This is a genomic window from Haladaptatus marinus (assembly GCF_051194195.1).
The window spans coordinates 54,774-492,693 of the sequence record NZ_JBLZNK010000003.1; the positions used below are offsets into that span (position 1 = coordinate 54,774).

497 protein-coding genes, 9 tRNA genes and 6 pseudogenes (2 of these 512 only partly in view) are annotated in these 437,920 nt (G+C 58.9%); 255 read left to right on the forward strand and 257 right to left on the reverse strand.

Going from position 1 to position 437,920, the window contains the following annotated elements:
- Positions 1-105: the 3' portion of an enoyl-CoA hydratase/isomerase family protein gene (locus ACN2TU_RS05800; RefSeq protein ID WP_435153754.1), read on the forward strand. 735 nt of this gene lie to the left of the window's left edge; the window shows 105 of its 840 coding nt (coding positions 736-840); its start codon lies off the left edge, out of view; it ends in the stop codon at positions 103-105.
- Position 106: 1 nt separating this feature from the next.
- Here ACN2TU_RS05800 and ACN2TU_RS05805 read toward each other — a convergent pair whose 3' ends face one another.
- Positions 107-892 (reverse strand): helix-turn-helix transcriptional regulator, encoded by a 786-nt coding sequence (locus ACN2TU_RS05805; protein ID WP_435153755.1) that lies wholly within the window; start codon positions 890-892, stop codon positions 107-109.
- A gap of 252 nt (positions 893-1,144) precedes the next feature.
- Between ACN2TU_RS05805 and ACN2TU_RS05810 the strand changes: the two genes are divergently transcribed.
- The gene (locus ACN2TU_RS05810) at positions 1,145-1,492 is read left to right on the forward strand and encodes a DUF7344 domain-containing protein (protein WP_435153756.1); all 348 of its coding nucleotides are present in this window, start codon (positions 1,145-1,147) and stop codon (positions 1,490-1,492) included.
- Between the two features lie 238 nt (positions 1,493-1,730).
- Entirely contained in the window at positions 1,731-2,567 is an 837-nt protein-coding gene (locus ACN2TU_RS05815) for an MBL fold metallo-hydrolase (protein WP_435153758.1), read from the forward strand.
- Between the two features lie 46 nt (positions 2,568-2,613).
- Here the strand turns inward: ACN2TU_RS05815 and ACN2TU_RS05820 are convergent, their stop codons facing one another.
- Together ACN2TU_RS05820 and trxB are read right to left on the reverse strand one after the other, a co-directional pair.
- Positions 2,614-2,913 (reverse strand): DUF7545 family protein, encoded by a 300-nt coding sequence (locus tag ACN2TU_RS05820; RefSeq protein ID WP_435153760.1) that lies wholly within the window; start codon positions 2,911-2,913, stop codon positions 2,614-2,616.
- Between the two features lie 145 nt (positions 2,914-3,058).
- The gene (trxB, locus tag ACN2TU_RS05825) at positions 3,059-4,384 is read right to left on the reverse strand and encodes a thioredoxin-disulfide reductase (RefSeq protein WP_435153762.1); all 1,326 of its coding nucleotides are present in this window, start codon (positions 4,382-4,384) and stop codon (positions 3,059-3,061) included.
- Positions 4,385-4,552: 168 nt separating this feature from the next.
- Here trxB and ACN2TU_RS05830 point away from each other — a divergent pair, with 168 nt between their 5' ends.
- From ACN2TU_RS05830 to ACN2TU_RS05850, 5 genes and pseudogenes are all read left to right on the forward strand, one after another.
- Positions 4,553-4,837, forward strand: a complete 285-nt coding sequence (locus tag ACN2TU_RS05830; RefSeq protein WP_435153764.1) for a DUF357 domain-containing protein — start codon at positions 4,553-4,555, stop codon at positions 4,835-4,837.
- 44 nt (positions 4,838-4,881) lie between these two features.
- Positions 4,882-5,157 carry an ArsR/SmtB family transcription factor gene (locus tag ACN2TU_RS05835; protein ID WP_435156127.1) on the forward strand — a complete coding sequence of 92 codons (276 nt, stop codon included), beginning with the start codon at positions 4,882-4,884 and terminating at the stop codon, positions 5,155-5,157.
- A gap of 56 nt (positions 5,158-5,213) precedes the next feature.
- On the forward strand, positions 5,214-5,519 hold the full coding sequence (locus tag ACN2TU_RS05840; RefSeq protein ID WP_435153766.1) for a DUF8036 family membrane protein: 306 nt from the start codon (positions 5,214-5,216) through the stop codon (positions 5,517-5,519).
- Between the two features lie 134 nt (positions 5,520-5,653).
- Positions 5,654-5,932: pseudogene (locus tag ACN2TU_RS05845) on the forward strand (winged helix-turn-helix domain-containing protein).
- A 125-nt stretch (positions 5,933-6,057) separates the two neighbouring features.
- Positions 6,058-6,789, forward strand: a complete 732-nt coding sequence (locus ACN2TU_RS05850) for a ferritin-like domain-containing protein (protein WP_435153767.1) — start codon at positions 6,058-6,060, stop codon at positions 6,787-6,789.
- A gap of 34 nt (positions 6,790-6,823) precedes the next feature.
- Here the strand turns inward: ACN2TU_RS05850 and ACN2TU_RS05855 are convergent, their stop codons facing one another.
- Positions 6,824-8,026 carry a putative manganese transporter gene (locus ACN2TU_RS05855; protein WP_435153769.1) on the reverse strand — a complete coding sequence of 401 codons (1,203 nt, stop codon included), beginning with the start codon at positions 8,024-8,026 and terminating at the stop codon, positions 6,824-6,826.
- A 196-nt stretch (positions 8,027-8,222) separates the two neighbouring features.
- Between ACN2TU_RS05855 and ACN2TU_RS05860 the strand changes: the two genes are divergently transcribed.
- The 4 genes from ACN2TU_RS05860 (at position 8,223) to ACN2TU_RS05875 (ending at position 9,872) form a co-directional block, all read left to right on the forward strand.
- On the forward strand, positions 8,223-8,417 hold the full coding sequence (locus tag ACN2TU_RS05860; RefSeq protein WP_049970639.1) for a cold-shock protein: 195 nt from the start codon (positions 8,223-8,225) through the stop codon (positions 8,415-8,417).
- Between the two features lie 94 nt (positions 8,418-8,511).
- Entirely contained in the window at positions 8,512-8,691 is a 180-nt protein-coding gene (locus tag ACN2TU_RS05865) for a DUF7836 family putative zinc-binding protein (protein WP_266077174.1), read from the forward strand.
- A gap of 298 nt (positions 8,692-8,989) precedes the next feature.
- Positions 8,990-9,226 (forward strand): UPF0058 family protein, encoded by a 237-nt coding sequence (locus tag ACN2TU_RS05870; protein WP_435153770.1) that lies wholly within the window; start codon positions 8,990-8,992, stop codon positions 9,224-9,226.
- 220 nt (positions 9,227-9,446) lie between these two features.
- A complete protein-coding gene (locus ACN2TU_RS05875) occupies positions 9,447-9,872 on the forward strand; it encodes an archaellin/type IV pilin N-terminal domain-containing protein (protein WP_435156128.1) in 426 nt (141 codons plus the stop codon).
- 189 nt (positions 9,873-10,061) lie between these two features.
- On the opposite strand, the gene ACN2TU_RS05880 is transcribed toward ACN2TU_RS05875, so the two are convergent.
- The 4 genes from ACN2TU_RS05880 to ACN2TU_RS05895 form a co-directional block, all read right to left on the reverse strand.
- On the reverse strand, positions 10,062-10,862 hold the full coding sequence (locus tag ACN2TU_RS05880; protein ID WP_435153772.1) for a carbon-nitrogen family hydrolase: 801 nt from the start codon (positions 10,860-10,862) through the stop codon (positions 10,062-10,064).
- Positions 10,859-11,287, reverse strand: a complete 429-nt coding sequence (locus tag ACN2TU_RS05885) for an SRPBCC family protein (protein WP_435153774.1) — start codon at positions 11,285-11,287, stop codon at positions 10,859-10,861. The genes ACN2TU_RS05880 and ACN2TU_RS05885 overlap by 4 nt, the downstream gene beginning before the upstream one ends.
- Before the next feature lie 38 nt (positions 11,288-11,325).
- On the reverse strand, positions 11,326-11,550 hold the full coding sequence (locus ACN2TU_RS05890) for a DUF7123 family protein (protein WP_435153776.1): 225 nt from the start codon (positions 11,548-11,550) through the stop codon (positions 11,326-11,328).
- Between the two features lie 67 nt (positions 11,551-11,617).
- The gene (locus tag ACN2TU_RS05895; RefSeq protein WP_435153778.1) at positions 11,618-11,806 is read right to left on the reverse strand and encodes a DUF7525 family protein; all 189 of its coding nucleotides are present in this window, start codon (positions 11,804-11,806) and stop codon (positions 11,618-11,620) included.
- A gap of 111 nt (positions 11,807-11,917) precedes the next feature.
- Here ACN2TU_RS05895 and ACN2TU_RS05900 point away from each other — a divergent pair, with 111 nt between their 5' ends.
- Positions 11,918-13,135, forward strand: coding sequence for an LEA/WHy family protein (locus ACN2TU_RS05900; RefSeq protein ID WP_435153780.1), 1,218 nt, complete (start codon positions 11,918-11,920; stop codon positions 13,133-13,135).
- Between the two features lie 24 nt (positions 13,136-13,159).
- Here ACN2TU_RS05900 and ACN2TU_RS05905 read toward each other — a convergent pair whose 3' ends face one another.
- Complete coding sequence (locus tag ACN2TU_RS05905) at positions 13,160-13,360, reverse strand: hypothetical protein (RefSeq protein WP_435153781.1); 201 nt, start codon at positions 13,358-13,360, stop codon at positions 13,160-13,162.
- On the opposite strand from ACN2TU_RS05905, the gene ACN2TU_RS05910 reads away from it, so the two are divergent.
- The gene (locus tag ACN2TU_RS05910; protein WP_435156130.1) at positions 13,274-13,684 is read left to right on the forward strand and encodes a DUF7528 family protein; all 411 of its coding nucleotides are present in this window, start codon (positions 13,274-13,276) and stop codon (positions 13,682-13,684) included. The two genes, ACN2TU_RS05905 and ACN2TU_RS05910, sit on opposite strands and share 87 nt — an antisense overlap.
- A gap of 166 nt (positions 13,685-13,850) precedes the next feature.
- Here the strand turns inward: ACN2TU_RS05910 and ACN2TU_RS05915 are convergent, their stop codons facing one another.
- The 6 genes from ACN2TU_RS05915 to tfe all read right to left on the reverse strand — a co-directional run bounded on the left by ACN2TU_RS05915 (position 13,851) and on the right by tfe (position 19,037).
- Positions 13,851-14,879 carry a PhoU domain-containing protein gene (locus tag ACN2TU_RS05915; RefSeq protein WP_435153782.1) on the reverse strand — a complete coding sequence of 343 codons (1,029 nt, stop codon included), beginning with the start codon at positions 14,877-14,879 and terminating at the stop codon, positions 13,851-13,853.
- Positions 14,880-14,968: 89 nt separating this feature from the next.
- Positions 14,969-16,033, reverse strand: a complete 1,065-nt coding sequence (locus ACN2TU_RS05920) for an ATP-NAD kinase family protein (protein WP_435153784.1) — start codon at positions 16,031-16,033, stop codon at positions 14,969-14,971.
- A 284-nt stretch (positions 16,034-16,317) separates the two neighbouring features.
- Positions 16,318-17,007, reverse strand: a complete 690-nt coding sequence (locus ACN2TU_RS05925) for a competence/damage-inducible protein A (protein WP_435153786.1) — start codon at positions 17,005-17,007, stop codon at positions 16,318-16,320.
- Positions 17,008-17,071: 64 nt separating this feature from the next.
- Positions 17,072-17,842: a DUF5803 family protein gene (locus ACN2TU_RS05930; RefSeq protein ID WP_435153788.1), complete on the reverse strand. Its 771-nt coding sequence runs from the start codon at positions 17,840-17,842 to the stop codon at positions 17,072-17,074.
- On the reverse strand, positions 17,839-18,510 hold the full coding sequence (locus tag ACN2TU_RS05935) for a DUF2110 family protein (RefSeq protein ID WP_435153789.1): 672 nt from the start codon (positions 18,508-18,510) through the stop codon (positions 17,839-17,841). The genes ACN2TU_RS05930 and ACN2TU_RS05935 overlap by 4 nt, the downstream gene beginning before the upstream one ends.
- Positions 18,510-19,037: a transcription factor E gene (gene tfe, locus ACN2TU_RS05940; protein ID WP_435153790.1), complete on the reverse strand. Its 528-nt coding sequence runs from the start codon at positions 19,035-19,037 to the stop codon at positions 18,510-18,512. The genes ACN2TU_RS05935 and tfe overlap by 1 nt, the downstream gene beginning before the upstream one ends.
- Positions 19,038-19,135: 98 nt before the next feature.
- Between tfe and ACN2TU_RS05945 the strand changes: the two genes are divergently transcribed.
- Positions 19,136-19,852 (forward strand): 5'-nucleotidase C-terminal domain-containing protein, encoded by a 717-nt coding sequence (locus tag ACN2TU_RS05945; RefSeq protein ID WP_435153792.1) that lies wholly within the window; start codon positions 19,136-19,138, stop codon positions 19,850-19,852.
- On the opposite strand, the gene ACN2TU_RS05950 is transcribed toward ACN2TU_RS05945, so the two are convergent.
- Both ACN2TU_RS05950 and ACN2TU_RS05955 read right to left on the reverse strand, forming a co-directional pair.
- Complete coding sequence (locus ACN2TU_RS05950; RefSeq protein WP_435153794.1) at positions 19,853-20,395, reverse strand: tRNA (cytidine(56)-2'-O)-methyltransferase; 543 nt, start codon at positions 20,393-20,395, stop codon at positions 19,853-19,855.
- A 61-nt stretch (positions 20,396-20,456) separates the two neighbouring features.
- On the reverse strand, positions 20,457-22,025 hold the full coding sequence (locus tag ACN2TU_RS05955; RefSeq protein ID WP_435153795.1) for a Na+/H+ antiporter NhaC family protein: 1,569 nt from the start codon (positions 22,023-22,025) through the stop codon (positions 20,457-20,459).
- Between the two features lie 163 nt (positions 22,026-22,188).
- Here ACN2TU_RS05955 and ACN2TU_RS05960 point away from each other — a divergent pair, with 163 nt between their 5' ends.
- Positions 22,189-23,121 (forward strand): NAD-dependent epimerase/dehydratase family protein, encoded by a 933-nt coding sequence (locus ACN2TU_RS05960; protein WP_435153797.1) that lies wholly within the window; start codon positions 22,189-22,191, stop codon positions 23,119-23,121.
- A gap of 3 nt (positions 23,122-23,124) precedes the next feature.
- Here the strand turns inward: ACN2TU_RS05960 and ACN2TU_RS05965 are convergent, their stop codons facing one another.
- The 5 genes from ACN2TU_RS05965 to ACN2TU_RS05985 all read right to left on the reverse strand — a co-directional run bounded on the left by ACN2TU_RS05965 (position 23,125) and on the right by ACN2TU_RS05985 (position 27,640).
- A complete protein-coding gene (locus ACN2TU_RS05965) occupies positions 23,125-23,457 on the reverse strand; it encodes a BsuPI-related putative proteinase inhibitor (protein WP_435153799.1) in 333 nt (110 codons plus the stop codon).
- A 67-nt stretch (positions 23,458-23,524) separates the two neighbouring features.
- On the reverse strand, positions 23,525-24,646 hold the full coding sequence (locus ACN2TU_RS05970) for a S8 family peptidase (RefSeq protein ID WP_435153801.1): 1,122 nt from the start codon (positions 24,644-24,646) through the stop codon (positions 23,525-23,527).
- Positions 24,647-24,809: 163 nt separating this feature from the next.
- Positions 24,810-26,000 (reverse strand): S8 family peptidase, encoded by a 1,191-nt coding sequence (locus ACN2TU_RS05975; RefSeq protein WP_435153803.1) that lies wholly within the window; start codon positions 25,998-26,000, stop codon positions 24,810-24,812.
- Between the two features lie 137 nt (positions 26,001-26,137).
- Positions 26,138-27,298: a S8 family peptidase gene (locus ACN2TU_RS05980; protein ID WP_435153804.1), complete on the reverse strand. Its 1,161-nt coding sequence runs from the start codon at positions 27,296-27,298 to the stop codon at positions 26,138-26,140.
- A 105-nt stretch (positions 27,299-27,403) separates the two neighbouring features.
- A complete protein-coding gene (locus ACN2TU_RS05985) occupies positions 27,404-27,640 on the reverse strand; it encodes a hypothetical protein (RefSeq protein WP_435153806.1) in 237 nt (78 codons plus the stop codon).
- Positions 27,641-27,803: 163 nt separating this feature from the next.
- Between ACN2TU_RS05985 and ACN2TU_RS05990 the strand changes: the two genes are divergently transcribed.
- Together ACN2TU_RS05990 and ACN2TU_RS05995 are read left to right on the forward strand one after the other, a co-directional pair.
- Positions 27,804-28,562, forward strand: a complete 759-nt coding sequence (locus tag ACN2TU_RS05990; protein ID WP_435153808.1) for a DUF2797 domain-containing protein — start codon at positions 27,804-27,806, stop codon at positions 28,560-28,562.
- A gap of 23 nt (positions 28,563-28,585) precedes the next feature.
- Positions 28,586-29,923: a DEAD/DEAH box helicase family protein gene (locus ACN2TU_RS05995; protein WP_435153810.1), complete on the forward strand. Its 1,338-nt coding sequence runs from the start codon at positions 28,586-28,588 to the stop codon at positions 29,921-29,923.
- Between the two features lie 295 nt (positions 29,924-30,218).
- On the opposite strand, the gene ACN2TU_RS06000 is transcribed toward ACN2TU_RS05995, so the two are convergent.
- Entirely contained in the window at positions 30,219-30,608 is a 390-nt protein-coding gene (locus tag ACN2TU_RS06000) for a hypothetical protein (protein ID WP_435153812.1), read from the reverse strand.
- A 78-nt stretch (positions 30,609-30,686) separates the two neighbouring features.
- Between ACN2TU_RS06000 and ACN2TU_RS06005 the strand changes: the two genes are divergently transcribed.
- Positions 30,687-32,186: a DUF790 family protein gene (locus tag ACN2TU_RS06005; protein ID WP_435153813.1), complete on the forward strand. Its 1,500-nt coding sequence runs from the start codon at positions 30,687-30,689 to the stop codon at positions 32,184-32,186.
- A 16-nt stretch (positions 32,187-32,202) separates the two neighbouring features.
- Here ACN2TU_RS06005 and ACN2TU_RS06010 read toward each other — a convergent pair whose 3' ends face one another.
- Entirely contained in the window at positions 32,203-32,727 is a 525-nt protein-coding gene (locus ACN2TU_RS06010) for a DUF7122 family protein (RefSeq protein ID WP_435153815.1), read from the reverse strand.
- Positions 32,724-33,629, reverse strand: a complete 906-nt coding sequence (locus tag ACN2TU_RS06015; RefSeq protein ID WP_435153817.1) for an RsmB/NOP family class I SAM-dependent RNA methyltransferase — start codon at positions 33,627-33,629, stop codon at positions 32,724-32,726. Before ACN2TU_RS06015 ends, ACN2TU_RS06010 begins: the two co-directional genes overlap by 4 nt.
- A gap of 106 nt (positions 33,630-33,735) precedes the next feature.
- Between ACN2TU_RS06015 and ACN2TU_RS06020 the strand changes: the two genes are divergently transcribed.
- Positions 33,736-34,482, forward strand: coding sequence for a proteasome assembly chaperone family protein (locus ACN2TU_RS06020; RefSeq protein WP_435153819.1), 747 nt, complete (start codon positions 33,736-33,738; stop codon positions 34,480-34,482).
- Positions 34,483-34,714: 232 nt separating this feature from the next.
- Here the strand turns inward: ACN2TU_RS06020 and ACN2TU_RS06025 are convergent, their stop codons facing one another.
- Positions 34,715-34,924 carry a hypothetical protein gene (locus ACN2TU_RS06025; RefSeq protein WP_435153821.1) on the reverse strand — a complete coding sequence of 70 codons (210 nt, stop codon included), beginning with the start codon at positions 34,922-34,924 and terminating at the stop codon, positions 34,715-34,717.
- A 97-nt stretch (positions 34,925-35,021) separates the two neighbouring features.
- Positions 35,022-35,774: a peptidoglycan DD-metalloendopeptidase family protein gene (locus ACN2TU_RS06030; RefSeq protein WP_435153823.1), complete on the reverse strand. Its 753-nt coding sequence runs from the start codon at positions 35,772-35,774 to the stop codon at positions 35,022-35,024.
- 148 nt (positions 35,775-35,922) lie between these two features.
- On the opposite strand from ACN2TU_RS06030, the gene ACN2TU_RS06035 reads away from it, so the two are divergent.
- The 6 genes from ACN2TU_RS06035 (at position 35,923) to ACN2TU_RS06060 (ending at position 40,205) form a co-directional block, all read left to right on the forward strand.
- Complete coding sequence (locus ACN2TU_RS06035; protein ID WP_435153825.1) at positions 35,923-36,072, forward strand: hypothetical protein; 150 nt, start codon at positions 35,923-35,925, stop codon at positions 36,070-36,072.
- Positions 36,073-36,116: 44 nt separating this feature from the next.
- Complete coding sequence (locus ACN2TU_RS06040) at positions 36,117-37,238, forward strand: pyridoxal phosphate-dependent aminotransferase (protein WP_435153827.1); 1,122 nt, start codon at positions 36,117-36,119, stop codon at positions 37,236-37,238.
- A gap of 265 nt (positions 37,239-37,503) precedes the next feature.
- Positions 37,504-37,962 carry a hypothetical protein gene (locus tag ACN2TU_RS06045; RefSeq protein WP_435153828.1) on the forward strand — a complete coding sequence of 153 codons (459 nt, stop codon included), beginning with the start codon at positions 37,504-37,506 and terminating at the stop codon, positions 37,960-37,962.
- An 85-nt stretch (positions 37,963-38,047) separates the two neighbouring features.
- Entirely contained in the window at positions 38,048-38,899 is an 852-nt protein-coding gene (locus ACN2TU_RS06050) for a UbiA family prenyltransferase (protein WP_435153830.1), read from the forward strand.
- Between the two features lie 31 nt (positions 38,900-38,930).
- Positions 38,931-39,710 carry a class I SAM-dependent methyltransferase gene (locus tag ACN2TU_RS06055; RefSeq protein ID WP_435153832.1) on the forward strand — a complete coding sequence of 260 codons (780 nt, stop codon included), beginning with the start codon at positions 38,931-38,933 and terminating at the stop codon, positions 39,708-39,710.
- Positions 39,711-39,773: 63 nt separating this feature from the next.
- Entirely contained in the window at positions 39,774-40,205 is a 432-nt protein-coding gene (locus ACN2TU_RS06060; protein ID WP_435153834.1) for an NUDIX hydrolase, read from the forward strand.
- A 6-nt stretch (positions 40,206-40,211) separates the two neighbouring features.
- Here ACN2TU_RS06060 and ACN2TU_RS06065 read toward each other — a convergent pair whose 3' ends face one another.
- Positions 40,212-40,583 carry a histone acetyltransferase gene (locus ACN2TU_RS06065; protein WP_435153836.1) on the reverse strand — a complete coding sequence of 124 codons (372 nt, stop codon included), beginning with the start codon at positions 40,581-40,583 and terminating at the stop codon, positions 40,212-40,214.
- Between the two features lie 45 nt (positions 40,584-40,628).
- Between ACN2TU_RS06065 and ACN2TU_RS06070 the strand changes: the two genes are divergently transcribed.
- Both ACN2TU_RS06070 and ACN2TU_RS06075 read left to right on the forward strand, forming a co-directional pair.
- On the forward strand, positions 40,629-41,540 hold the full coding sequence (locus ACN2TU_RS06070; RefSeq protein ID WP_435153838.1) for an alpha/beta fold hydrolase: 912 nt from the start codon (positions 40,629-40,631) through the stop codon (positions 41,538-41,540).
- A gap of 32 nt (positions 41,541-41,572) precedes the next feature.
- On the forward strand, positions 41,573-42,223 hold the full coding sequence (locus ACN2TU_RS06075) for a type 1 glutamine amidotransferase (RefSeq protein WP_435153840.1): 651 nt from the start codon (positions 41,573-41,575) through the stop codon (positions 42,221-42,223).
- A 6-nt stretch (positions 42,224-42,229) separates the two neighbouring features.
- Here ACN2TU_RS06075 and ACN2TU_RS06080 read toward each other — a convergent pair whose 3' ends face one another.
- Positions 42,230-43,411, reverse strand: coding sequence for a redox-regulated ATPase YchF (locus ACN2TU_RS06080; RefSeq protein ID WP_435153842.1), 1,182 nt, complete (start codon positions 43,409-43,411; stop codon positions 42,230-42,232).
- A 559-nt stretch (positions 43,412-43,970) separates the two neighbouring features.
- Between ACN2TU_RS06080 and ACN2TU_RS06085 the strand changes: the two genes are divergently transcribed.
- Positions 43,971-44,180: a dodecin family protein gene (locus ACN2TU_RS06085; RefSeq protein WP_435153844.1), complete on the forward strand. Its 210-nt coding sequence runs from the start codon at positions 43,971-43,973 to the stop codon at positions 44,178-44,180.
- Positions 44,181-44,184: 4 nt separating this feature from the next.
- Here ACN2TU_RS06085 and ACN2TU_RS06090 read toward each other — a convergent pair whose 3' ends face one another.
- On the reverse strand, positions 44,185-45,159 hold the full coding sequence (locus ACN2TU_RS06090) for a deoxyhypusine synthase (RefSeq protein ID WP_435153845.1): 975 nt from the start codon (positions 45,157-45,159) through the stop codon (positions 44,185-44,187).
- A 280-nt stretch (positions 45,160-45,439) separates the two neighbouring features.
- On the opposite strand from ACN2TU_RS06090, the gene ACN2TU_RS06095 reads away from it, so the two are divergent.
- Complete coding sequence (locus tag ACN2TU_RS06095) at positions 45,440-45,835, forward strand: hypothetical protein (RefSeq protein ID WP_435153847.1); 396 nt, start codon at positions 45,440-45,442, stop codon at positions 45,833-45,835.
- Positions 45,836-45,890: 55 nt separating this feature from the next.
- On the opposite strand, the gene ACN2TU_RS06100 is transcribed toward ACN2TU_RS06095, so the two are convergent.
- The 6 genes from ACN2TU_RS06100 to ACN2TU_RS06125 form a co-directional block, all read right to left on the reverse strand.
- On the reverse strand, positions 45,891-46,622 hold the full coding sequence (locus ACN2TU_RS06100) for a GNAT family N-acetyltransferase (protein ID WP_435153849.1): 732 nt from the start codon (positions 46,620-46,622) through the stop codon (positions 45,891-45,893).
- Between the two features lie 288 nt (positions 46,623-46,910).
- A complete protein-coding gene (locus tag ACN2TU_RS06105) occupies positions 46,911-47,291 on the reverse strand; it encodes a DUF8055 family protein (protein ID WP_435153851.1) in 381 nt (126 codons plus the stop codon).
- Positions 47,292-47,304: 13 nt separating this feature from the next.
- Positions 47,305-48,978: an FAD-dependent monooxygenase gene (locus ACN2TU_RS06110; protein WP_435153852.1), complete on the reverse strand. Its 1,674-nt coding sequence runs from the start codon at positions 48,976-48,978 to the stop codon at positions 47,305-47,307.
- A 6-nt stretch (positions 48,979-48,984) separates the two neighbouring features.
- The gene (locus ACN2TU_RS06115) at positions 48,985-50,520 is read right to left on the reverse strand and encodes an electron transfer flavoprotein subunit alpha/FixB family protein (protein ID WP_435153854.1); all 1,536 of its coding nucleotides are present in this window, start codon (positions 50,518-50,520) and stop codon (positions 48,985-48,987) included.
- Positions 50,521-50,522: 2 nt separating this feature from the next.
- Positions 50,523-51,371 carry an electron transfer flavoprotein subunit beta/FixA family protein gene (locus ACN2TU_RS06120; protein WP_435153856.1) on the reverse strand — a complete coding sequence of 283 codons (849 nt, stop codon included), beginning with the start codon at positions 51,369-51,371 and terminating at the stop codon, positions 50,523-50,525.
- A gap of 171 nt (positions 51,372-51,542) precedes the next feature.
- Positions 51,543-52,484, reverse strand: coding sequence for a polymer-forming cytoskeletal protein (locus tag ACN2TU_RS06125; RefSeq protein ID WP_435153858.1), 942 nt, complete (start codon positions 52,482-52,484; stop codon positions 51,543-51,545).
- 141 nt (positions 52,485-52,625) lie between these two features.
- Here ACN2TU_RS06125 and ACN2TU_RS06130 point away from each other — a divergent pair, with 141 nt between their 5' ends.
- The gene (locus ACN2TU_RS06130; protein ID WP_435153860.1) at positions 52,626-52,823 is read left to right on the forward strand and encodes a DUF5800 family protein; all 198 of its coding nucleotides are present in this window, start codon (positions 52,626-52,628) and stop codon (positions 52,821-52,823) included.
- 60 nt (positions 52,824-52,883) lie between these two features.
- Positions 52,884-53,018, forward strand: a complete 135-nt coding sequence (locus ACN2TU_RS06135) for a hypothetical protein (RefSeq protein WP_435153861.1) — start codon at positions 52,884-52,886, stop codon at positions 53,016-53,018.
- A gap of 203 nt (positions 53,019-53,221) precedes the next feature.
- Here the strand turns inward: ACN2TU_RS06135 and pan1 are convergent, their stop codons facing one another.
- Positions 53,222-54,436, reverse strand: coding sequence for a proteasome-activating nucleotidase Pan1 (gene pan1, locus ACN2TU_RS06140; RefSeq protein WP_435153862.1), 1,215 nt, complete (start codon positions 54,434-54,436; stop codon positions 53,222-53,224).
- Between the two features lie 141 nt (positions 54,437-54,577).
- On the opposite strand from pan1, the gene ACN2TU_RS06145 reads away from it, so the two are divergent.
- A complete protein-coding gene (locus ACN2TU_RS06145) occupies positions 54,578-54,853 on the forward strand; it encodes a MarR family transcriptional regulator (protein WP_435153864.1) in 276 nt (91 codons plus the stop codon).
- Between the two features lie 191 nt (positions 54,854-55,044).
- Here ACN2TU_RS06145 and ACN2TU_RS06150 read toward each other — a convergent pair whose 3' ends face one another.
- The 3 genes and pseudogenes from ACN2TU_RS06150 to ACN2TU_RS06160 all read right to left on the reverse strand — a co-directional run bounded on the left by ACN2TU_RS06150 (position 55,045) and on the right by ACN2TU_RS06160 (position 56,099).
- Positions 55,045-55,584: an aldehyde dehydrogenase family protein gene (locus ACN2TU_RS06150; RefSeq protein WP_435156132.1), complete on the reverse strand. Its 540-nt coding sequence runs from the start codon at positions 55,582-55,584 to the stop codon at positions 55,045-55,047.
- A gap of 84 nt (positions 55,585-55,668) precedes the next feature.
- Positions 55,669-55,872 (reverse strand): annotated as a pseudogene (gene gabD2, locus ACN2TU_RS06155) (succinic semialdehyde dehydrogenase); the annotation flags it as partial.
- Positions 55,873-55,931: 59 nt separating this feature from the next.
- Positions 55,932-56,099, reverse strand: a complete 168-nt coding sequence (locus tag ACN2TU_RS06160) for a hypothetical protein (RefSeq protein ID WP_435153865.1) — start codon at positions 56,097-56,099, stop codon at positions 55,932-55,934.
- A 62-nt stretch (positions 56,100-56,161) separates the two neighbouring features.
- Between ACN2TU_RS06160 and mre11 the strand changes: the two genes are divergently transcribed.
- Together mre11 and rad50 are read left to right on the forward strand one after the other, a co-directional pair.
- Entirely contained in the window at positions 56,162-57,574 is a 1,413-nt protein-coding gene (mre11, locus tag ACN2TU_RS06165) for a DNA double-strand break repair protein Mre11 (RefSeq protein ID WP_435153867.1), read from the forward strand.
- Positions 57,571-60,237 carry a DNA double-strand break repair ATPase Rad50 gene (gene rad50, locus ACN2TU_RS06170; RefSeq protein ID WP_435153869.1) on the forward strand — a complete coding sequence of 889 codons (2,667 nt, stop codon included), beginning with the start codon at positions 57,571-57,573 and terminating at the stop codon, positions 60,235-60,237. Before mre11 ends, rad50 begins: the two co-directional genes overlap by 4 nt.
- Here rad50 and ACN2TU_RS06175 read toward each other — a convergent pair.
- The 3 genes from ACN2TU_RS06175 to ACN2TU_RS06185 all read right to left on the reverse strand — a co-directional run bounded on the left by ACN2TU_RS06175 (position 60,214) and on the right by ACN2TU_RS06185 (position 61,267).
- On the reverse strand, positions 60,214-60,648 hold the full coding sequence (locus ACN2TU_RS06175; protein ID WP_435153871.1) for a DUF7346 family protein: 435 nt from the start codon (positions 60,646-60,648) through the stop codon (positions 60,214-60,216). The two genes, rad50 and ACN2TU_RS06175, sit on opposite strands and share 24 nt — an antisense overlap.
- 25 nt (positions 60,649-60,673) lie before the next feature.
- On the reverse strand, positions 60,674-61,006 hold the full coding sequence (locus ACN2TU_RS06180; protein ID WP_435153872.1) for a DUF7322 domain-containing protein: 333 nt from the start codon (positions 61,004-61,006) through the stop codon (positions 60,674-60,676).
- A gap of 75 nt (positions 61,007-61,081) precedes the next feature.
- Positions 61,082-61,267, reverse strand: a complete 186-nt coding sequence (locus tag ACN2TU_RS06185; protein WP_435153874.1) for a DUF7331 family protein — start codon at positions 61,265-61,267, stop codon at positions 61,082-61,084.
- A gap of 107 nt (positions 61,268-61,374) precedes the next feature.
- On the opposite strand from ACN2TU_RS06185, the gene ACN2TU_RS06190 reads away from it, so the two are divergent.
- The 7 genes from ACN2TU_RS06190 to ACN2TU_RS06220 all read left to right on the forward strand — a co-directional run bounded on the left by ACN2TU_RS06190 (position 61,375) and on the right by ACN2TU_RS06220 (position 69,088).
- Positions 61,375-64,056 carry a DNA-directed DNA polymerase gene (locus ACN2TU_RS06190; RefSeq protein ID WP_435153876.1) on the forward strand — a complete coding sequence of 894 codons (2,682 nt, stop codon included), beginning with the start codon at positions 61,375-61,377 and terminating at the stop codon, positions 64,054-64,056.
- Positions 64,057-64,205: 149 nt separating this feature from the next.
- Positions 64,206-65,111: an ABC transporter ATP-binding protein gene (locus ACN2TU_RS06195; RefSeq protein WP_435153877.1), complete on the forward strand. Its 906-nt coding sequence runs from the start codon at positions 64,206-64,208 to the stop codon at positions 65,109-65,111.
- A 9-nt stretch (positions 65,112-65,120) separates the two neighbouring features.
- A complete protein-coding gene (gene sufB / locus ACN2TU_RS06200) occupies positions 65,121-66,551 on the forward strand; it encodes a Fe-S cluster assembly protein SufB (protein ID WP_435153878.1) in 1,431 nt (476 codons plus the stop codon).
- The gene (gene sufD, locus ACN2TU_RS06205; RefSeq protein ID WP_435153880.1) at positions 66,548-67,756 is read left to right on the forward strand and encodes a Fe-S cluster assembly protein SufD; all 1,209 of its coding nucleotides are present in this window, start codon (positions 66,548-66,550) and stop codon (positions 67,754-67,756) included. The genes sufB and sufD overlap by 4 nt, the downstream gene beginning before the upstream one ends.
- An 87-nt stretch (positions 67,757-67,843) precedes the next feature.
- Entirely contained in the window at positions 67,844-68,344 is a 501-nt protein-coding gene (locus tag ACN2TU_RS06210; protein ID WP_435153881.1) for a ferritin-like domain-containing protein, read from the forward strand.
- Entirely contained in the window at positions 68,341-68,769 is a 429-nt protein-coding gene (locus ACN2TU_RS06215) for a metal-dependent transcriptional regulator (protein WP_435153882.1), read from the forward strand. Before ACN2TU_RS06210 ends, ACN2TU_RS06215 begins: the two co-directional genes overlap by 4 nt.
- A 246-nt stretch (positions 68,770-69,015) precedes the next feature.
- Positions 69,016-69,088 (forward strand) — tRNA-Gln (locus tag ACN2TU_RS06220).
- A gap of 188 nt (positions 69,089-69,276) precedes the next feature.
- Here ACN2TU_RS06220 and ACN2TU_RS06225 read toward each other — a convergent pair.
- On the reverse strand, positions 69,277-69,900 hold the full coding sequence (locus ACN2TU_RS06225; RefSeq protein WP_435153884.1) for a hypothetical protein: 624 nt from the start codon (positions 69,898-69,900) through the stop codon (positions 69,277-69,279).
- 412 nt (positions 69,901-70,312) lie between these two features.
- Between ACN2TU_RS06225 and ACN2TU_RS06230 the strand changes: the two genes are divergently transcribed.
- Positions 70,313-70,498, forward strand: a complete 186-nt coding sequence (locus ACN2TU_RS06230) for a hypothetical protein (protein WP_435153885.1) — start codon at positions 70,313-70,315, stop codon at positions 70,496-70,498.
- Positions 70,499-70,653: 155 nt separating this feature from the next.
- Here ACN2TU_RS06230 and ACN2TU_RS06235 read toward each other — a convergent pair whose 3' ends face one another.
- A complete protein-coding gene (locus tag ACN2TU_RS06235; RefSeq protein WP_435153887.1) occupies positions 70,654-71,082 on the reverse strand; it encodes a hypothetical protein in 429 nt (142 codons plus the stop codon).
- Positions 71,083-71,263: 181 nt separating this feature from the next.
- Here ACN2TU_RS06235 and ACN2TU_RS06240 point away from each other — a divergent pair, with 181 nt between their 5' ends.
- Positions 71,264-72,283 carry a metallophosphoesterase family protein gene (locus ACN2TU_RS06240; RefSeq protein ID WP_435153889.1) on the forward strand — a complete coding sequence of 340 codons (1,020 nt, stop codon included), beginning with the start codon at positions 71,264-71,266 and terminating at the stop codon, positions 72,281-72,283.
- Here ACN2TU_RS06240 and ACN2TU_RS06245 read toward each other — a convergent pair.
- Positions 72,280-72,984, reverse strand: a complete 705-nt coding sequence (locus ACN2TU_RS06245) for an alanine--tRNA ligase-related protein (RefSeq protein WP_435153890.1) — start codon at positions 72,982-72,984, stop codon at positions 72,280-72,282. The two genes, ACN2TU_RS06240 and ACN2TU_RS06245, sit on opposite strands and share 4 nt — an antisense overlap.
- Before the next feature lie 110 nt (positions 72,985-73,094).
- Between ACN2TU_RS06245 and ACN2TU_RS06250 the strand changes: the two genes are divergently transcribed.
- Positions 73,095-73,802, forward strand: a complete 708-nt coding sequence (locus tag ACN2TU_RS06250) for an HD domain-containing protein (protein WP_435153891.1) — start codon at positions 73,095-73,097, stop codon at positions 73,800-73,802.
- Positions 73,803-73,908: 106 nt separating this feature from the next.
- On the opposite strand, the gene ACN2TU_RS06255 is transcribed toward ACN2TU_RS06250, so the two are convergent.
- The 5 genes from ACN2TU_RS06255 to ACN2TU_RS06275 form a co-directional block, all read right to left on the reverse strand.
- On the reverse strand, positions 73,909-74,565 hold the full coding sequence (locus ACN2TU_RS06255; RefSeq protein ID WP_435153894.1) for a LysE family translocator: 657 nt from the start codon (positions 74,563-74,565) through the stop codon (positions 73,909-73,911).
- 54 nt (positions 74,566-74,619) lie between these two features.
- Positions 74,620-75,318, reverse strand: a complete 699-nt coding sequence (locus tag ACN2TU_RS06260) for a TMEM165/GDT1 family protein (protein WP_435153896.1) — start codon at positions 75,316-75,318, stop codon at positions 74,620-74,622.
- 1 nt (position 75,319) lies between these two features.
- A complete protein-coding gene (locus tag ACN2TU_RS06265) occupies positions 75,320-75,985 on the reverse strand; it encodes a metal-dependent transcriptional regulator (RefSeq protein WP_435153898.1) in 666 nt (221 codons plus the stop codon).
- Positions 75,986-76,495: 510 nt separating this feature from the next.
- Positions 76,496-76,927 carry an FAD synthase family protein gene (locus tag ACN2TU_RS06270; protein ID WP_435153900.1) on the reverse strand — a complete coding sequence of 144 codons (432 nt, stop codon included), beginning with the start codon at positions 76,925-76,927 and terminating at the stop codon, positions 76,496-76,498.
- Positions 76,924-77,412 (reverse strand): Mov34/MPN/PAD-1 family protein, encoded by a 489-nt coding sequence (locus tag ACN2TU_RS06275; protein WP_435153902.1) that lies wholly within the window; start codon positions 77,410-77,412, stop codon positions 76,924-76,926. The genes ACN2TU_RS06270 and ACN2TU_RS06275 overlap by 4 nt, the downstream gene beginning before the upstream one ends.
- A gap of 135 nt (positions 77,413-77,547) precedes the next feature.
- Here ACN2TU_RS06275 and ACN2TU_RS06280 point away from each other — a divergent pair, with 135 nt between their 5' ends.
- Positions 77,548-79,458: a DHH family phosphoesterase gene (locus ACN2TU_RS06280; RefSeq protein WP_435153904.1), complete on the forward strand. Its 1,911-nt coding sequence runs from the start codon at positions 77,548-77,550 to the stop codon at positions 79,456-79,458.
- Here ACN2TU_RS06280 and ACN2TU_RS06285 read toward each other — a convergent pair.
- Both ACN2TU_RS06285 and ACN2TU_RS06290 read right to left on the reverse strand, forming a co-directional pair.
- A complete protein-coding gene (locus ACN2TU_RS06285; protein WP_435153906.1) occupies positions 79,443-80,000 on the reverse strand; it encodes a phospholipase D-like domain-containing protein in 558 nt (185 codons plus the stop codon). The genes ACN2TU_RS06280 and ACN2TU_RS06285 overlap by 16 nt on opposite strands.
- Before the next feature lie 100 nt (positions 80,001-80,100).
- Positions 80,101-80,427 carry a hypothetical protein gene (locus ACN2TU_RS06290; protein ID WP_435153908.1) on the reverse strand — a complete coding sequence of 109 codons (327 nt, stop codon included), beginning with the start codon at positions 80,425-80,427 and terminating at the stop codon, positions 80,101-80,103.
- Between the two features lie 76 nt (positions 80,428-80,503).
- On the opposite strand from ACN2TU_RS06290, the gene ACN2TU_RS06295 reads away from it, so the two are divergent.
- Positions 80,504-80,749 (forward strand): hypothetical protein, encoded by a 246-nt coding sequence (locus ACN2TU_RS06295; RefSeq protein WP_435153910.1) that lies wholly within the window; start codon positions 80,504-80,506, stop codon positions 80,747-80,749.
- Here ACN2TU_RS06295 and ACN2TU_RS06300 read toward each other — a convergent pair.
- The 3 genes from ACN2TU_RS06300 to ACN2TU_RS06310 form a co-directional block, all read right to left on the reverse strand.
- Positions 80,743-80,895, reverse strand: a complete 153-nt coding sequence (locus ACN2TU_RS06300; RefSeq protein WP_435153912.1) for a DUF7837 family putative zinc-binding protein — start codon at positions 80,893-80,895, stop codon at positions 80,743-80,745. The genes ACN2TU_RS06295 and ACN2TU_RS06300 overlap by 7 nt on opposite strands.
- A gap of 83 nt (positions 80,896-80,978) precedes the next feature.
- Positions 80,979-82,229, reverse strand: coding sequence for a HEAT repeat domain-containing protein (locus ACN2TU_RS06305; protein WP_435153914.1), 1,251 nt, complete (start codon positions 82,227-82,229; stop codon positions 80,979-80,981).
- Between the two features lie 57 nt (positions 82,230-82,286).
- The gene (locus ACN2TU_RS06310) at positions 82,287-83,003 is read right to left on the reverse strand and encodes a protein sorting system archaetidylserine synthase (protein ID WP_435153915.1); all 717 of its coding nucleotides are present in this window, start codon (positions 83,001-83,003) and stop codon (positions 82,287-82,289) included.
- 179 nt (positions 83,004-83,182) lie between these two features.
- Between ACN2TU_RS06310 and ACN2TU_RS06315 the strand changes: the two genes are divergently transcribed.
- A complete protein-coding gene (locus ACN2TU_RS06315; protein ID WP_435153918.1) occupies positions 83,183-83,593 on the forward strand; it encodes a hypothetical protein in 411 nt (136 codons plus the stop codon).
- A 57-nt stretch (positions 83,594-83,650) separates the two neighbouring features.
- Here ACN2TU_RS06315 and ACN2TU_RS06320 read toward each other — a convergent pair whose 3' ends face one another.
- The 4 genes from ACN2TU_RS06320 to cofD are packed head-to-tail and all read right to left on the reverse strand — an operon-like array spanning position 83,651 to position 86,803.
- Positions 83,651-84,229, reverse strand: coding sequence for a DUF447 domain-containing protein (locus tag ACN2TU_RS06320; RefSeq protein ID WP_435153920.1), 579 nt, complete (start codon positions 84,227-84,229; stop codon positions 83,651-83,653).
- Positions 84,226-85,071 carry a triphosphoribosyl-dephospho-CoA synthase gene (locus tag ACN2TU_RS06325; RefSeq protein WP_435153923.1) on the reverse strand — a complete coding sequence of 282 codons (846 nt, stop codon included), beginning with the start codon at positions 85,069-85,071 and terminating at the stop codon, positions 84,226-84,228. Before ACN2TU_RS06325 ends, ACN2TU_RS06320 begins: the two co-directional genes overlap by 4 nt.
- On the reverse strand, positions 85,068-85,811 hold the full coding sequence (locus tag ACN2TU_RS06330) for a tRNA-dihydrouridine synthase (RefSeq protein ID WP_435153926.1): 744 nt from the start codon (positions 85,809-85,811) through the stop codon (positions 85,068-85,070). Before ACN2TU_RS06330 ends, ACN2TU_RS06325 begins: the two co-directional genes overlap by 4 nt.
- Entirely contained in the window at positions 85,811-86,803 is a 993-nt protein-coding gene (gene cofD / locus ACN2TU_RS06335; RefSeq protein ID WP_435153928.1) for a 2-phospho-L-lactate transferase, read from the reverse strand. Before cofD ends, ACN2TU_RS06330 begins: the two co-directional genes overlap by 1 nt.
- 132 nt (positions 86,804-86,935) lie before the next feature.
- Between cofD and ACN2TU_RS06340 the strand changes: the two genes are divergently transcribed.
- From ACN2TU_RS06340 to ACN2TU_RS06350, 3 genes are all read left to right on the forward strand, one after another.
- Positions 86,936-88,159 (forward strand): HD domain-containing protein, encoded by a 1,224-nt coding sequence (locus tag ACN2TU_RS06340; RefSeq protein WP_435153931.1) that lies wholly within the window; start codon positions 86,936-86,938, stop codon positions 88,157-88,159.
- 73 nt (positions 88,160-88,232) lie between these two features.
- Positions 88,233-89,246 carry an amidohydrolase family protein gene (locus ACN2TU_RS06345; protein ID WP_435153934.1) on the forward strand — a complete coding sequence of 338 codons (1,014 nt, stop codon included), beginning with the start codon at positions 88,233-88,235 and terminating at the stop codon, positions 89,244-89,246.
- 90 nt (positions 89,247-89,336) lie between these two features.
- Complete coding sequence (locus tag ACN2TU_RS06350; RefSeq protein ID WP_435153937.1) at positions 89,337-89,822, forward strand: universal stress protein; 486 nt, start codon at positions 89,337-89,339, stop codon at positions 89,820-89,822.
- On the opposite strand, the gene ACN2TU_RS06355 is transcribed toward ACN2TU_RS06350, so the two are convergent.
- The 3 genes from ACN2TU_RS06355 to ACN2TU_RS06365 all read right to left on the reverse strand — a co-directional run bounded on the left by ACN2TU_RS06355 (position 89,823) and on the right by ACN2TU_RS06365 (position 93,429).
- Positions 89,823-90,797 (reverse strand): biotin--[acetyl-CoA-carboxylase] ligase, encoded by a 975-nt coding sequence (locus ACN2TU_RS06355; RefSeq protein ID WP_435153940.1) that lies wholly within the window; start codon positions 90,795-90,797, stop codon positions 89,823-89,825.
- 39 nt (positions 90,798-90,836) lie between these two features.
- Positions 90,837-91,430 carry a DUF6663 family protein gene (locus tag ACN2TU_RS06360; RefSeq protein WP_435153942.1) on the reverse strand — a complete coding sequence of 198 codons (594 nt, stop codon included), beginning with the start codon at positions 91,428-91,430 and terminating at the stop codon, positions 90,837-90,839.
- A gap of 211 nt (positions 91,431-91,641) precedes the next feature.
- Positions 91,642-93,429 (reverse strand): acetyl-CoA carboxylase biotin carboxylase subunit, encoded by a 1,788-nt coding sequence (locus tag ACN2TU_RS06365; RefSeq protein ID WP_435153944.1) that lies wholly within the window; start codon positions 93,427-93,429, stop codon positions 91,642-91,644.
- A gap of 668 nt (positions 93,430-94,097) precedes the next feature.
- Between ACN2TU_RS06365 and ACN2TU_RS06370 the strand changes: the two genes are divergently transcribed.
- From ACN2TU_RS06370 to ACN2TU_RS06405, 8 genes are all read left to right on the forward strand, one after another.
- Positions 94,098-95,270: a M24 family metallopeptidase gene (locus ACN2TU_RS06370; RefSeq protein ID WP_435153946.1), complete on the forward strand. Its 1,173-nt coding sequence runs from the start codon at positions 94,098-94,100 to the stop codon at positions 95,268-95,270.
- Positions 95,271-95,726: 456 nt separating this feature from the next.
- Positions 95,727-96,521 (forward strand): aldo/keto reductase, encoded by a 795-nt coding sequence (locus ACN2TU_RS06375; protein ID WP_435156133.1) that lies wholly within the window; start codon positions 95,727-95,729, stop codon positions 96,519-96,521.
- A 145-nt stretch (positions 96,522-96,666) separates the two neighbouring features.
- The gene (locus ACN2TU_RS06380) at positions 96,667-97,899 is read left to right on the forward strand and encodes a carboxylate--amine ligase (RefSeq protein ID WP_435153948.1); all 1,233 of its coding nucleotides are present in this window, start codon (positions 96,667-96,669) and stop codon (positions 97,897-97,899) included.
- A 642-nt stretch (positions 97,900-98,541) separates the two neighbouring features.
- Positions 98,542-99,894: an LLM class flavin-dependent oxidoreductase gene (locus ACN2TU_RS06385; RefSeq protein ID WP_435153950.1), complete on the forward strand. Its 1,353-nt coding sequence runs from the start codon at positions 98,542-98,544 to the stop codon at positions 99,892-99,894.
- Between the two features lie 228 nt (positions 99,895-100,122).
- Positions 100,123-100,569 carry an ester cyclase gene (locus ACN2TU_RS06390; protein WP_435153952.1) on the forward strand — a complete coding sequence of 149 codons (447 nt, stop codon included), beginning with the start codon at positions 100,123-100,125 and terminating at the stop codon, positions 100,567-100,569.
- 297 nt (positions 100,570-100,866) lie between these two features.
- Positions 100,867-101,304, forward strand: coding sequence for an ester cyclase (locus tag ACN2TU_RS06395; RefSeq protein ID WP_435153954.1), 438 nt, complete (start codon positions 100,867-100,869; stop codon positions 101,302-101,304).
- 67 nt (positions 101,305-101,371) lie between these two features.
- Entirely contained in the window at positions 101,372-102,148 is a 777-nt protein-coding gene (locus ACN2TU_RS06400; RefSeq protein WP_435153956.1) for a prephenate dehydrogenase/arogenate dehydrogenase family protein, read from the forward strand.
- A complete protein-coding gene (locus ACN2TU_RS06405; RefSeq protein ID WP_435153958.1) occupies positions 102,145-103,572 on the forward strand; it encodes a small ribosomal subunit Rsm22 family protein in 1,428 nt (475 codons plus the stop codon). The genes ACN2TU_RS06400 and ACN2TU_RS06405 overlap by 4 nt, the downstream gene beginning before the upstream one ends.
- A 1-nt stretch (position 103,573) precedes the next feature.
- Here the strand turns inward: ACN2TU_RS06405 and ACN2TU_RS06410 are convergent, their stop codons facing one another.
- Positions 103,574-103,786 carry a hypothetical protein gene (locus tag ACN2TU_RS06410; protein ID WP_435153960.1) on the reverse strand — a complete coding sequence of 71 codons (213 nt, stop codon included), beginning with the start codon at positions 103,784-103,786 and terminating at the stop codon, positions 103,574-103,576.
- Positions 103,787-104,269: 483 nt separating this feature from the next.
- On the opposite strand from ACN2TU_RS06410, the gene surE reads away from it, so the two are divergent.
- The 5 genes from surE (at position 104,270) to ACN2TU_RS06435 (ending at position 108,171) form a co-directional block, all read left to right on the forward strand.
- A complete protein-coding gene (gene surE / locus ACN2TU_RS06415) occupies positions 104,270-105,046 on the forward strand; it encodes a 5'/3'-nucleotidase SurE (RefSeq protein WP_435153963.1) in 777 nt (258 codons plus the stop codon).
- Positions 105,047-105,132: 86 nt separating this feature from the next.
- Positions 105,133-107,490: a bacterio-opsin activator domain-containing protein gene (locus tag ACN2TU_RS06420; protein WP_435153966.1), complete on the forward strand. Its 2,358-nt coding sequence runs from the start codon at positions 105,133-105,135 to the stop codon at positions 107,488-107,490.
- Positions 107,491-107,567: 77 nt separating this feature from the next.
- Positions 107,568-107,828, forward strand: coding sequence for a HalOD1 output domain-containing protein (locus tag ACN2TU_RS06425; protein WP_435153967.1), 261 nt, complete (start codon positions 107,568-107,570; stop codon positions 107,826-107,828).
- Between the two features lie 2 nt (positions 107,829-107,830).
- Entirely contained in the window at positions 107,831-108,040 is a 210-nt protein-coding gene (locus ACN2TU_RS06430; RefSeq protein WP_435153969.1) for a DUF7576 family protein, read from the forward strand.
- Entirely contained in the window at positions 108,037-108,171 is a 135-nt protein-coding gene (locus ACN2TU_RS06435; RefSeq protein ID WP_435153971.1) for a DUF7331 family protein, read from the forward strand. Before ACN2TU_RS06430 ends, ACN2TU_RS06435 begins: the two co-directional genes overlap by 4 nt.
- A 181-nt stretch (positions 108,172-108,352) precedes the next feature.
- Here ACN2TU_RS06435 and ACN2TU_RS06440 read toward each other — a convergent pair whose 3' ends face one another.
- A complete protein-coding gene (locus ACN2TU_RS06440) occupies positions 108,353-108,577 on the reverse strand; it encodes a hypothetical protein (protein ID WP_435153972.1) in 225 nt (74 codons plus the stop codon).
- 103 nt (positions 108,578-108,680) lie between these two features.
- Here ACN2TU_RS06440 and ACN2TU_RS06445 point away from each other — a divergent pair, with 103 nt between their 5' ends.
- The 4 genes from ACN2TU_RS06445 (at position 108,681) to ACN2TU_RS06460 (ending at position 110,940) form a co-directional block, all read left to right on the forward strand.
- On the forward strand, positions 108,681-109,097 hold the full coding sequence (locus ACN2TU_RS06445) for an O-methyltransferase (RefSeq protein ID WP_435153974.1): 417 nt from the start codon (positions 108,681-108,683) through the stop codon (positions 109,095-109,097).
- An 82-nt stretch (positions 109,098-109,179) separates the two neighbouring features.
- A complete protein-coding gene (locus ACN2TU_RS06450) occupies positions 109,180-109,860 on the forward strand; it encodes a carbonic anhydrase (RefSeq protein WP_435153976.1) in 681 nt (226 codons plus the stop codon).
- Positions 109,861-109,964: 104 nt separating this feature from the next.
- Entirely contained in the window at positions 109,965-110,588 is a 624-nt protein-coding gene (locus tag ACN2TU_RS06455) for a GNAT family N-acetyltransferase (RefSeq protein ID WP_435153977.1), read from the forward strand.
- 43 nt (positions 110,589-110,631) lie between these two features.
- Positions 110,632-110,940 carry a hypothetical protein gene (locus tag ACN2TU_RS06460; RefSeq protein WP_435153979.1) on the forward strand — a complete coding sequence of 103 codons (309 nt, stop codon included), beginning with the start codon at positions 110,632-110,634 and terminating at the stop codon, positions 110,938-110,940.
- A gap of 622 nt (positions 110,941-111,562) precedes the next feature.
- Here the strand turns inward: ACN2TU_RS06460 and ACN2TU_RS06465 are convergent.
- The 3 genes from ACN2TU_RS06465 to ACN2TU_RS06475 are packed head-to-tail and all read right to left on the reverse strand — an operon-like array spanning position 111,563 to position 113,823.
- Entirely contained in the window at positions 111,563-111,829 is a 267-nt protein-coding gene (locus ACN2TU_RS06465) for a chorismate mutase (protein ID WP_435156135.1), read from the reverse strand.
- The gene (locus ACN2TU_RS06470; protein WP_435153981.1) at positions 111,826-112,695 is read right to left on the reverse strand and encodes a shikimate kinase; all 870 of its coding nucleotides are present in this window, start codon (positions 112,693-112,695) and stop codon (positions 111,826-111,828) included. The genes ACN2TU_RS06465 and ACN2TU_RS06470 overlap by 4 nt, the downstream gene beginning before the upstream one ends.
- A 57-nt stretch (positions 112,696-112,752) precedes the next feature.
- On the reverse strand, positions 112,753-113,823 hold the full coding sequence (locus ACN2TU_RS06475) for a CNNM domain-containing protein (protein WP_435153984.1): 1,071 nt from the start codon (positions 113,821-113,823) through the stop codon (positions 112,753-112,755).
- Positions 113,824-114,030: 207 nt separating this feature from the next.
- Between ACN2TU_RS06475 and ACN2TU_RS06480 the strand changes: the two genes are divergently transcribed.
- Positions 114,031-114,459: a DUF5796 family protein gene (locus ACN2TU_RS06480; RefSeq protein WP_435153987.1), complete on the forward strand. Its 429-nt coding sequence runs from the start codon at positions 114,031-114,033 to the stop codon at positions 114,457-114,459.
- A gap of 6 nt (positions 114,460-114,465) precedes the next feature.
- Positions 114,466-114,714: a DUF7508 domain-containing protein gene (locus tag ACN2TU_RS06485; RefSeq protein WP_435153989.1), complete on the forward strand. Its 249-nt coding sequence runs from the start codon at positions 114,466-114,468 to the stop codon at positions 114,712-114,714.
- Here ACN2TU_RS06485 and ACN2TU_RS06490 read toward each other — a convergent pair.
- Positions 114,706-114,882 carry a hypothetical protein gene (locus ACN2TU_RS06490; protein WP_435153992.1) on the reverse strand — a complete coding sequence of 59 codons (177 nt, stop codon included), beginning with the start codon at positions 114,880-114,882 and terminating at the stop codon, positions 114,706-114,708. The two genes, ACN2TU_RS06485 and ACN2TU_RS06490, sit on opposite strands and share 9 nt — an antisense overlap.
- A 91-nt stretch (positions 114,883-114,973) precedes the next feature.
- Here ACN2TU_RS06490 and ACN2TU_RS06495 point away from each other — a divergent pair, with 91 nt between their 5' ends.
- Both ACN2TU_RS06495 and ACN2TU_RS06500 read left to right on the forward strand, forming a co-directional pair.
- Complete coding sequence (locus ACN2TU_RS06495; protein ID WP_435153993.1) at positions 114,974-115,210, forward strand: hypothetical protein; 237 nt, start codon at positions 114,974-114,976, stop codon at positions 115,208-115,210.
- A gap of 84 nt (positions 115,211-115,294) precedes the next feature.
- Positions 115,295-115,636 (forward strand): DUF8070 family membrane protein, encoded by a 342-nt coding sequence (locus tag ACN2TU_RS06500; RefSeq protein WP_435153995.1) that lies wholly within the window; start codon positions 115,295-115,297, stop codon positions 115,634-115,636.
- Positions 115,637-115,660: 24 nt separating this feature from the next.
- Here the strand turns inward: ACN2TU_RS06500 and ACN2TU_RS06505 are convergent, their stop codons facing one another.
- From ACN2TU_RS06505 to ACN2TU_RS06515, 3 genes are all read right to left on the reverse strand, one after another.
- Positions 115,661-116,575, reverse strand: a complete 915-nt coding sequence (locus ACN2TU_RS06505) for a cation diffusion facilitator family transporter (RefSeq protein ID WP_435153997.1) — start codon at positions 116,573-116,575, stop codon at positions 115,661-115,663.
- Between the two features lie 153 nt (positions 116,576-116,728).
- On the reverse strand, positions 116,729-116,875 hold the full coding sequence (locus ACN2TU_RS06510) for a hypothetical protein (RefSeq protein ID WP_435153999.1): 147 nt from the start codon (positions 116,873-116,875) through the stop codon (positions 116,729-116,731).
- Positions 116,876-116,948: 73 nt separating this feature from the next.
- The gene (locus ACN2TU_RS06515) at positions 116,949-117,083 is read right to left on the reverse strand and encodes a DUF7128 family protein (RefSeq protein ID WP_435154001.1); all 135 of its coding nucleotides are present in this window, start codon (positions 117,081-117,083) and stop codon (positions 116,949-116,951) included.
- 77 nt (positions 117,084-117,160) lie between these two features.
- Here ACN2TU_RS06515 and ACN2TU_RS06520 point away from each other — a divergent pair, with 77 nt between their 5' ends.
- A complete protein-coding gene (locus ACN2TU_RS06520; protein ID WP_435154003.1) occupies positions 117,161-119,317 on the forward strand; it encodes a CDC48 family AAA ATPase in 2,157 nt (718 codons plus the stop codon).
- Between the two features lie 34 nt (positions 119,318-119,351).
- On the opposite strand, the gene ACN2TU_RS06525 is transcribed toward ACN2TU_RS06520, so the two are convergent.
- The 4 genes from ACN2TU_RS06525 to ACN2TU_RS06540 all read right to left on the reverse strand — a co-directional run bounded on the left by ACN2TU_RS06525 (position 119,352) and on the right by ACN2TU_RS06540 (position 121,128).
- The gene (locus ACN2TU_RS06525) at positions 119,352-120,011 is read right to left on the reverse strand and encodes a hypothetical protein (protein ID WP_435154005.1); all 660 of its coding nucleotides are present in this window, start codon (positions 120,009-120,011) and stop codon (positions 119,352-119,354) included.
- The gene (locus tag ACN2TU_RS06530) at positions 119,990-120,421 is read right to left on the reverse strand and encodes a hypothetical protein (protein ID WP_435154008.1); all 432 of its coding nucleotides are present in this window, start codon (positions 120,419-120,421) and stop codon (positions 119,990-119,992) included. The genes ACN2TU_RS06525 and ACN2TU_RS06530 overlap by 22 nt, the downstream gene beginning before the upstream one ends.
- A complete protein-coding gene (locus tag ACN2TU_RS06535) occupies positions 120,345-120,818 on the reverse strand; it encodes a hypothetical protein (RefSeq protein ID WP_435154009.1) in 474 nt (157 codons plus the stop codon). The genes ACN2TU_RS06530 and ACN2TU_RS06535 overlap by 77 nt, the downstream gene beginning before the upstream one ends.
- Positions 120,819-120,996: 178 nt before the next feature.
- Complete coding sequence (locus ACN2TU_RS06540; protein WP_435154012.1) at positions 120,997-121,128, reverse strand: hypothetical protein; 132 nt, start codon at positions 121,126-121,128, stop codon at positions 120,997-120,999.
- 10 nt (positions 121,129-121,138) lie between these two features.
- Here ACN2TU_RS06540 and ACN2TU_RS06545 point away from each other — a divergent pair, with 10 nt between their 5' ends.
- Complete coding sequence (locus tag ACN2TU_RS06545; protein WP_435154014.1) at positions 121,139-121,984, forward strand: DMT family transporter; 846 nt, start codon at positions 121,139-121,141, stop codon at positions 121,982-121,984.
- Positions 121,985-122,162: 178 nt separating this feature from the next.
- Here the strand turns inward: ACN2TU_RS06545 and ACN2TU_RS06550 are convergent, their stop codons facing one another.
- The 6 genes from ACN2TU_RS06550 to ACN2TU_RS06575 form a co-directional block, all read right to left on the reverse strand.
- Positions 122,163-122,807 carry a pyroglutamyl-peptidase I gene (locus ACN2TU_RS06550; RefSeq protein ID WP_435154016.1) on the reverse strand — a complete coding sequence of 215 codons (645 nt, stop codon included), beginning with the start codon at positions 122,805-122,807 and terminating at the stop codon, positions 122,163-122,165.
- 506 nt (positions 122,808-123,313) lie between these two features.
- The gene (locus ACN2TU_RS06555; RefSeq protein ID WP_435154018.1) at positions 123,314-126,151 is read right to left on the reverse strand and encodes a DEAD/DEAH box helicase; all 2,838 of its coding nucleotides are present in this window, start codon (positions 126,149-126,151) and stop codon (positions 123,314-123,316) included.
- A 564-nt stretch (positions 126,152-126,715) separates the two neighbouring features.
- Positions 126,716-127,456 (reverse strand): metallophosphoesterase, encoded by a 741-nt coding sequence (locus ACN2TU_RS06560; protein ID WP_435154021.1) that lies wholly within the window; start codon positions 127,454-127,456, stop codon positions 126,716-126,718.
- The gene (locus ACN2TU_RS06565; protein ID WP_435154024.1) at positions 127,456-129,180 is read right to left on the reverse strand and encodes an RPA family protein; all 1,725 of its coding nucleotides are present in this window, start codon (positions 129,178-129,180) and stop codon (positions 127,456-127,458) included. Before ACN2TU_RS06565 ends, ACN2TU_RS06560 begins: the two co-directional genes overlap by 1 nt.
- Positions 129,177-130,448, reverse strand: coding sequence for a Single-stranded DNA binding protein (locus ACN2TU_RS06570; RefSeq protein ID WP_435154026.1), 1,272 nt, complete (start codon positions 130,446-130,448; stop codon positions 129,177-129,179). The genes ACN2TU_RS06565 and ACN2TU_RS06570 overlap by 4 nt, the downstream gene beginning before the upstream one ends.
- A gap of 24 nt (positions 130,449-130,472) precedes the next feature.
- Entirely contained in the window at positions 130,473-131,843 is a 1,371-nt protein-coding gene (locus ACN2TU_RS06575; RefSeq protein ID WP_435154029.1) for an arylsulfotransferase family protein, read from the reverse strand.
- A gap of 82 nt (positions 131,844-131,925) precedes the next feature.
- On the opposite strand from ACN2TU_RS06575, the gene ACN2TU_RS06580 reads away from it, so the two are divergent.
- Entirely contained in the window at positions 131,926-132,558 is a 633-nt protein-coding gene (locus ACN2TU_RS06580; protein WP_435154031.1) for a 2,5-diamino-6-(ribosylamino)-4(3H)-pyrimidinone 5'-phosphate reductase, read from the forward strand.
- A gap of 285 nt (positions 132,559-132,843) precedes the next feature.
- Here ACN2TU_RS06580 and asd read toward each other — a convergent pair whose 3' ends face one another.
- The 5 genes from asd to ACN2TU_RS06605 form a co-directional block, all read right to left on the reverse strand.
- A complete protein-coding gene (gene asd / locus ACN2TU_RS06585; protein ID WP_435154033.1) occupies positions 132,844-133,878 on the reverse strand; it encodes an aspartate-semialdehyde dehydrogenase in 1,035 nt (344 codons plus the stop codon).
- A 67-nt stretch (positions 133,879-133,945) separates the two neighbouring features.
- Positions 133,946-134,122, reverse strand: a complete 177-nt coding sequence (locus ACN2TU_RS06590) for a 30S ribosomal protein S17e (RefSeq protein WP_435154035.1) — start codon at positions 134,120-134,122, stop codon at positions 133,946-133,948.
- Positions 134,123-134,217: 95 nt separating this feature from the next.
- Positions 134,218-134,496: an acylphosphatase gene (locus ACN2TU_RS06595; protein WP_435154036.1), complete on the reverse strand. Its 279-nt coding sequence runs from the start codon at positions 134,494-134,496 to the stop codon at positions 134,218-134,220.
- 269 nt (positions 134,497-134,765) lie between these two features.
- Complete coding sequence (locus ACN2TU_RS06600; RefSeq protein WP_435154039.1) at positions 134,766-135,647, reverse strand: DNA-3-methyladenine glycosylase family protein; 882 nt, start codon at positions 135,645-135,647, stop codon at positions 134,766-134,768.
- 58 nt (positions 135,648-135,705) lie between these two features.
- Positions 135,706-136,743, reverse strand: a complete 1,038-nt coding sequence (locus ACN2TU_RS06605; RefSeq protein WP_435154042.1) for a dipeptidase — start codon at positions 136,741-136,743, stop codon at positions 135,706-135,708.
- 105 nt (positions 136,744-136,848) lie between these two features.
- On the opposite strand from ACN2TU_RS06605, the gene ACN2TU_RS06610 reads away from it, so the two are divergent.
- Together ACN2TU_RS06610 and ACN2TU_RS06615 are read left to right on the forward strand one after the other, a co-directional pair.
- A complete protein-coding gene (locus ACN2TU_RS06610) occupies positions 136,849-137,307 on the forward strand; it encodes a DUF555 domain-containing protein (protein ID WP_435154044.1) in 459 nt (152 codons plus the stop codon).
- A 239-nt stretch (positions 137,308-137,546) separates the two neighbouring features.
- On the forward strand, positions 137,547-137,756 hold the full coding sequence (locus tag ACN2TU_RS06615) for a ribbon-helix-helix domain-containing protein (RefSeq protein ID WP_266077424.1): 210 nt from the start codon (positions 137,547-137,549) through the stop codon (positions 137,754-137,756).
- On the opposite strand, the gene ACN2TU_RS06620 is transcribed toward ACN2TU_RS06615, so the two are convergent.
- Positions 137,748-138,158 (reverse strand): JAB/MPN domain protein-containing protein, encoded by a 411-nt coding sequence (locus tag ACN2TU_RS06620; protein ID WP_435154047.1) that lies wholly within the window; start codon positions 138,156-138,158, stop codon positions 137,748-137,750. The genes ACN2TU_RS06615 and ACN2TU_RS06620 overlap by 9 nt on opposite strands.
- A 253-nt stretch (positions 138,159-138,411) precedes the next feature.
- On the opposite strand from ACN2TU_RS06620, the gene ACN2TU_RS06625 reads away from it, so the two are divergent.
- Complete coding sequence (locus ACN2TU_RS06625; protein WP_435156136.1) at positions 138,412-138,468, forward strand: hypothetical protein; 57 nt, start codon at positions 138,412-138,414, stop codon at positions 138,466-138,468.
- Between the two features lie 2 nt (positions 138,469-138,470).
- Here ACN2TU_RS06625 and ACN2TU_RS06630 read toward each other — a convergent pair whose 3' ends face one another.
- From ACN2TU_RS06630 to ACN2TU_RS06640, 3 genes are all read right to left on the reverse strand, one after another.
- On the reverse strand, positions 138,471-139,472 hold the full coding sequence (locus tag ACN2TU_RS06630) for a CHAT domain-containing protein (protein WP_435154050.1): 1,002 nt from the start codon (positions 139,470-139,472) through the stop codon (positions 138,471-138,473).
- Positions 139,473-139,762: 290 nt separating this feature from the next.
- A complete protein-coding gene (locus tag ACN2TU_RS06635) occupies positions 139,763-140,413 on the reverse strand; it encodes a hypothetical protein (protein WP_435154051.1) in 651 nt (216 codons plus the stop codon).
- A gap of 224 nt (positions 140,414-140,637) precedes the next feature.
- A complete protein-coding gene (locus tag ACN2TU_RS06640; RefSeq protein WP_435154053.1) occupies positions 140,638-141,312 on the reverse strand; it encodes a hypothetical protein in 675 nt (224 codons plus the stop codon).
- Between the two features lie 132 nt (positions 141,313-141,444).
- Between ACN2TU_RS06640 and ACN2TU_RS06645 the strand changes: the two genes are divergently transcribed.
- Positions 141,445-142,137, forward strand: a complete 693-nt coding sequence (locus tag ACN2TU_RS06645) for a VOC family protein (protein ID WP_435154055.1) — start codon at positions 141,445-141,447, stop codon at positions 142,135-142,137.
- Here the strand turns inward: ACN2TU_RS06645 and ACN2TU_RS06650 are convergent.
- The 3 genes from ACN2TU_RS06650 to ACN2TU_RS06660 all read right to left on the reverse strand — a co-directional run bounded on the left by ACN2TU_RS06650 (position 142,104) and on the right by ACN2TU_RS06660 (position 143,941).
- Positions 142,104-142,901: a helix-turn-helix transcriptional regulator gene (locus ACN2TU_RS06650; protein WP_435154057.1), complete on the reverse strand. Its 798-nt coding sequence runs from the start codon at positions 142,899-142,901 to the stop codon at positions 142,104-142,106. The two genes, ACN2TU_RS06645 and ACN2TU_RS06650, sit on opposite strands and share 34 nt — an antisense overlap.
- A gap of 258 nt (positions 142,902-143,159) precedes the next feature.
- Complete coding sequence (locus tag ACN2TU_RS06655) at positions 143,160-143,450, reverse strand: DUF5779 family protein (RefSeq protein ID WP_435154059.1); 291 nt, start codon at positions 143,448-143,450, stop codon at positions 143,160-143,162.
- Positions 143,451-143,488: 38 nt separating this feature from the next.
- The gene (locus ACN2TU_RS06660) at positions 143,489-143,941 is read right to left on the reverse strand and encodes a ferritin-like domain-containing protein (protein WP_435154062.1); all 453 of its coding nucleotides are present in this window, start codon (positions 143,939-143,941) and stop codon (positions 143,489-143,491) included.
- A 286-nt stretch (positions 143,942-144,227) separates the two neighbouring features.
- Between ACN2TU_RS06660 and ACN2TU_RS06665 the strand changes: the two genes are divergently transcribed.
- The gene (locus ACN2TU_RS06665; RefSeq protein ID WP_435154065.1) at positions 144,228-144,437 is read left to right on the forward strand and encodes a DUF7989 family protein; all 210 of its coding nucleotides are present in this window, start codon (positions 144,228-144,230) and stop codon (positions 144,435-144,437) included.
- Between the two features lie 69 nt (positions 144,438-144,506).
- On the opposite strand, the gene ACN2TU_RS06670 is transcribed toward ACN2TU_RS06665, so the two are convergent.
- Entirely contained in the window at positions 144,507-144,740 is a 234-nt protein-coding gene (locus tag ACN2TU_RS06670; RefSeq protein WP_435154067.1) for a DUF7563 family protein, read from the reverse strand.
- A gap of 227 nt (positions 144,741-144,967) precedes the next feature.
- Here ACN2TU_RS06670 and ACN2TU_RS06675 point away from each other — a divergent pair, with 227 nt between their 5' ends.
- Positions 144,968-145,123 (forward strand): DUF7557 family protein, encoded by a 156-nt coding sequence (locus ACN2TU_RS06675; protein WP_435154070.1) that lies wholly within the window; start codon positions 144,968-144,970, stop codon positions 145,121-145,123.
- On the opposite strand, the gene ACN2TU_RS06680 is transcribed toward ACN2TU_RS06675, so the two are convergent.
- From ACN2TU_RS06680 to ACN2TU_RS06690, 3 genes are all read right to left on the reverse strand, one after another.
- On the reverse strand, positions 145,120-145,752 hold the full coding sequence (locus ACN2TU_RS06680; protein ID WP_435156138.1) for a protein sorting system archaetidylserine decarboxylase: 633 nt from the start codon (positions 145,750-145,752) through the stop codon (positions 145,120-145,122). The genes ACN2TU_RS06675 and ACN2TU_RS06680 overlap by 4 nt on opposite strands.
- A complete protein-coding gene (locus ACN2TU_RS06685; RefSeq protein WP_435154072.1) occupies positions 145,752-146,198 on the reverse strand; it encodes a DUF5799 family protein in 447 nt (148 codons plus the stop codon). Before ACN2TU_RS06685 ends, ACN2TU_RS06680 begins: the two co-directional genes overlap by 1 nt.
- Before the next feature lie 300 nt (positions 146,199-146,498).
- The gene (locus tag ACN2TU_RS06690; RefSeq protein WP_435154075.1) at positions 146,499-146,774 is read right to left on the reverse strand and encodes a ribonuclease P protein component 4; all 276 of its coding nucleotides are present in this window, start codon (positions 146,772-146,774) and stop codon (positions 146,499-146,501) included.
- A 161-nt stretch (positions 146,775-146,935) separates the two neighbouring features.
- Here ACN2TU_RS06690 and ACN2TU_RS06695 point away from each other — a divergent pair, with 161 nt between their 5' ends.
- A complete protein-coding gene (locus tag ACN2TU_RS06695) occupies positions 146,936-147,982 on the forward strand; it encodes a glycosyltransferase family 4 protein (RefSeq protein ID WP_435156140.1) in 1,047 nt (348 codons plus the stop codon).
- 42 nt (positions 147,983-148,024) lie between these two features.
- Complete coding sequence (locus ACN2TU_RS06700; protein ID WP_435154078.1) at positions 148,025-149,137, forward strand: glycosyltransferase; 1,113 nt, start codon at positions 148,025-148,027, stop codon at positions 149,135-149,137.
- On the opposite strand, the gene ACN2TU_RS06705 is transcribed toward ACN2TU_RS06700, so the two are convergent.
- Entirely contained in the window at positions 149,134-149,955 is an 822-nt protein-coding gene (locus ACN2TU_RS06705) for an HD domain-containing protein (RefSeq protein WP_435154081.1), read from the reverse strand. The genes ACN2TU_RS06700 and ACN2TU_RS06705 overlap by 4 nt on opposite strands.
- 138 nt (positions 149,956-150,093) lie before the next feature.
- On the opposite strand from ACN2TU_RS06705, the gene ACN2TU_RS06710 reads away from it, so the two are divergent.
- Positions 150,094-150,375, forward strand: coding sequence for a twin-arginine translocase TatA/TatE family subunit (locus tag ACN2TU_RS06710; protein ID WP_435154082.1), 282 nt, complete (start codon positions 150,094-150,096; stop codon positions 150,373-150,375).
- A 33-nt stretch (positions 150,376-150,408) separates the two neighbouring features.
- Positions 150,409-150,481: transfer RNA gene (locus ACN2TU_RS06715), tRNA-Arg, on the forward strand.
- A 161-nt stretch (positions 150,482-150,642) separates the two neighbouring features.
- Here the strand turns inward: ACN2TU_RS06715 and ACN2TU_RS06720 are convergent.
- Together ACN2TU_RS06720 and ACN2TU_RS06725 are read right to left on the reverse strand one after the other, a co-directional pair.
- On the reverse strand, positions 150,643-151,302 hold the full coding sequence (locus ACN2TU_RS06720) for a hypothetical protein (RefSeq protein WP_435154085.1): 660 nt from the start codon (positions 151,300-151,302) through the stop codon (positions 150,643-150,645).
- A gap of 105 nt (positions 151,303-151,407) precedes the next feature.
- Positions 151,408-152,142, reverse strand: coding sequence for a DUF7289 family protein (locus ACN2TU_RS06725; protein ID WP_435154087.1), 735 nt, complete (start codon positions 152,140-152,142; stop codon positions 151,408-151,410).
- A 188-nt stretch (positions 152,143-152,330) separates the two neighbouring features.
- Between ACN2TU_RS06725 and ACN2TU_RS06730 the strand changes: the two genes are divergently transcribed.
- From ACN2TU_RS06730 to ACN2TU_RS06740, 3 genes are all read left to right on the forward strand, one after another.
- Positions 152,331-152,462, forward strand: coding sequence for a transporter (locus ACN2TU_RS06730; protein ID WP_435154089.1), 132 nt, complete (start codon positions 152,331-152,333; stop codon positions 152,460-152,462).
- Between the two features lie 43 nt (positions 152,463-152,505).
- Positions 152,506-152,655: a hypothetical protein gene (locus ACN2TU_RS06735; protein ID WP_435154092.1), complete on the forward strand. Its 150-nt coding sequence runs from the start codon at positions 152,506-152,508 to the stop codon at positions 152,653-152,655.
- 84 nt (positions 152,656-152,739) lie between these two features.
- A complete protein-coding gene (locus tag ACN2TU_RS06740; RefSeq protein ID WP_435154094.1) occupies positions 152,740-153,111 on the forward strand; it encodes a DUF7522 family protein in 372 nt (123 codons plus the stop codon).
- Positions 153,112-153,119: 8 nt separating this feature from the next.
- Here the strand turns inward: ACN2TU_RS06740 and ACN2TU_RS06745 are convergent, their stop codons facing one another.
- Positions 153,120-153,602: a hypothetical protein gene (locus ACN2TU_RS06745; RefSeq protein ID WP_435154096.1), complete on the reverse strand. Its 483-nt coding sequence runs from the start codon at positions 153,600-153,602 to the stop codon at positions 153,120-153,122.
- A 308-nt stretch (positions 153,603-153,910) separates the two neighbouring features.
- Here ACN2TU_RS06745 and ACN2TU_RS06750 point away from each other — a divergent pair, with 308 nt between their 5' ends.
- Positions 153,911-154,261: a hypothetical protein gene (locus tag ACN2TU_RS06750; RefSeq protein WP_435154099.1), complete on the forward strand. Its 351-nt coding sequence runs from the start codon at positions 153,911-153,913 to the stop codon at positions 154,259-154,261.
- Positions 154,262-154,329: 68 nt separating this feature from the next.
- On the opposite strand, the gene ACN2TU_RS06755 is transcribed toward ACN2TU_RS06750, so the two are convergent.
- Positions 154,330-154,401, reverse strand: a tRNA-Ala gene (locus tag ACN2TU_RS06755).
- Positions 154,402-154,715: 314 nt separating this feature from the next.
- Here ACN2TU_RS06755 and ACN2TU_RS06760 point away from each other — a divergent pair.
- From ACN2TU_RS06760 to ACN2TU_RS06775, 4 genes are read left to right on the forward strand one after another with little or no spacing between them, the layout of a single operon-like run.
- Positions 154,716-155,177, forward strand: a complete 462-nt coding sequence (locus ACN2TU_RS06760) for a 30S ribosomal protein S15 (protein WP_435154102.1) — start codon at positions 154,716-154,718, stop codon at positions 155,175-155,177.
- Positions 155,178-156,338, forward strand: coding sequence for an exonuclease RecJ (locus ACN2TU_RS06765; protein ID WP_435154104.1), 1,161 nt, complete (start codon positions 155,178-155,180; stop codon positions 156,336-156,338).
- Complete coding sequence (locus ACN2TU_RS06770) at positions 156,335-156,574, forward strand: KEOPS complex subunit Pcc1 (RefSeq protein ID WP_435154106.1); 240 nt, start codon at positions 156,335-156,337, stop codon at positions 156,572-156,574. The genes ACN2TU_RS06765 and ACN2TU_RS06770 overlap by 4 nt, the downstream gene beginning before the upstream one ends.
- Positions 156,567-157,202: a 30S ribosomal protein S3ae gene (locus ACN2TU_RS06775; RefSeq protein ID WP_435154108.1), complete on the forward strand. Its 636-nt coding sequence runs from the start codon at positions 156,567-156,569 to the stop codon at positions 157,200-157,202. The genes ACN2TU_RS06770 and ACN2TU_RS06775 overlap by 8 nt, the downstream gene beginning before the upstream one ends.
- Positions 157,203-157,280: 78 nt before the next feature.
- On the opposite strand, the gene ACN2TU_RS06780 is transcribed toward ACN2TU_RS06775, so the two are convergent.
- The 4 genes from ACN2TU_RS06780 to ACN2TU_RS06795 all read right to left on the reverse strand — a co-directional run bounded on the left by ACN2TU_RS06780 (position 157,281) and on the right by ACN2TU_RS06795 (position 160,609).
- Positions 157,281-157,715, reverse strand: coding sequence for a plastocyanin/azurin family copper-binding protein (locus ACN2TU_RS06780; protein ID WP_435154110.1), 435 nt, complete (start codon positions 157,713-157,715; stop codon positions 157,281-157,283).
- Between the two features lie 285 nt (positions 157,716-158,000).
- The gene (locus tag ACN2TU_RS06785) at positions 158,001-158,339 is read right to left on the reverse strand and encodes a hypothetical protein (protein ID WP_435154111.1); all 339 of its coding nucleotides are present in this window, start codon (positions 158,337-158,339) and stop codon (positions 158,001-158,003) included.
- A gap of 84 nt (positions 158,340-158,423) precedes the next feature.
- Positions 158,424-159,680, reverse strand: coding sequence for a Glu/Leu/Phe/Val family dehydrogenase (locus tag ACN2TU_RS06790; protein WP_435154114.1), 1,257 nt, complete (start codon positions 159,678-159,680; stop codon positions 158,424-158,426).
- Positions 159,681-159,751: 71 nt separating this feature from the next.
- The gene (locus ACN2TU_RS06795) at positions 159,752-160,609 is read right to left on the reverse strand and encodes an HpcH/HpaI aldolase/citrate lyase family protein (protein ID WP_435154117.1); all 858 of its coding nucleotides are present in this window, start codon (positions 160,607-160,609) and stop codon (positions 159,752-159,754) included.
- A 72-nt stretch (positions 160,610-160,681) separates the two neighbouring features.
- Between ACN2TU_RS06795 and ACN2TU_RS06800 the strand changes: the two genes are divergently transcribed.
- Both ACN2TU_RS06800 and ACN2TU_RS06805 read left to right on the forward strand, forming a co-directional pair.
- A complete protein-coding gene (locus ACN2TU_RS06800; RefSeq protein WP_435154119.1) occupies positions 160,682-160,882 on the forward strand; it encodes a glycine zipper domain-containing protein in 201 nt (66 codons plus the stop codon).
- A 63-nt stretch (positions 160,883-160,945) separates the two neighbouring features.
- On the forward strand, positions 160,946-161,146 hold the full coding sequence (locus ACN2TU_RS06805; RefSeq protein ID WP_435154122.1) for a glycine zipper domain-containing protein: 201 nt from the start codon (positions 160,946-160,948) through the stop codon (positions 161,144-161,146).
- Between the two features lie 85 nt (positions 161,147-161,231).
- Here ACN2TU_RS06805 and gdhB read toward each other — a convergent pair whose 3' ends face one another.
- The 4 genes and pseudogenes from gdhB to ACN2TU_RS06825 all read right to left on the reverse strand — a co-directional run bounded on the left by gdhB (position 161,232) and on the right by ACN2TU_RS06825 (position 163,954).
- A complete protein-coding gene (gdhB, locus tag ACN2TU_RS06810) occupies positions 161,232-162,506 on the reverse strand; it encodes a glutamate dehydrogenase GdhB (RefSeq protein ID WP_435154124.1) in 1,275 nt (424 codons plus the stop codon).
- 172 nt (positions 162,507-162,678) lie between these two features.
- Positions 162,679-162,906, reverse strand: a complete 228-nt coding sequence (locus ACN2TU_RS06815; RefSeq protein WP_435156142.1) for an outer membrane protein assembly factor BamB family protein — start codon at positions 162,904-162,906, stop codon at positions 162,679-162,681.
- Positions 162,885-163,514 (reverse strand): annotated as a pseudogene (locus ACN2TU_RS06820) (outer membrane protein assembly factor BamB family protein); the annotation flags it as partial. The gene ACN2TU_RS06815 and the pseudogene ACN2TU_RS06820, both read right to left, overlap by 22 nt.
- Entirely contained in the window at positions 163,511-163,954 is a 444-nt protein-coding gene (locus ACN2TU_RS06825; RefSeq protein WP_435154127.1) for a PQQ-binding-like beta-propeller repeat protein, read from the reverse strand. The gene ACN2TU_RS06825 and the pseudogene ACN2TU_RS06820, both read right to left, overlap by 4 nt.
- 303 nt (positions 163,955-164,257) lie before the next feature.
- On the opposite strand from ACN2TU_RS06825, the gene ACN2TU_RS06830 reads away from it, so the two are divergent.
- Positions 164,258-164,707 carry a MaoC family dehydratase gene (locus ACN2TU_RS06830; protein ID WP_435154130.1) on the forward strand — a complete coding sequence of 150 codons (450 nt, stop codon included), beginning with the start codon at positions 164,258-164,260 and terminating at the stop codon, positions 164,705-164,707.
- Between the two features lie 9 nt (positions 164,708-164,716).
- Here ACN2TU_RS06830 and ACN2TU_RS06835 read toward each other — a convergent pair whose 3' ends face one another.
- From ACN2TU_RS06835 to ACN2TU_RS06845, 3 genes are all read right to left on the reverse strand, one after another.
- Positions 164,717-165,070 carry a DUF5658 family protein gene (locus tag ACN2TU_RS06835; protein WP_435154133.1) on the reverse strand — a complete coding sequence of 118 codons (354 nt, stop codon included), beginning with the start codon at positions 165,068-165,070 and terminating at the stop codon, positions 164,717-164,719.
- Positions 165,071-165,247: 177 nt separating this feature from the next.
- The gene (locus ACN2TU_RS06840; RefSeq protein WP_435154136.1) at positions 165,248-166,954 is read right to left on the reverse strand and encodes an acyl-CoA carboxylase subunit beta; all 1,707 of its coding nucleotides are present in this window, start codon (positions 166,952-166,954) and stop codon (positions 165,248-165,250) included.
- Between the two features lie 152 nt (positions 166,955-167,106).
- Entirely contained in the window at positions 167,107-167,529 is a 423-nt protein-coding gene (locus ACN2TU_RS06845) for a DUF7344 domain-containing protein (RefSeq protein ID WP_435154138.1), read from the reverse strand.
- Between the two features lie 324 nt (positions 167,530-167,853).
- Between ACN2TU_RS06845 and ACN2TU_RS06850 the strand changes: the two genes are divergently transcribed.
- Positions 167,854-170,325 (forward strand): hypothetical protein, encoded by a 2,472-nt coding sequence (locus tag ACN2TU_RS06850; RefSeq protein ID WP_435154139.1) that lies wholly within the window; start codon positions 167,854-167,856, stop codon positions 170,323-170,325.
- 51 nt (positions 170,326-170,376) lie between these two features.
- Here the strand turns inward: ACN2TU_RS06850 and ACN2TU_RS06855 are convergent, their stop codons facing one another.
- The 3 genes from ACN2TU_RS06855 to ACN2TU_RS06865 form a co-directional block, all read right to left on the reverse strand.
- On the reverse strand, positions 170,377-171,213 hold the full coding sequence (locus ACN2TU_RS06855; RefSeq protein WP_435154141.1) for a class 1 fructose-bisphosphatase: 837 nt from the start codon (positions 171,211-171,213) through the stop codon (positions 170,377-170,379).
- On the reverse strand, positions 171,213-172,004 hold the full coding sequence (locus ACN2TU_RS06860; RefSeq protein ID WP_435154142.1) for a class I fructose-bisphosphate aldolase: 792 nt from the start codon (positions 172,002-172,004) through the stop codon (positions 171,213-171,215). The genes ACN2TU_RS06855 and ACN2TU_RS06860 overlap by 1 nt, the downstream gene beginning before the upstream one ends.
- A gap of 119 nt (positions 172,005-172,123) precedes the next feature.
- The gene (locus ACN2TU_RS06865; RefSeq protein ID WP_435154144.1) at positions 172,124-172,708 is read right to left on the reverse strand and encodes a DUF7409 domain-containing protein; all 585 of its coding nucleotides are present in this window, start codon (positions 172,706-172,708) and stop codon (positions 172,124-172,126) included.
- A 177-nt stretch (positions 172,709-172,885) separates the two neighbouring features.
- Between ACN2TU_RS06865 and ACN2TU_RS06870 the strand changes: the two genes are divergently transcribed.
- A complete protein-coding gene (locus tag ACN2TU_RS06870) occupies positions 172,886-173,743 on the forward strand; it encodes a 3-hydroxyacyl-CoA dehydrogenase family protein (RefSeq protein ID WP_435154146.1) in 858 nt (285 codons plus the stop codon).
- A 211-nt stretch (positions 173,744-173,954) separates the two neighbouring features.
- Here ACN2TU_RS06870 and ACN2TU_RS06875 read toward each other — a convergent pair whose 3' ends face one another.
- The gene (locus ACN2TU_RS06875) at positions 173,955-175,019 is read right to left on the reverse strand and encodes a phytoene/squalene synthase family protein (RefSeq protein WP_435154148.1); all 1,065 of its coding nucleotides are present in this window, start codon (positions 175,017-175,019) and stop codon (positions 173,955-173,957) included.
- 173 nt (positions 175,020-175,192) lie between these two features.
- Between ACN2TU_RS06875 and ACN2TU_RS06880 the strand changes: the two genes are divergently transcribed.
- The 6 genes from ACN2TU_RS06880 (at position 175,193) to ACN2TU_RS06905 (ending at position 179,047) form a co-directional block, all read left to right on the forward strand.
- Positions 175,193-175,897, forward strand: a complete 705-nt coding sequence (locus tag ACN2TU_RS06880) for an RNase P subunit p30 family protein (RefSeq protein WP_435154150.1) — start codon at positions 175,193-175,195, stop codon at positions 175,895-175,897.
- Positions 175,881-176,495, forward strand: a complete 615-nt coding sequence (locus ACN2TU_RS06885) for a class I SAM-dependent methyltransferase (RefSeq protein ID WP_435154152.1) — start codon at positions 175,881-175,883, stop codon at positions 176,493-176,495. Before ACN2TU_RS06880 ends, ACN2TU_RS06885 begins: the two co-directional genes overlap by 17 nt.
- A 122-nt stretch (positions 176,496-176,617) precedes the next feature.
- The gene (locus ACN2TU_RS06890; protein WP_435154154.1) at positions 176,618-177,028 is read left to right on the forward strand and encodes a hypothetical protein; all 411 of its coding nucleotides are present in this window, start codon (positions 176,618-176,620) and stop codon (positions 177,026-177,028) included.
- Complete coding sequence (locus ACN2TU_RS06895; RefSeq protein WP_435154156.1) at positions 177,025-177,504, forward strand: Rpp14/Pop5 family protein; 480 nt, start codon at positions 177,025-177,027, stop codon at positions 177,502-177,504. Before ACN2TU_RS06890 ends, ACN2TU_RS06895 begins: the two co-directional genes overlap by 4 nt.
- A 4-nt stretch (positions 177,505-177,508) precedes the next feature.
- Entirely contained in the window at positions 177,509-178,267 is a 759-nt protein-coding gene (gene psmA, locus ACN2TU_RS06900; RefSeq protein WP_435154158.1) for an archaeal proteasome endopeptidase complex subunit alpha, read from the forward strand.
- 54 nt (positions 178,268-178,321) lie between these two features.
- Positions 178,322-179,047, forward strand: coding sequence for a ribosome assembly factor SBDS (locus ACN2TU_RS06905; protein WP_435154161.1), 726 nt, complete (start codon positions 178,322-178,324; stop codon positions 179,045-179,047).
- Between the two features lie 7 nt (positions 179,048-179,054).
- On the opposite strand, the gene ACN2TU_RS06910 is transcribed toward ACN2TU_RS06905, so the two are convergent.
- Positions 179,055-180,017 carry a DUF7972 family membrane protein gene (locus tag ACN2TU_RS06910; protein WP_435154164.1) on the reverse strand — a complete coding sequence of 321 codons (963 nt, stop codon included), beginning with the start codon at positions 180,015-180,017 and terminating at the stop codon, positions 179,055-179,057.
- A 270-nt stretch (positions 180,018-180,287) separates the two neighbouring features.
- Between ACN2TU_RS06910 and ACN2TU_RS06915 the strand changes: the two genes are divergently transcribed.
- Positions 180,288-180,527, forward strand: a complete 240-nt coding sequence (locus ACN2TU_RS06915; RefSeq protein WP_435154167.1) for a hypothetical protein — start codon at positions 180,288-180,290, stop codon at positions 180,525-180,527.
- Here ACN2TU_RS06915 and ACN2TU_RS06920 read toward each other — a convergent pair.
- The 10 genes from ACN2TU_RS06920 to ACN2TU_RS06965 all read right to left on the reverse strand — a co-directional run bounded on the left by ACN2TU_RS06920 (position 180,524) and on the right by ACN2TU_RS06965 (position 185,051).
- Positions 180,524-180,763 carry a PRC-barrel domain containing protein gene (locus ACN2TU_RS06920; protein WP_435154169.1) on the reverse strand — a complete coding sequence of 80 codons (240 nt, stop codon included), beginning with the start codon at positions 180,761-180,763 and terminating at the stop codon, positions 180,524-180,526. The two genes, ACN2TU_RS06915 and ACN2TU_RS06920, sit on opposite strands and share 4 nt — an antisense overlap.
- A 103-nt stretch (positions 180,764-180,866) precedes the next feature.
- On the reverse strand, positions 180,867-181,244 hold the full coding sequence (locus tag ACN2TU_RS06925; protein WP_435154172.1) for a VOC family protein: 378 nt from the start codon (positions 181,242-181,244) through the stop codon (positions 180,867-180,869).
- 50 nt (positions 181,245-181,294) lie between these two features.
- A complete protein-coding gene (gene gvpM / locus ACN2TU_RS06930) occupies positions 181,295-181,543 on the reverse strand; it encodes a gas vesicle protein GvpM (RefSeq protein ID WP_435154175.1) in 249 nt (82 codons plus the stop codon).
- Complete coding sequence (gene gvpL / locus ACN2TU_RS06935) at positions 181,540-182,334, reverse strand: gas vesicle protein GvpL (RefSeq protein ID WP_435154177.1); 795 nt, start codon at positions 182,332-182,334, stop codon at positions 181,540-181,542. Before gvpL ends, gvpM begins: the two co-directional genes overlap by 4 nt.
- The gene (locus ACN2TU_RS06940; RefSeq protein ID WP_435154178.1) at positions 182,327-182,644 is read right to left on the reverse strand and encodes a gas vesicle protein K; all 318 of its coding nucleotides are present in this window, start codon (positions 182,642-182,644) and stop codon (positions 182,327-182,329) included. Before ACN2TU_RS06940 ends, gvpL begins: the two co-directional genes overlap by 8 nt.
- The gene (gene gvpJ, locus ACN2TU_RS06945) at positions 182,631-183,014 is read right to left on the reverse strand and encodes a gas vesicle protein GvpJ (protein WP_435154180.1); all 384 of its coding nucleotides are present in this window, start codon (positions 183,012-183,014) and stop codon (positions 182,631-182,633) included. The genes ACN2TU_RS06940 and gvpJ overlap by 14 nt, the downstream gene beginning before the upstream one ends.
- Positions 183,007-183,774 (reverse strand): hypothetical protein, encoded by a 768-nt coding sequence (locus tag ACN2TU_RS06950; protein WP_435154182.1) that lies wholly within the window; start codon positions 183,772-183,774, stop codon positions 183,007-183,009. Before ACN2TU_RS06950 ends, gvpJ begins: the two co-directional genes overlap by 8 nt.
- Position 183,775: 1 nt before the next feature.
- Positions 183,776-184,174, reverse strand: a complete 399-nt coding sequence (gvpH, locus tag ACN2TU_RS06955; RefSeq protein WP_435154185.1) for a gas vesicle protein GvpH — start codon at positions 184,172-184,174, stop codon at positions 183,776-183,778.
- Positions 184,174-184,428 carry a gas vesicle protein GvpG gene (gene gvpG, locus ACN2TU_RS06960; protein ID WP_435154187.1) on the reverse strand — a complete coding sequence of 85 codons (255 nt, stop codon included), beginning with the start codon at positions 184,426-184,428 and terminating at the stop codon, positions 184,174-184,176. The genes gvpH and gvpG overlap by 1 nt, the downstream gene beginning before the upstream one ends.
- Positions 184,425-185,051 carry a GvpL/GvpF family gas vesicle protein gene (locus ACN2TU_RS06965; protein ID WP_435154190.1) on the reverse strand — a complete coding sequence of 209 codons (627 nt, stop codon included), beginning with the start codon at positions 185,049-185,051 and terminating at the stop codon, positions 184,425-184,427. Before ACN2TU_RS06965 ends, gvpG begins: the two co-directional genes overlap by 4 nt.
- A 185-nt stretch (positions 185,052-185,236) precedes the next feature.
- Here ACN2TU_RS06965 and gvpA (ACN2TU_RS06970) point away from each other — a divergent pair, with 185 nt between their 5' ends.
- The gene (gvpA, locus tag ACN2TU_RS06970; RefSeq protein WP_435154193.1) at positions 185,237-185,482 is read left to right on the forward strand and encodes a gas vesicle protein GvpA; all 246 of its coding nucleotides are present in this window, start codon (positions 185,237-185,239) and stop codon (positions 185,480-185,482) included.
- A 15-nt stretch (positions 185,483-185,497) separates the two neighbouring features.
- Here the strand turns inward: gvpA (ACN2TU_RS06970) and ACN2TU_RS06975 are convergent, their stop codons facing one another.
- Both ACN2TU_RS06975 and gvpO (ACN2TU_RS06980) read right to left on the reverse strand, forming a co-directional pair.
- The gene (locus tag ACN2TU_RS06975) at positions 185,498-186,085 is read right to left on the reverse strand and encodes a hypothetical protein (protein WP_435154196.1); all 588 of its coding nucleotides are present in this window, start codon (positions 186,083-186,085) and stop codon (positions 185,498-185,500) included.
- Positions 186,086-186,098: 13 nt separating this feature from the next.
- Positions 186,099-186,530 (reverse strand): gas vesicle protein GvpO, encoded by a 432-nt coding sequence (gene gvpO, locus ACN2TU_RS06980; protein WP_435154199.1) that lies wholly within the window; start codon positions 186,528-186,530, stop codon positions 186,099-186,101.
- A gap of 249 nt (positions 186,531-186,779) precedes the next feature.
- Between gvpO (ACN2TU_RS06980) and gvpA (ACN2TU_RS06985) the strand changes: the two genes are divergently transcribed.
- Together gvpA (ACN2TU_RS06985) and gvpO (ACN2TU_RS06990) are read left to right on the forward strand one after the other, a co-directional pair.
- Positions 186,780-187,028 carry a gas vesicle protein GvpA gene (gvpA, locus tag ACN2TU_RS06985; protein ID WP_435154202.1) on the forward strand — a complete coding sequence of 83 codons (249 nt, stop codon included), beginning with the start codon at positions 186,780-186,782 and terminating at the stop codon, positions 187,026-187,028.
- A 13-nt stretch (positions 187,029-187,041) separates the two neighbouring features.
- Complete coding sequence (gvpO, locus tag ACN2TU_RS06990; RefSeq protein WP_435154205.1) at positions 187,042-187,545, forward strand: gas vesicle protein GvpO, halophile-type; 504 nt, start codon at positions 187,042-187,044, stop codon at positions 187,543-187,545.
- Between the two features lies 1 nt (position 187,546).
- Here the strand turns inward: gvpO (ACN2TU_RS06990) and ACN2TU_RS06995 are convergent, their stop codons facing one another.
- Positions 187,547-187,867 carry an FUN14 domain-containing protein gene (locus ACN2TU_RS06995; protein WP_435154207.1) on the reverse strand — a complete coding sequence of 107 codons (321 nt, stop codon included), beginning with the start codon at positions 187,865-187,867 and terminating at the stop codon, positions 187,547-187,549.
- A gap of 284 nt (positions 187,868-188,151) precedes the next feature.
- On the opposite strand from ACN2TU_RS06995, the gene ACN2TU_RS07000 reads away from it, so the two are divergent.
- On the forward strand, positions 188,152-188,508 hold the full coding sequence (locus tag ACN2TU_RS07000; protein WP_435156143.1) for a DUF2209 family protein: 357 nt from the start codon (positions 188,152-188,154) through the stop codon (positions 188,506-188,508).
- Positions 188,505-189,800 (forward strand): GTPase HflX, encoded by a 1,296-nt coding sequence (hflX, locus tag ACN2TU_RS07005; RefSeq protein WP_435154210.1) that lies wholly within the window; start codon positions 188,505-188,507, stop codon positions 189,798-189,800. Before ACN2TU_RS07000 ends, hflX begins: the two co-directional genes overlap by 4 nt.
- Here hflX and ACN2TU_RS07010 read toward each other — a convergent pair.
- Positions 189,797-189,961, reverse strand: coding sequence for a DUF7331 family protein (locus ACN2TU_RS07010; RefSeq protein ID WP_435154213.1), 165 nt, complete (start codon positions 189,959-189,961; stop codon positions 189,797-189,799). The genes hflX and ACN2TU_RS07010 overlap by 4 nt on opposite strands.
- A 290-nt stretch (positions 189,962-190,251) precedes the next feature.
- Here ACN2TU_RS07010 and ACN2TU_RS07015 point away from each other — a divergent pair, with 290 nt between their 5' ends.
- Positions 190,252-190,626, forward strand: coding sequence for a winged helix-turn-helix transcriptional regulator (locus ACN2TU_RS07015; protein WP_435154215.1), 375 nt, complete (start codon positions 190,252-190,254; stop codon positions 190,624-190,626).
- On the opposite strand, the gene moaC is transcribed toward ACN2TU_RS07015, so the two are convergent.
- The gene (gene moaC / locus ACN2TU_RS07020) at positions 190,616-191,155 is read right to left on the reverse strand and encodes a cyclic pyranopterin monophosphate synthase MoaC (protein WP_435154217.1); all 540 of its coding nucleotides are present in this window, start codon (positions 191,153-191,155) and stop codon (positions 190,616-190,618) included. The two genes, ACN2TU_RS07015 and moaC, sit on opposite strands and share 11 nt — an antisense overlap.
- Positions 191,148-192,572: an NAD(P)H-hydrate dehydratase gene (locus tag ACN2TU_RS07025; RefSeq protein ID WP_435154218.1), complete on the reverse strand. Its 1,425-nt coding sequence runs from the start codon at positions 192,570-192,572 to the stop codon at positions 191,148-191,150. The genes moaC and ACN2TU_RS07025 overlap by 8 nt, the downstream gene beginning before the upstream one ends.
- A 150-nt stretch (positions 192,573-192,722) precedes the next feature.
- Between ACN2TU_RS07025 and ACN2TU_RS07030 the strand changes: the two genes are divergently transcribed.
- From ACN2TU_RS07030 to ACN2TU_RS07070, 9 genes are all read left to right on the forward strand, one after another.
- On the forward strand, positions 192,723-193,652 hold the full coding sequence (locus tag ACN2TU_RS07030; protein WP_435156145.1) for a complex I NDUFA9 subunit family protein: 930 nt from the start codon (positions 192,723-192,725) through the stop codon (positions 193,650-193,652).
- Between the two features lie 246 nt (positions 193,653-193,898).
- Complete coding sequence (locus ACN2TU_RS07035) at positions 193,899-194,939, forward strand: hypothetical protein (protein WP_435154221.1); 1,041 nt, start codon at positions 193,899-193,901, stop codon at positions 194,937-194,939.
- Between the two features lie 92 nt (positions 194,940-195,031).
- Entirely contained in the window at positions 195,032-195,577 is a 546-nt protein-coding gene (gene cyaB / locus ACN2TU_RS07040) for a class IV adenylate cyclase (protein WP_435154224.1), read from the forward strand.
- A gap of 59 nt (positions 195,578-195,636) precedes the next feature.
- The gene (locus tag ACN2TU_RS07045; protein WP_435154227.1) at positions 195,637-196,836 is read left to right on the forward strand and encodes a methionine adenosyltransferase; all 1,200 of its coding nucleotides are present in this window, start codon (positions 195,637-195,639) and stop codon (positions 196,834-196,836) included.
- A gap of 44 nt (positions 196,837-196,880) precedes the next feature.
- On the forward strand, positions 196,881-198,050 hold the full coding sequence (locus ACN2TU_RS07050) for a tRNA sulfurtransferase (protein WP_435154230.1): 1,170 nt from the start codon (positions 196,881-196,883) through the stop codon (positions 198,048-198,050).
- 82 nt (positions 198,051-198,132) lie between these two features.
- Positions 198,133-198,507: a CBS domain-containing protein gene (locus tag ACN2TU_RS07055; RefSeq protein WP_435154232.1), complete on the forward strand. Its 375-nt coding sequence runs from the start codon at positions 198,133-198,135 to the stop codon at positions 198,505-198,507.
- Positions 198,508-198,588: 81 nt separating this feature from the next.
- The gene (locus ACN2TU_RS07060; protein WP_435154234.1) at positions 198,589-199,053 is read left to right on the forward strand and encodes a DUF5804 family protein; all 465 of its coding nucleotides are present in this window, start codon (positions 198,589-198,591) and stop codon (positions 199,051-199,053) included.
- An 830-nt stretch (positions 199,054-199,883) separates the two neighbouring features.
- Positions 199,884-200,186 carry a hypothetical protein gene (locus ACN2TU_RS07065; RefSeq protein WP_435154236.1) on the forward strand — a complete coding sequence of 101 codons (303 nt, stop codon included), beginning with the start codon at positions 199,884-199,886 and terminating at the stop codon, positions 200,184-200,186.
- A gap of 47 nt (positions 200,187-200,233) precedes the next feature.
- Positions 200,234-201,067 carry an alpha/beta fold hydrolase gene (locus tag ACN2TU_RS07070; protein ID WP_435154238.1) on the forward strand — a complete coding sequence of 278 codons (834 nt, stop codon included), beginning with the start codon at positions 200,234-200,236 and terminating at the stop codon, positions 201,065-201,067.
- On the opposite strand, the gene ACN2TU_RS07075 is transcribed toward ACN2TU_RS07070, so the two are convergent.
- The gene (locus tag ACN2TU_RS07075; RefSeq protein ID WP_435154240.1) at positions 201,064-202,074 is read right to left on the reverse strand and encodes a PLP-dependent cysteine synthase family protein; all 1,011 of its coding nucleotides are present in this window, start codon (positions 202,072-202,074) and stop codon (positions 201,064-201,066) included. The two genes, ACN2TU_RS07070 and ACN2TU_RS07075, sit on opposite strands and share 4 nt — an antisense overlap.
- Before the next feature lie 100 nt (positions 202,075-202,174).
- On the opposite strand from ACN2TU_RS07075, the gene ACN2TU_RS07080 reads away from it, so the two are divergent.
- Positions 202,175-202,546, forward strand: a complete 372-nt coding sequence (locus tag ACN2TU_RS07080; protein ID WP_435154242.1) for a thioredoxin family protein — start codon at positions 202,175-202,177, stop codon at positions 202,544-202,546.
- Between the two features lie 7 nt (positions 202,547-202,553).
- Here the strand turns inward: ACN2TU_RS07080 and ACN2TU_RS07085 are convergent, their stop codons facing one another.
- Positions 202,554-204,671 (reverse strand): thioredoxin domain-containing protein, encoded by a 2,118-nt coding sequence (locus tag ACN2TU_RS07085; protein WP_435154244.1) that lies wholly within the window; start codon positions 204,669-204,671, stop codon positions 202,554-202,556.
- An 80-nt stretch (positions 204,672-204,751) separates the two neighbouring features.
- On the opposite strand from ACN2TU_RS07085, the gene ACN2TU_RS07090 reads away from it, so the two are divergent.
- From ACN2TU_RS07090 to ACN2TU_RS07105, 4 genes are all read left to right on the forward strand, one after another.
- Complete coding sequence (locus ACN2TU_RS07090) at positions 204,752-205,177, forward strand: DUF7522 family protein (RefSeq protein WP_435154246.1); 426 nt, start codon at positions 204,752-204,754, stop codon at positions 205,175-205,177.
- A gap of 314 nt (positions 205,178-205,491) precedes the next feature.
- Complete coding sequence (gene purD / locus ACN2TU_RS07095) at positions 205,492-206,781, forward strand: phosphoribosylamine--glycine ligase (RefSeq protein ID WP_435154249.1); 1,290 nt, start codon at positions 205,492-205,494, stop codon at positions 206,779-206,781.
- 69 nt (positions 206,782-206,850) lie between these two features.
- A complete protein-coding gene (locus ACN2TU_RS07100) occupies positions 206,851-207,147 on the forward strand; it encodes a DUF7344 domain-containing protein (protein WP_435154252.1) in 297 nt (98 codons plus the stop codon).
- Between the two features lie 31 nt (positions 207,148-207,178).
- On the forward strand, positions 207,179-207,706 hold the full coding sequence (locus ACN2TU_RS07105; protein WP_435154256.1) for an acyltransferase: 528 nt from the start codon (positions 207,179-207,181) through the stop codon (positions 207,704-207,706).
- A gap of 19 nt (positions 207,707-207,725) precedes the next feature.
- Here ACN2TU_RS07105 and ACN2TU_RS07110 read toward each other — a convergent pair whose 3' ends face one another.
- From ACN2TU_RS07110 to ACN2TU_RS07130, 5 genes are all read right to left on the reverse strand, one after another.
- Positions 207,726-208,634, reverse strand: a complete 909-nt coding sequence (locus tag ACN2TU_RS07110; protein ID WP_435154259.1) for a PAS domain-containing sensor histidine kinase — start codon at positions 208,632-208,634, stop codon at positions 207,726-207,728.
- The gene (locus tag ACN2TU_RS07115) at positions 208,631-209,185 is read right to left on the reverse strand and encodes a PAS domain-containing protein (protein ID WP_435154262.1); all 555 of its coding nucleotides are present in this window, start codon (positions 209,183-209,185) and stop codon (positions 208,631-208,633) included. Before ACN2TU_RS07115 ends, ACN2TU_RS07110 begins: the two co-directional genes overlap by 4 nt.
- Positions 209,186-209,358: 173 nt before the next feature.
- Positions 209,359-210,135 carry a mechanosensitive ion channel family protein gene (locus tag ACN2TU_RS07120; protein ID WP_435154265.1) on the reverse strand — a complete coding sequence of 259 codons (777 nt, stop codon included), beginning with the start codon at positions 210,133-210,135 and terminating at the stop codon, positions 209,359-209,361.
- Entirely contained in the window at positions 210,136-210,948 is an 813-nt protein-coding gene (dacZ, locus tag ACN2TU_RS07125; RefSeq protein WP_435154268.1) for a diadenylate cyclase DacZ, read from the reverse strand. It abuts the gene before it with no gap.
- Between the two features lie 133 nt (positions 210,949-211,081).
- Positions 211,082-211,351 carry a DUF7111 family protein gene (locus ACN2TU_RS07130; protein WP_435154271.1) on the reverse strand — a complete coding sequence of 90 codons (270 nt, stop codon included), beginning with the start codon at positions 211,349-211,351 and terminating at the stop codon, positions 211,082-211,084.
- A gap of 122 nt (positions 211,352-211,473) precedes the next feature.
- Here ACN2TU_RS07130 and ACN2TU_RS07135 point away from each other — a divergent pair, with 122 nt between their 5' ends.
- Entirely contained in the window at positions 211,474-211,764 is a 291-nt protein-coding gene (locus ACN2TU_RS07135; RefSeq protein WP_435154273.1) for a helix-turn-helix transcriptional regulator, read from the forward strand.
- Positions 211,765-212,261: 497 nt separating this feature from the next.
- Here ACN2TU_RS07135 and ACN2TU_RS07140 read toward each other — a convergent pair whose 3' ends face one another.
- Together ACN2TU_RS07140 and ACN2TU_RS07145 are read right to left on the reverse strand one after the other, a co-directional pair.
- Complete coding sequence (locus ACN2TU_RS07140) at positions 212,262-213,404, reverse strand: acyl-CoA dehydrogenase (RefSeq protein WP_435154275.1); 1,143 nt, start codon at positions 213,402-213,404, stop codon at positions 212,262-212,264.
- A gap of 72 nt (positions 213,405-213,476) precedes the next feature.
- Positions 213,477-213,734: a hypothetical protein gene (locus ACN2TU_RS07145; RefSeq protein ID WP_435154277.1), complete on the reverse strand. Its 258-nt coding sequence runs from the start codon at positions 213,732-213,734 to the stop codon at positions 213,477-213,479.
- Positions 213,735-213,864: 130 nt separating this feature from the next.
- Here ACN2TU_RS07145 and ACN2TU_RS07150 point away from each other — a divergent pair, with 130 nt between their 5' ends.
- A complete protein-coding gene (locus tag ACN2TU_RS07150) occupies positions 213,865-214,689 on the forward strand; it encodes a hypothetical protein (RefSeq protein ID WP_435156147.1) in 825 nt (274 codons plus the stop codon).
- 23 nt (positions 214,690-214,712) lie between these two features.
- On the opposite strand, the gene ACN2TU_RS07155 is transcribed toward ACN2TU_RS07150, so the two are convergent.
- Positions 214,713-215,267 (reverse strand): NUDIX hydrolase, encoded by a 555-nt coding sequence (locus tag ACN2TU_RS07155; RefSeq protein WP_435156148.1) that lies wholly within the window; start codon positions 215,265-215,267, stop codon positions 214,713-214,715.
- Positions 215,268-215,445: 178 nt separating this feature from the next.
- On the opposite strand from ACN2TU_RS07155, the gene ACN2TU_RS07160 reads away from it, so the two are divergent.
- A complete protein-coding gene (locus tag ACN2TU_RS07160) occupies positions 215,446-215,634 on the forward strand; it encodes a DUF1918 domain-containing protein (RefSeq protein ID WP_435154278.1) in 189 nt (62 codons plus the stop codon).
- Positions 215,635-215,663: 29 nt separating this feature from the next.
- Positions 215,664-216,083 carry an RNA-binding protein gene (locus ACN2TU_RS07165; protein WP_435154279.1) on the forward strand — a complete coding sequence of 140 codons (420 nt, stop codon included), beginning with the start codon at positions 215,664-215,666 and terminating at the stop codon, positions 216,081-216,083.
- A gap of 451 nt (positions 216,084-216,534) precedes the next feature.
- Here the strand turns inward: ACN2TU_RS07165 and ACN2TU_RS07170 are convergent.
- A tRNA-Leu gene (locus ACN2TU_RS07170) sits at positions 216,535-216,619 on the reverse strand.
- Between the two features lie 86 nt (positions 216,620-216,705).
- Here ACN2TU_RS07170 and ACN2TU_RS07175 point away from each other — a divergent pair.
- On the forward strand, positions 216,706-217,026 hold the full coding sequence (locus ACN2TU_RS07175; protein WP_435154280.1) for a transcription initiation factor IIB family protein: 321 nt from the start codon (positions 216,706-216,708) through the stop codon (positions 217,024-217,026).
- 35 nt (positions 217,027-217,061) lie between these two features.
- On the opposite strand, the gene ACN2TU_RS07180 is transcribed toward ACN2TU_RS07175, so the two are convergent.
- Positions 217,062-217,541, reverse strand: a complete 480-nt coding sequence (locus ACN2TU_RS07180) for a phosphopantetheine adenylyltransferase (RefSeq protein WP_435154282.1) — start codon at positions 217,539-217,541, stop codon at positions 217,062-217,064.
- Positions 217,542-217,591: 50 nt separating this feature from the next.
- Positions 217,592-218,356, reverse strand: a complete 765-nt coding sequence (locus ACN2TU_RS07185; protein WP_435154283.1) for a helix-turn-helix transcriptional regulator — start codon at positions 218,354-218,356, stop codon at positions 217,592-217,594.
- A 105-nt stretch (positions 218,357-218,461) separates the two neighbouring features.
- On the opposite strand from ACN2TU_RS07185, the gene ACN2TU_RS07190 reads away from it, so the two are divergent.
- Together ACN2TU_RS07190 and ACN2TU_RS07195 are read left to right on the forward strand one after the other, a co-directional pair.
- On the forward strand, positions 218,462-219,376 hold the full coding sequence (locus ACN2TU_RS07190) for an FKBP-type peptidyl-prolyl cis-trans isomerase (protein ID WP_435154284.1): 915 nt from the start codon (positions 218,462-218,464) through the stop codon (positions 219,374-219,376).
- 46 nt (positions 219,377-219,422) lie between these two features.
- On the forward strand, positions 219,423-220,037 hold the full coding sequence (locus ACN2TU_RS07195; protein WP_435154285.1) for a VOC family protein: 615 nt from the start codon (positions 219,423-219,425) through the stop codon (positions 220,035-220,037).
- Positions 220,038-220,058: 21 nt separating this feature from the next.
- Here ACN2TU_RS07195 and ACN2TU_RS07200 read toward each other — a convergent pair whose 3' ends face one another.
- From ACN2TU_RS07200 to pyrB, 3 genes are all read right to left on the reverse strand, one after another.
- Entirely contained in the window at positions 220,059-220,784 is a 726-nt protein-coding gene (locus tag ACN2TU_RS07200; protein WP_435154286.1) for a hypothetical protein, read from the reverse strand.
- A 76-nt stretch (positions 220,785-220,860) separates the two neighbouring features.
- Entirely contained in the window at positions 220,861-221,322 is a 462-nt protein-coding gene (gene pyrI / locus ACN2TU_RS07205; protein ID WP_435154287.1) for an aspartate carbamoyltransferase regulatory subunit, read from the reverse strand.
- Positions 221,319-222,230, reverse strand: coding sequence for an aspartate carbamoyltransferase (gene pyrB / locus ACN2TU_RS07210; RefSeq protein WP_435154288.1), 912 nt, complete (start codon positions 222,228-222,230; stop codon positions 221,319-221,321). Before pyrB ends, pyrI begins: the two co-directional genes overlap by 4 nt.
- 82 nt (positions 222,231-222,312) lie before the next feature.
- On the opposite strand from pyrB, the gene ACN2TU_RS07215 reads away from it, so the two are divergent.
- A complete protein-coding gene (locus tag ACN2TU_RS07215) occupies positions 222,313-222,978 on the forward strand; it encodes a MinD/ParA family ATP-binding protein (RefSeq protein ID WP_435154289.1) in 666 nt (221 codons plus the stop codon).
- Complete coding sequence (locus ACN2TU_RS07220) at positions 222,972-223,595, forward strand: RAD55 family ATPase (RefSeq protein WP_435154290.1); 624 nt, start codon at positions 222,972-222,974, stop codon at positions 223,593-223,595. The genes ACN2TU_RS07215 and ACN2TU_RS07220 overlap by 7 nt, the downstream gene beginning before the upstream one ends.
- Before the next feature lie 20 nt (positions 223,596-223,615).
- Here ACN2TU_RS07220 and aglJ read toward each other — a convergent pair whose 3' ends face one another.
- A complete protein-coding gene (gene aglJ, locus ACN2TU_RS07225) occupies positions 223,616-224,527 on the reverse strand; it encodes an S-layer glycoprotein N-glycosyltransferase AglJ (protein WP_435154292.1) in 912 nt (303 codons plus the stop codon).
- 105 nt (positions 224,528-224,632) lie between these two features.
- Here aglJ and ACN2TU_RS07230 point away from each other — a divergent pair, with 105 nt between their 5' ends.
- The 9 genes from ACN2TU_RS07230 to ACN2TU_RS07270 all read left to right on the forward strand — a co-directional run bounded on the left by ACN2TU_RS07230 (position 224,633) and on the right by ACN2TU_RS07270 (position 235,861).
- Complete coding sequence (locus tag ACN2TU_RS07230; RefSeq protein ID WP_435154294.1) at positions 224,633-225,775, forward strand: glycosyltransferase; 1,143 nt, start codon at positions 224,633-224,635, stop codon at positions 225,773-225,775.
- Between the two features lie 93 nt (positions 225,776-225,868).
- Positions 225,869-226,990: a glycosyltransferase gene (locus ACN2TU_RS07235; protein WP_435154296.1), complete on the forward strand. Its 1,122-nt coding sequence runs from the start codon at positions 225,869-225,871 to the stop codon at positions 226,988-226,990.
- 3 nt (positions 226,991-226,993) lie between these two features.
- Entirely contained in the window at positions 226,994-227,671 is a 678-nt protein-coding gene (locus ACN2TU_RS07240) for a glycosyltransferase family 2 protein (RefSeq protein WP_435154297.1), read from the forward strand.
- A gap of 3 nt (positions 227,672-227,674) precedes the next feature.
- Positions 227,675-229,000, forward strand: a complete 1,326-nt coding sequence (locus tag ACN2TU_RS07245; RefSeq protein ID WP_435154298.1) for a sulfatase-like hydrolase/transferase — start codon at positions 227,675-227,677, stop codon at positions 228,998-229,000.
- Positions 228,993-229,937: a glycosyltransferase family 2 protein gene (locus ACN2TU_RS07250; RefSeq protein ID WP_435154299.1), complete on the forward strand. Its 945-nt coding sequence runs from the start codon at positions 228,993-228,995 to the stop codon at positions 229,935-229,937. Before ACN2TU_RS07245 ends, ACN2TU_RS07250 begins: the two co-directional genes overlap by 8 nt.
- Positions 229,938-229,983: 46 nt before the next feature.
- Positions 229,984-231,459 carry an oligosaccharide flippase family protein gene (locus ACN2TU_RS07255; protein ID WP_435154301.1) on the forward strand — a complete coding sequence of 492 codons (1,476 nt, stop codon included), beginning with the start codon at positions 229,984-229,986 and terminating at the stop codon, positions 231,457-231,459.
- 53 nt (positions 231,460-231,512) lie between these two features.
- Positions 231,513-234,581: an oligosaccharyl transferase, archaeosortase A system-associated gene (locus ACN2TU_RS07260; protein ID WP_435154302.1), complete on the forward strand. Its 3,069-nt coding sequence runs from the start codon at positions 231,513-231,515 to the stop codon at positions 234,579-234,581.
- A gap of 138 nt (positions 234,582-234,719) precedes the next feature.
- Positions 234,720-235,652 (forward strand): DUF368 domain-containing protein, encoded by a 933-nt coding sequence (locus ACN2TU_RS07265; protein WP_435156149.1) that lies wholly within the window; start codon positions 234,720-234,722, stop codon positions 235,650-235,652.
- 92 nt (positions 235,653-235,744) lie between these two features.
- Positions 235,745-235,861, forward strand: a complete 117-nt coding sequence (locus ACN2TU_RS07270) for a rubrerythrin-like domain-containing protein (RefSeq protein ID WP_435154304.1) — start codon at positions 235,745-235,747, stop codon at positions 235,859-235,861.
- Here the strand turns inward: ACN2TU_RS07270 and ACN2TU_RS07275 are convergent.
- The 4 genes from ACN2TU_RS07275 to glpA all read right to left on the reverse strand — a co-directional run bounded on the left by ACN2TU_RS07275 (position 235,842) and on the right by glpA (position 240,593).
- Complete coding sequence (locus ACN2TU_RS07275) at positions 235,842-236,201, reverse strand: hypothetical protein (RefSeq protein ID WP_435154306.1); 360 nt, start codon at positions 236,199-236,201, stop codon at positions 235,842-235,844. The two genes, ACN2TU_RS07270 and ACN2TU_RS07275, sit on opposite strands and share 20 nt — an antisense overlap.
- Before the next feature lie 102 nt (positions 236,202-236,303).
- Positions 236,304-237,641 carry an anaerobic glycerol-3-phosphate dehydrogenase subunit C gene (locus ACN2TU_RS07280; protein ID WP_435154307.1) on the reverse strand — a complete coding sequence of 446 codons (1,338 nt, stop codon included), beginning with the start codon at positions 237,639-237,641 and terminating at the stop codon, positions 236,304-236,306.
- Complete coding sequence (gene glpB, locus ACN2TU_RS07285; RefSeq protein WP_435154309.1) at positions 237,638-238,930, reverse strand: glycerol-3-phosphate dehydrogenase subunit GlpB; 1,293 nt, start codon at positions 238,928-238,930, stop codon at positions 237,638-237,640. Before glpB ends, ACN2TU_RS07280 begins: the two co-directional genes overlap by 4 nt.
- Positions 238,920-240,593 carry an anaerobic glycerol-3-phosphate dehydrogenase subunit GlpA gene (gene glpA, locus ACN2TU_RS07290; RefSeq protein WP_435154310.1) on the reverse strand — a complete coding sequence of 558 codons (1,674 nt, stop codon included), beginning with the start codon at positions 240,591-240,593 and terminating at the stop codon, positions 238,920-238,922. Before glpA ends, glpB begins: the two co-directional genes overlap by 11 nt.
- A 187-nt stretch (positions 240,594-240,780) precedes the next feature.
- On the opposite strand from glpA, the gene ACN2TU_RS07295 reads away from it, so the two are divergent.
- From ACN2TU_RS07295 to ACN2TU_RS07310, 4 genes are all read left to right on the forward strand, one after another.
- On the forward strand, positions 240,781-241,923 hold the full coding sequence (locus ACN2TU_RS07295; RefSeq protein ID WP_435154311.1) for a Cdc6/Cdc18 family protein: 1,143 nt from the start codon (positions 240,781-240,783) through the stop codon (positions 241,921-241,923).
- A 308-nt stretch (positions 241,924-242,231) separates the two neighbouring features.
- Complete coding sequence (glpK, locus tag ACN2TU_RS07300) at positions 242,232-243,782, forward strand: glycerol kinase GlpK (protein ID WP_435154313.1); 1,551 nt, start codon at positions 242,232-242,234, stop codon at positions 243,780-243,782.
- Position 243,783: 1 nt separating this feature from the next.
- Positions 243,784-244,860 (forward strand): DUF7973 family transport facilitator, encoded by a 1,077-nt coding sequence (locus ACN2TU_RS07305; protein ID WP_435154315.1) that lies wholly within the window; start codon positions 243,784-243,786, stop codon positions 244,858-244,860.
- 59 nt (positions 244,861-244,919) lie between these two features.
- Positions 244,920-245,600 carry a phosphoglycolate phosphatase gene (locus tag ACN2TU_RS07310; RefSeq protein WP_435154317.1) on the forward strand — a complete coding sequence of 227 codons (681 nt, stop codon included), beginning with the start codon at positions 244,920-244,922 and terminating at the stop codon, positions 245,598-245,600.
- Positions 245,601-245,696: 96 nt separating this feature from the next.
- Here the strand turns inward: ACN2TU_RS07310 and ACN2TU_RS07315 are convergent, their stop codons facing one another.
- Complete coding sequence (locus tag ACN2TU_RS07315; protein WP_435154318.1) at positions 245,697-245,840, reverse strand: hypothetical protein; 144 nt, start codon at positions 245,838-245,840, stop codon at positions 245,697-245,699.
- Positions 245,840-246,010: an HEWD family protein gene (locus ACN2TU_RS07320; protein ID WP_435154320.1), complete on the reverse strand. Its 171-nt coding sequence runs from the start codon at positions 246,008-246,010 to the stop codon at positions 245,840-245,842. The genes ACN2TU_RS07315 and ACN2TU_RS07320 overlap by 1 nt, the downstream gene beginning before the upstream one ends.
- A 78-nt stretch (positions 246,011-246,088) precedes the next feature.
- Here ACN2TU_RS07320 and ACN2TU_RS07325 point away from each other — a divergent pair, with 78 nt between their 5' ends.
- The 5 genes from ACN2TU_RS07325 to ACN2TU_RS07345 all read left to right on the forward strand — a co-directional run bounded on the left by ACN2TU_RS07325 (position 246,089) and on the right by ACN2TU_RS07345 (position 249,507).
- Positions 246,089-246,700, forward strand: a complete 612-nt coding sequence (locus tag ACN2TU_RS07325; protein ID WP_435154322.1) for a YbhB/YbcL family Raf kinase inhibitor-like protein — start codon at positions 246,089-246,091, stop codon at positions 246,698-246,700.
- A 333-nt stretch (positions 246,701-247,033) separates the two neighbouring features.
- The gene (locus tag ACN2TU_RS07330; RefSeq protein WP_435154324.1) at positions 247,034-247,549 is read left to right on the forward strand and encodes a GNAT family N-acetyltransferase; all 516 of its coding nucleotides are present in this window, start codon (positions 247,034-247,036) and stop codon (positions 247,547-247,549) included.
- A 65-nt stretch (positions 247,550-247,614) separates the two neighbouring features.
- Complete coding sequence (locus tag ACN2TU_RS07335) at positions 247,615-247,938, forward strand: EthD family reductase (protein ID WP_435154326.1); 324 nt, start codon at positions 247,615-247,617, stop codon at positions 247,936-247,938.
- Between the two features lie 50 nt (positions 247,939-247,988).
- Positions 247,989-248,474, forward strand: a complete 486-nt coding sequence (locus tag ACN2TU_RS07340; RefSeq protein ID WP_435154328.1) for a TspO/MBR family protein — start codon at positions 247,989-247,991, stop codon at positions 248,472-248,474.
- A 61-nt stretch (positions 248,475-248,535) separates the two neighbouring features.
- Positions 248,536-249,507: a Gfo/Idh/MocA family protein gene (locus ACN2TU_RS07345; RefSeq protein WP_435154330.1), complete on the forward strand. Its 972-nt coding sequence runs from the start codon at positions 248,536-248,538 to the stop codon at positions 249,505-249,507.
- A 60-nt stretch (positions 249,508-249,567) separates the two neighbouring features.
- Here ACN2TU_RS07345 and ACN2TU_RS07350 read toward each other — a convergent pair whose 3' ends face one another.
- Positions 249,568-249,969, reverse strand: a complete 402-nt coding sequence (locus tag ACN2TU_RS07350; RefSeq protein ID WP_435154331.1) for a YlbF/YmcA family competence regulator — start codon at positions 249,967-249,969, stop codon at positions 249,568-249,570.
- A gap of 176 nt (positions 249,970-250,145) precedes the next feature.
- Complete coding sequence (locus tag ACN2TU_RS07355) at positions 250,146-251,171, reverse strand: zinc-dependent alcohol dehydrogenase family protein (protein WP_435154333.1); 1,026 nt, start codon at positions 251,169-251,171, stop codon at positions 250,146-250,148.
- Between the two features lie 304 nt (positions 251,172-251,475).
- Here ACN2TU_RS07355 and dph2 point away from each other — a divergent pair, with 304 nt between their 5' ends.
- Entirely contained in the window at positions 251,476-252,513 is a 1,038-nt protein-coding gene (gene dph2, locus ACN2TU_RS07360) for a diphthamide biosynthesis enzyme Dph2 (protein ID WP_435154334.1), read from the forward strand.
- Positions 252,514-252,674: 161 nt separating this feature from the next.
- Here dph2 and ACN2TU_RS07365 read toward each other — a convergent pair whose 3' ends face one another.
- The 5 genes from ACN2TU_RS07365 to ACN2TU_RS07385 form a co-directional block, all read right to left on the reverse strand.
- A complete protein-coding gene (locus tag ACN2TU_RS07365; RefSeq protein WP_435154336.1) occupies positions 252,675-253,067 on the reverse strand; it encodes a MaoC/PaaZ C-terminal domain-containing protein in 393 nt (130 codons plus the stop codon).
- Positions 253,068-253,286: 219 nt separating this feature from the next.
- Positions 253,287-253,487, reverse strand: a complete 201-nt coding sequence (locus ACN2TU_RS07370) for a hypothetical protein (protein ID WP_435154338.1) — start codon at positions 253,485-253,487, stop codon at positions 253,287-253,289.
- Positions 253,488-253,644: 157 nt separating this feature from the next.
- Positions 253,645-254,553 carry an esterase/lipase family protein gene (locus ACN2TU_RS07375; protein WP_435154340.1) on the reverse strand — a complete coding sequence of 303 codons (909 nt, stop codon included), beginning with the start codon at positions 254,551-254,553 and terminating at the stop codon, positions 253,645-253,647.
- Positions 254,554-254,604: 51 nt separating this feature from the next.
- Positions 254,605-255,264 carry a hypothetical protein gene (locus ACN2TU_RS07380; protein ID WP_435154341.1) on the reverse strand — a complete coding sequence of 220 codons (660 nt, stop codon included), beginning with the start codon at positions 255,262-255,264 and terminating at the stop codon, positions 254,605-254,607.
- Between the two features lie 15 nt (positions 255,265-255,279).
- The gene (locus ACN2TU_RS07385; protein ID WP_435154342.1) at positions 255,280-255,561 is read right to left on the reverse strand and encodes a hypothetical protein; all 282 of its coding nucleotides are present in this window, start codon (positions 255,559-255,561) and stop codon (positions 255,280-255,282) included.
- Between the two features lie 122 nt (positions 255,562-255,683).
- Here ACN2TU_RS07385 and ACN2TU_RS07390 point away from each other — a divergent pair, with 122 nt between their 5' ends.
- Positions 255,684-256,082, forward strand: coding sequence for a DUF7961 family protein (locus ACN2TU_RS07390; protein ID WP_435154343.1), 399 nt, complete (start codon positions 255,684-255,686; stop codon positions 256,080-256,082).
- Between the two features lie 52 nt (positions 256,083-256,134).
- Positions 256,135-256,785 (forward strand): METTL5 family protein, encoded by a 651-nt coding sequence (locus ACN2TU_RS07395; protein ID WP_435154344.1) that lies wholly within the window; start codon positions 256,135-256,137, stop codon positions 256,783-256,785.
- Here ACN2TU_RS07395 and ACN2TU_RS07400 read toward each other — a convergent pair.
- The gene (locus ACN2TU_RS07400) at positions 256,782-258,419 is read right to left on the reverse strand and encodes a rhomboid family intramembrane serine protease (RefSeq protein WP_435154345.1); all 1,638 of its coding nucleotides are present in this window, start codon (positions 258,417-258,419) and stop codon (positions 256,782-256,784) included. The genes ACN2TU_RS07395 and ACN2TU_RS07400 overlap by 4 nt on opposite strands.
- Positions 258,420-258,555: 136 nt before the next feature.
- On the opposite strand from ACN2TU_RS07400, the gene ACN2TU_RS07405 reads away from it, so the two are divergent.
- Positions 258,556-259,362 carry an extracellular solute-binding protein gene (locus ACN2TU_RS07405; protein ID WP_435154346.1) on the forward strand — a complete coding sequence of 269 codons (807 nt, stop codon included), beginning with the start codon at positions 258,556-258,558 and terminating at the stop codon, positions 259,360-259,362.
- Between the two features lie 24 nt (positions 259,363-259,386).
- Positions 259,387-259,767, forward strand: a complete 381-nt coding sequence (locus ACN2TU_RS07410) for an FAS1-like dehydratase domain-containing protein (RefSeq protein ID WP_435154347.1) — start codon at positions 259,387-259,389, stop codon at positions 259,765-259,767.
- On the opposite strand, the gene ACN2TU_RS07415 is transcribed toward ACN2TU_RS07410, so the two are convergent.
- A complete protein-coding gene (locus tag ACN2TU_RS07415; protein WP_435154348.1) occupies positions 259,768-260,235 on the reverse strand; it encodes a DUF7992 family protein in 468 nt (155 codons plus the stop codon).
- Between the two features lie 240 nt (positions 260,236-260,475).
- Between ACN2TU_RS07415 and ACN2TU_RS07420 the strand changes: the two genes are divergently transcribed.
- A complete protein-coding gene (locus ACN2TU_RS07420; RefSeq protein WP_435154349.1) occupies positions 260,476-262,308 on the forward strand; it encodes a DUF4397 domain-containing protein in 1,833 nt (610 codons plus the stop codon).
- A gap of 38 nt (positions 262,309-262,346) precedes the next feature.
- Complete coding sequence (locus ACN2TU_RS07425; protein WP_435154351.1) at positions 262,347-262,838, forward strand: NUDIX hydrolase; 492 nt, start codon at positions 262,347-262,349, stop codon at positions 262,836-262,838.
- 6 nt (positions 262,839-262,844) lie between these two features.
- Here ACN2TU_RS07425 and ACN2TU_RS07430 read toward each other — a convergent pair whose 3' ends face one another.
- Positions 262,845-263,324: an acyl-CoA thioesterase gene (locus ACN2TU_RS07430; protein ID WP_435154352.1), complete on the reverse strand. Its 480-nt coding sequence runs from the start codon at positions 263,322-263,324 to the stop codon at positions 262,845-262,847.
- Between the two features lie 88 nt (positions 263,325-263,412).
- Between ACN2TU_RS07430 and ACN2TU_RS07435 the strand changes: the two genes are divergently transcribed.
- The 6 genes from ACN2TU_RS07435 to purM all read left to right on the forward strand — a co-directional run bounded on the left by ACN2TU_RS07435 (position 263,413) and on the right by purM (position 269,435).
- Positions 263,413-265,017, forward strand: coding sequence for a bacterio-opsin activator domain-containing protein (locus tag ACN2TU_RS07435; RefSeq protein WP_435154353.1), 1,605 nt, complete (start codon positions 263,413-263,415; stop codon positions 265,015-265,017).
- 46 nt (positions 265,018-265,063) lie between these two features.
- Positions 265,064-265,408 (forward strand): DUF7344 domain-containing protein, encoded by a 345-nt coding sequence (locus ACN2TU_RS07440; RefSeq protein WP_435154355.1) that lies wholly within the window; start codon positions 265,064-265,066, stop codon positions 265,406-265,408.
- A gap of 102 nt (positions 265,409-265,510) precedes the next feature.
- Positions 265,511-265,798: a HalOD1 output domain-containing protein gene (locus ACN2TU_RS07445; protein WP_435154356.1), complete on the forward strand. Its 288-nt coding sequence runs from the start codon at positions 265,511-265,513 to the stop codon at positions 265,796-265,798.
- A 200-nt stretch (positions 265,799-265,998) separates the two neighbouring features.
- Positions 265,999-267,732 (forward strand): TraB/GumN family protein, encoded by a 1,734-nt coding sequence (locus ACN2TU_RS07450; RefSeq protein WP_435156151.1) that lies wholly within the window; start codon positions 265,999-266,001, stop codon positions 267,730-267,732.
- Complete coding sequence (locus ACN2TU_RS07455) at positions 267,729-268,367, forward strand: zinc metalloprotease (RefSeq protein WP_435154357.1); 639 nt, start codon at positions 267,729-267,731, stop codon at positions 268,365-268,367. Before ACN2TU_RS07450 ends, ACN2TU_RS07455 begins: the two co-directional genes overlap by 4 nt.
- A 93-nt stretch (positions 268,368-268,460) precedes the next feature.
- The gene (gene purM, locus ACN2TU_RS07460) at positions 268,461-269,435 is read left to right on the forward strand and encodes a phosphoribosylformylglycinamidine cyclo-ligase (RefSeq protein WP_435154358.1); all 975 of its coding nucleotides are present in this window, start codon (positions 268,461-268,463) and stop codon (positions 269,433-269,435) included.
- Positions 269,436-269,925: 490 nt separating this feature from the next.
- Here the strand turns inward: purM and ACN2TU_RS07465 are convergent, their stop codons facing one another.
- The 7 genes from ACN2TU_RS07465 to ACN2TU_RS07495 form a co-directional block, all read right to left on the reverse strand.
- A complete protein-coding gene (locus ACN2TU_RS07465) occupies positions 269,926-271,086 on the reverse strand; it encodes a low temperature requirement protein A (protein ID WP_435154360.1) in 1,161 nt (386 codons plus the stop codon).
- A 153-nt stretch (positions 271,087-271,239) separates the two neighbouring features.
- Positions 271,240-271,779 (reverse strand): CBS domain-containing protein, encoded by a 540-nt coding sequence (locus ACN2TU_RS07470; protein WP_435154361.1) that lies wholly within the window; start codon positions 271,777-271,779, stop codon positions 271,240-271,242.
- A 42-nt stretch (positions 271,780-271,821) separates the two neighbouring features.
- Positions 271,822-272,199: a DUF555 domain-containing protein gene (locus ACN2TU_RS07475; RefSeq protein WP_435154362.1), complete on the reverse strand. Its 378-nt coding sequence runs from the start codon at positions 272,197-272,199 to the stop codon at positions 271,822-271,824.
- A gap of 78 nt (positions 272,200-272,277) precedes the next feature.
- Positions 272,278-272,754, reverse strand: a complete 477-nt coding sequence (locus ACN2TU_RS07480) for a GNAT family N-acetyltransferase (protein ID WP_435154364.1) — start codon at positions 272,752-272,754, stop codon at positions 272,278-272,280.
- Between the two features lie 76 nt (positions 272,755-272,830).
- Positions 272,831-273,091, reverse strand: a complete 261-nt coding sequence (locus tag ACN2TU_RS07485) for a C2H2-type zinc finger protein (RefSeq protein WP_435154366.1) — start codon at positions 273,089-273,091, stop codon at positions 272,831-272,833.
- Positions 273,088-274,482, reverse strand: a complete 1,395-nt coding sequence (locus ACN2TU_RS07490) for a hypothetical protein (protein WP_435154368.1) — start codon at positions 274,480-274,482, stop codon at positions 273,088-273,090. The genes ACN2TU_RS07485 and ACN2TU_RS07490 overlap by 4 nt, the downstream gene beginning before the upstream one ends.
- Positions 274,483-274,579: 97 nt before the next feature.
- Positions 274,580-275,113 carry an Rrf2 family transcriptional regulator gene (locus tag ACN2TU_RS07495; RefSeq protein WP_435154370.1) on the reverse strand — a complete coding sequence of 178 codons (534 nt, stop codon included), beginning with the start codon at positions 275,111-275,113 and terminating at the stop codon, positions 274,580-274,582.
- Positions 275,114-275,263: 150 nt separating this feature from the next.
- On the opposite strand from ACN2TU_RS07495, the gene rocF reads away from it, so the two are divergent.
- Together rocF and ACN2TU_RS07505 are read left to right on the forward strand one after the other, a co-directional pair.
- A complete protein-coding gene (rocF, locus tag ACN2TU_RS07500; RefSeq protein WP_435154371.1) occupies positions 275,264-276,184 on the forward strand; it encodes an arginase in 921 nt (306 codons plus the stop codon).
- 154 nt (positions 276,185-276,338) lie between these two features.
- Positions 276,339-276,719: a DUF7522 family protein gene (locus ACN2TU_RS07505; protein WP_435154372.1), complete on the forward strand. Its 381-nt coding sequence runs from the start codon at positions 276,339-276,341 to the stop codon at positions 276,717-276,719.
- Positions 276,720-276,815: 96 nt separating this feature from the next.
- Here the strand turns inward: ACN2TU_RS07505 and gyrA are convergent, their stop codons facing one another.
- Positions 276,816-279,338, reverse strand: coding sequence for a DNA gyrase subunit A (gyrA, locus tag ACN2TU_RS07510; RefSeq protein WP_435154373.1), 2,523 nt, complete (start codon positions 279,336-279,338; stop codon positions 276,816-276,818).
- Positions 279,335-281,251, reverse strand: a complete 1,917-nt coding sequence (gene gyrB / locus ACN2TU_RS07515; protein WP_435154374.1) for a DNA topoisomerase (ATP-hydrolyzing) subunit B — start codon at positions 281,249-281,251, stop codon at positions 279,335-279,337. The genes gyrA and gyrB overlap by 4 nt, the downstream gene beginning before the upstream one ends.
- Positions 281,252-282,047: 796 nt before the next feature.
- Between gyrB and ACN2TU_RS07520 the strand changes: the two genes are divergently transcribed.
- From ACN2TU_RS07520 to ACN2TU_RS07530, 3 genes are all read left to right on the forward strand, one after another.
- The gene (locus ACN2TU_RS07520) at positions 282,048-284,465 is read left to right on the forward strand and encodes a DNA topoisomerase VI subunit B (RefSeq protein WP_435154376.1); all 2,418 of its coding nucleotides are present in this window, start codon (positions 282,048-282,050) and stop codon (positions 284,463-284,465) included.
- The gene (locus ACN2TU_RS07525; protein WP_435154378.1) at positions 284,462-285,550 is read left to right on the forward strand and encodes a DNA topoisomerase IV subunit A; all 1,089 of its coding nucleotides are present in this window, start codon (positions 284,462-284,464) and stop codon (positions 285,548-285,550) included. Before ACN2TU_RS07520 ends, ACN2TU_RS07525 begins: the two co-directional genes overlap by 4 nt.
- 112 nt (positions 285,551-285,662) lie before the next feature.
- Positions 285,663-285,836, forward strand: a complete 174-nt coding sequence (locus ACN2TU_RS07530) for a hypothetical protein (RefSeq protein WP_435154379.1) — start codon at positions 285,663-285,665, stop codon at positions 285,834-285,836.
- A gap of 3 nt (positions 285,837-285,839) precedes the next feature.
- On the opposite strand, the gene ACN2TU_RS07535 is transcribed toward ACN2TU_RS07530, so the two are convergent.
- From ACN2TU_RS07535 to ligA, 3 genes are all read right to left on the reverse strand, one after another.
- Positions 285,840-286,700, reverse strand: coding sequence for a zinc ribbon domain-containing protein (locus tag ACN2TU_RS07535; protein WP_435154380.1), 861 nt, complete (start codon positions 286,698-286,700; stop codon positions 285,840-285,842).
- 93 nt (positions 286,701-286,793) lie between these two features.
- Positions 286,794-287,540: an MBL fold metallo-hydrolase gene (locus tag ACN2TU_RS07540; RefSeq protein ID WP_435154381.1), complete on the reverse strand. Its 747-nt coding sequence runs from the start codon at positions 287,538-287,540 to the stop codon at positions 286,794-286,796.
- Positions 287,541-288,139: 599 nt separating this feature from the next.
- On the reverse strand, positions 288,140-289,786 hold the full coding sequence (gene ligA, locus ACN2TU_RS07545; protein WP_435154382.1) for an ATP-dependent DNA ligase LigA: 1,647 nt from the start codon (positions 289,784-289,786) through the stop codon (positions 288,140-288,142).
- A gap of 174 nt (positions 289,787-289,960) precedes the next feature.
- On the opposite strand from ligA, the gene ACN2TU_RS07550 reads away from it, so the two are divergent.
- Complete coding sequence (locus ACN2TU_RS07550; RefSeq protein ID WP_435154384.1) at positions 289,961-291,484, forward strand: glutamate-cysteine ligase family protein; 1,524 nt, start codon at positions 289,961-289,963, stop codon at positions 291,482-291,484.
- A 107-nt stretch (positions 291,485-291,591) separates the two neighbouring features.
- Here the strand turns inward: ACN2TU_RS07550 and psmB are convergent, their stop codons facing one another.
- Both psmB and ACN2TU_RS07560 read right to left on the reverse strand, forming a co-directional pair.
- Positions 291,592-292,326, reverse strand: a complete 735-nt coding sequence (psmB, locus tag ACN2TU_RS07555) for an archaeal proteasome endopeptidase complex subunit beta (RefSeq protein ID WP_435154385.1) — start codon at positions 292,324-292,326, stop codon at positions 291,592-291,594.
- A 93-nt stretch (positions 292,327-292,419) separates the two neighbouring features.
- Positions 292,420-292,599 (reverse strand): hypothetical protein, encoded by a 180-nt coding sequence (locus tag ACN2TU_RS07560; protein ID WP_435154387.1) that lies wholly within the window; start codon positions 292,597-292,599, stop codon positions 292,420-292,422.
- A gap of 281 nt (positions 292,600-292,880) precedes the next feature.
- On the opposite strand from ACN2TU_RS07560, the gene ACN2TU_RS07565 reads away from it, so the two are divergent.
- The 3 genes from ACN2TU_RS07565 to ACN2TU_RS07575 all read left to right on the forward strand — a co-directional run bounded on the left by ACN2TU_RS07565 (position 292,881) and on the right by ACN2TU_RS07575 (position 294,202).
- On the forward strand, positions 292,881-293,549 hold the full coding sequence (locus ACN2TU_RS07565; RefSeq protein ID WP_435154389.1) for a helix-turn-helix domain-containing protein: 669 nt from the start codon (positions 292,881-292,883) through the stop codon (positions 293,547-293,549).
- A 108-nt stretch (positions 293,550-293,657) separates the two neighbouring features.
- On the forward strand, positions 293,658-293,963 hold the full coding sequence (locus ACN2TU_RS07570; protein ID WP_435154390.1) for a HalOD1 output domain-containing protein: 306 nt from the start codon (positions 293,658-293,660) through the stop codon (positions 293,961-293,963).
- Between the two features lie 41 nt (positions 293,964-294,004).
- On the forward strand, positions 294,005-294,202 hold the full coding sequence (locus ACN2TU_RS07575) for a hypothetical protein (RefSeq protein ID WP_435154391.1): 198 nt from the start codon (positions 294,005-294,007) through the stop codon (positions 294,200-294,202).
- Here the strand turns inward: ACN2TU_RS07575 and ACN2TU_RS07580 are convergent, their stop codons facing one another.
- A complete protein-coding gene (locus ACN2TU_RS07580; RefSeq protein WP_435154393.1) occupies positions 294,203-295,912 on the reverse strand; it encodes an adenine deaminase C-terminal domain-containing protein in 1,710 nt (569 codons plus the stop codon). It lies immediately after the preceding gene.
- Complete coding sequence (locus tag ACN2TU_RS07585; RefSeq protein WP_435154394.1) at positions 295,909-296,862, reverse strand: MBL fold metallo-hydrolase; 954 nt, start codon at positions 296,860-296,862, stop codon at positions 295,909-295,911. Before ACN2TU_RS07585 ends, ACN2TU_RS07580 begins: the two co-directional genes overlap by 4 nt.
- A 111-nt stretch (positions 296,863-296,973) precedes the next feature.
- On the opposite strand from ACN2TU_RS07585, the gene ACN2TU_RS07590 reads away from it, so the two are divergent.
- Positions 296,974-297,225 (forward strand): DUF7553 family protein, encoded by a 252-nt coding sequence (locus tag ACN2TU_RS07590; RefSeq protein WP_435154395.1) that lies wholly within the window; start codon positions 296,974-296,976, stop codon positions 297,223-297,225.
- Here the strand turns inward: ACN2TU_RS07590 and ACN2TU_RS07595 are convergent.
- On the reverse strand, positions 297,222-298,502 hold the full coding sequence (locus ACN2TU_RS07595) for a hypothetical protein (RefSeq protein WP_435154396.1): 1,281 nt from the start codon (positions 298,500-298,502) through the stop codon (positions 297,222-297,224). The two genes, ACN2TU_RS07590 and ACN2TU_RS07595, sit on opposite strands and share 4 nt — an antisense overlap.
- A gap of 118 nt (positions 298,503-298,620) precedes the next feature.
- On the opposite strand from ACN2TU_RS07595, the gene ACN2TU_RS07600 reads away from it, so the two are divergent.
- Positions 298,621-298,695 (forward strand) — tRNA-Val (locus ACN2TU_RS07600).
- A 260-nt stretch (positions 298,696-298,955) separates the two neighbouring features.
- Entirely contained in the window at positions 298,956-299,294 is a 339-nt protein-coding gene (locus tag ACN2TU_RS07605; protein WP_435154398.1) for a DUF7344 domain-containing protein, read from the forward strand.
- Between the two features lie 82 nt (positions 299,295-299,376).
- Here ACN2TU_RS07605 and sucD read toward each other — a convergent pair whose 3' ends face one another.
- Positions 299,377-300,246, reverse strand: coding sequence for a succinate--CoA ligase subunit alpha (sucD, locus tag ACN2TU_RS07610; protein ID WP_435154399.1), 870 nt, complete (start codon positions 300,244-300,246; stop codon positions 299,377-299,379).
- Positions 300,243-301,385 carry an ADP-forming succinate--CoA ligase subunit beta gene (sucC, locus tag ACN2TU_RS07615; protein WP_435154401.1) on the reverse strand — a complete coding sequence of 381 codons (1,143 nt, stop codon included), beginning with the start codon at positions 301,383-301,385 and terminating at the stop codon, positions 300,243-300,245. Before sucC ends, sucD begins: the two co-directional genes overlap by 4 nt.
- A 109-nt stretch (positions 301,386-301,494) precedes the next feature.
- Between sucC and ACN2TU_RS07620 the strand changes: the two genes are divergently transcribed.
- The 4 genes from ACN2TU_RS07620 (at position 301,495) to ACN2TU_RS07635 (ending at position 306,284) form a co-directional block, all read left to right on the forward strand.
- Positions 301,495-302,754 carry a CDP-glycerol glycerophosphotransferase family protein gene (locus ACN2TU_RS07620; protein ID WP_435154402.1) on the forward strand — a complete coding sequence of 420 codons (1,260 nt, stop codon included), beginning with the start codon at positions 301,495-301,497 and terminating at the stop codon, positions 302,752-302,754.
- Positions 302,755-302,904: 150 nt separating this feature from the next.
- Positions 302,905-303,834, forward strand: a complete 930-nt coding sequence (locus ACN2TU_RS07625) for a glycerophosphodiester phosphodiesterase (protein WP_435154404.1) — start codon at positions 302,905-302,907, stop codon at positions 303,832-303,834.
- Positions 303,835-303,927: 93 nt separating this feature from the next.
- Complete coding sequence (locus ACN2TU_RS07630; RefSeq protein WP_435154406.1) at positions 303,928-305,487, forward strand: HAD-IIA family hydrolase; 1,560 nt, start codon at positions 303,928-303,930, stop codon at positions 305,485-305,487.
- Positions 305,484-306,284, forward strand: a complete 801-nt coding sequence (locus ACN2TU_RS07635; RefSeq protein ID WP_435154408.1) for a sugar phosphate isomerase/epimerase family protein — start codon at positions 305,484-305,486, stop codon at positions 306,282-306,284. Before ACN2TU_RS07630 ends, ACN2TU_RS07635 begins: the two co-directional genes overlap by 4 nt.
- Here ACN2TU_RS07635 and ACN2TU_RS07640 read toward each other — a convergent pair.
- Complete coding sequence (locus tag ACN2TU_RS07640; protein WP_435154409.1) at positions 306,281-306,430, reverse strand: hypothetical protein; 150 nt, start codon at positions 306,428-306,430, stop codon at positions 306,281-306,283. The genes ACN2TU_RS07635 and ACN2TU_RS07640 overlap by 4 nt on opposite strands.
- Positions 306,431-306,513: 83 nt before the next feature.
- Here ACN2TU_RS07640 and ACN2TU_RS07645 point away from each other — a divergent pair, with 83 nt between their 5' ends.
- From ACN2TU_RS07645 to ACN2TU_RS07670, 6 genes are all read left to right on the forward strand, one after another.
- The gene (locus tag ACN2TU_RS07645) at positions 306,514-307,470 is read left to right on the forward strand and encodes an NADPH:quinone reductase (protein WP_435154411.1); all 957 of its coding nucleotides are present in this window, start codon (positions 306,514-306,516) and stop codon (positions 307,468-307,470) included.
- 766 nt (positions 307,471-308,236) lie between these two features.
- Positions 308,237-308,941 (forward strand): SDR family oxidoreductase, encoded by a 705-nt coding sequence (locus ACN2TU_RS07650; RefSeq protein ID WP_435154412.1) that lies wholly within the window; start codon positions 308,237-308,239, stop codon positions 308,939-308,941.
- Positions 308,942-309,154: 213 nt separating this feature from the next.
- On the forward strand, positions 309,155-310,459 hold the full coding sequence (locus tag ACN2TU_RS07655) for a sodium-dependent transporter (RefSeq protein WP_435154413.1): 1,305 nt from the start codon (positions 309,155-309,157) through the stop codon (positions 310,457-310,459).
- Between the two features lie 272 nt (positions 310,460-310,731).
- Complete coding sequence (locus ACN2TU_RS07660) at positions 310,732-312,054, forward strand: sodium-dependent transporter (RefSeq protein WP_435154414.1); 1,323 nt, start codon at positions 310,732-310,734, stop codon at positions 312,052-312,054.
- Positions 312,055-312,168: 114 nt separating this feature from the next.
- Positions 312,169-313,713 (forward strand): acyl-CoA carboxylase subunit beta, encoded by a 1,545-nt coding sequence (locus ACN2TU_RS07665; protein ID WP_435156152.1) that lies wholly within the window; start codon positions 312,169-312,171, stop codon positions 313,711-313,713.
- On the forward strand, positions 313,694-313,957 hold the full coding sequence (locus ACN2TU_RS07670; protein WP_435154415.1) for a DUF8022 family protein: 264 nt from the start codon (positions 313,694-313,696) through the stop codon (positions 313,955-313,957). Before ACN2TU_RS07665 ends, ACN2TU_RS07670 begins: the two co-directional genes overlap by 20 nt.
- 20 nt (positions 313,958-313,977) lie before the next feature.
- On the opposite strand, the gene ACN2TU_RS07675 is transcribed toward ACN2TU_RS07670, so the two are convergent.
- Together ACN2TU_RS07675 and ACN2TU_RS07680 are read right to left on the reverse strand one after the other, a co-directional pair.
- Complete coding sequence (locus ACN2TU_RS07675) at positions 313,978-314,715, reverse strand: class I SAM-dependent methyltransferase (RefSeq protein ID WP_435154416.1); 738 nt, start codon at positions 314,713-314,715, stop codon at positions 313,978-313,980.
- A 291-nt stretch (positions 314,716-315,006) separates the two neighbouring features.
- On the reverse strand, positions 315,007-315,405 hold the full coding sequence (locus tag ACN2TU_RS07680) for a hypothetical protein (protein WP_435154417.1): 399 nt from the start codon (positions 315,403-315,405) through the stop codon (positions 315,007-315,009).
- Positions 315,406-315,565: 160 nt separating this feature from the next.
- Here ACN2TU_RS07680 and ACN2TU_RS07685 point away from each other — a divergent pair, with 160 nt between their 5' ends.
- Together ACN2TU_RS07685 and aroA are read left to right on the forward strand one after the other, a co-directional pair.
- Positions 315,566-316,018 (forward strand): universal stress protein, encoded by a 453-nt coding sequence (locus tag ACN2TU_RS07685; protein ID WP_435154418.1) that lies wholly within the window; start codon positions 315,566-315,568, stop codon positions 316,016-316,018.
- Positions 316,019-316,147: 129 nt separating this feature from the next.
- Complete coding sequence (aroA, locus tag ACN2TU_RS07690; RefSeq protein ID WP_435154419.1) at positions 316,148-317,437, forward strand: 3-phosphoshikimate 1-carboxyvinyltransferase; 1,290 nt, start codon at positions 316,148-316,150, stop codon at positions 317,435-317,437.
- An 87-nt stretch (positions 317,438-317,524) separates the two neighbouring features.
- On the opposite strand, the gene ACN2TU_RS07695 is transcribed toward aroA, so the two are convergent.
- Complete coding sequence (locus tag ACN2TU_RS07695) at positions 317,525-317,917, reverse strand: Ig-like domain-containing protein (protein WP_435154421.1); 393 nt, start codon at positions 317,915-317,917, stop codon at positions 317,525-317,527.
- Between the two features lie 104 nt (positions 317,918-318,021).
- Here ACN2TU_RS07695 and aroC point away from each other — a divergent pair, with 104 nt between their 5' ends.
- The 3 genes from aroC to ACN2TU_RS07710 all read left to right on the forward strand — a co-directional run bounded on the left by aroC (position 318,022) and on the right by ACN2TU_RS07710 (position 321,740).
- A complete protein-coding gene (gene aroC, locus ACN2TU_RS07700; RefSeq protein ID WP_435154423.1) occupies positions 318,022-319,170 on the forward strand; it encodes a chorismate synthase in 1,149 nt (382 codons plus the stop codon).
- Between the two features lie 67 nt (positions 319,171-319,237).
- The gene (locus tag ACN2TU_RS07705; RefSeq protein WP_435154425.1) at positions 319,238-319,543 is read left to right on the forward strand and encodes a HalOD1 output domain-containing protein; all 306 of its coding nucleotides are present in this window, start codon (positions 319,238-319,240) and stop codon (positions 319,541-319,543) included.
- Positions 319,544-319,703: 160 nt separating this feature from the next.
- Positions 319,704-321,740, forward strand: coding sequence for a hypothetical protein (locus tag ACN2TU_RS07710; RefSeq protein ID WP_435154427.1), 2,037 nt, complete (start codon positions 319,704-319,706; stop codon positions 321,738-321,740).
- Positions 321,741-321,811: 71 nt separating this feature from the next.
- On the opposite strand, the gene ACN2TU_RS07715 is transcribed toward ACN2TU_RS07710, so the two are convergent.
- Positions 321,812-321,949, reverse strand: a complete 138-nt coding sequence (locus ACN2TU_RS07715) for a DUF7503 family protein (RefSeq protein WP_435154429.1) — start codon at positions 321,947-321,949, stop codon at positions 321,812-321,814.
- A gap of 199 nt (positions 321,950-322,148) precedes the next feature.
- Between ACN2TU_RS07715 and ACN2TU_RS07720 the strand changes: the two genes are divergently transcribed.
- The 3 genes from ACN2TU_RS07720 to ACN2TU_RS07730 all read left to right on the forward strand — a co-directional run bounded on the left by ACN2TU_RS07720 (position 322,149) and on the right by ACN2TU_RS07730 (position 324,133).
- Positions 322,149-322,490 carry a HalOD1 output domain-containing protein gene (locus ACN2TU_RS07720; RefSeq protein WP_435154430.1) on the forward strand — a complete coding sequence of 114 codons (342 nt, stop codon included), beginning with the start codon at positions 322,149-322,151 and terminating at the stop codon, positions 322,488-322,490.
- A 72-nt stretch (positions 322,491-322,562) separates the two neighbouring features.
- Positions 322,563-323,471 carry a DUF7504 family protein gene (locus ACN2TU_RS07725; RefSeq protein WP_435154432.1) on the forward strand — a complete coding sequence of 303 codons (909 nt, stop codon included), beginning with the start codon at positions 322,563-322,565 and terminating at the stop codon, positions 323,469-323,471.
- A gap of 32 nt (positions 323,472-323,503) precedes the next feature.
- Positions 323,504-324,133 (forward strand): uracil-DNA glycosylase, encoded by a 630-nt coding sequence (locus ACN2TU_RS07730; protein WP_435154434.1) that lies wholly within the window; start codon positions 323,504-323,506, stop codon positions 324,131-324,133.
- An 11-nt stretch (positions 324,134-324,144) separates the two neighbouring features.
- On the opposite strand, the gene ACN2TU_RS07735 is transcribed toward ACN2TU_RS07730, so the two are convergent.
- Positions 324,145-324,345, reverse strand: coding sequence for a hypothetical protein (locus ACN2TU_RS07735; protein WP_435154436.1), 201 nt, complete (start codon positions 324,343-324,345; stop codon positions 324,145-324,147).
- A gap of 68 nt (positions 324,346-324,413) precedes the next feature.
- Between ACN2TU_RS07735 and ACN2TU_RS07740 the strand changes: the two genes are divergently transcribed.
- Positions 324,414-325,181 (forward strand): TIGR04282 family arsenosugar biosynthesis glycosyltransferase, encoded by a 768-nt coding sequence (locus ACN2TU_RS07740; protein WP_435154438.1) that lies wholly within the window; start codon positions 324,414-324,416, stop codon positions 325,179-325,181.
- 24 nt (positions 325,182-325,205) lie between these two features.
- On the opposite strand, the gene arcD is transcribed toward ACN2TU_RS07740, so the two are convergent.
- Positions 325,206-326,651 (reverse strand): arginine/ornithine antiporter ArcD, encoded by a 1,446-nt coding sequence (arcD, locus tag ACN2TU_RS07745; protein ID WP_435154440.1) that lies wholly within the window; start codon positions 326,649-326,651, stop codon positions 325,206-325,208.
- Between the two features lie 147 nt (positions 326,652-326,798).
- On the opposite strand from arcD, the gene ACN2TU_RS07750 reads away from it, so the two are divergent.
- Positions 326,799-326,881, forward strand: a tRNA-Ser gene (locus tag ACN2TU_RS07750).
- 190 nt (positions 326,882-327,071) lie between these two features.
- Here ACN2TU_RS07750 and ACN2TU_RS07755 read toward each other — a convergent pair.
- Entirely contained in the window at positions 327,072-328,127 is a 1,056-nt protein-coding gene (locus ACN2TU_RS07755; protein WP_435154441.1) for a malectin domain-containing carbohydrate-binding protein, read from the reverse strand.
- A 181-nt stretch (positions 328,128-328,308) separates the two neighbouring features.
- Between ACN2TU_RS07755 and ACN2TU_RS07760 the strand changes: the two genes are divergently transcribed.
- A complete protein-coding gene (locus ACN2TU_RS07760; protein ID WP_435154442.1) occupies positions 328,309-328,968 on the forward strand; it encodes a helix-turn-helix domain-containing protein in 660 nt (219 codons plus the stop codon).
- Between the two features lie 48 nt (positions 328,969-329,016).
- Positions 329,017-329,337 carry a DUF5785 family protein gene (locus ACN2TU_RS07765; protein ID WP_435154443.1) on the forward strand — a complete coding sequence of 107 codons (321 nt, stop codon included), beginning with the start codon at positions 329,017-329,019 and terminating at the stop codon, positions 329,335-329,337.
- 24 nt (positions 329,338-329,361) lie between these two features.
- Here the strand turns inward: ACN2TU_RS07765 and udk are convergent, their stop codons facing one another.
- A complete protein-coding gene (udk, locus tag ACN2TU_RS07770; RefSeq protein ID WP_435154445.1) occupies positions 329,362-330,087 on the reverse strand; it encodes a uridine kinase in 726 nt (241 codons plus the stop codon).
- Between the two features lie 192 nt (positions 330,088-330,279).
- On the opposite strand from udk, the gene ACN2TU_RS07775 reads away from it, so the two are divergent.
- The 4 genes from ACN2TU_RS07775 (at position 330,280) to ACN2TU_RS07790 (ending at position 334,538) form a co-directional block, all read left to right on the forward strand.
- Complete coding sequence (locus tag ACN2TU_RS07775) at positions 330,280-331,038, forward strand: GTP cyclohydrolase III (RefSeq protein WP_435154446.1); 759 nt, start codon at positions 330,280-330,282, stop codon at positions 331,036-331,038.
- A 79-nt stretch (positions 331,039-331,117) separates the two neighbouring features.
- Positions 331,118-331,681: a CBS domain-containing protein gene (locus ACN2TU_RS07780; RefSeq protein WP_435154448.1), complete on the forward strand. Its 564-nt coding sequence runs from the start codon at positions 331,118-331,120 to the stop codon at positions 331,679-331,681.
- 101 nt (positions 331,682-331,782) lie between these two features.
- Positions 331,783-333,099: an ABC transporter substrate-binding protein gene (locus ACN2TU_RS07785; RefSeq protein ID WP_435154450.1), complete on the forward strand. Its 1,317-nt coding sequence runs from the start codon at positions 331,783-331,785 to the stop codon at positions 333,097-333,099.
- A gap of 149 nt (positions 333,100-333,248) precedes the next feature.
- Positions 333,249-334,538, forward strand: a complete 1,290-nt coding sequence (locus ACN2TU_RS07790; protein ID WP_435154452.1) for an ABC transporter substrate-binding protein — start codon at positions 333,249-333,251, stop codon at positions 334,536-334,538.
- On the opposite strand, the gene ACN2TU_RS07795 is transcribed toward ACN2TU_RS07790, so the two are convergent.
- The 5 genes from ACN2TU_RS07795 to ACN2TU_RS07815 are packed head-to-tail and all read right to left on the reverse strand — an operon-like array spanning position 334,520 to position 339,433.
- The gene (locus tag ACN2TU_RS07795; protein WP_435154454.1) at positions 334,520-335,401 is read right to left on the reverse strand and encodes a NosD domain-containing protein; all 882 of its coding nucleotides are present in this window, start codon (positions 335,399-335,401) and stop codon (positions 334,520-334,522) included. The genes ACN2TU_RS07790 and ACN2TU_RS07795 overlap by 19 nt on opposite strands.
- A 57-nt stretch (positions 335,402-335,458) precedes the next feature.
- Positions 335,459-336,166, reverse strand: a complete 708-nt coding sequence (locus ACN2TU_RS07800; RefSeq protein WP_435154456.1) for an ABC transporter ATP-binding protein — start codon at positions 336,164-336,166, stop codon at positions 335,459-335,461.
- Positions 336,166-336,999: an ABC transporter ATP-binding protein gene (locus tag ACN2TU_RS07805; RefSeq protein WP_435154458.1), complete on the reverse strand. Its 834-nt coding sequence runs from the start codon at positions 336,997-336,999 to the stop codon at positions 336,166-336,168. The genes ACN2TU_RS07800 and ACN2TU_RS07805 overlap by 1 nt, the downstream gene beginning before the upstream one ends.
- Positions 336,996-338,321 (reverse strand): branched-chain amino acid ABC transporter permease, encoded by a 1,326-nt coding sequence (locus ACN2TU_RS07810; protein WP_435154459.1) that lies wholly within the window; start codon positions 338,319-338,321, stop codon positions 336,996-336,998. The genes ACN2TU_RS07805 and ACN2TU_RS07810 overlap by 4 nt, the downstream gene beginning before the upstream one ends.
- Positions 338,318-339,433: a branched-chain amino acid ABC transporter permease gene (locus ACN2TU_RS07815; RefSeq protein WP_435154460.1), complete on the reverse strand. Its 1,116-nt coding sequence runs from the start codon at positions 339,431-339,433 to the stop codon at positions 338,318-338,320. The genes ACN2TU_RS07810 and ACN2TU_RS07815 overlap by 4 nt, the downstream gene beginning before the upstream one ends.
- A 210-nt stretch (positions 339,434-339,643) precedes the next feature.
- Between ACN2TU_RS07815 and ACN2TU_RS07820 the strand changes: the two genes are divergently transcribed.
- The 6 genes from ACN2TU_RS07820 to ACN2TU_RS07845 all read left to right on the forward strand — a co-directional run bounded on the left by ACN2TU_RS07820 (position 339,644) and on the right by ACN2TU_RS07845 (position 342,929).
- Complete coding sequence (locus ACN2TU_RS07820) at positions 339,644-340,843, forward strand: phosphoglycerate kinase (protein WP_435154461.1); 1,200 nt, start codon at positions 339,644-339,646, stop codon at positions 340,841-340,843.
- Positions 340,844-341,320, forward strand: a complete 477-nt coding sequence (locus ACN2TU_RS07825) for a GNAT family N-acetyltransferase (protein WP_435154463.1) — start codon at positions 340,844-340,846, stop codon at positions 341,318-341,320.
- A 17-nt stretch (positions 341,321-341,337) separates the two neighbouring features.
- Positions 341,338-341,411, forward strand: a tRNA-Thr gene (locus ACN2TU_RS07830).
- Positions 341,412-341,671: 260 nt separating this feature from the next.
- On the forward strand, positions 341,672-341,935 hold the full coding sequence (locus ACN2TU_RS07835) for a hypothetical protein (protein ID WP_435154464.1): 264 nt from the start codon (positions 341,672-341,674) through the stop codon (positions 341,933-341,935).
- 211 nt (positions 341,936-342,146) lie between these two features.
- Positions 342,147-342,539, forward strand: coding sequence for a hypothetical protein (locus ACN2TU_RS07840; protein ID WP_435154466.1), 393 nt, complete (start codon positions 342,147-342,149; stop codon positions 342,537-342,539).
- A 102-nt stretch (positions 342,540-342,641) separates the two neighbouring features.
- Positions 342,642-342,929 carry a heavy metal-binding domain-containing protein gene (locus ACN2TU_RS07845; protein ID WP_435154467.1) on the forward strand — a complete coding sequence of 96 codons (288 nt, stop codon included), beginning with the start codon at positions 342,642-342,644 and terminating at the stop codon, positions 342,927-342,929.
- A 41-nt stretch (positions 342,930-342,970) separates the two neighbouring features.
- Here the strand turns inward: ACN2TU_RS07845 and ACN2TU_RS07850 are convergent, their stop codons facing one another.
- The 4 genes from ACN2TU_RS07850 to ACN2TU_RS07865 are packed head-to-tail and all read right to left on the reverse strand — an operon-like array spanning position 342,971 to position 344,218.
- Complete coding sequence (locus ACN2TU_RS07850; protein WP_435154469.1) at positions 342,971-343,264, reverse strand: hypothetical protein; 294 nt, start codon at positions 343,262-343,264, stop codon at positions 342,971-342,973.
- A complete protein-coding gene (gene bcp / locus ACN2TU_RS07855) occupies positions 343,261-343,713 on the reverse strand; it encodes a thioredoxin-dependent thiol peroxidase (RefSeq protein ID WP_435154471.1) in 453 nt (150 codons plus the stop codon). The genes ACN2TU_RS07850 and bcp overlap by 4 nt, the downstream gene beginning before the upstream one ends.
- 40 nt (positions 343,714-343,753) lie before the next feature.
- Positions 343,754-343,924, reverse strand: coding sequence for a hypothetical protein (locus ACN2TU_RS07860; RefSeq protein ID WP_435154472.1), 171 nt, complete (start codon positions 343,922-343,924; stop codon positions 343,754-343,756).
- A gap of 36 nt (positions 343,925-343,960) precedes the next feature.
- Complete coding sequence (locus ACN2TU_RS07865) at positions 343,961-344,218, reverse strand: hypothetical protein (RefSeq protein ID WP_435154473.1); 258 nt, start codon at positions 344,216-344,218, stop codon at positions 343,961-343,963.
- 135 nt (positions 344,219-344,353) lie between these two features.
- Between ACN2TU_RS07865 and ACN2TU_RS07870 the strand changes: the two genes are divergently transcribed.
- Positions 344,354-344,971 carry a hypothetical protein gene (locus ACN2TU_RS07870; RefSeq protein ID WP_435154474.1) on the forward strand — a complete coding sequence of 206 codons (618 nt, stop codon included), beginning with the start codon at positions 344,354-344,356 and terminating at the stop codon, positions 344,969-344,971.
- Positions 344,972-345,143: 172 nt separating this feature from the next.
- Here the strand turns inward: ACN2TU_RS07870 and ACN2TU_RS07875 are convergent, their stop codons facing one another.
- Complete coding sequence (locus ACN2TU_RS07875) at positions 345,144-345,365, reverse strand: TrmB family transcriptional regulator (protein ID WP_435154475.1); 222 nt, start codon at positions 345,363-345,365, stop codon at positions 345,144-345,146.
- A 148-nt stretch (positions 345,366-345,513) separates the two neighbouring features.
- On the opposite strand from ACN2TU_RS07875, the gene ACN2TU_RS07880 reads away from it, so the two are divergent.
- Both ACN2TU_RS07880 and ACN2TU_RS07885 read left to right on the forward strand, forming a co-directional pair.
- Positions 345,514-346,155 carry a DUF7500 family protein gene (locus tag ACN2TU_RS07880; RefSeq protein WP_435154476.1) on the forward strand — a complete coding sequence of 214 codons (642 nt, stop codon included), beginning with the start codon at positions 345,514-345,516 and terminating at the stop codon, positions 346,153-346,155.
- A gap of 66 nt (positions 346,156-346,221) precedes the next feature.
- Entirely contained in the window at positions 346,222-346,536 is a 315-nt protein-coding gene (locus ACN2TU_RS07885) for a chemotaxis protein CheW (RefSeq protein WP_435154477.1), read from the forward strand.
- A 208-nt stretch (positions 346,537-346,744) separates the two neighbouring features.
- Here the strand turns inward: ACN2TU_RS07885 and ACN2TU_RS07890 are convergent, their stop codons facing one another.
- Positions 346,745-347,086, reverse strand: a complete 342-nt coding sequence (locus ACN2TU_RS07890; RefSeq protein WP_435154478.1) for an ArsR/SmtB family transcription factor — start codon at positions 347,084-347,086, stop codon at positions 346,745-346,747.
- Between the two features lie 225 nt (positions 347,087-347,311).
- Here ACN2TU_RS07890 and ACN2TU_RS07895 point away from each other — a divergent pair.
- The 3 genes and pseudogenes from ACN2TU_RS07895 to ACN2TU_RS07905 all read left to right on the forward strand — a co-directional run.
- Positions 347,312-347,662, forward strand: a pseudogene (locus tag ACN2TU_RS07895) (chemotaxis protein CheW); the annotation flags it as partial.
- 544 nt (positions 347,663-348,206) lie between these two features.
- Positions 348,207-350,027, forward strand: coding sequence for a glutamine--fructose-6-phosphate transaminase (isomerizing) (gene glmS / locus ACN2TU_RS07900; RefSeq protein ID WP_435154480.1), 1,821 nt, complete (start codon positions 348,207-348,209; stop codon positions 350,025-350,027).
- 88 nt (positions 350,028-350,115) lie between these two features.
- Positions 350,116-351,075 carry a polysaccharide deacetylase family protein gene (locus ACN2TU_RS07905; RefSeq protein WP_435154482.1) on the forward strand — a complete coding sequence of 320 codons (960 nt, stop codon included), beginning with the start codon at positions 350,116-350,118 and terminating at the stop codon, positions 351,073-351,075.
- Positions 351,076-351,612: 537 nt separating this feature from the next.
- Here ACN2TU_RS07905 and ACN2TU_RS07910 read toward each other — a convergent pair.
- The 15 genes from ACN2TU_RS07910 to ACN2TU_RS07980 all read right to left on the reverse strand — a co-directional run bounded on the left by ACN2TU_RS07910 (position 351,613) and on the right by ACN2TU_RS07980 (position 367,770).
- Positions 351,613-351,697: transfer RNA gene (locus ACN2TU_RS07910), tRNA-OTHER, on the reverse strand.
- 104 nt (positions 351,698-351,801) lie between these two features.
- Positions 351,802-352,755, reverse strand: coding sequence for an NAD-dependent epimerase/dehydratase family protein (locus ACN2TU_RS07915; protein ID WP_435154484.1), 954 nt, complete (start codon positions 352,753-352,755; stop codon positions 351,802-351,804).
- The gene (locus ACN2TU_RS07920; RefSeq protein WP_435154486.1) at positions 352,752-354,338 is read right to left on the reverse strand and encodes an alkaline phosphatase family protein; all 1,587 of its coding nucleotides are present in this window, start codon (positions 354,336-354,338) and stop codon (positions 352,752-352,754) included. The genes ACN2TU_RS07915 and ACN2TU_RS07920 overlap by 4 nt, the downstream gene beginning before the upstream one ends.
- A gap of 281 nt (positions 354,339-354,619) precedes the next feature.
- Positions 354,620-356,431, reverse strand: coding sequence for a hypothetical protein (locus tag ACN2TU_RS07925; protein ID WP_435154488.1), 1,812 nt, complete (start codon positions 356,429-356,431; stop codon positions 354,620-354,622).
- Between the two features lie 25 nt (positions 356,432-356,456).
- Positions 356,457-357,509, reverse strand: coding sequence for a DUF354 domain-containing protein (locus tag ACN2TU_RS07930; protein WP_435154489.1), 1,053 nt, complete (start codon positions 357,507-357,509; stop codon positions 356,457-356,459).
- Entirely contained in the window at positions 357,509-358,450 is a 942-nt protein-coding gene (locus ACN2TU_RS07935; protein WP_435154490.1) for a glycosyltransferase, read from the reverse strand. Before ACN2TU_RS07935 ends, ACN2TU_RS07930 begins: the two co-directional genes overlap by 1 nt.
- A gap of 134 nt (positions 358,451-358,584) precedes the next feature.
- Positions 358,585-359,658: a DUF354 domain-containing protein gene (locus tag ACN2TU_RS07940; protein ID WP_435154491.1), complete on the reverse strand. Its 1,074-nt coding sequence runs from the start codon at positions 359,656-359,658 to the stop codon at positions 358,585-358,587.
- Positions 359,655-360,728 carry a GNAT family N-acetyltransferase gene (locus ACN2TU_RS07945; protein WP_435154492.1) on the reverse strand — a complete coding sequence of 358 codons (1,074 nt, stop codon included), beginning with the start codon at positions 360,726-360,728 and terminating at the stop codon, positions 359,655-359,657. Before ACN2TU_RS07945 ends, ACN2TU_RS07940 begins: the two co-directional genes overlap by 4 nt.
- Positions 360,729-360,817: 89 nt before the next feature.
- The gene (locus ACN2TU_RS07950; RefSeq protein ID WP_435154493.1) at positions 360,818-361,711 is read right to left on the reverse strand and encodes a polysaccharide deacetylase family protein; all 894 of its coding nucleotides are present in this window, start codon (positions 361,709-361,711) and stop codon (positions 360,818-360,820) included.
- Positions 361,695-362,756 carry a non-hydrolyzing UDP-N-acetylglucosamine 2-epimerase gene (wecB, locus tag ACN2TU_RS07955; protein WP_435154494.1) on the reverse strand — a complete coding sequence of 354 codons (1,062 nt, stop codon included), beginning with the start codon at positions 362,754-362,756 and terminating at the stop codon, positions 361,695-361,697. The genes ACN2TU_RS07950 and wecB overlap by 17 nt, the downstream gene beginning before the upstream one ends.
- Entirely contained in the window at positions 362,753-363,784 is a 1,032-nt protein-coding gene (locus ACN2TU_RS07960; protein WP_435154495.1) for a glycosyltransferase family 2 protein, read from the reverse strand. Before ACN2TU_RS07960 ends, wecB begins: the two co-directional genes overlap by 4 nt.
- Positions 363,785-365,140 carry a nucleotide sugar dehydrogenase gene (locus ACN2TU_RS07965; RefSeq protein WP_435154496.1) on the reverse strand — a complete coding sequence of 452 codons (1,356 nt, stop codon included), beginning with the start codon at positions 365,138-365,140 and terminating at the stop codon, positions 363,785-363,787.
- Positions 365,137-366,114 (reverse strand): Gfo/Idh/MocA family oxidoreductase, encoded by a 978-nt coding sequence (locus tag ACN2TU_RS07970; protein ID WP_435154497.1) that lies wholly within the window; start codon positions 366,112-366,114, stop codon positions 365,137-365,139. The genes ACN2TU_RS07965 and ACN2TU_RS07970 overlap by 4 nt, the downstream gene beginning before the upstream one ends.
- Complete coding sequence (locus tag ACN2TU_RS07975) at positions 366,107-367,195, reverse strand: DegT/DnrJ/EryC1/StrS family aminotransferase (protein ID WP_435154498.1); 1,089 nt, start codon at positions 367,193-367,195, stop codon at positions 366,107-366,109. Before ACN2TU_RS07975 ends, ACN2TU_RS07970 begins: the two co-directional genes overlap by 8 nt.
- Positions 367,192-367,770, reverse strand: a complete 579-nt coding sequence (locus ACN2TU_RS07980; RefSeq protein WP_435154499.1) for an acyltransferase — start codon at positions 367,768-367,770, stop codon at positions 367,192-367,194. Before ACN2TU_RS07980 ends, ACN2TU_RS07975 begins: the two co-directional genes overlap by 4 nt.
- Before the next feature lie 416 nt (positions 367,771-368,186).
- Between ACN2TU_RS07980 and ACN2TU_RS07985 the strand changes: the two genes are divergently transcribed.
- Positions 368,187-368,738 (forward strand): DUF7344 domain-containing protein, encoded by a 552-nt coding sequence (locus ACN2TU_RS07985; RefSeq protein ID WP_435154500.1) that lies wholly within the window; start codon positions 368,187-368,189, stop codon positions 368,736-368,738.
- Positions 368,739-368,892: 154 nt separating this feature from the next.
- On the opposite strand, the gene ACN2TU_RS07990 is transcribed toward ACN2TU_RS07985, so the two are convergent.
- Both ACN2TU_RS07990 and ACN2TU_RS07995 read right to left on the reverse strand, forming a co-directional pair.
- Positions 368,893-369,102, reverse strand: coding sequence for a hypothetical protein (locus ACN2TU_RS07990; RefSeq protein WP_435154501.1), 210 nt, complete (start codon positions 369,100-369,102; stop codon positions 368,893-368,895).
- Positions 369,099-370,532 (reverse strand): hypothetical protein, encoded by a 1,434-nt coding sequence (locus ACN2TU_RS07995; protein ID WP_435154502.1) that lies wholly within the window; start codon positions 370,530-370,532, stop codon positions 369,099-369,101. The genes ACN2TU_RS07990 and ACN2TU_RS07995 overlap by 4 nt, the downstream gene beginning before the upstream one ends.
- Positions 370,533-371,097: 565 nt before the next feature.
- Between ACN2TU_RS07995 and ACN2TU_RS08000 the strand changes: the two genes are divergently transcribed.
- The 3 genes from ACN2TU_RS08000 to ACN2TU_RS08010 are packed head-to-tail and all read left to right on the forward strand — an operon-like array spanning position 371,098 to position 373,990.
- Positions 371,098-372,699: an alkaline phosphatase family protein gene (locus ACN2TU_RS08000; RefSeq protein ID WP_435154503.1), complete on the forward strand. Its 1,602-nt coding sequence runs from the start codon at positions 371,098-371,100 to the stop codon at positions 372,697-372,699.
- On the forward strand, positions 372,696-373,712 hold the full coding sequence (locus ACN2TU_RS08005) for a lipid II:glycine glycyltransferase FemX (RefSeq protein WP_435154504.1): 1,017 nt from the start codon (positions 372,696-372,698) through the stop codon (positions 373,710-373,712). The genes ACN2TU_RS08000 and ACN2TU_RS08005 overlap by 4 nt, the downstream gene beginning before the upstream one ends.
- Positions 373,713-373,753: 41 nt before the next feature.
- Complete coding sequence (locus ACN2TU_RS08010) at positions 373,754-373,990, forward strand: zinc ribbon domain-containing protein (RefSeq protein WP_435154506.1); 237 nt, start codon at positions 373,754-373,756, stop codon at positions 373,988-373,990.
- Positions 373,991-374,017: 27 nt separating this feature from the next.
- Here ACN2TU_RS08010 and ACN2TU_RS08015 read toward each other — a convergent pair whose 3' ends face one another.
- Positions 374,018-374,599, reverse strand: coding sequence for a metal-dependent hydrolase (locus ACN2TU_RS08015; protein ID WP_435154507.1), 582 nt, complete (start codon positions 374,597-374,599; stop codon positions 374,018-374,020).
- A complete protein-coding gene (locus tag ACN2TU_RS08020; RefSeq protein WP_435154508.1) occupies positions 374,599-375,633 on the reverse strand; it encodes a DUF1616 domain-containing protein in 1,035 nt (344 codons plus the stop codon). Before ACN2TU_RS08020 ends, ACN2TU_RS08015 begins: the two co-directional genes overlap by 1 nt.
- A gap of 290 nt (positions 375,634-375,923) precedes the next feature.
- Here ACN2TU_RS08020 and ACN2TU_RS08025 point away from each other — a divergent pair, with 290 nt between their 5' ends.
- Positions 375,924-376,103 (forward strand): DUF7556 family protein, encoded by a 180-nt coding sequence (locus tag ACN2TU_RS08025; protein ID WP_435156153.1) that lies wholly within the window; start codon positions 375,924-375,926, stop codon positions 376,101-376,103.
- A gap of 59 nt (positions 376,104-376,162) precedes the next feature.
- Positions 376,163-376,363: a XapX domain-containing protein gene (locus ACN2TU_RS08030; RefSeq protein WP_435154509.1), complete on the forward strand. Its 201-nt coding sequence runs from the start codon at positions 376,163-376,165 to the stop codon at positions 376,361-376,363.
- Between the two features lie 186 nt (positions 376,364-376,549).
- On the opposite strand, the gene ACN2TU_RS08035 is transcribed toward ACN2TU_RS08030, so the two are convergent.
- Genes ACN2TU_RS08035 through sdhC form a run of 4 tightly spaced genes read right to left on the reverse strand, consistent with a single transcriptional unit; the run spans position 376,550 to position 380,030 of the window.
- A complete protein-coding gene (locus ACN2TU_RS08035) occupies positions 376,550-378,382 on the reverse strand; it encodes an FAD-binding protein (protein WP_435154510.1) in 1,833 nt (610 codons plus the stop codon).
- 16 nt (positions 378,383-378,398) lie between these two features.
- Positions 378,399-379,271, reverse strand: a complete 873-nt coding sequence (locus ACN2TU_RS08040) for a succinate dehydrogenase/fumarate reductase iron-sulfur subunit (protein ID WP_435154512.1) — start codon at positions 379,269-379,271, stop codon at positions 378,399-378,401.
- 1 nt (position 379,272) lies between these two features.
- Positions 379,273-379,638, reverse strand: coding sequence for a succinate dehydrogenase/fumarate reductase transmembrane subunit (locus tag ACN2TU_RS08045; RefSeq protein ID WP_435154513.1), 366 nt, complete (start codon positions 379,636-379,638; stop codon positions 379,273-379,275).
- Entirely contained in the window at positions 379,638-380,030 is a 393-nt protein-coding gene (gene sdhC / locus ACN2TU_RS08050; protein ID WP_266077846.1) for a succinate dehydrogenase, cytochrome b556 subunit, read from the reverse strand. The genes ACN2TU_RS08045 and sdhC overlap by 1 nt, the downstream gene beginning before the upstream one ends.
- 262 nt (positions 380,031-380,292) lie before the next feature.
- Between sdhC and ACN2TU_RS08055 the strand changes: the two genes are divergently transcribed.
- Complete coding sequence (locus tag ACN2TU_RS08055; RefSeq protein WP_435154514.1) at positions 380,293-381,654, forward strand: DNA cytosine methyltransferase; 1,362 nt, start codon at positions 380,293-380,295, stop codon at positions 381,652-381,654.
- Between the two features lie 27 nt (positions 381,655-381,681).
- Here ACN2TU_RS08055 and ACN2TU_RS08060 read toward each other — a convergent pair whose 3' ends face one another.
- Positions 381,682-382,758 carry a succinylglutamate desuccinylase/aspartoacylase family protein gene (locus ACN2TU_RS08060; RefSeq protein ID WP_435154516.1) on the reverse strand — a complete coding sequence of 359 codons (1,077 nt, stop codon included), beginning with the start codon at positions 382,756-382,758 and terminating at the stop codon, positions 381,682-381,684.
- Positions 382,759-382,893: 135 nt separating this feature from the next.
- Between ACN2TU_RS08060 and ACN2TU_RS08065 the strand changes: the two genes are divergently transcribed.
- Positions 382,894-384,252: an ATP-grasp domain-containing protein gene (locus tag ACN2TU_RS08065; protein WP_435154518.1), complete on the forward strand. Its 1,359-nt coding sequence runs from the start codon at positions 382,894-382,896 to the stop codon at positions 384,250-384,252.
- Positions 384,253-384,307: 55 nt separating this feature from the next.
- A complete protein-coding gene (locus tag ACN2TU_RS08070; protein WP_435154519.1) occupies positions 384,308-384,898 on the forward strand; it encodes a DNA-3-methyladenine glycosylase family protein in 591 nt (196 codons plus the stop codon).
- Between the two features lie 10 nt (positions 384,899-384,908).
- Here the strand turns inward: ACN2TU_RS08070 and ACN2TU_RS08075 are convergent, their stop codons facing one another.
- Entirely contained in the window at positions 384,909-386,159 is a 1,251-nt protein-coding gene (locus tag ACN2TU_RS08075) for an MFS transporter (protein WP_435154521.1), read from the reverse strand.
- 188 nt (positions 386,160-386,347) lie between these two features.
- Here ACN2TU_RS08075 and ACN2TU_RS08080 point away from each other — a divergent pair, with 188 nt between their 5' ends.
- Positions 386,348-387,028 (forward strand): DUF4336 domain-containing protein, encoded by a 681-nt coding sequence (locus ACN2TU_RS08080; protein ID WP_435154522.1) that lies wholly within the window; start codon positions 386,348-386,350, stop codon positions 387,026-387,028.
- 30 nt (positions 387,029-387,058) lie between these two features.
- Here ACN2TU_RS08080 and ACN2TU_RS08085 read toward each other — a convergent pair whose 3' ends face one another.
- The 3 genes from ACN2TU_RS08085 to ACN2TU_RS08095 all read right to left on the reverse strand — a co-directional run bounded on the left by ACN2TU_RS08085 (position 387,059) and on the right by ACN2TU_RS08095 (position 390,199).
- On the reverse strand, positions 387,059-388,408 hold the full coding sequence (locus ACN2TU_RS08085) for a S8 family peptidase (protein WP_435154523.1): 1,350 nt from the start codon (positions 388,406-388,408) through the stop codon (positions 387,059-387,061).
- A gap of 200 nt (positions 388,409-388,608) precedes the next feature.
- Positions 388,609-388,974, reverse strand: coding sequence for a DUF7344 domain-containing protein (locus tag ACN2TU_RS08090; RefSeq protein ID WP_435154524.1), 366 nt, complete (start codon positions 388,972-388,974; stop codon positions 388,609-388,611).
- A 70-nt stretch (positions 388,975-389,044) separates the two neighbouring features.
- Complete coding sequence (locus ACN2TU_RS08095; protein WP_435154526.1) at positions 389,045-390,199, reverse strand: acyl-CoA dehydrogenase family protein; 1,155 nt, start codon at positions 390,197-390,199, stop codon at positions 389,045-389,047.
- Between the two features lie 115 nt (positions 390,200-390,314).
- Here ACN2TU_RS08095 and ACN2TU_RS08100 point away from each other — a divergent pair, with 115 nt between their 5' ends.
- From ACN2TU_RS08100 to ACN2TU_RS08130, 7 genes and pseudogenes are all read left to right on the forward strand, one after another.
- Entirely contained in the window at positions 390,315-392,279 is a 1,965-nt protein-coding gene (locus ACN2TU_RS08100) for a 3-hydroxyacyl-CoA dehydrogenase/enoyl-CoA hydratase family protein (RefSeq protein ID WP_435154528.1), read from the forward strand.
- Between the two features lie 120 nt (positions 392,280-392,399).
- Positions 392,400-392,474: transfer RNA gene (locus tag ACN2TU_RS08105), tRNA-Glu, on the forward strand.
- Between the two features lie 112 nt (positions 392,475-392,586).
- Positions 392,587-392,907 (forward strand): hypothetical protein, encoded by a 321-nt coding sequence (locus ACN2TU_RS08110; RefSeq protein WP_435154530.1) that lies wholly within the window; start codon positions 392,587-392,589, stop codon positions 392,905-392,907.
- Between the two features lie 89 nt (positions 392,908-392,996).
- Complete coding sequence (locus tag ACN2TU_RS08115) at positions 392,997-393,170, forward strand: hypothetical protein (protein ID WP_435154532.1); 174 nt, start codon at positions 392,997-392,999, stop codon at positions 393,168-393,170.
- Between the two features lie 219 nt (positions 393,171-393,389).
- Positions 393,390-393,878 (forward strand): annotated as a pseudogene (locus ACN2TU_RS08120) (DUF7504 family protein); the annotation flags it as partial.
- A 28-nt stretch (positions 393,879-393,906) separates the two neighbouring features.
- Positions 393,907-394,149: pseudogene (locus tag ACN2TU_RS08125) on the forward strand (DUF7344 domain-containing protein); the annotation flags it as partial.
- 216 nt (positions 394,150-394,365) lie between these two features.
- The gene (locus tag ACN2TU_RS08130) at positions 394,366-394,596 is read left to right on the forward strand and encodes a HalOD1 output domain-containing protein (protein ID WP_435156155.1); all 231 of its coding nucleotides are present in this window, start codon (positions 394,366-394,368) and stop codon (positions 394,594-394,596) included.
- Positions 394,597-394,600: 4 nt separating this feature from the next.
- Here the strand turns inward: ACN2TU_RS08130 and ACN2TU_RS08135 are convergent, their stop codons facing one another.
- The 4 genes from ACN2TU_RS08135 to ACN2TU_RS08150 are packed head-to-tail and all read right to left on the reverse strand — an operon-like array spanning position 394,601 to position 402,242.
- The gene (locus ACN2TU_RS08135) at positions 394,601-396,586 is read right to left on the reverse strand and encodes a SpoVR family protein (RefSeq protein WP_435154533.1); all 1,986 of its coding nucleotides are present in this window, start codon (positions 396,584-396,586) and stop codon (positions 394,601-394,603) included.
- On the reverse strand, positions 396,583-397,890 hold the full coding sequence (locus tag ACN2TU_RS08140; RefSeq protein WP_435154535.1) for a YeaH/YhbH family protein: 1,308 nt from the start codon (positions 397,888-397,890) through the stop codon (positions 396,583-396,585). The genes ACN2TU_RS08135 and ACN2TU_RS08140 overlap by 4 nt, the downstream gene beginning before the upstream one ends.
- Positions 397,881-400,166, reverse strand: a complete 2,286-nt coding sequence (locus ACN2TU_RS08145) for a PrkA family serine protein kinase (protein ID WP_435154536.1) — start codon at positions 400,164-400,166, stop codon at positions 397,881-397,883. Before ACN2TU_RS08145 ends, ACN2TU_RS08140 begins: the two co-directional genes overlap by 10 nt.
- 3 nt (positions 400,167-400,169) lie before the next feature.
- A complete protein-coding gene (locus ACN2TU_RS08150) occupies positions 400,170-402,242 on the reverse strand; it encodes a PrkA family serine protein kinase (RefSeq protein ID WP_435154538.1) in 2,073 nt (690 codons plus the stop codon).
- A 530-nt stretch (positions 402,243-402,772) separates the two neighbouring features.
- On the opposite strand from ACN2TU_RS08150, the gene ACN2TU_RS08155 reads away from it, so the two are divergent.
- Positions 402,773-403,159, forward strand: a complete 387-nt coding sequence (locus tag ACN2TU_RS08155; protein ID WP_435154540.1) for a DUF5820 family protein — start codon at positions 402,773-402,775, stop codon at positions 403,157-403,159.
- 25 nt (positions 403,160-403,184) lie between these two features.
- Positions 403,185-403,634, forward strand: a complete 450-nt coding sequence (locus ACN2TU_RS08160; RefSeq protein ID WP_435154542.1) for a UPF0179 family protein — start codon at positions 403,185-403,187, stop codon at positions 403,632-403,634.
- Here the strand turns inward: ACN2TU_RS08160 and ACN2TU_RS08165 are convergent, their stop codons facing one another.
- The 7 genes from ACN2TU_RS08165 to ACN2TU_RS08195 all read right to left on the reverse strand — a co-directional run bounded on the left by ACN2TU_RS08165 (position 403,635) and on the right by ACN2TU_RS08195 (position 407,784).
- Positions 403,635-404,441, reverse strand: a complete 807-nt coding sequence (locus tag ACN2TU_RS08165) for a M14 family metallopeptidase (RefSeq protein ID WP_435154544.1) — start codon at positions 404,439-404,441, stop codon at positions 403,635-403,637.
- Positions 404,442-404,545: 104 nt separating this feature from the next.
- Positions 404,546-405,034, reverse strand: a complete 489-nt coding sequence (locus tag ACN2TU_RS08170; RefSeq protein ID WP_435154546.1) for a DUF2092 domain-containing protein — start codon at positions 405,032-405,034, stop codon at positions 404,546-404,548.
- Between the two features lie 51 nt (positions 405,035-405,085).
- Entirely contained in the window at positions 405,086-405,298 is a 213-nt protein-coding gene (locus ACN2TU_RS08175) for a LolA family protein (RefSeq protein WP_435154547.1), read from the reverse strand.
- Positions 405,299-405,881: 583 nt separating this feature from the next.
- Positions 405,882-406,370: a DUF309 domain-containing protein gene (locus ACN2TU_RS08180; RefSeq protein WP_435154549.1), complete on the reverse strand. Its 489-nt coding sequence runs from the start codon at positions 406,368-406,370 to the stop codon at positions 405,882-405,884.
- Between the two features lie 130 nt (positions 406,371-406,500).
- A complete protein-coding gene (locus ACN2TU_RS08185; protein ID WP_435154551.1) occupies positions 406,501-406,818 on the reverse strand; it encodes a DUF7116 family protein in 318 nt (105 codons plus the stop codon).
- A gap of 147 nt (positions 406,819-406,965) precedes the next feature.
- Positions 406,966-407,502, reverse strand: coding sequence for a hypothetical protein (locus ACN2TU_RS08190; protein WP_435154552.1), 537 nt, complete (start codon positions 407,500-407,502; stop codon positions 406,966-406,968).
- A gap of 42 nt (positions 407,503-407,544) precedes the next feature.
- Positions 407,545-407,784 (reverse strand): DUF5816 domain-containing protein, encoded by a 240-nt coding sequence (locus ACN2TU_RS08195; RefSeq protein WP_435154554.1) that lies wholly within the window; start codon positions 407,782-407,784, stop codon positions 407,545-407,547.
- A gap of 50 nt (positions 407,785-407,834) precedes the next feature.
- Between ACN2TU_RS08195 and ACN2TU_RS08200 the strand changes: the two genes are divergently transcribed.
- The 3 genes from ACN2TU_RS08200 (at position 407,835) to ACN2TU_RS08210 (ending at position 410,265) form a co-directional block, all read left to right on the forward strand.
- Positions 407,835-409,217, forward strand: a complete 1,383-nt coding sequence (locus tag ACN2TU_RS08200) for a bifunctional metallophosphatase/5'-nucleotidase (protein WP_435154556.1) — start codon at positions 407,835-407,837, stop codon at positions 409,215-409,217.
- A 65-nt stretch (positions 409,218-409,282) separates the two neighbouring features.
- Positions 409,283-409,831: a GNAT family N-acetyltransferase gene (locus ACN2TU_RS08205; RefSeq protein ID WP_435154558.1), complete on the forward strand. Its 549-nt coding sequence runs from the start codon at positions 409,283-409,285 to the stop codon at positions 409,829-409,831.
- A 35-nt stretch (positions 409,832-409,866) separates the two neighbouring features.
- Positions 409,867-410,265: a universal stress protein gene (locus tag ACN2TU_RS08210; protein ID WP_435154559.1), complete on the forward strand. Its 399-nt coding sequence runs from the start codon at positions 409,867-409,869 to the stop codon at positions 410,263-410,265.
- An 18-nt stretch (positions 410,266-410,283) separates the two neighbouring features.
- Here the strand turns inward: ACN2TU_RS08210 and ACN2TU_RS08215 are convergent, their stop codons facing one another.
- Positions 410,284-411,273, reverse strand: a complete 990-nt coding sequence (locus ACN2TU_RS08215; protein WP_435154561.1) for a mechanosensitive ion channel family protein — start codon at positions 411,271-411,273, stop codon at positions 410,284-410,286.
- A gap of 130 nt (positions 411,274-411,403) precedes the next feature.
- On the opposite strand from ACN2TU_RS08215, the gene ACN2TU_RS08220 reads away from it, so the two are divergent.
- Positions 411,404-412,150 carry a proteasome assembly chaperone family protein gene (locus ACN2TU_RS08220; RefSeq protein ID WP_435154563.1) on the forward strand — a complete coding sequence of 249 codons (747 nt, stop codon included), beginning with the start codon at positions 411,404-411,406 and terminating at the stop codon, positions 412,148-412,150.
- Positions 412,151-412,615: 465 nt separating this feature from the next.
- Complete coding sequence (trmB, locus tag ACN2TU_RS08225) at positions 412,616-413,677, forward strand: HTH-type sugar sensing transcriptional regulator TrmB (RefSeq protein ID WP_435154564.1); 1,062 nt, start codon at positions 412,616-412,618, stop codon at positions 413,675-413,677.
- Between the two features lie 19 nt (positions 413,678-413,696).
- On the opposite strand, the gene ACN2TU_RS08230 is transcribed toward trmB, so the two are convergent.
- Positions 413,697-414,494 carry a DUF8054 domain-containing protein gene (locus tag ACN2TU_RS08230; protein ID WP_435154566.1) on the reverse strand — a complete coding sequence of 266 codons (798 nt, stop codon included), beginning with the start codon at positions 414,492-414,494 and terminating at the stop codon, positions 413,697-413,699.
- A 372-nt stretch (positions 414,495-414,866) separates the two neighbouring features.
- On the opposite strand from ACN2TU_RS08230, the gene ACN2TU_RS08235 reads away from it, so the two are divergent.
- The 7 genes from ACN2TU_RS08235 to ACN2TU_RS08265 all read left to right on the forward strand — a co-directional run bounded on the left by ACN2TU_RS08235 (position 414,867) and on the right by ACN2TU_RS08265 (position 422,093).
- Entirely contained in the window at positions 414,867-415,853 is a 987-nt protein-coding gene (locus ACN2TU_RS08235; RefSeq protein ID WP_435154567.1) for an aldo/keto reductase, read from the forward strand.
- Positions 415,854-416,087: 234 nt separating this feature from the next.
- Positions 416,088-417,554, forward strand: coding sequence for an extracellular solute-binding protein (locus tag ACN2TU_RS08240; RefSeq protein ID WP_435154568.1), 1,467 nt, complete (start codon positions 416,088-416,090; stop codon positions 417,552-417,554).
- 12 nt (positions 417,555-417,566) lie between these two features.
- Entirely contained in the window at positions 417,567-418,550 is a 984-nt protein-coding gene (locus tag ACN2TU_RS08245; RefSeq protein WP_435154570.1) for a carbohydrate ABC transporter permease, read from the forward strand.
- The gene (locus ACN2TU_RS08250) at positions 418,551-419,498 is read left to right on the forward strand and encodes a carbohydrate ABC transporter permease (protein ID WP_435154571.1); all 948 of its coding nucleotides are present in this window, start codon (positions 418,551-418,553) and stop codon (positions 419,496-419,498) included.
- Positions 419,499-419,504: 6 nt separating this feature from the next.
- Positions 419,505-420,692 carry an ABC transporter ATP-binding protein gene (locus ACN2TU_RS08255; RefSeq protein WP_435154572.1) on the forward strand — a complete coding sequence of 396 codons (1,188 nt, stop codon included), beginning with the start codon at positions 419,505-419,507 and terminating at the stop codon, positions 420,690-420,692.
- A 1-nt stretch (position 420,693) separates the two neighbouring features.
- A complete protein-coding gene (locus ACN2TU_RS08260) occupies positions 420,694-420,897 on the forward strand; it encodes a DUF8005 family protein (RefSeq protein ID WP_435154573.1) in 204 nt (67 codons plus the stop codon).
- 128 nt (positions 420,898-421,025) lie between these two features.
- The gene (locus tag ACN2TU_RS08265; RefSeq protein WP_435154575.1) at positions 421,026-422,093 is read left to right on the forward strand and encodes a Gfo/Idh/MocA family protein; all 1,068 of its coding nucleotides are present in this window, start codon (positions 421,026-421,028) and stop codon (positions 422,091-422,093) included.
- A gap of 1 nt (position 422,094) precedes the next feature.
- On the opposite strand, the gene ACN2TU_RS08270 is transcribed toward ACN2TU_RS08265, so the two are convergent.
- On the reverse strand, positions 422,095-423,105 hold the full coding sequence (locus ACN2TU_RS08270; RefSeq protein ID WP_435154577.1) for a DUF2332 domain-containing protein: 1,011 nt from the start codon (positions 423,103-423,105) through the stop codon (positions 422,095-422,097).
- A gap of 76 nt (positions 423,106-423,181) precedes the next feature.
- Here ACN2TU_RS08270 and ACN2TU_RS08275 point away from each other — a divergent pair, with 76 nt between their 5' ends.
- Complete coding sequence (locus tag ACN2TU_RS08275; protein ID WP_435154579.1) at positions 423,182-424,153, forward strand: sugar phosphate isomerase/epimerase family protein; 972 nt, start codon at positions 423,182-423,184, stop codon at positions 424,151-424,153.
- Positions 424,154-424,157: 4 nt separating this feature from the next.
- Here the strand turns inward: ACN2TU_RS08275 and ACN2TU_RS08280 are convergent, their stop codons facing one another.
- Positions 424,158-424,589, reverse strand: a complete 432-nt coding sequence (locus ACN2TU_RS08280) for an NUDIX hydrolase (protein ID WP_435154580.1) — start codon at positions 424,587-424,589, stop codon at positions 424,158-424,160.
- Between the two features lie 143 nt (positions 424,590-424,732).
- Here ACN2TU_RS08280 and ACN2TU_RS08285 point away from each other — a divergent pair, with 143 nt between their 5' ends.
- On the forward strand, positions 424,733-425,833 hold the full coding sequence (locus tag ACN2TU_RS08285; RefSeq protein ID WP_435154581.1) for a Gfo/Idh/MocA family protein: 1,101 nt from the start codon (positions 424,733-424,735) through the stop codon (positions 425,831-425,833).
- A gap of 13 nt (positions 425,834-425,846) precedes the next feature.
- Here ACN2TU_RS08285 and ACN2TU_RS08290 read toward each other — a convergent pair whose 3' ends face one another.
- Positions 425,847-426,698 (reverse strand): eIF2B alpha/beta/delta subunit family protein, encoded by an 852-nt coding sequence (locus tag ACN2TU_RS08290; protein WP_435154582.1) that lies wholly within the window; start codon positions 426,696-426,698, stop codon positions 425,847-425,849.
- Positions 426,699-426,800: 102 nt separating this feature from the next.
- Here ACN2TU_RS08290 and ACN2TU_RS08295 point away from each other — a divergent pair, with 102 nt between their 5' ends.
- A complete protein-coding gene (locus ACN2TU_RS08295) occupies positions 426,801-427,106 on the forward strand; it encodes a DUF7969 family protein (protein WP_435154583.1) in 306 nt (101 codons plus the stop codon).
- Positions 427,107-427,278: 172 nt separating this feature from the next.
- Here ACN2TU_RS08295 and ACN2TU_RS08300 read toward each other — a convergent pair whose 3' ends face one another.
- Genes ACN2TU_RS08300 through ACN2TU_RS08310 form a run of 3 tightly spaced genes read right to left on the reverse strand, consistent with a single transcriptional unit; the run spans position 427,279 to position 429,633 of the window.
- Positions 427,279-427,650 (reverse strand): hypothetical protein, encoded by a 372-nt coding sequence (locus ACN2TU_RS08300; RefSeq protein WP_435154585.1) that lies wholly within the window; start codon positions 427,648-427,650, stop codon positions 427,279-427,281.
- A gap of 59 nt (positions 427,651-427,709) precedes the next feature.
- Positions 427,710-429,167 carry an RtcB family protein gene (locus ACN2TU_RS08305; RefSeq protein ID WP_435154587.1) on the reverse strand — a complete coding sequence of 486 codons (1,458 nt, stop codon included), beginning with the start codon at positions 429,165-429,167 and terminating at the stop codon, positions 427,710-427,712.
- A 55-nt stretch (positions 429,168-429,222) separates the two neighbouring features.
- Positions 429,223-429,633, reverse strand: a complete 411-nt coding sequence (locus tag ACN2TU_RS08310) for an archease (RefSeq protein WP_435154589.1) — start codon at positions 429,631-429,633, stop codon at positions 429,223-429,225.
- Positions 429,634-429,737: 104 nt separating this feature from the next.
- Between ACN2TU_RS08310 and ACN2TU_RS08315 the strand changes: the two genes are divergently transcribed.
- The 4 genes from ACN2TU_RS08315 (at position 429,738) to ACN2TU_RS08330 (ending at position 433,111) form a co-directional block, all read left to right on the forward strand.
- Entirely contained in the window at positions 429,738-430,226 is a 489-nt protein-coding gene (locus ACN2TU_RS08315) for a GNAT family N-acetyltransferase (protein WP_435154591.1), read from the forward strand.
- A 236-nt stretch (positions 430,227-430,462) separates the two neighbouring features.
- Positions 430,463-431,635, forward strand: coding sequence for a DNA primase small subunit PriS (priS, locus tag ACN2TU_RS08320; RefSeq protein WP_435154592.1), 1,173 nt, complete (start codon positions 430,463-430,465; stop codon positions 431,633-431,635).
- The gene (locus tag ACN2TU_RS08325; protein ID WP_435154593.1) at positions 431,632-432,462 is read left to right on the forward strand and encodes a DNA replication complex subunit Gins51; all 831 of its coding nucleotides are present in this window, start codon (positions 431,632-431,634) and stop codon (positions 432,460-432,462) included. Before priS ends, ACN2TU_RS08325 begins: the two co-directional genes overlap by 4 nt.
- Positions 432,463-432,601: 139 nt before the next feature.
- Positions 432,602-433,111, forward strand: coding sequence for a sodium:calcium antiporter (locus ACN2TU_RS08330; protein WP_435154594.1), 510 nt, complete (start codon positions 432,602-432,604; stop codon positions 433,109-433,111).
- 239 nt (positions 433,112-433,350) lie between these two features.
- Here ACN2TU_RS08330 and ACN2TU_RS08335 read toward each other — a convergent pair whose 3' ends face one another.
- Together ACN2TU_RS08335 and ACN2TU_RS08340 are read right to left on the reverse strand one after the other, a co-directional pair.
- On the reverse strand, positions 433,351-435,612 hold the full coding sequence (locus ACN2TU_RS08335; protein WP_435154595.1) for a CDC48 family AAA ATPase: 2,262 nt from the start codon (positions 435,610-435,612) through the stop codon (positions 433,351-433,353).
- A complete protein-coding gene (locus ACN2TU_RS08340; RefSeq protein WP_435154597.1) occupies positions 435,609-435,851 on the reverse strand; it encodes a DUF7127 family protein in 243 nt (80 codons plus the stop codon). Before ACN2TU_RS08340 ends, ACN2TU_RS08335 begins: the two co-directional genes overlap by 4 nt.
- 173 nt (positions 435,852-436,024) lie before the next feature.
- Here ACN2TU_RS08340 and ACN2TU_RS08345 point away from each other — a divergent pair, with 173 nt between their 5' ends.
- Positions 436,025-436,801 carry an alpha/beta fold hydrolase gene (locus ACN2TU_RS08345; protein WP_435154598.1) on the forward strand — a complete coding sequence of 259 codons (777 nt, stop codon included), beginning with the start codon at positions 436,025-436,027 and terminating at the stop codon, positions 436,799-436,801.
- A gap of 8 nt (positions 436,802-436,809) precedes the next feature.
- Here the strand turns inward: ACN2TU_RS08345 and panB are convergent, their stop codons facing one another.
- Positions 436,810-437,619: a 3-methyl-2-oxobutanoate hydroxymethyltransferase gene (panB, locus tag ACN2TU_RS08350; RefSeq protein WP_435154600.1), complete on the reverse strand. Its 810-nt coding sequence runs from the start codon at positions 437,617-437,619 to the stop codon at positions 436,810-436,812.
- 104 nt (positions 437,620-437,723) lie between these two features.
- Between panB and ACN2TU_RS08355 the strand changes: the two genes are divergently transcribed.
- Positions 437,724-437,920, forward strand: partial view of a DUF5822 domain-containing protein gene (locus ACN2TU_RS08355; RefSeq protein ID WP_435154602.1) — the 5' portion only. 46 nt of this gene lie beyond the right edge of the window; only the first 197 of its 243 coding nucleotides appear in the window; the start codon lies at positions 437,724-437,726; its stop codon lies beyond the right edge, outside the window.

A 437,920-nucleotide genomic window follows, 5' to 3' on the forward strand; every position in this document is an offset into this window, starting at 1 on the left:
GAGTACGAGGCCGAACTGTTCGCGTTGTTGTTCGCCTCCGAGGACAAAAACGAGGGAATCGACGCGTTCCTCGAAGACCGAGACCCGGAGTGGAAGAGTCAGTAATTCATTCGCTGCCGACGAGGGTCGCGTCGTCTCGGCACCGTTCGAACGTCTCCCGGCCCCATGCCACTGCTTGCGGCGTGTTGTTGGTGATGAGCCCCCGAAGTTCGCCCCGCTTGTCGTAGACGACGACGCCGACGCTATCGTGGGTTCCTTCGACGACGATGAGACCGAACGGAAGCGTCACCTCCGTCTCCCAAACCGACAGTCCTCCTGCCTCCAACGCTTCTTGCAACTGGTCGCTGTAGTCCGTCACGAGATATTCGACGACCGGACGTTCGAGCACCAAGTCCGCATCCATCCCCTCAGAGACGGAGCGTTCATAGAACAAATCGACGTACTGCGGTAGGGCGACCGGCGAGAGCCCTCGCACATATTCGGCTTCTAAAACCATTTTTTCGAAGCTTTGAACCGGATGATTCGGTGCGTGACGCTCCGCGAGAACTACCTCTGCCTCTTCGATGAGGTCAATCGGTATTTCACAGTCCGTCGGGAGAATCGAAAGGAGATGGCGGGTACGACAGACATCCGCAACGTGGTCGTGGAAGGAATTGTATTCCGCTTCGAGTATCCGACCGGCGAGTGTCAGCGTGAGTCCATTCTCCGTTCGATCGACGAGGTCGTACTCCTGAAGTTCCCGCACTGCTTTATACACCGTCGAACGAGAGAGGTTTAGCTCGTCCCGAAGGTTGCGTTTCCGTACCGGCCCGGACGAGAGTGCGGAGAGAAACTCCGCTCGTTTTGCTACCGTCGTGATAAGTTCGTCCGGGGTTGCACCCGCCTCGTTCATACAGTACGCAGTCGTTATGCTGGAATCGATATAAACGTAATTTAAAGACTAGCAACAGTTATTACTATCGTCCGAGTCATCGACACACTTTTTCAGTTGGTAACTCGCGTTCCAAACGTAAACGCAGTTTGACGAAATAAAGTAATCAGGCTCTGTTCTCATCCATAGGATGCCCGGGTTCGCAGTTCGAACTCGGTCTCCGCTACGCCATTGGCCCGACTTTCCACAGGCCGCGCCCGAGGTACGATTCCAATGAATGAAAAACGATTCGTCCCATCGAACACGGACGACACGCTGTCATCCACTCCCTCCGCCGTGTTCGATGCCCTCCACCATCCCCTCCGTCGAGAAGTAGTCCGATATTTCTTGAACCACGAGTGCCCGGTTTCGCTCTCCGAACTCGTCGAGTTCGGTTCGACACGCGAAACGGTTTCGGACGAAAATCAGCGGCGACTCGCTATCGAACTCCATCACAATCATTTACCGAAACTCACGGATTACGGGTTTATCGTGTACGACGCACAGGAGAACACCGTCGAACGGACGCTTGACTCATCCGCCTTGGAAACGTCACTCAACCTCGTTAGTCGGCACTCATAATCACGGTGAATGTGAGGTGCGGTCGATACCGACCGACCTGTCAGAGACACATTGCAGTACCGACTGCCTGCGACAGTGATAGTACTATCATCAGGCGTTTCTGAAATTTGAATGACAGAATATATCTTCGGTTAATAATTAAAAACAGTCGATTAATCTGACATCAGAAAGAATATTACGTCTCAGCAAGCGGTTGGCGAACGCAACCTTTAGGCGCGCTTACCGGGCAGTAGTTCGTATGCCGATTCACAGCGACTGGGGAGACTGGCTTCCGCAGGCAGTAGAAAATGCAACGCCGGATGGCATCGCTATCTGGTATCTGGGATGTAACGGATTCATCCTGAAAGGGACAGCGGGAACGACGATATTTATCGACCCGTACCTCGGGACGGGTGACCCGCCACGAACCGTCCGAATGGTTCCGGTGCCGTTCGACCCGGAAGACGTGACGGCCGCCGACACAGTGTTGGCGACGCACGAGCACACCGATCACGTTCACGGCCCGAGTCAGGCACCCATCCTCGAATCCACCGATGCGACCTTCTACGCACCCGACGACAGTCTCGCCGTCGCACAGGACGACGAACGTTGGACGGACGAATGGGACGTTTCGGACGACCAACTCGAAGCAATTTCGGAGGGCGACAGCTTCGAAGTCGGCGAGTTCACGATTCACGTCGAACCGGCCAACGACCCCGATTCCACCCACCCCGTTTCCTACGTCATCGAACACGAAGCGGGAACCTTCTTCCACGGCGGCGATACGAAACCGGGCGATGAACTCGAACCCATCGGCCGGAAATACGACATCGACCTCGGCGTACTCGCGTTCGGGTCGGTCGGACTGATTCCCGACAAGCAGACCCGCGAACCGAAGCGAACGAAGTGGTACAGCGACGAGAACGAAACCGTGGCCGCCGCGAACGCCCTTCAACTCGACCGCCTGCTCCCGAGTCACTGGGACATGTGGAAGGGGCTCACCGCAGACCCCACCGCGCTGTACGACCACACCCGGAGTTATGACTATCCAGTGTCGCTCGAAATCGTCGAAATCGGAGACCGAATCGACCTGTAGCTGGGCTACACACTGAACGGCGAAAAATCGGAGACCGAATCGACCGTTAGTGAGAGTGGCCGGTCGCCTGCTCGAAGGTGATACCGAGTCGCTCCTCGAACAGGTCGCGTGCCTTCTCCTCGATGGCGACGACTTCCTCGTTCGGTTCGCCCTGCGTGTGGTGAACCGCGGCGTGGGCCTGCTGAACGAACGACACGAGCGCCATGTCGCCGACGACCGTTTCGCGCGTCTCGTCTTCCTCGCGGAGCAGGTCGATGAGTCCCGGTGGAAGTTCGAGCTCGTCGCTGTCGCCGTCCGGTCCTTCGATGGTGTACGTTGCCGTCTCGACGTCGTCTACGTCTACCATACTGTCGCTTCGTCATCGAGCGTTAAGGGTCTGTGGTTACCGTCCGTACCGACGGCTTCCACAGATTTCGGGGAGTTCGAGTAGTTAACGACGAAAACAGGGTACAATAGATAGCGAACACCAATCCGCGGCTTAGGCGGCGGAGTTAGTCGTCCGAGGCTGCAGCACCTTCCTGCGCAGCGGTTGCCTCGCCGAGGTCGGCTGTTTCGAGGTAGTCGTCGGCGTCGAGGGCGGCCTTACAGCCCATTCCAGCCGCGGTTACGGCCTGTTGGTAGTGGAAATCCACTACGTCGCCCGCGCCGAAGATACCGGCCACGTCCGTTTTCGTCTGGCCGCCCCCTTTACCACCGACGGTACGGATGTAGCCCTCTTCGTCCAGTTCGACGCCCGTGTCTTCGAGATAGTCCGTGTTCGGCGTGTGACCGATAGCGAGGAACACCGCGCCAGCGTCGAACTCGAACTCCTCGGTTTCCGGCTCATCGAGTTTCTGGGAGGGTTTCCCCTCTGGGTTGGTAACCATCGTGACGTAGTCGACACCGTCCTCGGGCGTGCCGTGAATCTCGGTCACTTCGGTGTTTTTCATGATCTCGATTTCGCCCGCATCGACCTTCTCCTGCACGCGGTCTTGCCAATATTTCTCGGCGCGGAACTCCTCGCGTCGGTGGACGAGATAGACCTTCTTCGCGAACTTCGTGAGGAAGGAGGCCTCTTCGAATGCGGCGTCGCCGCCGCCGATGACGACCATCTCTTCGTCGCGGAAGAACGCACCGTCGCAGGTCGCACAGGTCGAGACACCGTATCCCATTAGGTCGTCTTCGCCCGGAATCGAGAGGGTTCGGGCGCTCGCGCCGCTGGCCGCAATGAACGCGTCGGTGGTGTACACGTCGCCGTTCGAGAGTTCGACGCGGAACGGACGGGATGAGTCATCGACATCCTCGATGATACCCATCTTCACTTCGGCACCGAATCGCTCGGCCTGTTCCTGCATGTTGTTGATGAGTTCGGGACCGCTGATACCGTCCGGGAACCCGGGATAGTTCTCCACGTCGGTCGTGAGCGTCAGTTGGCCACCCGGCTCGTCACCTTGCAGGATGAGTGGGTCGTTGTTCCCACGTGCGGCGTAGATTGCCGCAGTCAGTCCTGCGATTCCGCTGCCGGAGATGATGAGTTTGCGGTGTTCTGGGTTGTCCCCACCATCCGCCGCCGCGATGCAGAGCTTTTCGTCCAGTTCTCCCGTTTCCTCCAATGCGCTCGTTTCGTCCCATCCGCCGATGAGTTCATCGTCGATGAACACTTCCGGCGCTGTTTTCCGCCCGTCGGCACGTTCGACCATTTCCTCGAACAGGTCATCGTCGCCGGTCACGTTGTACGTCTCGTACTCGATTCCTTTCTCGTCGAAGAGGTCTTTTGCTTTCTCACAATAGGGGCAGTTTTCTTTGGTGTAAATCTCGACGTGGGGATGTTCGCTCATGGTGCAATATCACAGTTCGCGCTGTATTTAGCTTGCGCTGTCTTCCGTCATTTCCGGTTTCGACAGTTGCACAAATGTCTGTACACGAGGACGAATCGACGGGCTTCGGAATGGACATTCACACGCCCTCTCGAAGGTATTACCTTTGTTCTCTTCCACCGGTCGTTCATGGGCACAGACATCGTCGAGAAGACGGATCGATACGAGCGCCTCCTTTCGGAGGCGCTCGATGCCGCCGAAATCGCTCCCGCGACCGACACGCCGATGGGCGAGGCCGCTGCTGACTGCCGGGAGATGGCGAAGTCGTATCTCGAAGATGGACGACATTTCCGCGAGAATGACGACCTCGTAAACGCACTCGCATCGTTTTCCTATGGGCATGCGTGGCTGGACGCCGGAGCGCGAATCGGCCTCTTCGACGTGCCCAGAGACGGACACCTCTTTACGATGTAGTTGGGCGATGCTCTTACGTGTCCGGGGTGTGTCGATTGGCGATAATGGAGGGCGTTCTCTGGTACGTACTTACCGGAACTCGCGGCGGAGCCAACCGTGTCCGCCTCATTCGCGCCCTGGAGGAGCGTCCGCGAAACGCCAACCAACTGGCTGAGGAGCTAGATCTCGATTACAAGACGGTTCGCCACCATCTCGATGTGTTGATGGACAACGATATGATCGAAAACAGTGGGGACGACTACGGGGCAGTGTATCTGCTCACGGACGGAACACAGCGGCATTGGGAAACCGTCGAAGATATCATGGAAAAGGTGGAGTAAAGTATGGTTGAATCTGGGAAAGGATATAACCGTCACCGATTACAAGGGAGGAACAGATGGGTCTCTGGATAGACGTAGCACGCGCTTCTACGGCGTTGAACATCCTGTTGCTTCTCGGGTTAAGCTACGTTTGGCTTCGGAACTACATGCAGTTTCGCTCGAAGCACACGCTGGGCCTCTCGGTATTTGCAGTCCTTTTGCTCGCGGAAAACGCGCTGGCACTCTACGTCTACTCGTGGGATAAAATCCTCTCCGTCTGGTTCGCTACGAAGGTCCCACCGATTGCATGGAAAGCAATGCTCGCGCTCCACGTGCTGGAATTTTTCGCCCTGTCGTTTCTCCTGTGGGCGACGTGGGACTGATTTTCGCCGGTTACTATCCATATCTGAAACACTTATTTCCGGGTTAGCTGACCACTAATGACGGTCTATCACTCCGTACGTCGGGTGTGAAACGACAGGGTTCGAATCCGACTCCGTCCGGCGAGGGGAAATCATTGGACGGAACACTTTGGTACGTGCTCTCCGGAAGTCGGGGTGATGCGAGTCGCGCTCGACTGCTTCAGGAGTTGAGGAACCGCCCGCAAAATGCGAATCGACTATAGACGACGCTCGACCTCGACTATTCCACGATTCGCCACCACCTCGATGTACTCGCAAAACACGACATCGTCGAACAGCACGGCGGCGGATACGGTTCCGTGTACGCCCCGAGTTCTGCGGTCGAACACGAGTGGCAGACGGTCGAAGAGATAATTCAGAAACTGCCCCGATAGCTTTTCTCGAGAAGATTCACGACGAAGCATGGTCGAAATCCGAATGAATTTGGGTGAGAGTCCGGAAAATTTTCTTTTATACTTTTGTCCTCGTTCGTGCTGTGCGCCACAGCGCACGTCCAACCATGCCAGATGATACTCAGGACGCAGTCGGTGATCTCGGAGAAACGACGCGGAAACAGCTCACGTCCCGTCGTGGCTTCCTCGCAGGTTCGGCTGCTGTCGGAGCTGTGGGATTGACGGGAGCGGGAATTAGCGTCGTTGGTGCGGACGACCACAACGACGACAGTAGTGACAGTGGTTCCGGAGACGATGGAAGTGGAAACATGGAAGACGACACGACAGACCTCGACATTCTGAATTACGCGCTGACGCTCGAACACCTCGAAGCGACCTTTTACGCGAAGGGATTGGAGGACTTCAGCGACGACGAACTCATGCATGCAGACCTCGGGTGTGACATCTGTGACGAACAGCGTGCGAAGATTCCAGAGCAAGTGAAAGTCGTCGGCGAGCACGAGGCGGCCCACGTTGACCAGATTACAAAGGTCATCGAGCAACTTGGCGGCGAACCGGTCGAACAGGCTGAGTACGACTTCGGCTACGAGACGCCTGCCCAGTTCCTCAAGGTCGCCAAGGCGCTCGAAAACACGGGTGTCGCGGCGTACGCCGGTGCGGCTCCGTCCATCAAGAACGAAAAAATCCTCGCGGCGGCCGTCTCGATTCACAGCGTCGAAGCGCGTCACGCGGCGTCGTTCAACGCGCTCAACGGTGTTTCGCCGTACCCGAACGCCTTCGACGAGGCGAAGACGATGGAAGAAGTCACGGAAATCGCCGGACAGTTCATTGTTCAGTAAGCCGATTCGGTTCGACCCGGCCGCTTTTTTCGCGCTATCCCAACACGCCGAACCCAGTTGCTGAACCGAAGTCGAACAGCACGTGGAGTGCGACACCGACGATGAGTGCGGGTATCGTCGTGTAGATCGACGCGACGATTGCGGCCTTCTTGTCGATAGCGATGAGCGGGAACAACGCGTCTCCGTCCTGGCTGATGGCGTTGGCGGTGAGTGCCGAGAACGGAATCGCACCCTCGGCGTACACGCTCGCCAGCACGATTTGTGGGCCACAGCCCGGAATCAGTCCGATGAGCGCGCCAATGACGGGCGCAAGCAGACCTACGGCGGCGGCGATTTCACCGATGTTGATGTTCAGCAGGACGACGGTGTACTCGTAGAGTAGATACGCCGTAAGCACCCACACCGTAACGAAACTCGTCTCCTGCGCCGCGTGCAGGAGAGTTTCGTAGAGGTTGGCAAACGAGTCGCGGGCGCGACCGACGTGACCGTCGCCCAGGTAGTGTCGTCCGACGAAGTAGATGTAGAACGACGCCGCGGTACCCGTTATGCCGACAACCGTGAACGCGCCTGCGTAGGAGGGCGCGAGCGTCAGCGGAACTTCGGGTGCGCCAGCAAGGAGATACATCACGCCCAACACGAGTGCGATGCCTGCGGATACCCACCAAATAGCGTGGACTGCATGGCTGAGTGGGGTCAAAACCGACGATTCTCGTGCGGCATGCGTTTCACAGCATGCGTCGCCATCGTACTCGTGCGTCGGGTTGCCGCCTCGACTTGTGACCACACCACCGTCGGTCGCCGTATTGCTGATGGTAGCCACGGCGTCGTCGATTCGACCAACACCCATGCCGAAGCGGTCGATGGCATATCCGGAGACGATGGCAGTAGCGAATGCGATACTGTATGCGTACAGCGCGGCCTCCGGTGCGAGCGCGAGGATGACAAACGCGGAGTCACCGGCCGTTGCGATGAGCGTGGCGACGACAGTGCCGAAACTGACCGTTCCGCGGACGTACAGCGGCATCATCACGATTGCGCCACCACATCCGGGAGTAAGTCCCATAAACGCGCCGAACAGTGGTTGTAGCCTGTCGTTTTCCGATAGTTGTTCAACCAGTGCACCGCTCGTTCGATATTGAACGAGACCGAACAGAAGCACAGTGAGCGCGACGAATGCACTCACCTGCACATAGCCATCACGAACCGATGCGAGAAATACTTCCAATAGCTCGTTCATCGCTTATACGCCCCCCTGCGTGGAGACGGCGATAGTTTAGACATCTCTAAAATAGAGTTTCGCAGTATAGAACTTATATGTTTCGGCAGAACAATCCAGGTGAGAATGTTTTACGAGCCGATTCGACGGACAGCGAACTAATCGCAGAAAAATAGCCGCAATTCTTATCTTCATCACCCCGCTCTGTTCACATGTAATGGCGCAAGGTACGGTCACCTTCTTCAACGATACCGGTGGTTACGGTTTTATCGAGACTGACGACGCAGACGACGACGTATTCTTCCACATGGAAGATATCGGTGGCCCCGATTTAGAGGAGGGACAAGAAGTCGAGTTCGACATCGAACAGGCAGATAAAGGTCCGCGTGCGACGAACCTCCAGCGACTCTGAAGGGAACTGGGTGGAGTAGCCAGACGGGTAGCGACCGCTCTGTTTCACTCCATCGCCAACAAGATTTTTCTCCCCACCACTCGATATCCGAGGTATGGTGGAAACGTACGTTCGATTGCTGTGTCCGGAGTGCGGAAAACATTGGGAGTCGAGTCCTGACGACTTACCGACCCCCGACAAGCAGTTCCATTGTCCGAACTGTCATGCCACACGACGAACGTCGGAGTTTACGCGAACGGAGCGCGATTTAGAAACGCTAAAACAGTTGCAGTAGCGCAACGCCGGTCGCATTTAGAACGAAGACACCTGTTTTTCCCGATTCGGTGATTCCCTGCCCTTAAACCAGCGCGGAGCGCGACCAGTTTTACGCGTTCGATGGCAGAAATGCGGTATTTCTCCTGCTTCGCGGTCGGGACGTTCGCCGTAATCGGCCATAGAACTGCGACCCATCCATCCGGATTTTACTGTTCGGGTATGAAACCGAGGAGAAACCTACGAAAGTTTGACTATATGGCGTGCTAACGGCACTCAAGATAATAATATAACCCTGCAACTGTTATTCACGTACGCTTATGAAGAAGCAGGAGCTCATCCACCTTCACGGCCTGCTTGCAGAGGTTGGCAATCATTTCGAGGAGAAAAACGGGAAACCGATTACACTGGACGAATACGATTCCCTAGGGGTACGACCAACGTCCATTCATAAATCGAAAACCGACCACAAAGCGGCTGTTTTTGCACTGTCCAACGCGATAACGACTGAGATGCGTGTGACCGAACGCGAAGCGGTTGCACCCCAAGCTGACTAAGCGACGGTTCCGCGGTTCTCGACATTACTACATCGACAAGTGGCGACGCTGTTTTCTGTTGCATGTTCTCACGAAAAATATAATTTATTGTACTGTAGACGGTTCCCAGACATGATAACCGTCTGTAGGATTTAATACGCAATCTTCCCTACTGTATGCTACTGAACTGGTGAAAAACCATCCAAAATAGGCAGAAATCAAATATGAAAACAAAGACACAATCGACCGGCGTTCGAACCGAGGTCAAGTCGGTATTGGAACGCTCATCGTGTTCATCGTGATGGTGCTGGTCGCCGCAATCGCGGCGGGCGTACTCATCAACACGGCGGGCTTTCTCCAATCGAAAGCCGAACAGACCGGTCACGAGAGTAGCGCACAAGTAACTGACCACGTCCACGTCGTCAGTACGATGGGGAATGTCACCTACGATGGAGGTAGTGGCACTCACGAAGTTGACTACGTCAACATCACCGTCATGAAAGGCGCCGATGCAGGAGACATCAATCTGTCACGGGCTACCATCGAATGGCTCGGGCCGGACGGTGCACAAATCATGACGATGTCAAGTGGTGCGGCGAGCGACACCCAGTTTGGTCTCGAACCGATTCGAGATGAGGAAGGCTCCCTTCCAGTGCTCGTCAGTTAGAAGGACTGATTCCGCGTCGTTCTCGATACAGAGAAGATAACTGGCGGCCTGCAGGAGCGTGAGGAGTTCACGACCAAAATCGTCACGTCGGCAGGTGCGATGACCTACCACCACAGCGTTCCCGAAACGCTCTCTGACGGTCACGCAATCGCGCTATAATCCCAACCACTTGTTATTTATTTCACTCGGCTAGCGACGCCTATCGTGCCACGCCGGGAACGATTCCCGAACCTGCTCCACGCGCGTCGGGTCGATTTCTCGAACGACGATATCCGGTTCGTCACCCGTGCTCGCGAGCAGGGTTCCCCACGGGTCGTACACCGTGGAGCGACCAATGAGCGTCGCGTCTTCGTACGACCCGGAGCCATTGATGGTCGCGAGGAAACACTGGTTTTCGATGGCTCGTGCCCGAGAGAGCACTTGCCAATGTTCGACGCGGGGATACGGCCACGCACTCGGGACGAGTACGAGCGTCGCACCCGCTTCCGCGATTTCCCGGTAGAGTTCCGGAAATCGCAGGTCGTAACAGGTCGTCATACCGACCGTCACGTCCTCGAACTCGACAATGCCGAGCGATTCGCCGGGTACGAGCATTTCCGCTTCGGCGGATTCGTAGCCGAAGAGATGGTGTTTCCGATACACAGCTCGTCTCTCTCCGTCACGGTCGAAAAAGGCCGACGTGTTGGCGAGACCTTTGTCAGCGGGTGTCTCGCCGTCCGTCAGCGAAAGATCTTCCACGATGCTTCCCGCGAGAACCGCGATGTCGTTTTCGTCCGCGAGGTCGCTCATCTGCGTGAGCGTCGGTCCATCGAGCGCTTCCGCGTTCCGTTGGTAGGTGTCGAACGCGAAGTAGCCGACGTTGAAGATTTCGGGGAGGGCAACGAGATCTGCGCCACGATCTGCCGCCGATTCGATGGCCGCGGCGGCACGCTTCCGATTCGACCCGACATCCCCACCCTCGATGGCGATTTGTGCGAGCGCGATTTTCATGTGGCGACGCCGACCTCCTCGTGAAGGGCGTCCCCCAGGTTGGACAGTTCGTCGTCCAAATGCTTCTTGAAATAGCGTTCGATACCCGGTACGCGCCCTTCGACTACAAAGCGGTTGACGAGCCGACACCCGTCCTCAGTCGGTTGGATTTCGTGTTCACCCGTGACGCGCAACGCCGACGAGCGTCCGATGAACTTCACGTATCGCGGTTCCTCGCGGTTTACATCTTCCGTCTCCACTGGAATCGTTCTATTGACGAACGGTATCGGGAGTTTGATGTGCCACGTCGCTCGATGGCCCTCGCGAGCGTCGTAATCCGCAACGACGCTGATAGCGCTGGCTCGACGCTTAGGGTCGGCGATGAACTCCCAAACCTCCTCGGGTGGAACTGGAAGTTCGAACGTCCGCTCTACCCGGACAGTCATAGGTTAGAATTGGGCTGTGATGGTAAAAAGCCAGCCACTTAGCTCGGGCTGACTCTCCACGTCGTCGAACGGGCGCGCCCCCACTTTTCGATATCTACGTCGTCGGCCGTCTCGGCGAGTTTGGGGAGCCGAGACCCCACCTGTTTGGAGGAGAGACCGAGGTGTTTGGCGATGTTCTTCGCGCGGAAATAGCGCTCACCACCAGACACGCTGTCGCGTAGGAATTCGAGGATACGCCGTTCCTCGTCGCTGAACTCTGTCATCCTCACTCCTCATACGTGCCAGACGACCTTAACCATTATCCCATCCAGAACAAGTGCTGATTTCGCGTCAGTTCGGATAGACGTGGTTCGCGGAGACCGCGAGGATGCCACCGATGACGGCGATGGCAAAACCCCACGCGGCGGTTTCAGTTCCGGGTGTGACAAACGTTAGTCCAGCACCTGCGACTGCGACGAGCGTGAACAGCACGGAGAGACCAACCCCCATATCCGTCGAGACTACCTGATTTCCTGCCATGTGTCCCCTTTACGGGAGGGCTGACTTAGTTCATTCTACTCGAATACGATCCTTTGACTGACAGATATCCGAGTCGGGAGTTTTTTGCCATCACTCCGCAGGAACCCGGTTATGAGCGGAGAAAAACTCAAGACGATGTTACCGGTCGGAAAGCGAGGATTTCTCGCCGTGATACTGGTCGTCGCGTTGGTCGGGGCTGGCGTGCTCTCCGGTGTCCTCGGTGCACCACGGGTCTCCGGCATCGACAATGAGTTCGGCGACGTGACGAACGAGCAGACGGAAATACGAACGGCGCTCGTCGTGGACAACCCGAACCCCTTCGGCGTTCGGGTCGGCAACACCTCGGTTAACTACTCCGTCGAAATGAACGACGTGGCGATGGCAAGCGGCGAGCGGTCGAACCTCGCGCTCGACCGCGGCAACACGACGTTGGCTTTTTCGACGCGAATGCAGAACGAGAAGATCCCGGAGTGGTGGGTAACCCACATCCGGAACGACGAGCAGACGACGCTTCGAATCCAGTCGAAGGTTCGTTCGTCACTCGTCGGGCGCTCCGTGCGCGTGCCGTACAGCCAAGAAATCGAGACCGACATTATCAGCCAGTTCAACTCGACGAAGACGCGCCCCGTGAATGCGAACGCACCATTCGTTTCCGACCCGGTGCTCTACGTAAACGAGACGAGTGCGAACTGGGGGTCAGTGACGCGTACGGAGACTCCGATTCGGATGCAAATGCGGGTGTACAATCCCAAATCGCTTCCGTATACGATTTCGGAAATCGGCTACGAGATGACGATGAACGGAATCGCAGCCGGTAACGGGACGACTGAGCGATCATACACGATTCCGTCGAAATCGGAGAAAACGCTCAAGATGCGGACGGTTATCCGGAACCAGCAGCTCGACGAATGGTGGGTGAGCCACCTCGAAAACGACCAAGCGACCGACCTGAAAATCACGTTCTACGCCAACATCGAACTGCCATCGGGTGATACGGTTCGCGTGCCACTCCGGCAACTCACCTACGAGAAACGAATCGAGACGCAGATCTTCGAAAACGATTCGGCAGAAGGCGCATTGGAGGATGCGAACATCACTACGTCACCCGGAACCACGACGGAGAGTGCGGGCGAAGGAACAACCGGTGACACGACCTCCTCGTCGGATGAGACGACACCGAGCGGAACGACCTCCGGCGGCACGACGCCCGACGGAACAACGTCCAGCGAAACCACATCCCTCACGGAAGCTGACGACGGGACGACGACCACGGACGACGGCGGCCTTCTCGGTAGCCTGCTCGCCGCCGATGCGTTCGTCCGTCGCTGAATATTCCCGCCACCGATAGAGTTTTTATTTTGGCCCAACCATGTCCGGGTATGCCACGGAGTACTCACTCTCCTGGTCGAGTTCTTCTCGGGCGATGAGAGTGCCGTAACGGCAACGAGAGACGGTGAATCGATTGTACTGGCTATCGACGGACAGGATTACGAGCTGTCGCGCGAGGCGGCGACGGAACTGCAAGACGCCGTCGGCGACGCCCTGACCCAGCACCGAGAGTTTTTCCGCACCGCCGGAACCTTCCGCGAGGACGGAAGCTACGAAGTGTCCCGCCGAGGTGCCGATTCGTCAGGAAACGCCAAGGTGTTCCGGACGTTCGATGCGATGGTCAGGTTGTTCGACCGACTGCCCGACGAGTTTTCCGCGGAGGAGATGGGCCGGACCGGCATCACGGGGTCACGACGACACCTGCTGGTTCGCCACTTCGCGGAGCATCCCGACTTTCCGTGTCGGATTTCCTCGCGAAATCCATTGACAGCGGAAAAGGAGTCCGGAGTCGTAGGGTCTGACAGAACTTCGGAGGTCGGTGCGGACTAGCAGGCGATACGGTTTCGCGAACCGTTGTGTCTCGCGTGAGTCATTGCTGTAGCCGACGTGTTTGTCGGCGCTACGCGCAAGTGATTCGCATACGGCAGCGAATGGGTATGTCTTTCTGACGCTTGTATATGAAAATCGGTGATGAATATCTCGTTTCGTCGTCGATTCAGTTGATAGTCGTATGTTCGCTCTCTTCGTTCAGGGCCAGGTTGGCCGCGATTTCCGCGTTTCGCATGGCGTATTGGGCGGTCTGCTGAAGGCTAACGAGTACGTCCCGAACTTGGAGCAGGTCGTCGTTGGACATTTCGGGTAAATCCGAGAGGATATCCGTTTCCCGGTCGCCGAGTTCGTGGAACTTCCGTCTGACTTCGAGGGTCAGGTCGTAATCGCGCTCGACTGCTGCCTTGACCGCCAATGCGGTCATCTCGTCCACCTTGTCGGTGAATTCCCGAATTCGGCGCATGGTTGCGCTGTCCACTTCGAGCGTGTGACCGTTCGCTTCGAGGACGATGTCGGCGATATCCTCCGCGTTGTCGGCCGTCAATTCGAGGTTCTTCGCGATCGAGCGATATCCGATGAGTGGAAATCCCGTGTCCAGTCCGACCGCGCGGGCGAGCGTCGGGTTTTCGTGTGCCGTGAAGATGAGGCGCAGGAGGAGGACGAAAATCTTGTTCGCCTGTCGCTCGCGGTTCAGTGCTCGTTGTGCGAGGTCGGGATTGCCGTGTGCCAACGCTTTCACCGCTTCGCCGCGCATGGTGCTTCCCGTGTTCTCCAGTCGCTCCAACAGGTTGTCCAAATCGAAATCCTCCGGGTCGACGGAACACCGAATGGCGATGCTGTCTGGCGTTTCCTCGATGACACCCAGGCCCATCAGTTGCGTTTCGGCCTTGTAGACCGCATTGATATGGCTGCTCTCCAAGGTGTCTTCGCTGACGACGTGAATAACACGTCGTCCGAGAACGTACTGGGCAACGATAGCGCGCTCAACCGCTCCCGCATCCAGTTGCTCGGTATGAATCGTCGCCTCCGACTCGTCATCGTGGGCCGACTCGGGGAGAACGGTGAGCGACCCCTTCCCACTGATTCGGAGGGAGACCTCGTCGCCTTTCTCGACCCCGTGATTCTGTGCCCACTCCGCGGGCAGGGTCATCGCCAGCGTTGATGGTCCCAATCGCTGAACCTTCCGTGTTTCCATATCCTTTTATTTCTCTGCGAACCCTTAAATGTCGCCATATGCCAATAGATGTCTTGGTACGGAAAGTTCACCCGCTCGAATAATATCCATCACTCCACTTTCAGCATTCTACGCTCGAATCGTCCGACGCGAACCTTTCGCCAGCCGCGAAGTGAGTTATCGACTTCGTCGTCGCCGGTATCGACGTGGAGGACGCCGATTCCGTCGAGTTTCGTCTTCGAGGCGACGACCTCCACCTCGGACTGTTGGATCACGTCGGGTGAAATCTGGTGGTTCCCACGCCCGAAAATGAACCCTTGTCCGCCGATCGGCGAGACAATGATGACGTTTCGCTCCCCGAGCATGGAGAGGATTTCCGCTTCGCTCGCGTCGCGCGCCAGCATTTCGCCGTCGCGCCACACGTCCACACCGAGCGGCGACCCATCGAACCCGAGTCGGGATTTTATCGCGCCGACGGTGCTTCCGGGGCCGAGGATGTAGGTTACACCCGCTTCCACGTCGTCAGCGACGCCGGCAGCGAGACTTTCGACCGTTCCTCCGCCGAGTTGCTTGCTCGATTGGAGCGACTCGGCCACGGGGACACGAGCGACGGCCCTCAGTTCGGCGCGAACATCACCCTCGCGGTAGGCGTCCTCGTCGATATCGTTCACCTCACGCTCTTCGACCCGGTCGAATCTCGCGGCGACCCGACCCGCCGCTTCCGGCGTCACCGCGAACACTGACGAGTAGATTTTCACCCCGGCGGGCACGCCCAGCATCGGGATTTTCGCGTCCATTTCTTCCAGTGTTTCGGCGACATCGACGGCAGTTCCGTCCCCGCCGACGAACAGAATCAGATCGACGCTCGCCGCCACTAGCTGGCAAACTGCGTTCCGGGTATCTTCCGCGCTCGTTTCGTTTCCATCCGGTTCGCCGACGATGTCCGGGTCGAATCCGGCACTCCGCGCTTCGTCGGCACCCATCTCGCCGCCGTAGGTGAAAATCTCCGCGTCGGGTGCGCGCTCTCCGAGGGCGGATAGGGCCGCGACCGCTCTGTCCGGTGCGCGCGGTTCCGCCCCGCGCTCCCGTGCCTCAGCGACTTTTCCGTCCGTTCCCTTCAGGCCGACTCGCCCACCCATGCCGGCGATTGGGTTGACGACCACGCCGATTCGCATGGTTGTGGATTCGGTGGCACGAATAAAAGTCGTGTGGGCACTGGCGAACGAGTCATCGTCACCCCTCACTTTCTCGTTCAGACTCCCTCGAACCACGGCTACAGTTCTCAAACCTTAAGAGATAGCGCCGATAACCGCCGCACATGATTCCAGTCGCAGACCTCGCGCCACTCGCAACGTTTCCCACGGAAGCCGTCAGCATCGCCGTTCTCATCGCCGGAATCGGGTCAGTCGCGGCGTGGCTGGCGTACTTCTACCGCTGAAAGCGCCGCGTTCGAACTCGTTTACTGAGGCGCATCGACTCGCTCGCGGAACCAATCGGCGGCACGCTGAACGGTGCTTTCATCCGACCCTTCGATTTTTACGCGGACGTGGTCGCCCGGATAGCTCCCGACTTTCACGTCGAACCGCTCTCTGAGTACGTCGAATCTATCGATGAGCGCACTCTCGGGTTCACCCGCCGGAACGACCTCCTGGAAATGTGGCCCACCGTCGAACTCGTCGGCCACGTGCTCGAACATCGCTTTCATCTCATCAGGCACGCCCGGGAGGACGTAGACGCTCTCGATTTCCGCGCCGGGTGCCACGCCGAGTTCGTTCGGGAGCATCCGCGACCCTTTCGGGAGATGCGTCGTCCCCGAGACGAGATCCGCGTTCGAGTAGTCGGAATGTTCCTCTATCCATTCGACCGCCTCTGTGTGTTCTTCGACCGGGACGCCAACTGCGGCGGCCACGGCGTCCATCGTCAAATCGTCGTGTGTCGGGCCGAGTCCTCCCGTGACGATGACGGCGTCGTATTCGGCCAGCGACTCGTTTACGACACGAGCGATGTCGGCGACGCGGTCGGGTACGACGAGCACTCGTTCGACCGAAACCCCGCGTTCAGTCAGTTGCTCGCCCAACCACGCCGCGTTCGTGTTGACCGTGTCGCCGGAGAGAATCTCGTCCCCGACAGTAATCAGCGCGATTTGCATACACAATGGTGGTGTGCGACGAAGAAAAGCCCTATCGTATCGTGACCGTCCCAGATTTTCAGCGCTACCGCATCCCCGGTGGTGGGCCGCCACCGAAGTCGTCGTCCGTGATATCTCGGTTCAGACCCATCTCCTCGCGCTTGCGTTCGAGTTCCCGAATCTGGAGGCGGAAATACGCGAGTCCGATGAGACCGACCACCAGCGCGACGCCGACGACGCCACCGAAGATGAACTTGTCCCTCCCGAGGTAGTAGCGAACGGAGATGCTGTCCTGTGAGACTGGTTCGTCCCACGTGACGTGGACTCGTCCGTCTTGCGTCTCGGTCGTGTACCCACCGGGTCGCACGTCACTCAGCAGGAACATATCGACGCGCATGCCGCGAGGGATGATGACCTCGTAGGTCTGGTCGTTCAGATACGTCGGGACGTAGAACGTCTTCCCCTGTCGTGGGGCGGTGTACGCCAACTGTCCCTTGCCCTGCGGTGGCGTGATGATGGTCTGTTCTTTCGTTTTCTTCACTCGAATCGCTTCGTGTCCGACGACCGTCCCGTTGGGATACTTGAACTGCACCGCCGAAATCTCGATGGGCGCGTGCTCGCCAAAGGATTCCTCCTGATGGATTTCAAGCGTCGTCTTCCCGTCCATCTCGTAGATGGCCTGATACTGATCGCTGGAAACGTTGTAGGTGACGTTCTGTTCCGTGTTCCAGTCGTAGGTCGCCTCCTTTCCGAGTCGTTCATCGCTGATACTTCCGGATCCAAAAATCGACGTACAGCCCGCGCTGACGGCGAGCACAGCGAGCAGACCGAACGCGAGGGCGAGCCGTCGATTCATGGAATTACACAACGAATCTCGGCGGGGATGTAACCGCCGATGCTGGAGAGCAGTCCCGGCGGGTCGGTGTTTTCCGTACAGATGATACTCTGTTCCAGCACACCGAGCCGTTCGACAGTCACGATGTCTTGGGCGTGTCCGGCGCGGTTGACCGTCGCACGGACCTCGCCGCGGGTTGCGCTGTTGACGTTCACACGACCGTTGCCGCGCGTCCAGTCGAACAGGCGGTCACGCTCCTCATCGGCGAGGTGGGACGGTTCGTCGCCACCGTAGACGAACCGCATCGGGAGGTGTTGCACCAGTCCGAATCGTTCGACGATCTGTTCAGGCTTGCCGGGGCCGAGTCCGAGCTCCGACGCCGGAATCCGAACGTCCTGTCCGGCGTCGAGAACGAACCCGTCGTCGTCCCACGATTCGAGCGTTCCGATGTACGTTTCCCCGTCGCGGAGGTTCGGGGTAACTTCTCCCCATTCATCGGCGAGGACGTTTCGGGCGACGACTTCGTCATCGCCCTCCACGGTCACCGAAACGAAATCGTCGTGCCGGACGCCGATGTCGTAGTCCACGTCCAAATCGCTGAGGGCGTTCCCGACGAGCGATTCGAGTCCGTCGAGCGCGCGATTCTTCGCATCACCGCTCACGTACACCTTGGTTGCGAGGACGACCATTATGGACCGAGTACCTCGATGTTGAGTTCGCTTTCGAGTTCCTCGATGCGCTCCTCCATCGATTCGACGAGCATGGAGTTTTCCATGGATTCGAGCGGGGAGCCACATTCGGGACACTCGAAACCGAAGTCCATGGCCTCGCCGAACTCGAATCGCAGAGAGCAGATTTCACACAGATAGAACTCGTGATTTCGCTCGTACTCCTGGCGTTGTTCCAGCGCGTCGAGCAGGCGGTACATCTCCTCTTCAAGGTTCTCCGGAATCTTGTCGTACTCGAACGTCCACAGGTACGTCAGCCATCCCGAATCCTCGTCTCTGAGTCGGCGATAGGTCGCGAGGTCGTTCTCGTAGAGGATGAACAGCGCCCTGCGAACGTCGTTGAGTTCGAGGTCGAGTTCCTCCGCGAGTTCCTCGTCCGTGACCTCACCGTCTGGCGGCGCGGCGGCAACAGGCATGCCCTTCGGCCCAACCAGTTCGTGGAGGTACTTCTGAATCACCGGGTCGCTCAGCAGGTCCTCGAAAGCCATTGATATGTTATATCGGGTCGTTCATCTGTTTAAAACCATCGGGAGCGACCTCAACGCTCGGCAGAAGGTATTTGGCGGAAAGTCGAGAAATACAGGCGATGGCTCCCCGTCTTATCTACTATTCGGACATCGAGAACGCCTACGACTATCCTGACCGGATCGGTCGCCTCGCTGGAACTATCGGTTCGCTTCGAGGAGAGGATGAAATAGTCGTCGGCACGGGCGACAACACCGCGCCCGGTGTGTTGGCGGAGCAGTACGACGGGAGGCAAGCGCTCGATTTCTTTCGAGCGGTGGAACCAGCGGCCGAAACGTTCGGTAACCACAATTTCAATTTCGGTCTCGCCGCCACCCGCGAACTCGTCGCCGATTCGCCACAGCCGTGGATCTGTGCGAACGTGTACGACGATGACAACCGATTTGCGGGCGTTTCGCCGTTCGCGGGTGACCTCTGTATCGCGTCGCTGGACGGCGGCGAACTATACGAAATGGTGGACGGTGTCCTCTCTCCCATCGACGCGACACACGACCGCATCTGGCGGGGGCAGTTCAGCGGAATGCGCGTCGTCTACGACCCGAACCGGCGACAGATACAGTCCGTAACCGTCGAGGGAAAGACGCTCGACTCGAACGCGGAGTACACGGTTGCAACGAATAGATACGTCGCCGTCAGCGGATCGGATCTCACGCCGATAACCACCGACCACATCTCGGAAACGTGGGGGGTTCAGTACGATGCAATCCTCGAGTACGCGAGGGAAACGCCCCTCGACGTGAGTCTCGACGGGCTAATCGAATCGACAACCGACGACTGATTACTCCTCGTCGACCGGTTCCACTCGCTTCCCGGTTTCTTTCGGAATCACCAGTTGGTCTGCATCCTCCCACTCCCTGTCGAGTTCCCGACCCTCGAACAACCTGTCCAGAAAGACGGCCAGTCCGGCGACCTCGGAGTGTGGTTGGTTCGTCACGCCGACGTTCCAATCCGCGGCCTCGTACACGTCGAACGAAACTTTCTCCGCACCGACGACGACGAGCAGTGGTGCGTCCCGCTGTGCGTCGCGAATCTCTCCCTCGACATCCTGAACGCGCTCCCCGTACATCGTCAGGTGAACGACCGACCCCTCCCAATTCCGGATGAGTGCCTTCTGGCTGTCCAAGCATTCGACATCGAACGGGCCGCCGAATCGGTCGGTAATATCCGCGATGGTGTCGCGCGACTGCCCCGCGTTGTCGGGGAGGACGACGCTGTCTGCTCCCAACGCTCGGGCCGTAAGTCCGACGTGGGTCGTCATTCGCTCGTCGCGGCCGGGGCGATGACCAAGACGGACGACGGTTACCTCGGTTTCGTTTTGCATGGCCGGAAAAATGCGCGGGACGAGTTAGGGGGTTTCGAATCTTGGTCGATGTTCGGGGTTCTCACTCGAACACTTGCGCGACGCCCACCTCGCTGGTGACGCCGACGAACTCCGAGAGGACGTAAGTCACGCCGACAAGCAATGCGAGTCCGACCGTGAGCGTCAGGCCGACCGGGAGACCAGTGTAACCGCTGACGAGGAACGCCAGCGTTGCGATTCCGGCCGCCAGCACCGCGTAGGGAATCTGCGTGTTCACGTGATCGACGTGGTCGCTAGCAGCGAACATGCTCGACATGACGGTCGTGTCGCTGATGGGCGAGCAGTGGTCGCCGAACAGCGACCCCGTCAGGATGGCTCCGATTGCCATCGCCATCGGGGTTCCGAGAGTGTACGCCAGCGGGACCGCGACTGGGAACAGGATACCCATCGTACCCCACGAGGTACCGATACAGAAGCTGATGATGGCGGCGCTCAGGAACACGACTGCGGGGAGGAGCTCGGGGGTGATGACGCCCTTCGAGACGCTGACGACGTAGGGGCCGACGCCTAATGCTTGGCTGACCGACCCGATGCTCCACGCCAGCGAAAGGATTGCGACCGGGAACATCACCATCTTGAATCCCTCGAAGATGGAATCGCTGACCCTGTCCAGTTCGATTCGAGCGTGTCCGACGAGGATGGCCAGAACCGTCGCACAGCCCGCCATCGCTGCCCAGAGGATGGCATCGGCCGTGCTGGCTTCTTTCAGCGCCGCACTGAAAGACTTTCCACTCATCCCGCCCCCGGTAAACCACAGGCTGAAGATGGTGACGGCGACGAGCACGAGAATGGGCGAGACGAAGTACCACCAGCGAGGGGTAACGTGGTCGGGCGTCTCGATGTCGCTCGTCTGCGTTTCCATCAGCGGGTTGGCGTCGTCACGAAGCACCTTTCCTTGCTGGCGAGCGCGGCGCTCGGCGGCCTGCATCGGGCCGAAATCCCAGTCGGTGAGGACGATGACGAACACCAGCGCGAGCGCGAACAGGCTATAGAAGCGAAACGGGATGGACTGGATGAACACCACGAAGGCGCTTTTCTGGATGCCAAGATTGTCGAACTGCTGTTGGATGAGTCCCACCTCGTAGCCGAGCCACGTCGAAACCACGGCGATGCTGGCGGTGGGTGCAGTCGTCGAGTCGAGGATATAGGCCAGTTTCTCCCGGCTCACGTCGAATCGGTCGGTGACGGGGCGCATCACTGACCCCGAAATCATCGTGCTCGCGTAGGAGTCGAAGAAGATGAGCATGCCCAGAATCGAGGTGCCGAGTTGGGCCTGCCGACTCGTTTTCACGCGTTTGACGATTGCGTCCGCCACCGAGCGCATCCCGCCGGAGAGGAATATCATCCCCAGCATCGCACCGATGAGGAACGTGAACAGCAACAGCTTGATGTTGAAACCGTCGGTAAGGTTGGTCACGACGAACTGGAGTCCGCGGGCGGCACCCGCAACGGGATTCCAGCCGACGAGGATAGTTGCCCCGATCCAGATTCCGGCGAACAGCGACAGCAACGCCTGCCGTGTCGCCAGCGTCAGTACGATCGCGAGCAGTGCCGGTAACAGACTGATGAGTCCGTAGGTCTCTGATGGCATAGTGATACCCACTCTCTATTACAGAAATAAACATTATTGGCGTAGTTTGAAATAATAGATTAAAATTTGTTTAAAAGATTTTATAATCTGCTTGCATCAGCGGAACGCAGCGCGTCTCCGAAAAACCGGAACAAACTTGCGGGTAACCTGCACAGGATCGTGCATGCAACTCACCGGTAAACGAGTGCTCGTAACCGGCGGTGCCGGACTCGTCGGTTCGCAGATGGTCGAAGACCTCGTTGCGGAGAACGACGTGGTCGTCGCGGATGATCTCTCCAACGGGATTCGTTCGTCCATCCCTGACGATGCGGAGTTCGTGCAGGCGGATTTGACTGACGAAGAGACGGTCGCCGACGTCATCACGGGCGATTTGGATGCCGTTTTCCACTTCGCCGCCGCGGACAAGTACGTCAACACGGACGACCCGCGTCCGCAGTTCGAGGAGAACGGCGAGATGACGTACAACATCCTCGAACGCATGGACGAGGTGGGCGTGACGAACTTCGTCTTTACGTCCTCTTCGACGGTCTACGGCGAGGCTCCGCGACCGACGCCCGAGGATTACGCTCCGCTCGAACCGATTAGCATCTACGGGTCGGCAAAACTCTCCGAGGAGGCGCTCCTCTCGACATTCGCCCACTCCTACGATTTCACCGTGTGGAACTTCCGCTTCGCGAACATCGTCGGCCCGCGGTTCGGCGCTGGCGTGGTTCCCGATTTCGTCGAGAAGTTGGACGAGAACCCGGACGTACTCACAATTCTCGGGAACGGACTACAGGAGAAGTCGTACATGCACGTCACCGAATGTACCGAGGCGATTCGCTACGTCGTGGAGAACGCGGACGACGAAATGAACACCTACAATCTTGGCACGAAGACGACCACATCGGTCAACGCCATTGCTGACATCGTGGCGGACGTGATGGGCCTCGACCCCGACTACGAGTACACCGGCGGTGACCGCGGGTGGACCGGCGACGTGCCGAAGATGCGCCTCTCCATCGAGAAACTGTCCGCACTCGGCTGGCAACCCGCCCAGAGTAGCGACGAAGCAGTCCGACGGGCGGCAGAACAGTTGTACGAAAAACTGGAGTAAGAGCTACACTGAAAAGTCGGTTCGCGCTTCCACGTCTTCGTCCATGATTTCGAGCGTCGCAACGACCGTGTAGTAGCCCGGGGTCGGGTCGGCCCACCCGCCCGAAAACGTCCGCTCCTCTCCCGGGTCGAACGTCTCCGACTGAAGCGCCTGCGTGAACATCCGGCCGTCGCTCGCCCGCCAGATTTCGTTGTCGTCTTCGAGCACGGCGAAATCCGCTTTGAGTCCGCTCCGGAAGGTAACCTCCACTGTGTCGTCCCCGGGATTTCGAACCGTCAGTTCGAATTCGACGTTGCCATCGCCGGGTGTCGCCGTCACATCGCTTTCGAGCGTCATTGGTTCATCGTTTGATGGGCTGATTCGAAAAGGTTGCCCCCGCACTGATCAGATTCGGACAGTAAAATTACGTGCTGTCCGAGGAGTCGAGTCCAAGTGCGGCAGCCACATCGACGAGACCGTCCCCTTGTTCGTCACTCGAAAGTCCGAGGTCTTCGGCGGTATTCCGAAGTCGCTGGCGCGCGTCCGTATTCGAATACCCCAGAGCGGCCACTTGTGCCGCCGCACCCGAGACGTGTGCCGTCGCCATCGATGTGCCAGAAAGCGTCTGATACGTGTTGTCGTAGTACGTCGAGTAGATGTTCGTTCCGGGGCCTGCGAGTTCGATTTCCGGGCCGGTCGAGGAGAAACTCGCGCGATTGTCGTTCTCGTTTGTGGCACCGACCGCTATGACCTCCGGTTCTGCCGCGGGGTAGCCGACACAGTCACCGCACGGTCCGGAACCTCCTCCAGCGCCGACGAGAAGCGACCCTAGTCCGTATGCGTATTCGGCCGTGCTTTCGACCGTCGAAGATTTGCTGCCGCCGATACTCAAGTTGATAACGTCGTGACCCTGATTCGCGGCCCATTCGATACCCGCGGCGATGTCGGAGTACGAACCACTTCCGGAGCTGTTCAGAGCTTTCACTGCGTGCAGGTTTGCACCGGGTGCGATGCTTCCCACGCCGGAGTAGTCGTTCACTGCGGCAGTCGTCCCCGCAACGTGGGTACCGTGGCCGTTTTCGTCCGACCACGAACTCCCGTGATACGTTTTCCCGGTTCCGAGGTTCGCTTGCAGGTCGGGGTGGTCTGCACCGATGCCCGTATCCACGACTGCCACGTCCGCGCCTGCGCCAGTGTAACCGTTCGTTTGTGCTACATCGGCGTCGATTCGGTCAACGCCCCATGGCAAGGTTTCTGCGAGGGCGTGCATTCGACCGTTTTCCTCGACGTAGCGCACGTCAGGTGCGCTTTCGAGCGCGGTAATCGCCTGTTCGGGGACGCGAATCGTCACCGCGTTAATCGAATCGAACTCGCGAACGACCTCGTTCGACGCTTCGAGCGCGAACCGTCGCGCTGACTCGGTCTCGAATCCGACGTTTACCTCGCGGAGTTCCTCGTGTCCGGCCGAAACCCTAGTACCACCCAGCGCGATGACCGATGCTCCCGCCGCCTTCAGTACGTTCCGTCGTGTTTTAGTTTGTTTCATTATTAAATGTGCATATATTATCGCACATCATATTATTTTCTATTTTGTAATAAAAAATTTAATCGGCGGATGGGGGATTTCACTCCGTGAACACGGATTCTCGTGTCGAAATCGGAAAACGGGTTCCATCGAACCGATGGAAAGGCGAAAAGGGAACGACCGATCAGTTGTCGCTGGAGTCGTACCCGAGTGCTGCGGCCACGTCGAGCAGCCCTTGACCCTGTTCGTTCGCTGGCAGACCGAGGTCTTTCGCCGTGCTCAGGATTTGGCTCTCCGCATCGCGGGCCGAGTAGCCCTGTGCCATAAGCTGTCCGACAGCACCAGCGACGTGCGGGGTCGCCATCGACGTGCCGGAGTACGTGTCGTAGCCACCCGGTACCGACGAGTAGATGTCCGTACCGGGTGCGATGATGTCCACTTCCGGCCCCTGGCTGGAGAATGAGGACTGACCGTCGCTATCGTTCGAGGATGCGACTGCGATAGTTTCCGGGTACGCAGCCGGGTAGCCAACACAGTCGGTACACTGGCCATCGTTACCGGCCGCGGCGACGATCGAGACGCCGTTGTCGTGTGCGTACTGGATCGCATCGTGAAGTGCGGCGGAGCCCGAGGAGCCACCGAGGCTCATGCTGGCAACGTCCCAGCCCTGGTCGGCGACGTACTCGACACCGGCGGCGATGTCGGAGAACGAACCGCTACCGGCACAATCCAGCACCTTGACTGCGTGGAGCGTTGCGTTCGGTGAGACACCGACGACACCCTCTGTGTTGTCGTCGCCTGCCGCGATACCGGCACAGTGGGTACCGTGGTTGTTGTCGTCCGACCACGTGTTGTTACAGGCGTTGCTGTTTCCAGAGAACGCACAGTTTCCGAAGTAGCCGCCGTTGCCACAGGAAACGAAGGCTTCCCCGGAACCGAGATGGTCTTGCAGGTCTGGGTGGTCGTCGTCGATGCCCGTGTCGACGATAGCGATGTCCGCACCTGCACCGAGGTCGCTGTTTGCATGGGCAACCTCCGCGTCAACGCGGTCAACGCCCCACGGGAGCGTCTCTGCGAGGGCTTCCATCATGCCGTTTGCCTCGACGTAGCGCACGTTCGGGTTCTTTTCGAGTGCGGTTGCCGTCTGTTTCGGCACTTGGATGGTCATCGCCTTGATCGAGTTGAACTCTCGGACGACTTCATCCGCACTGCTTCGGGCCATTGCCCGACCGCGTTCGCTGCTGAAACCGACGTTGACTTCCACCTTGTCAGTCGGAGCTGCGGACGCGAGACCAGTTGCACCAGCCGTCGCCAGTGAACCGCCTGTGAGTTTGAGTACATTCCGCCGCGAAACGTCATTGGCTTTCCTTGCCATACGACTTGTTACAACATATCATAGATTAAAAATTTTTTATTTTAATTTAATAAAAATCTATAAATATTTTTAATTCTTAATATTATAATAAAATATATGAATAAAAGACGTGCGTAGTCGGTAGTTCAGCCGAGCGACTAGTTATCGCTGGAGTCGTATCCGAGCGCAGCAGCAACGTCAAGCAGACCGGAACCGGACTCGTTGCTTGCCAGACCGATATCCTCCGCCGTGCTGTTGAGCGTGTCGCGTGCCTGCGTGTTCGAAGCGCCGTTTGCCATCAGCTGGCCTGCGGCACCGGCGACGTGTGGTGTTGCCATCGACGTCCCCGAGAACGTATCGTAGCTTCCACCGGGAACGGACGAGTAAATGCTCGAACCTGGTGCGGCGATTTCGACCTCCGGCCCGGTCGAGGAGAACGACGACAGACCGTCGCTGGAGTTCGTCGAACCGACTGCCATGACTTCGGGATAGGCGGCTGGGTAACCGACACAGTCCGAACACGGACCGGAGTTCCCTGCCGCGGCGACGAGGAAGACGCCGTTGTTCACGGCATACTGGCATGCGTCGCGAAGTGCGGCGGAGCCCGACGATGCACCGAGGCTCATACTGCCAACGTCCCAACCCTGGTCTGCGACGTATTCGATACCTGCCGCGATGTCGGAGAACGAGCCGCTTCCGCGTTTGCCAAGAACCTTGACCGCGTGGAGCGTTGCTTCCGTGGAGACACCGATGACACCTTGGCTGTTGTCCACAGCGTCGGCGATACCGGCACAGTGGGTACCATGGTCGTTATCGTCGTCCCAGTCGTTCGGGCAACTGTTTGGACCACCCTTACACTTAGTGAACGCTCGTCCTGCGCCGATATTTGCTTGCAGGTCTGGGTGGTCGGAGTCGATACCTGTGTCGAGAATCGCGATGTCGGCACCTGCGCCCGTTTCACCGTTTGCGTGTGCAACGTCTGCATCGACGCGCTCGATGCCCCACGGTTCGGTTTCCGCGAGGGCGTGCATCTGACCGTTTTCTTCGACATATCGGACGTTCGGATTGTTCTGAAGGCCTTTGATAGCCTGCTTTGCAACACGAATCGTCACAACATCGATGGAGTTGAAATCACGAACTACGTCGCTCGCGGCACTGAGTGCCGCCGAGCGACCGCGTCCGCTCTTGAAACCGATGTTGACTTCTACTGTGTCGTTCGGTTTCGCCGCCGCGAGACCGGTCGTGCTCGCCATCGCCAGTGAACCGCCTGTAAGTTTGAGTACATTCCGCCGCGAAACGTCATTGACTTTCCTTGCCATACGACTTGTTACAACATACCATTGATTTAAAAAAGTTTCCTTTTGCTTTATTAAATTAAATAAAAAGATGATTCTACTAAACCCTTTTCCGGACGAAGTTGGGTTTTAGCCGTCCAAAGCTCCTGTCTGACCGTTCTCCTCGATGTATCGAATTTTTGGGTGGTCGTTCAGTTCAGTCCACTTTTCCTGTGGAATGTGGACGGTCACGACATCAAGCGATTCAAACTCACGTACCACCGAGAGGGAGGCCTCTATCGTCACTTCTTTCCCCTCTTTACCGTCGAATCCGACGTTAACCTCCACCGGATCCTGACCGGAATCCCCTGTGCCACTCTCCGTCACGGTATGTCAATACAACTCACGGGTTATTAAAACGTTCTGTCTCCGTTCAAATATTTTAATACTAACCGATTTTAACCATGATAACTAACAACTCAAATGAAATATACTTCATGGGCGCCAGCGAACGACACGACTTTTACTCGGTCGGAACGAATCTCTTCTCGTGCAAATCGTCGGGTACGATACCGGTGCATCGGGAGATGGCGCGCCTACCCTGTTGGTGAGCGACGGCGATTCTCTAGTGCGTGAAGAATTGGTTCAGGGTTCTACACTCGAATACACGCTCGGCCAGCGACACTGCGCCGGGGCGTTCGACGGTTCGGTACACGTTCCCTGCACTCGTCCCGGCGCGCCGTACTGCGATGCCCACACCTCGACGTGGATTTGCGCTCGCTGTACCGGCACGTGTCTCAAAGACGAGATGGACTGTCACGAAGAACACGCCATCTATCTCGCGGCGTTCGCTCCCGCCACGTTCAAAGTCGGCGTCACTCGCGACTGGCGACTCGACACCCGTCTTCGGGAGCAGGGTGCAGACCGCGCCGCACACCTCCAAACCGTGAAGGACGGGCGAATCGCCCGCCAACTCGAGGCCGAAATCGCGACGGATTTCACCGACCGTGTACGGGTTCCGACTAAAATTCGAGATCTCAACCGAGCCGTCGATGAGACGGCGTGGCAAAACGCATTGGCGTCGTTCGACCCGGTCGAGACGTTTTCCTTCGATTACGGCTTCGAACTGGACTCCGCTCCAGTCCACGAAACGCTCGCTAGCGGAACCGTCGTGGGTACGCAAGGCCGTATTCTCGTCCTCGAACGCGGCGGAACGGCCTACGCCACCGACATGCGCGACCTCGTCGGCTACGAACTTGAACCGGGTATCCCCGACCGAAGCCTGCAAGCCAGCCTCGGCACCTTTTAGACCGCAGGCTCCCCACTTCCAGTGTGGCCGACGTGACCATCTCGTTCGAGGGCGGAACGCTCCGGGTCGAAACCGAACGCGATCTGCCGTTTACCGAATCCGACCCTCGCTCGAAAACCCGGCGTGCTCCCGCGTTTCGCTACGCCCCTCTTCTCGATTATCTCGATTCACAGGACATCACGACCAATGATTCCGTCCTCGACCTGCCGGAGCTTCCACCGCTCTATTCGGCGTACGAACTCCGGGAGTATCAGGCAGCCGCCCTCGATTCGTGGGAGGACACAAATCGTCGAGGCGTGCTAGAACTTCCGACGGGAAGCGGAAAGACGGTTATCGGCGTCAAAGCCATCGAGCGATGTCAAACACCGACGCTCGTCGTCGTTCCGACCATCGACTTGCTCGAACAGTGGCGCGGTATCCTCGAAACCGAGTTCGACGTGCCCATCGGCCAACTCGGCGGCGGGGAACAGCGACTGGAAGCCCTCACGGGTTCGACCTACGACTCGGCATATCTTCGAGCGGACGACATCGGTGACCGATTCGGCCTCGTGATTTTCGACGAGGTGCACCACCTCGGAGGTGAGGGCTACCGCGAAATCGCTCGTCTTCTCGCCGCCCCTGCACGAATGGGTTTGACGGCGACGTTCGAGCGATCCGACGGCGCACACGAAGTCGTCTCCGACCTCGTCGGACAGAAAGTGTTCGACATCGCTGTAGACGAACTCGCAGGCGAATACCTCGCTCCGTACGACGTAAAGCGCCTGACGGTCGAACTCACGACCGACGAGCGGGAGCGATACGAGCGAGAACAGGGCGTTTTCACCGACTATCTTGCTCAGTCAAATATCCAGATGCGGAGCGGAAGCGATTACCAGGAACTCGTCAAACGATCCGGAAACGACCCGAAAGCACGCAAAGCCCTCCTTTCGAAGCAGCGTGCGCGGGATATCATGATGAACAGCGAGGGGAAGGTGACTGCACTCGCGGAAATTTTAGCGCAACATTGCGACGACCGCATTATCGTTTTCACCGCGCACAACGACCTCGTGTATCGACTTTCGGAACGGTTTCTTATCCCGGCCATTACACATCAAACACCGACCGCGGAACGAAAGACCGTCCTCGACCGATTCCGCTCCGGCGAGTATTCTCGTGTCATCACGTCGAACGTACTGGACGAGGGTGTAGACGTTCCCGACGCGAACGTCGCAGTCGTTCTGTCGGGGAGTGGAAGCGAGCGTGAATTCACACAGCGACTCGGACGAATCCTCCGGTCGAAAGCGGACGGCGGCCGCGCGATTCTCTACGAAGTCGTGACGGAGGAAACCGCCGAAGTTCGGGTTGCGAATCGCCGGCGGTAGCGACGCTGTGTTCTTCGTTCGTGGGGTAGAGTTCAGATTGTAAACACTGTATCTATACTATCGACTGTATATATTGTTATAACACTACTTTGGGAGTACTCAATATCCGACTCCTCGTCCGAAACAAATGGGGGCGACCCCTCTCCCCTCTGACATGGCTTTCGGGGAACCCCCCTCCCAAGCTATTTTACGCGGGAGACGACTCGGTCAACAGCGTCACTACAAACTTGCTGACCGACAGTGTGGGTATTCTGGTCGGAGAAGAGTAAATTCGCACGCGCCGTATAGTTTGTCGTTACTGTAGGTCGAGGCTGATGCTCGTCCGCGATGCTTCCTCGTACTTCGCGTACTTGACTTCGAACGGAATTTTCACTTCTTTCGTTTTGCCGGCGGGAACGGTCACCTTCGGGGATTTTTCGTGCACTGTATCGTCGATCTCTGCGGACACTTTGAGCGTCGCGGATTCCTTGCTGTCCCCGGTGTTTTTGATACTGACGGAGACGACGAGGTTCCCCTCGTCGCCTTCAGTGACGCCGTTTATCCCAACAGTTTCCAAACTTCCTGACACTTTCCTGTCGCCATCGTTGGGTGTCTGATTGCCGCCACCGAGAATCGCGGCACAACCGCCGGTCGAGGCAATCGCGGCGACCAGACCAAACTGCTGGAGGGCTTCTCGTCTGCGCATACTCCACACCCATTGGGTCATTCGGAATGAATCTTCTCATTCCGACGCCTTTTGTACGCCGCTCGTGTATGTCGGACTGTGCTTACGAAAGACCTGCTCCGGGTGTCTCGCGCCGGGGGAGGCTATCATCCGCAGTTCGCCGACCGAACACACCGGCCACTCTCCGCTCGCGTCCTCGGAACGTACCAGGGTCACGTCGACAAACCGCGTTCGGAACTTCAGTCCGCCCTCGCCGATCTCGAAACAGACGCACCGGATTTCAAACTCGTCCGCGGGTTCGCCAAACTCCTCGAACGCGAAGCGACCTTCGAGCCACGGGCACCCGTTCTCCCCGAACGGGCGCGCAAGGTAGCCTTCGAAGAAGCCGAGGCGGTCGGCGTCGCATGCGACGCCGACCGCGAAACCGCACTGGTGCGCGCTGGTGAGCGACTCGACGCGACACCTGCGGACATCGAACGATCGCTGTACGCCGACTTGGAGGAGCGCCAGCTTCTCGTCAGCTTCGACTCGCGCTGGACTCCCGACGAACTAATCGCCCAATATAACCTCTCGCTCGCACAAACCGCGCTGTTCGACGCGACGGAACTCCGAGTTCGGAGTTCCGACCCGAAGGCGCTCGTCTCGGCTGTCAAGCGATTGCGATTGATGTACGAAATCCGTAAAACCGACGACGGGAGAGAAGTCGTCGTCACCGGCCCGGACGCACTGATTCGTGCCACGCGGCGATACGGAACGCGATTCGCCCGCCTCCTCAGAACCGTCGTGAAAGCAGACGAGTGGCACCTCACCGCGACCATCGACGACTACGGAACCGAGCGCGACCTCGACCTCTCGGATTCCGACCCCCTGCGTCCGCCGGGAACCGACCCCGTGAGCGAGGTTTCGTTCGACAGCGAGGTTGAACGCGAGTTTGCTACCCGGTTCGATGCGCTCGGGTTGGACTGGAACCTCGTTCGCGAACCGGAACCGCTAGAAGCGGGTGCGAGCGTGATGATTCCGGACTTCGCGTTCGAGTATCGACACGCGGATTTCCGCACCTTCTTCGAAATCATGGGCTTTTGGACGCCGGAATACGTCGAGAAGAAACTGTCACAGCTCGATATCGTGGACGACGAACTGCTCGTCGCAGTGGACGAATCGCTCGGCGTCGGCGAAGAAATCGCGACCCGCGACCACCGTGCGATTCCATACTCAGGCCGGATTCGTGTCAAGGACGTTCGAGACGCACTCCGCCGCTACGAGACTGAACTCGTCGCCGAGAGCGCGGCGTCACTTCCGGACGAAATCGTTCCGGAGGCGACCGTCATCTCGTTGGCAGACCTCGCGGCCAGCCACGGCGTCAGCGAGGACGCGATAGCGGACGCGACGTTTCCGGAACACGAGCGAGTCGGGCGGACGTTGATTCGCCCCACCATTCTCGATGAACTGGCCGAGGAAGTGAGCGACGGGATGACGTTCTCCGAAGTAGAGACCGTGCTCGCCGACTTCGGAATCGAGGATGCCAGCACGGTGCTCTCGAAACTCGGCTACTCCGTCGAATGGGACGGACTGAGCGGTGGCGTCATCAAAAAGCAGTAGGCGGTGCTGGTCGCCGTCAGAGGTTGCGCTGTCGTCCCTTCGGAACGAGGGATTGGAGTTCGCCATGGAGGAACAATCCGACACCGAGCGGTTCCCGGTCGCCAGCGATATCGTGGCTCACGACGAGATAGCCCCAGTCGCCAGCCCACTCGAGTTCCTGATCTTCACCACGGACGAACCTACGGGCTTGCTCATCGTCGAGTCCGATGACGTTTTTCGTCGCCAGGCCACCGAATCGCTGTACTGCGTTCGTCGTCGGTTTCCAATGTCGCTGTCGCGTGCGGAGGAACGTCATGCCTAGCGCTTCGATATGGACTGGTGAGTCCAAATCGCCGCGAAGAATCCAGATTTTCCCTTTCCCTTTCTCCCAGAACGAGTAACCCTCGAAGGTCTCGGGTTCGATTCCGAATCGCTCCTCCCACCAGTCCAGTATCTCCTGTCTGCTCGCTCGCCCGGAAACCTCACGCTCCGCAGTGGTCGCGGGAAGGCGGTCGAACCGTTGGCCATCGTTCGATACGTCGGCACTCGATTTGTCGCTCATGCACCCACCTCCAGTTTCGCACAGAAGAACCCGCCAGTGTCGTTGTGGTGCGGGTAGAACCGCTTTGCCTTTCGAATGCTGTCGTCGTATTGGTCACCCTGCCATTCCGTGAGACCGGGTTCGGACTGGAGACCGATGTCGTACTCGACTAGTTGACAGTCTTCGCGCGCGAGAGCGTAATCGAGGACGGCTTCGTTCTCCTCGGGAGCAAAGGTGCAGGTGGAGTAGACGATGGTTCCGCCCTCTCGCGTGGCCTGAATCGCCCGACGAAGGATTCCTTTCTGCACGCCTGCGACGCCCTCGATGTGGTCGAGACTCCAATCGTCCAGCGCGGTTGGATTCTTTCGAATCGTCCCCTCACAGGAGCAGGGCACATCCACTAGCGCGGCGTCGAACGCCGAGAAGTCGAAGGGTTTGAGCGAGAAGTTGCGGGCGTCCTGATTCGTCACGGCGGCGCACGTGACGCCGAGGCGTTCGGTGTTGAACCGAAGTGCAGAGAGCCGACCGAGGTTGCTGTCGTTGGCGACGATGAGTCCGTCGTCGTCCATCAGCGCGGCGAGTTGCGTCGTCTTGCTTCCGGGTGCAGCACAGGAATCGAGGACGCGTTCTTCCGGTTCCGGGTCGAGGACGAACGCCGAAATGGAGGAAACCTCCTCCTGTCCGTGCGTCCAGCCGTGAAACGAGGGCCACGTGTTACCCGGTTTGCCCTCGATTTTTAGCACCTTCTCGTTCCACTCACGCGGTTCCCACTCGACACCCTCGGCGTCGAACGCATCGGTTACTCGCTCGCGGGTCGCTTTGATACCGTTCACCCGAACGACCGACGGGAGCGGCCGCTCACAGGCGGCACGAAACGCTTCGAAGTCGTCGAGGATGGGTTCGTATCGCTCCAGTGCGTCCATTACTCGTCAGTGAGAGCGAGGCGGTTTGTGGGTTTCGGAGCGACGCGACGCGTTCGAAATCTGAACGCTCCCTCCTTTTTAAGTTGAAGCCAACCAACGATGATGTATGAGCAACATTACCGTGGTTGCAGAGGACATCGAACTCGATGCGCCGACGTTGGTCGAAGGGCTTCCGGGACTCGGACTGGTCGGAAAAATAGCCACGGACCATCTCGTTGAGAAGTTCGACATGACCTACTACGCCGGTATCGACTGTGGAGGAATTCCGGAAATCGCCGTGTACGAAGGCAACGACCGCAAACTCCTGCCGCCGGTTCGACTGTACGCCGACGAGGCGCGGAATCTGGTCGCGCTCAAAAGCGACGTGCCGGTCTCCGCGGAGGGTTCTCCGCAGTTCGCCCATTGCGTCACCTCGTGGGTCGAATCGCACGACGTGACACCGCTCTACTTGAGCGGCCTCCCCCATCAGAAACAGGCCGGTGAAATTCCCAAACTGTACGGTGTCGCTACCGGCGAGGCGACCCATCTGTTGGACGACCACGACATCGATTACCCAACCGAGACCGGTGCAGTCAGCGGGCCGACGGGAGCGCTCCTTCATCACGCCGGAAGGGTAGACCTCGACAGCATCGGTCTCATCGTTCAATCCGACCCGCAGTTCCCCGACCCCGAGGCGGCGAGAATCCTCATCAAGGACGGTATCGCCCCGATAGCCGATATCGAAGTTCCCACCGACGACCTCGTGGAGCATGCGGAGGACATCCGGCAACAGAAAGAACAGTTCGCCCAGCGGATGCAGGACGCAGAACAGGAAGAGAGTTCACAGGCGAAGCCGCTTCGGATGTTCCAATAGCACCTTTTGCTGCGTTCGCGCGGTACCACCGCGCTCACTGGCAAAATCTGCACCAAAAGCCCATCGTCATCCCCTCAGTCGTGCTTCCAGCAGACGCGAAGCGTCTGATTCCGGCATTCCTTCGAGGATTCCTCGGCCCGGAAAATCGAAGATTTTCCGGTAAACTACTGGTCGCTACCGGTTGTGTCGATGGCGACGTCTGGCGGCTGTCTCACCTGTACCAGACACAGGTTTACTCCTCTACGCCGATTTCGAAGCGCCACCGTAACCATCGCTTTGGCTCGTCTTCGCTAATCAAGTAATCCACGACAACGGAGTAGACATCCGGCACGAGGCCGTGGGTTGGCTCCGAATTGTCCGGTTTTACGTACCGCTCCATTGGGAGAGCGAGAACTGCGTACTCACTGCTGACCGACCCGTCCGGAGGTATCGACTTTTGCATCCCACACTTTCCCAATTGCTGACTCGGGCACTCGTACGCTGGCCGCTTTCGACGGGGAAAACAAGAGCTCAGTTTCGATTACCCCGTCGCTACGAGTTCAGATTCCGGAGTAGTCTTTCGGAATCTTGGTACCAGCCGTGATGTTCTCACCGTCGGCACCGGGGATCGAGAGATGCGTTCCGTTCTGTTCGATGGTGAAGTGGAGGTGCGGACCGGTCGAGTTGCCGGTATTACCCATGCCACCGATTTTCTGCCCGCGCGAGACGCTCTCGCCCTGCACCACGTCGAAGCTGTTCAAGTGGCAGTACATCGTCTGGTAGCCGTTTCCGTGGCCGAGTTTGAGATAGTTTCCACAGCCGCCGGATTCGTAGCTTCGGATGTCCACGACGCCGTCGTGCGCCGCGTAAATCGGCTCGCCAATGTTGCCGTTGGCTCCGATGTCCACCGCGTAGTGACCGGCGCGGGCACCGTAAGGCGACGTGATGTAGCCGGTAATCGGCCAGTCGAAGTCCGAACCGCCACCGCCGCCGCCACTCGTGGACTGAAGGTATCGCTCGACGGACCAACCCCACACGTTCCGGTCGAGCCAGTGGACGCCCCACCACGTGTAGCCGTCTTCCGTCGTCGGGCCGTTCATGATTTCGCCGACTTCGCCGTTGTTCAGCGTGGCGACGATGGGTGATTCGGTGCCGGGCCGTTCTCGGGTGTTCAGCGCGCTTGCCGTAACTTCGACGCGCTCGCCGTCCGTAAACGCACTTGCCGATCCGCTCATCGCCGCAGGAACCGTAATCGCCGCCGCAGCAGTCCCGATTGATTTTATCAGTGATCGCCGATTGAATTTTCTTGACATCGCATGTGTAAAACGCTTCTGGCCAGTATTAAATTTTACTATGGCAAGTATATAATTTAATCTAGAATAGACATTTGTCACCGTTTTGAACTACCACACCGACCGAGCAAGCAGGACGTTTTTGGGTTCCAACCCCTTTCGGTCAACCATGAGCGATACCGAAGGCGTAGATCTCGAACAGTTCTTTCGCGACGTGGACAAAGTGTATTCGGAGTACGAAAACGGCTACATGGACGCCGACGCGGCACTATCAGTGCTCGACGACCATCTCGAATCGCTTCGAGCACAGATCGAGTAGCCGAGGAGAAGAATTATCGCCCCCCGCCCCGTGGTTTCGGGCGTATGACCGGCTTTTCGGACAGGGTCGAACACGTATCAATAAGCGGTATTCGGGAAGTGTTCGAGGCCGCAGGTGAGGATGCGATCAACCTCGGCATCGGCCAACCCGACTTTCCAACACCGAAGCACGCACGACAGGCCGCCCTCGACGCCATCGAATCGGGCGAAACGGACGCCTACACGACGAACAAGGGCATCCCGGAACTTCGGGACGCCATTAGCGCGAAACACGAACGCGACAACGACCTCCACATTCCGCCGGAGAACATCATCGCTACGGCGGGCGGGAGCGAAGCCCTCCACCTCGTCATGGAGGCCCACGTGAGCGCGGGTGAGGAAGTCATTTACCCCGACCCCGGATTCGTCGCCTACGAAGCGCTGACCCATATCGCTGGCGGGACGCCGAAACCGGTACCGGTTCGCGACGATTTGACCATCGACCCCGAGACGGTCGAAGAAGCGATTACGGAGGACACGGCCGCCTTCGTCATCAACAGTCCCGGTAACCCGACCGGCGCAGTGTCGAGCGAGGAGGACATCCGCGAGTTCGCCCGCATCGCGGACGAACACGACGTGCTCTGCATCACCGACGAGGTGTACGAACACATCGTCTTCGACGGTGACCACCATTCGCCGATGGCGTTCGCCGAATCGGACAACGTCGTCATCGTCAACGCCTGCTCGAAGACCTACTCGATGACCGGATGGCGACTCGGGTGGGTCGCAGGAAGCGAACGCCGAATCGAGCGCATGCTCCGGGTTCACCAGTACGTTCAAGCTTGCGCGAGCGCCCCGGCGCAGTTCGCCGCGAAGGGTGCACTCTCCGGGTCGCAAGACCCAGTTGACGAAATGGTCGCCTCGTTCCAAGAGCGCCGGGACGTGCTCCTTGACGGACTCTCGGATATCGGTCTCGAAACGCCGACTCCCTCCGGTGCTTTCTACGCGATGCCGAAAGTTCCCGAGGGATGGGTGGACGAAGTTCTCTCCCGCGGGGTTATCGTCGTTCCTGGCGAGGCCTTCGGCGAAAACGGTGCTGGCTACGCCCGCATCTCCTACGCGACGGGTATCGAGGAAATCAAGGAATCGCTCGAAGTGATGGGTGAAGCGGCCGACGCAGTTCGGTAATCGTCACTGAACGAAACCCCGCCCATCGAAACGTGTCGTACACGAGACCATCGCGGATTTTCGCCCGAAGAAACGCAGTAGCGACGGTAACCACGGAGCCCGGCTCGGAACAGTAATCCACGATGGAGTTGATGGTTCCGAAGTACGGTTCGTATTCGACGAAAGAAATCACACCGCGAACGGATAATTGTGCAGTTCACGTTCGATAAACGGAAAAAACGACTATTGCTACTGACGTTCGTCACGGTCTATTTTCCACCGACCCATGACACAGTCATCACCAGCAGTGGTCACCCTCGTCGTGGTCGTTGCCGCCGGATTCGTGCTAAGCGCGGTGGGAGTACCCATCTTCCCGCTTTCTGCAGGTGTTCACGCGAATCAAGACACGTCGAACCCGTGCCCGACGGTCGGAACGACGGACGGCCGGCAAACTGACGACAACAGAACCACGTTCAGTACAAACGAGACGGACATTACCGAGAGAAACCGGACGACCGGGACGACAGATGGGGGGGTCTTCGATACCGAAACGAGAGACGAGAGGGCTACTACTGAAACGCAGAATGGCAGATTCACCACTGAAACCCAGGACGGTCAGTTTACGACCGAAACCCGGAATGATACGTTCACGACTGGCACCGAAGAAGGACGGTTCACGACCGAGACGGACGACAATATGACGGGAACGACGACGCAGTGTCCAACCGTCGAGACACGCAACTGAGGATCGATTTTATCTATTTCGCTGTTTCGACATCGTCCTCCTCTGGCCTGAGATTTTATTTCCCTAGGCCTCGTGGTTCGATAACATGCCAATCTCGCGCCACGGTACCGGCGCAGTTCCTGCCCTTCGTGCCGTCATCTCGCAGATACATCCGGTGTTCATGCTTCCACCCATCGCGGCATCGTGGTTCGGGAGCATGCTCGCCGGAGAGTTCTTGCTCGTGACGGGCGCACTCCACATGACCGCCATCTTCGCCGGGGTCTATACGGCCCACGTCAAAGACGGCTACATCGATTTTCACATCCGAGGTGAGGACGACGACCATCCACTCACCCAGCGGGGCTGTAAACTTCTCCTCGCCGCCGCGTCGGCGGTCTTTTTCACCTGCCTCGCCGGTCTCTGGGTCGTCGTCGGAATCGGTGCCGCACTCATCACACTTCCGGGGTGGGTCATCGGCTATCTCCACGCACCGCAACTCGACATGCATCCGATTTCCGCGACAGGTGGGTATCCGCTCGGCATCGCCCTCGCCATCCTCGGCGGCTACTACACACAAACCGAGACGCTCACCCCGATTGCACTCGCATTCGCTGGCGTCTTCCTCGCCCTCCTTTCGGGCGTAAAAGTCATCGACGACGCACAGGATTACGAGTACGACCGCTCCATCTCGAAGCGCACCGTTGCCGTCGTTCTCGGCAAGGAGCGCGCCCGAACGGTGGCGTTCGCGCTCATGGCGTTCTCCCTGCTCTGTGTTCTCGGTTTCGCCGTCGCGCAGGTGTTCCCGCCGAGTACAGTCCTCGCGGTGCTGGTGTTCGCAGGTATTGCAACCGCCGCCCATCGAGCAGGGCCGGAACTCGCCACGATGCTCCTGATTCGAGGGTCGTATGTCTTCCTCGCGCTCTTGCTCGCGGCGGTTTGGTTTCGACCGCTCTCGTAGTGTTTTTAGTTCGACACCACGCAGCAGAACCATGGGAGATTGGCTGGATTCGTCGGATGCAGTCGCCGAACAGTACGCCGACGCCGAAAACCTGAACGCTCGAATTACCCTTCATGAAGCGTACAGCACAGCAGACCGTGATTTTCGGTCGTGGCAGTTCGACCAGTTCGATTGCGACTCCGACGCGCGACTGCTCGCGGTGGGGTGCGGCCCGGCGGAGTTGTGGGAAGCCAACGCCGACCGTGTTCCGGAAAACTGCTCGGTCACGTTGACGGACTTTTCGCCGGGAATGGTCGAGGAAGCCCGCGAAAACGTCCCGTCACAGTCGGCGACGTTTTCGTTCCGAGTCGCCGACGCGAGTGACCTCCCCTTCGAGGATGATTCGTTCGACGTAATGACAGCAAACCACATGCTGTATCACGTCCCGAACCGTGCGGCCGCCATCCGGGAACTCCGCCGAGTGCTGAAACCCGACGGAGTCCTGTACGCAACGACGAACGGCGACCACCATCTGGGCGAACTGTTCGACGTTATCGAAACGGTGCTGGACGTTCCGACCTCGCATTCGACGGGGTTCACGCTGGAAAACGGACGCGAACAACTCGAACGACAGTTTTCCGATGTCGAAATTCGGAACTACGACGATTCGCTCGCGGTCACTGCCGTCGAACCACTGGTCGCCTACGCTCTCTCGCGCAACGACGTTGACGACTCTGCCGTGGACGAACTACACGAAGCGTTCCAAAAACGGTTCGAAGATGGCGTCTTCCACGTCTCGAAAAATACCGGACTGTTCGTAGCAAGCGGATGACTCCGGACGAACGACTCTGACCGGGACACTTACAGCGTCCCCCTTCATCTAACGAATATACTCGTGACCGAATCAACGCTTACCGAGGAGAAAGCCTACGCCTACGTCACCCGCGACATGGGAGGGCCACGCGAACTGCTCGTTTTCGAGCACCCCGACCCGGAGGGTGGGGTGCAGGTTCCGAAAGGCGGTATCGAAGATGGAGAAGCGCCGCGCGATGCAGTCGTTCGCGAAGTGCGAGAGGAGAGCGGATTGACCGAGTTCGAGTCGATACGTCCCCTAGTGACCGACGTGTGGCACCATCACGAGAAACCGAAAGCCTACCGTCGTCACTTCTTCCATCTCGTCGCGGAGGAACGCCGCGACGAGTGGTGTCACACGGTCACCGGCGATGGTGAGGACGAAGGCGTCGTCTACGACTATTTTTGGGTTCATCCCGGTTCGATTCCGCTTGCACGAGAGATGGACGACCACATCGAACACGTGCTGGAGTAGCGACGATTAGAGCGACTGACACCGTTCTACCCACTCCTCCTCGAACGTCGCATTCGTCACGACGCGCCCCGCGAAGTCTTCGATTTCGGTGACGCCTTCGTTCTCACACCACGCGACACATTGCTCGTAGACGGGGATGGAGATGTCATCAGTGTCACCAACGACCCTGAGTTGCTCTGCCCTGGAGAGATACGCGACGAACGCCCGGGTGTGGCCCTCCGTCAGCGTCCATCGGCCATCGAGTTTTCGAACCGGAAGCGGGTCGTAGTTCGGCGACTCGAAATTGAACCAGTCGATGACGAATCTGAGCTTCGACTCGTCGAGATACACCTGACTCGGTCGAACTGCCTCCATCGAAACGAGAAACGACTCCGGCACGAACACACGTCAACGCTTAACCACGAAAATCCCATCGGTAGGATCGTGCCCGAACTGATTCACGGCGGAGCGATAATCAACGGCGTTCGACTCCATTACGCCGAAGCCGGGGACGGCCCGCTCGTCGTCCTGCTGCATGGTTTTCCGGAGTTTTGGTACTCGTGGCGCGAACAGATTCCGACGCTCGTCGAGGCGGGATACCGTGTCGTCGCGCCGGATTTGCGCGGCTACAACAGCTCCGAGAAACCGAACGGGGTCGAACAGTACAGTCTCGACAAACTGGTCGGCGACGTTGTCGGACTGATCGACCACTTCGGCGAGGAGAGAGCGCACATCGTTGGTCACGACTGGGGTGGCGTCATCACGTGGGAAGTCGCCATTCGCCATCCGGAACGGGTCAAAAAACTCGCGGTGCTGAACGCGCCGCATCCCGGTCGATTTCGGGAGGCAGTCCGTACACCCGACCAATTGCGGCGTTCGTGGTATGCGCTCTTTTTCCAACTGCCGTGGCTCCCCGAACGCCTCCTTTCAGTCCGCGACTACACCCCGATACGGGAGTTGTTCCGAAACGCCCCCGAAACCCCGGACGCCTTCAGCGAGTCGGACGTTCGACGTTACGTTGAGGCCGCGGCACAACCAGGTGCGCTGAAAGGTGCCATCAACTACTACCGGGCGCTCTTTCGGGACGGTGTCGCGCGGGAACTCAGGACACTGTTCGACGGGTCAACGCAGGACTTCGACGTGGAGGTGCCGACACTGCTCATTTGGGGCGATGAGGATTCCGCGCTGGGAACCGAACTGACGGAGGGAGTAGAACGCTGGGTTCCCGACATTCGCATCGAACGACTCCCGGATGCGAGCCACTGGGTACAAAACGACGCGCCGGAGCGAGTGAACGACCTGTTGGTCGAGTATTTCGAAGCAAACCGATTCCATCCCGAGAATGGCCGGGAATAGATTTTTGTCCGGTTCCGACCGATAGTCGTTCGATGTTGCTCGTACTGGAAAACGAGGTCGATCCCGAGTTTCGCTACTTCGGTCGCGAGATGCAGTCGTATCTCCCGGAACACACGGTCTACGACTACGCGAACGAGGGTGGCGAACCATCCCTTTCCGGCGTGGACGGCGTCGTCGTCTCCGGAAGCACTGCGGGAGTATACGAGCGTGAGGAGTACCCATGGATGGACGAGGAAATAGAGTTCGTCCGCGAACTGGTCGAGCGCGAGATACCAACCCTCGGCGTCTGCTTCGGCCACCAAATCATCAATCACGCGCTCGGCGGGTCGGTCGAACATTGCGGATTGACGAACGAACTCGTCCGCGCTGACCTTGCGGACGACCCGATTTTCGATGGGATTTCAGAGGTGCTTCCGGCGGTTCACGGCGACCACGTCGTCCAAATCGGCGATGGAATGGAAACGATTGCCTCGACGGAACACAACGCACATTTCGCCACCCGGCATCGAGACCTGCCGCTGTGGACGACGCAGTTTCACCCTGAGCTCACCGATTCGTTGCTCCCCCGAGTCACGGCGGATTTCGGTTGGCAGGAAAACAGCCTCTCCTTCGCTGACGTAAATGGACAACAGGTGCTTGCGAACTTCGCTCGATTGGTGAATGAGGGCGACAGAACCGCGTGAGCGTGCCTATTTCGCCGTGCTAACGATTTTTATCACGTCGCCTTCCTCCAACTCGTACGAATCGCTGATATCGCGGTTCGTCTTCGCGTTCACGGCGTGCAGGTAGCCGTTACCGATGTCGCTGTGAACCGCATACGCGAGGTCGGGTGGGGTCGAACCGCTCGGAAGCAAGAACGCATCGGGAAGGACGTTGCCTTGGCCGTCGGTCCACTTCGATTCGTTCTGTACCGGGTACGCCGTGATTCGGTCGAGCAGGTCGTACACTGCGGTGTCGAGGGCCTCCTGCACGCCGGTTCCGCCCCAGTCCTGCATGACATCCCTAATTCGTTCGAGTCCGGCCTGTTGTTGGTCGCTCAAATCGCCGAAGACGGCGAAATCGTCGTCGCCGGAGTCGTAATCGACGATGCCCGCTTCGACGCCCTTCTGCAGTGCGAGTTCGCCTTCCGCCGTCGCGGGAATAACTGGCTTGCCGGTTTCGCGGAGTCGTTCGATGTTTTCCTCGGGAGCGATGTCGGCCTTGTTCGCCACGAGGATGATGGGCTTGGTTCGGGCGCGAATGTCGCGTGCGAGCGTTTCGCGGTGGTCGTCGGTCCACTCTCCCGGATTGGGTGGATACTCGAGTTCGCGGAGGCTGGCCGCCACGTCGTACTCCGTCGCGCCGAATCCCGTCAGCATCTCCGAGAGTGCCTCGTCGATGTCGAATCCGGGTGAGCGGGACTGTCGCTCCACGGTTTCCCAGTTGCGGTCGATGATGCCCGCGAGCCACTGATCCATCTCCTCCTCGATGAAATCGACCTCTTCGACCGGGTCGTACGTGCCGACTTCGACGGGTTCACCCTCCTCGTTCGTCCCGCCCGAGGCGTCCACGACGTTGATGATGGCGTCGGCGTTCGTCAGTTCGTCCAGGAATTGGTTGCCCAGTCCTCTGCCCTCGTGCGCGCCGGGCACGAGCCCGGCCACGTCGAGGAGTTCGATGGGCACGTAGCGTTTGCCGTCGTGGCAGTGTTCGTTGCCGCATCGCTCGTCGCGTTCGAGACAGGGACAATCGGTGCGGACGTGGCTCACCCCGCGGTTCGCGTCGATGGTCGTGAAGGGGTAGTTCGCCACGTCCACCTCCGCCAGCGTGGCGGATTTGTAAAAGGTGGACTTCCCGGCGTTGGGTTTACCCGCGAGCGCGATGGAAATCATGTCCGTCGGTAACAGGGATACCGGGAACTGCCTTTCGGTTTCTCAGAACGGAATGGCAAGAGACGCGACGCAATCACTTCGGCGCGTGCTGGTGTAGAGCCGAGGACTGCACGTCCGAGGCTCTGCACTGAAGCCGCGTGAGGGATGAGCATCGGAGCGAAGCGAGAAGCGCAGTCGGTTGGGGAGGGTGTGGCTGAGGCGGTTCCTCGGTGGATGAAGGGCGAGGGAGCAACGCGACCGAGGGCTTCGTTTGTAGTCGTGATTTGCTCCTCCCTTTTGATATTATTTTGTTTCGGCAAATCACGGCTACAAATGACCGCCACCGCAACTGCAACCACCACATACCTCCCCGACCGGCAACCACCACTTACCTCCCCAACCGAATCCTTCGCTCACGTTTTTTCGCTCAGTCATCCCTCGCGTGATAACTAGCGGGTCTTCGGACATATCCTCAGACCCGCCAACGCACGCGCCACAGTGGTTTCCCAAATATCTCAAAACCACCTCTCCGAACGGTGGCCAAAAAATGCTACCTTACGGCTGGCGTAGGGCGTATGCCATGACGGCAGTAAAAATCATCAAAGTGCTCGGAACCTCGGAGGAGTCGTGGGAAGACGCCGCCCGAGAAGCGGTCGAACAGGCGAGTCAGACCATCGACGACATACACGGTATCGAAGTCGAAGACTGGACGGCAAACGTCGAAGACGGCCGAATTACGGATTACAAAGCCACCGTCGAAGTCGCGTTCCCGGTTCACGGCGAGCAGTGAACGGTTACACTTCGGCAAACGCGCCAGCGACCAACAGGGGGACGACCAGGGTTGCCTCGGCTTCGACCTGCACGTGATTTTTCGAGTCCTGCTTGATTTTTCCCCACGAGACGGCTTCGTTCGGCGGCGCACCGGAGAGCGAGCCATCACCTTCCATACCGGTCGAAACGTACACCGCGTAATCCGCGCCGCCGCGGAACAGGTTGGTCATGATGGCGTGGTGCTTGGGAACGCCACCGCCGAGGACGATGAGACCGGTTTTGTCCGCGAGTAACCCTTCCTCGATGAGGGTATCGTAGTCGTCTACGATTTCGATGCCGACATCCGAGTCGTACCCCTGTCGATAGTAGTAGAGGAAGTTGCCGACTTCCGCGTCGGTGAGCGCGGGACAGAAGATGGGGATGTCGTTTTTCGCCGCGTTGGAGAGAATCGAGTTCTCATCGTCCAGCGTCTCGCCAAGTTCACGCGCAAACGCGGTCGGTGTCCGAATCTTCTCCTCGGCGAAGAAGTCCGGGAAGAAGTCGTTTAGATACTGTTCCAACCAAACGTACCGGTCGGATGGGACGAAGATGTTCCCGAGGCGGTTGATTCCCCGTTTGCGCATCTCGAACTCGTCTACGTTCCACTCGCCCATCTTGAACGGTTTTTCCGTCTTGATAACGTCCTCGGTTATCGACCCGGATGTCGTTATCATCACGTCCACGAGGTCTTCGCGAGCGAGGTATGCGAGCACCTCTCGAAGTCCCGATGAAACGATATTCGACGTAAACGTCAGGTAGATCTTCGCGTCCGCCTCGCGCATTTTCCGAGCGAGTTCGATTGCTTCGTACAGGTGCGTTGCTTGGAACCCGGTCGTCTCGTACGACGACAGCATCTCGAAAAAGTCGAACTCGCCGTCGAAATCGTACCCTGCTACGTCAGGGGTGTCAATTTCTTCTTCGCTTCCCGGAATTACGTGTTCACGACTTTCGTCACTCATTTCCCGAACGTTATCGTCAGCCGAAAAAGGGTGTTCTATCTCCCGTCAGGTATGCCGTTTGGTATCATCCCAACCGACCGAGTGCGATGTATCGGTTCACCGAATTGGAAACTTCCCGTCATTGGAGTGCCTGTATCACGTGTCGAACGGATCATTCCCACACTGGCAGTTTCATTCGGTCCATTCGCTCCGTAATACGCCGCTATCTTGAATTCGAAGCGGCTCAAATCCCTGCAGGAGTAAGTCATACTACAGCTCGACGGCTAACTGAACACGATCCATGAGCACGACACCGTACCAACAGGGCGTTTGTAATATCAGTCGAGAACAGCAGCGCCAGCGGTATGTCGTTGCCACCGTCGGGTTCGTCCTTGCAGGGATATATCTTCTCGTCTGGCATCTCTTGTCTCTGCCCGCCGTGGCGCTGTTCGGCCTGTTCATCCCGCTCGCTATCGGTATCGAGTGGTTCATTCAGGGATGGTTTCGGTTCTGTGTCTGGCTCGCGATGAAAAATCGCTACGATTTCACCCCATCCGGTGAGCAGGGTCAGGTGTCGAATCCGTCGAATCAGCAAGCGGATGAAATCTACGCCGCGAAGATTACCGTGGCTGCACTCGGCACTGCCGCAGCTCTCACCGGGTTTTCCGTCGGTTTCGCCGCTTGGCTCGGGCTCTGAGCGCAGTCGGATTCGTGAGTCGAACGAGCACCGATACAGTTTCGAAAATGGAGCGCTACAACTTCACCGCCATCATCACTTCGTCCACGTACTCACCGTTGATTTTGTAGTGGTCTTTGCGCACAGCTTCAGTCTCCCAGCCGTGGGCTTTGAGGAACTCGATAGCGTTTTGATTGGTGGACGGAGCGCTCTGGTACACCTTTTCATAGTTGTTCGACCCCGCCCACTCCAGTCCACGCTTGAGCAGGTGGCTTCCGATTCCGTGCCCGGTATACTCGTCCAGAACACCGACCGTCAACTCGGCGGTGTGGCTGAGTTTGTCGAGTTCCGGGGCGTGGAGGTGTACCCACCCAACCACGTCGTCGTTCACCGTGGCGACGAAGAACATCCGTGACTCGAGTTCGTTGTGCCGGAGGAGGGCCTCCTGATGGTCGATTTCGTCGGCGACGGTTTCGGCGACGATGTAGGTGCCCTCCTCGGCGACTTGTCGAATAGCACCGACGATACCGGTGAGGTCTTCCTGTCGGGCGGGGCGAATGACGAACTCCACGTCTTCGTCGATGAACTCCTCTTCCGCACCCGTTTCCAGCGAGACGGTGAGGACACCGTCGTCTTCCGAGAGGTAGCCATCCCGCCGGAGGATGGCGACGTGGTGGCGGAATCCACCCGGGTCAATGCGGAGCGATTGCTGTACCTCGTCCGCGTCGGCCGTCCCGTGCCGTTCCACGTATTCGTAGATGCGCTTGCGGTCTTCGTGGCCGAACTCCAGTTTCTCGGAAAACTCCATGCACACTGTTACCACTTATTCCTACTTATTTTTACCGACGAATTCGATAGCGGGGTGGAAAATCGTATTTCTGGTCGTGTTGGGTTCTGTGAGTGGATTTTAGTTGGTGACTCCAAGCATATGTCGAAAGGTAACTACTACTACTACTACTATTGAGTTTCACGCGCAAAGTGCTATGTCGCTCGTCGCCTGAGTCGTTTCGGAAAAGGACTTTCGACGGATTCGCTGACGGTTGCCGGACGAGTACGATCCGCTCTTCGAACTCGTCGGAAAGAAAGGAGCGTTCGACTAGACTCGTGTTCGTCGAACCTCAGGAGTCGGAACGTGAGTTAGCAACTGTACGGTGTCGTGAATATCGTGCGTCTTGATGACGAGTTCCGCGACTTCCCGAACCGTGAATTCGGTCTCTATTTCGTAGCCGTAACACCGCGCGTACAGTGCCAACCAGTCGTTCAGTGCCTGTTCAAGTTGTTCCATCTCCCACTCGTCGAACCGCGCGAACTCGCCGGTTCGGCCCTCGACGTACACCCCAATGACTTCGCCGACACCCGACCGCAGGATGGAGAGCGCTCGCTCCTCGTCCGGCGGGTTTTCGGGCGGGTCGAACGCTTTTCGGTCGGCCTGTGCCCGACTTGCGAGGTCGTCGATTCGGTCGCGGTGTTCGGTCATCTTCAACTCCCGTTCATCCCTGTTTGAACTCGACGCCCTTGTTGCCGCGCGGATGTTCCCACTCCGTTTCGGCGACGACGGCGCAGGTGCCACATTCGACACAGGGTTGCGTGTCGAGACTCACGATTTTCTCCTCGTGGCCGTTCATCTGCACCGTCTCCTCGCGGTAACAGCCACCGCCGAAGTCTTTCGCGCTGACGGGGCACGCAGACACCGCAGCACCGCTTGCTTCGTAGGAGTCGTTTCGCAGGCGGATGTGCGGGTTGCCCACGTCGGTATCGTAGGTCAGGTCGCCGATTCGGTCGGCGAGGCTCTTCGGTTCGACTTCGTTTTCGTCCTCGATTTCGGTGCCCAGTTCCTCCGCGATAACGGTCGGAAGCGTGACGTAGGGCGTCTTCGTGTCCGGAATCATCGAGGAGAGGAACGGCGAACTGTACAGTCGTTCGAGCTGTGACTCCATCGCCCCCGAACGGAGCACTGCCCGTCCGATCGGCGACGAGAGGACGCTGTCCGTAAGGCTCGCTATCTGTTCGTTCTCTCCGAGTTTTCCAAGGGTACTGTACTGCTTTGGGCGAAGTTTACCCATTACACCTTCGTCTTTCAACTTGTTTTCATAGAGCTTCCCCGCCTCCGTGGAGTCGCCGCGCATTCGCGCCTCCGCAAAGGCTTCTGCGGCGAGCGCACCCGCACTGACGGCGTGGTTCATCCCCTTGATAATCGGCCCCTGAGCCTGCATCTGCCCGCCAGCATCACCGACGAGGACGAGTCGTCCACGATGCGGGGCGGGATGGGCCGCCTTTTTCGAATCGGGGACGAGTTTCGCGCTGTACTCGACTTCGTCGTAGTGGCCGTTCAACCACTGGGCGAGCAACGGGTGTGTGAGCAGATTGTCGAGCAGTTCGTGTGGTTCGGCTTCCTCCGCCACCAAACTGTCGAGGTGGAAGACGGTACCAATCGAGAGCGAATCCTGATTGGTGTAGAGGAAGCCGCCGCCCCGAACGTTATCGAACAGGTTGCCCGAGAAGAGGTGTGCTTCGCCCGTATCCGGGCCGACGTCGAAACGCTCCGCGATGACGTCTTCGGGCATGTCGATGACGGCTTTCACACCCTGGAACCACTCATCCGGTTCGTCCCAGTTCATCAGTCCGGCATCGCGGGCGAGTTCGCTGTTCACGCCGTCCGCCGCGACAATGAAGTCGGCTTTGATGGGGTCGAGTTCGTCGCAGGTGACGCCGACGATTTCCCCGTTCTCGCGGAGCAGGCCGTTTACTCGGACGCCGGTCAGCAGACCGCCGCCCGTTTCGCTCGTCATCTCGTGAACCCGGTCAGCCAGCCACGAATCCATCTTGCGCCGCAGCACCGCATCCGACCACTCAGTATCGTGTTCGTGGAGGCGGGTGATGTCGAACGATTTCACCTTCTCGTCAGCCACGTTGTGGATATTATAGCTCGTTATCGGGCGTTCTGCGGCCTCCTTTCGGAAGTCGGGGAACAGCGAGTCGATGGTGTATGGGGCCGACTCCTCGGCGTAGATGAGGCCGCCGGAGACGTTTTTCGACCCGGCCTCGACACCGCGTTCGAGGACGAGCGTTTCGATTCCGTTTCGTGCAAGTGTCGCGGCCGCCGCGGCCCCACCGGGACCGGCACCGACTACGACTGCTTCGTAATGTTCGTATTCCTCTGTCATTGGCTATCAGTCATCGTCTTCCGCCACGACTGCACCTAGTTCGCCCGCCTTGACTGCCTCGGTGAGGCGGGGAAGCACATCGAAGAGGTCGCCCTCGATGAAATAATCGCTGAAGTCCCGAATGTCCGCGTCCGTGTCCGTGTTGATCGAAACGATGGTCTCGGACTCGTCCATACCGACCTTGTGCTGAATCGCGCCGCTGATGCCTGCCGCGATGTAGAGCGGAGGTTGAACGATCTGTCCGGTTTCACCGATTTGGCGCTCCTCGCTGACGTACTGCTCGACATGGCCGTCCACGCTGTAGGATGCCGTGACGACACCACGTGACAATCCGAGGTCGGCGTCGTCGAAGGCATCCACGAGGTCTAAGGCGAGTTCGATTCCTTCGGTCGGGTCGTCTCCGATGCCACGACCGATTGCGACGATAACCTCGCGTCCGGTCAAATCGACACCCGTATCGAGGGTGTCCCAGTCGGAGACCTCGACGCGGTACCATTCGTCCGGCGTGTCGATGTCGTGCGAGACGACTTCACCGACCCGCTCGGGGTCGGGATCCATCGCGTCGAAACTGCCCGGAATCACGGAACAGCCTTGCGGGTGAAACTCCCGGTCGGGATTGTCGATACAGAGGATGGTCGAATACTCGAACCCGGAGAAGTCCGGGCGCTTCATGTGTAAGATTCGCTCGAAATCGACCTTCTCGCCGGGTGTCCCCGTCTTCACTGGGTTCGAGATGAGTTCGTTCGTGATCGTCAACCCCGAACAGTCGCTCGCGAGTCCGGAGTCGAGTTCACCCTGCACCTGCGCGGAAAGGTCGCGCCCGTTGTTCGTGGCGGGGAAGAGGAAGTAGCGTGGTTTGTCGTACTCCTTCCACTCTGCCTCGGTTCGTGCCATATCCGCCACGATTTCGGTGTAGGGTTTGTGTCGGAATCGTTCCAGTCGCTCGTCGTCGTGGTACACTGCAACGTCCGCCCCGAGGGTGATACACTCCTCGGCGAGGTCGCGCATGTCGTCGCCGACGAGTACGGCGACGACTCGTTCGTCACCGCCGTACTCGTCTTCGTACCCGTCCATCAACTCGCGGGCTTTGCCGAGCATCTCCTTCGACACGTCGAGGAGTTCGCCGCCCTGCGTTTCGCAGTACACCCACATGTCGCGGTAGACGCCGTTTTCCAGCGCACGGACGTGTTTTTTGTCCGCTGTGGGCTGGGTGAGTCCGTCGTCTTCCTCCGCTTCGTCCTCGTCCGTCTCTTCCGCTTCGGAATCGGATTTTTCCGTTTCCTCGGCCTCGTCGGGGTCTTCTACGTCCTCCGCCGTCTCCTCGTACTCGCCTTCGGTTTCGGTATCCTCGGTGGCTTCGCCACCTTCCGTCTCATCTTCCAGTTCGTCGATTCGGGCTTGGATGACCTCCTTTGCCGTCGTCCTGTCTTTGTCGTTCGCCTCCGCACTGAGCATGTCATCCAGGGCGCCGGGGTCTTCGACGGTCTGTACGTCCTCTTCCAATTCTTCGACGGTTCGGTCGCCGGGATTTACGTCCGTCATGGTCAGTCCCCCGCAGCGAACGGTCGCATCGTTTCGAGCACTTCGGCCATCGCATCCTCGTCACCGGGCGTAACCATCGTGGCATCCCGTTCTGCCGGAGCCTTCGGAATCGGGTCAACCGACGACACGATGGTCGGCGACCCATCTAGTCCAATGTACTCCGGGTCGAGATTGAGATCCGCGTGGTCCCACGTCGAGAGGTACTCCTCGTACTCCTCGGCCCGTTCATTAGTCTCGGCTTTCAGCTGTTTTTTCCGGAGTCGATGGGCCGCCTTCCGGTACGACGGTTCGTACTCGGGGTCGGTGACGATGAATGCCGGAAGCGGTGCGGTGACGGTTTCGATTTCGTCCACGTCTCCCTCAACGAGACGCTTTGCGCGCACCTGTCGTTCGTCTTCGTCTACTTCCATCGCAATGACGTGCGTGATGATTGGATAATCCAAACACCACGCGGTTTGTGGTCCAGTCTGTCCGGTCTCACCGTCGGCGGTTTTGAAGCCCGCGAAGACGAGGTCGGGGTCACCGATCTTCTCGATACCTGCCGAGAGCGTAATCGCCGTCGCCCATGTATCTGCCGCGGCCATCTCGCGGTCGGAGAGGAGATAGCAGTCGTCGGCGTACACCGTCATCGCCTCGCGGAGCACGTCGGCGTACCCCGGCGGACCCATACTCATCGCGCTCACCTGCCCGCCGTGTTTCACCTTTGTCTGGAGGGCGGCTTGGAGTGCGAACTCGTCGTTCGGGTTCATCACCGTCGGCGTTCGCCCGCGTTCAAGATGGCCATCCTCGTCGAACGACACCTGTCCCTCACGGAAATCAGGAACGCCCTTGGTCAACACGACCGAGTGCATCGATACCCCCCACCATGAGTGTGTTTAGTTTGCATACGTCACTCAGTACCAAATCCCCCAGACATTATTATACTGTCGGAGAACCAACAAAAATCTGACATTCAGTCGCGACACCACTCGCTGGTGATGTCTGTCACTCTCGTGAAATAATTGCCAAAACGTGTCAACGAGTCAGGCTTGTGGGGCCGGACCGTCGGATGTATTTCGCTCCCGCTGGTGAGACGCATCGGCCGTGTCAACCGTATCTCTGTCGGCTTCAACTTTGTCAGACGATTTTCGCTTCTCGCTTCGGATCATCGTCATCTCGCCGCGGGCACGCATCGTCCCGTCGGCCGTGGCGTTCTCGTGGAACTCGAGGTCGGTGCAGGAAACGTCGCCGAGGATTTCCGCCTCGTCTTCGAGGACGACGGTTCCGCTTCGAGTCGTCACGTCCCCGTGAATACGTGTCCCCGACTCGACGACGATGTCGCCGCGAGCGCGAAGGCTTCCGAACACTTCGTTGTTCTCGCCGACGACGATTTCCTCCGCCCGGATGTTCCCGTGGAGGCGGCAATCATCGCCGATGGTCGCGGGCGTGGAGACGCGCCACGCATCGTCGCTGACGTGGGCACTTCGGGGAATCACCGCCGGATCGGCGTCGCTCCCTTCCAGCATCTCGTCAATGACGTTCTGGGCGGCCTCTTCCTCGCCAAGTCGGAGCAGCTGTGAGAGATAGACGAAGAGGAACACGACGGTCGGCATCGGGTTTCGGATGACGATCCACCCGTTCGCTTCGAATCCGTCGTCGATGTGGACGTCATCGCCGATGTCGAGGTCACCACTGACCATCAGTCGTCCGGCGACGTGAACGCGCTCGCCCAAATAGGCATCTTGTCCGACGAGCACGTCGCCTTCGACTTCCGACCAGAGGTCGAGGCGACAGTCTGCCTCGGCTTCGATATGACCGCCGAAGGTCGTTCGCTCCCCCGCGATGACGTGATTTCCGCGCACGCCGAACTCGACAGTGCTCTGTGCGCCGACGATGATGTCGCCGTCAGTTACGAGGTCGTGTTCCTCGACGGTCGTTCCGTCGGGAATCGATAGTTCATCCAGTGGGTCGGAGCGAAGCGGCACACATCCTACCAACGAGTCCCGCGTAATAAATCCTCCCGAGACGTCTGACGCATGTCTGCCGACATCCACCGGCGTTCCAACCCCGCCGAAGCGGAGTGTCGATTTGTAGCTTTTTTATCGGACGAGGGCGAACGCCGGGGTATGACTACGCTTTCATTCGACGACGAGGGTGTCGATGTGGTTCACGAAGGTACCGAGTTCCGGATGTCGAAAGACCTCATCGAGGAGGCAACCCAGAAATCCTACTTCGACGTGACCGACCACGAGGTGCTTCGCCTCGTGGAGAAAAACCCCGCGCTCGGCGGACAGGCGCGACGAATCGGCGACATCATCCGGTAGCGCATCCGGAAACCGAACCCCATCCGATAGGATTTAGGTATTCCCGCCGAAGGATCGAACATGAACCTTCCAGCCGATTTCGACCATCCCGCATGGCTGACCGCGGCGAGCACGATTGCATCCTATCTGCTCATTCTTGTCGTTATGACCGTTCTGCTGTTCGGGGTTCCGTACCTGATTTTCACTGCGTTGTAAGTCGGGCGTATCGTTGTGGTCGATTTTCAGAGGTTTGCTGTGATGGCTACTGCCGCCGTCGCGCAAAGGGAACCAGCCACAGAGCGTCGAACGAGTGACTTGCATCTGCTGCATTCCCGACAAATAAGGTATATCACCAGTCGTCACCCACAACCTGGAAAAACAGCAAAATAACGGACGCGAAAAGACCGATTGTGTGGGACTTATGCGAACGTCTTGGAGACTTCGTCGTCCTCGTCTTCTTCCTCGATCTTGTTCTTGGCGTCGAGGAAGTCCTGCATCCTGATTTCGGTGCGGTCATCGCGGATGGCGAACATTCCAGCCTCCGTACAGATGGCCTTGATGTCGGCACCGCTGGCGTCACCCGTCTCGACGGCGAGCTTCACGTAATCCACGTCGTCCGCGACGTTCATGTCACGGGTGTGGATGCGGAAGATCTGCTCGCGGCCTTCGTCGTTCGGGTTCGGCACTTCGATGAGGCGGTCGAAACGACCGGGGCGGAGAATCGCGCGGTCGAGCATGTCGAAGCGGTTGGTGGCCGCGATGATGCGGATTTCGCCGCGGTCTTCGAAGCCGTCCATCTCCGAAAGCAGTTGCATCATCGTTCGCTGCACCTCGGCGTCACCCGACGTCTTCGAGTCGGTGCGCTTCGATGCGATGGCGTCGATTTCGTCGATGAAGATGACTGCCGGTTCGTGGTCGCGGGCGACCTGGAACAGGTCGCGGACGAGTTTGGCACCCTCACCGATGAATTTGTGGACGAGTTCCGACCCGGCCATCTTGATGAAGGTGGCGTCGGTCTGGTTGGCGACTGCCTTCGCCAGCATCGTCTTCCCGGTTCCTGGCGGACCGTAGAGGAGAACACCGGACGGCGGTTCGATGCCGACCTTCGTGAACATCTCGGGACTCTCCAACGGCATCTCGACCGTCTCCCGAACCTCGTTCATCTGTTCTTTCAGTCCGCCGATATCCTCATACGTCACTTCCGGACTCTTGGTAACCTGCATCACGCGGGCGCGAACGTCGGTTTCGTCGTCCAGCGTCTTGACGATAGAGAGTGAGTTATTGACTGCGACGCGGGAGTCCGGTTCGAGTTCGGTGTGCATCTCGTCGGTCACTTCGGTAACAGCTTCCTGATTGTTACCGTGCTGTTTGATGATAACCCCTTCGTCCGTAATCTCCTGCACGGTGGCGACGAACAACGGGGACTGCTTCAGTTTCTTGTTCTCGTGCGTGAGTCGTTCGAGCTTCTGCTGGTATTTGTTATTCTCCGCGTTCGCATCGAGGAGTTTGTCCCGCATCTCCTCGTTCTGGGATTCGAGGACTTCGAGGCGTTCTTGGAGTGCCTCTATTTTCTCCTGTCTGGACGTACTCTCCTCGTCGTAGGGGAGATCTACGTCATCCACAGTATCGGTCATCAGTTCCGGGTAAGTGCCTGTCTCTTAAGAGGCTTCGGGTGACAGACCTTTTCGCGCGATTCCGACACCAACAGTATGATTCTTGAGAGTAATAAATGAGAAAGGGAAATATTATTACCCTGTATCCGAAATGGGTGATTGATGAGTGTCCCAGAGCTATCCCAATCGAACAACAGTCGGTTACAGGACGCGGATTCGACCAAAGCTGTCCGCGACCTGCCACCAAGTGCAAAACTCGTCGCAAAGGTGCTGGAATACAACGAGACGATGTCCCAGAGCGAACTCGCGGACGAAACGCTGCTCCCACCACGGACGGTCCGCTACGCGTTGAATCGTCTCGAAGACGAAAATCTCGTGGACTCGCGATTTTCGTTCTCGGACGCCCGAAAACGCCTCTACTCGCTCGACATCGAGTAGACCGAACGGTTATCCTACAGAACGCGACCGACAATAGTCGTCCTTTCAGAACCCGTCTCCTTGCTTTCGCCATTTTCCCCTCTGACAACAGAACTCCAACCGCTACACCATCGCGTCCGGCGAAATCTCAGGATGGTCGCGCACGAACGAGACCAAATTCGGCGCATACGAACCGACTGATTCGGTACGACTCAGGTGGTCACGTACTGAAATCGTTCGAGGTTCGGACAGCCATTCGCGAAGTCGAGCACGTTTCGCGTACCCTCCACGTTGACCGCCATTCCGACATCTCGACTGACGGCAAGGTCGTACACGGCGGCCAGGTGGAACATTTCTCGAGTGTCGTTTTGCAACGACTCGCCGTCCTCCCGGATTCCGAGATACCTTCGGGTAATATCGCCCATGACCAGTTCGATACTTCCGCCGTTTCCACTCGTCGTGCCCCCGGCGATGACCGTCGCACCCTTTTCGACCGCGTCCTCGACGTGCCTTTTCACCTTCTCGAACTGCGCTTCGGAGACGAGCGACCCGATTTCGTTGTCGGAGGTAGGCGACGGTGCCATCGAGAGGGTTCGAGTTCGCTCCGTGAACTGTCGAAGGAACTGGTCGTACACTCCCGCTTGCACGTACAGCCGTTCGAAGGAAAGACAGAGCTGTCCCGCGTTCGTGAAACAGCCGCGAACCGCGCCCTCGACGGCGCGATTCATCTCCGCATCGTCGAACACGAGCATCGGGTTCTTGCCACCCAGTTCGAGCGAGTAGTTCCACGGCGAGATAATTCCGCCGACGCCGACCGGATGGCGGTGTTCCTCGGTCTTCGTCAGCAGTGGAATCGCACCGTCACGGCGACGTGGTTCGAGAAACTCGCCCGCCCGATTCGCGTAATATCGCGCGTTCGTCGCCACGTCGAGCACCTCCTCGAAGGCATCTCGTCGTGCCTTCACGCTCTCGATTCCAACCAGGTCGAGCAGTGTCTGCTGACGATTCAGAACGAGGTCGTGAAATCGGGAGAACACTGCCGAACGGCGGTCGAGCGACCACTCCGACCAGTTTCGCCGTGCCTCGCGCGCGTGAGAGACTAACTAACCACCTCGACATCCGACTCGGTGCAAGCCGGAACGCTCCCGATCCGTTCGCCGGTGAACGGGGCCGAAACGGGTATCGCGTCGCCATCGCTGCTCGCCGTCGTCCGCCGGGCGAGATGGGAGAGCGTGTCAGGGCGCACGCGATCTGTCCAGAGAGTCATCGACCCCCTCAACGCGGTGCTCACGGAAATCATTTAACAGCAGGAAGCCAACGAACGAATCAATGACACGGGTGATTCACACGGGCGACACCCATATCGGGTATCGACAGTATCATTCGCCCGAACGACGGGACGATTTCCTTACCGCGTTCGACCGCGTCGTGGACGACGCAATCGAAGACGATTTCGACGCCGTCATCCACGCTGGCGACTTGTTTCACGACCGTCGCCCGGGACTCTCCGACCTCCACGGAATGATTTCCGTCCTCCGAAAACTCGAGCGTGCAGGGATTCCGTTTCTCGCTATCGTCGGCAATCACGAGAGCACGCGCGGCGAACAGTGGCTCGACCTTCTCGAAACCCTCGGTCTCGCCACGCGACTCGGTGCGTCGCCGGTCATCGTCGGCGACACCGCCTTTTACGGGTTAGACCACGTCCCCGAATCGAAGCGCGACGACCTCGAATACGAGTTCGAATCTCACGAACAGGAACACTCCGCGCTCGTCGCACACGGACTGTTCACGCCCTTCGACTTCGGCAACTGGGACTCCGAAGTCGTGCTGACCGAAGCATCGGTGGATTTCGACGCGATGTTGCTCGGCGACAATCACAAACCCGGAAAGGAACGGGTCGAGGAAACCTGGGTCACCTACTGTGGTTCGACCGAACGCGCGAGCGCCAGCGAGCGCGACGACCGAGGGTACAACATCGTCACGTTCGACGGCGACGTTTCGATTACTCGCCGGGGAATCGCGACTCGCGATTTCGAATTCATCTCGGTCGAACTCGACGGTGAGGAAGGTATCGACCGCGTCCGCGAGGTCGTGCGAGAGTACGACCTCGACGGTTCCGTCGCGCTGATCACCATCGACGGCGACGGCGGGGATGTCACGCACGCACGGGTCGAGGAGTTCGCCTCGGACGAAGGCGCGCTCGTCGCTCGGGTCAACGACCGGCGAGAACTCGAAGCGGAGGGAAGTGACCTGTCGGTTTCGTTTGCCGACCCGGACGACGCCGTCAGAAAACGGGTTCGTGGAATGGGCCTGAGCGAGACTGCCCACGACGTGGACGAAATCGTTCGCGCGAGCAAAGTCGCTGACTCGAACGTCCGAACGGCGGTCGAAGAACACGTCGCAGACCGCATCTCGCAAGACATCGATGCGTTCGAACCGGCACCCGAAAACGCCGACGAGAATGTGGATGACGGAAGCGACGAATCCACGAAGTCGGGTGAGAGCATGGGAGAAACCCCGGTCAGTGACTCATCAGACACGGCGAAATCGGTTGCCGAGATGGCCGACGAATCGGAACCTGTCAAATCGACATCCGACGAATCCATCGACGACACGCCTGCGACCGCAGACGGTGGAGAATCCGCCGATAGCACCGAGACGACAGATACCAACACGGACGTCACGGACACCGCGGACAGCGGTTCCATCGACGACCAAGTGTCCATGGAGGATTACCTGTGAGATTCGACCGGATTCGCCTCTCGAATTTCAAATGCTACGAGGACGCCGACTTGCGTCTCGACGCTGGCGTCACCATCATCCACGGTCTCAACGGCAGTGGCAAATCGTCGCTGCTCGAAGCGTGCTTTTTCGCCCTCTACGGTGCGCGCGCACTCGACCGAACCCTGGAGGATGTCGTTACCATCGGGGCGGAGGACGCGGAAGTCGAACTCTGGTTCGAACACGCGGGCGGGGATTACCACATTCATCGCCGAATTCGCGCGACTGGTGACTCCGCCCAAACCGCGAAATGCGTCCTCGAAACTCCCGACGGAAGTTTCGACGGTGCACGAGACGTACGCAACCACATCGCCTCCCTGTTTCGGATGGACGCCGAGGCGTTCGTCAACTGCGCCTACGTCCGACAGGGCGAGGTGAACAAACTCATCAACGCGACTCCCGCCCAAAGACAGGATATGATAGACGACCTCCTCCAACTCGGAAAGTTGGAGGTGTACCGCGAGCGCGCCAGCGACGCCCGCCTCGGCGTGAAAAGCGTCCTCGACGACCGCCACGGAAGCCTTTCCGAACTCGAATCACAGATCGAGGCGAAGGAGGAAAAGAACCTCCACGGACTGCTCAACGACCTCGAATCGAAACGAAGCGAAACGGAGTCGAACGTCGAACGGTACGAAAAACAGCGCAAAAACGCCCAAGGAACGCTCGACGAGGCGAAAAACGTACTCGAAACGTACGACGAAAAGCGCGACGAGTTGGCGTCGGTCGAAGACGATATCGAAACGCTCCAGGCCGAAATCACCGAGACGGAGCAGAAGCGCGAAACCCTTCGAAGTCGGGCGAGCGAAATCCGCGAGCGCAGTTCGGAGTTGGAATCGAACGTCGATACCGCACTGAACCAGACCGAACTCGATACTGCGACGGAGGACGCCATCGATTCCCGAATCGCCGAGCTAGACGGAGCAGACGATGACGTGGGAGAGCAGTTAGAAGACGCTCGGATGAAAGCCCAGATGTTCGACAACCAGGCGTCGAACCTCGCAGAACGCGCGAACGACCTCAAAAACCGCGCAGAGGAGAAGCAAAATCGCGCCGAACAACTCGTTCAGGAAGTCGAAAACGCAACCACCGAACTCGAAAACCGCAGGGAGAAACTGACCGAACTCGACGCCGAAATCGAGTTGCAGCGCGAGGTGTTCGAGGACGCTCCGGTCGAATTCGGCGCGGCGACTGACCACCGCGACTCGCTTCGGTCGAAGGTGGCCGATTGCCGGGAGGAAGTTACGGAATGCCGGACGAAACTCCGAACCGCGAAGGAACAGGTGGAAGAAGCGGAAGAACTACTGGATGCCGGAAAATGCCCGGAGTGTGGACAACGCGTTGAGGAGTCACCGCACGTCGATACGATAGCCGAAGACCGGGAACGAGTCGAGAAACTGGAAACCCGACTCGACGAACTTCGTGAGAGGCAAACGACGCTCGAATCGAAAATCGACGCCGCCGAATCGTTGGTCAGCGCGGAAAATCGGGTGAACGAACTGCAAAACAACCGACAGAACGTCGAGCAGTTGGTCGAAAACCGAGAGACGGCAATCGAGGAAAAACGCGAGCAGGTCGAAACGCTCCGCGAGGAGGCCGACGAACTGGCTTCCGACGCCGAGGATCGAAGCAAGGATGCGGCGGAACTCGAATCGAAGGCCGAAACGCACCGAGAAACGGTCGAACGACTCGAACGCGAGGAGAGGGACATTGCCGAGTCGCGGGAACGAATCGAGCGAATCCAATCATTGCGCGAGCGAATCGAGGATGCGGAGGACGAACTCGACAGCCTTCGTGAGAAGCGAACTCACCTCGAAGAGCTAAACGACCAGCGACGAAACCGCCTCGACGAGAAGCGGTCGCGCCGGACAGAACTCCAGGAACTGTACGACGAATCTCGGGTCGAGGAGGCGCGAGAAAACAAGGAACGAGCGGAGACGTATCTCGAAAAGGTGGACGAGGAGTTGGCGACGCTCAAAGAACGACGGGACGACCTCATCGACCGAATCGGCGGTATCCGAGGGGAAATCGAGGCGCTCGAAAACCTACGCGACCGGCGTGACGACATCGAATCGCGGGTATCCGCGCTCGAATCGCTGTACGACGAAGCCGCCGACCTGCAGGCGATGTACGGCGACCTTCGGACGGAACTCAGACAGCGAAACGTCGAAAGTTTGGAGCGAATGCTGAACGAGGTGTTCGACCTCGTCTATCAGAACGATTCGTACGCGCGAATCGCGCTCGACGGCGAATACCGACTAACCATCTACCAGAAGGATGGCGAGCCGCTTGACCCCGAACAGCTATCCGGTGGCGAGCGAGCGCTGTTCAACCTCAGTTTGCGCTGTGCCATCTACCGTCTCCTCGCGGAGGGAATCGAAGGAAGCGCGCCGATGCCGCCCTTGATTCTGGACGAACCGACGGTGTTCCTCGATTCCGGGCACGTCTCGCAGTTAGTCGAACTGGTGGAGTCGATGCGTGAACTTGGCGTCGAACAGATAATCGTCGTCAGTCACGACGAGGAACTGATCGGGGCCGCAGACGACCTCGTGCAGGTCGAGAAGGATGCGACGACGAACCGGTCACACGTTGAACACGGCGATTCACTGGTCGAACTTCTGGGTTAGGTGTTTTAGGCCCTCGATTGCCGTGTCGGTCAGTTCGTAGCCACGTTCGCCAGCGGTCGTACACTCTCGGATGAGTCCGGCGGCGCGAAACTCGGCGAACAGTCCGTGGAGGTCGCTTTCACAGAGGTCGTACGCGGAAAGGAGTTCCCGAACGGGAGCCGCCTCTCGATCTCCGAGTTCGATCAGCAGTCCAAGTGCGCGCTCGTTCGGAACTGCGGTGAGGATTCGACGAGACGGGGATGGAACTCGGCGGGCGGCAGTTTCTAGCGGTGATTCTCCTTCGACGGGAGCAAGTCGGTCGTTTTCGAGATACGTCTCGTCTCCCGTTTGCGGATCTCGGACGAGGCTCGATTCGCTGGACTGTTTGACGAGGAGATACCGGCGACCCGAATCGTCGCGCACGGTTCGCATACCGTTGGGTAGTAGAAGAAGACGGTTAGTCCTTCTGGACGGAGCGATATCGTTTGTAGCCGCGTGCGAACGTCACGACGCCAACGACGATGAGGAGGCCGCCGAACTTCCATCGTCGTTCGAATCCGACGAGCATGAGACCGAGGCTGAGTGTGAACAGCGAGATGTTGAAGAGGAGGACTTGCACCCAAAACTCCTTCAGTATTTCCGGATCTGCATCACTCTCACTCAGGTCGGGCACCGCTGGCGGATCTATTTCGAACCGGTCAGATGGGTCACGAACCTTCGGCGCGAGATCTGGTTCTTGAACGTTCCCCGGATCGTCCGACTCCTCGTCGTCGCCGAATATATCGAACACCAATTTGATGCATCGCGTGTGAAAAGAAAAGCGTTCGGAGTCAATTCACTCGGCTCCGATTCGTTCGGCGTCGGATTAGACTTGTTTTTTCAATGTGACCGCACTCGACGACTTAAGCCACCCGAGGGGATTCTCGGCGTCGTAAAATACAACACCGTCCTCCGTCTCATAGGCCTCTATCGAACTCATCGGCTCGTCGGGAGCCGGTAGCTCGGTTTCTGCGCGGTCCAGCGTTCCGTCCTCAGTTGCACGGTCAGACATTGGCTTGACCTCAAGCTATGCTATGCGTTAGCATATTAAGTCTCTTTCCCTTCGATGACTGTTTCAAACGGGAGGGTTTTTACCGGGAAGCGCCAAAAACAACCGACATGACTCAATCTGGGCTTGGTGACTTCGCGGGTGGAGACGACCGCCCCGCGGCAGAAGCCCACGCCGTTGCAGGAAACGAGGACTCGACGGCAACCGTCGTCGATGCCGATACGGACTGGCTTCCGGACTCGCAGGGTGACATCGAACTGGCAGTGACGCAAGTCGATTACACCATCGAGGGATACGGCGACGACGAAACGCCGATAATCCACGTCTTCGGGCGCACCCCGGACGACGAACACGAGCACGTTCGCGTCGTCGGATTTCGGCCGTACTTCTATGCCCCGACCGAGACGCTCACCGAAGAGAAACTGAACGACGACCGTCTCACGGGTTCCGAGGACGGCTACGAAAGTATCCGCGGCGAGAAACTAACGAAGATATTCGGTCGGACTCCGCGCGACGTGGGTAACATCCGCGACCAGTTCGAGCATTACGAGGCGGATATTCTCTTCCCGAACAGGTTCCTCATCGACAAGGACATCAAGAGCGGAATTCGCATTCCGGAACGCCGCCAAGAGGATGGTGGCCTCGTCGTCCAAGCGGACGAAGTCGAAGCGGCCGACGTGCAGGCCAATCTGCGCGTTCACACCTTCGACATCGAGGTGGACGACCGCTCCGGATTCCCGGAGGACGGCGAAGAGCCAATAATCTGTCTCACGAGCCACGACTCCTATCGAGACGAATATATCGCGTGGCTGTTCGACGCACCCGAGGGAGATGCCGAGTTGCCGGACGACCTGCCGGACTACGAACCGCTTCGCGATGGCCCCGAAATCGACGTTCGAACGTTCGAGGAAGAAGAAGCAATGCTGGCGGCGTTCCTCGACTACATCGACGAAACCGACCCTGACGTTCTCACCGGCTGGAACTTCGACGATTTCGACGCGCCGTATCTCTTGGATCGCTTGGAACGACTGGAAGGCCAGCACCACGACTACGACCTCGATTACGAACGGCTCTCTCGCGTGAACGAGGTCTGGCGGAGCGACTGGGGCGGCCCGACGGTGAAAGGACGGGTCGTCTTCGACCTGCTGTACGCTTACAAAAGAACCCAGTTCACGGAACTCGATTCGTACCGACTCGACGCTGTCGGTGAGACGGAACTCGGCGTCGGTAAGGAACGCTACGCAGGCGACATCGGCGACCTCTGGGAACAGAATCCGACGCGACTGCTCGAGTACAACGTTCGGGACGTGGAACTCTGCGTCGAACTCGACAAAAAGCAAGACATCGTCACCTTCTGGCGAGAGGTTGCGTCGTTCGTCGGCTGTAAACTCGAAGACGCGACGACGCCCGGCGACGCGGTGGACGTGTATGTCCTTCACAAGGCACATGGCCAGTTCGCGCTCCCCTCGAAGGGCCAGTTCGAGGCCGAGGATTACGAGGGTGGTGCGGTGTTCGACCCGATTACCGGGGTCAAGGAGAACGTCACTGTGCTCGACCTGAAGTCGCTGTACCCGATGTGTATGGTGACACTCAACCTGTCGCCGGAAACGTCGGTGAATCCCAAGGCGTACGACGGCGACACCTACGTCGCGCCGAACGGGAGCCACTTCCGAAAAGAACCGGACGGAATTGTCCGAGAGATTATCAACGAGACGCTCAGCGAGCGCGAGGAGAAAAAGGCGCTCCGGAACGAACACAGTCCCGACAGCGCGGAGTACGAAATCTTCGACCGCCAACAGGCCGCGGTGAAAGTTATCATGAACTCGCTCTATGGCGTGCTGGGGTGGGAGAAGTTCCGCCTCTACGACAAGGAGATGGGTGCAGCCATCACCGCGACCGGCCGGGAAGTCATCGAATTCACCGAAACTGCGGCGAACGAAATCGACTACAATGTGGCGTACGGTGACACCGACTCCGTGATGCTCGAACTCGGCGGCGATATCGGGAAAGACGCCGCCTTAGACCAATCGTTCGAAATCGAGGAACACATCAACGCTCGATACGACGAGTTCGCGAGCGAGGAACTGAACGCCGAGGAACATCGCTTCCAAATCGAGTTCGAGAAACTCTATCGACGATTCTTCCAGGCGGGCAAGAAGAAGCGATACGCAGGCTACATCGTCTGGAAGGAGGGGAAGGACGTAGACGACATCGACATCACCGGGTTCGAGTACAAACGCTCGGACATCGCACCCATCACGAAGGAGGTTCAGCGGCAGGTCATCGAGATGATCGTCACCGGAGAGGATTTGGATGACGTGGAAACCTACGTTCACGACGTCATCGAGGACTTTCTCGGTGGAAACGTCGAGTTGGACGAAATCGCCATTCCCGGCGGAATCGGCAAGCGACTCGACAACTACGACACCGACACTGCGCAGGTTCGGGGTGCGAAGTACGCCAATCTCCTGCTCGGCACCAACTTCCAGCGCGGGAGCAAGCCGAAACGACTCTATCTGAAAAAAGTCCATCCCTCGTACTTCGAACGAATCGAGCAGGAGAAAGATTTAGACGCTCGTCCGGACACGCTGTACGGCGAGTTCAAACACGAACAGGACGTCATCTGTTTCGAGTATGCAGACCAGATTCCCGATGAGTTCGAGGTCGATTGGGACAAGATGCTCGACAAAACACTCAAGGGGCCGATTTCGCGTGTGCTCGAAGCCCTCGACATCTCGTGGGAAGAGGTCAAAACGGGGCAGCAACAGACCGGACTGAGCAGTTTCATGTAGCCGCCGAAAATGGTAGAACCATGAATAGAGAATGGCGGCATTTCTAATGCGACAAAATATTTTTTTCTTTCCGAAAACCGATTGCATACGAATGCGAAACCGTTATGAGACGATGTACCCTTGCTTCACACGTCTTAGGTGAACCTAACATGGCAACGCTTGAACTAAAAAATGTCCACGCAGAGGTCGTGGAAGAAGGTGAAAAAATCCTCAACGGCGTCGATCTCGAAGTCGAATCCGGCGAGATTCACGCCCTGATGGGACCGAACGGAAGCGGAAAATCGACGACATCGAAAATCGTCGCAGGACACCCCGCCTACGAAGTAACGGACGGTGAGGTGCTTCTCCACCTCGACGAAGACGAGTTCGAGGACATCGAGATTCCGGACGACATGCGCATCTGGAATCTTCTCGAACTGGAACCGAACGAGCGCGCAGCGCTCGGTGTCTTCCTCGCGTTCCAGTACCCCGCCGAAATCGAGGGTGTCACGATGTCGAACTTCCTCCGTACCGCACTCAACGCAAAACTCGAAGAGCGCGAAGAGCTCTTCGAGGAGGACGACGGCGAGGAAGAAGAGGAGGAAGAGTCCGGCTACGATACCAGTCCGATGGAAGGCCCCGCCGACGAGGGCGAGGTCGGCGTCGCCGAGTTCCAGGAACTCCTCAAGGAGAAGATGGAACTGCTCGACATGGACGAGAAGTTCGCGATGCGCTATCTGAACGCAGGCTTCTCCGGGGGAGAGAAAAAGCAGAACGAGGTCTTGCAGGCCGCAATCCTCGAACCGTCCATCGCCGTGCTCGACGAAATCGACTCCGGACTGGACATCGACCGCTTGCAGGACGTATCGAATGGAATCAACGCACTGCGCGAAGAGCAGGGTACTGGTATCCTCCAGATTACCCACTACCAGCGTATCCTCGACTACGTCGAGCCTGACACGGTTCACATCATGCTCGACGGGGAAATCGTCATGGAAGGGGGACCGGAACTCGCCGAAGAACTCGAAGACAAGGGATACGACTGGGTTCGCGACGAAGTCTACCAGACCGCGTAAGGTGATACTATGAGCTCAGAACAGAACCACTTGAAAGAGACAGATACCGAAGAACGGTTCGAGTTCAAGAAAGAACAGCGGGCCGCGGTCAAATCCGATAAGGGTCTGACCGAAGAGGTCGTCCGCCTCATCAGCGAGGACAAGGACGAACCCGAATGGATGCTCCAACGACGCCTCCGTGCACTGGAACATTACCAGAACATGCCCCTGCCGACGGACTGGCCCGGCCAGCCCGACCTGACGGAACTCGACGTAGAAGAAATCGTCCCCTACATCCGCCCCGACGTGGACAAGCGCGAGGGTGCAGATAGCTGGGACGACCTCCCGGACGACATCAAGGACACCTTCGAAAAGCTGGGTATTCCGGAAGCCGAGCGCAAAGCGCTCTCCGGCGTCGGTGCCCAGTATGAGTCCGAGGTCGTCTACCAGAACATGCAGGAGCAGTGGGAGGAGAAAGGCGTCGTGTTCTGCAACATGGACGAAGCCGTCCAGGAGCACGAAGACCTCGTCAAGGAGTACTTCATGACGAAGTGCGTGCCGCCAAGCGACAACAAGTTCGCGGCACTCCACGGTGCGGTCTGGTCCGGTGGGTCGTTCGTCTACGTCCCCGAGGACGTGACGGTTCAGATGCCCGTCCAGGCGTACTTCCGCATGAACTCCGAAGGGATGGGGCAGTTCGAGCACACGCTCATCATCGCCGAGAAAGGCTCCGAAGTCCACTACATCGAAGGTTGTTCCGCGCCGAAATACGGCAGCCACAACCTCCACTCCGGCGGCGTCGAAGTGTTCGTGGATGAGGACGCTCACGTGCAGTACTCGACCGTGCAGAACTGGTCGAAGAACACCTTCAACCTGAACACCAAGCGCGCCATCGTCGAAGCCGGTGGCCGAATGGAGTGGGTGTCGGGGAGCATGGGGTCGAAGGCAACGATGCTGTACCCGTGTTCCATCCTGAAGGGTCGCGGCGCGAGCGCGAACCAGATTTCCATCGCCTTCGCCGGCAAAGGCCAGAACATCGACACCGGCGCGAAGGTGTACCACAACGCGCCACAGACGAACTCGACCATCGAGTCGAAGTCCATCAGCAAGGATGGTGGCCGAACCAACTACCGTGGTCTCGTCCACATCAGCGACGGTGCGGTGGACTCGTCCACGTCGGTCGAATGTGACGCGCTGATGTTCGACAACGAATCCACGTCGGACACCATGCCGTACATGGAAATCAACGAAGACCGTGTCGACGTTGCCCACGAGGCAACGGTCGGTAAAATCGGCGATGAGGACGTGTTCTACCTCCAGAGTCGCGGATTGGACGACGACGACGCGAAACAGATGATCGTGAGCGGGTTCATCGAACCCATCACGGAAGAACTCCCGATCGAGTACGCAGTCGAACTCAACCGCCTCATCGAACTCGAAATGGAGGGGAGCCTCGGATGAGCACGCAGGTACACAGCACGTTCTCGGAGGAGACCGTTCGCGAGATTTCGAGCGACCTCGGCGAACCCGAGTGGCTGCTCGAAACCCGTCTCGAAGCCCTCGATTCGCTTTCCGACATCGACATGCCGGACGTTATCCGGACGCCGGGACGCGACTGGACAAACCTCGACGCGCTCGACTACGAGAGCTTCGTCGACCCGCTCGCCGCTGACGAGGAAAAGGAGCGAATCGAACCCGAGGGCGTCTCGGTGCTCTCGATGGCGGACGCGCTGGACGAACACGAAGATCTCGTCAAGGAGTACTTCGGGTCGGTTATCGAACCACAGGAGAACTACCTGACGGCGCTTTCGACCGCGCTGTTCACGACTGGCACGCTCATCTACGTCCCGAAGGGCGTCGATGCGGAAGACGTGAAAATCCGGACGACGATGCAGAGTCAGTCGCTGTTCAACTATACGCTCGTCGTCACCGAGGAGTCGAGTTCGGTGACGATTTTGGAGCGACAGGACAGCGAAGAACGCTCCGGCGAGCGCTACTACAGCGGACTGGTCGAAATCGTGGCTGGCGAAAACAGTCACGTCCAGTACGGCTCACTGCAGGACTTGGACGAGGAGACGTACAACTACACGCTGAAGCGCGGGAACACGGCGGACTACGCCACCCTCAACTGGGTCGAGGGGAACCTCGGTTCGCGTCTCACGAAGTCCTCCGTCGAGACCAACCTCGATGGGGAAGGCTCAGAGACGAAAACCGTCGGTGCGTTCTTCGGTCACGACGACCAGCACTTCGATATCGCGGCTCGCGTCTGGCACAACACGGCGCACACGACCGCAGACCTCGTAACCCGCGGCGTGCTCGACGACGAAGCACGCTCGGTCTACGAAGGTGTGCAGGACGTTGGCACCGAAGCGTGGGACACGAGTTCCTACCAGCGTGAAAACACGCTCATGCTTTCGGACGGGAGTGAAGCCGACGCCTCGCCGAAACTCATCATCAACAACCACGACACCGAAGCGAGTCACTCCGCGACGGTCGGACAGATCGACAAGGAAGACCTGTTCTACATGACCTCGCGCGGTGTCCCTGACCAGTTGGCAAAAGACATGCTCGTCGAAGGATTCTTCGTCCCCGTTTTGGACGAAGTCGAAGTCGAAGAACTTCGCGACGACCTCGATTCGGGTATCGTCGAACGTCTCGGTCACTAAGGCATCTCTCCGTTTTTTGACTCTGCTTTCTTTTTGTGCGAAGTTGCATCAGGGAGTGTTAAGTTTCCTCGTCCCTACTCCCGAGATATGAGTGTGGGTCAGCGCGTCTCATCGGACCGCCAACTCGCGCGCTTGCTCCAAATCGGCGTGGTGTTGGAAGAACTCGTCGAGGCACGAGCGGCGCGCCATTTCGAGTCGCTTCCCCCCAGTGAACAGGACGAACTCCACGAGGACGTGCGCGAACTACTTTCCGAGGCCGGTGAAGAGTCAGCAGAACACCGAGAACGTCTCGAATCGCTCATCGACGAACTCAATGCCGAGACGATTCCGTTTGAGGAAATAGAAATATTGGTTGGAGAACAATACTCCCAGACCGCCCCTGACGATTTCGATGGTATCCTCTACGATCAACTACACGGTGAAGAGACGGCGTACAAATTCTACGACGACCTCATTGCAGCTATCGAGGCGAGTGACACGACGTTCGCACTCGACCGGAAACGACTGCTCGAAACGCTTACCGCGATTCGAGCGGAGGAAGCCGAGGGTGTCGAGGAAGTGGCGGAACTAATGGGAGCCAGAGAATGAACACCGCAGACCAGTATCTCAAAGCGATTTATCTCGTTCAGCGCATCGAAGACGGCCCGGCAGCAACCGGCGTCCTCGCCAACCAGCTCGGTGTGAGTCCCGCGAGCGTCAACGAAATGGTCGGTAAACTCCAAGAGCGCGGGTTGGTCGAACACGAAAAATATCGCGGTGCAACCCTCACCGAAGACGGCGAGAAACGTGCCAGTGACGCCCTCCAGACCTACTGTATCCTCGAACGATTCCTCGCAAACGTCCTCGAAGTCGATGAGTTCCGTATGGAGGCAAAACAACTCGAAAGTGTCATCGACGAGACGGTTGCGGAGAGACTGGACACGATCATCGACCGCGAACCGCAGTGTCCAGACTGCTTCCACGCTGAGGAGGACATGTGTGCGTATCTGGTCGAAGAGGGTGGAGCGGACTGAACCACACGGGAAATCAAACCGGAGTGTTGCGGTTTCCTCTCCAACTGTTTGCGTTACGTTCAAGTATCCCCCCGAATTACGTGACGGTGAAGCCTCGTATCTACTGCGGAGTCCCGTGGTGGTGAGCAGTTTCGTAGAAACTGCGAACCTCACGGGGCTTTGCGAGTATCACGAGCAATGTCCCGTGATGGTGAGCAGTTCTGAAAGAACTGCGAAGTATATGGGACGAGCGAATGAAATGAGCGAAGTCCCGTGGTGTAGCGGCCAATCATAATGGCCTTTGGAGCCATTGACGGCGGTTCGAATCCGCCCGGGACTATTTAAAATATTCTACTATTTATAGATATTTTTGAATTATTTTTACAAAAAGTATCACTCATGTGCGATTACTGTTTCTCCGGATTCGTGACTCATACCCTGTTTTGACTACGTACCGACGACTACACGTTCTACCCGTTCTAGCAAAACAAAATCAGAAACGTAGGTGACTTTTCGTGAAGGCCGCTTCTATTCGGAACTATACTGAACAGTGCCGGTCCATCTTCCGTACATGTCATCAGTTTCCTTGTCCTTGTCCAGCATGAGCACCTCGACTTCTAGCGTGCCGGAGTCGAACTGCTGGAATGCACCTTTGTCGATATCGACAGTGTAGGTTCCCTCGTCGTGCTGGAATCGGACGCCGCCGCGTGCGACGCGCTCACCGTTGATTCTGACGAGGAAGTATGGATCGCCGTCCACGAGTGGTTCAGGGTCTACACCTGGGAGACTCGTGTTGGCGACGATTTCGACGTCGAAGTTGGAGACACCATTTCCGTTTTTCGCCTGAACTTTGTTGGTGAGCGTGACCCTCTTGATGCGGTTGTTGTCACCTATCTTGTCGTCAATTGGGGTGTTCGGGCCTTTTGGCGGCTGCCACTCCTCGACGGTCGTGGTGGTGGTGGTTGTCGTCGAGGTTGTCGTCGTCGAGTCTGTCGATGTCGAAGAACTCGTCGATGTAGAACTCATTTGGGTCGAAGTGCTAGTTGGCGCATCAGTTGTCGTCGTTGGGTTGTCCGACCCGCCGATACCGCTGCAGCCAGCGAGCATAATGGCGAGTACGAGAACGATTACAGTCGAACGGTGGCGATTCATATGTCGTAAGTAAATAATAGAGATATACGCCTAAATATTCTTCTGCCAGTTACAATCACTCGTTTCGTAATATTCATGCTATCGTTACCGACGGTAATGCAAGCACACTCTCAGAGGGAACTGTTCGGTGGTATGGCGAACAGATGGTTATTCGACACCGATTTGTTCTCGTTCGACAGTCGATGTTTCTTGAATCGAACGTGGGATGGAAATGGCATATTATATAAAATTATTTATGGATTAGCACCGTCCTGTGGTTGATAGCTACTGCTTACTCACGACGGGAGGAGGGGGGCGTTTTGTTACACTATAGTGACAAATAGAAACAAAGCATATATCCCTCGACTCCATCTGTAATATCTACTTTCAAATGGATAACATTATTAAGTGTTAACAAAGTGATCGCTACGAGATGACCGTTGCAGAGGCGAAATATGAGGACGACGGCTCATTGCAACTCTCGCTGACGTTCGATCCGTGTGAAACACCGCCGCTGGATGAACTGCTTACCACCGGCTATGTGATACTCAGCGTGTACGATAGAAGTGATTTCGTAGAAAACGGGACGCTGACGCTGTATGACTGCCACCACTGTTAAACCGGACGTCGTTAAAAATCAGTCGTAAATGGACGAGCACCGAAGTGATGTATCCACTGCTTAGAGTGTCGAACACCAAGCATGATATGCCATGATATGCCGGTTTAGCTACAAAGGAGGAAGGGAAACCGCCTCCGAATATCCGTTGTTTGCCCTCAGAGTCGGTCGCGTCCGTTACGGCGCGAAGTGAAGCTAAGGATGTCGATTTCTTTAATTTTCTCCGCAACAGCTTGCATATAGCGACGAACGTCGAAATCAGTTCGGCGTTTCGTCGTTCCTCGCTGAGTACGTTTCTTGCGCGCTGTCTTGGGTTTCGTTCGACTCACGAACTGTCGAACCGTTGCTTGCAACTGCGGTGAGATGAGGGGATTGTCGGGCGAAATCGCACGCGATAGCGTCAGACAGATGGCGGCGATGACGACGAAGTAGTAGCCAAACGTCGTAAAGACGTTATCTGAGAAAAACGCAACGTAGATGCCGTTTATGAAGAAAAATAGCCCTGCGAGCTGTAACACCTTGTTGAGATAGTAAAACGACGAATCGTTCGTCGATGTTTCGATTTTATTGAAGCTTCTCGTGCTCATTCCCAGTTACACTTTCGACGTGCGACGTAATCAAAGTCAGTCAGACGCACGTTCCACATGTATAAAGAAATTGACCTGAACTGAAGCTAACTACTTCGGAATTTACTATATAGAATATGTAGAAAATAAATATTTACTGCGGTAGAATTATATCTTTGCCGGTGCTCTATCCGATTACGCTATGCCCGAACACGGAATGGGAACCGACCCTACCAGCGGTGTCCGTCACCAATCCGATATCGCCATCGAGTCATCCACTGAACACACCGACGCTGGCCCAGTTTTTGCTCGTTTTACTCGCCCCCGAAGCGACGTTCCCACGACTCTCGCAGTCGTTTCCGACATGCACGTCTCGACCGAAAAACAGGGTACCTGGAAGGTGTTTCACCGAACCCAATCGCGCCTCCGAACTGTTCTTGCTGACGCAAATGCGCGCGACGTAGATGCTGTCGTGTTTGCGGGAGACCTAACCGAAGACGGTGCGACACAAGATTTCGAAACGCTCGACTCCATCCTTTCTACGCTCGAAGTACCGTTTTTCGCTGTCCCCGGCAACCACGACGTCCCGAAATCGTTCGACGCGCACGAAACACCTGCCCTCTCGTCGTTCGAATCCGATTTCGCTCACGGCGGCCTTCCGTTCCACGAGCGTATCGGTGGCGTCGATATTCTCGGCTTGAACAGCGCGGAGACACCGGACGGCTCGCTCGCTGACAGCCATGACGGTGAAATCTCGGCGGATCAACTCGCGTGGTTGGACGATAATGTTCCGAACATTGACACACCCATCGTCGTCATGCATCACAACCTTTCCGGTCTTTCCTGTGAGGAAGGAGTCCATTCGTGGCGTTCTTCGTTTCCGACTCGGAACGCCGACGAACTGGTTGACCTGCTCGCCCGACACGACGTGCCACTCCACGTCTCGGGACACCTACACGTCCCGTCGGTAACCGAAACGAACGGTATCCGCGAAATCGTCGTCCCGTCGCTATGTTCGTTTCCGCAAGCGTACCTCCTGTTCGAGATCGGCCCGGCCGGAACGACAGTTCGATTCGTCCCGACTGCCGACCCGGAAGAAACTAAAGAGGCGTACGTTCACGCAAAACGAGGTTCAGCGCGAAGCGATGCGGTCGCCGAAATGACGCTTGACCGACTTTCCGCGCTTCCGCTGGCGGATGAATGGCCATCCACTGTAAACTAGCCGAGATCGAACTTCAGTCGCTCCTCATCGCTTCCTTTCGTCTCCCGTCCTGTAATCCGGAATTCGCCGATCTCGTCGGTGTTCTCCACGTGCGTTCCGGCACAGGCAGTTCGGTCGTAGCCGTCGATTTCGACGATGCGAATCTCTCGAATGCTGTCCGGAAGGAGGTGAATCCGCGTGCGTTCCGGGTCGAGCGTCGCTTCGGCCTCCTCGCGGTTCATCTCGTACCATGTGACCGCCAATCCTTCCTGGATGCGTTCGTTCATCACCGATTCGATGTGGGCGAACTCGTCCTCAGAGAACCGTTCGTACGCACAGTCGATTCGGGCGCGGTTCGTGTACAGTTGATTGCCCGTCGTCTGAGCGTCGTACTCGTCCAACAGCACGGCCGACAGGAGGTGTTGTGCAGCATGATACCGCATGTGTGCATAGCGTCGCTCCCAGTCGATCCGTCCCGAGACGATCGTCCCTTCTTCGGGTGGTGTTCCGTCGACCGTGTGGTAGATGGTATCCTTTTTCCGTACTTCGGTGACCGGCCACGTTTCTCCGTCCGCTTTGAGGACGCCGATATCGCAGGGCTGGCCGCCGCCTTCCGGGTAGAACAGCGTCCGGTCGAGAACGACTCGGTCGTCTGCGACCCGCTCTACCGTGGCGTCGAACTCTCGGTCGGACGTGGCGTCGAGATACAGCGTCTCGGTCATATGCGGGGGGACGAAGAGACGTCACTTAATGTTCTCGTCGTAACGCTAAAGAGCGAATCGTGCGTTTGTATCAGTAATGAGTACGTATTGTAGCCAACGGAGGAGTTTCTATGGGTGTCGAAATTAAGGGGTCACCCGTTTCTGACGAGGAATTCGAGGAGATGAAAGCGTTCGTGTACGAGTATCTCTCGGCAAGCGTGAAGAACGAGGAGGGTGGCGGTCGAATGCGCTGGTATCCGTGGCACTCCGCGGACTACCGGTTCAACCACATCCTCAACGTCGTCAATCTCGCCGAAACGATTGCCGAACGGGAGGGTGCCGACGTGGATGTCGCTCGCGTCGCCGCGCTGTTTCACGACATCGCCAAACTCGACGCTGATCAGGAAGTCCACGCCGAAGAGGGTGCGCGAGTCGCGCGCGAGTACCTCGAGTCGCGCGGCGAGTTCCCCGAGTCGTTCGTCGACCAAGTGTGCAAAGCAGTCGAAGACCACTCGTTTCAGGGAGACCTCTCGCGGCTTTCGAAGGAGGCGCAGTGTCTCATCGAAGCGGACATGCTCGATAAAGTCGGCGCGAACGGGACGGCCCTGATGCTCCTGCGAATGGGGTACGAAGCACGCACGCACATGGCCGCCGCGGAGATGGTCGATAGAGTGCTCGAACGCGGGAAGGATGCCGCCTCCCGAGTGCAGAGCGAAACTGCAAACGACATCGCCCATCGAAGACTCAAGCGCGTGAAATGGTTCCGCGAATGGTTGGAGGAGGAAGTGCCGGAGATGGACGCCGAAACGACGAGTTCACCGCGCGGACGCGGGCCGTAGGGAACGGTCGGACGCGGATTCGAACGGGAGTTCCGGAGAAACTCCCCTAGTAGCGAGCAAACCGATTTCGAACAGCGGCGGGTTCCTTGATTTGCCGGCGAACGGGTTACGTTAGCGTCGTCGCTGCCTCGTACATGAACGAGACGCCTGCGAGTGCGAGCACGCCCGCGCTCAGGTACGCGACGGCGGGCGCGAAGGAATCGACGCGTTTTCCCGTCGCCACCAGTGCCGCTGGAAAACCGATTATCCAGAGCGCGATTCCGGTGAAAAAGCCGACGATGATGACTGGTCCCCCGGTCGTCACCGTGAGGGTTCCGGGAACGCCGGAAAGCGCGTCGAATCGTCCCGGGTCGAGTAAACCGACGCCCGCCGTCAGCCACCAGATGATCTGATAGGGATTCGTAATTGCAAGTGCGAACGCTTTTCTGAATCCCTTCGCATCCGCATCGCCGCCCTCGCCGGTGAACGTCCCGCTCGCGTCTTTCGCCGCGCCGTAGGCGAAATACAACATGAGAAGCCCCCCGACTCCAACCATGATACCACGGACGAGTGGTGCCTCTTTGACGACGGCGATGACGCCAGCGAGCGCGAGGACGAAAAAGCAGGCATCTGCAGTCATCGCGCCCAACCCAGCGGAAAATCCCGACCGCCATCCTCGGAGGACGCTCTCTTCGGCGATGACCGCGTTCATGGGTCCCGGCGGGGCCGCGAGCGACAGGCCGAGAACCACGCCTGCGAGTGCAGAAACGAGCGTCTCTATCATCGTCTGCAATTTCGCTTCTGCCGAAATAAAACGTCGCGGTTCGCGGTACTCCGGTTATCCCACGAGGACGAACGCGCTAAAGAGAAGGAACACGAGTGCCGCGGCGAGTTCCATCCATTTCGTCGGCACCCACCGCTCGAACCGTTCGCCGATGAGAGCGTCGATACCAGTTCTGAGTCCGAGCGCCACCACAACGCCGATAAACACCGACATTGGTGCATTCGGAAACGTCGCGGCGAGGTCGATGGTCAGTAGTTGCGTTTTGTCGCCGAATTCGGCGACCATGATGAAGACGAAAGTGGTCAAGACGCCACCGTAAGCACCCATTCGAGCGAGCACGCCGTCGGGGAGATATCGACCACTTACTCCGATATCGAGCCCGCCAGCGGTCACGACTGGCTGTTCGTTCGATTCGGCGCGGAAGTTCCGGTAGGCGCTCCGAAGCGTCCACAGGCCGAAGACGAAAAAGAGAAATCCGGCGAAGAGGGTGACGAATCTCTCCGGAAGAACGGTCACTATCCACTGACCGAACGCGACTTCGATAAGACTCCATAGCGAGAAGGCGGACATCGCGCCGAGAAACACCTTCTTGGCGTCGTAGCGCGAGGCCAACGTGACGACGACGAGTTGGCCCTTATCGCCGAACGTCGCGAGCATGTTGGCGAGGAACGACGCTAACAGTGGGCCATAACCACTGTATCGTTGAATCACTGCTTGAAGACCCGTCGCAAGTGGTGTCGGTGACCCGACCATCTTATCCTTCGACGACTGCCCGGACGCGAATCGACCGGGCGACGGTTTCTGGGAGGCTCTGTTCGGTATCTTCGATCGCGACGGTCACCATTCCGAACGGCGCAACATCGACGATTTCGAGTTCCGTTCCGGGAGTTATTCCGGCGTCGGAGAGGTAGCGCAGTTCCTCTTCGTCGCGGTCGCTGACGCGCGCCACGACGACCGTTTCGCCGGATTCGTGTTCGCTGAGGGGTGTCGTGTTGTCCTCGGCGATGGGCGAGAGGTCGGCGTCCGGAATCGGATCGCCGTGCGGGTCGACCGTCGGGTTGCCGAGGGCGTCGGCGACTCGGCGCTCGAACTCCTCGCTGATGTGGTGTTCGAGTCGATCCGCCTCCTCGTGGACTTCGCTCCACGAATAGTCTAGATGTTCGGTCAAATACGACTCCAGCAGTCGGTGGTGACGAAGCACTTCGAGCGCAACCGTCTCTCCCTCCTCGGTGAGTTCGACTCCCTTGTACTTCTCCCGATAGAGGAGGCCGCGGTCGGCCAGTTTCTCAACCATGCTGGTAACTGTCGGCGGCGTCACGCCGAGATAATCCGCGATTGCGGAGGTGGCTACCGGCTCCTCGTTTTCCTTCTGGAGCGTGTAGATGGCTTTCAAGTAGTCCTCCATCACGTCGCTCAACATCACTGGTCGAGATTAGATGGTTCTAAACCTTCAATTTGTCGTGTGCTAAGTGCGGTTTGGGTTGGTTATTTGTGCGATTCGGGTGTTTGGAGTGGAGTGGATTGCTGGTCTTGTTCTGGAGATTGGCAACGACAAAACGAATCTTGGAACTTTTCGAGGGGTTAGTAATAATGTTGTTTCTACTAATTCTGGTTCAAACGAAGCCACCGGAAGAGCTTCTCTCTTCCGAGGTGCCTGAAAACCGTTGGTTTTCCGTAGCTCGCAAACCCAAAGCGTTTGCTCACCCGTGGAAATCTCCGATTTCCCCCGGCCCTCGCTCCCTATGTCGCTCGCCCTTCATCCACCAGGACAGCCACAGCAACAGCATCGAACGCAGGCGAGTGCGCCGAACCGGGCGCACTCGCCTGCTTGGCCCACAGCCCTCCCCGCATGGGTTCGTGTTTCGTGCGCAAGGCACTCAGCACAAACCCGGCGCGACCTATCGGCTGGTCGGCCTGCCGTCGAAAATCGTTAATCGCACCGCTCCTTACAAATCCGATCGATAATTCTCCCCGTCGAAAGCAGTTCTTCGGCTGCTTCGGGGTCAAGCGGTGAGGCGCGCCGAACCACGCAGTCGATTCCGCGTCGGCGGAGTTCCGCCTCGATTGCAGCGTCGTCGTGATGTTGGTCGTAGCCGAGCGCGATGATGTCCGGGTCAAGCTCCTCGATGGGTACGAAAATGTCCTCGGGATGACCGACACGTGCGTGGTCAACCATCTCCAGTGCGCTAATCATCTCCCGACGCTGCTGATTCGGCAGGATCGGTTTCTGCTTGTGCGTGACGTTCTCCCGACGGGCGATGATTACCGACAATCGGTCACCCATCTCCGCCGAGTCGCGGAGATAATGAACGTGGCCGGGATGGAGAATGTCGAATGTTCCTTGTGCGAGTACGTGTGTCACTGCTCTCTCAACTCCTCATCGATGTCCGCCTGCGTGAAGTCGAAAAACGATTCCGGATCCGGTAACTCGACATCCAACACGTCAAGCACTCGCGGGTCGCCGTCCCGGTTGAACGCCCGCCAACTATCCCGGTCGTAGGGGGCGCCGATGATGATGTGGAGGTCACCCTGTCCGAACGTGGCCAGATCCGCGTCGCTCGGCTGGATCACGCCGTTCGGATGCGAATGAACCGACCCGATGGCATTGAGATCGTTGGGAACAGTGCTCGATTTCACCGTCGCACTGACGCTGTTCGACTCGGTGCCGGGCATGACGAGCACGTCGGTAATGACGACGCCCTTGCGGTCGAGTCCGAGTTTGGACGCGGACTCGCCGCGAAGGAAGCCCATGTACTCGTTCGGGTGGGTGTCGCGAGACGCTTCGAGCGCGAACACCAGCGCGTCTTCCGCGATTCCCAGGATTTCGTTCGAGCGGAACAGCCGCATGTGCCATACTCCGATGGCCCGCGTTCTAAACGTTGCGAACGGTGGCTTGCGATTGCCACCGGTTTTCGTACCGTCCAGGCGCGCGACCCCGAGTTGCAAAGCGTTAAAAATAGCGGCACCGAAGGGACGGACAAGATGACTACAGCTGATTCCGGTCCCGATGACGGACCAGACGAACCCGTCGTGTACGAACTCGCGGCGGACTGCACGCTCTCAGACATTTCCGAGGGCGAACGGTACCATGCCGTCGTAAACGGCGTCGTTGACTACGGCATATTCGTCGATCTTTCCGACTCCGTCTCCGGTCTCATTCACGAATCGAACCTTTCCAAGACGTATGATGTCGGCGACGACCTCGTCGTCGAACTCCTCGAAGTGAGAGAAAACGGCGACCTGAGTTTCGTCCCCGCGGATTCCGACGACTCCGAAACCGTCGCAGTCGCCCACGAATACGAAGTCGCGGAAACGGGCGCACTCGGCGACCAAGTCGGCGACACCGTTCACCTCGAAGGCGAAGTCGTCCAGATAAAACAGACGGGTGGCCCCACCATCTTCCACGTCAGCGATGATACGGGCGTCGTTCCCTGTGCTGCATTCGAGGACGCTGGTGTGCGCGCACACCCCGAAATCGATATCGGCGACATCGTCCACCTCGTCGGCGTAGTCGAAGAGCGCGACGGTGCTCTTCAGGTCGAAGTAAACTCGCTCGATGCACTCGAAGGCAACGAAGAGAGCGTCGTCCGCGAACGACTCGAAGCCGCTCTCGACGAACGCGCCGAACCCCACGAAACCGAACCGCTCGTGGAGTGGCCTGCGCTCGAACAGTTGTTCCCCGACCTGCGTGATATCGCAAAACAACTCCGACGAACGGTGCTCGAAAGCCGTCCGATTCGCGTCCGCCACCACGCCGACGGTGACGGAATGTGCGCTAGCCTCCCGGTCGAACTCGCGCTGAAGCGATTCATCGAGGAGACTCACCAAGACCCCGACGCGAAACGCCACCTGTTCAAGCGCCTCCCGAGCAAGGCACCGTTCTACGAGATGGAGGACGTGACCCGCGACCTGAACTTCGCGCTCGAAGACCAGGCGCGACACGGTCAGAAACTCCCACTCCTGCTCATGCTGGACAACGGGAGTACGGAGGAGGACGTGCCCGCCTACGAGAATCTTGCGCACTACGACATCCCGATTCTCGTCGTTGACCACCACCATCCCGACCCGGAGGCGGTCGAACCGTACACCGACGGCCACGTCAATCCGTATCTCCACGACGAGGATTATCGCATCACGACGGGCATGATGTGCGTCGAACTCGCGCGAATGATCTGCCCCGACATTACGGACGAACTCCGCCACGTCCCCGCCGTCGCTGGTATTTCCGACCGCTCGAAAGCCAACGCGATGACGGACTACGTCGAGCTCGCCGAATCCGAGGGTTACAGCGAGGAATTCCTTACGGACATGGGCGAAGCACTCGACTACGAGGCGTTCTGGCTGAAATACGACCCCGGACGGAATCTCATCAACGACGTGCTCAACGTCGGGTGTGACGACGAAGAACGCCACCGCGAACTCGTCTCGTTCCTCGCCGAACGCGCACGCTCGGATACGGAACAGCAACTCGACGCCGCGATGCCACACGTCAAACACGAGCGACTGGCGAGCGAAGCCCACCTCTACCGAATAGACGTGGAAAACCATGCCTACCGGTTCACCTACCCACCACCAGGCAAGACGACCGGCGAAATCCACGATCGGAAGGTACAGGAGACGGGTGAACCCGTCATCACAATCGGATACGGCCCTGATTTCGCCGTCCTCCGCAGTGACGGCGTCCGACTCGACATACCGGAGATGGTCTCGGAACTGAACGAGGAAATCGTCGGCGGCGGCGTCAGCGGTGGCGGCCACCTCGTCGTCGGAAGCATCAAGTTCGTCAAGGGGATGCGTGAGCAGGTACTCGACGCCCTCGTCGAAAAGATGGCGGATGCGGAGCTCGACGAAGCGCTCCAGAGTACGTCGGTTGGGCATCAGAACGACGACTGAGCGAATTTCATTTCCTTCTTCGCGAGCCAAACCGCACCAGCGATGCCTACCGTGACGACCACACCGAGACCGACCGGAAATCGGTCGTCTCGTTCGCCCCAATCGGCTTCGAACACGTCCGTGTAGTAGTTGCCCGATTGGTTTCCGTGAAGGACGACGGCGACTTCACGGTTCTCTCGCGCCGAGTGATTGTTCCAGTTGAGACTGCCGCCGACGACGAGGTGCCGTTCGTCCACAATGACGCCCTTCGCGTGAATTTTCTCATAGCCGTTCGGTTCCGCGAGTTTCGCTTCGAGCGGAAGCCCTTCTACGTCGGCGCGTTCGTTCAACCAGCGCACGAGTTGCCCGTTATCCTCGCGAATGTACCATGCACTACTGAGCAGAACCCAGACTTCGATCCCACGTCGGGCCGCGGCCAGCGTCGCCCGAACGAACGGTTGCTGTCGCCCGCCGATTGCCATCTGCTGGATGGCAATCGACCGGTTCGCGGAGCGAAGAAGCGAGAGGACACCCTCCTCCGCGTTGTCCGGAGCGGTCAGCACGGTGACGGACTCGACTGGAACGGTTTTCGGGTCGAATCGACCGTCGTCCGTTTTTGCGACGAAACCGTTCTCCGAAGAGTGACCGTCTCACCGCCGTTCGCTAGCGAGAGATTTCGAATCGGAAGCGAACGGAAGTCAGTGTAATTCTCCGTGGCGTTCGGGGCGGTAGAGAACGCAACTCGGCCGGAACGGTTCCGTTTGGAAGTCGAACGACGTTCTCACCATCCGACAGCGACCACGTCGAAATATTGGTCGGTCGCGGGAACGAAACGACGACGAATTCCCCCACGTCTTCATCCGTGACTGGATTCGGGTACACAGCAGCGATTTCCGGTGACGCTGCCGTTGCTTTCGAACGGATGATGAACGGGGTACCGGTCGCGGAGGCGGCCACGAGACAGACGACGAGGACAATCCTGACAAACACGGAACGGGATGGTCTCGTCTTTAGCTATAAACATTCGTAACGGTAAATTTTTGTCAGAGACGTTCGCGTTGTCGGTATGGTCGAAATTCCGTTTGCACTCGAATTGGCTGGGCACGGGCTCGGTGCTCTCGGGGCCGTTCTCATCTTTTTCGAGTTCTTCCAACTACCGGATTACATCGAGTACGACCCAGATTACAACGATTTCACCATCGACATTTCACCGATGGAAGTAAGAGAATACACCTCGATCGGTCGTGTCGGCGCGTTTCTTCTCGCGCTCGGGTTCGCGCTCCAGTTCCTCGCGACCCTGCTCGCTCACTGACCGGGGTGTACGATATCCCGACAGTCGGGACACTCGGCGAAACGCTCCACGCCGTTCTCGGTTTCGTACTCGATAAGAAGATAGCCGCAGGTAATACTACCGTCGCAGTTCGGACACACGCCGAGCCGGGCGGATTCGGTCGCCATAGAGCCTCTCGAAGTTGAGGTTGGCGAGCGATACGCTTTGTTATTGACCGATTATAAAACGGTAAGGAGTCGTTACTACCCGACTATAGGGCTTTCTCGGCCTCGCTCTGGACGAGGAACGACCGGTCGTCGGAATAGTCACGCACTTTATCGAGCGCGTCTTTCGTCCCAATCTGGTTCAGTGCCCACGCGGCGCTTGCACGGACGGAATCAGAGTCGTCGTCGGAAAGCGTGTCGGTGAGTGGGTCGATGGCGCGCGTGTCGCCGATGCGACCGAGGGCACGTGCGGCGTGACTACGAACGTCCTCGTCGTCCGCCGCGAGTTGGTTTGCGACTTCCTGCGTCGTTTCGTCACTGCCGATTTCGCCGAGCGCCTTGATGACGGTTTTCGCCATCCCCGGGTCGGCATCAACGTAGTCGATGATCGTGTCGATGGCTTCGTCGCTGCCAATTTTACCGAGGATGCTGATAGCATCCTTGTCGCGCCGGTTTGCGCGTTGAAGCATCGGTTCGACGGCTTCCTCGTTGCCCATCCGTTCGAGTGATTCGAGGCAGTGGCGCTCCATGAAGTTCGACTGGAGCGAATCAAGCGCGAGCAAGACCATGTCTGCTCGGTCCTTTTTCTCCCATACCTTCAGGGCGTGCCATTCCGGCGGATAGTCCTTGCGGTGGTCGAGCACGTCGTAGAAGCCTTCGGCTTCGAGTTGTTCGCGCGTTTCGAGGTCGCTCCACTCCTCCGCGTCCTCGATGCCCTGCTTCAGCTCTTCCGTCACGTCCACGAGCGACTCGATGGTGTCCGCATCCTCGTCCGGGTCAAGGTCGGCGTCGCCGACCGCGATCGCTGCGTTTTCGAGAACTTCCGCGAGGTCGTCCGAGTTACGGGACAGCGTGACGCCGAAATCCGTGTCGAGGATATCTTGTACGCTCTCGGCGAACGCTTCGACGGTATTGACGAGTTCGCCACTCCCGTCGTCGGTCCACCGAGTGTCTCTGATAGTCGAGGCAGTGTCCTCGATATCGTTGATAACGTCTTCGGCGTACGGGCCGCGCTTTTCTTCGAGTTCGTCGCGGAGGTCGGAGAGGCGTCCTTCCAGTTCCTCGCGCGGATCGTCCTCGTCCTCGTCGTCCGGTTCCGGAATGTCTGCGCTTTCGAGCAGACCCTCCGTTTTGTCGAGTTGGGCTTCGACCACGTCGAGGTCGGCTTCCGTTTCGGCGCTTTCGAGTTCTGCTTCCGCCTGGTCGAGTTGCTCCTCGATGGTTTCCGCATCGGCGGCTTCCACCTCGGATTCTTCTGACTCCGCGTCCTGCGTCTCTTCGGTGTCTTCGTCGCTCATGCGTCCACCCCCGGCTGAGCCGTTACTCTCATATGCGGAAAAATCGGGCCGTAGTCATCAAGAGCGTTTCCCTTCTGTCGCCCCCGCTGTTTTCCCGGTCGTCGCGCGCCAGTAGAAATGCGGCGACAGGACGAGGTAGGCGAGCGCAAGCGTCAACAGCGCGTAGGGGAACGCACGCCCCTGAAAATCGGGGACGAGCACTGCGAGCGAGTGAACGACGCCCATGATGAGCGCGTCACGGGCCAGCAGGTCGGGATATGTAACGGTCGAGACCATCAACCCCGCGAGGAGGAACATGAGCGCGACGAGCACCAGCGGTTCGGTGAACCCGGCGAGCACGCCTGCGGCGAGGATAACCGACGCGAGGGTCGTCGGAACGCCCTCCGTCACGTCGTCATCGGTGTCGTAGACGGTGTACAGACCGAGTCTAACGATTGCCATGCCGACGAAGAGCGCACCGCCAGCGAGTGCAACGCCGACGCGAAGTGTATCGAAAGCCCACGTCTGGCGAACCATGGCGACGACCAACAGCGCGGGTGCGACCGCGAACGATGCAACGTCGGCCAGCGAATCGAGGTAGGGCCCTGCCGCCGAACTGCCGACGTGTCGCGCGAGCACGCCATCCAACCCGTCGGCAACTGCCGCCAACAGAACGAGGCGCGCGGCCAGTTCCGGGTTCGTGGTCGCGACCGAAATCGCCAGAAAGCCGAGCGCACCGTTCGAAACGGTCACCGCGTCGGCCAGCGACAGTCGTCCGACGAACCGAGGTTGCATACCCGGCGGGTAGTGCGAGCGGGCTTGATACGTCTTTTGAATCGCGGGCTGGTTGTGAGAAGAACCCTCCATTTTTGAGTTCGTGAACTGGTATCGGTAACGAGAAAAGCACCACGGAGCATAGAATTGCCAATAATCAATCTGTTCAGTACAGTATGGTATCTCTCGGAAGGTTTCTGTTGTCGAAACGGGGAAAACGAGCCATCGCAATCAGTGCTGGTATCAGTATCCTTTACTCCGGCATCGTGTTCAGATATAGTGTCTATCTGTCGTCGAACATCTCGATTTCCGGCCCTGCTTGGCAGGGATTTGCATTGTATTCGGTACTGGCGTTCGGCACCGTCGGAATTCCTCTCCTGCTTTGGATACGATACGAGATTCGAAGTCCAGGTGTCCTCTTGGCGCTCATCCTGCTATTCTGGCACGTACTGGTCGAATTCCCGCCAATTCGGGATGGGCAGGGTGATTCACCCGGCTTTCTCTTCGTCTTTATCTGGGTACCGTTCTATCTCGTCGCATGCGGTGTTTTCGCCGCTGCAGAGTACTGGCTCCGCGGGCGCGATTTCTCCGTCTCACTCCCGAGCGAATGACGTGCGGGAAAGAGAGGGACGAAACACCCCCTCTTGCGAACAGCACCGAGCGTCTCTTCACCACTCTGCGAGTTCTCGAATCCGGTCGAACGCCTCGCGTTCTCGCTTGCCACCGCACGTCCGAGCCACCTCCTCGAAATACGCCAGTCGGTTCCTGAGCTCCGCGGTGTCGTAGGCGTCCACGTCGAGACGCGACACGGCGACGGTCGCTTCCACGACTGCCGAAAAACCTCGATTGGTGGTTGGAACACACTCGCTGACGATGTCGCTATCGACGGGCGTCAACTCCCACTGTTCCCAGTTCGTTCCACCCGATTCCCCCGTCCCGACGTGCTCAGCTTCGACCTCGACCCATGCGTCCGCGGAGGCGAGCACGGCACCCGCTTCTTCCCGAATCGAGAGCGTAGCATCCACGAAATCGACGGGATCGCGAGTGAACTGGACAACGCCGCCGCCCTGCCGGTGGAAGTTCCGTCGGGTTCGAGTGTTTCCCCACGTTTTCGCGGTTACGGGAGTCCCCGCATGAAGGCCGAGCGCAGCCACGTTCCACAACTCGTTCGGGCCGAGCGTCGCGACGACCGACTCGGTCACACCCCGGAGTTCGACTGGCCAGTCGGTTTTCGTGGAACTGTTCACGGTTGTACCCCTCGCTCCAGTGCGACGAACAACCCGCCCGCGACGATATCGGCGGTCGTTCCGGGATTGATTTCGCTTTCGACCAGCGACCTCGCGAACGCGTGAACCAATTCGGAATCGCCTTGCTGCACCTCCTGTAATGCCTCTTGTGCTCGCACGCGGACACTTTCGGCGACCTTCCGTCCGTGTTGTTTCGCCACGAAGGAGTCCGGTTCGTGTGAAAGCAGTTCGAGATACACTCGCGCTCCGCGCCCGGAGAGCGACCCGTTCAGTTCCATGATTCGTTCGCCCGCTTTGAAGGTTCGTTCGAGCTCGTTCGTCCATTCGTGGGCGATACCATCCTCGTCCGCTCCGAGTTCCATCACGTCGTACAGCGTGAGTCCCGCGTCTCGAATGGCGGGAATCGCGTCACTTCCCCGCCGCACGTCGAACTCGTCCGCCCCTTCGGGCGGGTCGTCCACGAACACGTCCACGTGCTCGAATGCACGATAGAAGCCTTCAGCGTCCTCGACGGTCGTATCCTCGACTATTTTCGTTACTGCTTCGGGCGAGCACGTGTCGGATGCGGCCGCTTTGACCAGCGGAACCAACAGACACAGCGCCCCGAACTGCGTGTTGCCACCGCTCTGCTGACTCATTCCGGAAATCGCTTCTTCGAACGCCTCGCCGACCGATGCACCAGTTTCGGCGGAGCGCAATCCCGCTCCGGAACCGACTGCACCGGCGAGGAAATGCTCGAACCGCAAATCGGGGAAATCCCTGTCGCGATCCACGTTTCCGGGTTTCGGCGTTCCGGCGACTTCCAGTAGCAAGGCGAGTTGCGCGTGTTCCGCCGGCGTCATGCGACCACCTCCGTGAACCACTCAGCAGTTGCACTCCGAACGCGGGAGAGAACCTCTGGGCGGTCGCTCGGCCGACCGATGCTCACCGCGTCCGCGCCGTATTCGAGATACTCAGTGACCGTCACTTCGTCACGAACGCCGTTGTTCGCGATGAGGAAGCAGTCTGTGGCCGCTGCGATGTCCCCGATTACGTGCTCCGAATCCATCGCATCCACGTGGAGCACGTCTGCTCCCGCATCGACGATCCGACGGGAGAGTTCCGGTAGATCGGTGCCGAACACCTCGGTTCGGGCCTTGACGCCGACTGTCGCGCCCGTTTCTGCGGCTACCCGAACCTGTTCGCAGAGTCGGTCGGGGTTCCGAAGGAGTGACTGTCCCGCACCGGTCGAACACATCTCCTCCTGACGGCAGTGGGCGTTTATCTCCAGTATCGCGTCGTGGTTTCGACAGACCTCCGCAACCGTTCGAACCGGCGAGAGCGTCGTGGAGCGTACGTTGATGCCCGGTCGAATCGGTGCGTCGGAGAGCATCGCGAGTTGCTCGTCCACGAAGTCGATTGGGTCGTCGGGGAGAAACTCGGTTCGGTCGCGGGAAACCAACTTTCGGGCCGCAGTTCGTGTCCGTTCGTCCAGCGCGATACCGCCCAAAAACGCCGCACCAGCGTATTCCGACCCTCCAATCGCCCACTCCGCATCAGATTCGCCCGAAAGGCTCGCCATTGCCACACGAGGCGTGAACATCAGGCCACCTCCAGTGCCTGCGATACTGCGTGAGCGACGCGCTCGGAATCGTCCGTGTCGTTCATTTTCGTATCGGTTCTGACCACTGGACGGTCGAGGTCGGTATCATCGTCGTCGTCTAATACAAAGGCATCCGCGAATGGGTACGCTTCCGCCACGCCAGCAGTGCTCGGGTCGTAGCCGACCGCCGCCATCAGTTTCCCCGCCGGACCGGAGAAGACACGGTCTTCCACGAACGGCGAAACGGCCACCACGGTCGCGGATTCCAGCGCCGTTCGAACGCCGTCGAGTGCCAACATCGGGCCGATGCTCGTCACCGGGTTCGACGGACCGATGACGACCGGGTCGTCGGTCAGCGCCGAAAGTGCGGCGGATGACGGCTCCGCATCATCCCCGCCACGAAACTCCACGTCAACGATGTCGGGGTCGCCACCGTGGGCGACCCAAAACTCCTGAAAGTGCATTTCCCGTTCAGGGGTTCGAACGATGCTTGCGACCGGGTCGTCGCTCATGGGGACGATATCGACCGGTGAATCGAACGCGTCGGCCAAAATTCGGGTCGTTTCGGTTAGGGTGTAGCCTTCGTCCAGCAGTCCCGTCCGCGTAACGTGGACTGCTCGGTCACGGTCACCGAGGTGCATGAACTCCGCGACGCCGGAAAATCGCCGCCAGCGCGCGATTTTCCGGCCCGCAGTTTGGCGTTCGTCGGGAAGATAGCGAGGACCATCTGCCAGCCCCGCCGACTCGGCGAGTCGCTGTAGTTCGTCGTGCGTTTCGGCCGTGTCGTCAGCGATTCCCCACCACGTCTCGCGGTTCAACACGCCTCCTTGCTGGAAAAGCACGGTGTCGATGTCGGGACAGACCAACAGGCCACCCAACTCCACGTCGTCACCCGTGTTTCCGACGACGGTCGTCTCGGCGGGCGAGAAGACCGAGAGCGCACCATCCAGAAGTTTGGGAGTTCCTGTCCCCCCGGAGAGAAACGTTACCATGGTGTGGCATTTGTGATTCGTGACGTTAAGTTTTCGTCGCTCCTGTCGTTTTTTGTAGGGAACGTCAGTCCGCGTTTCTACTATCCCGTTCGTCCTTCAGTCTTTATAGGATGACGGGCCAACCGCTACATAATGAAGACAATCAAGGACAGCGTTCACGACCACATCGACGTCGTGGGGGTGGCCCACGACCTGTTGGACACACCCGCAGTCCAGCGACTTCGGCATATCACGCAGCTCGGAACTGCTCGTCTCGTCTACCCGTCCGCGAACCACACTCGATTCGAACACAGTCTCGGCGTCTATCATCTCGCGTGCGAAGCGCTCACGAATCTCGGTATCGAGGGAATACAGGCGGAACGAGTTCGTGCCGCGGCCCTCCTCCACGATATCGGACACTCTCCCTACAGCCACACCATCGAAGAACTCATCCACCGACGGACGGGGAAATACCACGACGACGTCCACGACCTGCTCACGGAATCCGAGGTCGGAGACGTACTTCGGTCATATGACTTACAGCCAGATACCATCGCCGACCTCATCGCGGGCGAGGGTGAACTCGGACAAGTCGTCTCCGGCGAACTCGACGTTGACAGGATGGATTACCTCGTTCGAGATGCGCATCACACGGGCGTTCCGTATGGAACCATCGACCATCAGCGTCTCACCCGCGAACTGACGTTTCTCGACGGGAAACTCGTCCTCGCGGAGGGAAACGTCCAGACCACAGAAAGTCTCCTCGTCGCTCGCGCGTTGATGAACCCGACGGTGTACAACCATCACGTCACACGAATCAGTAAGTCGATGCTCCAGCGGGCGAGCGAGCGACTGCTTTCGGAACCGGACATCGACGCCGAGCAGTTGCGACGAATGGACGACCACGACCTGCTCGTCGCGCTTCGTGCGACGCCGAACACTGCCGAACTCGCGCGACGACTCTCCCACCGCGACCTCTACAAACGTTCGGTCTGGGCGGAGATGGCGGACGTTCCGGACGAAATCATCGATGCCGACCACGAGACCATCCGCGAATACGAAACTGACATCGCCGAGAGCGCGGATGTCGAACCCGAATCCGTCATTCTCGACGTTCCCGGCCGGCCGCGGATGACCGAGTCCTCGTCGCGTGTCATCGTCAACGGTGACGTCCGACCGCTCGGCGAGCAGTCCACGCTGGTTCGAGCACTGCAACGAGTACAACGCGACCAGTGGCGACTCGGCGTGTACACGCCCGCTGAAGAAACCGAGGGAGTCGGACTCGCGACCGAGCGCGTCCTCGGATTGGACACCGACGGAACGTTGGTCAGCGACGTTCGAACCGGTATCAGAACGACACTGGACGATTTCGAGTGACCACGTCTCGTATCGAAATCACGTTCGGCGAACGACGAAGGTGTTTAAGACCCGGTACAGACAATCGCCACGTATGCTCGTGGAGGGTACGATACTGCGCGGCCCCAACTTCGACCCAGTCGAGGGACGTGTGGTCGTTGAGGACGGAACGATTACGGCTATCGAAGAGACATCCGTCTCGTCGTCGGACATTGTTCTGCCCGCATTTATCAACGCGCACACGCACATCGGCGACTCGATAGCGAAGGAAGCTGGCGGCGGTTTATCGCTCGAAGAACTCGTCGCACCGCCGGACGGTCTCAAACATCGGCTCCTTCGGGAAACGTCTCGAAGCGAGAAAGTCGAAGCAATGCGGCGGTCGGTACAGTTCATGCAATCAACGGGAACCGCGTCGTTCCTCGAATTTCGTGAAGGTAGCGTCGAAGGCGTGTTCGCGCTTCAGGAGGCCGTGGAAGGATTGGACATCGACCCATTCATCCTGGGACGCGAAACGGTCGCTGCAATGGAGGCCGCGGACGGGTTCGGCGCGAGTGGAGCGAACGACGACACCTTCGGCCGAGAACGTCGCGCAACGAGAAAGGCCGGAAAACTGTTCGGCATCCACGCGGGCGAAGCGGATGCCAGCGACATCAATCCGGCACTCGACCTGTCGCCGGATTTTCTCGTTCACGTCGTCCATCCGGAACCGATTCATCTCGACCGAATCGAGGACAGCGAGATTCCAATCGCGGTTTGCCCGCGGTCGAATCTCGTCACGGGAGTCGGACTACCGCCGATGCGGAAACTACTGGATAGAACGACCGTTGCACTCGGAACGGACAACGTAATGTTGAACAGTCCGTCGATGTTTCGGGAGATGGAATTCACCGCAAAGCTGACCGACCTCTCTTCCCGAGAAGTACTTCGCATGGCGACCCAAAACGGGGCACGAATCGCGGGATTAAATTGCGGTGTTGTGAAACCGGGTCGGGATGCGAAACTGCTCGTCCTTGACGGCGATTCGGACAACCTTACAGGTAACAGAGATGTAACTCGATCGATCGTTCGACGAGCAGGAGCAAGCGACGTCAAAAACGTAATTTTATAGAAGACGGTTCGGCGTTCGGGTTTCGATTCGAAGGTCGCAGATACCAAACAAGTTAAGACGCCCCCGACCGTGTCATTCGCTAACGCATCTATGTACGACCGAATACTCGTGCCAACCGATGGTTCGGCGGAGACGGAGCGGGTAGTCGAACACGCTGCAGAACTGGCGGAGGCGCACGGGGCGGAACTGCACGCGGTGTACGTCATTAACTCCGCGACGTTCGCCAGCCTTCCGATGGAAACGTCGTGGGAGGGTATCAGCGACATGTTACAGGAGGAAGGCGAATCAGCACTCGAAGACGTTCGTCGCGTCGCAGGCCGGTACGATGTGGACCTGACGACACACCTCGTGGAGGGGCCGCCGAACAAGGAAATCGTCCGTCATGCGGAACGTGAGGGGTTCGACCTGATCGTGATGGGAACGCACGGACGCGGCGGTATCGACCGACTCTTGCTCGGAAGCGTCGCAGAACGTGTCGTCCGCGCTTCGACGGTTCCCGTGCTCACAGTACGAGTCGAAAAGACCGAGACGACAGCGAAAGCCGAGACGGTCGAGGAAGTGAAAGGAAGTAGCTAACTACGCTGGTCGCAAGTGTTCACAGTCACCGGCGTGAACCCGCACCGTCCCCTCGTCGGTCTCCACGACGAGCACCCCCGGTGATTCGATGTCGACTGCTGTTCCAACCACGGTTCCAGTTCGTGTTTCTACTCGGACTCGCTGGCCGAGCGTTGCCGCGTGGTCGCGCCACGCGGGAAGTATTTTTTCGGGGGCTGCACGCAGCGTGTCGAACTCCTCCAACAGTCGTTGGGTGAAGACCCTGCGATTTATTGTTCCGACGGATTCCTGCACGCTGGTCGCGCCGTCCGGCAACTCGTCTGCGTCGATGTTGACGTTTACCCCGATTCCGACGACGACCCACGAGACGCGGTCTGCCTCGCCTTCCATCTCCGTGAGGATGCCCGAGAGTTTCTCGGGTTGAACTGGAATTTCGTCAGCGCCTTGCTCTGATTCCCTCTCGTTCGCTTCGCCGTCGGTCAAGAGAACGTCGTTCGGCCACTTGATTTCTGCCGGAACGCCCGCCTCTCGCGCAGCTCGCGTCACGGCCACAGCGGCGGCGAGCGTCAGCAATGGCGCGTGCGATGGCGGAATTTCGGGGCGGAGTACGAGGCTCGACCAGACACCACCGGACGGGCCGACCCATTCACGTTCGAGGCGACCCCTGCCACCGACCTGCTGATCAGTTAGTACAACGACGTCCTTCGCCCCCTCTCCTGCCAGTTCACGCGCTCGGTCGTTCGTACTCCCGATGGAGTCGTGATACTCGATTGCGAACGGGGCTTCGAGCCCGTATTCGACTGCCGGGCCGAACTCCGGAATCTCGCCCAGTCGGTAGCCATCGCTGGTGCTCTCGATTTCGAACCCCGACTTGCGCAGTGCTTCGACGTGTTTCCACACGGCGTTTCGGGAGACATCGAGGGCGTCCGCGAGTTCCGGACCGGACATCGGGCCGTCGGCGAGGGCGTCCAAGACCGCCCGGCGGGTGTCGTTCATATCGTCGGATAGGGTGACTCTCGACAAGAATGATTTCGTTTACGCGAGCGGTTCGGATGGCCGAGGACAGTCGTAAGTCTCCCGGAGTGTCTCCGCGAACTGTCCACCTTTTTTGAGCGCGATGGTGACGATGACGAACTCCTCGTTTGCGGGTCGAAGAACGAACACCTCCCGAGGGGCGTCACCTTCCTGTTCGTTGACCTTGTCTACCAGCGGGTCGAGCGGGCGAGAGCCATTGCGGAACAACTCGAACACCTCGCCTTCGTCGTCCTCGGCAAACACGTAGAGTACGCCGTTGACCTCGTTGTCCGTATTGCGGGTTACGCGACTGTTCATCGAATCACCCGCCGCACGTGCGTTTTGCCAGGCCTGCTGTGCGGCTTCGAAAACTGGTTCGATGTGGTCAACGAAGGTGTACAGCGTTTCCCGAAGAACCGACAGCGTGCGAACCGTCGGTTCGGTCGTTGACCAGTCGAGGTCGGCGTCGATGCAGTAGCCGGGATGCAGGTCGGCAATCGGTGCGTCGTGGCCATCGCTTGCGGTAACGATCTGTTCGTGTGTTTCTCGGTCAAGCAGACGAAGTTCTTGGTCGCTCAGTGTCGCGAGCACACGATAGCTCTGGCCGTCTTCCATGGTTCGTGTAGGAGACGGATTTGAAAAAAGGCCTCGCATCCGCGTTTCGCTATCGGTCAGCGGCGGCGAATCTCCGTCCCGCGGAGTCTATCGAAATGCGGGTTCGGAAATCGTAGGCCGGTTTCATTACCGGATTTCTTCGAGGGGACACCGATCGTCTGCAATCGGTAGACGATTGACGTAGAGACGCTAGAAAACTCGACTTTTCCGCTCAGTCCACGACGACAAGAACGTCGTCCATATCGACGCTCTCGCCTTCGCTTACTGCGACTTGGGTGACGGTGCCGCCGCGGGAGGCGACCACGTCGTTTTCCATCTTCATCGCTTCGAGGACGCAGACCACGTCGCCGGACTGAATCTCGTCGCCCTCTTCGACTTTCACGTCAAGAATCGTGCCCTGCATCTCGGCAGTGACAGTCTCGCCTTCGGCGTCGATGACGGTTTCACTGCCGCCACTGCTGCCGCCCGATGGCTTTGGCTTTTGGCCGCCGGAGTTGCCGTTTGCGGGGACTGCCGCGATTTCACCCCGCTGTTCCAGATTGACCTCGAACCGTTTGCCGTTGACTTCGACCGTGAACTCGCGCTCGACGACCTCCTCGTCGTCGCCTGCGGATTCGGACGACCCCCATTTTTCTTGGGCTTCGGCGACCTTCTCGTCGTCCAGTTCCTCGTCCAAATACTTCGTCGTGTGTTCGCCGGCGACGAATTTCTCGTCTTCGAGCATGACGCGATGGAACGGGATGATGGTGACGACGCCTTCGATATCGTACTCAGCGAGTGCGCGGCGACCCCGAGCGAGACATTCCTCGCGGTCGGAACCGTGAACGATGAGTTTCGCAATCATCGAGTCGTAATCCGTCACGAGGTCGTCGCCCTGCCGGAGCGAATCGTCCAGACGGACGCCGATTCCTCCTGGCGGGTCGTACACGTCGAGCGAACCGCTTCGGGCGGGTGCGAAGTCCTGGGCGGCGTTTTCGGCGTTGATGCGGAACTCCATCGCGTGGCCTTCGAGTTCAACGTCGTCCTGCGCGAAGTCGAGTTCGTCGCCCGCCGCGACGCGGAGTTGCCATTTCACGATGTCGATGCCCGTCAGCTCCTCCGTAACGCAGTGTTCGACCTGAATCCGGGTGTTCACTTCGAGGAAGAAGAACTCGCCGTCCTCCACGAGGAATTCCACGGTTCCGGCGTTGACGTAGTCGGAGGCTTTGACACCCTGTCGGGCCGCCTCGCCGATTTCCTCACGGAGCGCGTCCGAGAGAGCGGGCGATGGTCCTTCCTCGATGACCTTCTGGTGACGGCGCTGGAGCGAACAGTCGCGCTCGCCGAGGTGGCGGACGTTGCCATGCTGGTCGGCAATGATCTGTACCTCGATGTGTCGTGGCTGTTCGAGGTAGCGTTCGAGGTAGACCGAATCGTTGTCGAAGTACGCCTCACCTTCACGCTGGGCTGATTCGAGTTGGTCTTCGACCTCGTCCTCGGTTCGAACGACTTTCATCCCGCGGCCACCGCCGCCACCTTCCGCCTTGATGGCGATTGGGTAGCCGTGTTCCTCGCCGAACGCTTTCACGTCTTCGGGATCCGTGACGGGGTCGGTGGTTCCGGGAACAATCGGCACGTCCGCGTCCTGCATCACTTTTCGGGCCTTCGTCTTCTCGCCCAGTTGCTCCATCGAGTGGCTGGTCGGACCAACCCACGTCACGCTCTCGGTTTCTTCGACTTTCGCGGCGAAATCGGCGTTCTCCGCGAGGAAGCCGTAGCCGGGATGGATGGCGTCCGCGCCGGCCTTTTCGGCGGCGTCGATGACTGCCTCGTGGTCGAGATAGGAATCGGCCGCTCGCGCCGGGCCGATGTTGTACGCTTCGTCGGCGTAGCGGACGTGACCCGCATTTCGGTCGGCGTCGCTGTAGACAGCGACGGTGTCGATTCCCAGTTCCTCGCAGGCGCGCATGACGCGAACCGCGATTTCTCCACGGTTGGCGACTAGAACCTTGTCGAACATTCTTGCGGAACTCTATTCGGGTGGGTTACCTCATTCTGTCGATTTTTCTTTCGCGGATTTCTCGTTTGTGTTCGTCAACGATGATTGTGTGTCGTGGTTGACGATATTTACGGGTGGTTTTTGTCGAATGGTCGGATTGTGGGGTTTTCGAGTCGTTTCCGGGAAATGTCATTCTTTTCGAATATTTTCGTTAGGTGATCCCGACAACACATACCACCACCGCATCGGCCACACCCTCCCCAACCGATTCCTTCGTTCGCTCCACTCACTCAGTCATCCCTCGCGTGATAACCAGCAGGCCCTTGGACGCCCTCAGGCCTGCTGGCGCACGTGCCACAGAATTCGCACCATTCGAAATCCCATCCAACCGCTATGGCGCGCGCTGGAACGAGCCTGAAAATTTCACGTCCGAAGGCTCGTTCTGAAGCCGCGCGAGGGACGATTGCGCGAACGAATGTGAGCGTAAAAGTCGGTTGAGGGGGCATGTGGCTTGCGGTTGCGGTGGCGGTATGTGTTGACGGCAACAGCAAACTGCATATCGACGCCGATGCTCGAAGCCTACTGCCGAAGGCCAAACGAGATGATTCGAGAGACGACTTGAAAACAGATACCACATCGTACTCCCTGTCTCCGACATCGTTTTACTGCTCGCCTCTGTCGCGGGATACATGGAAAAGGACTTCTCGGCACTGGATTCCGCGCTCGACACGATGGGCGTTGACGGATTCCTCATCGATGCAGCATCGACCGACTCCGACCAGTTGTATCTCTCTGGATTCGACGCGCCGGACGCGTTCACGACGCTCTACGCGGATGGTGTTCACCTGCTCGTCTCCAGCCTCGAATACGGACGAGCGAAAAAGGAAAGCGACGCGGAAACGGTCGCGCGAAAGGTCGATTACGACTACTACGAGAAAATCGCCGAACATGGCCAGAAAGAAGCGGAAAATCGCGTGTTGGCCGAGTTCATCGCCGATCACGGAGTCGAATCGGTGGCAGTGCCCGAACGCTTCCCGGTCGGCACTGCGGACGGCCTCCGCGACGTTGGCGTCACCGTTTCGCCGGAAAATACTGCCGTCATCACCGGAATTCGCGCGACGAAAGCGGACGAAGAAATCGAGCACGTGCGCGTCGCACAGAAAGCCAACGAGGCGGCCATGCACGCTGCGGAAGACTTGCTTTCTTCGGCGACGGTCGAGGACGGTCTCCTCTACCACGATGGCGAGGTGCTAACCAGCGAACGCGTAAAAGAGGAAATCGAAGTGACGCTCCTGCGCCACGGAGCCGCGCTGGACGAAACCATCGTCGCCTGCGGGTCGGCCGCGGCAGACCCCCACGACCGTGGAAGCGGGCCGCTTTCGGCGGACGAAGCGATTATCATCGACATCTTCCCGCGCGACAAAGCGAGCAAGTACCACGCCGACATGACCCGAACGTTCGTCAAGGGCGAACCGTCCGACGAAATCCGTGCTCGATACGACCTTACGCACGAGGCTTTCGACGCGGCGCTGGATGCAGTCGAACCGGGCGCAACGGGGGAAGAAATCCACGATGCAGTGTGTGACGTGTACGAAAACGCTGGCTACGAAACCCTTCGGAGTGATGCGAGTACCGAAACCGGATTCATCCACAGTACTGGCCACGGCGTCGGATTGGACGTTCACGAACTCCCGAAAATCAGCCCCGATGGAGGTGAACTGAAATCGGGCCATGTCATCACCATCGAACCCGGTTTGTACGATCCCGATGTTGGTGGCGTTCGTATCGAAGACCTCGTGGTCGTCACGGAGGATGGCTACGAGAACCTGACCGACTATCCGATAGAACTCGTTTTGGACTGAGGGTTCGCTCGAATCGTCGTCCTGTTCGAATCGCCGCATCCGAATTTTAAGACTGAATCCGCCACAATTCAAAAGTAGCCCTCCGGCGACTGCGCATTTATGGCCGAGGAAACGACGGACACCGAAGAATCGAACGCGAAACAAACAGGAGGAATCGCGAGCGTCTTCTGGCGCGCATTTCCGGTCGGGGTGGGGTTCGCCCTCGGATACCTGTTCGGAAAGCGGTCGGAGGGCGCACCCGCATTGAGCGAAATGGGAATGAAGCCCTCGGAAGTGGAGACTCCGGACGCAGTAAAGCGGGCGATAGAGCCCGAAAGCGAGCAGGACGAGCAAAATGAACTGGGAGAGGAAGGTGACCAAACCGAGCAAGAAAGCCAGACCGAACAGGATAGCCGAGCCGAATCAACTGATTCGAAGCCGGAAGTGACCGCCTTCTCCGCACCCGAATCTCACGGAATGCCGATGCTCGGATTCGGAACCTACGAGCTGGACGAATACGACGAATGCGTCGAGAGCGTCAAAACAGCCATCGAAACCGGCTATCGACACATCGACACCGCCGAGGGGTACGACAACGAATCCGCGGTGGGCGACGCTATCGCCGAATCGGACGTCTCCCGCGAGGAACTGTTCGTGGCGACGAAAGTCAGCCCCGAAAACCTCGATTACGACCAAGTCCTCACGAGTGCCGAAGAGAGCCTCGACCGATTGGGACTCGACTACGTCGATTTGCTCTACGTTCATTGGCCGACCGACGAGTACGAAGCGGACGATACCCTCGAAGCTTTCGCGGAACTCCGTGAGGAAGGGTTGATACGAGAAATCGGCGTGAGCAACTTCACGGTAGACCTCCTGAGAGAGGCGGTCGAAGAGGCCGAAGAGCCGATTTTCGCCAATCAGGTCGAGATGCATCCCTTGCTCCAGCAGGACGACCTCAGGGAGTTTTGCGCGGGGGAGGATGTCGATGTAGAACTCGTCGCGTACTCGCCCATCGCTCGCGGCGACGTGGCGGATATCCCCGAACTTCGGGCGGTCGCGGAAAAGTACGACGCTACTCCGGCACAGCTCAGCCTCGCGTGGTGTCGCGAAAAAGGCGTCACCGCTATCCCGAAGGCGTCCGGGCAGGAATACATTCAGGAGAACTGGCGCAGTTTGGGCGTCGAACTCGACGAGGAAGACGTGGAGAAGATAGATGATATCGACCGGGAAGAGCGACTCATCGACCCCGACAGGGCTCCGTGGAACCAGTGAGTGAAAAGCTGCTGGTTTAACTGAATCAAATCTCGTTTTCGTCACCGGAAAAGGGATACCCGACACGGATTTTCCTGCCTCCGAGATACCGGAGAACCTCGCCCAGTCGAATATGCTTTAGCGCGTGCTCCGAAAATCCCACTCCATGGCTGAGGAATTTCGCTCGTTCGACGGTCTCTGTGAAGCGCTGGCGGGGACGACGTTCGAGAGGCCGCCAGCAATCGTCTGCAACGCACACGTAACTGGGTTGAGCGTCGCGCGCGCGCTCTCTGACCATGACGTTCCGGTCATCGCAATCGATAGAAACGGAAAGGGTGTCGCGCCGTACTCCGACGCCGTCGATTTCGCGGGACAGGTGACCTACCCGCTCGATGACCGCGACGGGTTCCGCGAGGACGTGGAAGTCCTCGCCGCCGAACTGGAACACGAACCGGTCGCGTTCCCGTGCATGGACGAATGGGTGCACGCCTTCGCCGGAACCGAACCCGAGGGTGTGCGTCTCCCGTTCGCTGGGCGGGAGACCATCGATGCCGTGCTGAACAAAGAATCGCTGTACGAGAAGGCCGAGGAACTCGGTGTTCCCTACCCCGAAACGTACCGTATGGCCGACACCGACCCGGAGAAAGCCATCGAGAACCTCGATTTTCCCTTCGTCGTCAAACCAGCGCTCAAGCGTGAGTTCGAGGAAGCGGTCGGAACGAACGTCATCGAAGTCGCCGACGAGGCGGAGTTTTTGGATGTCGTGGCGATGGCCGATGACACCGGAATCAACGTCATGGCACAGGAGAAGGTGGACATCGCAACCGGGCGTGACTGCTCGCTGGCCTCCTACGTTTCCCAAGAGGGCGACCCGGTCACCTTCGTCGGAAACGCTCGCGTTCGCTACCCACAGGAGTTCGGCACCTCCTGTCTCGTTCGACGGGTCGACCAACCGGAAATCGAGGAGCGCGCGCTCTCGATTCTCGAAGCAACCGGCTACTACGGCATCAGTGAATCCGAATTCGTTTACGACGAATCGCGAGAGGAGTACGTCCTGTTGGACATCAACACCCGTCCGTGGAAGTGGATCAGTCTCCCAGTACAGGCCGGGGCCGACTTGCTGGGGGCGGCCTATGCCGAAGCGGTCGGCGAGGAGTTCGAAGTCGGCGAGACCCACGACGCGACGTGGGTCTATCTGGCGGATTATCTGAAGCTGCTCGCAAACGATGCCGGTTTCTCGGACGTTCTCGGGGAAACGCAGTGGTATGAGTTGTTCTCAGGCGAGTTCGAACACGTGGATACCCTGACGACCGGCGTGTACCGACCCAGCGACGTTGGCCCGGCGTACAGGCTGATGAAAACCGAGTTCGGAACCGGCGATTACTACTGCTCCTGCTAGCGCGAGTTTGTGGATTCTTGTGGGTCGCCCTTGAGTAGATTGCTGACTCCGTGTCTATTTTGGTGTTTTCTGCAAACCCCGAATTGTGAGTGTTCGAACCGGGAAGCGACTCTGTTTTTACGTCTATTGTAGTGTTTTCCGCAAATCACGTCTCCAAATAACCGCCACCGCATTGTCACCGCAGTCTCCCCACCCCTCCCCGCCAGTGCGGGAGTGCGCTCGGTGTTCGCTTCGCTCACGCCTCGCGCAAATCGCGCTGGCGCACCCTTGCGGCCTGGATACTCAAGCTATGTGGCGCGTGCTGGCAGGCCTTCGAGGACTGAGCGGTTTCGGAAAAACCGCGAAAGCGAGCGGTGCAACCGCGAGCCATCGTCTGAGAAGGCCCGCTGAAGCCACGCGAGGGAATCAATTGGGGAAGGTGTGGCCTGCGGTTGCGGTGGCGGTCATGTATTGTCGTGACTTGCAGGGAATACAGGAACAGGGAGTAAATCACGACGAAGACATGAATATAGTCCAACTACTCCAAAACCAGAAGCACACTAAAATACTCCAACAAACCGCTTTTTAGTCGTAACAGTTGGCGGAGAACGTCGCCGCCTTCCCCCCTGATTTGCGCTGACCAAACGAACCAGAGACCAACGAATGACCGACGAGAACATCCACTTCAACCTGTTCACGATGAACGCGGTGGAACACGTCACGGCGGGCAACTGGCGCACGCCCGGTGACCAATCACACCGCTACACCGACATGGACTACTGGCAGGAGGTCGCTCGACTTGCGGAACGCGGCGGGTTCGACGCCGTCTTCTTCGCCGACGTGCGGGGTATCTACGACGTACACGGCGGAAATCGGGACACGGCAATCGAGAAAGCCATCCAAACGCCAGCGAACGACCCGGAACTGCTGATACCGGCGATGGCGAGTGTGACTGATGACCTCGGCTTCGCGGTGACGCGCTCCACGACGTACGTCCATCCGTACCAACTGGCCCGCGAATTTTCCACCCTTGACCACATCACCGACGGACGAGTGGCGTTCAACATCGTCACGTCCTACCTCGAAAGCGCGGCGGAAAACCTCGGGCTGGACAAGCGAATGGAACACGATACGCGCTACGACCGCGCCGAGGAGTTCATGCAGGTCTGTTACCGACTATGGGAGGACAGTTGGGAGGACGACGCAGTGGTTAGGGATGTCGAGGCAGCGCAGTACACCGACCCCGAGAAAGTCCACGCCATCGACTACGACGGCGAGCATTTCTCGGTTCCCGGCCCGCATAGCTGCGAACCGTCGCCACAGCGAACCCCGGTTCTCTACCAAGCCGGGTCGTCAGAGCGCGGGCGGAACTTCGCGGCGACCAACGCGGAAGCGCTGTTCGTCAGCCAACCGACGAAGAAAGCCGTCAAAAGCTACGTTGAGGACTTGCGCGAGCGCGCAAACGAGGCCGGACGAAACGGAGACGAACTCGCCTTTTTCGCCGGAATCGCACCAGTCGTCGGGGAAACGGAGGAAATCGCGCAAGCGAAGTACGAGAAGTACTGCGAAAACGTCGACACCGTGGCGACCCTGACGCTACTCGGCGGATTCATGGATTTGGATTTCTCGGAACTCGCGCCCGACCAACCGGTCGAGCATATCGAAACCGAGGCGATTCAGGGCGCGGTCAACGCGCTAACCAAACACGCCCCACAACGCGACTGGACGGTGCGCGATGTGGCGGAGTTCTGCGGCCTCGGTTCGACCTCGCCCGTCGTCGTCGGGTCGCCGGAGCAGGTCGCCGACGAACTCGAACGATGGCACGAAGAAACCGGAATCACTGGGTTCAACCTCAAGGAAATCGTCCGACCCGGAACGGTTCGGGACTTCGTTGATTTGGTCGTCCCCGAACTCCGAGAACGCGGCCTGATGCGCGAGGAGTACGAGGGTGGCACGCTTCGAGAGAATCTGGTCGGGCGGCGGTATCTTGCGGACGACCATCCTGCGAAGCGCTAAGTTTTGACCGATTTCGGAGAGATGGGATTTTTCTCACAGGAAACGTTCGGTGGAACCTTGTTTCCACCGAGCATTCGATTTTCTACTGACTACCAGCGCTACCACTACAATCGACACCCTCCCCTGCGCCATCTCGTGTTTCCTTTCGGCCTGCATCCGTTTCTTGCTGAACGGTCTGTCTCGTTTATCGACTTGCTCGATGTATTTTTTCCGTGGAGGGAGAACACAATGAGCGTCAGAACAGCGAACAACGAGGCGGTCGTAATTCGGGAAATAGAGGAGGTATGGAACAGCGACGGTGACCTCGATGTCATCGATGACCTCGTCGCGAAGGATGTCGTCTATCACTCCCCGATGATGGATATGGAGGGTCGAGATGAGTACCGAGAAGCGGCCAAGGAAGCCCGAACCATCTTCACCGATCTCGAAATGAGTGTTGAGGACGTGGTGCCAACAGACGAGAAAGTGGCGGTTCGCTACATCGTACGGGGAACCCACAGCGGTGAGATGATGGGCATCGAACCGACGGACGAACGAATCGAGATGACGGGCATCCTCATCGACCGAATCGAAGACGGAAAGATACAGGAACGCTACGACAACGCCGACGAACTGGGAATGTTCGTCCAACTCGGTGTCGTCGAGTTACCGGAGATGGAGGAGTTCGAACAGTAACCCACTAAACGGGCTGGGTAAATCTCGCCAGGGAAGGCCGAGTAATCGCATTTGTCGTCGTCGGAATGGCGACAATTCGATGAAAGGGTACCAGTGCATCCAGACAGCGACATTCGGAGACTCTCTTTTCCACACTGTTAATGTAAATTTTCATAAATAAAAAACACCCCGTCGGAACCAATAGCCCGTGTCGAACCATCGTCCGTTACCTGCCGTCCTTCATCCATTTCCATTTGAACGATAGGTTTCGTTTATCGCCTCATCCCGAGTACCCTGTCCACGTGGGGGAGAACAACCATGAGCACCAAAGCACCAGACAACGAAGCGGTCGCCCTTCGAGAAATCACAGAGGTATGGAACAGCGGCGGAAACCTCGACGTGATTCCCGACCTCGTCACAGACGATTTTACCTACCACAACCCGATGGTCAGCGAACCGGTTCGTGGCCCCGATGGATACCGTAAACTGGCCCAAAGGTTCCGGGACGCCTTTTCGGACATCGACATGGACATCAAAGAGTTGCTCGTTCTGGACGACACGGTAACGATTCGATACACGACGCGAGCGATTCACACCGGCGAATTCATGGGTGTTGAACCGACACAGGAGAAAATAGAGATAACGGGTATCCTCATTAATCACCTGGAAGACGGGAAAATCAAAGACGTTTACGTCAACGACGACGCACTGGGTCTCTTCAAGCAAATCGGTGTCGTCGAACCGCCGGAAAGATAGATGCTTTCGGACTGACGCATCCGACCAAACGAACCTCTTTTGGGCGAACCACGCCAATCCAGATGCAATGAACGTACTTGTCGTCGGAGCCGGCGCGATGGGTCGCTGGTTCGCGGAGGCGATGAACTGCGACCTCGCGTTTACCGACGCAAATCCGGCAGTCGCGGAACACGCCGCGGAGGAACTCGGCGGGAACGCAGTCGCGCTGGACACGACGGAAACCTTCGACGCGGTCTGTATCGCGGTTCCCCTCCCCGCAGTCGAGGGTGCAATCGAAGAACACGCATCGAAAGCCGAGCGAGCAGTGCTCGACCTCACTGGCGCGATGGCAGCGCCGGTGTCGGCGATGGCAGCGCACGCACCCGACAAAGAACGTGTCAGTCTCCATCCGCTGTTCAGCCCCGAAAACGCGCCGGGGAACGTGGCAGTCGTTGCGGACGAACCGGGAACGGTGACCGACGACCTCCTTTCGGCGCTCGAATCGCGCGGTAACACGCTCGTCGAGACGACGCCGGACGAACACGACGAGGCGATGGAAACCGTGCAGGCTGGTGCACACACTGCGATTCTCGCATTCGCGCTCTCGGCGAATTCGGTTCCGGAGGGACTTCGAACGCCCATCTACGACGGCCTTGCCGACCTCACGGCGCAAGTTACGGGCGGCGATTCGCGCGTGTACGCCGACATCCAGGCGGCGTTCGACGGTTCGGACGGTGTCGCAACCGCGGCTACGGAACTCGCAGCGGCCGACCCGAAGGAGTTCGAGCGCCTGTATCAGGAAGCGAGAGCGACGCAGAATGCAACACTGAATCAGGGCGAACACGAACCGGAGGACGAACGATGAACGAAGACCAACGCGAGCAGGTGCGCTCGAACGCGCTGTACCTCCGCGATGTGCGTCCCATCGACCCGGACGAAATTGCGGAGTACATCGAGGGACAACCACATCCTGCGGTCGTTCGACAGGTGCTTCGCGAGCAGTCGCTCAATCTCGGTCTCGTCGAACGCGACGACGGCACCTTCGAACCGGTCTCCGAGGACCCTGTATCACCCGATTTCCCCGGCGTCGAATCGTTCCCAGAACCCTACGGCAGAAAACTCGAAGACCTGCTCGTCGGGGAGTTCGGTCTGGGATGGCCCGACGGCGAATCGGGCGACGAACTTCGTGGGACGATTCGCCGCCTCAAGGAGGACTATTTCGCGCAGAATCCGGTGGCGTACGATTACCGAGTTGCGCTTGCTTACGCTATCTACCATCTGCCGGATTACTACGCCGTGGCTCAGTACGTACTCTCGGAACTCGTGGAGCGTGGCCTTCTGTCACGAAAGCTGCGAGTGCTAGACGTTGGCGCTGGCGTCGGCGGCCCCGCACTCGGACTGCACGACTTTTACCCGGACGACAGTTTGGTGGAGTATCATGCCGTCGAACCCAGTGATGCCGTGGACGTATTCGCTTCGATGATGGAAGAAACACGGGAGAACTTCCATACGACGACACACCGAGCGACGGCGGAGGAGTTCTCTCCCGACAGCGAGTACGACCTCGTTCTGTTCGCCAACGTGTTGAGTGAGGTGGACGACCCGGAAACGATCGTCCGGAAATATCTCGATTATCTCGCCGACGACGGGGCGATGGTTGCCATCGCCCCGGCGGACAAAAACGCCAGTATCGGCCTTCGAGAGGTCGAACGACGCGTCGCCGACCGGACGACGGTTTACTCGCCGACGCTTCGACTCTGGCCGGACGCGGAACCAAGCGACCGTGGATGGTCGTTCGACGTGAAACCGGATTTCGAGATACCCGCGTTCCAGCGGCGACTGGACGAGAGTGACGGAAGGGATGAGAGCGACGACGGTGGCGCGGACGAACGAGGCGACGGCGAGTTCGTCAACGTCGATGTGCAGTACTCACACGTGATTTTGCGAACCGATAGAACCAGACGACGGGAATTCACCGCCGAGCGCTCTCGCTCGGCGAAGATGGCGGAAATGGAGCGACACGTCACGGAGCGCGTAAACCTCGTCGCGGTGAAGCTCAGCCATTCTCTGTCGGACGGCGGGAGAAACGAGGTGTTCAAAGTCGGTGACGGGAGCGAGGAGGTCAGTCACTTCGCGGTACTGACGAAGGAAACGGCGCTCAACCGCGCGCTCCGTGAGGCAGAGTATGGGGGTCTCCTCTCGTTCGAAGAGGTGCTGGTACTCTGGAACGAGGATGAAAACGCGTACAATCTCGTAGTCGATGAAAAGACGGTCGTCGACCGTCTCTAACTCAGTTCGCTTCCACGACCTCTCGGACGTAGTTGTAGTAGGAACCGAACCTCCCCTGGTCGTTCGGTGATAGCGGGATGTTGTTTTCTGCCAGCAGTTCAACCGTTTTTCGTGGCTTACACTCAAACCAGATGGACAGCACGTCTACGTTACGCTGGGCGTATTCGTAGTTGAGTTCGAGTGTCCGCGCGTCAGTGACGTTTCCCTCCGCCATAGCCACCTAGACAGAGCGAGTGTCAGGATATAAATCCATGTGATTCGTTAATTATCAATGCTGAATTATAACACTGTGATGGGGCACTGCCACCAATCCGATATTCTAGTGAGACGAATCTATAAGCGATGGGGGTCAAAACGATTGGGGTTTTTTCTCCTTCTCGCCGTCATCGTATTACTAGCCGGTCTCGCCGCCCTCGTCTTGGGAATGCTTTTCGTCGCAACAACCGTCATAAGCTTCCTCACCGCTGTTTTGACGGTTCCAGTGCTGATGCTCACATCCCCCGCGACCATTCCGGCTGGCCGTAACTGGCCGACTCCGGCGATATACAGCCGGAATCACCGAAACGCGACTTCTTGCTCCGTATTTCGTCGTTGGTCGCGCCTCTGCTAATGATTTCAGCCGCTCAGGACGTACTCTGCTGTCGTAACCTACCGTTCGAACGGAGCATTTTTGCGCTCCCGCTCCGACCCCCTGTTCATGGGCGACTCTCCGGAAATTCTTCTGACGAACGACGACGGTATCGACAGCCCCGGTATCCACGCGCTATACGACGCGCTTCAGGAGGTCGGCAACGTCACCACCGTCGCGCCCGCAACCGACCAGAGCGCCGTCGGGCGGGCGATGTCCTCCGAAGTAGAGGTCGAAGACCACGAAATCGGCTACGCCATCGCGGGAACCCCCACCGACTGCGTCGTCGCGGGATTGACCGAACTCGGGCCATACCCGGATATCGTCGTCTCGGGCTGTAACAACGGTGCGAATCTCGGGGCCTACGTCTTGGGTCGGTCTGGAACCGTCAGCGCCGCCGTCGAAGCGGCCTTTTTCGACGTTCCCGCGATCGCCGTCTCGCTCCACGTTCCGAATCACATGTGGCCACACGATACGACGACGGACGAGTACGAAGAGGCAGCACGGGCCGCGACGTATCTCACCGAGCACTCGCTCGACGCGGGAGTGTTCGAACAGGCCGAATACCTGAACGTCAACGCGCCGATGCCGAGTGACGAACCTGCACCGATGGAAGTCACGCGTCCGTCGCACGTGTACGACATGAACGCGACGACCGACGGCGGCGTCGTCACCCTGCACGATTTGACGTGGGAGCAGATGGACAACGACACGCTTCCCGACCCGGACGGAACCGACCGCAGGGCCGTGTTCGAAGGTCGAGTGAGCGTCTCGCCACTGACTGCACCGCACACCACCAAACACCACGAATCGCTGGACGAACTGGTCACTGCCTACCACGAGTAATCTCTCGAGCAGCGAGCGTCGGCACTATCGTTTTATCCGTCGGTGACTAACCCTTCTCCACGAAAATGCGGGATGGGGGAGACACAGTGAGTCACACTGACATCGACCGACTCGCGCTCGATACGCTTCCGGTGAACGTTGCCGTTCTTGATGACCGCAGCGTCGTGGTGGCGACGAACAGGGCGTGGGAGGAGTTCGGCCGGGAAAACGGTCTTTCGGCGACTACGATCGGTAGTAGTTACCTCGACGTGTGCGACGCTGCTGACGACCCGATCGCGGAGAAAGCCGCGACGGGCATTCGGGAAGTGCTTGCTGGAGAACGGACGGAGTTCGCGCTCGAATATCCGTGTCACTCGCCGACCGAACGGCGCTGGTTCGTGATGTATGCGGTCGGAGCCACGACCAGTGACACCTCCTACGTCATCGTCGCACACCAAAACATTACGGACCGCAAAGAACGCGAGTTCCAAGTCGAACGCTATCAAACCATCGTTCACAACGTCCCGCTCGTCCTTTTCGTTCTCGACGCCGACGGCACGTTCACACTCTCGGAAGGTCGCGGATTGGATGCGCTCGGACTCGCCGACGGCGAAGTCGTCGGTGAGTCGGTGTTCGACCGCTACGGGGAGTTTCCCGAAATCGTGGCTGACTGCAATCGCGCGCTCTCCGGCGAACGAGTCCGCTCAAGGACGGAACTCGGTGACCTCGTCTTCGAAGTCGTCTATCAACCCGTGCTGGATGATCCGGGAGACGTAGACCGCGTCGTCGGCGTCGCGATAGACGTGACGAAACGAGAACGACACGAACAGGTTCTCGCCGCCCTGTCCGACCTCACACGGGTGTTGCTGGAAGCGGAAACGGCCGACGAAGTGTGCACACTCGCCGTCGAAGGGGCGGAGGACATGCTCGACCTCCCTGAGACGTTCATCGCGCTGTACGATGAGTCCACGCAAGCGCTCCGGATTCGCGCAGGAGAGGTTCGTGACGGGACGTATCCGAACGAGCTGTTGGACACCCAAAGTGACGACGCTATCGCGTGGCAATCGTTCACGGCAAACGAACCTCGATTTAGTGACGGATTTGCGGTTTTACCGCTCGGTAATCACGGTGTTTTCGTCACAAAACCAGTCGATGAAGCAGCACTCGACATCGCAGAACTCTGTTCTGCAGGAGTCGAATCCGCGCTCGGTCGGGCAGATCGGGAGCGAACGTTGCGAGAACACGAGGCCACGCTTCGTCGGCAGAACGCAGCGCTCGAACGACTCAACGAGTTGAACGATGGTATCCGGCGCATCGACCGAGCACTCGTGGAGGCGCGGAGTCGGGACGAAATCGAGCGAGCGGTCTGTACCCGACTGGCGAGTGGCGGCCCGTACCGGTTCGCATGGATTGGCGAGAACGATCCCGGGACCAAACGGGTGATTCCCCGCGAATCGGCGGGCGTCGGTCGTGGCTTCCTCGACGCGGTTACCGTTACTCCTGACGACGTGGGGTCAACCAACCCGACGGGAATCGCACTGCGAACGGGACGGGCGCAGGTCGTTCAGGACGTTCTGCGTGACCCGCCGTCGGAACCGTGGCGCCGTGAGGCGCTCAAGCGTGGCTATCGCTCGGTAATTGCACTCCCCCTTCGCTATGAGGACGCCGTTTATGGTGTCCTCACAGTTTGCTCGGACAGACAGGGGACGTTCGACGAGTTGGAACGTGCAGTGCTGGACGACGTGAGCCAGACGGTCGCCTATGCCATCAACGCCGTCGAGAGCAAGAAGGCACTCACGGGTGGCGAAGTGGTCGAACTCAAATTCGACGTGGTAGACCCAGCTATCGTTTTCGTGTCCATCGCACGCGAAACGGGTGGGCGTGTCGAGTTTATGGGCGTCGTATCAGAGCCCGATGGAACGCCGAAAACCTTTTTTACGGTCCGTGATGTTGCCGTCGAAGACGTGCTGGAGGTAGCTTCTCATTCACTCGAAATTATAAACATAGAGCACGTCAGCAACCGATACGATACTGCGTTGTTTTCGATGACGCTGACCGATTCGAGTTTCGTCGGGACGCTTCTCGACCACGGTGCTGTTCCGGAGTCACTCGTCGTGGACGACCTTCCCGGGCGGGCCGTCGTCCGACTGCCGGCGAACGCCGACATTCGAACGTTCGTTGAAGTGCTTCAGCGGCGGTTTCCCGAAATCGAACTTCGAAGCCGTCGACAGCGAGATCGTGCCTTCGTCTCCAGCGATTTCGGCGTTACAGTCGGCGAAACCCTCACTGAAAGACAGCGAGAGACGCTGGAAACCGCCTACTACAGCGGCTTTTTCGACTCGCCACGTAAAACTACCGGCGAGGAGGTCGGGCGGTCGCTCGGTATTTCACAGCCGACGTTCCAGAACCATCTTCGCGCCGCGGAGCGAAAACTACTCTCTCGACTGCTGGAAGGCAATACCTAGATAGATAGATGTAGTGTTTTGCGAGGGCGTTCAATCTAGCTGAAAGGGACTTTGCCAGACATTCCCTTGAACTAACTATGAGAACAGACGTACGACGACAACGACCCGATGGACAGAGAAGCGACCGACCGAGTCTCACCGTCCTGTCCGCCGTGATGGAGCAAGCGGGATACGAGGATGCGACCGAGTTCGATACCTGTTTGTACGACGTTATCGACCCGGATGCGCTCGATGCACTCTTCCATCGGGGAACGAGAAACGCTCACGTCGAGTTCTCGCTTGACGGATACAAGATTCACGTCCACAGCAACGGAACGGTCGAACTCTTCGACGAGTAACGATGGATAGGCAACGCATGGACGGAAATAGCTCGGATTTCCCCGATGACGAGCAAGTCTGTGCGAACTGTGGCGACTCCATCGAAATCGGGTCGTGGCACCCTGTTCTCGCCGAAACGGATGCCAGTGGCGTGTTCCATCTGCATCCGTTCTGCAGTCCCTATTGCCGGGACGTGTGGCATCGGACACAAACAACCCAAAACCAAGAATGAGCGAACGACAACCAGACAATATCGAATACAGCGAATACGAAGACGAATACGGTGTCGTAGCGATGTTTTACGACCCCGATAACCAGCGGGCGTGGATTCGCGCCAGCACAACGGTGGCAGTACGACGGTAAAGGGGGTTGGGGTTCGTTCAAACCGCAATTGGCTGTCTTTTCTCTCAAACACCGCTTAAAGCGTGTCGCGTTCGAACCGCTGCTCCGCCACGAATGCTGACGCTCGCATTGGTAGGGCACATCGACTTGGAGGAACTAGCCAGCAGAGCCATCCAGAATATCTGCCGTGATGGCTTGAACTTCATCTATTCTGCAACGTTGATGAATTGTAGAACGCCGTGCCGAACCGTTTATTCGAGGAGTCGCCGTCGCGTAGTCCATGCCACCACTCCATTCGGAGGCTGTTGGACGACTGGTCGAGCGGGGCGGTTCTTCGGCCGATGACGTGCTGACAGGCATGGAAGAACGCGCGCGGAACGAACGGACTTTCCGACGGTTGGCCCGGAAGTCGGCCGGATGCTCGCACTCTGTACTCGCCTGACGGGCGCTCGGTCGGTGCTCGAATTGGGTTCCGGGTTCGGCTACTCGGCGTATTGGATTGCCGCGCTCTCCCACCCGACGGCTCGGTAGTGCTGACCGAACGCGATTCCGACCTGCTCGACGACGCTCGCTCGTATTTCGAGCGTGGTGGGATAACCGACCGGGCCCTCTTCGAGCAGGGCGACGCCCTCGAACTCGCCGAGTCCTGTGAGGACTCGTTCGACATCGTCGTCCTCGACAATGATACGGCGGACTACATCCGTGGATTCGATGCCGTCCGCGAGCTGGTTGCACCAGGAGGAGCTATCGTTACGGACAACGTCGCCATCTACGAGGACATCCTCACCCCGGGCGGGTTGCTCGCTACACTCGATGGCGAGACCGCTCCCAACGACCGAACGCGAGTCGTCGCGGATTTCTACGAACGCGTCCACGCAGACCCCGATTTCGAGACGTACGTTCTTCCGGTGGACGAGGGGCTGGCGATATCCTACCGCATCGAGTAGTGAAAGCAACCGAGTCGAATTACGTTCTTACCTATCCCGGCAGAACCAAGCAGTATTCGTATGGGAGCGTTTTTATCCAACCATGCATCCCACGTTGCTCGAACTACTGGCACGCAATTCGGAACACGCAGCGGAAATTCAATCCCGATTTGACGACGTACAGGACTCACAACACCCGGATGTGGTCACCGTCTGCTGTTCGGACTCCCGGGTTCTGCAAGACCACATGTGGGGGAACGACCAGCCCGGTCACATTTTCACGTGTGGCAACATCGGAAATCGCGTCGTTCAGCGAACCGAGTCCGGTGACGTGGTGTCTGGAGACGTGCTCTACCCGATCGAACATACGGGAACGGATACCATCGTCATCGTGGGGCACACGGGCTGTGGGGCTGTCACGGCGACGTACGACGACTTGACCGATGGTATCTCCGAGCCCGACGGTATCGAGCACTGCCTTGACCTGCTGAAGCCACGGCTCGAATCGGGCGTCGAATCGCTTCCCGCGAACCTGAATCGAACGGAAGCCATCAATCGACTCGTCGAGTACAACGTCGATAGGCAGGTCGAGTTCCTCATCGAGAGTGACGAAATCCCCACGGACGTCGATGTAATCGGCGTCGTGTACGACTTTCAGGACGTGTACTCGGGAAGTCGGGGAGAAGTCCACGTCATCAATCTCAACGGCGAAACTGCCGTTGAGGCCCTGCGAGAGGCACACCCGGACATCGCCTCGCGAATCGAACGACTTTGGGAATACTGAACAGCGCTGTTTTACCTCGTTCCGATTCCGACCCGAGGCGGTATGCGTCCAAACCGAATCGGACTTTACCACTCATACGAACCCTTTGTCAATTAGTGAATACCATGACGAACCATCTCTTTCCCTCGCATATCGAAAGTGAACGGCTTCGATACGACCCGTTACACGAATCGGTCGATATCCTCGAATTGTACGAGTATCACCGCTCCGGTGAGATGGATGCCGTGATGCGCCCTCTCGGGGAGAAGCCACACGCGACACCGAAGGAATCGATGGACGAAGCGACCAACGCTAGAGAAGCATGGGAATCCGCTGAGCGGGCGACCTACGCTATCACCGTGCAATCCGAGGACGAGTTCGTCGGTGTCGCTGAACTGTGGCTCGAATGGGAAAAGCGTCTGACCACGTTTGGAACGTGGATTCGAGAACCGTTTTGGGGACGTGGCTACTCGGGCGAACGTGCCGGGGTGATGTCGTATATCGCCTTTGAACTCCTCGACCTCGACCTCGTGAGCGTCGGACACGAGCCTGAAAACGAACAGTCGAAGCGCGCTATCGAAAAGTACATCGATGCTTACGGCGGCCAGAACGATGGTATACTCCGAAATTGGCTCCCTCCCGGAGAGTTCGGCGACCCACGGGACTTACACGCGTACAGCATCTTGCAGGAACAGTGGCGTGAGAACGTTTCCGAGGAAGAACTCGCAACCATACAGGTCTCCGACTGATTGTACAGCCAATGCTTTTGCCCTCATAAGGGGTAACTCTGTTATGATTGGCCGGATGTGGCACGGGAGAACGCCTGCGGAGAAAGCGGATGCGTACTTCGAATTCCAGAAGGAACGAGCAATTCCCGATTACGAATCAACCGACGATAACCTCGGTGCGTACGTGCTCCCCCGTATCGAAGGAGATGAAGCCCACTTTGTAACGCTCTCGTTTTGGGAGTCGAGAGATTCGATCGGAAAATTCGTCGGCGAGGACATCGAATCAGCGAAATATTACCCCGAAGATAAGGACTTCCTATTGGAATTCGAGCCAACCGTGACCCATTACGAGGTGTATCCACGACACGGCTGATTCGTGGAGTGTTGCTGTTTGCTACCGGATTTTGCGATGTCCGACCTTATTCATGTCTCGAATTAATATTACAAAAATTTCCCATACAGACATTTTCTTTTTTCGTGGCACAGGATAGACAGATAAGTCAGCAGTCGCTGATCATAGAGCATGAACCCAGTCTCGTGGGTAAAATCGAAAAGCTTGGTATACGCCGGAATGGAAGTCGAGGCGACCACTTGCGTTGTCCTCTTGCTCGCCATGACTGTGATGAGAATCTCCAGCGCCATCTACGAACCTGGTGTTGACACGACACTCGTTGCCGTTGTCAGTATTTTCCTTGCCATCATTAGAAATTAATTTGACAGGTAAAAAATCTAGTACTATGCATAGCCTCGGAAAGTTTGCGGGTCGAGGACGCTGATTCTTGTAGCGCATCGTCCAGGAAGCGATACCCGGCGACGAACTCGTGAGCGAATGTCCGCGAATATTTCGTCAGTTGCTGCAAGGTCACTCTCCTACAGTGCGCGAGGTAACAATGGGGCTGTGTTCTCGTTCACTGGCCGAGAACCGAAAGAGCAACTGCCGGAAGAATAATCTGCTAACCGACCGGCGATAAAAGCCCTGAAACACCCGAGTTTGGCTACCGACTTTCTCGCTGCTCCACTTTGTTCAACTCGATAAGCAACCTGAAAACCGCCTTCACCAGGTTCGAATCCACGTCAAATCGTTCGGCATTCTCCCCGGCCCTGTCCATCACTTTCTGTTCTTGCCCTTCGTCCGTCGTCGGGATGTCCTCAATGGATTTCACTCGCGCCACCGTTTCCGCGACGTAGGTTCTCCGGGCGATGAGTTCCACTATTTCACGGTCGATGGATTCTATCTCTTCGCGGAGTTCCGCGAGGGTCATATCGTTCGGGTCCCGTCTGTTTGCGTCGTCGTTAGCCACGTGGTGCCCTCCAGTGATTTCCACCTTTCTTGTACAGCCTCTAAAACCCCGCGCCCGCCGACGGCGACGAAACTCGGCCCGGTGCCGGAGAGCGAAACCCCATCCACATCCGGTAGGGCGGAGAGTAGTGGGTCGGTCGGGAAGCCGAGCGCGCCACAGAACGCGAATCCGTTGACGGTCATCGCTCGGCCGTAGTCGCCGTCGAGGGCGAGGTCTGCTACCAGGTCAGCTATCGGTGCGACTCGTTGACACCGCGATACGTCGGCGTCCGCCGAAAAGGCTTGCTCCGGCGGCGTCCAAACCAGCACGTCCCACGAAACCTCATCCCGAGCGAGCAACTCGTCGCGGCCGTTGTCGGTAACCGTAACGCCGCCGAGCATGCTCGCGCTCGCGTCGTCGAACGCCCCCGTCGCCGTCACGCCGACTTCGCGGGCCGCCTGCACACCGAGTCGGCAGGCGTCTTCCCGTTCCATTTCAGTGTCGAGCGCGGACAACGTTGCCAGCACGGTGGCGTTTGCGGCGGCGCTCGAACTCTTCAGGCCGGACGCCATCGGCACGTCGCTTTCGGTACGAACCGTTGCACCGAGCGACGAAGGTTCGTCGGCCGACGAACCTTCGTCGGCAGATTCGAGAACGACTTCGACACAGCGCTCGATGAGACGGGTGTCGGCGTCCGGTACGCCCTCGATTTTGCCGCGAACGTTCCCGGTGTCGTCCAGCGAGACGTCGGCGGTGGTGTAGGCGTCGATGGCGAACGCCGACCCGACGCCGGTGGCGAGTGCGTTGAGCACCGTCCCGGCGGCGGGTGCTTTGGCGCGTCCGTTCATGGCCGCGCTTCGCAGGGTGTGTTCTTCAGGGTGGCGGTAGTCGCAATTCGTGACGGCCTACGCGGCGGTCGCCGATTCGGAAGATTCGTCGGTCGGGTCGCTGAGCTCGCCAATGACTTCCTCTAAGGCATCGGTTGCAGTGACGAGGCCGACGACTTCGCCGTCTTCCATTACCAGCGCGAGTTCCTGATTTTCGACCTGAAACAGGTCGAGTGCGTCGCTGATAGAGGTGTCTGCCGCGATGGACATCTGCGGGTGTGCGACTTCCTTAAGCGTCGTTTCACCCGACTCGAGCGAACTGTCGGCGCGATACAGTGCAGGCATGTAGACGTTACCGTGATAGTCGGAAAGCGATTCACCGACCAAGGGGAATCGCGTGTGCGTGCTGTCTTTGACCCGTTTTATGTTCGCTTCGAGACTGTCCGTCGTCGAGAGCGAAACAATGTCCTCGCTCGGAATCATGATGTCCCGAATCGGAATTTCTCCGATTTTCAGTGCGTTCATGACTTCTTGGTAGCGTTCGTCGGCCAAATCTCCCTGTTCGAGTACATCGCCGAGTTTGTTTCGAAGGTCTGCACGGGATTCAATAGCGTCGGTTTCGGCGTCTTTCCACGCACCCGTAATCTCCACGCCGAACAGTCGAAGCGTCCACTTCGCGACACCGTCACCGAGCGTAATTATCGGGGCGATTGCGCGGTAGAACCAGTACAGCGGGGTCGCTCCGTACCGGCAAACGAACTTCGTTCGCTCGACGCCGAGATACGTCGGCGTCTGCTCCCCGTGCGTCAGGTGAACGAGATTGATAATGAGAAAACCGAGCAGTGCACCGGCACCGACCGATGCAAGCCCCGTATCCGCGAATATCGGCTCGAAAATTGCCGCCAGCGCCGGTTCAGCGACGATACCCACCGCGATGCTAGACGCGGTAATGCCGACCTGACAGCTGGTGAGATACAGTTCGAGGTTTTCCGTCATCTCCCACGCCCGCCGCAAACCGGGGGTGTCGAACTCCGACTCCGGATATTGGCGAACGCGGGTGAGTGCGAATTCGATGGCGACGAAATAGCCGTTCGCCAGAATCAATACCAGTCCGGCGACCAGTCGCATCGCTATTACAACGGATTCCATTATTCGGGAATGGGTGTTCCAGATATTTGATTCCCGTGGCCTATTTCGATTTTGAATGTGAATACCTCTGCTAAAATATTTCATTTTTCATCTATTCTCGGAGAAATAGCCGGATTGGGTGATTCTGGGTTGGGATGGTCGTTTCGTGGTGAGACGAACCTGCCACGGAACGCGGGCCTTTTCCCCATCCCCGGCCAAACACGGACTATGAGCGTCCGGAGCGATATTTCCCCCGATACACTCGGCGTGGAACTCACGGAAGACGGCATCGTCGTTGAGTACACCGACGGCAGAGAAGCGTTCTACAACGGAATTCCGACGAAAGTACAGGACTCCCTCCGAACCCAACCAGGTAAACTCATCCAGGTGCTCGTCACCGACCCGACCGAGACAGAAGGCGTGATGACCTACGTCAACGACCGGGATACGCACGACGAAATCCTCGAATCGACTGGAGTCGGGCGAATCATTCTCAAACCGGGCGAGGAGGAGGAGTTGTTCCCCGGCGTAACTGTTCGTTCCGAAGGATACGCCGTCCAGGTGGAAGCTGACCCAGAAATCGCCCGTGGTCGCGTGTTCGTCTTCGAGGAGGACGAAATCGGGGAACGTTCGTTCGAATTCGTGAACGAGGAGTAAGACGGAATGCCGCTCACGAAACGCTGGCAATCACTCGACAGGGGAACGGTCGGACAAGCCCCGGAGCGCTGGGGGATGTACGAACTCGGCATCGACGGCGAGATAGAAAAAATCGACAGCGGTGTCCTGCGCGACGAACTGAAAACCGAACTGGCATACAGCGGGGCCGAACAGGTTCGTTGGGAGACGTGCCAGTCACGGGAACACGCCGAAAAGGTGGCAGAAAAACACCGCGAGCGAGCAGGGTTAAGCTGACCGTCGTTCCGTATCGACTATCAGGAAGACGACGAAGAGCAGAATAACCGTGAACGATGTCGCGAGCATCGCAGTTTCTCCAAGTGTGACGACCACGCCGACGAGTAGTGCGGCGATGAACGCAAGAAGGACGACGATTGCGGTGAGGTAGGTTTCGGTTGGCGGCATTCGTCCGAATTTCCGCAATCTGTGCATATAATCATTTATCTGGATTGATCGCTGTTGAAAACTATTTTCGCACGTCATCAAACTATCTAACATGAAAGAGACGCTGAATCAGTTACTGCTCGGAAACGGGGCAATCGTGCTTGGCTTGGTCGGAGTGACATCCGCAAATTGGAGTGTACTTCGCTACGTTCTCGATAGTCCGTCGCTTCTCTTCCGATGGGGATTTTTGATACTCGTCCTGCTCTTTTTCTTCGGTATCGTCTCCATCGCGCTCGGCGCGGTGCTGCTGGGCCGCACCGCATACCAAACACTGCCTACATTCGCCTAACGGCACTGGTTCGGTAGTACAACCGGATTGTCATCGTCTTCTGTTACGGAGAAATCATATATCGTTCAAGATTCGAAAGTGTGTATGGATTGGAGGTTCCTCGCCAAGTATGGCGGGCTATACACGATTCTGTTCGGCGGTGGCACCGTCACAGTTGCATACGCCCTTCCACCGTCAATCCGTGGATACGCCCTCTTGGGTGCCGTCGCAATCGGGCTGCTCGTGCTCGGACGTGTAGCAAGCGGTGGAGACAACCCGGGGCCGATTAGCGGCGGTGACCCAACAAGTGCGGCAGCCGCTCTCGGAAATCGAGGGTCGAACGACGTGTTCGATGTTACGAATCGCCATCATACCGGTGCAGGGCTCGTGTTCTACGGCGTCGGACTCCTACTGTTCGGCGTCGCTGCACTCCTCGTACTCCTCTGAAATTCTCCGGACGCCGTCGCGAACTCAGTTCACGGACGACGACGCCCGGTTCTCGTCTGCCTCTTTCCACTCGCCCATCCCTGCCGGATCCAGGTGAATGTGTACGTCTCCGACTTCCTCGCGCGCCATGAGCGCGTCTCGGAGGTCGGTCTCGATGTCGTGGGCCTCGATAAAGCTATGATCAGCCGAAACCTCGGCGTGGAACTCGACTTCGTAGACGGTTCCGGCGTAGTAGGCCGTAAAGTCGTGAACACCGTGAACGTCGTCGTGGGAACGGATTTCCCCTTTCAGTACCTCGCAGACGTGTTCCGGGGCGGCGGAGTCGATGAGGTAATCGACGTTCTCTCGCGAAACTTCGATTCCTTGGTGGATGACGAGCAGGCTGACCAATCCACCTGCGAGCGGGTCGAGGAGCGGGAATCCACCCGCCATTCCCGCCACGCCGATAACCGCCGCAAACGTCGTGTAGAGGTCGTTCTTGCTGTCGGCGACGAGTGCGGCCAGTCCGGGCGACTGCACGGTGCGGTTGATGCGTTTCGTGTACCAGTAACAGAAATAGCGGTCGACGAACGCGAACCCGAGGGCCGCCACGAGGTAGATGCTGTAATGCGCTTTGGGTGTGGACTGAATCGAGCGCCACGCGTCGAAAAGCAGTTTCAATCCGAGGAGAACCAGCGTTCCGCCGACGAACAGGGCGGTGAGGGGTTCGACACGTTCGTGTCCGTGGGGATGGTTTTTGTCCGGTTCTTCGAACGAGAGGCGGCCCCAGACCAGCACCACCGCGCTGGCCAACAAGTCGGCGACGGAGTGGGCGGCGTCGGCGACGAGCGCCAAGCTTCCGAACGCCAGTCCGAGTCCGCCCTCCACCACGATTTTGAGGACGTTCGTGATGACGTTGACCCACGACGCTTTGAGAAATTCAGTGCGGTGGTCGGCCATTCGTTTTCTAGAGGTTCGGGCACGATTATGAATATATTCATTAGAGTTAACAAATATGGGTTTTAGAGCGAGTCTAAAACTATATTTCGTCCGGATAAAGCGGGTTGCAGCCTCCGTTTGGCGACGCTGTGCGTTCTGGTCGAATTCCGCCGACTACAGAATTCGCCGAGTCATGATGAGGAACCCGACCACGAGCAGTCCGATTCCCCAGTAGAGCGAGTCGTAGGGCAGCCATTTCAGGAGGAGCGTGACGACGCCGGACGTGAACAGCGACCAGCCGATAGTCGTATTATATCCCATAGCGATGGGACGTCGGCTCTCCCTTTCAATACTCTGCCTGCGTGAACAGAAAATAGTCGTCTCGTCGAAACCCTCACTGGATGTAGGATGGGTCTTCCGCATCGCAGTTCGTTTCGTGCTGTTTGGCGTCCGCTCGGTCGTCGAACATCAACCCGCACTCCTCGCACCGATACCAGGTTTGGTCGTCGCGCTGGGTCTGGGCCACCATAATTGTAAGATGGTGTGCAACGGATAAATGCATTTCTGCGGGAAACTCTGAAGACAGTCGGGCGACGAGTAAGCGATATGACTGAAAATCCGACACTCTCTCTCACTGTTCGGGGCGCGGAAAAACGCGACGGTGGGCGGGGTATCGCCCGGATTCCGGATACGGCGCGACAACAGCTCGGTGTTCTCAGCGGGGACACCATCGCTCTTGACGGCAATCAAACGACGGTCGTCAAGGTGTGGCCTGCGGCGAGCACGGTTCCCGAAAACACGATTCAAATCGACGCCGAAACCCGAACCAACGCTGGCGTCAAAATCGGCGACAATGTATCGGTTCGACCGATCGCAGTCTCGGATGCGGATTCGATAACCGTCGTTCCGAAGGCGAACTTCTCGCTGGACGACGTGGATACACTGGAGTCCGCGACGAAACGCGAACTGCTGGACAGACCGGTCAGTGCGGGAGAACGCGCTCGAATCGAGCGACTGGGTGATGCAGGCTTGTTCGTCGTCTCGAAAACCGATCCCGGCGGAACCGTCCGGGTGACGAACGAGACAGACGTGAAGGTTTCCCTGTCGAAACTCGCCGACTCCGTGATTCCCACTTCCTCCAACGAAACCAGTGAAATGACCGATACCACCGAGGTGACCGGCGCAACCTACGAGGATATCGGCGGCATGGACGAGGAACTGCGTCGGGTTCGGGAGATGGTCGAACTGCCGCTCTCGAATCCCGCGCTGTTCCGCCGACTGGGAATCGACTCGCCGAAAGGCGTCCTGCTCTACGGACCGCCAGGAACCGGGAAGACCCTCATCGCGAAAGCGGTGGCAAACGAGGTCAACGCGCATTTCGTCTCCGTCTCCGGGCCGGAAGTGATGAGCAAGTACAAGGGGGAAAGCGAGGAGCGCCTTCGGGAAATCTTCAATGAGGCGAGCGAGAACGCGCCGTCAATCATCTTCTTCGACGAGGTGGACAGTCTCGGCGGAAAACGAGACGACGAAAGCGACATGGAAAACCGGTTGGTCGCCCAGATGCTCTCGTTGATGGACGGCCTCGAATCACGGGGAGAAATCGTCGTCATCGGCGCGACGAACCGCGTTGACGCCATCGACCCTGCACTTCGTCGCGGTGGTCGCTTCGACCGCGAAATCGAAATCGGTGCCCCGGACGAAGGTGGCCGACGCGAAATCCTCGAAGTCCACACCCGCGGGATGCCCCTCGCGGACGACGTGTCCATCGACCGACTCGCGGCGACGACCCACGGGTTCGTCGGTGCGGACCTCCACGCACTCGTCACCGAGGCGGCGATGGCCGCGCTCCGCCGAGCGCGAGATGCGGGTTCCGACGACGACGAACTCCTCTCCGTGGAAGTTACCCGCGACGACTTCAACACCGCACTGGCGAGCGTCGAACCCTCTGCCATGCGCGAGTTCGTCGCCGAAGCTCCCGATATCTCGTTCGAAGACGTGGGCGGATTGGACGAAGCGAAACAGACGCTCATCGAAGCCGTCGAGTGGCCGCTCTCGTATACCAACCTCTTCGAGGCGACGAGGACGGAACCACCGAGCGGTGTTCTGCTGTACGGTCCACCCGGAACCGGAAAAACTCTCCTCGCGCGAGCCTTGGCGGGGCAAAGCGACGTGAACTTCGTCCACGTCGCCGGGCCGGAACTGCTCGACAGATACGTCGGCGAGAGCGAGAAGTCGGTTCGAGAAGTGTTCGAACGAGCGAGGCAAGCCTCCCCCGCAATCGTGTTCTTCGACGAAATCGACGCCCTTGCCACCCAACGGGGAGAATCGCACGAGGTCACCGAACGCGTCGTCTCGCAGTTGTTGACGGAACTGGACGGTCTCGCCGAGAACCCCAACCTCATCGTCCTCGCGGCGACGAACCGTCGGGACGCAATCGACCCTGCACTGCTGCGACCGGGGCGAATCGAGTCGCATATCGAAGTTCCAGCGCCCGACGAGGCTGGCCGACGGAAAATCCTCGACGTTCACGCGGGCGACAAACCGCTCTCCGACGACGTCGATTTGGATTCGCTTGCCGAGGAACTGGTGGGCTACACGGGCGCGGATCTCGAAGCACTCGTTCGAAACGCCTCGATGCGGGCCATCCGCGAAGCTGCCGAGGAGTGGAGTCCGGAAGAAGCGAACGAACGCGCGGACGAAATCGTTATCGAACAGCGGCATTTCGATGTGGCGCGGGAGTTCGTGCAACCGACAATGACGTAATTCGGTATCAACAAGGTATTCTGGTTGCGCAGACCTATGGACACGAACGCCGTGCGAGTTCGACCCGTTCTGTCGGTTCCAGACCGTCGAGGTTCGTCGGTTGACGCACGTAGTACACGGAGACGGTAGAGAGTTCGCCCTCATGACTGCGGTTCCAGCGATTGCAGACGTAGTCGGTAAAGTGGGGACGAAGTCGCTCACCTCCCGGTTGTTGCACATCAAGGAGATACTTCTGCCAGCGGTGGGTCGGAAAGCCCAAACTCGCGTCTGTGGGGCGATTCCAGCGAACCGTTGACTCGTGAAACGCATCGACTCGTCGCCCCGATTCGAGCGTCCCGGGAACGACGAACCACCCGTCGACACCCCACGGCTCGGGCGCGAACATGCTCCATCGGTGTTCGGCCGGATTCACGACATCGTTCACTCTATCCGGCGTTTGGACGTATCCAAGCGTCGCGGCATTCCAGACGAGAACGGTCACGAGGAGACACGCCACAACGAGTGAGAGGGTTCGACCCATCCATCGCGAAACCTCCGTCGGAATCGGAGGAATGGAAACGGGCGAGGACACCCGTCCTGATTTCTCCAGCCAGCGGTCCTCGTCGAGGGCTTCCGCGAGGGGTTCGGTTGCTTTCTCTACACCGTCCCAGACAACGCTTGGGAAGAACGGAATCAGGGCGACGATGGAGACCAACGGGAAGATGCTGAGAGCAACATTCCGAAATGCATCCCTACGAACAGCGAAGCGAACACGGCCTGTGACCATCCAGTCAGGAGGAACAACAGCACCGACGAGATGACCAAGACGAGCCAGAGCATTTCGAAGAGATGGAGGAGGGTGGGATACTGGGCGAGGAAGTCCCCAAAGGAAGTGGTGAGACTGTGGAGGCTGAACACGTACTCAACGGCGACACCACGCATCCAAAGGTCGCCGCGAAGTTTGAACAGGGCGTTTGCGACGTAGACGACCACTACTTGCACCAGCAACCCGACGGACGCGAAACTCACGATGCGCTGTTCGTATCGGTCATCGCGGCGGGAATCGACCGACCAACGTTCGTCCAGCGGGAGGAAGATTCCCCAGTCGCCAGAGGAGGGAGCCACCCGAGTTCAGGAGGGTCGGATTTCGAAACTGTAGCGACACCAGCAGGACGAAAGAAACCACCGTCGAAAGCCTCGTGCGGTAGCCGAGAAGCAGTGACACCGCGAACAGTCCAGCGATGATGAACTGGACGACCTGAAACCACACCGCACCGGAGAGGGTATGAATCGAAAGCTGCGACATGCTGGGATACTGCGCTTCGAGAACCGACCGAGGAAGAACTCCGGCGTTGGTGTAGGACACGACGAGGTTACGCGACCGGAGGAGCAAGTCGATGAGGAGGAGAAATCCGAGACAGATTCGAAAGGCGGCGAGCGCCCTCGCGTCGATTCCGATGCGGCGAGCGAGTGCAGTACGACCTCGGACGCGGAGGCTCGCCCCGGTCGCAGATGTGTCCATAGTCGCGCATTATATCGAACTGATATAAGTTTTCTATCTTCGACAACCGAGCCTCGACTCGGCAGTTGGGTTGCCGTCATGCGGTGGAATGGTCGTATCCCCAACTTCTCAAACAATTTTTATTTTCGAAACAGGATGTTACTAAACAGCAACCGTTACGCAATGTCGAATACAACCATTACTCATGGTTTGGGGGATAGACGTTGCCGAAGAGATAGAAACAGCCGAGGAATCGATACCCACACGCAACCGGAATGCGATACTCTTTGCGCTCATCACACTGATATTGGGGGTTTGCGTGGGTCGTCATAAAAATCGGGTTGGAGTTTCTGCCGCCGATACTGTTCGCGGCGTTTAGAATGGATGTCGGTGCAATCGTACTGCTCGCATACGTACTGCTCAAGGTGGACTACTGGCGGCCACGGACTCGTGAGGACGTGATCAGAATCGTCGTGAGTGGGTTACTGCTCCTCTTCGCGGGAACCGGATTGATTTACTTGGGCCTCCAGAGTACGACCAGCGGGGTCGGGGCAATCATTTTGAGCCTCTCGCCAGTTATCACAGTTGCCCTTGCGGCGGTGTTACTCCCGTCCGAACGACTCTCCCGAGTCGGCCGCGTGGGCGTCCTCGTCGCGTTCGTCGGCGTCGGGTTCGTCGTCCAGCCGAATCCGAACGACTTCCTTTCTGGAAATCTCAAGGGAGAGGAGTTTCTCCTCCTCGGCGCGACTGCCGTTGGATTCGGAAACGTTCTCCTCCGGCGGTCGAACGCCACGATTTCACCCGTGGCGTTGACAGCATGGGCACTGGTGATTGCGGCCCCGGCGATGCACTTGCTAAGCTTTGGCATCGGCGAACGGCCTTCGATGATTGACCCGACGGTGGTCGCACTCTTCTCCGTTCTCTACCTCGGTATCTTCGAGATGGCGATCGCCATCTCACTGTACTTCCTCCTCATCGGCGACATCGGTGCGAGTCGTACCAGCTTCGTCCAGTACACCATTCCAATCATCACGCTGATTACCGGGTGGCTGGTGCTGGGCGAGCAGCTCACTGGGGAAGCGCTCGTGGGGTTCCTTATCATCTTCGTCGGGTTCCTGCTGTTGAACTACGACGATGTGTTGCAGATGTCCCGACGATTACGGACGCGGGTCGCCGCAGGGGGGTAGTCTTCAAAACACCTATTCAACCTAAAGACTGCAAGCGCCAGCATATCGATTCTAACCCGATTGGCAAACGCGTTTTGCTCATGACCGCGTACGCTTGCTAGCAACGCGCGTCTGTTCATGACCGGATATTTTGACGAACCGGTATACATCTTCTATCTTTTAATTGAATTCCTTGTGATTACTCATCCGCAAGCGTCACGTCGAACGTTCGCCGAATCCCCTCGACTTGCATCGCCAGCGACAAGCTTGGCTTCACGGATGCACCGCTGGTTCCGTCCCCGTCACGTGCCTGTTTCGCGGCCATACCGGGCGTGCAGGGGAGATGAACGAATCCCATCGGAGCGTCGTTCCCTTCGGCTTCCAGATACGCCCGCGTCGAGTAGAGCACGTTGTTACAGAGATGGGTTCCGGCGGTGTTCGAGACGTGTGCCGGAATCCCGCGTTCGAGCAGTGATTCGACCACGGAAACGACGGGAAGTGTTGCGAAGTAGCCCGCTTGCTTGTCGGGACAAATGCGCTCGTTTCGCGGTTCCGCGTCGGCGTTGTCGGGCGTACTCCCGCAGTCGTTGACGTTGATTCCGACGCGTTCGACGGTGATGCCCGCTCGCCCCGCCGCGAGCCCGGTTGCGACGATTGCGCTCGGGTCGTGTTTTTCGATGCGATCTCGCATCTCGTCCGTAGCCCTGTCGAACTCGACGGGAAGGACGTGCCCCACGATTTCGTGTCCTGCGATTTCCTCGCCATCGAGTTCGCGTGCGACCATCTCGCTCGGATTTTCTTCGTGGTCGCCGAACGGTTCATACCCGGTCAAGAGGAGTGTCATGGCGATTCGTTTTCGGTCGGGTGGCTTAGTTGGTCGTATCGCGGAACGGTGGAATTTCTCGAACAAACTGCTCTGTCCGTCTGTTTCGAGATCCTAGTGACGGTAGTAACCATAACATAGAAAGCTATCACATGCTCCAGTCCCGCGAACCGCGCTGTGCGCTTCAGTCGCTTCGCTCCTTGCAGTGCTTGCGGGTTCGGGGTTCCCGGAGCGTGTTCGCCCTTTCAGTCCGCCGAGGACATCGAAAGTCGGTCGGTGTCAAAAACCTCGGCTGGTCGGCCTATCGAAATCTTCGATTGGTCGGTGTGCGAAGCTCTCGGTCGAACAATCTTCCGAGTCGCACTGAGAAAGTTGATAGCGGAATGAGGTGATACCTCATCCATGCAACCGCTCGTCGGCCCCGGCGGTTCCGAGTTTCCGGGAGAGGGAGTGGTCGTCGTCCTCATCGGAATCTGATGCTGCTGGCGAGCGATTCAGTGACTGACCGACCACACCGGAAACCGAACCTAATCCCAGAACGCCTGCGTCCGGGCGTACTGGCGCTCCTTGGAGAGAATATCCCGGTAGAAATCGTCTTCATCTTCGCGCAATTTCGCGATGATTCGTGCGGCGTTCTGCGGGCCGACGCCGCGGGCCGCGAGCGCGATGACTGCCTGCTTCCCGTGGCTCTGGACGAGGTTCGCGGATTTGTAGGCGCGTTTCGTCATCTTCTCTTGTTCGTCGTCCTTCTCGGTCGCTCGAACGGCTTTGAGCACCTCGTCGGCCCACGGATTGAGCGCGGCAATTCGCGTCGAGCCGCAGTGGATGCATTTCGGCTGGTCGTCGATTTTCTTCACCGGCGTCTTCCGCCGCCAGTCTTGACAGTGCAGACAGAACAACAGCATCTCGTCGTTGCGGATTCGTTCTCTCATCGTTTCAATGACGCTCGCGTCCGCGTTTTCCGGCGCGAGGAGTTCCCGTCCCGAAGAACGCCCGCCACTTCCAACCGGGGTTCTACCGCCCGTCGAAACCAGTTCGATGCCACCCGCTTGAATCGATTCGAGGATCTCCTCCACTCGTTCGACTTCGAGGTCGTCGTGGAACACCTCGCGAACCGCTTCGTCGTACATCGGGGTGTCCTCCAGCGCGGCCAGGAGACGACCCATCGAGAACTGACCCTGTCCTTCCCACCGATTCAGCGAACCGAATTTCGCGGCCACCTGTGCGAGGGTGAACTTCAGCGTGTCCGAGCGTTTGAGCGAGAGTTCGATGAGCGGGCCGACGTGTTCGGGGTCGGTTTCGTTCACCACCTCGATGACTTCTCGGCCATCGACGTTCGCCGGAACGTCCAACTCGATTCGGTACGGGTCGATTTCCATCCCGACCGACGAACCGGTTCGCTGGCCGACGAGCGACGATAGCATCCGCCCGAGCGTCTCGTTCACTTTGTGGCCGAAGCAGGCGTTGATGACGATTTTTCCGGCGGCGTGTTCTACGACGAGCCGGTCGGCGGTCGGAATTGGTGTTTCAGCTTCGGCCTGTCTGTCGGTCTGGGAGAGCGCGGATTCGGCGGTGTACTGGTTCGTCGGATAGCGATTCGTGAACTCACGGGCCACGCCCATGCGGGGTGCCCCACGCTCGAACTGCGGCCCCGCCACGGCCCGCATTTCGCCGACTTCTTGGGCAACCTCGTAGGGAACCGGAATTTCCTCGCCGACCCACGATGGCACTTCCCCGCCGGGGTCTTCTATCGGCGAGACGTTGACGCGACTCTCCTCCTCGTCGATTTCCGCGATCCGCCACATCTCGCCGCGCTGAATGAACACCTCGCCAGGGTCGGCGAAGTTGAGGACGAATCGTTCGTCCAAGGTGCCTACCTGTGTCCCGCTGGCCATGTCGTACACCTCGAACGTCTCCTCGTCGGGAATCATCGAGAGATTGGCGTAGAAGTACTGCCACGTCTTCCCCGACTTCTCGATTTGGTCGTTCTCCTCGTCCAGCCACACCAATCGATTCCCTTTCAGTTCTCGAACCACGTCTTTGAACTCGTCTTCCGAGAGGTTGCGAAACGGATACGCTCGCGTGACGATTTCGTAGGCTCGCCGGGCGTCGATTTCCCTGAAATCCATCACGAGTCCTACGATTTGATTCGCCACCGTGTCGAGACTCGCGTGGTGGATGTGCGCCGGTTCCACGTCCCCCTCGACCGCACGCCGGGCGATTGTCATCGACTCCAGCGCGTCGTCGGGATGCGACGTGATGATTGTTCCCTCCGACACCTCGTCCATTCGGTGCCCTGCACGTCCGACGCGCTGAAGCAGTCTGGCGACTTCCCGTGGACTCTGATACTGCACGACGTGGTCGATTCGTCCTACGTCGATACCGAGTTCCATCGAGGAGGTACAGAGCAAGGCGTTGATTTCGCCCGCCTTGAATCGATCTTCCACGTCGATTCTGGCCGCCTTCGACAGGCTACCGTGGTGCACTTCGATGTTCGCCCCGAGTTCCTTGAACCGGGAGCCCAATGCCTCGGCCGTTTGGCGCGTGTTGACGAAAATTAGCGTCGAATCGTGACACTCGACGATATCCCGAATCGCCCGGACATGACTGGCGATGTCCGGATTGGTCATCAACTCGCCAGCCAGCTCCTTGTCTTCGCCCCGAATTTCGGGTTCGTGGACGCGGAAATCGACCTTACTTCCCACGTCAACTTCGATTATTTCACACCCCCGATTTCCGGTGAGGAACTTCCCGACTTCCGCCGGGTCACCGACCGTCGCGGACAACCCGATTCGCTGGAACTCGCCCGACAGTTCGTGCAGGCGTTCCAGTCCGATGGTCAACTGCGCGCCACGTTTCGCGCTGGCGAGTTCGTGTACCTCGTCTACGACGACGTGGTGAACGTCTTCCAGCGCGATTCGTAGCTTCGATCCGGTCAGCATCGCTTGCAGGGTTTCCGGCGTCGTCACCAGCACGTCCGGCGGATTGTTGGCCTGTTTCTGTCGCTGATAATCCGTCGTGTCTCCGTGGCGAACGTCGATGTCGATGTCCAGCGTCTGGCCCCACCACTCCAATCGCTGGCGCATGTCGCGGTTCAGCGCCCGAAGCGGCGTGATGTAGAGTGCGGAAATGCCGAACCGTGGCTCCGCCTGCGCGATGTAATCGAACACCGGCAACATCGCGGTTTCGGTCTTGCCAGTCCCGGTCGGCGCGATGACGAGGCCGTGGTTGCCGTCGGCGAGGGGTGGAATCGCGCGTTTTTGGGGTTCGGTCGGCGTCTTGAACCCGCGTTCCGAGAGGGCCGACCGAACCTCGCTTCCGAGTCGCGCGAAGGCCGCGGAACCCGCGGCCTGCTGGTCGCTCATTCGTGAATTCTGGATAGGGATTCAGGCAAATTAAGTTCGTTGCCCGGTGCAGATGGTCGCCAAAACTGTCGTCTCTGTGAAATGGGTGCGATACGATTTCGGAAATGTGTCGCTAACTATTCCCGACTCCAAACATCGCACCTCGACCCTCCCCAGCCTCCTCCTTCGCTCCGGACGAGCGCCACCGCAACAGCAGGCTAACCAACCGCCGAGCGTCCACACCAGTCAATCACAAAAAGCTCACCTCGTCCGTTCTTCCCCTGGCGGAATGAAAGGGCGAGTGGGGTAGGCGAAGCACGACCCCACAAGCACCGCAACCGAGCAAAGCGAGATGAGGAGCGCAGTGCGGGGCGCGTGAGTCACGCGAACGCAGTGAGTGTGACCACGGAAGTCGCATGCCCGCGGAGCGCAAGCGAGCAGGAACTCCGGTGGTTTAGCCCACGAGGGCTTTCTGGGACACGGCTACAGCCATGTTGAAGACACACCAAGAGATGTTTTTCCGAAACACGAAACCGACACTCTCGAATCCAACCATGTCATCAAAACCTACCCTGATACGTCGTCTCAAATTCTGTCGTAGCGCCCCAATCTCGCACCATCGAGCAAATACGCCTCCCCCTCGGCCAAGCCCCCCGGAAGAAACGGCGAGAGAAAACCCTGCCCTTGGACGTTCACCCACGTTCCACCAGTCAGGTCGTTGAACGCCGGGAAGACAACCAACTCGCCATCCAAATCCAACTCTTCGTCTGCATGCTCCGCAAACACATCTGAATTCATCTCGCCGCGCAACCAGACGCGCTCCACGCGACTACCGCCGACCGAATCCTCCAACCGTACACAGGGATGTTCGTGTCCGACACAGACAACGCCCGCCGACAAAACGTCTCGCGACGGCCACGTGTGGCCGTGGACGAATCCCACGTCTCCCAACCGAATCCCATCTCCCGGCGTCACCTCGCACCCTATCCACGATTCGATATCGCCGTCGTGGTTGCCCTTCACGAGCGTTACCGGCACGTCGATGGATTCGAGTAGGACTTCGATTTCGCCGCGCTCGGCACCCCCCGGCCCGGCGATGGACTGCATCAAGTCGCCGAGAAAAATGACTCTATCGGGGTCAGTACGGTCGAGCAGTGCGTGTATCCCTTCCCGCCGGTCGCCCGCCCGACTGTCGAGGTTGATCCCCTGCTCGTACCGGAGGTGGTCTTCGATTCCGGCGTGGAAGTCCGCCACGACAAGTGCTCGCTCGTCGCCGAGGTCGGCGGTCGCGACGGCTTTCCCCGGAATCGGCTCGACCAGTGCCATCAGATTGGTTTCAGAGTGTCCTCGCCGGACTCGTAGCAGCGCCCGGCCATCAGCGCGTCTTGCAGGGCTGCTTCGACATCACCCGGCGTCACGTCGTAGGAATCGACCACCGCGGCCAGCAGGCGCTCGCGCTCCACGCCGTCGCCCTCGTTCAGTTCCTTCATCGCCTCCATCACCGCGTTTTCGAGGTTTCCGGGAACGTCCTTGTCCGACGCCGAATCCGACGCGTCGGATTCGGCGTCCGTCTCAGGCTCGACTTCGGGTTCCGAATCCTCGACTTCGTCCGGCGCCGCTTCGGGTTCCGTCGCTTCCGTCTGGGTCGGCTGACCAGCCTCGGCATCCGATCCCGTCGCCTCCGCCGGTTCGGCGGCGGTGTTCGGTTCCGAGTCGGCGTCCGACTCTACGTCTGGTGTGGGCGTTTCGATGTCCGCTTCGCCCGCTGAATCGACTTCCGACCCGGTCGAGAACTCGGTTCCGAACTCCTCTTCGATTCGCTCTCGTTCTCCGTCTTCGAACTCGTACATTTCGCCGCTCACGTCCTCGCCCATCGGCTGGTCGTCGAAGTCACCGAGGTCGTCGGGGTCGTCCGCGGTTTGCGACGAATCCGAATCGAAATCACCGAGGTCGTCGGTCGGTTCGGAGTCCGAATCGGGTGTGTTGAAGTCTCCGAGTCCATCCTCGGATTCGTCCGAGTCGAAATCGTCCAGTTCGTCATCCGTGTCGAACGACTCGTTTTCGGCATCGTTTTCGACCGTGTCGGCATCGACGGTCTCGGTTGCCGTCGTCTCGGGGTCGACTGGTTCGTTTTCCGGTTCCGATTCCAGTTCCGGTTCGCGAGCTTCTGCGGGAGGTGTCGCCGTTTCGGGCTCGGTATCCGGTGCCGATTCTGGTTCGGTGCCGGGAGTGGATTCCGGTCGTTCGGTTGCCGGGTCAGCCTCGGTGTCCGCGACTGGTTCCGCTTCCGACGTGACTGTAACTTCCGGTTTTGTTCCGGTCGTTTCGAGCGACGTGTCGAAATTGATGACGGCTTCTCCGGGTTCGTCCGGGTCCACGTCGAGTGGTCGTACCTCGTCCGTCTGGCCTGCGACGACACGGGCCGCGTCGAGTGCTACGTCCTGCAATCCTGCTAGGTACGGTGTCGTCGTTCGGTAATGGTCAAGCGCCAGTGGGATGCCCGTTGCGAGACCTTCATCGACGCCGTTGGCTTCGAGGGTTTGCTGGAGGCTATCCCCTCGTACATCCGAATCCAGTGCTTGCGCGAACGCTCGAACGCGAGCGAGGGTCTGTTCTGCGGTTTGCACCGACCACCCGTCTCGGGTTTCTGCGTCGACTTCGTTGATGCTCTCCGGACGGATGGACGTGTACACCAACTCGGAGTCGTCGGGTTGGAACGTCCGGGCTTTGCCCGTCACGGCGACGAACATCGGCGGCGACGCACGTTCGAGGAACGCGAGCGCATCCGGTTGATACTGCCCTGCATAGACGACGAATCCGCCGGTCGGGTCGACGATGCGAGCGCGGAGTACTTCGTCGCCGACCTGTTCGATTTCGGTCAGCACGCCCACAACAAACAGCCGGTTGATTCGCGCGCCGGTCGGCGTGACGACGTAGTTCGGCGCGCGCTCCTCGTCGCTATCGGAGTGTTCGAGCGACGAGTCGTTGTACTCCGCGGCGAAGATGCGCCACGCGACTTCCCGTCGGCCTGCACCACCCTGGGAACTCATGCGTCCACCTCCGAAAGAAGGGCTTTGGCACGGTCTGCCGGGTCGTCTTCGGTTTTGCCGAACTCGCTCGCTTCGAGGTTCGCACCGTAGTCGTCAACCGAGAGGTTGCCGCGAACGCGATACTCGTGGCCGACGATTTTCTCGCGGATGGTATCCGCGACGACTTCTTGATCCATCGCGTCGCGGGCCTGCTGGCGAGCCTTGTCGAGCCCACCGCCGTACACCTCGGCGGTGAGTTCGTCGTCCAAAATCGCGGTGACGGTTCCGGTTCCGTCGTCCACGATGGCTTTCACCCGAAGGTCGTCCTCGCCGTCCACTTGTCCGTGGCTTCGGCACTGACCTTTCTGCACCACGCGGCCACACTCCGGACAGCGTTGAATGAGTCCGGAACCGTCACGAACGGCGACGATGTTTCCGATGACTTCCACGTCGAACGCGCCACCGGTTTCGACGGCCTCGCGGACGGACAGTCGAGTCGCGGAATCGTTCACGTCAACGTCACGAGCCAGCGGTTCGACCGTCGTGAACTCCGAGAAGTTGATGGATGGAACCCCCCGGAACTCGCGGACGTAGATGTTGTCCGCGCGAACCGTCGCGCCCTCTGTGAGTTCGTCACGAGCCTCCCAGTCGGTGAACGGAAGGCGGGCCGACTCGTCGGCGACGACGCCGCTTTTGATTCCGGTTTCGCCGTCCCGTCCGTCGATGACCTTGTCCTCGACTTCGAGCACGGTCAGCTCCAGTGCAACGCCGCGGTCGCCGGGGTGTACGTCGGCGAGCGACGAGTCGCCGCCGATCTCGTAGGGAACGTCGATGTCTGTCGCTTCGCGCGCGACGTTCGTACTTTCGCCGAGGTTGAGTTCCGGGTTGCCTTCCCATTCTCGCACGCCCGCGTTGCCTGCGGTGATGACTTCTCCGGGTGAAAGGCTAAAATCGTTCCACGCGGTGTAGGATATTTTCCCGGTCTCGTCGGCGAGTTCGCCCTCGAAGATTACCTGTTCGTTGCCCTGATACTGAATCGAGCGCTTTCCGACGGTGAGCACTTTCGCGGTCACCGTGACGTTGCCCATGTCGGTGGTTACGTCGTCGATATCGGCGGAGGACGGTTCAGCACTCTGCGTGCTCCCGCCGCCGTATTTCCGGCGAAGGCTCTGTTTCGCTTCGTCGATGGGGACACTGTACTCGATGAGGTTCTGCAGGTCGGCTTTGACCTCCTCTTTGTCGACACCGAGGTCGGAGGCAAGCGCCTCGGCATGTTCGTCCACGTTCATCACTCGGAGTTCGGTCGGGATGGATTAAAAGTATTCGTCGTCGCTCGTTTCCCGCGACACCCGAATCGGTAGTTTCATCTCGACGCTGAGATTCAGCGTTCGCAGCTCGAAAACGGCCCAAACGAGCAGCGTGAGCGCTGTAATGGCCACGGCAACCAGATCGCCGAGTCCGGCCCACATCGGCAGGACGAACCACATTCCGCTCACGGTTTTCTTCGAGAAGAGCGCGTGCGCAAGTCGCTCGTAGATGCCTCGGTCGCCAACCGTCGCGGTAGACGAGCGAATCTTGGCTTGCGTCGCACTCGGCCCTCTCGTGCTCTCGTCTCCGGTCTCAAGTCGCTCGACCTCGTAGGGGGAGTAGAAGGGGAGTTCCCAAATTGCCTGCCCCTGCCGATTCACTTCGACCACGCGGTTAGCGTTGGTGTCGGCGATAAGGGTGTGTCCGTTCGGCAGGCGGTCTGCGTCCCGCGTCCAAACGGTGTCCGAATCGTTCCACACCCACGTCTGTCGCCATTCACCGTTTTCACGTTGATACTCGACCACGCGGTCGTTTACCGAGTCCGCGACGACCACCGCCGGGCCGCCCCGCGATTCCGGGATGTAGTCCGGGTTGTGCTGTTCGTACAACACGCTGAAATTGTTCTCTTCGCCGAGTGTCCACGACTCCATCAGGCCGCTCTCGTTCAAGAAGATGACCTGGTCTTGATTCCGGAGGCTGGCCATGTAGCGGCCGTCTGGCAGGCGTTCAACGTCGTTCAGATGCGCCCAATCGACCGGATACGGTCCACCTTCCGTTATCGGGAAGTCGTCCTGCGCGTCCCAGCGCCAGGACGTGATATTTGTCGTGGTGTTGACGACGTACAGCTGGTCTCCGTGGATGTCGCCGACGAGAAGGTGTTCGTCGTCGATTCTGTCCACGTCGTGCCAGTTCGCACCTCTGTCTTGCGGAATTATCCGGGAAAAGACGCGCGTTGTCTCGCCCGTCGTGAAGTTCACCCGTTCCACGAACGAAACAGTGCATTTCGCATCGCACGCCTTCGCTCGTGGCCCGGAAAGCGGTTTTTCGGCGACGTACTCGACGGTCATCGACTCGTTCGGAACCGGATCAACGTCGAAGTAACCGGTGTACGTGTCGTCGTGATACAGCAGCGTCCCATTCGGGCCGAAGGCGGCAAGCGCGGACTGTTCTCCGTTCATGCCGTGTCCTGCAACGACGGTGACGGCGGAACTCCTTGGCGCGACCGATTCGCGTTCGTCAAGCGGGACGTTTGATTGCGCGTGATACTCGCCGACCGCGTCTCGAACCGGGGAGGTGGCGTATGCGTAGCCGACCGTCGCCGAACAGAGGAGGATGAGCGCGGCGAAGAACGCTCGATAGACCTTCCGGGAAACCATCGTCCGATTCGTTCGGGGCGAAGTTCATAAAGTTCCTGATAGCATCGAAAGGGGTTTTCACGCCGAACGCTAACCCGTGCGCATGCATGTGGTCGTCAACGCTGCGATGAGCGCCGACGGTAAGCTCTCGTCGCGACGACGTGAGCAGGTCACCATCAGTGGATCGGACGACTTCGACCGGATGAACGACCTGCGAGTCGAGAGCGACGCTATCGTCGTCGGCGTCGGAACCGTCCTCGCCGACGACCCCTCGCTTACCGCCGACGATGGCGCGAATCCGCTCCGCGTCGTCGCTGATTCGCGTGCTCGAACGCCTCCGGAGGCACAGGTGGTAGACAGTCGAGCGGACACCCTCGTTTTTGTCGCGGCGGCCGCGCCGGACGAACGAGTCACGAACCTCCGTGATGCGGGAGCGAGCGTCGTCGCCGCGGGTGATGAACGCGTCGCGCTCGAAGACGCAATCTCGGAACTCGAATCTCGTGGCGTCGAGCAGGTAATGGTCGAAGGCGGCGGCGAACTGATCTTCTCGCTGTTCGCCGACGGGTTGGTGGACGAACTGCGACTATATGTCGGATCTCTGATAATCGGCGGGCGCGATGCACCCACACTGGCGGATGGCGAAGGATTCGTCGTGCGCGAGAATTTCACGGGGCTCGAACTGACTGCCGTCGAGCGCATCGACGATGGTGTGTTGCTCCGCTATTCGGTGTCGTAGTTCGAAAATTGGTTTTGAATTCCGGTCACGCGTAGCCAAATACCGAAAACGTGGGGGAAGTCCGAAAGGTTGGTCAGGAAGCGTTGCTGCGTCGGTTGCCGTCAGTAGTCGGACTCGACCTGAATGTCGTCGCCGCCACTGCGAACACGGTATGCGATTGCCAGTACCGAAGCGAAGACGAGGACTGTAAGTATCCGTTTCATGTATTTTCCCGGTAAATCCCGGTACGAAAACCTCTTTTATGCAAGTATATAAATATACTATTCTTCTGTCATTATCGTCTCGTCAGACCCATCCTTCGCGGACGAGGAGTTCGCCGTTCAAAAGACTTGCTCCGGCTGCCCCGCGAATCGTATTGTGCGCGAGGCAGTTGTACTGGAGTCCGTTCGGCGTTGGCTGTACGCCACCCACCGCAATCTGCATCCCGTCGCCGAGCGTTCGGTCGAGTCTCGGTTGCGGACGGTCGGGATTCTCGAACACCTCGATAAGCGGGTCGGGCGCACTGGGGAGGTCGAGGGTCGGCGCGTCGCGGAACGCCTCGCGTGCATCGTCCACGTCGATGCGCTCTGCCGTTTCGGCCCAGACGTTCTCCAAGTGCCCGTCGAGCGTCGGCACGCGGTTACAAGAGGCCGACACCGTCACGTCGTGGTGGTCGATTTCGCTCCCGTCGAACGAGCCGAGAAGTTTCTGCGATTCGGTCTCCATCTTCGACTCCTCGCCGCCGATGTGCGGAATGACGTTGTCGATGATTTCCATCGAGGTGACGCCGTCGTAGCCCGCGCCGGAGACGGCTTGCAGGGTTGCGACGTGGATGTTTTCCAACCCGAACCGGTCGAGCGCGGCAAGCGTAGGTACCATCGTGATGGTCGAACAGTTCGGGTTCTTCACCAGCGCGCCGTCCCAGCCCCGTTCGTCCTGCTGCACTTCGAGGAGATCTAGATGCTCGCCGTTGACCTCCGGAATAACGAGCGGTACGTCGTCAGCCATTCGCGCGTTCGAGGAGTTTGAGGAGACGACGTAGCCAGCCTCGGTGAACTGCGGTTCGACGACTTCCGCGACGCCGGACGGCAGTGACGAGAAGAGTAATTCTACGTCGTCCGGAACCGCTTGCGGGTCAGTTTCCTGAACTTCGATATCGCCGACCCAGTCCGGAATCGGCGAATCTACACGCCACTTCGCCGCTTCGCGGTAGGACTTGCCCGCGCTCTCGTCGCTCGCCGTTATCGCTACCAGTTCGAAATCGGGATGGCCGTCCAGGAGTTGGATGAACCGCTGTCCAACTGCCCCGGTGCCACCCAGAATTCCAACGTTGACACTCATGTGCGAGTGGGTTGCAAGAGGATTCGCAAGTAGCTTTCGACGGCGTCGGTGCTTGCCGCGGAATCGATTATTCTTTCTTACGGGTGACGTAGCCGGCGATTCGGTTGCGGACGCCTTTCGAGTCGATGTTGGTCAGTTTCTCGACGCTGTCTTTGTTCTGGTTGAAATCCTTCGTGAATGCGGTCGGGTATCGCTCCAACAGGATGGTTCCCGTCTTCTTGACGTAGTCGGGTTTGATTGCCATGCCGAACTGTTGCCGGTTGCGGGTCTTAAAAGCATTCGTTCGCAGTCGTTGGACGTGAATCACTCTCGCAGTCGTCGGTTTCGAGGTATTGCAGACTATCGTCGGATTCGGAAGCCGTCTTCGCCTTTCGAGTCGGAATACTCGACTTCCACGTCGTCTACATCCGCGGCCGGACTCCCCGTGTGACACCATTCTACCATCTCGTCCACGGCCGATTTCGTCCCTTCGAAGACGGCTTCCACCCGTCCGTCCGAGAGGTTCTGCACCCAGCCATCGATGTCCTTTTCCTGCGCCGTGTCGCGGGTGTTCGCTCGGTAGTAGACGCCCTGTACTCGTCCGGAAACGAAGACGTGTGCACGAGTTCGGTCGGTCATGAATGTGAGTTCTTCGCCACGCGACAAAATTGGTGGGGCCATTTGTTCTTGACGAGGCCGGTTATTCCTCCGCACCGCGTTCGTACGTCAGGTGTTCGACGGCGGTGCGAACCTCGCTTTTCGATAAGCCGAGTTCTCAGTAGACGAACGTTCGAAGAGCGAGTAGCGCACCGACACTCGAAAGGAGCACCACGAGGTCTGCCATGATTCGATTCGTTACAGCCAACCGAAATATCTTTCGAACGGCCTCCCCGACGTAGAATCCACCCTTACGTCCGCAAATAGTGGAAGACGTACGTTTGTGCGTAACCTGCATACTCGTCGCCGAACTGGTCTCGAATCGCCCGTGAGGTTTTCGCGTACGACCCCTGCTCGCAGTGAGGGTAATGTTCCTCGATGGCGCTTTGAATCCACGTATCGAGCGGCACTGCTTCGAGATACCCCAGCGAAAAGAGCAGTACACAGTCGGCTACCTTGTCGCCGACGCCGACGAACACCTGCATGGCGTCGCGGGCATCCTCGTATTCTTTACCGCGAACGTCGTTCGCCGAAGCTTCACCCGATGCGATGAGTTCCGCGGTCTTCCGGACGTAGGGTGCACGATACCCGAGATTTAGGTCGCGCAGGTCGCCTTCCGTCGCGGTTGCCAACTGCTCGGGCGTCGGGAACTGGTGATAGGTTTTCCCGTCGAACTCGATTGTATCGCCGAACTCGCGGGCAAGCGCGGTCTGCATGCCGTAAATCCGACTGACGCGCATCTGCGCCGAACAAATAAACGAGATGAGACAGGGGAAAAACGGGTCACGGACGATTCGCATTCCGCGGTACTCCTCGTATGCCGACTCGACAAGCGGGTCGTCCGGAGTTGCGCCCAGGATGGCGTCCAAATCGTCGTCGAGACGAAGCAGGTCGAACAGCAGTGATTCGGCGTCGGTCGTCGCTTCCCACTCGATGTGGCCGTCCCCCTGACGGGCACGAACGACTTCGCCGTCAACGACGGTGTAGTACCACACCGACCCGCCGTAGACGCGGGTCGTCTCGTACATTCGTCCGTCCTCGCGCCGCCAGAGGTAGCTCTGCCCGCTTTCGACGGTCGATTGTAGATCGAACCCACCCGGAAGGTCGGCGACGGGTATCGAACCAGTTTCCATCGCCCGAGGAAATGGAGCGCAGGGGAGCAAGTCTTTCGATTCCCGAATTCGAAATCCGTTACCACGTTTCGGCGACCACGCGCCGCCAGTTCTCGTGGGCCACATGTTCGATATCGTAGTCGGTGAATCCGCGCTCACGAAGTCGGGCCAAAATCGTGGGAAGACCCCTCACGTCGCCGACCTCGTCCGGGATTCGCGCGCCGTCGAAATCCGAACCGAACACGACGTGTTCGACGCCGATGGAATCCGCGACGTACTCCATATGGTCGATAATGGGTTCGACGGAGATTTCGGCCTCCGGGTCGGGGTCGTCGGCTAGTCCCGGTTCATGAAACGAGATACCGACGACACCGCCCGAATCGGCGACTGCGGCGAGTTGCTCGTCGGTCAGGTTTCGCGAATGGGGACAGAGTTCGTGAACCCCGGAGTGTGAGACGACGAGGGGCGCGTCGGTTATCTCGACAACGTCCCAAAACGCGCTCTCGGTCATGTGCGCACAATCGACCACGATTCCGCGGCGTTCACAGGCACGAACGAGGTCGAGTCCCCTGTCCGTGAGACCGGGGCCGGTATTTGGACTCCCGGGATACCGCGACTGGACTCCCTCGCCGAAGGCGTTCGGCCGACTCCAGACGGGGCCGATGGAGCGAACGCCCGCGGAATAGAGAAAATCGAGATTGGCGAGGTCAGGGGCGACTCCCGCCGCACCTTCGAGGTGTGGAATCGCACCGATGGCGTCCGATTCGAGGCAGGAGTCGAGGTCGGCGAGCGTGCGAACGACGCGAAATTCATCGACATCGTGGGCGAGCCGGGCGAGGAGTTCGAGCGTTCGGTACGTAACGTCTCGTGCGTCGTCGTGGTCAACTGCGTCCGGGATGGGGTGCTCGTAGCCATCCGCTCTCGAAACCGGGTTGTGTTCCTCGTTGCTCAGGACGAACACCGCGAAAAATCCGGCACTCAGTCCTGCATCGGTGGCGGACGCCAGGTCGATGTGGTTGTTTTCGCTCCCGTCCGTGAACGCCGATATCGGGCTGTTTGTGTCGCATAATCGCAAGAGGGTGTCGTTGTGGCCATCGATAATCGGTGCTTCGGTCATGGCTGGAACTGTGTCCGAGGACGACATAAGTGCTGGCGCGAAATGTCACTTATACTAAATAGGGCGAAAATTCATACTACTGGCTGTGTAATTGTCTTTGGGATCATGAACTGCAGAGTTGTCGTCGAAGCCGCGATCCCGGTGTACGACGTTTCGACGCCGGACGAGGCGGTGCGGATCGCCATTTCGAAAACTGGCGAGTTGCTGAACCCGGATTTGAACTACGTCGAAATCAACATGGGCGAGCGAACGTCACCATCTGGTGAGGAGTTGCCACCAGCCTTCATCGCTGCTGACGAGGCGCTCGTCGCGTTGGAACTGGAGATGACCGTGTTCAACGTTGAACGCGAGGAACACGCCTCGCGGATCGCCCGCAAGGAAATCGGTCAACGACTCGAAAACATTCCGCTCTCTGTCCTCAATGTCAAAGTACTCGAAGATGACGACGATGAGGATGATGAGGAGGACGAAGCCGAGTCCGAGACCAGCGACTCCGAGGAAGACGACGAAGCCACGGACGACGAAGACAACGTACTGCCGGAGTTCGAAGACCTCATCGAATAGCCGCGTCGGTTCAGAAAGGTACACCGGATTGTAGTCAGATTCAGGGTGCCCGCGTCTCTGAGAGGGTTGTCTATCGCTATTCTCGGATGGGATTCGGATGCGTAATCTGTGCTCTCCCTCTGCACGCAACGCCGAAAATCCAAGTACGATTACAACTATTCGGAAAACTCTCCACCGCGTGTACGTTCGACGATGTGAGGGACACAAACGCTAACCGGGAGGACGACCAACGCTTGGGTATGACGGATTACACGACAGTTTCCATTCCGAAAGATCTCGCCGACCGCATCGAGGAAACCATCGAGGGAACGAGCTTTTCCAGTACGAGTGATCTTGTCCGATTCCTGTTACGAAGCATCGTTATTCAACACCAGCGACAGGGCCGACTGACGGAGTCGGAGTTCACGGAGATCACTGACCAACTGAGAGAGTTGGGCTATTTAGAGTAGTTCTGCGGGCGGCTCCGCGTCGATAACGGCTAGTTCCTGTTTTCGACCGGCCCTGTCGAACGCTGCTATCGTGTCGGTCGTCCACGGTGGCACCGCGACCAACAGCACTTCGTGCAACTCGTCCGTTCGAGCGACTTCGAGACGACCCTGTGGATGTGAAATAAACCGTCCCTGCGTTTGTCCGGCGGGGATGGAGAGATCCATCCCGAAAACAGCACTGACCGACCCACCCGTGTTCGGCGGATAAAAATGCGTAAACACGGGTGTCTCCGGTGGAAGGCTATTCTCGCCGCGTAGCTCCCCTGCGGACGTTACCGCAATCGAAACGGTCACTTTCTCCGGTTCGGCTTTCGACGCCAGTTCGAGGAGTGCGTCTCTCAAACCACGAGTAACGAAGACCACGTCTCCACTTTCGTGTCGCGATGAAATAACGTCGTCGCCTGGCAGTGAATGGAGACAAAGCTCACATGTGCTTAATGACATATATTAGTATAATAAAATAATACCGACAACTTCGTCATATATTACTTATTCAAAATAGAAAAATTAATATATAATAATTATGGTTTGATATGTATGGCAGAAAACGACCTCACCACGTACCTCGAAGAGAACCCCACGAATGATCGGCGTGCTATTCACTATCGCGCTTCTGCTGTCGCAGGCCGGTAGTACCGCTGGCGCAGCGATGGTCGGTAGCTACGGTCCGTAAAATCAGAGGTCGTCCACGTCGATCGAATAACTCCACGTAAACTGGCCGTCGAAATGTACCGGAACGTTTTCTAACAGAAAGAGCACCTCCAGTTCTTCTTTCGTGAGCGTGAAGGATGGAAGTGTCCCCGACGCCAAATATGACGTTTTTTGACCGGACAGTTGTGGTGTCACGAAACCACCCATACCTCCGTTGTTGGAGTGATACGTTACTGGACGTAGCTCAAACGCATCGTCCGTCGATTCGATGGTGTACGTCAGCGCGACGATACTCTCGGTCTGAACCACGTTGATGGTGCCATCGCCAACGACGATATACTGCCCGCCGATAATGCTCCGGTCACGAGCGATATCCAGCGCCGCCCAGAGCGGAAAGCCACGGTTCAGAAGTTGTACCATCGCCATTCCGACGCGAACTGCTCCGCTATTTATCACGTCGTTCAACGTGACGACGCCACTGATTGCTCCCGCATCGATGAGCGACATTCCTTGTTCGTACGACTGACAGGCGTTGAGGAAAAACGACTCGACGCCGACCGAATCGATCCGTTTCGCATCCAGCATTCCATCGACGCATTCGAATCCGTTTTCGTTGATGTGGCCGATATAGTGGAGGAACTGTGTCTCGGATTCGAGAACTGAACGAAGCTCCGCGACGGTGAGTTCGTTGTGTACCGTCACGTCGAAGGGTAACTCCTCACGCGAACCGTACACTTCGTCCGCGAGACTTCGCTCTTCATCCATCTGTTGGTCGTTGCAGACGACGGCAATGTCGATGTTGCCCTCCGTCGGCGTTCGTTCGAGTCGGTTCCGAAACGCCGTCGTCGTCGCCTTACTCGCGCCGACAGGGGCGTCCTCACCGACCCACACTTGCTCCAGCGAATCCGTCGTTTCGGATTCGACCAGCAAGCGTGGACTGACAGCCGTCTCGGTCATACTTCGCGTGGCATCGCCACTTCCGATGAACTCTTCGACCGCGGGAACCTGTATTGCGGACGCGGACACCTCCCTCGCCTATGGCGTCGGAATGACCGCGAGGTGGTCCACGAGGAACGGAAGCATTTCAATGCTTTCCGACGTTGGCGCGACGTGCGTCGTCAACTGCCAGTCCGGGACGAACTCCTCGATGACTGCATACGGAACTGAGAGATCCGCTTCGAGTTGCTCCGCCAGTGGCGCATCGTACAGTCGCTCGAAATCGAAATCGACCAGCGATTCGATCTGCTCACGTTCGTAGAGTTCGACACGGTACAGCCCTTCCGTCCGGGTTACGCAGTCGAAGAAGAACGTCTGTTTCAGTACGCGTTCGACCTCACTTCGAACTCGCGTGCAGTCCGAAGCGGATGTTCGAACCCGTTCGCGATGATTCGTGGCGCAGTCCCCGGCACCAACTTCGCACCGAGATAGTACGCCAACGGTGCGGCCGGAAAGACGTATTCGTACTCCGGCGGCACTTCGATCTGAATTCCCGTCTCCGTCGGCCGCAATTCCTCCGGAACATGGAGTTCTTCACCGAGTTCAATCGTCGGTGGATGCCCTCGAAGCGTCGGAAACGACCGTTCCGGACTGATCGTCTTGAGCGCGGATCCGAACGCTGATATCGCTGCCATCACGTCGGCCGGATTCGTTGTCGTCGTCACCGTTCCTGCGGGACCTCGATGGGACGAGCGTCCGCCGATAAACACCTCGGTTTCCGACCCGAACTCCAATGCGATGTGGTCGAACGAGGCAGTAACGCTGAGTTCGCTTTCGACCTGTACGTACAGTTTGATGGGTGTACAGTGTTCGATGCTGTAGTTTCCCTTCGGGAGTTCTTCGGAATCGATGCCTTCCACACTCGCCAGCATCTCGCCGCTACCGTCGCGAACGTACGCTGCCGCAGATAGAGAGAGTGTTAGCCCGTCGGTCGAAACCGCGACTGCGCTATCGACCGGAAAACAGCACAAACGAGGATCGACAGAGGTCGGCCGGACGGCGGTGGCCGTTCGAAGCCGACACGCCCGTCGGGGTCGCGTATTACGATTCCCCTGTCGTCCTCGGGAGAATCGAATGATATGGTCACCGTGTCACCTCCGGTTTTTAGAGGTTTGACTCAGGCGCTCAGCACACATACGTGGGGAATATCAATCAAATACTAAAAAGCTATCGGAAATTAGAGATTCTCATCTAACTAGAAGGGTGAGAGTCGACGAACTGTCGAAGCCAGCAGCGAGGGATAGCGACGACGGGAACCATCGAGGGCGTCGGCGAGCGTCACTGCCGCAGCATCGAACACACCTGCTCCGTGGCCGACAAGAATTCGTTCAGGTGTCAACCCACGCAGTTCGTCCGGCGGGAGTAGTCGAATCATCGGATGAACGCCGAGTCGTTCGTGGTTCGCTCGGAAGTACTCGGCAGTACCGATCGATTCCGGTACGACCAGTGTCCCTGTCGTCTCGTCGTACAGTCCTGCCTCCTGCCACGCTGGGTTATCGAACAGTCTCAACGCTCGGAAATCCGTGTCTGCAAGGGTTTGCTCGAATCGCCGAACCGGAACCCCGCTCACGCTTCGCCGAACCCACGTCGGTAGATAGACCGGAACCTCGTGTTTGCGGGCGATTGCCTCCGCATCGCGCATGTGTCGGTCGAGGAGGACGACCACGCCCGCCACTTCGCCGAATTCAGCGAGCAAATCGTCGAGCTCGGGTGTGTCCACGGGATCGATCACCCAAACATCGCCGTCAGCGACGAGGGCGTGACTCGCTCGCTGCATCGTTTCATCGGGGTGCGCAATCCACCCGACACCCCCATCCCATCGGTCGATTTCACGGAATCCCTCTGAGCCATGGGTTTCTTTGAGCGGCATGCCCGATAGTAGCGCCGCACGAGGCATAAATCGACGGGGCGATAGGTTTGGCTTCGGAAAGGATGGACGGCCGCCGACAGTGCCATGGTTCTGGGGTGACATTTTAAGCGCCGTCACTGTGTATCTCGGACTATGCTCTCGGGTCTCCGTTGGCTTGCGCTGGAAGTGAAGTATCTCGACCGTGCACGGGAATTTTACGAGACGTATCTCGATCTCTCGGTTCGGGAGGCCAATGAGCAGGAAGTCGTCTTCGATGCCGGAGGCCATGCGCTCGTGCTTCGCAGACCGCACGGTGTCCCTCGCGGCGGGATACACACGCACTATGCCTTTTCCACATCAAAAGCGCAGTACAGCGATTGGCGCGACCGACTTTCCCCCGAGTTCGACCTTGTAGAACACGATTTCGGGTCGGCACGCTCGCTGTACTTTTACGACCCGGACGGCAACTGCGTCGAAATCGGTGGGACTGACGTGGAGGGAGATGGTATTACGGGTATCTTCGAAATCGTCCTCGAAGTGGAAGCCCTTGAACAGGCCGAGCGTTTCTACACCGACCTCGGATTCGAGACGTACAATCGGGGTGTGGATCGAAAGCGGGTTCGAATGAGCGGCCCGTTCGACCTCGAACTCTGGGAGCCACATCTCGGCATCGCGGACGCCCGCGGTGGTGTTCACGTCGATATCGGGTTTACCGTTGACGACCCGAGCGCGATAAAAAGGACTGTAGAAGACTGGTCGTGCGCGATTGAATCATCCGCATCCGGGGTTCGAATCCGTGACCCGGACGGCCACTACTTGACGTTCGTATCCACCGATTCGGCGTAGGCGGTGGCAGATTCCGCGTTCGACCAGACGTGTTCGAACAGTTCCCGTCCCCAATGGCGCGCACAGTTCGATTCCGCGACGAACTCCGTGTGTGTGTCGTACGACCCATCGAGGAGTGGGAGCGAGAGTAGGAGGGTGTCATCGGTCACCGTCATCGCGAATGAAACGTCAGTTACGCGAACGTCGAGATTCCCGTTGTCGTCCACATCGACGGTCGTATCGTTGAGTAGATCTACAAGTACGTTCTTCCCCAACACGAGGCGAGGACGTTCACAGTCGTCGATGAATGCCTCTGAAAACCGTTCGCTGAAAATCGGTGTGATAACCGAGGCGCTGGACGCAGCTTTGAGTCGGGTTTCCACTTCGCGTACCGCACGTGAAGGCTGTGTGTCCGTCGCTCGGACGACTTCCCCGTTCGAAAGCTCGGCGAGTCGCGAACGAAATGGGGCGGGAAGGGGGGTCACATCATGGTTTTGCCAGTAGTCCGTATCCGTCTGGAGAACGTGCTCCGTTTCCCGCTGTCGGTCGATGAGGTCGGCGACAACCGCTCCCGTCCCTGTTACCGCCCAGCGTTTCGTTTTTGGCATGTAAATCAGACCGCGGTTTTCCAATTCAGTCAAGGCGTTATACACTGCTGACTCGCTGGCGATGTTTTGGTTCAGCAATGCCTGTGTCGAGTCGTGACCCTCGGTGATAGCCAGCAACACGTCGGTGCGCGCCCCCGAACGTAGGACGTACTCGACGAAGGGCTGTTTTTTCTCCATGGCGACAGTTTACTGATTGTATCGTCCAGGTCTTTTTCTTATTGCTCCCAACTTCGAATTCGTGTCGGATTCCAAATTTTTCGGATTTTTCCGCGGACAAGCCAAAATTCCTATAAAAAGAATTGAATTTTTATATACTTTGGATCTATTTGTAGCATTTGGGCCACCCTGTGGCCCTCGCTGGCGTCCTTCGGGTGCACTGGATTCGCTGTGGCAATTCCAACACTGTGCCCACACCTCCATCAGCGCAGGCGTTTCTCAGAGTTCGCTCGTGTTGATTTCGAGGTCGGGGGGCGAGATGATGAGGAACCTCCTGAAATGCACTAAATTTCCGCCCCGTTTTTTTACCGCTGGTGCGAGATCGGCCGCGAGTTCCTTTAGGTCGCCATCGATCGCAAGGACCAACACGTTTCCGCGCTCGATGGCCTCAATTCGCTCCGCGACGGGGGATGTCCCGTCGAGAATACCCAGAATGACTTGTTCGTCGTCGGCGAAATCCATCTCTTTCTCGGCCGTTTGGAGGTCGAGGTCGAAACCCGAATTGCTCATAAACGCCACCTCTCACCCCCCCGAGAAAAATCCTTGCCTTATTTTTCGTACTCGCGCTTGAATCCACGGAACTCCGTTCGATGGGCCTCCTCGTCGGCGAGAATGGTCACTCCGAGGTCTTCCGTGACCGGGTCGTCCGCATCTTCTGCTGCTGATATGATGCTCCGATATGTCTCGATAGCGTCCTCTTCGGCTTCCAGTACACCTTTGATGACGGACAATACGTCAGTGCTGTCTTCGGGCGGTTGCAGATTCTCCTGACGCGCCTCGAAGTCGTACGATGCGGGTGGTCGTTCGTCCAGCTGCTTGAGTCGCTGACCGATCATCTCGGCGTGACCGAGCTCTTCCTGAATGTCGCTTTCGAGACTCTCTTTTACCTCTTCGGCGCTCACGCCATCGAGAACGATGGAGTTCGTCAGATAGTTCATCACCGTCTCGATTTCGTCGCTGTATGCCTTTCGCAGGAGTTCGGTGACTTCGTCGTTCGTCATGGAACTCGTGGTACGCCGTGAACCCACCTTATCGTTGTGGCAGACGAGTGGGGCAAACGTTGCGACCCGCGCAAGTATTATAAACACCGAGTTACTGAGTAACACAGTACCATGAGACAGTCACCCACTGACTCGTATTCGGAGGCTGCGAGCGGTGTCGCTGTCGGTTCGATTCTTATCGTAGGGGTCTAACGCCCCTACTCATTTTCATTCCTGACCCGTTGAAACACATCTGACCGAGAGCCCAAACCACCGTCTCAGACCAAAGAGACACCACCCACGAACCATGACCAAAAATCGACAGACGATGCGAGAGATGAGCCACACGAACCCACAGACAAACGACGCCACAACTGGCTACTTCGCCCGCGGGCCGCGACTGATGACCGACGGCAGCGGGGAGAAACAGACGATGGCGGATGTTGACCACACACCGCCACACCAAGCACCCGGCGCGAACCGCGTGTTCGAGCGCGGCAACGAGGGCCGACGCTAAAGAGCGACGTCGCCGGAAAAAGAGCCGATTGGAGTTCTATTTTCACCCCGTCCCCTCACCCCTCCGAAGTCAGCGGAGCGGTTCTCGGCCACCAATGAGTTTGGATGTGTCCACGCGTTCCGCACGTGCCCCACCTTTCTTGACTTCCGTGGCGGTCATACATTCGAGGCACCCGAACACCTCGTTGTGGTTGTTTCCGAACACACGAGCGAAATCACGGGTCACGAACGACCCACAGCTTTGGCACCGATTTTCAGTGACGGTGTCGTTTCGACCTGTAACCCTGCTTTCTGTCGTTGTCATAGTGAACCTCAGCGATACGTGTAACAACAGTGTGGGTACTTTGTTATCCGGTCGCTGTTCGAACGAAAGCAACCCCTTCCGTGAAGAAAGACAGACCTACGAAACGAGTAACGGGCGGTTACTCGTCCAAATCACCGAAATTCAATTTTCGGCTCGCGAGTCAAAACCGACAGCAAATTACTGTTGGCCTATGTTTTAATACCGTTCGCGAGCGTTAGGATACACCGATGCCAAAGATAACACTCGACGAGGAAACCGTCTCGCGCCTCGACAGCCTTCGAATCGAAGACGAGTCGTATGACGAAATCGTCACCGAACTCATCAACATCTACGAGGCAGAAGAGTTGACACTGTTCCACGGTGGGGACTATTCGAGCGATTAGGTCGAACCAGCCGAATCCACTGCACCGGCGGAATCAGCACTAGTAGACCGTGCGAGAACCGTTTCACCTGCTCGGACTCGCTCCCCTTTCACTACCGCGACATCTCCCACCTCGAACGGCTCGGGGAGTAGCACGACCGCGCGACTGCCGAACGCGATATGGCCGAGTCGCTGCCCTCGTTCCAGCGTCTCGCCGCCCTCGACGTACGGATGAATCCGGCGAGCGAACGCACCCGCGATGAGCGTCAGGTCGTACTCCGGAAACCGGACGTGAACTTTCTCGTTGTTGTCCGATTCCTTGCTGAACGCGGGGCGGTGCGTTCCGGGTTCGTGTTCGACCGATTCGACCCGTCCTGCGAGCGGCGCGCGGTTGACGTGCACGTCGGTAACGTTCATGAACACGCCGACGCGAACTCGGTTGTCTTCTTCCCGAATCACGGAAACTCGACCGTCAGCAGGCGAGAGAACACCGTTTCCCGGGGGAGTCCTGTCAGGGTCGCGGAAGAACAGTAAAATCGCGATTCCCCCTCCGAGTGCGACGAGCGTGGCGATTGGCGAGAGAAACCCGACTGGCCCCGCGAGCAGAAACGCCGGGAGGGCGTAGCGCCACGCTCCAGGTGCGAGTCGTATCACTCCTGTACCGCCGTGCGAACTCGCTCCCACTTTCCGTTCGATTCGAGGCGAGTTTGCAGTTTGTCCGCGTACTCCTGTGCTAACCTTTCGGCGGCGGCGAGTCGCTCCTCGTCGATACCGCCGCCACCGCCACCCATTCCGAGGGCGTCCTTGATCGAACTGAAAATGCCTTTACTCTCCTTCGTCGCTGATTTGCCCGCCATCGTGTTCATCTGCGATTGGATGTTCTCCATCTCGGGCATCACCTGTCGAACTTTGCTGGTGTCGGCGATGAGCCTCGCCTGTTCGTCGTCCGTCGGATGCTTGATGTCGAACTCGACGGCGGTCATTATCAGTCCCCACTCCTGTCGGGAGAACTGCGAGTCGGTGACTTGCTGTGCGAACTCCCTATCCACGGCCATTCTGTCCCCCACGATCATGTCCGTCCACTGTTGTCTGGCCATGACAGAGATTGGTAGGGGACGAGACTTGTCGTTTTCGTCTTCGAAGTGGATTCGAGGCGCTGGTGGAGACTGAGTTCGCTGCGTTGCTAATGACGAGGACACGGCAGCTGTGATTACAGTTGCCGTCATGTTGGTCGCACCGTGGTATATCCAGCTACCCGAATCAACCGGAGTTCAGACTCAGAGATGTGGAAGAACACACCAGTAGGCAGTGCCTACGACGGCAACTTCGAAACGTAACCACTGGTTTCTGAGGAAAATTCTGCCGGAATCAAACTACCACGTTCGTAGTTTCTGACGTTATTCGTACGGATATCGGGTCTGTGCGTCACAGTCGCAGGTAATGACGACGTGGCCGCTTTGCAGTCGAACGCGGGCGTTCTTTCCGGGTCGGAGATAGGCGTCGCAGGAATCGCAGGTGAATCGCTTGAATTGGTGGGGGAGCGAAAGACGATTTCGCTCGGCGATTCGTCTGGCAAGCTGAACGTACTCACGTGCTCGCTCGTCGTTACAATCAACAGCAGCATCCCTCGCAAGTCCTGCGAGACGCTCTATTCGCTCTTCAGCTACAGTCATTCGGAATGGGGGGTGGGGGTTTCCGGGGCGAGACAGGACAAGGATAGAAGTTTCCTGTATTGCCCCATTCCCCCCATGATCCTGTGGTAACAAATACTTTGTGGTCATTCAACGTGCCCTTTCCGAAAGCGGTAATGGTCGGCTATTCCATCACTGCTCCAGTGCGCGCACTCAACTACCTCGAACTCGAATCCCGGTTGGATCGGAGTGGCATCGGAACCTCCACAAAACACCAACGCAAGGCGCTCGCGAGGACTGACGTGGATGTCGCCACCTCGCCATGGCGCGGCGGAACGCCGGTTCATGGGCTGGCTTCCCGGGCAGTAGGTGGCCGTTTCTTCGCCGATTTTGATGTCGCTCACTGCAACGTCATCGGGCCGGGGTCGGTGACAGTTGCTTGCCACGCAAAGCGTGCGGGGATTCCGCTCGTACTTCACGCGCACGTCACCAGCGAGGATTTTGCGGAGAGTTTCCGTGGTTCGACGCTCGCCGCGCGACCGCTGCGACGCTACCTGAAGTGGTTCTACTCGCAGGCGGACTTGGTTCTCTGCCCGAGTCAGTACACGAAAGCCGTGCTCAAAGCCTATCCCATCGACGCACCGATTCGCCCGATTTCGAACGGTGTGGACACAGAATCGCTAGAGGGGTTCGAATCCCTGCGGGAGGAGTACCGTGACCGATACGATTTGGACGGGATGGTCGCCTTCACGATGGGGAACGTCTTCGAGCGCAAGGGTCTCACGACTTTTTGCGGCCTCGCGCAGGCGACCGACTTCGACTTCGCGTGGTTCGGCCCGTACGACACCGGGCCGCAGGCCAGTTCGACCGTCAAGAAGTGGGTGCAAAACCCCCCCGAGAACGTCACCTTCACGGGCTGGGTGGAGGATAAACGCGGCGCGTTTGCGGCGGGTGACGTACTCTGTTTCCCGGCAAAGGACGAAAATCAGGGAATCGCCGTCCTCGAAGCGATGGCCTGCGGCAAGGCCGTCGTGCTTCGAGACATTCCGGTGTTCAACGAGTTCTACACGCACGGCGAGGATTGCCTGATGTGTGAAACGGAAGCGGAGTTCCAACGCGCGCTGGAACTCCTCGACCGGAATCCGGAACTCCGCGAACGATTAGGAGAGAACGCGAGAAAAACCGCCGCGGAACACAGCTTAGAGCGACTCGGCGACCGACTCAGTGAGACGTACCGCGAACTCGTCTGAAAGTCATAAGTCCTTAAGACCCGCTCTGTGAATGTCGGGATAATGAGCCGATGGGTCGCCGCGTTCACGGATACGTACTTGCCGACAATAAACGGCGTCACCTACACGATACGGTCGTGGCGAGACTGCTGGGAAAAAAACGACGGGCGGATGGACGTGGTCTACCCACGGTCGGACGAGTACACGCCCGAACAGGGTGAACACCCTATCGGCAGTCTTCCGTTTCCGTTCTACGATGGGTATCGACTCGGAACGCCGCGGGTTCCGAAAGCCGTCACCGACGCCGAAATCGTCCATGCACACACCCCGTTCGCCATCGGCCTCGGTGGCTTACGACTCGCATGGAAACAGGACACACCCTTCGTCACGTCCTACCACACTCCGACGGGCGAGTACGCCGATTACCTCGTCTCGAACGAATCCGCCGCCGAATACGTCGAACGCGCGTCGGTCGCCTACGAACGCTGGTTTTTCGGCCGCTCTGATGCGGTACTCACCCCGAGCGAAGCGACGCGAAAGCACGTCGTCGAGACAGTCGGCGTTGATGCCCCCGTTCACGTCGTACCGAACGGCATCGATACCGAGCGATTCCATCCCGTCGAAACTGCCGGATTCGTGGAAAAATACGACCTCGACGGCGACCGGCCACTCATCGGCTACACCGGTCGGCATGGGTACGAAAAACGACTCTCGGAACTCATCGACGCTGCCGAAGGAATGGACGTAACCGTCGTTTTCGGTGGCGACGGCCCCGCCCGCAAGTCGCTGGAAAAGCAAGCACGCGAATCAGAAACGGACGTCCGGTTCCTCGGCTTTCTGGAGCGAGAGGAGATGCCAGCGTTTTACTCCGCATTGGACGTGTTCGCCTTCCCAAGTCCGGTCGAAACCCAGGGTCTCGTCGCCCTCGAAGCGAATGCCTGCGGAACCCCCGTGGTCGGTGCGAACGCCGGTGCGCTGGCGAACACTATCACCGAGGGTCAAACGGGTTACCGCTTCGAAAGCGGCGACATCGACGACTTCCAGGATGCCATTCAGCACGCGCTGTCGGAACGCGACCGACTCAGAGAATCGTGTCTTGCCCGACGTTCGGAAGTCAACGTCGAGCGAGCGGTCGAAAAGTTAGAACGAGTGTACGAGAACGTCACTCGGAGTTAGAGTTCCATTCGCTCGACGATGGCGTCGCTTCCTTCGCGGACGTTGAGTGCGACGATTCGAATGTCGTCTTCCAGTCCGGATTTGTGAAGCTTCGCCTTGAGCAGGTTGTCAACCTGATAGACGCCGGCCGCGTTCATCATCTCGATTTCGACGAGAACGGGGACAGTACCCCCTTCCCGGAGGCTGACTTTCTTGATTGCCTGACTGGAAACCGTGTTGATGCCGCGACCACCCTTCTCGTACGGAATTCGCGAACGACCGTGTTCCATGTCGAGAGCGTCTGCGACACGAATCACGCCCGCTTCGGTCGTGAGGGGGTCTTCTTCGGTGTGGTGGCAGAGAATCGCATGAAGGATTTCGCCCTTCATCCGAACCGAGTCGGCGGTGTCGTAGAAGTTCGGAAGCACGCGGTCGAGAACGTCCGCCGCCAGCGGAATCGAGTAGTAAGAGTGGTCGTCGCGGTGGACGATGTGGCCGATATCGTGGAGCACCGCGGCGAACGCGACGATGACGCTTTCGTCCTCTTCGTCTAGCCCTTCGTCTGCGGCACCGTTGAACTCTACTCCGCCGCGTTTCAGCAAGTCGTAGAGGAGGAGGGCGCGATTGAGGACGATTTCGATGTGTTTCGACCCGTGGTCGTTGTACCCCTTTCGCGTTACTGCATTGACGTTCTGTGCGTCCAGGTACGTTTGAATCTCAACGTCATTTTCGATGAATTCCAACACTTCGTTCAGTTTCTCGTCCGGGAACGCGTGGTCGGCGTCCGGATCGTACGCACGCCGCCCGTTTTCGACGGGTTCCGTTTCTGGTTCGTCCATGACCGTACCTCTCGTTCCGGCGCAAAAAATGTCTCGGGCACACGTCTCCGCAGCAGACGAGTTAGATTGCTGATGACAATCCGAACCTGGGAAGAGCAAAAAGCCTATAATTGCCAATGGGTAAGCAACTGGTAGAGGATGTACGAAATGATACCACTATTCGGGCCGGTTCCCGGCGGAATGGAGCTTGCGGTGATTCTCCTCATCGCGGTGCTCCTATTCGGTGCGAACAAGATTCCGAAGCTCGCGCGTTCGACGGGTGAGGCGATGGGTGAGTTCAAGAAAGGACGACAGGAAGTCGAAGACGAACTCCGCGAGATGCAGGAGTCCGATTCGTCGCCCAGCAGTTCGAGCGAGTTCGACGACGAACCGCAGCGAACCGAAACCAGCACGGAAACCGAAACCGAATCCGGACAGTAAACGTTTTTTCTGCGTTAGTTCGTGTTTTTAACAGGGCGTGTGGCCTAGCGGATAGGGCGAGAGGTTCCTAACCTCTCGACCGCGGGTTCGAATCCCGCCACGCCCGTGCAGCGAACGAAGTGAGCTACGCGTTTCGTCCTCGCCGAACAGTGCGGCGTGGAACCGATATTTCGAATCGAACGGGTGGAAGGAAAACGGGTCGTGGTACGAATGCCCGACGCGTTGGGCATTCGTCCGTGAAACGGCCGTCGCGTTCGAAGTGCGAAACTAAGCGTTCTTCTTCGTGATTTCGACCTGATTCATCGTGACGTAGATTCTGAAATCCTCGGGCGCGGTGACGCTTCCGTATTCGTGAATGGAGACGAGAACGACTGCGTCGTTGTAGTCAGGGTCGGTACTTCCCCATTTGTTCGGGTTGCCGGTGTCGTCCGTCGTCGCGTCCTCGCACGACAGTTCGTACACGAGGACGAACTCGTTCGAATTGAGGTCAAGGTGCCCAGTGTCGTTTATGCGGTCGCCGAGGGTCTGGGACATGTTTCTCTGTTCGACGTTCGTTGACCCGTAGTTTGGAACTTCCATTTCGTCCGCGAGGAGCACGACGTTCGCTTCGCTCTGTCCTTTCCCGTCCGTGTCCACCTCGATGTTCGCTTGCATTGACCCCTCCTTACTCGTGCGATACGAAGTCCAGACGTAGTCGTGCCCGTCTCCGTTATGGTTAAGCCGCTTCTCGACCGACGTCCACCAGCTTACAGACTCGGGGGCGTATGCAGTCCCCTCAACACTGATGGCCTCGCCCGCGCTAACGTTTTCCGTGAAGCGATAATACTCCCCGTTCGTCGGATCGTTGATGTCGTGTTTGATGACCGACGATGACCCGATACCGTCGACCCACGGTTCGTAGGTGTCCTCGCCAATGTTGATTCGCATGTTGACTGGGAAGTTTATTTTTGCGCCGTGAATTTCCGTTTCGCCCGTTGTTTCGTTTGCTCTTCGTGCGTGTTGCCTCTGGTTGAGATTTCCGTTCCGAGTACTTCAACAGCGACGGACGCGTTCTGTCCGGCACTGAGACTGTTCTCGCCGCTCTGTGCCGTCGAACCGCTGAGAATCACGGTGAGCGCTGCGGTTTTGTTCTCGTCGTCGATGGTTACGACGCCGTCGTCGACGTGTTTTGAAGAATTTGCCCCACGCCCGATAGTAGTCAATGTGAACCGTGAGCGTCGCGTTGTCCGGTGGATTGCATCGGGGTTTGGTGAACGTCTCGCGGAACGCTTGACTGTCCGCCCGCGAAGCGGTCGTGTTCTTGCTCACTTGGAGTTGTGTGACCGACCCATCGACGGAGCCGGTGACGTTCACCATCTGAAAACTGAACGTTCCGTTCCGGTACTGCATATCCGGCGGCGATAGCATCACGCTTCCATCGTCGGTCCGCTTCCAGACCCCGCCCGCTTGATAGGCGACCACCTCGTCGCCCTCGCCGCGGTATTCGATCGCTCCGAACGCCATCTCCTCACGGCACGGCTGGTTTGTCCCGTTGACGACGGTTATTGTCATCCGTCCGTTTTTCGTCACCTCGACATCCCCATTCTGTCCGCTGAAATCGAGCGTGTGCGCGTCGTTCGCGCTGAACGCGACTTGGCTCAAGCGAGCATCGACTTCGCGCATCGTGTGTTCGGCGTTCTGTATCTCCACCGAGCCACGGATCTCTGACACTGCACCGGAACCGATGAGGAGAATGCCAGCGAGGGAGATGACAACCAAACCCATCATCAAAATGACCCCGGAGCGGTGCTTACGCCCGCTGGTTCCGCGATTTTTCATCCGATGCTCGACTAGTCATTTTATACACCCATTATCCAAATCATATAAAACTACGTCAAAGAGTCAACCGAACTGGTTTAAAAATGGATGCAAATGCAGGCAGAACTATATGGCTTCCAGCCGTGTAACATCGTACTATGGCTCGAACCTCGACAATCGTGATGCTCGTTGGCGTCGTCATGCTCTTCCTTCCGGAGCCGATAACCTCCGGACTCGGCCTGTTAGTTATTCTCGCCGGACTGGCGATGCGACTGCTCAGCAGCGTGTAACCGTCGGCGAACGTTAAGTGTGTGTACGGTGAACTATTCTCAAATGGGATTCTTCGATTCGGTGAAGCGAATTTTCACGATAGAGGGAGACGACTACCGGTGTCACTACTGCGGGAGGAAATTCGCGTACTCCACCGACCTGCCGGATTTGCACTGTCCCTACTGCGACTCGCCCGATATCGAGCGCATCTAATCGCCGACGGAGAAGTTGATGGAACACGAGGGGCAGAACCGTCACAAACGTTGATGGTTCCGCTTCCCGAACGATGGGGTAACTGTGTTCGACTCTGACGAGGCGTTCGTCAGCGACTTGCAATCGCACCTCGGCCCCGCGCTCCAGACGGTCGCCAGCCGGCGAGATGGAGGGTACGATGTGTTGTACGTTCGGGACGACGTTGCTGGACGCTTCACGCCGACGGATTTCGACCGAATTCACGGCGAATCACTACTCGCGGATGAACCGCGTGAAGATACGGAAAACGTGTTCCGCGCCGGACCGCTCAATTTCGCACTGTACACGTTCGACACCGCTGTCGTCATCCAATGTCCCGAGGAATCCGGGCCGCTGTTCGTGGGATTCGATAACGGCGATGTCCCGATTCTTCCCATCGTCGAACTATGCACCGAGTGGGCGCAGCGGCGCGAGTAAACCCTGTCTCATGCATCGACACGTCGGACGATGACACCGTAGAACGGTTTCACCGCACAAAATCCACTCGGCGCCTGAGCGCAGGTGAAGATGTTCGCGATTCTGTAGACGCCGCGCGGAAGTCGCTTCTGCGGTGCGAACGCGATTCCCTGCCGACCTCGCGGTTCTTCCCCCTTGAACACCGTGAAGAGGTATCTGTAAAGGAGCGTTTGCTCCTCGAAACAGGCAGGTTTCGTCGGCCCGAACGTCCCCTCGATTCGTTCGACACGGAGTCGATCGTTCACGTCGGGTGTCGGGTCGGCTTCGGTGGTGATGTCACAGGTGTAGAGCTTTTGAGCCGACCCTTCCGTTCGGTTCTCTGCGGTTTGTTGCGATTCCTCAGTTGCTCCGATCGGTGCGGTTCCGATTCCCGTAATCGCACCTCCAGCGACAGCGACCTGTCGAAGGAGCGTTCGCCTCGTTTTTGATTGGTCATTGGTACCACCACACATTCTATTCGATGGAGCTACAATTCGGTCAGAATTAGCCCTTTCGGCGGGTTTATCCTCCCCCTTTTCTTCGTCGCTGACGTATTTCGTGGAACACGAGCCCCCAATCCGACACCTTCAGCTCGATTTTAGCGTCCGGATTCGTGGAGGCGTCTCGGCACGAGCGAAAGTACGCCTGCCCCACTGTGAACACCTTTCCGAGACCGAACTGCAGGAGTTGGCGTGAGGTGGCTGGAGAGGGAATTTCAGATTGGTGCCTTTCGTTTGCAGGCCCGGCCCTTACCTCCGTTCGTCTCCTGTTACAGAACACGATGATTGGCCCACTCACAATCGGGAAGAAGGCGGCAAAATTCGGATACAAGCGATATGGAATTCCCGGCGCGGTCGTGGCTGGCGGTGCGGGGACAGTCGGGTATCTCGCAGTGAAACGCGCCGTCAAATCAGCAGTGAAACGCGAATCCGTCGATAGCGCCATCGATGCGGGAACGATTCAGTCGGCGGTTGCCGAGAACGGCATGGATGCCATAACCGATACCGATACGCTCGAATCCGCAATTGACGAGGACGAACTCGATATCGATATCGACGACGTACAGTCGGCTACCGAGGAAGAGACCGACGATTTGCGAGATACAGATGGCGAGGCAGGATCCGATTCGTAATCAATTCGCTTTCGCTCCATCCCAAAACTAGATGCCGTTGGCTCCATGTGAATGGAGTGAAAGAGAAGTGGACTCGCCGGGATTTGAACCCGGGGCCTCTCCCATGCCAAGGGAGTGATCTACCACTGATCTACGAGCCCTCGTCTGCACTCACTTCTTCCCGGTGACCATTGATAAACCTCTCGAAATCCGTGCACCCGCGGCGGACTGTAGCATGACGAATCGAATAGCAACGATTTAACTGCCTTCGGATTTTTTTGACCAAGTACGGGAACGGCACAGCCGCAAATCCGACTCGTTGCGGGCGTTCGCGGGCATCCGCCCGCACTCTTCCGGGGCATTTCGCCTCATTTGCGCAACTTGGGATTGCGGACGTGCACCGTGGCATTCGCCACGACTGGCGGAATTTCCGCCATCACACTCTAGCGGCTCGTGCAGTTCCTATCCTCGAACAATGGCACGAATGCACACACGACGCCGCGGGTCGTCCGGTTCGGATCGACCTGTGGCAGACGAACCACCGGAGTGGAGCGACGTAGATGCAGACGACGTGGAAGACCGCGTTGTCGAACTCGCGGAAGATGGCTACAGCCCGAGCAAAATCGGACTGAAGCTCCGCGACGAAGGCGTGACCGGCACGCCTGTCCCGAACGTGAAACTCGTCACTGGCAAGAAAGTGACCGAGATTCTGGAGGAAAACGACGCAGACCCAGAGCTGCCCGAAGACCTCCGGAATCTGATGGAGCGCGCCGTGCGCCTGCGTGAGCACGTCAATGCAAACCCGCAGGACAAGCAGAACAAGCGTGCGCTGCAGAACACCGAGTCGAAGGTTCGCCGCCTCGTAAACTACTACCGTGGCGACGAACTCGACCAGGACTTCACCTACACCTACGACACCGCGAAAGAACTCCTATAGATGGCAACATCCGGTCGAACCGCTTCCGAGGACGCCCCTTCCGCGACCGACGTCGCAGCGACGCTTCGCGATAGCGATTTCGTTCGAATCGTCGCGTACGCAGACGGCGACGCACTCGCGGCCAGCGGTATCCTCGCTCGCACTTGCGCAACCATCGGAATCCCGTTCCAGGTGAGTGCGACGCGATTTCCGACCCAGCACGCCGAATCCGGCGACGACGAAGTCGTCGTGACGGTTGGTGGAATGGGCGGCGACGTGGCACTCACCGGACGTCCGGCGAGCGTCACGGCCTTCGAGGCCGCGGACGAACTCGGCGGAGACCCCGACTCGGTTCTCGGCCTCGCTGGCACCGTCGCCGCAGGTACCACGCCGGGCGCGAACGAAAGCGCCCGGCTGTTGGAAGCGGCTTCCGACCGACTTACCCGCAGACCCGGCGTCGCGACGCCCACAGAAGACCTCGCGGACGGATTGGCACATTCGACGCTGATTCACGCAGGCTTCTCGGGCAACCCGGGTACGGTGCAGGCCGAACTTGCGGAAATCGGTCTGCCCGTCGAACTCGACGATGACGCGCATCGTCGAGTCGCCTCGCTCGTCGCGCTCTCGGCCACCGGGCCGGAGAGCGCGACGCAGAGAGCGGGCGAAATGGTCGAGCGTGCGGTTCATCCCTACGAACTCGTCGATGAACCGTTTGCGACGCTCGGCGGCTACGCCGACGTGCTCGATGCGGTCGCACACGAGCAGTCCGGAACGGGCGTCGCGCTGGCGCTCGGACACGACGCCCGCGCGCCCGCGCTGGATGCGTGGCGCAACCACGCGGAGAAGGCCCACGCCGTGCTTCACGAAGCGACGACGGGACGATACGACGGCCTGTTCGTTGCTCGCACGGACGATGCCCCGGTCGAGACGGCCGCTCGGTTATTGGGCGACTTCCGCTCACCGGAGCCGATCGCGCTGGTCGTCACCGACGACGAGGCAGCCGCCGTGGCGGTCGATGGTCGCGGACTGAAACCCGATTCGGGACTGTCGGCCATCGGCGATGCGATGGTGGCCGCCGCAGACACACTCAACGGAACTGGGACGGGAAGCGCACGTCGCGGATACGCGCGGTTCGACGCGGATGCAAAGGAGTTCCTTTCGGCGTTTCGGGAGGCATTATGAGACGAGCAACGATTCGCACGGAGTTGGAGGCCGCCGACCGTATCGCGGCGTCGCTCGAACCGGACAACACGCCCGAAATCGAAACGAGCGTGGACGACGGGACGATCGTGACGCATATCGAACGCGAGACGACCGGCGGACTCCAATCGACCGTAGACGATTACGTCATCAACCTCTCGGTGGCAGCACAGACAGTACAGATAGCGAACGATTACAACGACACGAACCATGAGTGAACGATCAGTCTCTAAGAAGTCACAGGAAAAGCGGTGGTACACCGTCCTCGCTCCCGAGCAGTTCGACCGAGAGGAGCTTGGAACGACCCCCGCAGATGAACCGGACAAGGTGCTTGGCCGCACCATCGAAACCACGCTGGGCGAACTGACGAACAACGCCAGCGAGAACAATACGAAGTTGACCTTTAAAATCAACGACGTTGGCAGCGACTCGGCGTACACCGAGTTCGTTCGACACGAACTCACCCGCGACTACCTCCGTAGTCTCGGCCGCCGCGGTGCCTCGAAAATCGAGGCGTACATCACGGTGTTAACCTCGGACGACTACCGCGTCCAGATTCAGCCCGTCGCGTTCACGACGAAGAAGGCAGACCACAGTCAGGAGAAAGCCATCCGCCGAACGATGATCGACCTCGTGCGGGACGCAGTGCAAGACCGCACGTTCAAAGAGGTCGTCGACAGCGTCGTCGAAGGTCGCATCTCCAGTGCGATTTACGGCGAGGCAAAAACCATCTACCCACTCCGACGGGTCGAAATCCAGAAGGCAACGCTGGAAGCCTACCCCGAAGAGGTCGCTGAAGAAGAGGAGACCTCCGTGGACGTGGAAGAAGACGACGTCGAAGTCTAATCGACGCAATCAGTTTCGTTTTTTGCGCTCGGATGCCGAGTTGCGACGATAGAAAACGACGAGCTACGTAGCGAACCGCTATTCGGTTACGACGATATTGCCGGACATGCCACTGGCCTCGTGTGGGACACAGAAATAGGAGTAGCTCCCCGGCACCTCGAAGGTGTGTTCGTAGGTTCGGTTTTGATCTATCGCGCCGCCGGAACCGCTCATCCACGCGTCACGGGCCGCTTTTTCGGAATCGTAGCCACCGGAGGCAAAGTATTCGGCACCGTCCGGTATCCCGCCGTTTCCGTATGCAGTGACGGTGTGTCTGCGTGCACCGGTGTTTTTCCATACGACAGGTTCACCGACGGTGGTTTCAAATTTACGCGGGAGGAAGGCCGTTGACGCCATTCCGATGTCGAAATCGCCCTGTGTGTTATTTCGGCCGGTGTTCAGGATTCCCGAACAGCCCGCCAGCGTTGCGGATGCGGAGCCGACGATTCCGGCTAAAAACGCTCGGCGCTTCATGATTCGAACTCGGGTTGCTCCCCGTATATGTCTCTCGAAAGTTCTACGAAAGTGGGAATGGGTTTGAGGCTTTTGCTTGTCGTTGGCTGGGGGTGATGAATGGGAAGCGCACGGTAGAGTAGTTAGGTGGAAGGTGATTGTCGGAATGGTCGGTTTAGGGCGGATTGCTAGTCACGACTCCAAATGACCGCCACTGCATGAGGGCGAGTGGGCCAGCGGTCGGGCCACCCGCCCTCGACGCTCCAGTCCTCCCCGCGACGAGTCGTGGTCCTTCGCCGAGATGGCTCAGGCCCGACTCCCGGCGCGTCCTGTCGGCTTGACGGGGTTGCGATTGACGATTAGCAATTGACTTGCCGCAAGGGTACGCCAGCGCGTTCGCACGAGGGGAGCGAGGCGACGGCGTCGTCTCGACAGCGAATAGCGCGGAAGTCCGTTCCGCGGACTGTCGAGCGGCAATGCCGCGAGACAACGGCGAAGCCGTGAGTCGTGAGCGAACCGAACACCGAGTGCAGTCCCCCGCTGGCGGGGAGGAGTGGAGAGACTTGCGGTTCGGTACGGTTCCTGGTGGATGAAGGGCGAATGAGCGACTACGGAGCGAATGAGGGCTTCGTTTGTTGTCGGCACTACCTAGCGGCACATCTGATACAACGCAAACGCCAAAACGTAGGCAAAATCAAAGAAACTCGACTATTCGACGTCTGCTAACGTTTAGGGCCAGTTGCCGGACTCTTCGTAGGCGTCGATGACGCGCTGGAGGGCGACGACGTAGGCCGCGGTGCGGAAGTTCGGCAGGTCGTGTTCCTCGTAGGCGCTCGTGAGGTCGTCGAACGAGGTGACGATGATGCTTTCGAGTTCGTCGTTGACGCGCTCTTCGTCCCAGTAGAAGCGCTGGCGGTTCTGCACCCATTCGAAGTACGACACCGTCACGCCGCCCGCGTTGGCGAGGATGTCGGGGAAGACGTGAACGTCGCGCTCCGTCAGCACGTCGTCGGCTTCGGGGGTGAGTGGGCCGTTTGCGGCTTCCACCACGACGTCCGCCTGCACGTCCTGTGCGAGGTCGCCGTCGATTGCGTTCTCCAGTGCGGCGGGAACGAGCAGGTCAACATCGAGCGTGAGCAGGTCTTCGTTGCTCATCTCCTCGCTCGCGCCAGCGTAGCCAGAGACGCTTCCGGTCTCGTTTTTGTGGTCTTTCACGTCGATGGCGTGGAGGCCGTCTTCGTTGTAGACCGCGCCGCTGGAGTCCGAAACGGCGACGATTTTCGCGCCGAGGTTTTCGAGAAGTTTCGCCGCAATCCAGCCGGCGTTTCCGTAGCCCTGCACAGCCACGGTTGCGCCTTCCATCTCCTTGCCGAGGTAATCGAAGGCTTCGCGGGCGGTGAGCATGGTCGAGCGACCGGTCGCTTCGACACGACCCTCACTGCCGCCGGAGTCGAGCGCCTTGCCGGTGATGACGCCGGGTGCCGTCGTGTTTTCGAGCGTCTCGTAGGTGTCTTTGATCCAGTTCATCTCGCGCTGGCCGGTGTTCACGTCCGGTGCGGGGATGTCGCGGTCTTCGCCGATAATGGGTCGGAGTTCCTTGGCGAACGACCGCGTGATTCGCTCGAGTTCGGCCTCGCTGTAGTTGTCGGGGTCGATGACGATGCCACCCTTCCCGCCACCGTAGGGGATATCGACGACGGCGGTTTTGTACACCATCCACCCGGAGAGGGCTTTCACTTCGTCGCGGCTGACGTTGGGGTGATATCGGATTCCGCCTTTGTACGGGCCGCGGTCGCCATTGAACTGCGAGCGGAACGCCTTGAACACCTCGATAGAACCGTCGTCCATTTCGACGGAGAGGTTCGTTTCGAGCACGCGCTCGGGGTGTTTGAGCCGTTCGAGAACGTCTGGGGACGCATCGATGTACTCGGCTGCGTCATCGATTTGTTCCTGCAGACTCTCGAACGGATTCGCTTGTTCGGACATCGTTTGTCAATCCCACCCACCCACTGTTAAGCATGGCGAAATTAGAATGAACTATTATTCCTAAATCGAGTTTAAGGTGACTGTCGTTCGGTTGCGTCCGCGTACTCCAGAATCCGTTCCGCCTGCGCGATGAGCGGTGCGTCTATCATCTCCCCATCGACGCGAAAGACCCCCCGGCCGTCGGCGTCCGCCTCCGCCTTCGCCGAGAGCACCGCTTCCGCCCACTCGATGCGTTCCGGGTCGGGCGTGAACGCATCGTTGATGGGCAAGACCTGTGCCGGGTGAATCGCCATCTTGCCGTCGTAACCGAGTTGGATGGCGAACTCGGTTTCCTCGGTCAATCCCTCGGTATCGCCGAAATCCGTGTAGACAGTGTCGATGGCGTCCACGCCCGTCGCGCTCGCGGCCAGCACGACGTGTTCGCGGGCGTAGAGTACTTCCGTCCCCTCGTCGGTTCGGGTCGCACCGATATCCGCGGAGAGGTCTTCGGCACCGAACACGAGCGCGTCGGCCGCCGGTTCTGCCCCGATTTCCGCCGCGTTGAGCACGCCTCGTGCGGTTTCGACCAGTGAAAGGATGGGGACTTCACAGTCGTGTTCGGAGAGCAGACGAGAGAGGGTCTCCACATCCCCCGAAGACCCCGTTTTCGGAAGCATTATAGAATTGACCGAATCCATACCGTCCGCGATTCCTCGCAGGTCGTCGTCGGCGGTGACGCCCGCCGGATTGACCCGAACGCACACTTCGCAATCGGGGTCGAACTCCGGGTCGGTGAGCACCGACCGAATCGCTTCCCGAGCCTCGGCCTTTCGCTCGGGCGCGACCGCATCCTCCAGATCGAACACGATTACGTCGGCTCCTGCTCCGGGTGCTTTGCGCATCATTTCCGGGCGGTCGCCCGGCGTGAACATGACGCTTCGTCGTGGCATATTCGAGGCGACGCGGAGACGAGGTTTCAACCCATCGGGAACAGTTATGTTCGTTCCCATCAATGAAGTGTCATGGCACAACCTACCGAAACCGGGGAAAACAACGGCACCAACGAATCGAACACCGTTGGCGGACGGCAGATGGGTGTCGGTATCGCGCTCGGTATTGCAATCGGCACCGCGCTCGGTGTCGCACTGGACAACCTCGCGCTCGGTGTGGGAATGGGAATGGCGATTGGCGTCGCAATCGGGGCCGGGTTGTCGAAGCGGTGAAAATCGACGGGTAGACACACTCTGTCGGGAACAATTATCGTTGCTCACCACCAGCAATGAAGTATGGTTCGAACCGGGAATACGAACGGCCACGAAATCGATAACGGAAAGGACGATGGAAGAACGTGGACGGGTGCCGGTATGGGTCTCGGGACCGGCCTCGGCGTTGCATTCGGTCTGTTGATTGATAATCTCGCGATGGGAGTCGCACTCGGAGTCGTCTTCGGGGTCGCATTCGATGCCGGTCTGTCGAAACGTGATTGAATCCGATATCGAGAAGGGTACCGAAACGCGAGAAAATCACATTGTTTTCAGCCGCGAACGGATACGGCGAATTCCTGCAACCGGCTTATGGCCAGAGACCGCGTGCCTGATGGGCCTTCGCGATGCGCGAGAGGCCGACGATGTACGCGGCGTCACGCCACGTCACATCGCGGTCTTCGACTTCGCTGCGCACGTCGTTCCACGCGTTGAGCATCTCGGTTTCGAGTTCCTCGTTGACGCGGGAAAGCGACCACTGACGCCGGTTGATGTCCTGTAACCATTCGAAGTACGACACCGTGACACCGCCCGCGTTGGCGAGGATGTCCGGAATGACGTGGATGCCGCGCTTCTCCATGATTTCGTCCGCGGTGGTCGTCGTCGGACCGTTCGCTCCCTCGACGACGATGTCGGCTTTCACGTTGTGGGCATTTGCCTCGGTGAGGACGTTGCCGATTGCCGCCGGGATGAGTACGTCGACGTCGAGTTCGAGAAGTTTGTCATTCGAAACGCGCTGTGGTGCGTCGAAGGTCGTAACCGCCTCCGGTTTCTCCTCGTGAGTCGGAATCTCGTCGATAGCCAACCCGTCAGGGTCGTAAATCGCGCCGTTCACGTCGGAGACGGCGACGACGTTCGCCCCCCACTCGTGGAGGGAGAGTGCCGCGTTCGCGCCGACACTACCGAACCCTTGGATTGCAATCGTCGTGTCTTCGAGCGGGTAGTCGTAGTACTCACACGCTTCGCGTGCGATGATTGCGACCGAGCGACCGGGTGATTCCTCACGTCCGTAGGAACCGCCGACGACGGGCGGCTTGCCCGTGACGACACCTGGTTGGGTTTCGCCTTCCTGCATCGAGTAGGCGTCCATGAACCACGCCATCGTCTGCGCGTCGGTTCCCATGTCGGGCGCAGGGATATCGCGCATCGGGCCGATGAAGTCGCGTAGTTCCTCGGCGAAGCGTCGCGTGAGTCGTTCCTTTTCCTCGTGGCTCAATTCCTTCGGGTTCACGACGATACCGCCTTTCGCACCGCCGAACGGGATGTCCATGACGGCACACTTCCACGTCATCCACATCGAGAGACCAGTACACTCCTCTTCGGTCACTCCGGGGTGGTAGCGCATTCCACCTTTGAACGGTCCACGCACGCTGTCGTGTTGCGCGCGGTAGCCGGTGAAAATCTCCGTGTTGCCGTCGTCCCGCTTGAGCGGAACCGAGACGCGGTGAACTTGGTCCGGATGTTTCAATCGCTCGATGATGCCGCGTTCGACATCGAGATGTGCCGCGGCACGCTCGAGTTGTCGCCGAGCCGTTTCAGCCGCCGTCTCCGGTTCCTCTTCCTTCTGTTTCCCAGTTGATGACATGATGTAGGGGCCTCTGCGAGTTCTGACCGGCAATTCTTACCCGACCGAAGAAAGACCTTGCCATCCGAAACGGAAGCGATATGCAATACCACGACACGCGATGAGAAAAATCAGGATTGTCGTCTTTGCGCGATGTGTGGCCGGAACCGACGCCGAAGGACGAAACGCTCGATTACTGTGGCAGTGCGTACACCGTTCCCGCCACGTCACCGACGTAGACACCATCGCGGCCGACCGTTGGCGGGGGGACGAGCGAATCTTGTGCCTGGAACTGCCACCGAACGCGATCGTCGGCGCGGTCAAGCGCGAATACCAAGCCATCGTCGTTGCTGACGTACACCAACTCGTTCGTGACGACAGGCGACCCCCAGACGCGCGCGCGCCGGTCTGGACACGCCATCGGACGCTTCCCTCGCGAGCGTCCAACGCGTAAACGTTGCCGTCGGCACAGCCGACGTAAACGATGCCGCCCACGGCGACCGGGGACGACCAGATGCCCGCCTCCATTCGGTAGCGCCACTTCGTTTCGCCGGTTTCGGCGTCGATGGCGTACACCCCATCCCCATCGACGGTGTCGACGTATGTCGTGTCGCCGACAACTTCCGGTGCACCGGCGATAGCGAGCGACGGGGCAAAGCGGAACTGTTCCGTTCCGTCGGTTAAATCGTGGGCAAAGAGACCACCGTCGAGACCGGTCGCGTACAGGGTGTCGCCCGCGATTCGAAGCGAGGTGAGTGCTCGTGCGGGACTGCGGAACGAAATCCGTTCCTCGCCGGTTTGCGCATCGAGGCCGAACACCTGTCCGTCCCGGGTCGCGACGTAAAGAGTGTCACCGAGAAGTGTCGGGGATACTTCCAGTCCGGCATCCGTTTCGAATCGCCACTCGATTGCGCCACTCACCGAATCGAGTGCGAACAGGTTCCCGCTGCGGTCGCCGACGTAGGTCAGTCCGTCACCGACGCCGGGCGTTCCAACGGCGTTGGGTGCCTGAAACAGCCAGTTGCTCACGCCGTCCGGTGGTCGATGTCGCAGACGAACCCGTTTTCGGTGCCGACGTACACGGAACCGTCGCGGACGGTAGGGGCGGTTTCGACCGGGCCACCGACCTGTACATACCAGCGGGCGCGGACGGTTTCCGCGTCGAGTTTCGTTTTGCTCCCCGGTGTTTCCCCGCTTTCGGGGGTCGGTGGGGATGCGCCTGCTCCGAACTGACTTCCGCGCTCGTCAACGCCGCCATCGGACGCAATCCGTTCTGACTCCGACTCGTAGCCGCCATCCGAGACGAATCGTTTCACGTCTTCGCTCGTCGTGGAGCGCTCGCCTACGCGGTGTGCCGCCGATTCGTCATTCGTTCGGGCATCCTCGGTGCGCACGTCACCGGTCGTCTCGGAACACTCGAACGACCATTCGACGTTTCGCGAGACTTTGGTGTCCCGGCGCGTAACCACCTGGTCGAACTGAAACTCACCAGTCGCACTTACGTCGATGCCGTCAGATTCACCCGAAAAATGGAATCGTTGTTCAACCTTGTCACATCGAACCCATGTCGATTCGTCGCCGAATTCCGCGTGTTCTCGTCCTTCATGTTTTTCTCCCGACTTAATTTCGGTCTGATTATCTCAGTATTCGAATACTGTCTACTTTGTCATGAACCGGTTACACAGCCTCTCCGCCGTCGCAACAGTTGGAACGGTTGCAACAATCGGTTCCAGACCGATAGCATTTTTCCGGTTCCGAATGGAGATACCGCCATGACGGGGCTGTACTACGAAGAGTTCGAGGTCGGCCAAACTATCACACACGAGAAAGGCCGCACGATAAGCGAGAGCGACAACCAGCAGTTCTGCGATATGACCATGAACCAGCAGCCGCTCCACTTGAACGCCGAATTTGCCGGCGACACGCAGTTCGGCGAGCGACTGGTCAACGGACTCTACACGATGAGTCTCGCGGTCGGTCTCTCGATTCCGGACACGACCGATGGCACCATCGTCGCAAATCTCTCCTACGACAACGTATCGCATCCGAAACCGGTGTTTCACGGGGATACAATCCGCGCACAGTCAACCGTAACCGAAAAGCGCGAAACGAGCGACGGCGAGCGCGGCGTCGTCACCATGCAGGTCGAAGTGTTCAACCAGGACGACGAACTCGTCTGTGAGTTCGAGCGTACGATTCTCTCGCTGAAAAAGCCGGAGTAACTCCCCAGTTCAGAGTTGGACGAACAAGGAGAGGTTGACGACCACTGCAATCGTCCATGGAAGCGCGAGTCCCGCAGGGATGAGCGCGACGTACTCCCGCGGAACGAGCCGCCGACAGACGAATCCGACTCCGAGCGAAAACGCTTTCAATCCGACAAGGGCCACGAACCCGAACTGGGAGAGCGCGCTGCGCGCGACTGGGTTCGATTCGGTCATACCAGCGTTCAAGCCGATGTACGTCGTCAGCAAGTCGGCAAAGAGAACGGCGAACACGAGCAGCCAGAGCGCTCGCTCGACCGCGCCAAGGTTTGGCAAAATCGCGCGCCGAAGTCGTGTCGGCAACCGTAGTCGTCGGTAGCTCATGGGTGTGTCATACACGCGAATCGGTTCCGCGTGGTCTATCGACACCGACGGTGGAATGGGTCTTTATTATGAACTGGCTTGCAGTGGGTAAAGAACTCCCTAAACCAGCTGAAATAGTCATCCGTGAGACAGTTTTGAAATCGGTTCCCCGAGAACCGATTCTGGTGGCAGGCCGAGTTACAGAATCGTGCCGTGTTTCTTGTCCGGTAGGTCTTTCTCCAAGTCCGCGTAGAACTCGAAGCGGTTGACCAGTTCCTCGCGCAGGGTGCTCGGCGGGACGATGTCGTCGATGACCATCTCGCTCGCCATCCGGTGAACGTCGATGTCTTCGCGATACTCCTCGCGGAGTTCCTGTTCGCGCTGGGCGCGTTCCTCTTCGTCCTCGATGGCGTTCAGTTTGTTGGCGTACACCGCGTTGATGGCGGCTTCGGGCCCCATGATGCCGATTTCACCCGATGGAAGTCCGATGATACTCTGTGGGTCGTACGCCGGGCCGGACATGGCGTAGATACCCGCGCCGTAGGCTTTCCGAACGACGACGGACTGTTTCGGCACGGTCGAGGAGGAGGTGGCGTAAATCATCTTCTTACCCTTCTCCAAAATCGCGTCCTTTTCGACCTGCGACCCCGCCATGAATCCCGGCGTGTCACAGAGGTAGAGCAGGGGTACCTCGAAGGCGTCACACTTCCAAATGAACTCCGCGGCCTTTTCCGCGGCATCGGGGAAAATCGCGCCCGACCGCTGTGCAGGTTGGTTGGCGATGATACCGACCGGTCGGCCGTCGATTCGCGCGAACGCAGTGATGATTTCGCCGCCATAGTCGGGGCGGAGTTCGAAATAGCTGTCCGCGTCCACGACACGCTCTATTACGTCGGTCATGTTGTAGGCTCGGTTCGGACTCTGTGGAATGACCTCGTCGATGCCTTTGGGGGACTTTTTCGGGGCTTTTGGTTCACTTCGGGGCGGTTTCTCGTGAGCCTTGTTCGGGAGGTAAGTGATGAGGTCGGCGACGAGTTCGCGGGCGTGTTCCTCGTCGCGGGCGACGAGGTCGGCACTACCGGAGTGTTCGGCGTGCATCTGTGCCCCGCCGAGGTCTTGCATGCTGATATCCTCACCAGTGACCATCTGAACCATTCGTGGGGAAGCGATTGCCATCGCGGACATCTCCTCGACCATGATGGTAAAGTCGGCGAAAACGGGGGTGTAGGCCGCCCCCGCGATACACGGACCGTACAGGACACAGATCTGTGGGACGCGCCCGGAGAGCATCGAGTGGTTGTAGTAGTATTTCCCGATACCTTCGCGGTTGGCGAAGAATCCGGTCTGCTGGTCGATGCGCCCCCCGGAGGAGTCCATCAGGTAGAGGACGGGATTACCGCTCTGGAGTGCGCGCTGTTGCATGCGAAGGAACTTCTCGACACCCTTCGCTGCCATGCTTCCGGCTTTGACCGTGAAGTCGTTCGCCATAAAGTGAACGTCCCGGCCCTCGAACTCCGCCGCACCGGTGAGCAGTCCGTCCGCCGGGAGTTTGTCCTCCGCGTCGAACTCGGCGAACCGGCCGTCCTCGAACTTCACGCCGTCGTCACCGAACCAAAGGTCAAGTCGGTCGCGGACGAACAGTTTCCCCTTTTCGGCGAGTCGTTCCTTGTACTTCTCGGGGCCGCCTGCCTCGATGGCTTCGATTTCTTTCCACAGCTCCTTTTCGCGCTCCGTGGGTTCCAAATCGTCTTCCTCCGGCGGTTCTCCGGGGTCGCTCCACGTGACGAGTGGTTCGTCTGCGTCGCCGACGTACACGTTTACCTCGCTCCCGACGTGCTGAGCGAGCGCGCTCGCGATGGCTGAGGCTTCCTCCTCGGTTGCCCCCGTACCGATGCGGACTTTCATGCTTGCGTGTCCGTGGGATGATTTCAAACCATTTTCCCTTTCGCACGCGGCAAAACTTTCGAGCGAGAACAAACACTCACAGGGTGGAAATTCGCAGAGGGAGGCGGCAGAAGCGTCTTTGGGGCCGACGCGGGACGAATTGTGACGAGCGGTTACCGTTCGGGCAGTTCCATTGCGGCAACGTGCTCCGCATACTCTTCGAGGACGGGCTGTCCCCAGTAGCGAACCGATTCGCTCCGCGCGTCGTAGTCGATGATGTTTGCATCATCGAGTTTCGGCAGGTGCGTATGGTGAAGGGATGCTTCGACACGTCGTCGATAATCATCCGGTACGTCGGCAGTCGACGTTTCAGTTTCCCACGCAGCGACCTGCTCGACGAGGTCGGAAAGCGTCGCGACGCCATCCGGCGTCGTCGAGAGATGGTGGATGGCGTATCGTCGCCGCTTCTCCGACAACAGTTTGAAGATATCGTCGAAAGAGGGCCTACTCACGGCAGGTTCAGCACGGAGTACGTGAGGTGGATCTGTAGACGATCGTTTCCCCGAATCGTCCCGGTATGGTGACTCGTTGCTCATGCGACGCTCATCAGCAGTTGACCACCGTGGATAAAGAATGGTGAATCTAGACACCTAGAAAGTTGGCAGTCGAAATGAAGACACGGGTCGGAATATCTTTATTTCTAATAAGTATGATACCGATTATATACGGGTCGGTTATCGACCCTCGAACGCAGTAGAGACTCCCGTCGAAACGGGGATTACCGCGATGGATTGGTGGGATTTCGAACGGTAGTCAAGGATGGCTTACTGTGGTATATCCGCAACGAACCCGCACCGAGGTGAAAACGGAATTAACGGTGTCCAAGGTTGAAACCCGAACCCGGCGTCTGGTGGACGATTATGAGACGGTTCGTGCGGACAACACTCGTGCTCATTCTGGTTGTGAGTCTCGCGAGCACTGGAATCGTCTCGGTGGTTCGACCCGGTTCGAACCCGTCGATGGACATGCGAGCATCGACCGGAACGCCGGACGTTCTCCCACCGAGTGAACAGATAGACACCTCTGTCTCTGCTTCGGGTCTCCAGCAGCGTTCCGAGCGCGAGCAGGCGGCCGCACGGGGCGCTATGCAAGGGGCGGCACTAGCACAGCAACAGGGTGTTTCCATCAGTCAGGAACAGCGTCAGGCCGCGGTGCAGGGTGCAGTACAATCGGTTTCGCAGAACCAGCAGGCGAACGTGAAACAGGTGCAAGCCGCCGCCCGCGGTGCAGCACACGGAACGCTGCTTCAGAGTCAGGATGTCGACGTTCGACAGATTCAGGTGGCGACACAGGGGGCGACGACTGGCTCGAGGCAAGTTCAGCGCGCGAACGTCAAGCAGGTTCAGGCCGCGGCGTTCGGTGCTGGACACGGTGCAGTCGCGCAGAGCCAACAGGCGAACGTGAAACAGATGCAGGTCGCGGCGAGCGGTGCGGCAAAAGGCGCAGTGAAAGGTGCGGTTCAGAAACAACAAGCGAGCGTTTCACAGATTCAGGAGGCCGCACAGGGTGCTGCCTTCGGCGCACTTGATCAGCGTCAACAAGTCGCGGTGAAACAGGTGCAGTTCGCAGCACAGGGTGCCGCCGCTGGTGCATTACAGTCACAACGTGCGAACGCAAAACAAGTGCAGGTCGCCGCACTGGGAGCGGCGAAAGGAGGCGTGAAACAGGTACAGCGTGTCGACATCCGGCAAGTACAGGCCGCAACCCGAGGGGCGTCCGCGGGTGCGATTTCCCAGAGTCAGAAAGCGAGCGTCGTCCAGATTCAAACCGCCGCACAGGGCGCGGCCGCGGGCGGTGTCACGCAGATACAGCAAGCAACGGTAAAACAGGTTCAGTTCGCGTGTCGCGGCGCGGCGGCGGGCGCATTGAGCATCACCCAGATACAAACCGTGAACATCGTGCAGATTCAGGTCGTCGCGCAGGGTTCAGCGCAGGGAGCCATTCAGGGTGCCGTCCAGAAACAAGTCGTCGAGATTCGACAGATACAGGCTGCCGCGAGGGGTGCTGCACGGGGTGGTATCACGCAGGTGCAAACCATTCGAATCAAACAGATTCAGTTCGCGTGTCTCGGTGCAGCGTCGGGTGCCGTCACTCAAAGCCAGCAAGCGAGCGTTACCCAGGTACAAGCCGCCGCACAGGGTGCTGCAACGGGCGGAGTCAGTGGCAATCAGCGCCAGCAAGCGACCGTCCAGCAGGTGCAGGCTGCAACACAGGGGGCGTCGAGTGGCGCGATTTCTCAGAGCCAACAGGCGAGTGTCATCCAGATTCAATCCGCAGCACGCGGTGCGGCGACCGGTGGCATCACGCAGATTCAGCGAGCAACCATCGCGCAGATTCAAGCTGCATCGGCGGGTGCCGCGGCAGGTTCGGCCCAAGCGGCGGCCCAGCAGAACGTGAACGACGCGAGCCAGATTCGACAGGCCGCCCGCGAAGGTACCGTACAGGCTAGCGAACGAATCACCACGGCGGAGAACGTCCAACCGCAGGAGGTTCGGTCGGCCGCGCGGGACGGGGCGGAGCAGATTTCACAGGTAACAGCGACTCAACCACCAGCCACGACGCAACCTCCTGTGACCACCGCACAGCCACCCGAAACGACGCAGGTGACCACGACGGCCGCCACGACTGCGGGGACGACGAACGCCACCACGGCGACTCAAACGCAGACGACGAACGCGACGACGAGCGTCACCACCACCCCGGCAGTTACGACGACCACGACAGCTACCGCCACTACCACGCCAAACGCGATTACTACCACACCGAACGCCACTACCACCGCGTCAAACGTCACGACTACGACGCCGAACGCCACTACCACCACGCCGACACCACCCGCCGAACCGCTGGCTGCGAACCTGACGTGTACCGAGGTTACCGCAAACACGACGCAACCGGCGGATTACCAACTGGTCGCAGTGTTGATCGATGTCTCGAACCCAGAATCGGGAATCCAAGTCACCCAGAACATCTCGTCCAACGACTTCGAGCAATCGCCGGATGGCACCTTTACGTGGAATAACACCACGACCGACCTCGGTGCCGAGGGCTTCGTCTTCCTCAACGCGACGTTCTTCGACGCGAACGGGCAGGAAGTCGCGGTGATCGAACAGGACGACGTGCAGGCGTGCCTCGAACAGCCAACTGAAACCCAAACGACCGGTGCGCAGTCACCGCAGGCCCAACCGACGACGCAGGCAACGGGACAACAAACGACCATCGGCGGAACGACCATCGGTGGAACAACTACCGTCGGAACCACTGCGACGACGACGCCGATTTTCGGAACGAACCCGGGGACGCCACCGACCGTGACGACGCAGTCCGGCTAACGTCGAACTGACGACCGAACCTCAAGATATCGGTTTTCGAAAAATGGCCGATTACAGCATCGATTCGAGTCGGTCGATGAGTTCCTCGTTGCCGAGGTGAACCGGAACTCGTTGGTGGAGTCCTTCGGGTTCCACATCGAGAAGCGACCGTTCGCCGTCGGACGACCTACCACCTGCGGATTCGAGGATGTACGCCATCGGGTTGCCCTCGAACTGGAGGCGGAGCTTGCCTTCAGGACGCGATTCGAGTCCGGGATAGGCGAACACGCCGCCGTAGGTCAGCACCTGATTCACGTCGCCGATCATCGCGCCCCCGTATCGAAGTTTGAGGTTGGTTTCGATTTCGCGGACGTACTCGGCGAAGTCGTCGGTCCAATCCGGAACGCGTCCGCCGAAGCCGTAGACGACGGGGTCGTCGGGAAGTGTCAGATCTTTGTTGACCGGTCGGGGGTCGCCGTCTTCGATGACGTACTCGGTCACGGTTCCCTCGCGGGCGACCATCATCGTCGTTATCGGGCCGAACAGGATGTACGCCGATGAAACGAGGTCTCGTCCCGACGCCGGGAGGGGTGCGTCGTAGACACCGACGATGGTGCCCATCGAGTTGTTCGATTTGATGTTCGACGAACCATCGAGCGGGTCGATTGCGACCGAGAGACCCTCACCGCAGTCGATGACGCCTTCGCGCTCTTCGCTGGCGAACTCGCCGACGCCGTCGATAGCCGTCAGTTCGGCTTCGAGGTACTCGTCGGCCCACACGTCCGCCGCCATCTGCGTCTCGCCGCTGGGGTTTTCCTCGTCAGCCTTTCGGCGACGACCGGCGAGTCCGCCCCGGATATCGGGGGCGGCGGCGGCGACGGCTTCGATGATTTTGTCGAGCGTGTCCATTATTCGAGCGCTTCGTCAGCGGTCGCGTCCTCGAAGATGACCTTTTCGAGTGCGTCGAGGATGCCCTCGGGGTCGTCTCGCTGCCAGACGTTGCGACCGACTGCGAGTCCTTTTCCGCCTGCGTCCATCACGGCTTCGACGCTGGAGAGGAACTCGTAGTCGCTCGTTTTCGAGCCACCGCTCATGACGACCGGCATGTCGGCGGCGGATTTGACGGCCCATTCCATTGATTCGCGAGAGCCGGGGTACTTGACTTTCGCCATGTCCGCACCGATTTCGAGCGCGATTCGCGTCGCGTAGGCGATGGTGCTCTCTTTCGTGTCGTTTTTGAGTCCCTGTCCGCGTGGGTACGACCACATCACGACGGGCATGTCGTATTCGCGGTGTGCTCGTTCCTGAACATCGCGGAAGTCCTCATACATCTTGGTCTCGTGGTTCGAACCGGAGTAGACGGTGTAGCCAACCGCGTCCGCGCCGAGTTCGGCGGCGTAATCGACCGTCCAATTTTTCGGCGAGTACGGTTCGCCCATCCAGAGGTTGCTCGTGCCGTTGAGTTTGGCGAGCAGGTTCACGTCGTCGTCGTAGGAGGGATAGTACGTCTCCGCGACACCTTTTTGTACTGCGAGGCAGGTCACCGCGTCGTGGGTCGCGGTTTCGAAAATCATCTCCGGATTCAGCGTGTCCGGAACGGAACTGAAGTCGGCCGAAGGTCCGTGCTCCAGACCGTGATCCATTGCAAGAATAAGTGCTTTGCCGTCTCGCGTCACTTGCGAGTCAGTCAGCGGAATCATCGTCCCGAACTGCGGCGACAAAATATATGAGTCTACTGGTAGCGCGTGAGTCAAAACTCCTGTTTTCGTAGCGCTCGATATGTCTATTGTGTGTTTTGTGAACTACGATAGTAGTAAAATTACAGCAGGTCGCGGGCGGCGTTCCGCCACGCACTGACTCGGCCGTGCTCGAACGAGAGCGAGTCGGCCACTCGTTTCGGATCGGCGATGGCCATGCTTCGAACCGACGTGATTCCCGCCTCCGCGAGTTCCGTCGCCAGACTGTCGTCGATTTCCGGCACGTCGGTCACCGGGTCTGGACTGCTCCGGTCACGCCACGCCGCTTCCTCCGCCTTGGCGTCTCCGCTTCCGTCGGTCGTGGCGGTTTCGGCCGTTTGTTGTTCCCAGTCGCCGGAACTTGCGGCTATCCACGCGCGTTCATCGTCCTGTAGGCCGCGAATCTGACTCAACCGGTCGGAAAGGTCGCTGCCGGATTCGAACGACCACGACAGGGAATGTTCCCTGCGCAGGCGGCCAGCGACTCCGGGATTGACGCCCGCCTCGCGCAACATCTCGTAGGAGACGGTTTTGTTCCGAATGTCCTCGGCATCGAACGTCGCCTCCTCGATGACTACCGCCGTCGCTGGTCCGACGTACTGCACGTCAGTCGGACGAGTGTCTGCCGTCCCTCTCCCAATAGTGTCATCTTCAGTCACTGCACTCACCGACTTGTTTTTGCCTCCCACTCATCTATCTTGAATGTTTCTCCACAATACCTATCTATTTGATTATTATATTCAGATAGAAATAGTTTCGGTGCGTTCGTCAGTAACTGTGACCAGTTCAGTGGATTTCGTTCGCGTTCCGCTATCCTTACAACCGTTCCCGGAGCAGTCATCGCCATGCGTACGCTTTCCGACATCGACAGCATCGGCGTAATCGGCGCAGGTACCATGGGTAGCGGTATCGCGCAAGTAGCCGCGACGAGCGGGTACAACGTGGTCATGCGCGACATCAAAGACGAGTTCGTGGAGAGCGGATTCGACACCATCGAAAGCAGCCTCGACCGCTTCGTGGGCAAGGACAAAATGAGTCAGGACGAGGCTGACGCGGCTGTCGCCCGAATCACGGGCACGACCGACCTCGACGACCTCGCGGACTGCGATCTCGTCATCGAGGCCGCCGTCGAGAACATGGACATCAAACAGGATATTTTCTCGGAGTTAGACGAGGTGCTCCCCGAAGACGTAGTGCTCGCGACCAACACCAGCACGCTCTCGATTACCACCATCGCCAGCGTGACCGACCGCGAGGAACTCGTGGTCGGCCTCCACTTCATGAATCCTGTTCCAATCATGAAAGGCGTCGAACTCGTCGTCGGCGAGAAAACCGACGACGAAGTGGTCACGCTTGCCCACGACCTCGCGGAAGACCTCGGAAAGGAGACGTGGCAATCCGACGACAAACCCGGCTTCGTCACCAACCGCATCCTCATGCCGTGGATCAACGAAGGAATCCGGGCCTACGACGAGGGTGTCGCCAACAAGGAGGACATCGACAAGGGAATGACCCTCGGAACGAACGTCCCGATGGGACCGCTCACACTCGCCGACCACATCGGACTGGACATCTGTCTGGATGCCAGCGAGACCCTGTTCGAGGAACTCGGCGACCGATACAAACCGGCGTACCTGCTAAAGCGCAAAGTTGACGCGGGCGATTTGGGTAAGAAGACCGGGAAGGGCTTCTACGAGTACTGAAACGGTTTCTTTTCCTTGGCGGTTTGGCGTACGGTTCGTGGTCGGCGTCGCCATTTCGACGACGTGGCTATTCTTGCTGTCAGGGTGGCTTGCGGGCCTCGTCGATTCGACGCCTGAGAGTTCGAACCCGACGGCACGCTGACGTTCGCAAGAATTGAACCGAACGAGAAGACGTGCGACCTTTCGGCGTACCAGCACCGATAACAGTGAGTTAGGCCCGATGGAACGGTCGATCCGCAATCGTCCGGCGCAGTTCGCCGAGCATGTCCCGGTCAACACCGCCCGAGAGCGATGTGATGAGTGCGTGAACTTCTTCCCGAGACACCTTGATTCCCGCGCGTCTGAGGGCGTCTTCGGGGCGTTTACGAACTTCGCGGAGCGTACCGATCGCGAGGAGGTAGGGGATAGCCCATGCGACGAGACGGTTTCCATTCGTCCGTGGCATGCTTTCTAAGTACGTTTGGGCGTCGTCGGCGAAGCCGTCGGCGTGTTCCGCGGTGCGCGCGACGACTTCCGCGACTTCGTCGTGATGTTCCGGGTCGCAGAGTTCATCCTGTGGAACGCCTTCCTCGCTGAGCCACGTCGCCGGTAGGTAGACGTTGTTCTCGTCATGATAATCTACGTAGACATCTTTCGAGACGTTGACCAGTTGAAGGAGGAGGGCGAACGACTCGGAGGTTTCTCGCAGGCGGTCTGCCTGGTCTTCGTCCGCACTGCGACAGACGAGGTTCGTGATGAGTTCACCGACCGTTCCGGCGACGTAGTAGCAGTATTCTTCAAGTTCCGGAAGGGTTCGGATTCGGAGGCCGTCCGTGTCGTCGTACCGTTCGACGAACATCGCCATCCCGCCGACGAGTTCCCGAACCGGGGGCCTGACTGCCTGCCGAACGGAGTCCGGACAGGTCGCGAACGTTTCGACGACTCGCGGAGCGTGTGCGACGACAGCCCAGTCGTCACCGCCGTCGTCGGGAATCCACTCTTCGGCGTGGTCGTGAAACTCGTCCACTGTCGTTGGGTTTTCGGGGTCGAGCACGTCGTTGTACTGTTGAAGGAGGCGTGCCTGCTCGTCCGGCGGGATGTGTCCTGCGTCCTCTATCGTATCGGCAACTCGACACAGGAGATAGCCGACACAGATAGCGTCCGCCATCGGCTCATCAAGCAAATCGATGGTGATGGCAAACGTGCGGGAAACCCCCTGAACCGCCTGATGACACCATTCGAGGTCGGCGCGGGAGGGCTGGTCTGTACTCGCGGGAGTCGGTGGGTGGCTATCCATTCTGTTACTGAACCTTCCGACCCTTCGGGCTGAAACGCCAAAACCCCTTGGGCTTACGTGTCATGTTCGGTTCGAGGGCCAAATCCCTTGCGAATCTACCGAGCGGCAAACGAGTACCGAACACGCCGAGTCGCAAACGCCAAGTCTCGCGGTATCCGACAATCGGACGAACGATGTACGAGAGCGTCCACGCCGTCCCGGACGGAGACAGCACCGTCGCACGCTTCGCAGCCACAGCCTCCGAGTACGGATTCGACGGTATCGTCGTCCGAAACCACGGGGATTCGCGGGCTGAGTTCGACGCCGAACGAGTGAGCGACGCGTACGACGTGGACGTGGTGAACGGCCTCGAAATCCGCGCGGACAACCCCTCGAAGGCCAGCGGGCACGTCGGCAACTTCCGCCCGAAATCGACAATTCTCCTGTTCCACGGCGGCACGTCCAAACTCAACCGATTCGCCGTCGAAGAGGAACGAATCGACGTGCTGGCCCATCCCATGCAGGGTCGTGGCGATTTCAACCACGTACTGGCGAAGGCCGCGAAGGAACACGGCGTCAGGGTGGAGTTCAACCTCTCGCGCATACTCCGAGCCGATGGGGGCCAACGGGTACAGGCTATCAAAGACCTGCGGAAGCTGCGGGAAATCGTCACGAAATACGACGCTCCCTTCGTGGTCAGCACGGACGCACACTCGCATCTGCAACTGCGTGGTCCCCGCGAACTGCTGGCCATCGGGGAGACGATCGGTTTCACGGGCGAGCAAATCGAGACGGGACTTCTGGAGTGGGGCAAAATCGCGGAGCGGAATCGAAATCTGCGCTCCGACGATTTCATTGCGCCCGGCGTGAAACGTGGCCGGTATGAAGAAGACGATTGAGGAACACGCAGACCGCTTTTCTGAAATCGCTGGCGACTACGACGACTCACAGGACAGCGACGAGTATCGCGCCTGCGTGAGCCTCGTGGTTGAGCACGCCGACCCAACGGCGGACGACACCGTTCTCGATTTGGGAACCGGCACGGGCGCAATCGCGCTCGCGCTCGCACCCAATGCAAAGCGCGTTATCGCCCGCGACATCAGCAAGGGAATGATGGACGAAGGTCAGAAGAAGGCCGAGGCGAACGGACTGGACAACGTCGAGTTCGGCGAAGGTCGATTCAGAGAGCCGAATGTCGATGGGGAGGACATCGACATCGTCGTGTCGAACTTTGCCATGCATCACCTTTCGGACGAGGAAAAGCGCGAGGCAATCGAAGTAATCGCCGGACTTGGGCCGCGAAAGTTCGTCCTGGGCGATGTGATGTTCTTCGGTACGCCAGACCCTGACGAACCGTTTTACAGCCCCGACGTTGATGACCCCTCGACGGTCGGGCATCTGGCGGACGTGCTGACGGACAACGGGTTTTCGCTGACCGCTGTGGAGCGTGTTCACGAGCAGGTCGGCGTGCTGGTTGCGGAGCGATACGGGGAATAGTCGCAGGGAGTCGGCTATTCTCATTTTAGGGCTATTTTTGCATGGTTGGCTATTTGTGACTTCACTGTTCTTTTTTAGCAGTGTATTTTGTGTAGTTTGTCGGAAGCAAGTCACGACAATACATGACCACCACCGCACCCGCCCACGCACCTCCCCAACCGGTTCGCTCCCTCGCGCGGCTTCGACTCGACTTCTCGGATGACCGTATCCTCGAAGCCTCGTCAGCACGCGCCACGTCGCTTGATTGGTCACCCGCATGGGTGCGCCAGCGCAATTCGCGTGAGGGCGTGAGCGAAGCGAACACCGAGCGCAACCCTGCGCTGGCGGGGAGGAGTGGGGACACTGGCGGTGCGGTGGCGGTTTCATTGTTGCCTGAGATTCCTGATGGCCTGCTTGCCATATTTCCCTCTGTCATCCATCCAAATTTCGCTCCTCCTGCAACAATGAATGGTACAACCCAACCTCGCCATCGCCGCCAGAACATACGATTAAAACCCACGGACGACCAACCCACGAATCAGACCCTCGAATGAAACACCTACCCAAGCACCTCAGACCGCACTGGCGCTATCTCGCGGTCGGTCTCGAAGGGTGGCCGGACGCAGACATCGACCGCCGGTCGTTCCAGCGAAGCCTCTGGTTTGCTGCACAGAACCTGCTCGGCGATGTCGGAAGCGCGAATGCCGACCTCACCGTGTACAACTTCGAGTTCGAGGACGGGGAGGGCGAGGCACTGGTCCGGGTCCGGCGCGGGCACACCGACGAAGCACGGTCGGCGCTGGCCTGCATCAATACCGTCCACGGCGACCCCGTCGGGGTCTTCGTGCACGGTATAAGCGGGACGGTGCGGGGTTGTGAAGAAAAGTATTTAGGTCGCCGCAGGGAACTTTCGGGGGAGAGAAGCGTCGTGTTTGCGGACGCGAAACGACCGGCCGTCGTTCGAGACGGAATGTTGGACGTACAGGTCGATTCTGCGTTCGTCGGCGCGGCGGAACTCGATTTCGAGTGATACTATGCAGGGACAAGCCCAACAGCAGGCGTACGACCGCGGGATTACGATTTTCTCCCCGGACGGCCGTCTCTACCAAGTCGAATATGCACGGGAGGCCGTCAAACGAGGGAGCGCCAGCATCGGCGTCCGAACGGAAGGCGGCGTCGTTCTCGCCGTCGACAAACAGACACGCTCGCCGCTCATGGAGCGAACCAGCGTCGAAAAGCTCCACAAAACCGACAACCACATCGGCATCGCCAGCGCGGGCCACGTCGCGGACGCTCGGCAACTCATCGACTTCGCACGCCGTCAGTCGCAGATCAACCGCCTCCGCTACGGCGAACCCATCGGAGTCGAGACGCTGACGAAGGAAGTCACCGACCACATCCAGCAGTACACGCAGGTCGGCGGCGCACGTCCGTTCGGTGTTGCGCTTATCATCGGCGGTATCGAGAACGGCGAACCGCGCCTCTACGAAACCGACCCGTCCGGCACGCCGTACGAGTGGAAGGCGCTCGCAGTCGGTGCAGACCGCGGCGAGATTCAGGATTACCTCGAAACGAACTACAGCGAAGGGATGGATCTCGATGGCGGTATCGACCTCGCACTTAGCGCACTCGGTGCGGTCAACGACGACGAACTCTCCCCGACGGGCGTCGGTCTCGCCACCGTCGATGTCGAGAGCGAGCGGTTCCGCATGCTCGACGACGAGGAAGTCGAGGGGTACCTCGACGAAATCGGCATCCTCGAAGGCGAGGACGACGACGAGCCGGAAGAGTAATTTCGACGTTTTCTTCGGGAAACATCTTTTAGGTACGCGCGTTTACCTCCGGGTATGATATCACTCGAAGAGGCGGTGACGGCGCGTCTCGAATCACACGGCGCGCGGTTCGAAGTGTTGGTCGACCCCGACGCGGCGCTCGCCATCAAACGCGACGAGTTTGACGGCGACATCGAGGACGTCATCGCCGCGGAGGACGTGTTCGAGAACGCGAGTCGGGGTGACCGACCCGCCGAAGAGGATTTGGAAACGGTCTTCGAAACGACCGACCCCTTGGAAATCATCCCGGAGGTCATCAAGCGCGGTGAGATTCAGATTACGGCAGAACAGCGCAAAGAGATGCAAGAGCAAAAGCACAAGCAGTTGGTCAACCGCATCACGCGCAACGCCGTCAATCCCCAGATGGACAACGCGCCGCACCCTCCGGAGCGTATTGAAAACGCACTCGAAGAAGCGGGATTCTCCGTCGACCCAATGGAACCGGTCGGTCAACAGGTCGACGACGCGCTTGATGCCCTCCGTCCGGTCATTCCGATTCGATTCGACGAGGTGACGATTGCCGTGCAGGTGCCAGCGAACTACGCCGGTAGCGCGCAGGCCCGAATTCGACAGTTCGGTGATTTGGAGCGCGAAGAATGGCAAAACGATGGGTCATGGGTCGGCGTCATGACGTTCCCCGCAGGGATGCAAAACGAGTTCTACGACCTCGTCAACGAGCACACGAGTGGCGAAGCCGAAACGCGAATCATCAAGGACGAAGACGACTTGCAAACCCGATAGTCGAACCCTATTCGGCTTCCTCTTTTGGCGGCACGAACGGCCCGACGGAGACGGTGTAGCGGGCGATGGTCGCGACACGAAGGATGTACGAGATGAGCACCGCGAGCGGACTGACGATGACGCCGAAGCCGAGGATGACAACGATGGAGAGTGCGGGTTGGCCGATGTACGCACCCGAACTCGACTTGTAGAGAAGGGTGAGACAGATGGTCGTCACGAACGCGGCCAGGCCGGAATAGGCGATAAACCGTGAGAGTCGAGCCAGGTCTTGTTGGATGGCGAGCGTCTTGAAATACTGCCGAGCGATGGCGATGGATTTGAGCAGTTCAAACACGTCTTCTAACCCGGACCGTGCGGAATCGGATAAGTCGTCATCGAACTCGTTTCGAACGTACCGAGTCGCCGCCATGAACTCGGCGTACTCGGTGCCGATGATTTGCGCGAGCACGCCGACCATATCGTCTTCGTCTCTCACTCGGTCGGCAAGTGTTTCGGTGTACGAGGCGAGCTTGGCCTGGTAATCGCCCGTCTCGTCCGCTATCGACGGGAGGTCGAAGTCGGTAGTACGGTTGTGAAGCGTCTCGAAGATGAGCCCCAGGAAATCCGTCGGGTCGGTCGGACTCGACGACCGTCCCGCGATGGCTTCGACGTTCCGACGAAATTCGAGCGTCCCGTCGAGCCTATCCGCGAGTTCGTTCGGCGACCCAAACACCCGCGAGAGGATGAGTTGGTTGATCGAAAGCGCCACCGTGATAAGCGTGAGCAACCCGGAGGCGATACCGCTCGATAGCAGACTCCGAACCGAACTTTTGAGACCGACTGAGATGACCCCGATTGCGGCCAACACTGCGAGAGTCGCAACGACCGCCACGCAGATGCCAGCAGTGAGAACGAACCGGTTGCCGGAGAGCAATACCCACTCGGCGATTCCCCCATCATCGTCGGTATCGACGACGGATTCGTCTAACATCTTTCGCTACTACCCTTCAAACCATGAAAAAGAGACTGGCCGGAAAGTGGAATTTTCGACGCTTCGTGCAAGCAAAAATTTTTGAAGAGAGGTCGTTGTCGCACCGACAATGCACCTCCCCGAATCCCGGTCACGAGTCGGTTGGTGGGCACTGGCGCTCACGCTGTTGGTGAGTCTGTTGTTCGTCGCCTACTCGATTATCGGGACGCTCGTCCTCGGGTTGTTCATCTATTACGTGTCGCGCCCCATCTATCATCGCGTGGCAGGACGGTGGATTCGCGGAATATCGACGCCGGAGGGACGCTCCTCCTGGTGGCACTGCCAACACTGGTGTTGGTCGGGTACACGGTCGCGGTCGGGCTCAGAGAACACAGCGCGTTCACCGGAACCAGAATCGAGACGTATTACGCCCGACTCGTCCTCGGTGTGAGCGAGGTTCCGACCCGTCGAAAAACCAGAAATTGCCTTCCGCCGCGTGGTCGTGGCGGAAGGCGCAATCGTGGCGGTTAGTGGTTCAGGCGAACCTCGTCGTCCGTGACGGATTGAACCATCTCCGCTTGCAGCGGGTAGGTGTCCTCGTCCTTGTCGCCCCACCCGAGTTTCGATTTTACCTTGTCGGTGAGACCCGGATTCGGGTCGACGTGTGCCGTCCCGTGCTGAACATTCGAGACGATACCGACTTCGTCGCCGTTTTGGTCTACGACTTTCTTCCCCTCGTCGTCGTCGGTGATTTGGGTTGCTGCCATCGCAATCGTGTTTGGCTACAGCTATCAGTAGTCGTCGTGGTTGCCAGTGCAGGTCGCTTATCAACGGTTTTCAGATTTTTCCCGTCGGGTGGACGCCTCCGTCTCAGTCCCGTGTCGATTCGAACAGTTCGATGGGATTTCCGGCGGGGTCATCAAGGAGAATCTGTTTGCCGCCCCTGCCGGTGACGATATCGTTTCGGAATGAGAGGCCTGCGTCGCGCAGGCGCTCGACTTCGCGTTCGATGTCATCGACGCGCAGTTGTATGCGGTTCCATCCGCCCGGTTCAGGTTCGCGCCCGTCCGGCATGGGTTGGGCAGCACCGCCCGGGCCGCCCGGCGAGTTCAACAGGAGATGCAGGCCGTCCCGCGAAATCCGTGCGAATCCCGGCGCGGGATGCATCTCGACCTCGAAGCCGAGATACGTCGTGTAGAACGAAATCGCCGCATCCACATCGTCCACGATGTACCGAACGTTGACCATGGTTCGTTAACGCGACGCTGTTCCCTATCGGTTTCGGCCTCCGAAAACGGTCAGTCTTCGCCGGGGAGCAGCGGGTGGTCGTCGGGCGCGCGAGCGAGTTGGCGCTGTACCGCATCCCACTCCTCGAAGTAGCCGTAGTTGGTCATCGTGGACATTCCTGCGATTGCGGCACGGAGGCTCAGGCCAACCAGCGGAATGTCCGCAACCGTGATGACAACATCCGCCTGAATGATAGCCCCGTCCCGGAGAAGCACGTCGAGCAGGTCTACCACGGCGTGGTCATCTTTCGTCGGTTTCATGCGTCTAACTCCGGGGCGAACGAGTACGGTGGCCATGGTCCGGTGAATCGTACCTCGACACCCGGTTCCGCCGCGATGTCGTCCAGTACACTCCCGATGTCGGTTTCGTGGTCTTCGTGAGCGAGAAATCCGACTTGTACCACTTCGTCGGAGGAGCTTCCTTCGAGCAGGTTTTGGCGCGAATCCAGTACCTCGAACTCCCGAGCGAATGGTTCGAGTTCCTCGCGGAGGCGGTTGGTATGATCCGCTTTTCGGTCCTGTCGAAGGTCACGGATTCGACTACCGTACTGCTTTTCGAGCAGGAAGGCGGTTCCCTCGCTCGCTTCCTCGATTCGTCCGCGTAGGTCGGCCAACTCGTCGTCGTCCGATTCGAGTTCCTCGCGGACGCGCTCGTCGTCCCACGCGACGCCGACGCGGTACTCCCAGTGGCCTGCGAAGTCGGCAAGGTGGTTTTCGAGGGTATCGTGTTGGTCAGCCAGCCACGTCCGAACGCGCTCGTCATCGCCCTTCAGAATGGTGTCGAACCGAAACGGAAGCGGCGTTCCGAACGCCTCTCCGGCGGTATCGATAACCTCCTGATGGGTTAGCAACCAATCCCGCACCGTTTCGAGGTCATCCGTGTCGTAGGGCGACCCACACGATTGGACGACCGCGCCGACGCCGTTTTCCGTGACCAACGATACGGGCTCCTCGTCGATACCCGCCATCGAAATCGATTCGTCCGTCTCGCTCGCGGCGGCAGCGTTCACCACACAGTAGAGGTAGCGGCCCTCTTCAAACTCCTCAGCCACCGAATCCCTCCAGTCCGGGTTCTCGATTTGCGACATCGACCAGCGCGTCGGTCAGCAGGTCGTCCAAATCGCCCCGAAGGTGTTCGACCTCGCGCTCGATTCCTTCCGATTCCTTCAGGCGCTCGAGTTCGTCCTCCAGGGCGGCCAACTGTGCGCCGAGTCGTTCGATTTCCTCCGGCGAGAGGTCATCGTGTTCCATCCGGCGAACCGCCTCGCGTTCCAGGGCATCGACCAGCAGTTCGACCACCGTGATGACGAGGGAGATGAGCCCCTTTCCGGCATCGTCCTCGTCTATCTCAATCGCCGTCATGCTCCGCCTCCGCGGTTTGTGCTGTTTTCTCTTCGTCCCCTTCTTCGTCAGTCGCTTCCTCGTCGTCTGCTTCCTCATCCGCCTCGGCGTCGTCATCGCTCGATTCGACCGGGACGGTTTCCTCCTCGGCCAGTTCCTCGACGCCTGCTGCTTCTTCGACACGTTTCATATCGGTGCCTTCCGGAAATTCGAGTCCGTACTGCGCCGCCGTTTCGAACGACGCGATGGCGGCCCGGAGTTTCACGCCCAGCAGTTCCGTCTCGCCGACCGTCACGACGATGTCGGCATTGATGACGACACCCTTGTCCAACAGGAGTTCGAGCATCTCCGCGAGGTCGGATTGACTACGCGTCGGCCCGGTTTCACGCATCGTCTTCCTCCTCGAATCGGTCTCCGTAGATGCGTTTCGAGTTCGGCGCGGAGGAGTGCCACGCCTCCTTCGGGACGGCCGAGAACCGCGTCGATTTCCCGATATCCGTCCGCGAACTTGGCATTGTGGAGAACGCCGTCGGGTTACGCGAGTTGGGTTGGCCCGCCCCACCCTTCGACTCGTTTTCCTCCTTGATTTTGGCGAGTCGGTCGCGGGTTTCGAGCAGTTTCTCGCGGAACGACTCCACGCTATCGTGCAGTTCCGACTGTATCTTCGATTGGTACAGTTCCGACTGCATCTCGCCGTCGATGCCGGATGCATCCATCTCGGCGTCCATACCCGAAGTCATCCCATCTCCCTCCTCGCTATCTTCACCACTGAAGTCGCCGAAGGCGTCATCGAACTCGCGTGCTTCGCGCCACAGTTCGCGCATATCCGTCGAATTCCACAACTCTCGGAGTTCGACGGCCCTGATGAGCCCCATGGTGTCGATGGCTTCTTTCGGGTCTCCCTCCGAAATAGCCTCCGGCACGTCTTCGACCTCGACGGCGTCGGGAAGACGCGTTGCGTCGATAACGTCCGGAAGGTTGGTGAGGTCGAGTTCGTCGAGTACGTCCTCGCCTTCGTCTAACATGTCCCAGAGTTTCTCTGCCGCCGTCGACACATCCTCGAACGAGTCAGACGACTCGAACGCCGATTCGAGGGTATCTACTCCGGATTGCACGTCCGCCGTGAATTCGCCGAGTCGATCATTATCCATCCTATGTGGCTCCCCCAATGCGTAATTCCAGCACTTGGTTGTTGTACGTCGCTTCCCTGACCACCGCATCGTCCCACCGCAGTCCGAGACGCTTTATCGGTCGTCCTGCGTCCCGAATTATTATCGTACTCGTCTCCGCATCGAACGTCACCGAGAGGTCGTTGTCCGACACACCCGTCACGTCCACCGTTACGACGAGTTCGTCGCCCGCTTTTCGAACGTCGGTCAGGTATTTCGGTCGGTGTTCTCGCTGCTGGGTGCGCTCCGTCCCGACGGAGTCGAGTGTCACCGCGTAGTTGATTCGCCCGCTGACACCGCTGATTTCTCCAGTGTGCGTTCTACTCGTGTCCTCTTCGGACAGCGCGTTCGCCAATCTAACCAACTGATCGATGAGTCTCATTATCGTTTCACCTCGACTTTCCCGCTCCGCAATCGTTCGTGCGCTTCTTCCGCGACTTCCAACCGTGTTTCGAGGGCCGCTTTTTGCTCTTCGTACTCCTCGTGTGATAGCTCACCGAGTTCGTAGAGCAGGTGTGTCTCCTTGAGTTCGTCCTGAATCCCCGCAACGTCGTACATTTCGCTCACCGCCAGCGAGTGCAGCACGTCCGCAATCGACACCAGCGGCCGCAGGAGCAGGTCGTCTACGAGTATCATCGCTGTGCTCCGATGTGGATGTCTACGAAGTTGTACGGTGCCCACGGGCCGGTGTACTGAACGGTGAGGTCGTCGTACTCTTCGCGCACGTCGGCGACCGTTTCGTCGAATGCCTCCCTGTCGTCCACGGCGACGAGATACGAACGATTCAGCACGAGGCGGTCGCTGAAGAGGTCATCGTCGGTCTCACTCTCGGCGAGTTCGGACAGTCGTGAACCCACGTCGTCTCGAACGTCCTCTCGCGAGAGGTCGGCGTCCTCGTCGGCAACGAGTTTGACGCCGAGTTCGACGTGGCCATCCACCTCACGGAGGGCTTTCGTGAACGCCCGTCTCGCGCTTCGGAGGACGGTTTTCAGCGCGCGATTGTCCTTGAACGCCATACCGAACTGCATTGGAACGACGGCACTGACATCGTTGCGTTCGAGCACCTGCCGGAGCACCTCATCGTGCGCTTTGCTATCCTCGTCGGTTCGTTCGGGGTCGGTCGTATCGATGTCCGAGACGACTGCGGAGAGCGTCCGGTAATCCACAGTGTACACTCGATCCGCGCCAGCAACCGCGTCGGCATCGAACTCGAAATCGTTCTCTTCGACGACTCCGTAGACGTATCGGTTCGAACTCATCGTTGTAGGCGAGGCTGTTCCCTCAACTGTGACACGACGAGACGTGCGTTAATAAGTCGTGTGGCGGAAACTGCAAGCATGCGCTTCATTCGCCGTGAATTGGTTGATTCGATTGCCGTCCGTCTGCACCCTCCACGAATGTTCAGGTAGGTGCGACCCGTAACTGGTGTGCTGGGTGGTGAACAATGACACAGAGGAATCAGAACGGCTCGAACTTAGCGGACGTACTGGACAGAATCCTCGACAAAGGTGTCGTCATCGACCTCTGGGCACGCATCGCCGTCGTCGGACTCGAACTGATTACGATAGAAGCGCGAATCGTGATCGTGTCGGTGGACACCTTCCTGAATTACTGTGCGGAAATCGGTGCAATCGAGGCAGGAGCGGTACCGGACGACGAGCAACGCCGAACGGTTGTCGCTCCTGCCTGACGCGAAATACCATTACTACGCCGCTTTTCTCCCCTCGAGTTCGGTGAGTAAGTCGTTCGCTAGCGACTGAAGTTCGTCGTTGGACAGTTCGTCCAAGTCGAGTCCCTCTCTGGGTTCGTCATCTGAGTCGCCTTCGGCTTCTTCCTCCCCTTCCGTCGCCCCCTCTTCGATTTCTTCCTCCCCTTTCGTCGATTCTTCCGCCGTCTCTTCGCTTTCGCTATTGGATTCGGCCGCTTCATCCGTCTCGCCTCCATCACTTCCCAGCGTGCTCGCGCTGGCGATAATCTGTTTCGCCTCCTCCTTGCTCACCTCGAATGCGTCTTGAACACGCTGGCGAACCAGTTGTTCACGTGATGGTTCCGCTTCTTCCTCCCCGAATCGGCCTTCGAGTCGCGACCCGAGCGATGAGCCGAGTTTTCGCCCGGCGAGCATTCCCAGTCCACACCCTACCAATCCACCGAGGTTGCGCCCGAGCGAATCGCCGTTCGCTCGTTCGAAATCGGAGAGTTCGTCGAACAGCTGTTCGACGCTCATCTCTTCCTGTACGGTCTTTTCGAGCAGTTCCTGCATCGACTGTCTGTTTTCGCCTTCGTTTTCGCTCATGATTGTCCCCCATTCAGTGTTCGTCCGCGAGGATCGCCTCGCGCTGGTGGTCGAAACTCGCGCGGCGGTATCGTCCGGCACGGCTATATCCTCGAACGATTCCGGTCGCGTCGAGACGAATGACGTACCTTCCGAGGATGTCCTGTGTGTCGGGGATCGAACTCCGTTCGACCATCTCCACGACGACACGCCATCCCCCTTCGTCCTCGTGTTGTACCTCGGCGACGCCATCCAGCGGCCTACCGGTCAACTCCTCCGCGATGGCTCGGCATGCGTCTCTCGCGCCTCTAACGTCGAGTTCCCCGTCAGAATCGACCGGCGCTGGTTCGCCGTCAATCTCGGAGCGCTCGGATGAATCGGCCTCCCGAGGTGTTTCGGCCGCCTCTGCGAGACTATCGAGAAGTACCTCTAACTCCTCATCGTCGCCGTTCGATTGCTCGCTCATCTTTCCCCCGGGAAAACGTCGGGACGGAAGGTCATAAACTCGTGTGCCTCCATCGGTGATTTCTCGACCGCCGTATTGGGCGGGAACGCAGCAATGCTCGATTTCGACCGCTTCGAATCCCCTTCGTCGTGGTCTCGCTTGTCTCGAACTTTCGCGTCGGTTAAAAAGGACTTGCAACGGCGGCCCCAACCGTGATATATCGCCCTGAACGAATATGTAGCATCGGGAGCAGACTCCCGTCGATAACCAATGGTACAAGCAGGACCCGACACCTCCAGTCTCGCGGACGTGTTAGACCGAATCCTCGACAAGGGCGTCGTAATCGACGTGTGGGCGCGTATCTCCGTGGTCGGCATCGAAGTGCTGACCGTAGAGGCGCGCGTCGTCGTCGCGTCGGTCGATACCTTCCTCCACTATGCGAAGGAAATGTCGAGGTTAGAACAAGCTACAGCATCCGACGATGTTAGCCTCGAAGAAGTAGAGGTCGCACCGTCGTAATCGAGCTGTAGCCATGTCGGAAGCAGAAGAGCAGTGCCGGGCACTCACAGAGGGTGGCGAGCGGTGCTCTCGTCCGGCACAAGACGACGGATTTTGTTATCAGCACGACTCGAACGACCAGACGATAGACGATGTCGATGAAGGGACGAACAACAACGCTGAGGAACGCGAGGACGACGACGTGAGCCAAGAGACCAACGAGAGTGAAACGGCGGAAGCCGACGAGAACACGGCAGACGAGCAGGCCGAGCAAAACGGCGAGTTCGACGTGATGGACGTCCGTGAGACGATAGAGGACGTTGCCAGCGACCTCGTCGGGCACCCACTCGACGGCATCATCGAGATATCGGCCGATGATGACGGGTGGCAAGTCGTCGTGGAGATGGTCGAACGGAGTTCGATCCCCGACACACAGGACATCCTCGGGCAGTATGCGGTGTCGTTGGACGAATCCGGGGACGTAACTGGGTATCGACTGCGAGAACGATATCGACGAGGAGACGACCGAGAACAGTAAGCTATCCTTTTCTGAAGCCGAGCATGAAACCGCCGACGAACCCGGCGCTCACCGAAAGCGTCGAGAGTAGGGTCGTCACCCAGGACGGCGGCGCGCCGCTCTGTGCGGCCTCGGTCGATTTAAGCATTCCAGCGGTCAGATTATCCCAATCGACAGACATGATTCCGCGCGATTCGAGGAACTTGAACAGGGCGAGTTCGAGGCCGACGATGACGGCGATGAGTTTGGCGACCTTCTTCGCGGCGAACCCGATAACGCCGCCGATGAAAGCGCCGCCCCCGAACTCCAGTCCGAGTTGTTGTGGCTCTATCCCGAATTGCATCGTCCGATTCAGTACAGCGACAGGTTAAGAATTTTGTAGTCTATCTGAGATTATCGTCTCTATTCGAACACCGTAACGTCGAACGGGCATTAAAGACAGACAATACGTCAGGCATGAAATAACGAAAATGAAACCGACTGAAAAGGAATCGCATCGATACGCTCGATTCGGTGACCACATCGTAGTCGGCGGGAGATTGAAGAACTAGCACGGCTTACGGACGATTGTGTACGGAAACGCGGCACGAACCGGGGTGAAGGCCCGGCACGGCTGACGTGGTCGGCATCGATATCAGCGGCCGTCACGAAGAGGACGGCGAATACCTGATGGTAGCCGCTGCCGTCCACGCAACCGTCGGAACGACCCGCGTGCAGTGCATTCGGGGAATGGGGTTCGCCGTCAGCCACGAAGAACCGACGCTGCCCGCCATCATCGAACTCGTTACCCATGCGGTCGGCGATCTTCCGGAACCGGCGGACTGTCCGGTCGTCGCCGAGCGAGGCGAGTTTTACGAAGAACCTGCGTGGATGGTCGAACAGCATCTCGAACCTGAATTTAAGTACGTCGAGAGCATAGCCGAACGTGAAACCGTGCAGGCCGCACACCACGCCGCGTACGCCGCTCGCAAACTACTCCTATGAAAGCGATACTGGCAAAACGAGTAGACTCCGGAACTGCCCACACGGACGAACTACGGGACTTGACCCGTGCCGCTGGCTACGATATCGCTGGCGAACTCACACAGTCGCGCGAAGAGGACGCCGCGTTCCAGTTCGGCGAGGGAAAGGTCGCGGAACTCGTCCAGACCGTGACTGCAACGGACGCCGGATTGGTGGTTTTCGACAACCAACTCGGCCCGTATCAGACCTACAATCTGGGACAACGGTTACCCGACGGAACCAAGGTAATCGACCGATTCCGACTCATCCTCGAAATCTTCGGCCAGCGTGCACAGACACGTAAGGCCCAGTTGCAGGTCGAACTGGCGGAGTTGCGGTATGAACTCCCGCGAGTCGAGGCTAAAACGAGTCTCGCGAAACGTGACGAGCGCCCCGGATTCATGGGGCTCGGTGAGTACGACGAGAGTCACGAACAGGACATTAAAGACCAGATCAGCCGAATCAAAAACGAACTCGACGCCATCGCGGACAAGGAAGCAGACCGCAGACAGAAACGTCGAGAGTCCGGTTTCGACCTCGTAGCGCTAGCTGGCTACACCAACGCCGGTAAATCCACCTTGCTTCAACGGGTCGCCGAGGACTTGGAAATCGGCGCGAACGAGGAACTCCATCCCGACCTCGACCCGACGGCGGAGGCGGAAGACCGCCTGTTCACCACGCTCGGGACGACGACGCGAAAGGCGGCAATCGACCGCCGAGACGTGCTCGTCACGGACACGGTCGGATTTATCAGCGAACTCCCACACTGGCTCGTCGAGTCGTTCAAATCCACGTTGGACGCGGTGTACTACGCCGACCTCGTTCTGCTGGTCGTGGACGTGAGCGAACCGATAGACGAGATTCGCGAGAAACTCGTTACCTGTCACGATACGCTGTACGAGCGAAATCAGGCACCCATCGTCACGGTGTTGAACAAAATCGATGCCATGAGCGACGAGGAACTCGAAGAAAAGCGGACGGCGCTCTCCGCACTCGCGCCGAGTCCGGTGGCTATCAGCGGGCAGGAAGGCCTGAACATCGACGAACTGAAACGGCGTATCGACATCGAACTTCCAGACTGGCAGTTCGAACGACTCGTCATGCCGATGACTGATGAAACAATGAGTGTCGTTTCGTGGGTGCACGACCACGCCCGTGTCGAGGACGTGACGTACACCGACGACGAGGTTGTCGTCGAGTTCGAGGCTCGACCATCTATCATTCAACAGTCGCGGGCAAAAGCGAGCGACTTGACGGCAGCGCCGTCGGCCTAAATCATCGAGGAGAGCGCTACAGCTCCATCCGAGCGAATCCACGCGGTGTGATTCTTCTGGTCGTAGATTAAGACCGCGTCGTCTTGGACTTCCAGTCCGGCGTATCGGTCATCGTCCCGGCCTCGTCGGGAATCGTCTGCTTCGTGTTTGCTCGGGGTCATGCCATTGGGTAGTGTGTCGTTATCGACTTACTCTACAGTAGTAGGTACCATTCACATAGTGATAAGTGTTACCTATTGTCAATGAAGGACGGTATCCGCTAGGAAGCGGTCGAATTAGAAGTTTTCGGTGGGAATCATCTCTCCACTGATGTACTCTCGATGCGTATGATTTCGGCCGCGAGATGGGAATCTTTTCAGACGAGAATGCCGGAGTTCACGCCGAATAGATTACAAGTGGTAAGTCGATTTCTGAACGTAACTTTTTGTCGCTCGAGTTCATACTCCGCCGCATGAGCAACGAACCGGAGCGGTTGGCGATGTGGTGTGCAGGCGAAGAGTGGTGTCCCATCACAACGACGGCAAACCTCGTCGGAAAGAAGTGGCATCCGGTCATCGTCCACCGACTGCTACAAAACGGCCCGTTAGGATTTAACGCGCTCAAAGAGGAGGTAGACGGAATTTCAAGTAAGGTGCTCTCGGACAGTCTGGGCGACTTGGAGGAAAAGCAGCTCGTCGACCGTGAAATCGTGAGCGAGAAACCGGTTCGTGTCAAATATTCGCTCACTTCGACCGGGGAATCCCTCCAACCGGTTATCTTCGCCATGCGAGATTGGGGTATGGAGTATCTCGCCCCCGCCGAGGAGAAGAGTTCCTCTATCGCGTAATTCGTCGCTTCTCCTTCTCGACCACTCGAACGTTCCGAATCGCGGTGTCGGGGTAGTTGCCGTCCGCGTTCTTTTCCGCGGCTTTCACCATATCCCAGACGACGTTCAATCCCGTCGTGACACCCTCCAGCGCCTCCATCTCACAGCCGGTTTTTCCGGTCGTCTCGACCGCGACTGTGAGCGCGACGTGGTCGTCGTGCACGGCGAAGTCGGTATCGACGTTCGTAATCGGAATCTGGTGACACATCGGGATGGTCTCCCACGTATGCTTGACCGCTTGTACGGCGCCGATTCGTCCGGTTGCAAGCACGTCCCCCTTTTTCACGTCGTTCGCGCGAATCGCCTCAACTGTCGATGGTTGGAGGTGAATCTCCCCCGCTGCCACCGCCCGGCGAGCGGTGTCGGGTTTCTCTCCCACATTCACCATCTGTACCTCGCCCGCATCATCGGTATGGGTGAGTTCCTCGTCGGGGTTGTCGGCGGTCGGTTCCTCGTCCGGTGACTCGTCGTTCGTCGCGTCCTCATTCATCGTCGTCACCCCACATTGCGGTCGGAACCGTTTCCAGCATATCGGAAGCGAGCAGCCCCTCCCCGCGCTCGTCGTACAGTAGGTCACCCGCTCGTCCGTTGACGTACGACCCGACACAAGCGGTGTCGAAGGCATCAGCGGTTCCGAACAGTCCGGCGACGATTCCGGCGAGTACGTCGCCCGTCCCACCGACTTTCATGCCGGTGTTTCCGGTTCGGACGACTCGCGTCCGCTCGCCGTCCGAAATCACGTCCGTCGCCCCTTTCGCCAGCACGACGTGGCCGAGGTCGTCCGCGAGACTCTCGATTTCGTCGGTCACATCGCGCAGGTCGTCGGTCTCCGGGCCGCCCAGTTCGGCGAGTTCCTTTCGGTTAGGTGTACAGATGAGCGTCGCTTCCGTGTCGAGGTTCGGAACCGCGGGGAGGGCGTCGGCGTCCACCACTGCCCGCCCAGAGAACGATTCGAGAAACTGAACCGCGGCCTCGACCGTCTCGTCGGCGTTGCCCAGTCCTGGCCCGAGAACGACGGTGTCGTCGTACGATTCCGCTGTCTCGACCAACCCATCGACCTGTTCGGGTACGAGTCGGTCGCCCTCGTAGGGTTGCACGATGAGGTCTTCCGCGTAGCCTTGAATTTCGCCCGCCACGGTGTCGGGTGCGGCGACGAACGAGAGTTCTGCGCCGACGCGTAAGGCCGATTGCCCGGCGAGTGCTGGTGCACCCGTGAACGGCCCGCCGCCGATGACGAACACGCGCCCTCCCACGTCGCCGCGAACCGTACGAAGGTCGCCCGGTCCGACGACGTATTCCGCGGCGGACGGAATGCCGATGTCTACAACCGTCACGTCGGCGTCCAAATCGTCGAGTCCGGGTTTCGCGTCGTGGAAGGTGACGACGCGATCCGCTTCGACCGCCGTGCCTGCCGCGTTTCCGGTATCCGCGTTCACACCCGACGGAACGTCCACCGCGAGCACTGTCGCATCCGACTTGTTGATACGCTCGGCGGCGGTCGCAGCTGGTTCGCGGAGCGCACCGGTCACGCCGGTTCCGAGCATGGCGTCCACGATAACGTCGCAATCCGGGAGGTCGAGGGTTCGGGAGTCGGTCACTTCGGTCGTGTCGTACTCCGCCTGCTGTAGGGCATCCCAGTTCTCCCGAGCGATGTCGGTTCCGATGGTTTCGGCCCGCCCGAGCAGGTGTACCGATACGTCGTAGTCGTCCAGAAATCGGACTGCGACGAACGCATCCCCGCCGTTGTTGCCACGCCCCGCAACGACGGCGGTTTTTGCGCCCGGCGAGGCGATTTCCCGTACTTCGCGGGCGATTGCGTTGCCGCTCGACTCCATCAACTGCTTTCGCGGCACGCCGAGATACTCGGCGTTTCGGTCTACCGCGGCCATCCTGTCTGCGGTAATCATACGCGATTGTTCGCCCGGATTCCGGGTTAACGTTGTGGGTGCACGCTGCGATGGAGTGTGACCCGGACGACACGAAAACGGGGTGGACGACACGTCGTGTCCAACACGTCAGGGAGTGACGTAAAGCCCCCGAACGTCGAAGGTGGATGTATGCGAGTACTCATCGTCGGTGGCACTGGTTTCGTCGGAACCGCCCTCACAAAGGAATTCAACGCGCGTGCCCACGACGTGACGGTGCTCGCGCGCTCGCCGGACGAAGCCGACCTCCCCGCTAGCGTGGAAACCGTTTCGGGCGACGTGACCGACTACGACTCCATCGAAGGCGCGTTTGCCGACCAGGACGCCGTGGTCAACCTCGTCGCGCTGTCACCGCTGTTTCAGCCCTCCGGAGCGAGCCACGAGGAAATCCACCTCGGCGGCACCGAAAACGTCGTCCGAGCCTGTGAAGAACACGGCGTCCCGAAACTCGTCCAGATGAGTGCTCTCGGGGCAGACCCGGACGGTTCGACCGCCTACATTCGAGCCAAGGGGAAGGCCGAGGAAGTCGTTCGGGATTCCTCCCTCGACTGGGTTCTGGTTCGTCCCTCCGTCGTGTTCGGCGACGGCGGCGAGTTCGTTTCCTTTACCAAAGTCCTGACCACGCCCTACGTAACCGGTCTTCCGGGCGGCGGCAAGACGCGCTTCCAACCAATCTGGGTGGGCGACCTCGCGCCGATACTGGCCGACTGCGTGGAGGACGATGCCCACATCGGGCAAGCGGTCGAACTCGGCGGCCCTGAAGTCCTCACGCTCGCTGACGTGACGAAACTCGCCTACCACGCCGAAGGGAAGTCGGTCGCCATCCTCCCGATTCCCATGCCACTCGCCGGAATCGGGCTCACCCTCGCTGACCCGCTTCCGTTCATTCCCATGGGAGGAGACCAGTATCGGTCTCTGAAATTCGACAACACGGTCGCGGAAAACGACGTGCAGTCGTTCGACCGTGACCCGACCGACCTGCGAACCCTCGCGGACTATCTGGATATCGAAGAGCATTCGGAAGCGAATGCGACGGGCGAAACGACGCCGAAGGCGGCGTAATTCCACGTTTTACGTCGATTTCTCTCGATTCAACGCGCGAAAGGAGGTGGCAGTCCGGCGTTCGACAATCGAACCAGAAACCGTTCAAACCGGTACTGCTAACGTTGCAGTGACATCCGTATCGAACATCGGAGAGCAGGCATCTAATTTATGAATCGGAATACATCGAGCGTCGTGGGAGCGCTCTCCCGTCGAACTGCACAGGTCTCAACTCTCGTTGCAAGCGCTAGTATCGGAGTGCCAACAGTGTCCGCTCACAGCGGGACGACTCACGCCGGAACACCACACTGGTTACTACTCGTGCTCGTAGTCACGGGACTCGGTATCCTCGGCCTGAGTACGGTGGGGGTTCGACGCGCATGGGTCGTCGGACGAGTCGGTATCGCGGGTGTGTTTTTCGGTGGACTACTCGCGATGTTCGGTGGCATCGGTCTCGTAGAAATTCAGGTTGTTGCCCCGGCAGGGCCGGACAGAGGGCTGTACCGTTGGTATCCTCTCGCCAGTCTTCTCATCGGGTCTCTCACGCTGGTCGGAAGCTTCGTGGTCGGTCGGTTGCGATGGTCAGACCGGCCGCGCTACGCCATGCTCGGAGGACTGTTGGGTGCGTGGATTATCTATCCCGTCGTGTTCACCAACAACGGGGTGACGAACCCCATCGGCTACCTACTGGTTCCGAGCGTCCTGCTGGTAACCGGGTATATTGTTTGGCGCGATGCGAAGCCACTCCTCTCCCGCCTTCGAATGAGTCGGCTTGCGTCGAGTGTCGGGGTGCTTTCGGGCTTCCTCTTTGTCCTCTTTTTCGCGTTCTCCGCGGGAACGCTCAGTACGAATCCGGATGCAGGAATCGGAATGCCGGAGACACGAACAATAACGACGGTGATGCTTGCAGACCCGCTCGTCTCGTGGCCTGCCGTGGAATTTTATTTCCCGAGCGTGCCGCTCTCAGGGTTCGTTTCCATCGGGACAGTGCTCCTGTTCGGATTTATCGGGTCGCTCGTCGGGTTGAACGCGGCCTTCGTTGCCGACCAGTGGGAGCGGGCGTCCGACGCGGATTCGAGTCGAGCGCTCGTCGGATCCCTCGCGGCATCGGGAGCGACTGCCTGTTGTTGCTGTGCACCTGCAATGTACGGCGTCGTGAGCGCAGTGTTGGGTGCGGCGGCAAGTCCGATTTATTGGGCGTTCATGGATCCAACGTCCCCCGTCGGCGGGACGTTCTTCGCGGTGAGCGTCCTGTTGCTGACGACGAGTCTCGTTCGGTCGGCAGACGATATCGTCTGTGAACCGTGAACCCCGAACGAGACCCTTTGAACCCTGCGTGAGTTACGGTCGCGTCTCATCGTCCCGCACACCTTTTCACTGTCCCACTCGTCCCCCCGGACATGTACGAGGTCGAAGTGAAGGTTCGCGCCGACCACGACGAGATTCGGAACCGACTGGAGGAACTCGGTGCGAGTCCACTCGGCAAAGTCACACAGGAGGATTTCTACTACAACGCACCCCACCGCGATTTCGCGGAGACCGACGAAGCCCTCAGGGTTCGTCGGGAAGCAGGAGAAGAGGAGACCGTGGAGGTCGTGACGTACAAAGGGCCGCTGGTCGAAGAAGAATCGAAGACGCGAAAGGAACACGAAACCGTCGTCGGCGATGGCGACACCGTAGATGCATTGCTGTCCGCGTTGGGGTTCGACGCGACCGAAACCGTCCACAAGGAGCGCGAACGCTTCGAATTCGAAGGCTACGTCGTAACGCTCGATTCGGTAACGGGACTCGGCGAGTTCGTGGAGGTCGAAGCCGAGGCAGAGGAAGGTGACGTAGAATCGGTACGGGAGGGAGCGTACGACGTGCTTCTGGAATTGAACCTCGACCCGGACGAACAGGTTCGCACGTCGTATCTCGGTTTGCTACTCTCTGATACGGGAGAGTAATACTGACACGCCGGAGCGTTTCCGCAAGTTATAGAATCCGTGGATGAGAATCTGAGATAATGACTGAGCGGAACATTCAGGTCGAACCGATCGACCGTCGGGCAGTCGAAGACCAGGACATCGAAATCGTCGAGCGAAAGGGAATCGGTCACCCCGACTCTATCTGTGACGGCATCGCGGAGGCAATCTCTAGCGCACTCTCGCAGGCATATCTCGACCGCGTCGGCAAGGTACTTCACTACAACACCGACGAGACACAGCTCGTCGCGGGCAGTTCGAACCCGCAGTTCGGCGGCGGCGAAATGGTCGAGCCCATCTACATCCTCCTCACCGGGCGCGCGACCAAGGAGTATGAAGGAACAAAAATCCCGACAGATACCATCGCCCTGGAGGCGGCCCGCGACTATCTGAACGAGAACATTCCGGAACTCGACGTCGGTACGGACGTTATCCTCGACGTGAAACTCGGCGAGGGCAGTGGCGACCTCCAGAGTGTCTTCTCCGAGGAGAACGCGACGGTTCCGATGGCGAACGACACGAGTTTCGGCGTCGGCCACGCCCCACTCAGCGAAACCGAGGAAATCGTTCTGAACGCCGAGAATCGACTCAACAACGAGTTCGTCGCGGACTACCCCGCGCTCGGCCCGGACGTGAAAATCATGGGCAAGCGCGAGCGCGACACCATCGACGTGACCGTCGCCGCCGCGATGGTCGACACCTACATCGACGACCGTGCCGACTACGACGAGATGGTGGAGAACGTCCGCGACTACGTCCACGTTGTCGCCGAGGAGTACACCGACCGCGACGTGAACGTCCACGTCAACACCGCCGATGACGACGACAGCATCTACCTCACCACGACGGGCACCAGCGCCGAGATGGGTGACGACGGTTCCGTCGGACGAGGCAACCGTGCAAACGGCCTCATCACACCGAATCGCTCGATGAGCATGGAGGCGACGAGCGGGAAAAACCCTGTCAACCACATCGGGAAGATTTACAACCTGCTCAGCACCAGCATCGCCGAAACCGTCGTCGCCGAAGTCGATGGCATCCGTGACATGCGGGTTCGACTCCTCTCGCAAATCGGTCGCCCAATCGACAAACCACACGTCGCCGACGCGCAAGTCGTCACGGAAGCGGGCGTCTCGCTCGCCGACATCGAGGAGGATATCGTGGCCATCATGGACGAAGAACTGGCGAACGTGACGGATATCACGGAACGTGCGGTCAACGGCGACGTGACGACGTTCTAATCGCCTTCGACACTCGTTTATTGCGGCCACTGTTATGCCCGCCTATGCACCCGTCGGGAGCCGACACCGTCCTCGTTCGGCACGGGGATGTAGGCGTGAAAAGTAGGAAAGTGCAGACCGAGATGGAGCGACGGCTCCGCGACAACATGGCAGCAATTCTCGAAGACCGCGGTATCGACGCCGAGGTGGAACGTCGCTGGTCTCGCTTGCTCGTCCACACGGACGAGGAATCGGTCGAAGACGCGACGACTGCGGCGGCGGACACCTTCGGCGTCCAATCCGCCAGTCCGGCAGTCGTCGTCTCGCCGGAACAGGAACTCATCGAGGAAACGCTCGCCGACACCGCACGAGAACAGTACGACGAAGGAACCTTCGCCGTGCGCGCCCGGCGGTCGTCCAAAGACCACCCGTTCACCAGCGCGGAGCTCGAACGAGGGGGCGGAACCGCGGTTTGGGAGGCGGTCGAAAATCCGGTAGTCGATTTGGACGACCCCGACATCACGTTCTCCGTCGAAGTACGCGAGACCGAAGCCTTCGTCTTCATCGAGAAACGCGACGGGCCGGGCGGCCTCCCGCTCGGAACCCAGACGAAACTCGTCTCGCTCGTCAGCGGCGGTATCGACTCGCCTGTCTCGACATGGGAGGTGATGAAACGTGGGAGTCCGGTGATTCCGGTCTACCTCGAACTTGGCGATTACGGTGGGCCGGATCACGAAGCACGGGCAATCGAGACGGTTCGAAAACTGAAAAAATACGCCCCGAATCACGATATGCGCGTTCGGAAGGTTCCCGCGGGCGAGGCGATGAACCGTCTCGCGGACGAGGTCGGCCCGGCTCGAATGCTATCATTCCGGCGGTTCATGTACCGCGTCGCGGAGCACATTGCGCGAGAGGAATCCGCCCACGGCATCGTCACGGGCGAAGCCATCGGCCAGAAGTCCAGTCAAACCGCACGAAATCTCGGCGTCGTCAGCGCGGCGACGACCATGCCGATTCACCGCCCCCTGCTCACGATGGACAAAAGCGACATCGTCGCCCGCGCCCGGAAAATAGATACGTTCGACGACTCCACGATTCCGGCGGGTTGCAACCGCATCGCGCCGGATTACCCCGAGACGAACGCAACCCTCGAAATCGCTCAGAACGCCGACCCCGACGGGATTTTCGAGTTGGCCAAGGAAGCCGCCGAGAACGTGGAAATCGTCGAACTCTGAGCATTCTTCGACCAGGCGATTACAACATCCCGGTGTCGTACCGCGGGAAAAAACAATAGTCCTCGATACCGTTCGTATCGATATGAGCACTGACGATAGAACCCGTGTCAAAGAGATGATGTCGACACCGCTAAGGACGGTTTCGCCGGATGCGACTGTAACAGACGCTGCGAAAGTAATGCGGGAAAACGATATCAGCGCGCTTGTCGTAACGACCACCCCGCGATCGATTATCAGCAGTTCCGACGTGCTCGATGCCGCTGCCGACGGTCTGGATCCGACCGATTTACTGGTTGCTGACGTAATGACGACGGATGTCGAGACCGTTACTCCCGACCTTTATATGGAGGAGGTCGCCGCGATGATGACCACCTTCGGTATCAAACACCTACCCGTCGTCGACGGCGATTACGTCGGAATGGTTTCATCGACCGACGTCACCACCCTCCTCTCCTGAGGGAACCGCCGAAGCCGATACCCTCTATTCTATCCGATAGAAGACGAAATCGCTTTAGCCCGCCACTCCAACCCGAAAATTGTGACCCGCGTCCTGCTCGTCGGTTCGGAGAATGTCGATTTGCGTGCCGAACTGTTCTCTCGGGAAACGGCGCGCGATGCCCTCGCCACCTTCCAAATCCGCGAACCGTATCAGAACTGCCTCGAACTGGAAACCATCAGCGTCGGTTCGGCCACCTCGCTGTTGAACGACTTGAACTGGTATCTCGTTCGGTTCGTGGACGAGGCGCTCGTTCTCGAACCGAGCGTCAGCGACGACGAATGGCTGTCCCGAAACCTCGCGGCCCGCGTTCGGGATGGCGACCTCAATCCGGCCGAAACCGACCCCCTCCTCAAGGTGTACGGTATCGAGGAAGGTGAGTTCGGAACGAAACTCGTGGAACCGATGTACGTCGCACGAACCGTGGACGGGGTTCCGGAGTACGACCTGCGCGACGTTAACGAAACGCTGGTAGTTCGCGTGACGGAAGACGAGTTTCGGTCGTAAGCGCCACGGATATCGGTTCGCCTCTCGACACATTTTGCTCGCTCTCGGCGACGGAGGCGTATGGTGGGGCCAATCAGTGAACAACAAGTCGTGACGTGGCTCGACGGTAAAGTCGTCGGGGACGTGCAGCGCGTCACCGACGACGAGACCGAGTTCAACATCGAGCTTCGACTCGCATGACTGCCGCTTCACGTCATCAAAGAGGAGACACAGGGGCCGGTTCGGCTGGTCAGTAACACCGGGTTCGACACCGAACGAACCCGGAAGCTCATGGAAAACGACGAGGACAGAAACGAACTGCTGACCCAAATCGGACCGGTTCTTGCGGTGACGCCGGGGTTCTACACGTTCCTCGACGAGGAGGGTGCCTCGTGTGAGTTTACAGACACACTCGATTCAACTCGAACACCGAATCTATCCCGATGGCGCGAGCAGACAGGCGATGATGGAGAGGCTGATGAGTCTCGCGACCGCCATGCGGTATCTCTAAAATACGGTCACGATGTTGCTCGAAGCGCGACGAGATGGGTAGGGGGTACTCCCAGAGGAGGAGCGGGCCGAGCGTCAGTGGGTCGTCGATGGATGGGTTGGGTTATGCTCGAACCCGTTTGGCCGAAGACACGCCGGGGTAAAAATACCAGTTCGTCGTTCCCGGTTTTTGAAAACGAGGTGTACCGGATCCAGTTTCGCCGTTATCGGCCCCGCGTAATACGACCCCGGTGTGTGTCCGTCGGTTCAAAAGTCGCGTTCGACCCGTCGTCCGTCGAGAGTCCGAGTTCCCTCATCCGGAGCGATATAGTTATTTACGGACTTTGACAATACTGGAGATAATGTCCTCCAACTCGTCTGACATCCGAATCCGAAAGGTCGTCGGCCCGATACGGATTCGGGACACGACGCTTCTGTTCCAACTAGGCGGACTCTTTTTCGCGTTCATCGGTATACAGGTGTTGTCGTTCGGATTCAACCTGCTTCAGTTGCCACTCACCCTCGACGAGCTGGTGCGGTTGCCGGCGAACGTCTCCGGAGTAAGTCGCTCACCGATGTCTGCGGCCTATCATCTCGGACTCGGATGCTTTTTCCTCTGTAGCGGCCTCGGAATCGGCGCGGTTCGGCTCCGAATCGAGCGATGACTGGTGCAACAAACTACTTTTTTGCCCCGTCTCTATTCTGCCGAACGATGACCGATGTCGATTCGAACATCGCCGACTGCGACGGCCTCGAAATCTGCTATCTGACCGCGGGAGATCCTGAAAATCCCCCGGTCGTCCTCCTTCACGGCGGTGGTCTCGATTCGGCGGGACTCTCGTGGAAGCACACGATCGAGCCCTTGGCAGACCGTTTTCGTGTCATCGCACCCGACTTGCCGGGATACGGGCGGAGCGACTCGCCGGATGCGCCAGTCTCCATGGAGTATTACGTCTCCGTCCTCGGCAGGTTTCTTGACACGGTCGCCATCGACACGACTGCTCTCGTCGGTATCTCGATGGGAGGTGGTGTCGCCCTGGGATTCACACTCGACCATCTCGACCGCGTTTCCAAACTGGTGTTGGTCGATAGCTACGGACTCGGTGGCAAGGTTCCCGGCGGTTCGCTCGGCTATCTGTTCACTCGTCTCGGCCTGACCGGCCTCGTCTTCGCGCTACTGCGCCGGAGTCGATCGGCAACCGCGTTTTCGCTCCGGAGCGTTACAGCCGGAAAACCGGACGAAGAACTCGTTTCCGAGGCGTTCGCCGAACTTCGACGCCACGGCGGAACCGCATGGGAGGCGTTGCAGCAAAGTGAAGTGACACCCGCCGGTCTCCGGACGAACTACGTCGGAAAGCTACCAGACCTCGAAGTGCAGACGCTGTTGGTTCACGGCGAGCGTGACCCGGTCGTACCGGTTTCGTGGGCGGTACGGGCCGGTTCCCTGATTCCGGATGCTGTGGTTCGTATCATGCCGAACTGCGGGCACATGCCACCCCGCGAAAAGCCTGACCAGTTTGAAGCGCTCGTACAGTCGTTCCTCTAATCGAACATGCCCGTCGAAAGGTAGCGTTCGCCGCTGTCGGGGAACACGGTGATGACGAGTGGGCAATCGTCGTAGCCCTGTTCGACACCACCGTCGGATGTCACCGGAGACTGCGAGTCGAACTCCCCGTCAGCCATCATCTCGCTCCACTCCTCGGGCATCTCCGGGCAGTTGAGTTCGGGTTGCGCGAGGCGCTCGGCAACGCGGTAGGCCGCGACGCTTGCCGCACCGCTCGACTGCCCGACGAGAATTCCTTCGTCGCGGGCGAGTCGGCGACATTCATCCTCCGCATCCTCCAGCGACACCGTCTCAACCGAATCGAGGAGGTCGGTGTCGAGGAGGTCGCTGACGAATCCGGGGCCCATGCCCTGATACTCGTCCTCACCGGGTTCGCCGGACGAAAGAACGGCGTTTCGTTCCGGTTCGACGGCGATGACTTCCATGTCGGGATACTCCTCCAGCAATCGCGTGGCGGTTCCGGTAATCGTCCCGCCCGTCCCGACACCTGCGACGAGGGCGTCGATTTCGCGCCCTTCGACTTGTTCGATGATTTCTTCTGCCGTCGTCCGGTAATGTGCTTCCGCGTTGGCCCTGTTTTCGAACTGGCCGAGTTGTATCGTATTCTCGGACTTGGAGAGTTCGTCGGCGCGCGCGCGGGCGGATTCCATGTTCCCATCGACCAGTTCGAGGTCAGCGCCGTAGGCTTTGAGCAGTTGCCGACGCTCGGGTGATTTCGACGCGGGCATGACGATGGTAAGGTCGTACCCTCTGGCCGCACAGACGACCGCCAAACCGATTCCTGTATTTCCGCTGGTCGGTTCGACGATTCGGTCGCCCGGTTGCAGTTCATCCGCACGTTCGGCGGCTTCGACCATCGCCAACGCCGGGCGGTCTTTGGCTGACCCGCCGGGGTTGAACGACTCGATTTTCGCGGCGACGGTCGCACCCTCGGGCGAGCGCACGTGGACGAGCGGCGACCCCACGGCGTCGAGGATGGAGGATTTCATACCCGAGCGGTACGGTTTCCACACCTAAACACCTACTGGACTCCGGCAGGAGATGCCGGAAGAAAGAGTGGTTTATCCTCTTCCGGCCCAAGCCACGGGTATGGAATCGACCGAACCAACCCCGACGTGGGACGCGAACGCGCACAGCGAGACAGTCAGCGCAATCGAATCGGGCGTCGGCGAAGTCACCTACCGCGTCTGGGGCGCGGACTGGTGTGGCGACTGCCGAAGCGCACTTCCGGACTTCTTCGCTGCGCTGGACGCCGCAGGTGTTCCCGACGATGAGATACACGTATACGAAGTAGACCGCGACAAGAACGGCGAACGCACCGAGGAGTATGACGTGACGCTCATTCCGACCATCGTCGCGGAACGCGACGGCGACGAAGTCGCTCGATTCGAGGAGAGCGAATCACTCCCTGCGGCGGAGTTAGTCGCTGAAAAACTCCTCGAAAGCGACGTATCGGCCTGATTTTCAACTATTCCAGCGCGAGGTCGTCCGCCCACTCCAGTCCGGCGTCGATATCAGTCACGGGCGGCGAGCAGGTAAACGAACGACAGACGTAGAGCGTCGGTTCTTCGTCCGCCTCTCGTCCCGCCCAAATCGGCGGCACCTCGTCCAGATCCAATTGTTCACACCATTCCGCTAGACCCTCCTCCGTCGGCGGACGGTGGGCCAGAATCCGCGTTGGCAGGAACGTCCTGGCAAGTCGGTCACGCCATTCGGCGGGCAGTTCGTCGCCAGCAATCGTCAGTTCCAGCGACCCCGTGGCGTGGCGGTCTGCGGCGAGCGCGAGGGTCGCGTACTGGAAGGGGTTCGACTCGATGGTTTTCGCGTGAGTTTCGAGCACCGATTCGGCGACCTCGCCAAATCGGTCGTGCGGAACGAATTCGGAGAGGACGAGCAGCACGTCGGTTGCGACCCCCAAACTCGACGGCGTGGACTGGTCGGCCAACTCCTGCGGGCGAGCGACCAGTCGCTCGCCGCTCTCGGGGGTAAAGTACAGCGTCCCGCTGTCGTCGTCCCAGAACTCGCGTTCGATCGCTCGCGCGAGGTCGAGCGCAAATCCGAGGTGGTCGGGGTTGCCGGTCGTTTGATACAGGTCGAACGCACCACGCGCGAGGAAGGCATAATCTTCGAGGTAGCCATCAATGGCCACATCGCTGTCTTTGAATCGCCGCGAAAGCGTTCCGGTTTCTGCATCCCAAAGATGCTCACGGACGAAATCGAGCGCCGATTCGGCAAGGGCCGTGTACTCGTCGTCCAAGACGAGTCCACCTTCCGAAAGCGCGGAAATCAACAGTCCGTTCCATCCGGCGAGAATCTTCTCGTCGCGAAGCGGACGTTCGCGTTCTTCACGCGCCTCGAACACCTGTCTTCGAGTGTCGTCCAGCAGCTCCCGAACTTCGCTTTCGTGCAGGTTGTACTCCTCGGCGAGTTCTGGAACGCTCCCGTTCAGCGTGAGCACCGTCTTCCCTTCGAAGTTGCCGGATTTCGTGATTCCGTAGCGGTCACAGAAGAGGTCGGCAGCGGTTTCGTCATCGACCACGTCGTGAATTTCTTCGGGCGTCCAGACGTAGAACGCGCCCTCTTCGCTTTCTCCCGCCTCGTCCTCGCTTCGGGCATCCAAGGTGCTGTAGAACCCGCCGTCCGGATGGCGCATCTCCCGGTCGAGGAACGCGAACGTCTCGCGGACGAGGGCCGCATAACGGTCGTTGCCGGTGACCTGATAGCCTGCGAGATAGATTTGTGGCAGTTCCGCGTTGTCATAGAGCATCTTCTCGAAGTGCGGTACCGTCCACGCCCGGTCGGTGGCGTATCGGTGGAATCCACCGCCGACGTGGTCGTACAGGCCGCCGTTTGCCATCGCATCGAGCGTTTCGACGGCCACGTCCGAGAACTGCTTCGCACCGGTTCGGTCGAACGCTCGAAAGAGAACGTCGAGTCGAGCCGGTTGCGGGAATTTCGGCCCGCCCTGTCCGAATCCACCGTACTCGCGGTCCGCACTCCGAACGATCTGCGAGGCCGCACTTTGAAGCAGTTCCGAACTTGGCGTATCACTCGCTTCCGGCGTCGATTCCAACTCACCTTCGATGGCGTTCGTCCACTGTTCGCCCCGGTTTTCCATCTCGTCGCGGTCCGTGTTCCACGAGTTGCTGATGTTTTCGAGCAGGTCGGTAAAGCCGGGTCGTCCCTGCCGGGAGTGTTTCGGGAAGTAGGTGCCGACGTAGAACGGCTTCCCGTCGGGGGTGAGCCACGCGGAGAGGGGCCACCCGCCACCGCCGGTGACCTGCTGGCAGATGCTCATGTAGATGGCGTCGATGTCGGGTCGTTCCTCGCGGTCAACCTTTATCGGGACGAAGTTCTCGTTCAACAGTTCCGCCACGTCCTCGTCCTCGAAACTCTCCTCTTCCATCACGTGACACCAGTGACACGCCGAGTAGCCGATGGAGAGGAAAATCGGCACGTCGCGCTCGCGCGCCGCTTCGAGCGCGTCCTCGTCCCACGGTTGCCAGTGTACCGGGTTGTCGGCGTGCTGGCGAAGATACGGGCTTTCCTCCTCGTCGAGTCGGTTGCGCCGCGTCGGGTTGCTCATGGTCGGAAGTTACCGGTCGAATCACGTAAAGACCCGTACTACCGCACGACTGATACTGGCTGGCGACCTACTCTGCCCACATGTCTGAAACGGGCATACCCGACAGGTTCGCCGATGAAATCGTCTCGACCTGTCGGACTGGAATCGGGGATACCCTTCGGAGCGTCATTTACTTCACGCCGAGCGAGTTCGACGTGCTCTATCTCCGGAGCGACCTCTACAGGGGTGGCACGGAACAAGCGCGGGAACGGGAACTCGTCTTCGTCAACAACGAACGCCTCGGATTCGGCACGAGCGAGACGTACAGGCGACTCGCAGAACAGGGGGCGGAACCGGCCATCGGGGAGTACGAACTCACCATTCGGGCGTTCTCCGACGGCTTCGTCAGTCGTGTCATCGTGGGCGACCACGGCGTCCTGTTGACGAGCGATAGCCTCCACATCGCGGATTTCGAGGACGTTGCGGTGGCGCTTCGGAAACTGTTGACGGAGTACGACCAGTCGTAGGAAAGACACTTTCCGAGTGCGATTCAGTGTGATGTATGAAGCTATCGCCGAACCGAGATAATAACTGGATTGCACTCGAAGTCATATTACGTCGTTCGGGCCACCGAAGGACACGTCACAAATGGCGAGCCATTCCGGACGGAAACGGTTGAGGACGATAGCCGAATGGATACTCCGATTCCTCGGTATCGCCGTCGGACTGGCGTTCGTCCTCCACGGACAGGAGTCCGTGTTCGCCAAGGTATCCAAGAACGTGAATAGTTTCAGAAAGGGCACCAACAACCTTTACACTACTGTGTCCATATTTTCCCAGTATGAGCGAAACCGTACTGTTGGTCGGTGGCGGCGGTCGTGAACACGCTATCGCCCGGTCGCTGGCCGACGGTAACGCCACACTCTACGCCTGTGCGGGTAACCGAAATCCCGGAATCATCTCCCTCGCTGACGGCTTCGAAACGCTCGACACGACGAACACGACGGCCGTCGTCTCCTACGCGAACGACGTGGGGGCAACGCTCGCCGTCGTCGGGCCGGAGGGGCCACTCGCTGCGGGTGTCGCCGACGCGCTGGAGGACGCCGGAATCTATGCGTTCGGCCCGATGCAAGCGGAGGCTCGCATCGAGACGGACAAGGCGTTTCAGCGCCGGTTCATGCAGGAACACGACATTCCGGGGTGTCCCGATTTCGAGACGTTCGACGACACCGAATCGGCCTGCGAGTACATCGACGAGTACGACGGTGACCTCGCGGTGAAACCCGCCGGACTGACGGGCGGAAAGGGTGTCAAAGTCATCGGCGACCAAGTGACTCCCGAGGAAGCAATGGCGTACCTCCACGACAGCGATTACGACCGTGTCGTTCTCGAAGAACGACTCGTCGGCGAGGAGTTCACAGTGCAGGCGCTCGTGGCGAACGGGCAGCTGCGGGTTACACCTGCCATCCAAGACCACAAACGTGCCTACGAGGGCGACGAAGGGCCGAATACGGGTGGGATGGGCAGTTACAGCGATGCGAGCCTCGAACTGCCGTTCATGGACGAGGACGACTATCACGAGGCGGTGGATGTACTGAAAGCCACCGTCGATGCCCTTGACGACTATCGAGGCGTTCTGTACGGACAGTTCATGCTCACCGCCGACGGTGTGAAAGTCATCGAATTCAACGCCCGATTCGGCGACCCGGAAGCGATGAACACCCTACCGGTGCTCACCACCGATTTCCTCGACGTGCTGGTCGCGGCACGCGATGGGAATGACCTGCCGAAACTCACCTTCGAATCGCAAGCAACGGTTTGTAAGTACGGCGTGCCTACGGGTTATCCGACCGACCCTGAAGCCGGTGCGAAACTACAAATCAGCCCGGAAAACGCGGGTGACGCCATCCTCTTCTACGCCAGCGTGGACGAACGCGACGATGGCATCTACACGACGACTTCGCGTTCATTTGCGGTCGTCGGCCTCGGAGAGACCATTTCGGAGGCGGAAGAAATCGCGGAAGCGGCATTGTCCGTCGCGGGCGAAGACGGACTTCACATGCGCCACGACATCGGAACCGACGCCCTCATCCAACGCCGAATCGACCACATGGAAGCACTGCGTAACTGAGCGTAGCAAGCGCCTACTGGAACACCCAATCAGACCATAACCAAGTCATATTCCACTGATACATCTCCCATGGATAACGAACTGACGCCTGACGAAATCTTCGACGCACTCGGACACAATCATCGGCGACACGCACTTTCCGCCCTGATGGACTGTGATGGTGCGACGACTGTAACGAAACTGGCCGAGAAAACGGGTCGGCGAATCGACGCAAGTCCCGACCGAATCAAAGCCGGACTCCATCATTCGCATCTTCCACGACTCGAAGGGATGGGCGTTGTCAATTACGATATGAACGCGGGAACCGTGGAACTGACGACCGCCGCCAACGACCTCCAACCGTTCGTCGAATTGGCGGAAGAGTAGGTTCAAGCTATCCGGGGACAAATTCCGGCGCGTGAGCGACGACACGACCCGCCGCCACGAGCGAATTACGCATCACGCTACACCCGGCGGTTTGAACTCCCTGCAGTACTGGACCACTGCCCGCAGTCCACTTCGAGTTGCGATACAGTACCTCGTCATTTGGCTCGTGCGAATTAATCCGAGCCTTCGACTTAAAAGTTGGCTGCTGCGACGAATCGGCGTCACAGTCGGCCGCGGTGTATCGTGGGGGCTCGAATCGACGCCCGATGTGTTTTGGCCCGACCTCATCACGGTCGAAGACCACGCTATCATCGGCTACGATGCGACGATTCTCTGCCACGAGTTCCTTCAGGACGAGTACCGAACCGGCGAGGTCAGAATCGGCGAACGTGCGATGATTGGCGCGGGTGCGGTGATTTTGCCCGGCGTCGAAATCGGTGCGGGTGCGCAGGTGGCCGCGAACTCGCTAGTGACCAGAGACGTTCCGGCAGGGGAGACGGTCGCTGGTGTTCCGGCGACCGAAATGTCCGACGAAAATCCGGGTTCGGACGACGCGTAATCCGGCATCGCGGTGCCGGTTACTCGTATATTCTGGGTGCCTCGATAACGTTTGTGAACTCGAATCGCGCTCCACCGGCGTCACTCTCCGTCACGCTACAGTCCCACTCGTACACGACCGCTAACTCGCGGACGAATGCCAGCCCCAGCCCCATTCCTCCGTAATTTGCCGCCGTCGTGTACCCCATCTCGAAGACGGTTTCTCGGTCGTCGGTCGGTATTCCGACTCCGTCGTCGGCCACGTAAAATCCGGTCGATAATTCGCCGACCGTGACGGTGACATCCGACCCGCCGTGTTCCACGGCATTCTCGAACAAGTTCCTGAACAGGTGCTGAAGATACGTTTCATCGGCCCATATCGTGCAGTCTGCCGCGACCTCCAGTTTCGCATTAGTAGTATCCACTTCGTCCCACGCATCGTGTATCGCAGTCACGAGTTGCACCGGACTACTCTCGGGAACCGCCTCGTAGCCTTGCGTCACCACCAACATCACGTCGATGATGTCCTCGATGCGGTCGAACGCTTCCGTGATGTAACCAACCGCAACTGGGGCGCTGTCCACCGGAAGTTCGTTGGAGTACATCTGACCGATCATGAGGGGGTTCCGGAGTTCGTGGGCAACCATACTCGCGAAGCTATCCAGCCGTTTGTTCTGTTGTTCTAGTTGCTGTTCGCGCTCGTTGCGCTTGGTCACGTCGCGGACGACGTTAACCCGGTCGTGTGTTCCACCCTGCTCTGGAAGGAGCGAAACAGCTGCTTCGACCTCGATTTTCTCCCCGGATGCAGTTGCCAACGTCCCTTCGTGGGTCTGTGTTTTCTCCCCCGACATGAGGTCGCTGTGAATATCGTCGGCGATGGTTTCGGCGTCCTCCTCGACGACGAACGACGTGTGCGAGCCGAGGAGTTCATCCCAGTCGTACCCGATCATTCGGCGTAGGCCTCGTTGACCAGGGTGAAGCAGTTGTCTTCGTCAGCGACATAAATGCCGTCATCGACGGTTTCAACGATGGTTTCGTAGCGTTCAAGCTCCCGACTATAGCGTTCCGCTTCCCGTCGTCGCTCTTCGGCGTTGAGTGCCCGCGATTTGGCTCTCGCATCTTGATAGCCTATCCCGAAACCAGCGATGCAAAAGAGGGCTGTGAGGACGAGACCGTTCACCACTGGGTTCGAAAGTCCAGTGGCGAGCGCTATAAAGAGAAGAACGCCGAGCATAACCCCGATGCCGGCGAAACACCACTTGGTGATGGTAGAGAACAGGTCGGGCCGAATATCGGCTCGCGGCAGTCGATATCCTCCATAGATGAGGATGGTGCCGGGAACGGCGATTAACGTAGAAATGGTAAACATTTCGTTACCCGTTCTAGCAACAATCGTCGGCGCGAATGGCCACAGAATTGCCGCTGTGACGTAGAATCCACCGAGGGCAAGGGTCACCAGCCGACCGACGACGCCAGAAAACAGCTGTGACCTGTGTTTCATTACTCATCGGTAGCGGTGTCAATTAATGTCCGTTGCGATTACTCCCGATCAGGATCGCTGGGCCGCCGGTATCGGTGTTTTCGAAACGTTGTATACGAAGGGCGCTACTGGATATCGACGCGAGAGGGGTATTGTAGCACGGACGATGGAAAATGGGAGGCGACGCTTCCGTCTCAGTTCCGCAGTCGAACCGCACCTTTTCGCATGATGAGGTGATTCGGCAGTATGAACTCCTCGCCGTCGTTTTCGATATGGGTAACGAACATATCGACCTCTTGGACGATACCCTGATTGCCAGCGACGCGAATCTCGTCGCCGATGCCGTAGGGTTGGTTGAGCAGAAGGTAGATTCCCGCCGCGGACGAGCGAAGCAAGTCCCACGCCGCGACTGCCCCGAAGACGATGACTGCGAGGACGTACGCCCCGAACAACACGAGAAGCGTGAGCACCGCGATGCCGATCTGGCTCAGCGCGATGAGCGTCGAGACGTAGACGATGCTGTACTTGACGATTCGCGGGATAACGCTCACTTCGGGGAGTTTGACGCTGCGCAGTCGTTCGCTGACCAGCAGTTCGGCCTTGTCGGCCACGACGAACCCGACGATGAAGACCAGCGCCGCGACGAACAGTTGCGGGGTAAAGAGAATGATTTGCCAGAACAACTGCGTGCTGAGCGGCAGTTCGGCGGTGTTGAGCGCGAGTAAAATCGCAACACCGTAGATGAACCAGGATGTGAGTCGGGCAATAAGTGACACCGTTGTCGTTCCGAGGCTCCTCGCGGTGCGCTCGAACGGTGTCCCTTCGACGACTTCGTGAACACCTGCGGCGCGGAGAATGCGTCGGTTCAACCGACCGAGAAGATAGCCCGCGATGCCGCCTCCAAGGAGGATGAGGAGGGCGAGGATGATTCGGTACTCCTCTCGGAGGAGTACTTGCCACTCGGGTTGCATCTAGTACTCCTCCGGGTCGAGTTCGAGAATGATTTCACCGCCTTTGAACGACCGGACGAGACCGTCGCTTTCGGACAGAACGATTGCCGTGGCGTTCGTGTCGCGGGTAATCGCACCTGCCGCCATGTGGCGTGCGCCAAGTCCTTTCGGGATGTCCACGCCCTCGGCGGACGGTTCGAGATATCGATAGGCGGAGACGATTTTCCCCGAATCCGAGATGACGAACGCACCGTCGAGGCGGGAGAACTCCTTCAGCATGACGTTCACGATGGGGTCGCCGACGTGAACGTGCGACTTCTCGAACGGGTTGTATGAGAGCGGTCGGGACTTGTTCATTACCTTGCCGGCGTCGCCGACGACGAACAGCGCGCCGACCGGTTTACCTTTCTGCCCTTTCTTCCCCAGTTCGATGGCGACTTCGAACACGTCGCGGATGACACCCGGGTCGGCCCGCGAGTTGGCAAAGAGGTCATAAATACCCGAATGGGCTTCCTCGTTCGCTCGAACGCGGGTTGCGCTGTCGATGCCGTCGCCGAACATGCTGGCGATGCAGGCGAGTTCGTCGCCATCTTCCGCGATGCCGTGGTCGATGGCCCCTTCGATACCGAATCTGATTCGGTCTTTGACGTTCTCGAACTCCAGTGGAAGCTCAACGAAATCATTCGCACCGACGTGATTGTCGGGCGCGACGACCACCACGTCAGTGTCGTTCACGTCGGCGAACCGCTCGTAGTACGATCCGCTCGGAGAGAAGAGGAACACCGCGTCAACACCAGCGACGAGGTCCTCGAGAAGTTCGCTCAGATCGGTCATTATAGAAGGGCACTCAATCACCGGAGAAAAGGTTTGCGGGGGTATATGTCACCCTTCGTTTCTTTTTGTGGGGATCTCTCCTCGTGGACTGGAGAGGGTTTTCGAAGTTCACGGATACCGGTTATAAAAAACGCTACATTCCCATGTCCGCAGCGGAGTCGGGAATCGGCAAGTCGTTCGGTTGCACACCGAGCAGTTCCGCCGCGTGGTCGAGGGCCATGTCGAAGCCGTAGTAGCGCTCGATTTCGGGACTTTCCGGTGTTTCGCGCACTTTGAGCATGCCGTATCCCTCAATATTCTGTGCGACCGCTGCGGTCTTGCCTTCGCATGAAAATTCGAGGACGCGCTCGTGGTCGGTTTCGAAGTACGTCGCCGAGATACCGTTTTCCGAAAGCGTGGTCATAAATGCCCGTTCGAAGTGGGGACAGTCGAAGGTATCGGTTCCACCACGAACGGGAACGGAGAGGCAATGCGAAAGACGGACAAAAGGAAAGGCAGGTGTCGCGGGAGTGTTTCATCCGAATCATGACCCGATGGCACCAGAGCGGCACTCGGCGCGACATGTGCATCCTCCTCGCCGAGGCCGGGGAAGTCCGTGGCCAGCGATTGAAATCAAGACTCGAATCGCACTACGACAAACAACTCGACCCGAAGCGATTCTACAACACTCTTACCAGATTGGTCGAGAGCGGTCACGTCGAAAAGCGAGTCGAGGGTCTGTACGACGTGTACTCGCTTACTGAAGCTGGTGAGAAACGGTTGAAAGCGCAGTTCGAGTGGATGCGAGAACGAATCGAAGAAAGAGACTCCAATTGACATCCGACTAAGATATCCCGTCGCGTGCGAGCAACGCGCGCGAGGGACGACTGAGTGGTGTTCTCGTGAGCGAAAGCGAATGAGAACCCGGACGAGGTTCGCTCGTCCGGAGCGAAGGAGGAGGCTGGGGAGGACGAGGTGCGGTTGCGGTCATTTGTTGACGGGAATAGCTAGCGACACGACCAAATCAGGAATGTGAGGGTGATTGACGTAATCGAGAAGTCGCTAGCTGATGCCGACTCCAATCATACCGCCACCGCGACCGCACCGCAGACACCACACGCCTTCCCAACCGACTACGCTTCTCACTTCGTTCCGGTGCCTGCGGGCCACGTCCGCAGGTCAGCAAGACACAAGGCGTCTTGCAAGCCTCATCCCTTGTACGCTGTCGGTTCAGGCCTTCGGAGGTGAACGCCTCAGGCCTGTGCCAGCGCGCGCCACCGTAGTAGATTCGGTTTTCAAAAAGTCAACAACCAGTCGAAAAACTCTCGATTCGTTCAGTCGAGCATCTGCGCGGCAATCGTATTCCGAAGCACCTCACTCGTCCCTTCGTAGATTTCGTTCAGTTTGGCGTCACGGTAGTAGCGTTCCGCGTCGAAATCGGTGGTGTAGCCGTAGCCGCCGTGAATCTGGATGCCTTCGTTCGCGACTTCGCGGGAGATTTCGCTGGCGTACAGTTTGGCCTGTGCGGCCTGCTTGATGTAATCCTCGCCGCGAATCTTGCGGTCTGCGGCCTGATGCATGAGGAGTTTCGCGGCGCTGATTTTCGTGTCCATGTCCGCGAGTTTGTGCTGGATGGTCTGGAAGTCGCTGATGGGACGGTCGAACTGCTCGCGCTGCTGGGCGTATTCGAGCGCGTCGTCCTTCGCGGCACGGGCCAGTCCGATACTGCGCGCCGCGATGGTGATGCGGCCACCGTTCAGCGTTTTCAGCGCGTGGACGAAACCACGGCCCTCTTCGCCAAGTCGGCGGTCTTCCGAAATCCGGAGGTCATCGAATCGGAGTTCGGCGGTCGGACAGCCTTTGTCGCCGAGTTTGTGCTCCGTGCCCTCGACGAAGAACCCGTCGTCCTCCTCTGGTCGGACGATGAACGACGAGATGCCTTTGTTCCCGGCGTCCTCGTCGGTTTTCGCGAAAACGGTGACCGTCTCTGCGACCGAACCGTTCGAAATCCAGAGTTTGCCGCCGTTCAGGACGTACTCGTCGCCGTCCTTCTCCGCCGTGGTGTCCATCGCGGGAACGTCGCTTCCCGCGCCGGGTTCCGACAGCGCGAACGCGCCGATGTCGGTGCCTTCGTTGAGCGGCGTGAGATACTCTTGTTTCTGTTCTTCGTTCCCGAATTCGTAGAGCATGTTGCCCGCGAGACTGGTGTGGGCCGCGACGATGGTGCCGAGGCCGCCTGAACCGCGCGAAATCTCTTCGAGCCCGATTGCGTAGGAGTGGTAGTCGAGTCCGGCCCCGCCGTACTCTTCGGGGAAGGGCATTCCCATCAGACCGAGGTCGGCCATCTCACTGACGAGGTCGGCCGGGAACTCGTCGGTTTCGTCGATTTCTGCGGCACGAGGTTTGATCTCCTCGTCAACGAACTCCGCGACCATGTCCCGGATCTGTTTCTGCTCTGCGGAGAGACTGAAGTCCATACGCGAAAATGCGAGCAGTAAATCCTTTACTTTTCCCATCCCCATCCGCGACGGTCGCGCTGCGATAGCAGGTTACTTGAACCGTTTTCGAAGGTCGTCCACCGTGACCACGCCTTGTACGAGATACGACAGTTTTCGGTGTTTCGGCGCGATGGTCGCCGCACCGAGCAGAATCGCCCCTTTCATCGGTTGCCCCTTCCGGAAGGCGTTCCCTGCCTGTGCGAGCAGGGAGATGACGTTCAGTTTGTCCAAGGAGTTGTTTCCGGCAGGGACGGCCGACGACATCAATCGCATGCCGGTTTTCACGACGCCGAGTAGCGTTCGAAGCATGGACTGGTACAAAGACGCACAGTGGCGTAAGGATTTGGGGCGAACACGAAAGTCGTTGAAGAGGGGAAACGGGTGGCGTCTCCGCCCGCCGTCCGAAACCGATTACCCGCATGAACCCAACTATCGAACTATGTATGGCGTGGTGACTCGAAACCCCGAAGAACTCGACTGGCCCGAGTTCGAATGGGGATTCTACGAGATGAAGGACGTGACGGGACGCGCGACGGAACCGGTCGAGTCGGGCGTAAACATGATCTCCTGTTTCGGCGACAGCAACGCGGCCGAAAACGACCCCTCGCTCGTGCCGCTGAGCGACGAGGGCGAACTGGCGACCCGCGAGCGAACCTACTTCGATTGGGGCTACATCTGTCCGACCCGCGAATCGTACCGCGAGGGACTGTTGGAGATGATTTCCGACGCAGCCGAGGCGAACCCTGACGTTCGATTGGACGACGTTGGCTTCCCACGCGCGGAGTACTGCCACTGTGACCAGTGCGAGTCCGAATTTGAGGAAAGCGAATACGACGACTGGTGGGAGTGGAGGGCCAACGTCATCACCGAGTTCGTCGCGGAAGCGACCGACCGAATCCCCGGAAAAATCTATTTCACGCTCTACCCCGACCCCTATCCCGGCCACCTCTACGAGCGTGCCGGACTGGATGTAGACGCCCTTTCGGAGCACGTGGACGAGTTCGTCGTCCCACTGTACGACATGGCCTATTCGACGACGTATTGGCTGGAAGTCATCGCCACCGGGTTCGAAGACGCCCTCGACATCCCGTTCAGCATCGAACTCTACGCGGTGGACATCGACATCGACAACCTGATTCACGCGACGGAAGTCGCGGACGCCTACGCGAACGACGTGTTTTTCGGCTACGAATCCAGCAACGCTCGCGGTGCGATTCGGCGGATGGACGCCGATTCACGCGAGGGTGTCTCGCACGGGAACTGAGTTGTGGACTCGCCGTCCCACGTTTATAATCGCTTGTCCTGCCACGCCAGCAACTGCTTCCGGTCGCGGGTGTTTTCCGGCAGTTTCGAAAACCACTTCGCGTCGGTGATTTCCCCGTCCGGGTCATCGACGGTCGGGATCGTCGTCTCCGCTCTCGCCTCGAACACCGGGAGGACGCCCCACGTCGAGTACTCACCACACCGTATCGCGGTTCGGGTCGCAATCGCCAACCCTTCGTATTCCGCTTCGATTCCCGCTTCCTCACCGAGTTCGCGCTCCGCAGCTTCGCGGTAGGACTCCCCGTCGCGAACCCCGCCGCCGGGGAGCACCCACATATCCACGCCCTCGTGCCAGACGAGGAGTACCTCGCCCGACGGTCGATAGACAGCAGTGTGCGCGCCGTAGGGTGCACCGTTTTCGGACACTCTTTGGGCGAGCGTTCGGAACCGTCGGCGTGATACGTCGTACGTTCGGGAGAACTCCAGAAACTGCGTGTGCGTGTCCGTCAGCCCGTGGTACGCCTGTTCGGCACGCTGTTCCGCCTCGGTGGCGAGAAACCACAAGTCATCGAGCGTCATTTTCTCGTCGCTTGGGGTCGTGACCGTGGTGTCGTCGGAGAGCGCGACGGCGGAGATGAACGAAGACCAGTAACGAATGTAATCATGTGCCACGATATTCTGGCAGTCGGAATAAGCCTTCGGTCACCGACATTCCCGAATCGGTCGCTTTTTACCATCGGGCGGGCTATTCGGCGATATGAGCTTTGAGGAAGACGACCACGTCATCCTGCACGACAAGCACAGCGATTACGACGGTGAAGAAGGAACGGTTACGCAGGTCGTCGAAAGCATGTTCGGCGATGCTACGTACACCATCAGTTTCGAGGACGGACAGGAAACGGGCATCCCCGAAGACTCGCTCGAAGCCGTCGAAGACGAAGCGTAACTTTTCTTTCTTCCATTCGTACATCCACCATGGCCAGCGTTCCGTTCCACTACATCGACCTGCGAACGTTCTGTTACGCGACCGAAGACGACCAGCGCGTCGAGGCCGCCCTCGACACGTATCTCCCCGACGAGTTCGAAATCGAGCGCATGCAAAGCGAGGGACACCACGGCGACCGAATCATCGTTCTCTCGGCGCGCGTGGAGAACGCCGACGAGATGCGTCACGTCCTCGGTAAACTCCGCGAACTCACGGATATCGACCGAGTGCGCGACGAACTGAACGAGCGCGTGGACGACAACTGTTCGTTTTTCGTCTCGCTCGACAAACAGTCGGCCTACCGCGACACGGTCGAACTCGGCGAGGGAATCACCCTTCGCGCGAAAGTCGAAGCGTATCCCGCGAAAAAAGAGGCCGCCGTCGAAAACGCCCGCAATGCACTCGCCTGACACGGCCTGCTAATCGGTGCATACCCGACCCAGTGACCGACTTATCTATTCACTCGGACAGTGGACACTTATCTTCCCTTCCGACCGGTTAGGGAGTCACAAAGTATATCACGGTTCCGACTGTGGTGACAGATGTTACCACGCATCGAGCGTGAGTGAGTATCATGCAAGAGTGCCCATACTGCCATTCTGACCTACTCGGCGGGAGTACCTCCCAAACGACTCGCAACGGAAACCCAACTGGACACAAGAGCACCGGCACCGAACTCGTGTCATGTCCTGACTGCGGCGGCGTTATCGACGGTTTCACTGCACACTGACCCTCTCGGTGTACTGATCGGCTTGCGATGGTTTCTCATATTTTCGCTTGGCGCTCACGCTACAGTCTGGGACTTGCAGGATTCGAATTCACTGAACACATGCTTGGCTCACGAACGTTGTTCGCCGAGAATGTGCGGGACCGGATTCGAACCGGCGGACCTCTATAGGACAGCGTCCTAAGCGCTGCGCCGTTGGCCTAGCTTGGCTACCCGCACGCAACATCAAGTTCCGAACTCTGCGATAAGAACCTGTCGCTCTCGTCGGACGAGCGTTTATATTGGATGGGGCGCTACCTCGTGTCGTGTATCGGGCACGTGACCAAGTCGAAAACGAAGCGTGGCTTTCCGAACTCCAACAGGCCGCAGACCGCCTCGAACTCGAAACGGGTGCTCGCTCCCGCGCGGCCGACCTCTTTCTCACCACCATTTCCGACATTGACGACCCCGAAGACCGCTCGAAACGCGCGGTTGCCGCGGCCAGCCTCTACGCCGGGTCGCTCATCGAGGGCGACCAGCGCTCACAACAGGCAGTGGCGGATGCGGTCGGCGTCGCTCGCCTGACGATCCAACAACGATGGAAAACGATTCTCGAAGAAGCGGGACTGCAGCCCCCGTCATGGTAATCGGCCTCGTGAGTGATTCGCCGATTCGGACGAACTCAGTTACGCCCGTCGCGGGCAGGGGTTAGGTTGCCGTGTTCGTCGATTTTACCCTCGACGATACGCGTACTGGAGATGATGTCGCCGTCTTCGGCTTCGACGTGCGGAACCACCACGATTTCGAGCGGGTCGAACCCGTTTTCCTGCCGAATGTCGTTGATACGCTCGCCGCCGTGTTTCGTCTCCGGTGAGACGATGAGTACGTCGAACTTCCGCTCGGTGGCGATACCGGTCGGTTCGGTGAGTTTTCGAACGTCGAACTCGCGGTCGTGTTCTTCGGCGAACGGCCGGAGTTCGGATTCGAGGTCGCGCTTTCGTTCCTCGAACGACCGAACACGTCTATCCACGTGCCGCGTTTTCGGTGCGAGGTCGTCGCTCGTCAGTCCAACTGTTACGTCACCGAGTTCGAACGCTCGCTCGAACAACGCCCGGTGACCATCGTGTACCGGGTCAAACGTCCCACCCAACGCCACGTCCATACACCGGCGAATGGTTCGGCGTGGTTTATCACCTTCGGAACTCCTTGCCGTCATCGAATGGAAGACGACCGGTCACGATACTCCCGGTACAGCGCTTCGGCCCAGTTCAGAAATTCGCGCTCGTCACACTCCAGCAACGCTCGCAGTTGTCCATCGTCGTCGTACGCACCCGCAAACGCCCAGTCATCGCCGAGTGTCAGGCCGAACTCGACATTTCCGTCGTGTTCGTAGATATCGATTGCGCGGCTGACGAGCCGAAATTCGAGCGGGTTGGAAGCCCGAGCGGTTTCGATTCGTTCCGGTGACATTATAAGTTCCGTATCGACACCCGATAGGACGAGCTCCGCGTGCGCATCGTGGTACAGTCGGCTCAAAACGGGTGCGAGCATCCGAACCGTTTCGGTCTGGCGCGCGCGCAGTCGCTTCACGTACTGGCTCACCGGTGCCTGTGGCTGGTCGGGGGAGGCGGTGACGAGGGTCGCGTCGGCCAACCACGCAGGATCCGGTGCGTGGTCTCCATCGGGAAGATATCGGTAGAAGGGGTCGTATGCCGAAATCGTTCCGAGCGTATCGACGTAGTCCGCGTGCGTTTGCGCGACGAGTTCACCGCTAGTGGTGAGTTCGTAAACGCCGTCGTGTTTTTCAACCCAGCCGCGGTTGGCGAACTCCGAGAGGTTTCGCTGGACGCTTCGGTGGGACACGTCGGTCGCATCGGTCACGTCTCGGGGGGAGCCGGACTGCTCGCGGAGATGGGTGAGCAAGCGAAGTCGCTCCGGAGAGGCTGCGAGGAACGCAACGGTGTCTGGCACATCCATCGGGCAAAACTACTCGAAGGAGTGATGTAAACGTCCCTCTTCGGCGATGTTCTCCCTCGGGTGCGAAACGTGATTCTTAAGGGGCGAACGGGTGTCGTTTCGTGTATGAGTGACGAACAAGAGGCAGAAGCAGCTGAGGAAGAAGAGACAGAATCGCAGGACGGACTGCAGGAAGGAGACTTCATCAGCCTCGATTACACCGCACGAACCGTCGAAGAGGGCGACCTCGTCGACACGACCAGTGAAGAGATCGCCGACGAGGAAGGCGTCGAAGCCGAAGGTCAAGAGTTCGGCCCGCGAACCATCGTTCTCGGCGCTGGCCACATCTTCGAGGATGTCGAAGAGGACATCTACGGCAAAGAAGCGGGCGCAGAAGGCGACGTGACGGTCGAACTCGCGTTCGGCGAATACGACAACGAAGAAGTACGAACCGTCAGCGCCGACAAGATTCAGGAAGACGACCGCTACCCCGGTGCCCGCGTCAACGTCGACGGCCAGCAGGGCTACGTCGAGACCATCATCGGCGGCCGCGCGCGTGTGGACTTCAACCACCCGCTTGCAGGTGAGGACATCGAATACGAGTACGAAGTTCTTGAAGAAGTCGATGACCAGGACGAGAAAGCAAAAGGCCTGTTCTCGATGTACATCGACGCCGACCTCGACATGTGGATTCAGACGGACGAAGTCGAGGAAGAGGACGAAGACGGCGAAACCGAGACGGTCGAAAAGGAGACGCTCTACATCGAGGCGACGCCACAGCTGTCGATGAACCAGCAGTGGATGTTCCAGAAACAGCAGATCGCACAGGACGTCATCGACCGACTCGACCTCGACCGCGTCATCGTGCAGGAGACCATCGACGGCTCCGCCGGCGGCATGATGGGCGGAATGGGCGGCATGATGGGTGGCGCTGGTGAGGCAGACCTCGAAGAGGCTCTGGAAGACGCTGACATCGACGAGGACGAAATCGTCGAGGAGCTTGAAGCGGAAGACGACGAAGCGGAAGAAGTCGAAGAGTAAACCTGTAATCGAACCGCTTTTTTCGGATGTGAACGATTGTCGGGGTATGCACACCCCGACGAGACTCTTTCATCTCCACTTCAATACGCCCGACGTGAGCGGTGCGGAAGCTCGACTCGCAGACCACGGCCTCCCGCTCTATCGGCGATTCGGCCACATCGATGGCGAATTTCACGCGCTGGAAGCGGACGACCCGACTCCGAAGGGGTTTCGGCTCCGTCTTCAGAACGCAGAACGAGGCTACGCGAACATCACGCTCGCGCCCGGAACGTGCCCACACTTCGACCATCTCGGGCTCTGCACGAGCGAGTTCGACGCGATTTGTGACCGCGCCGAAGACGCGGGCTGGTCGATTCGTGACCGGGATGGAAGACGAACGTTCATCATGACGCCGTGGCGGTTCCGGGTCGAACTCCACCCTAATGGCAGCGATGTGGAAGCGGCTCTCGGGTCGTGGGACAAGGGGCACTTCGAACGCGTCGAACTCACGACTCCGGAAACTGACGGGGACGAACCCACGAACCACGAATTCGAATCCGTATTTGGAACCGTTCCGGGTCTCTCAATTCGCCAGAGTGACGACGTCCAGGTACCCCGATTTCGACTGGATGGAAGCGCGTTTTCGGATGCGGCGTGGGTCGAAACGGTAGCCCTGCTCTGACCGTCGACCCCTCCCTTCCGATTACTCCGCCGGATTTCCCCTGTCAACTTCGGTCGCCGACCACGCTCCTGCAGTGGCATTGCGAACCACTGCTGATTCGACGGTTCCATTCTGGAGAACCACCGCGGGCCGGGGCGCTGACGAGGGATCCGTCGCGGCAGGCGGGACGGGTGATCGGTCGGCGCGCTCCGGCACGTCCGCGTTCTGAACGGTCATATTCCGTACGACCAATGTATCGAAGTTCGCACCTTCGACGGTCACATCGGCGAGGACGGTTCGCTCAATGACACGATCTTTCACGCCCGGGTCGAAGAGGTCGCCACCCGGCAGGTTCAAGATGGAGCGATTTCGAACGACGATTCGCTGTGCGGTAACGTTGTTCAGCGTTCCGTCTTCTATTTCCAGTTCAGCGATGTCGACGTTACGCAGTGTGACGTTTCGACGGACTTCACCGTCCGCTTGGAGTCGTCGAACGCGGACGGTATCGACCGTCGCGTTTCGTACAGTCACGTTTCGCAGTGCCCACGTTCGAATCGTCGCATTGTCGATGGAGACTTTGTACTGTCCGAGCTGACCGAACTGTTCGAATCGGTCGATGTTCGTTTCGGAACCGTCGCCGACGTTCGGTTTCGAACTCGGGTTCGAATTGACACTACTGACGGGTGATGTGACTCCCGACAGGGCGAGGAGAATCGATAAAACGAGAGCAGATACGACCGCAGTCCGCTGCCCGATTGGTATTCTCATATACGCCACAAGTTCGAGTGACGGCATAAACCAGACCGACTGTTTTCGCCAGTTTGGGGGGTTAGGCCGCCATTTATCACTTGACGCTGATATGTGCGGCGAGGTCGCTTCGGATGATGGTTTCGCAGTATTCACATCGGACGCCGTCCTCCAACACCTCGAATTTCGATTCGACGGGTTCGTTTTTCGTCGTGATACAGTTGCTGTTCGGACAGGAGAGGACACCGAGAACTTCTTCGGGGCGTTCTAAGCGGTGCTTTTCTGCCACTTCGTACTCGCGGATGATGTTGATACTCGCGTCGGGCGCGATGAGCGAGAGTACGTCCACCTCGTTCTGGCTCAACTCCTTGCCCTCGACTTTTACGATGTCTTTCTGTCCCATGCGGTCGCTCGGGACGTTCATCCCGACGCTCACTGCCTCGCCGTCAGTGCCGTCGATACCGAGGATGGCGAGGACGTTGAGCGCCTGTCCGGCGCGAATGTGGTCGATAACGGTGCCGTTTCGAATCTTACTGACGCGAAGTTCGTGGTCGCTCATTGTTCCTCCAGCATGGAATCCAGAATCGCCATACGCACTGGGACACCGTTGTGTGCCTGCTCGAAGTAGGTCGCGTACTCCGTATCGTCTACCTCGGGCGCGATTTCATCGACGCGCGGGAGCGGATGCATGATGGTCAATTCGTCCGACGCGCCCTCCAGCGTCTCCATATTGATACGGTATTCGCCAGCAACCTCGCGGTACTCGTTTTCGTCGGGGAAGCGTTCGCGCTGGATGCGTGTCACGTAGAGCACGTCCAGGTTCGGAAGTACATCCTCGATGTCGGTGTGTTCGCGGACGTTCGCACCCGACTCGTGGAGGTCATACCGAACGCTTCGCGGGAGTTGGAGACTTCTCGGACTGATGAAATGCTGACGAACGTCGAAGTTCGTCAGCGCGTGCGCGAGCGAGTGAACGGTTCGTCCGTACTTCAAATCGCCCATGATGCCGATAGTGATGTCGTCCAACCCGGCGTTCTCCCGAATCGTGTAGAGGTCGAGCAAGGTTTGTGTCGGATGGTGCCCCGCCCCGTCGCCCGCGTTGAGGAGTGGAACATCCACGAAATCGCCCACCATCTTTGCTGCACCCTGACTCGGATGGCGAAGAACGAGCGCGTCCGAATAGCCTTCGACAACTCGGGTGGTGTCGGCGAGGCTTTCACCTTTCTTCACGCTGGACGATTCGACGGAACCCATATCGACGATATCCCCGCCAAGGCGCTTGATGGCGGTTTCAAAGCTCATCTTCGTCCGCGTGCTCGGTTCGTAGAACATCAAGCCGAGGAGTTTTCCCGCATGCCGATTAGCGTACTCCCCCGGATTGGCGTCAATCTCGGCCGCGCGGTCGAGAAGGTTCTCGATATCCGCGCGGTCGAGTTGTTTCGTGTCGATGAGGTGGTCGTGCCGCATCGTTTGAACACGGGTTACCACCAGTCTTGAAAGGCACGGGTCGCACCTGAACTTTATACTAGATGACGGAACCAATCCCGCCATGCTCGCTATCGTCGGAGGAAAGGGTGGGTGTGGAAAGACGACCACCCTCGGACTTGCCGGAGCGCTGGGCAAAACGCGACGGACGGTGCTCGCAGTGGATGCGGACTTCGATATGCCGGATTTGTACCTCCTCGCCGACGTGGATAGTCGCCCCGGGCTCGTGGCCATCGAAAACGGTACAAATGTCGAAGACGCCGCGCATCCACCGCCGAACCTTTCAGGTGTCGAAGTCGTGCCAGCGCCACAGTCCGTGGACGAAACCGTCCACCTTCCCGCCGCGCTCGCCAGACTTACCGACGACGCAGACCACGTCCTCGTGGACTGTCCCGCCGGAGCAGGGCCGGATGCGGTGACACCCCTTCAAGTCGCGGAGTACGCATTATTGGTGACGACACCCGACCCGGCAAGCCTCCGCGACACGGCGAAGACGGCAGCGATGGCGCGCACGCTCGGCACCCCAGTCGTCGGGTGCGTTCTCACCCGTGCAAACAACGTTCCGTCCGGCATCGAGCGACTGCTCGACTGTCCGGTCTTGGTAACTGTTCCTGCGGTCGGTGCACCCGTTCTCACCCACAAACAGGTCGTTCGGGCGTATGACACCCTCGCGTCAACCATCTTGACCAAACACTTATGGACACTGTCGAAACCATCACATTTATGTTAGATCGACTTTCGACTGGCATTCCGGTGCTTGACCGGAAACTCGACGGGGGACTTCCACCGGGAAGCACGGTCGCCCTCTGCGCTCCACCCGCCAGTCAAGCCGAACTCTTGCTGTCTGAGTTCACGCTCAGTCGCCCCACGCAGTACTTGACGACCGACCGCGACGAGGAGTCGGTGAGTGCAGGATTCCGTCGTGCATCCGGTCGTCGGACGCCCGAGGTTCGCTACATCCCGGGAGATGCTCCGCTCGACCACGCTCGACGACTGTTTCAACGACTACCGAGTGACTCGACGCTCGTCGTCGATCCTGTAAATCTGCTCGAACGCGAAGATCCGACTCGCTATCGGAATTTTCTCCACGACCTGCAGGCCCATGTCCGGGGAACCGACAGCCTTGCCGTGCTTCATTGTCTCGATGGACGAAACGTCCCCAATCAGCGTGACATAACGGAACACGCCGTCGATGTGGTGTTCCAACTGCACACCGAGATTTCCGGCGACCGAGTCGAGAATCGGCTGGCGGTGCCGAAGTTCCGCGGCGGGCGTGCACTTCCCGAGACCATCAAACTCGAACTCACCGAATTCGTTGCTATCGACACGAGCCGAGATATCGCGTGAGAATAGGGAAATCGAGGGGGTTACCGGCGTTCGTCTATCCGCCGCATCTGTTCTCGGTGGAGCGTAACGATCATATCCGATAAGACGCCGAACATGAGCAACTGCACGCCGAAGATGATGGCTACTCCGGCAACCACGGCAAGAACCTCGTGTGAAACTCGGGGCGGGATAAACCATTCGACGCCGACGTAAATTCCCACGATAACTCCAATGAGGCCGCTAAGCATCCCCATGCTCCCGAAGTAAAACAGCGGATTGTTCGTTTTCGCGAGTTGATAGAGGGTCATGATGATGTCCCCACCGTCCCAGATGGGGTGCAGGTTCGTCTCCGACTCGTCGGGACGTTCCTCGTAAGTAATCGGCACGACGGTCGTCGGAACGCTGTGTTTCACACATTCGACCGCCAGTTCGGTTTCGACGCCGAACCCGTCGGATGTGAGATACGCACGTTCAGCGGATTTTCGGGAGAACGCGCGATATCCGCTGAGAATGTCCTGAAAGTCTTGGCCGTGAATGACCGAAAACGCTTGATTGATGAGTCGGTTGCCGAACTGGTTCAGCCGCGTCATCGATCCGTTTTCCATGTTGGCGAACCGATCGCCGATGACGTGGTTGTAGCCGTCGTCGAGCGGTTCGAGCATCACCTCGGCGTCATCGGGTTTGTACGTGCCGTCGCCGTCGAGCATCAGAACGTACTCGGTTTCGACGTTCTCAATTCCCTCACGAACTGCCTGCCCCTTTCCGACTCCGGCCTGTTCGATGACGCGGGCACCACGGGATTTCGCGATTTCCTGAGTCTCGTCGTCCGAACTGCCGTCGACGACGAGAATGTTCGAAAAGCCCTGCTCCTGAAATCCGTCGATAACGTCGCCGATAGTCTCGGCCTCGTTCAACGTTGGAATGAGCACGCACACGTCCTCGGAGTCGGGCATTGTCGGGGAGATAGACACGGGGGGCTAAAAGCCCAACCTTTTCCTCTCGGATTTCCGACCTAGACAATCCATAGATGTTTAAAACGAACCGCCCAACCACCGAATATGAATCGGCTTGCGAAGGCGTCCGCGGTCGTTATCGCGGTTGCCGCAATTCCTTATTTTGCTTTCCTCGCGTTGTATGGGTTGATACGCCCGACGGGTTCGCCCGCAAAGAAACAGGACGGAGAACCGAACGTGAGTATCGTGCTTCCGACGTACAACGAGGCGGACATCATCGAGAAAAAACTAGACGACCTCCTCGAACAGGACTATCCTATGGAAAAGGTCGAACTCGTCGTCGTGGATTCGAGCGACGACGAAACGCCCGACCTGATTCGTGACTACCTCGCGGACTACGAACATCCGTCGCTGACACTCATCGAAGAGGAAGAGCGCCGTGGTCTCGCCCCGGCGCTCAACGATGCCTACGCCGCAGCGGAAAACGAAATGGTTGTCAAAACCGATTGTGACTCGTTCGTGGCCGACGACGCGCTCCATGTCGCGGCGGCGAACCTCGCTGATCCGGGCATCGCAGCGGTCACCGGACGGAGCACGGATGTCCTCGGCGGCAGCGAAGTCGAAGAAGGCTATCGCGGCGTGCAGGCGCACGTCCAGACGCTCGAATCACACCTCGATTCGACGCTCATCTTTCACGGTCCGTTTTCCGCGTTCGAGAACGACGCCATCGTTCCGCTCGACCCGAACTCTCTTGCTGATGACACCGAACTCGCGCTGAAAATTCGCCGAAACGGAAAGCGAGTCGTCTTTGACCCGGATATTCGTTTCCGCGAGCCATCCCATTCTGATTTCAAAAAGCGCAGGTTGCAGAAAGACCGACGTGGTATGGGTCTGATTCGACTCCTCTTTCAGCATCGGGACGCGCTCGGAAAGTACGGCAACTACGGCGGACTCGTGCTTCCGTTCAACTGGTGGTTCATGATCGTCTCACCGTGGTTGGTCGTATTGGCGATTGGACTGTTGACGGGCGCTGCGCTGGTCGCGGCGGGGCCATTTGGTCTGGTCGTCCCCGGTGCGCTTGCGGCCTTCGTTCGACTGGGTGGGAGCGACCGACTCGGCCCGCTGCAACCGCTGTATGCCATCTTCGACGCACAAGTGTCGCTGTTCCGCGCGAGTTTGGAACTGCTGCGTGGTGAAGGTGATGGCACGTGGGAAATCGACGAGGAACTGCGCGAAGCGTTCGAGTGAGACGAATACTGGCTATAGAATCATTCTAATGTTAGGTAAGAGATGCGAGTGAGAAGTCTTATGTAGTCTAAGAAGACTGCAAAATCGTAAGGAATGTCGGACGATTTACCCTCGATTGCTATTCTCCACGACCGATTTCCGCAGATTGGTGGTGGTGAAAAATTCGCTATCGAGGCGGCACGCACTCTCGATGCACCAATTTATACGATGTACGTCTATCCCGGTACTGAAATTCCAGACGACGTGCGCGTTATCCCTATTAAACAAGAGAAATACGCGAGTGGATTGTCGAAACATCTCCTCGCGTGGAAGAACGAGGGGTCGAATCCACTCGAAACGCTCTCCGTGGCAATGGACATGACCGATGCCCATCCCGACCTCACGAAATACGATGTGATTTTGGAGAGTGCACCCCTCTCGAAACATTACGTTCCGACTGTGGATCAAACGATTATTCACTATCCACACAGCCCGCCACGATGGCTCTACGACCTCTACCGCGACCGGATGGACTCGTTCGATTATCCTGGAATTCGGTTCGCACTGAAAGCTTACGCGAAGTGGTGGCGTGCGTTGGACAAGGAAGCGAACGACTACGTCGATACTTTCGTCGCCAACAGCGAGCTGATTCGTGACCGCATCAAACGATATTATCATCGCGACGCTGAAGTCGTCTATCCCCCTGTTACTGGTGATTGGCGCAACGAAGGCGACGAGGGATATTTCGTAACATGGTCACGACTCGCTCCGGAAAAACGAATGCCACTCCTTGCGGAGGCGTTCACTGAACTGGACGAACGCCTCGTCATGGCCGGGAATGGTGCAGATAGAGAGAAACTCGAACGTATCGCATGCGGACACGGCAACATCGAAGTTCGAGGATTCGTCGAGGACATCGAATCGCTCGTTGCACGTTCGACAGCGGTCATCTACGCACCCGTGCAAGAGGATTTCGGACTCGTCGGTGCCGAAGCACTGATGGCCGGAAAACCGCTCCTCGGCGTGAACGAGGGATTCACAAAATATCAGGTCGAAACGGGAGTGACTGGAGAGGTATTCGAGCCAACTGTGGAGTCTGTACGAGATGCGGTTCGAAGCTTCAATTCGGACAAGTATGATAGCGACGTGATACAGGAACACGCTGAAAAGTACCGCTATGAGGCGTTCCAAGAGGGATTACGGACCCTCGTCGAACGAGCATCTATGGAGGGCTGATGGATGACCGTCGAACGCACGATTACCGCTCCGAAACCACAACTCTCGGTCGTCATTCCGACGATACCGTCGAACAGCCACGAAGAAGTCATCGCCCATCTCGAATCGCAGACGTTCGAGGACTTCGAGGTTATTGTCGTAAACGACGCCACCCTCGACATTTGTGAAGCGAGAAATGCCGGTATAGAGGCCTCGAATTCCAAAATCGTGGCATTGACCGACGATGACTGCCGACCCGAAACGGATTGGCTTATGAAGGTCGCAACCGAGTTCGGTTTGCATCCGAACCTCGTCTGCCTCGAAGGAAGGGTGGATGGTGGGCGAACGTACGACGGAGTTCGAAAGTATGTCGGCTGCAACCTCTCATTCAATCGGGATACGGCGCTGGCGGTCGGTGGATTCAATAGCGACTACGCTGGGTGGCGGGACGATACGGAATTCGGTTGGCGCATGGAGCGTGATGGCGGCGGCGAGTGTCGATACAGCGACCGTGTTCGTATGATGCACCCGGAACTGCCGCGAGCGACCATCGACAGTGAAGCGGAAGCTCGACTGCAAACGGAGTTTCCTGACCGATACGAAAACGTTATTGTACCGAACACGACGATAGGGCGAATAAATGATTGGCTGTGGCGGAAAGGAATCTGGGATTTCGTAGACGCCATCCGTCATCGAGGATAAACAATGACCAACGTTGCACTCATCGTTCTAGATACTCTCCGAAAAGACAAATTCGACGAACATTTCGACTGGCTTCCAGGACACAGGTATGAAAATGCGTGGAGTACGAGCCACTGGACTGTTCCTGCACACGCTTCACTGTTCACGGGCAAATACGCCAGCGAGGTCGGGATCTATGCCAGTAATCAACTGTTCGATACTGATACGCCGCTACTTGCGGAAACCCTCTCCAATGCGGAGTACACGACTAGAATGTTCAGCGCGAACCCGAACATCTCCCCGACGTTCGACGCCGATAGGGGCTTCGATATGTTCCGTGGCAGTTGGCGGCTCGAAGGGATGGAGCGGAACATGTTCAACTGGGACAAGTTCATCGCTCGGACGAGGGACATGGGTTCGGAACGGTTTCTATACGCGTTGAAAGAGGTCGTTCTGGGGGAATACGACACAGTTTCATCCATCAAACGAGGGATACGGTTAAAACTCAGGAACTCTAACGACAACGACGAGGCCATCGACGACGGGGCGACGACCGCACTCAACCTCGTGTCGAACAGCGACTTCGGCGACGACGAGTTCCTTTTTTTGAATCTCATGGAGGCGCACGCGCCGTACCATCCGCCTGAAGAGTACGCGACGGGAGCGAAGGTCGATATTCGTGGTCTCGATGCAACATTCGACGAACCTTCGGACGCTCCGGAGGAAATTCGGCGCGCGTACGACGATTGCGTCCAATACCTCGCGGACATCTATGCGGACATCTTCGAGACCCTACAGTCGGACTTCGACGTCATAATAACCCTGGCGGATCACGGTGAACTCCTCGGTGAGCACGACGCTTGGGAGCATATGTATGGCATCTATCCCGAGTTGACGCACGTTCCGCTGTCGATTTATACGGGTGAGGACGGTGTCGAAACGGTTCACGAATCAGTGAATATTCTTGATGTCTATCGAACGGTCTTGTCCGCAACGGGCGTTGAGGCTCCGGCGGGGACGCGCGGTCGGAATCTATTAGACGAGGTCGAGCAGGGAGAGCATCTCGTGGAGTATCACGGCCTCCACGACCGGAACTACATCGCGTTACAGAACAAGGGATACGACGATATCGAGTACCTCCAGACGGAATTCGAGGGTATAATCAATGGTGAGTACTACGGATTCGAGACGTTCAACGGGTTCGAAGAAATCGGGGCGTCGCCATACGAGGATCCGCAGGAACGAATTCAGGAGCTAACCGCAGACCTTGATTACACCAAGTCGGATGGCAACGACGACGAGTTGAGTGAACAAGTAATGGAACAGCTAGAAGACCTCGGCTATGCCTGACGACCCACTCGTCAGTGCGATCGTTCCAACGCTCGACAGGCCACAGTTAGTCGAACGTGCAGTCGAAAGTATCGACGCTCAGACGTACTCGAACATCGAAATCGTGGTCGTGGACGATTCGGACTATGTGAATGAGTCACCACCGTCATTCGAGGGTATTGAGACGGATTTGACGTATCTCGACAGTGGCTCACCAGAGGGGTTACCGACCGCACGGAACCGCGGTATCGACGCCGCGTCCGGCGACTTGTTCGCGTTCCTCGACGACGACGATGTCTGGAAACCGGAAAAAACGACCAAGCAGGTGCAGTTTTTCCAAAACGAAACGGTAGGTCTCTGTACATCATGGCGATATATGGTCGATAGCGTCGGTGATATTGGATTCGTCGCCGAGGCCGACATCGATGGTGACCTGCTACGGAAACTGCTCTGTCGAAACGTCGTCGGTCCTCCCTCTGGTGTACTGGTCGGTCGAGAAGTTATCGAAACGATTGGGAAGTTCGATGAGCGGTTCCTGCTCTGGGAGGACCGCGAGTGGTATCTCCGCGTGGCACGGGAGTACGATATCGGTTGCGTCGAGACACCGCTGATTCGGTATGCGATGGAGTCGCCGGGAAAGATGAGCGGCAACCTCGAAATGGCTCGTCGGTCGGCGTACCCGCAACTGCTGGCGAAACACAGCGACCTCGTCGAGCGGTATGGACGGAGGTACGTGGATGGCTGGAAGTTCCGGAAGTTTGGGAAGATGGCCTACGACGCCGGAAATAGAGGGAGTGCGATACGATATTCTCTATCCGCTATCGCCTCGTGTCCGAGTGAGTGGCCGTTTTACCGCCTGTTACTCCGCTCGGTGTTGGGCGAGCAACTGTACGGTTCGCTGAATGACTTCAAATCGTGGGCCGAGGGCGCTCGACGAAAGCAGAGCACGATTAAATGATGCTCTCGAAGAGGTTCGAATTGACCTGCGCCCATAGGGGAGAACCATGACCGAAGCCACAGATGTGAATCTCGGCGGCGAGACGGCGAAAGCGACGATTGCAAAGTTCGCAATGGCAGCGACCGGGTTTTTCGCGAGTATTCTCTTTGCACGGGAACTCGGCCCGACGATGTTTGGTGGCTATTACCTCTTGTTCGGAGCGACGAAACTCGCCGACAGGCCATTGACTGGGTGGGCAACCGCGAGCAAGAAACGGTTCTCCGAGGACACGACGAAACGACGGGAGATCGTCGGTGCCCAGTTCCTGTTCAATGCCATCTGGATTCTTGTTGCAGCGACTGTGGCGCTGTGGCTTGCGGACGACTTACGTTCATACAGTGGCCTCACAATGGCACCGCTCTTGTTCGTGATACTAATCGTGTCAGAGTCGAACTACGAGTCGTTTGACCGCGTGCTGAAAGCGAGGGGCCAAATCGGAATTGCGACGTGGATAGATGCACTCCGGTCGTATCTTACGCTTCCGTTGCAGGTCGTTTTCGTCTTCGTCCTCGCGGGATATGGTGCGGACGGAATGGTGTACGGTCTCGCGGGAGCGACAGGATTGATGTTCCCGTTCGTCTTGTACTATCTTCGGGTTCGGCCAGCAGTTCCGTCGCTCGACACGCTCTACAGCCTCATTCGATATGCTCGATACAGTATCCCTAGCGACTTCTTTGCGACACTGTATAATCGCCTCGACGTGATTCTGTTGGGTGTGCTGTTGGTACCCGCAACCGCGGCTAACTACGAAGTGGCGGCACAGATAACGATGCCTGCAACGTTCGTCGCGACGCTCGCCGGAAGTGGGTTGATGCCTCGTGTCAGCAAACTCTCGAACGAGGGAAAGATGGTCGGACAAGAGGTCACCAACACAATCGCTTTCGCGAGTATTCTCGCCATACCGATTTTCTTCGGTGCGCTTTCTATCCCAGAGAAACTAATCGCCACGGTGTACGGCCCGAAATATTCGCTTGGAGCATCGCTCGTCGTCGGTATCGCTGCCTACCGCTTCGTTTCAACGCAGACGACACCGCTCAGCCAAACTATGAACGGTCTCGACAGGCCAGACGTGAACATGCGCATCTCTAGCATCGCATTGGCCGCCAACGTCGTACTCGGCACTGTTCTCACGCTCTGGTTCGGACCCATCGGCGTCGTCGTCGCAACTGTCGTTGCCGAGAGCTTCATCTACGTGTCCACGGCATATCTCCTCAAACGAGAGATTCCGTCGGTCGAACTCCTCCCGCGACCGTTGCGCGCGCAGGCCGCTGTCGGTGCGCTGATGTTCTTCTTCGTTTCGGCTGCCGATCATGTCATTGTGGTTAGTTCGTGGCTCGACCTCGGGTTTTTGCTCGCAGTTGGTGCGACGACCTACGTCAGTGCCCTGCTGGTCGTGAGTACGGAGTTGCGCACCACCGTTGGCGGCATTCTCAATGGTTCTCGTCTCGAACCATACGTCCCAAGCCGTATCCTAAATTGGTAAACTCCAGAGCGCCATCATAAGGCTTATCCCCACTTTGCCAAACCTATCACTCGATGAGCCAAGGCACAGAACAGGTCGAGGAATCCTCCAATCTCGCTGATTCCGTCCTCGACCAGATAGAAGACTGGTACCATATCCCTGCACTCGCGCTGCTGCTGGGATTCATGTTGTGGGTGCGACTGCAGTCCTACGACAGATTCATCGTCAACGGAGAGGTGTTCTTCTCCGGTAACGACGCATGGTACCATCTTCGGCAAGTACAGTACACAGTCAACAACTGGCCCGCGACGATGCCGTTCGACCCGTGGACGTACTACCCATATGGAACGAGCGTCGGCCAGTTTGGCACTCTCTACGACCAACTCGTCGCTACTGCCGCGCTAATCGTCGGTCTCGGCAACCCATCACCACATACAGTCGAATTGACGCTGCTGGTCGCTCCAGCAGTGTTCGGTACGCTCGTTGCACTCCCGACCTATTTCGTCGGGAAGCGACTGGGCGGCCGTCTCGGCGGCTTGTTCGGCGTTCTCGTCCTGGTGTTGATTCCGGGCGAATTCCTCCGACGTGGGTTGGTCGGCTTCTCCGACCACAACGTCGTCGAGCCATTCTTCCAGACGCTCGCCGTGCTAGCGATGATGGTCGCCGTCTCGGTCGCCGAACGGGAACGCCCCGTCTTCGAACTGCTGGCCGACCGTGATTTCGCGGCGGTTCGCCGTCCGCTGGGTTACAGCGTTCTCGCAGGTATCGCTACGGCGCTCTACCTCTGGACGTGGCCACCGGGCGTCCTCCTCATCGGTATCTTCGGCGTGTTCTTCATGCTGAAACTGACCGCGGACTACGTTCGCGGCATCAGTCCTGACCACCTCGCCTTCGTCGCGACGGTTAGCATGGGCGTGACGGGTCTCCTCTTGCTCGTCCCGTTCGGATCTGCCTCATTCAGCACGACGAAGTTCTCCCTCCTCCAACCGCTCATCGCATTCGCCATCTCGATCGGCGCAGGGTTCATGACGTGGTTGGCCCGCGAATGGGACGACCGCGACATCTCGACGATGCTCTATCCCGTCGCAATTTTCGGAATTCTCACCGTCGGCACGCTCGTCGTTTCCGTCGCACTTCCGAATCTTTTCAACCTTATTCAGACTAATCTCGTCAGGTTTATCGGATTCAACGCGGGCGCGGCACAGCGAACCATCGGCGAAGCACAGCCGTTCTTGCAGGGCCAACAATCGCTCGCATCCGCCGTCATTCCGCAGTATGGCCTGATGTTCTTCACCGCCATCGTCGGCGCGCTGGTGATGGTCTGGCGCTCGCTGTCGGTCGACGAGCACGAAGCGGAAAAGCTTCTCGTGCTCGTCTGGACCGCGTTTATTATCGCCGCCGCGTTCACGCAGGTTCGATTCAACTACTATCTCGCGGTTCCCGTCGCGGTGCTGAACGCCTACCTCTTCGGGTGGATACTCAGGGTCGTCGGATTCGACAGTTCCGCCCGCGATACGATTCGGAACGTCGAAATCTACCAGGTGTTGGCAGTCGTCTTCGTCGTGATGCTCGTCATCCCCGGACTGGTCATGCCGGTTCAGGTTGGCAACACGAGAACCGCCACTGCAACCCAGATGGGTAACAGCACCGCTCCCGGCGACGTCACGCAGTGGGATGGCACGCTGAACTGGATGCAGACGAACACGCCACAGGAAGGCAACTACGCCGGTGCCGGAAACGAGATGGAATACTACGGCACCTACACCGAAGGCGACGGCGACTACGACTACAAGCAGGGAACCTACGGCGTCATGTCGTGGTGGGACTACGGGCACTGGATTACGGTCGAAGGTGAACGAATCCCGAACGCTAACCCGTTCCAGGAGGGTGCGACCACGGCCGCGAACTACCTGCTCGCCCAGAACGAATCCGAGGCGAACGGAGTGCTCGACGAACTCGGTGACAAAAACGAGCAGACGAAATACGTAATAGTCGATTGGAAGATGGTCGAGACGAACGGCCAGCAAGGGAACGTCAAGTTCTTCGCGCCGACCGTGTTCAAGGAAGGCGTTTCGTCCGGAACCTACTTCGACTACATCTACTCCCAAAACGGTCGGTTCGCTCGCCACAAACAGCCGTACTACGACAGCATGATGGTTCGACTGTACCGCTACCACGGCAGTTCGGTCGAGCCGAAACCCATCGTTATGGATTGGGAGACGACGACACGGAACGGCGTGCAGTACAAAGTGACGCCGAGCTTCGTGTCCCAGAACGCGAACGACACGACGATAAAACGGTTCGACTCGATGCAGAAGGCCCGCGAGTACGTCAGAAACGACCCCGGTGGGACGTCACAAATCGGCGGAATCGGGCCGTACCCGAGCGAGCGCATTCCCGCGCTCCAACACTACCGCGTCGTGAAAGAGAGCCAATCGCAATCAACGCAGGTGTACTCACACTACCAAATCCTTCGTCAGCGACTGGGCCTGCTCCAGCAAGCCGGTGTCGGCGGGCAAGACTACTTCCGCACCTCTCCATCGTGGGTAAAGACGTTCGAACGCGTCCCCGGTGCGACGGTGCAGGGAACCGGCCCGGCGAATACCAACATCACGGCCTCGGTGCAGATGAAGACGGATACGGGAAGCACGTTCACCTATACGCAGCACGCCAAAACCGACCAGAACGGCAAATTCACGATGACTCTGCCGTACTCCACGACTGGCTACGACCAGTGGGGAACTGACAAAGGGTACACAAACGTCAGCGTTCGTGCGACCGGCCCGTACGAGTTCCGGACGCCGATGAAATCCGGTGGCGATGGCTTCCAGTTCACCAACGGAACGGCACAGGTCTCCGAAGGACAGGTGCTCGGCGAGGACGACAGCCCCGTCACGGTGTCGGTTGACCAGCAACAGACGATTCCGGTCAGCGGTGCGAACAACTCCACCGGAAACAACTCTGCTGGCCCGAGCACGCCCGGCAACCAAACTGACGGCAACTCGTCCGCTGGAAACGGGTCGGTCGGAAACAACTCGACCGGAAACGAGTCGAGTTCGCTCCCCAACCCTGCGTCGCCATTGACGCGTGCCGGTCTCGTCGGTGCGTACGCCGCCACGCTGGTCGTCGCCCGCCGCGACTGAACTGAATTCTTTTTCCGGCCCCCATCCTCATATTCACGCCTCTCGTACCGGGACACAGTGACGGGAGACGAACGAGAATCCAGTGGGGTCGAACGTGGATGGGAATCGTTTTTTGATTGGCCCGGAAACCCGGGAGCGATGCGTGCCCTATTGACCATCTATCTGAAGGGTGTCTGTATGGGTGCCGCCGACGCGGTGCCCGGCGTCTCCGGCGGGACGATTGCCCTCATTACCGGCATCTACGAACGACTCATTTCGGCAGTCGCGTCGTTCGATCCACGAATCGTGACGAGCGTCTTCCAAATTCACAAACCGGACGAACGTACGAAAGTTCGGGAGATGCTCGCGGAAATGGATCTCGCGTTCCTTCTCGCGCTCGGTGCGGGAATCGCGACCGCAATCATGACCGTAACGGGATTGGTGACGCTCGCGAGCGAACAGGTTCCAGTACTCCTCTTTGCCTTCTTCTTCGGACTCATCGCCGCGTCGGCCATCATCCTCTACGACGAGGTTTCGGTCGAGACGCCGGGACAGGTCGGTGCGGCCATCGGGGGATTCGTCCTCGCGTTCCTCGTGGCCGGTGCAGTCGAGCAGGGCGGGGGTTCGACGCCCCTTCCGTTCGTCTTTTTCACCGGCATGATTGCCATCAGTGCGATGGTGTTGCCGGGGATTTCCGGTGCGCTCATTCTCTATCTCCTCGGACAGTACGAGTACCTCTCACGCAATCTGCACGGGTTCAAAGACGCAGTCGTGGCCCTGCTTGACGGCGGGAGTTTCGATGCCCTCGTTGCGCCCGGAATGGTTGTTATCACGTTTATACTCGGCGCAGGTATTGGCGTTTTGACGATCTCGAAAATCGTCTCGTGGGCACTCGATCACTATCGGGCGGCGACGCTTACCTTCCTCGTCAGTCTGATGGTCGGCGCACTTCGGTTCCCCGTCGAAAAGATATTTGCGGCGGATACGTTCGCGTGGACACCGACGGTGCTCGGCGGTGCAGTCCTCGCGGCAATCATCGGTGGCGGTGCAGTCCTTCTCCTCGACCGTTACACGGACGACCTCGACTACTGACGCGAACCGATTTTGCACACATCGGATGTCGGTGTGAACGATCTTCAACCGAGAACCAGAGTTATCTGACTTCCCGGCGTAGTTCTGTCGAGATGACTGCAACCTACGAGTGTGAAAACTGCGGGGAGCGAGTGAGTGCGCTTCAACATCCCGGTGAATGCCCGAAATGTGGCGGCGAGATGCGAAACGTCAGCGTTTCGCGTGAGTAACTTCGGGTGCCCGTTCGAGTTCAGGTGACTGTACGAGTTCGACTGGCTGCGTGGCCGGGAGACCGGAGAGCGCGTCGAATCGTGCCGAGACGTCGTCGAGCGAGTCGTCCAAACCGGCGAAAAACATCTCCGCTCGCTTCGTCGGCACCGCACCCTCCGGCGTCGCTTCGATGAACCCCTCGTCTTCAAGCAGTCGAAGTGCGGCACGAGTTTCGTGGTGTTCGTGGCCGGATTTCCTCGAAAGACGACGAATACCGATTGGGGTGTCCTCGCGGACGAATGTGAGTATTCCGAGCGCCCGTTCGAACAGCGCCAGTTCGCGGTGAAGGGTATCGAACACGGGAGAGTACAGTAACCCCTTCGGCTAAAACGTTCCTGGGGAGTGATACGTATCGGTATAGAGGGCTCCCTATCGATTTCGATACTAAAAGTCGGACGTTGCTCAGGCGTCCACGAGCGCCGCGTCCAGCACTTCGAGTGGATGTCGAATCTCGTAGCCCGTGCCGTGGTTCATCTGCATCGCGCAGGTCGGACATTCGGTCATGCCCGTCTCGCTTTCTACGTCCTCCATGTGTTCGAACATCTCCGCGCCGATTTTCATCGACGTGTCGTACTTCTCCGATTTCCATCCGTAGGTGCCGCTGATACCCGAACAGGAGTCGCCCACGTCCACCGGGTCGGTGCCGTCGAGCGCGGAAAGCAGTTCGACGGCCTGGCCGTCGAGTCCCTGATTCCTGGCGTGACACGGTGCGTGATAGGCCAGCTCGCCGAACTCCGATTCCGGAACCGAAGCGTCGGCGAGTTCGCCTTCCAAATCCTCGTTAATGCGGAGATATTCGACGGCATCGAATGTGTTCGCGGCGACTTTCGCGGTGCCATCGAACGAGTAGAGTTCGGGGTACTCCTGTCGAAGCGCCATCGAACACGACGTACACGAACAGATGACGTCGTAGCCCTGTTCGACCAGCGCGGCGAAGGTTTCGACGTTGAACTTCGCGGCGCGACGCGCATCGTCAAGCATCCCGTTGGCGAACATTGGGGTGCCGGAGCAGCGCTGGTCGGGAACGACGACTTCGTAGCCGAACTGCTCGTAGACGCGAACCATCGCTTTCGCCACCTCGGGCGTGTTGTAGTTCGAGTAGTCGCCGTGGAAGTAGGCGACGCACTTTTCGGACGTCGCTTCGTTTCGTCGTTCTCGCGCCTCTTGCGCTCGTTTTTTCGAGGTGGCTGTGCCACCGCGCTCCGCCCACCACTCGGTGAACGTCTGCGTCGCAAATTCGGGAAAATCGCGCTCACCCGTGATTCCCATCACTTTCTCGTTCACAAACTTCGTCACCGATAGCCCCATAACGAAGTTGGCGAGTCGTGGGAATCGCGCGCCGAGCGGGGCGAGTCTGCCGTAGTTCGACAGAATCCGATTTCGAATGTACTCCCGCGAGAACTTCGACATCTGCTCGTCCACGTAGTCGCCCCGAGCCGTGTTGTGCATCTGCGAGAGCGGAACATCCGATGGACAGACGTTATCACAGCGCATGCAGTTCGAACAGGCCATCACCGAATCGTCGATGTCGTGGTCACCCTTGCGCTTCAGTCGCCACTGCTCCGGCCCTTGGAACTTCGGTCCGGGGAAATCGTCGTCAACCTCGGCGACAGGGCATTCCGTATCGCAAGTGGAACATTTGTAACAGTCGTCCGACCCCGGTCTGAGGTCGATTGATTCGCCAGTGAACACGTCTTGCAATTCGGCTGGGTCTCGTCGTTCCGCTTCTTTTTCACTCATAAATTCACCTCGTCGCTTGCGTTTCGTCCCGCGATGACGCCGGTCGCCAGCGAGACTCCGCTTCCGGACTTCTCCGCAGAGAAATCGTATCCACCCAGAACGCCGCCGACAGCACGGAGGTTCCGGAACTCCGGGCTGTCCGTCGAATCGAGTGGTCGCAGTTCGTCGTCAAGGTGCAATCCGAATCGGGCGAACGAGTGGTCGTCGAAGGCTCCGTCTTCGAACCAGTCGTACCGGTTTTCGGGGGCGGGGACGTAACAGTCGAAAATCGGTTCCCGGACGCCACTGCGGTCGGAATCGATTCCCTTGCCGACCAGCCCCCCCGTCGCCAGCACGAACTGCTCGCCGTGGAACGGAACCCGTGCACCGTTTCGTTCCACGATGACTGCCGAAATATCGTCATCAGCTTCGAAATCGACGACCGGATTGCCGCTCGTCGTTCGAACACCCGCCCCCCGAAGCGCGTGTTCGAATTGGGATTCGAGTCGCATTCCGGGAAGACTCGGCGGCCCCATCGGGATTTCGAACACCGCCGCGCCCAACTTGCGTTCGAGGGTCTTTCGAACCTCGTCGGGGTGTTCTTCACCCAATATCGCGGGGAAACCGATCCGCTCCGCGTCGCGGAGATGGGGTTTGATTCGTTCCGCGAGGGCGATTCGAACCGGGACGGATTCGGTCACGCCCGACCCTGTTCGATCGTCTCGCTCGCGTTCGACGCGCTCGTTTTCGTCCAGTGCGTGAGCGAGGCGGGTGATACGGGCGTCGGTTCGGAACTCCCCGGGGAACGAAAGCGTGACGCCGCGAACGTCGAACGGAACCGTTTCCGCGAGATGGGCGGCGGCCAACGGTGCATCGAAATCCACGACGGTTTCGAATCCGACGAGCAGGGTGTCTCGCGCGTCGCTGGCCAATCCGGGCGCGGTGTGTTTCGGGTAGCGTGCGGTCGGTTTCACGTTCCCGCCGAAGGTCGGAACGAGCGCGTTTCGGTCGGTGTGACCACCCACGTAGTCGGTAATGGAATCGAACAGGGAGAGTCCGTCTCGGACGCCATCCTCGCCGACGTTCCGGTAGGGATGGTCGTCCGGCAACTCCGAAATCGTCTCGAACGGGTTCGAGACGATTTCGTCCCCGACGTAGCCCAGCACGTCGATGAGGCCGCTTGCAAACCGCAGGGTACTCTCTTTGTGCGAGAGCAGTCTGACCTGCGACCCTTCACGGGCCGCGGACAACGCGGTTGCCATCCCGGCCAGACCACCCCCGATGACGACCACGTCGTCCTCAATCGCCATTTCGTCCTCCATCGAAGGCGGCGAAATCGATGTCCGTCTCCGAGTCTTTGCCGTCCCGGTTCATCGTCGTCGCGTGGAGCGCATAGTTCAGCGCGGCCTGTGAGAGCTGTTCGCCCCAGAGGGCGTGTCGCTCGCCTTTCCAGCGCTCCTGAAACAGTTCGTCCAAGGCCTCGCGGGCGGTCGGTTCGTCGTGATTCGGATGGAGTTCGTTGGCCATTCGGTGACAACAGATTCCGCCCTGACAGTTGCCCATCGAGGCACGGGTTCGGATTCGAACCGCGTTCAGGTCGGTTCCGGACTGGCCGATCGCGTCCTGGATTTCGGCGCGAGTGACGGCTTCACACTCGCAGAGAACCGGGTTCGGCCCATCAGTCGTGAGAACTTCGTCCGCCCGACTGCCGAGTCGCTGGACGCTCCGCCGACCGATGGGCGAGCGAATCCCGAAGTCGTCCATGTAATCGCGGAGAAGCGTGAAATCCTCGCTTCCGGGGAGCGGTTCGTCGGCGGTTCGACACCGACCACGGACGCCGAGTTGGTCGCAGACGTGGTCGGAAATCTGCTCCGCCATCATCCGATACGTGGTGAACTTTCCGCCGACGATGCTGGTCAATCCGGTGAGGTCGTCGCGCTCCTCGTGGTCTAACAGGAAGAAATCTCGCGTGATATCGGTCGGGTCGGTTGTCCCGGTTCCCGGTGGTTCGTAAAGCGGACGAACGCCCCAAAACGAGCGAATCGTTCGGGAGTCGCGTAGGATGGGCACGAGTTTCGACAACTCGTCTATCATCATGTCCACTTCCCATTCCTCTTCCGGGTAGCTTTCCGGGTCGTCCACCTCCTCATCCGTCGTGCCGAGAATCGCCGTCGTCTCGTGCGGGACGACGATGTCGGCGTCGCCTTTCGGTCGACACCGGTTGATTACCGTATCTACCTGTCGGCAGTTCATCACGACCATCACACCCTTCGAGGGCCGAACTTCGATGTCCACGCCCGCCATCTCGCCGAGTTGTCCGGCCCACGCACCGGTGGCATTGACGACGTAGTCGGCGCGGATTTCCTCGGTCGTGCCGGGTCTGGCGTGGTCGCGCTTGCCCGGCCCGCTTTCGTGGCGCACTTCGACGCCGACCACGTCGTTTTCGTCCACGAGAACGTCCGTCACTTCCGCGTGCGTCTCGATTCGCGCACCGTGCATCTCCGCGTCGGCGGCGTTGGCGACGCAGAGTCGAAACGGGTCGATGGCCCCGTCGGGAACCGCGATGGAGCGTTTCACGTCGTTCGTCAGGTAGGGTTCCTGCTCGCGGGCCTCCTTCGCCGAAAGCACTTCGGCGGGGATGCCACACTCCCGACAGCCGCGGAGTTTCTCCTCGAAATAGTCGTCGGAATCGTCCTCCAACTGGACGAACTGCCCTCCCGTCATCTCGACGCAGTGGCTGGCGATATCCCGTAGGACGCGGTTTTCTTCGATACATTCCGTCGCGCTGGCTTGGTCGGAGACGGCATACCGGCCGCCGCTGTGGAGCAGGCCGTGCATCCGGCCCGTCGTTCCGTGGGTGAGGTTGCCCTTTTCCACCAACGTTACATCGAGACCCCGCATTGCGAGGTCTCGGGCGATACCCGTGCCCGTCGAGCCTCCCCCCACGACGAGCACTTCGGCGTCGATTGCCATGTTTCGATAGTTAGTTGGAGTCCACTTGAGTTTACCGACAGTAGGGGTAGTATAGATAAAATATTGTGCACCTCCAAGATTGCTCGTCCGTACCTATCGATGTCGCTTACGAACCAGTTCGCACACAGACTCCACTCTACGACAGAGAGACAACTGTTATTTACACGCGACCAATTAGACGGCGATAATGGACATTGGAGCGCGCATCGAGCGCCGCCGGGCGACGACACCAGTCACTAACTTAGTCGTCGAGTGGAGCGCCCTCAGCCCGGTTATCCACGTCTCGAATCCAGTCGGTCGTGGGTCGACCCTCGAACAACTTCTCGATGCGCTCGACCCGCTATTCGACGACCGACTTCCCCCAAATCTTCATCTTTACGGTCCCCCTGGGGCCGGAAAATCAGCGCTCGTTTCCGCGTTGTTCAGCCACCTCTCCGATCGACTCTCGCCGATGCGTGGGACGATACAGACGACGACACGAGGCGGCAAAGAGGGGAACTTCCATTTCGTCTATATCGACGCTCGTCGATCCAGCACCGTGTTTCGCCTGTACCGTTCCATACTCGACGCACTCACCGATGAACACGTTCCGGAACGAGGCGTGGGAACCCAGGTTTTGCGACAGAAACTCGCCACTACCGTGTCGCAGTCCGACCCGGACGTGGTCGTCGCTATCGATCACGTCGACGAAAACGAAACGCTCGCGAGTGAGGGAATACTCGAACTGTTCGATGGGATGACCGAATCGCTGTCTGTCCTGACAGTAGGGCGCAAGCGATCTACCGCGAAGCCAGCTCTCAATATTCCAGCGTACAATACGCACGAACTCGCCGATATCATCACAGAACGGGCTTCACAGGGATTGCAACAGGGCGTGCTTGAGCACGCACAAGTGAAAACTCTCGCAGAGTGGGCCGACGGTGACGCCCACGACGCCCTCGCGGCGTTGTTTGGTGCTGTCACGGTGGCGGTAAAGGCGGATTCGAACCAAATACATGACCGGTACTTGACGACGGCGATGGACGCAGTACCGCGAAACGGCGTATCGCTCGGTATCGTGCTTTCACTTCCGGAAAAACGTCGTTGTGTGCTCGCCAAACTCCTCGAACTCGACGCCCATGCGCGTACCTCGGTCGAAACCAGCGCGGCGGCAATCGCCGACGAAACGAATCTTTCGACGGGAACCGTTACTCGCTACCTTTACGAACTCGCCGAAACGGGCGTCCTCGAACGTGTCACGACCACCAACTCCGAACGGAGCGGTCGGCTCCCCAGCAAACTCGAACCGCGGTTCCCGACCCTTGCATTTCGGGCGCTCTACGAAGAGTGAGGGTGTTCTTGGGTTGTTTATTTCCCCCGATAAGACACGAACTGGGTAGGAAACAATGTCTAAACGAGCGAAGAGCGTTGGTTCAATGTCGTAATGTATACAATAATATGTTTAATATTGTGTCGTGAGACGGGTTTCTCCGACATCTGTTCGAATTTTGTTTAGTGATGCGACACCTCCATTCGTTGAAGAGGAAATTTTATAATGAAAGTGTTTGATGTTTACAGGCAGTGGCCCAAAACCAGTAAAAACGGTGGGTCAATCTGGATGGGTCGGCCATTCAGCATCAGATGAAGGAGGCTATCCGAATGAAACAGAACGAAACCTACGTTGGCTCTATCGACCAGGGAACGACCGGTACGCGGTTCATGGTGTTCGACCACGGCGGAACAGTCGTCGCGAACGCCTACGAAAAGCACGAGCAGATATATCCCGAACCCGGATGGGTCGAACACGACCCACTCGAAATCTGGGAGAACACGAAGTCGGTCATCCAGTCCGCGCTCGCGGAGGTGGGCATCGAGGCCGACCAACTCGCGGCCATTGGCGTCACCAACCAGCGCGAGACAACCCTGTTGTGGGATGCCGACACCGGCAAACCGGTTCACAACGCCATCGTCTGGCAAGACCGCCGGACGACCGACCGAATCGAACGACTGGAGGCCGACGGCCGAACGGAGGACGTTCGGTCGAAGACGGGCCTCGAACCGGACGCTTACTTCTCGGCGACGAAAGCCGAGTGGTTGCTCGACAACGCCGAACCGATCAAAACCCAGCGCGCCCGCCCTGCGGACTTGCGTGATCGGGCCGGAACCGGAGAAATCCTGTTCGGTACCATCGACTCGTGGCTCATTTACAACCTGACGGGCGAACACATCACGGACGTGACGAACGCTTCCCGGACGATGCTGTTCGACATACACGAAATGGAGTGGGACGAAGATCTCTGTGCCGAATTTCGGGTTCCACCCGAGATGCTTCCCGAGGTTCGACCATCCAGTGACGACCAAACGTACGGTTCGACCGATTCGGAAGGATTCCTCGGCGCGGAAGTCCCAGTTGCTGGTGCGCTTGGCGACCAGCAGGCCGCCCTGTTCGGGCAGACCTGCTTCGACGCCGGGGACGCCAAAAACACCTACGGGACGGGCAGTTTCTTCCTGCTCAATACGGGCGAGGAAGCGGTCGAGAGCGAGCACGGTCTCCTCACAACGGTCGGTTTCCAGCGTTCCGGAAAGCCAGTACAGTACGCTCTCGAAGGCTCCATTTTCGTTACCGGTGCGGCCATCGAATGGCTCGTGGACATGAACCTCATCGAGGACGCAATCGAGACGGAAAACCTCGCACGAAGCGTCGGTTCGACTGATGGCGTCTTCATGGTACCCGCGTTTACGGGGTTGGGCGCACCGCACTGGAACCAGCGGGCTCGCGGAACGCTCGTGGGAATGACTCGCGGCACACGAAAGGAACACGTCGTCCGGGCGACGCTCGAATCCATCGCGTTCCAGACCCGCGACGTAGCGGAGGCGATGGAAGCCGATAGCGGCATCGAGGTCGAATCCCTGCGCGTGGACGGCGGTGCGGTGAAGAACAACTTCCTCTGCCAACTCCAAGCCGATATCCTCGACACCGACATCGTTCGCCCGGTCGTGGATGAGACGACCGCACTCGGGTCGGCCTACGCCGCCGGACTCGCCGTCGGCTACTGGGAAACCGTGGACGAACTCCGGAACAACTGGCAGGTCGACCGTGAGTTCGAGGCGGGGACGGAGTTAGGAAACGGCACGGCCGACGAGAAGTACGGTCGCTGGCAGGACGCAGTCGAGCGCTCGCTCGACTGGGCACAGGAAGGGAGCGACTGAGATGGCGGATTTGTCCGCCCTTTTCACCGTCGAAATGCTCATTGCGGCGTTCGCTGGCGGTGCCTTCGGTGCGGCGGTCGGCGCGCTCCCGGCGTTCATCTTCACCGGGTTCATGGTCATCGCGGGTGAATCCGCGAACCTCGCAGGCGAGGCAATCGCCGAGGCAGGTGGCGTCTCCGCGAATCAACTCGGTGCCGTCGGCATCACGGGGTCAATTGCCTTCGGGCCGGTATTCTCCCCCGCAATCAGTTTCGCAGGCGGTGCGGCCGCAGCAGCGTACGCGGCGAAGAAAGGCTACATGGAAACCGGCTTCGATTTCCATGAGGCGAAAAACATCGCGTTCGCACAGGGAACCAAACCCGACGTGCTCGCGGTCGGCGGTCTGTTCGGAATTCTTGGTTACTGGTTCACCGAACTGTCCGTCGCCTTCGCCATGCCGTACGACCCCATCGCGATGGGCGTCGTTCTCTCGGCGGTTGCTCACCGACTGGTCTTCGGCTACGACATCATCGGTGGGGCGAACCGCGGTCTACTGAACATGAAACCGTTCGAGTCGGAAGAACGGCGCGTCATCGGCGATGCGGTCACCGACGGTGGAACCGTCCAAGGTCGTTTCATCGTCGAACCGTGGTTGCCCCACCAGTACAGATGGGCGAACGTCGTGACCATCGGTGCGGTTGTCGGCATTCTCGCGGCCTACATCGCGTACGAGACGGGAAGCCCGTTCCTCGCGTTCGGTATCAGCGCGGCCAGTCTCGTGTTCCTGAACTGCGGCGTCGAGAAGATTCCGGTCACGCACCACATGAGCCTTCCCGCCAGCACCGCGGCCCTCGCACTGGCCCCTGTCGGCGGGGAAATCACGTCGGTGGCGATGGTTACGGTGCTCGCAGTCGGTGCCGTTTTCGGGATGATTAGCGCCCTGTTCGGGGAACTGTTCCAACGCGTTTTCTACGCGCACGCCGACACCCACATCGACCCGCCCGCCGCCGCAATCGTCTTCGGGACGTTCCTCATCGCGGTTCTATCCATCGTCGGTGTCTTCCCACAGAGTTCGTGGGTCACGACACTCGGCCTGTAAGCGAAAACGAAATCGAATCGGAACAGCGGGACTAAGTGTTGGACGAACGAAGTTCCAACATGGTTCCGCCGCTCGTCCTCGACATCGACGGCACGATGACCCGGCCAGACGACTCCATCGACCCGCGATTCTTCGACCTGCTTCCAGACTGGGAGGCCCCCGTCGTGGTCGCCACGGGGAAGGCCTTTCCCTATCCAGTCGCGCTCTGTCACTTTCTGCAAATCCCACAGCACGTTATCGCCGAAAACGGGGGTATCGTCCTCGTGGACGACGAAATCGCGCGAAACGGTGACGGCGAGGCCGCCTTCCACGTCGCCGAGGAGTACGTCGCCGACGGCTACGAACTCGGCTGGGGCGAAAGCGACCTGACGAACCGCTGGCGCGAGACGGAAATTGCGGTTCAACGCGACCAACCGCTTGGCCCGCTCGCCGAACTCGCCAGCGAACACGGGTTGGAAGTCGTGGACACCGGTTTCGCCTACCACGTCAAATCCTCCGGCGTGAGCAAGGGCCAAGGGCTGAAGGCAGTCGCCCAACTGCTCGACCGCGACCCCGAGGAGTTCGTCGCCATCGGTGATTCGGAAAACGACGTGTCCACCTTCGGCGTCGTCAACGAGAGCTACGCCGTGGCAAACGCCGACGAGAAGGCGAAACGGGCCGCCGAAACCGTGATTGACGAGTCGTATTCGGAGGGCACGATTTCTGTCCTATCGGAGCTACAACGTGGGTTTGACGGGTGAAACAGGAGGGGTCGTTGGTTTCGCTTCGGAGTGGCTTTCCGCTCCAATAGCGTTCGTCATGTAGAGATACGAAATCGTCGCTCTCGAGTAAAACCGCTACGAATCCTCGGACACCGTTTCGCCTCTATTTCGCCGTAGTTCACGAACGAGTGCGACAGTTCCCACTGCCAAGACACCGAGCGCAAGCACCCACGGGCCGGTTTGTCGCCCACCCGTGGAATCACTGTTCGTGCGCTCCATCACTCCGACTCCACGATGGGGTTATGGGTTCCGTTGATGTCCCATTCGTGGAGGCAGAAGGGCCGCCCTTCACTGCCCGCAATCGTCCAGTTGTGACTCGACTCGTTCCACTCGTCTTCGCGCCCGCACTGCGTGCATCGCCGTCGGTCGGGTCGGTTAAGTTCCGCCATCGAGACGAGATGAAGACGCGAGAGAACTTAAACGAACGGCAACAGGGCATTTTACCGCTCGCGTCGAACAGTGACTAGATGCTCGGGAGACGCACGCTTCTCCGGGGGATGTGTGGGGCTGGTGCCGCCATGTCGGGGATACGGGGGATGCAGAACGTGACGGGACGAACGAACGGAGCGGAACGAAAACGAATGGTAGCGAAACAAATGAGGGAGACAATGACGGATTTCAGCACACAAGCGTTCGAAGATGGGAACCGGATTCCGAGGGAGTTCACCTGCGAAGGGCAAAACGTGTCGCCACCGCTCAAAATCGAGTCGGTGCCGGACGACGTGAACTCACTCGCAATCATCGTAGACGACCCGGATGCGCCGAGTGGGACGTTCACTCACTGGCTCATCTGGGATATTCCACCGGAGACGACGCAAATTCCGAGGAAGGTTCCACAGATGGAAGTCGTATCCGACCTCGGCGGGGCGAAGCAAGGTGAAAACGATGCCGAGGAACTCGGCTACCTCGGGCCGTGCCCGCCGATGGGCGACGGTCCACACACCTACCGATTCACGCTGTATCTGCTCGAACAACAGCCACGACTCGGGGCAGGCGCGACGAAGGATGCCCTGCTCGACGCGATGGGTGGGATTCGACTGGGACGAGCTCGATTCACGGGGGAGTTCCAACGAGGGTAAGTCGGAAACTCGCCCGTTGATTCGGTGCCGCGTGTGGTCTACTCACTGATGCGGCATGTTTATATATTCCATCTGTAAACAACATATAAATAAAATAAACATTCAGCTGTTCGGTATCGCCGTCATCCTGGCCGGGGGTTTCGTTCTGGTCGCCGAGACAACTGGGGTAGGCTGGCCGGATCGTTATCTCGGATACTGGGTCGTTCTCCTCGGTCTCGGAATCAGTCTCATCTCCGCCTTCGAGGGATTTTTCGTAGAATCCGTTCCCCCGGAGGAGCGTTGAGCGGATGGGAACCCAAAACCGACTTGCAACCCAAGTGACAAAGAGAAACGATGCCCGAAATCAACGTGAGCGTCGAGGATAGCACGGATACCGAAGCAATCCGAGCCGTCGTTACCGCCGCGTTCGGTCGAAGCGACGAGGCTGATCTCGTCGATGTACTCCGCGAGTCATCTGCCTACTGCTCAAATATATCACTCGTCGCGCACCTCGATGGCGATATCGTTGGCTACGTCATGTTCGCTGAAGTCACTCTGGACAAAGCCCTCGAAAAAGAAGCGCTCGTCCTCGCTCCACTCGCGGTTGACCCCGACTATCAACGTACGGGCGTCGGAAGCCGGCTCGTCCGCGTCGGTCTGGAAATAGCACGAGGGGCGGGCTACGAACTCGTCTTTCTCCATGGCGACCCGGACTACTACGAACGATTCGGGTTCACGTCCGCCATCGACGCTGGCTTCGACAACCCGTTCGACATGCCTGACGAGGGTTTTCAGGTGTGTGACCTCACGGGAGGGACACTTGGAGACGTTGCTGGCACGCTGACCTACCCGGAACCGTTTCGAACGTAAACCAGGGTAACCGTCGCCCCACAGTCGATACAACAAAGTCGGCACGGGACGCGGGTTCAGGTGCTATGATAAAGATGGTCGATTTGCTGGTTCGCAAGGATGGCATGACCCACGAGGAGTTCGAGGATTACTGGCTCAACGAACACTCGGACATCGCCAAGGAACTCCCCGGTCTACGAAAGTACGTTACCTCGGTCTCGAAAGACCCGGAAAAGGCGGGCTACGACGGCGTCCTCGAACTGTACTTCGACTCGACTGCCGACATGAAAGCCGCCTTCGACTCCGAGCAGGGCAAGAAAGTGATGGCCGACGCCGCGGAGTTCCTCGACATGGAACAGGGACCAACGCTCATCCTTGAAGAGACGGTACAGGTTGACGACCTCGAATAGCCGAACAGAGTAGGGAGAAGGAAAAGAATTTTTCGCGCCGTAGTCGATGCATGGAGACAGTTCGTCGTCCGTCCATTTCGTGGAGCGACCTTCCCGCCCTGCTCGTCAGTATCGTGGTCTGCCAATTGGCGGGCATCGTTCCGTCAATTCTCACCGCGAACGATGTCGCGACGTGGTATACGACGCTCCAAAAACCGGCATTCACGCCACCGAGTTGGGTGTTTGGCCCGGTCTGGACGACGCTCTACCTGCTGATGGGAATCGCGTTGTATCTCGTTTGGCGACGAGGAAGCCGAGTCGCGCTCGCTCTTTTCGGCGTCCAACTCGTCCTCAATGCAGCGTGGACACTGGTCTTCTTCGGCATGCGCTGGCCCGCCGGTGGACTCGCCGTCATCATCGTCCTGTTGGTCACCATCGGTGCGACGATGGTCGCGTTCGCTCGCGTCGACCGTCGTGCTGCCCTTCTGCTCGTCCCCTACGCGCTCTGGGTCGGTTTCGCAACCGTCCTGAACTACGAACTCTGGCGATTGAACTGACGGGAGTTTACTGGTTCGCCGGGCGACCACATTTTTGGACTGGCACGATGTTACCAGAGTCATGGATTTGGGGGTATTGGGTACCGCGAAAATCGCGCATCATTCATTCGTTCCGTCGGTCTCGGGAACTGACCACGAAATCACGGCCATCGCGTCACGGAGCCGGGAGCGAGCCGAACAGTTCGCCGAAACGCACGGTATTTCGCGAGCGTTCGGGTCGTACGAGGAACTCCTCGAATCCGATGTGGACGCGGTGTACATTCCGCTCCCCAACGCGCTTCACGCCGAATGGACGAAACGCGCCGCAGACCACGGACTCCACGTACTCTGTGAAAAACCGTTGGCGGTGAACGCCGAGGAAGCCCACGAGATGGGCGACTACTGTGATGACCGAGACGTGACGTTGATGGAGGCGATGATGTTCCGGTATTATCCCCGAACCGAGCGAATGGCGGAAATCGCGGACGAACTCGGCGACGTTCGCTCCGTCGATGCCGGGTTTCACACGTCCCTTCGTCGGTGGCCCGAAGGGACGCGATTCGACCCTGAACTCGGCGGTGGATGTCTGCTCGACGTGGGAGTGTACGCCATCGAAGTCGCACGACTGTTTTTGGGCGAACCGGAGCGCGTCGTCGGGCGCGTCGCCGACCCCGAGGAAACCGGCGTCGAAACGCAGGTCTCCGGCATCCTCGCCTTTTCCGGCGGGCGAACCGCACAGGTCGATTGTTCGTTTCGTCTACAGGATGCCCAATACTGCCGGGTCGAGGGAACCGAGGGACGACTCCACGCAGACCGAGCGTTTTCCGTCGGTCGAGACCCGAGCGAGTTCGAACTCCACCTCTTGGGGAGACACGTTACGGAATCATTCGCGTCGGTAGACCCCTACGCCCTCGAACTGGAGCGATTCGTGGAGTACGTCGAACGCGGTGAGCGCCCACGAACGGATGCCCGAGAAGCGGCACGGACGCTGGCCGTGGTCGATGCGCTTCGAGAAAGCGATGATATCGGGGAATGGGTAGCCATTCCGGTGTAAGTACCCGAGTGAGCATTCCGGAGGTGGTTCCGGAGTCCCTTTTTCGGAGAACGTTCCGGATTACTCGTCCTGACAGCAACCGCCAGCCTGCTGGCCGAAATCGACCGCGAGCGGGGCAGAAATCGCGCGGTTCAGGTCTTCGAGCCGCGCCGAGAGTTCATCCTGTGCCGTGAGGTACTCCGACATCACGGGAAGCGAGTGGAGGTCTTCCTGTGCGTCCTGTACTTTCGTCACGTCTTCTTGGGTCGCCTCGCCGGTCTGGCGCGCGAGCATGAACTCCTGGCGGAGTCGCTCGAATTTCTTGATTTTCTCTTGGGCGTCCTCGTCCGCTTCGACTGCGGCTTTCGCCTCCTCGAACTGCTGGTACTCCGGCGTGTCCACAATCGCTTCGCCGAGTTCGGTCGCCATCTCCTCCACGGTGGTTTCCTCGTCGCTCACGTCGGCTTTCGTGTCTACGCTCATGGGCGAAGGTTCGGACTGGAAGGGTTTAGGCCTGCCGAATGGAGTAGTCGGCGGTGGTTCTGTTGAAATCCGCAGGTGATGATAGATGATTCACAATCGTCCGTCAGCCGTATGATTTCGTCAAATGGTGTGTCTCAGTAGCGTGCTTGCTATCGTTGGTCTGTCGTCTTGTGCAGTCAGCGATTAGGGAAGACCAACTTCTTCAGCCCCTTCTGAGCCTCCATTTTCTCGAACGCCGTCTCAAGCCCCTCCAGACCGAACTCGTCGGTGACGAGCGTATCGACATCGATTCGGCCGTTATCGAGCAGTGTCACCGCCCGTGAGAACGTGTCCGGCGTGAGCGAGTAACTTCCGACAATCTCGCGCTCTTCAAAGAACAGATCGAACGGCGAGAATTCGACCGTCACGTCTTCAGGGGGAACGCCGAAGATGAGCGTTCGTCCACCCGGCCCCGCGAGGTTGTGTGCCTGTGTGATGGTTTCAGGGAACCCGACAGCCTCGATGGCAACGTCAACGTCTCCGACGAGGTCTGGAATGACAGCCGTCAGGTCTTTTTCGACCGGGTCCACCGTATAATCGGCTCCGACTTCAAGACCAACTTTCCGTCGCTCAGCAACTGGTTCGGAGAGGACAATGGTTCCGGCACCACTCGTCCGTAGCGTCTGGACGAGCAACTGGCCAATGAATCCCCCACCAATCACGACGACGGTTTCACCGCTTGTCAGGTCGATCTGGTCGATACCGTTGATAACACAACCGAGTGGTTCAGCGAATGAGGCGGTTCGGTAATCGAGATCGCCGATGCGCTCGACGTTTCCAACAGGGACAGTTGCGTACTCTGCAAGCGCACCGTCGGTGATGTTCTTGGCCGTCCCACCGATGGAGGTGAGGTCGTGACAAAGATTCTCCCGACCGGACTTGCATGCCCGACACTCGTTGCAGGGAACCGAGGGGTTGATGCTCACCCGGTCACCTACCTGGAAGTTATCGACATCGTCACCGACGGCGGCGACCTCGCCAGCACTCTCGTGACCAGGTACCATTGGGTAGTCGACCGTGAGTGATCCACTGTACATATGTAAATCCGTCGTACAGACGCCACAGACATTGATCTCGACGAGGAGTTCGTGCGGAGCAGGTTCCGGTCGCTCCGTGTCGCCAATCTCTACCGTATGGGCGTCGGTTAGTATGGCGGTCTTCATCGTTTCATGCCAATGGATGCCACCGCAAAGAGGATGATGAAATTTTGTGCTGAGTAGTGACTTATGACCGAAAGCCCATACGAGTCGGTTATGATGTCTACGGCGGTTTTCACAGGAAAATAGAGCTGAAATTCACAGTATTACTTGTTGCCTTTGTACTCGACAATTCAACATCGCTTCCGTGGCCGAGACACCCTTTACATTCAGCACGCTACCTCTATTGATTCCAGAAGCCCTCAACAAGCCTCATCCACCGAAACCGGGAACACCGTGCTTAAACGTACTCACCAATAAAGCATCTCCAATGAGCCAAGAGAGCGAGTACAGCGAGGGGGATTTGCGGAAGACCGGAATGTCCCTCAAACACGACCGGGAGTGGGATTACGAACTCGAACGAATCATCGAGGCGGTCGAGGAACGCGACGCCGAAAAGGTCGGCTTGCAGTTCCCCGAGGGACTCAAACGCCGCGGCCCGAGCGTGGCGGACGACCTGCGGGAACTGCTCCCCGACGACGTGACGATTCTGCTCTCGGGCCAACCCTGCTACGGTGCCTGTGACCTCGACACCTACCTGATGAAGCGAACCGACGTGTTCGTCCACTTCGGCCACTCGCCGATGAAGAACACGGACAAGGTCATCTACGTCCCGCTGTTCTCCAACGTCGATGTCTTCCCCATCATGGAAGAGTCGCTGGAGGAACTCGAAGTCGGCGACGTGGGTCTGGTCACGACCGCCCAGCATATGAACCGCTTCGAGGAGATGAAAGAATGGCTGGAAGACCGCGGTTTCAACGTTCACACCCGCAAGGGCGACGACCGACTGACCCACGAGGGACAGGTGCTCGGCTGTAACTACGCCTCCGCGGATATCGACGCCGATCAAGTGCTCTACGTCGGCGGTGGCAAGTTCCACCCGCTCGGACTTGCAATGGAACACCCGGACAAAGACGTCGTCATCGCCGACCCCGTGAACAACGTCGTCACGGTGGCGAATACCGAAAAGTTCCTGAAGCAGCGATACGGCGCGGTTCACCGCGCGATGGACGCCGAGAAGTGGGGAGTCATCTTCTGCACCAAAATCGGACAGGGTCGCTGGGACGTGGCGCAGGACATCCTCGACGAGAACGACAACGCCTACCTCATCACGATGGACGAGGTGACGCCCGACCGCCTCCGAAACTTCAACATGGATGCCTTCGTCAACACGGGGTGTCCGCGCATCACGACCGACGACGGGCCGCAGTTCCACAAACCGATGCTCACTCCCGGCGAATACGAAGTCGCGGTCGGCAACAAACCGCTCGACTCGCTCGAATTCGACACCTTCCACGGCACGTGGTAGGAAAATTATTGTAGCGGTTCTTCCCTCTTCTATCATGTCTCGCCCTCCCGACAGCCAACGCGAAAACCTTCTCTCCCGCAGGCAGTTTCTCGGGGCTATGGTAACCAAATGTATCAAGTAGTGTATGATTGCTGTTGTGGGACGATTAGTTGGTTTGAGGACTACTCTTTCCAGATGAGCCGGTCGATGTGCCCTTCCATCACCGCTTCATCGTTCTGATTGTGACACATGACCGAACTCGTGAGCGTGTAGCGGTCATCTCGTTCCTCGACTGTTTTGTTTGTCCATTCACAGCTGATCGTGTTCCCAGTATACACCGGTTTGAGGAAGTCGAACTCCATCGTCCTGGCGATATAGCTCAAATTGCCGCCGATTTTCGTCGGGAGAGTGGCCGTGAGCAGCCCCTGAACGACCAGACGGCCTTCCTCGTCAGGTTCGGTGTGAATCGCCTGCTGGTCACCTGAGACCTCACCGAATTGGCGGACGTCCTCTTCGGTAAATGTCCGTTCGTAGTTGTAGACTGAGCCTTCTTCTGGCGGTAACGACATCGACATGAGCGTACCATATCTCCGATGTCGCTGGGGGAGTAAAAACCTACTGCGCGGTGATTACGACAGATAGACGGCTATCTGTTACTCGGCGTGATAGACTCACAGCTCTCTATCAAAAAACGGCGATCGATGCACCGATTTGTTTCACGGTGATTCGGAGTAACTCAGTCTCGTTAGACACGTTCCGAGAGTGTTTGGAAAGTAGCTGCCTCGTCTGGACATTCAGGATGGGTTCGAGGCGAACCAGTCGATGCTCACGACAATGAAAAACGCTACACCAGCCAGAAACAGGGGATACCAGAGTTGGTTGACCACTTCATCGCGTGGAACATTGCCAACCAGCCCGATAAGTCCTGCACCGAACGTTGCGACTGCACCTCCCAATCCCATTAGTACTGCCCGCCACCTGATTCTCCACCCCATGTGCCCGAATTCGCACGTAGTGATATAAACGTACTTTAAGGACGCATCACCCTCCTGCTACACCACACTCAGTTTCGCACACCGAGCCTCTACGACTGGACTTAGCGTACTGTGTCCTGTCAGCGTTTACGGGTTGCAGCAGAGCCGGTGACTACGCTCAGAACTGCGCGACGACTTCCGACATACAGCCGTCGCCGGGTTCCTGATACGAGAAGTGGTCGGGGACGTAGTCCACGTTGTGGTCGGTGTAGTTCGCGAGCGGCGTTCCCTCACAACCTTCCTCGCCGACGGCGGAATCGAACTCGCCGGTCGAGTATGCCCAATTCAGCACATTGTCGCCGTCCTTCCAGAAATTATCGAGCGACCCGACGACGTTTGCGATGTCGTCGCCGTACTCGCCATCCACTGCGACGGAATCGTTGTCCGCCGCCGCGCCGAGAAGGGTGGCCGACTCAACGTAATCGCGGTATTCCCAGGAGTTGAGCGCTTTGATGGTCGCGGGAACGACGCGCCCGCCGAGGGAGTGACCGATGAGGCGAACCCGAGCGCCGGTTTGGGCGCGGTAGTCGGTGATGAAGTTGGCTAACTTCGCGCCGTTCCGCTCGGCGATATCGGTGGCAGGCCACCAGTTATCGACGCTCGTGTCAGAGTCGTAGCTGAATCCGATGACGGGATGGTCGTAGCCATTGTTTCGGAGCGACGTTTTCACCGTCTGGAAATGGTCGGGTGCGACGTCCTTCTCCACCAGCCACCCGTGGACGGAAATCATCACCTCTTCGGGGTTCGCGCTTCCGTAGCCGGGAACGTCGCCGACAGTACTGTAATCCGTGGCAGTGTGGCCGTCGGTCAACTGGTCACCGTACCACCAGTGGATGTCGAAATGACCGCGCGTCGTCGCACGGGGAAAATCTGCCGGGCCGACGATGTCCCCATCGTCACCTTCGAATCCGGCGGCGGTTCCGGCCACGCCAGCGAGTCCGACCGCGGCGGTGGCCGTGCCACGCAGGACGGTTCGACGGCTTACTCGGTGATTCGGAGCTGTATCACTGGTGGTATCGTCTACCATAGTTTTATTGTTGGTTGCAAAAATTTATTTCTATCGGAAAAATTTATTGAATCAGTCTTTTTCGGTCTCGATTCGGTAGGTGCTTCCCTCGTATTCGATGAGTAATGTCGAGTTCCCGAAATAGGTGTCACGCCCGTCGAGTCGAACTTGGGAAACCCCGTCTTCGAACGACGCGAGGAGGTTTCGAATCGGCGTGAGACGAATCACCTGTTCCGGGATTTTCCGAGTCGTCTCAGCGTTCGGATTTTCGACACGCGTGGCGAGGTACGCTGTGTTGGCTTGACTGGCTCGGACGTGTTTTTCATCGCCATCCCGACTGACTACCTGAAGGTCATCCATCGGCGTGAGCGATAGCGAATCGCCGACCAGTTCGAATCGGGTGGCGGCCCCGGTTCCGTTGTCGTACTTTTGCCCCTGGAACAATCCATCGATGCCGAATGCGTAGGTTCCGCCGCCGAGTCCGGGGAGGGTGATGTCTTGCTCGCTCTGTTGTCCATCGATCGAGCGAACGAGATTCGTGATGTCGATGGCCAGGTTCCACGTGTACGACCCCCCAGAGTCGAGTATCGCGCCGAGGTCAGGTGCCATCCGCGGGCCAATTCGATACCACTGTCCATCGACCAGTTTCCAGACAGTCCAGTGGTACGGCCCGAAACCGAACGTCGCTCCCGTCTCATTCGACAGCTTGAACGAAAGCGTAGCTTTCGGCAATTCGACTCGCTTTTTCTACGGGTTCATCAGGAGGTTCGTGTCAGGGGCCGCGTTTTGGTAGCAGACGACCCGTGATTCTCCGAACGGTAGGCAGTCGTTTTTACTCGGAATCCTGAGGTTCGGTGACGGCGATTCGGTTATTCCGTGCGTCGTCGTGTCCCGTGTCTGGTTCGCCATCGTCGTTCCCGGTATCGATGTCTTCGGTGAGTCAGTGCCGGAACTCCTCGGCGACGATTCAGTGAGACAGCCAGCGAGGAGGACGGAACTGACGGAGGCGAGAACCGTTCGGCGCTTCATACGTCTGCCATCGTAGTTTTCTGGTAAATGCTTTCAGATGATTGAAAAATATGTTTCACCCAACACGATTACTATGGGGCATACACAAACCTTTTTGTATTCCCAGTAGGTATGGTGTTAGTATGAGCGCAACTCGTCCCACGACAATCGAATCCGCCATCGAATGCTGCCGACCGACCGACAAGACCCCCGTGACGCTCGACGCATCCGCTCTTCCGAGCGCGCGAACTGACCTACGTGAACTTCAAAACGAACTCGACGCGAACGACCTCGTTCCCGCGGGCGTGACGGTTGACGCTTGCTTCGACGCGGATTGTTCCTTCGCCACGCAGGACGAAGCCGACCGCATCCGCGAATGCGTTCGAACCGCGGCGTTCCTCGGCGCTGGCACCGTCACCGTCGAGTTCGGCGATGTCACCGACGAATCGAAAGTTCGGCCCTCCCTCGCTGCCCTGAAAGAGCGTGCGCGCCGCGAAGGCGTCACGCTCGAACTCGACGGTCCGCTCTCGCTCGACGCCTGAAACCGGACACCGAAACCCTATTCTTACGTTTCCCCACTTCGTCTGCCCACGTATGGGGAAACGCGCGCTGGAACGTCGGCTCTCTACCGTCGTCGATTTCGACGACCCGCAGGTCGAACTGGAGCAGTATCCGACACCCGCAGACCTCGCGGCACATCTCGTTCATCTCGCCGACGTTCACCACGATATCGCCGGGAAGACAGTTCTCGACCTCGGAACCGGAACCGGCATGCTGGCGCTCGGGGCCGCAACCCGTGGCCCCGAGCGCGTCGTTGGACTCGACAGGGATTCTACCGCAATCGAGCAGGCCCGCGAAAACGAACGCCGTGTCGCACCCGAAACGTCCGTCGAATGGATCGTGGGCGATGCAACTCGCCCGCCGCTATGTCAGTCGAAATCCGACCCCGAATCGGCCGACTCAGCACCGTCGATGACCGTGCTGATGAACCCGCCATTCGGCGCACAAAAGAGCAATCAACACGCAGACCGTGCGTTTCTCGAAGCGACCGCTGACGTCGCGGACGTCTCCTACTCGATTCACAACGAGGGAAGTTTGGATTTTGTGGAGGCGTTCGCCGAGGACGAAGGTGGGGATGTGACACACGCGTTTCGGGCGGCATTGCCGCTCTCACCGCAGTTCGAGTTCCAACGTGAGGAACGAAAAGTAATCGACGCCGAAGTGTTCAGAATCGAGTGGCGTTAACCGCCGTAGGTTTCCTTTTTCGCCACTTGTACGCGGGTATCGTTGACCACGGCAACGATGCGGTTTTCCCCTCGCTCGAAGGTCACGTTTGTCAGTGTAATGGACGAGTTCGGGGCCGGGAGCGGCCCGCTCGCAATTGTCGAGTTGTTATTCGAAAGTTCGATGGCGAATCGGCCTTGCCGTGGTGCGATGGAAACCTGTTTCCCGGCGAGAACCGGGTTGGCGTTCGCGGCATCGGATGCAAACGCGTGTTGCCAGCGACCCGAGTCCGGTCGTAGCCAGACCTGATAGGCGGTTTCGCCGCCGGTCGCACTCCACCCCTCACGTTTCACGTGTACCGCTTTCGCCCAACCGACACCGCCAACCCTGACCGTCCGCCGTCCGGCGTGTGCCAGTTGCCCCTGTGATACCTCGCGTGACCAAATCTCCCGGTCTTCGTTGACCACGATAACTCCGCTCGTGTTCACCTGCGTCGTCTCGCCACCGAGCGAGACGTCGATGACTGACACCTTCTGATTCGGCACGTTCTCGGCGTACATCACGGTGTAGCCATCGACTTCGACGCCGGTATCGACGGATCCGGTGCCGTCGCCGTCGATTGCCGTGAGGTTTACCGGAATCGCGATTCCAGCCATGGCAACGAGCGGAATCATGAAGAGCACGGTTCCCGCCTGTCTGGCATTTGGGCCGAACGATTCGCGGTCGGTCGTTCGAACCGCGACCGTGACGAGGATTGCTAGTGCGAGGACGAACAGGACGCCCAGTCCACGAAAGAGGACGTACTTTTCCAAGCCACGGTACCACCAGAGCGCCCAGAGGGAAAGCGACATCAGGAGGACGAAACTTCCGGCCCAAATCCGGAGGGCACTCAGTCGAACGTTTCGTCGGCGGAGGACGTAGACGCCCGCCATCGCACCGAGGAAGAATCCCAGTGTGTGCCCCTGCACGGCGATGCCGAACCACCACGGACGTGAGAACGATGTCGATGCCTCACCCGTTATCTGCGGGTTACGAAGTGCCAGATACAGCGTGTTGACGACGCCCTGCGCGGAGAGCGCGACGATGGTTCCCAGTGGATACCGAACCAACGCGAATCCGACGAACGCGAAGACGACGCCCGAAAATCCGATGACAGGCCCCCACGCGAAAAAACTCGTTCCGAGTGCGATGATGATGACACCCAGCGGGAACAGCAAGAACGCCCGAATCCACGGGGTCGTTCGCCACGACGACCCGGATGTTTCTCCCTGCCCGGTCGGATAGTGGCTAAAGAAGTATTCCGCCAATGGAGCGACTGCGAGCGTGCTCGTCATATTGCCGAGGAGGTGTCCCGGCCCGGCGTGGGAAAACGACCCGAGGAGCATTCCCAACGGGTAGAGATACGACCACGACGCGAACGCAACCGTGACGGGATTTTGCCAGTGGTTCCAGCCATCCTGTACGAACAGGTAGACGGCGATGACGCCGACCACGGAAACGAGCGTCCCCCACGGGACACCGAAGAGGAATCGCTTGCGAAGCGCCGCTCCCCACTTCCCCCGTGGACGGTCTAAAAACCAGACGACGAGAATCGAGAGCAACAGGCCAAGCGGGATTGCGACCCGAATCGGCCACCCGTCGAGCAACGACACCATAGTCGAAGTGTGTGACCACGACGGTATAAATGAACCCGTCCTGTTCCGTGAATGAGACGAGCGAAACGATTCGTCCAGACGGAAACCGAAACTCGTTACAAAATCCTTTTGACGTGGCCGATTTTGTTTACGAAAGATGGAGCGTCGGCGATTCCTGCGTATTGCTGGCGGCTCGCTCGTCGTTGGAAGCGGCGTGGCTACCATCTCCTTTGCTGGAAGCGACGGCGTCTCGGCCCTCGTCGCTGGAAGCCTCCAGCGCGTCGCTTCGAAGCTCGGCGATGCAACGGTCGAAGCCCATGGGAGCGTCGCAGTTCGACGGCTCGTCGTCTCGGGTGCGCGCGACCCGGACGTGGTTGCGCTCGCCGACCCGACACTCGTCGCCGGACTCGCCTCGCGCGCGACGGTGTTCGCGACGAACGCCCTCGTCATCGCGTACAATCCCGAATCGCCGTTCGCCGACGCACTCGAACGCGACTGGCGGAGCGCGCTTCGTCGGGAGGAACTCGTCGTCGGACGAACTGACCCCAACCGTGACCCACTCGGCTACCGAACCGTGATGGCATTGGGACTCGCCGGCGAGCGCGATTTGCTGGACAAAACGCGCGTCGTTCCGGAAACGCAACTGCTCCGGAATTTGGAGGGAGGTGCGTTCGATGCGGCGTTCGCCTATCGGAACATGGCCGTGGGGCACGGTGTTCCCTTCGTTTCCCTACCGGACGAACTCGACTTCTCGAATCCCACATTTAGCAACAACTACGCCACCGCGAGCGTCGAACTCCCTGAGCGAACCGTTCGCGGCGCGCCGATTCGGTACGCCGCGACGGCGCTGACCGAGGCGGGGAGACCGTGGGTGGAGAAGTTGGTTTCCGGGCGCGAACGGCTTCGTTCGGCAGGCTTCGCCGTTCCGGAGTCGTATCCGACCCGAATCAGGGTAAGAGATTAAATCGGTCGACATGAAAACCCACGCATGGACGACGTTCCAGTCGAAGGCGAGACGGAGACGTACACGCGAACGTTCACGGACGAAGATGTCGAGCAGTTTTCCGACCTCTCGGGGGACCGGGGGAGCCACCACGAAGCGGCGGCGGGGAACGACCGAATGGTTCACGGCTTGTTGACGGCGACGCTTCCGACGAAAATCGGCGGCGATATGGATTACATCGCTCGAACGATGAGGTTCGAGTTTCACAGGCCCGTGTACGTCGGCGAGGAGATTACATGCGAATCGACCGTCGAAGCGTTCGAGTCACACGAAACGCGTCACGAAATGGCGGCCTCGTTCGTCTGCCGGAGCGAGGACGAAGAAATAGTCCTCGATGGGCAGACGGAAGGCGTAATCTTCCGATAATCAGTCGTCCCCGAAATCAGGCAAATCGTCGGGCGCTTCGAACTCGGCTTCCCAATCGACGTAGTCCGCTTCGAGCACGTCACAGACGACCTGGCCGAGTTCGGTCAGCGAGGCGTTGATGGACGAGACGGCGTTCCACGAGTCGATGTTGGGGTGGATCTTGCGTTCTTTCCAATCTTCGGGAATCCCGGGGGCGTGATAGCCGACGCGGTCTGCGAAGTCGTCCCAGAAGAAATCGAACTCGTCGAAGAGATTCAAATCCAGTGCGGTCTCGAACTCTCGTTCCTCCAAATCGGTGTGTTCCGCCCACTGATTGAACGATTCTTCCCACGCCCCTTCGTGGAGAAACGTCTCCAACTCCTCCTTTCGGTAGTTCGTCTCGCCATGAACCGACACGTCATCGTACTCCTGTACATCCGCTTCGGGGCGTAAGGTCGGTGCGTCAGGGGCAGACACGTTGAGTCCCATGAATCGGAATACGGAAGGAGTTCGGATAAGCGTTCTCACAGTCGTTGAGCGCCGGATTACGGGCCGATTTCGACGGACGAGCGAGGTGAAAATTCGAACGAAACGAACGTTACTACGCCTACTAACCCTCGCTACGGCTGTGAACCGTCTGTTCAATTTATATCGGCTCTGACCGACGGTATGCGAGGAATGAGGGGTACAAGATTGACACGGATAGTCACAGTTGGATTAGTAGCACTGATGCTTACAGTTAGCGTCGCCGTCGCGGGAATGGGGGCGATGGCAGGACAGGAGACGACCACGACCACAACCACGACGGCGAACGAGACAACGACGGGCGCAGCGAACGAGACGACTGTCGTGGGAGAGACGACCGTGGTTGGTGAAACGACTGCTGGGGAAGGAACGACTGTCGCAGAGGAAGAGCCGACCACGACAGCGGAAACGACCGCCGAAGTGAACGAGACAACGACGGCCGCAGCGAACGAGACGACTGCCGCCGAGGAAGCAGGCGAGGCACGGGTTCGCGTCGCACACATGTCGCCGGATGCGCCACCGGTTGACGTTCTCATCGACGGTGAAACGGCGATATCGAACCTCTCGTACGGTAACGTCACCGACTACGCGAATCTCTCAGCAGGTGAGCACAATGTGACGATTACCGCCGCAGGTGACCCGAGCACGGTCGTGTTCTCGGAGAACGTGACGTTCGAGGCCGACACGAATTACACCGCCGTTGCGCAGGGTGAGATTTCGGAGGATGCGAGCCAACCGTTCGACGTCAACATCCTCGAAGACAATTTCACCGCGCCCGGCGCGGGTAACGCTTCGGTGCGACTCGTCCACGTCTCGCCCGACGCACCACCAGTGGACGTGACGGTTGCGGGAAGTAACACGACGCTCTTCGACAACGTCTCATACGGCAACGCGACGGCGTACGAGGAAGTTCCGGCGGGCGACTACACGCTCGAAGTTCGCCCCGCGACGGAAAACGACGACGGTGAAGTCGTGGCGACGTTCAACGTGACGCTCAACGAGAGTACGGCCTACTCCGCGTTCGCCGCGGGGTACGTCAACCCCGCAGAGGCACCTGAGAGCGGACAGAACAACCCGTTCGAACTCATCCTCGTGGAGGACTTCGTGTTCGAACAGCAGACGACCACAACGACCGCCGCACCGACGACCACCGCGAAGGAGACGACGAAAGCCAAGATGACGAAAACGACGGTGAAGGAGACGAAAGCTGAGAAACCACCAGTCAAGAAGACCACCAGAAAAACGAAAGCAAAGCAAACGACGGTGAAGAAGACAACACCCGCGAAGAAGACTACGGTGAAGGAGACGACACCGGCAACAACCACAGCCAAGAAAACGACCGCGAAGAAGACGAAAGCGAAGCGAACGACGGCGAAGAAAACGACGGCAAAGCAAACGACCGCCAAGGAGACGAAAGTCGAGAAAACGGCTGCGAAGAAGACGAAAGCGAAGCGAACGACCGCCAAGAAAACAACCACAAACGAGACCACGGTGAAGGAAACGACAGCGAAGAAAACCAAAGCCAAGAAGACGACGGCGAAGGCTACGACGGCAATGAAGAAGACCGCGAAACGGACAACTGCGAAGAAAACAACGCCGAAGAAGACGACGGCGAAGCGAACGACGAAAGCGGATAAAACAACGGCAAAGCCAACTGCCACGCCGACGACCACCGTGAATAAAACGACCACGGCGAAGAAGACGACTCCAGCAAAAACGAAAACCAAGAAGACGACGGTGAAACGAACGACGAAGAAAGAGACGACTGCCAAGAAAACGACGGCAAAGAAAACGACGGCAAAGAAAACGACACCAAAGCAAACGACTGCGAAGAAAACAACGCCGAAAAAGACCACAGCGAAGCGAACGACCGCTAAAAAGACCACAGCGGCAAAAACCACAGCCAAGAAGACAACTGCGAAGAAAACGACGCCGAAGAAGACCACAGTGAAGAAAACGACTCCAAAAAAGACCACGCCGAAGAAGAAGATGACGAAGGACGACAGCAGAAAGAAAACGAATTCCGACGACAGCTAAATCGGGAATTTATTTTTCAGTCGACACGAATTGCGGGCGTGAACAATCTCACTGCTATCCGTCGCTGGGAGGGCGTTCGAGAAGGAACTCGAACGTTTTCGGTTCCGGCGGAAAACTTCGCCACCATCAAAGAAACGATCGAATCGGGACGCGACAAATGGGTTGGCGTGGCGGTCGTGGACGACGACGGACGGGTATTGCTCGTCGAGAACGGATGGAGCGATGGATGGATAGTTCCGGGTGGGACGGTGGAAATGAACGAAACACTCGCCGATGCTGCCGTCAGGGAAGTCACGGAGGAAACCGGAGTGTCGGTCGAACTCGACCGACCGTTTCTGGTCGAATACCAGACGTTCACCCACGACAACACGGAAATATCCGGATATTTCGTCCTCTTCGGTGCGACAACGAGCGAAACGGAAATCGGTGCCGACCTCGGTATCGAGGGCGAGACGATTCACGATGCGCGGTGGTTTACCGACCTCCCAGAGATCACCCACCACGAAGCAGTCGAGTCGTATCGAGAGTGAAGTCGATCAGTCGATTCGTTCGGCGACGGCACGCAGTTGTTCGATGCGCTCGGTACGTGCCGAATCACGGAGTGCGCTCTGATTTTCGTCGGGACAGTTCAGTTCCGGGACGGGCGTCGGCATCCCGTCCTCGTCCAGTGCGACGAACGTGAAAAACGAGGTGGTGGTCTCGCGCGCTTCTCTCTCCTTGGGGTCTTCCGCGCGGACGTTCACTTTCACATCGATGCTGGTTCGACCCGTGTCGAAGACGAACGCCTCAACGACGGCGACTTCGCCGAGGTCGATGGGAGAGATGAAATCCACGTGATCCATCGAGGCGGTGACGCACTGATTTCCACAGAATCGCATCGCCGCGATTGCGCCGCAAATGTCCATCCAGTGGAGCACCGCGCCCCCGAGCGCCCGTCCGAGGTTGTTGGTGTCGTTCGGCAAGAGCAGTTCAGTCATCTCGGTGTACGAGTCCATCAGGGTCGCAGTGTCTGCCATATCCGGTGATTGTCGGTAGGGCTATTTAGTTCGTCACAGTTCGAATCAGCGCGTCACAGTTATCATCGCTGCCAGCGGAATATTTACAATGAGTGGGGAGGTGCGGGACGGATTGCTCGCCGACGAAACCGTCGTCTCGACCGTCGGAGATGCTGTGTATCAACTCGACCCGAACGGAAATTTTTTGGCAGTCAACGACGCCGTCGTCACGGCAACGGGATACGACCGCGACGAACTGCTCGATTCACACGTTTCGCTCCTTGTCAACGACGAGGATGTCACTCGACTCGAAGCCGAAATCAATGCGCTGCTGACGAGCGACCCGAACGGTGTTCGCCTGACCGAGTTACCGATTCGAACCGCAAGCGGTGAAACGATTCCGTGCGAACTCCGTTTTTCAGTGGTACAGTCGGACGGTGAGTTCCTCGGAACAGTCGGGGTCGCTCACGACACATCACTCAGGGAACAACACGACACGGAATTGAAAGCGCGACGTGACGAATTAGAGCGATTGCGCCGTATCAACGCCGTTATCCGAAGTATCGACCGCGCCGTCGTTCGGGCCGAAACGACCGACGAAATCGAACAATCAGTGTGTGATCGGCTCGCCGCTGCTGACCCGTATCGATTCGCACTCGTCGCTCGTATCGACCCGCAGTTCGAGGAACTGTCCATCCGAAATTGGGCGGGTGACGCCGAAGAGTACGTTCGGCTGCTTCGGGACTCGGATATCGATATTTCGGAGGGGCCGGGTGCGAACGCGACCAGAACACGAAGGGTACACGTCGTTCAGGATTTGGAACGCGACGATTACGTCTGGAGTGCCCCGGCCCTACAGTGTGGTTTTCGGTCACTTGCGACCATGCCGTTAGCACACGAACAAACCGTTTACGGCGTGCTCGGAGTCTACTCTGACCGACCGTATGCGTTCGATGAACCCGAACGAAAGTTGCTCGAAGAACTCGCCGAGATGATCGGGTACGCCCTCTTTGCGGTGAAAACTCGACGGGCACTCGTCGCTGAACGAATTATCGAATTAGAGTTTCGACTCGCCGACGAGGAGTACGTCTTTACCGAACTCTCTGCACACGAAAACAGTACCGTTCGACTGGAGGATTCGATTTTGCATCCGGACGGGTCGATGCTACTGTACGTCTCGGTTCAGGGTGGCGACCCGGATCGGGTGGTGGAATATTGCCGGGACTTCGAGGACGTTTCACATCTTCGCGTCGTCAGCAAACGGGACGATGAATGCTCGTTGGAAGTTCGGTATGGCGAACCGATGGTGCTTCGAACACTCTCACACCACGGCGGAGTGATTCGAGAGGCGGTTGCAGAAGATGGCGTCGCACACGTTCAGATTGACCTCCCGGAAGGAGGTGCTGTGCGCGAAGTGGTCGATATGCTTGCAGGCGTCTTCGATACGGTGGATCTCGTTTCCCGAAGAACCGTAGAACGCCCGGTCGAAACCCGTGCAAAGTTCCGCGATACGCTCGACCAACAGTTGACCGACCGCCAACGAACCGTTCTCACCGCCGCCTATCGCGGTGGATATTTCGATTGGCCGCGCGAGAGTACCGGCGAAGAACTCGCAAAATCGCTCGACATCGCCGCCCCGACCCTGCATAAACATCTGCGACTCGCGGAGGGAAAACTCCTCTCCGTGCTTTTCGATAGCGCGGAGCAGGGCTAATCGTTTAGCCCTGTTGCTCAATGCCGTTCGGTGGTTGATTCGGAATATGCCGCCCGAAACACGTCTTGGGGTCGACGCTGGCGCCAATCGATGGGACGCATCCACGACATCGTCCTTGAACGAACTTTTCAGAGTTTTTTCCGACCGAATTCGTCGTGAAACGCTGACCGTCTTACGGACGAAAGACGGCCCGATATCGCTGAACGAACTCGCGGATGTCCTGAGCGACGACGCCAACCAGGTTCGACTGTCGCTCGTTCATATTCACCTGCCGATGTTGGACGCGGTCGGACTAATTCGATGGAACCGAACGCGCGAATCGATTGAACTTGCCACCATCCCGTACCAGTACCGGCGACTGTTCGAAATCATCGAGCAGGATGTGCAGTGACATTCCTTCACAGCAATACCCACTCCTACTTAAAGACGCAACTATTGAACGCATAGTTCGATAGGAGTTGCTGTGATACTACCGTTGAGCGTGAACGAAACCGTGCTACGAGAAGAACCTGAACCAGTCGCGTCCGCACAGTATTCGTGGGGCGGCGAAATGACACTCGTCCACACCATCGTCGAGACACTGGCGTCCGCGACCGGGCGGTCTCCGGAAGAACTCCTTCACCTCCACAACGCCGTGGATGTCGATGCCCTCGAATCGATTTTCGGCCCTCGCGGGAACGGCCAACTGAGTCCCGTCACGGGCGAAATATCGTTCCTCGTGGATGACCACGAAGTCGTTGTGAAAAGCCACGGTCGCGTCCTCATCCGCCCTGCCGAGTAGAGACAGTTCCGGTGGTGTCACCGTGGATAGAATCGCTTCCTGCTGACGCCGACGTACGAGCAGTCAACTACCGAGCACCATCAGCGCCCGTCAGCTCTGCGAATCCGCTCGTTTATTCGAAATATCATGTCTCTTTTCTCGCGTGAAAAAATTGTCGCGTCACCGATAACGGTAAAAACGGAGGGTGAGTAACGACAATGATGACCGACCAGGACCCACCGCCGTCCGGAGACGGCGAGGGCAGCGTACGAGTCGTTGGGACCGCCCACGTCTCTGAGAAGAGTGTCGAACGGGTCGAGGAGGCCATCGAAGCGGAGCAACCGGATACGGTGGCCGTCGAACTCGACGAAGGCCGATACAAGCAGATGCAGGGCGAGGTGGCCGACGACCTCGAACCGTCCGACCTGCTCCACGGAAACACCGTCTTTCAGTTTCTCGCATACTGGATGCTTTCGTATGTGCAAGCGCGAATGGGGGACGAGTTCGATATCAAACCCGGCGCGGATATGAAAGCCGCCATCGAGGTGGCGAAACGAACCGGAAGCGATGTCGCGCTCGTAGACCGCGACATCCAGATGACTATTCAGCGATTCTGGGCGCGGATGACCTTCCGCGAGAAAATGCGGATGGTCGGCAGTCTCGCCCTCGGCGTAACCGATCCCCTCACCCTCGGATTGCTCGGTGGAGCGATGGCTGGTGTCTTCTTCGCGATGATATTTGGCCTCTTCGTCGCCCCGCTTCTCGGACTGAACGAGGCGCTCACGCTCGGCGCGGGGACTGGCGCGTTCCAACTCGTCGGAGGCCTTGCGGGAGGCGCGTTCGCGGGTGTCGCCCTCGGTGCTCTCGCGCTCTCGTTCGGCGTGACGAGACGCTACGACATCGCTCTCGGCGGGGGACTCCTTTTCGGCGTCGTCGCCGGGATTGCAGTCGGAACCGGAATCGTCACCGCGAACGCGGTGCCCATGTTCGACCTGGCAACGCTCGAAACCATCGGGTCGGTTTCGATTCGGGTGCTTTCGGCCGCCGCAATCGGTGTCGGAAGTGGCCTCGTCCTCGGACTCGTCGGCGGTGTCGCCATCGGACGGGGCACGGTAGCGGAAGAGGAGTTGGACGAGGAATTCGACATCGAAGACCTCACCGACGGCGACGTAGTTACCGCGATGATGGAGGAGTTCCGACGCTTCTCACCCGGTGGGGCGGAAGCCCTCATCGACGAACGTGACGCCTTCATCGCACATCGACTCGTCGCACTTCGAGAGGCCGGTCACCACGTCGTAGCAGTCGTCGGTGCGGGTCACCGGGCCGGAATCGAACGCTATCTCCGCAACCCGGACACACTGCCCCCGATGGAGTCGTTGGTCGGAACCGAATCGGGGAGCCGATTTTCCTTCTTCAAGCTGTTCGGTTACCTCGTCACAGTCGTCTTCTTCGCCTTTTTCGTCCTCCTGGCGATGGCGGGCGTTCGAAACGAGTTTCTCATCAAGGTGTTCGCCGCGTGGTTCCTCTTCAATGGTATCTTTTCGTTCTCGTTGGCGAAGCTCGCCGGTGCACACTGGGTGAGCGCCCTCGTCGGCGGCGCAGTCGCGTGGCTGACGAGCATCAACCCGCTTCTCGCGCCGGGCTGGTTCGCGGGCTACGTCGAACTGAAATACATGCAGGTGAACATCGGCGACATCGGGAAACTGAACGAAATCATGAGCGACGAGGAGAGTCCGCTCTCGGACATCATGTCGCGGATGCTCGACGTCCCCCTGTTCCGTCTCATCGCAGTCGTCGCCATGACGAACATCGGAAGCATGATTGCGACGTTCCTCTTTCCGTTCGTCGTCCTGCCGATTCTCGGGCCGGAAATCGGCGGTGTCCAGGAAATAACGCGTCTCATGGTAGAAGGCGCGCAGAACAGCGCGGACATCATCTGGGGGGCACTGACGTGAACGTCCGATTCAGTGCACACGAGATTCGTGACCTGCTCATCGCGTGGATCGCCCTCGGTATCGCGTTCACGCTGTTCCTCCAACCGGAACTCGTCCAGTCGTTGATTCAACCCGGTGGCGGTGCCTCGCCCGGGACGTTCATCAGGGCGCTCGGAATTTCGCTCCTCACCGCGGGTGTCGGATTCCTCCTGCACGAACTCGCACACAAGGTGATGGCGATTCGCTTCGGCCAAATCGCGGAGTTTCGTGCGGATTACGGCATGCTGTTTCTCGCCATCGTCAGCGCCCTCGCCGGATTCCTGTTCGCCGCACCTGGCGCGGTGTACCACCGCGGGATGGCGACGAAGCGGGAGAACGGACTTATCGCGCTGGCCGGCCCGGTGACGAACGTCGCGCTCGGTGCGGTTTTCTTCCCGATTTGGCTGTTGGCTCCCGAGAACACGTTCGTCAATCTCGTTGGCCACCTCGGCGTGCAGATCAACTTCCTGCTCGCAGGCTTTAACATGCTCCCGTGGGGACCGCTCGACGGGAAGAAGGTGCAGAGTTGGAGTACGATAGTATTCGTCGGAACGTTCGTTCCGCTTCTCCTGCTCGCGGTCTACGCGCTGTTGTTCATGCCGTTCCCGCGATTCTGATCGCGAAACGGCAAGCGTTTTTCGACCTCAATCGACTTCCTTCGCCAGTAGTGGAACGGCAAACCTTTACTCACCCGGTACGCGGGTTCGACCATGAGCGAGGAGGAGGAACTGACCTACGCGGATGCGGGGGTAGACATCGACGCCAGCGAAGCGGCGACAACGGCCCTCGTCGGCGCGGTTTCGGACATCGACAACACGACCGATTACGCGGGCCTGCTCGACATCGGCAACCAGTATCTCGCGCTGGCGACCGACGGCGTCGGGACGAAACTACTCGTCGCGGAAGCGTTGGGTGACTATTCGACGGTCGGTATCGACTGCATCGCGATGAACGCGAACGATCTCGTGGCGAGCGGCGTCGAACCCGTCGCCTTCGTGGATTATCTCGCCGTCGAGGAACCGAGCGAGGAGTTCTCCCAGCAGGTCGGCGAAGGCCTCGCGGCGGGTGCTGCGGAGGCGAACATGGCCCTCGTTGGCGGGGAAACTGCCGTCATGCCCGACGTGATTTCCGGCCTCGACCTCGCGGGGGCGTGCGCCGGACTCGCGCCGAAAGACGCCATCTTCCCCGGTGAGACTGAAGTCGGCGACCGGCTCGTTGGCTTCGAATCCAGCGGTATCCACTCGAACGGCCTGACGCTGGCCCGAAAAGCGGCCACGAAAAACCACGAGTACACCGACGACTTCCCGCTCGGAGAAGGAACGGTCGGCGAGCAACTGCTCGAACCGACGCGACTCTACACCTATCTTCTTCCCGCGCTCCGGGCGCACGACGTTCACGCCGCGGCGCACGTCACCGGCGGCGGATGGACGAACCTCCTGCGGATGAGTGAGCGTCGCTACGAGATTACCGACCCCTTCCCGGTACAGTCCGTGTTCGAGTTCGTCCAATCCGAGGGCAACGTCTCCAATGAGGAGATGCACCGTACGTTCAATATGGGAACCGGATTCGTCGTTTCTCTGCCCGAGGAAGATGCTGAATCGCTGGTCAAGGAAACGGATGGAAGAATCATCGGCACCGTTTCGGAGGGCGAAACCGTCGAAATCCGCGGACTGAGTCTGGAATAAGTAATCCCGAGTTTCCGACGCCCGGACGATTTCGGCCCCGTCGGGGCCGAAATCGTTGTTCAAATTTCATTATTCTTTGGAACCTACAATAACGTCATACTATTCCAACTTGTTCCGTCACACATAGCCCCCCAAAACATCCACATTTCGAGAGGCAGGTGTCCGAACGCGGATGGAACTGGCAAAGACCACACGCTCCGAACCGGTTCGACGGTACGGGTCGAGGGGGAGCAGGCACGGCAGATAATCTGGGCGAAGTGCGGGTGTGGGTGGTGCGATATCCGACGAGTGCAGGCGGAATCCGTGGATTGTTTGAACGACTGACCTGCAGAAAACGTATTCCGGAGACGACTACGGATAGGAACATGCCCGAATTGAAACGCCGCACCGTTCTCACGTCCGTCGGTACGTGCTTTACATCCGCGGGATGTGTCTTAAATTTTAATGGTACCGGTGCACGTGCTCCGACGTATGGTTTGCACCACCGATTTCAATTCGTTCGAAGTCTCCGCCGGTCTTCCGAGCGAACCGTCTCGAAAATTGCAAGCACGATGAACAGCGCAGTGAGCAGTCCGAGACTGACGAGCGATGGAACTACCACGGTGATTGGAATCAACAAACTGGCACCAGCGGCCACGACAGCCCGTGGGACGCTGATGGTACCGTGGTCACGAAATCGATAGGCGTTATGCCCTGTGAGATAGAGCGTTCCGCCACCACAGAGCGAGACGGCAGGAATGAGGCCGAGTGGCTCGCCGATGTGTGCAACCGTCTGCTCGATACCGAGCGCGATGAAGATGATGCCGCTTATCATCAGCAGATGGATGTAGCTGTACGAATCTCTCGCCAACACCGTTCGTTCGTGACCGTGCACTGCGCTGAGTCGTCGCTCCGCGGCGAGCGTGATGTAGTCGAAGTAAAGCCACCACAGCGTTGCGATGAGCGCGAATCCTGCGAAAACTGCGAGGACGATTTCGCTATCGAGCAGTAAACCGGTCGCGCCGACGCCGATTGCGACAATCGATTCTCCCAATGCGATAATGATGATGAGTCGGTGTCGTTCCACGAAGTGGCTCGCACGGACGTAAAAACCCTCGACACCGCGGAACTGTGCAACGCCGTAATCCACCGCGATTGCGCCAACCCACAGCGCGCCTTGGAGCGGTGTCCCAACGAATCCAGCGATGATAAGGAAGATGGGCGCTCCGAGAAATCCCGGCGCGAGTCGGAGCACCGCATCCCGTGTTTCGGGCGGGGTGATGAGTCCATAGAGAACGACGTGCAACGCCCGAACCACGAAGTAGGCGACGGCAAAGAGCACGGCATCGTCGCTGAACGCGCGAGGAATCGACAGCGCGACGACCAACATGGCGGCCATCGCAAACAGGATTACCAATCGTGCGGGCAGGAGTTCTTCGGCGGGAATCGTGTTCGTCAGCCACGAATACCCAACCCACGCCCACCACACCACCGCGAGGAGCGCCACCCCACGAACGATTCCCCCCCACGTCAGGTTGTTCGTGAGAAACCCGGTAATTTGGGTCAGCGCGAACACGAAGACAAGGTCGAAAAACAACTCCAGTGGCGTGACGTTCCGTTCTCGCTCGTTCCCGTTTTCGTCCGAGAAGGATGCTGAATCAGTCGTACTCATGGTGCGTCGTCCATTCGCCGTCCCGGCTAGCGATGTTGGTAAATCGAGGGAGAAGAGTATCAATGGATAGGTCGGGAGACTGCTTCTCTCGATAGTCGAAGCGAACAATAAGGAACGAACCCAGCGAAAATTCCGACACCCAAATTGCAGACGTTACGACAACCGTGCGGCGATATCGGCTTCGGTGACGATGCCGACGGTTTCACCCTCTTCGGTCACCATCACGGCCTTGTAATGGTCAAGTAGGTTGCTGATTTCGTTCAGCGTCGCCGACTTCGAGACGGTTGGGAAGCTCTCTGCCATGAACTCATGGACTTCCTCATCGCGAGCACCCTCGTCGACGTGAACCAGGTCGCTCTCGCTGATGGAGCCGACGGGGACGCCCTCCTTGATAACTGCGAGTTGGGAGTAGCCCGCCTCCTGCATCTTTTTCACCGCCGTACGGACGGGGTCTGTCGGTGCCACGTTGACCACGTCTTCGTGCATCAGGTCGCTCGCTCGGACGATGTCGCCTTCCGAATCCTCAAGTGCATTGACAATTCGTCGGAGCGTCGAGAGCCGTGGGTCAACGTCACCCCCCTCAATTCGAGCGATCAATGGCTGTGAGACTCCGGCGCGATTTGCCAGTTCGCTCTGTGTCAGACCGAGATCCGTTCTGCGTTCCCTGAGGTCTTGGGGTGTCGGGAGATCCATACTGGAAATTACCACGGGTTATGACATAAATCGTTCGACTCTTCAAGCGGCGTCGTCGAAATCGATGTCGTCCTCGTCTTCGAACTCTATCGTTTCGACCACCGAAAGCGGCACGTCGCGGAGTGCTCCGCCGATTTCGCTTTTCGCGATTCGTTGTGCGTGTTCCTCGCTGTCCGCGTTGAACACCTTCATTTCGAGGACGAGTCCGACGAGTGCGGTGTGTGCCGCGATGAACGCCGAATCGAACGGTTCGCCACAGGCCGGGCACCCCGTCGCGCCGACTTCTACCTCGACGTAGTCCATGTTCTTCTGATTCAATCGCTTTCCTGCTTCGCTAACTGCAACGCCAATAGCGTCGTCGATATCGCCGACATCACGTACCAACCATGCCGCCTCCATCGCAACGAGGTAATTGCTCATATCCCAACCGAGACGCTGGAGGGTTTCGTGTCTTTTGGTTTCCCGGTCAACGTCGGCGTCATTAGTGGTTTTTCGCAGTTACAATTTTTTCGTCATCTCCACACAGGCGAGTTCGATACCGCCGGTCGTCTCGTGGGCAATCGTTTTGACCCGTTCGTACCCTGCCTGCTCGTAGAACGGGACGGCGTTCAGCGATGCGTGCAGGGAAAGCGAATCGATTTGGCGTTCCCCCGCTCGCGATTCGAGGTTCGAGAGGAGCGCCAACCCGACGCCGTTCCGTGCATGGCGGGGGTGAACGAACACGGCATCGACTACCTCGCTTGCGATGTCGAGACGCCCGAATCCAGCGACTTCTCCCTCGACTTCGGCGACGACGATGTCTTCCGACCCATTTCGAACGGATTCGCGATATGGCGCGCTCCCGAGCGGTTTCGTCGCCCACGCTTTGACCTGTTCGTCGCGATACTGGTCGGGGGCGAACGCCCGGATGGACGCGATGTGGAGGTGGAGGATGGCTTTGGTGTCGGCTTCAGTTGCGGGACGAATCGACGGCATATCCTCCGAGACGAGGCTGATGATTGTAATCCCATCGGCGAAATCGGTCTCCCGTCAGCGTGCGCTGGCCCCACCCCTACGTGACGACGGAGTAGGTGAACAGAAACCCGAAGTACAGCAAGACGAGCAGTGCAAGTGCTTTGAGGCGGAACAGTCGCAGTTCATCGGTTTCTTCTCGGTAGGCATCGTGAAACGCACTCACCTGGGTGTCGTTCAGTTCGTCGCCGTGTTCCAACCCACGATGGAGCACGAGATACTCCTCGTGGCTGAACGGCTGACCGCAGTACGCACACTCGTATACCGATTCGCCAGGGGGGACGTAGGTATCATAGGTCATAGGTATGGAATCGATGCGAGGGTCGGTTGCGACACGATCCACATGCTCGTCATCGTGTACAGTATCATCACGGCGACGAGCGGATACTGACTCCGAATGGCTTGCAGTCGGCTCGGGAATAGGTCGTAGGCTATCGCGTGGGCAACCCAAACGGCGAGCAGATGACCGAGCAGGACGAACGTCAAGTTTAGTCCCCCAAACCACGACGGCAGGACGATCATCATAGGTGCCGGTGGGTTCATCGGATTGGATAGCGCACCGAACAGAGCGGGGGAGAGCGAGAGGAAGTAGCTCAGATAGTGCGCAAGGTGGTAGCCCGCGGCAATCGGGAGCAGTGACGGCGCGAACCGCCGGGCGATTTCTCCGGCGGTGAGATAGGTTTCGGCGCTGGTTCGAGTCAACTTCGACGCCAGTCGGTAGACGCCGAAAAAGAGGGCATATCCACCGAGAAGGGCGAGAACGTAGACGAGTAGCGGTGGAACGCCGACGCCGACCACGACGCCTGCGATGTCGGCCCACAGGGACGTGGCCACGAATCCGTCGTAGGTCGTCACCCAGAGGATTGCGACGACGAATGCCACTTCGTCACGGCCCGTGACCAGTTTCGTCTCGGTTAGTCGCGCGCCGGGGAGTTGGAATTCGAAGCCGGATTCGGTTCGGCGAATCGGCGCGACACGGCCATAGTAGCGGAAGACGCGCGCAACCGGGTCGACCGTCGAAAACCAGCGGTCGGAACCGAACAGCAGGGCACCCGTGAGCGTAATCACGGAGTAGGCCACGATGACGCCGACCAACAGTTCCGCGTCGTCGGCGAGCGGACTGACGACTTCCAACCAGACCAGCGCCAGCAGTCCGACGACGCTGGGCCACGCACCGAGTCGTTCGGGATAGCTGGCCTTGCCTGTTCGATAGATCATGGAAACCGCGTCGGCAATCGTTCGCCACGGGTTCAATGCGGGCCACGTGTTGCCGATGAGGTACACCGACGCCGTGTACCCCGCCCACCAGCCGACCCAAACGACGAGGATGGCGACGTTTTTCCTGGCGTCCGAGGGGGCGAATAACCCACCCACGGTGATGAGAACGAGCGCCAGAACGCCAAACAATCGTGTGGCAGTCACGAGCGGGTCGGGTGACAGTGCCGCGAATCGTCGCCGCCAGTCGTGAATCTCGCGAATGAAGGTTCGGTCGGTGACGAAGCTTGCGAGCAAGAACGAAGCGCTCACGACGCCGCCGCCAGTGAGCAAGAACAGCCAGAGGGGAACCGACAACGACTCCGAGGTGCCTCGCAAGCTTCCGCCGTGTGCAACCGCATGGCCGGAGAACGTACCGACCAACCATAGCACGGAAACCAGACGAAGCGAGTAGCGAATCGCGTTTCGGCGGTTCATCAGTGGAGCTAGGGCTGTCTTCGGATAATACCTTTTGAAATCGGGCGGCAAGCGCAAGAAAGAGTCGAAATTCGAAACTGAAACGATTCAGCGTCGGTTAGTGGTTGGGCTGTTCTGCGGGTGCTTCCATTCCCGAAATCTTTAGGATGAGGATGTTTCGGGTGTCGTCCTTTCCGTCTACGATGCCCTCCACGACGAGTTTCGACAGCGGCGTCGGTCCGACCGTCACCTCGTCACCCTCGTGGAAGTCACGAACCGACCCACGGAGGTGAATCTCAGCGCGGCAGAGTTCGGGGTGGTGAACGCTGTTGAGGTCGATTTCCTCGACGTTGCCCTCTTCGACTTTCTCGCCGTTCTGCCGGAGAGGCACCTCGGCGGCGCTATCCAACTTTTGGATATCGAGCGCTTCGAAGGCAGTCGCCGTCGGTTTGTACCCGCCTTTCGGGCCGGGAACACCTTCGACGAGCTGGAGAGCCTTGAGGCTCTGCATTTGGTTTCGAATCGTACCGGGGTTGCGGTCTACTTCTTCGGCGATATCCTCGCCTTTGACTGCATCCTCGGCTTCTCTGTGGAGGTTTACGAGTGCCGTCAGTATCGTCTCCTGACTTGGCGTCAACTCAATACTCGACATTAGATGAATCTTGGTAATAGATTTCCTTAAACCCGACGAATATGCTGGGAGAATCGTGGCCAGTTATGGCTACTGCTCGACAGGTTTAAACGTATCGTCAGCCAGTCGAAAAGGAGGGTTTTGAAAACCCCCCGAATCGTTTCTTCTCCTATGACAAAGCCCGTTCAAATCATCGGTGCTCCAGTGGACTACGGTGCGAACCGACGTGGTGTGGACATGGGTCCGTCCGCGATTCGCTACGCCGGACTTGCAGACCAACTTGCAGAAGCCAAAGTAACCGCCATCGACAGCGGCGACCTGCCCGTCCCCCGCGCGGAAGAACGAGACCCGGAAACCGACGAACCCGCGGATGGGAAGGCGAAGTTCCTCCGCGAAACCGCGGACGTTTGTTCACGACTCGCCGACGAAGTCGCGGGCACGATAGACGACGACGCCTTCCCGCTCGTCCTCGGCGGTGACCACTCGATCGCCATGGGTACCCTGCGCGGGGCGGCCCGCGACGCCGAAATCGGTGCCATCTGGTTCGACGCGCACAGCGACTTCAACACGCCGAAAACCTCGCCGAGCGGAAACGTCCACGGGATGCCGCTCGCGGGCGCGCTCGGAATCGAGGATTTCGCCGACACGGAGTGGGCCAACGCACCCGGCCTGTCCGAGGAAAACGTCGTCCTCGTCGGTCTCCGGAGCGTCGATGAGACCGAAACCGAGGCCATTCGCGAGAGCGACGTGACCACCTACACGATGTCCGATATCGACGAACACGGCATCACCGAGGTCGTCGACGAAGCCCTCGACATCGCCACCGACGGCGTGGACGGCATTCACGTCAGTTTCGACCTGGACTGGCTCGACCCCAAGGAAGCCCCCGGCGTCGGGACACCGGTTCGCGGCGGCGCGACGTATCGTGAGGCTCACTCGGCGCTCGAAATCGTCGCCGAGCGCGACGACCGCGAGGGCGTCCTGCGTTCGCTCGAACTCGTGGAAGTGAACCCGATTCTAGACGAACACAACGAAACGGCCGAGTTGGCAACCGAACTCGTGGCGAGCGCGCTGGGCAAGCGCATTCTCTAGACGCACCTTTTTTCTTCACCAAAGGCTTGCGTTCCTCCCTTGACTCGCGGCGTCGCCGTTCGGTGTCGAGGCGTCCAAACAATCGGATTCCGAGCTTCCATTTCACCGAATGGAATGGCGAAATTTATTATCCGGGGGCAAAAATCCGGAGGAAATGCGAGCGCAGGTAGAAACACTCGTCACGGAACTACGGGACGAACTCGGAGACAGCCTTCACGGCGTATTTTACGGGGACTTCGTCGAAACGAACTACTCGGTCACGTACCTGCACGACGACGTTCGAGACCAGTTTTCGTCGGCGGAGATTCGCAAAATCCTCGATACCATCACCGAGGAACAGATCGACCTCCACGACCACGACGAACTCGCACATCTCGTCGGCGATGTCGAGATAACGATTCGACTGTTCGAACACTCGGCGCACGTTCTGGCGTGGAATCCACGGGAGAACGAGGGTGTTTTCGTCGGATTGGCTCCCGATCCGATGACCTTCGGCCCGACCGTCGAGGCGTTTCGCAATACGATAGACGCCTAGCAGGTAGCGAGTCGAAATCAACCCACCACTGTCGAATGAAACCGGTGGATAACTCGAACTACTGAAAAACGAGAAAGGCAAGTTTCCGGGTCGTCGTTACTCTTCGCTGACTTCCGCGTCTACGACTTCGACATCGTTTTCGTCCACATCCTTCGCTTCGGCGGCTTCCTCGTCAGCGACTCGACTCGGAATCACGTCGACGCTCGCCACGCGGTCATCCGACGCAACGTCCATCACGGTGACGCCCATCGTGTTGCGGCCGACTTCCGAGATGTCCTCGGCGCGGATGCGCATGATCTGTCCGGCCTCGCTCATCAACACGAGTTCGTCGTCCTCGGCGACACTTTTGAGCGACGTGACCGACCCGTTTCGCTCGCCGGTTTTGATGTCGATGAGTCCCTTCCCGTTACGGGATTGGGAGCGATATTCCGAGAGCCGGGTTCGTTTCCCGTAGCCGCGGCGTGTGACGGTGAGCAGGTCACGAACTTCGCCATCGGAGGCAACCATGCCGACGACTTCGTCGTCGCCTCCGAGGTTGATACCACGGACACCGCGGGCGTTGCGACCCATTTCGCGGGCTTCCGTCTCGTCGAATCGAATCGTCATGCCGTTTTTCGTCCCAACGAGGAGGTCTTTCGTGCCGTTCGTGACCGCCACGTCCACGAGTTCATCGCCGTCTTCGAGTCGTGCCGCGATGATGCCCGTCGAGAGGATGTTTTCGAACTCCTCAGCGGCGGTACGTTTGACGTATCCCTGTCGGGTGATCATGCTCAGGCATTCGTCGTCTTCGAACTCGTCGGTCGTGACGACCGCGGTGATGTCCTCGCCCCTGTCCAGGTCGATGAGGTTAATCGCGGATTTTCCTCGCGCCGTTCGCGACATCTCCGGAATTTCGTAGGTTTTCAGGCGGTAGACCTGCCCGTGATTCGTGAAACAGAGCAGGTAATCGTGGGTGTTCGCGCGGAACACCTTCGAAATCTTGTCGCCCTCCTTCACGTCCGCGCCGATGATACCCTTGCCGCCCCGCCCTTGCGCGTCGAAGTTGGCGACGGGCATGCGCTTGACATAATCGTCCTCGGTGACGACGACGAACACGTCCTCCTCGGCGATGAGGTCTTCACGGGTGACCTCCGAGGTGTCCTCGACGATTTTCGTCCGTCGGTCGTCGGCGTACTCCTCGCGCATCTCCTGCAGTTCCTCCTTGACGACGGCAAGCAGTTCCGACTCGTCGCCGAGGATGGTTTTGAGACGCTCGATGCGTGCGGTGACGCCTTCGTATTCCTCCTCGATTTCCTCGGATTCGAGCGACGTGAGGCTGCCGAGTTGCATCCGAACGATGTGTTCGGCCTGTTTCTCGGAGAAATCGAAGGTCTCCTGCAAGCCCGTCCGTGCGCCGTCTCGGTCGTCCGAACCGCGGATGAGTTCGACCACGTCGTCGATGTGGTCGAGCGCGCGCAGTCGCCCTTCGAGGATGTGTGCGCGTTCTTCGGCCTCGTCGAGTTCGTACTCGCTCCGACGCCGAACCACATCTCGACGGTGGTCGATGTAATGCTGGAGTAGTTCCTTCAGCGTCAGCACTTTCGGTTGGCCATCGACCAGCGCGAGCGAGATGATGCTGAAGGTTCGTTCGAGATGGTGGTCGAGCAGTTGGTTCTCGACGACCTCCGGAATCGCGTTCTGTTTGAGTTCGATGACGACACGGATTCCGTCGCGGTCAGATTCGTCGCGCAGATCGCGAATGCCCTCGATGGTGCCGTCGTTGACTAGGTTGGCGATTCGCTCGATGAGTCGCGCCTTGTTCGTCTGGAACGGGAGTTCCGTGATGACGATTCGGTCGTCTTCGACCTCGTACTCGGCGCGGATGCGGAGCCGACCGCGGCCGGTTTTGTACGCCTGATGGATGTCGTTTCGACCGACGATGTTCGCGCCGGTCGGGAAGTCGGGTCCTTTGACATACTCCATCAGGTCTTCGACGGTCGCTTGGGGGTTGTCGATGAGTTCGACCGTCGCGTCGATTACCTCGCCGAGGTTGTGCGGCGGGATGTTCGTGGACATCCCGACCGCGATACCTGACGACCCATTGACGAGGAGGTTCGGCACCGCAGAGGGCAAGACTTCCGGTTCCTGCAACCGGTCGTCGTAGTTGGATTTGAAATCCACCGTATCCATCTCGATGTCGTCGAGCATTTCCTCGGCGATGGAGGCCATTCGCGCCTCCGTGTAACGCATCGCCGCCGGTGGGTCACCGTCCACGCTCCCGAAGTTCCCCTGCCCGTCGATGAGCGGGTTGCGCATCGAGAACTCTTGGGCCATGCGTGCGAGGGCGTCATAGATGGATTGGTCGCCGTGCGGGTGGAAGTCACCCATCGTGTCCCCGACGATGTTCGAAGATTTGCGGTGGGCCGCGCCACTGGTCACGCTGCTGCGATGCATCGCGTAGAGGATACGTCGGTGGACCGGCTTGAGGCCATCACGAACGTCCGGGAGGGCACGCCCCGCGATGACGGACATCGCGTAATCGATGTAGCTCTGTTCCATCTCGTCCTCGACGCGGACGGTCTGGACGCGCTCTGCGACTTCGTCTGGTACGTCTGGTGTGTCAGGTGTTTCCGAACTCATATGTCAACCCACTCCGCCTCGCTGGCGTGGTCTTGAATGAACTGTTTTCGTGGCCCGACCGCATCACCCATTAGCACCGAGAACATCTTGTCCGCGGCCGCGGCGTCCTCGATGGTGATCTGTTTCAGGATGCGGTTTTCGGGGTTCATCGTCGTCTCCCACAACTGCTCGGGGTTCATCTCGCCGAGTCCTTTGAACCGTTGAACCTGCGAAGGATTACCGTCACATTTCTCCTCGATGATTCGGTCGCGTTCTTCCTCCGTCATCGCGTCGTACGTCTTGCCGCGGTAGCGGACGCGGTAGAGCGGCGGTTGGGCCGCGTAGACGTAGCCCGCTTCCAACAGCGGTTTCATGTACCTGTAGAGAAGCGTCAGGTAGAGCGTCCGGATGTGCGCGCCGTCCACGTCCGCGTCAGTCATGATGATGATTTTGTGGTAGCGCGTCTCTTCGATGTCGAACTCCTCGCCGACGCCGGAACCGATTGCGGTGATGAAATCCCGAATCTTCTCGTTTTCGAGCACACGGTCGAGGCGATGTTTCTCGACGTTCAGCACTTTGCCGAACAGCGGGAGGATGGCCTGGAACTTGCGGTCGCGGGCCTGTTTTGCCGACCCGCCTGCGGAGTCGCCCTCCACGACGAACAGTTCGGATTCGGTCGGGTCACGCGACTGGCAGTCCGCGAGTTTTCCGGGGAGCGCGCTCGATTCGAGCGCGCTCTTTCGACGGGTGAGTTCTTCTGCCTTCTTCGCGGCTTTCCGGGCTTTGGCAGCCTCGACGGCCTTCCGGATGATAGCCTGTGCCGTGTCCGGATGTTCTTCAAAGTACACCGACAGGCCTTCGTGAACCGCACTTTCGACGATTCCTCGGACTTCGCTGTTTCCGAGTTTCGTTTTCGTCTGTCCTTCGAACTGCGGGTCTGGATGTTTGACCGAAATGACCGCCGTGAGTCCCTCGCGGATGTCTTCCCCGCGAAGGTTCTCCTCGATGTCGCCGAGCAGGTCGTTGCCGTTCGCGTAGTCGTTGACGACTCGGGTAAGTGCGGTTTTGAACCCGGTCAGATGCGAGCCACCTTCGCGGGTGTTGATGTTGTTGGCAAAGGCGTGAATCGACCCTTGCAGTTCGTCGGTGGCCTGCATCGCCACTTCGACTTGGATGTTGTCCGTCTCGTCTTCGAAGTAGATGACCTCGTTGTGAAGCGACGTTTTCGTCTCGTTCAGATACTCCACGAACTCGCGGATACCACCGTCGTAGTGGAACGTATCGCCTTTCTCGTTGTCGCGTTCGTCGGTGAGGTCGATTTCGACGCCGGAGTTGAGGAAGGCGAGTTCGCGCAGGCGGTTTTCGAGCGTCGAGTAGTTGAACTCGGTCGTCTCGAAGATGTCCGCGTCGGGCCAGAATCGGATTTCGGTTCCCGTTTCCTCATCGGTTTTGAGGTCACGAACGCGTTCCATCTCTCCGTCGGGTTCGCCGCGTTCGAACTCCTGTTGCCAGACGCCGCCGTCGCGTTTCACTTCGACTTCGAGCCTGCCGGAGAGGGCGTTTACCACGGAAATACCGACGCCGTGGAGGCCACCGGAGACCTGATACGATTTGTTGTCGAATTTGCCGCCCGCGTGAAGGACAGTCAGGATGACTTCGAGGGCGGGCATGTCGTACTCCTCGTGGTGGTCGACCGGAATCCCACGTCCGTCGTCCGAAATGCTGACGGAGTCGTCCTCGTGAATCGTCACGCCAATCGTATCACAGTACCCGGCCAACGCCTCGTCGATGGAGTTGTCAACCACTTCGAAGACGAGGTGGTGTAACCCACGAGTGTCGGTAGAACCGACATACATTGCCGGGCGTTTTCGAACGGCCTGAAGCCCTTCGAGAACCTGTATCTGCCCGGCGCTATACTCATTTCCGTCGCTCATAAATTCTGATTTATCGTAGACGCCCCCCACTGATAAAGGTCACGCACGCGCGCGCATGAGACGGTTGAAATAACGCGCCAGACTCCGAGACGAACCGGTAGGTGAACGTGACTGACTACGTTTCATCGAAACGAAACGGTACGAGAATCGGTTGCCTTCGCGGCAGTTGAAGGTACCCATTTCCGTCGCTAACGTTCCCAATGCTCGTCGGTAATCGTGGAACTAAATTCGGCTAGCAACCCCATCCGCCACCGATAAGTACGCCGATGTTTATTTCCTGTTCAGGGTCGAGACAGACCCTCCGTTGAAAGTCGAATGACAACGAATTGTTTTCCTTCTCCACGACGACGGCGTTTCCGCGTTTCAAAGAGTGGTCGAAGATGCGCTCCTCACCGGGAGAGAGGCGAACTGATTCTCTATTGCTTCGTTCAGTCCCATGGCGGACCTAAAACGTTGCTTTCTGTTCATACATGTAGCTGTTGACAAATTTGAGCGTAGCATCGTCTGCGGTAAGTGCTGTACAGCCGCTTCCACCGGCGAATATCGGAACGGTCGATATTCCTCGAAGAAATGAGCGTCGTGAGTTGGTAGACATACTCACATTCGAAGTGGCAATTGTCAACGTATTTGCTACCTACGAGTGGGCAGATACTGAGTTCTTTCACCCTGCACTCGACGGGAAACGTCGTCATCGAGAGGGTTCGACCGCCGTACGACCACTTTCACTTTCACTTTCACTTTCACTCCGCCCCATCGGGGCAGTTTTAACGTCCCCGCCGATAAATACTGGCGAAGAATGCCTTCGATGCAGTCTACGCTCGGCGACGAGGGGATCGCCGAAGAGTTGGCCGAAAGCCAGCGACAGATCTCCATTGCCGAGTTCTTCGAGAAGAACAAGCATATGCTCGGGTTCGACAGCGGTGCCCGGGGGTTGGTCACCGCGGTCAAGGAGGCCGTTGACAACGCCCTCGACGCCTCCGAAGAGGCCCGATTGAAGCCGTTCGTCCGCGTCAAAATCGAGGAGGTCGGCGACTACTACCGCCTCATCGTCGAGGACGAGGGGCCGGGGATTACCCGCGAGCAGATTCCGAAAGTGTTCGGCAAACTGCTCTACGGGTCGCGCTTCCACAAGCGCGAACAATCCCGCGGACAGCAGGGTATCGGGATTTCGGCCGCCGTCCTCTACTCGCAGTTGACCAGCGGGAAACCCGCGAAAATCACGAGCAGACCCAAGGGGAGCGACCGACAACGATACTTCGAACTCATCATCAACACCGACGAGAACGAACCGGAGATTCAGACCGAATCCGATACCCCGCCCATCGGCCGGGAACTCGTCGGCACGCACGGGACGCGCATCGAACTCGAAATGGAGGCGAACATGCGCGCCCGCCAGCAACTCATCCGGTACATCAAACACACCGCGGTCGTCAACCCGCACGCGAAAATCGTCTTCGAGGAACCGGGGATGGAAGACGGCGAGGAGTTCGTCTTCGAGCGCGCGGAGGGTGCAGACATCCCCGCTGAAACCGAGGAAATCCGTCCACACCCACACGGCGTCGAACTCGGGACACTTCTCAAAATGCTTGCCCAGACCGACTCACACAGCGTCTCAGGGTTCCTCCAAACCGAGTTCACACGGGTTGGCAAGAAAACGGCGGAGAACGTCCTCGAAAACTTCCGCGACCGACATTTCGGCCGGGAAGCCGCGTGGAGAGCGCCGCAGGCGCACGAAGAAGTGGACCTAAAAACGGCGGTCGAAAACGCGGTCGCGAACAAAGGTGCCGAGGCCACTGCCGCGTTCGCCGAGCAGGTCGCCGAGAAAATCGACGAGAGCGACCGAATCGCACACCACCAGGTTCGCGCAGTCGTCCGCCTCGCCGCCGAGGAAACCGAAGCGGACTTCGGCACGTCGTTCGGCGAGACGGTACAGCAAAACGCCGTCGGTGCGGCGTGGAGCGCCATTACGAACGACCGAGTGACCGACCTGTATGAACTCGTGGACTCGGCAACGAGCACCCGCAAGGACGACGAAACGGTTCGTGCCCTCGCCGAACGAATCGCCGCGAAGTTCGAGAGCGAGGACGGCAACGACCGCGCGACGGAGAAGCGACTTCAAGAGTACGTCAGTCGCGCCGCAGATATGACCGAGGAGCGCGAGGACGCCACCATCGGCGAGACGGCCCGCGAGAACGTCTTCGACGCGATTTGGAGCGCGATGGTGACCGTACCGGACGAGGTTCCCAACGTGAAAGCCGTCGCCGACAGCCGTGACACCGCGAGCGAACTCCTCGATGCGATGAAGGTGACGGACATCATCTCGCCGCCGACGAACTGTCTGTCCCCCATCACCTCGAACCTCGTGGAGGCCGGACTCAGAAAGGAGTACGACGCCGACTTCTACGCCGCGGCGACCCGCGACGCCGACGTTCACGGCGGCGACCCGTTCATCGTGGAGGCGGGTATCGCCTACGGCGGCGAACTGCAAGCCGAAGGCTCCGCGGAACTCCTCCGATTCGCCAACCGCGTTCCCCTCGTCTACCAGCGAGGTGCATGTGCGACGACGGACGTGGTCAAATCCATCGGCTGGCGGAATTACAACTTAGACCAACCCGGTGGGCGCGGCGTTCCGAACGGGCCGGTCGTCATCATGATTCACGTGGCTTCGACCAACGTCCCGTTCACGAGCGAGTCGAAGGACGCGATTGCGAACGTTCCATCTATCGAGGACGAAATCGAGTTGGCAATTCGCGAGGCGGCACGCGAACTCAAATCCTACCTCAACAAGCGCCAGTCGCTCAAGAAGCGCCAGAAGAAACAGAGCGTCATCGCGACCATCCTCCCCGAGATGGCCGAAAAACTTTCGGACGTAACTGGCCGGGACGACCTCGACATCGGCGACTCGCTGGCGCGTATCATGAACAACGTGCTCGTCGAACGCGAAATCGAGGACGGGACAGTCTCGCTGATCGTGGAGAACCACTCCGGAACGAACGAGTCACCGAAACTGACCGAAATCGTGGCGACCAAGCCTGAAAACCTCTCCGACGGTGCGAGCGCCGTCGAGATGGACGACGAGTGGTTCGTGACGTGGGAACCGACCGTCGAGAGCGGTGATGAAGCCGTACTCACGTACCAGATCACCGACGACGTATCGTTCGACCGGGTGACGGTCGAGGGAATCGAAGACGAACGACTGACCAACAACACATGAGCGCAGACAACGACGACGCACAGGCGAAACTCATCGACCTCGCCGCGGAGTTCTACGACCAGTTCGCGGGCGGGCGGATTCCAGAGATGTCCATCCCGACCCGAACGAAGAGCAACATCGAGTACGACGAAGACGAGCGCGTCTGGGTGTACGGCGACCGAAAGAGCACCCGGAGCGCCAACAGCGTCCGCGGGGCACGAAAACTGCTGAAGGCGGTGTACACCATCGACTTCCTCTCGAATCAGTTGGAAGAAGACCGCTCTTCGACCCTTCGTGAGCTGTACTACCTCTCGGAATCGTGGGACGCGAAGGAAGCACAGTTCTCCGACCAGGACGAGTCGAACCAGCTCATCGAGGATTTGGAAATCGTCTCGGATGTAACCCGCGAGGATTTCCACATGCGACCGGAGGAATCCGGTGCGACCCTCATGGGACCGCTTCACCTCCGAGAACAGACCAGACGCGGTGAGCGCGACATCCACTGTCAGGAGGACGTGGGCGAAGGTGGCTACCAGATTCCGAACAACCCGGACACCATCGAATTTCTCGACCACGACGCGGATTTCATCCTCTGTGTCGAGACCGGTGGTATGCGCGACCGTCTCGTCGAAAACGGCTTCGACGACGAACACAACGCGCTCATCGTTCACCTGAAAGGGCAGCCAGCACGCGCGACGCGGCGCATCACGCGGCGACTCCACCAGGAACTCGATCTACCAGTCACCGTCTTCACTGACGGTGACCCGTGGAGTTACCGAATTTATGGATCCGTCGCCTACGGTTCCATCAAAAGCGCGCATCTGAGCGACTACCTCGCGACGCCCGATGCGAAGTTCATCGGCATTCAACCGGCGGACATCGTGGAGTACGACCTGCCGACTGACCCACTCAGCGATTCCGACAAAAACGCGCTCGAAAGCGAACTCGAAGATCCGCGCTACCAGACCGACTACTGGAAAGAGCAGATCGAACTCCAACTCGATATCGAGAAGAAGTCCGAACAGCAGGCGCTCGCCTCACACGGACTGGACTTCGTAACCGAAACCTATCTCCCGGAGCGACTCAGCGAGATGGGAATCATCTAAGCGACTTCGAACCCCCCTTCCGTTTTGGCCATCGAAAGAGTAAATCATTCCGAAACGACAGTCGTTATCATATCCCCCGAGTACATACTAGATAGCACCGATGGGACGATGGATGAACTTGAAGCTGACCGGTATGGGTGCAATGATTTTCGCGGTGGTTTGGGCGCTCACCAACTATTCGACGAACGTTTCGAATCCGTTCCTCGCCAAACTCGCAGGAGTCGCCGCAGTCGGTCTCGCCGTAATCGCCGTCGCGGATGCACTGCACGGCGGTATTTCGGATTGATCGTTATGCGTACTCGGATTCGAAATCGAACTCGGCATCGAACTCGTTTTCGGCGCTTCGCACGTTACCGCGAGCACACGACCGACAGTACCGGTTTTTCCCTTCGTTCACCGTTTCTACCGGAATTCCGGCTACGTATCGCTTCTTGCTGAAGGTTCGCTTGACGCCGGTTCCGACCGGCGCGGAACAGGCGGTACAGGGAACCGTCGGATCCGAGATGATTTTCTCGTCCGTGGAACGAACGTTGCCGAACATCGTCGGCGATTTGAAACCGGGGATGTGTTGGGGCGCGAGCAGGAGCGAAAGCAGACCCAGCAGGAGAAAGGTGACACCGAATGCAGTTTCGATGAGACCCATCGTCGTCCAGAGGACGAGGAGGCCGAACACGGTGATGAAGACCCCGAGTGCCGAGGCGAGGATGAAACTCGCCGCGCTCCGGAGCGTCCAGTTGGTCGAAAAGCTGTCCTCGGCCATGTACTCCTCCGACCCATCCGCACGGAGTTCGACGCGGTCGGCACCCGGGGAGTAACTGTACCAAGCGTAGAAGAGGTTACCAACACCGCTCGTAAACATGAGCAGGACGATGTGAATCGGAATCGACCCGAAGCCGCGATTTATCATTACCACGCGGTCGCCGTAATCGTGTTTTACATCCCACCCTTCGACCGAAAGGTCTTCGATGCGGCGGCGGAAGGACGAGCGGTCGCGTCCCAGCTCCGACCCGAAGTCGAACTCGGATGTGGCGCCAAATCCGGGCTTGGAACCGAGTCCGACCGCAGTTCCGCACTGCGAACAGAACGACGAACCAGGGGTGAGCGTTGAACCGCATCGTGAGCAGAAGTTGGAGGAACTTCGGGAACCCATAGTGAAACGTGTTCGCGATCTACCAAGTAGATTGTGTTGGGATGAACGATGTAGTAGGGTGAACGAATCGCGAACTGTGGCCGTATGGTAGCGCTACTCGTCCAGTTCAACCGAGACGCCTCGACTTTCCACGTCCTCTACGAACGCCCCGGAGTCCGTTTCGAGTGCGGAAAACGTGTTGTAATGAATCGGAACCACGAGGTCGGGATCGAGCGCCGCTGCCAACTCTGCCGATTCGTGTCTGTCCATCGTGAAACTCCCACCGATTGGCGGGACGAAAAGCGAGACTTCGAGCTCCCGATGGCCCGCCAGCGTGTCGGAATCACCGGGCCAGAACACGGTGGTTCCGCCCACCGAAAGCAGGAACCCGACGCCGAACCCCTTCGGATGGAAGGGGTCGCCGTTCGCCTGTGTGTGTGGGCCGTCCGGTTCGTTGTAGGCCGGAAGCGACCAAACTTCGCAGTCGCCGACCGTCAGGTGGTCTTCCTCGCCGATTCGCGTTACGTCGTAGGAAAGATCGTCTACGGGTTTCACGTCGCGGTCGATATCGTCAGCATCCACACCCTCGTAGACCACGACGGTCGCGTCCTCGCTCGCAATGCGCTCGATGCCATCCGAGTCATAATGGTGGTTGTGCGAGACGAAGACTGCATCCCCGTCCTGTGCCCGGTAATCGACCGGTTCCGGATGACCCACGTCCGGACTGTCAGGTTCCCAATCGCCCGTCAGCACGCCGTACCGTCCAGGGTCGATGTAGGCGACGAAGCCGTCCGCGGTTTCGAGTCGCACCGTTGCGTAGCCGAACCAATTTACCGTCAACTCGTCGTGTCGAACCGTCATACTCGTCGATAGGGTTGTTTTCGAACAAAAGGGTTCGGGCAACAGGCTGGAGAAGGGTTTTCATGAGTTTGTATGCACAGCCGTTTTGATACGGGTTATAGCGCGGTGTTGGTTCGAAAGAACCCCTTTCGAACGACTCTTTGCAGGAGCTCAGTCATCCACCATCAGAGCTTGCTCTGACGAGCCATTCCTTCACTTCGTTCAGGAAGACCTCGCGTGATAGTCCGGAGGCCTGAGGGCGTCCTGAAGGCCTCCCAACGCGCGCGCCACACGGCTAATTCAAACTCATCGAATCGAGTCAATCAGGTTGGTGCGCGCTGGCGTGAGTCGGAGGGCATACCGCCCGAAAGCTCATCGCTGAAGCCGCGCGAGGGACGACCAAAACGAACGGAGTCAGTGGCGGGAGTCGGTTGGGGAGGATGTGGCCTACGAGGTCGCAGTGCAACCTCGATAGCGAACGGTGAAACCGTGAGCCTGCGGAGGCGGCGGGGTTCATTGGAGTCGGCAATAGCTATCGTCCCCCCAGAAACGATTTCTCTCCAGTTCGGTACTGAAACTGGTTCACCTCTTTACGAAATGAGTCAGACTCTGCAAACCTCTTATTGCGATTCCGCGAGTCGCTCCACTCGTTCCAACGAATCCGCATCCGCCGGGGATTTGTCGTCACGAACGCCGAGGAACCGCGGGAACCGAAGGGCGTAGCCCGCCGAGTAGGTCGGCGACTGCTGAATCTCCTCGTAGCCGACTTCGAAGACGATTTCCGGCGAAATATCGACGATTTGTCCGTCCTGTGTCGCAATGTGCGGTTCAAGCAGTTCGGTCAGTTCGGCCAGTTCTTCGTCCGTGATTCCGGTTGCAACCTTGCCGAGGGTTTCAAACTCGCCGTTCTCTTCTCGGGGCGAGAGCAGGAAGGTACCGAGGAAACTCGCCCGTCGTCCTTCACCCCACTCCGCGCCGGTCACGACGAGGTCGAGGGTTTCCACGTCGGGTTTACGCTTGAGCCAGTTCTTCCCGCGACGTCCCGGCGAGTACGTCGATTCGGGGTTTTTGAGCATGATTCCCTCGTGGCCCGCATCGAGCGCGTTCGCTTCGATGGCGGCGATTTCGTCTGCGTCGTCGGTGACGGTAAGCGCGGACACACCGCCGGACAGAATCGACTGTAATCGGTCGTGGCGTTCGGTGAGCGGTGCGGTCAGCAAGTCCTTGTTATCAGCGTGCAGGCAGTCGAAGGCTCGAAGTTCGACTGCTACCTCCTCGCGAGCACGGGCCACGTCGTGCTTTCGCCGGAACCGCCTGAGGACTTCCTGAAACGGGAGGGGTTCGCCGTCGTCCATCGCGACGATTTCCCCGTCAACTATTGCGGGCGCTTCGAGGTTCTCGTGCGTGTACTCCACGATTTCCGGTAATGCGTCCGTCACCTCCTCCATGTTGCGCGAGAAGACGCGAACCTCGTCACCGTCGTAGTGGATTTGCACCCGCGCGCCGTCGAACTTCCATTCGACTCCCACGTTCACCCAGTCATCCAGCGCGTCCGTGACGGTGCCCGCCTGCGCAAGCATTGCCTGCACCGGTCTGCCGACTTCGAGTTGCAATTCGTCAAGTCCGGATTCGCCCGAGTCGCGGGCGACTCGGGCGACCCTGCCGTAGTCGTTCGATACCTGAAGGGCGCGTTCGGTCGCCTTGACAGGCACGTCGAAGGCATCCGCGATGGCGTCCCGAACCGCCCCCTCGCCGACGCCGATTCGCATCTCCGAGAGGACGAGGCGGGCGAGATAGCGCGCTTCCTTCGAGCTGGTGCGGTTGAGTAGCCCGAACAGGATGTCGATTTTCGTGTCCTGACTGCCCGCCCCCTCGGTGTGGGCCAGCGTTTCGAGTTCGTCCGCGACTTCGGCGACGGTCAATTTCTCCGGCCCTGCTCCGAAGGCGGCCAACCCCTGCTGACCGCCGAAATCGTAACTTGCTGCGACCGCGCCGATGTCGCCCAGCTCGGCGAGTCGGTCTTCCACGTCGTCCGCCGAGACGTTCTGCCCCGCGGCGTGGGCGATGGCAGTGTAGCAGAGGTTCGGGCCGATATCGAGGGTCGTCGAGTCCCAAGCCGGAAACACTCGTCCCTGCACGAATCGGGCGAGTACTTCGAGGTCGTCGTTCGCCGACGCGAGGAGATCCGTGACGGCTTCGATAATGTCGGTGTCGGCACTCAACTCCTCGATTTCACCGGCCCGTTCCGCGAACTCCGCGAACTCCATTACCGACGCTTGCCTGTAACCGGAGTTAAAGCCACGGCTTTCGATTTCCGGTGAGGTTGTGGCTCAAACACTCGTTTTACTCTTCCGATATCTTATGAACGAAGACGGCAAACCGGAACGAACGACGGCAACGAAGCCCGTGGATTGAAGCCATTGGCACGCCCATCTCAGCGCATGACAGACGACCTTGCGTCGCAGGTAACAGACGTGCTCACGGTTGACCGCGAGGAGTTCCAAACTCGCGTCGAAGAGGACGCAGAGGTCATCAAACAGGAGCTTTCGTATGGAACGTTCGACAACCCGCAAGCGATCGTCGGGTTCGAATACGAGTTCTACGCCGTCGATAGGGAGACGAACGCCCTCGCTCGCGTTCCGCGCCGACTGCTGGAACTCATCGGGTTCGAGAAGGAACTCGGCCTGCACAACGCCGAGATGTCCACCAGTCCCCAACCGCTGAACGAGTACGGACTGGCCGCACAGGAAGACGAGGTGAAAGCTCGTCTTTCGGCGGCCGAAGACCGAGCGACCGCCGAGAAGATGCTTCTCGTCAGCGACGGTCTCTGGACGATTCCGCCCGAGGGCGAAACGGCACGCGGATATCTCACCGATAGCATCGAGGACGATGGGACGCGAATCGCGTCGAACATGAGCGACTCGGTTCGGTATCACGCGATGGCGAACTCCGAAGCCGAAGTCGGGATGGAACTCGATGCACCACACGTCTCGCAGTCGGCGGACACGGTGATGCCCGAGAGCCTTATCACCTCTATCCAGCCACATTACCAGGTGCCACAGGCTCGTGACCTTCCGGCGTATTTCCGCTACGCGATACGAATCGCGGCCCCGTTGCTGGCACTCGGTGTCAATTCGCCGTTTTTCCCGCCGGATCTGTACGATGACGCGCCGCCGGAAGAAATCGTGGACGAGGCGTGGATGGAGAACCGAATCGGCGTGTTCGAGTCGGTGCTGAACGCACACGACCCCGGGAAGGTTAGGTTCCCCGAGGACTTCGAATCGACGGAGGATGCCGTCGATAACATCGCGGACGACCGAACCATCGTCCCGATGCCGGTGTCCCGCTCCGACCGATTCGACGATGAGTTCGCCCACTTCCGTTTGAAACACGGCACGTACTGGCGGTGGGTTCGACCGGTGTTCGGCGGTGCCACTCGCTCCGCCGCAAACGCCCGTATCGAGTTCCGGCCGATTGCCGCCCAGCCGACGGTTCGAGACTCTATCGCGTTTCAGGCCGCCTTCGCGGGACTGCTCGAAAGCACGTTCCGCAGGGAACATCCGGTCACGCACCTCGATTGGGTCGTCGCTCGGGACAACTTTTATGCCGCCATGCGCGAGGGACTCGACGCAGACCTCTACTGGATTACGAACGACGGCAAGGAAACGACCGACACCGAAGCGCTGTACACCGACCTGTTTGCTCACGCGAAAGATGGCCTTCAGGCCCGCGGCTTGTCGGACGAACAGGCCGCGAAATATCTCTGGCCGCTTCGACAACGCGCCCGTCACGGCATCACGCCCGCCGGGTGGAAAAAACGCGAAGTGCGCGAACGAATCGAAGATGGCGCGAGTTTGGAGGACGCCATCACCGAAATGCAGTGTACCTACATCGACAAACAGATGCACACGCTCATCGACGGAAGCTTTGCGAACTGGGTCGGCCGTGGAAAAACGGAGTTCTGAAGGTCGAGAACTCCTGTACAGCGGCGCGAGTTGAACCGTTGATAGAACGTTTCGGTGAGGGCGGTTGCTGCTTTGCGAAAAGAACGAAGTGAAGAAAACAGCCCGATTTAGAGGACGTCGTCGAAGTCTTTGTGACCGTTGATGGTGACGCCCTCGTCGGTAATCTCCGCGAGGAAGACGCCGTTTCCGCTGCCCGTGTCACGTTCGACGGCGCTTTTGATACCGCGGGCCGCGACTACTTTCGCTTCCTCGTTCGAGAGGCCTTCCTCGAAGTCCTGTTCTAAGACACCGTACGCGAGCTGCATCCCGCTTCCTGTAACGGTGTAATCGTCCGACATGACGCCACCTGCGGGGTCGAGACTGTAGACGTGTGAACCTTCCTCGTCGATGCCACCGAGAATGGGCGAGACCATGAAGAACGGACCGCCACGGAGCATGTTGCCCGCGAGCGTGGAGAGCGCCTGCATGCTCATCTGTTCGCCGCGGCGGGATTCGTAGAGGTTCGACTCGATTCGCATCGTTCGGATGAACGATTGGGCACCACCGACCGAACCGGCCATCGTGAGTGCTGCGGTCGGATGAATCTGTTCGACCTTCTGGACGTTTTTGTTCGAGACGAAGCGACCGCCGAGGCTGGCGCGCATATCCGTCGCCATGACGACACCGTCGGCCGTCGTGAGACCAATGGTGGTTGTCCCAGTTTTGTTGACGTTTTTCATGTCTTCCTGCGAGAAGTTATTCTCCGGAAGCGAGCCGATTTCTGGCTCGTACGGATTCGTCTGGCCACTGCCGAAGCGCTCCATATTCCGTGAAAATTCGGAGTCGTGCATTGGGCTACGCATTACCCGACCGTAGTCCGCCAGCACTGATAAAACCAACCCTTTCGGGTGTGCGACAGAGTGCCAATACGTCGGGTGAAAACGCAGGGGGCGGTGTTACGGTCGTGGTTCTATGGCCTCGTCGTATGCATTCGCGATGGACTCCATGATACGGTGCATCGGGAACGGCACTCCGACTCGCCGAGCCATAACGGCTACCGGGAGCAGGAGGATTCCGGTCAAGACGCTCATCTGGTACAGGGCAAACAGCGTCGCGCGTCGTAACGGTGCGAACATCTGAAACCTCAAACCAGCCTGAGCCACATCGATATATAAGCTTTTATGCAAGATCTAATCCATAACGATTTGTATCTAGTTATCACCTCGACGCAGTCTGTCGATTCAATTGAAATTGATCGATAGACAACTGAATACGTATTCGAGCGCTAAACGTCGTCAGAACTGGGTTCCCAACGCTGGCAATATGCGTAAGTTATAGACATTATCTGCCTCTCGTGCGCATTCGGAGGGCCGACGCGGCCCAAAGGGTTGATGCATGACAACACCAATCACGAACTGTGAACGTTGTCGTCGAACTTCGACTCCCGATTTGCGACTTCGCCCTCGGAGAGTTGTTCTCCATCCGTCCCGACATCCGCATCGAACTGGAGCGCATCGTTCCGACGGGTGAGCAGACGATGCCGTTTTTCTGGATAATCGGCGACGACCCAGCGTCCGTTGCTGACGTGACCGTCACTGACTCACTCGTCGATAGCATCGAAACTCTCGGCGAAACCGAAAACGGTGTGCTCTGTCGCACGAAGTGGTCTGCCGACGGCGGAATCCATAATATACTGACCGAACAGGGGGCTACGCTCCTCCACGCCGAAGGAAACCGGGACGGATGGCTGTTCCGTGTCAGGTTTCCCGACCACGAAACCACAACTCGGTTCAGGGAAGCGTGTGACGACGCATCGATTTCGTACGAAGTCCGTCGAATCTATTCGTTCTCTAACCTCCCGATACAGCAGTACGACCTCACCGAAGAACAGCGCGAGGCACTCGTTACGGCGCTCGAATCGGGTTACTTTCGCGTCCCCCGCGAAGCGTCCCTGTCGGAGATCGCGGAGACGCTCGACATTTCACCACAGGCCGCGTCTGGTCGGCTTCGACGGGGACTGGAGCGAGTGCTCGATTCGACGCTGTTCCCCCCCGAAGAACCGTCGGGTGTATCTGAGGGGTCATAAAGATGTGAACTAGTAAACCCCAAGGAATCAACCCATGGTTCACCACGTAACACGATATGCAGATGCGAACAGCCGTCTCGGAAATCCAGTTTAACTAAGGTGTTCGAAATGTGTAGAGAGCCACGCGACGAGAACCGAACAGGACACGAAAATGACAGAATTATCCTCCACGAGGCGGAACACGACGACGACGATCCCGTTGCGGAAACGGTCGTCGAAGCGATTACGGAAGTGTCGGACGATACCGTTGCCGAAATAGAACCGCTCTATGAGAGTATTAGTCCGGATGCGCTGGAAGACCTTTTCGACCGACAGTCCGATGATAGCGTTCCGGCCCGAGTCGAGTTTCGGCACGAGGGATACGAAGTCATCATCGAACGCGACGGTCGGGTTGCCATCTGCGACCCCTCCTGAGCCAGCACGCTTTTGCTCACGTTTGGCGTACAGTCGGTGTCATGCCAGACACATTGTATGACGTGTACCTTGTTCCGTCCGGCACGCGTGGGGGGGAACAGAACATCGTTTCGCCGGTCGAGGGGGACAAACTGGAGTTTTTCGAAACGGGGGTTTGGTTGCGACGAAAAGGTGGGCGGAACTTTTTCCCCTACGAGCAGATTCGAACGATTCGGGAACACGAAGGCGAGAGACCGTAGCTACTCGACGTCCAAGCCAACTACTTCGCAGGCGAAGATGTCGGCATAGCCCGACGGCGTCATTTTGAGCGACGGAACACCCGGGAATGTGAGCGTCTGCACCGCGAGCATCGGTCGTTCGACATCCGAACCGAGCCTCCGAAGCGCACTCTCTACCGCATCGTAGAGTTTTGCCGTCTCCTCGACTTCGAGGTCGGAACACACACCCGCCACCCGCGTCGGTAGTTCAGCGACGACTTCGTCGCCGTTCACGACTGCCCATCCGCCACCCATCTCGTTGACGTGCGTAACGGCACGACGAAGGTCGCTGCCACTTCCGACCGCCAGCACGCCCGGCCGTTCCCAGACGACGCTGGTTGCCACTGCGCCTTCGAACGCGCCAAAGCCAGTGAGGAAGCCAGTGAACCCGGTTCCATCGCCCTCCGGATGCCGGTCGAGGAAGGTGACTTTCAGCAGTTCGTCTTCCGGCTCAGCGACGAGTTCGCCGTCCTTGACCGGCGGAGTGACCGTCGTCTGTCCCGAAAGCAATCCTTCGCGGTACTCGATTGCGCGAACTTGGCCGTCGATAGCCGACACCCGATACTGGGCGGGGTCGGTGCTGACATTGACGCTGTCGTAGAAATGTTCCGGATATTCGTAGGAGCGAGGTGCGACGCTCGTTTCGTGATTGTTGTAGACGACTTCACCGCCGCTGATGACCGTCGTGACGTTGACCGTCTCCAAATCATCGATGAGAACCACGTCGGCGATGTTGCCCGGTGCGAGCGAACCGAGGTTCTGGAGACCGAAATGCCGGGCCGGGTTGAGCGTCGCCATTCGAATCGCGTCGGCAGGTGGGACACCCTCCTCGATTGCTCGGCGGACGACCACGTCCATGTACCCCTCTCGGATGAGTTCGCGGGGCCACATTCCGTCGGTTGAGAGCGAGATTTCGGCGCCCCCGACTTCCTCGTATGCCTCGCCGACTGCGGCCATGTCGTCTCGGATCGACCCGCATCGTCCGATGGCGTGAATCCCGTTTTCGACGCGCTCTATGATTCCGTCGGCGGTGATAGCTTCGTGGTCGTCGTCGATGATGGAGGCAAACGCCTGCAGTTTCTTGCCGGAACAGCCTGCGGCGTGACCGGAAACGGTCTTTCCAACCTGTCCTGCGTGTTCGTACAGGGATTCCGCAGGCGTGTCGCGACCGACCGCGTGAATCCAGTCGGTCTCCCCGACACCGACGATGCGAGCGTCTTCGAGCAGATTCGTGAGGGCCTCGGCATCGCCCTGTGCCGAACCGAACGTGTCGAAGAGCGGTTGTGGCGGAACGGTGGCATACACACGAATCGGGAGATACGATGTCGCGGCGAGCAACTGCTCGACACCTTCCGGACCGAAGACCGGGCCAAAGCCGGTTACTTCCGTTACGACGGTCGTCGTCCCGCCTTCCAGAGCGTAGTGGTAGGCGTTTTCGAACGTCTGATGCAGGTCGATGTGCGTGTGGGCATCGATGAACCCTGGGGAGACGACCCGGTTGCTCGCGTTGATAACCTTCGTGTCGTCGCCGATGGCATCGGTCGCATCCTCCGGCAGTGCGGCGACGCGGTTGTTCGTGATGACTACATCACGGGCTTGGAACTCGCCGGGTTCCGGTAGCAGCACGCGACCGTTTCGAATGACGAGGTCCGCTGGTTCGTCGCCGAGCGCGACCGGTTGCAGGTCGTTCATGCGGCCACCTCCTCGTACACGACGACGCCACCTTGCTCGTGTTGCGTTACCTTCCCGCGCTCTTCGAGGACATCGAGATGTCCGACCGCTTCGCTCATCCCCGAAAAATATTCGGTTGCCGGGAGGTCTTCGAACAGCGAGCACATCACGTCGAACGCCGTTGTCGGCCGGTCAACCAGCCCGAGGACGTTCTCTGTTCGCGCTTCGTGAGCGTCCAGAATTTCATCGATTCGCCGTGTCGCGGCCGTGATTTCCTCGCGATGGCCCGGAAGGATACGGTCGAACTCGCGTTCCCGAAGTCGGGAAAGGGAGCGGTTGAACGCCGGAAGGACGCGCGGCCGACTGTCGCCGTCTTCGGTCGGCGGTTGTAGGAACGGGTTCGGCGTGATGTCGGCGAGGACGTGGTCGCCGACGATGGCTTTCGATTCCCCCTCCGTTTCGAAGGTGAAGATGGTCTCGCCGGCGGAGTGACCCTGCACCGACTCCGCGGTGAGGTCGGTTCCTGCGACTTCGACCGAATCGCCGTCTGCGAGTTCGAGGTCGGTTTCGACGCCGGGAGAGACCGAAAGGTATGCTCCCGGAAGATCGGTTACGGTTTTGGCGGTCGTTTTTGCCATCCCGTTCTTGTCGAAAAAGTCGGTGAAGTACGACTGTTCGTACGCCAATCGAGATTCGAAGTCGCGGATTATCGCCGCCGTGTCAGGGCTTGCGATGACGCGTGCGCCCGCTTCTTGAAGTCGTGCCGCCAGTCCGAAATGATCCGGATGCGGATGCGTGACAAGTACGTGCTCTATCTCCGTCGATCCCACCCCGTGTTGCTCTAACCCCTCGAGCAGTGCGGTCCATGCCTCTTCGCTCGCCGGCCCCGGATCGACCAGCGTTCGCCCGGCGAGATAGGCGTTCACTGGACCGATTTGGAACGGCGTCGGAATCGAAAGCCGCGTGAACATACCCGTGCTTTCTTCGCCTTGGATAAAACCGTTTTTGAACGACCGCTCGTGTCGCATTCTGACACAACGATTTTATCTGTCGCTCACGTAAGGTCACGATTGGGTGGCGCGATGAACAAACATTTCAAAGACGCGTGGTACTACCTCCGACGGTCGGGGAGTCACCTCAAACGCGGTGTTCGAACGGAGTTGAACGCCGGAGAGCGAAAGATCCGAAAGTGGACCGGCAGGGAACGGACGGCAGAACCGGAGCCGACACGCCGGGAAGCGGTGCGAACGAACATCCGAAAAGCGGAACGAAGAGTCAAGCGACGGTCGCGTGATGCCGTGAAAGACGCGCGAAAACGCATTCGGATGAGTTAGGGGTCGAACCCGACGCACTCACAGTCCGTGAAGTCGTCGTTTTCGAACCGCGGCGACGCCGCATTTTTTCGATCGACGTCTACGCGCCCGAGAAACGTGGAATTCAGTAGTTCGACATCGTCGCCCTTGACCAGCACCGTCGTTCTTTCAGCTACGTCGTGGGTCGCGGTCACGCCGTCCAAGACGATTTTCGGCGCAATCAGGTTGATTCCGTTGCGGTTCTTTCCACCGGAGTGAAACGCGAGTTTGCAGTCCCGAAGGGTGGTTCCCTCGCGCCATATCTCACAACAGTAACCGTGTTGTGACCCATCACCCCAGTCGTCCAGTTCGACACCCTCCAGCAGAACAGACCCGTCTCCGTCATTAACTTTGATGGCCCGTGCCGAGGAGCGACAGTCGATTTTCAGGCCGCGAACTTCGGCCGACTCACTCGACACGCGTAAGCCGTCGTTGTCACAGTTCGGAAGGGAGATTTCGCCACCCGAAACCGCTACGTTGCCTTCCTGTAGCCAGAGGCCACAACCAGTGTACGCCGTTTCGTCCACCTCGATTCGAACGTCCCGAGCTACGTCCCCGTCACCCAGTCGGAGGTTTGCGTTCCCGTTGTTTTTCCAGACGCCGCCTTCCACGATACATGGCCCCTCCCCACCTGCCAGATAGCCACCGTTGTTGACCCAGCCTTCGACGTGGCAGTCCCGAAACGTCAACTCGCCACGGTGGTCGTCCGTGACGCTGATGCCGATTGGATGACTCGTTTGGGATTCGACGGCGGACTGGTCGGGATACGTGTCGGGGCGAAAATCACACCCGTCCGGGAGCGAGATGGAAACGACCCCCGACCCATCGGAGTGCGTTATCGCCGCGTAAACCGTGCCCAGGGCACCCTTGCCCGCCGAGGCGAACTCGCCATCGACAGCAACATCCTCGATTTTCAAATCGTGGCTCGCCCGCGCCGAAATCGCCTGTGAACCGACACCCTCCGCGGTCATGTCGAAGGTCAGGTTGCTGATTTCGACCGAGTCGGCCGAGTTTTGGGGCGTCGCACCCCATCCACCGCCGACATCGAGACCGTACTGCTGGTCGGGGTCGGTCACGACCAGCGTCGCGTGTGGTTCGCCTTGGATAGCGATCGCCTCGCAATCGTTGTGCTCGAATCGACCGTCGAGGTGGTAGCGTCCGTCCGGGAGGACGAACTTCGTTCGTGCTCCGGCATGCTGGGCGAGGACGCGATTCAGCGGTTTTTCGCCCTCCCGAACGCCGGGGGCGACCTCGGTCACGTTAACCACGCACCAGCCAGTCATGCTCAGGGGTCGGAATCGGTAGGTCTTGGTCGTGGTGGCCGCCCGCTGTCGAAAGCAAGCCTTAAGTCTGGGGCAGGGAAACGACAGAGTGAGCGGGTCGGTAGTCTAGTCCGGTTATGACAGCTCCTTCACACGGAGCAGATCGGCAGTTCGAATCTGCCCCGACCCACTACTTCTGTGGCACGAGTAACCCGACAAGCGGTGTAGACGCACCGTTCGTCTCAGCATGAACGCCAAATTCGTGAGTGGGGTGGTTCGAACAGAGTCGGCTAATTACCCCGAACCATACCGATTTTTCAATAATCAAAATATCCTTCTTCGATTGAATGAATATCAATATGGAACGGCTAGTTCGAATACTACCTGACAAAGAATCGTTAGCTAACCAAAAGCTTCCTATACTATTGAAACGATAACAAGTAGATGACGATGGCTTCATTAGACACTATTTTCGACCTGCTGGGAGATGAACGAAGGCGCTACGTGCTCTACTATCTCGAAGAGCAGGAGGATGCGGTGCCGGTGAGCGAACTCGTAGAGAAGGTGGCCGATTGGGAGAGCAACGCATCCGAAGACGAGATTCCGGCGGACAAATTCAGGAGCGTGCGAGTCTCGCTCGTCCATAACGATCTTCCGAAAACGGCCGACGTCGAGTTCATCGAATACGACACCGACGAAGGAATGGTGAAAATAGAGGGAACACCGACCGAATTCGATACGATTCTCAATCTCGCCAAAATCATCGAGGATCCGGAGTCAAACGAGTAACGATGCGCTCGAACCTAACGAGCGCCATCTCCGACTGATGACTATCGTGTGTCGAAAAGAAAAATCGCGAATCTGAACCGACTTACAGGAAGTCTTCGATGTTGTCCGCGACTTCCTCGGGCGTGTCGCCGACCGGGACGCCCGCGTCGTTCAGCGCGTTGATTTTGCTCTCTGCGGTACCAGTTCCGCTACCGGAGACGATTGCACCGGCGTGACCCATGCGCTTTCCTGGTGGGGCGGTTCGGCCCGCGATGAAGCCAGCGACGGGTGTGTCCATGTTCTCCGCGATAAACGCCGCGGCCTCTTCCTCGTCCTCGCCACCGATTTCGCCGCACATGACGACTGCGTCGGTGTCGGGGTCGTCCTCGAACAGCGAGAGGGCGTCGATGAAGTCAGTACCGATGATGGGGTCGCCACCGATACCGATTGCGGTGGTCTGGCCGATGCCGCGCTGGGTGAGGTTATCGACCACTTGGTAGGTCAGCGTCCCCGAGCGGGAGACGAGACCGACGTTTCCGGCCTCGAAAATGTTGCCGGGGAGGATACCGAGTTTGGCCTCGCCGGGCGTGATGATTCCGGGGCAGTTCGGGCCGAGCAGTCGCGTGTCAGTCTCCGAGAGGCGCTTGTAGACCTTCGACATGTCCTGCGTCGGAACGCCTTCGGTAATGGCGACCGCGAGGTCGAGGTCGGTGTCGAGTGCCTCGAAAATGGCGTCACCCGCGAACGCGGGCGGGACGAAGATAACCGACGCGTCGGCGTTCTCCTCTTCGACCGCTTCGTGGACGGTGTCGTAGACGGGCACGCCCTGCACTTCCTGCCCGCCTTTGCCGGGAACCGCACCGGCCACGACGTTCGTTCCGTACTCCATCATCTGTTCGGTGTGGAAACTTCCCTCACCGCCAGTGATACCTTGGACGACTACTCGGGTGTCGTCATCGACGAGAATGCTCATTGTTCTTCCTCCGCGTTTTCGACAGCACGCTGAACTGCGTCTTCGAGCGTTGCTTCGACCTGAACGAGGTCGGTGTTCAGGATTTCCATTCCTTCCTCGGCGTTCGTCCCGGCGAGTCGGACGACGACCGGTTTCGGAATCTCGTCGAGCGATTCGAGTGCCTCGTTGATTCCTTTGGCGACCTCGTCACCACGGGTGATGCCGCCGAAGATGTTGAAAACGACCGAATCGACGTTCTCGTCCGAGAACACCATATCGAGTGCGTTCGTCACCCGCTCGGCTTTCGCGCCGCCACCGATGTCGAGGAAGTTGGCGGGTTCGCCGCCGTAGTAGTCCACGAGGTCGAGCGTCGTCATGACGAGACCGGCACCGTTGCCGATGATGCCGACGTTGCCGTCGAGTCGGACGTAGTCGAAGCCGTACTCGCCAGCCTTGCGTTCGAGGTCGTCCTCGTAGGAGTCCTCTTCCATCTCGGCGAGGTCGGGGTGACGGAACAGCGCGTCGCCGTCGATGTTCAACACTGCGTCCGCGGCGACGACTTCGTCGTCGCTCGTGACCATCAGCGGGTTGATTTCCGCGTCGCTCGCGTCTTTGTTTGCCCACAGGTCATACAGCGTCGTGAGGACGCTTGCGACATCCATCGCGAGGTCACGGTCGACCCCTGCATCGTAGACCGCTTTTCGGGCCTGATACGGGTGCATCCCGAACGCCGGGTCGATGTGAACCCGTGCGATTGCATCGGGGTCTTCCTCGGCGACGGTTTCGATATCGACGCCACCCTTGGTGGAGACCATGGCGACGGGCTTGCCTTCGCCGCGGTCCATCGTCACGCCAACGTAGAGTTCGTTGACGAAATCGACGGCCCCTTCGACCAACACCTGCTCGACCGTGTATCCCTTCAAATCCATTCCGAGAATGGATTCGGCGGCCTCTTCGGCCTCGTCGCGGTTCTCCGCGAGTTTGATGCCGCCGGCTTTACCGCGGCCGCCGACGTGTACTTGCGCCTTCACCGCAACGGGGTACCCAATATCCTCCGCCGCTTCGACAACCTCCTCAACACTCTCTGCAAGTGCCGAATCGGGCGTCGGAATCCCCGCGTCGGAGAACACCTCCTTCGCCTGGTACTCGTGTAGCCTCATGCACTCGGAAGGGGGTTGTCGCGCCGCTTAAATCCCGCCGGTTCACTTCCGGCGGCACACCCCGTTGCAGGCAGGTAATTTTTGCCATCGGCGGACGTTCAGTTGTATCGTGAAATCAGGCCAATCGGTTCTCGAATCGGTGAGACGATCGATACTCCGACCGCTCGGCGACCGTGTCGAACGATGGTCTCCCGAATTTCTCGTTCAATGGGTGCTGTACGCGCTGCTGAAACGACTATCCGGATTGTGGACGCGCGACGAAACCCTCTGGGTGTTCGGCGCGCGCGATGGCGAGGCGTTCGTGGACAACGCGAAATACCTCTTTTTGCACGTCGCAAACGAACGGCCCGGCGTCCGTCCCGTTTGGCTCTCGAAAAACCGACGTGTCGTGCGCGAACTACGGCATTCCGGATACGAAGCCCACCACTGTTACTCGTTTCGTGGGCTGTTGGCGAACCTTCGCGCGGGAGTCGTTCTCCTGACCCAGGGACACCGCGATGTCGCCATGCCTTGTTGTGCGGGTGCCAAGACGGTGCTGTTGTGGCACGGGGTACCCTTGAAGATGATTTCGTGGGACGCCGAATTTCCGGATGAACCGGCACCGGTGAGGGCATTACACGAGTACCTGGCGGGCGAGTTCGACCGACTGGTCGTCCCGGACGAGAACCTCACGGACGTGTTCGAATCTGGACTGCATATCGACCGCGACCGGATGATAGTTACCCGCTATCCACGCCTCGATGCGCTCTTTTCGACCGTCGAAGGAAGCGAAATCGGGACGAACGAAACGATTCAAAACCGAGTTCGCCGTCTATCTCGGAACCATCACCTCGTATTCTACTTGCCGACGTTCCGAGACGACGCGACGCGAAGTCCCGCGGAGCAACTCGACTTTCATGCGCTCGACGCATTTTTGGAGGAAGAAGATGCCATCTTCGTCTTCAAAACGCATCCCAGAGAGCGGTTTCATCCGCCGCCGAATCTCTCGCGAGTCGTTCGGTTACCGGAACAGTGCGATGCATATCCACTGCTCCGCTACGCGGACGTGCTGATTACGGACTACTCGTCCGTCTACTTCGATTACCTCGCCCTCGACCGCCCAGTCGTTTTCTACCCATACGACCGCGAACAGTACGAGGAGACTCGTGGACTCTATTTCGACTACGACGGAGTCACGGCGGGACCGATTGCGTCGGAGTTCGAGGAACTGCTCGATGCCCTCGCTCGAACACTCGAAAGTGACCCGGACAGAACCGCACGACGAGAAATCCGAAGGGAACTGGGAGGGGACGTGAACCGAGCTGGAAAGCAATCGGCGGCCGTGTACGACAAGATTCGGCGATGGCTCGCCGCGGACGCGAATATATAGATTACTGTGAAATGAGTTATCACACTAGAGTTCAAGATGAGCCAATATATTAAAAGAGAAACCTTGAAGTTCGATTAGCCGTACTCAGATGCAAGGGTGGCAGAACCGCCGTAGCGCCTCGAACGAGCGGAACTGCCCGATAGTCTGCATATGGCACGCACGAGCGGAACGACGGAACAGCAGTTGGACGTCAAACAGCACTCTCCGAACCTCGAACGGTCTACGGATGCCGACCAACAGTCGGCATCCGTCGGTGATCTCTCGATCATCGCCCATCGCGGATTCGCGGGTGTGTACCCCGAAAACACCCTCGCGGCGGTTCGGCAAGCAACGACTGCACCGACCGGCGCGCCCGAGATGATAGAAATCGATATTCATCCGACCGCGGACGGCGAGGTCATCGTTTTTCACGACACTCGACTCGACCGACTGACGGATGCCCCGGAATCGATTGCGAGCGAGCGCGTCTGGAACCTCACCTACGACACACTGGGTGACGTGTCGGTTCTCGGCACGAACGAGACGATTCCTCGGTTGGAGACCCTCCTCGACGCGGTTCCGTCGGAGGTCGGCATCAATGTCGAGTTCAAAAATCCCGGCACGCTCGACGTTCGACCCCGGGAAAACCTTCCGCCAGGGGTTCGAAATCGACAGAAAGAGATGTGGCTTCCCTTCGCGAACCGCGTTCTGTCGACGCTCGCGGAGTACGACCACGACGTTCTGATCTCTTCGTTTGCCGAGGGTGCGCTCGCGGCGGTTCGTGAACTGAATTCGAACATTCCCATCGCGGCGGTGTTCGCCGAGTCCATCGTTGACGGCTTCGAAATCGCCCGTCGGTACGAATGCGATGCGATTCATCCGCCGTGGAACATGGTTGCCGGAACCGAACTATTCAACGACGAATACGGTTCGCTCGGCCCCTACGACGATATCAACATCGTCGGCCTCGCACACGAGGAGGGTTACGACGTGAACGTCTGGACCGTCGAAAGTTGGTACCAGGCGAATCAGCTCCACAAGGCAGGCGTCGACGGCATCATCTCGGATTATCCCAATGTGCTTCGGTTTCGTGGCGAATAACGGGACGGGAATACCGAGCGAAATATACACATACCAACCACTAGCCAGCAAGGTTATCTAAAACTACGTCGCGGTATTGGGTCGGTGAATTTCATGAGGGGGGTAATTCTGTCAGCGGGGATTGGGTCTCGACTTCGTCCGCTCACGCTTCACAAGCCGAAATCATGTGTGACGGTCGATGGAGAGTCGCTTCTCGCCCGACAGCTACGAGCATACGACGACGCAGGGGTATCGCACGTTACGGTCATCGCAGGCTATCTCGCGGAGCACGTGAAGACGGTCTGTACGGCGGTCGGAAACCAGCGACCGAACCTCGATATAACCGTCAGAACGAGCGAAGTGTACGCGAACACGGACAACATGTATTCGCTGTCGCTCGCGGCCGAGGACGTTGCGGGTGAGGAGTTCGTTCTCAGCAACGGGGATGTCGCGTTCGACCCCGGACTCCTCAGGACGCTCGTGGAGTCCGACGCCGACAGCGCGGTGGCCTGCGACACGGCGCAGTTCAGCGACGAAGCGATGAAGGTCTCGGTGGACGAAACTGAGCGAATCACGCATATCGATAAGGGGGTTCCGGAGGAGGCCGCCCACGGGTCGTCAACCGACGTGTATCGATTCTCCGCGGCTTTCTCGACGATGCTGTTCGAGGAAATCACGAAAACCATCGACCGGGAGAACGACTACTGTGAGTGGACCGAGGTGGCCATCGACAGAATCGTTCGTAATCGAAATCACGACCTGACGGCCGTGGACGTGAGCGATTACAGTTGGGTCGAAATCGACGACTTCAGCGATTTGCAGTCCGCGGATATTCTGTTCAGTTCGCTTTCGTCGCTCGATTCGAAGGAAGCTATTTTCTTCGACCTGGATGGAACCATCTACCTGGACGACGACCTCGTGGACGACGCGAAAGCGCGCGTCGAATCGCTGCGAGAATCCGGCGTCGATGTCTACTTCCTTACGAACAACTCCTCACGGTGGAAGGACGATTACGTGGCGAAACTGAACGAGTTGGGTGTGGACTGCGATACCGAGAACCTGCTCCTTTCGACCGATGGCGTCATCCAGTACCTCCGAGATGAAGACGACGAAGTGTACGTTCTGGGGACGACGGCGATGCGGGACGCACTCGCGGAACACGGCATCGAGATCGGCGACGACGACCCGGAACACGTTGTCGTCGGCTTCGACACCGAACTCACGTACGAGAAAGCCCGGAATGCGACCCTCGCCATCCGCGATGGAGCGACGTTTCTCCTCGCTCACCCGGATGCAGTCTGCCCGACTGCGGCGGGAATGGTGCCCGACTGTGGCTCGATTGGCGCGCTCATCGAACGAGCAACCGACAGACGGCCGGACCGAATCTTCGGCAAGCCGAACGCCGAGATGATTCAGCACGTTCTCGACAAAAACGGATACACACCCGACGAGGTAGTCGTCGTCGGTGACCGATTGGAAACCGACGTGCAGTTGGCCGAAAACGTCGGCTGTGAATCGGTCTGCGTGCTGACCGGAGACGCGACTCGCCCCGATATCGAACGGAGCGACATCAGTCCGACGCTCGTCGCCCCGAGCGTTGCGGTGCTCGACCAGTTCGTCTCGGCATCGTCCGAAGCGAACGCACAGCGGATTATCGACGAGGGAACGTCGTGAGTGACGTTCGAACGGGGTACGTAACACAGACGCATACCGGCGACGTGCCATGGCAGGCGGCAATCGAGAAGGGGGCGAATCTTGGCTTCGATTTCGCCGAACTGTACATGGATGGCGCGACGGAGCGGACGAAAATCGATACGGAGGCGGTTCGGTCGTTGGCGGACGCGGAAGGAATCGACCTGCTCGTTCATCTCCCGTTCGTGGACATCGAAATCGGCTCGCCCCGAGCGGGCATCCGCGAGGCATCGCGCGAGGAACAGAAAGCCTGCATCGAAACGGCCGAAGCGATGGACGCAGAAAAGGCAGTGTTGCACGCGAGTTCCCACGCTACCCCGCCGGAGTGGACCGTCGAAGACGTGGAACCGCACCTGCTCGCCGCGATACGCGAACTCGATTCGTTCGGCGAGGAGCGCGGCGTTGAGATTTGCGTAGAAAATCTCCCGGGAATTCTGTTCACGGTTCACGATTTCGACCGGGTTTTTTCGGAGACCGACGCCTCGATGACGTTCGACACGGGCCACGCACGCGTGGACGGGATGGTCGCCGAGGACATCGCGGCGTTTCTGGCGGCCCACGGCGACCGAATTTCACATATTCACCTCAACGACGCCCGTGGACCGGTGGACGAACACGTTCCGACCGGTTCCGGCACGCTGGATTTTCAAACGGCACTCGAACCGATTCGGGACGGCTGGTCGGGAACCGTTTCTATCGAGGTGTACACCTTCGATTTCGACTACCTTGAACTGAGCAAGCGAAAGTTGGACGGATATCTCGGCGACGATGCGAGTTAGTCGGCGTAAAAACGAACCAGTCGGCAGTCGGGACAGAGATACGCGTTCAGGTACTCCACCTTGAGACCGAGGCTGCTCAGAACGCCGCCCGACGGGTTGATCTGAATCCGTTCTTCGCCGTACGTCTGGTGGTCGACTGCGTCCATCGACACGTCGCAATCGGGGCAGGTTGGGATACACCGACTGCACTCCCCGTGAACTTATTTTCTCGCTTCCCGTGGATTCAGCCATGCGTGCTGTTCGATACCACGAACACGGCGGGTCAGACGTACTCCGAGTAGACGACATCGACCGACCGGAACCGGACGACGCCGAACTGCTGGTGGCGGTTCGCGCCGCAGCGATAAATCCGGTGGACACCTACTTCCGCGAGGGGTCGTATCAGCCCGGCAACCTTCCGTGGATTCCGGGGTCGGATTTCGCTGGCGTGGTCGAAGCGGTCGGTACGGAAGTCGAAGGGTTCGAAAGTGGCGACCGGGTGTTCGGCACCGGACTCGGCAACGAGCGACAGGGCACCTGTGCGGAGTACGTGACGACACCGACCGACAGAGTGGCACCGCTTCCCGACGGCGTGGCGTTTGACGAAGGGGCCGCGGTCGCTCTCGTCGGCGTCACAGCGTGGCGCGCGCTCATCGACCACGCCGGACTCGAACCCGGCGAAACATGCCTCGTCCACGGCGGCAGCGGCGGGGTCGGACACGTCGCAGTGCAGTTGGCCACCGCGGCTGGCGCGCGGGTAACGACCACCGCGAGCGAGGAATATCACGACCGACTCGAAGCACTCGGGGCGCGAACCGTCCTCGACTACGCCCGCGACGACCTCGCGGATGCAGTCCGTGAAGCTGGCGAACCGGACGTGATCCTCGACCATCGACTGGACGACTATCTTCAGTTCGATGCGGACGTGGCGACACTTGGCGCTCGCGTGGTCGGAATCGGGAACGAAGGTTCGGCGGCGGGATTCGAGAACGTTGCCGGCGCGCGTTCGAAAGAACTCACCGTGACGCTGATGAGCATGTTCAACACGCCGGATATTTCGGCCGTGTTGGAGCGCCTGGCGCGGCTGGTTGCCGACGGGGAAGTCGTTCCCGAGATTGCGGGCGTTTACAAGTTAGACGAGGTCGATTCTGCGCAAGCGGATGTGGTTGACACAAGTTTCCTCGGAAAGCTGGTCGTGGAACTGTAGCCGGGGATTGTGAGGATTTTTGGAGTTGATGGCAATCGGTACGAAACTCCATTTCGAGTTGATTTGAGGGGGACGATAGCGATTGCCGACTCCGATGAGACCGTCACGACGAAGTTACTGTTTCAGAGACCAATCCAACTTCGACCGAGCTAGTCGCAGTTGCCGACTCCAAATAACTGCAACCGCCCACACTCCTCTCCAGCCGACTCCCTCACTCGCTGTCGCTCGTGTCGGTCGCCCCTCGCACGCTGTCAACACAGGCCCTCGGACGGAGTAGTCCTCGGCCCTGCGCCAGCGCGCGCCACATGGTGGTTGAAAAGGGTTACTCGAATTGACGCAAACCCTGTGGCGCGTGCGTCAGCAGGCCTGAGAGCATCCCGAAGACCTGTCGATTACCACGTGAGGGACGACCGAAGGGAGTCGGCTGGGGAGGGCGTGGCCTGCGAGGTCGCTCCGCGACCTCGATAGCGAGTAGCGCGGAACAGAGTTCCGCGGACAGTTGAGCGGCGACGCCGCGAGACGACGGCGAAGCCGCGAGCACGCGGAGGCGGTGGCGGTATTCGTTGTCGGAAATCGCAATCGACTTGTTCGAACGTAATTCTCTGCTGGGTGTTGAGCTCGCCGCAGTGGTGAGTAGAGTGAAGCTAACAACACCGACTTCTCAAATCAAATCCTCATTTCGGTCACTCTCCAACCACGAATCGATTCGAAAACGAATTTTCCCCCCAAGTCGAACTTTATTGCTCTCCGACTCGTTGTCGAAACCATGAACGTCGAATTTGATTTCACGGATGACGTCGCTCTCGTCACGGGTGCAAGCGGTGCGCTGGGAAGCGCAGTCTGTGCCGCCTTCGTCGAGGCGGGTGCGACGGTCTGTGCCACCGACGTGGTCGAACCGGACGAGGACACGCTCCCGAGCAGCGACCGAGTCCACTTCTACCAGGCTGATTTCACGGACGAATCGGAAGTCGAATCGATCGTCTCGGAAATCGTGGACGACCACGGCGGCATCGACTATCTGGCCAACATCGCGGGGACGTGGAAGGGTGGGTCGCCGGTCGAGGAAACCGATGCAGAGATGTTCGACCTCCTGTTCGACGTGAACCTGAAGACGGCGTTCCTCGGGTCGAAACACGCCCTCCCGCACCTCCAAGACCGCGAGGGTGCAATCGTTAGCGTCAGTGCGCGCTCGTCGCTCGAAGGCGGCGAGGGCGACGCACTCTACCGTTCATCGAAGGCCGGGGTTCGCCTGCTCACCGAGTCGATAGCCGAGGAGAACAGGGGTGCCGTCCGCGCCAACGCCGTCATGCCAAGCGTCATCGACACGCCCGCGAACCGCGAGATGATGCCTGACGCGGATCACGAGAAATGGGTCACCCCGGCGGACATCGCCGATGTGATTTGTGCCCTCTGTAGCGATGCCACGAGCGTGACCAGCGGGGCCGCAGTTCCGGTGTACGGAGAGGCATAATTTTGGCCGAAAAATGACAAACCTCTATAAAGTCCCACCGAAATAATCGCCACAGCGGGGTTCGCTATCGGATGGCACGAATTCGAATTTCCAGCAGAGATTGCCTCTGTCTGTTTTTTACATCTAAATTTTTACATTCTGTATTGAAGAACACATATGGTTAATACACACCGGGCAGCTTATAACTGATAATTTAGAATGCCACGTACAAGCATGTCACAAAGAGAAACGTGGACATCCCGAGTCGGTTTTATACTGGCTGCCGTCGGTAGCGCAGTCGGCCTCGGTAACATCTGGCGATTCCCGTACATGGCGGCGGAAAACGGCGGTGCGGCGTTCCTCGTCGTCTATCTGATTGCGGCGGCCCTCATCGGACTGCCCGCAATCCTCGCGGAGTTCGTCGTTGGTCGTGAAACGAAAAAGAACGTTGTCGATGCGTTCCGAAACCTCGGCGGCCCTGGTGCCGCACTTATCGGCCTACTCGGCCTGTTCACCGGGTTTTGGCTGTTGTCGTACTACAGCGTCGTCGGTGGGTGGGTTATCCAGTACGTCATTGGAAGCCTGACCGGTGCGTACTTCGGCGACCCCAACGCATACTTCGGTCAAATCGCATCAGGAAACGGGACGATTCTGTTCCACGCCATCTTCATGCTCCTCACCGTCGGCATCGTCGCCGCCGGTGTCGAGAAGGGTATCGAAGTCGGCACCAAAATCATGGTTCCCGCAATCGCCATCCTGATGATGGGAATGGCCGCGTGGGCGTTCACCCTTGAGGGTGCCGGTGCCGGATACCAGTACTTCCTCAATCCCGACTTCAGCGTCATCACAAACAACTATCAATCGGTCATTCCGGACGCGGTTGGACAGGCGCTGTTCTCCCTCTCGCTCGGAATGGGTGCGATGGTGACCTATGCGTCCTACTTGGACGGCGACGACAATCTCGTGAGCGACGGTATCAGCATCGCCGCGCTGAACACCTTCGTCGGCGTTCTCGCCGGATTCGTCGTGTTCCCACTCCTGTTCGCACAGAGCATTGAACCCGGTGCTGCTGGCGCAGGTGCAGTGTTCGTCACCCTTGCGGAGGCGTTCGGTACGCTGCCAGCGGGCGGAATCATCGGCTTCGTGTTCTTCGTCGTGCTCCTCATCGCAGCGCTGTCGTCGGCTATCAGCCTCCTCGAAGTCGTCGTATCGTATTTCGTGGACAACTTCGACGTGAGCCGTCCGGTTCTCACGGTTGGAATTGGAATCCTGGTGTTCGCCTTGGGCGTCCCCTCGGCGCTCAGCCTCGATACGTTCACCTTTTTCGACAACGTCGCGTCGAACATCCTGCTCCCGCTCGGCGTCGTCCTAACCATCCTCTTCGTCGGTTGGGTGTACGGTGGCGGTTCGGTTCGCGAACTTCGTCGCGGACTCGGCAACGCCAGCAACATCGGTCCGGTGTGGCTCTGGCACATCCGAACCGTCGTTTTCGTCGCCGTCCTCGGAACGCTCGCGCTGAGCCTCCAGACGTTCCTGTAACACAGCGGTGAAACAGTAGCAAACGGATTTTTTCTCATCGCACATCGCAACGCTCGACGTTACCGAACGGTTTGGAGAGATGGGTCTTCGAATTTTCACCCAATATTTAAACAGTTGTTCCCACTACTGAAGAACCGTAACCCACTCGTCTGATTTCGTACCGATTCCTTGTCAAAAACCCGTGTTTTGCGCCCTATCAACTCTGCTTGCAACCGTTTGACTGTTTTCAATCCCGAAACCCTCATAACCGAGCGAAAGACGAGTGCATAGCAATGGCACGTGAATCGTGGACGAGTCGAGTGGGCTTCATCCTCGCCGCCGTCGGAAGCGCGGTCGGACTCGGGAACGTCTGGCGCTTTCCGTGGATGACCGCTGAATATGGCGGGAGCGCCTTCCTCGTCGTCTATCTGTGTATCGTTCTGCTGGTCGGTGTCCCCGGCCTGCTCGCGGAGTTCGTCATCGGACGCCGCTCGAAACGAAACCCGGCGGGCGCACTCGCTCGCCTCGCACCCGGCACGAAATCGTGGGGATACGTCGGCCTGTTTGGGGTCATCACGGCGCTCATCCTGCTGTCCTTCTACAGCGTCGTCGGCGGATGGATCGTCCGCTACTTCGCTGCGAGTTTTACCGGCACCTACTTCGCCGAACCCGGCGCGTATTTCGACACGATCAGCTTCGGTCGGGAAGCAGCGGCGTTCCAGGTCGCGTTTCTCGCGCTGACCGCTCTCGTCGTCCTCGGCGGCGTTCGCGGCGGTATCGAAAAGGCGACGAAGGTGATGATGCCGCTCATCGTCGTCCTGCTTGCGGTGCTGGCGGGATGGGCAGTTACCCAACCCGGTGCTGGTGAAGGTCTATCGTTCTACCTCGATTTCGACCCGACCCCGATACAAAACGACCCCATCGGCATGCTCCGGGCCGCCGCCGGACAAGCCCTGTTCACCCTCTCGCTCGGCGTCGGAACCATGATAACCTACGCCTCGTATCTCGGCGAGGACAATAGTCTCGCGTTCGACGGAAGCACCATTTCCGTGCTCAACACCGGCGTTGGTGTCCTCGCAGGTCTCGTCGTGTTTCCCCTCCTGTTCGCGTTTCAAGGTGGACTCAGCGAAATTGCATCCGGTGGCGGTCCGGGAGCACTGTTCGTCAGTGTCGCAGGGGCGTTCCAGCAGGTTCCCTACGGAGAAGCCGTTGCGGTCGCCTTCTTCGGCGCAATCCTGTTCGCGGCACTGTCGAGTTCCATCAGCATGCTGGAAATCCCCGTCGCGTATCTCGTGGACGAACACGACGTTTCCCGACGGAAGGCGGCAATCGGCCTCACCGGACTCGTCCTCGTCACGGGCGCGATTTGCGCGTTCAACCCGGGTATCTTCGACTTCGTCGCAGGCACACTGGTCGATCTGATGCTGACCGCGGGTCTCGCTGGATTCCTCATCTTCACTGGGTGGGTGCTCGGCAAGGACGCACTGGCGGAGTTCGACTCCGGCGCGGGGGGAATCGCCCGCGCCCTCGGAACGCCGTGGCTGTGGAGCGTTCGAACGATTCTTCCGCTCTTTTTGCTCGCCACCCTCGCGGTGAACCTCTACGCTCTGTTATAGAGGCTGTGAACCGAGAGTAGATCTCTCCGTTTCCCGTCGTAGTACGGAAACCTTTTGCGCCCAGTCGTACTGCAAACGCGCAATGACAATACGTCCAGGTGTTTGGCTATGACGATGGACGACCGCATCGACGAACTGCGCGAAAAGCGCAGTGAGGCCGAAAAAGGCGGCGGTGAAGCGCGAATCGAAAAACAGCACGAGAAGGGGAAGATGACGGCGCGCGAGCGCATCGACTACTTCCTCGACGACGACACCTTCAACGAGTTCGACCAACTGCGAACCCACCGAAGCCACAACTTCGGCATGGAGGAAAAACAGATCCCCGGCGACGGCGTCGTGACGGGATACGGCGATGTCAACGGTCGAAAGGTGTTCGTCTTCGCCCACGACTTCACCGTCTTCGGTGGGAGTTTGGGCGAAGTGTTCGCCCAGAAGGTTACCAAGGTGATGGACAAGGCGATGGAAGTCGGCGCGCCCATCATCGGCCTGAACGACTCCGCCGGTGCGCGGATTCAGGAAGGTGTCGCCTCGCTCGCAGGCTACGCGGACATCTTCCACCGCAACCAGCAGGCCTCCGGCGTCATCCCACAGATTTCGGCCATCATGGGACCGTGTGCTGGCGGCGCGGTGTACTCGCCCGCCATCACGGACTTCATCTTTATGGTGAAGGACACGAGCCACATGTTCATCACCGGTCCTGACGTCATCGAGACGGTCACGGGCGAGGAGGTCACGTTCGAGGAACTCGGCGGAGCGAAGGCCCACACCAGCGAAAGCGGGGTCGCACATTTCGCCGAGGACAGCGAGGAGGAAGCATTGGACGACATCCGACGACTGCTCTCGTATCTCCCACAGAACAACGTCGAAGACCCACCGCGCGTCGAACCGTGGGACGACCGCGAGCGACGCGACGAGGAACTCGAATCGGTCGTTCCCGACCAACCACGGAAACCCTACGACATCACCAAAGTCATCGGCGGCGTCGTGGACGAGGATTCCTTCTTCGAAGTGCAGGAAGGCTACGCGAAAAATATCGTCGTCGGGTTCGCCCGCCTCGACGGGCGTTCTGTCGGCATCGTCGCCAACCAACCGCGCGTCAACGCGGGCACCCTCGATATCGAATCATCCGAGAAGGGGTCGCGGTTCGTCCGCTTCTGCGATTCGTTCAACATCCCGATTCTGACGTTCGTGGACGTGCCCGGGTTCATGCCCGGCACCGACCAGGAACACGGTGGAATCATCCGCCACGGGGCGAAACTGCTCTACGCCTTCTCGGAGGCGTCGGTGCCCCTCATGACCGTCATCACCCGGAAAGCCTACGGCGGTGCCTACGACGTGATGTCCTCGAAGCACATCGGCGCGGACGTGAACTACGCGTGGCCGACCGCAGAAATCGCGGTGATGGGACCGCAGGGTGCGGTCAACGTCCTCTACAGTTCCGAACTCGCGGAGGCCGACGACCCCGAAGCGCGCCGCGAGGAACTCATCGACGAGTACCGCGAGCAGTTCGCCAACCCGTACACCGCCGCAGACCGCGGCTTCGTGGACGACGTCATCGAACCGAAGGAGACCCGCCCGCGACTCATCGACGACCTCGAAATGTTGATGAGCAAGCGAACCTCGCAACCCGAAAAGAAACATGGCAACATCCCGCTCTGAGGACGTGAAGCTCTCGATTCCCGCGAACGCCTCCGCAGAGGAGGCCGCCGCGATAGCCGCCGCAATCAACGCGCATCTCCAAGACCAGCGCGCAGCCGCGGAAGCCGACGACGAACCGGACTGGAACGGCCAGCGGTGGCAGTTTGCCGGAAAGGTTGCGCAGTTGCAGAATCGGAACGTTCGCGTGCCGCGCGATGCGCCGACTGACCCGTGGTCGGCGGCAGGTCGGACGACACGGTTCTGAATCGGGACGGTTTCTTTTCGTTATCCTCGACAAACCGCCAGCATGTGCTCCGAGAAGTCCACAACAGTCCTGTCCTCACGGAACATTCGAACCACTTCCCGAACGCTCTCGACGACTTCGTCGTCAGCTTCCTCCAGTTCTACTTTCATTCGGTTGGCGACGCCCTCCAAACCGACCAACTGCTGAACCTCGAACCCTGCTGACTCCAACTCGGCTTCGAATTCATCCGCGCGGAAGAAGTGACACTCCGCCCAGCCCTCGCCGTCGCTGTACTCGTCCACGCGCTCCGCGGTGTACTTGCCGTCCTCGGCGACGGGCGCGAGGAGGCCGTGGGAGGCGTCGAGGTTGAATTTCACGATGTCCCTGATGGCCGCAAACCGACCGATAACCGAGACGAAGACGGGACTGTTGAGTCGAGCGACCCGCCGGAGTTCCGCCATCGCCGTCGCTCGTTCGTCGTCGTCCACGACGTGCGAGAGCGGGCCGCCGAGACAGCAGACTGCGTCGAAACGCTCGTTCTCGAATCGCAGGTCACATACGTCGCCTTGCTCTGTGGAGATTCGGCCTTCGAGACCACGAGATTTGGCGTTTTCCCGAGCGAGTTCGACCTGTCGCTCGCTCAGGTCAACTAGCGTTACGTTCAGTCCGCGCTCGGCAAGCCAGTAGGCGTAGCGGCCCGCCGCGCCGCCAACATCGAGGATGTGGCCCGATTGGGGGAGGTGGGTTTCGAGATAGTCCATCGTGTTTTCGAACTCCATTCGGGTGACTGGGTCGCGGTCTAACCGCTCCCATTCGCCCTCGCCGAACTCGTCGTAGAACGATTGGGGTTCATGTCGGTCATACTCGTGTCCTCGCTGTCATCGTTCGAATCGCTGTTCGTCGCTTGCGTGTATAGTGTTGCATGTATGTCATAGCGAATGTAATCAGGTACGGTTCACGACACGCCGGAGTTCACCCCAACCGCCACCGTCCAACCGGTCTAGTTTCGAGGCTCCACCCAACGAAAAGCAGTTGCTGGCCCGCGATTTTCGCCAGCATGGGGTGGAGTCTCATCTGTCACTGTCCAGTGGTTTTCGTGGCAGTGAATAAATATTTTTCACGGGTGGTTTCTCCCGCGAGCAATCGTCCGATATCTTGGCCTTCACGTGAAGTGACTGCGCGATATACGTTTCCAATCGATTTGGAAACACTACGGGAAACCGGACAGTTCTCGGCGGATGCTGAATCGTCTCGTACTCTTCGTCCGTGTACGAATTGAACAGATCGACCTCCTGCACGTCGATAGTATCATCAAACGTAACCACGAGATTCGTTCCCTCGAATCGATAGCTCTCGAACACGTCGGACGCCGCTGGTAGGTCTGTCGTGAACGGAAGTGATTTCATACAGCCAGTCGTCAGCAACGTCCCACCTGCGGCGAGGGAGTGGAGGAAAGGGCGACGGTTCATAGCGTATGTGGTGACAACTATCCTAAATATGTTTTTACTAGCCGTTATCGAAGGGAATCAGGCCGTCATGAAAAATACGACTACGAAGCAGGAAGGGTATCGATATCCCCAATCGACAGCCGAAATTCACATCCAATCACACGACCTACCTCTACTAGCCATGGGGGGATACGTAGTCGCAATCGACGGGTCGCCGTCGAGCATGGACGCATTGGAGTATGCCGCGAACCTAGCAAAAGACACGGGGGCAACCATCACGGCGGTTCACATCGTCGTGCCGAACCAGCAGTTCACGGCTGGTGACACCGCACCTACGAGTTTCGCGGAGGCAGAACGCGACATTCTGCTGTCGAACATAGAGGACGCGGAAACGCGCGGACAGGAACTGCTGGATGAGGCAGCGGCGACCGCCGAACGCGCGGGTGTGGACATCGACACCGGCCTGCTGTACGGCGAACCGGTCGAACGAATCACTGAATACGCCGATGAAAACGACTTCGAGGCCATCTTTGTCGGCCACCGCGGAACGTCCGAACGATACGAAGGATTGTTCGGGAGCACCGCAAAACAGGTCGCAGGGCGGGCGACGGTTCCCGTAACCATCGTCCGGTAGCCTCCCGTTCGACAACGGCCCGTTCGATGGCGACTCCGGTCAGCGAAACCGCCGACCCGCGGTTTCGCTCGGTTGGCGATATTCTCGGGAGGCGGTATTCTATTACCCCTCCCACACGACGAATGACACATGGACGTCGAAATCACTCATTCGTCACTTTCGGGGACGGCGCGGGCACCGTCGTCGAAGAGTTACACCCATCGAGCGATTCTCGCGGCGGGATACTCCGGCGGCGCGCTGGTGTACGACCCGCTCATCAGCGCCGATACGAAAGCTACGATGCAGGCCGTCGAAGCCTTCGGCGGCGACGTAACCGACACCGGGGAGGCCGTCCAAATTGACGGGTTCAACGGGGAACCCCACACGCCCGCGGACGTTATCGACTGTGCGAACAGCGGGACGACGATGCGACTCGTCTCGGGGACGACCGCACTCGTCGACGGAATCACCGTTCTCTCCGGCGACTCGTCGCTCCGCTCGCGTCCCCAGGGGCCGATGCTTTCGGCCGTCGAACAACTTGGTGGCCGAGCCGAGAGCACCCGCGGAAACGGGAAAGCCCCGCTCGTGATGAAAGGACCGGTGTCGGGCGGCACGGTGTCGATTCCGGGCGACGTGTCCTCGCAGTACATCTCGGCTCTGTTGATGGCGGGCGCAATGACCGAAGACGGCGTGGACATCGAACTTGAAACCGAACTCAAATCCGCCCCATACGTGGACATCACGCTCGAACTGCTGGCCAACTTCGGCGTCGAAGCCGAGAAAGACGGTCGAACCTTCCACGTTCCGGGCGGTCAGTTCTACGAACCCACCGACGGCGAGTACCATGTCCCCGGCGATTTCTCGTCCATTTCTTATCTGCTCGCCGGGGGTGCAGTTTCTGCGAAGGAGGGCGAAGAGGTTCGTATCGAAGGGGCCTACCCCAGCGCGCAAGGCGATACCTTCATCGTCGAGGTGTTAGACCGGATGGGCGCGGACGTGAACTGGAACAAGAACGACGGCGTCCTCACGGTTCGACGCTCGTCGCTCTCGGGCGTTGAGGTGGACGTTGGCGACACGCCCGACCTGCTCCCAACTATCGCCGTCCTTGGTGCAATCGCGGACGGCGAGACGCGAATCGTCAACTGCGAGCACGTCCGCTACAAGGAAACCGACCGCGTGGCCGTGATGGCGTCCGAACTCTCGAATTTCGGTGCGGTCGTCGAAGAGGAAGAGGATACGCTCACGATTCGAGGCGGCGAATCCCAGTTACAGGGGACGGTTGTGGACGGCCACGGAGACCACCGCATCGTCATGTCGCTCGCCATAGCCGGACTCGTTGCCGACGGGACGACGATGATTGCCGACGCGGAACACGTCGATGTGTCGTTTCCGGATTTCTTCGAAGTGCTGTACGACCTCGGTGCGAAAGTGGAGCGATAACTTTCGAGGCCGAACTCGACCTCGTCGGGATGCACGGCGGCCGCTCGCGCGACGAGATGTTGGTTCCGTTCGCCGCTGCGCGTATCGCTACCCTGTGCTGGAACCCTGACACTCCGCGGTGACGCCGATACCGTCCATTCCGACATCGACGCGAATCGTGTTGGTTTCACATCCCCACATGTGCCACTCCGCGACGCGCCACATGCCGTTGTCCACCTCCACTCGAACCTCGTACCGACCTGCTTGTAGAACGTTACGACGCGTACCGACCCACCCCGGCCAGAGGGAGAACTCCGACTCGTACTCGGCGTCGGAGTCCAACCCATGAATCGAGACGGAGACGGTTCGCCGATTTTCGAAATAGTTGCGAACGCGCAGGCTAACCGGTTTCTCGGAGGACCCGGCGGAGGGGAGGTGACCGACACAGCCGGAGAGACCACCTGCGAGACCAAGCAGGGCGGCGAAGCGACGCCGATTCATCGCGTTTCTCTTCACTGCCGGGGTATAAATTTTCTTTTGGCGATGGGTGGCGAAACGTACCGCGTCCTATAACATCTAAATGCCCTGCGCGCTGAAAAACAGCCATGAACGGAAATCGGTTCGGACGCCTGTTTCAGGTTACGACCTACGGCGAGAGCCACGGTGAGGCGATGGGAGTCACCATTAGCGGCTGTCCGGCGGGACTCGAACTCACGGAAGAGGACATACAACGCGATTTAGACCGGCGGAAGCCTGGCCAGTCGATGATAACGACCAGTCGGGGCGAACCCGACGAAGTGACTATCAACAGCGGGATACAGGACGGCTACACGACGGGGACGCCGATCGGGATGGTCATCCAGAACAAGGACGCCCGGTCGGGCAAGTACGAACCGTTCATCACCGCACCCCGTCCGAGCCATGGTGATTTCACCTACTCCGCAAAGTTCGGGACGCGGAACTGGGGCGGCGGCGGTCGGTCGTCCGCGCGCGAGACGGTGAACTGGGTCGCCGGAGGGGCCATCGCGAAGAAAATCCTCGCGGAACACGGCGTCGAACTGAAAGCGCACGTCAATCAAATCGGCGACATTCGGGCGGATGACGTAACGTTCCAGGACATCAAAGAACTCAGCGAGGAAAACGAGGTTCGGTGTGCCGACCCGGACACTGCCGCGGAGATGCGCGAACTGATAGACCGGTACCAGAAAGAAGGCGACTCCATCGGTGGGTCGATTTATTTCGAGGCGCGGGGCGTCCCGCGGGGAATCGGTGCCCCGCGCTTCGATTCCGTCGAAGCGCGACTCGGACAGGCAATGATGGCGGTTCCAGCGAGCACGGCCTTCGAGTTCGGCCTCGGAACGGAGGCACGCGAATGGGCCGGACACGACCGAAACGACGAATGGGAGTTCGACTCCAACGGCGACCCGAAACCGGCATCGAACCGCCACGGAGGATTACAGGGTGGAATCACGACCGGCGAGCCGATTTACGGCGAAGTAACCCTCCACGCACCGACCTCGATTCCGAAGACCCAGACGACGGTGGACTGGGAGACGGGCGAGGAAAAGGAAGTGCAAGTCGTCGGGCGACACGACCCCGTGCTCCCGCCGCGCGGCGTGCCGGTCGTCGAGGCGATGGTGGCGCTGACGCTCGTGGACTTCATGCTGCTCGGCGGGCGCATCAATCCGGACAGGATGGACGGCCAACCGGGAAAGTACGACACGAACTACCACCCGACCCGTCCTGAGACGTAATTTTATTGCTCTCCATCCCATCCAGTAGTACGGTATTTCGACTATGCGCTCTAACGGGGGGACAGAGGTGAGTGAACCGACACTCGTAGCGGTCGAACCCCGTGGCTACCACGTGTACCACGACCCAGCGAGTTCGCACTCGGTCAGCGAAACCGTCATCGAAGCGGTTGCTGCCATTCGAAACAGGGATCCGACCGACGACCCGATTCCGTTAACGAATGTTCTCGACCCGGATGCACTCGACTCGCTGTTCACCGACACACATCGCGGATCGGAACGAAACGGGGGGCACACCGTCTTCTCGCTCAGCGGACTGGAAGTGTTCGTCCACGCCAACGGTCACATTTTCATCCGCGAGCAACAAAGCGGCTGAGGATGCAGAGCGGCACCCGTCGTGAGATATCGGTAATCGTGATGTGCCAGCAGTGGATCCATCATGGATGAACTCGGGAAATGATAGAAATTTAATTACTACTGCAACGAAGTTTAATACAACACACACCGTCAGTTTTGTTGGAAGAAGGTTGTTTGTTGTGCTTACGTTCGAACCACTCGCCGATTCCGGACTCGTCATCATCGACTCCATCGAACGACGACGGTACGGTATCGGTGCTCCGAGGCCACTATCACCGGTCGCCGCGGACGAAGACCTGTTTTACTTTCCCGTCGACCGTGCGGTTCGCGTTTCGACCGACGAGCTTCGCCTCGACCAGCGAGTCGATACCTTCGTCCGCGGCGCGCACGGCGACCCGCTGTTCGAGGTGAGTTCTGACACCAACCAACAGTTGCCACCGCGCGTATACACCATCGAACTGAACGCACCCATCAAAATATACCTTCGAGTCGATGGCACGCTCTCGGTTCGTGCAAGCATGGACAGCGTCACCTTCGAGTTCGACCCGCCGGACGTGCTCGTCGGTGCGCGGTCGTACCACCACCATCCGGCCGACACCCTGACGACGACCGACGACCCCGAAGACGTGTTAACTGTGGTTTCAGCGCTCTCGTCGGCGCTGAAAACGACGACGTGCGAACGGTCGTATCCGACGCTTCGTGGTCACCCGCCGACAGTGGAACTGGGTGACGAACTTCACGTGCCCGACGAATTGGAACGACCGAAAACCGGCGTTCGTCTGGAACTGCCGCCGACGCTTCGATCGGCGTACGTCACCGCACCGCTCGCGTACTATCTCGGTGCCGAGATGGTTTCCGGCGAGGAACCGAAACTAGTCACGGACGGATTCGAGTACAGCTTTTCGAGGACTGCGTTCGAGACGGATATCGAGCGCACGCTGAAACGGACGTTTTTCCTCGACTGCCTCACTCGGACGGAGGGTTACTATCAAGTGAACCTCTACGAACGCGAACAGGCCGAACCCGACCTCGGGCTCGACTTTGCCGACCTGTACGACCGACCCATCGCGGAGCAGTTGCGGGAGTATCTCTCGGTTCCGTTCGACCGACTCGAACCACATATTCCGCGCTGGCCGCTCACCGCGCATGTCGCGCCGACCGCGGAACGAATCGAGACGATTCCGTTCGTGGTGAACGACCTCGGTATCATTCGGACTCCACAAGCGACAGTTATGTCGGCGGACGACGTTCACTCGTTCGCGCTGGACTCGTTCCTTCGCGGTGGCCGGGGTGGCGATCGGAACGGGTCAAACGATGGCCAACAGTTCGTGCAGCTGAACCAGAATGAATCGCTCGAACAAGCGTGGTTCGCCAAAAATATTCCGCTTCGGGCGACGAAGGCGATACCGCAGGCGTTTCGGAACAAACTCGAACGCGAACCGAAGGACGGTTCCATCGAAATCGCCGTTGTCTGCAACGACTCCGCGATGGCCGAGGACGAGGGCGTACAAAACGTGTATGGTCGTCGTACTGAGCTCTCCTTCGACGTGACCCTTCACGACGACCTTTCGACGGACGAACTACGTGCTGTCCTCGAATCGGATTTGGACTTTCTCCACTACGTCGGCCATATCGATGGCGACGGTTTCCGATGCCGAGACGGGTCGCTCGATACGACCACACTGACGACCGTCGGTGTGTCGACGTTCCTACTCAACGCCTGCCAATCCTACGAGCAAGGTGTCGCACTTATCGATGCGGGTGCGGTCGGTGGCGTCGTCACGTTCAGCGAAGTCGTCAACGACGGTGCCGCGAGAGTAGGGTACGCGACGGCACGTCTGCTGAATCTCGGGTTTCCGCTCCGAGCGGCGATTGCACTCGCTCGCGCGGAAAGTATCGTCGGAAGCCACTACATCGTCGTCGGCGATGGCAGTGCGGACGTGGTGCAGGTCGAGGACGGCGTCCCGACGCTTTGTGACATCGCATCACGGGATGACGACGACTACGACGTGACGCCGCGCACGTATCCATCGCGGGAGGGAAATGTCGGAACGATGGCATTCCCGCTCATCGATTCGAACGACCATCATTTCCTCGTGCCGGGCGCGCTTCGGACGTTCCGGCTCTCCGCGGCAGAGCTGAGACGGTATCTCGTGTGGCATCAGTCACCAGTGAGAAAAGACGGCGAATTAGTATGGGACGAAGACCCACTGTAATTCCGGTTCGCCATGGAAACACTGCGTATCGACCCCTTGCGCGCCAACAGTCTGCGAACCGAAACTGCCAGTTATGGACCGTAAACTGCCACTGTGCCGACACCTGCCGCGGCGGAGCCTGCTTGTGAAAGGAGACAAACCGCCATGAACAGCATGCCGATCGTTTGTGGATTCTCCGTGAGGTATGATTGGAATGCATGGTCTGTCATGAATACGGAACGAATACCAACGTCCAGTCACTTCGGTATGAGCCGAATGAAAGAACATCCACGAATCTTTCCCGAGTGGTAGGCCGCTATTTCTCCGAGAAACCGAAGCCTTCGATTCCGGGACGTTCCGGATCTCGGGCATCTGAAAACGGACATAACTTTTTTACGCCTGTACGCCGCACAGTAATTACTGCCCATCATGAGAGGGGTGAACACGGGCTTCGACGAAGACGACACGAAACCGATACCCATCGCCGACGAGACCAGCTATCACGTCTATCACGACGCCACGAGCGACTGGTTGTTCAGTGAAACGCTTATCAATGCGATTGCTGTCATTTTGAATACAAACCCGACGAAGACACCGATTCCGTTGACGGATGTTACAGACACGGACGCACTCGACGTTATTTTTGCCGACACACACGACGGTCGGGAACGAAACGAAGGGTACGTCGTGTTCACCATCTCGGATCTCGACGTGTTTGCCCACGCCAATGGACACGTGTTCATCCGCGAACGACCCACAGACGGTACATAATCGAGGAATAGTGATGAAGACCTGCGATTCAAATACGTCCCCCTCAACCGACCGAACCGCGAGCGAACGACCATGACCGAAACCAGCAGCGAGTTCAACGGAAGCGTCCTCGTCACTGTTCCCTCACTTCACTCGGACGTGCGCGAACACGGTTTCGAACTCCTCCCGAATTCGAATATCGACTCCGTCGTCGCGGTGACCTACGGCTGTTCGGCGGACGCGTTTCTCCGAACGTGGCGAAGTCGAGTCGGAACCATTCCGGAGTACGCTCGGATCATCAACGTCGGCCAGATGACGCGGTCGGCGACGACCGAAACGCCGACCGGTACTAACGCCAACGTCGTCCGAACCGTCCAGCGACCCGATGACCTGTCCAGTGTACGGGACAGCATCGAATCGGCATTGGAGTCGGCGACCGGTGAGACGATGCTCGTGTTCGATTCGCTCACCGCCCCGCTCGAACACTGTTCAATTTCCGAGATCGTTTCGTTTTTCGCCCGCATTGCGGAACATCTCGATGACGCCGGTACGGTCGGCTACTTTTACCTCGAAACGCGTGCTCACGACCAGCAGACGATTGCGACGCTTCGCGCACTCGCAAACCGAACGGTCGAAATCGGCAACGATGGTGTCGAGTGGTCGATACGGCCCCTTGGGAAGTTGCCCCGCGATGAACCATCGCTCGACGCGCTGTTCGAGATACTTCGGTCGCGGCGGCGACGCGAGACGCTCCGGTATCTATTTCAACGAACTGAACCGGTCGATATCGAGGAAGTAGTCACGGCCGTCGCCAAATGCGAGCGGTGTGACGATGCGGTGACACAGAACGAGCATCGCCGATACTACACGGCGCTGTATCAACTCCATCTGCCAAAGCTGGACGATGCAAGGCTCGTCGAGCACGATGCCTCGAACCATCGGGTTTCGATTTGTGAGTCCGCACGATGGATTGCGCCGTTTCTTTCCATCGCCGAGGAGTAGCCCCTTTTACCGTCGCGCCACAACCGACCCGCATGGACGCGAATCAGGAAGAGCGCTCGAACCCGTTCAACATGGACGAGGCCTGTACGAACTGCGAGCTGTGCGAACACCGAGAACGGGTCGTCCACGGCTACGGTGACGTGGGTGCCGAGTTTCTCTTCGTCGGGGAGATGCCAAGCGCAGGAGCGGACGAAACCGGTGTTCCGTTCACCGACGACTCGGCGGGAGAGCGATTACAGGACATCCTCGGGCAACTCGGTCTGAGCGACTCCGCCCCGGATGCCACGGAACCCGAACTCGAAAACGCCTTTCTGACCTATCTGACTCGGTGCCATCATTCGGAACGGTCGCCCACGGACGGCGAAATCATGACCTGTGAGCCGTATCTGAACGCCGAAATTCGGATGATAAATCCGGAAATCCTCATCCCCGTCGGCGAGCGCGCGCTCACCGAAATCGCCACGGAGTACACGACGAAACCCGCAAGCGAAATCGACATCGCGGACGATCACGCGACGACGATTCGGGGGCGAGGCTTCGAACTCGTGCCGATGATTCATCCCGGAGACCAGACGGACGAACAGACCGCGGCGTTCGTCGAGGCGTTCCTCGATTTGATGGGGAACGATTATCGGCAGACGAAAGGGAGACAGGGACGGTAAGCAGCTCTCGATTACCAGTAGGGGTTCTGTCGCCACCGCTTCGATTTCGAACCGAGCATCGACAGCACTCCAATAAATACGATAACGAGTGCGATGGTCGCGATGGCCGCCACGTCGGCAAGGAGCGTCGTCACGAGCAGTGCGAGTGCGCCAAGCACGAGCACTGTAAGGAATGTGACGCCGAGTAGCCCGAGGAGTTTCGTCCAGTACATATCGGAAGGGAGAGCAGCGAGGGCATAAAATGGTGGCTTTCAAGGCCATCCCTCGCCCATTGCCGGGTATGACTACTATCGCCGTGCTGGCCGACCCGCCGCGCGAGGGGTTCGTGCTACCGGAACTCGTCGAATCGTCGCCGCTCTCCGAATCCGAGGTGACGGAACTGTACGCCGCAATGGTGAAAGATACGGTCGTCGCCGCCGCAAAAAGCGGCGGCGACCTGCTCGTCAACTACCGTCCGGACGACGCGATTCCTGACGAGTTCAGCGGCGAGATGAGTTCGGAAGCCGAACTCCGCGCGCTGACGGAGGACGCACTGGCGGACGTGACGGGGTCGGAAGCCGAGGACGTTCGTTTCGAGGTGCAAGTCGGGGAGACGTTCGCGGGACGCGCCGGAAACACGGCGACCCACCTGCTCCGAGAGGAAAGCGTGGATTCGGTCGCAATCGTAAACGGCACCGCCCCCATGCTGACGCGAAAGGAACTCGACAGCGCGGCGATGAAACTCCGCCGGAGCGAGGTCGTCCTCGGCCCCGCCGAGGATGGACGAGCCTACTTCGTCGGCCTGACGGACACCATTGATTTCGAGAACGCGTACGTGACGCCGGAACTCGAAACCCTGACGCAGCGGGGAGTCGATGCAGGCCACGAGATCGATTTCCTCCCGACGATGACGAGCGTGAAGTCGGGCGAGGATTTGCGCTCGCTGGTTCCGCTGCTGAACGCGCGAATCGCCGCCAGTCGAATCGTCCCGGTCAACACGGCGACGTATCTCCACGAACTCGGACTGCGCGTCGAAGGACGAGATGGCGACCGCGAAATCGTTCGGTAAATCGTTTTTACAGACCGTCGTCGGTCAGTCTGCAGTCGTGGGTGACGTTCTGCTGTCGGACGGGGTTCCGATTCCCCATCCCGATGCGGCCATCAGGAAGAGGATGGCTGGCGAGAGGAAGCCGAAGAAGTAGTACGGCGCATATTCCAGGGTCGGGACACCGAGTGCGGTCGCCATGTACACCGCTCCGGCGTGCCACGGGATGAGCGCGCCAGTCGGCGTTCCGGCGGCCTCAACAGCCCGCGAGAGGTCTTTACTCTCCAGTCCGTACTCGTCGTAGAGGTTTCGGAGCGTCATTCCGGGGACGACGATGCTCATGTACTGCTGAGCAGTGAGAACGTTGGTGAGCGTCGCCGACGCGCCGGTTCCGGCGACGAGTCCGCCGACGCTGCTGACCTTCTTGGAGAGGTGGTGTGCGAGCACTGCAAGCGTACCCGTTGTCTCCAGCAATCCGCCGAGAGTGAGCGCTGCGACGACGACGCTGATGGTCCACGCCGAGCCTTCGATACCGCCACTCGCCAGGAGGTTGTTCACCATCTTCATTCCCGTCTCCGGGCTGGTGCCGCTGAGGAGCACCTGCCAGCCCGCAGTGAACGATTTTCCTTGGACGAGGATGGTCGTTAGTGCGCCGGAGAAGACGCCAGCGATCAGCGATGGAAGGGCGGGGTAGCCCCGCAGTGCGAGTCCGAAGGTAACGGCCAACGGGAGGAAGACGAGCAACGAGAGGGAGTACGTGCTCATGAGCGCGGACTGAATCTGGCCGACGCTTCCCGTTGAACCGCCGCCAACCGACTGGAGGCCGAGGTAGGCGTAGGCGAGAACGCCGAGTCCGAACGCGACGATGGTTCCGGTTCGCATTCCGCGGATGTGGTCGTAGAGGTCGGTGTTCGTCACCGCCGCCGCGAGGTTCGTCGTGTCGGAGAGCGGTGATTGCTTATCCCCGGCGTACGCACCGGAGAGAATCGCACCGGCCGTCATCGGGGCAGGAACGCCGAGCCCCGACCCGATGCCGATGAACGCGACGCCGAGCGTTCCGACGGTGGTCCACGAAGAACCGATCGAGAACGCCACGAGACCGGACAACAGGGCTGTCACGGGGAGGAACACGGTCGGGGAGAGAACTTCCAGCCCGTAGTACATCAGCCCCGGAATCGTTCCGGAGCTAATCCACGTGGAGATGAGTGCGTAAATCGTGAACAGGATGAGGACCGCCTGCAACCCCATCAGGAGGCTGTCCGCGACACCCTCGTATAGGTCATCCCACGACATTTCCAGCCCGTAGTAGCCGACGAGCCCGGTGAAGACGATTGCCCACAGCAGCGGTACGTGGGGATCCATCTTCAACCACGCCGACCCGACCGCGAGGAACACCACCGTTGCCAGAACGGGTAGAAGTGCCATCCCCAAAGACGGTCGGCGATTCTCCGGTATCTCCGCATATGTGAGCGGTTCGAAGTCCAATGATGCCATCGTACGAAGTCGAATGCACTTGAGGAATTAAACGGTTATGATACAATGCTCCAAAGTAATATCTTGGCTCGGTAACCAATCTCGGCGAACACGTCGGCGAAACGAGACCGACAGTTCTTAGACCCGGTGCCGAGTATCCCTTCGTGTGGTGGGATGGCAGAGCGGCCTATTGCGCCTGCCTTGAAAGCAGGTGGCGTCATGCCTCATGGGTTCAAATCCCATTCCCACCGTTTTTCACACGACTGTTCGGCGAGCGAACGCTCCGTGGAACGTTCGCTCGTACGGGTTTTCAAGCATCGTCAACATTCCATTTACAGTACGGCTACTGATTCCCTTCCTCGACTTCTCTGACGAGTCGCGATTCGAAAACCGCATTCAACGGAACCAGTAAGAACCAACTCGCGATTGCGGGCAATCACATCACGATAGCCGAGACGCCGCCGAAACCGGGAACCCGTGCGTCACTGCTGGACGAACATCGAGGGTGGGTATTTCGAGACCGGAATCGATAAGCGCGAGTGTCAAATCGGGAGCCGATATCGCGCCCCAACCCGAGTCGTCGTCTTGGTCGTTGTTTTTGCTTTGGTCGTTATCGTTCCGCTTTCCCTTCTTTTTCCCGTCCTCTACGCGAACGATTTCGATGCCCGAGAGCATCGGATCTTCCACCTCGTGAAGGAAACGCACGTTGATGACGCCGTCTTTCGGTTTCACGGTGAACGTTTTCACCGTTCCCCTGTCGTGACCCAGTTCCTCGTACATGTCGTAATCGTTGAGGACGCGCTTCCCTTCGATTTCCACGTCGAACTTGCGTGGCCCTTTCTCGTCGTAGTCGTTCCATTCGGAGTTGCCGAAATACGACTCGACGAAATAGAGACGGACGACGTATTTGCCTTTCTCAGCCGGGAACCGATACTGCATCTCGGTGTTGTCGACCCAGTTTCCGGCGTTGTCGGCGTCGTACCGCCTACTCTGGAACACCGCTTCTGGGGTCCCGCTGGGAACCGCGGACGTCGTTGCGATTCGGTCGTTCGTCGCGTTCGTATGGCTTCCACTCTGACGTGCGTTCCCGAACTGCGATGGACGACGCTCGGTATCCCGTGTCCAGTCCGGACCGCCATCCGACATCGGGATTCGTTTTCCACCGACGTTGACGCGATAGAGCACCGATTCCTTCGCTGTGGCCGTCGTGGTTGGTGGCGAAGTTGTGGCCGTCGTGGACGACGTCGTCTGTGGCGACTGCGTCGTCGATTGTGGCGGTTCCGTCGTCGACTGCTCGGCAGTGGTCTGTGCCTGCGTGCTGGTTTGCGTGGTTTCCGTCATGGTTACGGCCGTTGTCCCGTTGCTCATCCCACCCGCTGGCGACCCGATGATGCCGCCTGGAATCCCGGCGACGATAATCATTCCAGCAACGAAGAAGACGACACCACCACCGATGAGCGCCCCGTGGACGAATCCACCTGATGACGTGCCTGACATATTTCTCAAATCCCCCGCTCGTACAGCGCCATGGCCCGGGTTCGCCGTCCCATGGAGTTAATTATACACCTGTTAAAATGCAATCCTTTCTGAATATACCGGGGAGAATCACGTTTCTTACTTAAAAGAACTTGAATTGGCAAGCAGAACAAGCAATTGGGTACTCTTTCTTTTCACTCGGGTGAGTACGATTGCCGAGATTGCACTCCCGGCGAGCGAATTTGCGCTCCGCGAAACGTTCTCGCGACAACCCGGAGCCAGATTCGAAATCGTGGGGGTCGTCGCACACGGTGCCGAACACGTTATGCCGCAAATGCGGGCGACAACGTCAGATACTACTTCTCTTCAGTCGGCGCTGGCGGACAACCCGACCGTCGCCGACGCCCAACTTCTCACGGACCTCGGTGACCGAGGTCTGTTTTGGATGGACTGGGGTGGACGCGTCCACGACGCGATACCGCTTCTCACCGAAGATGAGACGACAGTGCTCGCCGCGCGCGCGGCGAACAGCAAATGGCGTTTTCGAATCCAATCCGACGACCGAAACGCGCTGTCGACGACCTACGAGTTCTGCCAGGACGCCGGATTCTCCGTCGAAATTCAAAACGTACACGAACGGACGACGCTGCTCAAGGAGTCACACCGACTGACTACACAACAGTACGAAACCTTACGAAGCGCCATCGATCGAGGGTACTACGACATTCCGCGGAAAGTGACGACCGAAGATCTCGCAGACGAGTTAGGAATCTCTCATCAGGCCATCTCGGAACGACTCCGCCGAGGACATCGCAGTCTCGTGGAGAGCGGCCTATCGTCACCGAACCCCGACCGCGAATAACGTCGGCGGAAGGGAATCCTTTTCGTCCCCCCGGACAGACGTGGGTACATGGACTGGCCCCACGACCCGGACGGCGAGGAAGGGAGCGAGGGCGGACGGAAGTACGGTCTCGCTATCCTCGCAAAGAAACTGGACGAAGACGAGGATTTCCCGCTTTCGAGCGAGGAGTTCGCCGAGGAGCACGCCGACGAACCGATTCGTATCAACTACAAGAAAGTCGTGAGCGTCGCGGATATTTTCGAATACGTCGAACCGACGGAGTACGAAACCATAGTCGATTTCCACCGTGGTGTCGGCGCTGCGATGCGCTCGGGTGACTTCTGGGATTACCACCCAGTCGGCGAAAACCCCGAGAAAAAGCGCGCCTGATTACTCCTTGTTTTCCGCCGAGTGCTACCGTTTTCCGCTACCGTCAGGTGTCGCGGTGGGCGGCTTCCGCCCGCCGTTGGAGTCGTGCCGTTCGTCAGGGAGGTTCAGTTCCTCATCGACGTTCCACGTCGGATGTGTGTGCGCTTCCGCTCTCACCTTTTCTTCGAGGAGGTTGACTGCGACCCGGTTCGCACCTTCGGGGATGATGAGGTCGGCGTGTTTTTTCGTCGGTTCGACGAACTGCTCGTGCATCGGTTTCACCGTCGAGAGATACTGGTCGATGACGCCTTCGAGACCACGCTCGCGCTCCACCACGTCGCGCTCGATTCGCCGGAGAATGCGCACGTCGGCGTCGGTTTCGACGTACACTTGCAGATCTAACATCTCGTTGACTTCGGCGTCGTAGAGTGCGAAGATGCCTTCGAGTATCACCACGTCGGTCGGTTCGACCGTGACGCGCTCGTCTTTTCGATTGTGAATCGTGAAATCGTACTGTGGCATCTCGATGGTCTGACCGGACAGTAATGCATCGAGATTGTCGCGGAGCAGTTCCCACTCGAACGCCGACGGATGGTCGTAGTTGACCTCCGCACGCTCCTCGAAATCGAGGTGCGAGAGGTCTTCGTAGTAGTTGTCCATCGGAATTCGAGTGACGGAATCGCTTACGTCCTCGGTTATTTCGCGGGCAACCGTCGTTTTTCCCGCGCCAGTGCCCCCGGCGATGCCGATAACGAACGACGGAATGGTCATTGTCGGGTCACTCTCGGGCAGTCGCTTCAATTGCTCGAAACGGAAATCAGTAATCGATTCGGAAGGTCGTCCGTCGATCTATTTTCCGGTGATTTCGATAGCGGCAAGTCGTAGTGCCGTGGTTCTCATTATTGAGATGGAAATCACGATTAGGACTGCTTATAAGCCAGTACCGCAAACCCACTGACAACAGTGACGAACGCCCAGATCACGTTGGTTCAAATCGACAACTACGGTCCGTGGACCGTGACGCCGGAACCGCGCCGGGAAGTAGACCTCCAGACACTCCAATCGCGTCTGTACGCCGACCTTTCGCAACTCATCGGCAATCGTGAGGGCTACGTCTTTTTCACCCGGTTCGACAACATGGTCGCGGTGACGAACGGACTGTCGATGGACGACCACGCGCTCGTACAGGAATCGATCGGAAACCGCTATCCAGTGACGGTCAGTCTCGGTGTCGCCACCGGAACGAGTCCCGTGCAGGCGCTCGCGGACGCCACCGACCAGTTACAGGACGCGGGAAGCGCACAGGATAAGGCGCGGCGTGAAATTCTCCGCGGTCGGACAATCGACGAGGAGTTCCGAACCGACGACGACATCCAAATCGCGCATTTCGACGTGAACGACATGACGGGCAACTTCACCGACGAGGTGAACGCCTTCGACTCGTTCATCCACATCGAACAGGGGTACGCCGAACTGATGAAATACATGCGGGAAGCACACGACTCGCTTTCCTTTTTCGTCGGCGGTGACAACGTCATCGCAGTCTGCCCGAAACTGGACGAAAGGGAATATCAGGACGCCATTCAACACGTCGAAGAGACGGTCGAAGTCGAGTTGAAAGTCGGCGTCGGCAGCGGCCGAGTTCCACAGGATGCGGGGATGGCTGCGAAGCACGCACTGGAAACGTGTCGGGCGGACGGCAGCAGAGTTGAGTTCCAGTAGCGAACCGTATTTATTCGCGGGACGCGGGAATAAAGGTACCGGGGATAGCTTTTAGAAGAGTTGTGTCAAACGTTCACATATGGATGCTGAAATCACCATCCGGGACATGATGACCCGAGATTACGTGGGGGTCAGTGAGTCGGACTCGGTGCTCGGGGCAGTACAGCTCATGCAGTCGGAGGGGGTCGGAAGTGTCGTGGTTCTTCGAGGACGCGAACCAGTCGGGATCATGACCGAATCGGACGTACTCGGCCTCGTCGCGGACGAACAAGATCCTGCCGAGATGACAGTTGATGACGTGATGACAAGTCCCGTCGTTTCGATGCATGCGGATCGCAGTCTGGCTGACGCAGCGGGGATGATGGCACAACAGGGAATCCGGCGGATCGTCGTCACCCGTGACGGCGAACTGGTTGGAGTACTGACCGAACGTGACGTTATTTCGGCCTCGGCGTCACCGTCGAGTATTTCGTCTTCCCGCGAGCCGGACGTGGACGATACCGAACTTGGCGGAGCGATGGAGACGAACGGTGGCGACGACGAGTACACGGGACAAAGTATCTGTGAGGTCTGTGGAAAACTGACCCGCGAACTGACGAACGTCAACGGCCAACTGGTCTGTACGGATTGTCGCGAGTTTTAATTCAACGCTTCTATTGTTCCCTGAATAGAGTAGTTTTTGACGAATTTTAAAAATCTCGAAAGGTAGATTTATATTGTAAGAGTCGATACCCATCTCTGTCCATGCGATATGATATCGAACGGCGCGACGTGTTGAAGGGAGTCGGGACGGCCGGAATTGCCGGCCTCGCCGGCTGTATTGGCGGTGGCGGAGCTGGCAACGGCGGTGGAGACGACAATGGCGGTGGCGGCCCTGACGTTATCAACGTCATCGGCTACCCGCAGAGTGGTATCCAGCTGTTTCGCGATTACTACAAAAACACCGACGGGAACCACAAAATCATCGTTCCCGACGGGCTACTCGACACCGACCTGCCGAAGCAAGTCAGCAACGACATGCAGAACATCACCGGGACGGCCCCGGCCGCATCCGGCCCGAACAAAAAGGCGTTCACGCAGATGTACAAAGACCAGTATGGGAGTGCGCCGGGCGTCTTCACGTCACATTCCTATGACGCGGTCGCCATCCTCATTCTCGCGAACGCGGCGGCGGGTGCGAACGATGGAACCAAAATCCGTGATCAGATGCGTCGCGTCGCCAACGGGGGCGGACAAAAGTATGGCCCCGAAAACTTCGTCAAGGGGGTTAAAGCCGCCGCACGAGGCGAAGACATCAACTACCAAGGAGCATCCAGCGTCGTCGATTTCAACGACAAGGGTGACCCGGCGTCCGCTGCTTACGACGTGTGGAAGTTCGCTCCGGATACGGAAGACGGCTACAAAACTGTCGATACCATCGACTTCGAAGGCAGTGTCGGCGGGAAGATGGCCGACAGTTCGCCCGGTGGCAAGAACCGGGAAATCATGGTCGGTATCCTGCTTCCCGAAACCGGCGACCTCGGTTCCGTCGGGAGTCAAATGATTCAGGCGGCGAAAATCCCTGTCAAACAGGTCAACGACGCGGGAATCAACGTGACCGTGAAATCCCAAGTGGAAGACACACAGACCACAAAGCAGGCTTCGCTGTCCGGTGCGAACGCACTCATCAGCGCGGGCTATCCGGCTATCTGTGGCCCGGCCTCGTCCGGTAACAACATTCCGGTGAGCAAGCAGGTGTACACGAAACAGAGCGTCGTCGGCTGCTCACCGTCGAGCACGGCACTCACCGTCACCAACTTGCAGGACAACGATTTCATCTTCCGAACGGCCCCGAGCGACCTGCTTCAGGGCAAGGTGATGGCGCAAGTCGCCGCCAAGCGACTCAGCGGAAAGTCGGCGTCCACGTTGTACGTGAACAACAGCTACGGTCAACAGCTGTCTGAAAAGTTCTCGAGTTCGTTCAAGGACAAACACAATGGCGAAATCATGAACCAAGTGTCGTTCAACAAGGGCGAAAATTCCTACACCTCCGTCATCAACAAAGCGATGGGCTCGAAATAATCCCGTTCCCCCGCTCGAACGCCTCACATCGGAAACGGTAATCCATTCTGACACCTGTAGTATCGACCACTAGTAGATGAATCGACCGAGATATATAACGATAGTTTAAAATAGACTTTTGTTCCAGAACGACGACGGTTTCCCCGGGTATGAGTCCAAAAATCGACAGACGAACCTACCTTCGGGGGGTGGGTGGAATGGGCGCAGCGACGACCGTTGGCCTGATGGGGAACCTCCAACAGAATGGGGGTCCGGATATGCTCACCGTCATCGGCTATCCGCAAAGCGGGATTCAGCTATTCCGTGACCTATACGCAATGCAACAAGACCAGGCCATTGACGTTCTCGTTCCCGACGGGTTACAAGATCCTGCCCTTCCACAGCAGGTCGGCAACAACATGCAGAACGTCACTGGGACGGTTCCAGCCGCGGCCGGACCGAACCAAGAGGCGTTTAACCAACTGTTCCAAGACCAGTATAACCAGTCACCCGGCGTCTTCACGTCGCAGTCGTACGACTCGGTCGCAATCCTGATTCTGGCGAACGCCGCTGCGGGTGAGAACACCGGGTCGGCCATCCGCGATCAGATGCGCCGAATCGCCAATTCGGGTGGACAGGATTATGGCCCAGAGAACTTCGTCGAGGCGGTTGAGGCCGCCGCGAACGGAGACGACATCAACTATCAAGGGGCATCGAGCACAACCGACTTCGACCAAAACGGCGACCCGGCCGCCGCTTCCTACGACGTGTGGAAGTTCGCGCCGCAGACAGATGCCGGTATCAGAACCGTCAACACCCGCCGATTCGAGAGCAATGCAGGGGGGCCGAGTGCAAACAGCGCACCCGGCGGAATGGGCCGAACCATCAGAGTCGGCATTCTGTACGCCGAAACCGGCGACCTCGGATCCGTTGGGACGCCTATGGTTCAGGCAGCACGACTCCCGATTCAGCAGGTGAACCAATCCGACATCGACCTCCAAGTCGAAACGCAGGTCGAAGACACACAGACCGCCAGACAACCGGCACTCAGCGGGGCAAACGCGCTCGTCAACGCCGGTTACCCGGCTATCTCCGGCCCTATGTCCTCGGGGAACAACATTCCCGTCTCGACCGAGGTGTACATCCCGAATGAAATCGTCGGCTGCTCACCATCGAGTACGGCGATTACCGTCACGCGCCTTCAGGACAACGATTACGTCTTCCGGACGGCACCGAGCGATATCCTACAGGGCGGTGTGATGGCACAGGTCGCCGCCGAACGACTGGGCGCGCAATCCGCCTCGACGCTGTTCGTGAACAACGACTACGGCCAGCAACTGTCGGAGCAGTTCGCACAGGATTTCCAGCAGAACCACAACGGAGAGGTTCTCAATCAGGTCGCGTTCAACATCGGCGAATCGTCGTACACGTCCGTGCTCAATCAGGCGCTGAGCGGGTAATCCGACGAGTCGGAAGTCGAATTCATCACGCTGTTTTTTCGCCCATCGTTTCCGCGTTGGAGCGACCAGTTTCCATCCGTTCCGACGATTCGGTTGTCAGTCGCATTCGAGAGCAGCACCGTTGCTGGCCTCCGGGGATTAGAGAGCGTCACGTTGCGTACCGAGTTGCCTCGCGAATCGAGGAGCAGTAGTGACGACGTACCGGTCGCACGGACGACGCTGTCGTTCACGCGCCCCTGGCGACTCCCTAGAAGTGCGATGCCGGTTTCGGTACGCGTGACCGTCGCATTGGCCACCGCGACCCGTCGTGAGTCCGCGACGAATACGCCGGTCGAACTTTGATACCGAATCGTACTATCTCGGACGATACCCTCATCCGAATCCACGAAGGAGATTCCCGAAACCCCGTTCATGGCCGAGAGGCGTGTAACGCTCGCTCCCGGCGACGACGCGAACGTCACTCCATCGACGGTGCGCCACGTTCGCACGTTCCGGACGACGCCATCGGGAGCGGACTCGTACCGAATTCCGAACGTCCACCGGCGGACGGAGAGGTTCCGAACCGTGACGTTCGCGCCGGTTACGGCGACGCCGGTCGTGTTTTCTCGGAACACACCTCCATCGACGGAATGTCCTGCGCCTGAGAGGACGACATCGTCGGCGTTCACTCGGATGCAGGTTTTCGCGGGAGATTCGATGTCGCCGGAGAGGACGTATCTTCCCGATTCCGTAATCGTCGTGCAGGAATCGAGCCGTGTCGGTTGTGCCTCTCTGAGAGGCGAAGTTGGGCCGAGTCCGAAGACGACGGGTGTGACGGCCAATGCGAAAACGACCACGATGACTCCCCGACGATGGACTACCATAGACGACACACGCGCTGCTGTCGCTTGTTGATTACTGCCGAAAAATGAGATCGAGGACTATCCGCCGAGGAACTCCTGTCTGACTTCCTCGTCAGCCAGCAATGCGTCGCCGGAGTCCACGAACCGATTGCCACCTTGGACGAGGACGTAGCCGCGGTCACACCGTCGCAGTGCCTCTTTCGCGTTCTGCTCGACCATCAGGATGGCCGTCCCGCTGTCGTTGATTTCGTCCACCTTGTCGAACATTTCGGCGACGAGGTCGGGCGCGAGTCCCGCACTCGGTTCGTCCAACATCAGCAGGTCGGGGTCGAGCATCAGCGCGCGCCCCATGGCGAGCATCTGCTGTTGGCCGCCGGACATCGTGCCCGCCTTCTGGTCTCTACGCTCGTTCAGAATCGGGAAGCGTTCGAACACCTCGGCGAGCGCGTCCTCCGGCACCTCGTCCAGAATGTACGCACCCATCTCCAAGTTCTCCTGCACAGAGAGCGACCCGAAGATGTTGTCGTTCTGGGGGACATACCCGAGTCCCAGATGGATGATATCCTCGGGGCTCATCCGTTGAATCTCGGTTCCGTCGAAGGTGACCGTCCCACCCATGTAGGTTGTCAGTCCGAAGACGGATTTCATCACGGTCGATTTCCCCGCCCCGTTCGGGCCGACGATGGTGACGTACTCCCCGTCGTCGACGTGCATATCGACGTGGTCGAGGATTTGAAGGTCTTCGCCGTACCCCGCATCGAGGCCGTCGATTTCGAGAAGCGCCATCAGATTTCCTCCCCGAGGTAGGCGTCGATAACCTGTTCATTCGAGCGAATCGCCGCCGGTTCGCCCTCGGCAAGCACTTTCCCCTGGTGCATGACGATAACGTGTTCGCAGTTGTTCATGATAACGTCCATATCATGTTCCACGAGCAGGAACGTGTAGCCTTGCTCACGCAGTTCGTGAACGTGTTTGAGCAGTTTCTTCTCCAGCGAGGGGTTGACACCCGCCAGCGGTTCGTCCAGCAGAACCATCTGCGGGTCGGTCATGAGCGCTCGTGCCATCTCCAGCAGTTTTCGCTGGCCGCCCGAGAGGTTACCCGCGTACTCCTCAGCGAGATGGTCGATTTCGAAGAAATCGAGCATCTCCCACGCACGTTCGAGCACGTCTTCTTCCTGTTTTTGGATATCGCCCCGCAGCCCTGGCATCACCGACCGCCAGAGTTTCTCACCCTGCTGTCCTTTCGGTGCGAGCATCATGTTTTCGAGCACGGTCATCTCCGAGAGTTCGCGAGCGATTTGAAACGTTCGAACCAGCCCGCGGTTTGCGATTTCGTACGGATGAAGCCCGGTAATGTTCTCGTCGTCGAAGTACACCGCGCCGCTGTCCGGTTGGTGAACGCCGGTGATGAGGTTGAACGTGGTGGACTTTCCGGCCCCGTTTGGCCCGATGAGTCCTGTGAACGACCCCTGTTCGACGGAGAACGTCGCCCCATCGACTGCGGTGATGCCGCCGAACGTCTTGCGAAGGTTCTCCACGCGAAGCGGGGTTTCGCTCAAATCGGCATTTTCGCCCCCGAGACTGAGCGATTCAGTCTGTTCTGACTCGCTCGCAGTCATTCTTGCTCACCTCCCTTCACGCCGCCATCCGCCGCTGGCTTCGGTTCCGACGCACCACTCCCGCTACGCGGCCGCGTAAGCGGGATGCTGGCGGCCTCTTCCTTCCGGTGGCCGAGCACACCTTCGGGGCGGTGTTGCATTATCCAGATGAGCACGATGCCCATGATGACCAACTGCAGTGCGTTGATGTTGTTGATGGCGTAGGCTACGAATGGCGTGATGTTGCCCGCGAATATCGGCCCGATCGCATCGGCGAACGTGTTCGGTGCCGCCGAGACGTTGTACACCTGCCGGATGATGTTCTTCAGATACAACGGGCCCTGGAATAGCAATCCGGCGAACACCGCCGCACCGAGGACGCTTCCGGTGTTCGACCCGGCGCCGCCGATGATGAGCGCCAACCAGACGAAGAAGGTCACCTGTGGCTTGAACGATGTCGGCGTGATAGCACCCTGTCGAAGTTGCCAGAGGATGCCCGCTAGCCCCATCAGCGCACAGCCGAGCATGAACGATTTGATTTTGAATCGGTTGGTGTCCTTCCCGAGCGCGTTCGCAACCTCCTCGTCCTCACGGATGGCTTTGAGCACCCGACCGAACGGTGATTCGCCGGTTCGCTTGAGGAGCCAGTAGAAAGCGGCCACGAATCCCATCAAGATGATTGCATAGGTGAGCGAGTCGAGCACCGGGCCGACACTGCCACCTACGAACGGGTTCAATGCGTTCTCTATCGCCACGTACGGGCCGCTGTCGAACAGCGGTTGCAAAGGGTCGTCGTAATTCAACAACAGCCCACGTCCGCCACCGGTTCCGAGGTCTTTGCCGAATATCGTGACGTTCTGGAACTGGTTCGACATCACGATGAACCGAACGATTTCGGACATCGCGATGGTCACGATGGCGAGATAGTCGGCCCGCAACCGAAGCGCGGGAAGCGCGATGAGCAAGCCGAGAAGCGCCGCGGCGAGCATTCCGGCAATGATACCGACCCAAAGCGGAAGGCCGAGACCGGAAACGGTCGCGGCCCCCGCCGTCGCGCTCGCGGGTGGCTTCGAGACGATTGCCATCGTGTACAACCCGACAGCCATGAACCCCGCGATACCGATGTTGAACAGTCCAGTGTATCCCCAGTGGAGGTTCAACGCGAGCGCCAACATCCCGTACACGCCGATGAGGAACGTGAGGCGCGCGAGGGAGTTTATCTGGCCGCGGAACGAGTAGCCCAGGGCCGACCCCGCGAGGATGTACAGCGCGTAGAGGCTGAACAACGCGACGAGGATGAGCACCGTGTCGTTGATCTCGAAATCGCGAACGCGGGTACTCATGCGGTCGTCCTCCCTGCGAACAGTCCCTGTGGCTTGAACAGCAGGATGAGAATCATCATGCCGAACGCGGCGGCCCGGCCGAACTCACCCGGAATCCAGATGATGGCCAAGTCCCACGTGAGTCCGATAACTAATCCGCCGAGAATCGCGCCGTAAATCGACCCGATACCGCCGAGAATGACCGCGGCGAAAATCGGGAGCAAGAGAAGCCATCCGAACTGGAAGTCGATAGTGCCCGTCCAGAGCACCATCAGGTAGCCCGCGATGCCGGTCAGTCCACCACCGATAATCCACGTCCAGCGGATGACGCGTTCGGTCGGAATTCCGGTGATCTGCGCGAGATCCTCGTTGTCGGCCATGGCACGCATCGCCTTGCCGAGTTTCGTCCGCTGAAGCAGGACGTGAACACCCAGCATCAATCCGACCGTCGAAACGAGCAGGGTGACGTCGTGTGCCGTCACGGGAACGATCCCATCCCAGAGCAGCAGGCTCCACGTCGGGATTTCCTGCGATGCGGTGGTTCCGCGGTTCGCCGTCGAGAAGACGAACACGATGAGATAGCGGAGCATGAACGCTACACCGACGCTCGTGATGAGCAGTGCGATTCCGCTCGCATCGCGCATCGGTTTGTAAACCACACGGTCGATGAACAGGGCGAGTATGATGGTTCCTAGCCCGGCCAACACCAACCCCAGGAGAACTGCGAGTGGCGTGGTCGCGACTGTGATGTTGAGATTGCTTGCATACACCGTCCCGCCAGCACCGACGAGCAGCAGACCAGCAAGGCCGGATTTGCCGAGTCCGGCGATGAGGTAGGTGACTGCCCAGCCGGTGAACGCACCACTCGTGATGTAATCCCCGTGCGAGAAATTAGCGAAATTCAGAATGCTATACGTCATTGAAAGCCCGATTCCGGCGAGACCGATGATGAGTCCGCGCATGAGACCGCTCCAGACGAGCGACCCCACGTCGGACACGCGTAGGTTGCCGAGCAACAGGCGATTGAGGAAATCCACGACGAGGAGCACCGCGAAAAGGCCAACGACCACAAGCAGTGGTCGCTCGACTACGAGGCGCCGCCCGCGTGAATAGGTTTCATTTACGCCGTCCATTGGTAACTCTCCACACGATAATCGGTTCCGGTCAGGCTATTAAACCTTTCCGACAGAGTCGTCTGGTGAATTTCGGTAATGGCGGAATACTTCCGAACGTTTGAAGATCGTGTCCGAATCTTTTGTTTTCGCACTGTTTACTCGGAACCGTGTTTATTTCGATTGTCGACTACCGACACACATATGCCGAGCGGTGTTGGAGGCACACGTATGCCTATTCAGACCCTGGACGACCTCGCCGTCCAAGGGACGACCCTCGGCGTACGCATCGACATCAACAGCCCGTTGACCGAGTCCGGTGACCTCGCCGACGACGCGCGACTCCGGGCGCACGTCGATACCCTCTCGGAACTGTTGGAACGCGGCGGTAAAGTGGCTATTTTCGCCCACCAAGGCAGACCCGGTGGCGACGACTTCGCGAGTCTGTCCGCGCACGCGGATCGACTGGACGAACTGCTTTCCTATCCCGTCTCCCACTGTGATGCGACGTTCTCGGCGGACGCACGAACCGCGGTTACGAACCTTCGTGAGAGTGAGGCCATCGTGCTGGAGAACACGCGGTTTTACAGCGAGGAGTACATGGAGTTCCCGGCGAAGCAGGCCGCCCAGACACACCTCGTCGACCGCCTTGTACCGGTTCTCGACGCCTACGTCAACGACGCGTTCGCAGCAGCACACCGTTCACAGCCGTCACTCGTCGGGTTCCCGACTCGACTTCCGGGCTACGTCGGCCGCGTTATGGAGAAGGAACTCGACGTGCTCGGGGATATCAACGCGACACCACGTCCGCGCGTGTACGTCGTCGGCGGCGCGAAGGTTTCCGATTCGATTGCCGTCGCGGAAAACGTGTTGGAACGCGACCTCGCGGATCACGTGTTGACGGCCGGTGTCGTCGGCAACGTCTTCCTGTTCGCCGACGGCGCAGACCTCGGCGACGCCACCGCGGACTTCATCCACGACCAAGGCTACTGGGACTACATCGACGACGCTGCGGAACTACTCGAAACCTACGGTGACGAAATCCACCTCCCGAAAGACGCCGCAGTCGAGCGAGACGGCGAGCGCACCGAACTCACCCGTGACATCTTCCCGCCGAACGAAGACGAGGCTGCGATGGATATCGGCGAGGCCACCATCGCGGCGTATTCGAAGATACTCCGCGATGCGGGCACCGTCATTCTTAACGGTCCGGCAGGCGTATTCGAGGATGACACGTTCGCCGACGGCACTCGCGAGTTGTACACCGAAGCGGTGAATGCGGAGTACAGCATCGTCGGCGGCGGCGATACTGCGGCAGCGATTCGGAAATTCGACCTCTCCGGGTTCGACCACGTGAGCACGGGCGGCGGCGCATGTCTCCGCATGCTCACCGGCGACCCGCTCCCCGCGGTTGAAGCACTCTCACGATAAATGGTCACGGTAGAGGCGGCGACAAGTGCGGATATCGACCACATCGCCGACCTTTGGGTCGAACTCGCGCGCGACCAGCGCGCATACGGCTCACATCTCCTTCCCGATAAAAACCGCGCGACTGTCCGCGACAGCATCGCGCGACATATCATCGAAAACACCCTGTTCATCGCTCGTGACCCGAATATCGTCGGCTTCGTCATGTTCGAGCTCCAATCCGGCATCTACGAACAGGCGACTACTCGAGGCATCATCCAGAACATCTACGTCGAACCCGACCACCGTGATATGGGTATCGGCTCGAGGCTCCTCGATGCCGCGGAACAAGCGCTCATCGAGCGCGGTGCGGACGCGTTGGCGTTGGAAGTGATGACCGCGAACGAAAACGCCCGAAGACTGTACCGAAACCGGGGATACGAACCGCACCGTATCGAGGTGGAAAAATCGATTGAAAACGATAATCACTCAAAGGAGTAGCCACAACCACCAACTGCGCCAAGGGAGCTTGGGTGGTTCAAGCACTCGATTTGTAATCGAGAATACGTGGGTTCAAATCCCACCCTTGGCTTTTCTGTCTGCGTCGACATCGACGTGGACGAAAGCCGAACTGGCGATTTGAATCAGATCAGACACGGCCCGCGCAGTGAGTGAGAACGAACGAGGTGGAATGTCTGAACGAGGTTCCAAATCCCCCTTGACTCTCCCATTTACGAATCCAAGGAATTTCGAGACGGACGACGCTTATTTTCTCGTTATCGCGGCGTACGCTAGCGCTCTCGTCGGTGGATTTTACACGGTCAAGCCGGGTACATAGAACAGCCGACACTAGTGCCCGAACCGACGACTGGAACGACTAGCACGTGGAACCAAACGACCACGATAGCGGAAGAAATCACGCCGCAAGGAACCGTCGCTCAGGGAACAGCGGTCGAGGGGGCGACCGTTCGAACACAACCGGCGAACCAACCGCCATTAGGAGATACAAATGAAAGTCCGATTTCGTTCGTTCTCTCAATCATCGGTGCAATTGTCGGGGCACTGATTGCTCTTGCGGTGATTTTCCGGAGAGTTCGGTGGACGACGCCGATTTAATGATGCCTTTTTATACTATTTAACCGCTATTCGCGGTGCGTGACCGGCATCAATACTACCACAAAAACAACCAATACCGGCGACACAACCCTCGACGGACAGGATTAATCGACTCTTAACTCAGGATCCTGGTTTGTGAACTGTTGCTAGCCGACCGACTGCCCACAACTATCGGCCGGTTTTATACCGACACGGTGCCTGTTCGTTTTTCATGAGCCGCACCCAGAGCGTCCCCCTCTGGATGGCATCTCCCGAGGAGTTCCGAAGTACGCTGAAGATGGTACTGAGTACAGCGTACAAGAACGACCGTCGGTTCGACCGCTCGTGGACGTTCAGCTATCCAGACGACGATCTGTCCGACCTGATGGTCGAAATTACCCACTTGGAGAAGGGTGGAACTGAGGTGATGATGAACCTACCCCAACCGACGAAACCACCCGAGCAAGCCGTTGTCAAGGATTTCCGCGACGTACTTGGCGACCTCCTCCTGAAGGGCCACCACAGGGGAATCGAGTTCGACCGTTCGTGGACGCTGCGATATCCCGACGCCGACCACCCGGATCTGATGGTCGAGGTGACGCACGTCGAATCGCAGGCAGACTGAACAGAAAACATATATTTTTCTACCGGTGACATCCGTGCATGGTTGCGTTCAGTTACAGTGACGACGACTTGTTGTTGACGACGAGCCACTCGGTTCCAGGACGTGAAATCACGAACCACCACGGTAATCGTGGTCGCGGATGTGACCCCGGGCCGCCACATCGGGAAGGACATCGCTGGCGGCCTCCGTGACATGGTGGGCGGACGCTCCAAGTCGTGGGAAAACACGCTCGAAGAGAACCAACGACTCGCACTCGACGAGTTGGTCGATGAGGCAAAATCACTCGGTGCGGATGCGGTCGTCGCGGTCGAACTCGTGGACGAATCGCTGGGCGCGCAAGGCGGAATGATGAACGTCAAAGTGTCCGGTACCGCCGTCTCAACGAGGTGACGAATCGTTTCGTCGTCGGTGAAAATCGCCTACGACGAACCTTAGGAGTCGTTTAATTCCATATCCTCTTCCGCATCGCCCGACCCGATTCCGAGCGTGGCGGCGGTTTCGATGGCTTCGAGTCCGTCGAGTTCGCAGAGGTCGGCGACGGATTTTTGTGGAACGACGACGCGAAGCGACTCGAATTCCAGTTCCGCATCGATTTCACCATCGAGTGCTTCGACCGCTTCGGCGATCTGCTCGGAGTCCACTTCACTGAGTCGGAGGACGAGCGCCACCGATTCATCCTCCGGTTCGTCGCGCATTCTGCGAACGGGGTGTGAGAGGTAGGTCATTCGAGCGTCGAGAGGATTTCTTCGGCGTGTCCGTCGGGCGATACGTCTGCGAAGACGTGTTCGATGGTGCCGTCGGAAGCGACGACGAACGTGTTTCGAAAGACACCGTCGAAGGTGTTTCCGAACATGTTCTTCTCGCCGTAGGAGTCGTAGGCGCTTGCGACCTCGCCGGATTCGTCGCTCAGTAGCTCGAAGGGGAGGTCGTATTTCTCGCGGAATTTTTCGAGGTCGGAAACCGGGTCGTCACTGATTCCAAGGACGGTAACGTCCCGTTCTGCGAACTCGTCCCACGAATCACGGAAGCTACACGCTTCGGTGGTGCAACCGGGGGTGTCGGCGCGCGGGTAGAAGTAGACGACGACTCTCCCGTCGAAATCGTCCAGCGCGACGGTCTCTCCTGCGTGATTTTTGCATTCGAACGGCGGTGCTTGTTGGCCGGGTTCGAGCATAGTATTCGCTTCGGAACGAGCGACGAATTGCGTTACGGAGTTACTCGCCAGCGATGACGAACGTTCGCCCGCCTTTGCGTTCGAGGTGGACGGCACCGTCTTCGGTAGAGGTTCGGACGTACGCCGCGACTTCGTTGGCCGACAGTCCGGATACGTCTGCTGAATTCCACGGTCGTACGTCCGATTGATCCGCCCCCACTTCGACGTTCATGTTCAGTTCTTGTCCAGTTGGATAATGAAAGAAAGTCTAGCAGAGTGAAAGTGAAAGTGATAGCGAGACGAACGGTGGAACGGTTTCCCGCAGTTCGTTGTCGATTACGCAGTTCGGTTGGAAGCGGTACAGCGAGGGAAGTCGATTCGCCAGCGTGAAAGATATGTTCGATAGTAATGAAACGTAAGACCACCCCGAAGCACCGAGAAATGAACGGTAGCCAGTGGGTTCGTCGCGGTTCGTCGGCGAGGTTACGATCGTAGAAATGAGCGATTGCGTCGCCCCGTCTCGCATGATATTCCACCCGATGAGCGAAACGAAACAGTTCGAAACGGGCCGTTGGTGTACCGACGCTCGACAAACGGTCGCACCGGTTTATTTCGCCGTATCGTGAACCGGTCGACCGCCCTTTCAGGGCGGAGAACAACCATGGCACAACAGTACCAACAACCGACCGGTCAGACGGGACAACAGTATCAACAGCCGATGAGACAACAACACCAGGGAGGACAACAACCGCAAATCGGACAGCAACCGATCGGTCAAATGGGCCAGGAACAGGTCGGAACGCGGGAGATGCAGTTCGAGGACTCTCTTCCGGGCGAACTCCGCATCGCACTGGACGACTTCACGAAGGTCGAGAAAACCGCAGAGTGGGCCATCGACAAGTGTTTGGATCTCGGGCCACAGGTCGCCCCGGTCGTGCGCGAACTGGAGGATGTCGCGGAACTCGCCGAACTCAATGTCAAACTCATTGCCCGTGATTCGGTACACGGGCCAAAGGTTGCACGGACGTTCGTCGAGGTGGGGCAGGAGTGTCTCCAGAAGATTCGACAGTACCAGCAGCCGTATCTACAGCAGGTTTCGATGAACATTCAGAAGGCCATCGAATCGACACAAAAGATGCTTTCGACACTCGGGCAGGGTCAGCAGATGGGTCAGCAAGGAGTTCCGCAACAGGGAGTCGGTCTGTCTGGAATCGGCCAGCAGTTGCCTACCGGAACACAGCAGACGGGGTCGCAAGCTCAGCAGTTCGGAAGCCGATGAGATAGTCTCGATGACACGTGGCCGCTGATTTTTTAATCCAAAGGCGATACTAACCTTCGATGGATGGGAAGTTGTCCAACGAAGACCGCGAGCGGATTAAACGATTCCTCGAAAAACCTCGTTACCAGCGAACGCCGGACTTACTCTGTCCTGGCGAGGACGAACAGTCCGACTAACTCGAAATTGTAACCTGTTCGCCGTCCTGTTCGACGAGTTCGCGCTCTCGAAGAGTTCTAACAATGGTGTACAGTGCGATTTTCGGGAGATCCAGACCAGTCTGTAGTTCCTCGATTGTCGCTCCCTGTGTCGTCGTGAGATAGAGATACACGAGTTTTGCACGGGGAGAAGCCAGTTCGTCGGGCATCGATGTCGTCGGTGGTGCTCTGATACTCATGTGGGTAGTACGGAGCAAACATTCGACGATAATAAATCCTCGTGACGACAACTGTCGAAAACGGCGAGGATGTCACCATCTCGACCAGTGTTCTGTTAGAATAAAATTGTCAGAGACTTTATGTAATGGCCCGTGGTAGCGGTCTCTCATGGGTCCAGCGCGGGACAAATCCGAGGCGGAGACGGGGTCGGTTCTTTCAGTTGACGAACTCGACATCGAACGAAGCGACAACGTCGTCGCACTGGATGAAGGTCGATACGTTATCGGTTCCGGGGGTGAACCGTCCGTCTCGAACGAATCGACACTCGCATCCTCGTCCAATTCGTCACCCGCAGCACCATCGGATTCTACCGCACGGTCCGAAACCACACCAGAATCCGCATCCTCACCGCAATCGTCACCGAATCGGACGGGCGAGTCAGAGAGTTCATCTCCGCACGAACCACGAATCGACTCCCGGGACGTTCGCCGGTGGCTTGAGGACGACCTCGACGATGTGGACTCACGTTACGGATTTCACATCTCCACGAAATCGGAAGGCACGATCAGCCACCAGCAAATGTTCTCCGACGACGTGGAAACCGTCTTCGACAGTCTGCTAATGTGGTATGTCCAACAGGTCGATAGAACTACGGCGGTAGAGGACGTTCTCGGAATCCCCCTGATGGAGTCGAACGTCCGCGTTCGCTACTCACCACGCTGTTTCCGCGGTGTCCTCGAAGCGCCCGACCTTTTCGAGGCGATTCGAGACGCAAACGGCGTCGTGTTCCCACCCGAAACCGACCGGTAAATTATCCTTCGTGATAGCAGGGAGTGGGTTTTATATTCTGGACTTCGATATATTGACTAGTTGACTATGAGCGTTCAGAAACATGAACCGGTAGAAGACGACGCGGGCGAGAAGACCCAAGTCGTCGAGTTCCGACTCGGTGACGACGTGTGTGCCATCGATATCGACCAAGTTGACAGCATCGTGGTAGTAAAACGGGTCACGCGGATTCCGCGCACGTCCGACTCCATCGAAGGCGTGATGGACCTCCGCGGCGAGACGACTGCCATCATCGACCCGAAACAGTTTCTCTCGGTCGGTTCGGACGAACGCGGTGAAGGCGTCCTCGTCCTCGACCGACCCGACGACAAACAGAAAATCGGCATCCGCTTGGACGAGTAAGTACCGAATCTCTCCAAAATTGAATAAAAACGCACTGATGGTCGTCGCGAGGGATGCTGCGACGAGTCGGGTGAATCCGACCGAGAGATGAAAAAGCGCGGGACGGGACGTTCGGTGATAGGCACGCACTGCGAATGCAACCATCGAGAGACCCGCAACCACCAAACTAAGACTAAACGCGATGTAGAGGAGTTCAGTTAGCTGCATCTCATCGTTCCTGTTTGAGATCATACCACACGTCGACCAACGAGTTTTCGACCTCGGGTCGGTCTTCGACGGCGACATCGATACCGTCGCGCGAAAAACCGATTGAAACGCTATCGATGTCCCGGCGGTACACTTTGGTTCGACGCCCTTCGTTGGAGAACTCCCGACCAGTGAGTTCGAGCAGATTCGCCTCAGTGAGCTCCTCGATTCGACGATAACTCGTCGCTATCGGGATGCCGAGCTCCTCGCTCAACTCCTGCGCGGATTTCGGCTCGTGTGTCGCATCGAGTATCTCGGCGTTGTACTTGTTGCCGAGCACCCGGAGCAGTTCCACGGTCCCCATCGGTTATCGGGTTTGATAACAAGACCATAAAAAGATACCGTACCGGATCTCTCCGAAACTTACTATAAAAAAGTTCAAATTATAGAAAGAATGTGCGAATCAGAAAGGGAAATAGACACGACAGCGCTCAGCGGAACAATAAAGTGGATTCCCGGGGGAGTGGAAATCATGTCAAAAATCGTTTCGAAACTACAGGTTTTGGTCTTCTGACTCGAAAACAAACAGTACTGTGTCGATATCGCACATATCGATGAAATCGTTGTCAGACACGAATTGACCGAACTTCCGGACTCCGCGCCGCACGTCGAGGGAGTGGTGGATCTTCGCGGAACGACGACGATCGTCAACCCGAGCACGGTCTTCGGGTTGAACGATTCTGAGACAGGTAACCGTGTCGTCGTCTTCGAGACGGCGGATCAACGAAGCATCGGTTGGCTCATCGACAAGGTGAATCAGGTGATTAGCGTCGACGAGGCCGATGTAGACGACTCGATCGAGAGTAAATCGGTTCACGGCGTCCTTCGACAGAACGACGAATTCGTCATCTGGGTCAAGCCATCGGCGATGAACGATTGAGAATCGAATCCGTCACAGCGCGTGCGAAACCAGAAATCGTGAGTACCTGGCGGCCACGATTGTTGATTTCTCGTTGTTAGTCTCCTCCACTGTCTTTGGCTACGTGTAGAATTACTCCAAGTAGTAGCGTCGTAACCGCTGTTACGATTTCGCGATAGCAGTCGATTCACGTTCCGAATAGATAGCTCGAAAAAAATTTCCTCGTACCAGTCGGTATCGTTGATTCCGAAATTTTTCACGGATGAAACTGCCATCCGAATTCTCACAGACGGCCGGGAGTACGACAGTCTTAGCGAATCATAAGTTGAGCCTTCGGACTGTTCAGCGAGTGTATAACAAAGAGGGAATCAGGGGATTCGTAGATACAGTTCAGCCCTCGATATCGGTTCCATCGAGGAGCTCAGGACACGGTGGAGGGAGTTACCTATGAGATTTCCGAACGCTAAGCGAACAATAGTCAAGGGTCGTAACGCACACCAGAACGAACGCTATCTTTCATTCGGTCAGCAATGAGTACAAACGAAATGTGGGAGGTATCCTACTAATGTGTGGTATCATCGCTCGGATCGGCGAAACCGACGACGCAGTGGACGAACTACTCGTCGGTCTCGAAAATCTCGAATACCGAGGATACGATTCGGCAGGGCTGGCAGTCAAAAACGGGCGTGGCCCGACGGTGTTCAAGCGCGAAGGGCAAATTTCGAACCTCAAGGATTTGCTGGCGAACGAGGTTCCGGCCGGTGGACTCGGAATCGGTCACACTCGGTGGAGCACCCACGGGCCACCAACCGACGAGAACGCCCATCCGCACACTGACTGTTCCGAGCGCGTCGCAGTCGTTCACAACGGTATCATCGAAAACTACGACGAACTGAGGACGGAGCTCAGCCAACGTGGTCATCACTTCCAAAGTGATACTGATACCGAAGTCGTCCCACATCTGGTAGAGGAGTATCTCGCGGATGGTGCAACGCCGGAACAGGCGTTCCGACGGACGGTTCGTCGGCTCTCGGGAAGCTACGCCATCGCCATGTTGGTCGATGATAGCGACGCCATCTACGCGACTCGCTCCGGATCACCGCTCGTGCTCGGGGTTCGAGACGAGAAGTACTTCCTCGCGAGTGACGTGCCCGCGTTCTTGGACTTCACCGATGAGGTCATTTTCCTCGACGACGGTGACGTGGTCATCATCGAACCGGGGCAGCACGAAATCACGACGCTCGACGGAGAACTAGTCGAACGGCCGATTCAGACGGTTGATTGGGATCCAGAAGATGCCGGAAAGGGGGGATACGACCATTACATGCTCAAGGAGATTCACGAACAGCCAACATCCCTCCGGCAGACGCTTCGAGGCCGTGCAGACCCCATGACGGGCGATATTGATCTCGAAGATTTCCCTCCGGGGACGTTCGAGGAAATCCAGCGTATCCAGTTCGTCGCCTGTGGAACGTCATACCATGCTGGGCTCGTCGGAAGCCACTTTGCCAGTAGTCGTGGACTGCCGTCCCAGACCTTCCTCGCGAGTGAGTACGCCGTTTCCTCACCACCTGTCGATGAAAAGACGCTCGTTATCGGCGTCACCCAGAGTGGCGAGACGGCGGACACGCTTGCTGCCCTCAGACGTGCGAAAGCCGGTGGTGCGCGGACGCTTGCAGTGACGAACGTCGTCGGTTCGACAGCAGCCCGTGAGTGTGACGACGCGCTGTTCATCCGGGCCGGACCGGAAATCGGTGTCGCCGCGACGAAGACGTTCTCCTCGCAGGTCGTTTCGCTCTCCCTGCTCGGTGAGCGACTCGTTCGCGACGTGGTCGGTCACCGGAGCGAGGATATCAAGGAAGTGCTGTCGGCCCTTTCCGACCTCCCTGACCACGTCCAACAGATTCTCGACTATTCGAAGGCCCACCGAATAGCAAAGCAGTACCACGACAGCGAGGCATACTTCTTCATCGGACGAGGGTCGGTCTATCCTGTCGCACTCGAAGGCGCGCTCAAATTCAAGGAAATATCATACGAACACGCGGAAGGTTTCGCGGCAGGTGAGTTGAAACACGGTCCGCTGGCGCTCGTTACGCCTGCAACACCCGTGTTTGCGGTGTTCACCGGGCGTCACGACCAAAAGACGCTGAGCAACGTCAAGGAAGTCGAGGCCCGTGGCGCGCCGGTCGTCGCAGTCGCGAGCGACGCAAACGAGGAAATCGTCCAGTACGCGGACGACGTGCTGACGATTCCGGATACCCATCCCGATGTCGCGGGTATCCTCGCCAACGTCCAACTCCAGTTGCTCTCGTATCACGCCGCGGCACAGCTCGACCGACCCATCGATAAACCGCGTAATCTGGCCAAGAGCGTGACTGTCGAATGAACCGAACGGGTAATCGAAGCTTACCCGTCCGAATCAACCTGAACGGTCAGCGCGGTTTAATCGCTGTCCAACCCCAGTTTCGACACTAATGAACGCCGTCGTACTCTCTCTGGACGCCGAGCTAGCGTGGGGGTACCACGACCTCTCGGAGGTTCCCGAACACGTCGAGAGCGCACGAACGTCGTGGTCTCGGCTCCTCGCACTCTTCGACGAGTTCGACGTTCCGGCCACGTGGGCAGTCGTCGGACACCTCTTTCTCGATTCGTGTGACGGAGAGCACACTGGCCACGTAGCACCGACTGACGACTGGTTTGACCGCGACCCGAGCGGCGTCGCGGAGCGCCATCCACTCTGGTTCGCGGACGGGCTCATCGAGGATATCGCCAACGCAAAGGCGAACCACGAAATCGGGTGTCACACGTTCTCGCACGTCGAATACGGCGACGAGCGAACGACCCGAGAGGTGGCAGTCGCCGAGACGCGAGCGAGCCTCGAAATCGCGGACGACACCGGCTACGACTTGGAATCGTTCGTCTTCCCGCGGAACAATATCGGGCATCGAGACGTGCTCGCGGCCTATGGATTCACCTGTTATCGGGGAACCCGTCCGGAACTCTGGTACGACGAAACGCGATTGCAATCGCTGGCGAAAGTCATCGACCTGGCCGTGAGCAGAACGAGTCCGCCGCTCGTTACCCCAGAGACGGACGAGTACGGGCTGATAAACATCCCCGCCTCGATGTTCCTCTTCGGCTACGAGGGACGGGTGCGAACCCTCACCGAACGCATCTGGGATGACCCCCTCATTCGGTCGGCGAAACGCGGCATCGACCGCGCCGCGGCTACCGACGAGGGCATTTTCCACCTCTGGATGCATCCCAACAACTTCACCGAAGAGCGTGACTTCGAGCGCCTGCGCATCGTGCTCGAACACCTCGCCAAGCGACGAGACGAGGCGAGGGTGCAGGTGTTGACGATGGGCGAGGTCGCCGATCAACTTCGGGAAACCGACCCCGCCACGACTCGAACCCCGATCGGCCCGCGATAGCGAGAACGAGTTTTTCCTGGTCGAATGTCGAGTGAGTGACCACGGACTGTCGGATTGGGTGTGAGGAAACGAATAGTGCAGATCACACTCTCGATACTCTGCAATCGATTTTGGTCTCGGTATGCTGACTGCCAGGCGCAGGCCAGGTCCGAGTGCTGGGGCTTCGCGCCCCACGCCTTCTCCCCGCCATTCGCCCGTTTCCGGCCAAATTTGGGTTGGCGTTCTCGAGTCACAAATTCGTGGGGCGGTTTTGCCAGCAGCGAATAATTTTACTCTTCACGTGGGGTGCGACTGGAATCAGCTGCGGTCACAGTAGCCCGGTTTTTGCGGTTGTGACTTCGTTCATTCCAGTATCAAACATCTACTCCCCACCCGAAACTCACAATAACAACTCGAAAATCAGGTCAAAGCAGAAGGGACGGAATCCGGATCGGAACGAGACATTCCAGGCATGCGGCGTCCCGCCGTTCCGGGCTGTGACTTGTAGGATTCGAATGCTATTTCGCTATACCTCGTCACGTCCGTTCTTCGTAATAGCGGAAGGGGCGGGATTCGAACCACGCGAAGCCTATCAGGCTCCCACCGACGAATCGGTGGTGCTCTACCACTGAGCCACCCTTCCACGTTTCATGCGTGGGCAGGAACTATCTTTGTTATGGGCCGACTGAAGACGGTTCAGTGACACCTTCAGCAGGAACGCACACATCGATAGTGGGTGGCCTCGGATCAGGCCGTTAGTTCGTCGATGAGCGAACCGAGTCCTGACGACAGCGAAACCGTGGGTTCGTAGCCCAACGCCTCCTGTGCTCGGGTTACGTCCGCCCGGCTGTGGTCGATGTCACCCACTCGCGGGTCGGTGTGGACGATGTCGGAGTCCGATCCGGTCACGTTTCGAACCGTCTCCGCGAGTTCTCGAATCGTAACGCTCTCTCCGGTTCCGACGTTGAAGGCTTCTCCCGTCCGGTCGGTCGTTCCGGCGCGGAGGTTGGCCTGCACGACGTCCGAGACGTGGACGAAGTCCCGGGTTTGAACCCCGTCACCTTCGACCGTTATGTCCTCGTTCCTCCGCGCTTGTTCCATGAACGCCTTCACGACGCCGCTGTACTCCGGATTTTGTCGCGAACCATAGACGTTGAAATATCGAAGTGTGACCGTTTCAACCCCATACAGGTCGCAAAACCGGCGTGCGTACTGGTCGGCGGTCAGTTTGTCGATACCGTACGGAGAGGTCGGCCTCTTCCGCGCTGATTCCGAAATCGGAACCGATTCGGGATGGCCGTACACGGCGGCGCTGGAAGCGAGGACGACCCGCGCGTCCTCCCGACGAGCGCGGTCGAGGACGACGAGGGTACCATCACACGTCACGGCGTGGCTTCGAAGCGGATGTTCGACCGACTGCTCGACGCTGACCATCGCGGCTTCGTGGAAGACGGTATCGACGCCGTCCATCGCCTCTCGAACCGTTTTCGGGTCGCGAACGTCCCCATCGAAGATGGCCACTCCATCCGGGAGGTTCCCCCGACTTCCGGACGAGAAATCATCGAGGACACGAACCTCGTTCGTCTTCGTCAACGCGTTCACGAGATGACTGCCGACGAAGCCAGCTCCGCCCGTGACGAGGATAATCTGTCCGCTGGGGCCGAGTTCGTCCCCGTCGCTCGAAGTAATCGTCCGGTTCATTCCATATACCCGAGTCCCCGGAGTCGGTCTTCCACGTCGTCGAAGTTCACTTCGACCGCGGTGGGGCTCCCCGACTCGCCATATTCGCGCTGAGAAACCGCCCGCCGACCGGGTTTCGACCCCGTGTGGAAAATCTCTTTCAACACCCGACCGTCGGCGTCCGAGGGAACTGCCTCGTCCAGCGCGTGGAGAACCGTCGGTGCGACGTCGGTTACGCTCGCATCGGTCGGCGTCGCTCCATGCTCGACGCTCGGTCCCCACGCGAGGAAGATGCCTTCCGGTCGGTGACTGGCGACTTTGCTCCCGCTATCCCTGAACACATCCCTCGTCAACGACACGGCAGTTTCGTATTCGTCGCGTCCTTTGACGACGAGGTCGGGCGAGCGGGGGTCAGTGGCGAACAGTTCGTCGCCGTCGTGAACTTCGAGGACGGTGTCTTCGGTCTGTGGGTCGGTCAGCCCCTCGAACAGCGATCGGAGGTCTTCTTTGATGGCGGGAACGTCCTCGGGTGTGACGACGCCGGGGTCAAACCGTATCGTGTCGTTGACGTAGACGTTGCCCGACCCGTGCGCGAACGCGACCGTCTCCTCGAAATCAACGTCGTAGAGGTTGTGCTCGCCCGGAACCTGTGCAGCGACGGAATCGACGACGGAACGCGGCAGATGTTCGACTAGCAATTTCTCGTTGACACCCATTCGAGAGAGAAGCCCTTGAACACGGTTTTTCGTCAGGCCGAGACGTGCGAGTGCCCCTCGCGTCCCGTCCCCGCCTTTCCGGTGCAGCAGTCCTTCGCGTTCCAACAGACTGTTGAGAAAGACGAACCGAGAAATCGGACCGAAGCCGTGGTCTGAGACGACGAACAACGCAGCGTCGTTGGACTCGGCGTACTCCATTGCTTCGCCGAGGATGTCGTCCAGTTCGCGATAATGTTCGAGCAACACGTCGTCCTCCCAGATGAGATGTTGGAGGCGGTCGGGCGCGGTGTAGACAAAGAAAAAGAGCCGCCAATCTTCTTCCATCAACCGATGCATTAGTTTGCGCCGATTGCCCAACAGGGAGGACAGTTCTTTGCGAAACTCATCCGGTCGGTCGCGGAACTCGTCCCACGAAAGCCCGATTTTGTAGTCCGGAATTGTCTCCCGGAGTTCCTCGCTGAACTCCGGTGGATGGGTAAACCGCTCGTCCATCTCCGGCGTCATCATTCCGGTAACGAGTGTGCCATCGATTTCGCTCGCGGGGTAGGTCATCGGGACGTTGCCGACCACGGCGGGCGAGACGATATCCCAGAGCTCCGGGCGGCGCACGTCGGCGCTGGTGTTCATTCTGTGAGTGTATCCCGACTCCAGATGTTGGAAATCGTACAGGCCGTGTTTGTCGGGCCACACTCCCGTCGCAATGGTCGGCCACGCAAGTGGCGTGGCGTCCGGTGTCGTGCTCGAGAGGGGGCCGGATGCCCCTTCTTCGACCAACCGAGCGAAATTCGGTAACTGTCCCTCCTCTGTCCATCGGCGAATCAAGCCCCATGGGACGCCGTCAAATCCGAGAACGAACGCCCTCTCTGGGTTCGAAGTTTCCATCGACATATGTATCGTCGCCGGGGCAGGCCGACCTGCCCGTGGCTCTGTCACTTCGAACCACTGGGATTCGCTTTGTTATGGGCTGATTTCAGCAGAAGAGGGTTCGATTACGACTGGTAGGGCAGGGCTGACGGTTGTGCTGTACGTGTGTTGTTCCCACCGGTGCGACGATGATGACTTGGAGGTTCTACCTCCGGTAATCGTCACGCCACCGGGTTCACACCCACAGCCTGCGAACGGAGCCGCACAGAGAAATCGCGATCATACCGAAACTGTTCTCCTGTCTGCTACTCTGAACTTCGTGGTTCGATGTAGTAGAGGTCGAAGCCGCCGCCCGACTGCACCCGCGAGACGCGGGGGTTGCTGTCGAGCGTTCGGAACCCTCTCTTCGGGAACCGAAGTCCCTTGTACACGGTTAACTCGCGCTGTCTGGCGGCGTCAGTTACCGGCAGATAACGCGGTTCTTCGAGGACGGTCGTGAGTCGTCCCGCGGTGAAGTTATCCTCCGTCGCGTTCATATCGCTCCCGTAAATCGGTTCACCTCGCCAGTCGGCTCCCTTGCTCCTCTCGTATCCCAGAATCGCATCTGAATACCGCTCGCCGGACGACCGAAGTCCGGTGAAACTCACGTCCCCTCGATTCTCGAACGCGGTTTCGTAGCCCGTCATACTCGACTCCGAAACCTGTCCGGATGGTTGGTACATGTACGGCGAGTGGAACACCGTCAACAGCGAGAAAACGAGGAAGATGACGAACACTCCGCCCGCAAACACCGAGACTGGGCCGCCGTTCGGTAATCTCGATTCGAGGCCATCGACGCTGCGGGCGACTGCCACGCCGCCGAAAATCGTCACCGGTACCATCATAAATCCTAACACCCGGAAGTGGAACTGGCCCAAACTCGCGGCGAAAAACGCACCGAAGAGAAGCGTCAGCGGAATCATCCCGATAGCGATGTATTTCGTAAATGCGCTGGTGTTCGTCCCCCGCACGCGGTCGAGCAGACCGCCGAGCATGAAAATCCCCGCGATGACGCTGAAAATCACGCCGACGAGGAACAGTTTCAGGAACAACAGTCGGATGCTTCCACCGAGTTGCGAGAGACTCGCCGCCGCCTTTGTCGTGTCGGCCGCCGCCGCCGGGTCATCGAGGAGGCTCGTGATGAGTGCCGTTACCGCGCCACCCGACCGTTCGTGGAATGGCGTCCACAGCAGGAACACTGCCGCAAGAAACATCGTCTGTCCGTACAGTGCGCGATGCCGAGAGATGGCGTGCCCGTCCCTGAACAACCGATAGATGAACTGAACGACGACGACGCCACTGAAGAGCAGGATGGCGTTCGCCGCCTGTTGTGGATGGACGAAGACGATGGCGACGGACGCCAGCGCGAGTAGCGTTCCGGCCGACGACCCGAGCAGCGGGAGTCGTCGGCCGTCCGTGGTCGTGATGTATTTCGCCAACAGGTAGATGACGAGCGGGAGAAACAGAATCGCCTGTGATGTCGGATGCGGCATGACGAAGACACTGATAGCGTTGATGGGGAGGAGAAGGAAGCCAGCCAACGCTGCGAACGTTACGGCGCGGTCATCGTCGACGATGGCTCGCACCGTCAACGGGACGAACAACAGGTAGACGAGGACGAACGCGGACACCATCAACAGGAGCGACCGCCGGAGTGGGAGTCCGGTTATCTCGCTGATGACGACGCCGACCGTGTGTGTCCCGGGATAGAGCAGTTCGTAGGGTTCCATCCTGCCCGCGACGATATCTTTCGCCCAGCCAAGGTGGGTCAGCGCATCGCCCGGTCCGTAGAAGTGATACCCGCGAATAACCGGAAGCGACGCGATCGAAAGGGTCACCGTGCCGCCGAGGACGAGGCCGAGCGAGCGGTACCAATCCGGTGCCGACACCGCAACGCCGATTCCCGCCAGTAGCGCCACGCCAGCGCCGACCCAAAAGAGCAGAGGCGTTGCTCGATATATCGACAACTCGTACACTCGTGCCGGCGATTCGTGTGCCACGAAAACGCCCGCCGTGAGCGCCAAAAATCCGACGACGAGCACGGACTTCTCCAGTCGGTGTGTAACAGTTCGTGCCATTCACTCGTTTCCCGCGTCGGTCGGTTCACCCTTTGTTATGGAGTACCTGTCCCTGACCAGTGCGGACGAGCACGTCGGTCACGTAGCCCGCCACGTCGATTTTGTCGTCGATGAGACGTTCTCGCCGTCGCTCGAACGTCTCGGGGTCTGCGTCACGGACGAGACGTTTGGCCTGTTCCACGGCGTCACGGTCGTCCGAGGTCGAATAGAGCAGGCCGTACTCGGCCAGTTCGAGGAAGTTGGTCATATCGTCCTCCCCGGCGAACGACTGCGCTCGTACTGCCGGAGTTCCAAGCACGGCGGCCTCCGTCGCCATCGTCGCGGAATCGCCGACGTAGAGGTTAGCGAAGGCGAGCAAATCGTGAACGAGGTGCGGAGGAACCGGCAGTCGATACGCCGCAAACTCCTCCGGAAGCGTCGATTCGCTCGTGACGTACACCTCGCCGTGGTCGGAAAGGAACGAGATGAGGTCACGTTTCGCTTCGCGGGAGAAGCCGTTTTGTCCCACATCGTGCAGGGCAGACCACTGCCGAAACCGAACGAGAAAGTAGGGTTCGTCTGGAATCACGCCGTACTCTCGCAGTCGGTCGGGGTCGGGAGCAAACCGGTTCGGGTGGAGATACGCCAGTTCGTGATAGCCGTCGTAGCGAACGTGGTTCGCACCGAAGTCGTCGCGAAACCGACGTGGAGTGCAGACCATGTGCGCCAGCGGTGTCGTGAGTCGGTGTGACTGTGCTCCTTCGTTGTCTATCCAGACGACGCTCCGTGCGCCGACCAGGGGGGCGACGTGAGACACTGCAACACCGCCGATGGCGGTCATCACGTCTGGACGAATTCGCATGGCTTCGTGGAGCAAACGCGCTTCGTAGGTCGCCTGCACCCGGGCCAGCCCGGTGAGGCTGTTGGCTTTTCCGGCGAGGACGGTGTGCTCGATGTCGTACTGGTCGAGCAGGTCGATCGCGATGTCCTTGTCCCGTGCAAAGACGTGCACGTCGTGTCCGTCCGTCTCCAACGATGCGATGACGTGTCGGAAGAAGTGGACGTGCGCCGGGTGCTGGATGGTGATGACGAACTGCATTAGATGACGGTTTGATATACGCCGCGGATTCGTTCACCCATCCGTTCGAGGCTGATGTCGCGGACGTTCTCACGCCCGTTCGATTGTCGAGGGTCGGACAGCACGTCTACCAGTCCGGCCACGAGTTCGGCGTCCGAGCGACAGACGTGCGACGGAGTTACATCCGACAGGCGGTCGCGCACGTCCCCCACATCGGTCGTTACGACTGGTAGATTGCAGGCCATCGCTTCCTTGACTGAGTTCGGTGACCCTTCGCTCTTCGAGGGGAGCAAGAGCGCGTCCGCGGCGTTGTAGTAGTTCGACATCTCGTCGTGTTCGACGCCGAAAACGCTCTGGAGTTCGACCTGCCCCTCGACGCGTTCGGCGGCGGCGGCGACGACTCGCTCCGCCCGTGGGAAGTCCTTTATCTCCCGTGTTGGCGGGTACGGAAAGAGGACGTGCTTGGCGTCTCGTCGCCACCCGACTTTATCGCGCGCTATCGACTTCGACATCGGCGCGAACCGCGACAGATTGATGCCGTGCGGGATGACGTGGCAGTCGCAATCGAGTTCCGCGGCCATCTCCTCGGACATCACGATAACTGCGTCACAGTGGCGCGCACAGCGTTTGCTGAGCCAGCCGTACTCACCGAGGAGGTCTGACCCCCACAAAGAAAGGACGACCGGTAACCGAGGTTGGGCAAGCGCCATGGGGGCCGTCAATCCGTAGTTCGCGTGAATCAGATCGTACTCGCCGAGCGAGTTCCGGAGGACGGTCGGGAAAAAGCGCAGGTAATCGCTCGGCGAGCGACGAGTGACCGACTCGTCGCGGGCGCGGTGGATTCCGGGCGGTGCGAGCGTATCTCCTCGGACGCCGCGCTCGCCGAGAACCCGCACCTGCTCGTTGAAGAAGCGGGCGTCGGTGTTCGTCACGAGGTTTAATACTCGTAGTGAGGATTCCATACCGGTGCTCGATTGAATAACTCCCCTCGTCACAGTGTCGGGAGACTCGCCCGAGAACGGCTTTGTTATCCACCGCTTTATCGGCCTCTCCAGCGCGACAGGGGAGTCATACCGTCCCGAAGCTCCGTCTCCGATCATCGTCTCGAAACCGCGACAGTGCGCTCTATCGGTTTTGTCGTGGGGGCCGCCTTCGTGGCAACGTCCACGATAACGTCGGTCAGATTCACTTTATCAGCGAGGTATTCGTCCCGCCGAGCGCGAAGGCGTTCTTTGGCGGAATCGTCCGCAAGTATCGTGAGCGATTTCCCCAACACATCCTCGAAATCGCGGAAATTGTCGATGAGCCCTTCACGCTCGAGTTCGAGGAAGTTACCCATATCCGACTCGCCAACGAAGGAGTTCGACCGAATCGCGGGCGTCCCGAGCAGCGCGGCCTCCGTCACCATCGTCTGCGTATCCGCGACCAGCAGGGACGCTTCCGCGAGGGCATCGTGGAGTCGCGCCGGGTGCAGGTCGAACGGTCTGGCGTCGTCGGGTGCCGGGTTCCCCCCCTCGTCTGAGACAAACACCGTCGCCCGCTCCGAGAGCGCGGAGACCAGTTGCCGTCGTTTTTCGGGCGAGAACCCGGAATGCCCCACGTCGTGGTGTGAACCGAATGCGTTGAACCGGACGATGACGAACTCCTCATCCGGCCCGACCCCCAACTGCTCTCGAATCGTCGGGTCGGGTTCGTACACGTCGGGGTGCAGATAGGCGAGCTCTTTGAAGCCCCGGAACTCGTAATGTTTCGCGCCGAGGTCTTTGCCGAAGGTGTGTGGCGTGAGGAACGTGTCCACGAAGGGTCGGGAGACGACGTGGTCGATAGTCGTCGGTTCCGAATCAGCGACGACGACGACGGGGGTTCGCGTGAGCGCTCCGGCGTGGGCCGCGTACGAGCCGACGCCGAAGATGAGGTCGGGACGATATCGACGGGCGCGACGGAAGATTTCGAGATACTGTTCGGGGAGCTCGCGGAACAGCGAGAACTTCGTCGTCTCGCACTTCCCATAAATCTCGTGGGGCAAGTCGTGATACTCTAGCAGAGCGCGCGTACAGCCGTAATCACGCCCCAGGACGAGTACGTCGTGTCCACGCTCGCGCAAGGTCTCCACCGCGTGTCGATAGAGGTGGACGTGCGCGGGCGTGTTGGTGAAAAACAGGTACTTCATCCCCTGACAAACTGGTAGGCTCGTTTCGCGGCATCCATCGTTCTGCCACTCGATTCGACGAGATAGTATGGGACGAGGTCAGCTCCGAACTTCGCTTTGTACCGACAGAGCCGTTCCGTGTTTGCTCCCATCAGGTCGTAGGTCGTCACCGATTCGACCGGCGACCCCGCCACGATGTCCTCGATGATACGCCAGTGGACGAGGCTGTTCACGCTGGTTCCCTCGTAGACGGCCCGGGCACCACCCTGCCAGAAGTACGCCGCGTCGTTGGAGTAGAGCGCCGTGATGCCGCTCAAGTAGTTGCCCGAAGAATCGCGAGCGACGTATGTTTGCGCGTGGTCGCCGAGCCCCTCCCAGAGGTCGCGGACGTAGTTCCACGACAGGCCGAGGGTTTCTCCCTGCTCGTCGTATCGCTCGACCGTGTCCGTGTACACTTCGCGCGCACCTTCGATTCCCTCTCGGCTGACGGTTACGTCCAACTCCGTCGCGTCACGAATCTCGCGCCGGAGGCTCTTGCTGAACGACTTTTTCACCGCGTCCGCCGTCGTCGATTCGAGGTTCAGGTGGTACGTGAAGTACGGTTCGACATCCAAGTCCCCCCAAACGTATGGCCGTGGGTCGCCGTAGGCAGTCCCACAGAGCATGCGAAACAGGGTAAGTCCCGATTCCATCTGTTCACCGACCCGCTGTGCGACCGGTGAATCGAACCCGACGCGAGCGAGTTGTCCGGTGTAATCCGCTCGAATCCGGTCGAGCACCGTCTCGGTGAACTCCCGGTTGACTTTCTCCTGTTTTCGCCGTTTCGGGCTCGTCGGCATCAGAATCGGGCCGAGTCGCGGTATCGCCAATCCCGGCGGTGGCGAGAGCGCGGCCGTTCCGAGCGGCCCGTTTCGGACGACGACTGGAAGCAACGCGATCGCTTGCTGTCCTTTGAATCCCCCGTACAGGCGAAGCTCCCCTGCCGTGTGGCGCTCGATGGCGGCGAGCGCTTCGGGGAGGTGAAACACCTCGAACCCGTTCGAGGGGAGTTCGTCTTCCCATTCTTCGAGGTCTAAACGTTCGACTCTCATTCGTCTCACCAGTCGATAACGCAGGTTTTCACTTTGTTATCCCCTGCCTGTCCCGAAAACAGAGCGTCTGAAACCGAGTCAGGACGTGGCTACGACCCGCGTAGGCCCGCCGTGCCGGTCGGTGTACGAGACGGGGCCGCAATCCTGTCGGCGAGGTCTCCCGGCGGGCCGACCCAGGCACCGCGTTCCAGCGCGCCCTCGATGAGTTGGCGATAAAGCTGGCGGTGGCCGGGGTACTCGTCCGCGAACATCCGAGGATGCCAGAGGACGGTCATGACCGCGTCGTTTTCCGCGGCTTCGTCCAGCAGTCGCTCGCACAACTCCCACGCCTGGTCGAACTCGGTTCCGGGGTTCGGTACCGCGATATCCATCATCGTGAGCGGGAAGACGATAAAATCGTCGTCGAAGGGTCGTTTCACTTGATAGCCGTGGTTGAAGCCACACTCGCTGCTCGACCCGAGCGTCGCGTCGTAGTCGAGACCGATATCGCGGTGATGATTCCACGTCGATTCCGAACGGTTCAGATGATGCTGCCGACCGCCGCGAATCGTATGCCCCAATGCGGATTCGAGCGCGGTTTTCTGCTCCCGCAAGGCTTCCGGGTCGTCGTAGGAGTCGTACGACCCGTGGAGCCCGATTTCCCACCCGCCGTCGTCCAATTCGTGGAGCACATCCAGAATGTCGGTGTCGAACAGGTCGTACCGCCCGAGATGTTCGATCCAGTAGCGCGGGGTGAGCCACTCGTTCGGCGACTTCTGGAGAATCGACTCCTCTTGGAGGAAGTAGAACGCGGAGCGAACGTCCAAGGAATCCTCGAGTTCCATGATTTCCTCGAACTGCCACCACGGATTGACGCTCGGGAGGAGTGCCCCGAGATGCCGAGGATCCCTATCGGCGAGCGCGTAGTAGGGAGCCTGTAGTCCTTTGTACGGTCGGTCAACGTCGTGTGTTAAACAGAGTTCGAACTCATATCCAGGTAGCATTTTCGAGCACCTCCACGATTCGTTCGGCCGCGTTCCCGTCGCCGTACGGCGTGGGCTTCTCGTCGGGTTTCGTCGCATCGCGCATCGCGTGCCGAATCGCGTCCCCATCGGCACCGACCAGCGTGTTCCATCCGCTTTCGACCGTCTCCACCCACTCGGTTTTCTCGCGGAGCGTGACACATGGCGTATCGAGGAAGAACGCCTCCTTCTGGACGCCGCCGGAATCCGTCGCCACGACCGTCGCCGAATCCAGCAGCGCGACGAACTGCCGGTAGCCGACGGGGTCGGTGAGCGTCAACTCGCGGTTCGCCCGTTCGTACAGGCCGAACGCTTCGAGCGAGCTCACGGTTCGCGGATGGGCCGGGAGGACGACCCGTCGCGGGTCGTCCGCCAGCGCATCGAGAATGGCTTCGAGTCGGTCGGCGTCGTCCGTGTTTGTGTTCCGATGCACTGTTGCGAGGACGAACTCCTCGTCAGAAACGCCGAAATCCGAAAGGACGCTCCTGTCCGCCTGCTCTCGCGCCCACAGCAGGGCGTCGTAGCCCACGTCGCCCGTGAAGTGGACGCCGTCCGCGATTCCTTCCCGTGCGAGATTTTCCATCGCGTCTGGAGAGGGGACGAGCAGGAGGTCACCGGCGTGGTCGGTGAGCACGCGGTTCGTCTCCTCGGGAATGTCGCTTCCGCTCCGCATTCCGGCCTCGACGTGGGCAAGGGGCGGTTCCATCTTCGACGCCGCGATTGCCGCCGCGAGCGTCGAGTTAGTATCACCGTAGACAAGCACCATGTCGGGTGATTCGTCCTCGATTCGTGCTTCGAGTCCGGCGAGCATCTCGGCCGTCTGTCGCCCATGCGTGTTCGACCCGACGCCGAGGTTGTAGTCCGGACGCGGAATCGACAGTTCCTCGAAGAACACCTCGGACATCTCCTCGTCGTAATGTTGGCCGGTGTGGACGAGCACTTCCTCGTGCTCGTCCCTGAGCACCCGAGAGACGGCGGCGGCTTTCACGAACTGCGGTCGTGCGCCGACGACGGTGAGCACCTTCATTCGTCCGTCGCCTCCCAATCGTCCCCTCTATTCCATTCGTCCTCCATTTCGCCGTGAACCTCCAGTTCGTCACGCACCTCCAGCCCCTCGGTCGCCTCCCTGTCAAAGATCATCGCGAGTACGAGACAGAGACCGCCGATGAGCGTCGTAGTCAGGCCGTCGCTTGCTTCACGTCGCTTTCGAAGCAGGGAAAGGAGACCCGCACCCGTCCCCACTGCGCCGAGTCCGTACAAAAATGCGAGCGGATGGAAATCCCGAACGAGATACTTCGCTTTCAATCGCCAGAGGAATCCCCACAACAGGAGCGCGGAAAGCTTCGGAACAAACGTCGAATACCGGATGGTGCTCTGTTCGTCGCCGTACACCGCGGGCATGGTCACGTCGGCGACCCGCATGTCGTGGACGTTCAGTCGAACCAACAGGGCGTTGGCGAAGCCGTAATCGTCGTAGACGGCTTCGATGTCCATCTCGGAAAGCGCCCGCCCCGAAATCGCGGTGTAGCCGTTCTGTGGGTCGACCATCCCCCAGTACCCGCTGGCGACCTTCGTGAGGAAGGTGAGGAGCCAGTTGCCGAAACTCCGCCACGCCGACATTCCTTCGCGGAATCCCGGCGTCGAAAGGCGATTGCCTTTCGCATAGTCGGCCCGTCCATCGACAATCGGTTGGATGACTCGAGCCAGCATTTCGGGTTCCATCTGCCCGTCACCGGCCATCACCGCGGTGACGTCGATTCCTTCCTCCCGAGCGCGACAGTAGCCGGTTTTGATGGCCGCACCGACGCCCCGATTCTCCGAGTGTCGAATCGGGACGACGCGCTGGTCGAACGGGGAGTTGGCGTCCCCTCCGTCAGTTATCGGAACCGTTCGCCCGGCGTGGGCGCGAATCTCCTCCCACGTGTCGTCCGTCGAGCAGTCGTCTACGGCGTACACTCTATCGACGAACTCCGGCACGGTATCGATGACGCGTCCGACTAGTCCTTCTTCGTTGTACGCCGGAATGACGACGGCGACGGTGTTTCCCTCGTACATTCAGTCACCTCCGATGGTGTAGACACGGTGGTCAGTCCACGACAGGTCGAGGGCGTCGCGGCCGTCAACGACGACCATCGGGTCGAATCCTGCCCAGTCGATACCCGCGAACTCGTCGTGGTCGGTGACGAGTATCGCGGCATCGAACTCGTGTGCTGCCAGGTCTTCGAACTCGAGTTTCGTCGCGTCGAATTCCGCGGCATCGTCCAACATCGGGTCGACCGCGAACACGTCCGCACCCTGATCGGCGAGATGGGCGCAGATAGGTCGTGCCGGGGTCGCCCGAATTTCTTCGACACCCGGTCGATAGGTCAACCCGAGGACGAGCACTCGCGAGTCCGAAACCGATTTCCCCTCTTTGGCCAGCAACTCCGCCGTCTTCTCGACGGTAAACGCTGGCATCGAATCGTTCACCTCGCGGGCAGTTCGCAGGAGAGGGAAGTCTGCGTCGAACTGTCCGATGAGGAAGTAGGGGTAGTATGGAATACAGTGACCCCCGACGCCCGGCCCCGGTTTGTGGATGTCACAGAAGGGCTGGGTGTTTGCCGTCTCGATCGCCCCGTTGACGCTGATTCCGGCGTCGTCGGCGATGGTGGCGAGCTCGTTCGCCAGCGCGATGTTCACGTCGCGGTAGACACCTTCGAACACTTTTACCGCCTCAGCAGTCGTCGTGTTGGGGACGGAAATGACCTCGTTGTCGGTGAGTTCGCCGTAGACGAGTTCCGCGACGCGGGTGCTTTCCTCGTCCACGCCACCGACCACTTTGGGGTAGGCTCCACGAATATCCTGTAATGCTCGTCCGCTGGACGTTCGCTCGGGACAGACGGCAAGTCCGAACGCTTCGCGCGAGAGGCCGCTTTCGCGCTCCAACAGCGGGAGCAGTTTGTCCCGCGTCGTTCCCGGCGGAACCGTGCATTCGATGACGACGAGGTCGCCCGGTTCGAGTCCCGCCGCGATGGCTTCGGCCACCGATTGAAGGATGGCGAGGTCAGGTTCGTTCGAGTCCGTAATCGGCGTCGGCACGATGACGACGTGAATCGCGGCTTCATGTGCCGCTTTCGTCGGCGATTCGACGGCCCGGAGCGATTCCGATTCGACCGTCTCGGCGACGAGTTCGGGGAGTCCCGGTTCACGTTTGACGTGACAGTCGCCTCGGTTGATGGCAGCGACGACTTCGGGGTCGATGTCTGCCCCGACGACGTTGCCGCAAGTCTCTGCGTACACTGCCGCGAGCGGCAGGCCCATTTTGCCGAGTCCGTACACCGCGACCGGGACGTTTCCTGATCGAAACGCTTCGCGTTGGTCGGCGGCGGATGCATCGTTTCCGTAGAGCGTTTGTGCTTCCCGCAGACTCACCCGAGATGCACCTCCTGCTCGTGCAGTCCCGAGGCCAATCCGTCGATTTCCCGTGCGACTTCGAGCACGCGAAGGCCATCCTCGCCGGTGACGACCGGCGTCGAACCCGTGGTTGCACTACGGACGAACGATCGCAGTTCGTTTTTCAGCGGTTCGCCGTTTTCGACGGTCGGCCGTTCCACGATGCTCTCGTGACGGTACCGCAGGTCGCCGTTCTCCTCGATGTACTCCGGCATGGAGTGCCGGTGAATCTCCACCGATTGATTGGTGTAATCGACGTTTACACGGCACTCTTCGGCCGTAATCGAGAGCTTTCGGACTTTCTCCTGGGTGACGCGACTCGCGGTCAGTCCCGCGACGATTCCCCCATCGAACTGGATACTCGCGCTGGCGTAGCGGTTGTCCCGCGTTCCTACCGCGGCGACCGAAGAGATGTCGTCGTCCACGATGGACAGGAGCACGTCCAAATCGTGAATCATCAAATCCATCACCGCACTCACGTCCACGGCCCTGCCTTCCGGTGGCGGGCCGAGTCGCTGCGCATCGATGGCGATGATGTCGAGGTCGGAGACGATTTCCGAGAGCGTTCGAATCGCCGGGTTGAACCGCTCGATGTGTCCGACTTGTATCATCACGTCCGCCGTCTCGGCGTGCGCTATCAACTCCTTGCCTTCCTCCGGTTCGGCGACGAACGGTTTTTCCACGAGGATGTGAACCCCGCCGTCGATGCACCGTTTCGCCATTTCGTAGTGGTAAGGCGTGGGAACCGCGATGGAGGCGATATCCGCCTCGCGGACTGCTTCCTCCATGCTGACCGCCTGTGACCCGTGGTCCCGGGCGACTTCGGACGCCCGCTTTTCGTCCACATCGTGAATGCCGACGAGGTTTACCTCCGGCAGTTCGCTATAGACGCGGGCGTGATGGCGACCCATGCTTCCGACGCCGATAACCACTGCGTTGACTGGTTCACTCATAGTTCGTAATGGCAGATGCGATAGTTCGCACGTCGTCACCCGACAGTCTCGGATGAATCGGGAGGGAAAGCACTTCCTCCGCGGCCCGTTCCGAAACTGGAGCGTCGTGTTCGACGTGTTGGTATGCTGGCTGTTCGTGGATGGGCGTCGGATAGTACACCCCGGTTCCGACGCCCTTCGATTCGAAGTGGCGCTTGAGCCCGTCTCGGTCATCCGTACGCACGGTGTACTGGTGATACACGTGACGACAACCCTCCGGTTCGACCGGCGTCGTCACGTCTGCATTCCGGAGTCGGTCGGTCAGGTAACCCGCGTTCGCGCGCCGAGCTTCGTTGTACTCCGGGAGTCGCGACAACTGGACGCGACCAATTGCCGCGGCCATACTCGTCATCCGGAAGTTGTGGCCGAGTCGAACGTGGTCGTACGAACTGCATCCATCCCCGGCCATAGGTCGGCCGTGGTTGATGAAACTCGCCGCCCGTTCGGCCACGTCCCGTCGGTTGCTCGTCACCATCCCCCCTTCCCCGGTCGTCATGTTTTTCGTCGGGTAAAAGGAGAAACAAGCCGCATCTCCGAACGACCCGACGGGTTTGCCGTCGTACGTCGCTCCGTGTGCTTGTGCGGCGTCCTCGACGAGCGCGAGGTCGTGTGTTTCGGCTATGTCTTGGAGGTGGCCCATCTTCGCGGGCAAACCGTAGAGGTGAACCGCGAGGATGGCGTCCGCCTCGTGCTCCCGAACTGCTTCTTCGGTCGCGTAGGGGTCGAGGGTGTACGTCTCCGGGTCGATGTCCGCGAACACCGGTTCCGCCCCGGCCAGCCGAATCGTGTTCGCGCTGGCGATGAACGAGAACGGTGAGGTGACGACAGTGTCACCCGGCCCGATTCCAAGCGCCGCAAATGCGGCGTGAAGGGCCGTTGTCCCGTTGCTCGCGGCGACGCCGAACTCGGTGTCACAGAAGTCGGCGAACTCCGATTCGAATTTCCGCACCTCGGGGCCGTCCGCCAACTGTCCGCTTTCGAGACATTCGACCACCGCCTCGATTTCTTCGTCGCCCAGTTCAGGGTCGGCGATGGGAATCAAATGTCGTTCCCTCCTTTCAGCGACTCGGGAAGCGGGCGGTGTTCGGCAGGTGCGCCGACCGCGAGAGTTCCGGGCGGTATATCGTCCGTAACGACGGCACCCGCAGCGACGAAGGAACCTTCACCGACCGTGACGCCGGGCAGGAGGGTCGCGTTCGCGCCGACCGACACGTCGTCTTCGAGTGTCGGCCCTTCGAGTTCGAACGACTGACGAATCGGGTACAGATCGTTGGTAAACGTCGCCGAGGGGCCGACGAACACCCTATCTCCGATCGTGGTGTTCGTCGGCACGTAGACGTTCGTCTGGAGGCTCACGCGCGAGCCGATGGTCGTTTGGCCGTCAATGACCGTGTTCGTCCCGACGACGACATCGTCGCCGATACTCGTCTCTTCTCGAATGAGCGCACCGTGACCGGTCGTAAATCCGTCGCCGATGGTTACGTCGTCGTAGATGACGGTACCTGACCGTATGGTAGCGTCGTCGCCAATGACTGGCGCGTCCGAATCATCAGCGTAGGCGTATCCGACGGTCGCTTCCGGATTGACGCTCCGGTCTCGACTCCGTGGTTCGGTCACCGATGACCACCCCTGTGGGGACACGGGTCGCAGGGCGTGTCAGTGGTTAGTAGTGAGTTCATAGGTTGGGTCGTGGATAGCCCGTTTCGGCCGTGAGGACGGCGAACAGGCGTTATTCCCTCCATGCCTACCTGTCCTCTTTGTTATACGCACCTTGGCGGGCAGTAGCTCGAGACTAGTCCCGACACCGTCACTTGAATCGCCGTAATTCGCGTTACACGGTCGAAACGTCGGGATATACCCTTACTCGGAGGTTGTATGGCGACACTACCCGGGAACAGCACCGTGGTAACAAAGTGGAGAAGGGGCGATAGCCGGTATATGCGGTGGTGGCATCTGTGACTACAGGGTGGTCACGAACTGAATGGGGGGTGTATTGTTTCCGATGAGCGGTCGCCAAACTCTGTCTTCATACGATGGCTAGTTCCGGACTCTCGCAAGATCAGGTATTCGAGGTTCTCAAGAGTCCACGGCGACGGTACGCGCTCTACTACCTTCGGCGGGAAGGGGGAACTGTCGAACTATCCGATCTGACCGAGCAAGTCGCGGCGTGGGAAAACGATACCACGCCCACCGAGTTGACGAGCGACCAGCGAAAGCGCGTTTACATCTCGCTCTACCAGACGCATCTCCCGAAATTGGATGACGCACGTATCATCGAGTACGACCGTGAGGATGGGGAAGTAAGCCTCTCTCGCCGTGCACGGGAACTCGACACCTACCTCGGCGACGTGTCCCGACCCGAAATCCCGTGGGATAGATACTACCTCGCGCTCTCGTTGGGAAGCATCGTGCTCGTGCTCGGTGTCTGGTTCGAAATCTACCCGTTCGTTCTTCTCTCGGGAATCGCGACGGCGATGATTATTCTCGTCGCCTACGCGCTCTCTGCCATCGGCCAGTATTTCTACTACCGACGGCGGACAGTACAGGGAACCCCGCCGGAACTGCGACGGGCGGAAGGACAGTAAGGCGATTATTTCGGAACGCTTTTTCGACGCAATCGGTTCCTCGCATGGAAAGAAAAATCACGGTCGAGAGCCGTCGCCAGGGAGGGACAGAGTCAGTTGCTGAAACGAAAAGGAGCTATCGAAACGATCGCATCAAAAAGATCGGTGCGCTCTCCTACACGCGGTCTTCGACGTTACAGACCGAACTCGACCCCGCAAGGATGAAGGCGTCGTCGCGGAGCAACTCCTCGTCTTTCGGGAGGAACATGAGGCGGCCGGTGCCGTTCTTTTTCGCTCGAATTACGTCCCATTCGTCGAGCTCGTAGCCGAGGTCGCCTTCGAGGTCAGGGTCGGAGGGGACGCCTTTCCAGCGGGACTTGTTCATTTGGTACCCCCCACGCGAACCCACGCTTTCGCGCCCCCGTCGAGTTCGATGCGTTTCAGGTCGCCCGAGAAGCGGTAGGCATCCTTTCCGTCGATAACTCGTCCCTTCACCTTCGTTCCGGAGATGGTGTCGAATGAGTTGATACTGCCGTGGTCGTCGTCCTTCACTACGGATCCGCCCACGTCGAACGAGTACATACTTTCCCCGTCGCTCTGGCTGCCGTCGATAACAAGCGTTTTCGGAAGTCCGAGTTTGCCGGGCGTGACGCGCTTTCCGTTGAGGAAAATCGTCGCGTTTCCGTCGAGGCTGAACGTCGTGAGTGTTCCGGCGAACTGATAGCTGTCGGTGCCGCCGGCGACCGCGCCGGAAACGGTTCCGCTCTCGATGGTGTCTTCTTTGCTCTTCGACCCGCCTCTTTCGGTCGATTTTCGAACTTTCCCCGTAACTTCGAATTCGTAGTTCGTTACCGTTGAGCCGTCGGAGCTCGAAATGCTCAAGACATTCGGCAGTCCCTGTGCTTTCGCCTGCTTTTGCTTCATCGCCTGTTTGCGATTGCCGGAACTGCCACCCGCGCCACTCGCGGCCTGCTTCGCGGACATTGGGACGCCCTTCGGCGGTGTCAGGTCAGCCTGATCTCCCGTTCGAACGTCGGTCTTCGTCACCGAGCCGCCTTTCGCGGTGGCGATGCTGCCGACGATGTCACAGTTACGCAGGTGGGTTTCGCCGTACCACGACCAGACTGCGCGCGTGGTGGTCGAACCCGGGGCCGAACAGCCGATTCGACATGGCTTGTTCCCTCGCGTATCGACGACCGTGTTCGTGACTTTGCACGGTCGGGCCTTCGCGTTGAGTCGCACGTTCGAGATGGTGTTCCCTTTGAAATAGGATGACTCGACGTGGAGGTTGCCGCCGTAGCCTTGCGCACCCGGTCCGGAACCGTACAGACCGTTGTCGATCATACCGGCGACATGGACGTTGCGGAATTTGATGGTGCCGCGATGCGGGAGGTTTGCGTTGACCCACACACCGCCGCTATCGGAGCCAGCGACCTGGCCGTCGCCCATGTAGACGTTTTCGATGAGACCTGTGCCTTCCGGACTCGAGACGCCGGGGTTCAGCAGGTAGTGGCCGCCGGGGTGAATCCCTTTGAAGCCGACGTTTCGAATCGTCCATCCGGAACCACTCGTTCTGACGAGTGCCGAGGCTCCGTCAGCCGTCATGTCGATGAGGACGTTCTCGAACGTCTCGCCGTCGCCGACGGTGATGGATTTGGTTTCCCCTGCGGGAACGGTAATCGTTCGGTACTCCTTCGCGTTCGCCGCGCCCGTTGCTGCGAACGCTGCCGCCGTTGCTCCCGCAAATTTGAGGTACGAACGTCGGTTCAAGAGACCGTCGTCTGGTGAATCGCGTGCCGTTTCGTCGCGTGCCATGGCTTCAATGCGACGTTACGGATTTAAGTAGATTCCGATTTTGGCTCAATGCAAGATGCAGAACTTAAGTACTATTCTGGGTGAGGAAGAGGACGGGTAACAAGAGAATACGTTCCAGAAACGGTACCTTACCGCTCCTTTAGGTCACTTTCCACCGCTCAGAAACTCACGTCGATGATAGCTCGGGAAACGGTCAGCCCCAGTTCTCGGCAGACCGCAGGGAGACCGAACGCTCGCGTTTTCGTGCCGCAACGTCGCGTGCCATTGCAAGTTCAATGCTTTCTTACTAATTTAAATAAATTCCGGATCGGGATCGATTTCGCCCATCGACAGAACTGCCTTTCACAGTCGCTCGATGGTGGGTAGGCGTATCCTTGATGAAGAATTTGAACGAGTCAGACACAGGTTTCGATGAGTGAGCCGGTGGAAATGTGCTATTGAACCACATACATTCTCTTGTCGCATTCCTTTTCGGATTTCGATAGTACGACCGGTCTACTCCGACAGAAACCGACGCATAACAAAGGACGCAGGTGGATTTTTCGCTGACAGCATGGACTGTCAGATGCAGACGCTCCTCATCGGAATTGACGCCGGGTGTCGCTCCGTTCTCGACCCACTGTTCGAGGACGACGCGCTGCCACACCTCCAGTCGATTTTCGATTCGGGGTCGTCCGGGCCACTGGAATCACAGATTCCGCCGTGGACACCCAGTGCGTGGCCCTCGCTCTACACCGGAGTAAATCCCGGTAAACACGGGGTTTTCGGATTCCTCGATTTCGACGGCTACGACTGGGACGTGGTGAACGCGAGTCGAGTCCGCGAGCACACGCTCTGGGAACTCCTCGATCAGCACGGCTTTTCGAGCGTTGTCGTAAACGCTCCCGTAACCCATCCACCGCGAGCAATCGACGGTGCGATACTACCGGGCTACACCGCCCCCGAGAATCCGAGGTGTCACCCGAAAGAGTTACTGGACGACGTGCGAGACGAGATCGGCGGCTATCGGGTGTACGCCCCACGAAACCTCCCGCAGGACAAATCGGTCGAATGGTACCGTCGCCTCACGCGCATGCGCGGAGAGGCATTTCGTTACCTCGCGGACCGTTTCGACCCGGATTTCGGCTTCGTCCAGTTTCAAAGCACGGACACGGTGTTCCACGAACATCCCGGCGACGAGGATATCGTACGAGCAGTGTACGAGGCCGTAGACGAGCAGGTCGGAACCATTCTGGACGACTGTGACCCCGACACGGTCATCGTTGCCAGCGACCACGGAATCGGCGAATACTCGGGATACGAGTTCCGCGTCAACGATTTCCTACGCGAGGAAGGCTACGTGAAAACGGTTCGCGGCGGTGAAGGGATGCCCTCGTGGTCGACCATCGCGGGCAATCAGTTACAGCGCGGCGAAGAGAGCTCCCCCCGGAATCAAGGAGCTGTCGAGCGTGGACTCGCACTCGCCGCGAAAGTCGGCATCACGAGTCAACGAATCGGAGCAGTGCTCGCTCGCGCGAGATTGGACGAGTTCGTTGCACGGCATGTTCCGGAGGATTTCATCCGCGCCGCGACCGAACAGGTCGATTTCTCGAACTCGGTCGCCTTCATGCGCGATAGAATCGAATGTGGCGTCCGAATCAATCTCGAAGGACGCGACCCCGAGGGCGTCGTGCCGCCCGAAAAGTACGACGACCTGCGGTCGGAACTCATCGAGAAACTGGCGGGCGTCCGCACTCCCGACGGCCATCCGGTCTTCGAGACGGTTGCACCCCGCGAAGCGTTCTTCGACGGGCCGTACAGTGACGACGCTGTGGACATCGTTTGTGTCCCCGCCGAGTTCGACCAGTTCCTCTCCGCGCAACTGCGCGACCGGCAGTTCGGCGCACCGCGCGAACCGTGGAACCACAAACTAAACGGCATCTTCGCGGCGGCGGGCGCGGGAATCGACGCCGATGCGGCCCTCGCGGATGCTCACCTCTTCGACGTCGCACCGACGGTGTTAGCAACTCTCGGTGTCCCCGCAAGCGACCGAATGGATGGGCACACCCTCCCGGTCGTCGAGTCGGCGGGCGAGCAAAGTTACCCCGCATTCGATGCGGGCGAGACGGTCGAAACCGACGACGAGCGCGTGGAAACGCGACTCGCAGACCTCGGATATCTCGAATGAGTATTACCATCGAAAAGAACGGCATCAGGGTAGAGCGCGCGAACGATTTAGACCGCTGGAACGATTACGTTGAACGGTCGCCACACGGTGACGTGTTTCACCGACTAGACGCCCTCCGGGTACAGGCGGAACACACCGGCGCGACCCTTCACCCACTCGTCGGATACAAGGGACAGGAACCGGTCGGCCTGTTTCCCGCCTTCACGATTTCGAAAGGCGGCGTCACGACCGCCTTCTCTCCGCCTCCAAACCTTTGGCTTCCGCACCTCGGTCCGGTGCTGTTGAACATGGGGAAACTGAAACGACGCAAAGCCGAACGGAGGCACCGCCGATTCATCGACGGCTGTCTCGACTGGCTGGATCGACAGTACGGCCCGAAGTACGTCCACGTCCGAACCGGCGGACGATACGAGGATATTCGACCGTTCGAGTGGAACGAGTTCGAAGTGCTTCCGCGACACACCTACGAGGTAGACCTCACACCCGGCGAGGAAAGCGTGCTGTCGAGTTTCAGCAGCGACGCCCGGAGCAACACTCGAACCGACGAGAGTCGGTACGACATCCGCGTAGGCGACGTGCAGACCATCCAGCAAATCATCCGACAAGTCAAAGCTCGCCACGACGAACAGGACGAACCGTATCGTCTCTCGGCTGATTTCGTGGCCGACCTCTATCAGAGCCTTCCGGAGGGGGCAGTCCGTCCCTACGTCTGCGAAGTCGATGGCGAGTTCGCCGGAGGCATGATAGCATTGGCCGACGATTCACGAATCTATCGCTGGCAAGGTGGCGCGAAACACGACCACGACGTGCCGGTCAACGACCTCGTGGACTGGAGAATCATGCGCGATGCGATGGACGAGGGAATCCCACGCTACGACCTCGTCGGCGCGAACGAGCGCCGACTCTGTGGCTACAAGGCAAAGTTCAACCCCGAACTCGTTCGCTACTACAGCTTGGAACGCGGTACCCGGATGATGAACCTGCTGACCGACGTGTACAAACGATTCAGGTAATCTGACAAGATTTTTCACGTCATCTGCCACAAGTGATGCGTATGAAGAATCCACTCGTGGCAGCAGGTCTCGCGCTTATCGCGTGGTCTATCGGAATCTCGTTCGGCCCGGTCGGTGTGTTCATCGCTGGCGTTCTTCTCGTCGCAATCGGACTTTCCTCGGCGCAATTCGACGGGCAATCGTGGAACGGGTGTCCAACGTGCGGCACAAAAATCGACCCGAACCGCGACGACGACGATGTTTGCCAGCGATGTGGCACGGTCGTCTCGGACGGGTAGCGTGAAATTCGTTTCAAAATGTCGTCGTTATCGACCGATTACCGGCACTTGACGGGCGATTTTTCGCGGGACGCCGGGCATTCCGTCGAACAGCCACAGGAAAAACACGCCGAGTAAAAGCCCGAGTTCGAGTGCAAGAAAGCTCTGCACCGCGGGGTCGTCCAAGTACGTCAGATAGTCGCCGAAATAGCGCCGAAATCGAGCGATAAATCCGAGCGTGGATTGGTCGCTCGGAACCGGGACGAGGGGCCAGAACAGGAACCCGAGGAACGGCTCCTTGCCGACCGCAATCGGATAGATCACGTCGCCAGCGAGGTGCGAAAGGTAGCCGATCGCGAACGCGACACCGATGTCTGTTCGGCGTGCACGGTATGCGAGCACGAGCGCGAGCGCCGAAAGCGGGAGCGCGGTCAGCAACGAATGTGCGAGCGAGTGACCGCTGGGGAGAACGGCGAGCGACCACGCGAGTGGCTTATCCACGAGGTCGGGGAGCTGTGTCGCGACCCCCAGTACGACGACCGCGTCGCTTCGCGGTGGTCGGCCAGTTCGAACACGACTGTAGGCCGAGAAGGTGAGATAGCCGAAGGCGAGATGTTCCCACGGCCACATTATTCTGACCCGTTTGCGCCGACGGTTATCCAAACGTATGCGTGCTCGTCGGCGTTGTTGATGCTGGGATTGCTCGGCGGGTCACCCTTGTAGAGAAGATACACCAGACGGAGGTCTTCACCGGCCATCGTCGGCGAAATTTCGTGTTGGGTTCGCCACGAACCGCCCGCAGGCAGGCGCTGTTCGAACCGCTTTCGTTCCTGCTGTTCGACGATACGCGCGCTCCCGTCCGGACGTTGTTCGACGCGCTGGAGTTCGGCGACGACGGTGTACTTGACTCGTTCCCCCTCGTGATTCGTCACTGAGATGTACATCGGTTTCGTCTCGCCCGGCGTGAACGATACAGAAGCGTCAGCGGTGACGAACTCCCCGTCGTCGGTTTCGTTGAGCAGGGTGAGTTGGGAAAAATGCTCGCCGTCCTGCGGCGCGGCGAACGCGTAGCCGACCGCGGAGAGTGCGACGACGACAGAGAGTGCGAGAAGGACGTTCAATACGACATCGAATCCCGTCTCGTCGTCGAAGAGGGCACCGTAAATCCGGGACGCGCCACCGCGAATCGAGACGGAAAATCGGTCGTCAGCGGGGACGTTGACGCGACGAATCGCCCCGAAAACGATGACCGCGAGCGTGAATCCGACGACGATAGCGAGCACGTAAACCGGGTCAAACGAAAGTTCGGGAAGCGAAAGCGACAAACCGAGTAGCGGGAGGAGACAGAGACTGACACCGAACGAGAGGGAGATGCGCTCGGTGAGCGAGATACCCTCGCGTCGAATCCGTTTTGGTTCTCCCCATCCCGTCGGGCGTGGTGGTCCCGCCTCGGGAAACAGAAACGAAACGACAGCATATCCCGGTGCGAACAGTGCGACGGGAAGCCCCAGCACGACTGCGAGCGGTGTCGCACGAACCTCCGGTTGGAGGAGTGCGAAGGTAGCCAGTGCAACTGCGAACCCGAGTATCGCGAGGTCAATGGGGAATTCGAGCACTGGCCGCGTGAGCTTCGTCCACCACGAGTCGTTCGTCCCGTGGCTCATGTCGGCCCCGAGTCGGTCTTCGCGCGGTGCTGTCTCGTGTTCAGTTCTCCAGATACCATGAAATCAGTCCGTGACTGGCGTAGTCTCGGATGGTACTTTGTTATCCTGCGCGTACTCCACCATCGTCCGGTCAGCCATCACGTATCGATTCGATGAACTGGACAAAACTCATGGAAATGGGACGACAATCGAATCCTATCCACCCGAAGGCGGTACATAACAAAGGGGGATACGGCCCGATACCCAGGTGCTTACCTGCCGAAGGTCGAGTCGAACCACGGTGATCTACTCTGAATTGGACACGCTCAGCCGACGATTTCGAGGCACAGGCTCCCGACGACGATATCATGTTCGCCGTTGACGAGGACGAGAATGGCGACGAACTGGCCGTCATCGCGGATGTGACTCGCGATGACGCGTGGGTATCGATGCCGCTCTCGGAATCGCGGACGATTTCCCAGTGTCGCTGATTCCGCCGTGTCGCTGACTCCGAACTATTTTTTACGTTTCTGTTCGCAGTAAGTCCACGATGAACCTCACAATGACCGTTTTGGCGTTACTGACCGGCGTGATAACCGGTGGTCTGTTTCACTCCCTCGGCGTGCCGATTCCCGCCCCGCCGAAACTGCCGGGCATCACGGGAATTATCGGCATCTATCTCGGATACAAGATCGTGGATACGATGGGTTGGACTGTGAACCTCCTGACGAAGCTTGGAATCTCGGGATAGCGACTCGAACGGTGGGTTTTAGTCCGTCGGTTTTCAGTCTTCGTCGAGATCAAAATTGGTTCTGGAGTCGAGGTTGCTGTTGCCAAGCGCCAGCAGTCGGTCTCCCGTCAAACCCACCATCAGAACCCATACCACCCCAATAAAAACACAGTTGACGGAAAACCAAACGAAAACAAAACGCCGAGTTCAGTATGAACGAATCTTCGGTTCGTACTCTTTGTCTTCACCTTCGAGGATGCTCGGCTTGAACCAGAGTTCCGGCGTGCCGTTGTTCCACGAAAGGAGCGTGTGCTTCAGCCACACGTCGTCTCTGCGCTCCTGATTCTCCTGTCGCCAGTGGGCACCGCGGAACTCGTCGCGAACCAGTGCGCCGAGCGTGATGGCTTCCGCGAGGTCGATGAGGTTGCGCATCTCGATGGTGTGGATGAGGTCGGTGTTGAACGTGCGCGATGGGTCGTTGACGTACACGTTTTCGAACTCTTCGCGCACTTCGCGGATGTCGCGCAGTGCCTGTTTGAGACCTTCCTCGTTCCGGAAGACGTTGACGTTCGCCGTCATCGACTTCTGGAGTTTGGCGCGCAGTTCGGCCTGCTGGACGCCGTCGTCCTTTTCGAGGAGGCGTTCGACGCGAGCGCGTTCGGCTTCGAGCGCCGTTTCGACGGTCTGAGACGGCTTGGCCATTGTGGCTCCACCGTCCGCGACGGCGTCCTCCGGCGTTCCGACAGCACCAGGTTCGACGGGCGTTTCGACCTCGCCGATTTCGATGTCGTCGGTTTTGCCCGTCGTGATTTCCGGCTCCCCGAGGTCTTTGCCTGCTGCGTGGCGACCCGCGCGTGCACCGAAGACAATGAGTTCGGGCAGGGCGTTTCCGCCGAGGCGGTTCGCACCGTGCACCGATACACAGGCACACTCGCCCGCCGCGTACAGCCCCGAAATACAGGTTTCACCGTTTTCGTCCGTCTCGACGCCACCCATCGCGTAATGCTGACCGGGCTTGACGGGCATCGGTTCTTCGAGCGCGTTGACGCCCTCGAAGTCCTCCGCGAGGTGGAGGATGTTTTCGAGGCGGTCGATGATGCGCTCTTCGCCGAGGTGGCGCATGTCGAGGTGGACGTACTCGTCGTTGATTCCGCGTCCGTTGTTCACCTCGGTCAGTTCGGCACGGGCGACAACGTCACGGGATGCGAGTTCCCCCTCGTTGTTCGCGTAGCCGTGTTCGAACATGAACCGCTCACCCTCGCTGTTGTAGAGGATACCACCCTCACCACGCACACCTTCGGAGATGAGAACACCGGTCGAAGGGAGCGTCGTTGGGTGGAACTGGATGAACTCCATGTCCTCCAGTGGGACGCCAGCGCGGTAGGCCATCGCGGCACCGTCGCCGGTGTTCGCCACCGCGTTCGTCGTGTGGTCGAACACCTGACCGAGGCCACCGGTCGCCAGGATGACGCCGTTGCGCGCCGTGAAGCCCTGCACCTCGCCCGATTTGATGTCGTAGGCGATGACACCGTGACAGTCGCGCTCTTCGGGGTTTTCTTGGTTCGTAACTGCGAGTCGGGTGACGTACCACTCGTCGTACACCTGAATGCCCCGTTTGACGACCTGCTCATACATCGTGTGGAGCAGGTGGTGTCCCGTCTCGGCTCCCGCGTAGGTCGTTCGTGGGAACGAGAGACCACCGAACGGTCGCTGGGAGACGCTGCCGTCCTCTTCGCGCGAGAACGCCATTCCCCAGTGTTCGAGTTGGATGGTTTCCTTCGGACTGTCCTGACACAGCGTCTCGATTGCCGGGGCATCGCCGAGATAGTCCGACCCCTTCATCGTGTCGTAGGCATGGTCTTCCCACGAGTCGCCGTCTCGAATCGCCGCGTTGATACCGCCTTCCGCCGCGCCGGTGTGGCTTCGTACGGGATGCAGCTTCGTGACGAGGGCAACATCCGCGCCCTCCTCGTGGGCCGCGATGGCCGCACGAAGTCCCGCACCGCCAGCACCGACGACGATTACGTCGTGTTCGTACATTGTTGCTAAATTAGGGTTACCAGAACTTGAGGTTGTTCTTCACTGCCGAGCGTTTGAGTTCTTGAATGTGCTCGGTCAACGGGATGTCTTTCGGACAGACGTTCGTACAGGAGAACTGTGTCTGACAGCGCCAGACGCCGTGTTCCTGGTCGAGAATCTTGAAGCGGTGTTCTCGCATATCCTCGCCTTCACGCTTGTCCATGGCGAACCGGAACGCCTTGTTCAGCGCCGCCGGGCCGAGATACTCGTTGTCCCCTGCCGCGATGTTGCACGAAGACATACACGCACCACACCAGATACAGCGCGTGGACATCTTCACTTTCTCGCGGTTTTCACGCGTCTGATGCTGTTCCTGCAGTTCGTCGCTTGGAGCTTCGTTCGTCTGGAAGTACGGCTCGACCGCGTGCATCTGGTCGTAGAAGTGCTCCATATCGACGACAAGGTCTTTAACGACTTCGGCGTGCGGGAGCGGTTCGACGCGAACCGGCTCTTCCAAGTCCGATATCTGGGTTTTACAGCCCAGTCGCTGGGTGCCGTTGATGAACAACGCGTCGCTGCCACAGATGGCCTGTCGGCAGGAGTGTCGGAACGTCAGCGTCGTGTCGAAGCGGTCACGCGCGAGCATTAGCGCGTCCAAGACGGTCATCCCTTTCGTGAAGGGGACGTGGAAGTCGTCGAATCGGGGCTCCATCTTCCTCTCGATTTCGGGGTCGTAGCGGAATACCTTGAGGTGGATCGACTCCTCGTCCGTCTCGGTCGTCTCCTGCGCCTCGGTGGTGCCCTTCTGTCGGGCACGTTTCTCGGCCCGCCGTCGGTCACCGGGGGTCTCTGTACGTTCCGTTTCGCTTTCGGTCTCGGATTCGGTTTTTTCGGGTACTTGCGTACTCATGTTAAATCATCCCGTTCATGACGAGTGCGACGTAGGTTCCCTGTCCCGCGAGGAGGACGCCAGCAATCACTAGCACCCACTTCACGGCGGTCTGCTGACTGCCGGAGAGACCCTGATTCACGAGGGCGGCGTAGACGCCGTTCACGCCGTGGAACGTCGCCGTGATGAGGAACAGCGTCATCGTGAGGAAGTAGCCCCACTGTGACATCCGTGCCTGCGTGCCCATGAATGTGACTTCGTACGCGTGGTGGTAGAAGTGGAGCATGAAAAAGTGGAACGCCAGTACCACGACGAGGAACGCCGCAGTAACGCGTTGGAGGAACCATGTCATGCTCCCGCTCTGGAACGACGAGTATCGTTCCGCCATCAGAACGCCCCCTCGAGGAATGTCGGGACGCTCGCCAGCACGATGATCGCCGTCACCACGAGCGAGGCGTAGAAGCTCTTGTCCTGCGATTCGAGTCCCAGTCCGAGGTCGACGAAGAGCAGTCTGACGCCGTTGAGGATATGGAAGACAGCAACAGCGAGCAGACCGATTTCGCCAATTCGGACGAGAAGAAGCCCTTCGAGGCCTTGGATAGTGGACGTGTATGTTTCAGCACCTGCGGTGGCAGTGCTCAGAACGGCGATATGCGTGAACAGGTAGCCGATAAGCACCCACCCGGTGAATTTGTGGAAAATCCAGGCCCACATTCCGGCCGAAAATTCCCGCCATCGGCCGAAGTCCTCGACGAGGCCCCGGTTGTACGATTGACTCATTCCAGTCGGATGGTCGGTACCGGGGGCAAATAGAAGTTACTACCTGCCGCCGCTCTCGCCGGTAAAAATGAAACTGTAGTTGGAAGTAATCGTGACCAATGTTCCGATAGTCGGTTTCCTCGCTGTACTCGGCACACCAATCGCCCACGAGCGAATCGAACCGGTGACCTATTCGCTCTGGAAACGGACGGTGTTTCAAACTGTTTCATTTTCTTCACGAAGTCCGAGAGTATTTTACCTAGCTGTGAGAGGCACGAACAAAATGAAGGCAATCGACCTCTTTTGTGGTGCTGGCGGATTTAGTTGCGGGTTCGAGCAGGCGGGAATTTCGGTCGAATACGGCGTGGACAGGAACGAACAGGCGCTGAAGACGTTCGATGAAACGCACGACGGGGAGGCAATCCATCATGACATCAGCGAGGGCGTCCCCGACGCCTTCGCGGACGAGGCGTTCGACATCGTTTTCGGAAGTCCGCCCTGCCAAGGATTCAGCGATGCGCGCGGCCACCGACGACTGGACGATGAGCGAAACGAACTCGTCTTTTCGTTTATCCAGTGGATTCGGGAACTCGACCCGGATTACGTGATGATGGAGAACGTTGCCGGAATGGCCACTATCAGCGACGAGTTTCTGGCCGCAATCGAAACCGAGTACGCTGACGCGGGCTACGATGTGACGTGGAAGAAACTGAACGCCGCGGATTACGGCGTTCCACAGACCCGAGAGCGCGTCATCTACTTCGGCGTTCGAAAAGGGTCGCGAGTCTCCCCTTCGCTTCCCCGCGGCGAGTACCACGAAAACGGCGGCAATCAACTCTCGCTCGATGGAACGATTCAGAACGGATGGACGACCGTCCGAGACGCGATTCGCGACCTTCCCGCCCCGACCGAGGACGGGGTCGTTTCGCTTCCACCCCTGAGCGACTACCCGGACAACGACTATCTACCTCTCATCCGCGATGGTGCGGAAAAAACGTGGAACCAAGTCGCCAAGACGCCTACCGACGACGAGACGACCCGGCAGATCGTCTCTTGTCTTCGTCCCGGCGAGATGTATCGCTCCAGTCGGTTCGGCGACCGCTATCGGCAGGTCTGGGAACTGATTGCCGACCAGTTTACCGCAGTTGAACAGGACTGTCTGCATTTCATCGCCCGGAATCGAACCCGAAAGGAGTTCAGGATGGGCGAAAAGTCGGTTGGCGCGGTTCCGGATTTCAAAATCGCGCGACAACTGGAACACGAGGAAGACGACGTGCTGCAAGCCTTGGACGACCTGCTATCCGACGGCTGGGTTCGAACCGACATCGACGGCGAGACGACCGGGTACGATTTGAACACGAAATCCGGCATCCGCCCGCGATACATGCGACTCACGCCCGATGGCCAGTCGAACACCATCCTCACGACCGACTTCAACCCGCGTGACAAACTCCATCCGACCGAAAACCGCGGCCTCTCGCTCCGCGAAGGGGCGCGGATTCAGAGCTTTCCGGATTCATTCGAATTCGTCGGGTCGTTCGACGACATCGCCAACCAAATCGGGAATGCGGTTCCGCCATTGATGGGGAAGCGACTCGCGGAACACCTGCTGGAAACGCACGAAAAACGCACCACGAAAATCTGAATTCGAATTCTAACTATCCGTCTTTCCCTACTGCTCCGCGGGTTCCGGAGTTCCCACGTACCCCGGCGGCTGAACGTCACCCTCGGACTCCGCGTGCGCTCGGTCACGCTTTAGCGCTCGTCGGGTGTCAGCGTTCAGTTCGACGATGTGGCAAAGCGGGTTGCCGGGGTACACCACCGGGTTTTCGAGGACACCGACGAGCAGACCGGTGAAGGGTGCTTCGACGTGCTCGTTTTCGGTTTTGAACGGATTTGTGATGGTACAGATGGGCGTCCCTTCGTAGACGAGCGAGCCTCTGTCGTAATGCATCTCCACCAGACCTCCGGCGTCGGCCCGGAGCCACGTCTTTTCTTTTTCATCATCGATGACCGTCCGCCAACCGGGCCATTTCACCGGGTCGTCGGGATGGATGTTGTACTCCGCGAAGACGCTCATCACGCCTTCGAGCGCCCGGTCGATAAAATGACGCTGGAACCGGTGGGCCTCACCCATCTCGATGGTGATGGTCGGTGCGCCACCGTCCGACGCCTCCCGGCGGAGCGTTCCGGACGGACCTCCCGAGGAGATGATAACGTTCGACCCGAAAGCGCGGGCGAGACGAGCCACTTCCGGGTTTTCCATGTCCGCGCGAACGTGGAGCATGTTCGTCCGCCCGCGAGTAGACGTGTGGAAATCGATACCGAGGTCACACGGTTCGATGAAGTTGCGGTAGATTTGGGCAGCCATCCGTTTCGCGCTCGTGGAATCTTCGCGGCCGGGGAACGAGCGGTTCAAGTCGCGGTCGTAGATGGGGAGGTATCGCTGTTGGGCGAGGAATCCGGGGACGTTCAACACGGGGAGACAGACGATGGTTCCGTGGAGGTCGTCGTGATTCCAGTAATGAGCGACTTCACGGACGACCTCGATTCCGTTGAGTTCGTCGCCGTGGGCCGCCGCGGAGAGGTACACGGTCGGACCGGGATACTCGCCGTTGATAATCGTCACGGGAATGCGCACCGGGTCGCCGAGATACGTCTCGCTGATACCATATCGGATGTTTTGCGTTTCGCCCGGCTCTACGATACCGCCGTTGTACGTGAACGGTTCTGCCTCGTCCCCAGTCATGTACAGCACTCGGGGGTCACCGTATAAAAATATACTACTACACATGTCCAATCCCAAAACTATCGGCTCATCGGGGGTTGACGCTTCAAATCGATCGAGAACGTTTTAAGACGAGAGCTACGAAATGTAGCACACATGGCTGCTCACGGCTCACCTGTTCGCGTTGGGGTACTCAGTTTACACAACAGCAAAGAAACGAAAGCGATCTGCAACGCTGTCGAGGATCTCGGCCACGAACCCGAATGGCTTCGTCACGAGAACACGGCAGTCGAGATTCGAGAGGGGACGGTTACGCTCGAACCGAATATCGATATCGTTGCCAACCGACTGCTGCTCTCGAACACCGAACAGCCCTCGGAAGCACTCGGCCTCGCAAACATCTTTGATTCTCTCGTTCCAGTTCTCAACCGACCCTGTGCCGTGATGACGGCGATTCACAAATTCTCGACCGCTTCGAGGCTTGCTGACGCCGGTATCGCCGTTCCGGACGCACTTCTCGCGCTCGACAACAACCGACTGAACGATGGTCGCCCGGATTTCGGCGAGGAAGCCGTCTACAAAACCGCAATCGGAACCCACGGGGGCGGAACGTGGAAAGTTGGCGCGGACGAGATGGTCAATCCACGCGTCGGTGAACGACAGGCGTTCTTGCAGAAACTCATCGAACGGGACGGGGAACGACACCGTGACCTCCGCGTCTACGTCGTCGGTGACCAAATCGTGGGCGCGATGAACCGGTACGCGCCGGAAAACGACTGGCGAACGAACGTCGCCCTCGGCGGGGATGTCGAGGATATGACCCACGAACTCCCCGACGAAGTCGTCGATATCGCACGACGAGCGACCGACGTTATCGGACTCGACTACGCGGGCGTTGACCTCATCGAAGGAACCGACGGCTGGTTCGTCCTCGAAGTGAACCCGACCGCAGGCTTCAAAGGACTGTACAAGGCGACGGGTCGAAGCGCAGCACCGTATATCGCGAAAGCCGCAATCGAGGCGGCGGGCGGCGAAGTCGACCGCGACCGAGTCAACGAACTGTCCGCCACGCTCGACGATTCGGTGCCGTCGTGCAAACCAGTCAGCACCAGCCCCGACCCGACGGAAACCATCGTCATTGGCTACACCGAGGACGTGTTGGTGAGCGGAACGAGCGGTTCCGAAACCGTCGTCGCAAAATCCGACACGGGCGCGACCCGGACGAGCATCGACACGAAACTCGCGGCACAGATCGGCGCAGGACCCATCAAGAGCATGACGCGAGTCAAATCTGGAAGCCGAAAGTCCAGCAAATCGCGCCCCGTCGTGGACGTGGTCGTCGGCGTCGGCGGCAACCGCCACACGGTTACGGCGAGCATCGAAGACCGGAGCCACATGGACTATCCCGTCTTGCTCGGCCGTGACATCCTGAAACATTATCAGGTGGACGTGCGCCGCCGCGTGGACGGTGACGACGAAGTCGAGATGGAAGAGGAAGAAGAACAAGAAGGATAGGAACGCCTTTTCTCGGTTCGCTCCATACCAACATTCGAACACGGCCCCACCATCCATGAACGACGACGCCATATCCACGCTTCGAACCGACCCGACGATGGCGACCCTGCTCGACAGACACGACCCGTATACGGAACGAGACTGGAGTGAATACGAGCGACTCTGTATCTCCATCATCAACCAACAACTCTCGACGGCGAGTGCGAAGGCCGTCAAAGAACGGGTGTTCGACCTGCTCGACCACGAGGTGACGCCCGAAACCGTGCTAGAGGCGAGCGAGGAAAAACTGCGAGATGCGGGCCTCTCGCGTACCAAGGTGGATTACGTCAAGAACGCGGCCCTCGCCTTCCAGCGCAACGATTACACGAAATCCAGCTTGGCAGACTGTTCGGACGACGAAGTCATTTCCCGACTCACCGAAATCAAGGGTGTCGGTGATTGGACCGCCCGGATGTACCTGCTGTTCGTCCTCGAACGGGAGGACGTGCTTCCCCTCGGTGACCTCGCGGTTCGACGCGGTATCGAACAAGTATACAACGACGGCGAGGAACTGACCCGCGCCGAAATGCGCGAAATCGCGGAGGCGTGGCGGCCGTATCGCTCGGTGGCAACCCGCTACATCTGGGCGGAGTACGAGTCCGGCTGAGTTCGAACGATCAGCGATTCCCGTCTGCGAGTTTTCGCGCCGCTGGAAGCCCACGAAGGCGGAGCATTGCCCACGTCCCGACAGCGGGTCCGATTGCGAGCGGAGCGAACGCCCACTGCCAACCCACGCTGTCGGCGACCACCGGAATCGACTGAATCGAAACGGTGGTGAGCAGAAACCCGATCGAAGTTTGAAGGGTCAGCGCGGTTCCGACGTAGCTCGGTTCGGCCAACTCCGTGACACAGGTCGAAAATTGGGCCGAGTCCGCGACGATGGCGAACCCCCACACGAGAAGGAATGGAACCATCACGAGCAGGGACGAACCGAACACCACGCCCGCCGAAACGCAGGCGATACCGCTGACGACCATGCTCGCACTCGTCACCGTCGTGCGCCCGAGCCGGTCGGCGAGGAGGCCCGCCACCATCGCCCCGGCACCGCCGATTGCGATGGTGCAGAACGCGAGTATCGATGTGAGTTCGGACGGTACCGTGGTTCCTGTCGTCGTGAAACTGACCAGGAGATACGTCGGAATCCACGTCCAGACGGCATACAGCTCCCACATGTGGCCGAAGTAGCCGCCGTTCGCCAACAGTGTCGGCCGGTCTTCGAGGATGCGACGGACGGCATTCGGGTCGAAGGGTGCGGTCGGCGATTGATACGGGCCGTTCTCGACGGCCAGCACCGACAGTCCACCGAGAACGGCGAGTCCCGCCGATCCGTACAGAACGACCCTCGGCTGCCCGACGCCACCGACGGCACGAAGCAGGTGTGGAAGCGCCGAGCCGACGGTTAACGCGCCGACGAGGACACCGATCGCGAATCCTCGATTCGTTCGAAACCACCCGGACATCAGTTTCATCCCTGGCGGGTAGACACCCGCCAGTGCGACACCGGTCAGAAACCGAAGGGCGATTGCCGGAATCGGCGTGGTGACGAATCCGGCGATGATGGCAGTCGTCAGGGCGCCAACCATCGCCGACCCGGCAATGAGATAGCGTGATTGGACGATATCCGGAAGCGTGAGCACCGCGGAAAGCAGCGCCCCCACGACGAACCCTAACTGCACCGCAATCGTCAGCCACGCCGTTTCGCTCGACGTGAGATTCCATGCCGCCGCCAATTCCGGTGCTGATGCCGTCGCGCTGAACCAGAGCGACATTGCCAACAGTTCAGCGACTGCGATAACGAGGAGTGCGCGCCATTTCCGTGTCGGTGAAGGGTATGGCTCCGTCGCTTCGTCCGTATTCTGAATACTCATCTCGTCCCGTGCGCGTATTTCGTACGTTTCGTGACGGAATAAGCCTCACTTCGAATCGAACTGGAGCAGAATTCAGTTCACGACAATCAATTTTTCTTCCGTCGTGACGACGGACGAGCGCCCCAGTCACTACCACTCTCTTCGAAAACAGTAGAGCGAACTATGGGTTGACGGTACCAACGACACCTATGCTCAGTCGTCTCGATTCGAACCTGTGGATTCACGAGGAACCACTGCGGTTTTTCGGACTCGAAATCGGGCGCATCATGACCGTCGTTCGGCTTTCGAGTGGCGGCTTGTTCGTCCAGTCACCGGCCCGTCTCACTCCGGAACTGAAGGAAACACTGGACGATCTCGGCGGCGTCAGATTCGTCGTACCCGCCAGCAAACTCCACGGTCACCTGCATATGGAGCAGTACCGCGAAGCGTATCCGGATGCCGAACTGCTCGCGGCACCCGGTCTGGCATCCCGCCGAACCGACCTCACGTTCGACGCACTTCTCGGGAGCGTCCCCGACCCACGCTGGAGTGCCGACATCGATCAAATCGCAATCATGGGACATCGCTGGCTCACGGAAATCGCGTTCTTTCATCGACCGAGTCGAACGCTCATCGTCGGCGATGTCGGCTATCACGTCACGCCTGAGGAACCGCTTTCGCTCCGACTCCTCGGGCGCGTGGCGGGCGTGTACGACCGAGTCGGCCCACCCATCGATTTTCGACTCACGGTGGCAAACGAAGCGACGCTTCGCCGGTCGATTCGGAACGTCCTCGGTTGGAATTTCGACCGCGTGATTCCGGGCCACGGAAGCGTGCTCGAATCGGGTGGCAGAGAGGCGGTGCTGGACGGGTTCGACTGGCTTCTCTGACAAAAATTCGAAATCGACTGCGGGTTGCGATCAGGTTTCGATTTCGGTATCGACTGCGGCGCGGGTGTCGAGGTGACCCTCACCGCTGTAACTTGACTGCCCAACGTCCTCGGCGGTCGCTTCGAGGTGATTACGGATTTGTGCGGGCGTGGCGTCTGGATTGACGCTCTTGACGAGCGCAGCGGTCGCCGCGACCTGCGGGGCCGCCATGCTCGTGCCAGCTTTCCAGCCGTAGGCCGGAACCATTTCACTGTCGCCCCATTCGAACACAGTGCTGAGCACGAGATCGTACTGCCAGTTCTCGTCGTCGGAAGCGTTCTGGTCGTAGTTGCCGCCGGGGGCACTGATGTCGATAGCTTCGGATCCGTAGTTGGTGTACGGCGCGGGCGTCGTCGTCGGTTGGTCAATGTGGTTGAACGCCGCGTGGTTGTTCCGGATGAACTTGCCGTTGCCCGGGTCGTTCCAACGGTAGCCAATCGGCCCACTCGCGCTGATGCTCATGACGTTGTCCGCCTCGTTCGGGAGGCTGACCACGTCGCCATCTGCGTCGAGGTTCACTCCGTCGTTACCCGCCGCCGCAACAATGAGCGTTTCCTGTTCGTTCGCGTAGCTCGATGCACGCTCGATGGACTCCTGAAGCAGTGCAGTGTCGGCGTTGTTCGGAAGCGGGTACGCGCCCAAACTCATATTGGCCACGTCGGATTCGATGTCCGCGCTGAACACCATCGCCGCAATGATGTCGCCGAACGTTGCGAACGGCCCGGTAAACACCCGAAGGGCGACCAAGTCGGTTCCCGGCGCAGTTCCCACGATGCCGGCTCCGTTCGTGTCGTCCCCCGCGATGATGCCGGAGACGTGCGTGCCGTGGTCGCTGATAATCGGGGTGTAGTCCCCACCGTCACCCGTGAAATTTTGGGAAAGCTCGGTGTTGAGCACGCCCTGCAGATCCGGATGCGTCTCCAGCGCGCCGGAGTCGATCACCGAAACACGGGTGCCCTCGCCGCGCGTCGTGCCGTGAACGCCGGAAATTCCCTGCGCCTGCTTGTTCCATTGCAGTTGCGAGAGTTTGTGCGGGCCGGGTTCGTCGCCGTTACCGTTGTTTTCGACTTCGGCTTGGTTGAGTTCCATCTCGACGTCTTTGGAGTAGCGCGTGCCACTCACCTGATTCTCCTCGCCTTCGACCACTGCGATATTGATTTGGTCGAGTCGGTGGACGATGGTGAGTCCGGAAAGCGCGTCGTCCGATGCACCGTCGAGGTCGATAATATATCTGTTTTCTGACGCACCCGCCGATACAGTCGGCGTGGTCAGCGCCGATCCACTGAAAGCGACTCCCGCACTCTTTAAAAATGAGCGTCTCGTTGGTTTTTCGACATCCAAGCAGATATTTAATTATATTGTTTTCGGTAACGAATACAACTTTTGGTTCCATATAAATATACGGTACTGGCCAATCGAAGAACATCGTGTATCTCTTCGGGAATCTCCCGGAGTTTACACCGAATATTCTGCGTTGAGAAATGCGTCGAGCAGACTCCTGAGAACCGTTTCGTCAGTAACTACGATCCAGGCGAAAGGGATTACGGCTGTCGTTCGATATCGCTAGCGAGGTCGAGATATCGGTCTATCGGTGCATCCGTGTCGGGACACCGAACCTCGTCACCGTTCCGTTCGACGACACCAACCGCTTCCATCTTCGGCACGTGTTTGTGCTGTAGTTCGGTCAGGATATGGTCTTTGGTGCCCACGCCGACGTTCGAATCCCAGTCCGCGATTCGACTGGCGAGTTCTTCCATCGTGATGGCGTCGTTTTGTTTTCGAAGATAGTACAACGCATAGCGACGGCGATGGCTGGAAAGGACTTCCATCAGGGCATCAAGGTCGTCTGACCCTTTGCCGTTCGATTCCGAATCCATTTCCGGCAAGTCTGGCGAGTCAGAACTCATCGTCTGTGCAGTAGACACATACCACAAAAAGAACAACGCCTAAGTGCTTAGGCACTCGCCGAGGAGCGAGCTAGAACCCTTTTCCGAGTAGTTCGCGTGCGATGATGTTTTTCTGGATTTCGGTCGTTCCCTCGTAAATCTGCGTAATTTTCGCATCGCGGTAGAACCGTTCGGCATCGAAGTCGTTGACGTAGCCCGACCCGCCGTGAATCTGCACCGCTTCGTCGGCACATTCGACTGCGGTACGGGAGGCGAACTCCTTGGCCATCGACGCGAGTTGCGTGAGTTGACCGTCCTCGTTCGCTACGCTCCACGCGGATTTGTACGTGAGGTTGCGAGCAGCCTCGGTCTTCGTGTGCATGTCGGCGAGTTTGTGCTGAATCGCCTGGAAGTCGCTGATGGAGCGACCGAACTGTTCGCGTTCCTGGGCGTATTCCAGCGCCTGCTCGCAGGCTCCTTTGGCGATGCCGACGCCCTGTGCAGCGACCGCAGTTCGGGTTTCGTCGAAGAACTGCATGAGTTGGAGGAATCCCATTCCGCGCGTTCCGACGAGGTTCTCCTCGGGAACGCGCAAATCGTCGAAGATGAGTTCGGCGGTGTCGGACGCACGGATGCCGAGTTTTCCGGTAATCTTGTCGGCTTCGAAGCCGTCGCGGTCGGATTCCACGATGATTTGGGAGAAGCCAGCGTAGCGGTCTTCCGCCTCGGGGTCGGTTTTACACATCACGACGAAGTAGTCGCCGATGGAACCGTTCGTAATCCACATCTTGTTGCCGTTGAGAACCCACTCGTCGCCGTCCTTTTCGGCCGTCGTGGAGACGGACGAAACGTCTGAACCGGTGTCTGGTTCGCTGATGGCGGCACCCATGACGGCTTCACCTTCCGCGACCGGCGTGAGGAACTTCTCTTTCTGTTCTTCCGTTCCGAACTCACGGATAGCGTCCCCACCGAACGCGGCGCTCGTGATACAGAGGCCGATACCGGGGTCGACGGCGAACAGTTCCTCGACGATGATGGCGACTTCGAGCGGCGAGTAGCCCGCGCCACCGTACTCGATGGGGATGTTGGCACCGGTTAGCCCCATCTCGGCGGCTTTATCGATGATTTCCCACGGGTACTCCTCTTTCTGGTCGTACTCTTTCGCGATCGGTTCGATTTCATTCTCCGCGAATTTGCGCACTTCGTCACGAATCGCCTGCTGTTCTTTTGTCAGTTCGAAGTCCATGCCAACGAGTTACGGGGCCACGGATAAATCGTTTTGTAACCGGATATAAACTCATGATAAGTTTATTAGTTCAGAGAGAGAAACGTTGAAACACCCTCATGTTGAGGGTGTTTGTATGGAGCTCAAAGATATCAACACCATCACGGTTCTCGGTGCCGGGAACATGGGTCACGGAATCGCAGAAGTCGCCGCACTCGCAGGGTACGATGTCCACCTGCGCGACATCAAAGAGGAGTTCGTCCAGAACGGCTACGACCAAATCGAGTGGAGCCTCGGCAAACTCGCCGAGAAAGACCAACTCACCGAGGCCGAAGCCGACGCCGCGCTCGACCGCGTGACGCCGATCGTGGACTTCGAGGAGGCCGTCTCGGACGCCGACTTCGTCATCGAGGCGGTTCCGGAGAAGATGGACATCAAAAAGGACGTGTACTCGGAGCTGGAAGAGTACGCACCCGACCGCGCTATCTTCGCCACGAATACGTCCAGTCTCTCGATTACCGAACTCTCCGAGGTGACGAACCGTCCCGAGCAGTTCTGTGGCATGCACTTTTTCAACCCACCAGTCCGGATGCAGTTGGTAGAAGTCATCACGGGCGCGTACACGAACGAAAACGTCCTTGACCTGACCGAGGAGTTGGCCGAGGAGATGGGCAAAACGCCGGTCCGAGTCCGCAAGGACAGTCCCGGTTTCATCGTCAACCGCGTGCTCGTTCCGCTGATGAACGAAGCGGCGTGGATGGTCGAATCCGGCGATGCGACCGTCGAGGAAGTCGACAGCGCCACGAAGTTCGACATCGGCCTGCCGATGGGGAGCTTCGAACTCGCGGATCAAGTCGGAATCGACGTAGGCTATCACGTCCTCGAATACATGCACGAAGTGCTCGGCGACGCGTACGAGCCGTGCCCACTGCTCGCCGAAAAAGTCGAAGAAGGGAACCTCGGCAAGAAGACCGGCAAAGGATTCTACGACTACGAAGACGGCGGCGTGAACGTTCCGACCGACGCCGGAAGCGAGGCGGCCGTCCATCGTCTCCAGGCCGTGATGGCCAACGAGGTGGCGAAACTCGTCGGCAACGAAGTCGCCCCCGCGGACGAAATCGACGAGGCGGTCATGCTCGGTGCTGGCTTCCCCGAAGGTCCCGCACGGATGGCGGACGACGCCGGACTGGACACCCTGCTCGAAACCTTAGAAGACCTCCACGACGAGACGGGTGCGGAACGTTACAAACCAGCGGACTACCTCGAAGAACGCACAGACGTTGGATTCTACGAGGGGAGCGGCGAGGGCGACGTCGAGTTCGAAACCGTTCGCATCGAGAAACCGGGCGACATGGTGGGTAACATCGTCATCGACCGCCCGCACCGGATGAACACCATCAGCGCGCAACTGCTGGACGAACTCTCGCTCGCAATCGACCAAGTCGTCGAGGACGACGACGTCCGTGCCATCCTCATCACCGGCGAGGGTGACAAGGCGTTCTCCGCCGGGGCAGACGTACAGAGTATGGCCGCGGGCGGCGGCGATGCGATACAGGCCATCGAACTCTCGCGCAAAGGACAAGAGACGTTCGGCAAACTCGAATCCTGCCCGATGCCGGTCGTCGCCGGAATCGACGGCTACTGTCTCGGCGGCGGAATGGAACTGGCCACCTGCGCCGACCTCCGAATCGCGAGCGAGCGGTCGGAACTCGGTCAACCGGAACACAACCTCGGACTCCTGCCCGGCTGGGGTGGCACGCAGCGCCTCCAGCACATCGTCGGCGAGGGGCGCGCGAAGGAAATCATCTTCACCGCAGACCGCTACGACCCCGAGACGATGGCGGATTACGGTTTCGTAAACGACGTCGTCCCGAACGACGAGTTCGAGGACGAGGCCTTCGAACTCGCCAGCAGTCTCGCCGGTGGCCCGCCAATCGCACAGGAGTACACGAAACGTGCCATGCTCAAAGGGTGGGAGGACACGGAAGCAGGGCTCGACATCGAAGCGCAGTCGTTCGGTCTTCTGATGAACACGGACGACTTGATGGAGGGAATTACGGCCTTCATGGGCAAACGCGACCCTGAATTCGAAGGGAAGTAAGTTCCTTCCACCCATCAGGGATGACACCGAGTACCGTGAGAAATCCGCCCGCTGTCGGTGGATAACGCAAGGCTTAAACTAGTACGGCAGAAAGCAATGAGTGCGCGGGAAGCGCAACACGCTCGGTTGGTGTAGTCCGGCCAATCATCTTGGCCTTTCGAGCCGAGGACAGGGGTTCAAATCCCCTACCGAGCACTTTTACGACGAACAATTCGGGGAGCGATTGGTTTCGCCTGATTATTCTTCGTTTCGTTTCGGTTACGACGGTTACTCCGTTCCTGAACGGCACAAACGGTAGTCCCAGTTAATGAACGTCGTCGTTGCCTCTCCGGCAGTGATGAACCGAATTGCCACACTCCTCCTCGTGCTCGCAGTCGTGGGAGTGGTTCTTTCAGGCACGGTCTCGGCAGAGGAAACCGACAGGCGAGGACAGTACGCGGAGGCGAATCTGAGCCATTTCAAACTCGACTCCCAGTTCAACGCGACCAGTCAGGACGCCGTCGGGGAGGTCAGTGACGGGTCACTTCCACTCCCACCGGTCGTTTCGATCGAAAATCCGACCGATACCGTTACGGCGTTCGGCGTGTCCTGCAGTCACGTAATCACCACGGACGCGGGCGATATCTGAACGATGAAAACGCAGTTCCCGCGCATTATCGTCACTATCGGTAAAATAGCTACAAATCCATAACCCCGTCTATTTTAAACTCAAATTCAATGACCGACGACGAAGAGATTTTGGGAACGACGAAAATCGCACAACGCTGGCGAATCAGCCTCATCAAAGACGTCCGCGAAGTGTTCGAAGAGCAGGGTACCGAACTCGAAGAGGGGGACAGAGTCGTGTTCGTCGAACGCGATGGCGACATCGTCATCGAACCAACAAAATAACTCACCGGAATTGCACCAAAATGTCATTCAGTTGCTAGCAATCGTCAACTACTGAAAGCATCGAAAAATGGACAAAGACGGCCGAAAGACGATGGATCGATTTCGACAGTTCAGTTCGTCTAGTGGATATCTTTATTGTTCTGGAATGCTTCCATTTGATATTGTCTGACGATAGCTCCTTTACGAGGGAGAACGAAAGAAAGCTTAGCGAACGATGTCATGAAGTCCGCCGCTGATTCAACCCCGTCCCCCGGGAACGTCCTCCTCTTTAGCTCCGCCATCGATGATGCGAACGACACCGAGTGTGCTCCGCGACTATCAGCCTTCGGCCCGAAAGCGAGCAACGTGTTGTTCCGGTCCTACGAGCAGTCACCGGAAGAACTGCTCAGACAGTGGAACTCACGAGTCGGAACCGAACCGGCAGAGTTCGGAATCATCGCCGTCGGGAAGCATAGTTCATCGCTGCCAACTGAGAACCCCCATTCCGAAAAGATCGTCTCGATAGCCAACCCGGAGTGTCTCGGACGACTCCAAACCGCGGTCTACCTCTTTCTCGACCAGTGGTCGGTAAACGACCATCAGGCGGTGCTCTGTTTCGACTCGATTACCGCGATGCTCCGCTACGTCGACCGAACGACGGCCTTTCGGTTTTTCCACTCGCTAACCGACTCCCTTCGGCGACTCGACGTGACTGCGCATTTCCACATGAACCCCGAAGTACACGACGAGGAGACGATTGCTATTTTCCGTCCGCTGTTCGATACGGTCGGCGGCGGCCCGCCGAAAACTGAAGAGGAAGCGATTTTACCAGACGTTCTCTCGATTCTCTTCGACTCCCCCACGGCGGCGGTACGTCTGCCGGTACCTCGCCGAAGTAGCAAATCACGCAGACGTATCGGCTATCGCAAATCGAATCGCCGAATGGGAGTCCAAGGGAACGCCCAGCAACGAAACACGGGAACGAGTTCACATCACGCTCCAGCACGTCCATCTCCCGAAACTGGTCGAATCGGGTGTCATCGAATTCGACGGTGAAACGGTCATTTCGGCCGACGACACCACCAACCTGGAGCGATACGACCGGACCGCCGACAAGGATGATTCGGTTTCCCGAGCGGAACCGACCATCTCGGACGCGAAGGGTCTCCCAACGACGAACCGCCCAAAAGACGAATCGAACGAAGCCTACTGGACGGTGTACGGCACTGCACGGGATTCGGTCGTGGTGATGCTCGCTCGGGCACTCGGTACCGTGTTGGATACGCATCCGACGAAGCTTCGACCCGCCCTCTACGATGTCGTGGATATCGATGCGCTTCAACGGTTGACCGAACGCGAAGAAACGTCCGTTTATGCGACGTTCAACTATGAAGAGTACGAAGTGGTCGTCGACGGTGGTGAGATTCGACTGTACGAATCGAGGTGAACCTTCAGGCGAGCCACTCGGCCGGTTTTGTGTTGTAATCGACCTCCGTTGCCCTGATATCCTCAACTTCGCTCCACGGAAGGTCGTGGATTTCGAACTCCTCCCCGTCGTAGCGCAGGAGCTTTCCTTTCTCTTCGGGTTCCGGTTCGCGGTCACGACGCCGAGCGATTTCGGCGTCTCGCTCATCGACTTCTTTGACGATGGTTTTTAGGTTTACCGGACGACCCCACAGGTCGTAGATACGCTCCAACGTTCGGGTCGCCTGCCCGATGTCGAGCATGACGCCGTTGTAGTGGTGGCCCAATAGGAGTTCGTTGCGATTTTCGTAGTTGCCGTCGTAGACCGCGATGGTCGGCTTGCCGAAGTTGGTGAACTGAAGCATCAACTTCTTTTTCACGTCCTCGTACTGCGTGCTCGTCACGCGGTAATCGCCGGTCGTCTGGCTGAACTCGTAGGTGAAGTAGTTGTTGTCGGTGACGAACTCCTTCGTCAAGAACCCGTCCAAGAACGTCACGTCGTTGTGGCTCGCCCTGACTTCGTACATCCGGTTCCAGCCCACGGCGAAATCAACGTCCGCCATGGCCTCCGCAACGCTCTCGTACCGTTCGTCATCCAACAAATAGCGGGCGTACTGCTCTAAGGTTGCCTGTCCAATGGATTCCAAGAACCCGCGGTTCTGGAGTTTGTTGAGCGAGAAATGACGCTCGGCCAATCCGTCGTAGGAGAGCACCTTCCACGGATGACGGTCAACGTCGATTTCGCCCGCCTTTGCTCGCTCCAACCCTTCGGGGTCAATTTTGTCGTCGTCAAGCGATTCGAGGTCGGCAAGCGTCTCGGAGTTTATCGCTTCGAGTGCCGGGTGGGGTTTGATACGTTCGTTCACTTCGTCGAAATCGACCACATCGTGGAAGTTCCGCCACGTGATGCCTTTCACACGCAGGAGCTTTCGGACGACTTCACGCCGATTTTCGGTGTTCTCGATATACTCCCACAACTGCTTGCCGAGTTTGTACGGGTTGAGACCGGGCGACCCGAGGACGCGCGCTTGGTGATCCGCGTATTCGATGAATTCGTCCGTCCCCGCGAAGGACTCATCGCCCATCATCAGAGATTCCCAGTAGGCGGCCCAGCCTTCGTTCATTACCTTCGTCGTCTTCTGGGCCGCGAAGTAGTACGACTCGGTTCGAAGCATCTCCAAGATTTCTTTCTGCCAGTCCTCCATCTCGACGGCTTTGCCTTCCTCCGGGTCGTAGGCCCGCCCGTGGTCACGGAGGAACGCGAGCAAGTCCTTTTCGGGCTCTTCGAGCTTTCCGGCGCGTTTCTCGCGCTGTGCTTCCAACCATTCCTCGTCGAACACCTCATCGCGCACCTCGTCGCTGAGATTCATCTCGGCGAGTTGGTCGCCGATTTCGTCCGTCTCGTGTTCGTCCTCCTCTCGAACCCGATGTTGATTTTTGAACGCCTGGTGCTGGTCGATGTTGTCCTGCAAACAGAGCACGTTGTCGATCCACTTTTCGACCGCTTCCCGGTCGATTTCCGGGTCGGCCATGATGGAGCGAACGCGGTTCGCGTGACGTTCGAGGAGCGCCGCCGCATCGAGTTCGTCGGCGAACATCCGATACCAACGGTTGTTAGCGAAGAAATCCGAGTGGGCTTCGACGTGAGTGATGACCGCCTTCTGGTCGGCGATGCTGTTCGACTCCTGCAAGAAGGCGTGTGCCGGGTCGTCGTTGATGACGATTTCGAACGCCTTGCCGCCCGCGTACTGGCCCTGTTTCTGCTGGCGGTCGTACTTCATCCCCCATCGCCAGTGTGGGTATCGCTCTTGGAACCCGTCGTAGGCGATGAGTTCGTTCATCTCGTCGTAATCGATGATCCAGTACTTCACCGGGTACGGGTCGAGGCCGAGTTTCTTCGCGAGCTTGCGCGCTTCCACAACCGGCTCTCGCACTCGTTCGGCCTCGCGTTTGGTTTCGATTCGTTCGTTCATTCTGCCTCCGTGCTCAGGATTTCGTAAATCGCCTTGGTCACGTCCTCCGGCCCGTTGACGTAACTGACCGCGACGTTGTCCGCCTCAGCGAAGTGGCGTTCGACCTCTTCTGCGTGCGTCGCATTGATGGCCTTGCCTTCCGGTTGCGTCTCCACGTAGGCGTGGAGGTTCGCCGGAATCTTTTCCATCATCGGGACGACGTTCTCCTCGGTGTCGTTCCGACTGTTCTCGCTGTCACCCGCGGCGAACACGTACCGGTTCCAGTCCCCCCACGGGAACTCCTCTTCGAGAATTGCCGCGGCGAGTTCGTAGGCCGACGAGATTTTCGTCCCGCCGCCCGACCGAATACCGAAGAACTCGCTTCGTTCGACCCGCCACGCCTCCGCGTCGTGGGCGATGTAGACGAATTCGGCGTTGTCGTACTTACCCGTGAGATACCAGTCCAGCGGTGTGAACGTGCGCTCGACCAGTTCGCGCTTTTTCTCCCGCATCGACCCGGACACGTCGCGGATGTTGACGACGACGACGTTCTTTTCCCGCTCTTCGATAATTTCGGGGTAGCGGTAGCGTTCGTCCTCCCGTCGGAACGGGACGTGACGGATGCCCTCTTCCCGAATCTTCTGGGCCGTACTCATCGGCGTCACCCGATTTTCCATCTCTTCGATGCTCTCCCATTTGTTTCGCTCGTCCACGGAGAGTGCATCGTAGTTCTCTTCGACCCAGCGTTTCGAGACGGTGAGGTTGTTTTTGCGCGCCCACCGGAACACTTCGTCAGGCCCCCAGCCTTCGACGCCCATCGCCTCGCGGACGTAGTTGGGGTCGAAATCCATCGCCAGTTTGCGCTTCAGACCCTCCTTGAACATACGTTCGAAGTCGAGCGTGCTGTCGGGGCCGGTTTTGGTCACGTCGGTGAAATCGCCCTCGGTTTCCTCGATGACTTCCTTTCCCTTCGGTTCGAGTTCGAGGCCGAGTTCGTCGTCCAACTCCTGGGCGAACTCCTCGGGATCCATCTCGTAGTAGTCGTGCTCATCCGACTCGTCGCCGGGGTCGCCCTCCTCGCCATCGTCACCGGGTTGTGGCTGTGGTTGGCCGACCGGGTCACCCACGTCGGGGTTCCCCTGTCCGACGCCGCCTCTGTCACGACGGTCGTAGCGGAACTCCGGCAGATCGACGATTTTGATGGGAATGTGAATCTCGTCGGGGAGACTCTGTCCGAGGTCACCGTACTGGATGAACTCCGCGAGGTCTTCCCGGCGTTCCTCGCCGACTTCACGGTACCGTTCGAGGTCGTCTCTCAGTCCCATTTGTAACTCACCTGATTCATGACGTGTTGGCTGGTCAGTTCAGCCGACGCCGCCGAGTAGCCGAACAGTTCCTGGAGATTCCGAATCGTCTCCGCCTTCACTTCGGCCGTCTCGGTGTTCGTCGGTGGATTCTCCCATTGGCTTGGGTTGAAATCCTCGTACACCCGTCGCACGTCGTCCCAGTCGTTGTTCGCGAGCACGGTTTTGATGATCGGCACCTCTTTCGGGTCGATATCGCTCACTTCGAACTCGTCGTTTCGACTCTCCCACGCGTGACGATTCAGCGCAGTGATGACCTTGTTCCGGCGGAACTCCGCCACCGCAGGGCCGGGTTCGTGATTCACTTCGTACGCATCCGTCCCGAATCGGCCGAGGTGTTCGGTTTCGAACACCTTCATCTTGAGCGCGTCCGGTTCGACGGTCTCACCGCGAGCGTTCACCACTTCCTCGCCGGTCGCCCACGCGTAGACGTTTTCGATGTACTCGGCGACCGTCTCCTCGTCCACCCGACGGTCGCGCATGATGGCGTCCAATACGTCGCTCTCCTGTTGCTGGAAGATGTAGTTTTTCACGGGGACGAGGCGGTTTTCGTACTCGGTGCGCTCGGCCGTCGAGAACACCGGCGCATCACCGATTCCCTCGGCCATCGCGTTCAGGATGTCCCGCGGCATGATGACCTGTTCGACGGGATACTCGGTGTGGTGGCGGTCGCGGACTTCGTTGAGCAGTCCGGCGATAACGTCCCGCGTGTACGTGACGGGAATGCCGCCGGATCCGTCGGCCGCGTCGTCATCGAAGTCGAAGTCGTCCTTGTCGATTCGCTCGTCGCCGTCCAGTAGGTAGCCCCGGTCGTACAGCACGGCCTTATCCACGAGGTCAAGTCCGGCAGGCAGGTCGCTCCCGTCGAGGCGCGATACGACGCTGTAGAGCGCCGCAGCCTCGATGGCGTGCGGTGAGAGTTCGCGCTCCGCGACGGTGTCACCGTCACGAACGTGAATCGAAATCGGTTCTCGAATCCACGCTTCGAGTTCGTCGTAGGTGTCGGCCTGCCACACAGGCGTTTCGTTCGTGAGCTCGCGCCGGATGAGTTCAGCTTCCAAACTGAGGTTCGTCAGGTAGCCGAACTCCCGCCGGTCGAGTCGGCGTTTGAGTGCGCGGAGGGGGTCGGCCCCACCTGCGTCGGCGTGCTGGTTCAACTGGGCTTCGAGATCCGGATTCGAGATGATGACCAACTGCGTGTCGATGTCCATCTGGATGCCTTTGTCCAACTTCACCGACTTCTCGTCCGGCACGTTGAGCAGTTTCTGGAGCAGGTCGGCGTGCTGGGCCGCATCCTCCACGATGGTCAGCAGGCCGTTGCCCTGCGAAAGGACACCGTCGTAACTGAACGCCTGCGGGTTCTTGCGCCCGCGGGAATCCAGTTCCTGCAACATGCCCTGCATCCAACTGCCGACGAGGCGTTGTTTCGGCCGACCGCTGTCCTCCGAGTGAAGGACGCCGATGCCGTCGCCGATGTCCACGACGTAGTTTTTCACCCGGAGATGTGCCGGGTCGGTAATCGCCGAGAACAGCTCTTCTTCCCCGTTGCGACGATACTGCTCCTCCAGATAATCGTACGCTTCCCGGCTGAACGGGTCGAGTTTCCCCTCCACGAGCACGTCGATGTGGTCGTTGAGGCTGCCGTTCAACTGTTCGAGCAGTTCCTCGCGTACCGCTGGCGGAAAGACGAGCAGTGGGTGCGATTGGACGGGACTTGCGTACCAGTTCTCCTCGCTCGTCGCGGTCACGTCATCACCGTAGCTCAACCCGGGTGACTCGGTCGCAGTGGCGATGTTCCACTCGATGGTATACCGTCTGCCTTCCGGCGTCTTCGAGTATTCGCGCAGGCCGTTGACCAGACAGCGTTTGAGTTCGGATTTACCGGTCGCGGTCGGCCCGGCGAACCAGATTATCTTCTCCTCCTTCCCGCGGCGGGCGGCAATCGACCGCAGGTCGTCCACGAAGGCGTTCAGCACCTCGGTGTTGCCGAGGATGGCGTGTTCGCCGTCGTTGTGCGGGTCGTCGAAGAACCGGTAGCGCTCCTTCTCGTCGCCCTCCTCGATGACCGTCCGGGTGCCCATCGATTCGATGGCTTCCAAGAGGTACTTGCTCGCATGCGAGGCGATCGTGGGGTTTTCGAATGCCGAATCCACGTACTCCGCGAGGCTCATCGGCTCCTCGTAGGTCTCCCGGAGTTCGAGGTCGGCGTCGGTGATGTAGTCGCTTCCTTCGGACACTGGTTACTCCTCCATTTCGGCACGGGCGACTTCCGCCCCGGCGAATTCGAGCACCTCCTTCGCGCCCTCACGCGAGTAGCCCTGTTCCATCAGCGCATCCACCCATGCGTTCTGTTCGTCGTTGTCCATCTCGTTGGCCGACACCAACGCCGAGAAGTTGATGTTGTGTTTCTTGTCTTCCCAGAGTTTTCGCTCCAAGGCTCGGCGCAGGCGTTCGTTGTCCTGCGGGTTGAACGGTGACCCTTCGCGGGCCCGCCGTGACACCCAGTTCGACACTTCCTGTCGGAAGTCGTCCTTGCGGTCACGAGGCACTTCCAACTTCTCCTCAACCGCACGGAGGAAACTCTCGTCGGGTTCCTGCTCGCGGCCCGTCAGTTCGTCCTCCACGGTGGCGTTGTCGATATACGCCATGACGTGGTCCATGTACTTCTCGCCCTGTCGCTGGATTTCGTCGATGTCGTAGGCGAGCGCATGGCGCACGTCCTCGATGGCACGTTCGCGGTACTCGCCGCGAACCGATTCGAGGTAGCGGTAGTACGTCTCGAAGTTCTCCTCTGGAATCGAACCGTGGTTCTCCAGGTTCTCCTCGAAGTGGTTGAACACCGACAACGGACTCAGGAAGCCACGACTGCGGTGGGTGGAGTTCATGATGGCCTCGGCGATTTCGTCGCCGATGAACCGGGCCGACACGCCCTCCATGCCCTCGCCGATGTCGGCTTTCTCTTCGGCCTCTTCACGGAGCTTTTTCACGTCGATGTCGTCGCTGTCCTCGGTTTCGCCGTTGTAGGCTTTCGCCTTCTGGAGCAGGTCAACCATCTCGGTGTCGGGTTCCTCGATGCGCGTCAGCACGCCGAAGAGTCCCGCCATTTCGAGGGTGTGCGGTTCGATGTGCACGTCCGGAACGTCGGCGTTCCGGAGCATCTTCCGGTAGATGTCGGCTTCGGACACGTATTCGAGAACATACGGGAAGTCGATGCGTTTTGTCCGGTCGTTGAACGCCTCCATCTTCTCGTCGCCCTTCTTGTCCCGGTATTCGGGCATGTTCGTCCGGCCGACAATGACTTGGTCGATGTCGATACGCGGGTTGTTCTTCGGCTTGATGGTTTGTTCCTGCGTCGCGTGCAGGAAGTCGTAGAGGAACTCCCGCTGGAGTTTTAGGAGTTCCTCGCCGCTGAAGATACCCCGATTTGCGTTACAGAACGCTCCGGAGTAATCGAACGCCCGCGGGTCGCTCTCGCCGTAAATGGCGATTTTCGAATAGTTAACGTCGCCGGTGAGTTCGGTTTCGTCCTGATTTTTCTTGTCTTTCGGCTCGAACGTCTCGACCGCTTGTCGCTTGTTCTCGTCGGCGACGAGACGGATGATTTCGATGTGGTTTTCTAGCACCTGCTTGATGTCGTCGTCGTAGTACGCGAGCAGTTCGTCCATGTAGAACTCGCTCGCCGGGTCTAGCGACTGTTCGTTTTTGATGGTGTACGGCGCGTCCAACACCTCGTTGATGTCGTCGATGACCGTCTGGCGCTGTTCGTACGGAAGCAAGACGAGCGGGTCTTGGTTCATCGGCGAGCGAACCACATCGTCCGCCGGGTCTTGGTCGGCGATAACGTCACAGAGGTTCGTCCACCGGAAGGTGTACATCCTCCCCTCGTCGCGGAGCGTGTAATCCTCGAAGTACTTGCGAACCTGTCGGTCGAAATCGGATTTACCCGACCCGACCGGACCCAATAATAGTTTGATCCGTTTTTCCGGACCCAGTCCGCGGGCACCGCTTTTTACCTTGTTCACGAACTCGTGCATCGCGCGGTGAATCTCGCGTCCGTAAAACGTGTTCTCCCCGTCGTGCAGGGGGTCTTCGGACGCGAGTCGGTACTCGACGACACCGGAGTCTTCGTCGTACTCCGTGCCGTAGTAATCGAACATGTCGGCGACGCGCTGGTGGGCGTTTCGAGCGACTTTCGGATGCTCGTACACCTCTTGTAGGTACCAGTCGAACGATTTTGTTTCACGGAGGTCTTCCGGCATCGATTCCTGGTAACTTCGACTGAGGTCGTCCAGCGTTTCCATGTCACCTTTCATTGTATCACGCATTGTTTGGGGCTATGAGATGGACCGGGGAAGTGAGAGAAACCGACCGGGCGGCCCGATACCGGCGGGAAATACGTAGTCGGCACACACTCACAAAGTAGTGTCGGTCGGAACACCGGGATGGCTCTCACAGGGGGCGAACCGGGCGGCGACGAGCGCGCCCATAGAGACTCCTGCCTCTGTCGGGAATTCATGTGCGTGCCATCCACCACCTCAGGAACCAGTCGGCATCTTCCATCGCATCTCATCGATGAGGTGTGTGATTCGAGACCATGCATCGTGTGGGCAACTACCACCCGATACTGTTTAATAGATAGGACGAGAGAATATATAACTGTTGCCCACGGGCAAGATTCTTTTGATTTGGATTAATGAGTAAAACCGGCCGAAGTTACGTCCTATGGCGTCTGAAAACCCAAAATTCTGCATTTGACAAGAACTCTATTTTTATCTCTTTTAAATACGCTAGTGAATATCTCGGACTGAGAAGCCTTACCCACGTCCATCACCAACCGTCGGATATGTCGCTCGAAACCCTGCCGGAGTCGTGGGTCGTCTGGAACGATGAACCTAACGGTCGGTGTATTCTGGCGTATCGTCCGGACGTATTCGACACGAAGCAGTTTCCGCCGGAGTGTCTTCCCACACTCTACGTCACGCAGGGAACGCCGAATCGACCCGCGCAAGAGCGTCGGGCGACCGATTCATGGTATCTCAAATTCTACCTCGAACCGGACGTGACGCTCCCAAAAACTCCTCGATTTTCGACCCGCGAGGAGGCCCTCTCCGCCGCGGTCGAACTCGCCGAGAAATTCGACCGCGGCGAACTCGACTATCGGGATTCCTATCAGATTCCGCGCGAGGAGTACCTCGACAAACTGGACGAGTTGACGGGACGAGAGGCTTAACCGACCCCCTACCCTACGCTCGACTATGTCCACCATCACGCTCATCGGAACCCGACTCGCCGAACCCGGTCAGGAGTTCGTGTATCAGGGAGAGGCAAGCGCCTGTGAGGGTTGTCCGTACAGAAGCCAGTGTCTCAATCTCTCCGAAGGGGTCAAGTACGAAGTCACCAGCGTCCGCAAGGGCGCACAGACGCTTCCGTGCGGTGTACACGACGATGGCGTCACCGCCGTCGAAATCGAACCCACGACAGTCCGAGCGAACGTCCCCGCGAAGAACGCTTATGCCGGAAGCAAGTCGAAACTCGAAGGGCCGTGTCCCCACGTCGATTGTCCGAGCCACGAGTTCTGCGAACCCGCCGGGGCCGACTTCGACGAGGAGTATCAGATCTCAAAAATCGTGGGAGACCCACCCCACGACTACTGCATGTTAGACCGTGACCTGACGCTGGTCGAGTTCGCCGAGAAAGAGGAGTAGTTAGTTCCCCAGGACTCCGACGTGTTCCGCCGTGTATCCGAAGATATCCTCGTAGCCGTAAGCCGACATCAACACCGGGATGAACGTCTCTTCCGCGACCAACTGTTTCCCGTCGGATGTGGCGAAGGGGTTGCCTTGCTCCACTGGCGCGAAGTTCTCGACCAGCACTTCGAACTCCACCCCGCCGTTTTTCAACACCGGTTGGTCCATTCGATACACCGAAACCTCGTCGCGCTCGCCTGCCTCGACTGGATTTTCGCCTTCCGGAAGCGAGAGCGCACCCGTCCCGGCGAGAAAGCCACGAATCAGGTCGTAGGCGTTCTCCGCCGCCTGGTCCGTCCCCTGTAACCCACACTCGACTTCGAGCGTGTGTGGGTGCGAGATGAGTTTTCCCTTTGTGAAGCGGTCGGTTTCGACCAGTTCCGAAACGGGAAGATACGGACAGATAGAGCGCGCAACGGCGTTTACCCTATCAACGAGTGCGAACGGGCGGGCGTATGACTGCGTCGAATGGAGCGAGAGGACGGTACAGTCCCGGAGTTCACCCAGCAGTTCGTGGGCCAACCGACGTTCGTACGTCTCGCCGTCCGGGTCGCCCGGAAACACGCGATTCAGATCCTCGTTGATATATCGTACGCCGCGCTCCAGCGCGGGTTCGTTCACGATAATACACTTCACTGGACGCTCGACGTACGGGTCTTCTCCCAACAACCGTTCGACGGCGCGCGGACCACACGGCTCGTCGCCGTGAATACCGGCGACGACGGCGACTTCCGGAGTTCCATCACCTAACTGCTCGACTCGCATTTATCGAAGGCAGGTATCGAAGCCTGAAAGCGCTTTACACTCGCACGCTCGCCAAAAAAGGTGACACGTTTGACAGACTGAACCAACTGGTGGAAACGGGGCGACTATGCGCCGTCGCTGTCGGAGTCGCCGTCACTCCAATCGCTGTTGTCGTCACCTTCTTTCGCGTCGTCGGTGCAGTCATCCCAGTTATCAGACTGGTCGGATTCGCTATCACCCGCGGAGTCGTCGGAGTTCTCCGAGTCGTCTCCGGTCATGTCGATGACTTCCGTATCCTCAGGGGCGTCAAGCGTGAACTTGTCCTCCGAAACGCAGTTGATCGAGATGTCCGAGAGGGTGGTGGTCGAACGCATGGTCTCTCCGTCCCACGAGGATTCCGAGACGATCTTCCGTGGGAGGTAGTTCTCCGCATCAAGGTAGACCATCGTCGTCGTGTTGTCCGCAGTCTCGCCGTGGTGTTCGAGAACGTGCGTCTCGTGTCCGTCTACGGTGGCTGTGCCCTCGTAGGTCGCATTGGCCTCCTCGAGTCCCGTGCCGAGGGTCTGGAGTAAGCTCATCTGGGAACTCTCTTCGGTCTGGTCGGACGAGTTCATCTTGTAGACCGTGTTCGAAGACGCGTTGTAGAGCGTGTACTTCGAACCGGTTCAAATCATGATGTTCCCATCCTGCGATTCTGGTTTCTGGTACTCGATGCGGTAATTACCGTCTTTCGCGTACCAGAGCGTTGCCTGTGACTCGGTTGATAGTTCGCCGGACTGTGATTGCGACGTTACCGTCGCCTTGAACGAGTCGATGTCTTTGTAGGATTCCGTCGCCTTCTGGACGACATCCTCCGCCGTTGTCCCCTTGAGCGCCAACGGTGTTCGTGACTACATCTAGTTCGTCAGAAACGCCCGATACTGCGCCATCTGTGTCGCGGACATGACTGTCGGTCGTTGCGAACGCAACGCCTACTCTGCGGTCAACAGGAACACAGTCATGAGGACGACACTTCGTCTTCCAAACGTCATTGAAACACCTTGGACACAGGCCGTGTCCATCCCAGTGTAAACTGATTAACTGGATAATGATTATTGGCAGAACATTTAAGTAATAATAGAAACATATATGAGTCCATTTAGATTGTATCGGCTAAAAACCGTCTTACCGCCGTAGGCAGTTTATTTCTAAATATTTCAAAATAATGGCCAGATTGTAGACAGTGAAGTGTGAAGGAGGAAGTCCCGACTGAAACGATACGCATCCACCGACAACGAAATTCAAACTAATACAGAGTTCAGTTTTTATTTTCGGAGTTATGGTCGTCTATCGCCGTGATGGCTATCCTTTCGTTGGTTGAACCGAGATGGCCGAAAAGGACGAAGGTCGATGCGGGACGTGCGCGAATCGGGGTCAACGAACGGGCGCGAGAAGTGCGGCCGGTCGTTTTCGAACTCCTGTTTAATCGAGCGCCTCCGCGTAGACGTAATCGTCCTCGCTCGCGGTAGGGTACGCTTCATCGAGCGGTATTTTCCACCCGTGCAGAACGGTCGGGTCAGACAGCGCGTTCGTCATCTTCGTCCGAACATCGGTTATATCGACGCCGTAGAAATCCCGGGGCACCCCGTGAAGATACTGGAGCGACGTTCGAAAGAGCGAGCGCATCCCGTCGTCGTCCTCGAAATCGAAGTGCTTGTACGCGCCCGCGGCGACCTGCACCATTCCGTGTAAAAACGCGCTCTCCGTACTGCCGCTTCCGTAGTTGTACCACTCGTCCTCGAAACAGTCGTGGCTCTCGTGAAACGCCCCGGCGTTGAACAGGCGAACGCCGTGCAGTACGGCCCGGCGAAGGGTTCCGTGTTCCCACTGGTTCCGTTCGGGAAGCCAACCTGTCGGAGTCAGGTCGGCAGATGGCGGGCCGACTGTCGGGTCGCGCGTGTGGTCGTCCATGAGTAAAGCGTCTCTCCGAACTGCCCTAACTCCCCCGGACTCTCGCCTACGCAGCGCCGACGTTCACCTCCGAGCGTTTCGCACGGTATCGATTAAAAAAGCGGAGACCGACGTAGACGGGGTCGGCCGTCTACACTGCTATCTTGCTGGGCGGCGCTCTCGCTACTTCGTAGTCGCCGCCTTCTCGTACTGCGATAACTGCCCATTCGTACTCTGGATCCGAGTCCCGCAACTGCCGACTAAGACGTGTTGCGTTCTCTTCCCACGTGACGAAACAGCGGAGTTCACCGCGTTTCGGCGCGCTCATAGAGTCCGCGTATGCTGTAACCCGTACTTCTCGCCACTTCCGTCTGGCCCGGAATTCGTCACCGTCATCAATGACCTCGTAACCGAGGTTGTTGAAAATCGACTTGGCCTCCTTCATGGGTGGTGTGCTAACAGGGGCCATCCGTTTGAAGATACCACACACCACCTAATAAATGTTCTTGCAGGCTCAAACGCACGTAGCTCGGTACGCGAAAAAATCGAAACGGCCGCCGAACGGGAACAAACGAACGGCTGTCAGGTAATTCACGTGACTAGCAGTCGGTGACTATCAGGTGAGTTGTACCCACGGATTCGCGTGCTGGGAAGGATACTCGGCCACATCGCCCTCGTCTCGGAGTTGCTTGAGTTGTCGTCGCCCATCGTCACGACTCATTCCACCGATACCGACGGCCGCGTCCAACAGCAGTTTCTCGGCGACGCCATCCGCCGTAATTTGCTCACGGGAATCGTCGTCCGATTCCATCGTATCCACGCCGATAACGCGGAGATACTCGCGCAGGTCTACGGTATCCCGAAGTGCTTCGTGCCAGTGGGCGGGGAAGACGCTGACTTGTCCGTCATCCAATTCGTACACGTTCTTCCCACCGTGCCACGAATCCGAGTCGGTCAGCACCTCCTCGAACGACGACGGAAAGGCGTCCATCCCGTACTCCAGTTCGTCCAGATAGGCGTCCAGCGTGTCGCGGGCGACACCCGGCCCGTTGTCTGCGTGTTGCAACTCGACCAATCGCACAGCATCGGGAAACAGCAGTGTCTCCATTCTGCTTTCCAGCTCCGCGACGAGCTCTGGGTCAGTTGATGCCATACCGGCGCTCGGGTCGGAACGTGCCTAAAAAGACTGCCCAACCTATTCGTGGGCCGCGTCCCACTCCGTCGCTTTCCGAAGATTACCACACTGATTGCATTCGATACGCCCCATCGAATCCATCGCGTTGTCCAGCGTCTCGCAGTTCCCGCAGAAGTAGCCGTACCGTCGTTCACCCTCGGGCGAGCGATAGACGACGAAAAACGGTCCGTTCGACCCGCGGGTTCCCTCCGAGCGACTGATGTAAACGGTTTCGCCGTCCGCTGTCGTCGTTTCGTCCATCGGAGTTCGATTATCGGGCCACCGATTTATGGGTGTCCATCGAAGGAGTCATGACCCACGGCCGAGATTCCTCGCCGATGGCGCTCCGTCTCCTCCACTATTCGGATCTCGAAAACGCCTACGACGACGCCGACCATATCGGCCGACTCGCGGGCTGTATCGACCGTCTTCGTGACGACGAAACGCTCGTCGTCGGAACCGGCGACAACACCGCTCCGGGTACCCTCTCGCTCGTGACGGAGGGTCGGCAGGCACTCGATTTCTTCGACGCCGTCGAACCCGATTTCGACACCTTCGGAAATCACGACTTCGATTACGGCGTCGAGCGTACCCGCGAACTGGTTCGAACATCGCCCCAGACGTGGCTTACGGCGAACATCCGTGAAAGCGGTGCCCGATTCGCCGTAGATGCTGGAACCGCCTCACATGTGATTCATGAACTCGGGGGGAAGCGAGTCGGAATCTTCGGCTTGACGACGCCAAAAACACCGGCACTGAATCCAAACGTGACTGGCCTTGACTTTCTCGACCCGCTCCAAACGGCCCGAACAGCCGTCTCCACACTCCGCGATTTGGATGCCGATTACATCGTTGCCCTCTCCCACCTCGGACAAGGTGACCGCGAACTCGCAACCGAACTCGATATCGACGTTATCCTCGGCGGCCACGTCCACTCCGAACGAGTCGAACAGATCGACGGTACGCTCGTGACCCGACCCGGTGTGAATGGTCGCGTCCTCCTCGAAATCGAACTCGGTTCCGAACTGACCGTCAGCCGCCACCGAATCGTGGACGCACCACGAGACAACGAGACCGCGGAAGCGATGCGATACATGATGCTGACGACGGGACTCGACACGACCGTCGGAACCGTCGAAACCGCAATCGAGCGCACCGAGGCGACGACGTTTCATGGCGAAAGCCGCATCGGAAACTTCGTCGCGGACGCCTATCGCTGGGCGACCGACGCGGACATCGGCCTCCAGAACAGCGGCGGTATCCGCGAAGGCGATTCGTTGGTCGGCGACGTGACCGTCGCCGACCTCGTGAACGTCATCCCGTTCCAGGAGAACGTCGCCGTCGCGGAACTCTCGGGTGCGGAACTGTTCGACGTGTTCCGACAAGCCCACGACGCCACCATCGGGTTCGGCGAGCCGGACTGGTGGCACGCACACATCAGCGGAGCGGAACTCGTCTGGAACCGAGCCGAACGGGATGTCGAATCGATCACCGTCGGTGGCGACACCGTCAGCGAAGACGCGACGTACACCGTCGCCACGACCGAGTATCTCCTGTACACTAACCAGGAGTTTCCCGCACTCCACGAGGAACACCGCGTCGAAACCGACGACGTACAATACGAGGTGTTGGTCGACTACGCCCGCGAGTTCGGCATCGACCCGGAGATCGAGGGGCGCATCACGCGTCAATAGCGTTCCGTCAATCATTTTCGACCTAACACGGAACGCATTTATCCATCATCACTTTCGGTCTACACATGCCAGGAGCACGTATCGATAGCGGCGAGCGGGTGACGCTCAGAACGCTCGAAAGCGAGGACATCCCATTCCTCCAGCGAGCGTATACGAACCCCGAAATTCGCTACCCGCTTGGCACGCCGCTCAAAAATCTGGATCAACTCGAAGAATGGAACGACGAGGGTACAGACCAGTTCCTCGTCTGTCTCGACGGGGACGACGCCGGCCCCGGTCAGCCGGGCGAGGAAGCGGTAAAGCCGATCGGTGTTGTCTCCGCCGAGGATGCCAGTTGGCGACGACCCGAACTCGTCTATTGGCTCGTTCCGGAGGTTCACGGCGACAGCTACGGTAACGAGGCTGTCTCTCTCGTTATCGATTACGTCTTCCGAGTCTACGATACGCCCGCCGTGGGCGCAGGGGCCTACGAGTTCAACGAGGCTTCCCGAGGCCTTTTGGAGTCACTCGGCTTCGCCGAAGAAGGACGCACTCACAAGAACATGTTCATCGACGGCGAGTACCGTGACACCGTCCAGTACTATCTGCTCCGCGAAGAGTGGCAAAGCGAATAGTAAGCTTCTCCCGCGGGCGAGTCATTCCACTCCACATGACTCGCGTCCTCGTTCCGGTTCGATATCCGCTGTCGGAACACTCTCGGCGGACACTCTCCGAAGCAATCCGCATCGCCGAGGAGCGTGACGCAGACCTCACTATCCTCCACGTCAACCTCTATCATCGCGGAAGTGAAACGACGCGCACCGACCTGAAACGAACGGTCGAAAAAGCGTTTGGCCGCCTCATGAACGCGCGCTACGTCGTCAGAAACGGCTTTCTGGTCGAGGAGACGATTCTCGAAGAAGTCGCCGCAACTCGGGCCGACGTAGTCGTTATCGGTCGGAAACAGATGGGTCGGTGGCGACGTGCGATTCGCCGACTGGTAGACGACCCGAACATCGAGACGTTTCTCAGCGAGAAAATAGACTGCGAACTGATTACGGTCGGCTGACGGTCATCGAACGCTCGATTACCGCTCGTCGAACTCGACCGGACGGGGGGCTTGCTCGGGTTCGACCGACACTCGTGCAGTGCCGCTCGTATCGTCGAACACCAGGTGTGAATGTGGATAGGCCATCTCCACGTCCGCGCCCTCTATTTCCGCCCAGATTCGTTCCAGAATTTTCGACTGCACTCGGCGCATGTAATACGGGTCTTTTACCCAGTAGCGCAGTTCCAACAGGACGCCATGGTCGGCATACTCCCGGATTTGTGCCACCGGGTCGCTCGGGTATCGAGCACTCCCGATTCGAATGTCGGGCCCCCCTGCGACGACTTCCGGTGTCTCGCGTGCGGACCGTTCCATGATCGCTCGCGCTTCTTCCAGGTCGCCTTCGTACGTGACCAGCAGTTGGAGCGACAGTCGAGAGCGCGTATCCTCTGCGGAATAATTGATTACGTCCCGTTCGCGCATCGTCGCGTTCGGGATGACGAGAAACGTGTTTTCGAGCGTGAAGACCTTCGTGTATCGCAGCGTCATATCTTCAACGTATCCCCTCGTGCCGCCGTTCGGCGAGCCGTTGTCGACCAGTTCTATCAGGTCGCCGATTTCGTAGGGTTGGTCGGCCAACACGAACAGTCCGTTGATAACGCTCCCGACGATGGGTGCGAGAACGAGACCAACCACGGCGGAAAACACGGTCACCGACACGAAGATGTTCGAGGTTCCCAAGCCGAGTTGCGCCGCCGCGGAGGCGGCGGCGACGAAGATGATGAATCCACGTACGCCGCGCAAAATCGTCTTCGTAACGCTGGGTCTTTGGAACCGGCGAGCGACCTGCCGTCCGATGAGGCTGACGACCAACTGCGAGACGTACCAGCCGAGGAGGATGTACAGAACCGCAAGAACGACTTCCGTGATGATAACGGGGTCGTTCGAACCCCGTCCCAGCACCTGCCAACCGCCGACTTCTCCAAACCACTGGAGTACACCTTCGATTCGGTTTTCGAGCGTCGGCATGCGTCGTGCCTCTCACCGGGGGAAGTAAAACCCCCCTATTTCGGCGTCTGACGTATCGTCGTGACGATGCAAGCGCGAGTGAGAGACCGACAGGAGTACGAACTAAGCCACCGCGCGTCGAACAGGTTGTATGTCCCAGGAATCACACCAACCTCGCGTGTCGTTCGAAATCAGTTCCCACGTGGAACCCGATGACGTCCTCCTCGCCGGAATCTCCGAGTTCGGTCTCGCCGGACTGACCGCGGTCGAATATCTCGTCGACCACCTCGACCTCGAAAAGACGGGCCACATCACCGCCGAGCAACTGCCCACCATCACGCCGTTCGAAAACGGCCAGCCGCGCCACCACACGAGACTGTTTTCCCGGCCCGACCTCGACGTGACCATCCTCGTCGGCGAACTGTTCGTTCCGGTGTGGGCCGCAGGCTCGTTCGCCAACGCCATTCTCGATTGGACGGGAGAAAACGGCGTCGAGGAAATCGCCGTCCTCTCGGGCGTACCGGTACCACACGGGCCGGAAGAACACCACGTGTTCTACATCGCGACGGAGGATTACCAAAAAAAACGACTCGGTAACACCGACATTCCGGGAATGGGACGAGGATTCCTAGATGGTGTGAACGCGACCCTCATCGGGCGGGGTATCGACTCACAGCTCGAAACCGGGGTGTTCGTCACGCCGGTTCACGCCCAGACGCCCGATGTGGAGGCCGCCCTGCGCCTCACCGAGAGCATCGCCGATGTGTACAATCTGTCGGTCGATACCGCGCCACTCGAATCATTCGCCGAAGAGGTCAGTGAGTACTACACTGAACTCGCCGGTCGCGTCGAATCGGCCCGCGAATCCGAACGACCGGACGACAGGATGTACATGTAGACCCACCTTTTGCTGCGGTCGGGAGCCAAAACCAGTGCCGTGCGGCGCTGGTTTTGGACTGTCTCCCTGGCAAAATCTGGATCAAAAGTGCTCGTCGCTCCCGTTGGTCGCTCCTCGGCCCGATCTCTCCGTCGTTGCACACCCCATTCACGGTGAACTGCTGACCGCAGGCGGTTGTGTAGTTTGTCGACTCCTGGCGGTTGTGTAGATCGAGTTTGTCGAGATTGTGTCATCGATCTATCGCTCACGTTACTCGCTATCCGCGCCAGCGACCGAAGGAAGCGATAGGTAGGTTAGCTTTTCACCGAAACCAGTCCACTCACCGCGAGCGAAGCGAGCGGGCCAAGCGACGACTAACGGGAGGAGCGCCGTGCTTTTGGTCCAAATTTTTATCGAGAGTCGCGCGGTTGCGACCCTCGCAATAAAAAGGTGGTACTATAGGCCTCCGTTGATTTGCTCTGGGTAATGGCCTCCGACGACCTCTATCTGACGCTCGAACGAGTCGGAGAACGGTTCAATCTCGGGGAGTACGAAATCGACGCCTATCTCACGGTGCTCGAACACGGACGACTGACTGCGAGTCAAATCGCGGACCACACTGACATTCCGCAACCGCGGGTGTACGACACCGTCCGAAGCCTGAGCGATCGGGGACTGGTCGAACTTCGTGAATCACGACCGATGAAAGTCATCGCAATCGACCCCGAAGAGGCGTTCTCCGACGTGCAATCGTCGCTCAGCGACATGATAACCGACCTCGAAGCGCGCTACACCGCGCCGACGCGGGACACCGAAGCCGTTTCCCTCGTCAAATCGCGCTCGACAATCCTGCGCTATCTCGAAGACGTTATCGAAAACGCGGAGTACGAACTCGCGCTGTCGCTGACGCCCGACCTCCTCGTCCGATTCGAAGACGACCTCGCGGACGCAATCGAATCCGGAGTGAGCGTCGAACTCCTCGTCACACCTGCCTCGGAAGCACCCGAGCCGGAGGAGTTCGATTACGAATCCGTGGCGACCACGGCCCGCGCTCGGCGCGGCATCACCACGCCCGTCATCGCGGTGGCAGACGGCGAATATTCGATGTACGCCACGCAGGATGCACTGCGCGACGACCGCGACCGCTACGGCGTCATCTTCAACCGCTCGGCGCTTGGCTTTCTCGTCTCCGGCTTCTTCGGCACCGTCCTCTGGACGACTGCGGAGCGAACCCTCTCGCCCGACGGGGACGGCAGAACGTTCCCCCGGCGATACGCCTCGATTCGGCGCTGTGTGAAAGAGATCCAGGGAATGGAGGGCAATTTCTATGCGACTATCAAGGGTCGCGATATCGAGAGCGGCAATGAACGCGTCATTCGCGGGAAAGTCGTTGGCTTCTCCTTCGAAGGTGGCGAACGCGTCGCCGGAATGTCGGTCGAAACCGAGAACGGCGTCGTCACGGTCGGTGGACAGGTCGCCGCGCTCGAAGACATCGAGGCGCACGAGATTCGAATCGGCACCGACGAACCACCCGCCTACGAGCGATAGTTGAATACGGCGACGTATTTTAGAACGTAAAGACGTACTGACGACAGGCAGGACACGAAAGCACTTCGTCGGGAGGCGAAAGGGGACTAGTGCCACTACCACAACACCGACTGGCGGTCGTTTCTTCGAGCGGTTCGTCGCAGTCCGGACAGTCATGGAGGAATGCTCGCAGTGCTGACGCCGACTGCGTGCGAACGTCCCGTTCGATACCGTACTCGACCAATACACGTACCCCCGCAACCTCGGCGATTGCGACCGGACGCGGAAGCCACTGTTCAGATTCGGGGCCGCCCGCCGAAATCACGACCCAGTCACCGTCTTCGACCAGTTCTACGTCCGCGGCGTCGGGAGCGATTTTTCGAACCGCCTTTCCGAGGTTGCCATCTCTCACCCGTTCAATCTCCGTCCGCCATTCGGCGCGAAACGGCTCGTCCAAATGGAGCGTCTCCCCGACGGTGTGGATGACACCAGCATCGAGGAGTGCTTCTACCGCATGCTCGCCCGACACGCCGTCGGAATCGCTCGCGAGCGACCCGGTTTCCGTCGGTTGCCGCTTCGGTCGGACGGAATCGGGCAGGAGGGAGTCACGTAACCGAGGTGCGATTCGGGGGGTTCCCGGAATGAAGTAACCACGGAGAGCGATGGCGGTGCCACCGGCGAATCCGAGCGATGAGGCGGCCGCGAGTCGGCGAGTACGTTTTATTGGAAGTACTGTCACCCCCGCGCACGCGAGAAGGAGAAGAAGGGTGTTCAGCGCTGTGCAGGGCCAACATCGATTTTCACCCGTGTACTCCGGTTTTCGGAGTCGTTCCAGCATTGGAAAGTGGTTGGTGGGCGACTCGTTTCAGTGTTCGGGCGACTAGATGTCGGATTGGTCGGATATTTTTGGCACGTTGTCGATACCACGTCAACGAAGTCGGCAATACGGCACCCGATTGTAGTCGCTCTGCTGGTCATTTCTGTCGCCATGCTGGTAGCAATTCACGGTTCGAAAAAAACCGCTTCCGCGACCGCAGGTTTACGGTTTCACCGTTCGTTATCGAGGTCGCAGTGCGACCTCGCAGGCTACGCCCCCAAAACCAGAAAAAACGCCGCTTTCGATGGTTTCTGTGCTGTTCTCCGAAATCTACCCAACGTCGCCGTTGCCCACAACGCTATACATGAGCCAGCAGTAATCATGTAGCGAACCATGACGGAGATGCAGTACACGAAACTCGGCGGTACCGGCCTCGAAGTCTCACGCCTCTGTCTCGGCTGTATGAACTTTGGGAGCGCTCAGCCGTGGATGATGAACGACGAGGAAGCGAGTCTCGAACTGCTCGACGACGCATTGGAGATGGGCATCAACTTCCTCGACACGGCAAACGTCTATTCGCGGGGGGAGAGCGAGGAAATCGTCGGAAAAGCTATCGAGGGGCGAAACCGCGACGAACTCGTCATCGCGACGAAGGTGTTCGGGAAGATGGGCGACTATCCGAACGGGCAGGGACTCTCCCGAAAACACATCCTCGACCAAGCGGAGGCCAGTATCGACCGACTCGGGACGGAGTACATCGACCTCTATCAAATTCATCGCTGGGACGACGAGACGCCGATTGAGGAAACGCTGTCGGCGCTCGATTATCTCGTGGAGACGGGGCGGGTTCGCTACATCGGCGCGAGTTCGATGGCGGCGTGGGAGTTCACGAAGGCCCTCTATGAGAGCGATATCCGCGATTACGAGCGGTTTACGTGCATGCAACCGGAGTACAACCTCGTCGACCGCCACGAAGAGGAAAACGTTCTGCCCGTCTGCGAGTCGGAAGGGGTCGGCGTCATCCCGTGGTCACCGCTCGCGGGCGGGTTCCTGACGGGTAAGTACGACCGCGGTGAGGAACCGACCGAAGGAAGAGCGACGGATGACGACCACACTCAAGCGCGATTCACCGACGAGAACTGGGCCGTGCTGGACGAGGCACGTGCCATCGCCGAGGAAAAGGATGTGACGCCCGCACAACTTAGTTTAGCGTGGCTTCTCCACAAACCGGTGGTCGATTCGCCGATCGTCGGTCCGCGAACCATCGACCATCTGGAGGAGAACGTCGCATCGCTCGACGTAACGCTGACCGACGAAGAGTTGGAGCGTCTCGAATCACCGAAATCGCCGGTCTGGTCGCGGGACATCGCTGGAATCTAACTTCTTACCCCGGTCGATACACGAAGAGAGGGGGTCGCGTTTCCAAAATGTGAAAATAGCGAGGTACTTTTTCCTGCATCCGTCGGATAAATTGTATCGCAATCGGCCATAAATCGTTTTACCTACCCAATACTCGATTCGCACGAAAGTGATATTTCGTGGCTAGAAAATACAACAACGCTCGTAGTCAATCGCACCAAAGTTATAAATGGAGTCCTTCCGTTCTACAAAACTATGGTGGGTGTTAGCGAGCGTGATGACGGTCGTCGGCGGGACGGTGTTTCACGACGGAAGTTCGTGAAGGCCGTCGGTGCGTCCGGTGCTGCTGCTGGTCTCGCTGGCTGTACCAGTCGAGGACAAAGCGGCAATCCCAACGTCATACAGTGGGCGGCCGACGACGACGTCAGAACCAACAAAGACGCGATAGAGAATGCACTCCACGAGGCTGGGCTTGACGAAAAGATCAAACTCGAAGTCCTCGCGGGGAACGAACAAACCGGTGCCCGGCAGTCACAGTACCAACGATGGCTGTCCGCGAACCTTTCCGAACCCGACCTCCTCCTCGTCGACAGCGGATGGGCGATTCCGTTCATCGCACGACGCCAACTGCTCAACCTGAGCGAGCATATGTCAAAGGGGGCGCTCAACAAGGTCAACAACGACTACTTCCAAGGAAGCGTCATCACCGGCAAATCGGACGACGGTGACCTCTACGCGATTCCGCTGTTCTCCGACTTCGGAACGATACAGTATCGTAAGGATTTGGTCAAACAGTCGGGATTCAGCCCGGATAAGGAAAACTGGGCGACCGAAGGAATCTCGTGGAAGAAGTTCTCGAAGGTTACCAAGAAAGTAAAAGAGGACAACAACAACATCAACTACGGGTTTACCTTCCAAGCGAGCGCCTACGAGGGACTCTCCTGTTGTGACTTCAACGAGTTCATCAGCAGTTGGGGCGGCACGTATTTCGGGAGTGTCGATAACCTCCTCGGCCCGGTCGGAAACCGACCGGTTACCTTGGATTCGAAGAACGTCCTTGATTCGGTACGAATGATTCGGACGTTCATCCACGGTAACAGCGCCCCGAACACGTTGAACGATTACGAGGGCAACATCGCACCGCGAGCGGTTCTGAGTTGGACGGAGGAAACCTCGCGTGCGCCGTTTAGCAATGGAAACGCGGTCATGCACCGTAACTGGCCGTACTCCATCAACATCAACGGTGCGCCGAAAAAGGACGGTGGGTTCGGAAAAGACCTCGGTGTGATGCCGATACCGTACGGCGTCAAAAAGAGCCAGGCCAAACAGGGTCTCGGTGGCGTCGCATCGGCACTCGGCGGCTGGAACGTCGCCGTCAATCCGAACTCCAACAAGCGAGACAAGGCAGTGCAAGTCCTCGAAGCGATGACGACGGAGAGCTTCAAACTCAAGCTGTTCGAAATCATCGGGTGGATTCCGCCGGAGCCGAAACTCCTCGAAACCAAGCGGGCGCGGAACATTCCGATCATGGGCCGATACGTCGATACCCTGAAAGTCGCGGGGCAGAACGCCCTCCCGCGTCCCGTTTCGGTCGTCTGGCCGCAGGAATCCGGGAAAATATCGCAGAGCGTTTTCGCAGCATACGCGGGCCAACAAAGCCCACAGCAAGCGATGTCAACGTTGAACAGCCAGATCACAGAGATCGAGGAGTACAACAAGTAGAGGTGGACAAGAATGTCAACCGAACAAGCGACGGATTCACGACGAAAAGAAAAGTCAGGGGCGTACGCTGGCGCGGTTCGCTGGATAGAAAACCTGAGCGAGACCCAGTTTGCGTACTTGCTGTTGACGCCCGCCCTGTTGTTGCTCAGTGTCATCGCGTTCTGGCCACTCATCAGTACGTTCGAGATGTCACTTCGGGCAGACAGCCTCCGCGGTGGGTCACAGGTCGGCGGGTTCGTTGGTCTGCAGAACTACGTTGCCCTGCTGACCGGCGAACTGGACACCGTGGCACTGCCACAACCGTTCATCGACTTCAGCCAGCCGTTTAAGAGCGCGCTCATCGTGACGTTCATCTTCACGATAGTCAGCGTCGCCATCGAGACGGTCATCGGCTTTGGACAGGCACTCGTTCTCGACCAAGACTTCCGTGGTCGGCGCTGGGTGCGCGTGGCAATCATCATCCCGTGGGCGGTTCCCATCGTCATCCAGGGAATGATCTTCTACCTGATGTTCCAGCCGGGCATCGGGTTCGGCGCGAGCCTCACCCAGATGATCGGGTTGACCAATACGCCGCTGTCCAACAGCAGTTCCGCGCTCGGCATCATCATCATCGCCGACATCTGGAAGACGACGGCGTTCATGGCCCTGCTCATCCTCGCGGGACTCCAGAGCATCGACCGGAGTCTCTACGACGTGGCGAAAGTCGCAGGTGCGTCGAAATGGCAACAGTTCCGGATGATTACCCTCCCGCTCGTGCTTCCGACGGTGCTCGTCGCGCTGCTGTTCCGTACCATCGCGGCGATGCGGATTTTCGGTCTCATCGAAACCGTTTCCGGGTGTACGACGGTTCCATCGCTGTCCTGTCTGGTCGTTACGACGTTCAGTACGCGGCGATACGGTACCGCGGCGGCAGTCGCGTTCGTCACGGCGGCAATCATCGGAATCGTCGTGTCGGTGTATATCGTGAAGTTCCGCGATTCACAGGGGGGATTCTAAATGGCGGAAGCAGAACAAACGCAGACTGACGGACGAACACAGGCGGACACCACGCAAGGGCCGTTCCAGCGCTGGGTTCAGGGGTCGATTCAAAACCCTGAACGAACGTATCAAGCCATGTTCTACGTGGTGACCATCTTCTTCCTGTTCACCACGCTGTTCCCGTTCTACTGGCTCCTCGTCCTGGCACTGACGCCGCGAGAAGCCATCGTGAACGTCTGGTTCATCCCGAAGGGATTCAACCCCGGCGTGTTCATCGAGATATTCGAGCAGTTACCGTTCCATATCTTCATGTTCAACAGCTTCGTGCTCGCGCTCATCACGACTGCAGTCGTGTTGGTGTTGGCGAGCCTCGCAGGCTACGTCTTCGGCCGGTTGTCGTTCCCGGGACGAGGTGCGCTGATGTTGCTCATCCTCGCCATCTCGTACTTCCCGCCGGCGGCGTTCCTGCTCCCGCTGTTCCGACTGTTCACGGGTAACGTCGAGATACTCGGCATCAGCAGTCCGATGCTGTACAACACGCCGGGCGCGATGGTGCTGCCGTTCAGCGCGCTGTTCATGCCGCTCTCGATATTCATCCTGACGACGTTCTACGGCCAGATTCCGGACGGCCTGGAGGACGCCGCACGAATCGAGGGAACGACGCGACTCGGCGCGCTGTTCCGAGTCATCATCCCGCTGTCGGCACCGGGCGTGGCGACGGCAGGGGTGTTAACGTTTATCTCGGTGTACAACGAGTTCTTCTTCTCGTTCCTGATGACGAACGGGAAACCGGAGAACTGGGCTCCACTGTTGTGGGGTATCCTTGGCTACCAGGGTCAGTACGCCGAGTTCTACAACTTGATGGCGGCGGCGAGCATCGTGGGCGTCCTGCCCATCGCCATCCTCGTCGTCATCGCACAGGAAAAAATCGTCAGCGGACTCACCGCTGGCGCGCTGAAGGAGTGATACACAATGGGTGAAGTCAACTTAGAACACGTTTCGAAACGGTACGACGATGTAACGGCAGTCGACGACATGAACCTCGAAATCGAGGACGGCGAGTTCGTCACGCTCGTCGGTCCGTCGGGGTGTGGGAAGTCCACGACCCTCGAAACCATCGCAGGACTTACGATGCCCACGGAGGGGAAGATATCCATCGCGGACCGAGAGGTCACCAATCTCCCACCGAAAGACCGCGGCATCGCGATGGTGTTCCAGAACATCGCGCTGTTCCCGCACATGGACGTGTACGACAACATCAGCTTCGGCCTGCGACTCCGGAACTACGAGAAAGAAGAAGTCGACCGCCGCGTCGAAGACGCGGCGGAAATCGTCCAACTCGAAGGGATGCTCGACCGGATGCCGGACGAAATGTCCGGCGGTCAGCGCCAGCGTGTCGCCATCGCCCGCGCAATCGTGCGCGAACCGGAAGTGTTCCTGATGGACGAACCGCTGGCGAACCTCGACGCTAAACTGCGCGTCCACATGCGCACCGAACTCCAGCGACTCCACAAGGAGCTCGATGCGACCATCATCTACGTTACGCACGACCAGGCAGAGGCGATGACCATGTCCGACCGCGTGGCGGTCATCAACAAGGGTGAACTCCAGCAGTTCGCACCACCACTCGAATGTTACAACGAGCCGAAAAACCTGTTCGTCGCAGGGTTCATGGGCTCGCCGAGCATGAACTTCGTAGAGGGCGTCGTCGATTCGAACGGACTAGAGACGCCGGATTACCACGTCGAGTTCGATACGGGGCAACTCAACGGTATTTCGGTGGACGACAGGTTGACCATGGGTGTCCGTCCCGAGGACGTGTATCTCGTTGATGATGCCGACAACGTGGCAAACCCGACACATCGTATCAACGCCCGAACCGACGTGCTCGAACCGATGGGTGATGAAATCTTCGTCTACATCCTTACGGGCGAAGGCTCGGCGGCGGGCATGGACGCGGAAGCGGACGACTCCCACCAACTGTTGATGAGCGTCAACCCGGACAAGGACATCGACATCGACCAGGACGTGGAAGTCGTCCTCGACCGGGAGCGGATTCATCTCTTCGATACTGAAACCGGCGACGCGATCGCGCACGGATTGGAGTTCGCGTCCGTCGAAACCGGCCCCACCGGCACCGAAGCGGAGGGGGACGACTAAGATGGCAGTGGAGTTCGGATTGCTGTATTTCGGGGCGGGAACGCTCTTGTTTTTCTTCTGGGCGTACGGTATCGTGTCGTTTGTCCTTGACCTGAAGAAAAAAATCATTCCAGGCATCCGAACGCTGCTCGAAAATCGACGAGCGAAGAAAGCGGAGGAAGAGCGGGAACGTGAACGCGACGATAAAAAACAGCAGTTGTACTGACGTGATTCCCTGCGACTCCCAACGGTCTGTCCTCCTGTTGTCAGGTTGTCGAGACGAAAGTACCAACGCCCCCCCACAGAGCGATAGAAAGGAAAAGAATAACACCGTCTCACAGGTGAGCCGTAAGTATGAGTGCCAGTGAGCCGGTTCGAGTTGGGTTCGTCGGTCTCGGAAATATTGGACATTATCATGCTGATAGAATCACTGATTTACGCCACGAAATCGTCGGCGGCGTCGATATAAACCCCGACGCTCGAGCGCGATTTGCCGAGAAATACGACACCCGCTCGTTCGAGAGCTACGAAGAGTTGTACGAATCGGATATCGACTGTGTCATCGTGACGACGCCGAACAAATTCCACGAGGAGTACGCCGTCGCCGCGCTCGACGTGGGACTCGATGTCCTTCTCGAAAAGCCGCTCGCGCACACGTTGGAGAGTGCGGAGCGAATCGCGGAGGCGGCCCGGAACGCCGAGGGCTTCTGTATGGTCGGCTTCCACAACCGCTTTCGCAACCCAGTCGAGGTCATCAAGGGCTACCAGGACGAGGGACGGTTCGGCGAGACACGCCACGTCGAAGCGAACTACATCCGACGCCGCGGGATTCCGGGTCGTGGTTCGTGGTTCACGAACCGCGACGTGGCCGGTGGCGGCGCGCTCATCGACATCGGCGTGCACGCCATCGACCTCGCGCTCCACCTTCAGGACTTCCCGGACGTGAAGGAGGTCAGCGGCGAAGTCCGCTCGCAGTTCGGAGGCCGGGAGGATTATACCTACCTCGAGATGTGGGGTGACGACACCGAATCCGGCGCATTTACCGTCGATGACTCGGTGAGCGCGTTCATTCGCTGTGCCAACGGAAAGACCATCTCGCTCGAAGTCGCGTGGGCCGCAAACCGCGAATCGAGTGAGAAATATCACGTTCGCGGAACGAACGCGGGTGCGAGTTTCGACAAGAGCGACGACTCACTCAACATCTACGAGACGAGCATGGTAGGTGCAGACCACTTTTCAGACACCAGCGTCAGAACGCGACAGGAAGACGCCCACAAAGCGGAACAGCGCGTCTTCTTCGAAGCGGTTCGGGACGACGTTGCACCGAAGATGAACACGGTCGAACAGGCGCTGACGGTACAGCGCGTCATCGACGCCGTCTATCGTTCCTCGGACAAAGACGCGGCAGTGCAGTTGGAGTAAGTTATAGCAACCACCGAATCCATTTTCCGTGCTGTTCGTAGGCCGCCAGTCGCCGGTATTCATCGCCGTCGAACCAGTTGAGTTCGAAGGCGTTGTCCCACTCGTCCGTGGCTTCGTGGCCCGATAGCCAGTGGAGTCGTCGGTCTTCTGCGGAGGATTCGATTTGCGCTCGGAGGCGGTTTTGTGCCGGGTCGGGGAGTTGATAGCGCATCTGTGTGTCGAAAACACAGACGGGCACGTCCGCCGGAATTTCCCCGAGCACGCTGGGGAGAGACTCGATTGCGTCACCCTGTCGAAGTTCGGGCGGGTGCTGCTGTGCGGCATTGGCGGCCCGTCGAAGCAGGCGGTGACGGTCTTGGTGTTCCGGCCAGATGAGTGCACGAAGCCAGCGCACGTCTTTCTCGTCACGAACGTCGAGTGGATTCAGGTCGATGCCGACGCGGGAGGCGATGGGCGGGAAGTCGTCTGAAACGGGCGGTGTCCGGTTGCCCCGAACTTCCGCGTCGAGGACGCACTCGCCCGTTCCGAATCGTCCCACGTTGCCATACTCGTAGACGTACTGATTCCAGCAGAGGTTGAGGCCGCCGCTCGGGCCGAGTTCGACCAGCGCGAGTGGTTCACCGCCAACTTCATGGGAAACGTGGGAAAACGCCGGGAACAGTGCGATACACCGCCGAACTGCGTTCGTCTGTGTTCTGCGATTTCGGAGGAAGGGAAGGAGTTCAGTTTCGTATTCGACACAGAACTCGCGGAATGCGGGAAACGGATTACCCGTTTTCGGGTCGTCCGAGACGGTCGGATAGTAGTCGGCCAGCGGATGGTCTGCGCCGCCAAGCAGGTGCCAGTGAACCGCCCCGAGCAGGATGTTTGGCGTTCCGCGCTTCGGCGGGATTTCCTCGGCGAGGGCCAGCAACTCCGGGTCGTCTGCAACACCTCGTGTGATCTGCTCGTACAAGCGCGACGTTCCAACGCACCAGTCCGCGAACCACTCGAACTGTTCGGCGAGAGCCATATTCGGAGAATGGAAGAGGGCGGGCGTAAGCGTTGCCACCGAAGTTTTATTCCCGACCGAAGTAATGGTTCATGCTATGGACATCGGCGTTCACACTCCGCCGCTGTACGGTGAATCGCTCGACGACGCGCTCGCGTATCTCGATGATATCGGCGTGGACGCTATCGAACCCGGCGTCGGCGGCTATCCCGGCGACACCCACCTCCCGCGTGACGAGTATCTGGACGATGACGACGCACAGGAGGACTTGCACTCGTTGCTGTCCGAATACGACATGCACATCAGCGCGCTGGCGACGCACAACAACCCGCTCCATCCGGACGACGAGCAGGCCGAGACAGCCGACACCGAACTCCGCGAGGCCATTCGACTGGCCGACCAGCTCGACGTGAACACGGTCACCTGCTTCTCGGGACTCCCCGCTGGCGGCCCGAACGACGAGGTGCCGAACTGGATTACTGCGCCATGGCCGTCGGAACACGACGAGGCGCTCACGTACCAGTGGGAAGAGGTTGCCATACCGTACTGGCGCGATTTGGCGGAGCATGCCGCAGACCACGGCGTGAATGTCGCAATCGAGATGCACCCGAACATGCTCATACACGAACCTGCCGGAATGCTCGAGCTCCGGAATTCGACTAACGAGCGAATCGGGACTAACTTCGACCCCAGCCACCTCTACTGGCAGGCAATCGACGTAGTAGAAGCTATTCGCTTCCTCGGCGAGCACGACGCCATTCACCACTTCCACGCGAAGGATACGAAGGTGTACGAATCGCAAGCCCGATACAAAGGCGTTCTCGACACGACGCCCTACGACGAGGAAGCGAACCGCTCGTGGCTGTTCCGCTCCGTCGGCTACGGCCATGGCGAAGAGCACTGGAAGGATATCGTCAGTGCGCTTCGGATGATAGAGTACGACGGCACCCTCTCCATCGAGCACGAGGATTCGTTGACCAGTTCGAAAGAGGGACTGGAAAAGGCGGTCGAACTGCTGAACCGCGCCGTGTTCCGAACCGAACCCGGCGAAGCCTACTGGGCTGAATAAGTCGTTACAGATCGGCGAGCATCGCTTCGGGATAGACCGTCTCGCCACCGTCCGAAAAGTCGGTCGGTTGTTTCCAGAAGCAGTCTATTTCTTCGTCGTGCTCGGCTTCGTAACCCGAAAACTCGTCCCGTTCGTAGGGCCACGACTCCACGATTTCAGCCTCGTAGACCCGCCAGATTTCGTGGTGGCGCTCACCTTCACTCGTGAACTCGTCTTCGTACGTTTCGTAATAGGCGACGTTTTCCAGCGAAACGCCTAATTCCTCGTCAAATTCGCGCCGGAGCGCGTCCTCGCTGTGTTCGCCGAACTCGACACCGCCGCCAAGCGGGTAGTAAAACGGTTCGTCTGCTCCCAGTTTCGTCCCGCGTGCGACGAGTAGTTCGTCGTCGCGTCGGACGAGTCCTCTGGCGGAGACGCGGATGTGATTTTCGGACATGGAGGTTGTGAGACGTGAGAATATTCACGATTGTATCAAGTAGGTTGCGGTAGATTGGAGTCGGCACCATCTACTCTCCGCTGTCGTTTTTCACCGGAGCCATCAAACACTAAGCCCCCTCGTAAAGAAACGCCAAACCAGCTATGACTCTGAAAGTCGGTGTCCTCGGCTATCGATTCATGGGAAAAGCTCACGCGAACGCACTCGCTCGCCTGCCGATGTTCTTCCCGGACGCGCCGGACGTGGAACGTCACGTCCTCGTCGGACGCGACGAGGAGGCGCTCGAAGACGCGGCAGATCGCCTCGGATTCCAGAATACGAGCACGGACTGGGAGAACGTCATCGACGACGTGGACGTGTTCTACAACCTCGGGCCGAACTTCGTCCACGCTGACCCCTCCATCGCGGTGCTCGAAGCGGGCGTCCCCGTTCTCTGTGAAAAACCGCTCGCGGCCTCCCTCGACGACGCGGAACGGATGGCCGACGCCGCGGCATCGGCAGGCGTGCCGACCGCGACGGCGTTCAACTACCGGTTCATCCCGGCCATCCAGTACGCGAAGCGACTCATCGAGGACGGCGAACTTGGCGAAATTCATCAATTTCGCGGACGCTACCTCCAAGACTGGCTGGTTGACCCCGATGCGCCGTGGTCGTGGCGTAACGACGAGGAACTGGCGGGAAGCGGTGCGCTCGGCGACCTGGGCGCACACACCATCGACCTCGCGCAATTCCTCGTGGGCGGCGTAGAGCGCGTGTCGGGCCATCTCCAAACCTTCGTGGACGAACGGCCAGTGGAAGGTGAGGACGAGACCAAGCCAGTCACGGTGGACGACGCCTACTCCGCACAGGCCGAACTGGAAGGCGGCGTGATGGGTTCCTTCGAAGCCTCGCGGTTCGCCACGGGGCACAAAAACGACCACTCCATCGAGATTCACGGCTCCGAAGGAAGCCTGAAGTTTTCGCTCGAGCGCCTCAACGAACTAGAGGTTCTGCGCGACGACGACCGCGGCTACGAGACGATTCTCGTCACCGACGAGGACGACCCCTACATCGACCACTGGTGGCCGCCGGGCCACGTCATCGGCTGGGAGCACACGTTCGTTCACGAGAACTACGAGTTCCTCTCCGCCGTGGAAAATAGGGAGGAGTACCATCCGAACTTCGCGGATGGGTTGGCGGTTCAGCAAGTGCTGGACGCAATCGATCGAAGCGACGAGAGCGGCGAGTGGGTTAGTGTAGAATAGTCCGTTCGACGTTTCAGTACTCCCACATCCCCTCATCCGTCACGACGGAGTCGAGGAGGTTCGTGGGGGTCGCGTCGTAGGCCGGATTTTCCACGGCAAACCCTTCCGCTGGTTCCCGAATCACTTCGCTTGCGGAGCGAAAGTCGTTCTCGAAGCGGAACGCCTCGCCGACGATTTTCGCGCTCGAACCGATGGTCGTCACCGGAACGTCCACCTCGTTTGCGGTGGCGACGAGCGGGAAAGTGCCGACGCGGTTGTAGAGAGTTTCGTCTACGATACAATCCATTCCGGTGAACACGCGGTCGCACTCCGGCAAGTAGTGACCAGCGGCACTGTCGATGATGAGCGTCGCGTCTACCTGATCGATTTCACCGAGAACGCGAGCGGTCTTCCGACCGAGGTAGCGCGGGCGGGCCTCCAGCACGTACACCTCGAAATAGGTACCTTCCGCGACGGCGTTTTCCACTGCTTCGAGCACCGTCGAGGAGTAGTCGTGGGTCATGAAGGTCATCCCGTCTTCGAACAGCGGGGCGGCGTTTTCGGCGGCGCGTCGCTTGGCAGTGATGACCTGTTCGACCACGCTCTCTATCGCTTGTTCCGTCTGCGTTTTCGCCTGCTCGACCGACTCGCTTTCGGTGTCGGTTACCATCTTCACGATCGCTCGCTGCGTCGTGACGAGCGAAGCGTGTGACGGGTTCGCACGTCGGAGTGCGTTGCTGTTGTGGTCGAGTGCTCGCTCGAACTCTTCGACCGTCTCGAAATCGCGGTCGAGGAGGTCTTCCAACGCGCGGGCGGCCTTGACCGCGACGGTCGAGGAGCTGTGTGTTTGCATCTCCTGAATCTCCTCGACTGTCTCGTCTATCATGCGCTAACGGAGTTCGTCAGGCTACAAGATTGTTCTGGGTTTGCGTCTCGCACCGGGGGATTCGACACACAATTTACGTCCATCCGACGCCAACCCACATACATGACCGTCCCCGTGCGGTACTACTGCCCCCACTGCGGCGCCATCGCAACATTGGAACGCGACGCCAACCTCGCCGACAAGTCGGTGACGGCCGACCCGCTCGATGGGTGGGAGTACGCAAACGCCTACGACGAGTTCGAAAACGCCGACGGCGTCGAAATCGTCTGTGGAGCGAGCGAGACCGAAAACGACGGCTGTGGCGAACTGTACTACCTTAATTTCGTGAAGTTCGAGGACGGCGAGGAACTCGACCCGCACGTTCCCCTTCGACCAGAAGACGCGCCGAACTTCGATTTCAGAACGTGAGAGGCTAGCGCACTCGAAGCCAAAATCCGCCATTCGTACGTTTCGCCACCGACACCGTACTCATCCTCGAATCGATAGCGACCCGCGGGGAAACACGACTCGTTTTCGGCGTAATTGAGAATCGACCACTCTACTACCGCCCTGTCACCGGGGTCGAACGTTCGGCGTTCGGTCACACCTCGTCTGTCGAGCGTTTCGGCTTGCCAGCAGCCACTATCTCTATCGGAGGAACTGGCTTCGTACTGGAGGACGAGTCTCGACCCGTTTTCCCGACGCCGACCGTATCCGCGAACGGGCAGGGGTAGCCGAACCGAAACGTCCGCGCGTCGTCGGCAGTACATTCGAACGCCACCCGGATTTTTGTCGGATGTGTCTCGGTAACTTCCCTGACGAGGTTCGTGTCGAGCGCCGCTGGCAACCAATCGGGAATCGAATCCGGTTCGATGGTAAAGCGCGGACGCTTCGATGAAAAACCAAGGATGCTCCCGATACGGCCTGCGGTCGCGCTCGTCCCCATTGCGCCAAGCAACGCTCGTCGTCGCATACGTTTCCTTCGTCGCAATAGGTATCAAAATATTTTGATTAGTGAAAAGGACGTTTTAGTTATCCTTTGATGTTGCAGACGGGGTAGGTTCGGACGACTTTGTCACCGATTCCGAGGGCGTCGGACACCTTCACAACCTCGTCCACGTCCTTGTAGACGCCCGGTGCCTCTTCCGCGACCGTCGCCCCGCTCTGGGCTTTGACGTAGATGTGTTCCTGCTCGAGTTCGTCCTGCACGTCACCACCCCAGTAGTCCTTCTTTGCCTGCGTTCTACTCATCACTCTGCCCGCTCCGTGGGCGGTCGAACCGAAACTGAGATTCATCGACTCCTCGCCGCCGCTGAGGACGTAGCTTCCGGCCCCCATGCTTCCGGGAATGATGATGGGTTGGCCAACGTCGAGATACGCACCAGGAACCTCGGGATGCCCCGCGGGAAACGCCCTGGTCGCGCCCTTCCGGTGGACGAACAGTTCCTTTTCCTCTCCGTCCACGTCGTGCCTCTCCTTTTTCGCGATGTTGTGCGCCACGTCGTACAGCAGTACCATCTCCATCTCCTCCCACGACCGGTCGAACACGCGCTCGAACACCTGTCGTGTTCGGTGCATGATGAGTTGGCGGTTCACCCACGCGAAGTTGATTGCTGCACCCATCGCTTGATAATATTCCTCGGCAAGTTGGCTCCCAGCAGGGGCCGCGGCGAGTTCCTTATCCGGGAGTTTCGACAGCAGGCCCGAATGGGTTTTCTCGATTTTCCGTAGGTAGTCGTTACAGACCTGATGGCCCAGACCCCTGCTCCCACAGTGGATGAGAACGACGATTTGGTCTTCCGACAGGCCGTAGACGTCGGCGACATCCTCGCGGAACACGTCGGTCACGCGCTGGACTTCGAGGAAATGGTTGCCACTGCCGAGGCTCCCCAACTGATTTTTCCCGCGGTCTTTCGCCTTCTGCGAGATTGCCGACGGGTCGCTTTCCTCTCGGACGCCCTCGTCCTCACAGTGTGCGAGGTCGGCTTCCGTCGCGTAGCCCTCATCAAGCGCCCACGCCATCCCACGGTCGAGAACGTCGTTGACGGTGTCGATATCGCCCTCGACGACGCCACCGCCGCCGAGTCCCGACGGGATGTTGGCGAACAGGCCATCCACCAGTTCCTCCTCCTTCCCACGAATGTCCTCGTAGGTGAGGTTCGTCCGCATCATCCTCACGCCGCAGTTGATGTCGTATCCCACTGCACCCGGCGAGATACATCCGTTTTCGGCATCGATTCCCGCGACACCACCGACGGGGAAGCCGTATCCCTGATGGCCGTCCGGCATGCAGAGAGCGTACTTCTGTACGCCCGGCAGATGTGTCGTGTTCTTCAACTGTTCGAGGGTTTTATCGTCCGCGATCTGTTCGAGTAATTCCTCGCTGGCGAACACTCGCGCAGGCGTGCCCATTCCGTCTTCTTTCGGGATTTCCCAGACATACTCCCGAACCCGTTCGAGCGTGATGTCCCCCGCGTTGTACGTATCCATACCTGAAAATTAGCACCGAACCCCGAAGACGTTTCGGGGTTCGGTTGTCGGCTACCTACACGTCAAAAACCACATACGCCCGCCACCCGTCCGCCGTTTCCTCGACGGTCATTTCGGAATAGGTGACGGCCTTGATTTCTCGCGCCCGGAGCCCGTCGAGCGGGACGCCCCGGGCGGTTCCGGCGAGCGTCCACTCGTCGTCGGCTTCGTGGACACTCGCTTCGTTCTCGACGGGCAACACGGCACGAACGTCGCGCTCGTAGATGAGTTCGTCCAAGTAGTCGAACAACAGTGCCTCACGATTTTCGGCGCGCACTTCGACCTCGAATCGCTCGCCGGAGTCCGGAATGTCGTCGCACATCGCGGCGGCTAACCCGTCGGCGACGGCGGCGAACGCAGTAGAGAGGGAATCGCCGGTAGATTCTACTGCAACGTCGGCGGTGTGCTCGCGGAGCACGTAGTTCATTGTTTGATTATCGGTGGCTATCGGTATCAGGCTTGCCAAACCGCTCGTGTCAATCGCTTCTTATGCCGGTGGAATTATATTCACCTGTCTGCTACTCCATCTCAGTGAGCGTAAACATCGACACGCGCATCGTCTCGCCGGGCGACAATCGCTACGTCGAAGCGGCGTGGCAGCTGAAGGAGAAAATCCGGCAGAGCGAAGGCGTGCTGAAACAACGACGGGGGTTTTTTACCGACGCATACCGGCGGTCAACGGTCTACTGCTACCTCACGGACGGTGAAGGTGGCGAACGACTCATCGGCTTTGCGGCGGTGCGCCGTGACGGCTACATTCTCTTTCTCGCGGTTGACCCCGATTTCAGGGGCGAAGGATTCGGCGAGCGATTGGTTGCACGGGTCGCGAAAAATCACGCCACGGTTACCTGCCACGCCCGCAGTACCAACGAGAACGCGCTCGACTTCTATCGCCATCTCGGGTTCGCCGTCGAACGCCGAATCGACAACTACTACGAAGACGGCGGCAACGCTTTCTATCTCCGCTTGGGCGAAGAAGAGAGCCTCACGAAGCGTCTGTCAGACATCATGCGCGGATAGCCGGATCGATTGATTACGATGTCGGTACCCCCCGTAGCGACCGGTTTGCGGTTCTATTTTCCCCTGTTGGGCGGGTAATCTCCCATTGATTCGACCAATTGTGACTTGACTGGTCGCCATCGATTTACGCCGTCAACCACTCGTCATCCTCCTGCAGTACCGCGATTTCCGAACCGAAACGAGTGCTTGAACTGAAGAAACAACGCTTTAACCGTTCGGTGATTCATCAACTGACGATGGAAGAGCGGACGCGAGCGTATCTTCGGGGACGGTTTCGCGACCACTACCGGACGGTACAGCCGGAACTACCGCCGAATGCGGACGAGCGCGAATGGGGATATATCCCGTGGACTCCCGGGCCGGGAACGACGATGGTTCGTCACAACTCCCTCCTTGACCTCGGCACGCTCGGGGGATTTCTGGAAAGTGAACGTCCGCGCCACGTCTACTTCTCCGCCGGGCGGTACAGAAATCCCGGCGCGGGTACGATGGGCGAAAAGGACTGGCAGAGCGCCGACCTCGTCTTCGACTTGGACGCGGATCATCTCCCGGGCGTCACTCCCGATACACCGTACGCTGAAATGTTGGCACGCGGGAAGGAGGAACTGCTCGACCTGCTCGATTTGCTCGACCAGGATTTCGGCTTCAAAGACATGACGGTCGTCTTCTCCGGAGGTCGAGGCTATCACGTCCACGTCCGGGACGATGGCGTCCTGCACTTAGACAGGGAGGCTCGCCGGGAGGTCGTGGACTACATCCGGGCAGCGGACGTGGAGTTCGAGTCGTTGGTCGAATCGGAGGCGGTCGCCGGAATCGGGCTGAAAAACCCAACCCAAAAGCGCACCCTCCCGACCGACGACGGGTGGGGCGGCCGTGTCTATGACCATCTCTGTTCGTTCATGGACGAACTCCTAACGATGGACGAGGAGGACGCCATCGAACGGTTACAGGAGTTCGATGGAATCGGCACTGGGAAAGCGACGGGAGCGTACAACGCCGCCAAAAACAACCGCCGAGAGGTCGAACGCGGCAACGTCGATGTCCACCCCGCGTTTTACCAACTCGCCCGGGTGCTCGCAGCGGAGGTGTTCGCGGCTGAAACCGCGGCAGTTGACGAACCGGTGACGACGGACACCCATCGCCTCATTCGGCTTCCCGGGAGTCTCCATGGCGGCAGTGGGTTGGAAGTGACTCAAATCTCGCGGGACGACCTCGCCGATTTCGACCCGCTTCGAGATGCGGTTCCGGAGACGTTCACGAGGCATGACGTGACTGTCGAATTGGAAAAGGAAACGGAAGTCGAGATCGGGGGCGAAAGCTTTACGCTTCCGGCAGGCAATGTCTCAATTCCCGAATACGTGGCCATCTTTCTTATGGCACGTGACCGGGCAGAAAAAGGGAAAGAATGAACCTCGACGAACTCCGCAGCGTCCAGAGCAAGGAGCGTTCGAAGGATAGCCTGCAACATCTGCGGGAGTCTTTCTACGCAGACGTTGGGAGCTACATCTGCGACCTGCGTGAGGAGCGTGAGCGGGCCGCCGAGCGGGCAGATGACCCGTTCGATTCCGCCGAGGTAAACCGGCTGACCGACGAGATTCAGACGGCAGAGGAAGTCGTCGAAGCGATATACGAACGACGAGTGGGGAAAGTCGTCAAACGCGCGAGTCTCGCGGCGGCGGGTATCCCGGCCGATGAAGAGGGGTTGACGAACGAAGAACAAACGCTGTTCGCCGATCTGGTAGACCGAATCGAGGCGAACAAATCGACTGTGCTCGATGTGCTGGCCGGTACTGAATCGACGAGCGGTTCCGAGGACACGACGGAATCCGAAACTACTACCGGGTCAGAACCGGCGACGGAGGGGAACGCACGTGATTCGGAACCGACCGAATCGACATCAGTCGCCGAGGACGACCGCCCGTCCGCGGAAGCAGCAGCGATTGCTGGCAGTACGGACGATGCGGATTCGCCGAGCGGCGAGTCACCGAACGCAGGCAGCGGCGAGTCACCGAACGCAGGCGAACGAGCATCCAGCGGTACGGGTGAGGAGACCGAGAGCGCTCCGGAGCCGGCGCTCTCCGAGGAACGAACGACGGTTCGAATTACCCGCGATATCGGTGAAATTCTCGGCGTGGACGAGCGAGCGTACGACCTCACAAGCGAAGATGTGGTGTCGCTTCCTGCGGAAAACGCCGGGCCGCTCATCGAACGAGAGGCGGCCGAAAAGTTGGATTAGCGACTTCAATTCGACCAAATCTTTGATTTTATGATAGCTGACTGAAAACGGATAGCAATGCCCATCGAACTCGCGCTCATCCCCATCGCCTTCTACGGCGTCTACGTGTTTACGCAGTATCAGGATACGCAAGACCACGATGCGGACGAAGCGACCGAAGATATCGCCCCGCTTCGCGAATGGGCTACGTTTCTGGGCAGTCTCCTGCTCATCGCGGTGGCGGTCGAAGGACTCGTCGAGGACGCCCTCGGTTTCGGCGAACTGTTCGACACGCCGAACTTCATTTGGGGGGCTGACGGTCATCGCCGCCGGAACCAGCCTTTCCGACACGCTCGTAAGCGTTCGGGCCGCCCGCGAAAACAACGGTGTCACCAGCCTTGCCAACGTGTTTGGAAGCAACGTGTTCGACCTGCTCGTCGCGGTTCCAGCAGGAGTGCTCATCGCGGGGTCTGCCGACATCGATTTCACCGTCACGGTTCCGATGATGGGCTTTCTCACCCTCGCAACGGTCGTCGTGTTCGGATTTCTCCGAACGGATCTCGTCCTCACAAACAGCGAATCGTGGGGTCTGTTGGGTTTCTACGGCCTGTTCGTCGTCTGGCTGTTGCTCGAAACGGTTGGCGTGACGAATCTCGTTCCGGGAACGTAAGCCGAAAACTGCCCCGCGACGGCGGAGCAGTAGACCGGTGACACAAACGCAAAAAACAGCAGTTTACACGGCTGCCGAGGGCCGACTCACTCACCCCGAGCGAGGAGCGACAGCGACGAATGAGCGGGCCGACGACTGACCGCAGGGAAGGAGGAGTGCTTTTGATGAATCTTTCACAGTGAGCTAGCAGGGGCGATGACATCAGTCACCGCCCCTGCCTGCGACCGTCGTAAAAGGTTTTATTGGAACGTCCGTCCCAACTGTTCTTCCGTCTCGGGTTCGGCACTGTCGAACCGTTCTTCGATTTCTGCGTAGCGTTCGCGGGTCTCCTCGGTGACGCTCGGCGTCACCTCGCCCAGCGCGTTCTCGAAGTGTTCGGCGGTGATGCGGACGTTGCCGACGCTTTCGCCGATATCCTCGGGTGAGACGCTCTTGATGAACTCCCGGCTCGCGGCCATCGCGGCCTCGCGGCAGACAGCCTCGATGTCGGCACCGACGTATCCCTCGGTCTGTTCCGCGAGTTCGTCCAAGTCAACGTCGTCGGCCAACGGCTTGTGACGGGTGTGAACCTCGAAGATGGCCCGGCGAGCCACCTCGTCAGGAACCGGCACGTGGACGTGTCTGTCGAGGCGACCCGGGCGCAGGAGCGCCGAGTCGATGAGGTCGGGGCGGTTCGAGGTGGCGATGACCACCACGTCTTCGAGTTCTTCGAGGCCGTCGAGTTCGGTCAGCAACTGCGAGACGACGCGCTCGCTGACCTGCGAGCCACCGCCGCCGTCGCGGCCGCGCTCCGTGGCGATGGAGTCGATTTCATCGAAGAACACCACCGTCGGGGCGTTCTCGCGGGCCTTGCTGAACACTTCACGGACACCCTTCTCGGACTCGCCGACCCACTTCGACAGCAGTTCGGGTCCCTTGATCGAGATGAAGTTGCTGTCGCTCTCGTTGGCGACTGCTTTCGCCATCAGGGTCTTCCCGGTTCCGGGCGGCCCGTACATCAGGACGCCTTTTGCGGCCTGCATATCCAGCGATTGGAACACCTCGGGGTAGTCGAGCGGCCACTGGATGGTTTCACGGAGGCGTTCTTTCGTGTCCTCCAGCCCACCAACGTCCTGCCACGACACGTCGGGCACTTCAACGAAGACTTCGCGGAGTGCCGACGGTTCGATGCCCTTCAGCGCCTCCTTGAAGTCCCCTTCCGTGACTTTCAGCGACTCCAGTACGTCCGCCGGAATCTCGTCCGAATCGAGGTCGAGTTCCGGGCGGACGCGCCGGAGCGCGTTCATCGCGGATTCGCGGGCCAGCGATTCCAGGTCGGCCCCGACGAACCCGTGGGTGTTGTCGGCGTACTCCTCCAAATCGATGCTGTCTGCGAGGGGCATCCCACGCGTGTGGACTTGCATGATTTCGAGGCGACCGTCGCGGTCCGGGACACCGATTTCGATTTCGCGGTCGAAGCGACCGCCTCGGCGGAGCGCGGGGTCAACCGCATCGACGCGGTTCGTGGCGGCGATAACCGTCACCTCACCGCGCTCTTCGAGGCCGTCCATCAGCGAGAGCAGTTGGGCGACGACACGCCGTTCGACGTCGCCACCGGCCTCCTCGCGCTTGGGTGCGATGGAGTCGATTTCGTCGATGAAGATGATGGCCGGGGAATTCTGTTCTGCCTCCTCGAACACCTCACGGAGTTGCTCTTCCGACTCGCCGTAATATTTCGACATGATTTCCGGCCCCGAGATGGTTCGGAAGTAGGCGTCGATTTCGTTGGCGACGGCCTTCGCCATCAGGGTTTTCCCGGTTCCCGGCGGCCCGTGGAGGAGCACTCCCTTCGGCGGGTCGATGCCGAGGCGACTGAACAGTTCGGGGTGTCGCATCGGGAGTTCGATCATCTCCCGAACCTGTTCGAGTTCGCGCTCCAACCCGCCGATGTCCTCGTAAGTCACGTCGGGGCGGGCCTGTCCACCGCCACCGCCTCCGGCCGCGATTTCTTCGGCGGGGCGTTCGCTGATTTGTATCTCGGTGGAGTCGGTGACGACGACCGTCCCGTCGGGGTCGGTGCTGGCGACCTTGAGCGGGATGGACTGACCGGATCCCATTCCCATCAGACCGAATCCGAACGGAATCGCCTGACCCTGGGTGATAGCCTGCCCGCTCAGCTTATCGCGGATGTGGGGCGCGATGTTGCCGCGAATCTGAAGATTTTGCGGGAGCGCAATCGTCACTTTGTTCGCAGGCTTGACGTCAGCCTTCTCGATGGTGACTTTGTCGTCGATGCCGACACCAGCCTCCTGGCGGAGTTTTCCGTCGATGCGGATGATTCCGCGACCTTCGTCCTCGGGGTAGCCGGGCCAGACACGCGCGACTGCGCGACCCTGACCGCGTCCCTCGATGACGATATAGTCGCCGTTCTCGACGCCAAGTTCCTCCATCGAACGTCGGTCAACCGCCGCGAGTCCGCGACCCGCGTCCTTCTGCTTTAACGGCTTGACAGTGAGTTTCATCGTCTCACCTCGATAGTGAGGACGCCGTTGTTGATAAACGCTTGCGCCTCTCCTGCTGGCAGTTCGACTTCCGTCTGGGTCTGCTCCCCGTCGTGCTCTGCGACGACGATTGCCACGTCTTCGAGCACGTCAACGGACACGTCCGCGGTACCGAAGTCGGCGACGATGACTTCTCCGTCGTCGTAGCTATACCGACGGGCGATACTTCCACTCTGTTGTGAGAGATGTTCGAGCGTCATCTTTAGCTAACCTTTGGTTAGTCGCAGAAGTATTTAAATCTTTCTCTGATCATGGCGCTACTGTACTGCGTTTTTCGAATATTCGGTAGAAATGCGGTTCCCAACCAAGTTCCTGCAATACTGCTTCCTCACGTCCGGAACTTTATGCTTCGCGCGTGTGAACGGTGCACCATATGGAAACAGTCACGCACCACGACCGAACGACAGCATATCGCCACGCAGACCGTGGTGGTGAGGGGGCCCCCGTCTTGTTCGTCCACGGAAGCGGCGGCACGCATGAACTCTGGAAAGCGCAACTCGCCCGTCTTTCTTCGTCGTTTCCCGTCGTCGCGGTCGATTTGAGCGGCCACGGTGAATCGGAGGACGTGGACGCCGACCCCGGATGGAGCACCCTCTCGGCCTACGCGGACGACGTGCTCGCGGTCGCCGAGGAAACCGGTGCACGAACACTCGTCGGCAACTCGCTCGGTGGCGCAGTCGTTCTTCATCTCGTCCTCGAACGCGACTTCGACCCCGAAGCCATCGTCCTCGTCGGAAGCGGCGCAAAACTCTCCGTGTTGGACGATTTGCTCACGTGGCTAGATTCGGATTTCGACCGCGCCGTCGAATTTCTCCACGACGGCGACCGTCTCTTTCACGACCCGGACGACCGGTACGTCGAACTCTCGAAGGAATCAATGTACGAGGTCGGACAGGGGGTAACCAGCCGGGATTTCCACTCCTGTCACACGTTCGATGTGCGTGACCGACTGGACGAAATCGCCGCCCCGACGCTCGCCGCCGTCGGTGAATACGACATGCTCACGCCGCCAAGGTATCACGAGTATTTGGCCGACAACGTTCGCGACGGCCAATTCGTAGAAATCGAAGATGCAGCACACCTCGCCATGCTCGAAACGCCGGACGCGCTCAACGGTATGCTAACGAGATTTTTGAACGGTGTTCGATAATCTAAACGTCAGTACACGCCGTCTAATTCCTCTTCTACATGCGAATGTTCCCTCGCGGGGAACTCGCCGGATTCGACTTCGTCACGGTACGCCGCAACCGCGCGCTCCATCTCGCCCCGCACGTCGCCGAACTGTTTTGCAAACGACGGGCTCCACTCACCCAATCCGACTGTGTCGTTGATGACGAGGACTTGGCCGTCCGTGTGCGGCCCGGCACCGATTCCGATGGTCGGGATGTCGAGTTCCTCGGTGATGGTCGCCGCGAGGTTCGCCGGGACGTGTTCCAAGACGAGCGAGAACGCGCCCGCCTCCTCGTGCTTTCGTGCAAGGTCGAGCATCTCGTCCGCTTCCTCCTGCGACGTGCCCTGTCGGGCATAGCCCGACTGGTTGACGTGCTGTGGCGTCAGTCCGAGATGTGCCATCACCGGAACCCCGAGTTGCGTCAGCGTTTCGGTCAACTCGATGGTGTGGCTGCCGCTCTCGATTTTGACCGCGTTCGCACCTTCCTCTTTCAGCATCCGACCGGCGTTTTCGACGGCGCTGTTCTCGTCGAATCCGAAGCTCAAGAATGGGAGGTCGGCGACGACGAGCGCGTCTTCGACGCCACGGGAGACGGCCCCGGTTCGACTCGCGACCTCGTCCACCGTCACCGGGAGCGTCGAATCGTATCCCAGCACTGCGTTACCCATGCTGTCCCCGACAAGTATCATGTCGATGTCGGCGTCGTCTACGATTTCCGCAGTCGGTGCATCGTAGGCCGTGAGCATCGTAATCGGCGCTTCGCCCGCCTTGGCGCGGATATCCCTCACCGTTGGCATACGTCAGACTCTTCGTTCGGGGGGCTTAACCTGCCCGGTCGATGATGGGTTCGCCGAAAACTGACCTGACAAACCTTAAGACGACCCGGTTCCCGTGTGCATCTGTGCCCGAACCAGTCGAAACCTACAATCCTGACGGTGTGGATTACGGGTGGGTGATGCAGGTCACCTTCGTCACGACCATCCTCATCGGTGCGCCAATCGTCGCGCTCATCGCGCTTTTCTCGGGAGTGTCGTTGCCGACGTGGGCATCGCGTGTCTCCTTCGCGGTTCGCGTCGGCGCAATCGTGTGGTTCTGTAC

Bases quoted from the DNA above. Each gene is read 5' to 3' on its own strand.
- ACN2TU_RS07410 (WP_435154347.1), top strand. From the start codon at position 259,387: ATGGACGACGTTCCAGTCGAAGGCGAGACGGAGACGTACACGCGAACG.
- ACN2TU_RS06455 (WP_435153977.1), top strand. From the start codon at position 109,965: ATGACGAACCATCTCTTTCCCTCGCATATCGAAAGTGAACGGCTTCGA.
- ACN2TU_RS08030 (WP_435154509.1), top strand. From the start codon at position 376,163: ATGAACCTCACAATGACCGTTTTGGCGTTACTGACCGGCGTGATAACC.
- ACN2TU_RS06280 (WP_435153904.1), top strand. From the start codon at position 77,548: ATGACTACAGCTGATTCCGGTCCCGATGACGGACCAGACGAACCCGTC.
- ACN2TU_RS08230 (WP_435154566.1), bottom strand. From the start codon at position 414,494: ATGCTGGAACGACTCCGAAAACCGGAGTACACGGGTGAAAATCGATGT.
- ACN2TU_RS08235 (WP_435154567.1), top strand. From the start codon at position 414,867: ATGACGGAGATGCAGTACACGAAACTCGGCGGTACCGGCCTCGAAGTC.
- ACN2TU_RS06080 (WP_435153842.1), bottom strand. From the start codon at position 43,411: ATGATTTCCATCGCGCTCGCGGGTAAACCCAACGCCGGGAAGTCCACC.
- priS (WP_435154592.1), top strand. From the start codon at position 430,463: ATGGAAGAGCGGACGCGAGCGTATCTTCGGGGACGGTTTCGCGACCAC.
- ACN2TU_RS07660 (WP_435154414.1), top strand. From the start codon at position 310,732: ATGGCACGTGAATCGTGGACGAGTCGAGTGGGCTTCATCCTCGCCGCC.
- ACN2TU_RS07650 (WP_435154412.1), top strand. From the start codon at position 308,237: ATGAACGTCGAATTTGATTTCACGGATGACGTCGCTCTCGTCACGGGT.
- ACN2TU_RS07470 (WP_435154361.1), bottom strand. From the start codon at position 271,779: ATGGATCTCCCGACACCCCAAGACCTCAGGGAACGCAGAACGGATCTC.
- ACN2TU_RS07800 (WP_435154456.1), bottom strand. From the start codon at position 336,166: ATGGCGCTTCTCGAAATCGACGGCCTCGATGCGGGGTACGGCGAAGAC.
- ACN2TU_RS07115 (WP_435154262.1), bottom strand. From the start codon at position 209,185: ATGAAACACAGGTCACAGCTGTTTTCTGGCGTCGTCGGTCGGCTGGTG.
- ACN2TU_RS07735 (WP_435154436.1), bottom strand. From the start codon at position 324,345: ATGTACTGGACGAAACTCCTCGGGCTACTCGGCGTCACATTCCTTACA.
- ACN2TU_RS06690 (WP_435154075.1), bottom strand. From the start codon at position 146,774: ATGACTGTAGCTGAAGAGCGAATAGAGCGTCTCGCAGGACTTGCGAGG.
- ACN2TU_RS06700 (WP_435154078.1), top strand. From the start codon at position 148,025: ATGAGCCGATGGGTCGCCGCGTTCACGGATACGTACTTGCCGACAATA.
- gvpO (WP_435154199.1), bottom strand. From the start codon at position 186,530: ATGAGCGAGCAATCGAACGGCGACGATGAGGAGTTAGAGGTACTTCTC.
- ACN2TU_RS06675 (WP_435154070.1), top strand. From the start codon at position 144,968: ATGCCAAAGATAACACTCGACGAGGAAACCGTCTCGCGCCTCGACAGC.
- ACN2TU_RS06240 (WP_435153889.1), top strand. From the start codon at position 71,264: ATGCCCGAACACGGAATGGGAACCGACCCTACCAGCGGTGTCCGTCAC.
- ACN2TU_RS07985 (WP_435154500.1), top strand. From the start codon at position 368,187: ATGGCTAGTTCCGGACTCTCGCAAGATCAGGTATTCGAGGTTCTCAAG.
- aroC (WP_435154423.1), top strand. From the start codon at position 318,022: ATGAACGGAAATCGGTTCGGACGCCTGTTTCAGGTTACGACCTACGGC.
- ACN2TU_RS06555 (WP_435154018.1), bottom strand. From the start codon at position 126,151: ATGAGCGACCAGCAGGCCGCGGGTTCCGCGGCCTTCGCGCGACTCGGA.
- ACN2TU_RS07540 (WP_435154381.1), bottom strand. From the start codon at position 287,540: ATGACGGTTCGACACGACGAGTTGACGGTAAATTGGTTCGGCTACGCA.
- ACN2TU_RS06345 (WP_435153934.1), top strand. From the start codon at position 88,233: ATGCTCGTGGAGGGTACGATACTGCGCGGCCCCAACTTCGACCCAGTC.
- gvpM (WP_435154175.1), bottom strand. From the start codon at position 181,543: ATGAAACCGACGAAAGATGACCACGCCGTGGTAGACCTGCTCGACGTG.
- ACN2TU_RS08220 (WP_435154563.1), top strand. From the start codon at position 411,404: ATGTCCCAGGAATCACACCAACCTCGCGTGTCGTTCGAAATCAGTTCC.
- ACN2TU_RS05920 (WP_435153784.1), bottom strand. From the start codon at position 16,033: ATGCGAATCGGCGTGGTCGTCAACCCAATCGCCGGCATGGGTGGGCGA.
- ACN2TU_RS05970 (WP_435153801.1), bottom strand. From the start codon at position 24,646: ATGAAACAAACTAAAACACGACGGAACGTACTGAAGGCGGCGGGAGCA.
- ACN2TU_RS07670 (WP_435154415.1), top strand. From the start codon at position 313,694: ATGGCAACATCCCGCTCTGAGGACGTGAAGCTCTCGATTCCCGCGAAC.
- ACN2TU_RS06725 (WP_435154087.1), bottom strand. From the start codon at position 152,142: ATGATGGGTTTGGTTGTCATCTCCCTCGCTGGCATTCTCCTCATCGGT.
- ACN2TU_RS07010 (WP_435154213.1), bottom strand. From the start codon at position 189,961: ATGACCCCGAGCAAACACGAAGCAGACGATTCCCGACGAGGCCGGGAC.
- ACN2TU_RS07080 (WP_435154242.1), top strand. From the start codon at position 202,175: ATGGAATCGACCGAACCAACCCCGACGTGGGACGCGAACGCGCACAGC.
- ACN2TU_RS07485 (WP_435154366.1), bottom strand. From the start codon at position 273,091: ATGACCTATGATACCTACGTCCCCCCTGGCGAATCGGTATACGAGTGT.
- ACN2TU_RS06710 (WP_435154082.1), top strand. From the start codon at position 150,094: ATGTACGAAATGATACCACTATTCGGGCCGGTTCCCGGCGGAATGGAG.
- ACN2TU_RS06500 (WP_435153995.1), top strand. From the start codon at position 115,295: ATGGATTGGAGGTTCCTCGCCAAGTATGGCGGGCTATACACGATTCTG.
- ACN2TU_RS07440 (WP_435154355.1), top strand. From the start codon at position 265,064: ATGCCGCCCGAAACACGTCTTGGGGTCGACGCTGGCGCCAATCGATGG.
- ACN2TU_RS07480 (WP_435154364.1), bottom strand. From the start codon at position 272,754: ATGCCGTCGATTCGTCCCGCAACTGAAGCCGACACCAAAGCCATCCTC.
- ACN2TU_RS07675 (WP_435154416.1), bottom strand. From the start codon at position 314,715: ATGGAGTTCGAAAACACGATGGACTATCTCGAAACCCACCTCCCCCAA.
- rocF (WP_435154371.1), top strand. From the start codon at position 275,264: ATGACAAAGCCCGTTCAAATCATCGGTGCTCCAGTGGACTACGGTGCG.
- ACN2TU_RS08280 (WP_435154580.1), bottom strand. From the start codon at position 424,589: ATGTCCGAAAATCACATCCGCGTCTCCGCCAGAGGACTCGTCCGACGC.
- ACN2TU_RS07165 (WP_435154279.1), top strand. From the start codon at position 215,664: ATGGCCAGCGTTCCGTTCCACTACATCGACCTGCGAACGTTCTGTTAC.
- glmS (WP_435154480.1), top strand. From the start codon at position 348,207: ATGTGTGGTATCATCGCTCGGATCGGCGAAACCGACGACGCAGTGGAC.
- ACN2TU_RS08335 (WP_435154595.1), bottom strand. From the start codon at position 435,612: ATGAAACTCACTGTCAAGCCGTTAAAGCAGAAGGACGCGGGTCGCGGA.
- ACN2TU_RS07200 (WP_435154286.1), bottom strand. From the start codon at position 220,784: ATGAGAATACCAATCGGGCAGCGGACTGCGGTCGTATCTGCTCTCGTT.
- ACN2TU_RS06830 (WP_435154130.1), top strand. From the start codon at position 164,258: ATGACGGGGCTGTACTACGAAGAGTTCGAGGTCGGCCAAACTATCACA.
- ACN2TU_RS07305 (WP_435154315.1), top strand. From the start codon at position 243,784: ATGGCGGATTTGTCCGCCCTTTTCACCGTCGAAATGCTCATTGCGGCG.
- ACN2TU_RS08180 (WP_435154549.1), bottom strand. From the start codon at position 406,370: ATGGACGACCACACGCGCGACCCGACAGTCGGCCCGCCATCTGCCGAC.
- pyrI (WP_435154287.1), bottom strand. From the start codon at position 221,322: ATGAGCGACCACGAACTTCGCGTCAGTAAGATTCGAAACGGCACCGTT.
- ACN2TU_RS06015 (WP_435153817.1), bottom strand. From the start codon at position 33,629: ATGGACGCACTGGAGCGATACGAACCCATCCTCGACGACTTCGAAGCG.
- ACN2TU_RS06400 (WP_435153956.1), top strand. From the start codon at position 101,372: ATGAACGTACTTGTCGTCGGAGCCGGCGCGATGGGTCGCTGGTTCGCG.
- ACN2TU_RS05865 (WP_266077174.1), top strand. From the start codon at position 8,512: ATGGTGGAAACGTACGTTCGATTGCTGTGTCCGGAGTGCGGAAAACAT.
- ACN2TU_RS06475 (WP_435153984.1), bottom strand. From the start codon at position 113,823: ATGGAATCCGTTGTAATAGCGATGCGACTGGTCGCCGGACTGGTATTG.
- ACN2TU_RS08170 (WP_435154546.1), bottom strand. From the start codon at position 405,034: ATGAACTCGTCCGACCAGACCGAAGAGAGTTCCCAGATGAGCTTACTC.
- ACN2TU_RS07505 (WP_435154372.1), top strand. From the start codon at position 276,339: ATGCGAGCGCAGGTAGAAACACTCGTCACGGAACTACGGGACGAACTC.
- ACN2TU_RS05960 (WP_435153797.1), top strand. From the start codon at position 22,189: ATGCAACTCACCGGTAAACGAGTGCTCGTAACCGGCGGTGCCGGACTC.
- ACN2TU_RS06855 (WP_435154141.1), bottom strand. From the start codon at position 171,213: ATGGACACGCTCGACAAAATCATCGAAGCCGTCGCCGCCGCCGCCCCC.
- ACN2TU_RS06150 (WP_435156132.1), bottom strand. From the start codon at position 55,584: ATGCTCGTGTTCGACGATGCGGAGATGAATCGCGCCGTCGAGGGCGCG.
- ACN2TU_RS08040 (WP_435154512.1), bottom strand. From the start codon at position 379,271: ATGAGTACGCAAGTACCCGAAAAAACCGAATCCGAGACCGAAAGCGAA.
- mre11 (WP_435153867.1), top strand. From the start codon at position 56,162: ATGACACGGGTGATTCACACGGGCGACACCCATATCGGGTATCGACAG.
- ACN2TU_RS06505 (WP_435153997.1), bottom strand. From the start codon at position 116,575: ATGGCCGACCACCGCACTGAATTTCTCAAAGCGTCGTGGGTCAACGTC.
- ACN2TU_RS07310 (WP_435154317.1), top strand. From the start codon at position 244,920: ATGGTTCCGCCGCTCGTCCTCGACATCGACGGCACGATGACCCGGCCA.
- ACN2TU_RS07535 (WP_435154380.1), bottom strand. From the start codon at position 286,700: ATGGGTTCCCGAAGTTCCTCCAACTTCTGCTCACGATGCGGTTCAACG.
- gdhB (WP_435154124.1), bottom strand. From the start codon at position 162,506: ATGTCATCAACTGGGAAACAGAAGGAAGAGGAACCGGAGACGGCGGCT.
- pyrB (WP_435154288.1), bottom strand. From the start codon at position 222,230: ATGCGGCACGACCACCTCATCGACACGAAACAACTCGACCGCGCGGAT.
- ACN2TU_RS06360 (WP_435153942.1), bottom strand. From the start codon at position 91,430: ATGGAAGACGGCCAGAGCTATCGTGTGCTCGCGACACTGAGCGACCAA.
- ACN2TU_RS06470 (WP_435153981.1), bottom strand. From the start codon at position 112,695: ATGAACGGACGCGCCAAAGCACCCGCCGCCGGGACGGTGCTCAACGCA.
- ACN2TU_RS06310 (WP_435153915.1), bottom strand. From the start codon at position 83,003: ATGCAACCTCGGTTCGTCGGACGACTGTCGCTGGCCGACGCGGTGACC.
- ACN2TU_RS08210 (WP_435154559.1), top strand. From the start codon at position 409,867: ATGACTCGCGTCCTCGTTCCGGTTCGATATCCGCTGTCGGAACACTCT.
- hflX (WP_435154210.1), top strand. From the start codon at position 188,505: ATGAAAGCGATACTGGCAAAACGAGTAGACTCCGGAACTGCCCACACG.
- ACN2TU_RS06435 (WP_435153971.1), top strand. From the start codon at position 108,037: ATGAGCGAACGACAACCAGACAATATCGAATACAGCGAATACGAAGAC.
- ACN2TU_RS08020 (WP_435154508.1), bottom strand. From the start codon at position 375,633: ATGAGCCACGGGACGAACGACTCGTGGTGGACGAAGCTCACGCGGCCA.
- ACN2TU_RS07185 (WP_435154283.1), bottom strand. From the start codon at position 218,356: ATGGATGTGCCAGACACCGTTGCGTTCCTCGCAGCCTCTCCGGAGCGA.
- ACN2TU_RS06875 (WP_435154148.1), bottom strand. From the start codon at position 175,019: ATGGATAGCCACCCACCGACTCCCGCGAGTACAGACCAGCCCTCCCGC.
- ACN2TU_RS08010 (WP_435154506.1), top strand. From the start codon at position 373,754: ATGAAGAATCCACTCGTGGCAGCAGGTCTCGCGCTTATCGCGTGGTCT.
- ACN2TU_RS08015 (WP_435154507.1), bottom strand. From the start codon at position 374,599: ATGTGGCCGTGGGAACATCTCGCCTTCGGCTATCTCACCTTCTCGGCC.
- ACN2TU_RS06925 (WP_435154172.1), bottom strand. From the start codon at position 181,244: ATGGTCAACGTTCGGTACATCGTGGACGATGTGGATGCGGCGATTTCG.
- ACN2TU_RS08255 (WP_435154572.1), top strand. From the start codon at position 419,505: ATGGGTGAAGTCAACTTAGAACACGTTTCGAAACGGTACGACGATGTA.
- ACN2TU_RS06735 (WP_435154092.1), top strand. From the start codon at position 152,506: ATGGGATTCTTCGATTCGGTGAAGCGAATTTTCACGATAGAGGGAGAC.
- ACN2TU_RS08240 (WP_435154568.1), top strand. From the start codon at position 416,088: ATGGTGGGTGTTAGCGAGCGTGATGACGGTCGTCGGCGGGACGGTGTT.
- ACN2TU_RS07280 (WP_435154307.1), bottom strand. From the start codon at position 237,641: ATGAGTGAAAAAGAAGCGGAACGACGAGACCCAGCCGAATTGCAAGAC.
- ACN2TU_RS06575 (WP_435154029.1), bottom strand. From the start codon at position 131,843: ATGGTTTCCCGGAAGGTCTATCGAGCGTTCTTCGCCGCGCTCATCCTC.
- ACN2TU_RS08195 (WP_435154554.1), bottom strand. From the start codon at position 407,784: ATGGACGAAACGACGACAGCGGACGGCGAAACCGTTTACATCAGTCGC.
- ACN2TU_RS06600 (WP_435154039.1), bottom strand. From the start codon at position 135,647: ATGGAAACTGGTTCGATACCCGTCGCCGACCTTCCGGGTGGGTTCGAT.
- ACN2TU_RS08045 (WP_435154513.1), bottom strand. From the start codon at position 379,638: ATGGCGGAACGATACTCGTCGTTCCAGAGCGGGAGCATGACATGGTTC.
- ACN2TU_RS07070 (WP_435154238.1), top strand. From the start codon at position 200,234: ATGACCGATGTCGATTCGAACATCGCCGACTGCGACGGCCTCGAAATC.
- ACN2TU_RS07580 (WP_435154393.1), bottom strand. From the start codon at position 295,912: ATGAACGACCTGCAACCGGTCGCGCTCGGCGACGAACCAGCGGACCTC.
- ACN2TU_RS06185 (WP_435153874.1), bottom strand. From the start codon at position 61,267: ATGTCTGACCGTGCAACTGAGGACGGAACGCTGGACCGCGCAGAAACC.
- ACN2TU_RS05925 (WP_435153786.1), bottom strand. From the start codon at position 17,007: ATGCAAATCGCGCTGATTACTGTCGGGGACGAGATTCTCTCCGGCGAC.
- ACN2TU_RS07150 (WP_435156147.1), top strand. From the start codon at position 213,865: ATGTATGGCGTGGTGACTCGAAACCCCGAAGAACTCGACTGGCCCGAG.
- cofD (WP_435153928.1), bottom strand. From the start codon at position 86,803: ATGGTAACGTTTCTCTCCGGGGGGACAGGAACTCCCAAACTTCTGGAT.
- ACN2TU_RS07330 (WP_435154324.1), top strand. From the start codon at position 247,034: ATGCCCGAAATCAACGTGAGCGTCGAGGATAGCACGGATACCGAAGCA.
- ACN2TU_RS05915 (WP_435153782.1), bottom strand. From the start codon at position 14,879: ATGGAAACACGGAAGGTTCAGCGATTGGGACCATCAACGCTGGCGATG.
- dph2 (WP_435154334.1), top strand. From the start codon at position 251,476: ATGAGCCAAGAGAGCGAGTACAGCGAGGGGGATTTGCGGAAGACCGGA.
- ACN2TU_RS06610 (WP_435154044.1), top strand. From the start codon at position 136,849: ATGAACTGCAGAGTTGTCGTCGAAGCCGCGATCCCGGTGTACGACGTT.
- ACN2TU_RS06025 (WP_435153821.1), bottom strand. From the start codon at position 34,924: ATGCAAAAGTCGATACCTCCGGACGGGTCGGTCAGCAGTGAGTACGCA.
- ACN2TU_RS07220 (WP_435154290.1), top strand. From the start codon at position 222,972: ATGTTAGATCGACTTTCGACTGGCATTCCGGTGCTTGACCGGAAACTC.
- ACN2TU_RS07795 (WP_435154454.1), bottom strand. From the start codon at position 335,401: ATGGTAGTCCATCGTCGGGGAGTCATCGTGGTCGTTTTCGCATTGGCC.
- aglJ (WP_435154292.1), bottom strand. From the start codon at position 224,527: ATGCCCGACTCCGAGGACGTGTGCGTGCTCATTCCAACGTTGAACGAG.
- ACN2TU_RS06920 (WP_435154169.1), bottom strand. From the start codon at position 180,763: ATGGCAGCAACCCAAATCACCGACGACGACGAGGGGAAGAAAGTCGTA.
- ACN2TU_RS06815 (WP_435156142.1), bottom strand. From the start codon at position 162,906: ATGGCGTGTCCAGACCGGCGCGCGCGCGTCTGGGGGTCGCCTGTCGTC.
- ACN2TU_RS06490 (WP_435153992.1), bottom strand. From the start codon at position 114,882: ATGCCGCCAACCGAAACCTACCTCACCGCAATCGTCGTCCTTCTTGCG.
- ACN2TU_RS06410 (WP_435153960.1), bottom strand. From the start codon at position 103,786: ATGGCGGAGGGAAACGTCACTGACGCGCGGACACTCGAACTCAACTAC.
- ACN2TU_RS08035 (WP_435154510.1), bottom strand. From the start codon at position 378,382: ATGTACGAACACGACGTAATCGTCGTCGGTGCTGGCGGTGCGGGACTT.
- ACN2TU_RS07765 (WP_435154443.1), top strand. From the start codon at position 329,017: ATGGACTGGCCCCACGACCCGGACGGCGAGGAAGGGAGCGAGGGCGGA.
- ACN2TU_RS07045 (WP_435154227.1), top strand. From the start codon at position 195,637: ATGACTGAGCGGAACATTCAGGTCGAACCGATCGACCGTCGGGCAGTC.
- ACN2TU_RS06510 (WP_435153999.1), bottom strand. From the start codon at position 116,875: ATGGGATATAATACGACTATCGGCTGGTCGCTGTTCACGTCCGGCGTC.
- ACN2TU_RS06895 (WP_435154156.1), top strand. From the start codon at position 177,025: ATGAAACACCTACCCAAGCACCTCAGACCGCACTGGCGCTATCTCGCG.
- ACN2TU_RS06870 (WP_435154146.1), top strand. From the start codon at position 172,886: ATGCGTACGCTTTCCGACATCGACAGCATCGGCGTAATCGGCGCAGGT.
- ACN2TU_RS08075 (WP_435154521.1), bottom strand. From the start codon at position 386,159: ATGAGTATTCAGAATACGGACGAAGCGACGGAGCCATACCCTTCACCG.
- ACN2TU_RS08260 (WP_435154573.1), top strand. From the start codon at position 420,694: ATGGCAGTGGAGTTCGGATTGCTGTATTTCGGGGCGGGAACGCTCTTG.
- ACN2TU_RS06520 (WP_435154003.1), top strand. From the start codon at position 117,161: ATGACTGAAAATCCGACACTCTCTCTCACTGTTCGGGGCGCGGAAAAA.
- wecB (WP_435154494.1), bottom strand. From the start codon at position 362,756: ATGAAGGTGCTCACCGTCGTCGGCGCACGACCGCAGTTCGTGAAAGCC.
- ACN2TU_RS07860 (WP_435154472.1), bottom strand. From the start codon at position 343,924: ATGAACGTCGAAGTGGGGGCGGATCAATCGGACGTACGACCGTGGAAT.
- ACN2TU_RS05945 (WP_435153792.1), top strand. From the start codon at position 19,136: ATGGCTCCCCGTCTTATCTACTATTCGGACATCGAGAACGCCTACGAC.
- sucD (WP_435154399.1), bottom strand. From the start codon at position 300,246: ATGAGCATTCTCGTCGATGACGACACCCGAGTAGTCGTCCAAGGTATC.
- ACN2TU_RS07415 (WP_435154348.1), bottom strand. From the start codon at position 260,235: ATGGGACTCAACGTGTCTGCCCCTGACGCACCGACCTTACGCCCCGAA.
- ACN2TU_RS08310 (WP_435154589.1), bottom strand. From the start codon at position 429,633: ATGAACTACGTGCTCCGCGAGCACACCGCCGACGTTGCAGTAGAATCT.
- gvpG (WP_435154187.1), bottom strand. From the start codon at position 184,428: ATGATACTCGTAGACGACCTGCTCCTGCGGCCGCTGGTGTCGATTGCG.
- ACN2TU_RS05860 (WP_049970639.1), top strand. From the start codon at position 8,223: ATGGCGCAAGGTACGGTCACCTTCTTCAACGATACCGGTGGTTACGGT.
- ACN2TU_RS06565 (WP_435154024.1), bottom strand. From the start codon at position 129,180: ATGAGTTCCCAGGGTGGTGCAGGCCGACGGGAAGTCGCGTGGCGCATC.
- ACN2TU_RS07805 (WP_435154458.1), bottom strand. From the start codon at position 336,999: ATGACTGCGAGCGAGTCAGAACAGACTGAATCGCTCAGTCTCGGGGGC.
- ACN2TU_RS07240 (WP_435154297.1), top strand. From the start codon at position 226,994: ATGACCGTCGAACGCACGATTACCGCTCCGAAACCACAACTCTCGGTC.
- ACN2TU_RS06375 (WP_435156133.1), top strand. From the start codon at position 95,727: ATGCCGATGCTCGGATTCGGAACCTACGAGCTGGACGAATACGACGAA.
- ACN2TU_RS07335 (WP_435154326.1), top strand. From the start codon at position 247,615: ATGATAAAGATGGTCGATTTGCTGGTTCGCAAGGATGGCATGACCCAC.
- ACN2TU_RS06950 (WP_435154182.1), bottom strand. From the start codon at position 183,774: ATGGATAATGATCGACTCGGCGAATTCACGGCGGACGTGCAATCCGGA.
- ACN2TU_RS08065 (WP_435154518.1), top strand. From the start codon at position 382,894: ATGGCTGCTCACGGCTCACCTGTTCGCGTTGGGGTACTCAGTTTACAC.
- ACN2TU_RS06760 (WP_435154102.1), top strand. From the start codon at position 154,716: ATGGCACGAATGCACACACGACGCCGCGGGTCGTCCGGTTCGGATCGA.
- ACN2TU_RS07340 (WP_435154328.1), top strand. From the start codon at position 247,989: ATGGAGACAGTTCGTCGTCCGTCCATTTCGTGGAGCGACCTTCCCGCC.
- ACN2TU_RS07995 (WP_435154502.1), bottom strand. From the start codon at position 370,532: ATGGCACGCGACGAAACGGCACGCGATTCACCAGACGACGGTCTCTTG.
- ACN2TU_RS08080 (WP_435154522.1), top strand. From the start codon at position 386,348: ATGCTCAGTCGTCTCGATTCGAACCTGTGGATTCACGAGGAACCACTG.
- ACN2TU_RS06805 (WP_435154122.1), top strand. From the start codon at position 160,946: ATGGTTCGAACCGGGAATACGAACGGCCACGAAATCGATAACGGAAAG.
- ACN2TU_RS06995 (WP_435154207.1), bottom strand. From the start codon at position 187,867: ATGCAATTCGGGATAGAGCCACAACAACTCGGACTGGAGTTCGGGGGC.
- ACN2TU_RS07920 (WP_435154486.1), bottom strand. From the start codon at position 354,338: ATGTCGATGGAAACTTCGAACCCAGAGAGGGCGTTCGTTCTCGGATTT.
- ACN2TU_RS07055 (WP_435154232.1), top strand. From the start codon at position 198,133: ATGAGCACTGACGATAGAACCCGTGTCAAAGAGATGATGTCGACACCG.
- ACN2TU_RS07100 (WP_435154252.1), top strand. From the start codon at position 206,851: ATGGATAACGAACTGACGCCTGACGAAATCTTCGACGCACTCGGACAC.
- ACN2TU_RS06050 (WP_435153830.1), top strand. From the start codon at position 38,048: ATGCCAATCTCGCGCCACGGTACCGGCGCAGTTCCTGCCCTTCGTGCC.
- ACN2TU_RS05955 (WP_435153795.1), bottom strand. From the start codon at position 22,025: ATGCCATCAGAGACCTACGGACTCATCAGTCTGTTACCGGCACTGCTC.
- ACN2TU_RS06795 (WP_435154117.1), bottom strand. From the start codon at position 160,609: ATGCCACGACGAAGCGTCATGTTCACGCCGGGCGACCGCCCGGAAATG.
- ACN2TU_RS06355 (WP_435153940.1), bottom strand. From the start codon at position 90,797: ATGAACGACACCCGCCGGGCGGTCTTGGACGCCCTCGCCGACGGCCCG.
- ACN2TU_RS08155 (WP_435154540.1), top strand. From the start codon at position 402,773: ATGTCGCTCGAAACCCTGCCGGAGTCGTGGGTCGTCTGGAACGATGAA.
- ACN2TU_RS07870 (WP_435154474.1), top strand. From the start codon at position 344,354: ATGGCACAACAGTACCAACAACCGACCGGTCAGACGGGACAACAGTAT.
- ACN2TU_RS08325 (WP_435154593.1), top strand. From the start codon at position 431,632: ATGAACCTCGACGAACTCCGCAGCGTCCAGAGCAAGGAGCGTTCGAAG.
- ACN2TU_RS07135 (WP_435154273.1), top strand. From the start codon at position 211,474: ATGACCCGATGGCACCAGAGCGGCACTCGGCGCGACATGTGCATCCTC.
- ACN2TU_RS06020 (WP_435153819.1), top strand. From the start codon at position 33,736: ATGAGCAACATTACCGTGGTTGCAGAGGACATCGAACTCGATGCGCCG.
- ACN2TU_RS07935 (WP_435154490.1), bottom strand. From the start codon at position 358,450: ATGGAATCCTCACTACGAGTATTAAACCTCGTGACGAACACCGACGCC.
- asd (WP_435154033.1), bottom strand. From the start codon at position 133,878: ATGAGTGTCAACGTTGGAATTCTGGGTGGCACCGGGGCAGTTGGACAG.
- ACN2TU_RS07430 (WP_435154352.1), bottom strand. From the start codon at position 263,324: ATGGCAGACACTGCGACCCTGATGGACTCGTACACCGAGATGACTGAA.
- ACN2TU_RS07930 (WP_435154489.1), bottom strand. From the start codon at position 357,509: ATGCAGTTCGTCATCACCATCCAGCACCCGGCGCACGTCCACTTCTTC.
- ACN2TU_RS07740 (WP_435154438.1), top strand. From the start codon at position 324,414: ATGACTACTATCGCCGTGCTGGCCGACCCGCCGCGCGAGGGGTTCGTG.
- ACN2TU_RS07790 (WP_435154452.1), top strand. From the start codon at position 333,249: ATGAGTCCAAAAATCGACAGACGAACCTACCTTCGGGGGGTGGGTGGA.
- ACN2TU_RS06655 (WP_435154059.1), bottom strand. From the start codon at position 143,450: ATGAGCAATTCGGGTTTCGACCTCGACCTCCAAACGGCCGAGAAAGAG.
- ACN2TU_RS07325 (WP_435154322.1), top strand. From the start codon at position 246,089: ATGCTCGGGAGACGCACGCTTCTCCGGGGGATGTGTGGGGCTGGTGCC.
- ACN2TU_RS06010 (WP_435153815.1), bottom strand. From the start codon at position 32,727: ATGAGCGACAAATCGAGTGCCGACGTATCGAACGATGGCCAACGGTTC.
- ACN2TU_RS06770 (WP_435154106.1), top strand. From the start codon at position 156,335: ATGAGACGAGCAACGATTCGCACGGAGTTGGAGGCCGCCGACCGTATC.
- ACN2TU_RS06210 (WP_435153881.1), top strand. From the start codon at position 67,844: ATGAGTGTGGGTCAGCGCGTCTCATCGGACCGCCAACTCGCGCGCTTG.
- surE (WP_435153963.1), top strand. From the start codon at position 104,270: ATGGGCGACTCTCCGGAAATTCTTCTGACGAACGACGACGGTATCGAC.
- ACN2TU_RS06115 (WP_435153854.1), bottom strand. From the start codon at position 50,520: ATGACGGACGTAAATCCCGGCGACCGAACCGTCGAAGAATTGGAAGAG.
- ACN2TU_RS07550 (WP_435154384.1), top strand. From the start codon at position 289,961: ATGACAGACGACCTTGCGTCGCAGGTAACAGACGTGCTCACGGTTGAC.
- purM (WP_435154358.1), top strand. From the start codon at position 268,461: ATGAGCGAGGAGGAGGAACTGACCTACGCGGATGCGGGGGTAGACATC.
- ACN2TU_RS07990 (WP_435154501.1), bottom strand. From the start codon at position 369,102: ATGAACAAGTCCCGCTGGAAAGGCGTCCCCTCCGACCCTGACCTCGAA.
- ACN2TU_RS08055 (WP_435154514.1), top strand. From the start codon at position 380,293: ATGAAGGCAATCGACCTCTTTTGTGGTGCTGGCGGATTTAGTTGCGGG.
- ACN2TU_RS06215 (WP_435153882.1), top strand. From the start codon at position 68,341: ATGAACACCGCAGACCAGTATCTCAAAGCGATTTATCTCGTTCAGCGC.
- ACN2TU_RS07865 (WP_435154473.1), bottom strand. From the start codon at position 344,218: ATGCGAGACGGGGCGACGCAATCGCTCATTTCTACGATCGTAACCTCG.
- ACN2TU_RS06365 (WP_435153944.1), bottom strand. From the start codon at position 93,429: ATGTTCGACAAGGTTCTAGTCGCCAACCGTGGAGAAATCGCGGTTCGC.
- ACN2TU_RS06055 (WP_435153832.1), top strand. From the start codon at position 38,931: ATGGGAGATTGGCTGGATTCGTCGGATGCAGTCGCCGAACAGTACGCC.
- ACN2TU_RS07885 (WP_435154477.1), top strand. From the start codon at position 346,222: ATGAGCGTTCAGAAACATGAACCGGTAGAAGACGACGCGGGCGAGAAG.
- ACN2TU_RS07160 (WP_435154278.1), top strand. From the start codon at position 215,446: ATGAGCTTTGAGGAAGACGACCACGTCATCCTGCACGACAAGCACAGC.
- ACN2TU_RS05815 (WP_435153758.1), top strand. From the start codon at position 1,731: ATGCCGATTCACAGCGACTGGGGAGACTGGCTTCCGCAGGCAGTAGAA.
- ACN2TU_RS07680 (WP_435154417.1), bottom strand. From the start codon at position 315,405: ATGAACCGTCGCCCTTTCCTCCACTCCCTCGCCGCAGGTGGGACGTTG.
- ACN2TU_RS06085 (WP_435153844.1), top strand. From the start codon at position 43,971: ATGACGGCAGTAAAAATCATCAAAGTGCTCGGAACCTCGGAGGAGTCG.
- ACN2TU_RS08190 (WP_435154552.1), bottom strand. From the start codon at position 407,502: ATGGCATCAACTGACCCAGAGCTCGTCGCGGAGCTGGAAAGCAGAATG.
- ACN2TU_RS06560 (WP_435154021.1), bottom strand. From the start codon at position 127,456: ATGGCACTGGTCGAGCCGATTCCGGGGAAAGCCGTCGCGACCGCCGAC.
- gvpH (WP_435154185.1), bottom strand. From the start codon at position 184,174: ATGAGACTCATCGATCAGTTGGTTAGATTGGCGAACGCGCTGTCCGAA.
- ACN2TU_RS08090 (WP_435154524.1), bottom strand. From the start codon at position 388,974: ATGAGTTCTGACTCGCCAGACTTGCCGGAAATGGATTCGGAATCGAAC.
- ACN2TU_RS06295 (WP_435153910.1), top strand. From the start codon at position 80,504: ATGGTCGAAATTCCGTTTGCACTCGAATTGGCTGGGCACGGGCTCGGT.
- ACN2TU_RS07720 (WP_435154430.1), top strand. From the start codon at position 322,149: ATGAGAGGGGTGAACACGGGCTTCGACGAAGACGACACGAAACCGATA.
- ACN2TU_RS07880 (WP_435154476.1), top strand. From the start codon at position 345,514: ATGGGTCCAGCGCGGGACAAATCCGAGGCGGAGACGGGGTCGGTTCTT.
- trxB (WP_435153762.1), bottom strand. From the start codon at position 4,384: ATGAGCGAACATCCCCACGTCGAGATTTACACCAAAGAAAACTGCCCC.
- ACN2TU_RS07235 (WP_435154296.1), top strand. From the start codon at position 225,869: ATGTCGGACGATTTACCCTCGATTGCTATTCTCCACGACCGATTTCCG.
- ACN2TU_RS06640 (WP_435154053.1), bottom strand. From the start codon at position 141,312: ATGCCGCTCAAAGAAACCCATGGCTCAGAGGGATTCCGTGAAATCGAC.
- ACN2TU_RS07695 (WP_435154421.1), bottom strand. From the start codon at position 317,917: ATGAATCGGCGTCGCTTCGCCGCCCTGCTTGGTCTCGCAGGTGGTCTC.
- ACN2TU_RS07780 (WP_435154448.1), top strand. From the start codon at position 331,118: ATGGATGCTGAAATCACCATCCGGGACATGATGACCCGAGATTACGTG.
- ACN2TU_RS07625 (WP_435154404.1), top strand. From the start codon at position 302,905: ATGGCACGCACGAGCGGAACGACGGAACAGCAGTTGGACGTCAAACAG.
- ACN2TU_RS07850 (WP_435154469.1), bottom strand. From the start codon at position 343,264: ATGACCTACCTCTCACACCCCGTTCGCAGAATGCGCGACGAACCGGAG.
- ACN2TU_RS07520 (WP_435154376.1), top strand. From the start codon at position 282,048: ATGCCTTCGATGCAGTCTACGCTCGGCGACGAGGGGATCGCCGAAGAG.
- purD (WP_435154249.1), top strand. From the start codon at position 205,492: ATGAGCGAAACCGTACTGTTGGTCGGTGGCGGCGGTCGTGAACACGCT.
- ACN2TU_RS07940 (WP_435154491.1), bottom strand. From the start codon at position 359,658: ATGAAGTACCTGTTTTTCACCAACACGCCCGCGCACGTCCACCTCTAT.
- ACN2TU_RS06190 (WP_435153876.1), top strand. From the start codon at position 61,375: ATGACTCAATCTGGGCTTGGTGACTTCGCGGGTGGAGACGACCGCCCC.
- ACN2TU_RS08100 (WP_435154528.1), top strand. From the start codon at position 390,315: ATGGAGCTCAAAGATATCAACACCATCACGGTTCTCGGTGCCGGGAAC.
- ACN2TU_RS06580 (WP_435154031.1), top strand. From the start codon at position 131,926: ATGCATGTGGTCGTCAACGCTGCGATGAGCGCCGACGGTAAGCTCTCG.
- ACN2TU_RS07015 (WP_435154215.1), top strand. From the start codon at position 190,252: ATGAGCAACGAACCGGAGCGGTTGGCGATGTGGTGTGCAGGCGAAGAG.
- ACN2TU_RS07525 (WP_435154378.1), top strand. From the start codon at position 284,462: ATGAGCGCAGACAACGACGACGCACAGGCGAAACTCATCGACCTCGCC.
- glpK (WP_435154313.1), top strand. From the start codon at position 242,232: ATGAAACAGAACGAAACCTACGTTGGCTCTATCGACCAGGGAACGACC.
- ACN2TU_RS08205 (WP_435154558.1), top strand. From the start codon at position 409,283: ATGCCAGGAGCACGTATCGATAGCGGCGAGCGGGTGACGCTCAGAACG.
- ACN2TU_RS06300 (WP_435153912.1), bottom strand. From the start codon at position 80,895: ATGGCGACCGAATCCGCCCGGCTCGGCGTGTGTCCGAACTGCGACGGT.
- ACN2TU_RS06910 (WP_435154164.1), bottom strand. From the start codon at position 180,017: ATGTTAGACGAATCCGTCGTCGATACCGACGATGATGGGGGAATCGCC.
- ACN2TU_RS05965 (WP_435153799.1), bottom strand. From the start codon at position 23,457: ATGACGCTCGAAAGCGATGTGACGGCGACACCCGGCGATGGCAACGTC.
- ACN2TU_RS06840 (WP_435154136.1), bottom strand. From the start codon at position 166,954: ATGAAAGTCCGCATCGGTACGGGGGCAACCGAGGAGGAAGCCTCAGCC.
- ACN2TU_RS06885 (WP_435154152.1), top strand. From the start codon at position 175,881: ATGAAGAAGACGATTGAGGAACACGCAGACCGCTTTTCTGAAATCGCT.
- sufD (WP_435153880.1), top strand. From the start codon at position 66,548: ATGAGCACGCAGGTACACAGCACGTTCTCGGAGGAGACCGTTCGCGAG.
- ACN2TU_RS08070 (WP_435154519.1), top strand. From the start codon at position 384,308: ATGAACGACGACGCCATATCCACGCTTCGAACCGACCCGACGATGGCG.
- ACN2TU_RS07065 (WP_435154236.1), top strand. From the start codon at position 199,884: ATGTCCTCCAACTCGTCTGACATCCGAATCCGAAAGGTCGTCGGCCCG.
- ACN2TU_RS08290 (WP_435154582.1), bottom strand. From the start codon at position 426,698: ATGATAGACGAGACAGTCGAGGAGATTCAGGAGATGCAAACACACAGC.
- ACN2TU_RS08150 (WP_435154538.1), bottom strand. From the start codon at position 402,242: ATGAAAGGTGACATGGAAACGCTGGACGACCTCAGTCGAAGTTACCAG.
- ACN2TU_RS07390 (WP_435154343.1), top strand. From the start codon at position 255,684: ATGAGCGCAACTCGTCCCACGACAATCGAATCCGCCATCGAATGCTGC.
- ACN2TU_RS07465 (WP_435154360.1), bottom strand. From the start codon at position 271,086: ATGAGTACGACTGATTCAGCATCCTTCTCGGACGAAAACGGGAACGAG.
- ACN2TU_RS07645 (WP_435154411.1), top strand. From the start codon at position 306,514: ATGCGTGCTGTTCGATACCACGAACACGGCGGGTCAGACGTACTCCGA.
- ACN2TU_RS08275 (WP_435154579.1), top strand. From the start codon at position 423,182: ATGGACATCGGCGTTCACACTCCGCCGCTGTACGGTGAATCGCTCGAC.
- ACN2TU_RS07130 (WP_435154271.1), bottom strand. From the start codon at position 211,351: ATGACCACGCTTTCGGAAAACGGTATCTCGGCGACGTACTTCGAAACC.
- ACN2TU_RS06030 (WP_435153823.1), bottom strand. From the start codon at position 35,774: ATGTCAAGAAAATTCAATCGGCGATCACTGATAAAATCAATCGGGACT.
- ACN2TU_RS07395 (WP_435154344.1), top strand. From the start codon at position 256,135: ATGGGGAAACGCGCGCTGGAACGTCGGCTCTCTACCGTCGTCGATTTC.
- ACN2TU_RS07370 (WP_435154338.1), bottom strand. From the start codon at position 253,487: ATGGGGTGGAGAATCAGGTGGCGGGCAGTACTAATGGGATTGGGAGGT.
- ACN2TU_RS06330 (WP_435153926.1), bottom strand. From the start codon at position 85,811: ATGTTCACGCCTCGTGTGGCAATGGCGAGCCTTTCGGGCGAATCTGAT.
- ACN2TU_RS08345 (WP_435154598.1), top strand. From the start codon at position 436,025: ATGGAAACAGTCACGCACCACGACCGAACGACAGCATATCGCCACGCA.
- ACN2TU_RS07960 (WP_435154495.1), bottom strand. From the start codon at position 363,784: ATGTACGAGGGAAACACCGTCGCCGTCGTCATTCCGGCGTACAACGAA.
- ACN2TU_RS05900 (WP_435153780.1), top strand. From the start codon at position 11,918: ATGAGCGGAGAAAAACTCAAGACGATGTTACCGGTCGGAAAGCGAGGA.
- ACN2TU_RS06550 (WP_435154016.1), bottom strand. From the start codon at position 122,807: ATGACACTCCTCTTGACCGGGTATGAACCGTTCGGCGACCACGAAGAA.
- ACN2TU_RS08110 (WP_435154530.1), top strand. From the start codon at position 392,587: ATGAACGTCGTCGTTGCCTCTCCGGCAGTGATGAACCGAATTGCCACA.
- ACN2TU_RS07730 (WP_435154434.1), top strand. From the start codon at position 323,504: ATGGACGCGAATCAGGAAGAGCGCTCGAACCCGTTCAACATGGACGAG.
- ACN2TU_RS06765 (WP_435154104.1), top strand. From the start codon at position 155,178: ATGGCAACATCCGGTCGAACCGCTTCCGAGGACGCCCCTTCCGCGACC.
- ACN2TU_RS06965 (WP_435154190.1), bottom strand. From the start codon at position 185,051: ATGAGTTCGAACCGATACGTCTACGGAGTCGTCGAAGAGAACGATTTC.
- ACN2TU_RS07685 (WP_435154418.1), top strand. From the start codon at position 315,566: ATGGGGGGATACGTAGTCGCAATCGACGGGTCGCCGTCGAGCATGGAC.
- ACN2TU_RS07255 (WP_435154301.1), top strand. From the start codon at position 229,984: ATGACCGAAGCCACAGATGTGAATCTCGGCGGCGAGACGGCGAAAGCG.
- ACN2TU_RS07385 (WP_435154342.1), bottom strand. From the start codon at position 255,561: ATGAAGCGCCGAACGGTTCTCGCCTCCGTCAGTTCCGTCCTCCTCGCT.
- ACN2TU_RS07090 (WP_435154246.1), top strand. From the start codon at position 204,752: ATGTCTGAAACGGGCATACCCGACAGGTTCGCCGATGAAATCGTCTCG.
- bcp (WP_435154471.1), bottom strand. From the start codon at position 343,713: ATGCTCGAACCCGGCCAACAAGCACCGCCGTTCGAATGCAAAAATCAC.
- ACN2TU_RS06305 (WP_435153914.1), bottom strand. From the start codon at position 82,229: ATGAGCGACGAAGACACCGAAGAGACGCAGGACGCGGAGTCAGAAGAA.
- ACN2TU_RS06245 (WP_435153890.1), bottom strand. From the start codon at position 72,984: ATGACCGAGACGCTGTATCTCGACGCCACGTCCGACCGAGAGTTCGAC.
- trmB (WP_435154564.1), top strand. From the start codon at position 412,616: ATGGCCTCCGACGACCTCTATCTGACGCTCGAACGAGTCGGAGAACGG.
- ACN2TU_RS07250 (WP_435154299.1), top strand. From the start codon at position 228,993: ATGCCTGACGACCCACTCGTCAGTGCGATCGTTCCAACGCTCGACAGG.
- ACN2TU_RS06665 (WP_435154065.1), top strand. From the start codon at position 144,228: ATGACCAAAAATCGACAGACGATGCGAGAGATGAGCCACACGAACCCA.
- ACN2TU_RS06480 (WP_435153987.1), top strand. From the start codon at position 114,031: ATGAGCGTCCGGAGCGATATTTCCCCCGATACACTCGGCGTGGAACTC.
- gyrA (WP_435154373.1), bottom strand. From the start codon at position 279,338: ATGAGTTCGGAAACACCTGACACACCAGACGTACCAGACGAAGTCGCA.
- ACN2TU_RS07375 (WP_435154340.1), bottom strand. From the start codon at position 254,553: ATGGTAGACGATACCACCAGTGATACAGCTCCGAATCACCGAGTAAGC.
- ACN2TU_RS06835 (WP_435154133.1), bottom strand. From the start codon at position 165,070: ATGAGCTACCGACGACTACGGTTGCCGACACGACTTCGGCGCGCGATT.
- ACN2TU_RS08000 (WP_435154503.1), top strand. From the start codon at position 371,098: ATGCAGACGCTCCTCATCGGAATTGACGCCGGGTGTCGCTCCGTTCTC.
- ACN2TU_RS06720 (WP_435154085.1), bottom strand. From the start codon at position 151,302: ATGCGAATCAACATTGGCGAGGACACCTACGAACCGTGGGTCGACGGT.
- ACN2TU_RS06590 (WP_435154035.1), bottom strand. From the start codon at position 134,122: ATGGCAATCAAACCCGACTACGTCAAGAAGACGGGAACCATCCTGTTG.
- ACN2TU_RS06370 (WP_435153946.1), top strand. From the start codon at position 94,098: ATGGAAAAGGACTTCTCGGCACTGGATTCCGCGCTCGACACGATGGGC.
- ACN2TU_RS06425 (WP_435153967.1), top strand. From the start codon at position 107,568: ATGAGAACAGACGTACGACGACAACGACCCGATGGACAGAGAAGCGAC.
- aroA (WP_435154419.1), top strand. From the start codon at position 316,148: ATGGACGTCGAAATCACTCATTCGTCACTTTCGGGGACGGCGCGGGCA.
- ACN2TU_RS05870 (WP_435153770.1), top strand. From the start codon at position 8,990: ATGAAGAAGCAGGAGCTCATCCACCTTCACGGCCTGCTTGCAGAGGTT.
- ACN2TU_RS07590 (WP_435154395.1), top strand. From the start codon at position 296,974: ATGAACAAACATTTCAAAGACGCGTGGTACTACCTCCGACGGTCGGGG.
- ACN2TU_RS06730 (WP_435154089.1), top strand. From the start codon at position 152,331: ATGGCTCGAACCTCGACAATCGTGATGCTCGTTGGCGTCGTCATGCTC.
- ACN2TU_RS07815 (WP_435154460.1), bottom strand. From the start codon at position 339,433: ATGGACGGCGTAAATGAAACCTATTCACGCGGGCGGCGCCTCGTAGTC.
- panB (WP_435154600.1), bottom strand. From the start codon at position 437,619: ATGCCAACGGTGAGGGATATCCGCGCCAAGGCGGGCGAAGCGCCGATT.
- udk (WP_435154445.1), bottom strand. From the start codon at position 330,087: ATGACCATTCCGTCGTTCGTTATCGGCATCGCCGGGGGCACTGGCGCG.
- ACN2TU_RS06860 (WP_435154142.1), bottom strand. From the start codon at position 172,004: ATGATTCCGCTGACTGACTCGCAAGTGACGCGAGACGGCAAAGCACTT.
- ACN2TU_RS06460 (WP_435153979.1), top strand. From the start codon at position 110,632: ATGATTGGCCGGATGTGGCACGGGAGAACGCCTGCGGAGAAAGCGGAT.
- ligA (WP_435154382.1), bottom strand. From the start codon at position 289,786: ATGGAGTTCGCGGAGTTCGCGGAACGGGCCGGTGAAATCGAGGAGTTG.
- ACN2TU_RS06535 (WP_435154009.1), bottom strand. From the start codon at position 120,818: ATGGACACATCTGCGACCGGGGCGAGCCTCCGCGTCCGAGGTCGTACT.
- ACN2TU_RS07785 (WP_435154450.1), top strand. From the start codon at position 331,783: ATGCGATATGATATCGAACGGCGCGACGTGTTGAAGGGAGTCGGGACG.
- ACN2TU_RS08295 (WP_435154583.1), top strand. From the start codon at position 426,801: ATGACCGTCCCCGTGCGGTACTACTGCCCCCACTGCGGCGCCATCGCA.
- ACN2TU_RS07075 (WP_435154240.1), bottom strand. From the start codon at position 202,074: ATGAAATCCTCCATCCTCGACGCCGTGGGGTCGCCGCTCGTCCACGTG.
- ACN2TU_RS07715 (WP_435154429.1), bottom strand. From the start codon at position 321,949: ATGACAGACCATGCATTCCAATCATACCTCACGGAGAATCCACAAACG.
- ACN2TU_RS07585 (WP_435154394.1), bottom strand. From the start codon at position 296,862: ATGTTCACGCGGCTTTCGATTCCGACGCCGTTCCAAATCGGTCCAGTG.
- ACN2TU_RS05885 (WP_435153774.1), bottom strand. From the start codon at position 11,287: ATGACTGTCCGGGTAGAGCGGACGTTCGAACTTCCAGTTCCACCCGAG.
- ACN2TU_RS08200 (WP_435154556.1), top strand. From the start codon at position 407,835: ATGACCCACGGCCGAGATTCCTCGCCGATGGCGCTCCGTCTCCTCCAC.
- ACN2TU_RS07915 (WP_435154484.1), bottom strand. From the start codon at position 352,755: ATGAACCGGACGATTACTTCGAGCGACGGGGACGAACTCGGCCCCAGC.
- ACN2TU_RS07905 (WP_435154482.1), top strand. From the start codon at position 350,116: ATGAACGCCGTCGTACTCTCTCTGGACGCCGAGCTAGCGTGGGGGTAC.
- ACN2TU_RS07725 (WP_435154432.1), top strand. From the start codon at position 322,563: ATGACCGAAACCAGCAGCGAGTTCAACGGAAGCGTCCTCGTCACTGTT.
- ACN2TU_RS06570 (WP_435154026.1), bottom strand. From the start codon at position 130,448: ATGAACGTGGACGAACATGCCGAGGCGCTTGCCTCCGACCTCGGTGTC.
- ACN2TU_RS07810 (WP_435154459.1), bottom strand. From the start codon at position 338,321: ATGAGTACCCGCGTTCGCGATTTCGAGATCAACGACACGGTGCTCATC.
- ACN2TU_RS07405 (WP_435154346.1), top strand. From the start codon at position 258,556: ATGGAGCGTCGGCGATTCCTGCGTATTGCTGGCGGCTCGCTCGTCGTT.
- ACN2TU_RS06430 (WP_435153969.1), top strand. From the start codon at position 107,831: ATGGATAGGCAACGCATGGACGGAAATAGCTCGGATTTCCCCGATGAC.
- ACN2TU_RS06975 (WP_435154196.1), bottom strand. From the start codon at position 186,085: ATGAGCGAAAACGAAGGCGAAAACAGACAGTCGATGCAGGAACTGCTC.
- ACN2TU_RS06650 (WP_435154057.1), bottom strand. From the start codon at position 142,901: ATGGAGAAAAAACAGCCCTTCGTCGAGTACGTCCTACGTTCGGGGGCG.
- ACN2TU_RS05975 (WP_435153803.1), bottom strand. From the start codon at position 26,000: ATGGCAAGGAAAGCCAATGACGTTTCGCGGCGGAATGTACTCAAACTC.
- ACN2TU_RS06905 (WP_435154161.1), top strand. From the start codon at position 178,322: ATGATATCACTCGAAGAGGCGGTGACGGCGCGTCTCGAATCACACGGC.
- ACN2TU_RS06045 (WP_435153828.1), top strand. From the start codon at position 37,504: ATGACACAGTCATCACCAGCAGTGGTCACCCTCGTCGTGGTCGTTGCC.
- ACN2TU_RS07925 (WP_435154488.1), bottom strand. From the start codon at position 356,431: ATGGCACGAACTGTTACACACCGACTGGAGAAGTCCGTGCTCGTCGTC.
- ACN2TU_RS06100 (WP_435153849.1), bottom strand. From the start codon at position 46,622: ATGGAGTTTTCCGAGAAACTGGAGTTCGGCCACGAAGACCGCAAGCGC.
- sufB (WP_435153878.1), top strand. From the start codon at position 65,121: ATGAGCTCAGAACAGAACCACTTGAAAGAGACAGATACCGAAGAACGG.
- ACN2TU_RS08215 (WP_435154561.1), bottom strand. From the start codon at position 411,273: ATGCCGACGCTCGAAAACCGAATCGAAGGTGTACTCCAGTGGTTTGGA.
- ACN2TU_RS05820 (WP_435153760.1), bottom strand. From the start codon at position 2,913: ATGGTAGACGTAGACGACGTCGAGACGGCAACGTACACCATCGAAGGA.
- ACN2TU_RS06120 (WP_435153856.1), bottom strand. From the start codon at position 51,371: ATGCACTCGGTCGTGTTGACCAAGGGCGTTCCTGATTTCCGTGAGGGA.
- ACN2TU_RS08185 (WP_435154551.1), bottom strand. From the start codon at position 406,818: ATGGCCCCTGTTAGCACACCACCCATGAAGGAGGCCAAGTCGATTTTC.
- ACN2TU_RS06790 (WP_435154114.1), bottom strand. From the start codon at position 159,680: ATGTCCGAACAAGCGAATCCGTTCGAGAGTCTGCAGGAACAAATCGAT.
- ACN2TU_RS05950 (WP_435153794.1), bottom strand. From the start codon at position 20,395: ATGCAAAACGAAACCGAGGTAACCGTCGTCCGTCTTGGTCATCGCCCC.
- ACN2TU_RS06845 (WP_435154138.1), bottom strand. From the start codon at position 167,529: ATGAGCAACGAGTCACCATACCGGGACGATTCGGGGAAACGATCGTCT.
- ACN2TU_RS06485 (WP_435153989.1), top strand. From the start codon at position 114,466: ATGCCGCTCACGAAACGCTGGCAATCACTCGACAGGGGAACGGTCGGA.
- ACN2TU_RS06775 (WP_435154108.1), top strand. From the start codon at position 156,567: ATGAGTGAACGATCAGTCTCTAAGAAGTCACAGGAAAAGCGGTGGTAC.
- ACN2TU_RS07295 (WP_435154311.1), top strand. From the start codon at position 240,781: ATGGACATTGGAGCGCGCATCGAGCGCCGCCGGGCGACGACACCAGTC.
- ACN2TU_RS06390 (WP_435153952.1), top strand. From the start codon at position 100,123: ATGAGCGTCAGAACAGCGAACAACGAGGCGGTCGTAATTCGGGAAATA.
- ACN2TU_RS07365 (WP_435154336.1), bottom strand. From the start codon at position 253,067: ATGTCGATGTCGTTACCGCCAGAAGAAGGCTCAGTCTACAACTACGAA.
- ACN2TU_RS05840 (WP_435153766.1), top strand. From the start codon at position 5,214: ATGGGTCTCTGGATAGACGTAGCACGCGCTTCTACGGCGTTGAACATC.
- ACN2TU_RS07420 (WP_435154349.1), top strand. From the start codon at position 260,476: ATGCTTACAGTTAGCGTCGCCGTCGCGGGAATGGGGGCGATGGCAGGA.
- ACN2TU_RS07355 (WP_435154333.1), bottom strand. From the start codon at position 251,171: ATGAAGACCGCCATACTAACCGACGCCCATACGGTAGAGATTGGCGAC.
- ACN2TU_RS07575 (WP_435154391.1), top strand. From the start codon at position 294,005: ATGCCAGACACATTGTATGACGTGTACCTTGTTCCGTCCGGCACGCGT.
- ACN2TU_RS07155 (WP_435156148.1), bottom strand. From the start codon at position 215,267: ATGACGCTCGATGACTTGTGGTTTCTCGCCACCGAGGCGGAACAGCGT.
- ACN2TU_RS05930 (WP_435153788.1), bottom strand. From the start codon at position 17,842: ATGAATCGACGGCTCGCCCTCGCGTTCGGTCTGCTCGCTGTGCTCGCC.
- ACN2TU_RS06040 (WP_435153827.1), top strand. From the start codon at position 36,117: ATGACCGGCTTTTCGGACAGGGTCGAACACGTATCAATAAGCGGTATT.
- sucC (WP_435154401.1), bottom strand. From the start codon at position 301,385: ATGAGGCTACACGAGTACCAGGCGAAGGAGGTGTTCTCCGACGCGGGG.
- ACN2TU_RS07475 (WP_435154362.1), bottom strand. From the start codon at position 272,199: ATGAGCAATTACCTCGTTGCGATGGAGGCGGCATGGTTGGTACGTGAT.
- ACN2TU_RS06385 (WP_435153950.1), top strand. From the start codon at position 98,542: ATGACCGACGAGAACATCCACTTCAACCTGTTCACGATGAACGCGGTG.
- ACN2TU_RS07655 (WP_435154413.1), top strand. From the start codon at position 309,155: ATGTCACAAAGAGAAACGTGGACATCCCGAGTCGGTTTTATACTGGCT.
- ACN2TU_RS06230 (WP_435153885.1), top strand. From the start codon at position 70,313: ATGACCGTTGCAGAGGCGAAATATGAGGACGACGGCTCATTGCAACTC.
- ACN2TU_RS06135 (WP_435153861.1), top strand. From the start codon at position 52,884: ATGAACCTTCCAGCCGATTTCGACCATCCCGCATGGCTGACCGCGGCG.
- glpB (WP_435154309.1), bottom strand. From the start codon at position 238,930: ATGGCGATTGAGGACGACGTGGTCGTCATCGGGGGTGGTCTGGCCGGG.
- ACN2TU_RS07230 (WP_435154294.1), top strand. From the start codon at position 224,633: ATGAATCGGCTTGCGAAGGCGTCCGCGGTCGTTATCGCGGTTGCCGCA.
- pan1 (WP_435153862.1), bottom strand. From the start codon at position 54,436: ATGACCGATACTGTGGATGACGTAGATCTCCCCTACGACGAGGAGAGT.
- ACN2TU_RS07145 (WP_435154277.1), bottom strand. From the start codon at position 213,734: ATGCTTCGAACGCTACTCGGCGTCGTGAAAACCGGCATGCGATTGATG.
- ACN2TU_RS07640 (WP_435154409.1), bottom strand. From the start codon at position 306,430: ATGGACGCAGTCGACCACCAGACGTACGGCGAAGAACGGATTCAGATC.
- ACN2TU_RS05810 (WP_435153756.1), top strand. From the start codon at position 1,145: ATGAATGAAAAACGATTCGTCCCATCGAACACGGACGACACGCTGTCA.
- ACN2TU_RS05895 (WP_435153778.1), bottom strand. From the start codon at position 11,806: ATGGCAGGAAATCAGGTAGTCTCGACGGATATGGGGGTTGGTCTCTCC.
- gyrB (WP_435154374.1), bottom strand. From the start codon at position 281,251: ATGAGCGACGGAAATGAGTATAGCGCCGGGCAGATACAGGTTCTCGAA.
- ACN2TU_RS06890 (WP_435154154.1), top strand. From the start codon at position 176,618: ATGACCACCACCGCACCCGCCCACGCACCTCCCCAACCGGTTCGCTCC.
- ACN2TU_RS07530 (WP_435154379.1), top strand. From the start codon at position 285,663: ATGAACTTGAAGCTGACCGGTATGGGTGCAATGATTTTCGCGGTGGTT.
- ACN2TU_RS06350 (WP_435153937.1), top strand. From the start codon at position 89,337: ATGTACGACCGAATACTCGTGCCAACCGATGGTTCGGCGGAGACGGAG.
- ACN2TU_RS06705 (WP_435154081.1), bottom strand. From the start codon at position 149,955: ATGGACGAACCAGAAACGGAACCCGTCGAAAACGGGCGGCGTGCGTAC.
- ACN2TU_RS07820 (WP_435154461.1), top strand. From the start codon at position 339,644: ATGCCTATTCAGACCCTGGACGACCTCGCCGTCCAAGGGACGACCCTC.
- ACN2TU_RS07450 (WP_435156151.1), top strand. From the start codon at position 265,999: ATGACCGACCAGGACCCACCGCCGTCCGGAGACGGCGAGGGCAGCGTA.
- ACN2TU_RS05805 (WP_435153755.1), bottom strand. From the start codon at position 892: ATGAACGAGGCGGGTGCAACCCCGGACGAACTTATCACGACGGTAGCA.
- ACN2TU_RS08135 (WP_435154533.1), bottom strand. From the start codon at position 396,586: ATGAACGAACGAATCGAAACCAAACGCGAGGCCGAACGAGTGCGAGAG.
- ACN2TU_RS08270 (WP_435154577.1), bottom strand. From the start codon at position 423,105: ATGGCTCTCGCCGAACAGTTCGAGTGGTTCGCGGACTGGTGCGTTGGA.
- ACN2TU_RS06160 (WP_435153865.1), bottom strand. From the start codon at position 56,099: ATGACTCTCTGGACAGATCGCGTGCGCCCTGACACGCTCTCCCATCTC.
- ACN2TU_RS06940 (WP_435154178.1), bottom strand. From the start codon at position 182,644: ATGACGGCGATTGAGATAGACGAGGACGATGCCGGAAAGGGGCTCATC.
- ACN2TU_RS07110 (WP_435154259.1), bottom strand. From the start codon at position 208,634: ATGATCGGGTACGACTGGGATGAACTCCTCGGCTCGCACACGTCGTTC.
- ACN2TU_RS05880 (WP_435153772.1), bottom strand. From the start codon at position 10,862: ATGAAAATCGCGCTCGCACAAATCGCCATCGAGGGTGGGGATGTCGGG.
- ACN2TU_RS06685 (WP_435154072.1), bottom strand. From the start codon at position 146,198: ATGGCCAGACAACAGTGGACGGACATGATCGTGGGGGACAGAATGGCC.
- ACN2TU_RS07350 (WP_435154331.1), bottom strand. From the start codon at position 249,969: ATGAGCGTAGACACGAAAGCCGACGTGAGCGACGAGGAAACCACCGTG.
- dacZ (WP_435154268.1), bottom strand. From the start codon at position 210,948: ATGACCGATCTGAGCGAACTTCTCGAGGACCTCGTCGCTGGTGTTGAC.
- ACN2TU_RS06605 (WP_435154042.1), bottom strand. From the start codon at position 136,743: ATGACCGAAGCACCGATTATCGATGGCCACAACGACACCCTCTTGCGA.
- psmA (WP_435154158.1), top strand. From the start codon at position 177,509: ATGCAGGGACAAGCCCAACAGCAGGCGTACGACCGCGGGATTACGATT.
- ACN2TU_RS07180 (WP_435154282.1), bottom strand. From the start codon at position 217,541: ATGGACGTGGCGTTGGGTGGGACGTTTGACCCGGTACACGATGGTCAC.
- ACN2TU_RS08285 (WP_435154581.1), top strand. From the start codon at position 424,733: ATGACTCTGAAAGTCGGTGTCCTCGGCTATCGATTCATGGGAAAAGCT.
- ACN2TU_RS07345 (WP_435154330.1), top strand. From the start codon at position 248,536: ATGGATTTGGGGGTATTGGGTACCGCGAAAATCGCGCATCATTCATTC.
- ACN2TU_RS06130 (WP_435153860.1), top strand. From the start codon at position 52,626: ATGACTACGCTTTCATTCGACGACGAGGGTGTCGATGTGGTTCACGAA.
- ACN2TU_RS08165 (WP_435154544.1), bottom strand. From the start codon at position 404,441: ATGCGAGTCGAGCAGTTAGGTGATGGAACTCCGGAAGTCGCCGTCGTC.
- ACN2TU_RS07400 (WP_435154345.1), bottom strand. From the start codon at position 258,419: ATGGTGTCGTTGCTCGACGGGTGGCCGATTCGGGTCGCAATCCCGCTT.
- ACN2TU_RS06110 (WP_435153852.1), bottom strand. From the start codon at position 48,978: ATGACAGAGGAATACGAACATTACGAAGCAGTCGTAGTCGGTGCCGGT.
- ACN2TU_RS06450 (WP_435153976.1), top strand. From the start codon at position 109,180: ATGCATCCCACGTTGCTCGAACTACTGGCACGCAATTCGGAACACGCA.
- ACN2TU_RS08340 (WP_435154597.1), bottom strand. From the start codon at position 435,851: ATGACGCTCGAACATCTCTCACAACAGAGTGGAAGTATCGCCCGTCGG.
- ACN2TU_RS06325 (WP_435153923.1), bottom strand. From the start codon at position 85,071: ATGACGCCGGCGGAACACGCGCAACTCGCCTTGCTACTGGAAGTCGCC.
- ACN2TU_RS07085 (WP_435154244.1), bottom strand. From the start codon at position 204,671: ATGAGCAACCCGACGCGGCGCAACCGACTCGACGAGGAGGAAAGCCCG.
- ACN2TU_RS07950 (WP_435154493.1), bottom strand. From the start codon at position 361,711: ATGCTACCTGGATATGAGTTCGAACTCTGTTTAACACACGACGTTGAC.
- ACN2TU_RS07260 (WP_435154302.1), top strand. From the start codon at position 231,513: ATGAGCCAAGGCACAGAACAGGTCGAGGAATCCTCCAATCTCGCTGAT.
- ACN2TU_RS07435 (WP_435154353.1), top strand. From the start codon at position 263,413: ATGAGTGGGGAGGTGCGGGACGGATTGCTCGCCGACGAAACCGTCGTC.
- tfe (WP_435153790.1), bottom strand. From the start codon at position 19,037: ATGGCTTTCGAGGACCTGCTGAGCGACCCGGTGATTCAGAAGTACCTC.
- ACN2TU_RS07215 (WP_435154289.1), top strand. From the start codon at position 222,313: ATGCTCGCTATCGTCGGAGGAAAGGGTGGGTGTGGAAAGACGACCACC.
- ACN2TU_RS05855 (WP_435153769.1), bottom strand. From the start codon at position 8,026: ATGAACGAGCTATTGGAAGTATTTCTCGCATCGGTTCGTGATGGCTAT.
- ACN2TU_RS07665 (WP_435156152.1), top strand. From the start codon at position 312,169: ATGGACGACCGCATCGACGAACTGCGCGAAAAGCGCAGTGAGGCCGAA.
- ACN2TU_RS06800 (WP_435154119.1), top strand. From the start codon at position 160,682: ATGGCACAACCTACCGAAACCGGGGAAAACAACGGCACCAACGAATCG.
- ACN2TU_RS08140 (WP_435154535.1), bottom strand. From the start codon at position 397,890: ATGGGACTGAGAGACGACCTCGAACGGTACCGTGAAGTCGGCGAGGAA.
- ACN2TU_RS08250 (WP_435154571.1), top strand. From the start codon at position 418,551: ATGGCGGAAGCAGAACAAACGCAGACTGACGGACGAACACAGGCGGAC.
- ACN2TU_RS08305 (WP_435154587.1), bottom strand. From the start codon at position 429,167: ATGGATACGTACAACGCGGGGGACATCACGCTCGAACGGGTTCGGGAG.
- ACN2TU_RS07495 (WP_435154370.1), bottom strand. From the start codon at position 275,113: ATGTCGAGTATTGAGTTGACGCCAAGTCAGGAGACGATACTGACGGCA.
- ACN2TU_RS06660 (WP_435154062.1), bottom strand. From the start codon at position 143,941: ATGACGAACGACGAAGTCACCGAACTCCTGCGAAAGGCATACAGCGAC.
- ACN2TU_RS08265 (WP_435154575.1), top strand. From the start codon at position 421,026: ATGAGTGCCAGTGAGCCGGTTCGAGTTGGGTTCGTCGGTCTCGGAAAT.
- ACN2TU_RS07315 (WP_435154318.1), bottom strand. From the start codon at position 245,840: ATGGAGCGCACGAACAGTGATTCCACGGGTGGGCGACAAACCGGCCCG.
- ACN2TU_RS06405 (WP_435153958.1), top strand. From the start codon at position 102,145: ATGAACGAAGACCAACGCGAGCAGGTGCGCTCGAACGCGCTGTACCTC.
- ACN2TU_RS07265 (WP_435156149.1), top strand. From the start codon at position 234,720: ATGCGTGCCCTATTGACCATCTATCTGAAGGGTGTCTGTATGGGTGCC.
- ACN2TU_RS06175 (WP_435153871.1), bottom strand. From the start codon at position 60,648: ATGCGAACCGTGCGCGACGATTCGGGTCGCCGGTATCTCCTCGTCAAA.
- ACN2TU_RS06235 (WP_435153887.1), bottom strand. From the start codon at position 71,082: ATGAGCACGAGAAGCTTCAATAAAATCGAAACATCGACGAACGATTCG.
- ACN2TU_RS06745 (WP_435154096.1), bottom strand. From the start codon at position 153,602: ATGTGTGGTGGTACCAATGACCAATCAAAAACGAGGCGAACGCTCCTT.
- ACN2TU_RS06595 (WP_435154036.1), bottom strand. From the start codon at position 134,496: ATGACCGACCGAACTCGTGCACACGTCTTCGTTTCCGGACGAGTACAG.
- ACN2TU_RS05980 (WP_435153804.1), bottom strand. From the start codon at position 27,298: ATGGCAAGGAAAGTCAATGACGTTTCGCGGCGGAATGTACTCAAACTT.
- ACN2TU_RS08095 (WP_435154526.1), bottom strand. From the start codon at position 390,199: ATGGACTTCGAACTGACAAAAGAACAGCAGGCGATTCGTGACGAAGTG.
- ACN2TU_RS06195 (WP_435153877.1), top strand. From the start codon at position 64,206: ATGGCAACGCTTGAACTAAAAAATGTCCACGCAGAGGTCGTGGAAGAA.
- ACN2TU_RS06035 (WP_435153825.1), top strand. From the start codon at position 35,923: ATGAGCGATACCGAAGGCGTAGATCTCGAACAGTTCTTTCGCGACGTG.
- cyaB (WP_435154224.1), top strand. From the start codon at position 195,032: ATGTACGAGGTCGAAGTGAAGGTTCGCGCCGACCACGACGAGATTCGG.
- ACN2TU_RS07140 (WP_435154275.1), bottom strand. From the start codon at position 213,404: ATGGACTTCAGTCTCTCCGCAGAGCAGAAACAGATCCGGGACATGGTC.
- ACN2TU_RS06395 (WP_435153954.1), top strand. From the start codon at position 100,867: ATGAGCACCAAAGCACCAGACAACGAAGCGGTCGCCCTTCGAGAAATC.
- ACN2TU_RS06850 (WP_435154139.1), top strand. From the start codon at position 167,854: ATGAGACGGTTCGTGCGGACAACACTCGTGCTCATTCTGGTTGTGAGT.
- ACN2TU_RS07970 (WP_435154497.1), bottom strand. From the start codon at position 366,114: ATGAGTGAACCAGTCAACGCAGTGGTTATCGGCGTCGGAAGCATGGGT.
- gvpA (WP_435154193.1), top strand. From the start codon at position 185,237: ATGACACAGAGGAATCAGAACGGCTCGAACTTAGCGGACGTACTGGAC.
- ACN2TU_RS06380 (WP_435153948.1), top strand. From the start codon at position 96,667: ATGGCTGAGGAATTTCGCTCGTTCGACGGTCTCTGTGAAGCGCTGGCG.
- ACN2TU_RS07945 (WP_435154492.1), bottom strand. From the start codon at position 360,728: ATGAGAGTCGAACGTTTAGACCTCGAAGAATGGGAAGACGAACTCCCC.
- ACN2TU_RS07190 (WP_435154284.1), top strand. From the start codon at position 218,462: ATGAGTGACGAACAAGAGGCAGAAGCAGCTGAGGAAGAAGAGACAGAA.
- ACN2TU_RS06260 (WP_435153896.1), bottom strand. From the start codon at position 75,318: ATGGTCGGGTCACCGACACCACTTGCGACGGGTCTTCAAGCAGTGATT.
- ACN2TU_RS07875 (WP_435154475.1), bottom strand. From the start codon at position 345,365: ATGAGTATCAGAGCACCACCGACGACATCGATGCCCGACGAACTGGCT.
- ACN2TU_RS06495 (WP_435153993.1), top strand. From the start codon at position 114,974: ATGAAAGAGACGCTGAATCAGTTACTGCTCGGAAACGGGGCAATCGTG.
- moaC (WP_435154217.1), bottom strand. From the start codon at position 191,155: ATGAATGAGGACGCGACGAACGACGAGTCACCGGACGAGGAACCGACC.
- ACN2TU_RS05835 (WP_435156127.1), top strand. From the start codon at position 4,882: ATGGAGGGCGTTCTCTGGTACGTACTTACCGGAACTCGCGGCGGAGCC.
- ACN2TU_RS06250 (WP_435153891.1), top strand. From the start codon at position 73,095: ATGGGTGTCGAAATTAAGGGGTCACCCGTTTCTGACGAGGAATTCGAG.
- sdhC (WP_266077846.1), bottom strand. From the start codon at position 380,030: ATGAGTCAATCGTACAACCGGGGCCTCGTCGAGGACTTCGGCCGATGG.
- ACN2TU_RS06275 (WP_435153902.1), bottom strand. From the start codon at position 77,412: ATGCGGCTGTTCCGCTCGAACGAAATCCTGGGAATCGCGGAAGACGCG.
- gvpA (WP_435154202.1), top strand. From the start codon at position 186,780: ATGGTACAAGCAGGACCCGACACCTCCAGTCTCGCGGACGTGTTAGAC.
- ACN2TU_RS06225 (WP_435153884.1), bottom strand. From the start codon at position 69,900: ATGAATCGCCACCGTTCGACTGTAATCGTTCTCGTACTCGCCATTATG.
- ACN2TU_RS05830 (WP_435153764.1), top strand. From the start codon at position 4,553: ATGGGCACAGACATCGTCGAGAAGACGGATCGATACGAGCGCCTCCTT.
- ACN2TU_RS06075 (WP_435153840.1), top strand. From the start codon at position 41,573: ATGTTGCTCGTACTGGAAAACGAGGTCGATCCCGAGTTTCGCTACTTC.
- ACN2TU_RS06615 (WP_266077424.1), top strand. From the start codon at position 137,547: ATGACGGATTACACGACAGTTTCCATTCCGAAAGATCTCGCCGACCGC.
- ACN2TU_RS07050 (WP_435154230.1), top strand. From the start codon at position 196,881: ATGCACCCGTCGGGAGCCGACACCGTCCTCGTTCGGCACGGGGATGTA.
- ACN2TU_RS08160 (WP_435154542.1), top strand. From the start codon at position 403,185: ATGTCCACCATCACGCTCATCGGAACCCGACTCGCCGAACCCGGTCAG.
- ACN2TU_RS06000 (WP_435153812.1), bottom strand. From the start codon at position 30,608: ATGCGCAGACGAGAAGCCCTCCAGCAGTTTGGTCTGGTCGCCGCGATT.
- ACN2TU_RS08115 (WP_435154532.1), top strand. From the start codon at position 392,997: ATGACCGACGACGAAGAGATTTTGGGAACGACGAAAATCGCACAACGC.
- ACN2TU_RS08330 (WP_435154594.1), top strand. From the start codon at position 432,602: ATGCGGACGAAGCGACCGAAGATATCGCCCCGCTTCGCGAATGGGCTA.
- ACN2TU_RS06255 (WP_435153894.1), bottom strand. From the start codon at position 74,565: ATGATAGAGACGCTCGTTTCTGCACTCGCAGGCGTGGTTCTCGGCCTG.
- ACN2TU_RS07270 (WP_435154304.1), top strand. From the start codon at position 235,745: ATGACTGCAACCTACGAGTGTGAAAACTGCGGGGAGCGAGTGAGTGCG.
- ACN2TU_RS06750 (WP_435154099.1), top strand. From the start codon at position 153,911: ATGATTGGCCCACTCACAATCGGGAAGAAGGCGGCAAAATTCGGATAC.
- ACN2TU_RS07560 (WP_435154387.1), bottom strand. From the start codon at position 292,599: ATGTTCGCACCGTTACGACGCGCGACGCTGTTTGCCCTGTACCAGATG.
- ACN2TU_RS07840 (WP_435154466.1), top strand. From the start codon at position 342,147: ATGAGCCGCACCCAGAGCGTCCCCCTCTGGATGGCATCTCCCGAGGAG.
- ACN2TU_RS06105 (WP_435153851.1), bottom strand. From the start codon at position 47,291: ATGACCGAACACCGCGACCGAATCGACGACCTCGCAAGTCGGGCACAG.
- ACN2TU_RS07570 (WP_435154390.1), top strand. From the start codon at position 293,658: ATGTGTAGAGAGCCACGCGACGAGAACCGAACAGGACACGAAAATGAC.
- ACN2TU_RS06540 (WP_435154012.1), bottom strand. From the start codon at position 121,128: ATGACGACCCACGCAAACCCCCAATATCAGTGTGATGAGCGCAAAGAG.
- ACN2TU_RS05935 (WP_435153789.1), bottom strand. From the start codon at position 18,510: ATGGTCGTCCTCGCAACCAAGGTGTACGTGAGCGGTGATGCGAAGAAT.
- gvpO (WP_435154205.1), top strand. From the start codon at position 187,042: ATGTCGGAAGCAGAAGAGCAGTGCCGGGCACTCACAGAGGGTGGCGAG.
- ACN2TU_RS06090 (WP_435153845.1), bottom strand. From the start codon at position 45,159: ATGAGTGACGAAAGTCGTGAACACGTAATTCCGGGAAGCGAAGAAGAA.
- ACN2TU_RS07630 (WP_435154406.1), top strand. From the start codon at position 303,928: ATGAGGGGGGTAATTCTGTCAGCGGGGATTGGGTCTCGACTTCGTCCG.
- ACN2TU_RS07825 (WP_435154463.1), top strand. From the start codon at position 340,844: ATGGTCACGGTAGAGGCGGCGACAAGTGCGGATATCGACCACATCGCC.
- ACN2TU_RS08245 (WP_435154570.1), top strand. From the start codon at position 417,567: ATGTCAACCGAACAAGCGACGGATTCACGACGAAAAGAAAAGTCAGGG.
- ACN2TU_RS06670 (WP_435154067.1), bottom strand. From the start codon at position 144,740: ATGACAACGACAGAAAGCAGGGTTACAGGTCGAAACGACACCGTCACT.
- ACN2TU_RS08300 (WP_435154585.1), bottom strand. From the start codon at position 427,650: ATGCGACGACGAGCGTTGCTTGGCGCAATGGGGACGAGCGCGACCGCA.
- ACN2TU_RS06340 (WP_435153931.1), top strand. From the start codon at position 86,936: ATGAAGACAATCAAGGACAGCGTTCACGACCACATCGACGTCGTGGGG.
- ACN2TU_RS07030 (WP_435156145.1), top strand. From the start codon at position 192,723: ATGCGAGTACTCATCGTCGGTGGCACTGGTTTCGTCGGAACCGCCCTC.
- ACN2TU_RS06645 (WP_435154055.1), top strand. From the start codon at position 141,445: ATGCTCTCGGGTCTCCGTTGGCTTGCGCTGGAAGTGAAGTATCTCGAC.
- ACN2TU_RS07195 (WP_435154285.1), top strand. From the start codon at position 219,423: ATGCACACCCCGACGAGACTCTTTCATCTCCACTTCAATACGCCCGAC.
- ACN2TU_RS07245 (WP_435154298.1), top strand. From the start codon at position 227,675: ATGACCAACGTTGCACTCATCGTTCTAGATACTCTCCGAAAAGACAAA.
- ACN2TU_RS07605 (WP_435154398.1), top strand. From the start codon at position 298,956: ATGGCTTCATTAGACACTATTTTCGACCTGCTGGGAGATGAACGAAGG.
- arcD (WP_435154440.1), bottom strand. From the start codon at position 326,651: ATGGCATCATTGGACTTCGAACCGCTCACATATGCGGAGATACCGGAG.
- ACN2TU_RS08005 (WP_435154504.1), top strand. From the start codon at position 372,696: ATGAGTATTACCATCGAAAAGAACGGCATCAGGGTAGAGCGCGCGAAC.
- ACN2TU_RS05890 (WP_435153776.1), bottom strand. From the start codon at position 11,550: ATGACAGAGTTCAGCGACGAGGAACGGCGTATCCTCGAATTCCTACGC.
- ACN2TU_RS07755 (WP_435154441.1), bottom strand. From the start codon at position 328,127: ATGTCAGGCACGTCATCAGGTGGATTCGTCCACGGGGCGCTCATCGGT.
- ACN2TU_RS07490 (WP_435154368.1), bottom strand. From the start codon at position 274,482: ATGAACCGCCGAAACGCGATTCGCTACTCGCTTCGTCTGGTTTCCGTG.
- ACN2TU_RS06465 (WP_435156135.1), bottom strand. From the start codon at position 111,829: ATGACCCTCGCGGAACTCCGCGAAGAGATAGAATCCATCGACCGTGAA.
- ACN2TU_RS08060 (WP_435154516.1), bottom strand. From the start codon at position 382,758: ATGACTGGGGACGAGGCAGAACCGTTCACGTACAACGGCGGTATCGTA.
- ACN2TU_RS06880 (WP_435154150.1), top strand. From the start codon at position 175,193: ATGTACGAGAGCGTCCACGCCGTCCCGGACGGAGACAGCACCGTCGCA.
- ACN2TU_RS06095 (WP_435153847.1), top strand. From the start codon at position 45,440: ATGAGCACGACACCGTACCAACAGGGCGTTTGTAATATCAGTCGAGAA.
- psmB (WP_435154385.1), bottom strand. From the start codon at position 292,326: ATGCGTAGCCCAATGCACGACTCCGAATTTTCACGGAATATGGAGCGC.
- gvpJ (WP_435154180.1), bottom strand. From the start codon at position 183,014: ATGCGTGAAACCGGGCCGACGCGTAGTCAATCCGACCTCGCGGAGATG.
- ACN2TU_RS05850 (WP_435153767.1), top strand. From the start codon at position 6,058: ATGCCAGATGATACTCAGGACGCAGTCGGTGATCTCGGAGAAACGACG.
- ACN2TU_RS06515 (WP_435154001.1), bottom strand. From the start codon at position 117,083: ATGGTGGCCCAGACCCAGCGCGACGACCAAACCTGGTATCGGTGCGAG.
- ACN2TU_RS07025 (WP_435154218.1), bottom strand. From the start codon at position 192,572: ATGATTACCGCAGACAGGATGGCCGCGGTAGACCGAAACGCCGAGTAT.
- ACN2TU_RS07120 (WP_435154265.1), bottom strand. From the start codon at position 210,135: ATGCAACCCGAGTGGCAAGTACTCCTCCGAGAGGAGTACCGAATCATC.
- ACN2TU_RS07890 (WP_435154478.1), bottom strand. From the start codon at position 347,086: ATGGGGACCGTGGAACTGCTCCGGGTGCTCGGCAACAAGTACAACGCC.
- glpA (WP_435154310.1), bottom strand. From the start codon at position 240,593: ATGGCAATCGACGCCGAAGTGCTCGTCGTGGGGGGAGGCTCGACGGGC.
- ACN2TU_RS06265 (WP_435153898.1), bottom strand. From the start codon at position 75,985: ATGTTGAGCGACGTGATGGAGGACTACTTGAAAGCCATCTACACGCTC.
- ACN2TU_RS06145 (WP_435153864.1), top strand. From the start codon at position 54,578: ATGAGTGTCCCAGAGCTATCCCAATCGAACAACAGTCGGTTACAGGAC.
- ACN2TU_RS06780 (WP_435154110.1), bottom strand. From the start codon at position 157,715: ATGAAGCGCCGAGCGTTTTTAGCCGGAATCGTCGGCTCCGCATCCGCA.
- ACN2TU_RS07320 (WP_435154320.1), bottom strand. From the start codon at position 246,010: ATGGCGGAACTTAACCGACCCGACCGACGGCGATGCACGCAGTGCGGG.